The sequence below is a fragment of the Nocardioides sp. L-11A genome (genome assembly GCA_029961745.1).
In the GTDB taxonomy this organism is placed as follows: Bacteria; Actinomycetota; Actinomycetes; order Propionibacteriales; family Nocardioidaceae; genus Nocardioides.
This window is the reverse complement of the sequence record CP124680.1, coordinates 1,652,736-2,114,108: the sequence shown is the minus strand read 5'-3', so window position 1 is coordinate 2,114,108 and position 461,373 is coordinate 1,652,736. Positions and strand designations below refer to the sequence as shown.

Below are 461,373 nucleotides of genomic sequence, written 5' to 3'. Positions count from 1 at the left end.
CAGCCGAAGAAGAAGGATCGCGACCCGATCCCGGCCCGGCAGGGCAACGGCTACTACGCCGACCACGCGACCGGGGACCGGCTCAGGTCGGTCACGACCATCCTCGAGGGCGGCGTCCCGAAGAAGGCGCTGATCTTCTGGGCGGGGAACACGGTCGCGGACTGCGCGATCGAGCACCTCCCCCAGCTCGTCGCCGCGTCGCGCTACCCCGACCAGCTGACCGAGTTCCGGTCGTGGCTGACCCGGGCCCACACGCGGAAGAAGGACGAGCGGGCCGAGGTCGGTGGCGCGGTCCACAAGATCATCGAGGCCCGGCTGTTGGGGATCGACCCGCCGACCATCGTGAAGGTCAACGGGCAGGAGTGGCACCTCGACGGTCCCGAGCTGGCGCCGTACATCGAGAACTTCCGCCGGTTCGAGGCCGAGTGGGAGCCGGAGTGGACGGCCAGCGAGATGGTGGTCGCGCACCCCGAGCACGGGTACGCCGGCACGCTGGACTACCTCATCCGCGCCAACGGTCGGATCGGTGACGCTCTGCGGGCGATGGGGTACGCCGTCGACCCCGCGGTCGACCTGATGGGCGACACGAAGACCGGTGGCGACTGGGACCGGATCACCGGGGCCGGTCACGTCCACGGCGTCTACCCGGAGGCCGGGCTGCAGATGTCGGCGTACCGGAAGGCCACGGTCTGCTGGCTGCGCGACGGGTCGCGGGTGTCGATGCCGCCGTCGGCGGAGGTCGGGGTGGTGCTGCACCTGCGCCCCGAGGGCTACCGGCTCTACCCGGCGCGGTGTGGGGAGCTGGAGTACCGGTACTTCCGGCACGCGCAGATGGTCGATGAGTGGTCGTCGCGGATCTCCTCGGCGAAGGCTGACGAGCCGGTGATCGGGAAGGCGCTCGCGCTGCCGGGCCCGGCTGAGGCGGTGGCGTGATGGCGAGGTCGACCGAGCGCTGCCCGTTCTCCTGCCCCACCTGCGCCCGCGGCTGCAAGGCCGCTCAGCGCCAGTCCCACCGCTTCGACTGCTGCGGCGCGATCGCCGCCCACGTCCCGACCGTCCGCAACGCCGGCACCAAGAACGCCGAGCCGACCTGGACCAACGTCAACGACCCCATGCGAGCGGGCTACCTCACCGGCCCCTCGCAGACCCGAAAGGCCTCCTGATCATGCCCATCATCACCACCCAGCGCCGCATGCCCGAGCAGGGCCGCATCCGCCTCGGCCAGAAGATCACCGGCACCAACAAGAGCGGCCGCGAGTACACCCGGCCCGCCAAGCTCGACCGGTTCCGCTTCACCTCCGCCTCCCAGCGCCTGATCAACGAGATCGCCACCACCTACGGCGGCGACGCCCGCCCCTGGGACAACGACGGCAAGAGCGAGTTCGAGGTCATCACCGACGCGACCGCCATCCCCGTCATCGTCGTCAAGGGCGGCTTCTCCCAGTGGCACGAGCACTGGACCAAGGCCGGGATCCAGCACCGCTGCGACGGGGAGAAGGACGCCGCCGGCACCTACTGCGACCCGCAGGACCCCAACCACATCGCCGCGGTCGAGAAGCCCACGACCCGGCTGTCGGTGATGCTCTCGGAGATCGAGTCGCTCGGCGTGTGGAGGATGGAGAGCAAGGGCTGGAACGCCGCGGCCGAGCTCCCCTCGATGGCCGAGCTGGCGATGCACGTCGGGGACCTGGTGCCCGCGACCCTCGGTCTGGCCGAGCGGTCGTCGATCATCCAGACCGACCGGGGCCCGCAGACCTCCCGGTTCGTCGTGCCGTTCCTCGACCTGCACGTCACCAAGCAGCGGCTCGTCGAGATCGTCGGCGGCCCGGGCGGCGCGCCGGCGATCGAGGGAGACGGCGCCGGGGCGGCCGCGGTCGAGCAGCAGCCGGCCGCGCTGCCGTCGTCGACGCCGGCCGAGCAGGGCGCGGTCGTTGAGGACGCGTACACGCCGTACTTCGCCCGGCTCGGTCAGCAGAAGACCCTCGACGCCTTGCAGGGCGTGTGGAAGGAGGCCGTCGACGCGAAGCTCGTCGGGCAGGCCGCGCCGACCAACCCCGCGGCGTCACCGACCCGGGTCGCGGAGTTCACCGCGGAGTTCCGGCGGTACGCGCAGGACATCAAGGCCGCCCAGGAGGCCACCGCCAGCCCGGCTGACCCGGCTGACCCGGCTGGCCCGGCTGGCCCGGCTGGCCCGGTCGACGCGGACGGCGTGGTCGAGGCCGAGCTGGTGCCTGACCCCGCACCCCAGGACGCGCCCCAGGCCGCGTCCGATGCCGGTACGCCGCAGGCCGACCCCGGCCCCGACGCCGACGCCGTCTGGCAGCAGATCGTCAACGAGGCCGGCCAGCACGGCATGACCCTCGCCGACGTCCAGGACCACTTCACCAAGGTCATGGGCGGCCTGACCTGCGACTCCGCCTCCGCGGCCGAACTGCAGCACTACCTCACCCAGCTCAAGACGGGAGCAGCGGCATGAAGATCGTCCGACTCACCGCCGAGAACGTGAAGCGCCTCAAGGCCGTCGAGATCACCCCCGACGGCACCCTGCAGGTCATCTCCGGCCGCAACGCCCAGGGCAAGACCAGCGTCCTCGACGCGATCTGGCTCGCCCTCGGCGGCGGCACCGCCGCCCGCTCCACCCCGAAGCCCGTCCGCGACGGCGAGGACCACGCCTCGGTGACCCTCGACCTCGGCGACCTCACCGTCACCCGGGTCTGGAAGGGCGGCAAGACCACCCTCACCGTGACCGCCGCCGACGGCGCGAAGTACTCCGGCCCCCAGGGCGTCCTCGACGCCCTCGTCGGGCAGCTGTCGTTCGACCCGCTGGCGTTCACCCGGCTCTCCGCGCGCGAGCAGCGTGACGCGTTGCTCGACCTGGTCGACCTCGACGTCGACCTGGCCCGGCTGGCCGAGCAGCGCAAGGAGATCTTCGACCAGCGCACCGAAGTCGGCCGCCAGCGCAAGGCCCTCGGCGACGTCCCGGCGCCCGACCCAGACGTGCCGGCCGAAGAGATCTCCGCGGTCGACCTGATCGACGAGATCACCCGCACCGCCGAGAAGGCGACCCGGCAGGAGCAGGAGTCCCGCCAGGTCGCCGAGGCCGAGCAGCTGGTGGCCCGGCTGGAGGGCGAGCTGGAGGAGGCGCGTCGTCGGCTGCGGGGTGCCCGGCAGGCGGTGGCGTTCCACGAGCCGGTCAACGAGCTCCTCGACGGTCTGCGGGCCCAGCTCGCCGGCGTGGAGGACACCAACACCCGGATCCGCGAGAACGCCGCCGTACGCCGGCGGGCCGCGGAGCGGGACGAGCTCGGTGACGCGTACGACGTCCTGACCAAGCAGATCGCGGACCTCGACCAGGTGAAGGCCGACGCGCTCGCCGCAGCGGTGTTCCCGGTCGAGGGGCTCGGGTTCGACGACGACGGGGTCACCTACCAGGGCGTCCCGTTCGCGCAGGCCTCGTCTGCCGAGCAGATCCGGGTCTCGCTCGCGATGGCCATGAGCCTGAACCCGACGCTGCGGGTGATCCGGATCCTCGACGGGTCGCTGCTCGACGCGGACTCGCTGGCGCTGATCCAGGAGATGGCCGCGGGCCGGGACTACCAGGTCTGGATCGAACGGGTGGCCGACGGCAGCGGGATGGGTGTGGTCATCGAGGACGGGGCGGTGGCGTCATGAACGGCCCGGAGCACTACCGCCTGGCGGAGGCGTTGGAGGACGCAGCCTGCGCGCCGGGGGTCGAACACGAGTGGGTCATGGCCCGACTCGCGCGGGCGCAGGTGCACGCGACGCTCGCACAGGCTGCCGCCACCGAAGCCCTGGTGCAGGCCATCGAGTCCCTGCCGAGCTACGAGGGCATGCTCGCGGTCTACAACTTCGGCGGCCGCAAGTGAGCGCCGCGCCGAGCTGGCACCTGGGTCACCTCGTCGGCCTCGACACCGAGACCACCAGCCCCGAGCCCACCGAGGCCCGCATCGTCACCGCCGCGATCGTCCACGTCTCCCCCACCGCACGACCCCGGTCGATGCAGTGGCTCATCCACCCCCAGACCGACATCCCCGACGAAGCCGCCGAGATCCACGGCTGGACCCTCCCCCGCCTCGAACAGCGACTCCAGGGCCACGAGGCACTCCGGATCTACCAGGGCCAGGAACGGTTCCTCACCCGCGACGCCGCGCTGTTCGAGATCGCCGGCCAGGCCGCGTCCGCCATGGGCCGCGAGACCCCGCTCATCGTCCACAACGCCGCCTTCGACCTCACCCTCCTCGAAGCCGAGCTCGAGCGCAACGGCATCGACACCCTCGCGTCCCGGCCCGCCGGGATCCGCGGCGTCATCGACCCGATGGTCCTCGAGCAGCACTTCGACCGGTACCGGAAGCTCTGCTACGCCGCGCCCGGCTGCGACCGCGAGAACCGGCACCACGAGTGCGGCGGCTGCCAGGGCAGCAAGAAGTACTCCTGCGGCGGCTGCGGCGCCACCAACCGGCAGCTGTCCAGCCTGTGCGCCCACTACGGACTGGTCCTCGCCGGCGCGCACGACGCCGAGGCCGACACCCTCGGCGCGCTGCGGCTGGCGTGGAAGCTCGGCACGCTGTCGCCCGAGCTGGCCCGGCTGCGGCTGCAGACCCTGCACAAGAAGCAGGTCGAGTGGCGGCGCGATCAGCAGTTCCGCCTCAAGGCGTTCTTCGAGAAGGTCGGGAAGCCGACCGACGACATGTGCCCGGAGTGGCCGGTGCACCTGGAGTGCCTTCGCGAGCGTCAGGCGGTGCCGGCATGACGAGCACCACGCCCCGGCAGCCGCTCGTCGTGTTGCCGTTCGACTTCGAAGCGGTCGCCGACGAGGTCACCACCCGCCAGATCGACGCCCAGCGCCACCTCGGCGTCCGGACCGCCGTCGAGCTCCTCGTCGCCGGACGCCGCTCCCGCGCGCACTACGAGCTCGTCCGCTCGGTCCGCCGGCAGTGGAAGGCCGCGTGCGGCGGCGAGTACCCGATCGAGCCGTCCCCCCTGCCCCGTGACCTGCCCCGCGAGAGGAGCACCCGATGAGCTACACCGTCCGCCCTCTGTCGGACCGCACCTGGCTGCGCCCCGCCAGCAAGCGCACCGCCACCCGCTTCTCGTCGAAGTGGAAGGAGACCGAGAAGCTGCTGCTCGAGGAAGTCGCCCACCTCGACGGCCGCCAGCTCGTGATCGAGGTCGACGTCCGCGAGCAGGACCTCCGCCTCGACGGCACCCTGCGCGCCAACGCCCGCGAGGCGGCGACGCCCGGGGTCGTGGTCGCGTTCGAGTCGAAGCACGGGCCGATGCTGCACCGCTGCGACACCTTCTACGCGCCGTACGCCTGGCAGGGCCCGGACTGGCAGCACAACGTTCGGGCCCTCGCGCTGACGCTGCAGGCTCTCCGCGCTGTTGGCCGGTACGGCGCGACCGAGACCGGCCAGCAGTACCAGGGCTTCAAGGCGATCGGCGGTGGCACTCCGATGCCGGCTGCTCCGAAGACGATGTCCCGCGAGGATGCGCGGGCCGTGCTCGTCGAGGTCCTTGGCACCTTCGACGGGTCCGCGGCCCGTGGTGACACGGCGGCGCAGGTGCGGCGCGCCCGTGGGCTCGCCCATCCCGACCGGCACGGCGGCGACCACACTCTCGCGTACCGCGTCGACGAGGCGGCCCGCGTGCTGGGGGTGTCCCGGTGAAGCGCGCGTGGTTCCGCGCCCGCCGCGCGGCCGCGCAGACCATCACGGCCCCGACCGCTCCCCTGTCCCCGGCCGTCGAGGTCCAGGTCGCTGAGGACGGCTGTCACCCGGTGTGGCACGAGCTCGGTGTCCACGCGCCCGTCGGGAACGCCCGGTCGGTGACGCCATGACCCACCTGCTCGTCGACGTGCCGGCCGATCCGGTGGCCTACCAGATGCAGTCGTGGTCCCACGCCGACGCCTGCATCTGCTGGAACCGCGTTACCGATCGCGACGGACACCTGCCCAAGTGCCCCTACCCGAGTACCAGCCACTACTGGGAGCCGATGGAGAACGGCGCGGCGAAGGCCCGCTGGAAGCCGAAGAAGGACGCCCGCGCCGCGGTGAAGCAGGCCGCCCGGTGGGCCGGCGCCGTCTGGGGGGTCGGGATCCCGGCGATGCAGGTCGTCGAGCTGCCGTCCGGTCTGGTGATCTGGCGGGATTCGGCGCGCTGCCCCGCCGCCGGTGAGCCCGTCGCCCCGTCCTGGCAGGACGAGGCGTACGCCGAGGCCCGCGTCGACCAGCGTGCCGAGGACGGCGCGCCGACGACGGCTGAGGACGTCGTCGAGCAGCAGGCGGTGCTCTTCTGATGAAGGCCCTCACCGTTCAGCAGCCCTGGGCATGGGCGATCGTCCACGGCGGCAAGACCGTCGAGAACCGCACCCAGGCGTGGAAGTACCGCGGCCCGCTCGCGATCCACGCCGGCTTCCGGCTCAGCGAGCGCGGCTGCGAGCTGCTGCCCGACCTGCTCGGCGCGACGCAGGGAGCAGACGACCTGCTGTGGGAGTACATGCGGGCCGAGCTGGTCTACGGCGCGATCATCGGCACCGTCCAGCTCGTCGACGCCCACCTCGCTCAGCCCGACTGCTGCGACTCCCCGTGGGCCGAGCAGTCCTACGACGAGCACGGCGGCCGCACCCGACGCGACATCGTCCACCTGGTCCTCGATGACGCCCAGCCGATCGACCCGATCCCCTGCAGGGGCCGCCTCGGCCTCTGGGCCCCGCCCACCGAGGTCCTGGTGCAGCTCGAGATGAGCGGAGCCCTGCGATGAACGAGGGCGTGATCCTCGGCGCGATCTCCGCCGCCACCATCGTCGCCGTCCTCATCGTCGTCCTCCTCGACCGAGCCGACAGGAAGAAGAACCAACCATGACCAGCCTCACCATCAACGCCGTCGGCACCCCCGCCCCCGCCGGATCCAAGCGCGCCTTCGTCGTCAACGGCCGCGCCCGCATGGTCGAGTCCAGCAACAAGGTCCGACCCTGGTGGCAAGCCGTCGCCGGCGCCACCCAGGAAGCCCTACCCGACGACTGGACCCCAATCGCCGGGCCCGTCCGCGTAGAGATCGTCTTCTTCCTTGCCCGCCCGCGATACCACTACGGCACCGGGAAGAACGCCAACCGGCTCAAGCCCACCGCGCCGACGTACGCCGACAAGAAGCCCGACACCGACAAGCTCGAGCGGACCGTCCTCGACGCCCTCAAAGCCGCCGGCGTCTACCTCGACGACTGTCAGGTCGTCGATCTCCGCGGCGTGAAGCGATACGCCGACGCCAGCACGGGAGCCCGCATCTTCGTCACCCCGCTCCGTGATGAGCTCACTTCGACGGCCGCAGGAGTCGCGAAGGTCGCCGAGGGAGCCCTGTTCTGATGGGACGCCGTCGTCCACTTCCCCCTCGCGTCGCCTGCCACCGCCCCTCGCGTCGCCGGCGCCGCTTCCGCCACGACGAGTACACCTGCGTCGACCTGTTCTCCGGCTTCGGCGGCCTCACCCTCGGCGTCATCGCCGCCGGCTTCACCGCCATCACCGCGGCGAACCACAACGAGTACAAGGTCAGGGTCCACGAGGCCAACCACCCGGAGGTCGACCACTGGATCGCTGACCTCGTCAACCGAGAGTCCTCCGACTACCACGACGTTCGCCAACTCCCCGCCGCCGACCTCCTCGTCGCAGGCGTCTCCTGCAAGAACCACAGCCAGTCCAACAGCAAGAGGGCGTACGCCACGGGCGGCACGCTCTTCGACGTCGTCGACGAGGAGTACGAGGCCGCCGTCACCCGCTCCGAGCGAGACCGCGCGACCGCGAACTGCGTGCTCCACTACGCCGCCGAGCATCACCCGCTGATGATCCTCGTCGAGTGCACCACCGAGCTCACCGCATGGGGCAACGCACTGCCGAACAGGCCGAAGATCGGTGACGGCACGACGTACCGCTGGTGGAAGCGCGAGATCCAGAAGCTCGGCTACAACTGCCGGGAGCTCTACCTCAACAGCCGGTTCTTCGGCGTCGACCAGAGCCGTGACCGCTTCTACTTCGTGGCCTGGGACAAGCGGATCCCGAGCCCGGACCTCGAGCACCGTCCCGAGACCTGGTGCTGGAGTTGCGAGACCGTCGTCGAGGCCCGCTGGACGTGGCGCACAGGTGTGCCCGCGTCAGGCCGCGTCGAGTACGGCAAGCAGTACGACTACCGGTGCCCGCGCTGCCGCAACCAGATCGTTCCGCCGAGCGGGTATGCGCTGCGCTCCCTGGACCTGAGCGACCTCGGCACCCGCATCGGGGAGATGAAGCTCAAGACGATCAAGGACAAGAAGACCGGCGAGGTCTACCAGGCGCCGCTGGCCCGCGCGACCCTCGCCCGGGCCGAGCGGTGCCGCCAGCGGTTCGGAGAGTTCCCCGCGGTCCTGATGCCGGCCAAGGCCGAGCGCGGGTCCGAGCGTCACCCGTGGCAGCCGATGTCGACGCAGACGTCCCAGCAGGAGACCGCCGTCCTGTCGACCGGCGCCCTCATCGCCGCGGCGGGGAACACCTACGAGCACCCCGGGTCGACGTGCCGGACCCGGGACCTGTCCGAGCCGATCCCCACCCAGACCGGCACCAACACCCAGGCGCTGCTCACGCCGCCGGTAGCGATCGCAGTGGACAACTACCAGGGCGCGCCCCGCGGCGCTGACGAGGCGCTGCCCACCCAGGGCGGCTCGGAGACCATGGCCGTCGTCTCGGCCCGCGTCATGCCGAACCGGACCAACGCCACCTCCCGCGGCCTGGGCGAGTCGATGGAGACCGTCGTCGGCGGCGCTGGCTCGGGTGGTCTCAGCGTTCTCTCCTCGGGCGTGGTCCCGTTCCGGAAGAACACGGTCCCCACCACCCACGACGAGCCGATGCCAACCTTCACGGCCGAGCAGATCCCCGGCCTGGTCACCGCAGCCGGCCGCATTCAGAACAACGGCCCGATCGACGAGGCGAAGTACCGCGCGCACCCAGTCGACCATCCCCTCGGCACCGTCGTCGGGTCAGCCGTCCAGCAAGGCGTCCTGTTCTCCGGCTGGTACAAGCAGAACGGTTCCGGTGGCACCGAGACCGCTGCCCACCCCATCACCGACCCTCTCGGCACGTTGACGTCCCGGGACACCACCGGCCTCCTGAATGCCGAGTGGACCGCCGCCTTGGCCGACCTCAAGCTCGAGGACTGCTACTTCCGCATGATGCGCGAGCACGAGATCGGCCGCGCCTGCGGATTCGACGTCGACTTCGGCGAGCACCGCGGCACGTTCAAGGTCTGGGGCTCGGCCCGCAACCAGGTCGACGGCTTCGGCAACGCTGTCAGTCCGCAGGTCGGCGAGTGGATCGGCACCCGCCTCCGCGCCGTACTGCACGGCCAGGCGGTGGCGTGATGGTCCAGGTCCTCGGCAACGCCACCACCGGCAACGTCTACAACGACTCCCCCGCCCAGCTCGACCTCCCCCGCGACACCAGCACCACCCGGGCCGCCCACCAGCCCTGGTGCGTCGACTGCAAGCGCAAGGGCCGCGACCTCGACGACAACCAGCGCTGCCCCCAGTGCGCCCGCGCCGCCATCACCCGCGCCGCCGGCGAGGCTCGTCGTGCCGCCGAGGAGCAGGCCCGCGCCGAAGCCGAGGCCGCCGCGAAGGCCGCAGCGAAGAAGACGCCCGCGCCCCAGCCGGCGTCGGCCACACCCCACCAGCCGCCCAAGGAGGGTAAGCAGGGCAAGCCCACGACGCGGAGTAGCGCACCGCGGGCGACATCGACCAGTGACGTGCCGGACCGCGGCCGCACACCGGGCAGGGCTCCCGGCGCTGGTTCCTCCACACACCGGGAGAAGAACCCGCCGGCGGCACGGGAGACGCGCCCCGTCGCCGCCGGCGGCCCCTCAGGTCAGGTCGGAAATCGTGCAACGCCCACGGCTGCGCAGATCCTCGACGCCCAGCTCGACCACGCCCGCGACCTCCTCCGCACGACCGCAGCCCACCCGCACCCTGCCGTCGCGGCCGCCCGCACGGCGGTGGTCGCCGCGCTCGAAGCGCTCCACCTCCTCGTCGAGCTCACCCCCGCGACTCCCGCCACGAAGCGACCCGCTCGGGCAGGTCGCGACGTCGTCCCCGGGGCCGGCGGCCGCCGCATCGACCTCCCCGCCACCGACGTCATCACCGCCTACCAGGCCGGCCAGACCATGCAGCAGATCGGCGAGCACTACGGCGTCAGCCACATGACCGTCCGCCGCTGCCTCATCGACCACAACATCCCACGACGCAAGACCCCCGTCGAGCACGCCCCCGAGCTCGTCGAGCAGGTCCGGCGGCTCTACGAGGACGAGCAGCTCACGCAGGTCGAGATCGCCGAGAAGATCGGCCGCTCCACCAAAGCCGTGCAGAACATCATGACCGCCGCCGGCATCGACCGACGCCCCGCCAAGGCACGCCGCGGCCGCGACAACGCGATCGCCCTCAAGGACCGCATCACCGAGCTCGGCACCAACGCCGCCGAGATCCGGAGGTGGGCCATCGCTGTAGGACACCTCCAGCCCGGCGCCCACCGCGGCCTCCCCCCGCGCTCCCTCGTCGAGAAGTACGCCGCCGCCCACCCCACGCCCCGCACCGCCTGACCACCCGACCGTCTGAGAGGACACCACCTTGCTGCCCACCATCACCATCGACGGCCGGCTCGTCGCCGACCCCGAGCTCCGCTTCACCCCCGCCGGGAAGGCCGTCGCCAGCCTCCGCGTCGCCGCCAACGACTCCCGCCGCCTCGACGACGGCACCTACGAGAACCTCGAGCAGATCTTCGTCAACGTCTCCTTGTGGGAACAGGCCGCCGAGGCAGCCGTCGAGACCTTCAAGAAGGCCGACCGCATCCTCGTCACCGGTCGCATCTACCAGCGCGAGTACGACACCCGCGACGGCGGCAAGGGCACTGCCCTCGAGATCAAGTACCCCACCGTCGCCAAGGTCCCCGCCACCCCCGCCCAGGGCACGTCGCGGCCCGCCCAGCAGTCCACGCCCGCCGGCGCCCCACCCGCCGCACCACCGGCCGGCCAGGGCTCTTGGGGCAACGACGATCCCCCGTTCTGACCCAGCAGCGCCCACCCTCACCACCGAAGGAGCAACACCCGCATGACCACCACCACCGCCAAGATCGCCCCCAAGGGCACCAGCAACACCGGCATCACCGAGGACCTCGCCAAGCGCTGCCACGACCAGCTCGGGAAGAAGATCCTCGCCGTCGTCGAGCTCGTCGCCGAGGCCCGCGCCGAGAAGCGCAACGGCGACGAGTCCGTCAGCCTGTCCATCCTCACCATCGAGCCAGCACCGACCACCGAGACCGAGGACCACCTCCGCAACCTCGCCCGGTCCTTCCACTACGAGCGCCAGCTCGCCGCCGGCGAGGCCCCCACCCTCGAGTACGGCGACGGCCCCACCGAGCCCAACGTCGCCGACGTCCTCGCCACCGGCGCCCGCCACGAGCCGCACCCCTACCTCTCCTCGAGCCTCGCGATCGACGACAGCGAGCACGGCCCGGTCTGCGACGTCTGCGGCCAGCACGAGGGCGCCGCCGTGCACGCCGACCGCAGCGCCCTCGTCGACCCGTTCGCTACCCCCGAGGCCGATGAGGACGGCGACGAGGACGGCGACGGCACTGAGCCGGGCGAGGACCACGGAGACGACGGCCTCGACTTCGGCGACGACGGCCTCGACCCCGACAGCGACAGCTGACAAGCCACCCGGCCCGGGGTCAACGGCGGCACCCGAGACCACCGCCGAAGGACGCTCACGACCCCCGTCACCTTTCCGGGGGAGGCGTACCTGCCCCGGGCCGGGCCCCAGCACCACCCCACCCGATCACGGACGACAAGGAGCCACCCGCACCGTGAGCGCCGACGGACCACCAACCCGTCACCACCTGCAGCCCGTCCCACCCGACGAGCCGCCCTACGACCCCCACCACGACGCGCCCGCCGGCCCCGCCCCCGTCGCCAACGCCGACGCCGAGCGTGCAGTCCTCGGCGCCCTCCTCACCTCCCCCGCCCTCGTCGACCAGGTCCGCGACGAGCTCGACGCCGGCGACTTCTACTGGCCCCACCACGGCACCATCTGGACCGCGATCCACGACATCGCCGCCCACGGCCGCACCGTCGACCTCGTCCTCGTCTCCGACCACCTCATGCGCACCGGAGACCTCGCCCGCATCGGCGGCGCCCCCTACCTCCAGACCCTCATGCAGGCCTGCGACATCCCCGCCCAGGCCCCCTACTACGCCGAGATCGTCCGCGACACCGCCCGACTCCGCAGCGTCGGCGACCTCGGCCGCAAATTCATCCAGCTCGCACGCGCCGGCGACCCCACCAACGTCACCCGCCACGTCGAGCAGGCCTACGAAGACCTCGAGCAGGTCGTCACCCGCTGGGGACCCACCACCACCCACACCGACACCGGGTTCGTCGACCTCACCTGGCTCGACGGCGGCACCCCGCCCATCGTCGAACCACCCACCATCTGCCGCCGCGCCGACGGCGCCGCCCTGTTCTACGCCGGCAAGGTCAACGGGATCTTCGGCGACCCCGAGTGCGGCAAGACCTGGCTCGCCCAGGCCGCGATCGTCGAGACCCTCCTCGCCGGCGGCACCGCAGCCATGGTCGACGTCGACCACAACGGCCCCAACCACACCGCCGCCCGGCTACTCCTCCTCGGCGCCGACCTCGCCGAACGCCAGGACCTCCTCGCCGTCCTCGCCGACCCCACCCGGTTCCGCTACTACCAGCCCGACGACGGCGACCAACTCCGCGCCGCCATCAACGACCTCGTCCACCGAGCCCCCGACGTCGTGCTCATCGACTCCATCGGCGAAGCGATCCCCATGTACGGCGCCAACACCAACGACGGCGACGAGATCACCAACGCCATGCGGTTCATCTGCACCCGACCAGCCGACGCCGGCTCCTGCGTCATCACCATCGACCACCTCCCCAAGTCCACCGAAGCCCGCGCCACCGGCTACGCCATCGGCTCCATCGCGAAGAAGCGCATGATCCGCGGCTCCTACCTCCGCGCCGAAGCCCGCAACCAGCCCGCCCCCGGCCAGATCGGCCGCATCACGCTCCGCATCGAGAAGGACACCGCCGGCGAACTCCGCAAGACCTCCGGCGGCGGCTACGCCGGCACCCTCACCCTCGACTCCACCCGCTCCGAAACCCACGCCGCCACCAGCTGGTCCATCGCCCGCGAGGAAGCCCCCAAGAACGACGACGGCACCTTCCGGCCCACCAAGCTCATGGAGGCCATCTCCCGCTACGTCGAAGACAACGACCAGTGCACCCAGCGCGACGTCCAGTCCGACGTCCCCGGCAAGGACAAGTACGTCACCCAGGCCCTCAAGCTCCTCATCCACGAAGGCTTCATCACCACCATCCCCGGACCCCGCGGGTCCCGACTCCACCACTCCATCGCCCTGTACCGAGAGGCCGAAGATGACCACGCCTGACACCCCCAACCGACCGCGGCCCCACTGCGGCCCCACTGCGGCCCGAGAGACCCCGCAGGCCCCAGCCAGACGACTGCGGCCCCGGGCCCCCTCTCCTACGGAGGGGCCGCAGTCGGCGGGCCTCACTCGACCGCGGCCCACCACCGCGGCCCCAGCACCGCCCCGGGCCGTTCCTGAACCTCCTGCGAGAGCCGAGCTCGACCTCATGGGCCGGGGGTCGTCGGGGATGACCTCATGGCCGGCGTCGGCGTGGAGGGTTCGGTGAGCGGGGTGGGTTCGAACTCGGAGGCGCGGAAGCGTCTGGCGGAGGTGTCGGCGGGGCCGGTCCTCGCTGCTCCTGCAGTCGAGCTCGACCTAGTCCCGCTGGTGGCCATCGCCCGGGCTGCCGCGGAGGACCACGTGCCGATGCCGGCGAGGGTCGACATCGACCAGGCCGGCACGTGCGACGGATGTGCCGAGTCGGCCCACCTCGTCGCGGCCTACCCCGATGGCGAGGACACGGACCCGTGGCTCTGTGAGGCCTGCGCGGTTGACGCCGACTTCCAGCACGCGTTCGGCCCGACGGCGGTGCTGGTACTGCTCGGCGAGATCCAGTCGCTGAGGGTGCAGCGGGGCGAGCTGGAGGCCAGCACGGTGCAGGTGTTGGCGCAGCAGTCGCAGGAGGAGTCGCGGCTCCGGGCGGCGCTCGACGAGTACGGCGACCTGGCTGTGCGGTGCGCACGGGAGCGCGACGAGCAGCGGAGGCGCGCTGAGGCTGCCGAGCAGGAGCGCGACGAGGCGCGGGCAGAGGTGTCGAGGTGGGAGGTGCACTTCGGTACGGCGCAGGAGCAGCGCGACGACGCGCTCGCCCGGCTCGCCGCCGCCGAGTCCGCGCTCGCGGCCGTGCGCCGTGCACTGGACGACGAGCTGGCGAACCTTGCCGACGACGGGGCCCGCCTCTCGCACTCTGTCGTCAGGCGGATCGAAGCCGTCCTGCCCGCTCCCACGTCCCCCGGCGGCTCGGCCGCCACCACCACGAAGGAGAGCTGACCCATGCCCGAGCACATCCCGATGCCCAAGGCCCCCGACGGCTTCGTCGCCTGCCGGACCGGCTCCCGCCCCCAGGTCACCCACCTCGTGATCCTTGACAGCCAGGGCAGCAACGGCGGCCGCCCGACGATGTGCCGGCTGACGCGGTTCCCGATCCTCGATCCACACACCCGCGAGGTGCTCCTCGACGCCGACCTTCCCGGCTGGGGCATGGGCGACAGCGGCGTCACCGGCCCGGCTGTCCAGCAGGTGAAGTGCCCCGGCTGCTGGGACCGGGCCGCGGAGGTCTGCCGCGCTCCGGATGCCGCTGACGCTGCGGCTTCATCCGCTGAGCAGCGTGCACACCAGCTCGACGACCATGGCGAGGTCGAGATGGGCCAGCCCGTGAGCGGGCCGAACACCGCCGTGCCTGGCGAACCAGCGGGCGATACGGTGGGCAGCGAGGTACACGACAGCACGAGCTCGGGTCATGCCCAGTCGGTGTGCGGGCATCCCGCCGCGTGCTTGACCGACCGAGACGGCCCCAGCGCCGGCGAGGACGGCCCGGAGTGCGAGACCTGCGGCCGGACCACCTGCCCCGACGCCCAGCTCGTCGCGTTCTCCGAGCCAGTCGACTGCGAGTACGCCCCGATCTACGAGGCCCTCCACGCCGCCAAGGACTGCGACTACGGCTGCGCCCGCGACCTCACCAACGCCGGCATCCGGCAGTACGTCGTGCCCGCCGTTGACCGGATCGTCGAGACCCGCGTCGACGAGGCGGTCGCCGCGGCGCTCATCGTCGGCTCCGCCCGGGCACAGCACCCCCGGCGGCTGACCGACGACCAGCGCGCGGCCCTGGTCGACCTGCTCCCCAACGCCGAGCTCTGCTCCTGCGAGGCCGGCCCGCACCTCGTGTGGCCCGACTTCGACGCCAAGGTCGACGCGCTGCTCACCGCCGTCGACGAACTCCTCGTACAGCCCACCCCGACCGAAGGAGCCACCCCGTGAGCCGCGTCAACCAGACCATCACCAGCGACGACCCCCACCGGATCGGGAACTGCCTCCCGGCCTGCGTCGCGTCCCTGCTGAACCGCCCCCTCGACGAGGTCCCCCACTTCGCCGAGGAGGGCCTGATCCTCGGCGACACCCTCGCCGACGGCGTCGGCCACGGCACCGCCTGGTGGGCCATGCTCCTCGGCTACATGGCCGCCAACGGCTACGCCCCCATCGAGCTCGACCACGTCGACCAGGGCGAGCCCGGCGAGTACCTCTTCGTCGCCGGCCCCTCCCCCCGCGGGGTCATGCACCAAGTCCTCTACCGCGACGGCGCCCTCTGGCACGACCCGCACCCATCGGGCGACGGGCTGGCCGAGGTGCGGGAGGTGCTGGCGTGGCGGCCACGACGCTGGGACCACCGCCCCTCCGAGCCGCCGGCGCCGCCGGCACCCGAGCCCGAGCAGCCCGGTGAGCCCGAGGGGGTGCCCGATGCCTGAGCCCCTCGAACCACTCCTCGCCCGCGTCGCCGGGGAACACACCCGGGGCGGCGTGCGCTGCAGCTGCTCTGAGACCTGGCCAGACGGACCGCCGCACGACATCGACCTCCGCCTCGACGAGGTGCAGGCCTGGCACCAGCAGCACCTCGCGACGGCCCAGGCCGCGGCGCTCATCGAGGCCGGGCTCGTCGTACGCCAGTGCCGGGTCTGCGGCTGCACCGACGACGAAGCCTGCTGGCCCGGGTCGTGCTACTGGGTCGACGTCGACCTCTGCAGCTCCCACCCAGCCGACGACGCAGCCGCGGGGAGCGCGCCATGATCCGCCGCCTCCGCCGCCTCCGCCACCGCCGCGCGCTGAGACGTCTGGAGCGATACCGGTCCGACATCGCGTCGATCGGCATCGAGTTGATCATCGACACCACCAGCTTCGAGACCGGCATCGTCGCCTCGGCGATCGCCATGCGCGAACTGGACTCCATCAGCCGCTACCACCAGCGGCTCCGCCGCGAGCGCGACCTCGGCGTGGCCGCGGTGTCGACGATGACCCGCGAGTGGCGCCGAGACCTGTGGCCGGATCCTGCCCGAGACCCGATCACCGAAGAGGACGCCCGTCGACAGCTCCGCCAGCAGCTCGCAGCCGAGGCCTACTGGGGCACTCCACTCTCAGGACGGACGATGTTCGGAGGGATCGGCGGTGCGTGACTCGGCCCTTCTTGCGGCGGCGCGTAACTCGGCCCTTCTTGCGGCGTTGGCTTTCGCGGTCGCCAGCAGTTCCGCCAGGTTGAGGACTCCCGCCTCTGCCTCGTACGCCAAGGGCTGCGCCACCCACAGGGTGGAATGCGACACCGACCGTTCGCTGACCACGCTGACGATCTCGAGAACCGAGCCGTCGGCGGGCAGGTGCGCCAGCGCGTTGCCGAGCGTTTCAAGGTTGGCCCTGAGCGTCGGCGCGGTCTTCTCCGCCAATGCTTGCGCGCCCAGAAGGGCCGAGTACAAGCCAGCGATCCGGTCAGCGAGGACAGGGAGATCGGTGCCGCTCCGATCGGTGACTGCGGCCCAGAGCGCCGCGTGGGCCGCTCGCTCACGCACCTCAGTCAGCTGCAAGCGCAGATCGTTGATCTCCGCGGCCTCTCGGTCCCCTGCCCGCAGTCCCCTCTCGTGGTTGATGGTGCGCCGCAGGAGCAACCATGCGATGACTCCACCGAGCACGCCGCCGCCGATGCCGTCGAGGCCGTACATCGCGACCCACTCCCAGAAATTCACGCCTTCCACGCCCGGGACCGTACCTACGGGGTCCGGCACTTCGCAGGAGAACCGAGGATGACCGCCGCCGCCGATCGCCCACCCTGCCAGCGGTGCGGCCAGATCCACCCCCGCTGCACCGCCCACTCGAAACGCAGCGGCGCCCCCTGCGGCCGCCACCCCTCGCAAGGCCAGGAGGTCTGCAAGATCCACGGCGGCGGCTCACCCCAAGCCATCGCCGCCGCCGAACGCCGCCAGCTCGTCAAGGCGGCCGACCGGGCCATGCAGGACCTCTGGGTCGGACTCGACCAGGCCACCGCCGTCACCGACCCTGTCGCGTCCCTCCAGAAGCTCGCCGGCGCGCTCGAGCAGCTCGTCGACGAGACCGGCCGCCGCGTGTCCACCATGGACCACCTCGCCGGCGGGCAGCACCTCACCGCACTGCGCGGCGAAGTCACCCTCTTCGAGCGGGCGTTGGCGCGGCTCGCCGACGTGCTCGACAAGATGGCCCGGCTCGGGATCGCGGAGCGGCACGTCGAGCTGGAGCAGGAGCGGGCACAGCTGGTGATCGCGGCGTTCCGGGCGGCGATGGTCGTGCTGGCCGAGCGGGTCACGCTGCTGCCGGCCGACCAGGACCTGGTGCTGCGGACCTTCCTCGAGCAGCTCGGTACGCCGGACGGGTCCGACGCGATCGGCGGTGCAGCGTGAGCCACTTCGACATGGACGCGTTCCGCCGGCAGATGGATCAGGACTTCCGCGACGTCGTACGCCGGCAGGCCGCCCAGGCTGCCGATCGGCTCAGGCAGGATCTTGCGGCCGGCCGGATCTGGGTCAGCGGCGACGCCGGCCAGGAGGAGCCCTACCGGCCGCACCGCAACCACGGCTGCGACCCCGCCCCAACGTCGCTGTTCTGGGGCGACCTCGACCTCACCGGCCACCAGTCGTGGGTGTTCATCGACCCCGGCACCGGGATCGCGGTCGCCGCGGCGCCCCTGACCGACGACGGCGCCTACGTCATCACCACCCTCCCGACCGAAGGAGACCAGCCAACATGACCCGCAGCCGCGGCACGTGGTTCGTCAGCGACACCAGCCTCACCATCCTCAGCGACAGTCCGGGCGCGCGGTTCCCCGACCGCATGCGGCTCGCCCTCAAGGGGTGGATCGAGCACCACGGCGGTGACCCGATGGACATGCCGCTGGTCAACACCTTCACGCGGCTCGTCGACGAGCACGCGATCGAGTACGACATCTTCGAGCGCGACGCCGACGGCAGACGGCATCTCGTGGTCGACGATGACGGGGAGGTCCGGCGGGGCTTCGCGCGTCGCCGGCACCGGCTGCAGCTCGACGAGCCGCCGCTGCCGTTCCCCGACGAGTTCCAGTTCCAGCCGCTCCGTCTGGTGTCCGAACCCGACACGGACGAGGTCCCACCGTGCGAGCCGCCCCGCCCGCTCTGCGAGACCGACCCCCACGGCGGACCGCCGGCGTGCACCGACGAACCCGGATGCGACGCCGCCGAGCACATGCTCTGCTGCCCCAGCCTCCTCCCCGACGACGACCTCGACGAACAGGACCACGAGTGACCGACCCCCACCGGCAGGGCATGACCACGGTCGACTACATCCGCGACCTCACCGAGACGCACACCCACGTCGAGCTCTACACGATTCGCGAACGAGGCCAGTGGCTCACCCGCCGCCACACCACGACCGCACCTGCCCTCCTCGACCAGCTCTGGGCCAACGACATCCCCTCCAACACCGCCGAGGAAGGCCCCCGCGCCGGCTACGAGTCCAAGCCGGCCGCCCGGCTCGACGCCCTCGACACCGCAGCCCGGATCGACATCGAGATCTCCCGCTGGATCACCGACCTCGGCGAAGACCCCGCGCTCGACACCAGGGCCGCGCTCCGCCAGCTCCACGGCCTGCTCCAGTCGGCCGACGAGCCAGCCCAGCGCGAGATCCGCCTCGACATCCGACGGTGGTGGATCCGCGCCCGCATCGTCACCGGCTGGGACTCCCCCGCCTGGACCCCGGACAACACCTGCCCCCAGTGCGGCGAACGCGGCACCCTCCGCGTGCGGCTCGCTGATCACGTCGCCGCCTGCGTCGAGGACGTGTGCCGAGCGACATGGGACGAGAGCACCATCGGCCTGCTCGCCGACCACATCCGCGTCGAGTCCGAGGCGGAGAAGAAGCCGAAGGCCGGCCCGGGGCCGTGCTGGTGCCCGCTCCCGAAGCCGGTGGTGCCGGACCTGTCCCGCCTGTGCCCGGGATGCGGGTCGGCGCGGTGTCGGCACGCTCTCGGCGCTCGCCTGCTGGACACGATCCGGGCAGAGCGAGAGAGGATGCAGGCATGACCGACGGTGCGACGGTGAGCACGATGGAGGACCTGGTGGCGTTCTGCCTGGCCCGGATCGCGGAGGACGAGGAGCTGCTCGACTGGGGCAACCCCGTCCGGATCGTCGTGGACCCTCACGGTCCGGGAGACGCCTCGATCCCGTTCCATGACCGCTGGAAGGCTGAGTGCGAGGCCAAGCGCGGGCTGATCGAATGGGCCCAGGGCGTCGAGGACCTTCGTGCGCTGGGCGACCCGGCCGCGCCGCTACAGCCGCACGGCGAGCAGGTCATCCGGATCCTCGCCGAGACCTGGGCCGGCCACCAGGACTACGACCCCGGGTGGCGCCCCGACGGCACCGCTTGACACAACGGCCCCACATGCCTCAACATCACCACTGGCGGGTGAAGTGTCTCCAGACACTCCCCGCCATTGCCATGCCCGCGCCTCCCTTCCCCAGAGCGCGTGAGCCCCATGGGTCGAGCACCACGCCCGCAGGAGCACACCCATGTCCGCTCGCAGCACCCCACGCCGCTTCGCGACGATCCTCGCCGACCCGCCCTGGGACGTCGCTCAGAAGGGCACTCTCGGCGCGATCCGCCACTACGACCTGATGACTCTCGACCGCATCAAGGCCATGCCGATCAGCGACCTCGCGACCGACGACGCCCACCTGTGGCTCTGGGTCACCAACGCCACGCTGCGCGACGGGTACGACGTCGCCGATGCGTGGGGCTTCACCGTCCGCTCCCCGCTGACATGGGTGAAGTTCCGGCTCGGGCTGGGCAACTACCTGCGCAACTCGACCGAGCACCTGCTGTTCGCGACCCGCGGCCGCGCGCCGGTCCGGTTCAAGGCGCAGCCGACGTGGATGACCGCTCCCGTGCAGGACCACAGCCACAAGCCGGAGGAGCAGTACGCGCTGATCGAGCGGGTCTCCCCTGGCCCGTACCTCGAGCTGTTCGCCCGCCGGCACCCGCCGACCTCCGAGCCGTGGGCGGTGTGGGGCAACCAGATCCCGTCGTCGGTCGAGATCCCTGGCTACCCGGTGCCGGAATACTCCATCTGACCTGAGCGGGGGCGGTGATCGCGATGACCACCGCCCCCGACCTGATGGTCGAGATGATCCGCACCCAGCTCGCCCCCGAGCTCCGCCAGCGCCCCTGGGCCGCACCCGGCGAGATGGCCCAGGCCCTCGACCGCACCACCGTCCAGACGCCCGCGCTCCGCAAGATCGACGAGCGCCTCGTCGCGGTCCGCGACGGCCAGTGCGAGCGGCAGATCATCAACATGCCCCCGCAGGAGGGCAAGTCTCAGCGGACCTCGGTCTGGTTCCCGCTGTGGCTGCTCCACGGCAACCCCAACCTCCGCATCGGCATCGTGTCGTACGGCCACGACGTCGCCCGCCGCTTCGGCCGCCGGATCCGCGACACCCTCAAGGCCAACCCGGACCTCGGCCTCCAGCTCTCCCAGTCCTCCCAGCGCCAGGACGAGTTCGAGCTCCTCGGCTACCAGGGCGGCGTCGTCTGCGTCGGCGTCGAGGGCGGCCTCACCTCGAGGCCGATCGACGTGCTGATCATCGACGACCCGTACAAGGACGCGAAGCAGGCCGACTCGAAGGCCTGGGCCGACACGATCAAGAACTTCTGGTCCGAGGTCGCGCTCCCCCGCCTCGCCCCGGGCGCTCCCGTCGTGCTGATCCAGACCCGCTGGCGCGAAGATGACATGGCCGGCTGGCTCCAGAAGGAGTTCGCCGACGAGTGGGACGTCCTCAACATCCCTGCCCAGGCCGACCACGACCCCGAGAAGGGCGAGACCGACGTCCTGGGCCGCGAGCCCGGCGAGTTCATGGTCTCCGCCCGCGGCCGGACGGTGAAGGACTGGCTGAAGAAGATCCGCGAGGTCGGATCCCGCGCCTGGAACGCGCTCTACCAGGGGCGCCCGGCGCCGGCCGAGGGCACGATCTTGAAGCGCGGCTGGTGGAAGCGGTACGACCAGCCGCTCTGGCTGGAGCGGGAGGACGGCTCCCGGATCGTCACCGGGTTCGACGACCTGGTCATCTCCTGGGACCTGACGTTCAAGAAGACCGAGGGCACCGACTACGTATCCGGTCAGGTCTGGGGCCGCCGCGGCGCGAACGCGTACCTCCTTGACCGTGTGCATGGCCGGATGGACTTCGTCGAGACCGTGGCCGCGGTCCGCCGGCTCGCCGCGCGGTGGCCGCAGGCGACGTTGAAGCTCGTCGAGGACAAGGCGAACGGGCCCGCGGTGATCTCGATGCTGGGCCGGTCGGTGCCCGGGATCGTGCCGGTCGAGCCCGACGGCGGGAAGGAAGCCCGCGCCGCGGCGGTGTCACCGCTGGTCGAGGCCGGGAACGTGTGGCTCCCCTCGAGCGAGCTCGCGCCGTGGGCCGACGACGTGATCGAGCAGTGCGCCGGGTTCCCGACCGCGGCGCACGACGACGACGTCGACGCGCTGTCCCAGGCGCTGAACCGGATGATCCTGCAGCCGCTGCTGCTCGATCAGCTGGTAGTCGATGAGGATCTCGAGCCCGAGCTCGAGGCCTTCAACATCACGCCCTACTAGGCGTCCGCCTTGGTGACTTCGGCCCACATCCAGTTCCCCGGGGTGTAGATCGCGAGCGTGTTCGACCCTCCGCGCAGCACGTGCAGGTGACCGTCAACGATCTTGATATCGACTCCGTCCGGATGCTTGGCCTCTCTCGGTCCCGACTGTCGAACGACGACCGGCATGCGCATCCCCTTCCCGTTCGGAATGCCGCTGGTCTCTCGGTCCCGACTGTCGAACGACGACCGGCATGCGCATCCCCTTCCCGTTCGGAATGCCGCTGGTCGGCACTCTCGAACCAGAGCGTATGGCGACGTTCCGACACAATCCCACGACGTCAGAGAGGCAGGTGATCCGCCGTGCCCGACTGGCCCCAGGGATCCGTCCCCAACACCGAGCGCCTCCTGACCGAGGTCGCCGCGCTCGCCGGCGACAACGCGCTCCTCAAGGAGCGGCTCGCCGACCTCGAACTCGCCGCCGAGGACGTCGGCTGGGAGCGTGCGTCGGCCCGGCTGCAGGACGAGTTCTCCCGCAAGGGCCTGGAGAACGTCACCCGCAACTGCCGGGTCATGGCCGTCGCGTCCCCGCTGATCAAGCGCGGCATCCAGCTCCGCACCGGCTACATCTGGGGCCAGGGCCTCACGATCCAGGCCCGCGCCGCCAGCGACGACCAGGGCGAGTCCGGGCAGGACGTCAACGCCGTCGTGCAGGCATGGTGGGACGACGAGTCCAACCAGAAGGCCCTCACCGGCACCCAGGCCCAAGAGGAGCTCGAGCGGGCGCTGGGCACCGACGGGCAGGTGTTCATCGCCTGCTTCACGAACCAGCTCACCGGGCGGGTGCAGAACCGGTCGACGCCGTTCGAGGAGATCGTCGACGTCGTCAACAACCCCGACGACCGCGACGACCCCTGGTTCTACCTGCGGCAGTACACGACGTACACCGAGAAGCCGTTCCGCAACGCGGCTGGCGTGCTGACGATGCGGTTCCGGCCGGTCGTCGTGAGGGTCGCGCACCCGGCGCTGGGGTTCTGGCCGGCGACCCGGCCGAAGGCGATCGACGTCGACGGCACCCGGTACGACGTGCTGTGGGACCAGCCGATCCTCCACGTGCCGGTGAACCGGCTCGACGGGTGGAAGTGGGGTGTGCCCGACGTGTACGCGTCGCTGCCGTGGGCGCGGGCGTACGAGGGGTTCCTGACCGACTGGGCGAGGTTGTGCAAGGCGCTGAGCAAGTTCGCGTGGAAGCTCACCGGCGACCGGGCCACGAAGGTCCGCGCCGCGGCGAGTCGCCTGCAGTCCGCGCTCCCGGCCGACGTGCCGCCGATCGGTGGCAGTGACGCCGGCGGTGTGGCCGCGATCGGGCCGGGAGGGAACCTGGAGGCGATCCCGAAGACCGGCGCGACGATTGACAGCGAGTCCGGTCGTCCGCTCGCGTCGCTGGCGGCCGCCGGGCTGGGCCTGCCGGTCACCACGCTGCTGTCCGACCCGGGCACTACCGGGGCGCGGGCGGTCGCGGAGACGCTGGAGCAGCCGACGATCCTCGAGATGGGGATGCGTCGGCAGCTGTGGGGCAACGTACTGGCCCAGCTGGCCGGCTACGCGATCGACCAGGCGGTGAAGGCGCCGCAGGGGCCGCTGCGGGGTGTGATCCAGCAGGACGGGAACCGGCAGGTCGCGACGCTGGCGGGCGAGGTCGAGAAGACGGTCGTCGTGGACTGGCCGGACCTGAACGAGTTGGACCCGAAGTCCGCGGTCGAGGCGATCACCGCGGCGGACGGTACCGGCGTGGTTCCGCCGTTGGAGACCCTGCGGCTGCTGCTCGCGGCGCTGCGGGTGAAGGACGCCGACGAGGTGATCGCGTCGGTGACCGACAAGGACGGGAACTTCATCGACCGGCGGGTCGGCGCTGCTGCAGCCGCGATCGCTGCGCAGCGCCAGCAGGCGGCCTGAGGTCCTGGCCCAGTGAGTGCTGAGCGGTGAGCACCGGCACCCCCGAGCAGCCCAACCCGTACGCCGTCGAGATCGCCCTCGCCGCGGCGCTCGCCGAGATCACCAACGCCCAGGACGCGACCATCACCCAGGCATGGGCGGCCGCCTGGTCGGAGATCTCCGCCGAGCTGCTCGACACCCTGACCGAGATCCTCACCGACGCCGGCCGCGTCAACGCCACCGCCGTCGTGCGGTTCGAGCGGTTCGCCCGGGTCCTCGCCGGGATCGCGGACCACCTCGACGATCTCGCCACCGCGCTCGGCGTCACCGTCACCAACGACTTGGCCGACGTCCTCGACCAAGCTGAGACCGGGACCGTCGAGCTGATCGCCGCCCAGCGGCTGGCCCGCAGTGTCCCGGGCCGGGAGGTCCCCACCCCGGCGCTGGACGCGATCGTGCGTCGTACGACGCAGCAGGTCACCTCGACCGCGCTCCCGCTGGCCGACGAGACCTACGCGATCGTGCTCGGCGAGCTCACCCGCGGCGTCGCGGCCGGCGACAACCCCCGCCAGACCGCGGCCCGGATGCTCCAGCGGGCCGAGAACCACTGGAACTTCGGCCGCTCCCGCGCGGTGACGATCGCGCGGACCGAGACCCTCGACGCCTACCGCGAGGGCGAGCGCGTCACCCAACTGGCCCACGCCGACCTCCTCGCCGGCTGGGTCTGGGTGTGTCATCTCGGGCCGCGGACCTGCCGATCCTGCCTCGCGATGCACGGCCAGGTCTTCGACCTCGAGGTCCCCGGCCCCGACGACCACCAGCAGGGCCGCTGCAACCGGATCCCAGTGGTTCGGGAGGAGGACGGGTCGGTCGACCTGTCGTGGCTGCCGTCGGCCGAGGACCACTTCGCCGCCCTCACCCCGGCCGATCAGCAGGCGATCCTCGGCAAGGCCGGCTGGCGCGCCTGGGTCGCCGGGGACTTCCCGATCGAGCAGTGGACGAAGCGGCGGACCAACGATGGCTGGCGCGACTCCCAGGTCCCCGCCAGCCCCGGCGACGCCGGCGGCCGCGGTGGCGGAGACGGCCGGCCCGGGGACAGCAGCCCACCGGAGCCCCCTGCCCGGGTGCTGCCGATCGACGAGCACTTCGTGTACGACGGGGCGCTCGGCTCGCAGGGCCGCAACGAGCGGTTCACGTACGGCGCCCTCGATCGTCTCGGTCTGATCGCGCCGGTCGACGACCCCGATCTGTACTTCGACGACGACGAGTTGGTGGTCGCCGAGTGGCTGCGCGGCCGCGGCCTCGCCGTGCGGTCGGTCGCGAACGCTGACGACCTCCCGAAGACGCCTGACGCCGTCATCGACGGCGCGAAGGTGACCGTCGAGTTCAAGACCCTCAAGGCGGACCGGATGACGACCGTCCGCAACGCCGCCACGGAAGGGCGACGCCAGGCCGAGCGGATCGTGATCAACGGTCAGCCGGTCGGCCTCCCGGCCGGGACCGCGGACGATGCGATGGGACGGATCCTCGGCCTGATCGGTGGCGTGATCGAGGAAATCGCGATCCTCCGCGGCGACGGCACGAGCGTAGGATGGACCCGTGGCTGACTACGACCAGATCATCTTCCTCAGGGACGCGTCCCTCGAGGACAAGGTGGCTGCGCTCGTCGAAGGCATCGCCACCCACCCGACCAGGATCGCCGTGGAGCCGTACCACGACCCGGCCGACCCTGAGGTCGAGCTCGCGATCTTCTTCGCAGCGAACAACCAGACCCAGCTCGACGAGTGGGTCGACGAAGTACGACAGCGCCTGGCTGAGCAGCTTGATCTCGACGCCGCGGCCGCGCCGACCGCCGACGAGTACGAGCTCGTCGAGCTCGCCCGCCAGCGCTGACCTACCTGGCGCGCTGCTGGCCTAGCCGCGGCCGTCCTCCGCGTGCGCTGATGTAGCGCACCGTCTCGCAGCGTCCGCACTGCTCCTCGGTCTCTGCCCCTCGCACGAGCGAGAGGTGGATCCCTTTCACCGCCCAGACGTGATCCGCTCCGGCGACGCACGCCTGGGCGTCGTCATGTCCGGAGCCAGCCGGCTCGCCCGGACCGTCCTCGCTGGTCACCCGCCGCACGCTACCCGCCCCACCCCCACCACCGGGAGGTCCCCGTCATGCCCAAGCCCCTGCGCGAGACCGCGCGCCTGCTCGAAGCAGCCGCCACCACCGGCGGCCTGCGGCTGGTCCAGCTGATCTCGCCCGGCTGGGGCACGTCGGGCTACTACTCCCCCGAGGTGCTGGAGTCGGCCGCCGCCGACCAGGTCATCCCGGCCGGCACCCACATGTACGCCGACCACCCCACCGACCTCGAGCTGATGGAGCGCCCCGAGCGCTCGATCAAGGACCTCGTCTCCACGACCGCCTCCGACGCGCGGGTCGCGACCGAGACCGACATCGCCGCCGGCGCCGACGAGGGCGCGCTGGTCGCCGAGGTCCGCGTCGTCACGCCGTACCGCGACCTCATCGACGACCTCGCCGACGACATCGGCGTCTCGATCCTGGGCGCCTACACCGACGCGACCATCGGGGAGGCCGAGGGCCGGCGCGGTCAGATCATCGAGGGCCTGGCGTTCATCCAGTCCGTCGACTGGGTCACCCGGGCCGGCCGCGGCGGCCGGGTGCTGAGCGTGTTCGAGTCCGCGAAGGCCGGCCGCCGGGCCGCGGCCCGCGGGCTGCGGGAGGCCACCGTCAACGACACCCGCGACGGCCTCGCCGTCGCGCTGCGCGACGCCTACGGCAGCGGCGAGCGGACCTGGGTCTGGGTGCGCGACTTCGACGACGCCACGGTCTGGTTCGACGTCGAGTCCGACGACGACAACGGCATCTACCAGCAGGGCTACACCCAGAGCTCCAGCGGCGCTGTCGAGCTCACCGGCGAGCGCACCGAGGTGCGGATCGTCACCACCTACGTCCCGGCCACCCGGCCGGACGACCACACCACCGAGGAGTCCAAGGAGGACACCATGGGCAAGATCCAGATCGAGGAGTCGGAGCACACCGCTCTCCTCGAGAAGGCCGGCCGGGTGGACGCTCTCGTCAGCGAGAACGCCACCCTGAAGGACAACGAGGCCCGCCGGGTCCGGACCGACCGCGCGCGCGTGCTGGTCGCCGAGCGCGCGAAGGCCGCCGGCGTCGCCTTCGACGACCTGCAGGTCCGCGGCCTGCTCGTCGACCTGCCGCTCACCGAGGCCGGCGACCTCGACGAGACGGCGTTCTCGGCGTCCGTCGACACCGCGGCCACCGCCCTCAAGGAGGCCGCCGCACGGTCGGCTTCCGGCGGTACCGGCCAGGTCGTCGGGTTCGGCGGCGACCCGGGCGGCGGGAGCGGTGTCACCGAGTCCCGGCGCACGACCACTCCGTGGGGACGCCCCCTCACCGAGTCCGGCAACCAGACCGGCAACCAGAAGGGAGCCTGACCGATGGCCCGCAACGAGATCTTCCGAGACGCCGACCACCTCTCCCTGCCGGTCCCGGCAGGGAAGAAGGCCGGCGACCCCGTCCGCGTCGGCGGCCTCAACGGGGTCTGCGAGACCGACCGCGCCAAGACCGACGTCCCGGCGTACAACCAGGACGGCACCCGCAACGCCAGCTACAACTACGGCGGCGGCAACCCCAACGGCCACGCGACTGTGTGGCTCAAGGGCGGCCACGAGTTCGACGTCGAGTTCGCCGTCGCCGCCGTCGGTGATCCCGTCTACATCCTCCCCGACGGCACCGCGCTCACCGACGAGCCCGACGACGGCGGCTCCCCCGCGGTCGAGAACCCGGTCTACGGCCACGCGCTGACGACCAAGGCCGCGACCGTGGGCACCCCGAGCCCCCTGACCGTTCGCATCGCGAACTGAGAGGACCAGACCCATGACCAACACGATCGAGGTCCTCCACGGCAACAACGCCGTCCAGGCCGCCTCCGACGCCGACTTCCCCGGCGCCACCAACCCGCGGAACTTCCGCATCTCCGAGTCCCTCATGGACAAGGCGATGACCCTGATGGAGGACGCCTTCCGGGGCAAGTGGGGCGCCGCCCAGCGCCTCGCCGAGGCGTTCGCCACCAGCGACTTCACCCTCGCCGCGTTCGCCGCGATCGACACCGAGATGCAGCGCCAGTACGACGAGCTCCCGTCGACCTGGCGCGGCTACACCGACACCACCACCGTCAACGACTTCCGCCCCAAGCGGCTGCTCGACAAGTGGCGCAACACGATCGGGTTCGACCTCGTGCCCGAGCTGACCGAGTACCCCGCCGAGGACAAGCGCGGGCACGCGGTCAACGAGATCGCGGTCGCGAAGTTCGGTCGCCGGTTCGCGATCTCGTGGGAGTCGTGGATCAACAACGAGGCGATCCAGGAGTTCGAGGACCTGCCGGGCACCATCGCCCGCCAGGCCCGCGAGACGGAGGCCATCAACGCGGTCTCCAACCTGATCGCTGCGAACCGCAACGGCGTGAACACCGACTTCTTCAAGGCCGGCAACGGCAACGCCCCCACCGCGCTGCCGCTGACCCTCGACAACCTCGACGCGGTGCTCGACCTGATGGCGGCGAAGAAGTCGAAGATCTCCGGCAAGGTCGTCGCCGCGCCGCCCCTGCAGGTGGTCGTGCCGCAGACCCTGAAGCGGACGATCGAGCGGATCCTCGCGGTCCGCACGATCAAGAAGACCGAGACGTCGGGCAGCAACTCGACCGAGTTCGAGTACGACAACTACGTCAACGTCGACTACGTCGTCGACCCGATGCTCGACTACTGGAACACCGGCTCCAAGGCGGCCGGGACCTGGTTCGTCGTCCCCAAGCCGAAGACCGCGCGGCCGGCGCTGTGGGCGGCGTACCTGCGCGGCCACGAGCAGCCCGACATCCGGGTGAAGTCCTCGGCCAGCCAGCGGGTCGGCGGTGGGGACGTGTCCCCGCTCGAGGGGTCGTTCCAGATCGACGACATCCAGTACCGCGGGCGTCACATCGTCGGCCACCAGACCGGCGACCCGACGTTCACGTACGCCTCGAACGGCAGCTGACGCGGGCAACTGCTGCTCTCGCCGTGGGCGGCCCGAGCGACCGGGCCAGGGCCGCCCACGGTTCCACCCCCACCGCACCACCACGACCAGGAGGAGGCTGACCATGGCCGTCGACTTCACGACCCCGCTCGGGCAGGTCCGCCTCCTCCTCAACGACGTCGACGAGGACGCGTTCGTCTTCACCGACAACGAGATCAACGCCTTCCTCGCCCTCGAGCGTGGACGGGTGAAGCGCGCCGCGGCGCAGGCGATCGACTCCCAGGCCACCAACGAGGCGCTGGCGCTGAAGGTCCTCAAGGACCACCAGGTGCAGACCGACGGCGCGAAGCTCGCCGACGCGATGCGCCGGCACGCCGACTCGCTGCGCAAGCAGGCCCGCGAGGACGAGGACGCCGACGACGACGGGTTCTTCTTCGACGTCGTCGACATCGTCGGCGGCAACGGTCGCCCGCCCGAACTCACCGAGCACCCCCAAGGCTGGTGCTGATGCCCCGCGCTGTCGGCTACGGCCGCCCCGGCAACCCGGTCTTCCCGCCCGGCTGGGCCGCCGCGGCCGCCGGCGTGCTGGACCGCACCCACGACTCCACCGTCTCCGTCGGCCCCGCCGGCGCCCAGCGCTCCTGGAGCGAGGCCGACGGGCAGACGATCACCACCGCGGCCGCCCCGGCGTACGACGGGCCCGCCACGGTCCGCCCAGCCGGCGAGGCCGACAGCAGCCAGCCCGTGGTCGGTGAGGAGCAGGTCACCGTGACCCGCTACCAGGTCGGGCTCCCCCACCCGACGGCCGGGATCGAGGTCGGGCACGTCGTCCACGTCGCCACGTCCCCCGACGTCGCGCTGATTGGGCGTGACCTGACCGTGGTCGAGGTGGAGTACGGCGATCGCCGCTTCACCCGGCACGTGTACGCGACCCTCAACGACTGAGCAGGAGGCGGACCGTGATCGTGACCATCGACCTGTCCGAGGTCCGCCACCTCGCCGCTGACCTCCGCAGCGCCGGCGCCCGTGTCGAGCCGGCCGTCGACCGTGAGGTCGGCCGCGGCGGCTACCGGGTCCAGGGCCGCGCCCAGGTCAACGCGCCGAAGGACACCGGCAACCTGGCCGAGTCGATCAGCACCGACCTCGGGCACCTCTCCTACGAGGTCGGCCCCGAAGCGTCGTACGGCGGCTTCGTCGAGGAGGGCACGACCGGGCCGTACCCGATCGAGAATGCCTTCGGCCGCGGGATCCTCGTCATGCACCCCGGCATCAGCCCCCAGCCCTACCTCGGCCCGGCGTTCGACGCCGAGCTCCCTCGCACCGAGCGCGGCATCCTCCGCACCGCCGCCGACCGGACCCTGGGCTGACGGGGCGAAGGGGCTAGAGATGAGCAGCATCCGCCGCCTGGTCCTCGCCCAGCAGGTCGACGCCCGGCTCCGGGCCATGCCCGGTCTGCCGGCCGTGGAGTTGTACGCCGGCGAGATCCCCAAGCCGCCGCCCATGCTCACCATCCCCGGCACCAGCACCCCGGACCCGTCGGGCCGGGTCGCGCCGTACGTCGTCGTCTTCGGCGGGATCGGACGGCCGGTCGTCGAGCCCGACGTCGCACGGTGCGCGGATGAGCTCGACTGGCCGGTCCACCTGATCTGCGTCGCGCCCTTCCGTGACGACGTGCTGGCCCTGGTCGACCGCGTTCACTCCTGGCTGTTCCGCTGGTCGCCCGTCGTCAACGGGGTCGCGGTCGGGGTCCTGGAGCCGCCGCTCGGGTACGAGCCGCCCCCGCCGCGCCGCCTCGACACCGTGCAGCCGGTCCGGTTCGAGGTCCCGCTGCAGTACCGGCTCACCGCCACCGCGACCTGACCCCCTGCGGGCCGCCCCCGCCACCCCTCTGTCTCCCGACGCACCTTCCCCGGCGCCGGGCGATCCGCCCTGCCTGCTTCCCCCAGGCAGCGGCCCATCCATCACCGCCCCGACCACCGAGGAGGACCCCGTCATGGACGGATTCGTCGAGGTCTACGCGAAGTCGACCGGCCGCAAGCAGCGGGTGCCCGAGCACTGGCTCGACCACCCCGTGCTCAGCCGCGACTTCGAGAAGACCCCCAGCGCCCGAGCCGCCGAGCAGGCGCCCGCCCCGAAGCCCCCCGCCGGCATCCCGCCGACGGGCAGCAAGCCCCCGGCCGCCGGGGAGAAGGAGTAGAAAATGCGCAGCCTCGCCGACGGCCACGAGAAGATCGCCGTCCTGACCACCCAGCCCGAGGACCCGAGCCAGCCCACTGTCGCCGAGCTCAACGCCGGCATCGACGCCTCGTGCGCCATCCTCGCGTCCGACTGGACGTTCGGCCCCACCGACTCGGATACCTTCGCGGAGCCCGCCGTCTGCGAGGACTCCAACGCCCAGTCCTACGGCCGCTCCAACGGCCAGTTCGGCGCGACCATCTTCCGGCACTTCGCGACCGCGACCCCGGGCCAGGCCGACGCCACCGCCGACACCACCTTCGCCGCGCTGAAGGTAAAGGGCACGATCGTGTGGGTGTACTCGCGGCTCACCGCGAAGAAGTCCGCCGAGGCGTGGGCCGAGGACGACGAGATCCGCTACGGCGCCGAGGTGCTGACCGACACCCCGCAGCCCCCGCAGGAGGCCGGCGGCTACATCAAGTCCCGGGTGCCCGGTCAGGTGCAGCGCGCCTGGCCGTACATCAAGGCCGTCACTTCCATCCCCGGCTGATCTGCCGCTCGGGCTGGCAGGGCCCTCGATCCGGGGTGGCGGGCGTCGTGAGGACCGCCCGCCACCCCACCGGCCCACCACAGCACTCCCCGTGCACCTCCCGTCCTCGCACCCCGTCCTCGCACCCCGTCCTCACCGTCCTCACGCCTAGGAGCACACCGTGACCCAGCACGCCGAGACCGACCCCATGACCGCCGACATCCCCTCCGCGGCCGCCGCAGAGCAGCCGGAGCCGGCCGTCACCGAGTACCTCGACCTCGACGCCGTCCTCAGCGGCGCCGCGATCCTGGCCGAGCGCACCGAGATCCTCTACACCAAGCCCCACCTCGAGGCCCAGCTCGACGCCCTCGACTTCGAGATCCAGCGGCTCACGTCCGGCGCCGCGCCGAAGTCGGAGCTCGACGAGAGCGCCGTCGGCGACAGCCCCGTATCGGCCGACGGCCGCTCTGTCGAGGCGCTCATCGAGGAGCGGCAGGCCAAGCGCCGCGAGTACATCGCATCGGGTCGCAAGGTGCTGCTGCGCCAGATGAACGGCGACGCCTGGGCCGAGTTCGAGGCGAAGTGGAAGAAGGAGCTCGCCGCCAAAGCGCCGTACCCGATGGCGATGTGGAACGAGCTCCTCGCCGCGTCGCTGGTCTCCCCCGCGGCGTCGGTGGAGAAGGTCGCCGCGCTGCGGAAGAAGTTCGGAGCGCCCGCGCTGGAGAAGCTCGCGCGGTCGACGTGGGAGATGAACACAGAGGGGGGCGTGTCCGTCCCTTTCTAGCCACGCTCCTCGCGCGCCCCGGCTCCCAGACGGCGCGCGACGAGCTCGCGCTGGCCCTGCAGCTCCGGACGCCGCCGTCGGCCCTGCGGGGACGGATGACGACGTCGTACCACCACTACGACGAGGAGGGCCGGCTCGCCCGCACGGTGACCGAGCCGGTCTGGACCGACCTGGACCGGGCGCTGCTGATGGCCTACCAGCGCTACCTCGGCTCGCTGTGCCCCGGGGAGTGCGGGCAGCCGAAGGCGCTCGCCCACCACCCGGCGAACGACGGCTGGTACGGCATAGCGGACACGGTGATCTGTCACGCCTGCACCGCGCTGAAGCGGGCCGCGAACGAGGGCTCGAAGGAGCCGGTGAAGCCGGTCGAGTTCCACGTGCTGAACCACGACCGGGACTACCAGGCCAACCCGCTCCCGCAGCTCGATCTGGACCGGGATCTCGACCGGCCCCGCGACCTGCCCGCCGGCTGGGCTGCCTGACCGCTGCCCCGATGGCCTGAGAGGACGGTGCTTCGATGGGTTCGACTGTGCGGTCTGTGACCGTCCGGCTCGACGCGATGGTCGCGGAGTACGAGCGCAAGATGAAGCGCGCCGGCGACACCACCGAGCGCGCGTTCGACCGGATCCACGCGTCCACTGCACGCGCACGTCAGGACTTCGTCGCGACCCAGCGGGCCACCGACCGGCTGGAGACGTCCACCGCGCGGCTGAGCTCCACGACCAACCTCGTGGCGCCGTCGCAGCGTCGGCTCGCCACCGAGGTCGACCGGGTCTCGGTCGCGGCGGTGCGCGGGTCGGCGTCGATCGACCAGTACTCCGGGCGGTTGAAGCTCCTGGGCGAGGTCCTCGCGGTCCTCGGGCCCGGGCTGCTGCCCTTCGGCGCCGGCGGGCTGACGGCCATCGCCAGCCTGGCCGGGTTGTTCGGTGCGGGGGCCGCCGGGGCGCTCGCCATGCTCGGCGCGCTGCAGGGCGTCGGGGACGCGCTGAAGGTCGTCGAGAAGGCCCGCCTGGAGCCGACCGCGGACAACCTCCGCGAGGCCCGGGCCGCGCTGAAGGACCTCACGCCTCAGGCGCGGGAGTTCGTCGCGCGCTTCGGGGAGATCCGCCCGGTCCTGAAGGCGATCCGCGACTCCGGCGCCGGGGAGCTGTTCCCTGGGGTGACGTTCAGTCTCGACCAGCTCGAGCGGCTGGAGCCGATGCTGAGCCGTCTCGCCGCGGCGTCCGGTCGGGCCGGTGGGACCGCGATCGCACGCAGTGCGCAGTCGCTGGCGAGCGACCGGTGGGAGCCGTTCCTCGACTTCCTCGTCGACGAGATCCCCCAGGCCGTGGCGAACGCGACCCAGCTGGTGGGGTCGCTGGCTCACGCTGGCGCCGAGATGTGGATGACGTTCGACTCGACGAACGACCGGTTCGTCGACTGGCTCGTCGACGTCGCCAACGGGCTCGACAGGTGGTCCTCGTCGGCCCAGGGCCGGGAGGACATCAGGTCGTTCCTGGCGTACGCCGAGAAGACGGGCCCGAAGGTCGGGGACTTCTTCGTCGGTGCCGCCGACGCGTTGACGCAGCTCATGCAGGCCGCCGCTCCGCTGTCCGGTCCGGTACTGGACACGCTGACCGCGCTCGCGAAGGTCGTCGGTGCGGTCGCCGACAGTGACCTGGGTACGCCCATCCTCGCGGGACTCGCTGCGCTGTCGCTCTACAACCGCGCGTTGCAGGTGACCGCGACGCTGCAGACCAAGCTGACCGGCTCCCAGGCGCTCGGCACCGCGCTGGCCGGCGGCGGGATGCTCGGCGCGACCCGCGCCAGCGGGGCGGGCGTCCGGCAGCTCGGGCGGGACCTTAGGGAGTACGGCGCGCTCCGCACCCAGGTCCTGGCGCGCACCACCGCCGAGACCGAACGCATGAACGCCGCCATGGCTCGATCGAAGCCGGCGCTGGCGGGCCTGGCGAAGGGCGGCGCTGCCCTCGGCGGTTTGGCCATCGCCACCTCCGGTGTCGCCGACGGCATGGGAGCGACGAACGCCGCGTCGCTCGCGCTGCTCGGCACGATGGCCGGCCCGTGGGGTGCGGCCGCCGGTGCCGTGGTGGGCGCGCTGATGGATATCGCGTCCGCGAACGACGCCGTCGTCGCGTCCTACGAGGCGACCATGAGCGCGGTCGAGGCCAACGACCTCACCGGGGCCCAGGCGAACCTGGCGCAGCTGCGCCAGGAGCAGAGCGCGTTCGCCGAGAAGGCCAAGATGGACACCGAGGACTGGCTCCAGGCGGCCACCGGGATCGGGGTGCTCCTCAACGGCGCCGAGATCAAGAACGGCTTCGAGGGCCTTTTCGGCAGCTCCGACGTCGAGGAGGGCGCCGCGCAGCTCAAGGAGGCCGAGAAGGCCGTCGAGGAGATGCAGATCGCCTCCGACAAGCTGGCGGAGTCGCAGGCCCGGGTCAAGAAGGAGAACGACCTCCGGCAGTGGGCCCAGGATGTCGCGAAGTCGATGCGCTCGCTGGCCGAGGACATCAAGAAGCCCGAGACAACGCTGGCTGACCTGCAGAAGCGGCTACGCGACATGGGCAGCGCCGACGCCGAGATGGGCAAGAACATCAAGGCCGCGTTGAAGAACGGCGCCGACGCGGACGCTCTCCAGCGGATCATTGACGAGCTGGGACCCGAGGCTGGTCTGGCGCTGAAGGAGCTGGCCGCCGGCGGCCGGGAGGCCGCAGCGGACCTGAACGCTTCGTTCTACGCCGCAACCGACGGCGCTGGGGTGCTGGAGGGCGCGATCGCCCAGGTCGGGAACCGCGTCCGCAGACTGCCGAACGAGCACGACATCAAGATCACTGCCGACGGTCGCGCCGCGATGCAGCGGATCGAGGAGATCCGCGCGCTGGTCGCCGGCATCAAGGGCAAGACGGTCCGGATCAACATCGTCGCGAACTACATGAACCGCGACGCGAAGCTCGCTGCAGGCGAGGCCGGGCCGGGCGTCGGGCAGCAGGCAGACGGTGGGCTGTGGTCCGGCGGCGTGCGGACCTTCGCCGGCGGCGGGTTCGGTGCCGACGGCCGCTACTACCCACGGGTCTCCCAGATCGTGCGCGGCGGCGCCAACATCCTCTGGGGCGAGGAGGAGACCGGCTGGGAGGCCTACATCAGCGGGAAGCCCTCCCAGCGCCGTAGGAACCTCGACATCTGGGCCGAGGCCGGGCGACGGCTCGGGCTCGGCGGACGCGGCCCGGTCCGGGAGTACGCCGCTGGCGGCATGGTGAGCAGCCTGAACCTTCCGCAGCAGCCGATCTACACCACCGCGACCCTGGAGACTGCGGCCGACCGCGAGATCAAGCTGGTCGGGCTCAGCCTCAAGCAGCTGCGCCACCAGCTGAAGCTGTCGGAGAAGTCCGTCGAGGCCGAGCGGCAGCAGCGCGACGACCTGGTCTCGCGGCGCGACAGCCTGGTCTCGGGCGTCCGGTCGGGGCTCGACCGGGGCATCTGGAAGCCCAACACCGGGTCGGTGTGGGCCGAGGGCTCCGGCGACCCCAACGCCTCGCTCCGCAACGACATCGCGGGAATCGACCAGTTCGACGCCCTCACCGGCCGGCTGAAGAAGGTCCTCTCCGGGCCGGCGCTGGAGGCGATCCTCGCGGAGGGCGACCTCGCGACCATCCAGGCCTACGCGGGGATGGACGACGCGACGCTGCGGGAGTACCAGCGGCTCTACGGCGTCAAGCAGCAGCGGCTCATCGACGTGTCGGGGATGGTCGGCAACGAGCTGTACGGCACCGAGCTGAAGGCCGCCAACAAGGAGCTGCGGGGCGCGAACAGGCGCCTGGACCGGATCGAGAAGGCGATCGACCGGAGCACGGCATCGAACAGCGCGGAGCAGTCCGCGACCCGCGCCGAGTCGAAGAAGGGCGCAGGGAAGGCCGCGAAGGACAAGCCCCGCGGCCACGTCCCGAAGTTCGCGCTGGGCCGATGAGGCCGATGAGGGAGGAAACCCGATGACGACGATGGTGCTCGACCAGGCGCCCGAGCTGACCTGGGGCGGGTTCGTGCTGCGCGGCGAGACCGACCCGGATGTCCCGTGGCAGTGCGAGACCCTCGCGACCACGGACTTCGGCAACGCCGTGCCCATCATCGAGTTCATCGAGTCGTCGCTGATCGTCGACGGCGGCGAAGCAGTGGTGACTGGGTGGGAGCGCCGGAGCTTCACGGTGGAGATCCGGATCACCGCCCCTGACGGGCAGGCGATGTCCCAGGCCCAGCAGGCGTTGTTCGCGATGGTGCACGGCGACGAGAAGCCGGCGCTGCTGTGGACCCCGCCGATGGTGGGCGCCTGGACTGGCGCGTTCGACGTGCTCGCGGTGAGGTTCCTGCGGAAGTGGGACGTGCCGGGCGACTGGTCGCATCGCGAGCGGTACCTGCGTCAGCGGGTCTTCCAGCTGGAGTTCACGTGCAAGACGTGGATCCGCGATCCCGAGCCGATCATCGTGCCCGCGCTGCCGGTGCCGGAGGACCCCGACGATCCGATCACCGTCGACATCGACGCCTGCAACTCCCTGACCGGCTGGACCAGCCCTGGGACGCTGCACCTCGGCAGCGGATACATCGAGGTCTACAGCACCGGCGGTTCTGCGAACAACTACTGGTACACGGCCATCCGCACCGGTCTCGTCACGATGGGCACGACCTCCTACATCCGCATCACGGCCCGCACCGCGTGGTCCGGAGTGCCGTCCAGGCCGCAGGTCAGCTTCACGCCGCCCGGAGGAACCTCGCCGGGTCCGCGGCTCCCCATCGCCGAGCACCCATCGAGCCTCGGCGGGCTCTGGGTCGACTATTACTTCCAGCCGACGATGCCCGCCTTCGAATCGATGAGGATCGACGTCGGCCGGGACCACGAGAAGCCCTGGGAAGACGAGTCACTGCTTCTGTACGTGGCTCACGTAGCCAGAACCGAGCAGATCGAGGTCCCCGGGTCGAACGGCTTCCAGGTGGCGCGGACCATCACGATCGAGGGGTCGGGTCCCACCGGCGCCGCCATCACCCTCGACGCCGGGACTTCGCCGCTTCTCGGGTCGACAGCGCTGATCTACACCGGTCAGTCCGAAGCGATCCCGCTGCGCCAGCTGCGGGCGACATCGGCGCCGGTGACCCCGGACCCAGCCACGATCTCCGGCTCCCGGAACACCCTCGCGAGCCCCACGACGTGGCTCGTGCCGGTCAGCCGGCTCGCTGAGGCCACCTACGACCTCAACGCCAGGCTGCAGTTCACCGGCACCGCCCGCGTCTACTGGACGGCTCGACTCGTCGCGACCGATGGGTCAGACGTCCCCGGATCGGACGTCGTCCGCAGCGGCGACATCCTGCTGCGCAACGGCAGCGCCGATCCGTGGAAGATCCACACCCTCGCGAGCATGCAGATGCCCATCATCAAGGTGCAGGGCCTGACCACCCACAAGGTCGAGGTCACCATCTCGATGCCTGTCGGGGGCTCGGCTGTCACCCTCGACGAGGGCTGGCTTCTTGACGCAAGCAACGGGGCCGTGACTCTCGTTCACGAGCCCTCGGCGCACCAGCTCTCCGGGATCGAGATCCAGTCGCCGCAGCTGGGCGCACCGCGCTACGCCGTTGTCGGGACATGGGTCGGGTTCGGCAGCCAGGACATCTCCCGCCTCACCCGGCTCGGGCGCCACCGCTTCCCGCCCGGGCTGCTGCACATCTTCACCGCCACCGACCTCGCCAAGTACGCGCCCTGCTCGCTGCGCTACCACCGCACCCACGCGCAGGAGCCCGGCCCCGCACTGCCCGAGCCCGCCGCGTGAGCGCCTACGACCAGGCCGACGTCACCCTGTACGTCGACGGGATCTCTCTCGACACCGTCGTCCCCTGGGGCGACATCGAGATCACCGACCGGCGACCCGGGAACTGGGCCGCGTCCTGGACGATGTCCCTGCCCCCGGGAGACCGGCCCGAGCTCTTCCGCCGCGGCGCGCTGGTCGAGGCCTACGCCGGCACCCGACTCCGATGGTCCGGCATCCACGACGAACCGGACTGGAACTCGGGCACCTTCTCCGCGATCGGGATCGCCCGCGCCGGGGAGGGCGCCGAGTGCCTCACCGCCGGCGGCGCCGTCACCTCCAGGCCGAACACCGCCCTCGACTACGCCGGCGTGCGGGGCGTCACCGGCTGGCTCCGGGGCCGCGACTTCGGCAACGACCCCGTCGCCGGGCCCGAGGGCACCCCGACTACCTCGGACCCCGACCCGGGCAAGCTGGTCGACCTCCTCGACGCCCGCTCGGTCAAGCTGTCCGGGGAGACCTCCACCACCATCCAGTGGTACGTCACCCCCGAAGGCCTGGTCGACCAGCGCACCGAGAACGAGGACGCCACCGCCTGGATCGTGCTGCCCGGCGCGACCGAGCTCGGCGTCGCCAGCGACAACGTGACCGACCGGGTCTTCCTCCGCTTCGCCGACTCCACCGCCGGGGGCGTGCACCACACCGTCTCCTACCCCGGCGCCACGCCCAGGAACGGGATCGAGCGGAAGGCGTCGATCGTGCAGCTGGGGCCGATCACGCCCACCGACGCTCTCGACCGCGCGGAGGGCATGTACCGGCGTGCGCTGGCCGGCCGGACCGGCTGGTCGAACGGCCTCACGCTACGGGCCGGGCAGGTCATCGACACCGGCGGCCTGTGGGCCGACCTCTCGATGGTCCGGCCTGGGCAGGCACTGCGGGTCATGGACCAGCGCGACCCCCGCGGCGTCGCGGCCGAGATCAACGTGCTGGTGGACGAGACCGTCTGGCGGCCCGGGCGTCGCGAGATCCAGGTCAACCCGATCGGGCTGGCCGCGCGGACCTGGGAGCAGGTCATGGAGGAAGCCATGGCCACCGCCGACTGACAACCCCCGGCTGACCACCCACGGCACCCCGCCGGCTCGACCAGCCCCACCGCACAGCGAGGAGCAACCCTGTGGACCCAGCCGTCGCCTCCGTCCTCGGCATCCTGATCTCGAGCGTCATCGGCCCCGTGCTGATCCTCCTCGTCCAGCGCCGGCAGGGCCGGGTTCTGGCCGCCACGCACGAGCAGGTCGCCAACACCCACGACACCAACCTTCGCGACGACCTCGACAAGCTGCAGGCCCAGGTCGTCGCGATGCGCGGCGACGTCACGGTGATCCGTGCCCAGGTGACGACCGCCCGCGCCGACCTGGCCGATGTGAAGGCGTCGTCGGCCCACACCGACGAGAAGGTCTCCCGGATCGGCGGCCAGCTCGACGCCCACCTCACCAGCGCCGCGGCCACCGACGCCGGCGTGCACGCCCGCCTTGCAGCGCTCGAAAACCGACAGGAGAAGCCATGACCGTCGTCCCCTACGCCCAGTGGAGCACCCGAGCCCGCGGCGCGACCCGGGCCAGCCACCCGATCGGCGCGACCAAGGGCGTCACCCTGCACTGGGAGGGCCCGCACATGGGCGTATTCCCCCACGGCCGCTGCGTCGACAAGGTGCAGTCGATCCAGGCGTTCCACCGCGACAGCCGCGACTGGGCCGACATCGCCTACAACGCGGTCGTGTGCCCCCACGGCGTGATCTACGAGGGCCGCGGCCCCGGCGTGAAGTCCGCCGCCAATGGCAACACCGAGGACAACGACGACTGGTACGCCGTGTGCTACCTCGGCGGCGAGCGCGACGGCTTCACCGACGCCGGGAAGGGCGGCATGATCGCGGCCGTCGACTGGCTCCGCCGCGCCGGCGGCGCAGGTCTACTCGTCAACGGCCACCGCGACCACAAGGCGACCGACTGCCCCGGCCCGGACATCTACGAGTGGCTCACCGAGCGGGACTGGGACCCGAAGCCGGCCCGGAAGAAGCGCCGCCCGAAGAAGGTCCGCGAGGCGATCAAGGCCGGCAAGGCCGCCCTCGTCGGCGCCGGCGCCAAGCAGGCCGCGAAGATCCGCGACGCGATCGCGGACTACAAGCGCGTCAACAAGCGGTGATCCGCCGCACCTGGGCCGGCGCCCGGCAGCTGCTACGCCGCGCCGCCCGACCCGGCCGGCCGGTCGCGCTGTCCGCGAACCTCCTCGTCGGGCGCCGCCGACGACGGGTACGGCGGGCGCTGCGCAAGCACCTCAGGCGGCGCGCGCAGGTCGTCGCGCTCCAGGAGGCCGGCGGCTACCTCGACCTCATCGACGACGCCGCCAAGGAGGAGGGCTATCGGCCGCCGATCCACGCCAAGCCGACGGCCGGCCGCGGCATGGACTCCAGCGTGCTCCTGTTCCGCGACGACGTGCCCGTGTACGCGCAGGGCGTCGCGCTGGTCCGCGCACCGTGGACCGGGCCGCGGCTCAAGATCCGGTGGCCCGGCCGCGGGATCCCGTGGGGCGTGGCCGACCTCGACGTCGCCGGTCAGGTCCACCGCACCCTCGTCGCATCGATCCACGGCCCGTGGGGCTACGACCGCGGCAACGCCCGGTCCTGGCGTCGGTACCTGCGTCGGCTGCGCCGTATGGCCCGCCGCCTCGCGAAGCGCCACGGCGCCACGCATGTGCTGTTCCTCGGCGACTGGAACTGCTCCTCCGTCGCAGTCGACGAGCTCTCCGTGCGTCGGCTCCTGGCCGACCGGATCGACGCCGACATCGTCCGCACCGGCACGCCGATCGACTACCTCGTCACCGACCTCGACCTGGTCGGCAAGAAGGGCCCGCGCCGCGGGTCCGACCACCACTCCATCGAAGGACGGGAAGCAGCATGAAGAACCTCAAGCCCTACGCCAAGGCCGTCGTCGCCGGCACTGTCGCGTTCTGCGGCGCCCTCGGCACCGCGCTCGCCGACGGCAACGTCTCCGGCGTCGAGTGGTGCGGCATCATCCCCGCCACAGTGGTCGCGATCGGCGCGGTGTTCGGCGTCCCCAACCGCCCCGCCGAGTAGCGCATGTACGCAGGCGTCCAGTTCTACTTCGACATCCCCGTCGGCCACCTCTGGCGCCACGAGCTCAGCGCCAAGGACCGCAACACCGGCCGCGCGATGATCTTCGACGAGCCGGGCTGGGTCGCGACCTGCGTGCTCCGCGACAGCACCGGCACACAGCTCGCAGTGCTCAACAACGCTGGCACCGGCGACGGAGCCATAGTCCTCGGCACTGGCATGGTCGCGCTCGAGTTGGACGCCGGCTTCACCGCGACGCTGGCGCCCACCACGGCGTACCGGCCAATGGCCTCGAAGGCGTTCGTGTATGCCGACGTGTCGCTGACCGACCCGCAGCAGCCCGGCCAGCCGTTCGTCCTCGCGCGGGGCAAGGGCGTCGTCTACCTGCCCACCACCGTCACACCGTGACCCCCTGCCCCCATGCCCGTCCTGAACGCTCTGATCGGAGGCTGACCGATGGCTGACCCGCTCTACCCCCGTGTGATCGTCGACCGGTCGATGGTTGGGCCCCCGGGCCGCGACGGCATCGACGGGGTCAACGGGGCGCCCGGCGCTCCCGGGGCACCTGGTGCGACCGGCCCGGCTGGGGCCGACGGCGCTCCTGGTGCTCCCGGCGCCAACGGCGCCGACGGAGCCGACGGGGCCGACGGGGCGCCCGGGCCGGTGCAGTGGCTGATCAGCCACACCGTGCCCGACCCCGAGGTCGGCGCCGACGGCGAGCGGTGCCTGCAGCCGATCACGGGCGACGTGTACGCCAAGGAGGCCGGCGCCTGGACGCTGGTCGGGAACCTTCGCGGCCCGCAGGGCATCCAGGGCGAGACCGGCCCGACGGGCGCCACCGGAGCCACCGGCGCAACAGGCGCCACCGGCGCCCAGGGCGTGAAGGGCGACCGCGGCGAGCAGGGCATCCAGGGCCTGCAGGGATTCCAGGGCGAGACCGGCGCAACGGGCGCCACCGGCCCCACCGGTGCGGCGGGCACCGCGGCGACCATCGCGCCGGGCACCGTCACGACCGTGGCCTCCACCGCGCCCGCGACGGTCACCAACACCGGCACGCCGACGGCCGCGGTCTTCGCGTTCGAGATCCCGCAGGGCGTCCAGGGCCCCGCCGGCACCCCGGGCGCCGACGGGATCGACCCGTACCCGATCACCGTCGTACCGGCCGGTGACCCGCTGCCCGGCGGCCTCGCGCCAGGCACCCTCGTCCTGAGGCCCGCGACGTGAGGACGACGCTGTGACCGCCTTCGGTGCCGGCACCAACGCCTGGACCGCACCGACCACCGGGACGGTCGTGTTCCTCGGCTGGGGCCCGGGCGGCCCCGGCTCCGGCGGCCGCAACCTCGTCGCGGGCGGCTGCGGCGGCGGGTCCGCCCCCAGGGTCCTGGTCCGCCGGACGGTCACCGCCGGGGAGATCTACACCGGCGTCGCCCCCACGGGCCCGGCCGGCGGCCCCAACGCCGGCGTTGGGTCCGCCGGTGCGCCGCTGACGATCAAGCTTGCCGGCGTCACGATCCTCCAGGCCGCCCCGGGCGGGGCCGCGACCCTCACCCAGGGCGGCGCCCCCGGCGACCCCGACGCGTGCATCGGGGACTTCGTCTCCCCCGGCCGGGCCGGCGCGGCGTACGGCAACGGCGGCTCCAACCGCTACCAGGGCGGCCACGGCGCAGAGGCGCCCTCCGGCGGCGGGCCCGGCGGGGCCGGGGGTGTCGGCGGCGACCCCGACGGGAAGCCCGGCACCGGCCCGGGCGGCGGCGGGGGCGGCGGGTACGGCTCGACCTCCGGGGACGGCGGCGCGGGCGGCGACGCGGGCTGGACCGTCGAGTACGTCACCGACCTCGAGCCCGGCCTCCACGTCGACCTCTACGACGCTCCCGACACCGTCGTCTGGACCGCGCCCGCCAGCGGGCGGGTGTTCATGGAGGGCTACGCCGGCGGCGGTGGCGGCCGCGCGGCCACCGCGCTGTCCTCCGGTGGCGCCGGTGGCGAGGGCGGCTACTACGCCTCCGCGATCGGCGATGTCGTCGCCGGCGAGAACTACGAGCTCGTCATTCCCGCCGGCGGGCCGGGCGGTCCGGCGTCGACGAACCCCGGCACGGCCGGCGGGGACATGATCATCCGCCGGCTCGCGACCGGCACGGTCGTGCTCAGGGCCGTCGGCGGGCTCGGCGCGACCACCGTCAACGGGCCCACGGGCTCGGACCGCACCGCATCGTGTGTCGGCACCACGATCAACCGGGGCGGGCTCGGTCTCGGCCGGGCCGCGAATACTGCCGACGGTGGCGCTGGCGGCAACGGGGCGCCCCCGAACGGCGGCGCGGGCGGTGACGGCGCGAACACCGGGAACGCCGGTGGCGGGCAGCCCGGCGTCGCGCCAGCTGGTGGCGGCGGTGGCGGCGCCAACCGGTCCTCGAGCAGGTACCCCGGCGGCGCCGGTGCGCGGGGTCAGATCGCGATCAGCTACTTCCTGCACTACGGGCAGGTCATCGGCGACGACGGGCAGCCGACCTACCTGCTCGGGATCGACCTCATCGACGGCGCCGGGGCCCCGGTGCGGCACGTCCCCTCGATCGTCGACGACGGCGGCGTCGAGCAGCCCCTCGCGCGCCTCTCGCCCGACCTGTCGATCGCGGCCCGCGCCGTACCCTCCTACTGCCCGCCCGGCCACGAGGCCAAGTTCAACGTCGCCACCGGTGCGTTCAACTGGACGCCGGGCAACACGGCCAACCTCGCCGGCGCGATCGCCGGCGCCGCGGCAGCGCCGGCGCACCTGGTGATCGCCGGCGACTCCATCTCCGAGGGCTGGACCTGGCTCAACCACCTCCCCCCGTATGGCATCACCGCCGACAGGCTGCACGCCTGGCCGCTGATGATGCGCGACGCCCTCAACGACGCCCTCGGTCTCCCCCTGGGCGGGACCGGGTACGTCCGCGCCCACGGCCCGCTGTCGACCGCCGACGACCGCTGGGGCGGCACCACCCTCGGCTCCGGGTGGACCTCCGGCGGCCACTACGTGCGCGGCAAGGGCCGCACCGTCACCTTCGCGTCCGACCAGCCAGGCGACGCGGTCGCGATCATGACCATCGGCGGCGGATCCTTCACCATCTCCGTCGACGGCGGCGCCCCCACCAGCGTGCCCAACACCGCCCTCATCCCCCGCCGCTACACCCGCAACGTCACGTACGGCACCCACACGATCACGATCACCATCGGCGACACCGACCTCTACCTCGCCGGCGCCGAGGTCTACACCCGGTCCGCCGGGATCCGGGTCCACAACGTCGCCCAGGGCGGCGCGAAAGCCAGTGGGGTCGGTCAGGACTGCTGGGCCGACACCAGCTCCGGGTACGGCAACATGCTCCCCACCTACACCGACCACACCAACTCGTTCGGCGCCCGACCCGACGCGGTAATCATCATGCTCGGCGGGAACGACCTCAAGAACGACCGGACCCCAGCCGAGCTCCGGGCGGCGTTCGAGACGATCGCCGCGGCCTGGGCCCACACCGACACCGACATCATCATCTGCCCCGAGGCCGCCGGCAGCGCGGCGTTCGGCGTCGACGAGGCCGACTACCTCGCCTGGTGGACCGCCTGCATGACCATGTGCCTCGACCACGGCTGGCCCATGATCGACATGCAGTTCCTCACCGGCGGCTACAACGTCCTCGCCGGCCGGGGCTTCACCGGCGACGCCTACGGCCACCTCAACACCGCCGGCGCGAAGTGGCTCGGCGGCGCCTACGCCCAGGCCATCCTCGACAGCTGACCCGGCCCGCGCCCGGCGAGGTCAGGCAGACCGGCGCGGCGCCACGACCGCCGCGGCCGCGACCAGCCCCGCCATGCCGGCCGCCAGCACCAGCGCCCACGCGTCGTAGCGGGCCAGCAGCGCCCACCCGAAGATCCCCGCGCCGACCACCGCCAGCAGCCACAGCTTCATGCGCGTGACCCTACGACGACCAGCTGGTCGCCGGTGGCGAAACGACACAGCCCGCCTCTCCTTCGGGAGGGGCGGGCTTTCGTGCATCCGGGGCAGACTCGCCCCATGGACGCCCTGTTCGTCGTCACCCACCTCGCCGCCGCCATCGGCTGGTCGATGCGAGACCGACGTCAGTAGGCATCCTCCGCCGGCAGCCGCCGCAGCATCTCCTCACGGGCCTCACGACGCGCCTCAGCCTCGCTCCGGCGCCATGCCTGCTCGTAGGCCAGCCGAGCCATCACGCCGTCGCGGTAGCCGTGCCGCCGCGGGCCGTCCTCCATCTCGCGCTCCCGCTCCAGGGTGATCCGCCCACCCCTCTTCGCGAGGTCGTTCCACCCGTCGTCCCAGCCGTCTCGATAGCGCCGGAGCATCTCCGACCTCGGCGGGTACGGAGCCGGCGGGTACCGGCGGCCAGGGTAGTCACGCATCAACCGATGCTAGAACAGATGTTCGAACGACGTAAGGTCAGGGAGTGATCATCCACGCCGCCCGACGCCCCCGCACACCCCACGACTTCACCGGCGAGTGGGAGATCATCCGGTGGTCCGTCGAGGCCGACGACTACGAGAGCGGCATGGAGCAGGTCCGTGGCGAGATCCCCGAGGGGTGGCTGCTGCTCGGGGTCAGGGTCGAGGACTAGGTCACATGGCGAGCAGGTCGCCGAAGGCAACCTGCTCGGACGGCTCCAGGAAGTAGTGTCCGTGAGTCCGCTTGATCGTGTCGATGCTGTCGGCGCCCACCAGGACAACCTCGAACTTGTCCGAGCGACCTCGATAGGTCTCCTCGGCCTCCCGGTACGCAGCGGCCGCCTCGCGCGCGTCCAAGAACTCGCACTTGTCGATCAGTCGCTGCTCGTCGTAGCTGTACACGAGGAGAAAGTTGACGAGAACAGGCATGTTGTGAGTGTAGATCAACCTGTCAACGGGTGTAGTAGCCTTCCGCGATCACGCGGTCGTTGCTGGCGTGCAGGCGCTGGATCAGCTCGTCGTCCAGCGGCACGCCGAACTCCTGGCGGTAGATGAGCTCGCCGGCGATCCGGAAGTTCTCCAGTAGCGACTCGGGGCCCTCGCCGTCCTTGAGTTTGAGGCCAAGGCGACCGTCAATGGCCTCGACGGCATCCGCCCAACGCTGCTGCCCCACGGTCCTGACTTGAATCTCGATCGCCCGTTCGTCGCGACGAACTACGAAGTGTCGAGCGCGGTAGCCAATGTCCTTGGGGCTCGCGATGTAGTCCCGGGGATCACGAGTGAAGGCCGAGGTCCAGTTCTTCCGGATGCGGCGGCAGATCGCGTCCATGTCCTGCGGCGACTGGACGACGATGCGGCAGCCCCCGATGTCCTCGAGACGGGACAGATTCGTGTCGCCCATCCGAACGAGCTTGCGCACGATCCTGGGCACTCGCTTGTGGCGCTGCGAGAGCGCGGCGTCAATGCTCTCGGTGTTGATCATGCTCGCCAGCCCGCTGCGGACCTTGGTCATCGGGTAGCCGTGCGCCTCGCGGAAGATCGTGACGATGTCGATCGAGCGGAAGTAGCGATCCAGGTCGACGTCTTCAGTGGCGATCGTCTTGCGGACGCAGTCGCGGAGGTACTTCCCAGCCTTGGTGATCTGGTTCTTGCTCGGGAAGTCCGGCTCGGTCGACACGGGGTGAAGGTACAGAAGCCGAGGAGCCTGGAGCGTGGCCGTCACAGCTTGGCATGACGAGGGGCGCTGCTTTGGCAGTCACGTGACAAGTTGACCACTGGCCGGAGCGGCCGATGTCCCCTCACGCCGCCCCCCTGGCCCTCCTCCGCCACCTACGACCCGTCGAGCTCGAACCCCAGCCGTGCAGCCGACCGCTGCCGCTGACGCTGAGACCGCAGCCGACGCAGACGCCGCACCAGCATCGGGTCGGCCGCGAGCGCCTCGGGGCGATCGATCAGGGCGTTGAGGACCTGGTAGTAGCGGGTCGCGCTCATGCCGAACTCCTCGCGCACGGCGGACTCCTTGGCGCCTGGGTACTTCCACCACTGCCGCTCGAAGGTCAGGATCTTCTGCTCGGTGTCGGTCAGCTCCGTCATGCCGCGGACACTAGGACGACGGCCCGACACAACCTCAGTGATTCCTGAGATCCAGTGATCTAGGCGCAGGGGCACGGGTTGCTCGCCAGCACCAGGATGCAGCCGGCGGGGAGCGTCACCGACTCGTCGCGGCGGGCGATCGTGATGTCGCCGTTCTCGAGCGGCTGTCGCAGGGCCTCGATGACGTCGGTGCGGAACAGCGGGAACTCGTCGAGGAGGAGTACGCCGCAGTGGGTCCGACTGATCTCACCGGGCTGCACCCGCCCGGAGCCGCCCCCGACCACGCTGACCTTGCTGGCACCGTGGTGGGGCGCCGCGAACGGAGGGCGGACGACCATGCCCCGCCCGGCGTCCAGCACCCCCGCGAGGGAGTGCAGGGCGGTCGACTCCAGCGACTCCTCGGGTGTGAGATCGGGGAGGATGGTGGGCATTCGCTCGGCCAGGCTGGTCTTGCCGCATCCCTTCGGCCCCGAGAGCTGCACCGGGTGACCGCCCGCCGCGGAGATCTCGACGGCGTACTTCTCCTCGGCCATCCCCCGCAGGTCGGCGAGGTCGAGCTCGTCGAGCCGCTCGTCGCCCCGCCAGGTGATCAACCGGAGCCCGGTGGCCGCGGCGACCGGAGGGGCGTCGGGTGGTTCGTCGCCGCTCAGCGAGGCGACCGCCTGCCCGAGGGAGCGGACGCCGATCACCTCGAGACCGGGCACCATCGTCGCCTCTGCGGCCTGAGGCTCGGGGACGTAGATCCGGCGGACCCCGCCCGCGGCTGCGGCCAACGCCATCGGCAGCACTCCCAGCGCGGGCCGAAGCCCACCCGCGAGGGTCAGCTCGCCGATGAAGGCGGTCCGGTCGAGCCAGGGAGGCTCCAGCTGCCCGTCGGCCGCGAGCAGGCTGACCGCCATCGCCAGGTCGAAGTGGGTGCCCGACTTGCGGAGGTCGGCCGGCGAGAACAGGAAGGTGCACCGCTTGGTCGCAGGCCAGCGCAGGTCGGTGTTGCTGATCGCCATCCGGACCCGGTCGACGCCCTCGCGCAGGAGCGCGTCGGCACGGCCGACCACGACCGTCGTGGGCTGGCCGGCCGACACGTCGGTCTGGACGTCGATGAGGTGCCCGACGGCGCCGTCGAGCGCCACGCAGCAGGCGGTCGCGAAAGGCATCAGGCGAGCCCCGGCACGTGCTCGACGACCGCTGGCCCCTGCCGCGGTCGGAGGACGGCGACGAGGTCGATGCGGATCCCGTCGGGGCGCACGTCCCGCTCAGCCGCCCACCTCTCGCCCAGTCGCTTGAGGCGCTCGAGCTTGACGTCCGTGATGGCCTCATGGGGAGTGCCGGCCACGGTCGAGGTGCGTGTCTTCACCTCGCACACGACGAGGGTCGCACCGTCGCGCAGAACGATGTCGATCTCGCCCTCGCCGCATCGCCAGTTCCGCTCGAGGACGCTCATCCCGAGCCCAGCGAGGTGGCGAGCAGCGACCTCCTCACCATAGGCGCCGATCGCCTGGCGTGCCTGTGCTGTCGTCATGTGGCCAGCGTCGCCCGCAGTGGCGACGTCCGGCACCATGCCGAGAAGCCCCTGGGGAACACCGGCTCCGAGCGGCCCCCTGTGGACATCGGAGGGCACTGGCCGTGACCAGAGGTGGTGGTGGGACGCCGGGCCACCCAGGTCACCCCGATGACGATCGTCGCCGGACCGGCCGGAGGCGCGGCGTTCAGCCGCGCAGCGACGGCCGTCCGCAACGGGGCTTCTTGAGCCCCAGTACGTCGACCCCGGCCACCGACAGACCGGTCAGGTCGCCCAACGGCCCGAGGACGAGGTTGTTGAGTCCGGTCACCAGCGGCCTCAGGACGGCCGTGGCGATCGGCATGATGTTGCCGAGAAGCGCATTGACGATCGGATCCACGAGATAGCCGAGGAGTGGCAGCAGGATGTGGGTCGAGACGTACTTCGTCGAGGAGACGGCTGGGTTGTAGTCGAGGCTGATGTCGGCTTCCTGCAGGCCCAGCGCCGAGGAGCCTGCCGCGTACGGAACGTTGTACTGCTTCGGCGGGAACTCGAGGGTGATCTCCGGCTGGGAGAGCGGACCGGCGGGGTTGTTGATCCTGGCGATGAAGCCGATCCGGACCTCGGCCACCTTCACGCCGAGCGCGCCGAGGAGGTTGGCCGTGATCACCACCGGGACGTTCAGCGTCGTCTTGGCGAGCGCCCCTTGCATACCGAACTTCATCATGGGCGGGGCACAGCTCAGATCGGTGAGCGTCGCCTTTCCGTACGCCCCGTCGAGGGCCAGCGTCGCCCCCAGCCCGACCTTGACGTCGGCGAGGGCGCCGAGCAGCGGGCCGAGCAGCGGGAAGGCGGACGTGTTGAGGTTGGCGACCGTGCCGGTCAGATCCAGGTCGATCTGCGACGTCTCCTGGACGGTCCCCTTTCCGCCGCAGGCCGTCTGGGGCTTCTCGATGATGTTCAAGGAACTGGTGAAGGCGGTGCCGAGGATGGGCAGACTGTTGACGCCCAGGTCGGGCAAGGAGACCGCATTGGTGCCGTTGGCGATCAGCGCGGACGTCGTGATCAGGTCCAGGACGTCGATCTCGCTGCTCAGGGCGGCATCCGCTCCCTGCGCGAGGCCGATGATGTCGCCGACCTTGATCGGCGGTAGCTGGGTGATGCCCAGTGCGACGGCATCCTCGATCAACTTCGCGCTGACCGCGTCGCCGTTCTTCTTCAGCGCCTCCGCGACCGCGAGGTAGAAGTCCCCCAGGGTGACGCTGGTGTCGGCGAGCTCGTCAGCCGTGCCCGCATCGAGTGCGATGGCGATGTCCACGAGCGGAACCGTTGCGTCCAGGTTGAGCAGGCCTTGGTAACCGACTGCTCCCAGCCCCAGAGTATCGCCCAGGAGCGGCCCGAGGAGGGCGGAGTCTCCCGAGCGCAATTGCGCGGCATAGGAGCCCAGCGCGAAGCAGGCGGACGTCTCCGCGCTGGCCACGGCCTGGCGGAAGGCTCCCCCCGAGCGGATGCCGGTGACGCCGCCGAACGCGAAGCCGGTCTTCGACTTGGTGAAGACCCTGACCGCTTCCGGAATATCTGAGCTGCTGGTCGTGCGCGTCCATCCGTTGGCGCCTGTCTTCACGAACTCCCAGCAGGCACCGACCTCGCCCGGGACCGCGACCGAGTCCTTGGCCCGTGGGAACGCGCACGGCGCGGAGGTGAGCCGGTCACCGTAGCTGTCGTCGTTCCGCTTGATGCTCTCGGCGAGGGCCGTGGTGAAGTCGGCAGCCTGGTAGCCGCTCGCGGTGCTGCCGTCGAGCCGGCGCGCAAGATCCATGGCGCCGACGTCGGCGACGGCCTGCATGTCTCCGCGCACCACCCGCTGCTGACCGAGATCGACGGCGAAGGCGGCCGACACGACCAGCACGGGGGCCATCACGAGCGCGACGAGGACCCCCGTCGCCCCCCGTTCGTCACGGCGCCGGTCTCGGCGGCTCCGGAGCATCTCAGCTCACCCGCGCGCTGGCCGTGTACCGGAGTTTGCCGCCGAAGCCGAAGGTGAACCCGGGGACCAGCGCGTCATGGTCGACGACGACCGTCACCCAGACGCACTCGGCCCCTGACCCGCATTCCTTGGCCGGGGCGGCGGGATCGCTGCCGGGCGGGCGATAGCTGGTGCCGATCTTGATGTCGCAGCCGCTGCAGGAGACGCCTTGTGACTGGAGCGCCGCGTCGACCGCCGCGCGGGCGTCGGCGATCTTGGCGACCTCGGTCGTCTGCTGGGAGACCGCGCCGGCGCGCGCCCCCTCGGCCGCGGCCTGGCTCACGGCCTGCCGGGCGCTGAGGATGTCGCCGTAGTTGATGATGCCGAAGACCAGCGCGGCGAGGACGGGAAGGATCAGGGCGAACTCGACGGCCGCCGCCCCGCGATCGCAGGACGAGCCACCTGGCATACGACGCCTCATCGGCCGGCCTCCCCCGGAATCGCTCCCATGACGCCCCCGAGCGGCGTTGGCCTGACACTAGTGGGGCACGACACACCCTGGCAGCAGTTCCCGGATCATTGTGCCCGGACGGCCCGGGCGGGTAGTCCGGAGGGAGTAGTCCGGGTTGACTACGCCTGACCACGACGGACGCATCCCGGACACTCGGGACGATGTCCCGTCACCCTCTCCTCAATTCGGAGCACACCCCATGGTGCGCTGGCGCCAGAGGCTGCCGTGGCGGTCGGCCGAATCTCGCTGATACTGCCGGGTAACCGGCTCACGACGTCGCGACGGGCCGCGAATCAGCCGACAATCGAGGCGGATTCCTGGCTCGATCTCGGGCCGGCACGGGGAGGCTGAGATGGATCGGCGACGGGGGACGCGCCGCGACGGGCCGGGCGAGGAGCGCGGGGCGGCCGCGGTCGAGTTCGCGCTGGTGGGCACGCTGCTCGTCGTCCTCGTCTTCGGCATCCTCCAGTACGGCCTCTACTTCAACGACTCGCTCAACGCCCACCAGGGCGTCCGGGAGACCGCGCGCATGGCTGTCGTCGGCAAGACCCCCTCCGCGTGCCGTACGACGACCGACTGGTCCACGATCGCCTGCACCGCCGAGACCCTGCTCGGCACGGCGCCGGCCGACACCTACGTCAACGTCTCCGCGCCCGACGGCTGGACCCGGGGCAACGCCCTGCAGGTGTGCGTGCTGGTCCGCTCCCGCAGCGACTTCGGCATGCTGCCGCTCCCCAACGACGGCTACGTCCGCGCGAGCCTGCGGATGTCGATCGAGGACGACTCCGCCAAGCCCGCAGGGAGCGGGACCGCGGACACCGCACCGACCGGACAGAGCTGGTCATGGTGCGATTGAGGCGGAGACCACCCACGGACGAGCGCGGCGCCGTCGCGGTGCTGACGGCGCTGATCGCCGTCGTCCTGCTGGTGGCGGCGTCCTTCGTGATCGACCTGGGTCTCGCCCGGGACGTGCGCGGCCAGGCCCAGAACGCCGCGGACGCGTCCGCCCTGGCCGCCGCGAACGTGCTCTACGCCGAGGACGGCGAGCCCGACTTCACCGCGGCGGTGAGTGCCGCGACGTCGTACGCCGCGCGGAACTTCGGCGTCGACGCGGCCGCGTGGGCGGGCTGCACCGACCCGGGAGCGCTGCCGGTCCCCTCCTCGTCGCCGTGCGTGTCCTTCGACGATGCCGAACGGCCGACGCGGGTCCGGGTCCGGGTGCCGAGCCGGCGGGTGCCGACGGCCTTCGCGGGCCTGGCCGGGGTCGACGAGATCACGATCGCCGCGTCGGCCACCGCCGAGCTCGACCCCGGCGTCGTCTTCCGGTGCTCGCTGTGCGTCCTCGGCGAGGGTCCGCACACCTTGGGCAACGGCGACGCGACGGTGACCGCCAGCAGCGTGCACTTCAACGGGAGCGTGTCGACCGGGCCGAACGGGCATGTCGAGGCGATCGGCCACCAGATCACCGTCGAGGACAGCGCCACGGGCAACTACGAGCCGAAGGCGGAGACCGTCTCGCAGCCGATGGGCGACCCCCTCGAGGACTTCGTCCTCCCGCCGCCGTCCGGCGAGCCGCGGACCGACCCGTGCACCGACGGTCCCGGCGTGTACGGCCCCCGCTCCTTCGGGAACAAGGAGACCTGCGTCCTCGCCCCCGGCCTCTACGTCCTCACCGGCGTGTGGGCGATGGGCAACAACACGGTCTTCCGCGGCTCCGGCGTCACGCTGTACGCCGTGTGCGGGACCCCCTCCGCACCGCGGGCGTGCGCGGAGGGTGGTGAGCTCGGCGGCCAGTTCAACGCCAGCAACGGCAACGAGCTCACCCTGACCGCGGGCGCCGAGGGATTCCACGACCTGGCGATCGTCTACGACCGCAACAACACGCAGCCGATCCACGTCCAGGGCAACGGCGAGACGAACATCGCGGGCAGCATCTACGCGCTCAGCTCGATGCTCTACGCCAACGGCAACTCCGGCAACGGCGTCACCAGCGGGTCGATCATCGTCGACAGCCTCTACATGAACGGCGACAAGTCGCACCTGAAGGTCACCAACGGCCTCGACCGCGAGTGGCGGCGCCCGCCGGACGGCCTGCACCTGAGCGAGTGAGCCGGGCGGCCCGCTCAGGACTTCGGCAGCTCCAGGTCGGAGGTGGCGAGCTCCTCGACGTTGACGTCCTTGAACGTGAGCACCTTGACGTTCTTGGCGAAGCGGGCCGGGCGGTACATGTCCCACACCCAGGCGTCGGTGATGGTCACCTCGAAGAAGACGTCGCCGCCCTCGGAGCGGGCCTTCACGTCGACCGTGTTGCAGAGGTAGAACCGGCGGTCGGTCTCGACGACGTACTTGAAGATGCCGACGACGTCGCGGTACTCCCGGTAGAGGTTCAGCTCCTGCTCGGTCTCGTACTTCTCGAGGTCCTCGGCACTCACGGGGCCGACTCTAGCCCTCTCCCCCTGGCAGCGGCTCCAGTCCCGCCGCGCGTCGCACGTTGACGAACCGCATCCGGTGGATCGGCGAGGGTCCGTGCTCCTCCAGCGCGGCCGTGTGGGTCGCGGTGATGTAGCCCTTGTGCGTCTTGAAGTCGTACGCCGGCCACTGCGCGTCGAGGTCGAGCATCAGCCGGTCGCGGGTGACCTTCGCCAGCACCGAGGCCGCGGCCACGCAGGCCGCGACCCGGTCGCCCTTCCACACCGCCAGCCCGGGGACGCCGAGACCGTCGACCGGGAAGCCGTCCGTCAGGACGTAGGACGGCGGCAGGGAGAGCTTCGCGACGGCGCGGCGCAGCGCCTCGACGTTCGCGACGTGCATGCCGAGCCGGTCGCACTCGTCGTGCGGGATCACCACGACCGACCACGCGAGCGCCCGCCGCACGATCTGGTCGTAGCAGCGCTCGCGGGCCGCGGCGGTGAGGAGCTTGGAGTCGGCCAGGCCCGGCACGATCCCCGCCTTGCCGGCCGGGAGGACGGCCGCTCCCGCGACGAGCGGGCCGGCGCAGGCGCCGCGGCCCGCCTCGTCGACGCCCGCGACCGGCTCGAATCCGTGCCGGCGCAGCGCCCGCTCGTAACCGTAGATGCCCGCGTCGCGGCGTACCGTCGCTCCCCTGGGCAGCGTGGACATGCCCTGTCTCCCTCCGACTACGTCCCGGGGACGGCGCCGACCTCTTCGGCCTTCTTCAGCAGGTCGGCCGGCGGGTCGTCGGGGACTCCGTCGAACGCCTCGGGCCGACTGATCCAGCGCCACCGGTCGCGGGGCCAGATCAGGGTGAAGACCTTGCCGACGACGAGGTCGGAGTCGACCCAGGGGCTCTGGGTGCAGGGGTCCTCATCCGGAACGCACAGGTGCGCGCGCGAGTCGGCCGAGTGCTCGCGATTGTCGCCGAGGACGAGCATCTTGCCCTTGGGGATCGGACCGATCGTCCAACTGCAGGGGGTCCTCTTGTCATCCTCCCCGAGACCACGCCACGCGCCGATCTCGGCGTTGCAGGAGGCCCCCTCTCGGGCATTGAGGTAGTCGGACTCGTCGATCGCCTTGCCGTTGACCTTGATCCGGCCCTGCTCGTCGCAACACTCGACCACGTCGCCCTCGGTGCCGATCACCCGCTTCACGAGGTGGCCGCCGGTCGGGTACAGGCCGACCTTGGACAACAGGCTCGCGAAGCCGGTCGGGCCCTGGCTGTCCGCCGCCCCCAGCCACTCCCCGGGGTCCTTGAAGACGACGACGTCACCGCGCTGCGGGCTCCGGCCGAACCAGTAGGAGACCTTCTGGACGAGGATCCGGTCGTTCTTGACCAGACCGGGCTCCATCGACTCCGACGGGATGTAGAAGGCCTGCATGAAGACCGCCTTGATGACGATCGCCAGGCCCAGCGCGACCGCGAGCAGCAGGATGCTCTCCTGCCACACCGGCAGGTGCTTGCGCTTGGGCGAAGCGGACCGGGAGGCCGCCCGATCGGTCGCCTCGGGGTCGGGGACCTCGGCGGCGGAGTCCGGTGCGGTGTCGTCGGTCGTCACGAGGTACGAGTCTAGGAGTGCACCCCAGCCGAGACGCACGAAGGCCCGACCTCGACGGTCGGGCCTTCGTGGAAGCGGGCGTGCGGAGGCTCAGGCCTCGCGGCGCTCCTTGATCTTGGCGGCCTTGCCGCGCAGGTTGCGCAGGTAGTAGAGCTTCGCCCGGCGGACGTCACCACGGGTCACGACCTCGATCGACTCGAAGATCGGCGAGTGCAGCGGGAAGGTCCGCTCGACACCGACGCCGAAGGAGACCTTGCGGACGGTGAAGGTGCGGCCGACGCCGGAACCGTGGACGCGGATCACGACGCCCTGGAAGACCTGGACACGGGAGCGGCTGCCCTCGATGACCTTGACGTGGACCTTGACGGTGTCACCGGCGCGGAAGTCCGGGACGTCGTCGCGCTTGGCGGCGTTGCCCAGGTCGGTGACCAGGGCGGGGCTGGGGTTGCTCATGGTTCTCCTCGCGAGTGCACACAGGTCAGCCGCGGTCGTGGTGGGGTGGTGGTGAGAGGTGTGCGGTCGACGGTTCCCCTGTGGCAGAAGCGTCCGCGCACCGACCAGCGATCCTCCCACACCGGAGGACGGCCCCGGAAATCAGCGACGCTTGGTCAGCACGACCGCACCCGGCGGGGCCGGGAGGTCCCGGCGCAGCCGGAACCCGGCCTTCTTGTACATCCGCTGGTTGCGAGCACTGGCCGCCCCCGTGAACAGGACGTACGACGCGACGCCGGCCGGCGCGACCGCCTGGATGTGCTCCAGCAGCACCCGGCCCAGGCCGCTGCCCTGCAGGTCGGGCGCGACCATGATCCGCCCGATGTCCCAGACGTCGCCGTGAGCACCGTGCTCGACCCGCCCGCGGACCGCCGCGACGAGGCGGCCGGCCCGCCGGACGACGTAGGTGTCCCACTCCCCCAGCCAGGTGCGCACGTCGTCGAGCGACTCGTGCAGGGCGGGGATGTCGAGCAGGTCGTTGGCCAGCGCCTCCTGGACCCAGCAGGCCCGCTGGAGGGTCAGCAGCTCACCGGCGTCGCCGAGGGTCGCGCGGACGATCGGCGTCCCGTCGTCCAGCACGGACGGCGCGAGGAGATCGGGACGACGCTCCGCGGTCCGGCGTACCGCCTGCTCGCGGCGCCAGGCGGCGACCTTGCCGTGGTCGCCGGAGCGCAGCACGGCGGGGACCTCGTGCCCGCGCCACGCGGGGGGCTTGGTGTAGACGGGGTACTCCAGCAGCCCGCCCTCGGCGTGCGACTCCTCCACCAGCGACGCCGCGTTGCCCATGAACCCGGGCAGGAGGCGGACGACGGCCTCGGTGATGGCGAGCGCGGCCACCTCGCCCCCGTTGAGGACGTAGTCGCCGAGGCTGATCTCGCGGACCTCGGCGACCTCGCGGGCGTGGTCGATGACGCGCTGGTCGATGCCCTCGTAGCGACCGCAGGCGAACACGAGGTGCTCGCGGGTGGCGAGCTCCTCGGCGAGCCGCTGGTCGAACGGCTCCCCCGACGGGGTGGTGAAGACGACCGTGGTCGCCGGCGTGAGCAGCTCGTCGAAGGCCTCGCCCCACGGCTCGGGCCTCAGCACCATGCCGGCGCCGCCGCCGTACGGGCTGTCGTCGACGGTGTGGTGCCGGTCATGGGTCCAGCCGCGCAGGTCGTGGACCCCGAAGGCGAGCAGGCCCTTGTCGGCAGCCTTGCCGGGCAGCGAGAGCTCGAGCGGCGCGAAGAAGTCGGGGAAGATCGAGACGTAGTCGAGTCTCACTCCTCACCCCCCGACCGGTCCCCGTCCCCGTCCTCGTCCGGGAACGGGCTGACCAGGCCGGGACGGTCGGCGACGACCACCCGACCGCCGGCGACGTCGACCTCGGGCACCAGGGCGCTCACGAACGGCACCAGCGCCTCGCGCCGGTCGAGGGTCCGGATCCGGAGCAGGTCCTGGGCCCCGTGGGTGAGGCCGACGATCTCGCCGAGGTGGCTGCCGTCGAGGTCGTACGCCGCGAGACCGACCAGCTGGTGGTCGTAGAACTCGTCGGGGTCCTCCGGCGTCTCGTCCGCGGGTACGACGGCCCGCAGCACCACGCCGCGCGCCGACTCGGCGGCCGTGCGGTCCGGCAGCTCGGCGAAGCTCGCCAGCAGCACGCCCTGGTGCCAGCGGGTGCGGCTCACCGTCAGGGTGCGCGCGGCGAACGCCGAGCCGCGGGGTGCCTCGGCCCGGAGGACCGCGCCGTCGGCGTAGCGGCGCTCGGGCTCGTCGGTGCGCACGTCGACGGTCACCTCGCCGCGGATGCCGTGCGGCTTGCCGATCCGGCCGACGACGACCTCGATGCTCTCCACGCCCCCGAGGTTAGGGCCAGCGCCGGGGGAAAGCCGAACGGGCGCCTCCCCGGAGGGAGACGCCCGTTCGTGATGTGCTCAGCCCGGGCTCGGCCCGGACCAGATCAGCGGCGGTCGGTGTCGACGAAGTCGATCCGGGTGCTGCTGTTGCCGGCGATCGCGGAGATCACGGTGCGGAAGGCCGTCGCCGTGCGACCGCTCCGGCCGATCACCTTGCCGAGGTCGTCGGGGTGGACCCGGACCTCGAGCACGGAGCCGCGGCGCAGCTGCTTGTCGCGCACGACCACGTCGTCGGGGTGGTCGACCACTCCGCGGACGAGGTGCTCCAGCGCGTCGGCCAGCATCGGCTCAGGCCTCGCCGGTCTCGGCAGCCGGAGCCTCGTCGGCCGGGGTCTCGGCGGTCGCCTCGGCCGGGGTCTCCTCGGCGGCGGCCTCGGCCGGAGCCTCCTCGACCTTGTCGGCCTTCTTGTCGGCCTTCTTCTTCGCGGTGGTCGCCGAGGCCTTGGGCTCGTTGGCGGCCTCCTTGAGGGCCTCGTTGAAGATCTCGAGCTTGTCGCGCTTGGGCTCCTTGACCTTGAGGGTGCCCTCGGCGCCGTCGATGCCCTTGAACTTCTGCCAGTCGCCGGTGATCTCGAGGATGCGGGCGACGGCCTCGGAGGGCTGCGCGCCGACGCCGAGCCAGTACTGCGCCCGCTCGGAGACGACGTCGATGTACGACGGGTCCTCCTTGGGGTGGTACTTGCCGATCTCCTCGATCACCGCGCCGTCGCGCTTCTTGCGCGAGTCGACGATGACGATGCGGTACTGCGGAACCCGGACCTTGCCCAGGCGCTTCAGACGAATCTTGACGGCCACGTTTGTGGTGTCTCCTTGAGAACTGGTGGTGGGTGAGCCAGGGACCGCCAGGTGGGGAACACCGGGGCCCGGACTCGGACGGGTTCTGCCACCTCCGGTTGAGAGGGACCGGACGTCGCAGAACTCAGTCGGACAGTCTGCCACGCCGGGGCGGCCGGGCATAAATCAGGATGCCTCCCCTCGGCGGCGCGACAGGTGGCTCGAACGGGTGGATCCGAGAACCCGGGTGGCGGCGCCGGCGACCTGCGACGATGCTGCGATGTCACGGTCCCTCACCGGCTCCCGCTGGGGTTGGTCGTGCCTGGTCCTCGGCCTGCTCGCGGTCCTGGCGCTCGCGGTGCCGGGCGTCGGCTACCTCTCCGACAGCCGGGCAGGCGGCCACCCGCTCGACGAGACGCCCCGCCAGCTCCACCTGCCCGCCGACCGGACCTACGGCATCTACGTGAGCGACGCCGACAACAGCGGATACTCCGTCGGCTGCACGGCGAGCGACATCGACGGGCCGATCGAGTTCCGTCGGCCACCCTGGTCGGTCTCCGGATCGGACATCGAGATGCTCGAGCACGTCTATGACACCGGATCCGGCCTGCTGACCATCTCCTGCTCCTCGGACGAGCCGGTCGGGACGCGACCGGTGCCGAACCACCTCGCGATGCTGATCGGCGTGCTGGTCGCCGGGACGCTCGGCTGCGTCGCGCTCGGGTGTGCGGTCGCGTGGATCGTGCGGCGCCGCGAGCGTCAGGCGACGACCCTGCCGCGCAGCACCACCCGGGACGGCTCGGCGAGCACGGACAGGTCCTCGACCGGGTTGCGCGGGTAGACGACGAAGTCGGCCGGGTCGCCCTCGTCGAGTCCGGGATTCCAGCCGAGCCAGGCCCGGCCCCGCCAGGACGCGGCACCGAGCACGTACTCGTTGGGGAGGCCCATTGCGGCCATCGCCAGGATCTCCTCGTGGAGGACGCCGTGGCGCGACGAGCCGCCGCCGTCACTGCCGACGTAGAGCGCCACGCCGGCGTCGTACGCGTTCATCAGGACCTCGCGGCGGGTGGCGTAGAGGGACTCCATGGTCGCGCTGTACGCCGGGAACTTGTCGCGCCCGGCCTCGGCGAAGCCGGGGAACTTGCCGGTCTGCAGCACCGTCGGCACCAGCGCGACGCCGCCCGCCACCATCCGGTCCAGATGCGCGGCGGTCAGGCCGGTGCCGTGCTCGATGCAGTCGATGCCGGCCTCGAGGAGCGGGGAGAGGGAGTCGGCGCCGAAGCAGTGGGCGGTGACCTTGGCCCCCTGCGCGTGGGCGACCTGGATCGCTGCGGCGACCGCGTCGGCCGGGAAGGACGGGGCGAGGTCGCCGTCGTCGCGGGAGATCCAGTCGCCGACGAGCTTGACCCAGCCGTCACCGTCGACGGCCTGCTCGGCGACCGCCTCGGCCAGCCCGTCGGGCTCGACCTCCTGGGCGTAGTTGCGGAGGTAGCGCTTGGTGCGCGCCACGTGCCGCCCGCAGCGGATCAGCCGGGGCAGGTCCTCGCGCTCGTGGACCCAGCGGGTGTCGGCCGGGGAGCCGCAGTCGCGGGTGAGGAGGACACCGTTGTCGCGGTCGGCGATCGCGGTCCGCTCGATCTCGGCGTCGTCGACCGCTCCCCCGTCCTCGAGGCCGAGGTGGTTGTGGGCGTCGACCAGGCCGGGCACGATCCAGCCCTCACCGGCACTCTCGGCGCCCGCCGGCCGGTCGTAGGTGATCCGTCCGTCGACGACGTACACCTCCCGCACCTCGCCGTCGGGCAGGACCGGACCGGAGAACCTCAGCGCGCTCACCCGGGCGACGCTATCAACGCGCCCCGGGGCTCCGGTGCCCCCCAACGAGGTCAGAGGTGGGAGATCAGCCAGGTCGGCGAGAGCGTGGTGGCACCGACCCCGTGCACCCGGGCGTCGAGGGCCCGGTCCGCCGTCACCACGACGACCCGGCCGCCCCGCTCGGCGGCCTTGCGGGCCTCGGCGACGATCGTGGCGTCGCCGTCCTTCGGGGCGTGCACGGTGCGCACGTGCGCGTCCCGGCCGGCCCGGACGCCGCCCTTCGCCTGGCCCTCGAGCACCAGGACCACGACGTCGAACTCCACGTCGGCGACGAGCAGCTGCTCGTGGAGACGTGCGGCGGCCCCGGCCCGGTCCTTCCACCAGCCGTCCGGGCGAGCACCGACGACATTGGCTCCATCGACGATGAGAATCGAACTCATCCCACCCCCTGGGATCCGCTCCCCGCCGATTGGGCAGAGACCGCACCTCCGGACCCTGAAATGTCGCGGATTGGTCCCAAACCGCAAGAGCGGCAAGTCCAGTTGACTACTTCAGGAACTTGGAGAAGTCCTTGGGCAGCTGCAAGTTCTCGGCGGCCGCCTCGTAGTCGATGTCCTGGCCGATGCCGAACGGGTTCGGCTTCGCCTCGGCGGCCTTCTCCTTGGCCGCCTTCGCCTCCTGGGCCGCCTTGGCCGGGTTGCCGGAGCGGCGGGCGCCCTTGCCCTTGGCCTGCTTCGCCTTCTGCTTGGCGCTGACCCGCTTGCCGCCGCCGGGCCCGCCCATGCCAGGCATCCCGGGCATGCCCGGCATCCCCGGCATGCCGCCGCCGCGGGCCATCTGCATCATCATCTTGCGCGCCTCGAAGAAGCGGTCGACGAGCTGGTTGACGTCGGAGACGGTGCGGCCCGAGCCCTTGGCGATGCGGGCGCGGCGGGAGCCGTCGATGAGCTTCGGGTTGGCCCGCTCGGCGGGGGTCATCGAGCGGATGACCGCCTCGACCCGGTCGATCTCGCGGTCGTCGAAGTTCTCGAGCTGCTCGCGGATCTGGCCCATGCCGGGCAGCATGCCGAGGATCTTCTGCATCGAGCCGAGCTTCTTCAGCTGCTGCATCTGCGACAGGAAGTCGTCGAGGGTGAAGTCACCCCCGGTGAGCTTCTCGGCGGCCTTGAGGGCCTCCTCCTGGTCGAAGGCCTTCTCGGCCTGCTCGATCAGGGTGAGGACGTCGCCCATGTCGAGGATGCGCGAGGCCATCCGGTCGGGGTGGAAGACGTCGAAGTCGGTCATCTTCTCGCCGGAGGAGGCGAACATGACCGGCTTGCCGGTGACCTGACGGATCGACAGCGCGGCGCCGCCGCGGGCGTCGCCGTCGAGCTTGGTGAGGACGACGCCGTCGTACCCGACGCCGTCGAGGAAGGCCTGCGCGGTGACGAGCGCGTCCTGGCCGATCATCGCGTCGACGACGAAGAGCACCTCGTCCGGCCGCACGGCGTCCCGGATCCCCGCCGCCTGCGCCATCATCTCGGCGTCGACGCCGAGACGGCCCGCGGTGTCGACGATGACGACGTCGTGCAGCTTGCGCTTGGCCTCCTCGACGGAGGCCTTCGCGACGGAGACCGGGTCGCCGACGCCGTTGCCCGGCTCGGGGGCGTAGACCGGGACGCCGACCTTCTCGCCGTTGACCTGGAGCTGCTGGACCGCGTTGGGCCGCTGCAGGTCGCAGGCGACGAGCATGGGCGCCTTGCCCTGGTCCTTGAACCAGAGCGCGAGCTTGGCGGCCAGCGTGGTCTTGCCGGCGCCCTGCAGGCCCGCGAGCATGATGACGGTCGGGCCCGACTTGGCGTAGCGCAGCCGGCGGGTCTCGCCGCCGAGGATCTCGACGAGCTCGTCGTTGACGATCTTGACGACCTGCTGGGCGGGGTTCAGCGCCTGGCTGACCTCCTCGCCGCGGGCACGCTCCTTGACGGCGGCGACGAACTCCTTGACGACCGGCAGGGCGACGTCGGCCTCGAGCAGGGCGATCCGGATCTCACGGGCGGTCGCGTCGATGTCGGCCTCGGAGAGCCGGCCCTTGCCGCGCAGGTTCTTGAAGGTCGCGGCGAGGCGGTCGGAAAGTGTGGCGAACAAGAGCGTTGCGTCCTCGTCGGAGTCGTCGGTAGAAAGTGGAGGGTCTCGAACACCGATCGTAGCCGTCAGTGCTCCGATGCCCGACGTCTGCGGCGGAGGTCCGAGGGTACTGCGCGGGTGCCCGGCACGCCGCGCGGAGGTCGGGAGTGCCATCGGGGGCACCCCGCCGGGGCAAGGAGGCATCCCATGGCGACCACGACACCCGTACGACGACCGGACGGGCCGCGCCGCCGGCCGACCCCCGCCGCCATCGCGATCTGGGGCGGCATCGCCGTCGTCGGCGCGGTCTGCTGGACGGTGCTCGCCCTCTCCCGTGGGGAGGAGGTCTCGGCCCTGTGGATCCTGTTCGCGGCGCTGGCGTCGTACGCGATCGCGTACCGGTTCTACGCCCGGTTCATCGCCGACCGGGTGCTCGAGGTCGACGACACCCGGGCCACGCCTGCCGAGCGGCTGGAGAACGGCCAGGACTTCGACGTCACGGACCGGCGGGTGCTGTTCGGGCACCACTTCGCCGCGATCGCGGGGGCCGGTCCCCTGGTCGGACCGGTGCTGGCGGCCCAGATGGGCTACCTGCCGGGCACGATCTGGATCATCGTCGGCGTCATCCTGGCGGGCGCCGTGCAGGACATGATGGTCCTCTTCTTCTCGATGCGCCGCGACGGCAAGAGCCTGGGCCAGATGGTGCGCGAGGAGATCGGCACGGTCGGCGGCATCGCCGCCCTGATCGCGGTCTTCGCCATCATGATCATCATCCTGGCGGTGCTGGCGCTGGTGGTGGTCAACGCGCTCGCCGAGTCGCCGTGGGGCGTGTTCTCGATCGGCCTGACCATCCCGATCGCGCTGTTCATGGGGTTCTACCTGCGCTACCTGCGGCCCGGCCGGGTCGCGGAGACCACCGCGATCGGCGTGGCCCTGCTGCTCGCGGCGATCATCGTCGGCGGCTGGATCGACGACACCGGCCTGGGCGACACGCTCACCCTCTCCCACGAGACGCTCACGATCTGCCTCATCGGCTACGGCTTCGTCGCCTCGGTGCTGCCGGTCTGGATGCTGCTGACGCCGCGCGACTACCTGTCGACGTTCATGAAGGTCGGCGTGATCGTCCTGCTCGCGGTCGGCCTGGTCCTGGCCCGCCCCGTGCTGGCCAACGACGACGTCACCAGCTTCGCGATGGACGGCGACGGCCCGGTGTTCGCGGGCAAGCTGTTCCCCTTCGTGTTCATCACGATCGCCTGCGGCGCGCTCTCCGGCTTCCATGCGCTCATCTCGTCGGGCACGACGCCCAAGATGATCGCCAAGGAGAGCCAGGTCCGGATGATCGGCTACGGCGGCATGCTGATGGAGTCCTTCGTCGCCATCAGCGCGCTGATCGCGGCCTGCGTGATCGACCAGGGCCTCTACTTCGCGATGAACAGCCCGGCGGGCGCGACGGGCGGCACCCCGGGCGCCGCCGCGGAGTTCGTCGGCACGCTCGGGTTCACCCTCTCCCCCGACACGCTCACCCAGGCCGCGGCCGCCGTCCAGGAGCCGACCTTGGTCTCCCGCACCGGCGGCGCCCCGACCCTGGCGGTCGGGATCTCGCAGATCTTCACCGACGCGTTCGGCGGCGGCCTGGCGGCGTTCTGGTACCACTTCGCGATCATGTTCGAGGCGCTGTTCATCCTCACCGCCGTCGACGCCGGCACCCGGGTCGGCCGGTTCATGCTGCAGGACACCATCGGCAACCTCTGGCCGCGGTACGCCGACACCTCCTGGCGCCCGGCCGCCTGGTCGGCCAGCGCGCTGGTGGTCGCGGCCTGGGGCTACATGCTCTACGTCGGCGTGACCGACCCCCTCGGCGGGATCAATCAGCTGTTCCCGCTGTTCGGCATCTCCAACCAGCTCCTCGCCGCCATCGCCCTGTGCGTGTGCGTGACGCTGATGCTCAAGCACGGCAAGGCCCGCTGGGTGTGGGTCCCGCTGGTGCCGCTCGTGTGGGACCTGGTCGCGACGATGACCGCGAGCTGGCAGAAGGTCTTCTCCGACAACCCCGCCATCGGCTACTTCGCGCAGGCCGACCGCTACCGCGACGCCCGCGACGCCGGCGAGCTGCTGGCCCCCGCCAAGGACGCGGGCCAGATGGACCAGGTGATCACGAACTCCACCACCAACGGCGTCCTGCAGCTCACCTTCGCCGTCCTGGTCGTCGTCGTGGTCGCCAACGCCGCCGTGGTGTGGGTCCGCGCCCTCCGAGCCGGCGGCCTGCCGACGACCGAGGTGCCCGCCGTTCCCTCCCAGATCGTCGCGCCGGCCGACTTCTTCGCGACTGCGGAGGAGAAGGCCGCCGTACGCGCCTGGGAGGAGTCCCGCCTGACGGGGAGCGGGGGCCGGCGATGAGAGCGCTGGTCCGTGCCTGGCGCGCGATCCGCTGGTACGTCCGCGAGGCGACCGGCGAGGCCCGCTGGGACGACTACGTCGAGGGCTGTGCCCGCGACGGCACCGAGCCCGTCTCGCGGCGGGCCTGGGAGCGGCACCGTGCGGACCTGAGGGAGCACAACCCGCGGTCCCGGTGCTGCTGACCCGCCTATGCTGACCGGATGACGACGGTCGCGGTGTTCACCGGCGCAGGGCTCGCCCTCCTGGTGCTCGTCGTCCTCGCCGGCCACCGCACCCTGCGCAGAGGCGCTCCGGCCGGCGGCGGCGTGGCCGACGGCCTCGGCAGCTTCATCGACGTCTTCGACCCCGCGCGGGCCCGGGCCGACCGCGATCTGCGGTCCCACGACGACCAGGGCACCGTGATGCCGAGCCCGGACGACGACGACCGGCCGGTCCGTGTCGACCTCGACCGCGGCGTGGTCAGGGTGCGGAAGACCCCCTGACCGCCCTCCGGACGGCGTGGGCGGCCTGCGCCGCGCGCATGTCCGAGAGCGCCCCGGCCGCGGCCTCCTGCACGTAGAACACGTCCACCGCCTGCGGCCCCAGCGTGGAGATGTGGGCCGAGCGGACCGTCATGTCGAGGGCCGCGAGCGCCGCGCTCACGACGTACACGACGCCGAGCCGGTCCGCCGCGCGGACCTCGATGACCGTCGCATGATCGCTCGCCTCCGGCCGTACGACGACCGCCGGATCCAGCTCTCCGGGCGCATGCCGCGGGCGGAGCCGAGCGGCCGGGTCGACCCGCCGCGCAGCGACCGCGTCCAGCTGGTCGCGCAGCGCGCCCGCGTCGAGGCCGCCCTCGGCCAGGTCCCACACCGACACGGCGTGCTCCCCCTGGGACCACAGCCGGGCCGCGCGCACCCCGAGCCGGCGCAGCGCGAACACCGCGGCGACGTCGGCGAGCAGGCCGACCCGGTCCGGCGCCACGATGGTGACCCTGGAGCCGTCCGCGACCGGCTCGACGGCGATGGAGACGTCACCGTCGGCGACGGCGGCGGGGATCGGGATCTCCTCCACCCGGAAGGCCGGTGGCACGCTGCCCCGCTGCAGCGCGGTCCGCGCCCGGCGCGCCAGGTCGAGCACCAGCCCGGCACGCCACGACGTCCAGGCCTTGGGCGAGGCCGCCTTCGCGTCGGCCTCCGCCAGCGCGGTCAGCAGCGCCAGCGCATCCGGGCTGTCGACGTGCTCGAGGAGGGCGTCGATCGTGGCGGGGTCGTCGGGGTCGCGGGTGGTGGCGATGTCGGCGAGGAGCAGGTGCCGGCGCACCAGGAGCGCGACCAGGTCCGCCTCCTCGGGCGCGAACCCCATCCGCGTGGCGATGGCGCGGGCGATCGGCTCGCCGGCGACGCTGTGCTCGGTCAGCTCCCCCTTGCCGATGTCGTGCAACAGCGCCGCGACGACCAGGACGTCGGGGCGCGCCACGTCGCGGATCAGCGCCGACGCCTCGACGCAGGTCTCCACGACGTGCCGGTCGACGGTGAACCGGTGGATCGCCGAGGCATGCGGCAGTAGCCGGATCCGCTCCCACTCGGGCAGGAACCGGTCGAGGGCCCCGGTCTCGTCGAGCGTCTCCCAGACCGGCAGCAGACCGGGCCCGGCGGCGAGCAGCCGGACCAGCTGCCGGCGGGCCTCCTCGGGCCACGGCTCGGGCAGCGCCGGACACTCCCGGACCAGCCGCGCCGCCGTCGGCGGGGCGAGCACGACGTCCCGCTCCGCGGCCTCGGCGGCGGCGCGGAGCAGGAGGGTCGGGTCCTGGGCCGGCCGCGCGCCGCGGTCGAGGACGACCTCACCGCGGGACAGCGCGACGCCTGGGGCGACCCGCTGCAGCTCGGGGCGTCGGGGCCGCGCCGCGGAGGTCCGCCGCAGTGCGTCGTCGGTCCGGCGCCACGCCAGCCGCGACAGGTGCGTGACCCGCCGCCCCAGCTCGCGCACGTACCGCTGCGCCGACGCCTCGTCCGGCAGCCCGAGCCCGGCGGCGAGCGGCGCCCAGTGCTCCGGCGCGATCCGGTCGCTCGCCCGTCCGGCGGCCGCGTGCAGCAGGTCGCGCACGTCGAGGAGCTGCTGGCGGCAGCGCTCCAGGTCGGCCGCGGGCACGTCGACCAGCCAGGTCGCGGTGAGGCTCTTGAGCACGGTCGCGTCGCGCAGGCCGCCCTCGGACTCCTTGAGGTCCGGCAGCGAGAGGTGGGCCAGCTCCCCGACCGTCCGGTGCCGGCCGCGGACCAGCTCCCGCAGCTCGGGCAGCCGCAGCCGGGCCTGCCGTCGCCAGTGGGTGAGCGCGGTCGTCCGCAGCCGCAGTGCGACGCTGTGGTCGCCGGCGACGTGGCGCACGTCGAGCAGACCCGACGCCACCCGGACGTCGCCCTCCGCGGCCGTCAGCATCTCCGGCAGGGTCCGCACGGCGTGGTCGAGCTTGGCGCCCGAGTCCCACAGCGGATACCAGACCTGCTCGGCCAGCGCGGTCCAGCACTCCTCGTCGACGCCCTCGTCGGCCACCAGGACCACGTCGAGGTCGGAGTACGGCGCCAGCTCGCCCCGCCCGTAGCCGCCGACCGCCACCAGCGCCACCCCGGAGTCGGGACCGGCCGCGGCGCCGTACGCGCTGCGGCAGAGGGTGTCGGCCTCCTCCGTCCGCCGGGCGCGGTCAGCCGCGGTCATGCCCGCCCGGCCCCGGGGTGCGGGGTGGGTCTGCGTGCCGCGCACCTACCGAATTCGTCGTCATCTGACCGATCCGGGAACGAATTCGGTTGGTGCGCGGCCCACACTCAGAGCGCGGCCGCGTCCGTGTCGCCGGTCCGCACGCGGACCACCGACTCGACCGGGCTGACCCAGACCTTGCCGTCCCCGATCCGGCCGGTGTGGGCCGTCTTGGTGATGATCCCGACGATGTCGGCGGCGTCGGCGCCGTCGACGACGATCTCGATGCGGATCTTGGGGACCAGCGCGATGTCGTACTCCGCGCCCCGATAGACCTCGGTGTGGCCCTTCTGCCGGCCGTAGCCGCTGACCTCGCTGACCGTCATGCCGGTGACACCGAACGCCTCGAGCGCCTCCCGGACGTCCTCCCACTTGTGCGGCTTGATGACCGCGGTGACCAGCTTCATGCGCTTACCTCCGAAGGGGTGGACGTGCTCAGGAGCGAGGTACGACGGGCGGCGCCGCCACCGGTGGTGAGATCGTAGGCCGCCTCGCCGTGCTCGGCGAAGTCGATCCCGTCGACCTCGTCCTCCTCCGGGAGCCGCAGCCCCACGACCGCCTTGACGATCAGGGCCACCACCAGGGTCGCGATGCCCGACCAGATCATCGCGAACACCGCGACGGCGATCTGGACGACGAGCTGCTTCGCCCCGCCGCCGGTGAGCAGGCCGCCCTCGTTGGAGGCGAGGAAGCCGACGCCGACGGTGCCGACCAGGCCACCGACGAGATGGACGCCCACCACGTCGAGCGAGTCGTCGAAGCCGAACCGGTACTTCAGGCCCACGGCCAGGGCGCAGACGCCGCCGGCGACGAGACCGAGCACGATCGCGCTCCACGGCACCAGGTTGCCGCAGGCGGGGGTGACGGCGACCAGGCCGGCGACGACGCCGGAGGCCGCGCCGAGGGAGGTCGCGTGGCCGTCGCGGAGCTTCTCCACGAGCAGCCAGCCCATCATCGCCGCGCAGGTGGCCAGCGTGGTGTTGAGCCACACCAGGCCGGTCTCGGTGGTGTAGTCGTCGAGGTTGACGATCGAGCCGACGTTGAAGCCGAACCAACCGAACCACAGCAGGCCCGCGCCGATCATGGTCAGGGTCAGGTTGTGCGGCTTCATCGGCTCCTTGCCGAAGCCGAGCCGGCGTCCGACGAGCAGGGCCAGCACCAGGCCCGCGACGCCGGCGTTGATGTGGACCACCGTGCCGCCGGCGTAGTCGATCGGCGCCACCGCGGCGCCACCGTCACCGGAGAAGAGCAGGTCGGCCAGGCCGTTCTCGACGCCGCTGAGGAAGCCGCCGCCCCACACCATGTGCGCGAGCGGGAAGTACGAGAGCGTGACCCAGATCGGCAGGAACACCAACCACGCGGAGAACCTCATCCGGTCCGCGACGGCGCCGCTGATCAGCGCGGCGGTGATCACCGCGAAGGTCAGCTGGAAGGCGACGAAGACGTAGTTGGCGGGATCCGTGCTCTCGAGCCCGAACTGCGTGAACGGGTTGGAGAAGAGCTTGCCGATCTCCTTGCCCGTCGCGCCGTCGGCGGTGGCGAAGGTCGTGCTGTACGACATCGACCAGCCCCACAGGGCGTACACGATGCCCACCACGCCCAGGGCGCTGAAGGACATCATCATCATGTTGAGCACCGACTTGGTCCGGCTCATGCCGCCGTAGAAGAGCGCCAGGCCAGGGGCGGTCATCAACAGGACGAGCGAGGCCGACACCAGCATCCAGGTGTAGTAGCCGTTTTCCATGCCCGAAGATTCGGCTGCCGAGGTTTCGGCTCACGTGACCGGATGTTTCGGGCCGGTAACGGGTGCCGCACGGCGGTTACGGTCCGGTGACGGCCGTCCCGGGCCTCCCGGGCCCGAGCCGGGCGTCGTACCCGGCATCCGGGTCGCCGTTCGGCCCGGAGCCCGACCCGGATGCCGGGTGGGACGTGGTCAGCCGAGGAGCGCGTCGACGAACGCGGCCGCGTCGAACGGCGCCAGGTCGTCGGGGCCCTCGCCCAGGCCGACCAGCTTGACCGGTACGCCGAGCTGGCGCTGCACCGCGATCACGATGCCGCCCTTGGCGGAGCCGTCGAGCTTGGTCAGCACGATGCCGGTGACGTCGACGACCTCGGAGAAGACCTTGGCTTGGATCAGGCCGTTCTGGCCGGTGGTGGCGTCGAGAACGAGCAGCACCTCGGTGACCGGTGCCTGCTTCTCGATGACCCGCTTGACCTTGCCGAGCTCGTCCATCAGGCCCTGCTTGTTCTGCAGTCGCCCGGCGGTGTCGACCACGACGGTGTCGACCCCACGGTCGACGCCCTCCTTGACCGCGTCGAAGGCGACGCTGGCGGGGTCGCCACCCTCGGGGCCGCGGACGACTTCGACGCCGACCCGCTCGCCCCAGGTCGCGAGCTGCTCGGTGGCGGCGGCGCGGAAGGTGTCGGCCGCGGCCAGCAGCGCGGTGCGCTCGTCGGCGACCAGGATCCGGGCCAGCTTGCCGACCGAGGTGGTCTTGCCGGTGCCGTTGACGCCGACGACCAGCACGACTCCCGGTGCGTCGCCCTCGCCGCTCACCTTGAGCGCACGGTCCATGGTCGGGTCGACGAGGTTGATCAGCTCCTCGCGGAGCACGGTGCGGACGTCGGCGGCCTGGCCGCCCTCGACCCGCAGCCTGGTGCGCAGCCGCTCCACGAGCTCCTGGGTCGGCGCGACGCCGATGTCGGCGGCGAGGAGCAGGTCCTCGATGGCCTCCCAGGTGTCCTCGTCGAGCTTCTCGCGACTGAGCAGTCCGAGCAGGCCCCGCCCCAGCGCGTTGGACCCGGCCAGCCGCTGCCGGAGGCGCACCAGCCGCGAGGCCGGCTTCTCCGGGGCCTCCAGGGCCGGCGCGGCCGGCCCGGCGACGTCGACGTCGAGGTCAGGAGCCTCGGCAGCCGGGGCGTCGACCGCGGGGGCCTCGGCCGCGACGTCGTCGACGGTGGGCGGCTGGGTCCGGGCCGGCGGCGCGACGACGTCGGTGGTCGGGTCGGGCGTGCGCGACCCGCGCCGGGTCCGGGTCCCGACGAAGCCGGCGATCGCGAGGACGCCGACGACGGCGATCCCGATGACGAGGTAGAGCCACTCCTGCATGCGCTCATCCCATCACGCCGCCCGGCGTGGGCCGAAACGGGTGCGTCGTCGGGCGTCTGCCGCCACCGGCCGTCGTGGACGGCGACGCTCACCGCAGGCGCTGCAGGTCCCTCTCGTCGTCCTCGAGGACGGGCGCCGCGTCGATGGCGCGGCCCATCGCGTCACCCAGCCAGGGGACCACGGGCATCTTCTCGCCACGATGCGGATAGGCCACGTAGAGGGCCACGCCTGCCGAGACCGCGAGGCTCAACAGGACCGCGAGGCCGACGAACAGCACTTCGACTCCTCCGAGTAGGGATCGCTCTGCATCCCATCCTGCACCCCCGGTCCAAGACGGCGCCGGCACCGCGGCCGCCACTCCCGCGGGGAGCGGCGGAGGTCACACCACCAGCGGCTCGACGGCGGCGCGGATCAGGTCGGGGATCGGGGTCGAGGGGCGCGCCGGATCGGTGTCGTCGACGTAGACGTGGACGAAGCGGCCCTCCGCGGACGCGAGCGCACCCTCGCCGTCGGGGTCGCCCTGGAAGAGACCGATGCGGTAGACGACCGACGACGTGCCGAGCCGCTCGACGGCGAGTCCGAGCTCGATCGGGCGCGGGTAGCCCATCTCGGCGAAGTAGCGGCACGACACCTCCGCGACCAGCCCGATCGCCGGCAGTCGGCGGATGTCGGTGCCCGTCGCCTCGTGCAGGTGCGCGTTGACCGCGGTGTCGATGAGGTCGAAGTAGCGCGCGTTGTTGAGGTGACCGTAGACGTCGTCGTCGGACCAGCGGGTCGTGGCGGTCCGCCAGGCGCGGTACGCCGACCGGCCGGGTCGGCTGCGGTCGGGGCCGGTCATGCCGACTCGTCGCGCAGCCGCTGGCTGATCACCGCGGAGACGCCGTCGCCGCGCATCGTGACGCCGTAGAGCGCGTCGCCGACCTCCATGGTCCGCTTCTGGTGGGTGATGACGAGGAGCTGGGAGTTCTCGCGCAGCTCCTCGTAGATCTCCAGCAGCCGCCCGAGGTTGGTGTCGTCGAGCGCGGCCTCGACCTCGTCGAGGATGTAGAACGGCGAGGGGCGGGCCTTGAACAGCGCGACCAGGAAGGCGACGGCGACCAGCGAGCGCTCGCCGCCGGAGAGCAGCGAGAGGCGCTTGACCTTCTTGCCCGGCGGGCGGGCCTCGACCTCGATGCCGGTGGTGAGCATGTCGGTGGGGTCGGTCAGGACCAGCCGGCCCTCTCCGCCCGGGAACAGTCGCGCGAAGGTCTGGTCGAAAGCCCTGGTGACGTCGGCGTAGGCCTCGGTGAAGACCTGCTCGACCTTGACATCGACGTCCTTGACGATGTCGAGGAGGTCCTTGCGGGTGGCCCGCAGGTCCTCGAGCTGCTCGGAGAGGAACTGGTGGCGCTCCTCCATCGCGGTGAACTCCTCGAGCGCCAGCGGGTTGACCCGGCCGAGCATGCCCAGGGCCTTCTCGGCGCTCCGGAGTCGCTTGACCTGCTCCTCGCGGACGTAGGGCACCGTGCGCGGCGCGGGATCGGCCTCGCCCTCGGTGGCGACACCACCATCCCCGCCGTCTCGTGTCTGCTCACCGGTCTGCTCACCGGTCTGCTCACCGGTCTGCTCGGTGGGCGACTCGAGCACCGGCACCGGCTGGTCCGGGCCGTAGTCGGCGACCAGGCCCGCCGGCTCGAGCCCGAGCTCCTCGAGCGCCTTGGTCTCGATCTGCTCGATGCGCATCCGCTGCTGGGCACGGGCCATCTCGTCTCGGTGCACGGAGGAGACCAGCTCCTGGTGCTCCCGGTCGAGGTCGCGCAGCGTCTGCCGGACGGCCATCAGCTCCTGCTCGCGACCGCGGCGGGAGTCCTCGACCGACTGCCGGCGCCGAGTGGCCTCCTCGATCGACGTCTCGAGGCGGTCCAGGACGTAGCCCACCGCCGCGGCGACGGCCCGGCCGGCGCGGCCCTCGGCGATCAGCCGGGCGCGGCGCTCGGCCGCGCGGGCGCGGGCCTGCCGCTCGGCCGCGGCGGCCTTGCGCATCTGGTCGACCCGGCCGTGGAGGGCGCGGGCCCGCTCCTCCGAGGTGCGCAACGCCAGCCGGCACTCCATCTCGGTCTGCCGGGCTGCCCGGGTCGCCTCCACGAGCCGCTCCTGCTCGGTGGTGTCCGGCTCCTCCTCGGTGTCCTGCTCGGCGCTCGCCAGGCGCCGCTCGAGCTCGGCGAGGCCGACCAGGGCCTGCTCGCGGGACGTCTCGGCCTGGGCGATCGCCTCGGTCATCCGCTCCGCCTCGGCGCGGGCGGCCCTGGCCAGGGAGCCGTGTTGGCCCAGCTCCTCGGCGACCGCCGCGAGGGTGGCGTCGGACTCGTGCAGGCGGGCGAGCGCGACGTCGACGCGTTGACGTGCCTCGGCACGCTCGGCCTCGAGCCGGGCGAGGTCGAACCCGAGCCGCTCGGCGGCGGCGACCGCGTCGGCCAGCGACCCGGTGGCCTCGTCGACCGCGGCCTGGATCTCGATCAGGCTCTGGGTGGCGTGGGAGCCGCCCGAGGCGAAGTGGGCGCCGAGCAGGTCGCCGTCGCGGGTGACCGCCACGACGTCGGCCAGGTCGGCGACGAGCGAACGCGCGGCGTCGAGGTGGTCGACGACCGCGACCTTGCGCAGCAGGCGATTGAGGGCGGGCCGGACCTGCGCGGGGCACTCGACCACGTCGACGGCGTACGACATGCCGGGGGGCAGCGCCGGCCAGGACCCCGTCGTCTCGGCCTCTCCCCCACCGAGCAGCAGCCCGGCCCGGCCGAGGTCGTCGGCCTTGAGGTGGTCGATGACGGCGACGGCGGTGTCGGCGTCGGTGACCGCGACGGCGTCGGCGGCGGCGCCCAGCGCGGCGGCCACGGCGCCTTCGTAGCCGCCCCGCACGCTGACCAGCGCGGCGACCGAGCCGAGCAGGCCCGAGATGGTGTCGGAGGCCGCGAGCAGCGCGCCGGCGCCGTCCTTGCGGGCCAGGCCGAGCTCGAGGGCCTCCTTGCGGGCGCTGAGGCCGGCCTTGTCGCGGTCGGCCTGCTGGGCCTCCTCGCGGACCTTGGTGAGCCGCTCGTCGAGGTCGTCGAGCGCCGCGACGGCCGCCTCGTGCTCGGCGTCGAGGCCCTCCTCGCCGGCATCGAGGCCGGCGACCCTGGTCTCCAGGGCGGTGAAGTCGCGCTGGGACCGCTCGGCGCGGGCGGTGGCGTCGGCGCGGGCCGCCTCCAGGCGGCCGATCTCCTCCTCCGCGGCGTGGGCGCGCGAGCGCAGCGTGTTGACCTGACCGTGCAGCCGGGCCAGGCCCTCGCGGCGGTCGGCGGCGGCGCGCAGCAGGCCGGCGACCCGGCGCTCCTCGTTGGCCGCGGCCTCCTCGGCGGCGCGGCGGTCGGCGACGGCCCGCTCGAGCGCGGTCTGCTGATCGGCGACCTGACCGGCGATCTGCGCCTCCTGGACGGCCAGTCGCTCCGCCTCGGCCTCGATCTCGTCGGGGTCGCGGCCGGCGCCGGTCTGCTCACCGTCGGCCTCGGCGCCGGCGGCGTTGCGCACCCGCTCGGCGGCCAGGCTCTGGGTGCCGCGGAAGCGCTCGCGCAGCGCGGTCAGCGAGGAGAGGGTCTCCTGGGCCGCGGACAGCGCGGGCAGGTCCTCGCGCAGCGCGGCCTCGAGCGTGGCCTCCTGGTCACGGGCGGTGGTGATGCCGCCCTCGACCTCCGCGCGCCGGGCGAGCAGCACACTCTCGTCGGCGAGCTCCTGCTCCAGGGACGTGCGCGCGCTCACCAGGTCGTCGGCCAGCAGGCGCGCCTTGGCGTCGCGGACATCGGCCTGGACCGTTGCCGCCCGCCGGGCGACCTCGGCCTGCCGCCCCAGGGGCTTGAGCTGGCGCCGGATCTCGCTGAGCAGGTCGTTGAGCCGATGGAGATTGCCCTCGGTGGAGTCGAGTTTGCGGAGCGCCTTCTCCTTGCGCTTGCGGTGCTTGAGGACGCCCGCGGCCTCCTCGATGAAGCCGCGGCGGTCCTCGGGCGTCGCGTGCAGGATCTGGTCGAGCTGCCCCTGCCCGACGATGACGTGCATCTCGCGACCGATGCCGGAGTCGCTGAGCAGCTCCTGCACGTCGAGCAGCCGGCAGGTGGTGCCGTTGATGGCGTACTCCGAGCCGCCGGTGCGGAACATGGTCCGGCTGATGGTGACCTCGGAGTACTCGATCGGCAGCGCGCCGTCGGAGTTGTCGATGGTCAGCACCACCTCGGCCCGACCGAGCGGCGGACGTCCCGACGTGCCGGCGAAGATGACGTCGTCCATCTTGCCGCCGCGCAGGCTCTTGGCGCTGGCCTCGCCCATGACCCACGCCAGGGCGTCGACGACATTGGACTTGCCGGAGCCGTTGGGCCCGACGATGCAGGTGATGCCGGGCTCGAGCTGGAGAGTGGTCGCGGACGCGAAGGACTTGAACCCCTTGAGGGTCAGGCTCTTCAGATACACGCGGTCTCCCTTCGGGGGTCGGGCAGTCGGTCCGACGCGGGGGAAGCTCGGCAGGCCTCAGGCTACCTCGCGGGGTCGACGGATCCGCGCACCCCGGGAGGCTCGTGGGAGGCGTCGTCGGCGTGGGCGATGTGGCCGAGCTGGCGCCAGACCAGCGCGAGGGTGATCGCGGAGCCGACGAACGCGAACCAGAACGGCGCCAGCACGCCGCCGTGCTCCGCGATGACGCCGCCCAGTCCGCTGCCGATCACCGTGCCGGCGTAGATCGACACGCTGTAGACCGAGCCGACCCGCCCCTGGTACGCCGTCGGCACCGCCCGCTGTCGGACGGCCTGCGACAGGGTCCCCCAGACGAAGGCGTAGACCCCGAAGCCGAACATGATGAGCACGGCGACCCACGGCACCCGGGTGAGCGCGAAGCCGAGGTGCATGAGCACCTCCAGCGCCAGGCAGACCCGCATCAGGGTCGCCAGCGGGATGTGTCGCTCGAGCCACCCGTAGAGGACGATGCCGACCAGTCCCCCGGCCGCGGACGCCGTGGTCAGCAGGCCGTAGCCGATCGGGCCGAGGTGCAGCACGTCGAGGGAGTAGAGCACCAGCATCGCCCACGCCGCCGCCCAGGTGATGTTGAAGGTGACGATCACCAGTGCGAGGGTCCGCACCGGCGGATGGGCGGCCAGCCAACGCAGGCCGTCCGCGATGTCGCGCAGCACGTGGGTGTCGATCTCCCCGCGGACCGGACCGGGCGGCAGCGCGATCCGGGACACGAGGACCACCCCCAACAGGCCGCACCCGATCTGGGCACCGAAGGGGACCACCGTCCCGACCGCGAACAGGGCGGCCCCGAGCGGCGCGCCGGCGAACTGGTTGAGGGTGATGAACCCGGCCTGCAGCCGCGCGTTGGCGATGCCGAGATCGGACCTGGCGACGAGCATCGGCAAGAACGTCCGGTAGGCGGTGTCGGCGAAGACCTCGGCCGTGCCGAGCAGGAACATCGCGGTGAGCACCAGCGCGATGCTCACCACACCGGTGAGGATGGTGCCGCAGAGCGCGACGAGCACGACCGTGCGGAGCAGGTTGGCGACCACGACCATCCGCTTGCGATCGACGCGGTCGGCGACCGCGCCCGCGAGCAGGCCGAACAGCAGCCACGGCAGCCCGACGAGCAGCATCGCCATCGATACGAGGGCCGGGGACCGGGTCTGCGAGGCCACCAGCAGCGGGCCGGCGGCGAGCGCGATCCCGTCGCCGAGGTTGCTCACCCAGGCGGAGGCCACCAGCCGGCGGAATCCCGGGCCCAGCCGGGCCGGGACGACTGCTTCGATCACCCGGCCCACGAGATCAGCACGCTAGGCCGCGGGCAGACCCGCCGCCAGTCATTTTCGCTCCGCCCGCCCGGTGACCTCAACCCCGTGGTCCGAGCGCAGCGAGGACGGTGTCACTCGATAGGCGACACGCTCGGCCACAGCAACTCGGGCCGGCAGCGTGGCGCACGCGCGGAGCGCATGGGGGGCAAGCGTGGGCCGGAGGGTCTGCGCGCCGCCCTCGATAGGCGACACGCTGGGCCAGAACAAATCAGGCCGGCAGCGTGGCGCACGCGCGGAGCGCGTGGGGGGCAAGCGTGGGCCCGGAGGGTCTGCGCGCCGCCCTCGATAGGCGACACACTCGGCCACAGCAACTCAGGCCGGCAGCGTGGCGCACGGCGGCGGAGCCGCATCGAGTGGGCCCGCGGTCCGAGCGCAGCGAGGACCGTGCGGTGTCGCTCGATCTGCGACACGCTCGGCCACAGCAACTCGGGCCGGCAGCGTGGCGCCCGCGCGGAGCGCATCGGGGGCAAGCGTGGGCCCGGAGGGTCTGCGCGCCGCCCTCGATAGGCGACACGCTCGGCCAGAACAAATCAGGCCGGCTGCATCTCCGCGTCGCCGGTCAGGATCTCGGCCGCGCGGGCAGACATCAGCTTGTCGTTCTCCTCGGAGAGGCGGAGGACGAGGGACTCCAACTCAGCGACCCGGTTGCGCAGCCGAGCGTTCTCGACGGCGAGACGGGGGTCGCGGAGGTCGCTGTTCAGGTGACCGATCAGCGCCTTGGCCATGAAGTTGAGCCTTCCGGTTCGACAGGGTGTCGGCCCTTGGGGGCCGTCTCCAAGAGTCCCACTTCGAGGCAGCCGGGTCAAACCTGGGACCCCGCTGCCACCGGGCCGTGGCCACGGGAGGGAGCGGGGGACGGAGCGAGGGAGCGAGGGACGGAGGACAGGTGGGCAGGGAGTGCCGGGAAGACCGCGGTCGCCGCAACGGGGAAGGCCCGGCGAACCGGGCCTTCCCGGCACGTTCCTGGGGACGCGCCTCAGCAGCTGTGGCGGACCTCGCCGGTGCAGCGGTCGCGCCCGGCGCCGCCGTAGACGACGTCGACGCCCTTGCCGCCCTTGAGGACGTCGTTGCCACCGCGACCGCGGATCACGTCGTCGCCGGCCTTGCCCTTGATGGTCTCGCCCTTGTCGCTGCCCAGCAGCGTGTCGTTGCCGGCACCGCCGCTGTAGGACTGCAGGCCCTTCAGCCGGACGGCGTTGCCACCCTCCCAGCTGGCCAGCCCGGCCGCGACGTCGATGCGGACCGGCGTGGTCAGCGGCGCGAGGCTGAAGGAGTCGACGCCCGAGCCGCCCTTGATCAGCGACGTGGCGACGGTGTTGAGGCCGGGCTCGGCGGGCTCGCCCGTCGCGGGCTGCGGCGCGGCCACGATGAACGCGTCCTCGCCCTTGCCGCCCTTGATCTCACCCGAGGTGCGGTCGAAGACGACGGTGTCGTCGCCGGCGTTCATCCGCAGGATGCTGGTGAGGTAGGTGGCGTAGACGATGTCGTCGCCGGCACCGGCGTGGATCTCGGCCACCGGCACCTTCACGGTGATGGTGTCGTCGCCGTCGCCACCGAACACGACGTCGTTGCCGTCGAGCACGCTGACCTTGTCGTCGCCCGCGCCCGCGTCGATGCGGTCGTCGCCGGCGCCGCCGTCGATCGTGTCGTTGCCGTCGCCGCCGGTGATGGTGTCGTTGCCCTCACCGCCGAGGACCGTGTCGTTGCCGCCGAGCACGCTGACGGTGTCGTTGCCGGCACCCGCGTCGACCCAGTCGTTGCCGGCGCCGGTGGTGATCACGTCGTTGCCGTCGCCACCGCAGACGGTGTCGTTGCCGCCGAGGCCGTTGAAGGTGTCGTTGCCGGCGTCCAGGAAGACCACGTCGTCGCCGGCGGTGCCGTTGAGGACGTCGTCGCCCGGCGTGCCGACGATCGTCGCGGCCTTGCCGTTGCACAGGGGCGGGTCGGCGGCGTACGCCGTCCCGGGGACGACGGTCGTGGCCCACAGGGCGCCACCCGTCACGAGGGCGAGCGCGCCCGCCGTACGCCGAAGATTCGCGTGCATGGTTCGTACTCCTTGGCTGTCGTCGAACATGACACCCAGCACAGCGGATCGCGGTGGCCGGGGATTACACCCGGCGCAGCCGGGGAAGAGAGCCGGGACACGCGGCCGGGTGTAATGGATCGACCACCCGGTCCGCTCACCGTGGTGTGTCAGGATCGATGGCGGTGGGTGGACTGGGCGACGTCCCCGACTTCCCCGCCGTCCGCACCCTGACCACCGAGCGAGGAGGCGTCCTGAGTCCGCGGGAGCCCCAGCGCACCGTCGACCCGCTCGGCGAGCCGCTGGCACGGGCCCTCGACGGCGACGAGGAGGCGTTCGGCGAGGTCTGGCGCCTGCTCCATCCGCCCCTGCTGCGCTACCTCCGGGTCCGCGACCGCGACACGGCGGAGGACATCGCCGCGGAGACCTGGTTGCACGTCGTCCGCGACCTGGCGCGGTTCGCGGGCGGCCCCGCGGAGTTCCGCGCCTGGGTGTTCACGCTGGGACGGCACCGCGCCATCGATGCCGGGCGGGCCCGGGCCGCGCGGCCGAGCACGCCGACGGCGGAGATCATCGACATCGGCACCGCGCCGAGCGCCGAGGCCGCGGCCCTGGAACGGGTCGACACCGACGCGGCCGTCCGCCTGGTGGCCACCCTGCCCCCGCCCCAGGCGGAGATGGTGATGCTGCGGGTGGTGGCCGGCCTCTCGGTGGCCGAGGTCGCGGCGATCGTCGACAAGAAGCCCGGGACCGTGGCGGTCAACGTCCACCGGGCACTGAAGAAGCTGGCCCGCACGCATCGGGCCCGGAGGGGCGAGGGGGTGAACACGAGATGAACGGGGAACCGGACGGTCTGGACGAGTTCGAGGACTCCGCGCTGGTCCGGGCGCTGCGCGCGCCCGGCACCCCCGACGAGCTGGCCGACGAGCAGCGTTTCGTCGCCGCCTATCGACGCGCCCGCCGCTCCCCCGCCGGCGGCGGCCGGGTGATCGGCCGGATCGGCATCAGCGGCGCGGCACTGCTCGCGGCAGTGACCCTCACCGGCGGCGTGGCGGCGGCCGCCTACACCCAGCGGCTGCCGCACTCGGTGCAGGCGATCGCCCACGACGCCTTCGGTGGCGTCGGGGTGCCCCCCGAGCGCGCCGCGACCCCGCCTCCGGCCGCGCGCTCGGCCCGGCCCGCCCCCGAGCCCCGCCCATCGGCGAGCGAGCAGTCCGGCGCGCGGCGCAGCCCGGAGGCCACCCGGTCGCCGCGCGCCGCTGACCGCGACTCCCCCACCGCCCAGTCGTCCGTGGAGACCCCGACCGGCGAGGCCGTCGACACCGCGGCACCGGCTCCGACCGGGAGCGGATCCGCGTCGCCCGACACGCCCACCGACCCGACGGCGACCGGCAGCACGCCCGGCGACCCCTCGACCGGGACTCCCAGCCCTCCGGAGAGCGTGCCGACGAGCGTCTCGGTCACGACTTCGGTACGCCGGGTCGCCACCGGTGGGCGGGCCAGTGTCACGGGCCTCGTCCTCGACGACGGCGAGCCGGTGGTGGGCGAGCGGGTGGATCTGTTCCAGCGGTCCGCCGCCGGGCGCTGGAGCCAGGCCGGCTCCGCGGTGACCGGTGCCGACGGCGCCGCTACTTTCGCCACGGGCAGCCTCGCCGAGAACGCCTTCTTCCGGATCCGGGTCGAGGTCGACACCGACGGGGACGACGAGCCCGACCGCGTGCTGCAGTCCCGCAAGCGCCGGATCGGGGTGCAGCCGACGCTCACCCTCAGCGCGACCGGCCCGGTCGTCTCGGTCCACACGCTCGGTGCCGCGCCAGGAGACGCGTTCACGGTCAGCCGCCGGGCGAGCGACGGCCGGCTGGTCCGGATCGGCATCCACCAGCTCGACGACCAGGGCGCCGCGAGCGTCGACCTGTCGTCCTCCACCGGGCGGGTCCGGGTCCTGGTCCGGGTCCTGCGCACCTCGGCCCACACCGCGGTCAAGCGGTGGGTCACCGTCCGAGTGCCGCGGGAGCCCAAGCCGCCGCTGACGCCTACGCCGTCGTCCCCGCCGTCGTCCTCGCCCGGCGCGGAGCCGACTGGCAGCGCGGGCAGAAGTACGACGACCGATTCATGAACGCGACCCGCCGGATCGGCGTACCGCAGCGGTCGCACGGCTCGGCCTCACGACCGTAGGCGTGCAGCGAGCGGTCGAAGTAGCCCGACTCGCCGTTGACGTTGACGTAGAGCGCGTCGAAGGACGTCCCGCCCTGGGCCAGCGCCTCGTTCATCACGGCGCGGGCGTGGGCGAGCAGCTCGACCGCCTGGGCCCGGGTGAGCCGGTCGCCGGGGCGCTCGCCGTGGAGTCGGGCGCGCCAGAGCGCCTCGTCGGCGTAGATGTTGCCGACCCCGGAGATCAGCCCCTGGTCGAGCAGCAGCCGCTTGACGCCCGAGGTCCGCTTGCGCAGCCGCGCCACGAAGGCGGCGTCGTCGAACTCCGGGTCGAGGGGGTCGCGGGCGATGTGGGCGATCTCGGGTGGCAGGTCGGCACCGCCGACCGAGACGGACAGGCCGCCGAACATGCGCTGGTCGACGAACCGCAGCTCGCGGCCGTGGTCGGTGCCGGTGAGCGCGAAGCGCACCCGCAGGTGCCGCTCCGCGGGGGCCGAGGCCGGCTGGACGAGCAGTTGGCCACTCATGCCGAGGTGCCCCAGGATCGCGTCGCCGTCGTCGAGCGGGAGCCAGAGGTACTTGCCGCGGCGGCGGGCACCCACGATCCGCCGGCCGGTCAGCGCGGCGGCGAAGCCGGACGCGCCGGTCGGGTGCCGCCGGACCGGACGGTCGTGCAGGACGTCGACCGCGGCGATCGTGGCGCCGACGACATGGCGCTCGAGGCCGGCGCGGACGACCTCGACCTCGGGGAGCTCGGGCATCGGGAGCGGTCCGGGAGCTCAGCTGCCGGCGCCGGCCGGGCGGCCGTCGGCATCGAGGCCGAGGGCGGCGGCGATCTCGCCGTACGCCGTCTCGGCGGCGCCCTGCTCGGCCTCCTTCTTGGAGCGGCCGGTGCCGTTGCCGTAGAGCTTGTCGCCGACCCGCACCTGGGCGGTGAAGGTCTTCATGTGGTCGGGGCCGTCGTCCTCGATGACGTACTCCGGGACGCCGAGCGACTGGTCGGCGGACAGCTCCTGCAGGGAGGTCTTCCAATCCAGGCCGGCACCGAGCGCGGAGGCCGCCTCGATCAGGGGGTCGAAGAGCCGGTGCACGACGATCGAGGAGACCTCGATGCCGCCGCTGAGGTGGATCGCGCCGATCACCGCCTCGACCGTGTCGGACAGGATCGAGGCCTTGTCGCGACCGCCGGTCGCCTCCTCGCCGCGACCGAGCTTGATGTGGGCACCGAGCCCGATCTCGCGCGCGACGCCGGCCAGTGCGCGGGCGTTGACCACCGCCGCGCGCAGTTTGGCGAGCCGACCCTCGGACAGGTCCGGGTGGGCCAGGTAGAGGGTCTCGGTCACCACCACGCCGAGCACCGAGTCGCCGAGGAACTCCAGGCGCTCGTTGGTCGGCAGCCCGCCGTTCTCGTAGGCGTAGGAGCGATGCGTCATCGCGCGTTCGAGCAGCTCGGGGTCCAGCGTGGGATCCCCGAGCGCTCGACGCAGCTCGACGTAGTTGGTGATGCCGCTGACCTTCGCCGGGAGGTGGGTCAGAGGACCTGACGACGGTCGGCGCGCGCGCCGTACTGGCCGCAGGTGCCGCAGGCGCGGTGCGGGAGGTGCTTGGCACCGCACGCCGGGTTGGCGCAGGTGACCAGCACCGGGGCGACAGCCTTCCACTGCGAGCGACGGTGCCGCGTGTTGCTGCGCGACATCTTCCGCTTCGGAACAGCCACTGTCTTCTCCTTGGTTCGGGTGCGCCCGGGGCGGGCGCCTCTTCAGTCCGTGGGGTCTTGCTGTCGGGCTTCGCCGGTCAGCTCCGTGAGGGCCGCCCAGCGCGGGTCGATCGCAGCCTCGTGCGTGTGGTCCGGCTCGTCCGCGAGTCGCACGCCGCATTCGGGGCACAACCCGGGACAGTCGTCCTGGCACAAGGGCTGGAACGGCAGTGCGAGCACCACCGCGTCCCGCAGCACGGTCTCCAGGTCGACCAGGTCGTCCTGGAGCATGCTGACCTCGTCGTCCTCCTCGGCTCCCTCGGAGTCACGGATGTCGTCGTAGACGAACAGCTCCTGGAACGTCACCTCGACGTCGTCGTGGATCGGCTCCAGGCACCGCACGCACTCACCCTCCAGGGCAGCCGAGGCCGTCCCGGTGACGAGCACGCCTTCCATGACCGCCTCCAGGCGCAGGTCGAGCTCGACCGGCGCGCCCTCGGGGACGGAGAGGACTTCGATGCCCAGATCTGCTGGAGCCGGCACTGTCCGCGACACCTGACGCTGGGACCCCGGGCGGCGTCCGAGCTCGCGGGTGTCGAGCACGAGCGGCGCTCTCGGGTCCAGAGTGTTCAGGGGTTCGCTTCCAGGTCCGGGCACAACAGATCAGAGCAATCCTAGTGGGGCGCCCTCGGGGCGGCCAAATCAGGCATCCCGCGAGCCGAGCTTCCGGCTGAGTCGCGCGTGCACCGCGGGCGGCACCAGCTCGGCGACGTCCCCACCGAGGGAGGCGACCTCCTTGACCAGGCTGGACGAGACATAGCCGAGGCTGGCGGTCGTCGGGATGAAGACCGTCTCGACGCCGCTGAGATGGGCGTTCATCTGCGCCATCGGCAGCTCGTACTCGTAGTCGTTGCCGCCGCGCAGGCCCTTGACGATGGCGTGGGCGTCGATCTCCTTGCAGAAGTCGACGATCAGGCCGGTGAAGCCCATCACCGTCACGTTCGGCAGCTCCGTGCAGGCCTCGCGGAGCATCTCGAGGCGCTCGTCGGGGTCGAAGAGGCGCGACTTCGAGATGTTGGTGCCGGTCGCCACGATCAGCTCGTCGAAGAGCGCGGCGGCCCGCCGGAAGATGTCGAGATGGCCGTTCGTGACCGGGTCGAAGGAGCCGGGGCACACCGCACGGGTCATGAGGGGAGGCTAGCGGGCCCGTGCTGCTCGGCCAGCCACAGGTTCGTCTCGCCGTACTTCTTCTGGCGGCGCTTCCCCGCCAGCGGCTCCAGGCCGGCCGGCCAGCGCGGCTCGGGGCTGCGGCGCGAGCGCTCCACGACGACCAGGGCTCCCTCGGCGAGCCAGCCCTGGGCGGCGAGGAACGCGAGGTCGCCCTCGACCGTGACCTCGTCGAGCGGATAGGGCGGATCCGTGAAGACCAGGTCGAAGGGGGCCCGCGCCGGCTCGGCGAGGACGGCGGCGACGGGGCGGGCCACCACCTCGGCGACGGCGCAGCCGATGGAGCGGGCGTTGCCCCGGATCAGGTCGGCGGTCCGGCGGTCGGACTCCACGAGGGTGACCGCCTCCGCCCCGCGCGACCAGGCCTCGAGACCGATCGCGCCGGAGCCGGCGTACAGATCCAGGAAGCGCAGGCCGTGCAGCGAGCCGACCCTGGCCTCGATCGCGGAGAACAGCGCCTCGCGGACCCGATCGCTGGTGGGCCGGGTCTGATCGCCGCGGGGGGTCTGCAGGCGGCGGCCACCTGCCACCCCGGCGATGATGCGGGTCATCGGGGCGTCCTCACGACTTGTCCACGAAGTCGGCCAGCTGCGAGCGCTCGAGGTCGCGCACGGCGTCCGCGAGGCCCGGGGCCTGGCCGAGCTCGGCGTCGGTGTCGAGCAGCCCCTCGGCGGCCTGTCGGGCGGCGACGATCGTGTCCTCGTCGCGCAGCACCCGCAGGTTCTCCAGGCTGGAGCGCCCGCCTGCCTGCGAGGCGCCGAGGACGTCGCCCTCGCGTCGCATCTCCAGGTCGATCCGGCTCAGCACGAAGCCGTCGGTCGTCGAGGCGACCGCCTCCAGCCGCTCGCGCGACGGCGACCCCGCCTCGGTGTACGTGACGAGCAGCGCCAGGCCCGGCAGGCCGCCCCGGCCGACCCGACCGCGCAGCTGGTGGAGCTGGGAGATGCCGAACCGATCGGCGTCCAGGATGACCATCGTGGTGGCGTTGTGGACGTCGACGCCGACCTCGATGACCGTCGTCGACACGAGCACGTCGAGGTCACCCGCGGCGAAGGCCCGCATCGTGGCGTCCTTCTCGTCGGCAGGCAGCCGGCCGTGCAGGCGACCGATCCGCAGCCCGTCGAGCGCACCTCCGGCGAGCCGTTCGACGACCTCCTCCACGGCCGCGGCGGGCGGCTTGGGGGCGGTCTCGTCGGGGTCGTCGGGGTCGTCGGGGTCGGTCAGGTCGACGGCATCGACCTGACCGGCCTCGGCCTCGTCGCCGGAGATCCGCGGACACACGACGTAGACCTGGTGGCCCTTGCCGACCTCCTCGCGGACCCGCTCCCAGACCCGGCCGATCCAGCCCGGCTGCTCGGCCAGCGGCACGACATTGGTCTGGATCGGCGCGCGACCGGCCGGCAGCTCACTCAGCGTCGAGGTCTCGAGGTCGCCGAAGACCGTCATCGCGACGGTGCGCGGGATCGGGGTCGCCGTCATCACCAGCAGGTGCGGCGGCGCGGCGGCCTTGTCGGTGAGCGCCGCCCGCTGCTCGACGCCGAAGCGGTGCTGCTCGTCGACGACGACCAGGCCGAGGTCGGCGAACATGACCTGGTCCTGGAGCAGCGCGTGGGTGCCGATGACGATCCCGGCCTCGCCGCTGGCGATCCGGGACAGCGGGCCGGTGCGCTGGGACTTGTTCATCGAGCCGGTGAGCAGCTCGACGTGGGTGCCCTCGCCGGAGCCGAAGATGGTGCCGCCGTCGGCGAGGTCGCCGAGCATCGTGACGATCGAGCGGTAGTGCTGCTGGGCGAGCACCTCGGTCGGGGCGAGCAGCGCGGCCTGGCCGCCGGAGTCGACCACGCGCAGCATCGCCCGCAGCGCCACCAGCGTCTTGCCGGAGCCGACCTCACCCTGGAGCAGCCGGTTCATCGGGTGCGGCTGCGCCAGGTCGGCCTCGATCCGATGGCCGACCTCGACCTGCCCGGCCGTCAGCTCGAACGGCAGCCTGTCGTCGAAGGCCTCGAGCAGGGCGCCCGCGCCGCCGGTGCGGGCGGTCGCCCCCACGGCGCGCCGGGCGCGTCGGCGCCGGCCGAGCACCAGCTGGGTCACCAGCGCCTCCTCGAACCGGAACCGGTGGTGGGCTCGCTCGACCTGGTCGCGGTCATCGGGCTGGTGGACCCAGTCGTAGGCGTCCTGGATGCCGAGGACGTCGTACTCGTCACGCAGGGGGTCGGGCAGCAGCTCGGCGACCGGCTCCATCACCTGGCGCGCGAAGGTCACCGCGCGGGCGATGTCCCAGGTCTCGACGCCCTTGGTGAGCGGATAGATCGGGAAGAGCGGCCCGAAGTCGAGGACGTCCTCGACCCCGCTCCCCTCCCCCTCCGCCTCGTCGCCCATGCCGAAGATCGTCATCGCCGGGTTGACCAGCTGCCACTGGTCGCGGAACCGGTCGGCCTTGCCGAGGAAGACCCCCCGGTTGCCCTGGGCGACCCGGCGCGCATGCCACCCGGCGGTGCCCTGGTTCTTGGCGAAGAAGGTCATCTTCAGCTGTGGCCCGCCGGTGCGCAGCATGGCCTCGACCCGGTAGGCCGGGCGGCCGGTGCGGCGGTCGTTGTAGGTCTTGATGTCGCAGGCGGCGATCTCGCCGACGACGCAGAGCAGCTGGCCGATGCGCAGGTTGTCGATCCGGGTCAGCGAGCCGGTCTCGAGGTAGCGCCGCGGGAAGTGCCGCAGCAGGTCCCCGACGGTCTCGATGCCCAGGCCGTCCGTGAAGCGCTTGCGCTTGGCGGGCGTGGTCGCCCCCAGGACCGCGGTCACGGATGATGCGAAGTCGATGGCCACCAGAACCCTCACTCGACGGACATGAGGAGCGGGTACCGCTCCTGCCCACCGTCGTACACCACGACGTCGACATGGGGGTGGAACTCCTCCACCCAGGCGGTCGCGCGGTCGGCCAGCCCCGCACTGTCCGCGCCGCTCACGATCGTGACCAGCTCGCCGCCGGCGGCGAGCAGACGGTCGAGGACCACGAGGGCGACGGCGCCGAGGTCCTCGCCGACGACGGCGAAGTCGCCCGCGATGACGCCGAGCGCGTCGCCGGGCTCACACGGACCGGCCATGGTCATCGCCTGCCGGGCGGCGATGGTCACCGCGCCGTGCCGCACGTGGCGGGCGGTCGCGGTCATCTCCGTCACGTCCTGGTCGAACGCGCGGCCCGGCTCGTGGACCGCGACGGCGGCCAGGCCCTGCACCTGCGTGTGGGTGGGGATCACGGCGACCCGCAGGCCCGCTGCGCCGTGGTCGGCCTCGGCCGTGCCGGCCGCCGCCAGGGCGGCCCGGATGGTCGGCTCGTCGTTGGGCAGGACGACGACCTCGCGGGCGCCGCACGCGGTGATCGCCTCCAGCAGCTCACCGGTCGAGGGCCGACGCCCGGGTCCGCCGCGGACCACCTCAGCCCCGGCCTCCTCGAACAGCGCGGCCAGGCCCGGGCCGGCCGCGACGGCGACGACCCGACGTCCGGCGAGGGTGGGCGGCGCGGGCACCTCCGCGGCCGCCTTCTGGGCGATCTGCTCGGCGAAATGGGTGACCCGGATCCGGTGCGGACGGCCGACCGACAGACCTGCCTCGATCGCGGCACCGACGTCGTCGGTGTGCACGTGCACGTTCCACAGGCCGTCACGGCCCACCACCACGACCGAGTCGCCGAGCGTGCCGAGCCGCTCGCGGAGCCCCGGAGCCACCGCGTCGTCGGTGTCCAGGAGGTACATCACCTCGTAGGCCGGGCCGTCCGCGCTCAGCTCGTCGGTCCCCGGCTCGACGTACGGCACCGGAATGACGTGGCTACCCAGCGGCGCGGTGACCGGGATCGGCCGGCGGCCCGTCAGGACCGTCTCCGCGGCGTCGAGGACGACCGACAGGCCGCGCCCGCCGGCATCGACCACCCCGGCCTGGGCGAGGACGTCGAGCTGCTCGGGGGTGCGTCCGAGCGCCTCCCGGGCGGCAGCGGCCGCCGCGGTGAGGACGTCGCTGCTGCGCGCGCCGTCGGCAGCCGCGGCCGTCGTACCGGCCGCGGCGGCGGCGCGCATCACGGTCAGCATGGTGCCCTCGACGGGCTCGCCCACGGCCGCGTAGCTCGCGGCGGACGCCTGCTGCAGCGCCTCGGCGATGACCACCGCGTTGCGCTCGTCGGCGCGGGAGGCGCCGATCCGCCGGGCGGCGGCGCCCAGCATCTCGCTGAGGATGACGCCGGAGTTGCCCCGGGCGCCGAGCAGCGCCCCCCGGGCCATCGCCGCCAGCGGGACGTCGACCTCGCTCACCCGGTCCGGGCTGTCGGCATGCTCGCCGAGCGCCGCGCGGATGGCGTCGCGCGCGGCCACGACGGTGAGGTACATGTTCGTACCGGTGTCCCCGTCGGGCACCGGGTAGACGTTGAGGGCGTCGACCTCCTCGCGCGCGCCCGCCAGGGCGTCGACGGCGATGTCGACGAACCGGACGACCGACGCCAGCGCGATGCCGCTGCGGCCCTCCGCGGGCGCCGTCCCCTCGTCCATCGACGTCACCCTAGGGCACGTGCCGCGGGGTCCGCCGATTTCGGTCAGCGCGGCCGCGTCGGCTATTCTCGTCCGGTTGCCCGAAGCGCCCTCTGCGCGCCCGGCACGCACGACTTAGTTACGAGCAATCCTCCAGGAGTGACAACCATGGCCGCCGTGTGCGACATCTGCGACAAGAAGCCGACCTTCGGCAACAACCGGCCGTGGTCGCGCAAGATCACCAAGCGCCGCTTCGACCCGAACATCCAGCGGGTGCGCGCCGTGGTCAACGGCACGCCCAAGCGCCTCAACGTCTGCACCGGCTGCATCAAGGCCGGCAAGGTCACCCGCTGACCTGAGCTCCTCCCACCGACCCGTCGCGTTTGAACGCGACGGGTCGGTGCGTTTTGCGTGGCCGGCAGCGTGGTCGATATCCGACACGCTCGGCCCACCAACTCAGAAATGCGTCCAGCCGGTGGGGCCGTCGTAGGCGCCGCCGTCGACCGTGACGGGCAGGTCCCCGCGAGCCGACACCGTTCCGATCCGGGTCCACCCCTCGGGCAGCGCGACGTCGGGCGGGAAGGTCGCCAGCAGGGGATGGTCCTCCCCGCCGCCCAGGATGAACTGCAGCGGGTCCGCTCCGGTCGCCTGGCCGACGGCGAGCAGCGGCTCGGGGATCTCGAAGGCGGTGGTCTCGACGTCGATGCTGACCCCTGATCCCTCCGCGAGGTGCCGGGCCTCGGCCAGCAGGCCGTCGGACACGTCGATCATCGCGGTGGCCCCGGCCTCGGCGGCGACCGGCCCGGCGGCGTACGGCGGGGCGGGGCGGCGGTAGGCGTCGACGAGCACCCGGGGCGAGCGGAAGCCCCGGCCCAGCACGGCGAGGCCGCCGGCCGACCATCCCTGGCGGCCGCAGAGAGCGAGGACGTCGCCGGGCATGGCGCCCGAGCGCAGCACCGGGGACACGGTGCACGCGCCGATCACGGTCACCGACACGACGATCTCGTCGGCCCGGGTGACGTCGCCGCCCACCAGGCCGGCGCCGACGACCGCGCACTCCTCGGCGAACCCGCGGGTGAAGTCGAGCGCCCACTGGGCCGGGAGGTCCGCAGGGGCGGCGAGCCCGACGGTCAGCCATTGCGCCCGCCCGCCCATGGCGTTGATGTCGGAGAGGTTCTGCGCCGCGGCCCGGTGGCCGACATCGACGGCCTCGACCCAGTCGCGACGGAAGTGCCGGCCCTCGACCATCAGGTCGGTCGAGACGACCACGTGCCCCTTGCGGACCCGGAGTACCGCCGCGTCGTCGCCCGGGCCGAGCAGCACGTCCTCCCCCGGCGCCGTGGCGGCGACCACCTCGGCGATCCGACCGATCAGCCCGAACTCGCCGAGATCCGCCAGCGTCGTGTCCCGGTCGATCGCGTCTGCCATGAGTCCATCCCACCAGACGCACAGGGGACCGGGTCCCGCGGCTCGCGGGTTCTGCTCAGGTGGGGCCGCGAGGTAGGTTGAGGCCCCGACCAAACCGACCGACGGGAGCGTGACCCCATGGTGGTGCAGGCCTACATCCTCATCCAGACCGACGTCGGCAAGGCGGCCGAGGTCGCCCGCGAGGTCGGCGCGATCGCCGGGGTCACCCTCGCCGAGGACGTCACCGGTCCCTACGACGTCATCGTGCGCGCCGAGGCCCGCAACGTCGACGAGCTGGGCAAGCTCGTGGTCTCCAAGGTGCAGAACCTCGAGGGCATCACCCGCACCCTCACCTGCCCCGTCGTGCACATCTGAACGGTGCCCCGGTCCTCCCGCGGACGGCTCGTCCCGTGCGCGGCACTGCTCGCGCTGCCCCTGACCCTCGCCGCCTGCGGCGGACCCGTCGAGATCGACGTCCCCCGACAGTCCGCGGCGGACCGGGCAGCCTGTGACGCCTTCGCGGCCGACCTGCCCGCGACGCTGGCCGACGAGGAGCGGGTCGCCATCGAGCCGGACGACGCCCCCGCAGCGGCGTACGGCGACCCGGCGATCGTGGTGCGCTGCGGCGTCGCCCGGCCGGCGGGCTTCGACCTGACCGCGTCCTGCGAGTCCGCCGACGGCGTCGGCTACTACATCCCCGACGAGCAGTACGACGATCAGGGGCTCGATCTCACCCTGACCGCGGCCGGCTACAGCCCGCGGGTCGAGGTGACGATCCCCTCGCGCTACCGGCCCAATGCCGGGCCCGCGGCGATGACGGTGCTGGCACCGCTGATCAAGGAGCACCTGACCCTCGTCGACGACTGCGACTGAGGCCGGACGACATCATCGTGTGTGCCGAGGCCCGCTCGACGCTGGTGGTGTTCGACTGCGACGGGGTGCTCGTCGACAGCGAGCCCCTGGTGCAGCGCGTGGAGATGACGATGCTGGCCGAGCTCGGCTGGCCGATCACCGTCGCGGAGATCCGCGCGCAGCACCTCGGCCGCCCATGGCCGGACATCCGGGCCCATATCGAGCGCCGGATCGGGCAACCGCTCCCCGCCGACTTCCGGGAGCGCCGGGTCGCCGCGAACGAGGCGTTGTTCGCGGCCGAGCTGGCGGCGGTCCCCGGCATCGCCGACGCCCTCGCCCGTCTGGCCCGCGACGGCTATCGCACCTGTGTCGCATCCTCCGGCTCGCACCGTCGGATCGAGAGCGTGCTCGGGCTGACCGGCCTGCTCGACGACTTCCGGGGCCGGATCTTCAGCGCCGAGGATGTCGTCCACGGCAAGCCGGCACCGGACCTGTTCCTCCACGCGGCGTCGATCCTCGGCGTCGCTCCGCGCCGCTGCGTCGTCGTCGAGGACAGTCCCGCGGGCGTGGGCGCCGCGATCGCGGCCGGGATGCCGGTGATCAGGTACGCCGCGCAGACCCCCGGTGACCTGCTCGCCGACGCCACGGCGGTCATCGAGGACATGGCGCTGCTGCCGGAGACCGTCGGACGGATCGCCGCCACGGTCTCGCCGGGTGGCCGTGCCTAGCGCAGGCCGGTGTCGCGCCGTAGGGCCAGCGTGAGCAGCCGGTCGACGAGCTCGCCGTACGGCACGCCCGTCGCGGCCCACATCTGCGGGAACATCGACAGCGGCGTGAAGCCCGGCATCGTGTTGAGCTCGTTGACGACCAGCGAGCCGTCGGGCATCAGGAAGAAGTCGACGCGCGCCAGCCCCTCGCAGCCGACGGCGGTGAACGCCTGCGCGGCCATCGCCCGCATCCGCTCCTGCACGCCGTCGGGCAGCACGGCGGGCACGTCGAGCTCGGTGTGCTCCTCGGGGAGGTACTTGGCCTCGAAGTCGTAGAACTCGTGCTCGCCGGTGATCCGGATCTCCGCGGGCAGGCTGGTGTCGACGCCGCCGTCGAGCGCCTCGAGGACGCCGCACTCGACCTCGCGGGCGTCCTCTGCGGAGACCTCGACGAGCACCTTCGGGTCGTGGGCGAGCGCCCCCTCGATGGCAGCGTCGAGCTCATCCGGCGCGTGCGCCTTGGCGATGCCGATGCTGGAGCCGCCGCGGGCGGGCTTCACGAAGAGCGGGTAGCCGAGGGCGGCGACACGCTCGCGCACGGCCTGCGGGTCGGCGGACCACTGGCGGGCGGTGACCGTCTCGCTCGGCATCACCGGCAGGCCGGCGTCCTGGAGCACGATCTTCATGAACGCCTTGTCCATGCTGACCGCGGAGGCGAGGACGCCGGAGCCGACGTAGCGCACGTCGGACATCTCGAACAGGCCCTGGATGGTGCCATCCTCGCCCCAGGGACCGTGCAGCAGCGGGAAGACGACGTCGACCTCCCCGAGCGCCCGCGGCGTCTGCGCCGGCTCGTTGACGACGAGGTCCGTGCCGGCCGTGGTCCGGGCCAGGGCGACCGCGGCCCGGTCGCCGTCGACGGACGGCAGCTGCCCAGCGCCGGTGATCCGGTGTCGCTGGGGATCGTCGGCCTCCAGCACCCACCTGCCGTCGGTCGCGATGCCGATGGGGATGACGTCGTACTTCTCGCGGTCGATGGCCTGGAGCACGCTTCCGGCGGTCACGCACGAGATGGCGTGCTCACTGGAGCGGCCGCCGAAGACGACAGCGACACGGACACGGCGGCCGGTGGGAGAGCTCATCGGCGATGACCCTACCTTTGGGACATGGCCGCTCCTGCGCACGACCCGTCCACGACCCTCCCGGCGCTGCGTCCCGCCACCCTCGCGGTGACGGCGGGCCGACCGCCGCACGAGCCCGACCAGCCGCTGAACGTCCCGATCACCATGACCTCGACGTACGGCGCCACCGGGGACCTGGAGTACGCCCGCTTCGGCAACCCCACGTGGTCGGCCTTCGAGGAGACACTCGGCGCGCTGGAGGGCGGCCGGGCGCTGGCGTTCGCCTCCGGCATGGCGGCCGTGACCACGATCCTCGACCTGGTCGGCACCGGCGGCAGCGTGATCGCGCCCCGCCACGCCTACAACGGGTCGGTCGGTGCGCTCGCCGACGCCGAGTCGCGGGGCCGGCTCCGGGCGACCCTGGTCGATACGAGCGACACCGCGGCCGTCATCGCGGCGCTGCAGCAGGACGAGGACTGCGCGCTGCTGTGGCTCGAGTCCCCGACGAACCCGGCGCTGGAGATCGCGGACATCCCCGCCCTGTGCGCGGCGGCACACGAGCTCGGCATCCGGGTCGTGGTCGACAACACCTTCGCCACTCCCCTGCTCCAGCAGCCGCTGTCGCTGGGCGCCGACATCGTCGTGCACTCCGCGACCAAGTACATCGCCGGCCACAGCGACGTACTGATGGGCGCGATCGTCGTGGACGACGACGAGGTGTACGCCGCCCTCAAGGGCCGCCGCGACCTCGCCGGCGCCGTACCGGGTCCGTTCGAGACGTGGCTGGCACTGCGTGGCCTGCGCACCCTCCACGTGCGCCTGGAGCGGGCCGCCGCCAACGCGGCCGAGCTCGCCCGCCGCCTCGCCGACCACCCGGCCGTCGCGGAGGTCCGCTATCCCGGGTTCGGCGCGATCGTGGCGCCGGTCCTGGCGGGGGGCGCCGACGCCGGGGACTTCCTGGTGCGCGCGACGTCGCTGTGGGTGCACGCGACCTCCCTCGGCGGCGTCGAGTCGACCTTCGAGCGGCGGCGTCGCTGGAAGGTCGAGCCGGCGACCATCCCCGAGGGCCTGGTCCGGCTGTCGGTCGGCATCGAGGACGTCGAGGACCTGTGGGCCGATCTCACACAGGCCCTCGACCGGATCAACGCATGAGCGCCGCGCCCGGCCTCGCCGCTCGGCTGCAGGTCGACCTGCGCTCGGCGCTGCGCGAGCGCGACCTGGACACCGTCAAGGTGCTGCGCACCATGGCGGGCGTGATCGCCAACGCCGAAGCGGTTCCGGTGGCCGAGACCGGTCCGGCCGCCGCGGGCCCGATCGCCGGTGCCGCCGCCGGTCTGGGCGCCGCGGAGGCGCCCCGGCGCGAGCTCAGCGACGACGACGTCCGCGCCCTCGTCGCAGGCGAGAGGGACGAGTTGCTCGCGGCCGCGGCGCAGCTGGACCAGCGGGCGCCGGAGCGGGCGGCGGAGCTGCGGGCCGCGGCGGAGACGCTGGCGGCGTACCTCTAGCCGGGCTTCCCGTCAGCCTCAGGGCTACCACTGGGCGGGTGTTTCCTGCGCTTGTCGGGCGTTGCAACGCCCGACAAGCGTGGGAATCGCCGGTCGACCGGCGATTCCTGCAGCAGCGCTACGACAGCTCGGCCTTGGTGTCGCGCGAGATGAACGCGTCCATCAGCTGGGAGGTGGTGAGCCGGCCCTGGACCACCTCGTCGACGGCATCGACGATGGGCGCCTCGATGGCGGTCCGGGCGGCGAGCGCCCGCAGCGAGGAGCAGGACTTCGCTCCCTCGGCGACCTGGCGGGTCGAGGCGTAGATCTGTTCGACGGTCATCCCCTGCCCCAGCTTCTCGCCGAAGGTGCGGTTGCGCGACAACGGCGACGAGCAGGTCGCGACGAGGTCACCGAGACCGGCGAGGCCCATCAGGGTCAGCGGGTTGGCGCCGAGGTTCATGGCGAGCCGGGCGGTCTCGGCGAGGCCGCGGGTGATCAGCGAGGCGGTGGTGTTGTCGCCGAAGCCCTGGCCGACAGCCATGCCGACGCAGAGGGCGACCACGTTCTTGTAGGCGCCGCCGTACTCGCAGCCGAGGACGTCGACACTGGTGTAGGGCCGGAACGCCGGCGAGTGGACCCGCTGCTGGAGCATGGTGGCGACGGACTCGTCGGCGCACGCGACGACCGAGGCGGCCGGCTCACGGCGGGCGATCTCACGGGCGAGGTTGGGGCCGCTGACGACGGCGATCCGGTCGGCGCCGATGTCGCCGACCTCGGCGATCACCTCCGACATCCGCTTGAGGGTGCCGAGCTCGACGCCCTTCATCAGCGAGACCAGCACGGCGTCCTTGTCGACGTACGGCAGGAAAGCGGGGAGGTTCTCGCGCAGGGACTGCGAGGGCACCGCGAGGACGACGACGTCGGCGCCCGCGAGGGCCCGCTCGGGGTCGTGGGTGGCGGTGATCGTGCGCGGGAGCTCGATGCCTGCGAGGTACTCGACGTTCTCGTGCCGCTCGTTGACGGCCGCCGCGACCTCCTCGCGACGCGCCCAGATGCACACGTCGTTGCCGGCGTCGGCCAGGACGATCGAGAACGCCGTCCCCCACGAGCCGGCTCCGAGCACCGCGATCTTGTTGCCCATCAGCTCGCCGCCTTCTTGTTCTTCTTGAACCGGTCGCCGTGCACGGCCATGTCGTAGCGCTCGGCGGGCGCGGTCGCTCCCCGCACCAGCTCGAGTTCGTGGGTGATCGCGGCCATGATCCGGTCGGTCGCCTCGTTGACGACGGCGATCGTCCGCTCCTGCGCCCGCAGGTCCTCGAGCCGGACCGGCGGCCCGACGCGCATCACGACCTTGCGGCGCGGGACGACGTGCGGACGCTTGGTGTACGGCGCGAGGATCTCGTGCGCACCCCACTGGCCGACCGGGATCACCGGACAGCCGGTCTCGAGCGCGATCCGCGCCGCGCCGGACTTGCCCTTCATCGGCCACATGTCGGGGTCGCGGGTGATCGTGGCCTCGGGGTAGATGACGACGCACTGACCGGAGCGGACGGCCTCGACCGCCGCGGCGTACGCCCCGACGGCGTCCTTCGTCTCCCGCTTGACCGGGATCTGGCCGGCCCCCCGCAGGAAGTAGCCCAGCGCCGGGTTGTCGAAGAGCCCGGACTTGGCGAGGTAGCGCGGGAGGTAGCCGTGGTCGTAGACGAGGTGCGCCGCCGTGAGGGGGTCGACGTGGGAGATGTGGTTGAGCGCGATGATGAAGCCGCCGTCGGCGGGGATGTTCTCGCCGCCGATCCACTCGCGTCGGGTCGCCGCCAGGAGCGCCGGCTTGAGGATGGGGACGGCGATGTTGAAGGCCCAGCCCCGCTTCTCCTGCAGCTTCCGAACGGTCACGAGAATGCAGGCTACCGGTCGCCCCGGGGCACGACGACGACGTCCGCGCGGGCCCTGCGAGGATTCGGGGGTGTTCACGCGCCCGGGTCCCTTCGCGGTGCTGCTGCCGGTGAAGTCCCCCGGCACCGGCAAGTCCCGGCTCGCGACCCTGAGCGACCCACACCGGGCCCTGCTGGCCGCCGCCTTCGCCGTCGACGTGGTCGACGCCTGCCTGCGGACCGATGGCGTGGCGGGGGTGCTGGTGGTCAGCGACGACACCGACTTCGCGGCGCGGCTGGCCGCCCGGGGGGCCGCGACCTGCCCGGACCCGGGAGGCGGCCTGAATGCCGCACTGCGGCACGCGGCGGCGTACCTGCGGGCCCGGCGGCCGGACCTGCGGCCCGCGGCCCTCTGCGGCGACCTGCCGGCCCTCGTCCCGTCCGACCTGGCTGCGGCGCTCACCGACGCGGCCTCGGACCCGGGACCGTGCTTCGTCGGCGATGCCGACGGGACCGGGACGACGCTCTACTGCGCGCAGTACGCCGACTTCGACCCGCGCTTCGGACCGGGCTCGGCCGCCGCCCATGCCGGGGCGGGGGCCCGGCCGCTGGCCGCGGACCTGCTCACCCTGCGGCGCGACGTCGACGACGTCGCCGGCCTGGCCGCCGCCATCGCCCTCGGGACGGGCGATTCCTCGACCGACGTGCTGCACGCGATCGGGCGGATCCCGCAATGACGAACGGGCCGTACTCCTTGCGGAGTACGGCCCGTTCGAGGTGACCGAGAAGCAGGCGTCAGGCCTTCTTCGCGGTCTTCTTGGCCGGAGCCTTCTTGGCCGGAGCCTTCTTGGCGGGGGCCTTCTTGGCCGGAGCCTTCTTGGCAGGCGCCTTCTTCGCCGGAGCCTTCTTCGCCGGAGCAGCCTTCTTGGCGGGCGCCTTCTTCGCCGGAGCCTTCTTGGCAGGCGCCTTCTTGGCGGGAGCAGCCTTCTTGGCAGCAGCGGCGGCCTTCTTTGCCGGCGCGGCGGCCTTCTTGGCGGCGGTGGTCGCGGCCTTCTTGGCCGGTGCCGCGGCCTTCTTGGCCGGCTTCGGCAGCGGAGCGAGCTTCTTCGCACCGGAGACGACGTTCTTCAGGTCAGCGCCGGCGCTGAACTTCGGAACGGCCTTCTTCTTGGTCTTCACACGCTCGCCGGTCTGCGGGTTGCGGACCCAACGGGCGTTGCGGACGGCCTTCTCGAACGAGCCGAAACCGGTGATGGCGACCTTCTCGCCCTTCGCGACCTGGCGGGTGATCGTGTCGAGAACCGCGTCGAGTGCATGAGCCGCGTCCTTGCGGCTGCCCTCGAACCGGTCAGCCAGCGCGTCGATCAACTGAGACTTGTTCACTACCTGTCCTTCCGAAACGCCGCGCTGGGCGTCCCTTGGGCTGATGCGGCCGAGCCCTCGCCCAGCCGTCCTTTCATGGGAACGCTAGGCACTACCAGGCACAGTCACAATCACCACGCCGAAGTTGTTGCGTCTTTTTTCGTGATTTCGGCGGTATTTCGGCCCATTCGGGGCCTCGAGCGCACCCCTCGGCCCCCTCAGGCGATCGCGGGCGAATGCCGCAATGACGACGAGCCGACCCGCGGATGTCGCGAATCGGCCCGTCGTAGAGCGGTTTTCAGGCGTGCTGGGTGACCGGCTTCCAGCTCGGACGGCCACTCTCGTACGACGCGATGTCGGCCTCGTGGCCGAGCGTGATGCCGATGTCGTCGAGTCCCTCGAGCAGCCGCCAGCGGGTGTAGTCGTCGATGTCGAAGGAGTCCTCGACCTCACCGCCCGGCGTGGTGACGGTCCTGTTCTCGAGGTCGACCGTGATCTGGCCGCCGGGGTTCTCCTCGAGGTAGACCCACAGCCGCTCGACGACCTTCTCGTCGATCTGCCCGGCCACCAGGCCGGCCTTGCCGGAGTTGCCGCGGAAGATGTCGGCGAAGCGGGGCGACAGGACCACCTTGAATCCGTAGTTCTGCAGCGCCCACACGGCGTGCTCGCGCGACGAGCCGGTGCCGAAGTCGGGACCCGCCACGAGGACGGATCCCGCGCTGTAGGCGGCGTTGTTGAGGACGAACTCCGGATCGTTGCGCCAGGCGGCGAAGAGGCCGTCCTCGAAGCCCGTACGGGTCACGCGCTTGAGGTAGACCGCCGGGATGATCTGGTCGGTGTCGACGTTGCTGCGCCGCAGCGGGACGCCGACGCCGGTGTGGGTGGTGAACTTCTCCATGACGTTCTCCTTCTTGCTCGTCGAGTAGCCCGCGCCGCAAGGCGAGGGCGTATCGAGACGTCAGACCGTGGCCGGCACGAGGTCGGCGGGCGAGGACAGGGTGCCGCGCACGGCTGTCGCTGCGGCGACGGGCACGGACACCAGGTGGGTGCGGCCGCCCTTGCCCTGGCGACCCTCGAAGTTGCGGTTGGATGTCGACGCGCTGCGCTCCTGCGGAGCCAGGGTGTCCGGATTCATGCCCAGGCACATGGAGCAGCCCGCACCGCGCCACTCGGCGCCCGCCTCGACGAAGACCTTGTCGAGGCCCTCCTCGATGGCCTGGTTGCGCACCCGCACCGAGCCGGGCACGACCAGCAGCCGGGTGCCCTCGGCGACGTGGTGTCCCTTGATGATCTCGGCCGCGAGCCGCAGGTCCTCGATGCGGCCGTTGGTGCAGGAGCCGACGAAGACCGTGTCGACCTTGACCTCGCGCATCGGCGTACCGGCCTGCAGGCCCATGTACTCCAGCGCCTTCTCGGTCGCGATCTTGTCGGCGGCCTCCTCGAAGTCCTCGGGACTCGGGACATTGGCGCCCAGCGGGACGCCCTGGCCGGGGTTGGTGCCCCACGTGACGAACGGCGTGACGTCGGCCGCGTCGATCACGATCTCCTTGTCGAACTGGGCGTCCGCGTCGGTGACCAGGGTCTTCCAGTGCTCGACGGCCGCGTCCCAGTCGGCGCCCTTGGGCGCCTCCGGCTTGCCCTCGATGTAGTCGAAGGTGGTCTGGTCCGGCGCGATGAGACCGGCCTTGGCGCCCCACTCGATGGACATATTGCAGACCGTCATCCGGCCCTCCATCGAGAGTTCCTCGATGGCCTGGCCGCGGTACTCGACGATATAGCCCTGGCCGCCACCGGTGCCGGTCTGCGCGATGACATAGAGGATCAGGTCCTTGGACGTCACACCCGCGGGGAGCGACCCGTTGACGGTGACGGCCATGGTCTTCGGCTTGGCCTGGGGCAGGGTCTGCGTGGCGAGCACGTGCTCGACCTCCGACGTACCGATGCCGAAGGCGATCGAGCCGAAGGCGCCGTGGGTGCTGGTGTGCGAGTCGCCGCAGACGATGGTCATGCCCGGCTGGGTCAGGCCCAACTGGGGGCCGACGACGTGGACGATGCCCTGCTCGACGTCGCCGAGCGGGTGCAGCCGGACGCCGAACTCCTCGGCGTTCTTGCGCAGCGTGTCGACCTGGGTCTTGCTGACCGGGTCGGCGATCGGCTTGTCCCAGTCGAGGGTCGGTACGTTGTGGTCCTCGGTCGCCAGCGTCAGGTCGGGGCGGCGCACCTGCCGGCCGGCGAGGCGCAGGCCGTCGAAGGCCTGGGGGCTGGTGACCTCGTGGATGAGGTGGAGGTCGATGTAGAGGAGGTCCGGCTCCCCCGGGGTCGAACGGACGACGTGCTCGTCCCACACCTTCTCCGCCAGGGTCTTGCCCATGACTCGCTCCTCCTCGTTCGGGTCCTCGACGGCACCTCTGCCGCCGACCGTGATGGAGCCTACTCTTGCATCCCAGGATCCGAGACGGCAGTATTGCCATATGGACAACTCGAGCGGCGTCGGCGTACTCGACAAGGCAGCCCTGGTGCTCACCGCACTGGAGTCCGGCCCGGCCACCTTGGCCGGTCTCGTGGCCGGCACCGGCCTGGCCCGGCCGACGGCGCACCGCCTCGCGGTCGCCTTGGAGCACCACCGCCTGGTGGCCCGCGACATGCAGGGCCGCTTCGTGCTCGGCCCGCGCCTGGCCGAGCTCTCGGCCGCCGCCGGCGAGGACCGCCTGCTCGCGACCGCCGGCCCGGTGCTCGCGCGGCTGCGCGACATCACCGGCGAGTCCGCGCAGCTGTGGCGGCGCCAGGGCGACCACCGGGTGTGCGTCGCCGCCGCCGAACGCCCCTCGGGCCTGCGCGACACGATCCCGATCGGCTCCCAGCTGACCATGCGCGCCGGCTCGGCCGCGCAGGTGCTGCTCGCCTGGGACGACCCCGAGCGGATCCACCGCGGTCTGCAGAACTCCGCCTTCTCAGCGGCCGAGCTCTCCGCGATCCGCCGCCGTGGCTGGGCGCAGTCGGTCGGTGAGCGCGAGCAGGGCGTCGCGTCGGTGTCGGCGCCGGTCCGCTCCCCCGGCGGCAAGGTGATCGCCGCGGTGTCGGTGTCCGGTCCGCTCGAGCGGCTCTCCCGCCAGCCCGGCCGGATGCACGCACCTGCCGTCCTCGCCGCCGCCGAGCGGCTCTCGGAGTCGCTGCGCCGCGCCGCAGCTGAGTGAGCAACCATCGACCCGTCGCGTTCGAACGCGACGGGTCGGTGCCTTCTTCTTGTACAGATGCGACGGGTCGATCAGAAGAGAGCATCCTGGCGCTCGAGGTCGAGCAGCAGCTGCTTGCGGTCCAGTCCGCCGGCGTAGCCGGTGAGCGTGCCGTTGGCGCCGATCACCCGGTGGCACGGGATGACGATCGGGATCGGGTTGGCGCCGTTGGCGAGCCCCACCGCGCGTGAGGCGGCGTTGGTCTTGCCGAGCCGGAGCGCGATCTGGCCGTACGACGCGGTCTCGCCGTACTCGATCGCCAGCAGCTGGGCCCAGACCGAGCGCTGCCACTGGCTCCCGACCGGCGCGAGCGGCAGGTCGAACTCGGTCCGGTCGCCGGCGAAGTACTCCGCGAGCTGATCCGCAGCGGCGACGAGGACCGCCGCGTCGTCGACGCGATCGCCGAGCGGGCGACCGGTGCCGTCACGGAACGGCGAGAACTCGATGGCGGTGATCGCGCCACCCTGCTCGACGATCCGCAGCGGCCCGATGGGCGATTCGATGACGGTCCACATGGTCAGCTCATCCTTCCAGCGATTCGGACAGTGACGTCCACAGGTGGAGCAGGGCGTAGGAGCGCCAGGGCGCCCACCGCGCCACGTCGCTCGCCTCCTCACCGAGACGGGTGAGGGCGTTGCGCACACCGACGTCGGTCGGCAGCCACACGTCGGGGTGACCGAGCGCGCGCAGTGCGATGTAGTCGGCCGTCCAGGGGCCGATGCCGGGCAGCGCGAGCAGCCCGCGTCGTACGTCCGCGCGGTCGGGGCCGCGGTCGAGCACCACCTCGCCGGCGGCGATCGCGGCGCAGAGGCCGACGAGGGCGCGCCCCCGGGCACGGGGCATCCGGAACTCCTCGGGCGCCAGCCCCGCGACGGTCGCGGCGTCCGGGAAGAGATGGGTGAGCCCGTCGATCCCGGTCGCCACCGGCCGGCCGTGGGCGGCGACGAGCCGGGCGGCGGCGGTGCGCGCGGCGACGACGGTGACCTGCTGGCCGAGGACCGCGCGGACGGCGACCTCCGCGCCGTCGACATGCCCCGGCACCCGCAGACCCGGCCGCGTCGCGACGAGCGGGGCGAGCGCGGGATCCGCGGCGAGATGGGCGTCGACCGCCATCGGGTCGGCATCGGCGTCGAGCAGCGCGCGCATGCGGGCCAGGGCCGCCGTGGTGTCGCGCAGGTCGTCGAGCGCCAGCCGCAGGGGCAGGTACGACGACCCCGCATCCGCGACGTCGACGAGCTCGACCCGCGCGACGCCCGGTCCGTGCGGGAGGTCGAGAGTGCGGGCGTACCAGCCGCCGCCGTCGGCGCCGACGTGCGCGACCTCGACGCCGGGCACCGCCCGGTCGGCCAGGAAGCGGAGCAGGGCGCTGCCCCGGAACGGCGTGCGTACGGCGATCCGCAGGTCGATCGCCCCCGGGACCTGGTCGCCCGCGGGCGACCGGCGTCCGCGCAGCCGGCTCGGGGCGGCGTCGTAGACCTCGAGCATGGTGTCGTTGAACTGGCGCACGCTGGAGAACCCGGCCGCGAACGCCACGTCGGCGAGGCTGAGCGTCGTGCTCTCGACGAGCGCCCGGGCGGTCTGCGCGCGCTGGGTGCGGGCGAGCGCGAGCGGACCGGCGCCGAGCTCGCTGGTCAGCAGCCGCGCCAGGTGGCGCGAGGTGTAGCCGAGCCGCGCCGCCAGCCCCTCCACGCCCTCGCGGTCGACGACGCCGTCGGCGATCAGCCGCATCGCGCGACCGGCGACGGTGGCGGCGACATCCCACTCCGGGCTGCCGGGCGTCGCGTCGGGCAGGCAGCGCTTGCAGGCGCGGTAACCGGCGGCCTGGGCGGCCGCGGCGGTGCGATGGAAGGAGACGTTGCGGGATGCGGGTGTCCGCGCCGGACACGACGGACGGCAGTAGATGCCGGTCGAGCGGACCGCGGTGTAGAAGACGCCGTCGAAGCGACGGTCGCGCGACTGCACGGCCGAGTAGCAGTGCGTGAAGTCGAGTCGGTCCGAGGTGGTCGCCGTGCTCTCCATGCCGTCCATCCTGCCCGTCGCCACCGACACTCTCTCGCGGAAATCGGACATCACGGTCCGCCCCGGACCTCGGATGCGTGTCGTCCGGAGGTCGGACGTGGTCGTCGACCTACGGACGACGCGGCGAGTCGGCGACTCGGGCAAGAGTGGGGACTTCCGGAGGATCGAGACGAGGAGTGGTCGCAGGATGAAGTGGACGATGTGGGCGCGGCGCGCGTCCTCGACGGTGGTGCTGGCGATGGTGGCGGCGCTGATCACCCTGGCACCCGGTGCCGGTGTCTCCGCCGCCAACGGCGCCGCACGCGCGGCCGCCGCCGGGACGATCGTCTTCGTCAAGGACTACAACGTCTGGCTGGTCCGGCCCGATGGGACCGGCCTGTATCAGGTGACCACAGACGGAACGTTCGCGACGCCGTACCTGTCGCCGTCGATGTCGGACGCCGGGATCATCGCGGCCGGACATGGCCTGACGATCGTGCAGATGCGACAGAACGGCCAGATCCTGAATCGCATGGACCCGCCGCCGCTGATGAACTCGGTGAGCCATCCCACCGACGGCCCCCCGGTCGATGTCGCCATCTCGCCCGACGGCCGACGCATCGCCTACAGCATGGTCTCCTACAGCTGTCCGATCGGCGCCAGCTGCGGCGCGCGCTCCGTCACCGGCGTCACCGACGCCGGCGCCCTCAGCCCCAGCCAGATCGGACTGAACTACTACTCCGACCCGTCCTGGGTCGGCAACGGTCGGCTGATGACTCACGGAGGCTACGGGTCGAACGTGATGCTGCAGGACCTCGGCGGCGCCCCGCAGCACTGGTACGACGACGAGGACGTCGCCGGCTCTGGCTATCAGGACCTGAGCGACGGCGAGATCTCGCGCGACGGCACCCGTCTCGCCATCGTGCGCAGCTACGGCGCCACCACGCACCTGCAGATCGCGGCCGTGACCGGCAATCCGAGCAGCGCCACGATCGGCGCGCTGGCCGACCCCTCCTACCTGTGCGCGACCAACGACGACGCACGGATCAACTCCCCCAGCTGGGGACCGGACAACTCCCTCGTGCTCGGCGACTCGGACGGCCTGGTCGTGATGGCCGACATCGGTCCGGCCTGCGCCGCCCCGACCTTCCGAGCCATCGCCCCCGGCGGCTCCGAGCCGCACTGGTCGATCGCCGCGCTCGATCCGGGGCCGCGGTCGTTCACGCTGCAGGCCAAGCCCGGGCTCAAGGGCAAGAAGGTCGTCGGCAAGAAGCTCAAGGCGACGTCCGGGGTCTGGTCGCCCACCCCGGCCACGGTGACCTACCGGTGGCTGCGCAACGGCAAGCCCGTCAAGGGCAAGGCCGGCAAGAAGCGGGCCTACAAGGTCCGGCCGGCCGACCGGCGCAAGCGGCTCTCGGTCCAGGTCACGGTCGGGGCCCCGGGCCACGTCACCGTCACCGTGCGCTCCGCCTCGGTCAGGATCAAGCGCTGAGCGAGGGCTCGACGGAACCTCGACGGAACCTCGCCGGTGGAACCCGGCCCGGGACGGACCTGTCCCTCCGGGGCCGGGTTCTGTCACGCTGACCTCATGGCGGACGCTCCCCTCACTCCCCTGGACCTGCTGATCAAGTCCCAGCAGGTGGCGCTCAAGGTCACGACCGACGTCCTGCGGGGCGTCCGCGACACCGCGGTCACCGGCGTCACCCGGCCCGACGAGCTCGCCCAGCAGGTCGGCGAGCTCGCCGGCGCCGTCGCGGGGATGGCGGGTGCGGTCACCAGCCTCGCCGGCTCCACCGCCCAGCCGCTGCAGGACTTCATCGTCCGCCAGCGCGAGCTGGCCGACACCGTCCACACCCTCGCCGAGGCGCAGGCCGAGCTGGCCGGTGTCGTCGCCACGCTCGCCGAGCGGCACGCCGAGGCTGTGGCCGCCCTGGAGAAGGTCACCGCCCCGGTGTTCGCGATCGTTGGCACCGAGCCGACGCCGCCGAGGACACGTGCGGCGAGGAAGAGCGCGGCGGCGCACCGGGACACCGACGCAGGCTGATCAGCGGAGCAGCAGCAGGACCAGCACGCCGACCATCGCCGCGCCGATCCCGAACACGACGGCACGTGCGACGTCCACGCGCGGCGCGGACTCCGACTCCTCGGTGGGACGGAGCGACCCGGTGAGATCCAGTCGGCCGGCATCGGCGAAGGTGGTGTCGAAGTCTTCGCCGGTCCGGGGGTCGTACGCGTCGTACCCGGTCTCCTCACCGACGATGCGCACCACTGCGGCGACCGCGGTGTGGAAGGCGTCGGGGTCCTCCTGCTCCGCGTCGGGGAAGGACACGAACGCGCTGTCGTCGTGCAGGCTCAGCCGGACCCCGCCCTCCGCCGCGCTGAGCGTGCCGGCGACGATGCCGTCGCCGCTCGGCGCGAAACGCTCCCAGCCCCCGAGCAGGCCCGCGACGCGAGACTCGATCCGATCCAGCACCCCCACCAACACGGCCCGGCGCTCGGGCGAGAGTGCGACGTCGGCGAGCGCGGCCCGTTCGAGGGCGTCGATGACGTCGTCCCAGTCCTGACCGTCGGCCCTCGCGGCGAGGGTGATGTCGTGGCTCATCGCGTCATCCTCGCAAAACGCGCTCGGGCCCGGTCCTGGTGGACCGGGCCCGAAGGTGTACCCCCGACCGGATTCGAACCGGCGCTACCTACGTGAGAGGCAGGCGTGCTAGGCCGCTACACAACGGGGGCATGTCGCTCTCTCGAGCAACCTGCGGAACTCTATCGAGGTGCCCTCCCAGCGCCAAATCGGCGTCTGCTCCTGCCTTCTCGCGAGAACTCGCTGGTCTACTAGGACTCGAACCTAGACTAACTGGACCAGAACCAGTCGTGCTGCCAATTACACCATAGACCACTGCTGCATCGGCCCTTTCCCGGAGGACCGGGCCGACTGGAAACACTACACAAGCCCGCCGCGCGGCTCCAAAATGGCCCCGCCATCCGGCTCTCCGGTGCGGTTCGCGACGCCCAGCCGGCGGGCGGCGGCGACGGCGAGCACGAGGTAGCTCACCGACTGCACGAGGGTGACCGGGATCGACCACCAGCTGCCGCCGGTGGGGTTGAGGGCCTCGGTCATGTCGCTGAACGCGAGGGCCAGGCCGAAGGCCAGGAAATTGTTGAGGACGTGCATCGCGATGGCTGCTTCGAGGCCGCCGGTGAGGATCACCAGCAGGCCGGCGACCACGCCGAACGCGAGCCGGTCGAAGAAGATCGGCACGTCCTGGCCGAGGCCGTGGGCCAGCGCGAACAGCACAGCGGGCACGCCGACCGCGACGGCCGCGCTCGCCCGCGCCCCGAGACGCGCGGTGAGGCCGCCGAACGCCTGCGCGAGGTACCCACGGAACACGTACTCCTCGCCCGCCGCCTGCAGCGGCGTGAGGAGCAGCACGACCAGCACGAAGTCGCGCATGGTGGAGGTCCAGGGGTTGGCGCCGCCGGTGGTGTCGAGGGTGCCGGCTCCCTGGTCGGGCAGCACACCGGAGACGGCGACGGTGAGCGCGAGCGCGACGACGGCGATGCCGAGACAGACGGCGAACCACCGCCAGCGCAGTCGCCCCACGACGGAGGCGACCATGCCCGGGCGCTGGCGGTGCAGCAGGAGCGCGACGACCAGCACGCCGGGGATGGCGAGCGCCCAGCCGAGGTTGACGTAGGCCAGGAAGGCCGGTGTGACCGGGTCGCCACTGAGCCGGGCGGCGATCTCGTAGGTGTCCCGCGAGGTCAGCAGGAGAAAGATGCCGAAGAACGCCGTGAGCAGGAACTGCCCGGCGAAGAAGAGGACCGCGACCAGCGGTACGCCGACGAGTGGGCGCCAGGCACCGCCCGGCCCCCGCCGATGGAGCTCGTCGTACCGGAGCCCGGCCGGTGCGGCCGGGCCGGCACCGGCCGGCTCAGCCGAGGGCACGCTGCAGCCGCCCGAGGCTGCGCTCGCGGCCGAGGAGCTCCAACGACTCGAACAGCGGCGGGGAGATCCGCTTGCCGGTCACGGCGACCCGGACCGGACCGAAGGCGTTGCGGGGCTTGAGGCCCAGCCCGTCGACGAGTGCCGTCTGCAGGGCGGTCTGGATCGCGTCGGTCGACCAGGTGCGCAGGCCGGCCAGGGCGTCGTACGACGCCTGCAGCACCGGGATGCCGGCCTCGCCGATCTGCTTCGCGGCGTCGTCCGGGTCGACCTCGAACGCGTCCTCGTCCACGAACAGGAAGCCGAGCAGCGCGCTCGCCTCGGAGAGCTTGTTGATCCGCTCCGCCACCAGGGGCATCGCGAGCTCGAGCAGTTGGGCGTCGGGGTCGGAGACCGGGTCGGAGACGACACCGTCGCGCTTGAGGAAGGGCAGCACCCGGTGGGTGACCTCCTCGACCGACAGCAGCCTCATGTGGGCAGCGTTGATCGCGTCGCACTTCTTCAGGTCGAAGCGGGCCGGGTTGGGCACGACGTCGCTGACGTCGAAGGCCTCGACCATCTCGGCGAGGCTGAAGACGTCGCGGTCGGCGGCGATCGCCCAGCCCAGCAGGGCGAGGTAGTTGAGCAGCCCCTCGGGCAGGTAGCCCTGGTCGCGGTAGGCCAGCGCGTGGGCCTCGGGGTCACGCTTGGACAGCTTCTTGTTGCCCTCGCCCATGACATAGGGCAGATGGCCGAACTGCGGCGTCGCCTTCGCGATGCCGATCGCCTTCAGCGCCTCGTAGAGAGCGATCTGGCGCGGCGTGCTCGACAGGAGGTCCTCGCCGCGCAGGACGTGGGTGATCTCCATCAGCGCGTCGTCGACCGGGTTGACCAGCGTGTAGAGCGGGTCGCCGTTGGCGCGACAGAGCGCGAAGTCGGGGACGAACTCGGTCTCGAAGCTGACCTCGCCGCGGACCAGGTCGTGCCAGGTGATCGAGCCGTCGGGCATCCGGAACCGGACGACGGGCCGGCGACCGTCGGCGACGAAGGCCGCGACCTGCTCGGCGGTGAGCTCGCGGCAGAAGCCGTCGTACCCCTGGACCTTGGAGCCGGCGGCCTTGCGGCGCGCGGCGGCCTCGTCGTTCGTGCAGTAGCAGTCGTAGGTGAAGCTGCTGGCCTTCAGCCGGGCCAGCGCGTCGGCGTACAGGTCGCCGCGCTCGCTCTGGAAGTACGGCGCGTGCGGGCCGCCGACCTCCGGGCCCTCGTCCCAGTCGAGGCCGAGCCAGCGCATCAGGTCGAGGATCGAGTCGAGCGACTCGGTGGTGCTGCGCTCCTTGTCGGTGTCCTCGATGCGGAACACGAAGGTGCCGCCGTGGTGGCGGGCGAACGCCCAGTTGAAGAGGGCGGTGCGGATCATCCCGACGTGGGGGCTGCCCGTCGGGGACGGCGCCATCCGGACTCGTACCGGCGCGTTGGTGCTGCTCATGGGCGTGCTTCCACCTTGTTCGTGAGGGTTCCGAGACCGTCGATCGAGACTTCCACCTCGTCGCCGACCTGCATGGGGCCGACACCCTCGGGGGTACCGGTGAGGATGACGTCGCCGGGCAGCAGCGTCATCACGCTGGAGACGTGCGCGATCAGCGCGGGCACGTCGAACACCATGTCGGCCGTCGTCCCGTCCTGGACGACGTCGCCGTTGAGGAAGGTCTGGATCCGCCGGCCCTCGGTGAAGTCGTTCGGGTCGAGGTCGGTCTCGATCCACGGCCCGAGCGGGCAGAACGAGTCGAACCCCTTGGCCCGCGTGAACTGGCCGTCGGCGCGCTGCAGGTCCCGGGCGGTCACGTCGTTGGCGAGCGTGTACCCGTGGATCACGTCGGTGGCCTGCTCCGCGGGGACATCGCGGCAGATGCGGCCGATGACGACGGCGAGCTCGCCCTCGTAGTGGAGATCCTGGGTCTGGCGCGGGTAGAGGATCGCGTCGCCAGGGCCCACGACGCTGGTGTTGGGCTTGAGGAAGATCATCGGCTCGGCCGGCACCTCGTTGCCGAGCTCGGCCGCGTGGGCCGCGTAGTTGCGGCCGATCCCGACCACCTTGCTGCGCGGCAGGACCGGCGCGAGCAGGCGCACGTCCTCGAGCCGGTACTCGCGCTCCAGGAGCTTGATCCCGACGTAGAGGGGGTCACCCGCGAGACCGACGATCACCGCGTCGTCGGCGGGCTGGCCGTACTCGTCGAGGTCGCCGGTCAGGACGCCGTACGACGGCTCCTCGCCTGTCGTGAATCTGACGATGCGCACGCAGCGAGCCTATCGACCTACGCTTGCCCGTCGTGACAGTGCTGGTTCTGGACGGGGAGGAATGGCGTCGGCGGGTCGCCGACCATGCCACCCGCATCGACCGGTACGTCGCGCCGCATCTCGCCCGACGCGAGGCGCACGTCAAGCACCCGGTCTTCGACTTCCTGTTCACCTACTACTCCTACCGGCCCGCCCAGCTGCGCCGCTGGCACCCCGGGTTCAGCGTCGGCCTGGACGACGCGGAGGAGTATGCGGACCTCAAGGGCTACGGAGTCGTAGGGGCAGGAGTGAGCCCCGGCTCACTCTCACCCACCCGACTCGGCGTCACTCCCGAGTACGTGCGCTCCCAGCAGCCCCTCGTCGCGGCCCTCCACCGTCTGCTCACCGCGACCGCGGCCCGCGCGCCGCACTTCGGCTGCTTCGGCCTGCACGAGTGGGCCATGGTCTACCGCCTCGCCGATGACGAGACCCGCCATGCCGACTGGCCGCTGCGCCTGGGACCGGCCGGCACCGACGAGGTCGTCGAGGGCCACCGGATCGCCTGCTCCCACTTCGACGCCTACCGCTTCTTCACCCCGCCCGCACGCCCCCTCAACACGCTCTCCCCCGGACGCGACGACCGGCCCGCCTTCGAGCAGCCCGGCTGCCTGCACGCCGGGATGGACCTCTACAAGCACGCCTTCCGGCTCGCGCCGATGGTCGATTCCGATCTGGTCGCCGACTGCTTCGAGCTCGCCTGGGACATCCGGGTCATGGACATGCGGGCAGCGCCGTACGACCTGCGGGACCTCGGCTTCGAGCCTGTGCCGATCGAGACCGCCGACGGCAAGGCCGCGTACGTCGAGGCGCAGCGCGGGTTCGCCGAGCGGGGCGCTCCGCTCCGGGCGCGGCTGGTCGAGGAGTGCCGGCGACTTCTTACCGCTTCCAAGTCAGACTGAATTCGCCTAGGGCGCGAATAGGTGAGTCAAGAGGATCTTGCGATTGCCACAAACGCCAGCCCGCGAGGAGGTCGATGACATCGGAACTTGACGGCTGGCAGCGGCGGCGGGCTCGTCCTCACAATCACCTTCGAGCCTGCAAGGCGGTGCTGCGAGGCTGGGAAATCCTCAGAATGTGACGTCGCATCGTCATCGCAACCGGGATCGGACACACCGGCCGCTCATTCGCGGGAGACCGCCCGGGAAACAACGTCCACGGCCTCGACCACCGGCACGTGCTCCCAGATGCGGACCACTGTCCATCCCGCTTCGCGAAGCGCCGCATCGTGCTCACGGTCGCGCTCGACATTCCGCGCCAACTTCGGCCTCCAGTAGTCGGCGTTCGATTTCGGCTGAGTGCCGTGCTCGGGGCAGGAGTGCCAGTAGCAGCCGTCCACGAACACCGCGACCTTGGGCTTCGTGAACACGATGTCAGGCCGTGGTCTCACGCTGCCCAGATCAAGCGGATAGTCCTTGCGGAAACGATAGCCGGCGGCGTGCAGCGCCGAGCGCATGGCAATCTCCGGCTTGGTGCCGCTTCGGCGGTTCCCCCGCATCGACGCTCGGGTCCCGGGGCTCGTGGCCCATGACTCAGCGACCATGCGGCCACGGTACGCCTCAGATGTGAGCGAAGGTTGCGTCGTACTCGTTCGCCATCCGCACGATCATCGACCCGTAGTGGAAGTTGTCACCCTGCTGCGGCGCCGGCGGACTGTTCACAAGCCTCACGGGCGAGCCATCGTTGACGAGATCGAGCACAGTGACACCGATGGCATCGAAGCCGGTGCCCTTGCTGTTGCTGCGCCTCGGGATCTCGGCGACCTTGTCGAGCACTCGCTGCGTGTCAGCGGGCTGCTTGTGTTTCGTGATCTCCGGCGGGAGTCCACGAGCCATGTCCTTCGAGTTGATAATCGGAGACACGAAGGTCGCGGAGTGATTCACCTGGACGTACGCGATGGCGAGCGCCTGCACAGATGAGCCGTGCACACAGAGGTGCGACGAGTTCAGCTCGTCGTACAGGCGAGGCAGCGACTTCACATGCGCGGTCATGGTGGCTTTTGCCTCAAGGGCGACCAGCGTCGCGCCAACTGGGGCGACCGGAATGTCTGGCAGGCCGGCAAGCAGTGTCTGCTCTTGAGGGGTCAGGTTGATCCGGTACTGAGTTGCCAGCGACTTCAGTGATGGACCGCCTGCCGGCACTCCGCCGTTCGGGCGGGCGATCACGAGGTCGAGATCTTTCTTGCGGCCAGTGGCGTAGTCACGCATCTCGTGGTTGACGCCCAAGATGACTTTGCCGGAGGTAACGTGGGACTGCATCAGCGATGACGTACGGAGGAGATCGAACGCGACTCCCCAGGATCCTACCTTCGAGTGCCGATCGGATCGGGAGTGGTACTGCCAGCGGACACCGTTCTTGTCGGGAGGACCGAGAGTGGTCAGGTATCTGGCCAAGATCTCCGGTCCATGCACACGGCAGACGCTAGCTCACCTTGCGGTCAGCGAGCGGGAGAACCGCACCGAACATCAACTCTGCATAGCGGTCGACGTCGTCGCGAAAGCCGTCGTAGCGGCCGAGGTTGCCTTGCGAGAGACGATTGCGGAAGCCGTTAATGGCGCGTCCGCTCAGTGGCGTGGCCTCATTCAGGTCAACCACCGCCGACAGGTGTTCGTACGGCGCGAGCAGTGGGAACTCCGAGATCTCTACCTTATGGGCCTTCCCGCGCTCCCCCCACGCCGCCGTCGGCCAGCGATGGGTGATCTCGGGTCCGGTCAGGTCTACCACCGCACCCGGCGAGGCGATGCGGCCAGCGACCCACTCAGCCACGCGGGTCGTCACGGCGTTGCCCACGAGCTTCCAGCGATGCCCATGTTTGCGACCGGTGATCTCCACGTCGGTCCATCCGCGGTCGAAGCCCTGCATGGCCTCCGCGTCCTCGATCCGCGGCGTGACGAAGAGCCGGTCGTCACGAGCTCCGGGCACCCAGATGGCGGGCGGCGAAGGGATACCGATCGTCGAGCCGCCCTTTAGGGTCGGGACGGCGTCCTGCGCCCATCCCAGACCCCCGCGGCCCTCGGTCCAGTAGAACCCGAATGCATCAGCCTCAAGGTCGACCTCGGGCCTCTCCCCCGCGTCGTCGGCGAAGAGAACTGGACGAGGGTCGTCCGTGGTCGACGCCAGCAGGATCACTCGGCGTCGACGCTGAGGTACGCCCGTGAACCGAGAGTCAACGACGCGGTAGGCCCAGCGATAGCCAAGCGCCTCGATCTCCTTGACGAGATAGGCCATCGCCTTGCCCTTGTCGAGCGTCAGCATGTTCGGCACGTTCTCGATCATCAGCCACGGCAACCGGCCCTCACTCGCAGCGGCCAGTCGCAGGGCCTCGAAGACGTGGGCCACCAGCCCCGAAGCATCGCCCGTGATGCCCGCCGTCCGGCCAGCCTGCGACAGATCCGTGCACGGAAACCCAGCCGAGAGCAGATCGAGGCCGGTGGGCAGGTCGCGCAACTCCCGCACGTCAGGGTGGAGCTCGCTCTCGGGGAACCGAGCCTTGAGCACTTCCTGGGCCGGTTGCCACCACTCGCAGAGGAGTTCAGTCTGTACGGCATCCCCCAGCGCCCGATGGAAGCCTTGCTCAATGCCTCCAATGCCGGCGAAAAGCCCCGCGATCCGCACGCGTCTTCCTCGTTCCCCTAGGTCTTGAGAGCACCGTAGACGAACGGGCCGACAAAACCAGAGCCTCCGCGCCGCACCCGTGGAAAGCGAGGGGCGCGGCTGATCGAGGAGTGCGAGCGGCTGCTCGCCTGACCGCCTCTCAGGCGGGGACCGGGGTCGCGTCCTGCTCGGCGACCGCCACCCGCTCGCGGCCCCACGCCCGCCATGCGATCCGGCCGACGAGCGCCAGCCACCCGACGATCAGCACGACGTCCAGGACGATGGGCAGGTCGGTCACCGCGCCGACGACGGTGACGGCGTTGACCAGGATGACCAGGCCGCCGACCATCGCGCCCATCGGTGCGTGCGGGAGCCGGCCGGCGAGGCGGGCGGCGATGGGCGCGACGAGGACGCCGCCGAGGACCAGGCCGAGGACCGGGAGCCAGGGGATGTCCTGGTGCGCGGCGCCGGTGATGAAGCCGGTGGAGACGGAGAGGGCGACGACGAACTCCGCCGCGTTGGTGGTGCCGACGACGCGGCGCGGCTCGTGACTGGTCACCGTCATCAGGCTGGGGGTCACCACCGGGCCCCAGCCACCGCCCCCGGTCGCGTCGACGAAGCCGCCGAGCAGGCCGATGGGCGAGAGCCAGCGCGCGGTGTGACCGGACTTCGGGACCGGGATGATCCGCAGCCCGAAGCCGAAGCGGACCAGGATCACCAGCCCGAAGAAGATCAGCAGCCCGGCCATCGACGACTTCGCCGCCTCCAGGCTGATCGAGGTGAGGATGACGGCGCCGAGGAAGCCGCCGACCGCACCGGGCAGGGCGACGCGCACCAGCACCTTGGGGTCGACGTTGCCGGCCCGCCAGTGCGCGATGCCGGAGACGAAGGTCGTCGGGAGCTTCGCCGCATGGGTCGCGGCGCTCGCCGTGGCCGGGGCGACGCCGAGCGCCAGCAGCACCGTCGCCGAGGTCACGCCGAAGCCCATGCCGAGCGTGCCGTCGACGAGCTGGGCGAGCCCGCCCGCGAGCGCGAATGCCGCGATCAACCACATGTCAGACCCTCGAATCGGTAATGGTTATAAACACTACCGATCAAGGCTACATACAAGACCTTGCACTGTCGACCCGCCGGTCCGCGCCGGTCGGCGGTCGTGCGGACCGAGGAGACCCGGTCCCGGTGGATCAGCGCGCGGCGATGCCGTCGTACATCACGGCGCGGATCGCCGCACTCAACCGCGCCTGCCGCTCGGGAGCGGGATCGCGCAGGCCCGCCAGGACGGAGCCGAGGATCATCCCGTTGATCGCCTGCGCCGTGGGCTCGACGTCGAGGTCGGCCCGCAGATAGCCGAGTCGCACCCCGTGCTCGAGGTACGCCGCCGTGAGCAGCGTGGTCATCGCGAACAGGTCGAGCATCCGCTCGCGCATGGCGTCGTCGATGCCGGCGGCGGACAGCAGCAGCTGGGCCACGCGCGGGTCGTCACTGAAGATCCGGGCGAGGGCGGCGCCGATCCGCTCGGTCTGGGCGCGGTAACCCTCCAGCGTGGTGACGGCCTCCGGCGCGTTCTCGGCGCCGAGCGCGTCGACGATGCGGCCGATCAGGTCGTCGATGACGTGCTCGACGATGTCGCGCTTGTTCTCGAAGTAGCGGTAGAAGGTGCCGTGCCCGATCCCGAGTCGCGCGGCGATGTCGGCGATCCCCGTGGCGTGGTAACCCTGCTCGGCGAAGCAGGTGAACGCGGCGTCGATGATCTCGCGCCGGGTCTCGGCCTTGCGCCGCGCCAGCCGCGAGAGCCGCTCCGTTGCCGCCGTCATGACACCGGAGCCTATTGCAGATCGACGGAACTGACGATACGTTCCGTAACTGACACGCCATTCCGCTTTGCTCGACACCACCCGCAGGAGGGCCACATGGGGCGCGCACTCGTCATCGGCTGCGGCGGCACCCTGGGCTTCGCCTGGACCGCCGCCGTGCTCGCCGAGCTCGACCGGCAGGGGTGGGACACCCGCACCGCCGACGTCCTGGTCGGTACGTCGGCCGGGGCCGAGCTCGTCGCCCTCCTCGGCGCCGGCGTGCCCGCGGCCGCGATCGCCGACCGCAGCGACGCCCGGGTCGCCGCGCATCTGGCCGCTGCCGGCGCGCCGGGCCGACTGCCGGGCCTGCCCCGACCCGCGCTGCCCACCCTCGGGCTCACCCGGGCCGCCCTGCGCGGCCGGGGCGACGTCCTGTCCGGGCTGGCCGGGCTGCTCCCCCGCGGTGCCGGGAAGGCGCAGTGGCTCGTCGACCTCGGCGACGCCCTCACCGACCCGATGACCGGCTGGACGACCCATCCGCAGACCTGGCTGGTCGCCGCGGACGCCCGCACCGGAGCGCGGGTCCCCCTCGGTCGCGCCGGCGCCCCCGAGGCCACCCTGGGCCAGGCGATCGCGGCCTCGTGGGCGATCCCCGGCTGGTTCCCGCCGGTCGCGATCGGCGCGCGGCACTATGTCGACGGCGGCGCCGTGTCACCCACCTCGGCCGACCTCTTGGTCCCCCACGTCACCGACGGCCGGATCGACGAGGTCGTGGTGGTCGCCCCGATGTCGAGCCACGGCGGCGCCCGCGCCCGCGGGACCGAGCGGGTCGAGCGGCTGCTCCGACACCCGATGACGCGCCGGGTCGACCGCGAGGTCGCCCGGCTGCGCACTGCCGGCGCGCGCGTCCACCGGATCGAGCCGAGCCCGGCCGACCTGTCCGCCATGGGCGCCAACTTCATGGACCGCACGCGGGTCGAGCGCGTCCGCGAGGTGGCCGCCCGCACTGCTCCCACCCTCGTCACCCTGCTGGAGGCCCGGCGATGACCCGTCCCACCCCCATCGATCTGGCCGGCGCGCACGTCGCGCTCACCGGCGGTGCTCGCGGCATCGGCCGGGCCACCGTCGAGGCGTTCCTCGCGCGCGGGGCGAAGGTCTCGTTCGGCGACCTCGACCTCGACACGGCGCGAGCCACCGCAGCCGCGACCGGCTCCTCCGCACACCTCCTCGACGTCGCCGACCGGGCGTCGTACGACGCCTTCGTCGAGGCCGCCGAGGCCGAGCACGGTCCGGTCGACGTGCTGGTCAACAACGCCGGGATCATGCCCAACGGCGCCTTCCTCGACATGGACCCCGCGCTCGACCGGCTGATGATGGAGGTCAACGTCCACGGCGTGCTGCACGGCATGCGGCGGGTGCTCCCCGGGATGGTCGAGCGCCGCCGAGGGCACGTCGTCAACGTCGCCTCACTGGCCGGCAAGTTCCCGATCCCGGGGCTCGCGGTCTACAACGCCAGCAAGGACGCCGTCGTCGGGCTCACCGCCGCCACCCGGCTCGAGATGGCGCCCCACGGCGTCACCCTGACCGCGGTGCTGCCCTCGGCGGTCGACACCGACCTCGCCTCGGGCCTCGACATGAAGCCGATCCCCAAAGTCTCCCCCCAGCGGATCGCCGACGCCGTCGTCGGCTCGGTCCGCAGCCGCGACGCCGAGATCGCGGTGCCCGGCTACGTCGGCGCGCTCGCCGCCGGCTCCCACCTGGTGCCCGTGCCGGTCCTCGACCGGTTCCGCCGCCTGATGCGCGACGACCGCGCGCTCCACGCCGACGCCACCGAGCGAGCGGCCTACACCGAGCGTCTCGCCGACGCCGCCACCGAGAGGACCACCCGATGAGCCAGCACGTCCACGACGCCGTCATCGTCGGCGCCGGCTTCGGCGGCATGGGTGCCGCGATCGAGCTGCACCGCCAGGGCTACGACGATCTGATGATCCTCGAGCGCGAGGACGACCTCGGCGGCACCTGGCACGTCAACCGCTATCCGGGTCTCGCCGTCGACATCCCCAGCTCGACCTACTCCTACTCGTTCGAGCCGAACCCCCACTGGTCGCGGCTGTTCGCGCCCGGGCCGGAGCTCAAGAAGTACGCCGCGCACGTCGCCGACAAGTACGGCCTGCGCCGGCACATGCGCTTCGGAGCCGTGGTCGAGGGGGCCCGCTGGGACGAGGACACGGCGGCCTGGGAGGTGACGGTCGCCGGCGGCGAGGTGGTCCGCGGCCGCTTCCTGCTCACCGCGACCGGCTTCCTGTCCCAGCCCCGACTGCCCGACATCGCGGGCATCGAGGAGTTCGCCGGCACCGTCGTGCACACCACCCGCTGGGACGACGACATCGAGCTCGCGGGCAAGCGGGTCGGCATCATCGGCACCGGAGCCACCGCCGTCCAGCTCATCCCCGAGCTGGCCAAGGTCGCCGACCACCTCACCGTCTACCAGCGCACGCCGATCTATGTGAGCCCCAAGCTGGACGGTCCGGTCCCGGGCGTGGTGCGGGGCGCCTTCGCGAAGGTGCCGCTGACCCAGAAGGCCACGCGCCTGGTCGGGACCTCGATCCTCGAGGTGATGATGGTGGCCGGCGTGCTGCACTTCCGCGACCTGCCGTGGGCCAACGCGGCCGGCAAGCGGGTCTGCGCCGCGCACCTCGAGCGCCAGGTCAAGGACCCGGTGCTGCGCGCCAAGCTCACCCCCGACTACGACTTCGGGTGCAAGCGGCCGACGTTCTCCAACACCTACTACCCGACGTTCACGAAGCCGCACGTCGACCTCGAGACCACCTCGATCGACCACGTCGACGCGCAGGGCATCGTCACCACCGATGGCAACCGCTCCGATCTCGACGTCCTGGTGCTCGCGACGGGCTTCAACCTGTGGGACGTGAACTTCCCGGCCGTGCAGGTGGTCGGGCGCGAGGGCCGCGACCTCGGCAGGTGGTGGCGCGACAACCGGTTCTGTGCCTACGAGGGGATCACGGTCCCGAAGTTCCCCAACTTCTTCTCGCTCAACAGCCCCTACTCCTACTCGGGCCTGTCCTACTTCACGACGATCGAGACCCAGATGGCCCACCTGGGCCGGGTCCTCGGCGCGATGCGCCAGCGCGGCGCCGACGTCGTGGAGGTCACCGAGGAGGCCAACGACCGGTTCCTGGACCGGATGACCGGCCTCCTCGGCAACTCCGTCTTCAACGCCGGCAGCTGCGCCACCGCCCGCAGCTACTACTTCAACCAGCACGGGGAGGCGGTGCTGCTGCGCCCGACGTCGACGCTGAGCGCCGCCCGCGAAGCCACCCGCTTCCCGCTCGACGACTACACGTTCACCGCGGCGAGGGTGTCGGCGTCAGCCTCCTGAGGTGCGTCGGTCATCACCCGGTGCCGGGTCTCGGCCATCAGCAGGACGCACACCACGCTGAGGGCGCCGAAGGCAGCGAGCATCCAGCCGATGGCGCTGGTGTTGCCGGCCTCTGCGAAGTCGGAGGCGAGGTACGGCGCCGTGCCGCCGCCGATCACACCAGCCAGGTTGTAGGCCATGCCGGCGCCGGTGTAGCGGTACTCGGTGCGGAACATCTCCGGGAGCATGGCACCCGCCGGGCCGTAGGAGACGGCGAAGATGGCGAGCGTGCCGAACAGGCCGATCGCGAATGCCGTCGCGGTGCCGCGGTCGAGGATCGGGAAGAGCGCGAAGCCCCACGGGATCGCGACCAGGCAGGAGGCGAGCACCACCTTCTTGCGACCGATCCGGTCGCTGAACACGGCGGACAGGGTGATCACGATCCCGAACACGACGGCGCCGACGACACCCATGGTGAGCACGGTGGCACGGGACAGGCCGACCACCGTGGTGCCGTACGAGGTCAGGAACGCGGTGCCGACGTAGAAGAACGCGAAGAGCATCGCCAGCGAGCCACCGCCGAGGAGGATCTCCCGCCACTGGTGGCGCAGCGCGGCGGCGAGCGGGCCCTGGGTGCTGGCCCGGGTGCGGGTGGTCTCGCGGAACATCGGGGTCTCCTCGACCTTGAGCCGCACGTAGAGACCGATCATCACGAGCAGCGCACTGGCGACGAAGGGCACCCGCCAGCCCCACTCGATGAACGCCGGGCTGGTCTCGCCGACCGCGCGGTTGACGAGCAGGAAGGTGCCGCTGGAGAGGGCGAAGGCGATCGCGGGGCCCAGCTGCGGGAACGCCGCGTAGAGACCGCGCCTGTTCGGCGGGGCGTACTCCGCGGCGAGCAGGGTCGCGCCCGCCCACTCCCCGCCGACGGCCAGGCCCTGGAGGAAGCGCAGGGTGACCAGCAGGATCGGCGCGGCGACGCCGATCGTCGCGGCGCCGGGCAGCAGGCCGATGGCGACGGTCGCGGCGCCCATCAGCAGCAGGGTGCTGATCAGGGTCTTCTTGCGGCCGAGGCGGTCACCGAAATGGCCGAACCCGATCGCGCCCAGCGGGCGGGCGATGAACGCCACCGCGAAGGTGGCGAACGAGGCCACGCTCGCGGTGGAGTCGCCCAGTGCCGGGAAGAACACCGTCGGGAACACCAACGCCGCGGCGGTGCCGTAGATGAAGAAGTCGTAGAACTCGATGGTCGTGCCCGCGCAGCTCGCGAAGGCGACGCGCCGCATCGGGGTCGGTCGTTCGGACATGGAATCCACTCCTCGGGGTTCGGTCGATCGCCGGGAGTGTGAGTCGGGCCACAGGCGTCCCGGACCCCTCGAAGGAGGTACTACCTCCCAAGGAGGGTGCCGTCGTTGCCGCCTGTGACCGCAGTCACCTACCGTGGAGGGCATGTCCCTCGACCTCGCCCAGGAGGCGCCGACCGACGGCGGTCGCCTGTTGCGCACGCTCACGGCGTTCCGCGCGACCGGGCACAGCGACATGGCCTTCGGCGGCCCGGTCGTGGACAACGGCACCGCTCTCGCCATCACCGGCCTGCACAGCGCCCAGACCCGCGCCCTGCAGGGCCTGCGGGTGCGCTCGGGCTACGGCCTCGGCGGCAAGGCACTGCTGATGGGCCGGCCGGTGTCGGTGACCAACTACTACGACGCCCGCGGCATCACCCACCAGTACGACGGCCCGGTGCGCGCCGAGCAGCTCGAGACCGTGACGGCGCTGCCGATCGTCGTCGACCGCTCGCCGCGGATGATCGTCTACGTCGGCCATCGCGCCCAGGTCGTGCTCGGCGACGTCTGGTACGACGCCTTCCTGCCCCTCGTCCGGCGCCTCGAGCGCGAGATCGCCGTCGACGACGAGGTGCGCCGCCGGGTGGGCGCGCTGCGCGGCCTCGGCCAGCTCCCGACGCCCCACGCGCCTGCCGAGGTGCAGCTGACCCGCGCCGACCTGCGCGACATCTCCGACGAGCTCGCCGACCTCGCCTCGCTCGTCGAGGACGAGGCGCTGCGGGCCCGTCTCGTGGAGGTGCGCAACCGGGTCGAGCACGGCCGCACCCCCGCGACGGCACCGGCCGCACGGCGTACCCCGGGGGTGCCGACCGGCCTCGCCGCCCGCGAGGTCGACGTCCTCGCCCAGGTGGCGCTCGGCCAGAGCAACCGCGAGGTCGCCGCCGCTCTCGGCCTGGTCGAGAGCACCGTGAAGTCCTATCTCAAGAACGCCATGCGCAAGCTGCACGCGACCAACCGGGTGCACGCCGTCCGGCTGGCGCGCGAGGCCGGCGTCATCGACTGAGTCGCCGCTCAGCCGCCCAGCGCGTTGGGCTTGCGCCACTGCCGCTCGAACGGCAGCCGCCAGGCGTACGGCGCGACGAGCTGGTGGATCTGGTTGGGGCCCCAGCTGCCCTGCCGGTAGGGCCGCACGACGGGCGGGTTCTCGAGCAGCGGCTGGGAGACCTCCCACAGCCGCTCGATGCCCTCGGCGGAGGTGAACAGGGTCTGGTCGCCGCGCGCGGCGTCGTAGATCAGCCGCTCGTAGGCCTCCAGCACCGATCCGGCCCAGGTGGTGTCGGTCATCGCGAACTGCATGGAGAGCTTGTCGAGCTTCATCCCGGGGCCGGGGCGCTTGCCGTAGAAGGAGAGCGACATCTTCGCCTTGTCGGCCAGGTCGAAGGTGAGGTGGTCGGGACCGTGGTCGCCGACCCCGGAGTTGTGGGGGAACATCGAGCGCGGAGGCTCCTTGAACGCGATCGAGATGATCCGCGCGCCCTCGGCCAGCCGCTTGCCGGTGCGCAGGTAGAAGGGGACGCCGGCCCAGCGCCAGTTGTCGATGAAGCACTTGAGGGCGATGAAGGTCTCGGTCTCCGACTCGGGCGCCACGCCTGCGATGTCGCGATAGCCCTCGTACTGGCCACGGACGACGTTGGCCGGGTCGATCGGCATCATCGAGCGGAAGACCTTGTTCTTCTCGTCGTTGATCGCGTCGGGCGCCAGCGAGGTCGGCGGCTCCATCGCGGTGAACGCGAGCACCTGGAACAGGTGGGTGACCACCATGTCGCGGTAGGCGCCGGTCGACTCGTAGAAGTCGGCGCGCTGCTCGAGGCCGAGCTCCTCGGGCACGTCGATCTGGACGTGGTCGATGTTGTTGCGGTGCCATATCGGCTCGAAGAGGCCGTTGGCGAACCGGAACGCGAGGATGTTCTGCGCGGCCTCCTTCCCGAGGAAGTGGTCGATCCGGTAGATCTGCGACTCGTCGAAGGTCCGGTGCAGCTCGGCGTTGAGCTTGCGGGCCGAGGCGAGGTCGACGCCGAACGGCTTCTCCATGATGATCCGGCCGCCCTCGGCGAGCCCCGCGTCGTCGATCGTCTTGACCACGGTCGGCGCCGCCTTGGGCGGGACGCTGAGATAGTGCAACCGGACCCGGTCGCCGTCCCACGCGGACTCGGCCTTCTCGACGGCGGCGCGCAGCCCGGAGGTGCCCTCCGTGCCGGGCGCCCAGTGCAACAGCTTGGCGAACTCCGGCCAGGCCGCCATGTCGCCGTCGTCGCCGGAGAACTCCAGCACCGCCTCGTGCACGAAGTGCACGAACGACTCCGTCGTGTGCTCGTCGAGCGAGGTGCCGACGATCTGCAGCTGCGGGAGCAGCCCGGTCTCGAACAGGTGCAGCATGCCCGGCAGCAGCTTGCGGCGCGCGAGGTCGCCGGTCGCGCCGAACAGCACGACCGTCACCGGCTTCTGGGTCTTCGGTGCCATGTCGTCCACAGTGCCTCCTCGGTGTTACCGCCACGATAACGAGAGGCGTCTGCGGGTGGGTCCTGCGTGTCGTACCGGACAGAACCGTCGTGAAGACGGCCGCGGCACGACCGTTGTGTCCGGTACGACGCTCAGACCAGCCGCGCGCGGAGACCGTCCAGGATGAGACCGAGCCCGAGGGTGAAGTCCGGGTCCGATTCGTCCTGGTGGGAGAGCACGAACCGGACCAGGGTGCGCGCGCCGACCCGGGCCAGGGCGGCGTCGGCTCCGCCACGCTCGAGGGCGGCGCGGAGCGGGCGCTCGAGCGCCTCGGCGTCCGAGCGATGCACCCCGGCGATCAGCTGGGCGCCGTCGCGGTGCCGGCGCATGGCGTCGCGCAGGCCGAGGCAGAGCAGGTGCGCCTCGGCGTCCCAAGCCATGATCTCGGCCGGCCGGCGGCCCCGGTGGAGGATCTCGTCGGCGATGGCGGCGAGCAGCGCGTCCTTGTTGACGAAGTGGTGGTAGAGCGCGCCGGGCTGGACGCCGAGGTCGCCGGCGAGGCGGCGCATCGACAGGGCGGCGAGACCGTGCTCGTCGAGCACCTCGATCGCACGCTCGACCACGTCCCTGCGCCGATACCGCACTCCGCACTCCCCTCGTCCCGTGCCCGCGTCGGTGGACCCCCGTTGACCGGAGTCCCGCGGCCAGCCTAACCTGAACACCGTTCAACTGCCCCGCCGCGCTCCCCCGGACCCGAGAGTGACCCGATGAACCGCCGTACCCCGACCACCGACGTCGCCCTGATCGCCGGCTTCGCCGCGCTCATCGCGGTGTGCGCCATCCTGCCCGACATCAAGACCGGGATCGGCGTCCCCTACTCGCTGCAGACCTTCGGCGTCCTGCTCGCCGGCGCGGTCCTCGGGCCCCTGCGCGGGTTCCTGTGCGTCGTGCTCTACCTGGTCGCCGGCCTGGTCCTGCCGATCTACTCCGGCGGCGCCTCCGGCATCTCGCACTACAGCGGCGTCACCGCGGGCTACCTGGTGGCGTTCCCGCTCGCCGCCGCACTGTGCGGCTACCTGGTCTACCGCAACCGCCAGAACGCGACGCAGTTCACGCTCGTCTTCACCTGCGGCCTGCTCAGCAGCTTCGTGTTCGTGCACACCCTCGGGCCGCTCAACCTCGCGTGGCGCGCGGACCTCAGCCTCAAGGAGGCGTTCAGCTTCGACGCCGCCTACTTCCCCGGCGACATCGCCAAGAACGTCGTGATGGCGCTGATCGCCACGGCCGTGCACCGCGCCTTCCCGGACCTCGCCGCCCGGCGACCGGCCGCGACCCCCACGGACGAGCCGGCGCCCCAGACCGCGTGAGCCGGATCGAGCTCGACCGGGTCGTCGTCCGGGCGGCGACGCCCGGCGGCCCCGTCCCCGAGGTCACCGTGCTGCGGGAGACCACGCTCGACCTCACCGAGCGGCGGATCGCCCTGGTCGGCCCCAACGGCTCCGGCAAGTCGACGCTGGCGCGGCTGGTCAACGGCCTGGTCGAGCCCACCTCGGGCCGGGTCGTCGTCGACGGCCTCGACGTGGCGAAGAAGGGTCGCGAGGTACGCCGCCGGGTCGGCTTCGTGTTCACCGACCCCAGCGCGCAGCTGGTGATGCCCACGGTCGTCGAGGACGTCGCCCTCTCCCTGCGCCACCAGGTGCGTGGGCGCGAGGAGCGCACCGCCGCGGCCCGCGCCGTGCTGGCGTCGTACGGGCTGGACGAGCTGGCGGACCGCAGCGTGCACACGCTCTCCGGCGGGCAGCGGCAGCTGCTGGCGCTGGCGGGGGTACTCGCCACCGACCCGGCCGTGCTGGTGGCCGACGAGCCCACGACGCTGCTCGACCTGCGCAACGCCCGGATGATCGGCGACCTGCTGTTCGGGCTCCCCCAGCAGCTGGTGCTCGCCACCCACGACCTCGACCTGGCCCTGCGCTGCGACCGGGCCCTGCTGGTCGACGATGGAGCGGTCGCGGCGGACGGCGCGCCCGCCGAGGTGGTCGCCCACTACCGCGCGAGCGCCCGGTGAGCCTCCGGTGGTGACCGCGAGCCCGCTCGGGGACTACCAGCCCGGCATCACCGTCTTCCACCGGCTGCCCGTCGGCGCCAAGCTCCTGGGGCTGCTGGTGCTCAGCATCGTCGCGGTGGCCTTCCGCGGCGTCACCACGACCGGCGCCCTGCTGGCGCTGGCCGTGCTCGGCTGCCTCGTCGCCGGCGTCCGCCTCGGCCGCGCGGCCCGGGCCCTGCGCGGCGTCCTGGTCGCGATGACCCTGCTGGCGGCGTACCAGACCTGGCAGCGGGGGGCCGAGCACGCCTTCGTCGTCGTCGGCGCCCTGGTCGCGCTCGTCCTGCTCGCGACCGTCTTCACCACGACCACCTCGGTGGAGCGGATGGTGGACGCCATCACCCGCTGGCTCGGTCCGTTCCGCCGCCTCGGGGTCAACCCGGAGCTGGTGGCGCTGGCGTTCTCCCTCATGATCCGCGGCATCCCGCTCACGCTCGCCATCGCCGGCGAGACCCGGGACGCCGCGCGCGCCCGCGGCCTCGAGCGCAGCCCCCGGGCCTACCTGACACCGCTGGTGATCCGGGTCGTCGCGCACGCCCGGGCCACCGGCGACGCCCTGCACGCCCGCGGCCTCGGCGACGACTGACCCGTCCGCGCTGAGGCGCCCCCTCCCCAAGGCCGCGGATCCCGGCTATCCTGAGCGACCTGAACACTGTTCAGTTCACCCGGCGACATCCGACGAGGAGCACCATGACCGTGACCGACTTCGACGAGCTGGCCACCCGCATCCTCGACGGCGGTGCGGCCTCCGAGGCCGACGCGCTCGCGGTCCTGCGCGCCGCGGACGCGGACCTGATGGCCGTGGTCGCCGCGGCCGGGCGGCTGCGCCGCACGCACTTCGGCAACACGGTGAAGGTCAACTACCTGGTCAACCTCAAGTCCGGCCTGTGCCCCGAGAACTGCAACTACTGCTCGCAGGCGCTCGGCTCGGACGCGCCGATCCTCAAGTACTCCTGGCTCTCCACGGACGAGACCCTCCAGCAGGCCGGCGCCGGCCTGCGCGGCGGGGCCACCCGGGTGTGCATGGTGTCCTCGGGCCGCGGGCCGTCGAACCGCGACATCGAGAAGGTCGCCGAGATGACCGAGGCGCTCAAGGACGAGTACCCCGACGTCGAGGTCTGCGCCTGCCTCGGCCTGCTCGAGGACGGCCAGGCCGAGCGCCTCAAGGAGGCCGGCGTCGACGCCTACAACCACAACATCAACACCGCCGAGTCGCACCACGACACGATCGTCCAGACCCACACGTACGACGACCGGGTCGAGACCATCGGCAAGGCCAAGTCCGCGGGCCTCTCGCCCTGCTCGGGTCTGATCGCCGGGCTCGGCGAGACCGACGAGCAGCTGGTCGAGGCGCTGTTCGCCCTCAAGGCACTCGACTCCGACTCGATCCCGGTCAACTTCCTGATGCCCTTCGACGGCACGCCGTTCGAGAACACCTGGGAGCTCTCCCCCACGCGCTGCCTCAAGATCCTGGCGATGGCTCGGTTCGTGTGTCCCGACAAGGAGGTGCGGATCGCCGGCGGCCGCGAGATGCACCTGCGCTCGCTCCAGGCTCTGGCCCTGCAGGTCGCGAACTCGATCTTCCTCGGCGACTACCTCACCTCGGAGGGGCAGGAGGCCAGGGCCGACATCGAGATGATCCGCGACAACGGCTTCGTCGTCCTCGGCGCGGAGGACGAGCACGCGGACGTCGTGGAGGCCGGCCACGACCCGGCCATCCGGCGCCGTGGCGCGGGCACCGAGGTCGCGGCGAACGCCTGACATGACCGTGCTCGTCGACCACGACCTGCTCGCCTTCGACCGCGAGCACCTCTGGCACCCCTACACGTCGATGACCGCGCCGACCCCGGTGCGGCTGGTCACCGGCGCGCGGGGCTGCGAGCTCGAGGTCGACGGCGCCTGGGTGGTCGACGGGATGGCGTCGTGGTGGTCGGCGATCCACGGCTACCGGCACCCGGCGCTCGACGCCGCGCTCGCCCAGCAGACCGGCCGGTTCAGCCATGTCATGTTCGGCGGGCTGACCCATGAGCCGGCCGTCGGCCTCGGCCGCCGTCTGGTCGACATCACGCCGGAGCCGCTCGCGCGGGTCTTCCTGGCCGACTCGGGCTCGGTGAGCGTCGAGGTCGCGCTCAAGATGGTGCTCCAGTACCAGCGCGGGCGCGGTCGTCCCGAGCGCACCCGAATGCTCACCGTCCTCGGCGGCTACCACGGCGACACCTTCGACTGCATGAGCGTCACCGACCCGGTCGGCGGGATGCACACGATGTGGCAGGGCCTGCTCCCCGACCAGGTCTTCGGACCACAGCCCCCGGCGTACGACGCGGACGCGGACGCGATCGCCTCCTGGGCGTCGTCGCTGCGCGAGCTCGCCGCGCGGCACGCGCACGAGCTGGCCGGGATCATCGTGGAGCCGCTGCTCCAGGGCGCGGGCGGCATGCACCCCTATCCCGCCGCGTGCCTGCGGGTCTTCCGCGAGATCGCCGACGAGCACGGCCTGCTGCTGGTCTTCGACGAGATCGCGACCGGCTTCGGGCGCACGGGGCACCTGTTCGTGAGCGAGCTCATGACGCCCGACGTCCTGTGCCTGGGCAAGGCGCTGACCGGCGGCTACCTCACGCTCGCGGCCGTGCTGAGCACCGACGAGGTCGCACGCGGGATCTCCGCGAGCGAGTCCGGCGTCCTCATGCACGGGCCGACCTTCATGGGCAACCCGCTCGCCTGCGCGGTGGCGAGCGCCTCGATCGACCTGCTGCTCTCCGTGGACTGGGCGACCCGGGTGAGCGCCATCGGCACCCGGCTGGCGTCGGGCCTCGCCCCGCTGCGGACGGCGCCGGGCGTGGTCGACGTGCGGACGATCGGCGCGGTGGGCGTGGTCCAGCTCGACCACGAGGTCGACGTCGTCGCGGCCACCGAGGCGGCACTGGCCGCGGGCGTGTGGCTGCGTCCGTTCCGGGACCTGGTCTACGCGATGCCGCCTTACATCACCGGACCGGACGAGGTCGACCGACTGGTCGCGGGGATCGCCGCGGCGGTGAGCGCGGGATGAGCGCCTGGGAGACCTGGCTCGACGAGCAGGCCGCCGCACGCGAGGCGGCGGGGCTGACCCGCCGGCTGCGGGTGCGGACCGCCGAGGACCCGACGATCGACCTCGCGGGCAACGACTACCTCGGGCTCGCACGCGACGCCGAGGTACGCCGGGCCGCCGCGGACGCGGCGCTGGTCTGGGGGGCCGGCGCCGGCGCCTCGCGGCTGGTCACCGGCACCCTGACCGTCCACGAGGAGCTCGAGACCGAGCTGGCGGCGTACCTCGGGCAGCCGGCCGCGCTCGTGCTGTCCACCGGCTACCAGGCCAATCTCGCCGTCGTGACCGCACTCGCCGACCCGACCACCCGGGTGCTCTCGGACGCGCACATCCACGCCTCGCTGGTCGACGCGGTCCGGCTCTCCCGGGCACGACTGAGCGTCGTGCCGCACAGCGACGTCGCGGCGGTGCGGTCCGGCCTGGTCGCCGCCGCGAGCGCCGGCGAGCGAGCGCTGGTCCTGGTCGAGTCGGTCTACTCCGTCCTCGGGGACGCCGCGCCGCTGGTCGAGCTGGCCGCCCTCTGCGAGGACTACGACGCCCTCCTGGTCGTCGACGAGGCGCACGGCCTGGGCGTGCACGGCCCGGGCCTGGTCGCGAGGTCGGGCCTCGCGGGCCGCCCCCACGTGGTGGTGACGGCGACGCTGTCGAAGTCGCTCGGAGCCCAGGGCGGCGCCGTCCTGGGTCCGGTCGCGCTGCGCGAGCACCTGGTCAACCGGGCCCGGCCGTTCATCTTCGACACCGGCCTGGCGCCGGCGCCCGCCGCCGGCGCACTCGCCGCGCTGCGGTGCCTGCGCACCCGGCCCGAGCTGGGCGCGCGGGTGCGCGCCCGGGTCGCCGAGCTGGCCGACAGACTGGGTGTCGCCCCGCCGGCCGGGGCGGTGCTGTCGGTCCCGATGTCGTCGCCCCGGGCCGCGGTCGCGGCCCAGGCCGCCGCATCGGACGCCGGGCTGCGGGTGGGCTGCTTCCGCCCGCCGTCGGTCCCCGACGGCATCTCGCGGCTGCGGATCACCGCCGGCGCCGGCGTACCGGACGACGCCTGGTCACGCGCCGTGGCCGTGCTCGGCGCCCTCGTGAAGGAGCACCAGTGACACGCATCGTGGTCGTCACCGGGACGGACACCGGGGTGGGCAAGACCATCGCCACCGCCGCGCTCGCCGCGCGGGCCGTCGCCGCCGGGGAGCGGGTGCTCGTCGTGAAGCCGGTGCAGACCGGCATCGACCCGGATCGGGCCGAGGCTGCCGACGTGGACACGGTCGCGGACCTGGCAGCGGTCGATGTCCAGGAGCTGGCGCGACTGCGCGAGCCCCTCGCCCCCGACACCGCCGCCCGCCTCCAGGGCGTGCCGATCCCGACCGTGCGCGAGCACGTCGCCCGGATCAGGGAGCTGCTGCCGGCGTACGACCGGGTGATCATCGAGGGCGCCGGCGGACTGCTGGTCCGCCTCGACGCGGAGGGCGGCACCCTGCTCGACCTCGCCCGCGACCTGACCTTCGCGCTGCGACGGGCCGACGGCTCCCCCGTCGAGGTGGTCGTGGTGTGCCGGGCCGGGCTCGGCACCCTGAACCACACCGAGCTGACCGTCACCGCGCTCCGCGCGGTCCAGGTCGAACCGGCCGGCCTGGTCATCGGCTCCTGGCCGCGAGATCCGGGCCTCGCCGAGACCTGCAACCGCACGGATCTCCCCCGGGTCACCGGCGTACCCGTGCTCGCCGTCGTCCCCGACGGCGCCGGCGCGCTGGCTCCCGAGGAGTTCCGGGCCGCGGCGCCGGCGTGGTTCGGCTGAGCATCACCACAGGGGCGGGCGGCGGTCCGTCCAGGGCGCGGCGGCCTCGACCTGGGCGGCGAGCGAGATCAGCAGCTCCTCCTCGGCCGGTCGCGCGGCGAGCATGATGCCGACCGGGAGTCCCTCGGGGGTCTGGTGCAGCGGCAGCGAGACGGCCGGCATGCCGGTGACGTTCCAGGCCGAGGTCCACGGTGTGAACCGCTTCTGGGCCTCGAAGTCGGCAGCCGGGTCCGCGTCGTCGCGTAGCGCCCCGACCGGGAGCGGCGGGGTGGCGAGGGTCGGCGTGAGCACGATGTCGTACGGCGCCAGGGCGACCAGGGCGTCGGCGGCGTAGCGGCGCATCGCGCCGATCGCCAGGCCGAACTCCGGACCCGACACCGCCTCGCCGCGCTCGCCGAGCCAGCGGGTCAGCGGCCGGATGCGCCGCCGCTGCTCGGGCTCCAGCGGCACCGTGGACAGCGCCGTCAGCACCGCCCAGCAGGTCTCGAAGACGCCCACCGCCTCGGGCGGCAGCGGGACCGGCACGTCCTCGACCGCGTGGCCGAGCGAGGCGAGCAGCCGGGTCGCATCGTCATAGGCGCGACGGACCTCGGGATGCAGGTCGACGTCGGCGATCACCGGAGTGTCGAAGCAGGCGACACGCAACCGGCCGGGATCGCGGCCCGCCGCCGCGAGGAAGGTGCCGGCCGGGTCGGGCGCCCAGGCGGGATCGCCCGCGCGTCGCCCGGCGAGGACGTCGAGCAGCGCGGCGGCGTCGGCCACGCTGCGGGCGATCGGGCCCGCGACGGCCAGCCCGACCGGGTCGCCGTACATCGGGAAGCCACTGATCCGGCCCCGGGTCGGCTTGAGCCCCACCAGGCCGCAGCACGAGGCGGGGATCCGGATCGAGCCGCCGCCGTCGGAGCCCTGGGCGACCGGGACCAGCGCGGCGGCCACCGCCGCGGCCGCGCCTCCGGAGGAACCGCCCGCCATCCGGGTGGTGTCCCACGGCGTGACGGCCGGCGGGCGCCCCTCCGGCTCGGTGTAGCAGGGCGAGCCGAACTCGGGAGTGCTGGTCTTGCCGAGGCTGACCATCCCCGCGTCCTCGATCGCGAGGGTCACACCGTCGGAGACCTCCGGGACGTAGTCCGCGAAGACCGGTGAGCCGAAGGCGGTGGGCACGCCGCGGGTCAGGTTCAGGTCCTTGATCGCGGTCGGTACGCCGGCCAGCGGTGACGCGCCGTCCCCCACCGGCCCCACCGCGGCGACCTCCCGGGCCCGCAGCCGCGCGGCATCGGGGTCGCGATGCACGAACGCGCCGTCGACGTACTCCCGAGGGAGACGCGCGGCGCGTTCGAGGTAGTGCTCGGTGAGCTCGACGGGGCTGATCTCGCCACTGCGGATCAGCGCCCCCTGCTCCAGGGCGGTCAGGTCGTGGAGTTCGGCCACACCCCGAGGTTAGCCAGCCCCGGCGAGAGCTCAGGCGGCGGTGGCGGCGGGGGTGAACTCGGCGAGGCGGGCGAGGGCGTCGAGCAGCTTGGCGCGGACCTCGGCGTCGGTGGTGGGGTCGACGTCGATGGCGGACTGCGAGACCGTGACGTCCTCGACCACGAGGGCTCCGGCGATGCCGGCGGAACGGGCGGTGTCGCCGTGGGCCCACTTGCCGCCGTACGGCGTCGGGGTGGCGCCGATGACGCCGAACGGCTTGCCGACCATGGCGCCGGCGCCGTACGGGCGCGAGAGCCAGTCGATCGCGTTGTTGAGCACGGCCGGCATGGTGCCGTTGTACTCCGGGGTGACCGCGAGCACCCGGTCGGCGGAGCCGACCCGGTCGCGCAGCGCCCGGGCGGTGTCAGGGGCGCCCGCACCGTCAGGGCCGTCCAGGTCCTCGTTGTAGAACGGGATCCGGTCGAGGCCGTCGACGATGTCGAGGGTGATGCCGGCGGGCGCCTCGTCGCGCAGCAGCTCGGCGATCCTTCGGTTGACGGAGCCGGCGCGCAGGCTTCCGACGAGGACGGCGACGTGGGTGTTCGGGGTGTCAGTCATGAGAGGCGAAACGGACCATGGTCCGCTTTCATTCCCGGGGTTCGCCGGGAGTTTCACCCGTCGAGGGTCGGTGGCGCCTCCTACGCTGGGCGCACCATGCCCGACGACCTCCCGCTGCTCACCGGCGCGCCGCTCGCCGAGCGCGCCGACGCGGCGCGCAACCGGGCGGCGCTCCTGGATGCGGCCGCCGAGCTGATGGCCGGCTGCGGGGTCGCGGCGCTGACCATGGACGCCGTCGCGGCCCGGGCCGGCGTCGGCAAGGGCACGGTGTTCCGCCGGTTCGGCAGCCGCGAGGGGTTGATGGCCTCGCTGCTCGACCACCGCGAGCAGGAGTGGCAGGCGAGCGTGATCAGTGGCCCGCCGCCGCTCGGCCCTGGCGCGCCACCGCTGGAGCGGCTGCTCGCCTTCGGTGCCTCCCGGCTGCGCCACCACCGCGAGCAGGCCGAGCTGATCGAGGCGGCGGGACGTGCCTGGGGCGAGAACTACGCCGTGCTCGGGTTCGTCTCACTCCACGTGCGGATGCTGCTCGCGCAGCTCGAGGTCCAGGGCGACGTCGCCTACCTCGCGACCGCGCTGGTCGCCCCGCTCGCCGTGCCGGTGCTGCGCCAGCAGATCGACGCGGGCGGGATGACCGAGGCGCAGGTCCTGGCCGGGTGGACCGAGCTGGTCCATCGCGTGGTGTGACCCTCACCTGCCCTCGGCACGCACCTGGTGCGGGCCGAGGACAGGTCAAGCGGCTCTTACCGGGCAGCGGGGGCAGCTCCGGACCGATCCGGTCCAGCCGCGGCGCTGGAGCACCCGGGCGACCCAGAGCGCGGTCCGGCACGGATCGCCGAACACCAGGCCGTAGGTGACCCGGAGCGTGATGGCGCCGCTGGTCGCGACCTCCGCCAGGTCGCGTCGGGCGTCGTTGTCGCGGGCGCGGACACCGTCGTGGTACGCGCGGCCGTCGAGCTCGACCACGACGCCGTACTCCTCGTGCCGGACGTCCTGCTCGGTCCGGCTACCGGTGGCGTGGCTGGTGTGCTGGCGCCGGCCGACCGGCAGGCCGTGGGCGCGTTCGACCTGATGGAGGTAGCCGCGCTCGAGCACCGAGCAGGCGCCCTGTTCGAGATCGTCGATCATCCCGGCGACGAGGGCGCGGCGGGTGACCCTGGCCCGTTCGGCGAGGGCGGCCCGCAGCATGCGGGGCACGACCTCGCGGGTGAAGCAGGCCCGGGTGAGGGCGGCGTACGCCCCCGCGACGTCGTCGGCCCGGATCCGGGCCTCCAGGACGTCGATGGTCGCATGCGCCGGCACCATGCGAGGCGGGCGTCGGTGCCAGTCGACCCGGGACCCCAGATGCGCGCTGCGGTGGACCACCACACCGGCGATCGGGCGCAGGGTGCGGTCGGGACCGACGCACACATGGACCACCGGCGGCTCGCCGCCCGGCATCGCGGACTCGTGGGACAGCGCGGCGGGGGCGTAGGCGAACAGAGCCACCCACTCACGCTGGCGCCGGGTCAGGACGCCGGTGTGGTCGACGTACACGCCGGGCTCGACCTGACGCAGCTCACGGCGTCGGGTCATCCGGGCGATGTCGTGGTCGGTGCCGCCGAGGTCGAGGAGCTGCCCCCGGGCGACCACGCCGTCCTGCTCGCGGCGCAGGATGACCTGGAGTCCCGGATCGGCGAAATCGAGGTGGCGCGGCATGGCCGCATGCTGGCACCGACAGGCCCTCGGCTCCAGGAGCTGCCGACGTACCTGTGGACAACCCCGACAGACGCGGCGCTCGACCTGCCGTCCGCACGCACCTGGTGCGGGCCGAGAGCAGGTATCAGCTCCGGTGGTGTCGCAGCAGACCGTAGGTGAGGCTGTCGGCCAGCGCCTCCCACGAGGCCTCGATGACGTTCGCGCCGACGCCCACGGTCACCCAGGTCGACGCACCGTCCGTGGTCTCGATCAGCACCCGGGTGATCGCGTCGGTGCCGTGTCCCTGGTCGAGGATGCGGACCTTGAAGTCGATCAGCTCGAACTGCGCGATCTCCGGATATGCCTGCTCGATCGCCGAGCGCAGCGCCTGGTCCAGGGCGTTGACCGGGCCGTTGCCCTCGCCCGTGACGACATAGCGCACGTCGGCCGCCCTGAGCTTGACCGTCGCCTCGGACACCGCCTCCTCCCCCGGCTGGGCGTGGGTGAGGGTCTCGGTGATCACCCGCCAGCTCTCGACGTCGAAGTACGACGGCCGGCGGCCGTCCACCTCCTCGGCGAGGAGCAGCTCGAAGGAGGCGTCCGCCGCCTCGAAGGTGTAGCCGCGCGACTCCAGGTCCTTGACCCGGGCGGTGACCCGGGTGACCAGCTCCGGGTTGTCGGAGAGGTCGAAGCCGAGCTCCTTGCCCTTGAGCTCGATGGTGGCGCGCCCGGCCATGTCGGAGACCAGCAGCCGCATGTCGTTGCCGACACCCGCCGGGTCCATGTGCTGGTAGAGGTCCGGGTCGACCTTGATCGCGCTGGCGTGCAGGCCGGCCTTGTGGGCGAAGGCCGACGCGCCGACGTACGGCTGGCGGGCGGCGGGCGGGACATTGGTGACCTCCGCGACCGCGTGCGCGATCCGCGTGGCCTCGCGCAGGAGACCCGGCGGCAGCACCTGGCGGTCGAGCTTCAGCTCGAGGTTGGCGACGACGTTGATCAGGTCGGCGTTGCCGGTGCGCTCGCCGTAGCCGTTGATGCAGCCCTGCACGTGGGTCGCGCCGGCGTCGACCGCGGCGAGCGTGTTGGCCACGGCCAGGCCGGTGTCGTTGTGGCAGTGGATGCCCACCCGGACCTGGGCGTTCTCGACGACGTCGTGCACCACGTCGGAGACCCAGCCCGGCAGCATGCCGCCGTTGGTGTCGCACAGCGCGATCACCTCCGCGCCCGCGTCGTACGCCGTCCGGAGCACCTCGAGCGCATAGGACCGGTCGAGGCGGTAGCCGTCGAAGAAGTGCTCGGCGTCGAGGAAGACCTGCTGCCCCTCGGCACGCAGGTGACCGACGGTGTCGCGGATCATCGCGAGGTTCTCCTCGGGCGTGGTCCGCAGTGCCTTCTCGACGTGACCGACGTGCGACTTGGCGACCAGGGTGACGACACCCGCACCGCTGTCGCGCAGCGCCGCGACCTGCGGGTCGTCGGCGGCGAGCAGGCCCGCCCGGCGGGTGGAGCCGAAGGCCGCGAGCCGCGCGTGCTTCAGGTCCAGCTCGGCCGCCGCGCGACGGAAGAACTCGGTGTCCTTGGGGTTGGCGCCCGGCCAGCCGCCCTCGATGTACCCCACGCCGAGCCCGTCCAGGTGCCGCGCGATGGCGAGCTTGTCGGCCACCGTGGGGTTGAGCCCCTCCTGCTGCATCCCGTCGCGCAGCGTCGTGTCGTAGACGTGGAACGAGCCGTGGAGGTCCAGGGGGAGGTCGCGCTGCTGGGTCATCGGGATCTCTCGGGTGAGGGGGCCGGGCAAAACAAAAGCCTCCTGGGGACAGGAGGCTGGCGCGTCTGACGGGGTCAGACGCGCTAGGTAATGATCGTGGTGAGCGTGGTCACCCGGCCCATTCTGCCACGAGCGCGAGACGCGCGTCTCAGAGTCCGAACGGGCCGCCGGACCAGGGCGCCCAGCTGACACCGCGGCCCGCGGCGAGAGCGCCCAGGCCGCCGGCGACGGCGAGCAGCACCGCGCAGGTCAGCAGCCACGGCACCGGCCGGCGCGCCAGCGGGTCGAGGACCCGCGAGACCGGGAGCCGGAACCGGGTGCTCCCCGGCCCCGACCACAGGGCGAGCCCGAGCGTCGTGCCGCAGGCGAGCAGGGTGCTCGGGACGTCGAGCTGGAGGGCGTAGCCCAGCAGGCCCGCAGCGATGCCGAGACCGGCGCTCCAGGTCACCAGGACGACGGTGCCGGTGACACCGCGGATGAGGTGCCAGGGACTGGTGGTGAGCCAGCGCAGGCCGTCGTACCACTTGACGCCGCGGACGGTACGCCGCTCGGCCACCGCCGACGTCGCCAGGGAGCCCGCGCGCAGCAGCCACACCGCGAGCACGACCACCACGACCGCCACCCAGGGCGCGGCGGCGAAGCCGGCGCCGATCACCAGCGTGCCCAGGCCGACGGCGACCCAGCGCCGGACCCGCTCGGCGAGCGGCGGACGCGGCGGCGGGGCGAACGGGTGCTCCGGGTCCCAGGCCCGGTCGAACTGCTCCTCCAGCCGGGTCATCGCGGAGGCCGGCGGGGGCGGGGGCAGCGGAGCAGCCCCCGGCGGCGACGGAGGTGGCGGCGGGAGCGCCGAGGGCAGCAGGGTCGGCGGAGCGACCTCGGTCGGCAGCGCCCGGGTGCCGGGGACCTGCGACTCCGGAGCCGTCGGCGGCGTGGGCGGGCCGGGCTCGACCGGCGCGCCCCCCTCGGCGGCCAGCGCCAGGGGCAGCGTGAAGTCGTCGGCGGCCGGGGCCACGGCCGCGAAGAGCGCACCGGGCGGGGGCGCGGCGGGCAGGTCGGGCCGCGTGCTCAGCGGGCGCAGCCAGGCCAGCAGCTCCTCGAGCAGCGGCCGCTCGAGCGGCTCCGGGTCGAGGGCGGCGGCCAGGACCTCGGCGAGCGGGCTCTCGATGCCGCTCAGGTCGTGCTGGCCGCGACGGGTCCGGTCCATGACGGCCATCGCCGGACCGCGGCCGTACGGCGCCCGGCCGCTCGCCGCGTAGGCGACACTCGCCGCCCAGGCGTGCACGTCGGCGGCGGGAGTCGCCTCGTCGCCGTAGAGGATCTCCGGAGCGAGGTAGCCCGGTGTGCCCAGCAGCCAGCCGGTCTGAGTCAGCCGGATGTCGTCGGCGACCCGAGCGAGCCCGAAGTCGATGAGGATGGGGGTGCGTCCCTCCATCAGGATGTTGCCCGGCTTGACGTCGCGGTGCAGGACGCCGGCGCTGTGCACCGCCGCCAGCCCCTCCGCGAGACAGCCCGCCAGCCAGAGCAGGTCGCGCCCGGCGATCGGGCCCTCGGCGGCGACGTGGGCGTGCAGGGAGAGCCCCGGCACGTAGCGGGTGACGACATAGGGCACCTCGGCCCACGGGTCGGCGTCGAGCATCTCCGCCACCCAGGGGCTCCGGACGCGGGTCAGCGAGCCGACCTCGCGGGCCAGCCGGTGGCGCGCCTCCTGGTCGCCGACGATCTGCGGGCGCAGCACCTTGAGCGCGACCCGCTGCCCGTCGGGGCCCTGGGCGAGGTGGACGATGCCCATCCCACCCTCGCCGAGCCGGGTCAGCAGCGCGTAGCGGCCCACCTGCGTGGGCGCGCTGCTGTCGGGGCGGATCGTCACACCGCGAGGCTACCCGCGCGCGTCGAGCTCGGCGATGAGGCGCTTCGGCGCGACCCGCCGGTACGACGCGTCGACCAGCTCGGCGATCTCCGCCCAGTCGACGCCGGGATCGTCGAGATCGATGGCCCGGCCGCCGTAGGGGCCGTAGTAGGCCGGCACGAAGAACCGCGGGTCCGCATCGAGGGCAGGCAGGTCCACGGCGTCGGGCGTGAAGATGAACGCGCTCGGCACCATCCGGTGCTCCCCCGGCCGGAGCTTCTCACTGCCCCCGAAGGCCGCGAAGATCTTGCCCGCACGGAAGGTCGGGCGGCCGTGACTGATCCGCTCCTCGGTGCCGGGCAGACCCAGGCAGATCGCCCGGAGCTCGGCGAGCCCCGGGTCGTCGTCGCTGAACACGATCGGGTGTGCCATGGGGCCAGCCTGTCAGTCCAGCAGCGCGCCCGGGCGGACGGTGACCTCGAACGGCGCGGTCGCGGTCCATGCCTGGTCGGCGCCGACGTCGGCGACCTCGACGTAGCGCCCGCGGCGCAGCTCCCAGGCCACCAGCCGAAGCTCCGTCGGGTCGAGGATCCAGTACGACGGCACGCCGGCCCGCTCGTAGCGGCTGAACTTCGTGGTCAGGTCGTAGAGGCGGTTGGACGGGGAGAGCACCTCCACCGTGAGCAGCGGAACGCCCTCGAAGTAGCGGTCCGGCACCCGCGGCGTGACGAACACGTCGGGCTCGACCCACGTGACGTCGTCGATGATGGCGCCGCCCGGCCCCTGGAGCGCCCAGAGCCCCGGCGGCGCGGCGTCGTTGAGCACCTGCCACAGGCGCGAGGCGATGTAGACGTGTCGCAGGTCAGCGGGCGCCAACGCGATCAGCATCCCGTCGATGAGCTCGTAGCGCGGGGTCGGGCCCTCCCCGTCCGGCTCGGCCGGCTCGTCGGGCAGCTCGAACAGGTCGGCGACCGTGACCGGTCCCCGGGGCGCCCAGCCGAGCTCTGCCTCCAGCGTCATGTCCACCATCGTGCCCCATCCTCCCGAGCGATGCCATGGAGTGAGCGTGGCACGACCGTCCGTCACCGGCAGGAGCTCTCCACAGGCTCCGGCCCAGGCCAGGTCGATGTCGGGTCAGACGACCTTGTGCATCCAGCCGAACGTGTCGTCGGCCCGCCCGAGCTGGACGTCGACCAGCGCCTGCCGGATCCGCATGGTCAGGTCCTGGCTCGCGGGAGCGGCGGTCTCGCCGCCCTCCCACTTGAGCGCGCCGACCGGGGTCACCACGGCGGCGGTGCCGCAGGCGAAGATCTCGGTGATCCGGCCGCTGGCGACGCCCTCGCGCCACTCGTCGATCCCGAACTGCCGCTCGGTGACGTGATGGCCCATCTTGCCGGCCAGCTCGATGATCGAGGAGCGGGTGATCCCCTCGAGGATGGTGCCGGTCTCGGGGGTGACGATCGAGCCGTCGTCGAACACGAAGTACATGTTCATCCCACCGAGCTCCTCGACGTACCTGCCCTCCTGGGCGTCGAGGAAGACGACCTGGTCGCAGCCGGCGGCGGAGGCCTCCTGCTGGGCGACCAGGGAGGAGGCGTAGTTGCCGCCGGTCTTGGCCGCACCCATGCCGCCGCGCCCGGCGCGGGTGTACTCCTCGGTGAGCCACAGCGTGACCGGCTTGACGCCGCCCTTGAAGTAGGCGCCGGCCGGGCTGGCGATCACCATGAAGGTGACGTGCTGGGCCGGGCGGACCCCGAGGAAGGTCTCGGAGGCGAACATGAACGGGCGCAGGTAGAGGCTCTTCTCGCCGCCGTCGGGGTTGCCGGGCACCCATCGGGCGTCGACCTTGACGAGCTCCTCGACGGCCTGGACGAAGTCGGGCACCTCCAGCACCGGCAGCGCGAGGCGGTGGCTGGAGCGGATCATCCGCTCGGCGTTGGCCTCGGGCCGGAACAGCCACAGCGAGTCGTCGTCGTGGCGGTAGGCCTTCATGCCCTCGAAGGTCTCCTGCGCGTAGTGCAGGACCGCCGCGGCGGGATCGAGCGTGATCGGGCCGTAGGGCGTGATCCGCGCGTCGTACCAGCCCTGCTCCGGGGTCCACTCGACGGTGAACATGTGGTCGGAGAAGTGCGACCCGAAGCCGGGGTTGGCCAGGATCTCCGCCAGCCGGGTGTCGTCGGTGGGCTTCGCAGAGAGGGTGGTGGTGATCTGCATGGTCATCAGGTTAGTCCTCGTTAACGCGGGTCGGCAGGGGGCATTCTGCCCGCGTCCCGGAGGGGAGCACTCCAGAAGCGGGCTAGCCCGCTACTCGTGCGGCGATCGCGTCGCCCACCTCGGGCGTGCTGCGCTGCTGACCGGGGGTCCGCGCCTCGAGGTCGGCGAGCACGGCCGCCTCGACCCGGGCCGCCGCCTCGGGGTGGCCGAGGTGGTCGAGCAGCAGCGCGCCGGAGAGGATCGCGGCGGTCGGGTCGGCGATCAACTGGCCCGCGATGTCGGGGGCCGAGCCGTGCACGGGCTCGAACATGGAGGGCGTGGTGCGGTCCGGGTTGACGTTGCCGGAGGCGGCCAGGCCGATGCCGCCGCTGATGGCCGCGGCCAGGTCCGTGACGATGTCGCCGAACAGGTTGTCGGTGACGATCACGTCGAACCGCTGCGGGTCGGTCGTCAGGTAGATCATCACCGCGTCGATGTGGCTGTAGTCGGTGGTGACGTCCGGGTACTCCTCGGCCACCTGCTGGAACAGCCGCCACCAGACCTGGCCCGCGTGGACGAGCACGTTGGTCTTGTGCACGAGGGTGAGCTTCTTGCGGGGGCGCTTGCGGGCACGCTCGAAGGCGTCGCGGATCACCCGCTCGACGCCGAACGCGGTGTTGACCGAGACCTCGGTGGCGACCTCGGCCGGGGTGCCGACGCGCAGCGCGCCGCCGTTGCCGGTGTAGGGGCCCTCCGTGCCCTCGCGGACCACCACGAAGTCCACCGGGCCCCGGGCGAGCACCTCCGCGGACAGCGGCGAGACCGAGCCCGGGTAGATGCGCGAGGGGCGCAGGTTGACGTAGTGGTCGAGGGTGAAGCGGAGCTTGAGCAGCAGGCCGCGCTCGAGGATGCCCGGAGGCAGGTTCGGGTCGTTGGGCTTGCCGCCGACAGCGCCGAGCAGCAGTGCGTCCTGGCCGCGGATCTCCTCCAGCACGCTGTCCGGCAGGACCTCGCCGGTGCGCAGGTAGCGCTCGGCGCCGAGGTCGTACTGCGTCGCAGCGAACTTCAGGTCCGCCGGCGCCGCGGCCTCCAGCACCTTGAGTGCCTCGGCGGTCACCTCGGGCCCGATCCCGTCCCCGGGAATGACGCCCAGGGCGACCTGGCCGGTGGTGACGGGGGCTGCAGCGGAGGAGTCGGTCATGGGAGGAAACCTAGTTGTCGTCGGGACGGGCGTCGTCGCCGTCTCGCAGGGCAGTCCCCAGCAGGCCCGACGCCTCGCGGTGGGAGGGCTGCGCCGGGTCGTGGCGGGCCGGACCCCACTCGGAGTCGTCGGCGGTGAGGGTGGCGTAGCCGGTGGGATTGGTGCGGCGCACGCCGCTGCTGGCGCTGGTCCGGGCGCTGGTGGTGGTGGTGCTGGACATGGCTGGTCTCCGTGGGACGGGACCCGTCGAGTCGGACTGCGGCGGGCCGGGGATGGTGGTCCGAGGGGCCCGTGCGGTTCGGGGATCGCCGCAGTCACCGCGGCGAGGTGGCCTCTCTCAGGCCTCGCCGCGGCGCACGATTACGAGAAGGGCGCTCCGCATGATGCAAGGACTGTACGCCGCCGCGGCGCTGCTGTCTCGGATTTCGTCCACCATGCGGTCGTGTCGGCTGCAGGAATCACCGGTCGACCGGCGATTCTGTCACTTGTCGGGTGTGGCAACGCCCGACAAGTGACAGAACTGCCCGACAAGTGCGGTGCGCTCGGACCACGATCCGAGACCTGTGTCCCGTTCCTTGATCGCCGGGTGAGACTCGGGGCATGAGCGCGCCTCCCGAGTTGCCCGACGTGGTCCACCGCGCTTTCGACGCGTCCCGGCGGGCCGGCTATGTGTCGTTCTGCCGCAACGAGACCGGCCGACTGCTCGCCGCCCTCGCCGCGACCCGCGAGGGCACCATGGCCGAGTTCGGCACCGGCTGCGGTGTCGGAACCGCGTGGCTGCGCTCCGGCGTACGCAACGACAAGGCCCGGATCCTCACCGCGGAGCTGAACCCGAAGCTCGCCGCCGCCGCCATCGAGACCTTCGACGACGACCCGTTGGTCGACGTCCTGGAGGCGGACTGGTCGACCCTGATGGACAAGGGCCCCTTCTCCCTGCTCTTCCTCGACTCGGGCGACCCCTCGGCCGTCGGCGTCGACAAGATCGCCGACCTGGTCGAGCCGGGCGGCATCGTCGTGCTCGACGACTTCGTCCCGTGCGAGATGTGGCCGCCGATCACCGGCGGCCGGGTCGACACGCTGCGCGAGGAGTGGCTGACCGACGAGCGGTTCACCACCGTCGAGGTGCTGGTCGCCGCCGACGCGTCGGCGCTGATCGCCACCCGCCGCTGAGGACATCCGCCGCCGGCGTCAGTCCTCCCCCGGCGCTTCGGCGCCGCGGGCCCGGCGCTCGTCGTTGGCGACGTTGCGGGCGCTGGTCGAGCGGCCGAGCGCACGCACCTCCGCGTCCATCCGGGGCAGCAGGTCCGGGACCAGCTTGAGGATCGGGCGGTTGCCGGCGGCGGAGTTGACCACATTGCGGTTCAGCCCCGCGCCGCGGACCCAGCCCGGGCAGTAGACGTGCCGCGAGCGCTTCTCGACGCCCTTGACGAACGCCGTGACGCAGGCCTCGACGCCCGTGGTCCGGTTCAGCGGCGGGGGCAGCTTGCTCAGCAGCTCCCGGAAGGTCGGGAGGTCGCTCTTGGCATCCTGCACGAGCGGGGTGTCGATCCACGACATGTGGGCCGAGCCGACGGCGATGCCCCGGTGGGCGACCTCCAGGCGCAGGGCATTGGCGAAGTGCTCGACCCCCGCCTTGCTGGCGTTGTACGCCGCGAGGCCGGGCGCGGCGGCGAACGCGGCCAGCGACGACACCACGAGGAGGTAGCCGCGGCTCTCGGCGAGCGCCGGCACCGCCGCCCGTGCGGTGTTGAAGACCCCCACGATGTTGATGTCGACGGTGCGCTGGAAGGCGGCCGGGTCGATCGCCATCACCGAGCCGTAGCTCGCGATGCCCGCGTTCGCCAGGACCGTGTCGAGCCGGCCGAACCGCTCCAGGGTGGTCGCGACCGCCGCCTCCATCGCGGCGAGGTCGCACACGTCGGCGACGATCCCCTCGCAGCGATCGGCCCCGATCGCGACGACGGCCTCGGCGAGGGCCGGACCGTCGAGGTCGGTCAGGACCAGCCGCGCGCCCCTGGCCGCCAGCGCCTTCGCCGTCTCGAGCCCGATGCCGCGGGCGCCGCCGGTGATGAGGATGACCTGGTCCCTGATCGCCATGGCCGCAGTGTCGCAGAAGCCCCCGTCACAACGGCCCCAACGCCTCGGGTACGTCGAGCGCCAGCTCGAGCCCCGCCAGCACCCCGAGCAGCTGCCGCTCCTCGTACCGGAAGTGCGACTCCATGATCGCCCCGATCCCGTCGAGGTGGCGGGCCAGCTCGGCGCCGGGCCGGCCGTCGTCGAGCGCCGCCCGGAGCGCGTGCAGCAGGTGGCCGATCATGCTGTGGTCCTGCGCCAGCGCCCGGACCACGTCGGCCAGCTCCGGCCGCCGGTCGAGCAGCGCCGGGAACAGCGCCGCGTCCTCGGCGCGGTGGTGGCCGTCGAGCGCCACGCAGAACCCGTGGCAGTACAGCAGCAGGTCCCGCTCGGCGGCCGGCACCTCGTCGCCCGCGGCCAGGGCCTGCCGGGTGACCTCGAGTGCGCGCCGCAACCGGGCGTGCGCCTGCTCCATCTGGTCGTGCCAGGCGACCAGCCTGGCGTGCTCCCGTTCCTCAGCCATCGGCGAGGAACGAGGAAGTCGAGGTGATCATCGTGATCATCGCCTTCCTGGTCCGGCACCTCCCTGCGTGACGCGGTCCGCCATCCCCACGCGATGCCGACGCCGAACCTACCAGCACCTCGCTCAGACCTCGCCGGGCTGTGCCCGCCGGATCACGATCCGGGTCCACGCGCCGAGATACACCCGGGCGTCGGGTGCGATCTCGCGCTTCTCGCCCACCGGTGCCGGATCGGTCGGCAGCGGGCCTCCCGCCGAGCCGAGATAGGTGCCATTGGACGAGCCGAGGTCCTCGACCCACCAGCGGCTGCCGTCGGTGGTGAGCTGGCAGTGGCGCCGGCTGATGCCGTTGTCGGACCCGAGGTCGATGTCGGGATGGATGCCGCGGCTGCGGGAGGTGCGCCCGACGAGGATCGAGGTCGTCCTGAGCGGGACGACGGTGGGCACTCCCGCGGACGGCAGCGGATCGGTCGACTCCTGGTCGGCGTACCAGTCGGGGTCGATCCAGACCTCCGCGACCCAGGCATCGGTCAGGGGCGGCGCGAGCGGCGTCTCGGCCGCGGGGACGGCAGAGGCGGCGGGCCGGTGCGCGTCGGCCGTGCCGGCGTCGTCGGTGCCCGCCGGGGCGCCGAGGTCGAGGACCGAGGGCGTGACCGGGCGCGGCATCGACCCGGTCGTGAAGTCGTAGCCGCAGGCCTCGCAGAACAGCGCGTTGGGCGGGTTGGCCGCCTGGCAGTTGGGGCACTCCGCGGTCGCGGGCGTCGCCGGCGCTGTGGGCTCCGCTGCCGGAGCCGCCGGAGCCGCCGGAGCGGCGGGCCCGTCCGGAGCAGTTCCATCGCCCCCCGCCGGGATGGGCAGACCGCAGACGTCGCAGTAGTCGTCCGACGCCGACTCGTGCCCGGAGGGGCACGTGCTCATGACGTCGGCTCCTTGCGGATCCGTGTCGTCTTGGTGGAGGCGGTGTCGAGGGCCATCTCGTCGGCCTTCTCGACCGCCCGCTTGAGCCGGACGGTGCCGGTCTCCTCGTTGTCGACGTCGACGACCTTGCGCAGCTTGGAGGTGGCCTCGTCGTTGCCGGTCTCCGCGGCGAGCTGGACGGCGCGCCCCAGCTTGGTGGTGGCGGTCGCCTCGTCGCCGGCGGCCTTGGCGGCCAGGCCCTCCTGGATGACCTGGGCCAGCTCGGCCTGACCGGTGTAGTGCGCGACCTGCTGGTCGATGCGGGTGGTGAGCTCGGAGTTGTTGGACCAGGTCGCCTTGACCAGGCCCTGGGCGACGACGTCGCTGCCGAGGGCGAGCTGGACACGGGCGGCGAGCTGCTCCTGGCCGATCGCCTTCGCCGGCACCCGGACCGCGACGTGGTAGTCGCGGGACTCGTCGGACCAGGCGCCCGTCGGGTAGTCGCCGGTGAGCGGGTTGACCGGCGTCCGGCGGTTCGTGAGGTCCTCGACCGTGGGCGACACCTGGCGCACGAAGAGCACCTCGGCGCCCTGGGGCGTCCACACCCGCAGCGACGCGTCGGCGACGCCGCGCGCCATCGCGTTGCGCATGATCTCCTGGAACTGCGCCTTCATCTCGGCCGGGCTGGGGATGATGTCGACCGTGCCGAGCAGGGCCTGCGCGATCCGGCGGATCTCGGCGACCTGCCAGTCGGTGCCGGCACCGCGGCAGTCGGCCTGGTAGTAGCCCGTGGCCCGGTTGATCGCCTCGTCGAGGCGGCCGGGGCGCTCGCGGTTCTCTCCGTCGGTGAGCAGCAGGACGTGGCGCTGGGTGACGGCACTGACCGACGCGAAGAGCTGGCCGGCGAGGTCGAGCCAGGTGCTGATCGCCGTACCGCCGCTGCCGACGAACCGGTCGATCGCCGCGGAGGCCTCATGCCGGGTGCGCGGGTCCATCTGCACCATGCCCGGCCCGTTGGACACCTGTGGGTAGGCGAGCATCGCCCGGTCGGCGCCGGCGATCACGGCGAAGTAGGTGCCGTCGACGATCTCGGCGAGCGCCGCCTGGGCGCCCTCCTTCGCGGCGGCCATCGTCGCTGGCCCCATCGAGCCCGACGTGTCGACGATGATGATCTCGCCCGCGCTGCCCGCACCGGACTGTCCCGCCGTCCCGGCACCCGTGCAGGTGATCGTGACGATCGCGTTGACGTCGGTCCCGCCGTCGGGCAGGAACTCGTTCTGGTAGACGGCGGCGTTGAACTCAGCCATCGCTCGGCTCTCCTCCTGGGGTCGGCGTCTGGTCATTCTGCCCGAGTCCTCCGATGTCGACCCGGGCGAGGGCGGCGGTGATGTTGTCGTGGCCGCCGGAGTCGTTGGCGAACCTCGCGAGCGCGAGCGCGAGGTCGAGGGCGTCGGACGTGCCGGCGGCACGGACCTGCGCGGCGAGCGCGTCGGGCTCGGAGGCGTAGTTCCACAGGCCGTCGGAGCAGGACAGCAGCCAGCCGCTCTCGGTGACCTCCAGCGAGCCCACCGTCGGCTTCTGGTCCTCGGAGTCACGGCCCAGCCACTTGGTGATCGCGTGCGCCTGCGGTCCGGCCTCGGCGACCTCGCGGGCGACGCCCGCGGCGATCTGGGCCTGAGCGACCGAGTCGTCGACGGTGAGCTGGACCGGGACACCCGCGTCAGGCAGCCAGTAGGAGCGCGAGTCGCCGATATTGGCCCAGGTGATCCGGCGTCCCTCCAGCACGGCCGCGGTGAAGGTGGCCGACGCGGGATTGGGCGAGTCGGGGTCGGTCACCGCCACGATCGCCGTGTTGGCCGCGGCCGCGGCATCGGTGAGCACCTTGCGTACGGCGGCGTCGCGGCTCTGCGGCGTCCCCATGCCCGCCGGCAGCGGCATCCGCAGCACCTCGCGCGCGGCCCGGGCGCCGGCCAGCGAGGCGACATCGGAGTCGATGGAGTTGGAGACGCCGTCCATGACGATGAGCACGGCCCGCGATCCCGGCTGGCCACCGGGATGGGCGCCGGCGAGCAGCGCCATGGCGTCCTCGTTGCGGTTCTTGCGGATCGCCTTGTCGCACACGCCGGCGACCCACGAGGCCGGGCGCTCCTGGAAGTGGTCGCGCTCGCTGGGCGCCTTGGTGCCGCACTCGAGGCAGTAGAGGTCGGGGCCGACCTCTCCCCCGCACTCGGCGCACGGCCGCCGCCCGGCGGGCACGGGCGGGTCGGGCAGCGCCGCTGCCGGCTTGCGGGTGGGCGCGCTGATCGGGGCGTCGCCGAGCGGGTGGTCGCCGGCGGCGGTCGCCACCGGCGCGGGGACGGCGGCCGGGTCGCCGAGTTGGGCGCCGCAGTTCTCGCAGAAGCGGGCACCGGGCGCGAGCGCGGCGTTGCAGGACGGGCAGGTCACGTGAGGCTCCAGTTCCGGACGGAGTTGGCGCGGTTGACGAGGTCCACCCGCTCCTTGAGGTCGACCGCGTCGCGGGCCAGCATCCGCAGGGCGTTCTCGAGCCCGTCGCGGACACCCGCCTCAGTGGCCTCGACGGCACCGATGCGAGCCCCGGCGGGCAGCTTCGCGCCGCTGACCACGGGCAGGGCCTCGCTGAGGATCCGGACGGTGAACCGCTGCCGGGTCTGCTGATCGACGCTGGAGGCGTCGATGGTGCGCATCGCCTGGTCGAGGACCGTGATGTCCTGGGAGCTGCCGGAGAGCAGCACCTCGGCCCGCTGCTGGCGGCTCTCGGTGTAGCCGCGACTGGTCGTCGGCACCAGGTCGAGCGCGGCGACCGCACCCGGGGTGTCCTGGCGGCCGGCCCGGACCCGGGCCATGCCGAACGCGGCAGGCGGGACGTACGCGGCGTCGGTCGAGGCGCACACGAGGTAGAGCCCCTCCGCCACCTCGGGCAGACCGCCGCGCTCACACGCGAACGCCAGCGCCAGCTTGGGCGCGAGCTCGCCGGGCACCTGCTGGTAGACGGCGTTGAAGGACGCCTTCGCCGTCTCCCAGTCACCCGCTTGCACCGCGGCCAGGCCCTCGATCCACAACGCCCGCCACTCCCACGGGTCGTCGGCGAGAAGCTTCTGGGCATGGGACTTCGCCAGCACCGGGTCGCCGAGGTCGAGGGCGGCGCGGGCGCGGGCCAGCCACACCTCGGCGGTGTCCTCGGGCGCGGACTCGAGGGCCTTGAGCCGCTGCCGGGGGTCGTCGTCGGCGATCGTGCTCAACCAGCCGTACTGCGCGTCGGTGGTGTCGGTGCGCAGGTCGGGCAGCTGGCTCCACTCGGTGATCGGGCGCGCGGTGGCCGGCGACTCGAAGAGCACCGACGCGGCCGACGTCGACGCGGTGCCCTGCCGCTTGCGGGCGACGACCTCACGCAGCACGCCGAGGACCTGGGTACGCATCTCGTCGACGGAGGCGAACCGGTCGGCGGGGTCGGGGGCGCAGCACTTGGCGATCAACTGGTACAGCGAGTCGTTCTGTTGGAACAGCGGCGTCGCGTCGACCGGAGGCAGGCTGTGGAGGTAGGTGCCCTGGTAGCCGCGGAACTCCATGCACAGCACGACCAGGGTGCGGCCGATCGTGTAGATGTCCGACGCCACCGACGGTCCGACCTCGGCGACCTCGGGCGCCTGGTAGCCGACCGTGCCGTAGATCGCCGACTCCTCGTCGTCGATGCGTCGTACGCCACCGAGGTCGATCAGCTTCATCGCGTCGCCGACCTGGATCATGTTGTCGGGCTTGAAGTCGCAGTAGACCAGGCCGAGGTCGTGGAGGTACTGGAAGGCCGGCAGCAGCTCGAGGATGTAGGCCAGCGCCTGGTCGACCGGCAGCGGGTCGTAGGCGCCGTTGTTGGCGCTCATCCGCTGCTTGAGGATCTGCTTGAGGGACTTGCCGCCGACGTACTCCATGACGATGTAGCCCGCACCCTCGTGCGTCACGAAGTTGTAGATCTCGACGATGAGCGGATGCTCGACCTGCGCGAGGAACTGCTGCTCGGCGATCGCAGCCGCGAGCGCGTCGGGGTCGCCGGAGTTGAGCAGGCCCTTGAGCACGACCCACCGGTTGGAGACGTTGCGGTCGCGGGCGAGGTAGATCCAGCCGAGGCCGCCGTGGGCGAGCGCGCCGGCGACCTCGTACTGCCCGGCGACCAGGTCGCCCGGCTGCAGCTTGGGCGTGAAGGAGAACTGCTGGCCGCAGTTGGGGCAGAAGCCCTCGCTGCGACCGGGCTGGCCGTCGATGCCGCGGCCGACGGGATTGCCGCACTTGGCGCAGCTGCGCTTCTCCTCGGGCACCTGCGGGTTGGCCATGATCGCCTTGGCGGCGTCGACCGGCGGCGCGGGAGGTACGACGGTCAGGCCGGCGCCGATCCGGGCCGCACGCATCCGCTGCGAGCCGGTGCGGGTGCGCCGGGTCGACGTGCTGCCCGACGCACCGGCGCGCTTGGAGCCGATCGCCGCCGACTGGACCCGGCTCGCGGCGGTGGCGGAGGTGCCCTCGCGGCCCGACAGGGGCTGGGACTCGGCGATCGCCGTCGCCTCGGCGACCCTCGCCCCCGGGACCGCCGGCGTGCCGCAGACGTCGCAGTAGCCGTCGAGGATGGTGCCCGTGCAGCCGGGCTGCTGACAGGTCGAGGCGGCGACGCTGGCCGGGTTGCCGGAGGCGACCGCGGCCGCGATCGGGGCCTTCACCGTGGCGGTCTCGCCGACCGGCGAGGCGGCGGCCGGGGTCGTCGTACCGCCGGCGCCGGGCATGCCGCAGACGTCGCAGTAGCCGTCGACGATGCTGCCCGTGCAGCCGGGTTGGGTGCAGGCACCTGTGCTCATGGTGTCGTCTCCTTGATCAGCCAGGTCTGGTACGTGGTGACGAGCTGCTGCGCGATCGCCAGTGGCGACGGGCGCCGCTCCAGCAGTCCGCGCGCGGACTGCTCGCTCGCGACGAGGTCGGGGTGGTCGGCGACGCCCGACGCGCGCGCCTTGGCGACGTAGGCGTCGAGCAGGGCCACGAGCTGGTGGTGCTCGTCGAGGGCCGCGGCATAGGCGTGCTGAGCGACCTCGAGGGCCTGCGAGACCCGGTCGAGCCGCTCGAGGTAGGGGCCGATGGCGTCCGGCGTGACCGGCACGGGGCCGAGGGCGTCGACGTCGGGGACGGCGTAGCGGGGCGCGGGGTCGACGGTCGCGACGCACGTCGCGGCCAGCTTCTGCAGCGCCACGGCCCGCGCCTCCAGGTCGCTGCGCAGCTCGCGCGCCGAGATCACCTGGTCACGGGCATCGCGCCGCCGGGCGTTGCCGACGATGAGGTCGCGCTCGAAGGTCGTCGCCTCGACCTCCAGCGGGCCGAGCATGCCGCCGACGTCACCGCCGCGCTCGGCCTTCGCGGTGATCCCCTCCAGGCGCGACATCAGCTCCGCCAGACGCTGCACGGCGGTGTCGCGGGTGAGCGCGGGCTCCAGGCCGACCTGGTCACGGATCCGCTCCAGCTGCGCGCGCAGCTCGCGGATCCGGGCCGACTGGGCGTCGGCTCCCGGCACCAGCGCCAGCCGGTTGCGCAGCTGTCCGGTCAGCGCGTCGCAGAGCCGCCCCGCCTCGGGCAGCGACACCGCCAGCCCGCCCGGCAGCTCGGTCGCGCCGTCGAGCCGGCCCCAGATCAGCGCCGAGATCCGCTCCCGCTCCTGCTGCAGCACCCGGCCGCCGTCCCAGGTCGCGAAGACCAGCTGGTAGCGGTCCGAGATCGCCTTCCACAGCGCCAGCGCCAGCGACATGTCGCCCGCCAGCTCGCCCCCGCGCCCCACCGCCAGCGCGGCCTGGTCGAGCTCGTCGAGCTCGGAGCGGCGCACCCGCAGCCAGGTGTCGAGCTCTCCCAGGTACGCCTGGATCGCGGCAGGGTCCAGCGCGTCCCCCAGCTTGCCGGGGGCGGTGGGTGCCGTGGTCGCCATGGTCGCCTGGTCCACGCTCACCGGCCGTACGCGGGTTGAGGCTGGGTCGCGTCGAGGAGCAGGTACGGCTTGAGCCACTTGTCGTACGACGCCTGCCAGCTGCCGTCCGCGCGCATGTCCTCGAGCACCGCGTTGATGAACGCAACCAGATCCGTGTCCTCGGCGTTGGTGGCGATGCCGTAGGGCTCCTTGGTGAACGCTTGCTGCTGCGGGACCGCGGCATAGAGCTTGTCCTGGGCGACCAGGCCGGCGAGCACCGTGTCGTCTCCGGTGATGGCGTCGACCCGGCCCTGCTGGAACTTGACCAGGCATCCGGTGTGGGTCGTCGCGGGCTCCGAGATCACGTCCGGTTCGGCGGCCTTGATGTTGTCGACGCTGGTGGTGCCGGTCGGCGCGCACACCTTGAGGCCGGCCAGGTCCTGCGGACCGGAGTACTTGTCGGCGATATCGGGGCGGACCAGGACCTTCTGGCCGGCGCGGTAGTACTCGGCGGAGAAGGCGACGTCCTGCCAGCGGGCACAGTTGATCGTCATGTTGCGCGCGACGATGTCGATCTCGTTGGCCTTGAGGAGATCGATCCGTTGGCCCGCGTTGATGACCCGATACTGGGGCTCGACACCGAGCTCCGCGGCGATCCGGTTCGCGACATCGATGTCGAAGCCCTCGATGTCGTTGGTCGACGGGTTGCGGGCGCCGAGCAGCAGGGTGTCCGCGGAGACCCCGATCTTGAGCACCTTCGCCGCGCGGATCCGCTTGACCGCCGCCCCCGCGTCACGGCTTGCGGCGTAGGAGCGGAGGTCCGCGTCGGTCGTCTCGCACGACGCGGGAGCGGGCTCGCCGGCTGCCGGCTCCTCGTAGGTCGGCACCTTGGTGGCGTCGTACGAGCATCCGGCGAGTGCCACCAGTCCGAGGACCGCGGCGGCCACACCCAGGCGGGAACGGGACTGCTTCATGAGAACTCCCTCCGTCGCTCGCCGATACCTCGCGTCACGGCCAGCGCGGCACCGACGCCGAGCAGCAGGGTCAGCGCGCTGAGGATCAGGGCGATCACCCGGCCGCTGCGCAGATCGTCGATAGCGGCGTCGCTCGTGGTCGTGATGGCGTCGGCCAGCGAGGCATCGAACCTGTCGAAGGGCGCGGTGGCTCCCGTCTCCGCGTCTCCGGTGGTCGCGATGTCGACCGCGTCCGACCACCTGTTGGAGTCGTCGAGGTCCACGATCTGCTGGTGCCGCTCGGCGTAGGTCTTCCAATCGCCGAGGTCGGCCGCAGGCACGTTCTTCTCCACCACCGCAGCCTTCTCGCCCCACTTCTTCTCGTTGTCCGCCCCCGACCCGCGCTTGATCAGCCGCAGGCTCTCGTTGGCCTTGGCATCGTTGGCGGCGGTGCGGGCGACAGCGCTGGAAACCGCGTCCTGGAACTCGCCGTCCCGCAGTGAGTCGTTGGAGCTGTCCCGGATCCACGCTCCTGCGACCGTCACCAGGGTCACGGCGGCGACGATCGCGGCCGCGACCACCAGCCCCTTGTTGAAGCGCCGCCGGAAGGTGCGGGCGAGCTCGCGGTTGAGCCACCACAGGCCGACAAGCACGAGGATCCCGAGGAGGAGCAGCCAGATCGGGTGCTGACCGTTCATCGCGCCGTCGGCGCGGTCGGTGTTGGCCTCGACCAGGGCATCCAGGATCGGGATCGCCTCGTTGCGGAGCTGGTCGCTGGCCGTGGTCTGGTAGCCGGCACCGACCGGGAAACCCTGACGGTTGTTGGCGCGAGCCTGGGCGATGTATGTCGCATAAGTGTCGACCTGCTCGTTCAACGCGGCGAGCGCCTTGCGGTCGGCAGGCTGGGCCTCGGCCGCGTTGGCGATGTCACGGAGCACGACATCGATCGCGTCGTCGTACTCCGCGCGCTGGGCGGGGTCCTCGAGACCCGCGACCAAGAAGGCGTTGGTGGCGAGGGCATCCGCGCGCAGCAGAGACGACTGGATCTCCTGGACCCGGACCAACTGCTCGGTGTCGTCAGCCGCACGGCCGTCGGCCTGCCAGCCGACGAACTGCAGCAGCGCGCTGACGATGCCGAACACGATCGCGACGCTCATGCCGATCAACTGCCAGCGGTTGAGCAGCGCCGGCGTGTCGACGTACGACGGGGCGGGTTGGGCTGCGCCCGCCTGCGCCGGCGCGGCGGGGGCCGGCGCGGTGGCCGGCGGCGGTGGGGCGGCCGCGGGGGTGGCGGTCTGGCTCACGACTCCTCCTGGGGGGTCTCGGCCTCGGGGGCCGTCGGCGTACGGACGGCCGTGGCGTCGTCGCCGAACGGGTCGACCGGCTCGGCGGGCGGTGCGTCGTCGGGAGCGACGACCTCGTCCACCTCGTGGTCCGCGCCCTCAGCGGCGGGCTGGTCGTTGGGGTCGACGACGAGGTCGTCGGGCTCGAGGGCCCGCAGCTGCTCCAGCGTGGGCTCGGCGACCTCGCGCAGGCGCCAGGCGTGGTGGCCGACCGCGGCTTCCATCAGGTTGCGGACGAACCGCGCGTTGCCGAACGACGGCCCGCGCTCGGTGCCGCCGAGGATCTCGCGCAGTCGCGTGAGGACCGGCTCGCCGGCGTCGTAGTCGGCGCCCTTCACCATCGACTCGAAGATCGCGGTGAGCTCGTCGTCGGTGTAGTCGGCGAAGTCGATGGTGGTGCGGAACCGGCTCTCGAGGCCCGGGTTCTCGGAGATGAAGATCGCCATGGGGAGCGGGTAGCCGGCGACGATGACCACGAGGTCGTCGCGCTTGTCCTCCATCTCCTTGACCAGGGTGTCGATGGCCTCCTTGCCGTACTGGTCGCCCGACAGGGAGTACGCCTCGTCGATGAACAGCACGCCGCCCTCGGCCGACCTCACGACCTCCGCGGTCTTCGCGGCGGTCTGGCCGAGGTAGCCGGCGACCAGCTCGGAGCGGTCGACCTCGACCAGCTGCCCCTTGGAGAGCAGACCCAGCGCGCGGTAGATGCCCGCCACGAGACGGGCGACCGTGGTCTTGCCGGTGCCGGGGTTGCCGTTGAAGACGAGGTGGCGGGTGATCGTCGGGCTCTCCAGTCCGGCCTGCTTGCGCAGTCCCTCGACCCGCAGCACCGCGGCCTGGCGGTGGATCTCGCCCTTCACGTTGGCCAGGCCGATCAGCGCGTCGAGCTCGGCGAGCAGCTCCTCGACGGTCTTCGTCGGCTCCTCGGGCTTCGCCTCCTCCGCGGGCGGGTCCGCGGGCTCCGCCGCCTGGGTCTGTACGCCGCCGGCGGGGCGCGGCGCATCTGTCGGCACGCCGCCGTCGGTGCTGCTGTCGGTGCTGCTGTCGGTGCCCGCATCGAGATCGCCCGGCAGGGTCGGGGCAGCGTTGTTGAGGGCACCCAGCTGGCGGCGTACCTGCTCACCGACACGGCGTACCTGGTCGAGCATCTGGTCACCGAGCCCGGGGACCGGCTGGCGTGCCGGCAGGTCGAAGGCCCCCGGCGCGTCGACGGGCGGCGTGAGACCGGGGGTGGGCCCGGTCGCGCCACCGAGTTGGGCGGTGGTGACCGTGGTGGCGGCGCCGATCGCATCGGGCCCCGGCTCGCCCAACCGCGAGCCGGCGATGGCGACGTCGGCGAGGGCGCCGGCGTAGTCGGCGGCGCGGGCGGACTTCTCCAACAGCAACTGCGACATCAGCGGGGTCGGGCCGGCCCGGAACCGGTTGCCGCGCTTGGCGGCGAGCATGTGCTCCTCGGCCGAGCGCTCGCGCCCGGTCTGCGTGCACCAGTCGACGAAGGCGCCCCGGGACCGCTCGGAGACGGTGGCGGCGACCGCCTCGCCCTCGGCACGGGCGGCGGCCTCGTCGAGCCCGGCCGCGCGGGCCGCGTCGACGAGCGCGTCGAGGGCTTCGGTGAGGGTGGTCATGGGGTTCCCAGCGTGAGGTCGGGGCCACCCGAGGACGAGTGGCCGAACTTGGCGTCGAGGAAGCGGCTGTGCGCGATCAATGCCTGGGCGTCGGCGCGGTTGGCGGCGTCGAGGATCTGGTCCATGGTCATGCCGAGCAGCTCGAGCGCCTCGATCAGGATGAGCAGCGCGGTCTTCGGCCCGTCGATCGGCCGGGTGTCGGCCCAGTCGCGGGGCAGCCGGAGGTAGGACTGCAGTGCCTCGGGGAGGTAGTCGGTGGCCGTCGCGACCACCGAGTAGCTCTCCTCACTGCCCAGTCCGAGCTGACTCAGCCGCGGCAGTGTCTGGTTGATGGTGCGCGCGATCCGCTGCACCCGCGACACCACCACGGGCGGCGCGTTGTTGTCGGTGAGCATGGCGTACACCTGGTTCAGCGCCGCCCGGATGTCCTGCTCGGTCGGCGCCGGCGGCACGACGTACGCCGGCTCCTGCGACGTGCCTCCCCGAGACCTGCGCCACCACGATCTCAGCCCCACCCGGAATCCGTCCTGTCCCGCGATCGCTGCTCGGGTCAGCCGATGTCCAGCGTGCCGGCGGCATTGCGCGCGTCGTGCTGCTGGACCCGGTCGAGGTACGCCTTCGACTTCTGCACCTCGTTCTCGAGGACGCCGATGGTGGTCGACATGTTGTCGAGCGCCTTGAGCTTGAACTCGTCGATCGAGTCCATGGTGGCGTAGATGTTGGCGAAGGCCGCCTGCAGTTGCTCGAGGCCGATCGTCGAGGACGAGGCCTGCTCCTGGATCGCGGCGGAATTCTCCTTGAGCATCTCCGAGGTGCGCTGGATCATCGCGGAGGTGGTCGTGTTGAGCGCGCTGATCTGGTCGAGCACGAGCTTCTGGTTGCTCAGCGCCTGGGCGACGATGACCGCCGTCCGCAGGGCCGAGATCGTCGTGGTCGTGGCCCGGTCGACACCCTTGATCAGCTCGATGTTGTTCTTGATGATGATGTCGATCGCGAGGTAGGCCTGGATCGACACCGCGAGCTGGGTGAGCAGGTCCTGGTGCTTCTGCCGGACGTAGAACAACACGTCCTGCGACAGCGACTTGGCCGTCTCGGGGTCGCTCAGCTCCAGCTCGGCGATCTTGGCCGACAGCTTCGCATCGAGCTTCTCCGCGACGTAGATGTACTGGTTGAGCCGCCCCATGACCGACCACAGGTTGGTCTTCTCGAGGTTGAGCGCCACGTTGTCGCGGGTGAGCTCGTCCTGGCCACTGCGCAGGGAGTGCAGGATGCCGTTGAGCTGGCTCTGCGAGGACTGGTACTTGCGGAAGTAGTCCTCGATCTTGTCGTTGAAGGGCAGCTTGTCCCACCACTTCTTCACGCCGGTCGCCTGCCCCGGGTCGAGGTCCTCGACGGTACGCCGCAGCTCCAGCAGCGTCTTGCCGACGTTCGAGCCCTGCGCGATGCCGCCCGTCTTGAGCGCGTTGACCGGCTTGTCCAGCATCCGGTTGGACGTCTCGGCCGCCTTGCGGATGTCGGCGTCGCCCATGGTCCGGACGTTCTCGGCCTGCTTGGCGAACTCCGGGCTGCCCGCCTTCGTCGCCGTCAGCGAGGTCAGGAAGCTGTCGACCTTCGCGTCGAGCTCGGGCACCATCGTCGCCTCGACCTGGGGGGCCATCTTCGGCGCCTGCGTCTCCACGACCGGGGCAGGAGCCTCCGGAGCGGTCAGCGTGATCGCGGGCTCGGGAGGGGCGAGCGGGGTGGGCTCAGGTGCGGCAGCCTGGGAACCGTCGGTGGTCATGGCCCCGAGCCTATCCAGCCGGACCCCGGCTCATGCAGGACCAGCGGGGCAATTCAGGGTCGGGTCAGGGTGGACCCGGGTGCGTCAGCGCAGGCCGGCCCTCAGGAAGTCGTGCTCGTACTCGTCGTCCGCCGCGATCTCCGCGAGCGAGCCGAACCCCATCTCCTCGACCTCCGTCGCGAGGAACGTCATGACATCGGTGGGCCGCTGCTCGAGATAGCTCGCCAGCAGATCGGCGCCGGTGTCGTTGCCGTGTGGCACCTCGTCGTCGGCCGGGTCCCAGTAGAAGGGGTCGTCGAGCAGGGTCCGGGCTCCGGGAGCGTAGAGCGACCAGTCGATGTCGAGCGCCTCCCACGGCGACGTGGTGGCCCACCGCGCCTGGGCCGCGGAGGCCGGTGCCTCGACCGTCGACATCAGCTCCTGGTGCGTAGCCGGCAGCTGGTCGAGCCGCTGCCGGACGTGAGAGAGGAGCTGCGGGAGGTCGATGTCGTCGGCCGGCTTCACCCGGCGTTCGAGCGCGCCGAGCGCCGCGACGATCTCATGGGCCACGCCGGCGAACACCTCCGCATCGCCCTCGGGACCGAGGACGTCGTACTCGGACAGCTCGCTGACGATGCGGATGTCGACCCGGGCGGCCGGGCGCCGGACGGTCAATGCCGGCCCCTTCTGCCGCTCCCGCTCGTGCGGCACGCCCCAGTCAGGATTGTCGGCCTACCGGTCAGCGGGTGGCCTCGACCTTCGTGATCGCCGCACCGACCGCGGGGAGCCCTCGGCCAGGAACTCCCCCGCCAGCGACACGAGCGCACCACCGCCGTAGGTGGGCGATCGGAAGGTCACCTCGATCCACATGGCCGGAGCATGGCACCGCCCGACGGGACCCGTGGGTCAGGTCTCCAGCCGGACGATGAACCACGGCATCATCCACTGCGCGACCGGGCCGATGGTGAGGGCGTAGACGACCGTGCCGAGGCCGAGGGTGCCGCCGAGGATCACGCCGATCACCACGACGGTGATCTCGATACCGGTGCGGACCAGCCGGATCGAGAGACCGGTACGCCGGGCCAGGCCGGTCATCAGGCCGTCACGGGGGCCGCGGCCGAGCTGGGCGCCGATGTAGAGGGCGGTGGCCAGACCGCAGAGCAGGATGCCGCCGACCGTCAGCGCGATCCGGACCGCGATGTGGTCGGGGGCGTCGAACATGGCGAGCGTGGCGTCCGCCGCGACGCCGACCACGATCGCGTTGGAGATGGTGCCGAGGCCGGGCTTCTCGCGCAGCGGGATCCACAGCACGAGCACAGCGAAGCTGAACAGCACGACGGCCTGCCCGAGCGTGATCGGGACGTGGCGGACGAAGCCGGAGTGCAGCACGTCCCACGGCGCGAGGCCGATGTCGCCGAGCACCATCAGGGCCAGGCTGACGCCGTAGAGCCACAGGCCGACGTACAGCTGGACGAGGCGGCGGGGCAGGCGGCCGGCCCGGAGCTGGGCGACCGGGCCGAGGTCGGCGAGCTGGACGGCGACCCGCGGGGCAGGGGCGGCGAGGGACATGGCTCCAGGATGACCTGGATTGGACTGTCGAGAAATAGCCAATCGTGATCCAATGGTCTGCATGGAGCAGACCACGTCGCTGTCGGCCGCCCGACTCGCCGCCCTGGTCGAGGGGTTCGACCGCTCCCCCGCCTACGCCGGCCTGGCCGACGCCCTGCGCGAGCTGATCGGCGACGGCCGGATCGGCTACGGCACTCGGCTGCCCAGCGAGCGCGACCTGACCGAGGCGCTCGGCGTCTCGCGCACCACCGTCACCCGCGCGTACGCCGTGCTCCGCGACTCCGCCTACGCCGAGGCCCGTCAGGGCGCCGGGACCTTCACCCGGCTGCCCGGCGGGCGGATCCGGGCACTGGACCGGGCGCTGTGGCCCAGCGACGTCGGCAACGGCGTGATCGACCTCGTCTGCGCGGCGGCCACCGCTCCCCCGGGCATCGCGGCGGTGTACGCCGAGGCGGCGGCCGACCTGCCCGCCCATCTCGGCGGCCACGGCTACTTCCCCGCCGGCATGCCGGACCTGCAGGCCGCCATCTCCGCGACGTACGACGCGCGCGGACTGCCGACCGCACCCGAGCAGATCATCGTCACACCCGGTGCACTCGCGGCCACGGCGGTGGTCGGCAGCGCGCTGGCGGGCTCCCGGGACCGGGTGCTGGTCGAGTCGCCGACCTACCCCAACGCTGTGCAGGCGCTGCGGGCCGGCGGCGGCCGGATCGTCACGATCGCGCTCGACCCGTACGGGTGGGACCTCGACGCCGTCGCCGCCACCCTGGCCCGGCGCCGACCACGGCTGGTGTCCGCGATGCCGGACTTCCACAACCCGACCGGGCTGGTCATGGGCGAGGCCGACCGGGAGCGGTACGCCCGCCTGCTCGGACGGAGCGGCGCCACCGCCGTCGTCGACGAGGCGCACTACCTGCTGCCGCTCGACGACGACGCGGCGGCCGGACCGCCGTTCGCCGCCTATGCGCCGGAGGCGATCTGCGTCGGCAGCGCCAGCAAGAGCATCTGGGGCGGACTGCGACTCGGCTGGATCCGGGCGCCCCGCCCACTCGTCGACCGGCTCACCCGGGCCCGCGTGGGCCTCGACCTCGGCGTCCCTGTGCTGGAGCAGCTGGTGCTGACCCGGTTGCTGACCGGCGACCTCGACGCCGTCGTCCGCGGCCAGCGGGCCCGACTGCGCGAGCAGCGCGACGCGATGACCGGCGCGCTCGCCGAGCACCTGCCCGACTGGGAGTTCCGGATGCCGGGCGGCGGGATGGTGCTGTGGTGCCACCTTCCCAGCGCCGGTGCGACCGCGCTGTCCACCGAGGCCGAGCGCCACGGCGTACTCCTCGCCCCCGGGCCGTCCTTCGCCCCCGAGGGCGGCCTCGACCGATACCTCCGGCTCCCCTACGCGACCGCCGCGCCCCAGCTCGTGGAGGCGGTGCGCCGGATCACGGATGCCTGGGCGGTCGTCACCTCGGACCGGGGCGGCGCACCGATCCCACCCTCAGGCGCCGAGCCGGTCCTCGTCGCCTGACCCCTCCGTTGAGTTGCCCCATCCTCAGCGTTGAGTTGCCCCAAACTCGCCGTCGAGTTCGGCAACTCGACCCCGAGGATGGGGCAACTCAACGGCGAGTTCGGGGCAACTCAACTCAGACGAGATCGACCGCGCGGATCGACGTCGCCTCGATGGCCGACTCGATCTGGGCCAGCGCGTCGGCGGGGATGGCGGAGTCGACGGACAGCGCGACGAGGGCCTCGCCGCCCTTGGTCTCCCGGGAGACCTGCATGCCGGCGATGTTGACGCCCGCCTCGCCGAGGATCTGGCCGACGGTGCCCACCATGCCGGGCCGGTCGACGTAGGTGAAGAACGCCAGGTGCTCGGTCGGCTCGATGTCGACGATATAGCCGTTGACCTCGACCAGGCGCTCCTTCTGGGCGATGCCGACGAGGGTGCCGCTCACCGACACCTGGGTGCCGTCGGCGAGCGTGCCGCGCAGCGTGATCAGGTTGCGGTGGTCACCGCTCTCGCCATCCAGGACGAGGCGTACGGCGATGCCGCGCTCGGCCGCGAGCAGCGGGGCGTTGACGTAGGAGACCTGGTCCTCGACCACGCTGCCGAACACCCCCTTGAGGGCCGCGAGCTCGAGCACCTTCACGTCGTGGTCGGCGATCTCGCCGCGGACCTCGACGTCGAGCTGCTGGGCGACCTCGCCGGCGACGGCGGTGAAGATCTGGCCGAGCTTCTCGGTCAGCGGGATGCCGGGGCGGACGTCCTCGGCGATCACGCCGCCCTGGACGTTGACCGCGTCGGGCACCAGCTCGCCGGAGAGGGCGAGCCGGACCGACTTGGCGACCGCGATGCCGGCCTTCTCCTGGGCCTCGTCCGTGGAGGCGCCGAGGTGGGGGGTGGCCACGACGTTCTCGAGCTCGAAGAGCGGGCTGTCGGTGCAGGGCTCCTTCGCGAACACGTCGAGACCGGCCGCCGCGATCCGGCCGGTCTTGAGGGCGTCGTAGAGGGCGTCCTCGTCGACGATGCCGCCACGCGCGGCGTTGACCAGGACCAGCGACGGCTTGGCCTTCGCGAGCGCGTCGGCGTCGATGAGTCCGACGGTCTCGGCGGTCTTGGGCAGGTGGACCGACATGAAGTCCGACTCGGTCATCAGCGTGTCGAGGTCGACGAGCCGGACGCCGACCTGGGCGGCCCGGCCGGCCTGGACGTAGGGGTCGTAGGCGATGACGTTCATGCCGAACGCCGCGAGGCGCTGCGCGACGAGGACGCCGATGCGGCCGAGGCCCACGATGCCGACGGTCTTCTCGAACAGCTCGATGCCGGTGTACTTCGAGCGCTTCCACTCCCCGCCCCGCAGCGCGGCGTGGGCCGGCGAGACGTGGCGGGCGGCGGCGAGCATGAGGGCGACGGCGAGCTCGGCGGCCGAGATGATGTTGGACGTCGGCGCGTTGACCACCATGACGCCGGACTGGGTGGCCGCCTTCACGTCGACGTTGTCGAGGCCCACGCCCGCACGCGCCACGACCTTGAGCCGCTTGGCGACGGCGAGTGCCTCCGCGTCGACCTTGGTCGCGGAGCGGACCAGGATCGCGTCGACGTCGACGACGGCAGCCAACAGCTCCCCCCGGTCGGCGCCGTTGCAGTGCCGGATCTCGAAGTCCGGGCCGAGCGCCTCGACGGTGGCGGGGCTCAGCTCTTCGGCGATGAGGACGACGGGGCGTGCGGCCGGAGCAGTCCCAGCAGTCGGTGCGGTCACAGCGGGGTCCTTCGCAGGATGTGCGGATCGAGACGGGTGCACGGCGCTGTGCGGGCGCCGCCAGCCTACTCCCACCCGCCACGGATCCGCAGGCATGTCCGTGCGACGCGGGGTGGCCCACGGGGTCACGGCGAGAAGGACCTCAGGCGTCGAAGAGCGCCTGCCCGACGTACTCCCCCGCGCGGACGCCGGGAGGCACCGCGAACAGCGCCTGTCCGGTGAACCGGAGGTACTCCATGAGGGCGTCGGAGGACGACATCGCCCGCTGGAGCGGGATGAAGTGGGTGCGCGGGTCGCGGAGGTAGGCGATGAAGAACAGGCCGGCGTCGAGGCCGCCGACGTCATTGCTGCCGTCGACGAAGTTGTAGCCGCGGCGCAGGATCCGCACGCCGTCGTTGACCTCGGGATGGACCACCCGGACGTGGGCGTCGAGCGGGATGATCGGCCCGACGCTGCCCGCCATCGCGAAGTCCGGGTCGGTGAACTCCTCGCCGCCCGACAGCGGCGCCCCGGTGCCCTTGGTGCGCCCCACGAACCGCTCCTGGGCGTCCAGCGACTGCCGGTCCCAGACCTCGATCGTCATGTTGATCCGCCGGGTGACGAGATAGGAGCCGCCCGCCAGCCACGCCGCCGCCGGGTCGTCATCGGCCGCGACCCACACATGGGTGTCGAGCGCCGCGCCCTCCTCGGCCTTGATGTTGGCGGTGCCGTCCTTGAACCCGAACAGGTTGCGGGGCGTGGACTGGCTGGTCGAGGTGGTGGACGTCCGGCCGAAGCCGAGCTGGGACCAGCGCACGGTCGTCGTACCGAACCCGATGCGGACCAGGTTGCGGATCGCGTGGACGGCGACCTGCGGATCGTCGGCGCAGGCCTGGATGCAGAGGTCGCCGTCGCTGCGCGCGGGGTCGAGGACGTCGGCGGAGAAGCGCGGCAGCCGCTCGAGCGCCTCCGGGCGGCGCTCGGCGAGGCCGAACCTGTCGTTGCCGTCGCCGTCGGTGAAGAGGCCGGGCCCGAAGCCGAAGGTGATGGTGAGCCCGCTGGGCGACAGGTCCAGCGCCTCTCCGGTGTCGTCCGGCGGCGCATTGCCCGCGCCGTCGACCGCGCCGACGGGCCCGGCGGAGCGACCGGCCGTCATCCGCGCCGCAGCCTCGGTCCACGCCGTCAGCAGGGCGACGAGCTGGTCGCGGTCGTCGGTCGTGACGTCGAGCGCCACGAAATGCAGCCGATCCTGGGCGGGGGTGACGATGCCCGCCTGCCGCGCCCCGTGGAAGGGGTACGACGCCACGGGGGCGGCGCTCGTCTCCGCGTCGGGCGCGGTGAGCCGCCCGGCCGCGAAGGCGCCGGCCACCCCGGCGGCCGCGCCCACGCTGAGGCCGCCACCGAGGAGACCGCGCCTGCTGACGCGGGAGCTCCCGGTCAGGAGGTCACCGCCGCGGTGAGCTTCGAGAGCGGCTCGGACAGGGCGTTGACCGCGTCGGTCATCTTCTTGGTGTCGTCCTTGGTCAGCGCCGTGTAGAGGACGAAGCCGTCACCGTCGCGGTACTGGTCGAGCACCGCCTGCAGGGCGGCGAACGTGCTGGTCAGCTCCTCGGCCAGTGCGGCGTCCTTGGTCTCCAGCAGGCCCTGCACGCCCTCGTAGGCGACGCGGGCACCGTCGACGTTGGCCTGGAAGTCCCACAGGTCGGTGTGCGACCAGGCCTCCTCCTCGCCGGTGATCTTGCCGTTGGCGACCTCTTCGAGGAGGCCGATGGAGCCGTTGGCGATGTCGGTGATCGAGTACTCCAGCGCGTCCTCGCCGGTGGCCTGGATCCGCTGGTCCAGCTCCTCGGTGTTGGCGAGCAGGTCGTCGGCGTAGGACGTGCGCTCGGCGGGCGTGAGCGCGGCGTACCCCTTCGCGTCCTGCGGCCACAGGTCCTTCTCGATCCGGTGCCAGCCCGTCCACTCCTCGCCCGCGGCGACGTCGACGTCGGCCTCGCGGGCGTCGGTCTTCGGGTCGAGGTCGCCGAACGACTCGGCGACGGTCTCGATCCGCTCCCAGTGCTCGCGCGCGACCGGGTAGAGCGCGCGGGCCTGGTCGTCGGCGTTCCCGGCCTTGTAGAGCTCGGTGAAGTCGCGGGTCTTGGCGAGCAGCTGGGCGGACTGGTCCTGGACATAGGCGCGGTAGTTGTCCTGCGCCTGGTCGATGAGCTCCTGGTCAGAGGCGCTCACCTCCTGCGCGTCCTCGGCGTGGGTGACGGTGAACGCCGCCCGGATGCCCTCGCCGACCATGCCCGGCTTGCAGGCGGTGAAGTACTCGCCCTCCGGGGCGTTGACGGTCAGCTTCTTGGTCAGGTTCGGACCGATGTTCTCGACCTCGCCGACGATGCGCAGGCCGTCGCTGCCGAGCAGGTAGAACTCGGTGACGTCCGAGCCGGAGTTGGTGACGTCGAAGCTCAGCGTGCCGGCCGGGGCCTCGGTCGACGACAGCTCGCAGGTGTCGGCGTTCGAGGTGACCGACAGCGCGCGAGCGTCGCCCCCCTCGTCGTCACCGCCGGAGGAGGCGTTCTCGGTGCAGGCGGCGAGGGCGGGGACGACGGCCAGGGCCGCCACCGAGGCGAGCAGGGTCTTGCGCATGGATCAGTGCTCCTGGGGCTGAGGGGTGGGGCGGACGATGCGGTTGCGAAGGAGGAAGAGCACGCCCACCGGCACGACGTACAGCACCCAGGCGAGGGCCTCGAGCTTCGTCGTGGCGGGCGAGAAGTTGAAGACGCCCTTGAGCAGGGTGCCGTACCAGGAGGACGGCGGGATGACCTCGGAGACGTCGAACGCCAGGTCGTGCAGGCCCGGCAGGATGCCTGCCTCCTGGAGGTCGTGGATGCCGTAGGCCAGGACGCCCCCGGCGACGACGATGAGGAAGGCGCCGGTCCAGGTGAAGAAGACCGTGAGGTTGAGCCGGATGGCGCCGCGGTAGATCAGGTAGCCCAGCGCGACGGCCACCACGATGCCGAGCAGGGCACCCAGCAGCGGCTCCCAGGTCGGCGTCACCGAGCCGGCCGTGTCGCGGGTGCCGGCCTGGGTGGCCGCCCAGAGGAAGAGCGCGGTCTCGAGGCCCTCGCGGCCCACGGCGAGCATCGCGACGACGACGAGCGACCAGCGTCCGCCCTCGGCGGCCCGGTCGATCTGGCCGCGCAGCTCGGTGCCGAGACCGCGCGCCGCGGCGGACATCCAGAAGATCATCCAGGTCACGAAGGCCACGGCGACCAGGGACAGGGTGCCGCCGATCGCCTCCTGGGCCTCGAAGGTCAGTCCGCGGGGCCCGAACGTGAGCGTGGCGCCGAAGACGAGCGCGACCGCCACCGCCAGCGCGACGCCCGCCCAGATCCGCGGCAGCAGCTCCCGGCGTCCCGACTTCACGAGATAGGCCACCAGGATGCTGACCACCAGCGCGGCCTCGAGGCCCTCACGCAGTCCGATCAGGAAGTTGGCGAGCACAAACGGCCAATGTACGCCTGTTTGCTTAGGCTGGCCTTAGCAGTCGGTCATGACCTGGGTCACACCCGCGGCGGTAGGGTCGACGCACGGAATCGCCGAGCGTGCGAAGGAGCCAGACCAATGCGGGTTTTCACGACGTTCGAGGAGCTGACCGAGGCAGCGGGCACCGATCTCGGCACCAGCGACTGGGTCACCATCGACCAGCGCCGGGTCAACCAGTTCGCCGACGCGACCGGCGACCACCAGTGGATCCACGTCGACCTCGAGCGCGCCAAGGAGGGCCCCTTCGGCGGCACCATCGCCCACGGCTACCTCACCCTCTCGCTGGTGCCCTGGCTCGGCAGCCAGGTGTTCACGCTGCGCACCCCGGGCGCCAAGCTCAACTACGGCGTCAACAAGGTCCGCTTCCCGGCACCACTGCTGGTCGGCAAGCGGATCCGGCTGCACGTCGCGATGGGCGAGGTCGTCGACATCGCCAGCGGCAAGCAGCTCACCGTGCACCACACCGTCGAGATCGAGGGCGAGCCGAAACCGGCCTGCGTGGCCGAGACGGTGGTCCTGCTGCTGCCGTAGCGGCTGCAGGAATCGCCGGTCGACCGGCGATTCCTGCACTTGTCGGCCAGGCGAATTCAAGCCGTGGTCGCAACACCAGGTGGATTCGATTGCTCGGACAGTAGCTTGTCGAGGGCTTCGGCGGGGGTGCGCCAGGCGAGTCGTTTGCGGGGACGGGCGTTGAGCTCGGCTGCGACCTTGTCGAGGTAGCCAGGTCCCCACCGCGACAGGTCGGTGCCCTTGGGGAAGTACTGACGCAGCAACCCATTGGTGTTCTCGTTCGTGCCGCGCTGCCACGGCGAGTGCGGGTCGCAGAAGTAGATGTCGAGCCCGGTCGCCTCGGCGATCTGTGCGTGGTTGGCCATCTCGCTGCCCTGGTCCCAGGTCAGCGAGCGACGAAGTTGCTCGGGCAGGTCAAGCATCTTCTCGATCATCGCGCCGGCAACCGTTTCGGCAGTGTGGTCGCCGCGCAGGTGCAGCAGCATGGTGAACCCGGTCGCGCGTTCGACCAGCGTCCCGATCGCCGAGCCCGACTCGGTTGACCCCAGGATCAGATCGCCTTCCCAGTCACCGGGCACCGCCCGGTCCTCGACCTGTTTGGGCCGATCAGCGATGTTCACCATGCCCTGGATCTGGCCACGCCTCTTATCGGGTCGTCGGTGTGGTTTGCGGACCGCCCGACCGGTGCGCAGATACTTGACCAGTTCCCGCTTCAACGCTCCGCGGCCCTGCACGTAGAGCGCCTGGTAGATCGTCTCGTGCGACACCCACATCTCCGGATCGTCGGGGAAGTCCTCGCGTAGCCGGGCAGCGATCTGCTCGGGACTGTGATTCTCCCGCAGACGCTGTTGGACCTCGCGGCGCAGCGGCAGATTCGTGGCGAGCTTCGCCGTCTTGGGCCGCTTGGCTCGCGCGTCGGCATCGCCTTGTGCAGTCGAGGCCCGATAAGCGCGTCGTTGCGCACTGGACACGGGGCTGTGGGACACGCGACGCAGCTCTCGGCTGATCGTGCCTGGGTCGCGCCCGACCGTCCGGGCGATCTCTCGTACGCCCCTGCCCTCAGCGCGCAGCAGGGCGATCTCCTCACGTTCGGCGAAGCTCAGCCGTCGACTGCCCGGGCCGGCTGTTGCGGGCGGCATCACCCCGCCACGCTCACCGACCCACGCCCGGCCCGCTGAGACCGACACGCCGACAGCCACAGATGCTTCCTCGATCGAGCAGCCCGCCCGCACGACGTCCCAGAACTCGTACTCCAACTCAACAGGCAGCCGCGGACGACCACGACGAGCACCCATCACAACACCCCATCAACAGACAAGTGTTGCGCTCACCCCTTGAGCCCAAGCCATTGCAACGCCGGACAAGCGCAGGAGATGCCCGACAAGTCAGGTCAGGACCGCGACTCCCATGCCTGGGTCAGCGCCTGCTCGAACAGCTCGGCGGGCTGGGCGCCGGAGATGCCGAAGCGCCCGTCGAGGACGAAGAACGGGACGCCGCTGGAGCCGTACGCCCGCGCCTGGGCGACGTCGGCCATCACCTCGTCGCGGAACTCGTCACCATCCAGGACCTGCTCCACCCGGTCGGCGTCCAGCCCGGCCGCGACGGCGGCGCGGCGCAGTACGTCGTGGTCGCCCACGGACTCACCCCGGCTGAAGTACGCCGCCAGCACCTCCTCGAGCAGCGCGTGCTGCCGTCCCTCCGCGCGCGCCAGGTGGAGCAGGCGGTGGGCGGTCAGGGTGCGGGCGTGGAGCGCGTCGGCGTACCCGAAGGACAGCCCCTCCGCCGCGGCGAGCCCGTCGACGCCCGCCATCATCTCCCGGGTGGCGGCCTCGTCCTTGCCGAACTTGCGGCCCAGCACCTGCACCGTGGTCTCGGTGCCGACCTCCGGGGCGAAGGGGTCGAGCTCGTAGGAGCGATAGACCACCTCGACCTCGTCGCGATGCTCGAAGGAGGCGAGCGCCCGCTCCAGCCGGCGCTTGCCGATGTAGCACCACGGACACACGACGTCGGCCCAGATCTCGATACGCACGAGGAGCCAACGCGGCGTCCCCCTGATTGCTTCCCCTAGGGGCCGTCGGGGTGACCTCAGGGACGGGTCAAGGGATCTGCCCGAAGCGGCGGGGGGTGCCGCGGCGACAGGCTTCGGGTCATGATCACCGTCGAGTCCCTCAGCAAGTCGTACGGCAGCTTCACCGCCGTCGACGACGTCACCTTCGCCGCGCGGCCCGGCCGCGTCACCGGCTTCCTCGGTCCCAACGGCGCCGGCAAGTCCACCACCATGCGGGTGATGGTCGGCCTGACCGCGCCCGGGCAGGGCGAGGTCCACATCCTCGGCCGCCGGTTCGCCGACCTGCCCGACCCGGGTCGCGAGGTCGGCGTCCTGCTGGACGCCTCGGCCCAGCACGCCGGGCGCACCGGGCGGGAGATCCTGACCATCGCCGCCCTCACCATGGGCCTGCCCCGCACCCGGGTCGACGAGATGCTGGAGCGGGTCAGCCTGACGCCCGACGAGGCCAGCCGCCGGGTCCGCAACTACTCACTCGGCATGCGGCAGCGCCTCGGCATCGGCACCGCACTGCTCGGCGACCCCGAGGTGCTGATCCTCGACGAGCCTGCCAACGGGCTCGACCCCGCCGGCATCCGCTGGATGCGGGACCTGCTGCGCGACTTCGCCGACCAGGGCGGCACCGTACTGCTCTCCTCGCACCTGCTGCACGAGATCGAGGTCATCGCGGACGACCTCGTCGTCATCGGCAACGGCCGGATCGTCGCGCAGGGCACCAAGGAGGAGCTGCTGGCCGGCGCCGGCACCCTGGTCCGCGCGGGCGACGGCGCGGCCCTCGCCGCCGCGCTCGGCGCCGCCGGCATCACCGCGCGCCCGACGTCGGGCGGCGCGGTGCTCGCGGAGGCCGACCTGACCCGGGTCGGCCAGGCCGCCTTCGCGGCCGGCATCGCCGTCACCGAGCTCCGGGCCGCCGACGGGGCCGGCCTGGAGGAGATGTTCCTGGCCCTGACCGCCGAGAGTCAGCGCGAGTCCGTCACCCACACCTCGACCACCGAAGGAGCCGCGGCATGACCGCCACCACCGTCGACGCCGCCACCGACGTCGCCCCCACCGCCACCCGGGCCCGTCCGGCCCCCGCCCCCACACCCTTCCGGCGGATCCTGCGCGTCGAGCTGCGCAAGATGTTCGACACCCGCTCCGGCTTCTGGCTGATGGCCAGCATCGTGATCCTCTCGGTGATCGCGACCAGTGCAACGATCATCTTCGCTCCCCGCGACGAGCTGACCTACGAGTCCTTCGCGTCGGCCGTCGGGTTCCCGATGGCCGTGATCCTCCCGCTGGTCGCGATCCTGACGGTCTCCAGCGAATGGAGCCAACGTACGGCGCTGACCACCTTCACCCTGGTGCCGAGCCGTCGCCGCGTGCTCGCGGCCAAGGCGCTGCTGACCGTCCTGATCGGCGCGGTGTCCATGCTCATCGCCGCGGCCGTCGGCGCGCTGGGCAACATCATCGGTACAGCGATCGCCGGCGTCGACCCCACCTGGAACGTCGATGTCGGGGAGTTCGCGCAGATCATCCTGGCCAACGAGATCGGCATGATGATGGGCTTCGTGCTCGGCGTGCTGCTGCGCAACTCCCCCGCCGCCATCGTGTCGTACTTCGTCTACTCCCTGGTGCTTCCGGGTGTCTCCGGCGCTCTCGCCAGCACTCAGGAGTGGTGGTCGGAGAACGGCGCCTGGTTCGACCACAACTGGGCGACCATGCGCCTGTTCGACAACGACATGACCGGTGAGATGTGGGCCCAGCTCGGCGTCACCTCGACGATCTGGCTGCTCCTGCCCCTGGCGATCGGCACCCGGGCGCTCCTGCGCTCCGAGGTGAAGTAGCCCGCACGTCCTGAGATCCCATCGACCCGTCGCGTTCAAACGCGACGGGTCGATGGGGTCAGATGCCCAAGATGGGTGAGTCGCGCGCGGCCGGATCGTGTCACCGTCGGGTGTCGTCTCGGTCGATTCACCTGGGGGCACCGTGCACGGACACCGTCGGACCCGTTTCCGCCTGGCGGTCCTGGCGACCGTGGTCGCCACCGCCCTGACCCTGATCACCGGCGGCGGGCCACCCGCCCAGGCCCAGCCCGCGCACCATCGGCTGATCCCCTCGGCGGTCCCAGCGAGCACCCCGAACATCCTCGACGGCCGGACCCTGGCGATCGCGGAGGTGGGGCGCAGGGTGTTCGTGGGCGGCACCTTCACCCTCACCCAGAACCCGGGCACGAGCGCACAGCTGGCGACGCCGTACCTCTTCGCGTACGACCGGCTCACCGGCATCGTCGACCCGGGCTTCCTGCCGGCCCTGGACGGCAGCGTCAACGCGCTCGTCCCGTCGGCGGACGGGAGCGCGCTCTACGTCGCCGGCACCTTCAAGCTGGCCGGCACCACCAAGGTGCGCAACATCATCAAGGTCGACGCGACCACCGGTGCCCTGGTCACCGCGTTCAAGAACCCCAGCCCCAACGGGGGCGTCCTCGACATCGCGCTCGTCGGCAACCGGTTGCTGCTCGCCGGCAGCTTCACCACCGTCGCCGCCCTCCCCCGCGCCGGCCTGGCCTCCCTGGACGCGACGACGGGTGCGGTCGACGACTACCTGCGGATCGCGGTCGACACCAACCACAACTGGCCCTCCGGTACGGCGAAGGCGCCGGTCGGCGTCGCGAAGCTGGCCGCCAGCCCGGACGGCTCCCGGATGGTCGCCATCGGCAACTTCAAGCACGCCGACGGCCTCGACCGCGACCAGGTGATGCTGATCCGGCTGGGGCCGGACGGCGCGTCGGTCGACCCGGACTGGAAGACGCTGCGCTACACGCCGGCCTGCCAGAAGAACGCGTTCGACTCCTACGTGCGCGACGTGGACTTCTCCCCCGACGGGGCCTACTTCGTGGTCGCGTCCAGCGGGGCCGGCTACAACGGGACCCTGTGCGACTCGGCCGCGCGCTTCGACGTCGCGGTCACCGGACAGGCCGTCGAGCCGGTCTGGCAGGCCGCGACGGGGCAGGACTCCCTGCTCTCGGTCGCCGTCGCCGACAACGCCGTGTACGTCGGCGGGCACCAGAAGTGGATGAACGCCATCCAGAGCGGAGCCGACGAGCAGGCCGGCCAGGTGCCGCGCCCCGGCCTCGCCGCGCTGGACCCGCGAAACGGCGTACCGCTGTCGTGGAACCCGGGCCGGCACCCACGCGGTGTCGGTGCCGAGGAGCTGCTGGCGACCGACAACGGCCTGTACGTCGGCAGCGACACGCAGTACGTCGGCAACGGGGAGTACCGCCGCGAGCGGCTCGCCTTCTTCCCCGTCGAGGGCGGCAGCGCGCCGGTCGTCCAAGCCGACCCGGTGCTGCCCCGCAGCCTCTACCGCCTCTCCGGCACGACGGTCACCACCCGCCAGTTCTCCGGCACCTCGGCGACCGCGCCGTCCACCGTGCCGACGACCGGCGCCGGCAGCTGGAACAACGCCCGGGGGGCGTTCATGATCGGCGCGAAGCTGGTCTACGGGTGGACCGACGGCAAGCTGCACTACCGGACCTTCGACGGCGCCGCCTTCGGCCCGGACACCGTCATCGACCCCTACAACGACCCGCTGTGGAGCAGCGTGACGACGAGCGGGGGCACGCAGACCTACCGCGGCCGGGTGCCCGGTCTGTACGGCCAGATGTCGTCGGTGACCGGGCTGGCCTACGCCGACGGGCGGCTCTACTACACCCGCCAGCTGCAGGGGAAGGTGTTCTGGCGGTGGTTCTCGCCGGAGAGCATGATCCTCGGCGCGCAGGAGTTCACCGTCGCGTCGTCGAGCTTCCCGCTGCTCCAGGACGTCCGCAACCTCGTGTACGCCGACGGGCAGCTGTGGGCCGGCATGTCGACGAACCAGCTCTGGCGGCTGCCCGTGGCCGACGGCGTGGTCGGCGGGTCGTGGACCCGCGTGTCCGGCACCGGCATCGACACCAGCCCCGTCTGGTCGAGTGGAACGATGTTCCTCGGCCCACTCGCCAACCAGGTGCCGACGGCCTCGTTCACGTCGTCGTGCTCGGGCCAGACCTGCGGGTTCGACGGCCGCGGCTCGAGCGACCCCGACGGCACCGTCGTCGGCTGGTCGTGGGACTTCGGGGACGGAGCCACGGCCACGGGCGCGCAGCCCGGCCACCTCTACACCGCGGCCGGGACCTACCAGGTCACACTGAGCGTGACCGACGAGCACGGCGGCACCGGGACCTCGACGCAGCCGGTGACCATCGAGGGCGCGACCAGCCCGGTCGCCTACCGCGACTCGACGGGCAGGGTCACCAATGCGACGAGCATCGTCACGCCCGTGCCGGCGAGCGTGCAGGCCGGCGACGGCCTCCTCGCCGTCGTCTCGGCGGCCACGACCGCCGTACCGGCGGCGCCGGCGGGATGGACCCAGGTCGGCCAGCCCGCGACGACGGACGCGCTGACGACCGTGGTCTGGCAGAAGGTCGCCGAGGCCTCCGACCCGGGACGCAATGTGACCGTGGCCTTCGGCACGACGGCCGTCAAGGCGACGTTGAGCGTGCTCGCCTACGCCGGCACCGACCCCGGCGGGCCGGTGGCCTCGCTGGCGGCCGCGGGCGAGACCACCGCCACCACCGCGCACCGCAGTCCGACGGTCACCTCACCCGGTGGCTGGGTGGTCACGGTCTGGTCCGACCGCTCCTCGGCCACGACGGCCTTCGCCGAGCCGGCGGGCTCCACCGTGCGCCAGCGACTGATCGGCGTCGGCGGCGGTCACACCGACCAGCTGGTGGTCGACACCGGCGGACCGGTGGCGGCCGGACAGTTCGGCGATCAGGTCGCGACCGCCGACGCCGCGGCGAAGGGCGCGAGCGTCACGATCGCCCTGCGCTGAGGTCTCCCTGCGCTAACGTCATGCGTTCTGTGGGCTCGAGCCCACAGGACGAATGACGTTACGGAGCTGCGATGGACCTGACCTCGACCTGGTGGTTCTGGGCACTGCTGTCCGCGGTGTTCGCGGCACTCACCGCGATCTTCGCGAAGGTGGGGGTCAAGGAGATCGACTCCGACGTCGCCACCTTCATCCGCACCATCGTGATCCTGGTGACACTGGGCCTGATCCTGCTGACGCTCGGCAAGCTCCACGCACCCGGCGAGATCAGCTGCCGGACCTGGCTCTTCCTCGTGCTGTCCGGGCTGGCGACCGGCGCGTCGTGGATCTGCTACTTCCGCGCCCTCAAGCTCGGCGACGCGTCCCTGGTGGCTCCGGTCGACAAGCTCAGCGTGGTGCTGGTCGCGGTGTTCGGCGTGACGCTGCTCGGCGAGCGGCTGTCGGCGCTGCAGTGGGGCGGCGTGGCCCTGGTCGGCGCCGGCGCCGTGCTGCTCGTGCTCAGCGGCTGACCCGCGGCGGCGGGGAGTTCTCCCCATCGACGGTGCCGGATGCCACGCCTAGCGTCCTGGCCATGGACCGCCGACCGCCCCGCCGCTGCCCGGCGATCGCCCTGGCCCTCGACGACTTCGCGGACCTGGCCGACGCCCCCCGGCTCGCGCGCCGCGCCCGGCGGATCCACCGGCGACTCGCGAGGGCCGTCGACCCGGTGGTCGCCCAGCACGGCGCGGTGGATCTCGCGCTGGTCGGCAGACTCGTGGACGGCGTACCCGTCGACGCGCTGGCCGTCGTCACCCCGGTGGCGGTCGTGGTCGCCTACCGCCGGCGGCTGGTACGAGCGCACACCGCCACCCTCCTGTTCCGGCGCGCCTCGGTCCGGGACGTCTCCGTCACCGCCGGGGCGCGGCACCGCTCCACCCGGCTGTCCCTGGCGACGGCCGGCAGCGCGACCCGCCTCGACGTCGCGGGCCGCTCCCCCGCCCTCGAACGGAGGTTGCTGGACCTGCTCAGTCCACGTCGTGGGTGAACAGGCAGAACAGATGGCCGGCGGGATCGGCGTAGACCCGCAGCGGCTCCTCGGGGTCGTCGGAGCGGTCCAGCCGGAGGACCGCGCCGAGCCCCAGCGCGCGCCGGTGGCTCTCCTCGAGGTCGGCCCGGGTGTCGACGACGAGATCGAGATGGGCCTGCTGGGGCACGTCCGGCTCGGGCCAGGTGGTCGGGGCGAGCTCGGCGACCTGCTGGAACGCGATCCGCTCGCCGCCGGGCCCGAGGATCGCACGCCAGTCGGTGAACTCCTCGATGTCGTAGCCCTCGGGGTAGGACCAGCCGAGCAGCCGTCGGTAGAACTCGGCGAGCTCGGGCACGTCGGTGGTGTCGAGGACGATGCTGCGCAACCGTGGGTGGCCCATGGTCGCGACTCTGCCACCGGACGCCGACACCCCCGGCCCTGGCGGGTCCGGGGGTGTCGTCGTGCGGATGACTCCGTGCGGAGCGTCAGCGCGCGGCCGAGCCCTCCGTGTAGTCGTCGTCGCTCTGGGCCCACGAGAAGTGCGAGCGCAGCGTCTTGCCGACGGCCTCGATCGGGTGCTGCGCACCCTTCTCGCGCAGCGCCATGAACTCCGGCGCGCCGGCGTCCTGGTCGGCGATGAAGCGCTCGGCGAACGCGCCGCTCTGGATGTCGGCGAGCACGGCCTGCATGTTCTCCTTCACCCGGCCGTCGATGACCCGCGGGCCGGAGACGTAGTCGCCGTACTCGGCGGTGTCGGAGACCGACCAGCGCTGCTTGGCGATGCCGCCCTCCCACATCAGGTCCACGATGAGCTTGAGCTCGTGGAGGACCTCGAAGTAGGCGATCTCGCCCTGGTAACCGGCCTCGGTGAGGGTCTCGTAGCCGTACTGGATCAGCTGCGACACACCACCGCACAGGACCGACTGCTCACCGAACAGGTCGGTCTCGGTCTCCTCGGTGAAGGTGGTCTTGATGACGCCGGCGCGGGTGCCGCCGATGCCCTTCGCGTAGGACTTCGCGAGGTCCCAGGCCTTGCCCGAGGCGTCCTGCTCCACGGCGATGATGTCCGGGATGCCGCGACCGGCGACGTACTCGCGGCGCACGGTGTGCCCCGGGGCCTTCGGCGCGACGAGGATGACGTCGACGCCGGCCGGGGGCTGGATGTAGCCGAAGCGGATGTTGAAGCCGTGTCCGAACACCAGGGTGTCGCCCTCGGCGAGCGCCGGCGCGATGTCGTCGGCGTAGAGGTGGCGCTGGACCTGGTCGGGGGCGAGGATGACGATGACGTCAGCCTCCTCCGCCGCCTCGCGCGGCGTGAGGACGCGCAGGCCCTCCTCCTCGGCCTTGGCGCGGCTCTTCGAGCCCTCCTTGAGGCCGACACGCACGTCGACGCCGGAGTCGCGCAGGTTCAGCGCGTGGGCGTGGCCCTGGCTGCCGTAACCGATGACGGCGACGTGCTTGCCCTGGATCAGGGACAGGTCGGCGTCGTCGTCGTAGTAGATCTCAGCCACGTCGGGCTTCTCCTTGCTGGTTGGGGCTGGTTGGTGATGGTGGTGATGGACTGCGGGTGGTTCAGGCGTGGGCGACCGGCGGCACCGGGACGGCGACGGGCTTGCCGCGCTCCGAGATGGAGCGCGGCCCGCGGCCGATGGCCACCATGCCGGACTGCACGAGCTCGCGGATTCCGAAGGGCTCCAGCACGCGCAGGAAGTCGGCGATCTTGCCGTCGTTGCCGACGATCTGCATGGTGATCGCGTCCGAGGCGACGTCGATGACCTTGGCCCGGAAGAGCTGGACGACGTCGAGGACCTCGCCACGGTTCTCGGCGGTGGCGCCGACCTTCACGAGCACCAGCTCGCGGTGGACCGACGCGACGGGGTCCAGCTCCACGATCTTGATGACCTCGACCAGCTTGTTGAGCTGCTTGGTCACCTGCTCGAGCGGCGAGGACTCCACGTTGACGACGATGGTCATCCGCGAGATCTCGTCGTGCTCGGTCGGGCCGACCGCGAGCGACTCGATGTTGAAGCCGCGGCGGCTGAACAGCGCGGAGATCCGCGCCAGGACGCCGGGCTTGTCCTCCACGAGGACGGACAGGGTGTGCTTGGCCATGTCGATGCCCCTCAGAGGTCGTCTTCGTCGAACTGCGGCGCGAGGTCGCGCGCGTACTTGATGTCGTCGTTGCTGGTGCCGGCGGCGACCATCGGCCACACCATGGCATCGCGGTGGACCCGGAAGTCGACGACGACCGGGACGTCGTTGATCTCCATCGCCTTCTGGATCGTGGCGTCGACCTCGTCCGGCGACTCGCAGGCCAGGCCGACGCAGCCGTAGGCGTCGGCGAGCTTGACGAAGTCGGGGATCCGCTTGGAGTGCAGGTCGGTGTTGGAGTAGCGGCTGTTGTAGAACAGCGTCTGCCACTGGCGCACCATGCCGAGCGACTCGTTGTTGATGACCGCGACCTTGATCGGGATGTTGTTGATCGCGCAGGTGGCGAGCTCCTGGTTGGTCATCTGGAAGCAGCCGTCGCCGTCGACCGACCACACGGTCTGGTCGGGCATCGCGACCTTCGCGCCCATCGCGGCCGGCACCGAGAAGCCCATCGTGCCGAGACCGCCGGAGTTGATCCAGGTGTTGGGGCGCTCGTAGCCGACGTAGTGCGCCGCCCACATCTGGTGCTGGCCCACGCCCGCGGTGTAGATCGTGTCGGGGCCCGAGAGCACGCCGAGTCGCTCCAGGACGTACTGCGGCGCGAGACCACCGTCGGCCGGACGGTCGTAGCCGAGCGGGTACTTCGTCTTCACGCCGGCGCAGAAGGCCACCCAGCCCTCGTAGTCACCGGTGTGGCCGGCCTCCTGCTCGGTGCGCAGGGTGGTGATCAGGTCGACCAGCACCTCGCGGACGTCGCCCACGATCGGGACGTCGGCGAACCGGTTCTTGCCGATCTCCGCCGGGTCGATGTCGGCGTGGATGACCTTGGCGCCGGGCGCGAACGAGTCGAGGTTGCCGGTGACCCGGTCGTCGAAACGAGCGCCGAGGCTGATGATCAGGTCGCTCTTCTGCAGCGCCGCGACAGCCGCCACCGTGCCGTGCATGCCGGGCATGCCGAGGTGCTGCGGGTGGCTGTCGGGGAACGCGCCGCGCGCCATCAGTGTGGTGATCACCGGGATGCCGGTGAGCTCGGCGAGCGCCAGCAGCTCCCTGGAGGCGCCGGACCGGATGGTGCCGCCGCCGACGTAGAGGACGGGCTTGCGGGACTCGAGGATCAGCCGGGCCGCCTCACGGATCTGCTTGGCGTGCGGCCGGGTCACCGGGCGGTACCCGGGCAGGTTGAGCTCCGTCGGCCACCGGAAGGTCGTGCCGGACTGCAGCGCCGACTTGGTGACGTCGACCAGGACCGGGCCGGGCCGTCCGGTCGAGGCGATGTGGAAGGCCTCGGCGACCTTGGTCGGGATCTCGGCGGGGTCGGTCACCAGGAAGCTGTGCTTGGTGATCGGCATCGTGATGCCGCGGATGTCCGCCTCCTGGAAGGCGTCGGTGCCGATCAGGGACGCGCCGACCTGGCCGGTGATGGCGACCATCGGGAGCGAGTCCATGTGGGCGTCCGCGAGCGGCGTGACCAGGTTGGTCGCACCCGGGCCCGAGGTCGCCATGCAGACGCCGACCCTCCCCGACGCGGCGGCGTACCCCTGGGCGGCGTGGCCCGCGCCCTGCTCGTGGCGCACGAGGATGTGGCGGATGCTGCTGTCCATCAGCGGGTCGTACGCCGGGAGGATCGCGCCGCCCGGGATGCCGAAGATGTCGGTGACCCCGGCTGCCTCGAGGGACCGGACCAGGCTCTGCGCTCCGGTGATGCCTTCTGCCTGGGAATCGGCGCCCGAGCCCTGCTGCTCACTCATCCGAGTCGTTCCTTGTCTCTGCTGTGGTGGCTACGTCGTACTCAACAAAAAACCCCTCGGTTGCTGGGCAACGAGGGGTGGACGCGCTGGCGTTCGTCTGACGGAAGTCCTGGTCAGGCTCAGCTGGCGCGTCCGGAGGGTACGAGAATCAGGTCAAGCATGGACTCACCGTAGCCGCCGCACGTCGTGCCGTCGAACCAGTGTCGCACTTCGTCCCAGATCGCAAGACGCCGGTCTCAGATCTCGTCCTCCGCGCGGAGCGCCGCCAGCGCCTCCGCAAGGCCGTCGAGGGCGCGGCTCGCACCCGCCTCGACGTGGGCGACGACGACGGCCGGCGCACCCGCCGACCCGAGGTGCCCGGCGAGCAGCAGCGCGTCGCGATGCGCGCCGAGCCGGCTCCGTCGCGACCGGCCGATCGGCACGCGAGGTCAGCGGCACGCCGCGCGCCGCCCAGTCGTCCAGCAGGCGGCCGAGCGTCTCGGCGTCCGGACTGGCGTGCCAATCGACCAGCACCGCGTGGGCACCGGCGCCGGCCGCGAGCAGTGGAGCGAGGCGCACCGGCTCGAGATCGCGGCGCCCGACCTCCGCCTGCACCCGGCGGCAGTCCGCCGCGCGCACCTCGAGATCGCGCCCGACACCCAAGAGCGCACCGTACGACGCGAGGCGGTCGCGCAGCACGCGCGCCGGCCGCCGCCTCACCTGACGGTCGAACCCGGCCAGCACGTTGCGGAGCCGCCGCACCGACGTCCGGAGCCGGTGGACGGCGTCGACCTCGTCGGCCAGCGCCGGCGCCCGGCCGGCGCCGATGTCGGCGATCAGGCTGCCGACGACACCGGTCAGCAGGTCGCCCGCCGAGCTGTCCGTCACGTCTTCCAGTGTGGACGCACGCCCCGGCACGGAGTCAACGCCGGGTCAACGCGAGCCACGAGCTGGTGGCGGCCGCCCTCAGGGCAGGACCACCTCTCCGACCGGTCCCGGGTTGTAGGCGATCTCCCACCGGTAGCCGTCGGGATCGGCGAAGTAGCCGGAATAGCCGCCCCAGTCACGCTGCACGGCGGGGTGCACGACCGACGCGCCGGCCGCGCGCGCCGCCTCGAGCACCTCGTCGACACCCGCAGGCGTGGGCAGGTTGTGGGCGATGGTCAGCGGCGCGACGCCGGGACCGGTCATGGTCGCCCCCACCTCGGCCTCGAAATGACCGCGCTCCCACAAGGACAGGACGAGGAGCTGGCCCGTGCGGAACATCAGCACCTCACCCGGCACGTCGAGCTCGGGAGTCCAGCCCAGACCGTCGCGGTAGAAGCGCCGGCTGGCGTCGAGGTCGTCCACGGCGAGGGTGATGAAGCTGATCCTGGGGTCCATGGGGCGACCCAAGCAGACCCCTCCGACAGTGACCGTCGTCACACTCGGTCGTTGGGGAGAACATGCTCCCCCGTCGTGCCTCCGCTCTGCTCGGACTCCTTGCGCTGGCCGTCTCGGCCCTGGCCCTCACCCCACCGACGCGGGCCGTGGCCGAGCCGGGCTACGACGAGTACGTCGCCCTCGGCGACTCGTGGTCCGCCGACGTCGTCCTGCTCGACCGGGACGGTCTGCCCGACGCGACGCACGCGCCGATCGACTGTGCGCAGTCCCACCGCAACTACCCGAAGCTCGTCGCCCGCCGGCTCGGCGTCACGACCTTCCGGGACGCGACCTGCGGCTCCGCGACGACCGACGACTTCACGCAGCCGCAGCGACTGCCGCTCGGCGGCGTCAACCCACCGCAGTTCGACCGGCTCACGCCGACCACCGACCTGGTGACCGTCGGCATCGGCGGCAACGACGCCGGGATCGCGAGCGGTGCGATGTCCTGCATCTCGCTGACCCCGATCGGGGTCCCCACCCGACCCCTCCCCCTGCCGGACGTGCTGCCGCTCGTCGACCTCGCACAGCCCCCGCTGGGCGCCTGCGCGAAGCGCTTCACCCGCGGCGGCGTAGACCGGCTGGCGCAGAACATCGCCGCATCCGAGGACAAGGTCGTCGCCGCGCTCACCGAGATCCACCGCCGCTCGCCCGAGGCCCGGGTCCTCCTGGTCAACTACCTCGACGCGATCCCGAAGCGCGGCTGCTGGCCCGTGGTCCCGATCACGAACGCCGACATGGCCTACCTCCACGACACCTTCGCCCGGCTCAACGAGATGCTCGCCCGAGCCGCGGAGCGCGGCGGCGCCGAGCTGGTCGACACCCACCCGCTCAGCACCGGCCACCACGTCTGCACCGGCCCCCGCACGAGGTACGTCGAGGGGCTCGGCGTGCTCTCGCTCAACGACCTGGCCGTGGCGGTGCCCGCCCACCCGAACTCCGCCGGCGCGCGGGCGCAGGCCGAGTCGGTGCTGAACGTTCTCGGCCGCTGATCCGAACCGGCCCACTAGGTTCGTCGGGTGACGACCGGTCCCACTGAGCCCGTATCCCTGCCTCGGAGCCGCTTCCGGGCGGTCCCCTGGCTGGTCGCGGGGGCGCCCCGCGGGGTGCTCGCCGCCGTCGGCGCCGTGCTGGTCGTCCTCGGCCTCTTCCTGTTCGTCCGGCCGCTCACCGCGGTCGGGTTCCTGGGGATCTACCTCGCCGCGAGCTGCCTGCTGTCCGGTCTGGCCGAGCTCACCGGCCGCCCCGACGATCCCGACCACCCGCCGGGCGTCGATCGGCTCCGGCTCGCCACCGGGGCCTGGTGGCTGCTGGCCGGGCTGACCGGGCTGGTGTGGTGGGGCCGCGACGTCGACCTCTTCGCGCCCGCCGCGGGGGTCGTGCTGCTGGTCGCCGGCGGTCTCGGGGTGCTCCGGTTCGCCCGCAGCCGGTCCTGGGCGCACGCCGTGGGCGCGCTGCTCGGCGGCGCCGAGATCGTCTTCGGCGTCCTGGCCCTGACCTGGCCCGACGCGACCCTCATCGTCGTCGGCGTCCTGTTCGGCGGCCGGACCGCCGTCTTCGGTGCATCCCTCCTGGTCCGCGCGCTGGTCGGTCCCCGGCGGCGCGACCACGGCCGTCCGCGGACCGCGGTGCGGGTCGTGCTGGCGACCGCCGTCCTGGTGGCCGCGGGCGGGACCGCCTGGGTCAGCCACACGCTGCGGGACGGGGCACCGGTGCTCGACGGGTTCTACGACACGCCCGCGGCGCTGCCCGACGAGCCGGGCGTGCTGATCCGCACCGCTCCGTACGACGGCGACCTGCCGCGGGGCATGACCGGCACCCGGATCTACTACACGACCACCGATGCGGAGGGCCGGATCGTCCCCAGCACGGGCGTCCTCGCCGTGCCCGAGCGGGTGACAGGCCCGCTCCCCCTCGTCACCTGGGCGCACGGCACGGTCGGTATCGCCCGAGCCTGCGCGCCGTCGACCGGCCCCGACGTGCTCACCTCCGACCACCAGCCCGGTGCCGACCGTCTCGCCGAGCTGGGTTGGGCGTTCGTGTCGAGCGACTACCCGGGGATGGGCGCGGAGGGCGCCATGCCGTACCTCATCGGTCAGGGCGAGGGCCGGGCCGTCCTCGACGCGGCGCGCGCCGCCGGCCAGGTCGAGGGCGTGGAGCTCGACGGCCGGACCGTGGTCTGGGGGCACTCCCAGGGCGGGCACGGCGCACTGTGGGCCGGCCAGCTCGCGCCGTCGTACGCACCGGACCTCGACGTCGTGGGTACGGCGGCGCTGTCTCCCGCCAGCAACCCGCGGGCCATCGCCGACCGGGTGGTCGCCCGACCCGGCGCGCCGGGCGCGAGCCTGGGCATCGCCTTCGTGACGCAAGCGTATGCCGACTACTACGCCGACCTCACCCTGACCGACGCCGCGCCGCGCTCGGCGGGGACCCTGATCCGGGAGGCCGCGTCCCGCTGCACCGACGAGGGAGGCACGCTCGTCACCATCCTGACCGGGCTCTCGGTCGCCCGCGACACCCCGCTGGTCCGCCCGGGCGCACTCGATGGCCGCTTCGGCCAGCGCCTGACGGAGAACATCCCGACCGGGCCCTGGGCGGCGCCGCTCTTCGTCGGTCAGGGTGAGCAGGACGAGGTCATCGCGTTCGGGATCAACCAGGACTACGTCGCCGACCTGTGCGCCCGGGGCACCGACGTCGAGTTCCACGGCTACCCCGGCGGCACCCACATGAGCGTGCTCGAGGCCGGCTCGCCGCTCGACGACGATGTCGTGGCCTGGACCCAGGACCGCCTCGCGGAGCGCCCGTCGCGGCCGAACTGCGCTACGACGCCGTGAGCTCGCCGAGGCGGCGGCGCTGCCGACCCGCGGCGTCGAAGTTCGCGGGGTCCAGCCACTGCTCGTGGGCGGTGCGGACGGCGGGCCAGTCGGTGTCGATGACCGAGAACCAGTCCGTGTCGCGGTTGCGTCCCTGCGTCACCATGTGGTTGCGGAACCGGCCCTCCTCGACGAACCCGAGCCGCCGCGCGGCCCGCCGCGACGGCTCGTTGCGGCTGTCGCACTTCCACTCGAAGCGCCGGTAGCCGAGGTCGTCGAACGCGTGTCTCATCAGCAGGTGGATCGCCTCGGTCGCGGCGCGGGTGCGCTGGAGCGCGCGGCCGAAGAGGACGCCGCCCACCTCGACCTGGCCGTGGGCCGGCTCGATCCTGAGGTACGACGCGATGCCGGCCGCCGTACCCGCCGCGTCACCCTCCAGCGGGACCAGCGCGAAGGTCACCAGCGCCGGGTCGTCGAGGTGCGCGGCGAGGTGCATCCACAGCTCCGGCAGCGTGCCCGGGCGCGGGATCGGCCGGTAGGTCCACAGGTCGGCATCGCCGTCGCCGCAGGTCGCGGCGAAGAGCTCGGCGTACCGGGCGGAGCTCAGCGGCTCGACGGTGACGTGGCGGCCCTGGAGCAGGACCGGCTCCGGGCGCGGCCGGGGCTCCCAGCCGGGCACCGCCGCGCCGACACCCTGGCCGTACTCGTTGGTCGCGCTCATCGTCTCTCCGCTCACCGCTGGCTCACTGGTAGGACACGAACCGCACGCGCGGCCGGATCTGGTGGACCGCCTTTGCGCCCATGCGGTTCACGTCCTCGTCGTAGAACAGCTTGAAGCCCATGGCGAAGAGATCGGGGCGGGCCACTGCCCGATAGGTGTCGAGCTTCTGGCCACGGGTGCCGAAGCCGTCGACGTGCTGGATCAACTGGAGGCCGTCGCGCGGCTCGATCCGCCCGATGTGACGCACCATCGAGGTGCGGAACTGGTGGACGATGAACACCTTCTCGGGCAGGTCGTGAGCGACGACGAGGTCAGCCAGCCAGGCGCTGGTCCGGTTGACCTCGGCCGCGCCGACACCGCCGATCACCCGCCCGGGCACCTGGTGACGGCGCATCCGCCACTCGGGGTCGATCGCCAGCCCGACGTGGGGCTCCTCGAGCGCCCACGACCAGCGCTGCGCCACGGACAGGAAGTCGGAGCGGCCGGTCTGGAGGTCGAGGACGAGCAGCGCGCCGAGCTCACGGGCCGCGTCGACGTACCGGCGGACCTGAGCCTTGCGCACGTCGTGGCTGAAGTCTCCGTCCTTGCCCGGATGGGCATCGGCGATGCTGACGATCAGCTCGAACACCGGGCGCACCGGTCGGCCCGGGCGCTCGAACGGGCGGGCCGCCCGCATCAGCCGCCGGAACGCCTTGCGCGGAGCGGTCTCTCCCAGGACGCCGAGCGCACCGGTGCCGGGGGTGCCGTAGTAGGCCACCAGCATCCCGCGGTCCGGAAGCACCCGCTCGCTGCGCCAGCGGGCTGCGCCCGCGCCGGCTTCCGGTGACGCCTCCGGATCCGCCTCCTGGGACGCGGGCGCCGGTCCGGTCAGCAGCCGCAGCACGCCGGAGTCGTCCCGGGAGCCGTGCCCGGGGTCGGTGAAGGCCGCCAGCAGCAGCGCCAGCGCCACGATGACGACCGCGGCCACGCGGTGCGGAGGAGTCACCAGCGCCCGCGCAGGTCGGCGTCGACCGGGGAGGTCACCGGGTCCGCCCCATCCCGCACGAACACCGCGGTGATCACACCGCCGCGCTCGTCGTACGCGTCGCGGAGGGCCCGCCACGCGGCGAGGTTGGGGTGGTCGACCTCGGTGCACGCGGTCGCGGGCGCCAAGGCGGTGATCGCCTCGCTCAGCTGCTGCGGACTGACCGCGATGGTCGCGGTCGAGCCGTCGTGCTTGAGCACGGTGGCGAGCACGACGGCGGCCAGCCGGTGCTGGCCGCCGGGGAGGTTGACGTGGCCGAGCTCGCCGTCGAGAGCGAGCCCGAAGGACATCGGGTACGTCCAGTCGTCGATCTGCGCGGCGAGGCGCTCGCGGATCCGGCCGAGCCCGTCGAGGGTCGCCCACTCGTCGAGCGGGTCGTAGTCGTAGGCCGGCAGCCCGTCGATGCTCGTGCGGTTCTTGCGGCGCCGGTAGTCGGCGGAGCCCTCGACCCCCTTGCGCCGGAAGTACCGCGGGAGGAGGTCGCGCTCGCCGGCGTAGTCCATGAGCGGGACGCCGTAGCCGCAGGCGTCGGAGACGCGGTCGATGTCGACCACGATCACCGCGCGGGCGCCGGGCAGGTCGACGAAGCGGGCCGCGAGCTCGGCGTACCCCTCGTCGTAGCGCGTCACGACCCGCCCGCGGCCGTGGAAGCGGACGACATTCGGTGCACCGTCGAAGGCGCAGAACATGACGACGATGCGCCCGTTCTCACGCAGGTGGGCGATGGTCTCACTGCCGCTGCCCGACGTGTCGACCCAGGCGAAGGTGCGCTCGTCGAGCAACCCGAACGTGCCGGGGATGCCGCGCGGAGAGACGTTGACGTGGCCGTCGCCGGCCAGCGGCGCCGTCCCCACGAAGAAGACGTGCTGCCGCTCGACGAAGGCGCGCAGGCGTCCCTCGACCCGCTCATGCACCTTGCCCATCGCGCTCGCTCAGTCCCGATCAGTCCGGGACGCGGCGGTAGGCGCCGTCGGAGGCGGCGGTCGCCATCGACGCGTAGGCCCGCAGCGCGGCCGAGACCAGGCGGTCGCGGTCGAGCGGCGTGTAGGGCTTGTCGCGCTTCTCCTGCAGCACCCGGCGCTCGGCGAGGACGTGGTCGTCGACGTCGAGGTGGATGCTGCGGTTGGGGATGTCGATCGAGATCGGGTCGCCGTCCTCGATCAGCGCGATCAGGCCGCCACCGGCCGCCTCGGGCGAGATGTGCCCGATCGAGAGGCCGCTCGTGCCGCCGGAGAACCGGCCGTCGGTGATGAGCGCGCACTTCGCGCCCAGCCCCCGGCCCTTGAGGAAGGCCGTCGGGTAGAGCATCTCCTGCATGCCGGGGCCGCCCTTGGGGCCCTCGTAGCGGATGACGACGACGTGCCCGGCCTCGACCCGCTTGCCGAGGATCCCCTCGACGGCGGCGTCCTGGGACTCGAAGACGATCGCGGTGCCATGGAAGACCAGCGCCTCCTCGGCCACGCCGGCGGTCTTGACGACGCAGCCGTCGACCGCGACGTTGCCGCTGAGGATCGCCAGCCCGCCGTCGGCGGAGTAGGCGTGCTCGATGTCGCGGATGCAGCCCTCGGCGGCATCGGTGTCGAGCTCGCCCCAGCGGTTGTCGGTGGAGAACGGCTCGGTCGTGCGGACGCCGCCCGGTGCCGCTTGGAACAGCTCCAGCGCCTCGGCCGACGGGCTCTCCCCACGGATGTCCCAGCGGCCCAGCCAGCTGTCGAGATCAGGCGAGTGCACCGAGTGGACGTTCTCGTGGAGCGCGCCGCCGCGGCGCAGCTCGCCGAGCAGGGCCGGGATGCCGCCGGCGCGGTGGACGTCCTCCATGTGGAACTTCGGCGAGTTGGGCGCGACCTTGGACAGGCACGGCACCCGGCGCGAGATCGCGTCGATGTCGTGGACGTCGAAGTCGAGCTCGGCCTCGCGGGCCGCGGCCAGCAGGTGGAGCACGGTGTTGGTCGAGCCGCCCATCGCGACGTCGAGGGCGACGGCGTTCTCGAAGGCCTCGCGGGTGGCGATATTGCGCGGCAGCACCGACTCGTCGTCGCCGTCGTAGTAGCGGCGGCACAGGTCCATGACGACCCGGCCGGCCTCCTCGAACAGCGCGCGGCGCTTGGCGTGGGTCGCCAGCGTCGAGCCGTTGCCCGGCAGCGACAGCCCGATCGCCTCGGTGAGGCAGTTCATCGAGTTGGCGGTGAACATGCCCGAGCACGAGCCGCAGGTCGGGCAGGCCGAGCGCTCGATGACGTCGAGCTGCTCGTCGCTGACCGCGTCGTTGGCCGACGCCGACATCGCGTCGACCAGGTCGAGCTTGCTGTGCACGATGCCCTCGATGGCGACCGTCTTGCCGGCCTCCATCGGACCGCCGGAGACGAACACGACGGGGATGTTGAGCCGCAGGGCGGCCAGCAGCATGCCGGGGGTGATCTTGTCGCAGTTGGAGATGCACACGATGGCATCGGCGCAGTGCGCCTGGACCATGTACTCGACCGCGTCCGCGATCAGCTCGCGGCTCGGCAGGGAGTAGAGCATGCCGCCGTGCCCCATCGCGATGCCGTCGTCGACCGCGATGGTGTTGAACTCCTTGGCGACGCCGCCGTTGGCGACGACGGACTCCGCGACGATCTTGCCGAGATCACGCAGGTGGACGTGACCGGGGACGAACTCGGTGAACGAGTTGGCGATGGCGATGATCGGCTTGCCGAAGTCCGAGTCGGTCATGCCGGTGGCGCGCCACAGGGCGCGCGCGCCGGCCATGTTGCGGCCCGAGGTGGACGTCGCGGAACGGAGGGTGGGCATGGGCCAAGGCTACGCCTGTGGGCCACGTCGCCCGGATCCGATCTCAGCCCCGAGGTCAGCCCCGAGGTCAGCCCCGAGGCCAGCCCCGAGCTCAGCCCTGCTCGGCCGCGGCCTTCAGCGAGGCCAGTCCCTTCTCGAAGTCCTTGCCGATCGCCTTGTCGAAGAACAGCGCGCCGAGCACCGCGAACAGGAGGTTGCGCCGGCCGCTCATCGTCCAGGCCACGCGGGTGCCGGCGCCGACCGGCGCGAGGTCGAAGGTGACGACATTGCTCGCCCTGAACGGCTTGACGAACTCCAGGTCGACGACCACCTGCTCGGCGGTGATGGAGGTGAACGTCATCCGGCCCTCGCCGGCCTGCTTGTTGCCGGCCCAGGCGTAGGAGGCGCCGACGCCCGCGCCGTCGTAGGTGCGGCGCAGGTCGGGGTCGAGCCCCTCCCAGGGCGACCACCTGCTCCACGCGTGGAAGTCGTCGATGAGCGCGTGCAGGGTCGTCACGGGCGCGGCGACGGTGGTCTCGTGGGTCTGCGCGAAGGCGGGCATGGCCGGGACCTAGGCCACGCCGACCTTGACGGACATGACGTCGGGCAGGTCGGCCGCGATCTGCCGCCAGCTCTCGCCGTCGTCGGCCGAGGCCCAGACCGAGCCGTTGCGGGCGCCGAAGTAGAGACCGGCCGGGTCATGGGTGTCGACGCACATGGCATCGCGCATGACACCGACGTAGAACGCCTCGGGCAGCCCGGCGGCGTACGGCGTCCAGGACTCGCCGGCGTCGTCGGATCGCCACACCCGGGCCTGCGCGTCCGGCGGGTAGCGGCGCTCGCCCCCGCCGAGCGGGAACACCCAGATGGTGTCGGGCCGGTGGGGGTGGACGACGATCGGGAACCCGAAGTCGCTGGGCAGGCTGTCGCCGATCGAGGTCCACGACCCACCCTCGTCGTCGGAGCGGTAGACGCCGCCGTGGTTCTGGGCATAGAGGCGCTCGGGCCGCGAGGGATGGCGGGTCACCTTGTGCACGCACTGGCCGAACTCCGGGTAGCGCTGGTCCTCGGGCAGGAAGTCGGCGCGGATGCCCTGGTTGCGCGGCGCCCAGGAGGCGCCGCCGTCGGTGGTGCGGTAGACGCCGCCGGTCGAGATCGCGACCGTCAGGGACGCCGGATCGGTCGGGTGCGGGAGCACGGTGTGGAAGGCCTGCCCGCCGAAGCCCTCGCCCCACTCGGCGCGGTGGGGGTGGTTCCACAGCCCCTCCTCGAGGGCGAAGCTCGCCCCGCCGTCGCGGGAGGTGAAGACCGCGCCGGGCTCGGTGCCGGCGTGCAGCACACCGTCGCCGGCACCGGGCACCACCTGCCAGATCCGCTCGACGGCGGCGCCCGCCCCCTCGGGGAAGCGCACCGCCCCGTTGGGCGTCTCCTGCCAGGTCTCGCCGAGGTCGTCGGACCAGCGCAGCTGGGGCCCCAGCCAGCTCGACGAGGCCCCCGCGAAGAGACGGGGCGCCGAACCGCGCGTGTCGACCAGGCAGGAGTAGACCTCCTCCATGTCGTGATGCGGGCCCGTGAACCGCCAGTCGCCCCGGTCCTCCGAGTGCCCCACCCAAAGCCCCTTGCGCGTCCCGACCATGAGGATCGTCGTCATCCCAGCCTCCGCTCGTCGTCGTCCTCTCCCTACTGTGACCCCGGCCCCCGACAGAAGTCATCGCCCGGACACGGCGAATTGTTGAGTCCGTAGCCGCCACGGATGTAGGCCAGCGCCGGACGGGCGAGGCTGGGGACATGACGATGCTGCTGGCCACCCTGGTCCTCGTCCCCGACCGCAGCGACGAGGTGCTGGCCCGGCTGCGGGGCGAGGTCGCGCCGTGGCTGCGCCGGCTGCCGGGCTTCGTGACCAGCCGGTGGCTGCTGGCCGCGGACCACGACCGCTGCACGGTCCTGGTGGAGCTGGCCGGCGCCGACGCCGTCCCGGCGCTCGAGGCGGCGCTCCGTCCCGGCGCCCACGACACCGCCCGGTCCTGGTGGTGCGAGCGGCTCGAGGCGGTCGAGGACCTCGGCCTGGCCACCCGCCCCAGCATCAGGTTGTAGTCGACAGGTACGCGGCCAGCTCGCCCCGCTCGCCGCACCCGGTGCGCTGCAGCAGCCGTGCGACATGGGTCTCGACGGTGCGGACCGAGAGGTGGAGCCGGCCCGCGATGTGCTTGTTCTGCAGGCCCTCGGCGACCAGCTCGAGCACGTCGTACTCCCGGGCGGTCACCCCGAGCCGCTGGAGATGCGCCGGCACCCGCTGGGCGCCGGCGGCCTTGCGCGGCACGGCGAAGCCCGCCGCCCGCATCGCGACCCGGCAGCCGGACGCCGCCTCGGTGAGACCGTAGCCGACCAGGCCGTCGAGGCAGTGCCGGAACCACGGCTCCGGCGTTCCCCATCCGTCGCGCGCGCCGCCGCGACCGCGACGAGCAGCCGGGCGTGCAGCTCCGGCCAGGGCTCGCGGCCCGGCAGGCCCCACTCCGCGTCGGCGAACACCCGTTCGGCCTCGGCTCGCTCGCCCGCCCGGCCGAGGGCGATCGCGTCGGCGTAGCGCAGGGCGAAGCTGTTGTGCGGACTGTTCGCCTGCGGGCCGCTCCGCACCTCCTCCCGTGCCGCCGCGCCGTCACCGGTGCGGGCGGTCTCCAGGAGCGCCCAGAAGCCGCGCAGGGAGAAGGGCATGCTGGGGATGCGGCGGTGGTACTCCATCGCCATCGCGAGCTGGGTGCGTGCCTCGTCGTACCGGCCGTGCGCGAGGGCGACGAAGGACCGGATGTGGCCCGGGACGCCGACCGCCCGCAGCCCCTCGTCCATCGGCAGCCCGAGGGCCGCGGTCACGTCGGCCTCCATCGCCTCGGTGCGGCCGGCGAGCCCATGCGTCGCTGCCCGCAGGAGGTACGCCGTCGCGAGGTCCGGCAGCCGCAGCCGGCCCATCATCATGATGGCGTTGTCGACGGCGGCCAGGGCCTCGTCGAGCTCGAGGTAGCGGACCCGGACGAGGTTGAGCTCGACCTCGATCCGGGCGGCCGTCGCGATCGCGCCGGCGTCCAGTGCGGCCCGCCGCGCCGCGACCAGCCGGTCCTCGGTCGGCCGGCGGGCGGCCAGGTCGAGCGACCCGAGCGCGGCGAGCAGCCGACAGCGCCACAGCGGCAGGTCCCGCGCGTCGGCCAGCCGGTAGCCGGACTCGAACGCGTCCTCGGCCGCCACGAAGTCGCGCGCCCGGGCCGCGCGGCCGAGCACCTCCCACGCCTCGCAGGCGATCTCCGGCCGGTCCTCCCCGATGCCCGCCAGCGCGGCGGAGGCCCGCTCCGCCGCGGCGGCGTCGTCCTCCCTGCCCAGCGCCAGCCGCGCGGCGAGCACGTGCTCCTCGGCCGGATCGTGGCCGTCCGCCGCGGCCAGCATCGCCTCCGCGTCGTCCCACTGCCCGCCGGCGAGCAGGGCCCGGGCCAGCCGCAGGCGTACGGCGGCCAGCCGGGCGGGCTCGCCACCGAGCTCCGCGGCCAGCCGCTCGCCCGCCGCCAGCGCCCGCGGTACGTCGCCCGCGAGGGCGTGCACCTCGACCTCGGCCTCGCGGGCACGGCTCTCCAGCCCACTGCCCGGCGCGCAGCGGCGCAGCGCGCGGCCGATCGCCTCGCCGGCGCTGACCAGCGCGCCCCTGTCGATCGCGTCGCGGGCGGTGGCCAGCCAGAGCTCGACCGCCCGGGTGTCGTCCCCGGCGGCCTCGAACAGCTCGGCGAGCTGATGATGGTCCTCGGCGGCGACGGCCCGGTCCGGGGTCCGGGCGGCGAGCACGGCGGCGAGCAGGGCCGCCAACCGGGAGCGCTCCGGCGCGAGGAGGCCGGTCAGCACCGCCTCGCGGGTGAGCGCGTGCCGGAACCCGAACCGGTCCGGCGACGCCGCGACGACCAGCCGCTGGTCCCGCAGCTCGCGCAGCGCGTCGGCGACGGTGCCCTCGGAGAGCCCGAGGGCATCGGCCACCGGTCTCCAGTCGAATTCGACGCCCAGCATCGCCGCGGCGGTCGCGACGTCCCGCGCCGCCGGCCCGACCTCGGCCAGACGTCCCTCGACGGAACGCACGAAGGGCCGCGGCACCATCACCGGCAGCGGCCCCGCCAGCGCCCATGATCCGTCCCGCTCCGCCAGCACCCCGGCGTCGCGCAGGTCGGCCAGCATCTCCTCCACCAGGAGGGGGTAGCCGGCGCTGTAGCGCTGCAGCCAGCGCTCGACCTCGGCCGGAGGCTCCGCCCCCAGGCAGGCACGAGCGACGGCGGTCACGTCGGCGTCGCCCATCGGGAGCAGGTCGACGATCTCGGCGGACCGCCGCCGCTCCAACTCGACGAGCATCGCGCCGGCCGTCGGCGACTCGTGCAGCCGGCTGGTCGCCACCACCAGCAGCGGGACGGCCTGCGCGTTGTCGGCGAGGTACTCCACCAGGGCCAGGGTCTCGGGATCGGCCCAGTGCAGGTCCTCGACCACCAGCACCATGCCCGGTGCCGGGACGGTCCGGGCCAGGCGCAGCAGGGCCTCGCCGAGCAGCATCACCGAGGACGTGCCGTCGGCGGCGACCGGACCGAGTTGAGGCGCGAGCCGGGCCAGCGTGGGGAGGTAGGGCGCCAGCAGCCGGTCCTCCGGGACCTCGTGGGTGCGCAGCCACGACAGCAGCGCCTCGCTGAGCGGGCGCAGCGGGGTCGGCGTACCGGAGGGCACGGCGCGGCCCGACAGGACCTCCAGGCCCTGCTCGGCCGCGGCCGAGGCCACCGCCGTGGCGAGCCGGGACTTGCCGATGCCGGGGTCACCGCGCAGCACCCACAGCCCTCCCCGCCCCTCGCCGAGACCGGCGACGGCGGCCGTGAGGCGCGCCCGCTCGGCGGTCCGAGACACGAGCACGGGCGAGCGCACGTCGGCATCGTAGAACGTGTGGGGAAGTCGTGGGCGGCGCGTAGTAGGCCACGACCTTCCCCAACACGTTCGTAGAGCGCGGGGCCGCGTCTTCGCTCCGTGTTGTCTGCGTGGCTGTCTCCGTGGCGCCCGGCGTTGGTTCGGTGGTGTGTGCGGATGTGACGACCCCCGCCCGTCGAGGAGCGTGGTGTCACCAGCTCGACAGGTGGCCGAGAAGAAGATCCACGGAAATCTGCAAGGTCCCCCCGGCCGGACGCTCCTACCCCCGTCGAACAACGCAACCGGGCCCCGTGCCCATCCTCACGAAAGGCACCACGATGCGCACCCAGCTCCTCGGACTGACCGCGGCGGCCCTCGCCGCCGGCACCCTGTCCCTCGGCGTCGCCACCCCGGCCCAGGCCGTGGGGGGCATCGACGGCGGCAACATCAGCGGCTCCGGCGACGTACCCGACTCCGTCGACGTGGCCGCCTTCGGCTCCGGCGACGCCGTCGCCGCCTGGGCCCGCCCGGTCCCCGGCGGCACCAAGGTGTACGCCGCCATCGCCACCGACGGCGCCTGGGGCGCGGCCAAGTCCGTCACCGCCGCCCCCGTCACCGCCGCCCACGACGTCCACGTGGCCGCCAACGACCGCGGCGACGCCGTCGTCGTGTGGACCCAGACGATCCTCGGTGAGGAGCGGATCCGTGGCTCGCGACTGCTGGCCAACGGCACCTGGGACGGCTCGGCGCCGCTGAGCGGAGACGTCGACACGGTCAACAGCACGGACGTCGCCATGGACGGTGCGGGACGGGTCTACGTGGCCGCGGGTGTCGAGATCGGGCCCGTGCACGCGGTCCACGCGACGACCTGGACTCCGGGACAGGCGCCGCAGCACGACCAGGTCGACGGCATGGGAGTCAACCCCAGCATCGACGTCTCGCCCGACGGCAACGCTCTGGTCGCCTACCGGGGCTACACCGACGGCGAGTACGTCGCCTCGGTGAGCCGTCGCACGCCCACGACGGGATGGACCACGCCTGACGACGCGACCTGGCCTGGTGACGTGGTGGCCGACGTCAAGGCGGGAGTCGGCGACGACGGCAGCGGCACGATCCTGTTCGGCGGCTTCGACGCCGGCAAGATCCTCGCCGTCTCCTCCGGCGTCACCGCCGCCGGTGAGGTCACCGGCTTCGACATCGTCTCGCCCAGCGGGGTCGGCACGACGCAGCGGGCGCTCCACGTGAGCCCGAACGGCCGGGCGGTCGCGACGTGGTCGACCTTCGTCGACAACGACTACGCCGTCAGCATCGCCGCGCACCAGCCCGGCAGCGACTGGGGCGCGGCGAGCACGGTGGAGAGTGACACGGTGACCAGCACGGTCACGGTCCCGCTGGTGTCCGATCGGGGCGCCCAGGTCGTCGTCCACAACGACGCGGACCGGCTCACCCTGCGGCACCGGACCAACCCGGTCCTGCTCTTCAACGAGTATGACGCCGGCGCCACCGACGGCCCCTTCGCCGCCGACATGGACCGCGAGGGCAATGTGGTCGCCGCCGGCATCGTCGAGAACGGCTTCTCGTCGTACGTCGAGGCGGACTTCCTCGACGTCGCCGGTCCCACGGCCCAGCTCACCGCCCCCGGCGCCCAGGCCGCGGCGCCCGGCTTCGACGTCGCCTGGAGCGTCACCGACTCGCTGTCCGGCGTCAAGGGCACCGACGTCATGGTCCGCTCGGCCGCGTGGAACGGCGGCTTCGGTCCGCAGCAGGTCATCGCGAACGACGTCACGACCTCCTCGCAGCCCTTCGCCGGCGCCTTCGGCGGCACCTACTGCTTCGAGGTCCAGGGCGTCGACAAGGCCAACAACCTCGGCTTCCGCTCCGGCGAGCGCTGCACGACCGTCCCGCTCGACGACACCGCACTGACCGGCAAGAAGTGGAAGCGCGTCGCCCAGGCCGGCGCGTTCAACAACACCGCCACGACCGCCAAGAAGAAGGGGCGCAAGCTCGTCATCGACGGCGTCCAGGCCCGTCATCTCGCGCTCATGGTCACCAAGGCCAAGAAGGGCGGCAAGATCAAGGTCACCTGGAACGGCACCCTGCTGAAGAAGATCAGCCTCAAGGGCGCCGGTCGGTCGACCGTCACCCTCGCCGACTTCGCCGGCGTCCAGGGCGGCACGCTCAAGATCAAGGTGGTCAGCAAGAACGGCCGCAAGGTCACCGTCGACGGCCTCGTCGCCGCCAAGTAGCCCACCCGCCCGGGAGGGCCCGAACCGCCGATCCGTGGGGAGATCGGCGGTTCGTGGCGTTCGGGGACCCGCGGTTAGCGTGTGCCCGTGCACCCGACCCCCCGCCACGGCCCGTCGCTGGGCCTGGCGGTCGGCCTGGTCGTGCTCGGGATCGCGTCGGTCCAGCTCGGCGCGGGGTTCGCGAAGCTCCTCTTCGACGACCTCGCCCCCAACGGCGTGGTCTGGCTGCGGCTGGCGACCAGCGCGGCGGTGCTGCTCCTGTGGGCCCGCCCCCGGCTGCGGGGACGCAGCCGGGAGGACTGGCTGGTCGCGGCCCGGTACGGCGCCTGCCTCGGCGCGATGAACTGGGGCATCTACCAGTCCTTCTCCCGGATCCCGATCGGCGTCGCGGTGACCATCGAGTTCATCGGGCCGCTGGTGCTCGCGGCGGTCGGCTTCCGTCGGCCGCGCGACCTCGGGTGGGTCGGACTGGCCGCGATCGGGGTGCTCCTGCTCGGCTTCGAGCGCGGCCACCTCGACCCCGTCGGCGTCGCGTACGCCGTCCTCGCCGGGGCGGCGTGGGCCGGCTACATCCTGTCCAGCGCCGCCACCGGCCGGCGCTGGGAGGGCATCGACGGTCTCGGCGTGGCCAGCCTCGTGGCCGTCGTCCTGCTGACGCCGCTGCTGCTCACGGTGGACACCGCCGACCTGGCCGACCGCCGGGTGCTCCTGCTCGGCGCGGCGGTCGGCCTCCTCAGCTCCGTCGTCCCCTACAGCGCGGAGCTCGCGGCTCTGCGCACCCTGCCGGCCGCCACCTTCGGGGTGCTGATGAGCCTGGAGCCGGCCGCGGCCGCGCTCGCGGGCCTGGCCGTCGTCGGGGAGGCGCTGGCTCCCGTGCAGTGGGTCGCGATCGGGTGCGTCGTCGTCGCCAGCGTCGGCGCGACCCGCGCCACCCGGACCGCTGTTCACCCGGACGTCACCCCGACGTGACCCGGGGCTCCCCCAGCGGAGGGTAGGTTCGGCCCGTCGCCATCCCCCATCCGGAGCTGACACCCCCATGTCACTGCCTGAGCCCCTGACCCGTCTCGCCCACACCTGGTCCGTCGCACTGCAGCAGCGGGCCCGTCGCAACGCCATGGTCGCGCTCACCGCGTGCACCCAGCGCCGCGCCGAGCGGGAGGAGGTCGAGGCCTTCCTCGCCGCCCGGGCCGGCGCCCGGCGTACCCCTCGGCTCGAGGGCTCCGTCTCGCTGCACGCCTGATCGACGCGGCTCCCCGGCCGGGGTCCGGCAGAATCGACCCCATGTCGACCTCCGCTCCCCGGCCCGAGCAGCGTGTTCGGTCCGCGTCGATCGCCTTCCGCGACATCCTGTCCGACGACGGGACCCACGTCCGGGCCTGGACCAACGACCCCGACGGAGTGATCGACGGCCCGACCGTCGTGCTCTGCAACGGGCTCGGCACGAACCCCCGGCTGTGGCCGTGGCTGCTCGACCCTGACTGCGGGGTGCGGGTGGTGTCCTGGAACCACCGCGGCGTCGGCGGGTCGGAGCGCCCGGCCGACCCGAGGCACGTCGAGATCGAGCACTTCGTCCAGGACGGCCTGTCCGTGATGGACCACTTCGGCATCGACAGCGCGGTCCTCATGGGCTGGTCGATGGGCGTCAACACCGCCTTCGAGATGACCTACCGTCACCCGGAGCGGGTGCGCGGCATCTTCGCCATGTGCGGGGTCCCGGGCGACACCTTCGCGACCATGCTCGGTCCCCTGCACCTGCCCCGCCTGCTGGCGCGGGCGGTCACGGTGAACGCCTGCCGCGTCGCCAAGCACACCGGGTGGGCGGTCAACCCGCTCGTCCGCCGGCTCCCGGTCAACGCCGCCATCGTCCGGCTGCTGGGCCGCACCGGGTTCATGTTCCCCGTCGCCGACCCCGACGCCGCGGCGATCGGTCTGCGGGAGTTCGTCACCACGCCGGTCGACTGGTACGCCCACCTCGCGATCAGCACGTCCCGCCACCCGCGCGTGCGACTGAGCCGGATCGAGGTGCCGACCATGTTCGTCTCGGCGACCTGGGACATCCTGGCCGGCGCCCGTGACATGGCGAGCGCGTCGCGGCGCCTGGCCGCGCGCGGCAAGGAGAGCAGGTACGTCGAGCTGCGCGGCTCCCACTTCGTGCAGCTGGAGCAGCCCGAGCGGGTGCACGGCCTGCTGCGCGAGTTCCTGGACGGCCTCTCGTGAGCCGTCCGGGCGGCCGGGTCGCGGCCGGGCTCGCCGCGCTGGCGCTCGTCGTCGCCGGCTGCGGGCAGGGCGGCAACGTGAGCACCGTCGACGTGATGGGCACCGCGACCGCGGCGCCGACCGGATCGGTCGTCGACGGCAAGGTCATCTTCACCATCGACGGCGTCCCGGACGTGGTCGCGACGGTCGCCTCCGGCCTGGCCACGCCGTGGGGCATCGACTTCCTGCCCGACGGTCGCGGCGTGGTCACCGAGCGCGACAGCGGGCGGGTGCTCCTCGTGACCCCGCCCGAGGTGCCGGGCCATGGCGGGACGAGCGACCAGGAGGGCGAGGTCGTCGAGATCGGCCGGATCCCGGAGACCGCACCGGGCGGCGAGGCCGGGCTGCTCGGCGTCGCGGTCTCCCCCGGCTTCGCCACCGACGGGCTGATCTACTTCTACGTCACCACCGACGAGGACAACCGCGTCGTGCGCGCGAGGCTCGACGGCGACGACCTCGGCGCGACCGAGCCGATCCTGACCGGCATCCCCGACGGGCGGATCCACGACGGCGGCCGGCTGGCGTTCGGCCCCGACGGCTTCCTCTACGTCTCCACCGGCGAGATCGGCGACGACCAGCTCGCGCGCGACCGGTCCTCGATGGCCGGGAAGATCCTGCGGATCACCGCCGACGGCGAGCCCGCTCCCGGCAACCCGTTCGGGGACGCCGTGTGGTCGTGGGGGCACCGCAACGTGCAGGGCCTCGCCTTCGACGACAAGGGCCTGCTGTGGGCCTCGGAGTTCGGCGACAGCAAGGCCGACGAGCTCAACCGGATCGTGCCGGGCCAGGACTACGGTTGGCCGGTCGTGGAGGGCACCGGCGGACCGGCGAAGTACTCCCGTCCGGCGCTGACCTGGTCGACCGACGAGGCGTCGCCCTCGGGCCTCGCCCACGCCGGCGGCTATCTGTGGATGGCGGCACTCAACGGCGAGCGGCTGTGGCGGATCAAGGTCGCCGACGGCCAGGTGAGCGATCCCACGGCGTACTTCTCCGCGAAGGGCGGCAACGGTGACTACGGGCGGCTGCGGACCGTCGTCCGCGCCCCCGACGGCCGGCTGTGGCTGAGCACCAGCAACGAGGACGGCCGTGGCGACCCGGGCGCCGAGGACGACCGGATCCTGCTCATCGAGCCGTAGGGCGGTTTACCCCCGATCGGCCGGGGAAGGTAGCCCTGCGTCTCACCCCTGGCCGACACGGGAGCAACCCTCCATGTGATCGGTCGCAACCGATGAAGGAGCTCCACATGCGCAGGCTCGTCTCCGCTGGCGTCGTCGCGATCACCGCGGTCGCCCTCGCCACGCCGGCCCTGACGTCGACCGCCGCAGCGGCCCCCGCCACCGACGCCCCGGTCGTCGCCGCGAAGGCCAAGGCCGGCAACAAGATCAAGGTCAAGAAGTCCGCCGCCGGCGTCCAGCCCGGCATCAGCAGGCTGGTCCTCACCGCGTCGAACCTGCGCGGCTCCGGCAAGGTCAAGTTCACCGTCGCCGGCGACAACGGCATGACGCTGAAGGGCAAGGCCAAGGCCAAGAAGGGCAAGGCCAAGTACACCGTCCCGGCCCTCGGCACCGGGCACTACAAGGTGAAGGTCAAGTTCAAGAAGCAGAAGGGCAAGACCAAGTTCGAGGTCTACGACTCGGCCCTGACGCTCAACACCACCGCGCTGACCTGCTCGATCAGCAACTCCACCAACCGCACCAAGCTGTCCGGCAACGTCAAGTACAGGGGCGCTCCGGCCACCGGCGGCTACGTCGACATCTACAAGGACGGCAACATCGCCGGCGGCTCGCAGTCGCCGTCGTACCTCGCCATGGCGAGCGTCAGCAACGGAGCGTTCGACTTCAGCACGACCGTCTGCAGCCGGGTCGTCTCCGGCACCACCACGATCCCCAAGGGAGTCGCGAACCAGTCGTACACCTACCAGGCGTACTACACCAAGGACTCGGGCTTCGACGACTACTTCTCGTCCAACCTCATCACGGTGACCGTCGTTCCCTGATCGACGCTCCCCGGCTTCACCGGTTCCACCTCGACGGCCCGGCCCCCTCACGGGGGCCGGGTCGTCGGCGTCCGGTCACCGGGGCGCCGGCTCCGGCGCGATCCGGGCACGGCGGGCGGCCCGGCGCAGCGTGACCAGCACGGCCGGCCCCAGCAGCACGATGGCGAGCGCGTTGGTGATCGCGCGACCGGTGTCCCAGCCACCGGTCGAGGTCAGCAGTGTGTAGACCACGAAGTGGTGCAGGTTGTCGAGCAGCGGAGCCCCGGGGACGTAGGAGATCTCGGTGGAGTCCTGGCCGGGCACCTGCACGCCCGCCATGAACGGCCACCCCTGGAGGTTCATCAACAGGCCGTAGAGATAGGCCGACACCACGCCGTACGCCGCGAGCAGGGCGATCTCACCGCGACCGCGGATCCGGCGCGGCAGGAGGCCGGCGCCCATCCCCACCCAGGCGGCGACGAGCATCTGGAAGGGCAGCCACGGCCCGACGCCGGCCGTCATCAGCGCCGAGGCGAACAGCGAGGTGCACCCGAGCACGAACCCGAAGCCCGCACCGAACACCCGGCCGCCGAGGATCAGCAGGAAGAAGACCAGCTCCAGGCCCGCCGTACCGGCGCTGGCCAGGCGCAGCACGGCGTTGACCGCACTGAGGACACCGAGCACCGCGAGCACGCGCGCATCCATCCCGCCCTCGCTCATCTCGGCGAGCACCACGCCGAGGATGACCGGCAGCAGGAGGAGGAAGAGGAACGGCGGGTCGACCCGCTCGGCGTCCGCGGGGACGTCGAGGAGCAGTGGCCAGGCCAGCATCAGCAGCCCGATCACCGAGGTGATCGTGAGGACCGCGCCGGTGCGCAGCCGCACCGGGACCGCGGCCGGGCGGCCCCGGTCGGCGGGGCCGCTCACGACGGGACGCCCGCGGTGCCGGCGGCCAGCCGCTCGGCGACGTCGTCCACCGCCAGCCAGCCGGCGCCGAGGACCTTGGTGACCTGCGGCGCGAAGGCGGGCGACTCCGAGACGCCACGATCGACGGGCCCCGCGGAGACGACCTCGCCCTCGGCGAGGACCACCAGGTCGTCGGCCACCTGCGCGACGAACTCGACGTCGTGGGTGGCGACGAGGACCGCGCGCCGCGCCGCGGTATCGTGCGCGAGCTCGCGGAGCAGGCCGGCGAGCGCCCGCTTGGCCGGGTAGTCCAGGCCACGGGTCGGCTCGTCGAGCAGCAGCACCGGCGGCCGCGCGGTCAGCACGATCGCCACGGCCAGGGCGAGCCGCTGGCCCTCGGAGAGGTCGCGCGGATGCTGGTCCGGTTCGATGCCGGGCGCCAGCCGGTCGAGCAGGTCGCGGCAGGTCCCGCCGGGCGCCGCCGCCGACAGGTCGGCCGCGCCGCACTCGGCGGCGACCGTCTCCAGGTAGAGCAGGTCCGCCGGGCTCTGCGGCACCAAGCCGGTGGCGGAGCGCCTCTCCTCGGGCCGGAGGGCGGCCGGGTCGGCACCGGCCACCCGGACCGTGCCGGAGCCGGCCGCATGACGGCCCTGGAGCGCCCAGAGGAGGGTGGACTTCCCGGCGCCGTTGCGGCCCATCAGCGCGGTGACCGTGCCGGGGCGCAGCGCGAGGTCGACCTCACGCAGCACCGGGGTCCGGCCGTGACCCAGCACCAGCCGCCGTACGTCCACGACGGGGTCGGCCGGCGCGGGTCGCTCACGTCGCAGCGGCTCCCCCAGTCGCTCCCGGAGCTCCGGCGCCCGCCGCCGGGCATCGCGGACCGTGAGCGGCAGTGGCTCCCAGCCGGCCAGGCGGCCCAGCTCGACGAGCGGCGGGGCGATCGGGGCCTCGCGGAGGACCTCCGCCGGGTCGCCGACCCGGATCGTGCCGCGGCGTGCGGGATCGCCGCCGAGCAGGCAGAGCCGGTCGGCGAAGGGGACCACGCGCTCCAGCCGGTGCTCGGCGACCAGGACCGAGACGCCGAGGTCGTGGACCAGCCGGGTCAGTGTCGCCAGCACGTCCTCCGCGGCCGTCGGGTCGAGGGCCGAGGTGGGCTCGTCGAGCACCAGCAGTCGTGGATGGGTGGTCAGGACGGCACCGATCGCGACCCGTTGCTGCTGGCCGCCCGAGAGCGTACGCAGGTCGCGGTACCGCAGCTCGGCGATGCCGAGCAGGTCGAGGGTCTCCTCGACCCGGCGGCGCATCGTCGCGGCCGGCAGCCCCAGCTGCTCCATGCCGAACGCCAGCTCCTCCTCCACCGTGTCGGTGACGAACCAGGCGGCGGGGTTCTGACCGACGTAGCCGATGGCGTGGGCGCGCTCGCGGGCCGGCTGCTCGACGATGCTCGTGCCGTCGAGGAGGACGTCGCCGGTCAGGGTGCCACCGGTGTACGACGGCACCAGGCCCGCGACGACGCCGAGAAGTGTGGACTTCCCGACGCCGGTGGGCCCGGCGAGGACGACGAGCTCGCCGTCCGCCACCGACAGGTCGATGCCGTCGAGGACGGTGGTGGGCCGGCCCGCGCCGGCAGCTCCGGTGGCGGTGGGGTCCGTGGCGTCGTAGGTCAGGGTGATCCCGCGCAGCTCGAGCATCAGGCCGGCGACCATGAGGCCTCCTCACGGCGGCGGGCGGTGACCGGGAGCGGCGCCGCCCAGACCGGGAGCACCGCGACGAGGACGGCCGCGAGGGCCGGCAGCGTGGCCTCGGGGACGACGAGGACGCCGGGGTGCGCGATCTGCGGGTCCCACCGCGCCACGGCCCACATGCTCGTCCCCGCCGCGATCCCGGCCGCCGCGACGACGAGCTCGGGCAGGCGCCAGCGATCGGGCCGATAGCGGGTCCGCCGCACCCGCCGCCCGGCCAGCGCGAAGCCGCCGAGGGCGACCACCGTCCCGACGCCGAGCATCGGGAGGGCGAGGACGCGCGGCGCGGTGCTGTCGAGGAAGGCGTACACGCCGACGCACACGCCCAGCAGACCGGCGATGATCAGTGCGCCGGTGCCGCGCCGCTGCGCCGCGGTCAGCTCCCCGGTGCGGCCGTACCCGCGGGCGTCCATCCCGGCGGCCAGGGCCAGCGAGCGGTCGAAGGAGTCCTCCAGGATCGGGACGAGCAGCCGCCGGGCGCCGCGGATCCGTCGGAACCGGCCCTCCGGTCCCCCACGCAGCTGTTGCGCGGCCCGTACCCGGCGCGCGCTGTCGGCGAGCTGCGGAACGACGCTGATCGCGACCGTCATCGCGGTGCCGATCTCGTAGAGGGCGGGCGGCAGCGACTTCATCAGCCGCTTCGGGTTGGCCAGGGCGTTGGCCGCGCCGACGGCGATGAGCAGGGTCGCGAGTCGCAGTCCCTCGTACGTCGCCGCAAGCAGCTCCTCGCGGGTGAACGGGCCGAGCAGCGAGATGCCCGCGGCCCAGTCGGGCAGCGGGATCGTCGGCAGGGTGAACAGGACGTGGCCGGGCACGTCCCCACCGAGCAGGATCCGGAACAGGATCCGGACCAGGACGACGATCACGCCGAGCCACACGTAAAGCCGGAACGAGCGCGCCCACGGCTGGTCAGAGCGACAGGTCAGCACCACGAGGGTGATCACGCCGAGCAGGACGAGCAGCAGGAGCGGGTTGGTCGTGCAGGACGCCGCGACGGCGAGGCCCACCGCCCAGACCCACCAGGCCACGGGATGCAGGTCCCGGGCCAGCCTCATCGCCCCGCCCCCATCGCTCAGCCCCTGCGACGGCGCAGGGCGGGAACGGCGGCCGCCGCTCCCAGCACCACGACGACCAGGCCGATGCCCAGCCAGGCCGGGAACCCGCCGTCGTCCTTCCCGTCCGCGTCGGCGGACGTGGCCTCCGGGCCGTCGGTGATCTCGTCGATCGACGGCACGTCGGTGCCCGTGCCCGGGCTCGCCGCCTCGGACGGCGCCGCCGAGGTGGCCGCGTCCGAGGGCGTCGCCGTCGGGTTCGTCGCACTGGGGGTGGCCTCGGCACTCGGGCTCGGCGACGCCGACGTAGCGCTCGCCGAAGGCTGGGGCGTGGGCTTCTTCGTCGCGGACGGCTTCTTCTTGCCGCCGTTGCCCGTGCCGGCTTTGCCGGAGCCGCCCGCGGTGCCTGTCGTGCCGGACGACGGGGCCGGGGTCGGCTTGGTCTCGACGACCCGGGGAGTGGGCGCGACACCCGGCGGCGCCGCGCGTCCGGCGCCCTGGTGCCACGCGAACGCGAGGTAGCCGCCGTCGGGCACCTTGAGGCTGCCGACACCGCGGGCGGCGTAGGTCCAGGTGCCGGTGCGGCCGTCGGACCACCACAGGCTCCAGTACGCGTCGGTCTCCGTGCAGTCACCGTTGGACGGATTGCCGTTGACCTTGCACACGAAGCCGCTCATGCCGGCGGCCTGGCTGTACTCGATCCGGTAGCCGGCGTCGGCGAAGTTGCTCGCGGCACTGCCGCCGCCGTCGGCGTCGCAGCCGGCGCTGATGCCCGCGCCGAGCTGGTTGGAGTCGACGACGACGGTGATGCCCGTCGCGCCTCCGCAGGCCGCGGCCGAGGCGGCGCCCTGGGGAAGCAGCACGGCCGTGGCCGCGACGAGGATCGTCGCGGCCACCGCACGCAGCGAGCTGCCGAGGGTCATCAGCGGACCCGGGTCGTGGCCTTGCCCTTGCGGTCGGGGAACGCGCCGACCACCTTGACCTTGGCCTTGCCCTTCTTCTTCACCTTCACCTTGACCTTCGCGACGCCCTTGGCGTTGGCCGTCCCGGTCGCGGTCTTCTTGCCGACCTTGACCGTGACCGGCTCGCCGGCCGCGAGGCCCTTGACCTTGATCGTGGCCTTCTTCTTGGCCTTGATCTTGGTCGCGACCTTGATCTTGAGCTTGGTGGCGTCGAGCGCCTTCAGGCTCGCAGTGAAGGAGCGGCCCGGGGCGACGAGCGTCACCGGGTAGGCCTGCGCGCTGACCGGAGCGACGAACGACGTGGCGGTGGTCGCGCCCCCGCGGAGCGGGGTCGACGTCGCGCCGATGGTGAGGCAGGCGTTCTCAGCGACCGCGAGCCCCGTGGCTGCGACGTTGACGGTGCTCGACACGTGCACGAACAACGGCGTGACGGCCAGCGGGCCGCCGATCGGCGCTGCCTTCAGAGCAACGATGGACTGTGCGGTCGCCAGGTACCAGTCATAGCCGGTGCCAGGGGCCGCCGGGTCGATGCCGTCGGTCCGGCCTTCGGCGACGACCTGGTCGGAGAACCCGACCGCGCCGCCCTCGGCGGCAAGCTTGCCGTCGCAGGACGAGCCGGCGACCTGACGGCCGCGCAGCCACAGCGCCGCACGCTCGGCCTCCGGAGCCGCCCCGGCTCGGGCGAGCGCCTGACCAGCGAGGCCGGTCGAGCTGGCGTTCACCTCATAGGCCTCGAAGCTGCCGTCCGCCTTCTGCGCGGCCTTGAGCCAGGAGATGCCACGCGCGATGGCGTCGTCGATCTTGGCGCTCTTGCCCTTCTGCGGCAGCAGCGCGAAGAGCATGTCGGCAGTGTTGTCGGGGTCGGCCGTGCACGACGTGTGGGCACCGTCCCAATAGCCCCAACCACCGCTCGGGCACTCGAAGTCATCGATCAGTGAATCCGTGGCATCGTCGGTCTCGGTGCTGTTCGCCGCGTCGAGAGCACGCACGGCGAGCGCCTGCGACCAGGCACCGCCCCACGGATACACCATCTCACCAGAGGTGTCGTCGACTGCGCCCTCGAGCTTGGTGACGAGGTTGCCGGCCTTCGTGGCCGGGTCGACGCCGACCGCGCGGTAGAAGAGACTCGCCTGGGCGTAGCTGACCCCGTCGACGGCGTAGGCGTCGAGCTTCCCATCGACCCCACTCGCGATCTTGGCGAGCGTCGCCTGGTGGCCGCCGATCTCCTTCAGCGCGAGGGCGAAGTCGATGGTCTTGGCGACGTCGCCGTGGAGCAGACCGGTGGCATCCAGCTCTCCCACGAGCCAGTTGGCGGCTGCGTTGGGGGCGACGGAGTCCGCGTGGGCGGACGGCGCGGGCGCGACGGCCATGAGGCCGCCGGCAACGACTGCCGTGCCGGCGACGGCGGCGACCGTGCGGCGTACGAGAGAACGGGGGGACATGTTGGGGCCTTCCCGCTGCACGACAGCGGGCGGGCCCAGATTCCTGTGCCGCTGACCCGCTGTTTTCCACGACAGCGTTGTGTCAGGACGCTCCGCTGCGGGTGCTCCGGCTCACCGCTCCCACGACTCGTGTCGCGAGGGCGGTCCACGGTTGCGGGTCAGCGCCGGGATTCGACCGGCTTCCCCCACCACGGGCGTGTTCTCGATGTGTCCCGTCGAGTCTAACTCCGGGGATCCGGGTCCTCGTCATCGGGAAGGACCGCGAGACCGAGGGAGCGAGCGGCGGCGCGGAGTCGCCGGTCGAATGTGGCGACCGCCGCCCGGGCATGCTGTGCGGTCAACAGAACACAGCAGTCCGGCACCTTGAGACCTGTCGAAGCCCGGAGCACCGCAAGCCGAGGTGCCGCGCCACCCGGCAAAGGCATCTCCGTGATGCCGACTCGCGACAGGTGCATCATGGTCTGTTCGACTCGCCCAGCCCTTGCCGGACCGACCAGCACCTCTGCAAGGTTCACCGAACCGATCACCAACTCGCGATCGAGGTGATCTGCAAGGAGGCTCTTCGCAGCCTGGTGGTGCGAGTCGCGTTCGTCCGTCACGGCAATCAGCACGTTCGCGTCAAGTGCGATCAATCGGGCCACTCAGCTCGTAGAGCATCGAGATAGCCCGGCTCATAGACGCCCGTCAGCGAACCCGCGAACTGCTCCAACGCCCGGCGGCGCTCGAACGCCTTCTCATCGAGCTCGATCTCGATCGTGTGGAACCCGATGGCGACCAGGCGCGCCAGCAACCGGGCCGGCCGATCCCGGTCCTCCGGCCACTTGCGCGCCGCAGCCTCGAGCGCGGCTGCGACCGCGTCGGTCTCGGTGATCGCGTGGCGCGGGCGGACGGTGGGCATGCGTCAAGTGTAACACCGGACGATCGGTGTCACACCTGGCGCGCGCCCGGCGTCAGGAGAGCTTCTCGAGCACCAGCTCACGAACTCGGCCGGCATCGGCCTGCCCGCGCATCTCCTTCATCACCGCGCCGATGAGGGCGCCGGCCGCGGCGAGCTTGCCGTCGCGGATCTTGTCGGCGATGTCGGGGTTCTCGGCGATCGCCTTGTCGACGGCCGCCGAGAGCGCCCCCTCGTCGGAGACGACGGCGAGACCGCGGGCCGCGATGATCTCCTCGGGCGTGCCCTCACCGGCGAGCAGGCCGTCGAAGACCTGGCGGGCCAGCTTGTCGTTGATCGTCTTCGCGTCGACGAGCGCCTGGACGGCGGCCACCTGGGCCGGCGTCACGGCGAGGTCGCCGAGCTCGACACCGGCATCGTTGGCGCGACGGGCCAGCTCCGTGAGCCACCACTTGCGCGCGGCCTGCGGGGCCGCTCCGGCCGCCACGGTCTGCTCGACGAGGTCGAGCGCTCCCGCGCCGACGGTGTCGCGCATCTCGAGGTCGGTGAAGCCCCACTCCCCCTGGAGCCGGGCGCGCTTCGCGGCCGGGTTCTCGGGCAGCGTCGCGCGCAGCTCCTCGACCCACTCCCGGCTCGGCGCGACCGGGACGAGGTCCGGCTCGGGGAAGTAGCGGTAGTCCTCGGCGTCGGACTTCTCGCGGCCCGACGACGTCGAGCCGTCGTTCTCATGGAAGTGCCGGGTCTCCTGGAGCACCGACCCGCCGGCCTCGAGGATGCCGGCGTGGCGCGACATCTCGAAGCGCACCGCGCGCTCCACGGAGCGCAGCGAGTTGACGTTCTTGGTCTCCGAGCGGGTGCCGAGCGCGGTCGAGCCCTTCGGTGCCAGCGACAGGTTGACGTCGGCGCGGATCGAGCCCTGGTCCATCCGGGCGTCGGAGACACCGAGCGCGACGATCAGGTCGCGGATCGCCGACACGTAGGCCTTGGCGACCAGCGGTGCCTTGTCCCCCGTGCCGAGGATCGGCTTCGTGACGATCTCGATGAGGGGGATGCCGGCCCGGTTGTAGTCGACCAGCGAGTAGTCGGCGCCGTGGATCCGGCCGTCGGAGCCACCGACGTGGCTGGACTTGCCGGTGTCCTCCTCCATGTGGGCGCGCTCGATCTCGATCCGGAAGGTCTCGCCCTCGACCTCGACGTCGAGGTAGCCCTCGAAGGCGATCGGCTCGTCGTACTGGGACGTCTGGAAGTTCTTCGGCATGTCCGGGTAGAAGTAGTTCTTCCGGGCGAAGCGACACCACTCGGCGATCTCGCAGTTGAGCGCGAGCCCGATCCGGATCGCCGACTCGACGGCCTTGCCGTTGACCACGGGCATCGCGCCGGGGAGGCCCAGGCAGGTCGGGCAGACCTGCGTGTTGGGCTCGCCGCCGAAGACGGCCGGGCAGCCGCAGAACATCTTCGTGTTGGTGTTGAGCTCGACGTGGATCTCCAGGCCCAGGGCCGGGTCGAACTTCTCGATCACCTCGTCGAACGCAACGAGCACGTCAGTCATCGTCCACCCTCCAGGGTCGGGGCCTTCGCCAGGATCGGGCCGCCCCAGCGCTGCGTCAGCGCGGCCTCGACGGCCGCCCCCACGCGATAGAGCCGGTCGTCGGCGAGCGCCGGGGCCAGCACCTGGAAGCCCACCGGGAGCCCGTCCTCGGCGGCGAGGCCGGCCGGGACCGAGATGCCCGGGACGCCGGCGAGGTTGGCCGGGATCGTGGCCAGATCCTGCAGGTACATCGCCAGCGGGTCGTCGAGCTTGTCGCCCAGCGGGAACGCCGTGGTCGGCGAGGTCGGCGACACCAGGACGTCGACGTCCTCGAAGGCCGCGGCGAAGTCGCGCGAGATGAGCGTGCGGACCTTCTGCGCCTGCCCGTAGTAGGCGTCGTAGTAGCCGCTCGAGAGGGCGTAGGTGCCGATCATGATCCGACGCTTGACCTCGTCGCCGAAGCCGGCGTCGCGGGTCGCCTTCATCACGGCCTCGGCCGAGGGGTCCCCGTCGGGAACGACGCGCAGGCCGTAGCGCATGGCGTCGAACTTGGCGAGGTTGGAGGAGCACTCCGCCGGCAGGATGAGGTAGTAGGTCGCCATCGCGTGGACGAAGGTCGGGCAGGACACCTCGGTGACCTCGGCGCCCAGCTCCTTCAGCAGGTCGACGGTCTCGGCGAAGCGCTGCATCACGCCGGCCTGCCAGCCATCGCCGGCCAGCTCCTTGATGACGCCGACCTTGAGCCCGGCGAGGTCACCCCGGGCGCCGTCCCGCGCCGCCGCGACGTACGCGCCGACGGGTGCGTCGACGGAGGTCGAGTCGAGCGGGTCGTGCCCGCCGATCAGCTCGTGGAGCAGCGCGGAGTCGAGGACGGTCCGGGTGACCGGGCCGACCTGGTCGAGGCTGTTGGCGAGCGCGACCAGGCCGTAGCGCGAGACGCCGCCGTAGGTCGGCTTCACGCCGACCGTGCCGGTGACCGCGCCGGGCTGGCGGATCGAGCCGCCGGTGTCGGTGCCGAGGGCGAGCGGCGCCTCGAAGGCCGCCACAGCAGCGGCCGAGCCACCGCCGGAGCCGCCCGGGATCCGGGTCTGGTCCCACGGGTTGCGGGTCGGGCCGTACGCCGAGTGCTCGGTCGAGGAGCCCATGGCGAACTCGTCCATATTGGTCTTGCCGAGGATCGGCAGGCCGGCGTCCTTGATGCGCCGCACCACCGTCGCGTCGTACGGCGGGATCCAGCCCTCGAGGATCTTGGAGCCGCACGTCGTGGGCAGGCCCTGGGTGGCGAGGACGTCCTTAACCGCGATCGGGACGCCGTCGAGCAGGTGCCGGGCCTCCCCCGCCGCGCGACGGGCGTCGGACGCGGCGGCCTGCGCCAGCGCGCCCTCGGCGTCCACGTGGAGGAAGGCGTGCACGCCCGACTCGGCGTCGCCGTCCACAGCCGCGATCCGGTCGAGGTGCGCCTGGGTCAGCTCGACCGAGGTGGTCGTGCCGGCGACCAGCGCGTCGGCCAGCTCGGCGGCGGTCTTCTTGATCAGCTCGCTCACTGCTCGTCCCCCAGGATCCGCGGGACCCGGAACCGCTGCTCCTCCGCCTCCGGCGCACCGGCGAGCGCCTGCTCGGCGCTCAGGCCGGGCACGACGACGTCCTCGCGGAAGACGTTGGTCAGCGGGATCGGGTGCGAGGTCGGCGGCACGTCGTCGCCGGCCACACCGCTGATGGACGCGACCGCCTCGAGGATCACGTTGAGCTGGGGCGCGAGGTGGTCCAGCTCGGCGTCGTCGAGGTCGATCCGGGCGAGATCGGCCAGGTGGGCCACCTCGTCGCGGGTGAGTTGAGACATGCCGGCGATTCTAGGTCGTCGGCCGGTCCCTAGAATCCGGCGGGTGCACGCCCTCGCTCCCGTCCCGCGCCGCCTCCCGCAGCGCGTGGTCGTGGCCGGTGCCCCGGACGAGAAGCTGGCGACCTTCCTGCCCCGGCTCGCGACGGCGCTCGACGTCCCACTCGTCCCGCTCGCCGAGCTGTCCGGACCGGCCGAGCTGGCCCGGCTGGCGACGTTCGACGGCTGGGTGACGACGGCCGACGAGGAGTGGGCGCGTCCGCCGCTGCTCGAACGGGCGGACCTGCTCCTCCACGTCGAGCTGGAGGCCGCCGGATTCGCCGGGAGGGTACGCCGCACGCTGCGCCGGATCCGGTCCGACCGCGCGCCCGATCTCGGCTGGGTCGACGCCGCGGCGATGACGCACCCGGCCCTCCGGGTGGCCCGGCTCCCGGATGCGACGGCCGCGGATGCCTGGCTGCACTCGCTGTAACACGCTGTCCACCTGACCGGTCGACGGTTGTCAGGAGCGAGCGCTGCATAGCGCCGGCGTGTCGTGCCGAGAACCGGCACCCTGTCGCGCGGACAGCGTGTTACTGCGGCACCCGCCGCCGGCCGGACCCGACGTCCACCTCAGCCCAGGTGGCGGGCCAGGAACCGCCCGGTCCGCTCCATCGACAGGTCCCACTGCGGACCGAACGCGTGCTCCTCTCCGGGATAGGTCCGCATCGTCACGTCGACGCCGGCCCGCTCCATCAGCCGGGCCGTCGCACGGCTCCACCGGATGGGGCAGGAGTCGTCGGAGGTGCCATGGTGGATGAGCACCGGCTCGGTGACCGCACCGAAGTAGGTCCGCGCGCTGATCCCCTCCCAGAACGACGGGGCCGCGGCCGGCTCGCCGTAGCGGCGCAGGATCCGGCGGGCGGCGCCGTCACGGGCGGGATCGGGGCGGATCCACCGCTCGAAGTTGTCGACGGCGTCCGAGCTCACCGGCGCGAACACCACAGCCGCGTCGACCAGGCCGGGCCGCACCGCGAGCGCGTTGTAGACGACGCCACCGCCCATCGACCGGCCGACCAGCGCGACCCGCTCGTCGTCGACCGGGCCGTCCCAGCCGCGCAGTGCGAGGACCGCGTTGACCACGTCCTCGGTGTAGCCCAGCCGCATGTCCAGTCCGCCGCTCGGGTCTGCGTCGGAGCCGGCGTGGCCGCGGTAGTCGACGTGCAGCGCGACGTACCCGCGGTCCCCGAACCAGGCCCGTTCGCGCGTCATCCCCTGCCCGTTGACGTAGACGCCCGGATCGATGTAGCCGTGCGCGAGCACGACCGCCGGGAACGGCCCCGGCCCGTCCGGCACCGCGAGCCGGCCCGACACGGTGAGTCCGCCGCTGCGGTAGGTGACGGCGTACTGCCGGTGTCGTGGGCCGCGCGCCACCTCCGCGCCGAGGCGCAGCCGCCCGCCGTCGAAGGAGGTCTGCGCGAGCGCGGGCAGCGACACCGGATGCGGAGGTACGGCGGCAGCCGGCTCCTCGCTCGGAGACGCTCCCCCGCTCGTCGCGGACGGGACCGGCGGAGCAGTCGTGGGGTCGGCATCCGGCTCCCCCGCGTCGGAGCACCCGGTGGCCACGGACGCCAGGGCGACCACCGGCACGATCCGACGCAGCCACCTCACTCCGTCAGTGTGCCCTGCCCCGGCGCCGAGCAGGGGCCTCAGCCGGCCATCTGTCCGATCCGGAGCCTGTTGCCGAACGGATCGCGGATGCCGAAGTCGGTGCCGTAGCCCTTGACGCTGATCTCGTCGGTGACGTCCACGCCCTTGGCGACGAGGTCGTCGTACATCGCCTGGGCGTCGTCGGTGGCGAGGGCGATCCAGCCGCCGGCCGCGCCGCGGGTCAGGAGATCGCGGACCTGGCCGGCGGTCGCGTCGTCCATCGACGGTGCACCGGGTCGTTCCAGGAGGATCTCGCGGTCCGGATCGCCCGGAACTCCGACGGTGAGCCAGCGCATGAAGCCGAGGTCGGCATCGGTGCGCACCTCCATGCCGAGCACGCCGACATAGAAGTCGAGCGCCTCGTCCTGGTCGAGCACGAAGAGGGAGGAGAGTCTGGTGTGCGTCAGCATGCGCCCACGCTAGGCGGGACGGGCGTGCGGCGTTGTGCCGAAACTGCTCGGCCTCTCCCACGCCTTGGCGAAGCACGTCGGCACGGTGTCGGGCGGCGCCGGCACCGCCGACCGGTAGGCGGCCGGTGGGACGCCGACGACCGTGCGGAAGGTCCGGGTGAAGGTGGCCAGACTGGACCAGCCCACGGCGACGCAGATCTCCTGGACCGGCTCGTCGGTGGTCCGCAGCAGCGCCATCGCCCGCTCGATCCGGCGGCGCTGGAGGTAGCGATGGGGCGTCTCCCCGAAGGCCACGCGGAAGCTGCGGATGAAGTGCGCCGCAGAGCAGTGCGCGACCCGGGCCAGCGCGTCGACGTCGAGCGGCTCGGCGTAGGAGCGGTCCATCACGTCCCGGGCGCGCAGCAGCAGCCGGTTGCTGCGCTCACGCTCGGCCTGCGCGCTGCGGTCGGACACCCGCCTCACTCCTCCTCGCCGGTGTCCTCGCCGGCGACCTCAGCGGGCGGGCCGTTCTCGAGCAGCGCCTTGAACCCGTCCTCGTCGAGCACCGGAACGCCGAGCGCCTCGGCCTTCTCGGCCTTGGAGCCGGCGTTCTCGCCGACAACGACGAAGTCGGTCTTCTTCGACACCGACCCGGCGGCCTTGCCGCCGCGGGACAGGATGGCCTCCTTGGCCGAGTCGCGGGAGAAGTCGACCAGCGAGCCCGTGACGACGACGGTGAGGCCCTCGAGGGTGCGGGCGACGGACTCGTCGCGCTCATCGGCCATGGACACCCCGGCGGCGGTCCACTTGTCCACGATCGCCACGTGCCAGGGCACCTGGAACCACTCGATCACCGCTGCGGCGATGGTGGGCCCGACGCCCTCGGCAGCGGCGAGCTGTTCCTCGGTGGCCTCCCGGATGGCGGCCATCGAGCCGAACTCCTGGGCGAGCGCACGCGAGGCGCTGGGCCCGGTGTGCCGGATCGAGAGCGCGACGATGACCCGCCACAGCGCGACGTCCTTGCGGGCGTCGAGGTTGGCGAGCAGCTTCTCCCCGTTGGCACTGAGCTGCGGGCCGTCCTCGTCCTTCTTCGGCGCGCGGGTGAACAGGCCGGTGGCGCGCAGCCGGTCGGCGTCGAGGTCGAACACGTCGCCCTCGTTGGTGATCACGCCAGCGTCGAGCAGCGCGACCGCGGCCTCGTAGCCCAGCCCCTCGATGTCGAAGGCGTTGCGGCTCGCGACGAAGAACACCCGCTCGCGCACCTGGCCCGGGCACCTCTCGTGGTTGGGACAGCGCCGGTCCTTGTCGCCCTCCTTCTGCTCGACCAGCTCGGTGGCGCACGCGGGGCAGGTCGTCGGCGCCACCCACGGCTCGAGCCCGTCGGGCCGCAACGGCAGCACCGGGCCGACGATCTCGGGGATCACGTCGCCGGCCTTGCGCAGGATGACGGTGTCCCCCGGCCGCACGTCCTTGCGCTCGACCTCGTGGAAGTTGTGCAGCGTGGCGTTCTCCACCGTCGAGCCGGCGACCTTGGTCGGCTCCATGACGCCGTACGGCGTGACGCGGCCGGTGCGGCCGACGTTGACCGCGATGTCCAGCAGCTTGGTGTTGACCTCCTCCGGCGGGTACTTGTAGGCGATCGCCCAGCGGGGCGCCCGGCTCGTGGAGCCCAGCCGGCGCTGCAGGGCGACGTCGTCGACCTTCACCACGACGCCGTCGATCTCGTAGGGCACGATCGAGTGCCGGTTCTCGCCGGCGTGCTCGATGTAGCCCTGGACCTCGGCGAGGGTCGGCAGCACCCGCACCTGCTCCGACACGGGCAGGCCCCAGGCGGCCAGCGCCTCGTAGGCCTGGGACTGCGCGCGCGGCTCGAAGCCCTCGCGTGCGCCGATGCCGTGGCAGACCATGCCGAGCGCGCGGGTGGCGGTGACCCGCGGGTCCTTCTGCCGCAGCGAGCCGGCGGCGGCGTTGCGGGGGTTGGCGAAGGCCGGCTTGCCCGCCTCGGTCATCGTCACGTTGAGCGCCTCGAACGCCTCGGCCGGCAAGAACACCTCGCCGCGCACCTCGACCAGCGCCGGCACCGGGAACTCATCGGTGCCGGTCAGCCGGTGCGGCACCGACGCGATGGTCTTCACATTGGGCGTCACGTCCTCGCCGGTGCGCCCGTCGCCGCGGGTCAGCGCCCGGACCAGCCGCCCCTTCTCGTAGAGGATGTTGATCGCCAGCCCGTCGACCTTGAGCTCGCACAGCAGCGCAGCGTCGGTGATCCCGTCGCGGCCCAGCCGGGCGTGCCAGGCGGCCAGCTCCTCGAAGGAGAAGGCGTTGTCGAGGCTCTCCATCCGCTGGAGGTGGTCGACCGCGGTGAACTCCGTCGACACCGCGCCGCCGACCTTCTGGGTCGGCGAGTCCGGCGTCCGCAGCTCGCCGTACTGCTCCTCGAGCTCTTCCAGGCGTCGCATCCGGGCGTCGAAGTCGGCGTCGGACAGCGTCGGCTGGTCGAGCACGTAGTAGCGCCAGCGGGCCTCCTCCACCTCGTCGACGAGCGTCGCGTGCTCGTCGCGGGCCGAGGGCGGTACGACGGGGAGGTCGGCCTGGGTCATGGGGACATCTTGCCGCGTCCCGCCGACGGTCCGGTGCCGGCCGGGCCGAGCTCGCTCGACTGTCGGTGGCCTCCGGCAGGGTCGGGAATGCGGGACGGGGAGAACGACTTGACAGAACGAAACCGTTCCGTACCATCGATTGAAACGAAACCGTTCCGTACCATCCGATCCGGAGGCCGCCGTGTCCCCCCGCAAGCCGAGCTCCCCCGAGACGTCGACCCGTCCGCGGGTCGAGGGAGACCGTGAGCAGGAGATCCTCGACGCCACCCTCGACGTCCTCGTCGACGTCGGCTACGACCGGCTCACCATGGACGCCGTCGCCACGCGGGCGAAGGCGTCCAAGGCGACGCTGTACCGCAGGTGGGACGGCAAGGCGCCGCTGGTCATCGATGCCCTCATGTCGCAGAAGACGCCGGTGGAGGTCCCGCCCGACACCGGCAGCCTCCGCGGCGACCTGCTCGCCATGTTCTGCGGGCACGGCGGGCTCACCGACCAGCACCAGACCGCGATCCTCGGCAGTGTCGTCACCGCGATCGGGCGCGACCCGGAGTTCGCCGCGGCGTTCCGGGAGCGGTTCATCGCCCCGAAGGTCGCGGTGGGCCGTCAGGTCTATCAGCGTGCCCGCGAGCGGGGCGAGCTGCGTGACGACATCGACCTGGACATCCTCACCGCGGCGCTGCCCGGCATCGTGCTGCACCGCGGCTTCCTCCTCGGCGACCCGCCGACCACCGACCTGATCGCCCGCGTCGTCGACCAGGTCATCCTCCCGGCAGCCACCCGCGGCTGACCTCTCCACGCACCACCCACACCTCACACCCAAGGAACCCTTGTGGCCGAAATGACCGCCTCCGACCTGCCCGAGAAGGAGCAGGCCGCGCCCGCCGTGAAGCACGCCGGCTGGGCGCTCGTCCTGATCTGCGTGGCGCAGCTGATGGTGGTGCTGGACAGCACCATCGCCAATATCGCGCTGCCCTATATCGGCACCGACCTCTCGATCGACCCGTCGAACCTGTCCTGGGTCGTCACCGGGTACGCCCTGGCCTTCGGCGGCCTGCTGCTGCTCGGCGGCCGCCTCGGCGACCTGTACGGCCGACGCCGGGTCTTCATGGCCGGAGTCGCCCTGTTCGCGATCGCCTCGGCCCTCGGCGGCGTCGCCCAGAACGAGGCCATGCTGCTCGGCTCCCGTGGCCTGCAGGGCCTCGGCGCCGCGCTCGCGTCGCCGACCGCGCTGGCGCTGATCACCACGACCTTCCCGGCCGGCCCGGCGCGCAACCGCGCGTTCTCGGTGTTCGCCGCGATGTCCGGCATCGGTGCCGCGATCGGCCTGGTGCTCGGCGGCTGGCTGACCGACCTCGACCCCGGCTGGGGCTGGCGGCTGACCTTCCTCATCAACGTCCCGATCGGCCTCGCGGCGGCGTACTTCGCCCCTCGTCTGCTGCCCGACACCGATCACCACGCCGGCACCCTCGACCTGCCCGGCGCCGTCCTCGGCACCGGCGGTCTGCTGGCCCTGGTCTACGGCATCACCCGCACCAGCAACGTCGACCCCGACACGGTGACCGCCGCCAACCCGCACGGCACCAGCTACGGCTGGGGCGACCCGCTCGCCGTCACCGCGATGGTCATCGGTGTCGTCGCCCTGATCGCGTTCGTCCTCATCGAGACCCGGATCAAGCACCCGCTCATGCCGCTGTCGATCTTCGCCAGCCGGACCCGCGCGGTGGCGTTCGTCGCCATGATGGTCACCCCGGCCGCGATGTTCGCGATGTTCTTCTTCCTGTCGCTCTACGTGCAGAACATCATGGGCTACTCACCGCTCAAGACCGGCTTCGCCTTCCTGCCGTTCGCGGTCGGCATGGTGTTCGGCGCGACGCTGTCCTCGAAGCTGGCCTCCAAGGTCGACCCGCGCTTCCTCGCCGGCACCGGCACCATCCTCGCCGGGTTCGCGCTCTTCTCCTTCTCGCGCCTGGAGTTCGGGCAGGAGAGCTACTGGACCGACATCGCGCCGTTCGTCGTCCTGATGTCGCTCGGCATGGGTCTGACCTTCGTGCCGATGACGCTGACCGCCGTGCACGGCGTGCGCACCCAGGACGCCGGCATCGGCTCCGGCGTGCTCAACACCATGCAGCAGGTCGGCGGCGCGCTCGGGCTCGCCACCCTCTCGGCGGTCGCCTCGCACTACACGACCGAGAAGCTCGGCGGCCTGATGGCCGACAACCCCAACGACCCGCTCAACGCGGGCGCGGCGTTCGCCGACGGCGCGACCCACGCCTTCCTCGTGGGAGCGTTCATGATCTGGGGTGCCTCCCTGATCATCTGGCTGCTGCTCAACGTCAAGCACACCGAGCTCGCGGGCGACGCGCCGGAGGGCGTGCACGTAGGCTGACCTCGGGTGGGCGGGGCTCGGTCGGCTCGGATTCATCACGGGATGTAGCCGGATCGGAGCTTCTGTAGCGGAACTCCACTGCAGAAGCGTGGCTTCACCTACATCCCGTGATGAAGCCGACACCGCGCGCGCCGAGCCTCAGCCCGCGAACCAGGGCAGGTCGACCCCTTCGGCGAACTCCCGGGTGGTGACCAGGTTGTCCGCGGCGTAGCCGTCGGCGAGGGCCTCGTAGTCGGCGCCGGGCGAGGCGGAGGCGCTGTTGCGCGGCAGCGCCGTGATCCGCGACGAGCGCACGGTCGCGAGCACGACCGCGTCGCCGGTACGACGGATCGCGAGCGCCGCGCCCGGCTGCCAGCCGCGGACGACACCGCCCCGGGTCGCGCAGTGCCACTCCGCACCGCAGGTCGGCACCGTCGGGCTGTCCCGCGGCACCAGCACCACCGTGACCGTGCGGTCCGGGGAGGTCAGCTCGGCGCCGACCGCGCCGTCGCCGTACGCCGTGGTGTCGGCCGGCCGCCCGCCGCCCTTCGGCTCGGTGACGCCATCCTCGACCATCCACTGCGCGACGGCGTCGGGCGTCGTCGGGACCGGGTCCCCGCGGGTGTCGTCCTTCGGCCACTTCGGCAGGTCGGCGTCGACCAGATCCTGGGTGGTGGTCGCGGAGAGCCGGTCGTCGGTCAGCAGCCGGGCCAGGTCGTCCTCGACGTCCAGCGGGAGGTCCTGGTCGCGCGGGTCGCCCTCGATCAGGGCGCCGGCGTAGGTCACGCTGCGCTGCTCGCCGGCGGCGGTCCGGAAGGCCAGCGTGAGGATGCCCGGGTCCTCCTCGGGCTCCTCCTCCTGCCAGGACAGGTGGAAGGTGCCCCCGTCGCCGCTCCAGTCGGCGCACTCGTCGTGCTCGCCGCAGCCGGCGAGGTCGCGCGTACCGGCCTCGTCGACCGAGACGTACAGGTAGTGGGAGTCGCCCCGCTCCCCCGGTGGCCGGAACCGGATCTCCACGCCGAGCGGGTCAGCGACGTCGTAGCGCGGGTTGACCTCGAACGACGTCGGGCGCAGGTCGAGGACGTCGACCGCGACGGCGGCGATCGCCTTCTTGGTCGCGGGCACGGGGTCGTCGTCCGGACCGGCGAACAGGTTGCCGAGCGCGATCACGCCGCTGAGCAGCACGAACACGACGAGTGCCGCGACCGTGCTCTTGAGCAGGAACCCCCGAGTACTCACCCGGTCAGCCTGACACGGACCTCGCGACCGCTCGGGACAGCTTCAGCGCCTGTCGCGCGGCCGCGGGGGTGGCGCCGGCCAGGCCGCAGGTCGGCGAGACCGCCAGGGAGGTGCCGACCAGCTCCGGGTCGAGGCCGAGCAGGTCCAGCCAGCGCAGGACCCGCTCGATGAGCGCCCGGTCGCTCGGCAGGGCTCCGGTCGTCGGCACGATGCCGGCCACGACCGTGTCGCCGGCCTCCAGCGCCTCGGCGGCGGCGTCGTGGCCGTCGGCGTCGAGCAGGTCGAGATCGAGCATCACGCCCCGGGCCCCGGCGCCGCGGAGCAGGCCGATCGGCACCCCCGGGGCGCAACTGTGCACCCAAGGGGTCGCGCCGGCCGCCGTCGCCGCGTCGAGCACCCAGGCCAGCGCCTCGCTGGCCTCGGGTGGGTGGACGGTGCGGTGCTTGCCGAACCCCGAGGCCGTCGGTACGCCGCCCGCGAGCACCGTCGGCAGCGCCGGTTCGTCGACCTGGAGGATCAGCTCGGTGGCGTCCGGCAGCCGCCGGCGGAGGTCGGCGAGGTGCTCGGCGACGGCCAGCGCGAGGGCCTGGGCCAGGTCCCGGCGGGCACTGTGGTCGGCGAGGACCTTGTCGCCGCGTGGCCGCTCCACGGTGGCGGCCAGCGTCCAGGGCCCGGCCACCTGGGTCTTGAACGGCCCGGCATGGCCGGCGGCACGCTCCTCGAGGGCGTCGAGGTCCTGGGCGAGCAGGCTGCGGGCGCGGCGCTGGTCGACCGGGGCCGCGCCGGACGTGCCGGTCAACCGCCATCCCTCGGGCTGCAGGTCGGCGTCGAGCTCGGTGACCAGGCCCAGGGTGCGGCCGGTCAGGCCGGCACCGGCGCCGCGGCCGGGGACCTCGGGGACGAAGGCCAGTCCGTGCTCGTCGGCCGCGAGCTCGCCGAGGACGATCGCGAGCGCCTCGTCGTAGTCGTGCTGGGTGCTGCCGGGGAAGGAGCCGACGCCCGTGCCCCGGGTCATCCGGTCACCCGCCGGGTGCCGGTGATGGTGGCCGACCCGACCACCCGGGTGCCGTCGTACACGACGACGGCCTGGCCGGGGGCGATGCCGAGCGCAGGCTCGATCAGGTCGACCTGCAGGACGTCGCCGCCCACCCGGACCACCGCCCGGTGCTCGGTGCCGTGGGCACGCAGCTGGACCGTCACGCCGTCGCCGTCGAGGACGGTGCCCGCATCGAGTGGCCGCCCGCACCAGCGCAGCCGGTCGCCCTCGATCCCGTCGACGGCCAGTCGCTCGCGCGGTCCGACGGTGACGGTGCCGGAGACGGGCTCGATGTCGAGGACATAGCGGGGGCGGCCGTCGGGCGCCGGCCGGCCGATCCGCAGGCCCTTGCGCTGGCCGATGGTGAACCCGAAGGTGCCCTCGTGGTGGCCGAGCACCTCCCCGGTCGCGTCGTCGAGGATCTCGCCGCCCTGGTTGGGCGCGCGGTCGCCGAGCTTCTCACGCAGCCAGCCGGTGCTGTCGCCGTCGGCGACGAAGCAGATGTCGTGACTGTCGGGCTTGTCGGCGACCAGCAGGCCGCGCGCGGCGGCCTCGGCCCGCACCTGCGGCTTCGGAGTGTCCCCCAGCGGGAACAGCGAGTGTCGCAGCTGCTGCTCGTCGAGCACGCCCAGCACGTAGGACTGGTCCTTCGCGGCGTCGACGGCCCGGTGCAGCTCGACGCCGCCGTCGGGGCTCGAACGGACGTCGGCGTAGTGCCCGGTGGCCACGGCGTCGAAGCCCAGCGCCAGCGCCCTGTCGAGGACGGCGGCGAACTTGATCTTCTCGTTGCAGCGCAGGCACGGGTTGGGTGTCTGCCCGGCCGCGTAGGTGTCCATGAAGTCCTCGACCACATCGGTGTGGAAGCGATCGGAGAGGTCCCAGACGTAGAACGGGATGCCGATCACGTCGGCCGCACGGCGCGCGTCGTTGGCGTCCTCGATGGTGCAGCAGCCGCGGGCACCGGTGCGGTACGACTTCGGGTTGCGCGAGAGCGCCAGGTGGATGCCGGTGACCTCGTGCCCCGCCTCGACGGCGCGGGCGGCGGCGACGGCGGAGTCCACTCCCCCGGACATGGCGGCGACGACCTTCACGTGACCGGTCCCGTCCGGGTCTCAGGCGCGGGCCGCGCGGGCGCGCTCGACGCACGGACCGATGGCCTCGACGACCGCGACGACGTCAGCCGCGGTGCTGGTGTGACCGAGGCTGAAGCGCAGCGAGCTGCGCGCCTCGTCGCTCGTGCGCCCCATCGCGAGCAGCACATGCGACGGCTGCGGCACCCCGGCCGAGCAGGCCGACCCGGTCGAGCACTCGATGCCCCGGGCGTCGAGCAGCATGAGCAGCGAGTCGCCCTCGCAGCCGGGGAAGCTCAGGTGGGCGTTGCCGGGCAGCCGGTCGACGGGATCGCCGTTGAGGACGGCGTCCGGCACCGCGTTACGGACGCCGGCCACGAGCTCGTCGCGCAGGGCGACCAGGCGGGCGGCGTACTCGGTCTGCTGCTTGATCGCGAGCTCCACGGCTGCGGCGAAGCCGGCGATGGCCGGCACGTCGAGGGTGCCGCTGCGCACGTCGCGCTCCTGGCCGCCGCCGTGCACCAGCGCGGCCAGCTCGACCTCGCGCCGCACGACCAGGGCTCCGACGCCCTGGGGACCGCCGACCTTGTGGCCCGACAGGGACAGCGCGTCGACGCCGGACGCGGCGAAGTCGACCGGGGTCGCGCCGACCGCCTGGACGGCGTCGGTGTGCACGGGGATCGCGTGTGGCCGGGCGGTCGCCACGACCTCGTCGACGGGCTGGAGGGTGCCGACCTCGTTGTTGGCCCACATGACCGTGATCAGCGCGACCGAGGCCGGGTCACGCTCGACCGCCGCCCGCAGGGCCGCGATCTCGAGCCGGCCGTCGTGGTCGACGGGCAGCAGCTCGACCTGGGCGCCCTCGTGCTCCTCGAGCCACGCCAGCGCGTCGAGGACGGCGTGGTGCTCGACCGCGGGCGCCAGGATCCGGGTGCGCGCCCGGTCGGCGTCGCGACGTGACCAGTAGAGCCCCTTGACGGCCAGATTGTCCGCCTCGGTGCCGCCGGAGGTGAAGACCACCTCACCCGGCCGGCAGCCGAGGGCCTGGGCGACCGTCTCGCGCGACTCCTCCACGACCCGACGGGCCCGGCGGCCCGAGGCGTGCAGGGAGCTGGCGTTGCCGACCTCGCGCAGCTGGGCGGTCATCGCCTCCACCGCGACGTCGGTCATCGGCGTCGTCGCGGCGTGGTCGAGGTAGACCGTCCGGGAGTCGTTCATGGCGTCTCCAAGGTTACGACCCGGCCGCGCGGCGCACCCATCCGGGACGTCCGGCGGTCGCTACGGTGGCCACGTGAGCGACGATCCCGAGCTGGTGGTCGCCGGGGCCGGCATCTCCGGTCTGGCGCTCGCCGCCGGTCTCGCCCGCGCCGGCTCGCCGTACCGCCTCCGGCTGCTCGATGAGCGCCCCGCCCTGGGCAGCACCGGCGGCGCGATCACGCTGTGGCCCGCGGCACTCGCCGCGCTGGACCGGATCGGTGCGGGTGCCGACGTCCGGGCGGTGGGTCATCGGGTCGGCGCGGGCACGATCCGCACTCACACCGGCCGGACGCTGCGCTCCCTCGACCCGGAGCGGACCGCCGCAGCTCTCGGCGAGGCGCCGCTGGCGGTACGCCGGGGCCTGCTCGTCGAGATCCTGCACGCCCGGATCGCGCCCGCCACGGTGACCTTCGGCGTGGCCGTGCACGGCTACGCGCGCGGCGACGACGGCGTCCGGGTGCCGACCTCGCAGGGCATGCTCACCGCGCGGGCCCTGGTCGGCGCCGACGGGTACCGCTCGCGAGTCGCTCGCGCCCTCCACCCCGGCCTGGCCGAGCGGTACGCCGGCTACCCGGCCTGGCGCGGCCTCAGCCGCACGCCGGGGCTCGCGGCGGTCCAGCTGTGGGGCGCACGGCAGGAGTTCGGCGTGGTGCCACTCGGCGACGAGGTCGCCTACTGGTTCGCGACCGTCCGCGAGCCCGCGGGCGGTGCCGCGGGTGACGAGCTGGCCCACCTGGCGGGGGCCTTCCGGGGCTGGCCGGATCCGGTCGCCCGGGTGCTCGCCGGCACCAGCCCGGAGGCGGTCAGCCGCAACGACGTACTGGACCGTCAGCCCCTCCGGCGCTGGCGCGACGGCCCGGTCGTGGTGATCGGCGACGCGGCGCACCCGATGCGCCCGCACCTCGGGCAGGGCGGCGGCCAGGCACTCGTGGACGCGGCGCTCCTCGCGTCGCTGCTCGCCGGCGACCGCTCCGCGGAGGAGGCGTTCGCGGCGTTCGAGGCCCGGCGCCGTCGTACGGCGGGGTGCGTGGTGCGGGCCTCCCGGGCCGCCGCGCGGACGGTCGAGGCCCCGGCGGCCGTGCACCGTCTGTCCGCACTGGTGCCGGACGCCGTCCTGCTGCGCGCCCTCGCCGCGCTCGGCGGGTCCCGCAGCTGAATCGGCGGCGACGGTTCACCTACCGAATTCGCTGCCTATCCGACCGAGTCAACGACAATTCTGGTAGGTGCGCCGCGCAGGGAGCCCCGCCCGTCAGAGGATCACGAGGTCATCGCGGTGGATGACCTCACGTTCGTACGCCGCACCCAGCTCGCGCTTGAGCTCCTTGGACGAGCGCCCGAGCAGGGAGGGGATCTCGCCGGCGTCGAAGTTGACCAGCCCGCGGGCCACGACGGCACCCTCGGGACCGAGGAGGTCGACCGGGTCACCGGCGCTGAAGTCCCCCTGGACACCGGTCACGCCGGCCGCCAGCAGGGAGGCGCGGCGCTCGACGACGGCACGCACCGCGCCCGCGTCGAGGACCAGCCCGCCCTTGGCCTCGGTCGCGTGGCGCAGCCACAGCAGCCGCGTCGGACGGCGCTTGCCCGTGGGGTGGAACAGGGTCCCGATCCGCTTGCCCGCGAGCGCCTCGCCCGCCCGGTCGGCGGAGGTGAGGACGACGGGGATGCCGGAGCCGGTCGCGATCGCCGCGGCGTCGACCTTGGTCACCATCCCGCCGGTGCCGACACCGGCCGCGCCGACCGAGCCGACGACCACGTCGTCGAGGTCCGCGGAGCCGCGCACGTCGGAGACCAGCCGCGCGCCCGGACGGGACGGCGGGCCGTCGTACAGGCCGTCGACGTCGGAGAGCAGCACCAGCAGGTCGGCGTGCACCAGGTGCGCGACGAGCGCGGCGAGCCGGTCGTTGTCGCCGAACCTGATCTCGGTGGTCGCGACCGTGTCGTTCTCGTTGACGATCGGGATCACGCCGAGCTCGAGCAGCTGGGCGAACGTCTGGTGCGCGTTGCGGTAGTGGGAGCGCCGGGTGACGTCGTCGAGGGTGAGCAGCACCTGGCCGGCGATCAGCCCGTGGCGGGCCAGCTCCTCGGTGTAGCGGTGCACGAGCAGCCCCTGGCCGACGCTCGCGGCGGCCTGCTGCGCCGCGAGCCCGCGCGGCCGCCTGCGCAGGCCGAGCGGGGCGAGGCCGGCCGCGATGGCACCCGAGGACACCAGGACGACCTCGGCGCCCCGGGCCCGTGCGGCGGCGAGTACGTCGACGAGGTCGCGCATCCGCTCCGGGTCGATGCCGCCGGACGCGGTCGTCAGCGAGGACGAGCCGACCTTGACCACGATCCGGCGGGCCGCGGTGACCGCTGTCCGCTCACTCACCGGGGTCGTCCTGCAGCCAGTCGTCGTCGACCGTCGCCGGCCTGAGGTCCGGGTCCTGCTCGGAGCCGATCTCATAGGAGCTCGGGCCGTAGACCTCGGGCTGGTCGATGCGGCGCGCGACGTCGGCCCGGGTCTCGCCCTCGGCCCGGTCGCCCAGCTGCTCCTGGATCTCGCGGCGGCGTGCGGCGGCGGGGCGCTGCTCGTGGAACCGGTCGTCCTCGCCGCGGCGCGACAGGTTCTCGGCCCCGGCGTCGATGCCCGGCTTGAAGTCGAAGACCACCGAGTCGTCGGTGGGCCCGATGAGGACGGTGTCGCCCTCCTCGGCCCCCAGCGCCAGGAGCTTGGCCTCCACGCCGAGCCGGTCGAGCCGGTCGGCGAGATAGCCGACGGCCTCGTCGTTGCTGAAGTCGGTCTGCCGCACCCAGCGCTCCGGCTTGGCACCGCGGACCCGCCAGCCGGCGCCGGTGCGCTTGACGGTGAAGCCGTCGTCGTCGACCGCCTTGGGACGCACCACGATCCGCGCGGGGATCTCGGACGCCTTCTCGCGCCGGGCCTCCGCCACGATCTCGGCCATGGCGTAGATCAGCTCCCGGGTGCCCTCCCCCGAGACGGCCGACAGCTCGAAGACCCGCAGTCCGCGCTCGCGCAGCTCCTCGACCACGAGCTCGGCGATGCCGCGGCCGTCGGGCACGTCGATCTTGTTGAGCGCCACGAGGCGGGGCCGGTCGTCCAGGCCGCCGTACCGCCGCAGCTCGTCCTCGATCACGTCGAGGTCGTCGACCGGGTTGCGGCCCGGCTCCAGGGTCGCGGTGTCGAGGACGTGGACGATCGCGGCGCACCGCTCGATGTGGCGCAGGAAGTCGTGTCCGAGTCCGCGGCCCTCGGCGGCACCCTCGATCAGGCCGGGGACGTCGGCGACCGTGAACACGGTCTCACCGGCGGTCACCACGCCGAGGTTGGGGACCAGCGTGGTGAACGGGTAGTCGGCGATCTTGGGCCGGGCGCGGGAGATCGCGGCGATCAGGCTGGACTTGCCGGCGCTGGGGTACCCGACCAGACCGACGTCGGCCACGACCTTGAGCTCGAGCACGACCTCGAGCTCGTCGCCGGGCTCGCCGAGCAGCGCGAAGCCGGGCGCCTTGCGGGACTTCGACGCGAGGGCCGCGTTGCCGAGCCCGCCACGCCCGCCCTGCGCGACCACCAGCTCCGCACCGGCGGTGACCAGGTCGGCGACGATCTCTCCGTTGCGGTGCTTGACGACCGTGCCCGCGGGGACGGGCAGCACCAGGTCGGCCCCGTGGGAGCCGTTGCGCCGGTCGCCCGCGCCGTGGCCGCCGTGCTCGGCCTTGCGGCGCGGGCTGTGGTGGTAGTCGAGCAGGGTGGTGACGTCGGGGTCGACGCGCAGGATGACCGAGCCGCCCGGGCCCCCGTTGCCGCCGTCGGGGCCACCGAGGGGCTTGAACTTCTCGCGGTGCACCGACGCGACGCCGTTGCCCCCGCGGCCCGCGGACACGGAGAGGACGACGCGGTCGACGAAGGTGGGCACGGCCATGGGCTCAGTCTTTCAGGAGGAAAATGGACGAAGGGCGCCCCGAACGGGACGCCCTTCGTTTGCCGAGGCAGAGGTGAGCGTCAGCTCACTCACCCGGGACGATGTTGACGACCTTGCGGCCGCGCCTGCGGCCGAACTCGACCGCACCGGGGATCAGCGCGAACAGCGTGTCGTCGCCGCCCCGCCCCACGCCGGAGCCCGGGTGGAAGTGGGTGCCGCGCTGGCGGACGATGATCTCGCCGGCGTTGACGAGCTGGCCGCCGAAGCGCTTCACGCCGAGGCGCTGGGCGTTGGAGTCGCGGCCGTTCTTGGTGGACGCCGCGCCCTTCTTGTGTGCCATGTTTCAGTCCTTCGGAGTGAGTCGAGCCCGGTGGGGACTCAGAGCTTGATGTCGGTGACCTTGACCTGGGTGTACTTCTGGCGGTGACCCTGGCGCTTCTTGTAGCCGGTCTTGTTCTTGTACTTCTGGATGACGATCTTCGGGCCCTTGGCGGCGCCGAGGACCTCGACCGTCACGGCCGCCTTGTCGAGGCCGGTGGCCGTGACCTTGTCGCCGTCGACGGCGAGGACGACCGGCAGGGTCAGGGTGTCGCCGACCGGGGTGGAGACCTTGTCGATCTCGATGACGTCGCCGACAGCGACCTTCTCCTGCTTCGCGCCTGCGCGCACGATCGCGTACACCACCGGGCTCCTTCTGGTTCAACGTCTGGGTCTACGGCACACTGCGGATCCCACGTCGCGAGCTACGTCGCGCGATGCCGGGTGCCAGCAGAACGGAACGCCTCGGCGGCGCACCGACGAACAATGTTACGCAGCCGGGCCGGTTCCGCCAAAATCACGGGTGCCGCCCCGGCCGCTCCGGGTGCTAGCGCTTGCGCGAGCCACCCTTGCGCTTGATCGGGACGTGCTCGACGTGCGGCTCCTCCGCGGGCTCGGCAGCGGACTCGGCAGCAGGCTCCTCCGCGGGCTCGGCAGCGGGCTCCGGCGCGGCGTCGGCCGGCGGGCCCGCGGGACGGGTGGCGGCGCGGCGACGGGTGCGGGTCACCACGGTCGTGGTAGCCACCGGTGCCGGCTCGGGCTCGGGGACGACCTCGGGCTCCGGGGCGACCTCGGGCTCGGGGGCGTCCTCGGGCTCGGGGGCGACCTCCGGCTCGGGCCCGACCTCCACGGCAGGAGCCGCCTCGGGCATCTCGACCGGAGCCACCTCGGCGGGCTGCTCGTCCTCGGCGGGCTCGCGCTCGTCGCCGGCCGGCTTGGCCATCGCGGCGATGTCCTTCGGGGACGGCACCGCCTTCGGGGTCTCGGCGACGGGCTCGGCCTGATGGCCACCCTTGCCCTTGCGCCGCCGGCTGCCGCGGCGGGACTCCTCCTGCTCGCCTCCCCCGCGCTTGGGCTCGACGGGCAGGTCGTGGACCACGATGCCGCGGCCCTGGCAGTGGGTGCAGGTCTCGCTGAACGCCTCCAGCAGGCCGGTGCCGATGCGCTTGCGGGTCATCTGGACCAGGCCCAGCGAGGTGACCTCGGCGACCTGGTGCCGGGTGCGGTCGCGGCCGAGACACTCGACGAGGCGGCGCAGGACGAGATCGCGGTTCGACTCGAGCACCATGTCGATGAAGTCGACGACGATGATGCCGCCGATGTCGCGCAGCCGGAGCTGGCGGACGATCTCCTCGGCGGCCTCGAGGTTGTTCTTGGTGACCGTCTCCTCGAGGTTGCCACCCGAGCCGGTGAACTTGCCGGTGTTGACGTCGACGACCGTCATCGCCTCGGTGCGGTCGATGATCAGCGAGCCGCCGGAGGGCAGCCACACCTTGCGGTCGAGGCCCTTGGCGATCTGCTCGTCGATGCGGTACGTCGCGAACAGGTCCGGGACGCCGTCACCCGACTCGTGGTGCTCGAGCCGCTCGGCGAGGTCGGGGGCGACGTGCTCGACGTACTCCTTGACGGTGGTCCAGGCGTCGTCGCCCTGGACGACGAGCTTGGCGAAGTCCTCGGTGAACAGGTCGCGGACGACCTTGAGGGTGAGGTCCGGCTCGCCGTAGAGCAGCTGCGGGGCGCTGCCCTTGCCGACCTTGGCCTCGATGTCCTCCCAGCGCGCCTTGAGCCGCTCGACGTCGCGGGTCAGCTCGTCCTCCGAGGCGCCCTCGGCGGCGGTGCGGACGATCACGCCGGCGGTGTCGGGGACGATCTCCTTGAGGAGGGTCTTGAGCCGGGCCCGCTCGGTGTCGGGGAGCTTGCGGGAGATGCCGGAGGTGGTCCCGTCGGGCACGTACACGAGGAACCGACCCGCGAGACTGACCTGACTGGTGAGCCGGGCGCCCTTGTGGCCGATCGGGTCCTTGGTGACCTGCACCAGCACGGTCTGGCCGGACTGCAGCACCGACTCGATCTTGCGCGGCTCGCCGTCCTTGTGGCCCAGCGCGGACCAGTTGACCTCGCCGGCGTACAGCACCGCGTTGCGACCCTTGCCGATGTCGATGAACGCCGCCTCCATCGAGGGCAGCACGTTCTGCACCCGGCCGAGGTAGACGTTGCCGATGAGCGAGGTCTGCGACTCGCGGGCGACGTAGTGCTCGACGAGGACCTTGTCCTCGAGCACCGCGATCTGGGTGAGGTCCTTGCGCTGGCGGACGGCCATCACGCGCTCCACCGACTCGCGACGGGCCAGGAACTCCGCCTCGCTCACGATCGGCGCCCGACGCCGGCCTGCCTCGCGGCCCTCACGGCGGCGCTGCTTCTTGGCCTCCAGCCGGGTCGAGCCGGACACGGCCGTGATCTCGTCCTCGGGGGAACGCGGCTTGCGGACCCGGGTGACGGTGTTCTCGGGGTCGTCTCCCTCGCCCTCGCCGCCCTCGCCGGCGCGGCGACGCCGCCGGCGTCGGCGCGACGAGGAGGACCCGCCGGAGCCGGAGGCGCCGTCACCGTCCTCGGCGTCCTCGGCCTCGGTGGTCGCCGCCTCTCCATCGGTGGCCTCGGCGCCCTCGGCGGCGGCGTCGCCGCCAGGCTCGCCGCTCTCAGCGTCCTCACCCCCCGAACCGGAGGTGGGCTTGCGGCGGCGCCGACCGCCGCGGCGACGGCGGCGGCGGGCGTTGCCGGAGCCGGACTCCTCGCCGTCGTCGTCGCCGTCGTCGTCCCCGCTCTCGGACTCGGCCGCGTCGTCGGCTGCCGCCTCGGGAGCGGCCTCGGTCTCGGGTTCGTTCTCGGTGTCGGCTTCGGTCTCGGACTCGACGTCGGGGCCGGTGCCGCCCTCGGCAGCGAGCTCGTCGGTCGCGACCGGCTCGCCGGCGGGCTCGCCCTCCGAGTCCTCGTCCTCCTCGGCAGCCTCCTCGTCGGCCTCCTCGGCGGCGGGAGCGACCGGTGCCTGGAAGAGCACCGCGGCGTCCCGCGCGGTGGCCGGCGCCGCGACCTCGTCCGCGGCGACCTCCGCGGCCGCCTCCGGCGTGGTCACGGCGGCCTCCACGGTCTCCGCGGGAGCGGTCTGCGGACCGGGCTCCGCCGTGAGCTCGAGCTGCTCGGAGGTCGGGGCGGCCTCGGCCTTGGCCCGCGCTCGCGTGGTGGTCTTCTTGGCGGTGGTCTTCTTCGCCGCGGTCTTCTTGGCGGTGGTCTTCTTCGCGGCCGTCTTCTTGGCCGCGGTCTTCTTCGCCGCCGTCTTCTTGGCCGCGGTCTTCTTCGCCGCCGTCTTCTTCGCGGCGGCCTTCTTCGCCGGCTTCTCCGCCTTGGCCGGCTTCTCCGCGGGAGCGGAGGCCTCGGCAGGCGTCTCGGTCGGGGTGTCGGTGGGCGCGTCGGTCATTGCGCTACTCCTCCACCCGGGCGCGCTCTCACGTGCCCGGGGTGTCATCGGCGCACACGCTGGGCGGCGCCACAAGCCTTCGTGGGACGACACCCTCCGCGGCTCTGCGTCGCCGGAGGCCGGACCCTCGCCTGCCGCGGTCGCTGTGCGCGTCGCGTCGGGTGGTGGTCCGTACTCCACCGTGCCGTCCGGTCAGTCACCTGCCGTCCGGCGAGAACGTCGTCGATCTCACCGCACGCCGACCCGGAGGACGCGCGCGGGGGTAGATCTGTGGCGAGTATCGCACACGGCCGTCACCCGGCTGTCATCCCAGCGCCGCCCGCGGGTCGCCGACGGGTCGCCGGGGAAGCGTCGCCCGCGACGTCAGCGGGGTGCGAGCGGGTCGCCGATCGCACCCGACTCCCGCTCCAGGACGCCCTGGGCGACGCGGGTCAGCAGACCGGTCCCGGAGATCTCCTGCCCGGCAGCCTGACGCAGACCGGTGAGCACGTCGTCGGGGCGCACCGCGGGCACGGTGTGCGCCAGCAGCAGGTCCAGTTCGCCGGCGGCCGTCACCGCGAGCCGCACGACCGCCGCGCGGCAGTCGAAGGTGCGCAGGCCCTTCTTCGTCATCCGCTCGACGGTGACCGAGTCGGTCGCCAGGAACGCCGCCACCGCCTCCTCCGCGCGCCCGGGCGGCGTCTCCCCCAGATCGATCAGCCAGTGGCTGGCGGTCAGCAGGTCGGACAGCGACCCCGCGACGCTCGCCGCGGCGTCGACGACCGCCACCACGTCGAGCCCGTCGGGCAGGACGGCGTCCAGGGCCGCCCCGACCGTGTCGGGATCCCGGACCTCCGCGAGCCCGAGCTCGACGTACTCCGACTCGCTGGCGGCTCCGGTCGGCGAGGCGCCCGCGTACGAGATCCGCGGGTGCGGGTGGAAGCCCGAGGAGTAGGCCATCGGGATGCCGGCCCGGACGACCGCGCGCTCGATGGCGCGGCTGACGTCGCGGTGGCTGGTGAAGCGCAGCCGCCCGCGCTTGGCGTACCGGATCCGGATCCGCTGGACCGGCGGTGCCTGCTGTTCGGGCTGCTGACGACTCACTCGGGGAGGCTACCGAACCGCTCACCAACGACCGGTCGGCCGCCCCCGACTGCTCCAACGAGTTCGCGCGCTCCGACCCGCCCCGTAGACTGCCGCGCGTCCCTGGTCCGGTACCTCGGACGCACATACCGATTGGAGACCACCTTGCCTCGCGCCCTCATCACCGGCATCACCGGCCAGGACGGCCTGTATCTCGCCGAACTGCTGCTCGAGAAGGGCTACGAGGTCTTCGGCCTCATCCGGGGCCAGAACAACCCGAAGGCCGAGCTCGTCAACCGCACGGTTCCCGGTGTGACGCTGCTGCCGGGCGACCTGACTGACATGTCGAGCCTGCTGCGGGCGCTGCAGACCGCACAGCCGGACGAGGTCTACAACCTCGGCGCCATCAGCTTCGTTGCCTACTCGTGGGAGCAGGCCGCACTGACCACCGACGTCACGGCCAAGGGCGTGCTCAACATGCTCGAGGCGATCCGGGTGTGGTCGCAGGGCGACCTGTCGAAGATCCGCTTCTACCAGGCGTCGTCCTCGGAGATGTTCGGTCGCGTGCAGGAGGTCCCCCAGCGCGAGACCACGCTGCTGTGGCCGCGCTCGCCGTACGGCGTCGCCAAGGTCTTCGGCCACTACATGACGATCAACTACCGCGAGTCCTACGGCATGCATGCGTCGAGCGGCATCCTGTTCAACCACGAGTCGCCCCGTCGCGGACCGGAGTTCGTGACCCGCAAGGTCTCCCTCGCCGTCGCGTCCATCAAGCTCGGCCTGCAGGACAAGATCGTGATGGGCAACCTGGACGCCAAGCGCGACTGGGGCTTCGCCGGCGACTACGTCGAGATGATGTGGCGGATGCTCCAGCACGCCACTCCGGACGACTACGTCGTCGCCACCGGCGAGACTCACTCCATCAAGGAGCTGTTGGACGTGGCGTTCGGCGCGGTCGGGATCGAGGACTGGGAGCCCTACGTCCACCAGGACCCGCGCTTCTTCCGGCCCGCCGAGGTCGACCTGCTCATCGGCGATCCCGCCAAGGCCCGCGAGGTGCTGGGCTGGGAGCCGAAGGTCGGCTTCGAGCAGCTGGTGCAGATGATGGTGGAGTCCGACCTCAAGCTGCTCAGCGACAACGCCTGACACCATGACCCGCGCGCTGATCACCGGCATCACCGGCCAGGACGGTGGCTACCTCGCGGAGCAGCTCCTCGCCGACGGGATCGAGGTCTTCGGCCTCGCGGCCGACGACGGCTGGATCCCCGACGGCGTGACCCGGCTGCAGATCGACCTCCGGTCCAACGACGAGGTGAGCCGGGCTGTGGCCGATGTGGCACCCGACGAGGTCTACCACCTGGCGGGGCTGTCGTCGGTCGCCCGGTCCTGGGAGGCGACCGAGCTGACCATGGACATCAACTTCCTCGGCCTGGTCCGAGTCGTCGAGGCGCTGCGGGAGCACGCTCCCAAGGCCCGGATCGTCCACGCCAGCAGCTCGGAGATCTTCACCGAGGAGGTGGCGGTCCAGGACGAGTCGACGCCGATCCGGCCGCGCAACCCCTACGGGCTGTCGAAGGCCGTGGCCCACGAGGCGGTGCAGTACTACCGCGACCTCGGGGTCTGGATCAGCTCGGTGATCCTCTTCAACCACGAGTCGGTGCGACGCCCCGACACCTTCGTCACTCGTCGGATCACCAAGGGAGTGGCCCAGATCGCGCGCGGCGCGGCCGGTCCCCTGACCCTCGGCAACATCGACGCCCGACGGGACTGGGGTCACGCACTGGACGTCGTTCGTGCGCTTCAACTGGTGGTGCGCCACGACCACCCGGACGACTTCGTCATCGCGACCGGCGTCAGCCGCAGTGTCGCGGACTTCGTCGCGGCGGCCTTCGCACATGTCGGCATCGCGAACTGGCGTGACCACATCCGGGTCGATGACGACCTGCTGCGTCCCACCGACGCTCCCGACCGACGCGGCGACGCCTCCAAAGCCGCCCGGGAGCTGGGCTGGACCCCGACGATCTCCTTCGAGTCCATGGTCGCCGAGATGGTGGACGCCGACCTCGCTCGGCTCGATCAGAAGGACTGAGCGGATGCGGAGCCCCTGCCTCAGGATGAGGCAGGGGCTCGACGCAGGCCCGTGATCTCCTCGAGGCGCGCCGCCATCGAACGGCCGACTGCCAGCGGTCCGGCGACCTCCTGGATGTGTCGAGCAGCCCGCGCACCCATCTCCCGCCTGAGCGCCGGATCGTCCGCCAGCAGACGTAGCCACGCGGCCGCCTGGGAGACATCCGGCTCCGCCCACCAGCGTCCAGGGCGGTAGACCTTCTCGTAGGTCGGCTGGATCTCGTGGTCCTCGGCAACGATCGGGCGCATGCGGTAGCCGACCAGTGCCGCCGTCTCCATGGTCATGAACGAGGTGTTGCCACCGAAGGCCGTCGCGACGACGGCCTTGCCCAGACTCATCGCCTCCGCCATTCCCAGGCCGAAGCCCTCGGAGCGATGGAGGGACATGTAGATGTCGCAGGACGCCAGGAGCGCGTCCATCTGGGGCCGAGGAAGATCCTGACTGAGCAACGTGCCGTTGACGGAGGCGACAGCCTCGCGCAGCTCGTCGAAGAGGCCCGGGAACCGCTCGCTCGACATCGCCTTGACGACGAGATGGGCGCTGCTTCCCCGCTCCTCGGCGCCGAACGCCTCGGCGAAGGCCGCCACGCAGCCGAAGGGGTTCTTCCGAGCGACGCTGGAGTTCGCATCGAAGGTGAACAGCACCCGCAGCCCCTCCGGCAGGGTGGCCACGCGCGGATCCAGGGCCGGCGCCTCCACTGGTGGCACCACCGCCGGGATCATCCGCACCGGCTTGGTGCCGAGCGCTCGAAAGGTCCCCGCGACGAGATCCGACGCCGCCCACACCTCGTCGACCCGCTCGTACTGCCGGATGTGGCCCGACTTGAGTTCGAGCAGCTCCCAGTACCACAGGCCGATGGTGTAGCGGCCGAGATCGGCGTCGGTGAGGTTGACCATCTCGTTGACGTTGAGGAGCACGAGGTCGATGGGGTGGCGCCGCCCCCGGGGCAGCGCGTCCAGGGCCGCGCTGCGGCGGCCCGGATCGCGCGGGGCGCCGCTCGTCGCCTCCACGATCGACACGTCGACCCCGGCCAGGACGAGCGCGTCGACGACGCGCCGCGAGGCCTCGGCCAGGCCGTGCACGGCGCTGAAGTCACCGACGAGGTTGACACCCGCCGTCACGACCCCCGCGCCTCCTGGGTCAGCCGGGCGATCTCCATCTGGAGGGCTGCGAGATCGCGACGCAGCGCGCCCTCGGTGTCGTAGAGCTGCTCGCGAACCGCGACCGCGCCGCTCTCCCGATGGGCGATCGCCGCCTCCTCCGCCTCACGGGCGATGCGATCGACGCGCTTCTCCATCCGCCTGACCGCATCGGCCAGCTCGGTGAGCGCGTCGGCAGTGGACCGGTTGAACGCGACCTGTCGCCCGACGAACATCCGCCAGGGAACATGCATGAGCGCGCGGCGGAACACGTGCTTGCTCTCGTACGGAAGCCCGAGATCCGCCTGCCTGACCAGGTCACCTGCTCTCGATGTCACGGCGTCAGCCTAGCGAGCGTGGCGCACACCCCGACCGCCGTCCTCGACCAGGAAGTCCCACACCTGGGCGGCGTAATCGTCCCACGAGCCGAGGTCGTGCTTCGACACCTCCGCCTGGAGGCGGTCGTAGGTCTCACGATCCGCCAGCATCGTCCGCAGAGCGTCGACGATCGCCTGGTCGTCTCGAGGATCGATCAGGATGCCGCCGAGCGGCACGCCGTCCGGGGCGACGATGTCCCGCGTGCTTCCGAAGTCGCTCGTGATCACTGGGGTGCCGGCAGCGAGCGACTCGGCCACGGGCAGTCCGAATCCCTCGTTGAGCGAGGGGAAGAGCGTGCAGTGGGCCAGCTGGAGCGCAGCCCAGAGCTGGTCGTCGGGCAGTCCTCGGATCGACTGGACCGGCCGTCCTGCCCCCTGCAGGTCGCCGATCGCCTCGTAGAACGCCTCAGCCTTCCAGGAGGCGGCGCCGACCAGGGTGAGCGAGAACCTCAGGCCTTCGCGCCACAGCAGCTCGGCCGCGTGCAGGACCGCGAGGTGGTTCTTGCGGGGCTCATGGCTACCGACCACGAGCACCATCGGGACCGACGTGACGCCGAGCCGACGACGGGCCTCGGCCAAGGACTCCTCGTTCGGCGTCTGCCCGGCGACGGGCAGGGTGATGCCCTTGACGAGCGGTCCTTCCTCGCGCACGCCGGCGAGCATCCCGCGCCAGCCGAGGTACTCCGTCGCCGCAGCGTCCGAGATCGCCGCGATGCGGTCGACGTTGCGGCTCGACGCCAGGTAGCGCGCGAACATGCCGGTCATCCCGGGAGCCACCGAGCTCGCCGTGGTCAGGGGGATGCAGTCGTAGCCGATGATTCCCACCCGACACTCGGCATAGCTGGCGAGGGCCATGATCCTCGTGATCCGGTTGGGATCGCCTGCCAGTTCCGGCACCAGGTGAGTGCCCGCCCACGGCACCACGACCTCGGGCGGAGGAGCGTGGTCCTCCCGGACGACCTCACCCCCGAAGATCCGTGCGTGGTTGACCGGGGACAGCGGACGCATCGCCCGCAGGTCCGGGGTCCACCCGACGAATTCGACTCCCTCGCGCTCAGCCCAGCGGACCGAGACCGCGCGCACGACGCGTTGGATACCCGAGACGAAGTCGGTCCTCGAGGTGTCGTGGATGTCGCAGGTGACCGTGCCGACGGCAACCCGCACCGGAGCGGGCTCGTCGGTGCGCTCGAGGACGCGCAACGCGGAGAGCAGTGCCGCCCAGGGACCGCGCAACCTGGCGGTCCGGGCCATCGATTCCGTCTGCTCCGAGGTGGGGAGCCGGCCGGTCAGGACCGCCCGCGCGAGCCAGAGGTGGCCCGGCACCGCAGGTGCGAGGAGGTCCTCGAGCCGACCGATCTGGGTCGTCGGGTCATCGGAACCCCCCGATCCGGCGGTGCCGGTGGAGGACCCTCCCGCCAGGACCTCGATCAGCGTGGCGATCCTCGCTGCGGCGGCGCGCCGCTGTCGTTCGCCCATCCGCTCGAGAATGGCCCGGGCGCGCTCCGGCGCGCGCTCGTCCCAGTGCTGCCTCATCAACACCCCACGATCCTTCACGGCACCAACACCTGCCAAAGCTCTGCGGCGTAGTCGTCCCACGACCGGGTGTCCCGCGACCGCGCCTCGTGCACGAGCCGGGCATGGAGCTCGTCATCGGTCAGGAGAGCCCGAATCGCCGACATCACGGCGCCGACGTCGACAGGGTCGACCAGGATCGCGCCGTTGCCCTCGGCGATCTCTCGAGTGCTCCCGAAGTCGGACGTGACCACGGGGACGCCGTAGGAGAGCGCCTCGGCGACCGGGAGACCGAACCCCTCGTGCCGGGTCGGGAAGACGACCATCCGCGCGGAACGATACGCAGCGTCGAGATCGGCGTCCGAGACCTCCTTGTCGACCGACAGCGGTCGGCCCGCCTCGACCAGGCTCTCGATGAGCAGACGCGACTCGTCGTCCTGACCGCTGATGGGTCCGATCAGGCGCAACCGGAACCTCTCACCGGCACGCCACAGATGCTCGGCGGCCTCGACGAGGACGATCTGGTTCTTGCGGCGGTCCACGGTGCCGACGCAGAGCACCTCCGGGAGAGGCAGCTCCACCGACGCACGGTCCGAGGCGACCTTCACGGTCGTCGGAAGCCCGCACGTCACGATCCGCGGTCCGTCGATCCCCTGAGCCGGCAACGCCGACACGAAGCCGGCGAACTCCGCCGCGGCGCTGGTACTGATGCCCGCGACGACGTCGACGTACTTCACGAGCTCGAGGTACTCGGCGAACTTCTCGCGATCCTTCTCCGTCACCAGCTCGGCGCTGACCACGGGGATGCAGTCATAGCCGATGATGCCGACCGGGCTCGGGGAGAACTCCGCCAATCCTGCCAGGCGTCGCCCCTCCTCCATGAACGGCACCTCCAGCAGCAGGACCGGGGCGCCCCACGGGATGATCCGACGCCGACGATCGCCCGAGCCGTCAGCGGCACGCCCGGATGAAGCGCGGACGCGACCACGCTCCTCCTCAGACAGGGCAGTGAACGCCTTGCTGTCGTCCCAGCGCACCAGCTCGATCTCGTGGTCGCCGTCCCAGCGGGGGACGAGCTGTCGGACGACCCGCTGGATGCCCGTCAGCAGATCGCTCCGCGCGCTGAAGTCGACGTCCACGATGGGACGGTCGGTGATGACCTCGATCTCGGTATCGGCGTCCGATGTTCCCATCGTGGACGCAGCGAGGTTCAACAGCCAGATCACGACGTCTCGCTTCGCGAGCAGCCCGAGCCGTCGGCGAACCATCCGGACGAGGTCGGACGTCGGCAGCTGTGCGGTGAGGGCCGCGACGACGAGCCACACATCCGCTGAGTCGGTTCGTGCCCGGAGCCGGTCGACCAATGCTTCGAGGACCTGCACGCCGTCGATCGTCGGCACACCCGTGGGCGGCGGAACCTCCTCGAGCAGATGAGGAGCCACTGCACGCAGGCGCTGGTCGAGCGCCTCGAGCAGGCTCGCACTGGTCGGCATCGTCACCGGCTCGACGCCTTCGACCTCGCCCAGCGAAGCGGCCGGGTGACACGCCACGACGAGCTGTGCTCGATGCGGTCGATCCGGTCACGCAGCTCCCGCACCTTCTTCTTGTGGGCCAGGTTGCGGTCGGCGTTGCGCTCCTTGACGACCTTGAGCCGGTTGGTCAGGCGCTCGCGCTCCTTGAAGCCCTGCGCCCACGACTCCAGCGCGACTCCTCGCCAGTGCACGACGTCCTCCCAGAGCTCACGACCGCGGTCGATCGCCTCGGCATGTGCCGCGCGGATCCCGGCGAGCTCCTCGCCCTGTCGAATCTCGCGCGCGGTCGTGTACTCGTCGAACACGCAGACCGGGTAGCTCAGAGCGCGCTTGACCTCGCTCTGCTCCGCAGCGACGTAGTAGCGCGAGAGCCCGTCGAAGATGGCGAACTCGTAACCGGCCCCGAGCAGCAGACCCTCCCAGGGCTCGTGGGACGGCTCGGTCGAGAGCGGCTCCGTGGCCTCGACGACGACGACCCACGGTCGATGACGGGAGAAGTCGATCGACCCGAGGACGTCGGCCTCCGCGCCCTCGACGTCCACCTTCAGGAAATGCACCGTGTCTCCGAGCAGCTCGGACTCGAACAGCGCCGACAGGGTGACGGTCGGGACGGTGATGTCGTCGACGACGAAGCGGTCATCGACGGCATGACGGGCTGCGACGTCGGCGACCAGCGTCGACAGGCCCGTGACATCGCGCTCCGCTCCCGGTTGGTGGACGCGGTGGAGCACCAGCTCGGCAGCCTCGTCGGACGTCACCGCTGCCTGGACGACCAGATCGGCCGGCCGGGCCTGTCGGATGCTCTCGGCGAGCTCCGGCACCGGTTCCACGTTGACCCCGCGCCACCCGCGGTCGTAGAACGCCTTGGTGACCGAGTGCTCGACGGCGTCCCACGCACCGACATCGACATAGCGCCCGTTCCTCACGTGTCCGAGCGCCCGCCAGAGCAGGACGTCCTCACCGTTCTGGGCATAGGAGACGAAGATGCCATCAGCCACCCGCGTACCTTAACGGCGCCGCAAGCCGGAGACGATTCCACAACGCCGCGGCCCGCCGCCTATCATCCGTTCGACCTATCAGTAGGGTGGACGGCCGACACGGGATGGCGAGCGTGTCCCAGGACCAACGGAGGTGCGGACGTGTCGCGGAACCACGAGACGTCTGTCACCCCCTCGAACGCACCAGATACGTCCCCGATCTCTCACCGGTTCGTCGCGACTGAGCACGCCTGGACCGGCCGCCTCATCGAGGTTGGCTTGGTCCTGGCAATCGCCGCCTGGACCGTCCTGCGCTACGGCGGCACCGGTCTCAACGCGGACGGCGTCGAGCAGTCGACCATGTCGGTCCAGTCGCCCAGCCTCTTCTACTGGGGCCAGAATCGGCTCGCCTCGTTCGTCTCGCTCCTGGCCAGCCCCGTTTCGTCCCCGGACGCAAACCTGTTCGTCTGCATGTTCCTCAATGCACTCGGATTCGTTCTACTGCTCCGTCTACTGTCCGGCCTGCTGGCGGACCATCTCGGCGAGAAGGTGCGCGCGCTGCCGCGTGCGGTCCCGTTCCTGGTCCTCGCCGCCGCCGCCTTCGCCGGTCTCGAGCCCATCACCGTCCACGCCTTGGCACTCGAGGGCCAACCGTATTCTTGGTCGTGGTTCCTGGCATGGTCCGCGTTCCTCCTCTGGCGACGCAGCCCGGTGTCCGGCCGACTGGCTGCGGTGGCCTTCGCCGGCATCGCCATGGGCCTCAATCCGTCTGTCGCTCTCGTGCCCGCGTTCCTCACCGCTGTCGAGGTCCTGAGGACCCGCCGTCTGATCCCGTGGATCGGCTTCGGTGCTGTGTGGATCGCCTGGCTCGGCGTGTGGCTGGTGCTCATGGACTCAGTCGACGTCTCGACCCCGACGCCCCAGCCGGACACGTCGTACTTCAGCTTCGATCCCCACCTCCTGGCGACCGGGTTCTCGACAGCCGTGGGGAACGTCCTCGGCGCATTCGGTGGATTGAGGCTGGTCGTGCTCATCGCGTTCGCGCTGGCGGTGCTCCTGTGGCGTGCAGCGGACGTGCCCGCGAGCACGATCAGGCGCTTCGCCGTGTGCGTGCTCTTCTGCCTCGGCTACACAGCCCTCTTCGCCGGCAACCCGTGGACGACCGCCAACACTCTCCACTTCCGGTACTTCTTCCCCGACCTGCTCCTCATCGTCGGGGTGATCGCGTCGACCGCTCTCCTGGCCATGGGGCACGTCGCCAGCACCGATCGGCGCCAGCGCCAAGCGGCCGTCATCGCTGTTGCCCTGGCCGCCTGCTTGGCCGCGCTGGCCGGACCCGCGCGACCGGCGTGGGATGGGGCCCTGGCCCGAGAAGCAGCGCCGATCGCCGACTTCGCCCGGTCACAGGACGCCCGTTTCATCGCCGGTGACTACTGGCTCGGTTGGCCGACCATGCACCAGATGCTCGAGGACGGCCGCACCGCCGCCTACGTCGCCAACGAGAAGTCCGGGGGGGACCTGTCGCGCTACGAGACGGCTCTCGTTGACGAGATCGAGGACGGCGGGACTCCTCCGCGCGCCGTCTGCATCCGAGCCGACACCCAACTCTGCGCAACCTATCTGGACTTCTACACCGGAGCCGGCTGGCAAGATGCCGGTCCATGCGAGGGTCTTCGTTCGAGGGTTCCGTGCACCCTGATGGAGTATCACCCGACCGACGTCAAGCAAGGGACGAGCAAATGACCGGAGACCGGCACCGTGAGCAGCCCGTCGATGAGCGGTACTACGAGGTCATCAAGCCGGCCGGCCTCACCGAGAAGCTGATGATCCGGGCCCGTCGACGGATGTATCAGGATCTGGTCGACCGTGTACGCCCGACGAGCACCACGCGCATCCTCGACATCGGCGTGTCCGACGTCCTCGGCGAAGGTGCCAATTTCCTCGAGCAGACCTATCCCCACCGTTCTCAGATCACCGCAGCGGGCATCGGTGCGGCACCGGAGTTCCAGCAGGAGTTCCCCGACATCGCCTACCACCAGATCGTTCCGAACGAGCCGATGCCCTTCAGCGACAGACAGTTCGACGTCGCAGTGTCGAACGCGGTTCTCGAGCATGTCGGAAGTCCGGCGAACCAGCAGGCCTTCGTCGCGGAGGCGCTGCGTGTCGCCGACATTGTCTTCTTCACCGTCCCCCACCGCTTCTTCCCTGTCGAGCATCACACCAAGATCCCATTCGCCCACTGGAGCGACTCGACCTTCAGGGTGGCCTGCCGGGCTCTGGGCAAGCAGTCCTGGACGGACCCGTCAGAGCTGATCCTGATGTCCGAGCGGCGACTGCATCGGGCCGTGCCGCCGGCGGCGTCCGATGCACAGGTCGGACGTACGGGGCTGAAGCTCGGCTGGTTCAGTTCCAACCTCTTCCTCTACATCGACAACCGGTCGCAGTCCACCGGTGGGACGGCGGCGTGACCTCATGACCCGGAGCCTCAGCTCGGCTGACCTCGCCGACCTCGACATCGCGGTCGTACTTCCCGCGTACAACGAAGAGGCGACGATCGCCGAGACAATCCGTGATTTCCACGGGGCACTGCCCGCTGCCCGCATCCACATCATCGACAATCGGTCGTCGGACGCGACGGCGGCCCTCGCCGCGCAGACGCTTGAGGAACTGGGCTGCCCGGGCTCGGTCCTCGAAGAGCTCCGCCCTGGCAAGGGCAATGCGGTCCGCCGCGCTTTCGTCGAACTCGACGCGGACGTGTTCGTACTCGCCGACGCCGATCTGACTTACCCGGCCAGTGACGTGCTTCCTCTCCTCGAGCCGGTCGTGAGCGGCCGCGCCGACATGGTTGTGGGTGATCGCATGAGCGGCGGGCACTACGCGCGAGAGAACAAGCGCTCCCTACACAACGCCGGCAACAACTTCATCAAGGGGACGATCAACAGGCTCTTCGGAGCTGACCTAGTCGACATCACGAGCGGTTATCGCGTGTTCAGCCGACGTTTCGTGCGGACCTACCCCGTGATCGCAGAAGGCTTCGAGATCGAGGCCGACCTGACCATGCACGCACTCCACCACCGACTGCGCGTCGTCGAACTGCCCATCAACTACGTCGACCGGCCGCCGGGAAGCGTGTCGAAGCTCCGGACCGTCTCCGACGGGGCTCGCGTGCTCTTCACGATCGCCCAGATCGTCCGGTTCTACCGGCCCCTGCGGTTCTTCAGCTTCGCCGGCATCCTCATCGCCCTCGCCGGAGCGATCGCTGCGGTGCCCGTGATCCAGGACTGGTTCCAGCACAACTACATCTACCATGTGCCGCTGGCCATTCTGGCCACCGGACTGTGCCTGATGGCCATGCTGATGGTCGCGATCGGATTCGTGCTCGATTCGGTCGCCCACAACGAACGGCTCGGGTTCGAACGACGCTGGATCGACACCGAGAAGCGGGTCCCCGCGGACGCTCGACGCCGCTCGACATCCTGATCACCGTCTGCGGGGCCGCCACCAGTTAAGGTGCTGACCATTTCCCCGCCCTGTGCATGGAGGACTCTTGCTTGCTCTCGACTGCCCGACCCAGTCCTACGACTGGGGCTCAGCCGAGGCGATCCCCGGCTTCCAGCGCCGTCGACCCGACGGCGGCCCCGTCGCGGAGGTCTGGGTCGGCACCCACCCCCTCGGCACCGCGCAGTTCATCGACAGCGACGGAGAACGGCAGCCCCTGACCGCCGCGGCCGGCGAGCTCGAGTTCATGCTCAAGGTGCTCGCGGCGGAGCGCCCTCTGTCGATCCAGGCACACCCCAACGCCGGCCGCGCCCGCGCCGGGTTCGAGGACGAGGAAGCGCGTGGGATCCCCATGGCTTCCCCGCAGCGCGTGTTCAAGGACCCGTACCCCAAGCCGGAGATGGTCTACGCGCTCTCGACCTTCGACACGCTGGTCGGATTCCGCCCGACCGCCGAGATCCTGCGGGTGCTGATGCCGCTGGGGCACCCGACGGCGAAGGCGCTGACGAAGCAGTTGCGCGACAATCCCGGCTTCGCCGGGATCGTGCGGCTCGTCGAGGGCTTGCTCTCCGCTCCCCCCTCGGCGGAGACGGTGGAGGAGATCGTCCTGCAGTGTCGAGAGGCGCTGGAGGACGGCATCGACATCAAGCGCGCGTACGCCACTGCGGTCGAGATCAACGCCCATCACCCGGGGGACGTCGGGATCATCGTCTCACTCCTCCTCAATCGCCTCACCCTGCAGCCGGGCGAGGCGGCGTACCTCGGAACCGGCATCATTCACGCGCATCTCAGCGGACTCTGCCTCGAGGTGATGGTGTCCTCCGACAACGTGCTGCGCGCGGGGCTGACCTCGAAGCACGTCGACCCCGCCGGCCTCGTCCGGTGCCTGGAGGAGGGCATGTCCCGGGTCGCCCGCGTGACACCCCAGCTCTCCGGCACGTCGACCGATGTCTTCAGTCCGACGCGAGAGTTCGCCCTCTCGGTCACCCAGAGCTCCCAGGCCGACCCGGCGGGAGCCGTGCTCCCCCACCGCGGCAAGCGCCTTCTGGTGTGCACGGGCGGGGAGGTCGCCCTCCTCAACGCGCGCGACGAGATGCTGCACCTGCGTCGCGGTGACGCCGCGTACGCCGACGAGGGGGACGGCGAGCTGCGCATCATCGGCACCGGCGAGGTCGCCCAGGCCTACGTACCGTCCGGCGCCGCGGGTCGGCTCGACGATCTGCTCTGATCGGTAGCCCCGGCGACCACGACAGCACGAGTCGCCTCTCGGGCCACCCGCTCGCGATCGGATCCGTCGTTGCCCGACGAGCCGAGCGTCAACGACGAGCCCGGCTGTCGCGCGTCAGAGCGATGTCGCGATCCTCCGGACGCGGCAGGTTGGGGTAGACCGGGGTGTACCGGTCGCGCCACGGGATCCCCCACCGACGCCGCAGGAAGCGGGTGGCATCGGGCTCGGGGATCCGCTCCCTGGTCTGCGACTCGAAGTGGAACAGCTCGCAGTGGGCGAGGTACAGAATCCGGTAGCCGGCCGCCGACACCTTGTAGCAGAAGTCGACGTCGTTGTAGTCCGCGCGCAGCTGCTCGGTGTGGCCACCGACCTCGAAATAGACCTCGCGCCGGAGACCCATACAGGCACCGGTCACGCCGGTCACCTCCCGATCGACCACCGTCGTTCCGCCGGGGCTCGGAAGCTCGCCCGGCGTCTTCGCGAAGGGGTGCATGTAGCGACCGTAGGAGCAGGCGATACCGACATGCTGGATCGCGGTGCTGGAGTAGAGCAGGCGGGCGCCGGTCAGACCGACGCCCGGCTGCTCCAGCGGCGCGAGCAGCTCCTCGAGCCAACGCTCGTGGCGCACCTCCACGTCGTCGTTGAGGATGACCAGCCGATCGCCTGTGGACGCCAGCACCCCCAGGTTGACCTTGTGGCTGTAGTTGAACGGCTCGTCGTACCGGACGAGGACCAGCCGATCACCGCCGATCTCGTCCAGCTCGGCGAGCACCTCCTCGGGCGTGTCGGCGTCGTAGACGACGACGACCTCGAGATTCGGATGGTCGGTGGCCGCCAGCGCGGAGCGGACCGCATGAGTGACCAGGGTCCGATGGCGGCCCCAGACGATCGAGGACGACCCCCGGGTCGGGATCACGATGCTCACCCGTCGCTGGGGCGGGAGGATCCGCCGGGTGCGGTATCGGCCGGGGCCGACGACCTCGACCGTGCCCTCGATGCCGACCCGCTCGAGGTGCTCCTGGACCGCGCGGCAGCCCCCGTCGGACACACTCGGCGGGATCTCGGCGCCGGTAGCCATCCGCCTGTGGTAGAGCACCTCCGGGATGTGCACGATGCGGCGGGCCTGCTCGCCGACACGCAGGACGAGGTCGTGGCTCTCGGAGCCGCCGAAACCCTCGCGCAGACCACCCAGCTCACGCACCAGCGACGTGCGGATCACCGCGAGGTGGTCGCCGTAGTTCTGGCTGCGCAGCCGCTCGGGTGACCAATCAGGCTTGTGGAAGGCGCCCGTGAGCCGACCGTCCTCGCGAATCCAGTCCTCGTCGGAGTAGAGGTAGTCGACATCGTCGTGCTCGGCGATCCGGCCGGCGTTGATGGCGAGCGCGTCCGGCGTGAGCAGGTCGCCGGGATCGAGGAACGCGAGGAAGGCACCGCGGGCAGCGCCGATCCCGTCATTGGCCGCCGCCGCGTCGGCCGACCGCTCGACGACGATGACGCGTTGATCGCGGGCCGCGTGCTCACGGGCCGCCTGTCGCGCCGCGGTCTCGGTCGACGCGTCGACGACCAGCACGAGCTCCCAGCCGTCGTAGGTCTGGGTGAGGACCGACTCGATCGCGGCTGACAGAACGGAGGCGGTCGAGTCGCCGGCCGGCGCGACGACGGAGAAGAGAGGCTCCGCCGTCATCCCCGCATCCTCGAGAGCGGGCGGACGAACGCCCGACCCACCCGCCACGTGCGCGACGTGCGCATCGCGGCGAGCTCCTCGTCGCGGGCACGGACGGTCGCCTGGAGCTCCTTGACCCGTTCCCGCGCCTGCTTCAGGTCGTGCTGGAGTCGGGCGACGGTCGCCTCGAGACCGATGACGTTGTCGATCGCGACCAGCTCTGCGTGGCGGGCCAACAGGTCGTCGTCGGCCGCGAACACGCGCTCTCGCCACTGCTCCGGCGGCTGCTGGTCAGTCATCTCGTCCTCACCAAGGGGGCGGCTGGGTGCCGCAGAACAGTACCGCAGGAGATCACCTCGACCGCCGGGGCGCTCCGCCGGAAATGCCGTTCGGCAACGGGATGCCGACTGGGATGGGAGACTCCCCCGGTGCGGCCATTCCCTCGCCTACGGCGGGCGTTCTCCGATCGACGGCGGCCTGCCCCCGGTCCCGTGGTCATCTGCCCCTATCTCCACGACGGTGAGGACGTCAGTGTCCGCGAGGCGTTCGGCGTCGGGCTCGCCGCGACGCGACACATCGAGTTCGACATCTGGCAGGACGTGCACTGCCTGGGACCCGAGCGCGCCTTCCAGTTCCTCTGGGATCGCCACCCCGGACGAGACGTCGTCATCGTGCACAGCGACATGAGGCCGATGCCCGGTCGCCCGCCAGGATCCTGGTACGACGAGCTCCTCGACTACACCCGTCGCTTCCCCGAGGCGGGCATCCTGGCATGCAACCTCTACTCACCTCCACGGGACGAGGAGTCGCCGACCAGTGTCGTCCAATGCGCCGGCGGAACGCTCGACGGCGGCGTCATCAGCCATATCAACGGCCGGGTGGCCTCCACGGCAGGCGACCCCGGTGTCGATCCGGCGCTGCTGACACAGGTCCGCAGAGTGCCGTGGGCGACGTTCGGTGGCGTGTACATCCGACGCGCGGTGATCGACGCCTGCGGCCCGTTCGACGACAGGTACCAATGGGCCTACGTCATGGACGCCGACTACTGTCTCGAAGCCCGTGCGCGCGGTTTCGAGGTGCTCCAGGTGCCTGTCGCCCTGCAACACGACGAGAGCCGCACGACAAAGCCCCTGATGGAGGCCCGTCCGGACCTGGCGTCCCACATCCAGGGCAACACCGACCTCTTCCACGACAAGTGGCGCGGACGCCACGACCTCTTCTCGGCCACGGCACCCGACGATGCGAGCGCGAAGGGCGAGGTGCAGGCTCTCCCGTCCGCCCACGACTAAGGTGTCGCCGGTGAGCGATCCCTACGGCCAGAATCCCCCCGGCCAGCCCCCCTCCGGCCCCGACCCGTACGGCCAGGCCCCGGCGAGCCCGAATCCCTACGGCCAGCCGCCCGCACCGCCGCCGTACCCCGGTGGGACCGGTGGCGGCTACGGTCCGCCCGGCGGCTTCCCCGGCGGCTCCGACCCCATGCCGCCGAAGACCGACGGCATCTCGATCGCCGCTCTGGTGACTTCCCTGCTGTGCTGCCTGGCTCCCGTCGGCGTGGTCCTCGGCATCGTGGGCCTGTCCCGCACCAAGGGCGGACGTCGCAAGGGCCGTGGCCTCGCGATCGCGGGCATCGCCGTCGGCGTCCTGATGTCGATCGTCTCGGCCGTCGTGGGTGCCGCGATCTTCATCTTCGCCGAGTCGGTCGTGACGCCGGGCAACGCCGAGGTCGGCCAGTGCGTCGATGTCGACGAGGACGACGACCTGGTGCTGCTGCGCAAGAAGGACTGCACCGAGGAGCACGACGCCGAGATCGTCGGTGTCGCCGAGGTCACCTCCGAGAACCGCAGCGACATCGAGAAGGGCCTGGTCTCCTACTGCTCCACGGCCATCGATCCCGACGATCTCGCCAAGCTCGCGCCCTACGCCTCCGACATCGCCGCGGTGATCGAGGACCCCGACGACGTCAGCGTCGGCGACCACCTGGTCTGCTACGTCGAGCCGGACGACGAGCTGACCGAGCCGATCCTCTGACCCGCCGGCCCCCACGATGACGAACCCGTACGACGGCGGCTATCCGGCGTACCAGCCCGGCCCGAACCCGTACGACGGCGCGCCCCCCGCACTCGGCCGCCCGGCGTACGACGGGCTGTCGATCGCCGCCCTCGTCTGCTCCCTGTCATGCTGCGCCGCGCCGGTCGGGATCGGGCTGGGGATCGCCGGCGTGATCCGCACCGGCGGCGGGCGGCGGTCGGGCCGGTGGGCCGCCGTCACGGGCATCGTCGTGGGCGTCGTCGTCCTGCTGGCCGGGATCGGGTTCCTCGTCTTCGCCGGGATCATGGGCAGTCGCACGGTCTGGGAGGACGAGGCCACCGCCGGCCAGTGCATCGACATCGACTTCCTCGATGACCCGATCAAGGCCTCCTGCGGCGACCCGCACGCCGGTGAGGTGATCTGGGCCGGACGGTTCGACCACGACCTGGTGGCGCTGTACGACGACGATGACGTCACCTGGTTCGACTTCTGCGGCGGCCTCCCCGGTCTGGACCAGACCTATCTCGACGCCCTCAGGAGCGGCGACTACGTCCCGCGGGTCGAGATCGACGCGTTCGACGAGGACGAGCCGGAGCGCGGCGACGCGTTCTTCTGCTATGTCGAGCGGCGCGACGGCGAGAAGATCACCGGTCGGCTGCGCGACCTCACCGGGACGACGGGCACCTAGGCGAGGATCTCGCGCAGGCGCGACCGCCTCACCGAGTCCGCGTCTGCTGCCGCCGAACCTCCTACCGCCGGCTGTCGGCTCCCCGAGCGTGACCCGAGCGCGGGTGACACGTTCAACCGCTAGCCGAGCGACGGGACGGAGGCGAGCTCGGCCGATGCCGGGATAGAGCAGCGAGGAGGCGGCGTGAGCGGACTGACCCCACCCGGAGGCAGGTCCGGCGCGGATCCCGAGCCGACGCGACCGCCTGATCGGGTCTACGCCCCGCTGCCCTCGACCTCCTACCGCCGACTGTCCGATCCGCGGCTCCCCCCAGATGCCACGGATGTCACGCTGTCCGGTGTCGCGTTGGGACTCTCCCTGGCCCTCCCCGTCCCCCTGGCTCCTGTGGTGGGGACATGCCTGGCCATGGTCGCGCTGGTACGCCGGCGCTTCCGGTCGACCGGGATGATCTCGACGGCTCTCGTGCTCGGTCTTCTGGTCTCCGCCATCCAGGTCGTGGCTCTGGTGAGCGTCATCGGCGAGATGGTCAACGAGTCCAAGCCGCCGGGTGGACGTGAGGGAACGTTGGACGTCCACGACCTCGCTGTCGGCGACTGTTTCGACTCCGCCACCGTGCGCGGTCACGCAACGGGCGGTCCGACCGACACCCGCGAGGTCGAGGCGCGTCCCTGCGAGCAGGAGCACGACCTGGAGGTGTTCGAGCTCATCGAGCTGACCGGTGAGGATCTCCCCGATCGCGAGGAGATCGAAGGCCTGGCGGAGCGCTGCCTCACCGCCTTCGCGGAGTTCGTCGGGAGGCCCTACGACGACTCGAGCTTCGAGGTCTACTACCTCTATCCCACCGAGACGTCGTGGCGGCTCCGCGGCGACCGAGACCTGACCTGCGTCGCCGGCCACCCCCGTCGGCAGGTCACCGGCTCGCTGCGAGGCCGGAACCGCTGATCGGCCGACGGCGCCCGTTCAGACGACGCTGAGCGGCAGGAGCTTCTGCCCGGTCGGGCCGACCTGGATCTCGGTGCCCATCTCCGGGCACACGCCGCAGTCGTAGCAGGGCGTCCAGCGGCAGTCCTCGACCTCGACATCGGACTCCCCGGAGGCGACGGCCAGGGCGTCCTCCCAGTCGGCCCACAGCCAGTCCTTGTCGAGCCCGGAGTCGAGGTGGTCCCAGGGCAGCACCTCGTCGTACTCCCGCTCGCGGGTGGTGAACCAGTGCAGGTCGACGCCGGTGCCCTCGAGCGCGATCGCCGCCGATTGCTCCCAGCGGGCGAAGGAGAAGTGCTCCGACCAGCCGTCGAAGCGGCCGCCGTCGCGCCAGACCTGCTCGATGATGCGGCCGACCCGGCGGTCGCCGCGGGACAGCAGTCCCTCGATGATGCCGGGCTGACCGTCGTGGTAGCGGAAGCCGATGGCCTTGCCGTAGCGGCGGTCGGCGCGGACGGTGTCGCGCAGGGCCTGGAGGCGGGCGTCGGTGGTCTCGGCGTCGAGCTGGGCGGCCCATTGGAAGGGTGTGTGGGGCTTGGGCACGAAGCCGCCGATGGACACGGTGCAGCGGATGTCGTTGCGGCCGGACACCTCGCGACCGGTCGCGATGACCCGCTTGGCGAGCTCGGCGATCTGGAGGACGTCCTCGTCGGTCTCCGTCGGAAGACCGCACATGAAGTACAGCTTCACCTGTCGCCAGCCGTGGGAGTACGCCGTGGCGACGGTGCGGATCAGGTCGTCCTCGGTGACCATCTTGTTGATCACCTTGCGCATCCGCTCGCTGCCGCCCTCGGGCGCGAAGGTCAGCCCGGAGCGGCGACCGTTGCGGGAGAACTCGTTGGCGAGGGTGATGTTGAAGGCGTCGACCCGGGTCGAGGGCAGCGAGAGCGAGACGTTCGAGCCCTCGTAGCGGTCGGCCAGGCCGGTGGCGACGTCGCCGATCTCGGTGTGGTCGGCCGAGCTCAAGGAGAGCAGCCCGACCTCCTCGAAGCCGGTCTTCTTGATGCCGTTGTCGACCATCGCGCCGATGGTCTCGATCGACCGCTCGCGCACCGGGCGGGTGATCATGCCGGCCTGGCAGAACCGGCAGCCGCGGGTGCAGCCGCGGAAGATCTCGACCGAGAACCGCTCGTGGACCGTCTCGGCGAGCGGCACCAGCGGGTTGCGCGGGTAGGGCCACTGGTCGAGGTCCATCAGCGTGTGCTTGCGGACCCGGTCGGGCGCCTCCGGGTGGTTGGGTACGACGGCCGCGATGGCCCCGCTGCCGTCGTACTCGACGTCGTAGAACTGCGGCACGTAGACCGTGCCGGACACGGCGAGTCGGCGCAGCAGCTCGCGGCGACCACCGGGGCGGCCCTCCGCCTTCCACTCGCGCACGAGCTCGGAGATCTTGAGCACGACCTCCTCACCGTCGCCGAGGACGGCGGCGTCGACGAAGTCGGCGATCGGCTCGGGGTTGAATGCGGCGTGACCGCCGGCGATCACCACCGGATGCTCCTCGGAGCGGTCGACGGCGTGCAGCGGGATGCCGGCCAGGTCGAGCGCGGTCAGCAGGTTGGTGTAGCCGAGCTCGGTGGAGAAGCTGACGCCGAACAGGTCGAAGGCACCGACGGGGCGGTGGTTGTCGACGGTGAACTGCGGGATCTGCTGCTCGCGCAGCACCTTCTCCATGTCGGGCCACACGGCGTAGGTGCGCTCGGCGAGGATCCACTCCCGCTCGTTGAGCACCTCGTAGAGGATCTGGACGCCCTGGTTGGGCAGGCCGACCTCATAGGCGTCGGGGTACATGAGCACCCAGCGGACCTCCGCGGCGTCCCAGTCCTTCGAGACCATGTTGAGCTCGCCGCCGACGTACTGGATCGGCTTGGAGACCGAGAGCAGGTGAGGCTCCAGCCGGGGGAAGACGGACGCGACGGTCTCGACGGACATGGCCTCGATTCTACGGTCCACGACGCGTGCGCCCGTCATCGTCGTCAGGTCCCCTTTTGTAGGATTCCGCATCATGAGCGCCTCCACCGCCGGACGACTCGGGTGGACGGTCATCACGCCGCCCGTGGCCGCGATCGTGCTCGCGATCAGCTGGGGCACCCACCCCGGACCGATCGCGAGCAGTCTCATCGGAGTCGCTCTCGTCGGCGCCGTCCTGGCCGCCGTGCACCATGCCGAGGTCGTCGCCCACAAGGTCGGCGAGCCGTTCGGCTCCCTGCTGCTCGCGGTCGCGGTGACGGTCATCGAGGTCGGCCTGATCGTCACCCTCATGGTCTCCGGCAGCGGGGAGACCGCGACCCTGGCCCGGGACACGGTCTTCGCCGCGGTGATGATCACGGTCAACGGCATCGTCGGCATCTCCCTGGTCGTCGGTGCGCTGCGCCACCATCTGGCCGTCTTCAACTCCGAGGGCACCGGGTCCGCGCTCGCCACCGTGATCTCCCTGGCCGGCCTGACCCTCGTGGTGCCGACCTTCACGACCAGCGAGCCCGGCCCGATCTTCACCGGGCAGCAGCTGGCGTTCGCGGCGGTCGCGTCCCTGGCGCTGTACGGCGCGTTCGTGTTCACCCAGACCGTGCGCCACCGCGACTTCTTCCTCCCGGTGGGCAAAGGCGCACCGCCCGCGGGCACCGACCCCGGTGACCTCGACGACGACGGGCACGCCGATCCGCCGACGGCCCGTGAGGCGTGGATCAGTCTCGGGCTGCTCGGCCTCGCCCTGGTCACGGTGGTCGGCCTGGCGAAGGTCGAGTCCTACGCCATCGAGGACGCCGTCAACGCACTCGGCTTCCCCCACGCCACCGTCGGTGTGGTGATCGCGCTCCTGGTCCTGGCGCCGGAGTCGATCGCCGCCGTCCGCGCGGCGCGACGCGACCGGGTCCAGATCAGCCTCAATCTGGCCTACGGATCGGCGATGGCCTCGATCGGCCTCACCATCCCGGCCATCGCGATCGCGTCGATCTGGCTCGACGGACCGCTCGAGCTCGGCCTCGCACCGCTCCAGCTCGCACTCCTCCTGCTGACCTCCGTGGTCGCGGTGCTCACCGTCGTCCCCGGCCGGGCGAAGCCGCTCAACGGCATGGTCCATCTCGTCCTACTCGCCGCGTTCCTCTTCATGACCGTGGCGCCATGAGCCGCCCCTCCCCCCGCCGTTCCCACCGCGCCCTCGGCGCCGGGCTGACGGCGGCGGCACTGGCCCTGTCGCTCGGGGCATGCTCGTCGGGCGAGCCGGCCGATCCCGACCGGATCGTGCTCACCCCCGCCAAGGACGGCGGCTCCGGTGTCCAGCCGGTCGGCAACCCGGTCGGCGACGGCACCAGCGCCGACGTCGAGGGCTACCGGATGACCGACGTGCGGCTGCCCGGCGCCACGGGCATCGGCGACGTCTCGTTCCGGATCCTGGCGCCGTCCGGGGAGCCGCTGCTGACCTACACCGAGGAGCAGACCAAGCTCCTGCACCTGTACGTCGTGCGCGACGACCTCGCGCAGTTCCGGCACCTGCACCCGACCCTGGCCGCCGACGGCACCTGGACCGCGCGCGTCGACCTCGGCTCACCCGGGCGCTGGCGGGTGGTGGCGGAGTTCATCCCGGAGGGCAGCACCACACCCCTCGTCGTCGGCATCACCCTGCGCGTCGCGGGCGAGGAGACCCGGGTCGACGTACCCCGCGGCGAAGCGGCCGAGACCGGGGACGACGGTGTCGTCCGGGCGCGCCTCCTCGCGTCCGGCGAGATCGGCCCCAACGGCCGGCTCCGGCTGCGGCTCACCGACGCCGACGGCGAGCCGGTCGCGCTCGGCAGCTACCTCGGCGCCAGCGCCCACCTCACCGGGTTCGCCGTCGACTCGCGCGGCTTCGTGCACGTGCATCCGTACGGCGCCCCCGAGGTCACCGACGACGGGACCGTGCTGACCTTCCACACCGTCTTCACCCAGCCCGGCGACTACCGGCTGTTCCTGCAGGTGCGGGTCGACGGGCTGCTGCACCAGGTCGCCGTCACGGCGCCCGTCGCCGCGTAGCCGTCGCCCGGGTCCCGCCGCGGCGGATTCATCACGGGATGTAGGTGAATCGCCGCTTCTGTAGTGGAACTCCGCTACAGAAGCTCCCGTTCACCTACCTACCGTGATGAAGCCGCCTCCGACCAGCCACCCGGGCCGACCCTCAGTCCACCTCGAGATCGACGGTCGTCACCGGGCTGGTGAACGCGTCGACCCGGATGCTCACCTGCAGCTTCCAGGCGCCGGCGTGGGGGAAGACGACCTCGGCGGTGTAGGTGCCCGAGCCGCTCGGGACCACCGGGACCTCGCCGAGGCCGACCCGCGGGGAGCGCAGCGCGACCGCCGGGGCGTCGTACAGGTCGAGGGGATCGCCGGCCAGGTTCTGCACCTGCAGGATCAGCGTGCGCTGCAGGCCGGGGCCGGGGTCGAGGACGGCCAGCACCTTGAGGTCGTCGCCGGCGACACCGGTGACGACGCCCGTGTCCGCGGTCGGGGCCTGGCCGGGGGTGGTCCCGCCCGGCGGCTTCTGGGTGAGGAAGCCGGTCACGCCGAGGACGACGACGAGGAGCATCGCCTCGGCGAGGACGGTACGCCGGACCAGGCCGGTGGCCCGCCGGCGCTCGTCGTGCCCGCCGTCGCGGCCCACCCGGGGCACCAGGCGGAACCGGTTGTAGGCCGCGATCGCGACGACCACCAGGACGACCGCCACCTTGACGAGCAGGAGCCGGCCGTAGGTCTCCTCGACCAGCCGCGTCCAGGAGCCGACGATGCGCCAGCCGAGCAGCACACCGGTGAGCGCCATCGCGGCGAGTAGGCCGGCGGCGAGGGCGGAGAACCGGGTGAGGAGGTGGGCGGCGTCCTTCGGCCGCCCGGCGATCGACGGCAGGGTGAGCACCAGGCCGGCCAGTCCGCCGAGCCACACGGCGCCGGCACTCAGGTGCAGGGCGTCGGTGACGACGAGCAACATGCTCGGCTCGTAGGCCCGGGTGTGGCCGACCAGCGCGGGCGACCAGACGGCGAGCGCGGTGACGAGGTCGACGACCAGCGAGGAGCGGCCCTGACCGGCCGCCCACGCGGCGACGCCGAGGCCGGCGACCTGGAGGGCGAGCACCTGGAGGTCGTCCTGCACCAACCCGGGGTCGAAGGACGACGGGTCGAGGACGCCGCCGAGCCCGGAGCCGAGCTGGTAGGCACCGGCGAGGGGGACGGCGGCCGCGGCCGCGAGCACCGCCACGAGCGCGCTGCCCCGGAGCACGCGGACCAGGCGGCGGCGTACCTGCCCGGAGAGGCGGACGCCGCGCGCCGTCCAGCTCAGGAAGACCGCGAGCCCGCCGGCGAGCAGCAATGCGGCGTAGTCGAGGCCCTGGACGATGCCCTGCACCGTCGGCACCGCACCCGCGTCGGCCGGACCGGTCTCGGGCGCCACCACCTTGGGGCTCGGCGCACCCACGTGGAAGGTCAGCGATCCCGCGATCGGGTGGCCGTCGGCCGAGACTGCGCGCCAGGTCACGACATAGGTCCCGTCGGCGAGCTCGTCGGGCAGCCGGCCGGTCACCTCGGGCCCCTTCGCGGACGGGTCGATGTCGACCCGCTTCCCCTGGGCGTCGAAGGCGAGCAGGCCGTCCGGCACCAGCTGAACGGGCTCGTCGAAGGTGAAGGTGACCGAGGAGGGCGCCTCCGGCAGCACGGCGCCCTCGGCCGGATCGGTGGAGACGAGGGTGGCGTGCGCCGACGCGGGCCCCGCCGTCCCGAGCACCGTCAGGACGGCGGCCAGGACGGCCATCAGGAGGGCGAGGTACGCCGGCGCACGCCTGGTCACGCCGGGACTCAGCCCTTCTTGCCGGAGCGGGCGAGCGCCAGGCCGCCGAGGGCGAGACCGCCGAGACCGGCGACCAGGCCGCCGATCGCGAGGCCGTTGCCGCCGTCGTCGTCCGACGCCGCGTCCGCCGTGGCGTCCTCCCGGGCGTCGTCGGTCGCCGCGTCCGCCGGGCTGTCGGCGTCGTCGGTCCCGGCGCCGCCGTGGTGGCCCTCGCCGGTCGCCTCGGTGATGGTCACGACCGGGGCCGGGCTCCCCAGCTCCTCCGGGTCCTGGCCCTCCGCGGCGGTCTCGGTCCAGCCGGTCTGGCCCTTCTCGCAGGTCTGCACGACCGGGAAGGCGAGCGTGTCGCCGGCCGCCTCGGGCAGCTGGACGGAGAGCGCGACGGTGTCGCGGAATCCGTCGGCGAGGGGCGTCTTGGCTGTGTAGACGACCTGGGCGGTCCGCTCGGTGATCTCGTTGCCGTGGGCGTCGGTGACCGGCTCGGCGAGCTGCTCGTCCACCTTCTCGACGGTCCAGTTGGGGTTGACCGTCGGCGTGACCACCGGGATCGACTCGGGCATCTGGATGGCGAGCTTGGTCGTGGGCGAGCCCTCGCAGCCGTGACCCACGCTGAAGGTGAGCACGGCGTACGCGCCCGCGGAGGTCGTGTCGGGCGTGACGGTGACGTGGGCGCCCGCCGCGCCGGCGGTCAGGGTGACGAGAGCGAGGGCGCCTGTCGCGCCGAGGGCAGGCAGGGTGAAGCGTCGGATCTGCATGGATGTCTCTTTCATGACTCGGGTGGTCGGCTGCGGACAGCGGTCGGCCGCCCACCTCCGCAGCCGGAGTCAGGCGGTCGCCGCGTGCAGGACCGGAGGGCCGCGCGTGGGCGCGAGGGCTCGGGTGTGCGGCGCGGTCCGCAGCCGGCGGACCGGGCTGGTCCGGGTACGCCGAGGAACGGGCGGGGGTACGACGCCCGGGTCGGTCCAGCGCAACAGCACCTCGACTGCCCGCCGCCGCAGCGCCCACATCGTCCCCGTGACCGCCGCCGCCACCAGGTGGGCGGCCAGCATGCCCGGGGTGAGCCCGAGCAGCGCCGACATCGCGTGCCCGTGTCCGTGCGCCTCCGGGGCCAGGGTCACCAGCCACGCGTGCCCGAGCAGCTGCGCGGCGACGAGACCGGGCAGGACCAGCCGGATGCTCGCGCGGCCGCGCAGCACGAGCCGGCCGGCGGCGTACACGAGGACGGCGAAGCCGCCCAGCCACCAGGCCGACGGCACCGCTCCCCCGGCCGCGAGGTGGGCGAGGACCAGCGCCGTGACGCTCTCGAGACTGCCGAGCGTCGCGAGCGGCGCCACGCGGCGGCGCGGGGCTCGGCGGGCGGTCAGCACGGAGCCATCTTGCCGGATGCGTGGTCGGTGGCGTGCGGCGCAACTACCGGAATTGTCGTCGCCCGACCGTGATGACGACGAATTCGGTCGTTGCGCCGTCGCCAGATCAGCCCCGGACCAGCACCCGCTGCTGCGGCGCGAGCCGCGACGCGGGGGCCGAGAGGGTCCGCAGGTGGATGTTCTGGAGCAGCCCGATCGCGAGCATGCCGGCGAACATCGACGAGCCGCCGTACGACACGAACGGCAGGGGGACACCGGTGACGGGCATGATGCCGAGGCACATCCCGATGTTCTGGAAGGCCTGGAAGCCGAACCAGCAGGCGATGCCGGCGGCGGCGATCCGGCCGAAGACGTCGTCGGTGCGGGCGGCGATGCGCAGCGCACGCCACAGCACGACACCCAACAGCAGGACGACGACGGCCGCGCCGACGAGGCCGAGCTCCTCGCCCGCGACGGTGAACACGAAGTCGGTGTGCTGCTCGGGGACGAAGCCCGACTGGGTCTGCGAGCCCTGGAAGAGGCCCTGCCCGAAGAGCCCGCCGTTGCCGACGGCGATCCGGGCCTGCTCGACGTTGTAGCCCGCGCCCTTCGGGTCGAGGGCGGGGTTAGTGAAGGCGAGGAAGCGGTCGACCTGGTACTCCTTCAGCATCCCGCTCGACACCGCCACGACGGCAGCCGCGACGCCGCCGCCGGCCAGCAGGCCCAGCCAGCGCCGGTGGGCTCCGGACGCGGCGATCACCCCGAAGACGGTGGCGGTGAGCACGAGCATCGTGCCGAGGTCGGGCTGAGCGAGGATCAGGACGGCGGGCACGCCGGCGACGAGCAGCATGAGGAGCACGTCGCCGGTGCCCACCCGGTCGCGCCAGCGGCCCTCGCTGCGCTCGGCCACCACCAGTGCCATCCCGACGACGACGGCGAGCTTGGCCAGCTCCGAGGGCTGGAAGGAGAGTCCGCCGAGCATCAGCCAGGAGCGCGAGCCGTTGATGGTCGAGCCCATCACGAGCACGAGGACCAGCCCGCCCACGGCGAGGAGGTAGCCGACCGGCGCGAGGATGCGCACCCAGCGGTGGTCGGTGACGACGACCAGCGCCATCAGGCCGAGCCCGATCACGACGTTGACGACCTGCTTGCCCAGGAACGCCCGGGCGTCGCCCCCGGTGAGGTGGTCGCGCTCGAGGGTGGCCGACCAGATCAGCAGACAGCCGAGCAGGGAGAGGACGAGCACGGCACCGAGCAGCACCAGGTCGAGGTCGCCCCACCGGAACCGGCCGACCCGGCGCGAGGCCGTGGTACGACGGGTGCTGCCCTGGATCCGGTTGCTCATCACTCGCCCTCCTTCGAGCTCTTCGCCCGCGCCGGCGGGAGGATCGAGCCGTCGTCGCCGAAGGTCGGCAGCTGCGCCGGTGGCCGGCCGCCGGGGATCGCGGCCTTCGCCAGGTCCACCTGGTCGCCGTCGACGCCGTACAGCGCCTCCCAGATCGCCCGGATGCCGTCGCCGGTGGACCCGGAGCCGGTGCCGCCCTGGCTCATCATCATCACGACGACGTAGTCCTCGGTGTACGACGCGACCCAGCCGGTCGACTGCTTGCCGTAGACCTCGGCGGAGCCGGTCTTGGCGCGGATCTTGACCTTGTCGAGCGGGAAGCCGGCGAGCTTCCAGTTCATCGTGCCGCGCGTCGCGACGCCCTGGAGCGCCTCGTCGACGTACCTCAGCACGGAGGCGGGGATCTTGAGCCTGCGGTCTTTCTTCGGCTCGATCTCGCGGATCACCCGGCCCTCGGGCGACACGACCGCCTTGCCGACCCGCGGCTCCCAGAGCGTGCCGCCGTTGGCGATCGCGGCGTACCCGCGGGCCAGCTGCAGCGGCGTGACGATGGTGTCGCCCTGCCCGATCGCGAAGTTGGCGGCGTCGGGCAGGCGGTACTTCCAGCCCTCGACGCAGAACTCGCGGGAGAACTTGTAGACGAAGTCGGAGGTGTCGGCGTCCTGCGGTTTCTTCGCGATCCCGCAGTAGTAGTCCTTCATCGACTCGTAGTAGTCGCGCTTCCACCTCCGGTCGGCGACCCGGCCCGAGGCCTCGCCCGGCAGGTCGACGCCGGTGCGCTCGCCGAAGCCGAACTTCTCCGCCTGCTCGACGAGCGGATCCTTGGCGTCGACGTCGTCGGGGTCGGATCCGTACTTCTGCCAGAAGTTCATGCCGACCTGGAAGAAGAAGGTGTTGCAGGAGACCTCGAGCGCCTTCGCGAAGCCGATCGAGCCGTACGCCGCCGACTCGTGGTTGCGGAAGGGACGGTTGCCGATCTGCACGGCCGAGGGACAGCCGAGCACGGTCGACGTCGGGTAGCCGTGGGTGAGTGCCCCCACCGTCATGAACGGCTTCCACGTCGAGCCGGGCGCGAACTGGCCCTGGAAGGAGCGGGCGAGCAACGGAGTGCCGGCCGCCTCGGAGTAGAGCCGCTGGAGCTGCTTGTCGGTGATCCCGCCGACCCACACCGAGGGGTCGTACGTCGGCTGGCTGGCCATGGCGACGATCCGCCCGGTCTTCGCCTCCATCACGACGGCGGCCCCGGAGTCCGCCTCGAAGTTGCGCTTGGTGACCGGGTCACGGGTGCTGCGCTGCTGGGCGATCATCGCCGCGAGCTGCTCCTCGACGACGCTCTGCACCTTCGCGTCGATCGAGGTGACGAGGGTGTCGCCGGGCTGCGCCTCCAGACCGGACACGTCCTCGCGGACCCGCCCCTGGGAGTCGACCGCGACCTGGTCGTAGCCGGGCTGGCCCCGCAGCCACTCGTCGTACTCCTTCTCGACGCCGGCACGGCCGACGACGGAGGCGCCGTTGACCGAGCTGTCGCCGGCGTCCTCGGCGGACTCCAGCTCCTCCTTGGTGATCGGGCTGAGGTAGCCGAGCACGTGGGCCGCGTTGATGCCGTACGGCGCGGGATACTGCCGCAGGCTCTGCCGGTCGACGACCACGCCCGGGAAGTCCTCGGGCTGCTCGAGGATCCGCAGCGCCGCGCCCTCCTTGACGTCGCGCGCGACGGGGACCGGCTGGTACGGCGAGCCGTTCCAGCACTGGCCGGCGACCGCGCCGGCGTCGCCGCACAGCAGCAGTGCCGCCTCGATCTCCGCGACGTCCACGCCGATCGCCTCGCTGGTGCGGCTGAGCAGCTCCTTGCGGTCGGCGGCCGACATCCTGCCGAGCAGGGTGCGGTCGATCGACACCACCCAGGTGAGCCGGTTGGTGACGAGGGGGCGGCCCATCGCGTCGACGATCAGCCCGCGCTGGGGCTGGACCACGATCTCGCGCACGGACTGCGAGGCCGCCTTGCCCTGGTAGCTCTCCCCCGAGATCACCTGCAGGTAGTAGAGACGCACGCCGAGGGTGGCGAGGAGGGAGAAGACCAGGGTCTGGATGACGACGAGGCGCAGCCGACTGCGGTGCGAGGCCGCGGCGGGTCGGGCCGGCGAGGCGGGCATCAGGCGCGGACCCGGATCCGCTGGGAGGTCCGCGGGAGCCCGTCGTGGGCGGCGCGGCGGACCAGCCACAGCGTCGCCGGGACGACGACCAGGGCGGCCAGGACGTCGAGCAGGAGCGCGATCAGGGCGACCGGCAGCAGATCGCCGACCGCGGCGCCGGAGTCGCCGAGCAGGACGCCGGACAGCGCGAACACCGACGTGCCGACGAAGGAGCCGCCCGCGGCCGCGGCCAGGGCGAGGGACAACGGCGGGCGGCGGGTGCCGAACCGGCCGAGCCGGCTGCCGGCACCGGCGCCGCCGGGGTCGCCGGCGTTGTCGTGGACGAGCCGTCCCACGACGTACCCGACGACCATGAGGGCGAGCGCCCAGCGGCCGGCGAAGTGGTCGGCGGGCGGGGCGATGTCGAGCAGCAGGCCGGCCCAGAAGCCGGTCAGGGTGGCGAACCGGGTGTCGGTGGCGAGCGCGGTCGCCACCACGACGAGGAGGACCAGGTCGGGGACGACGCCCAGGCCGCCGACGTCCCACGCGAAGTGGGGCAGGACCGTCACCTGGAGCAGCAGGGCGGCGAACACCGCGACGAGGGTGGCGATCAGTCGGCCGCGGCTGTTCATCGCAGGCTCCCGTCGGCCTCGATGACGCGGCCCTCGGTGCCGGAGGGCACGACGACACCGACCAGGTCGAGCGCGGTGAAGTCGACGGCCGGGGTGATGACGGCGCGGTACGACGTCTCGCGCAGGGACTCGTAGACCTTGCCGACCGTGCCGATCGGCACCCCGGCGACGTACGGCGAGCCGCCCTCGCTGCCCCACGTGAAGATCGGCTGGCCCATCTTCGGCACCACGTTGTGGTCGGCGAGCTCCAGCTCCAGGCGGTCGTCGGTGCCGAGGGTGCCGCGTCCGCTGACGAAACCGAGCTCCATGTTGTCGCCGATCCGGCCACCGACCCGCGAGCTGTCGTCGACGATCAGCAGCACCGTGGCGGTGTGGGCAGTCACCGACGTGACCCGGCCGACCAGACCCTCCGCGGCCACCACGGTCATGTCGGGTCGCAACCCGGCGTCGGAGCCCGCGTCGAGGGTGACGGTGCTGGAGAACGACTGGGCGGAGCCGATCGCGATCACCCGGGCCGGCACCAGGGCGTAGCCGAGGTCGCCGGCCATGGCGCGCAGCCCGTCGAGCTGGGCGAGCCGCTGGTCGTCGTACCCGGCCTTGGCGAGCCGGCCACGCAGGTCGGCGTTCTCGGCCTCGAGCCGCCGGACGTCGTCACGCAGGCCGCCGTTGGTGCGCAGCGCGCCCGGCAGGTCGACCAACGGCCGCACGACGGTCGAGACCCCGGCCTGGACCGGGCCCACGATCTCGCCGACCACCCGGCGGACCGGGTCGACCGGCGAACTGTCGCCGCCGGCCTTGTCGACGACCATGAGGGCCGCGCAGGCGAGGACGAGCGCGAGCACCAGCGAGCGCCGAGGACGACCGGAGTCGCGCTCGGGGTCGCGCGAGGTGCTGGTACGCCGGACCGGCGCCTTGGGCGGACGGGTGTCGATCGCCATCGCCCTAGAACCGTCGCTGGTTGGTGACGAGCACCTGTTGGAGGGCCTCGAACTCCTCGACGCAGCGCCCCGCACCCATCGCGACCGAGACCAGCGGGTCCTCGGCGACGTGGACGGGCATGCCGGTCTCGTGCCGGATCCGCTCGTCGAGGCCGCGCAGCAGCGCTCCGCCTCCGGTCAGCACGATGCCGCGGTCCATGATGTCGCCGGCGAGCTCGGGCGGGGTCTGGTCGAGGGTCACCCGCACCGCGTCGACGATGGCGTGCAGCGGCTCCTCGAGCGCGTGCCGGATGTCGGCGCCGGTGACCTCGACCGTGCGGGGCAGGCCGGTGACCATGTCGCGGCCGCGCACCTCGCCGGCGGGCTCGCCGGGGCGCGGGAAGGCGGAGCCCAGGGTGATCTTGACGTCCTCGGCGGTGCGCTCGCCGAGCATCACGCCGTGCTCCTTCTTCATCCACGCGACGATCGCGGCGTCGAGGTCGTCGCCGGCCGTGCGGACCGAGAGGGAGGTGACGATGCCGCCGAGCGAGATGACGGCGACCTCCGTCGTACCGCCGCCGACGTCGACGATCATGTTGCCCGTCGCCTCGTGCACCGGCAGCCCGGCGCCGATCGCGGCGGCCATCGGCTCCTCGACGACGTACACGCGGCGGGCGCCGGCCTGGTAGCCCGCCTCCTTGACCGCGCGCTGCTCGACCGGCGTGATCGAGCTCGGCACGCAGATGACCATGCGGGGCTTGGCGAAGTAGCGGCGCCGGTGGACGCGCGCGATGAAGTGGCGCAGCATCTGCTCGGTCGCCTCGAAGTCGGCGATCACGCCGTCGCGCAGCGGGCGCAGGGCGGTGATGTTGTCCGGGGTGCGGCCGAGCATCTGCTTGGCCTGGTGCCCCACGGCGATCACCTCGCCGGAGCTGTCGTTGAGCGCGACCACGCTCGGCTCGTCGAGCAGGACGCCGCGGCGGCGGACGTAGACGAGCGTGTTGGCGGTGCCGAGGTCCACGGCCATGTCGCGGCCGATGATGGAGTTCGCCCTCACGCAACCTCCGTAAGACGTCGCCGGACCCGTCGGCGGACAGGACCGTCCGTGCGCGTCGGGGAAGCCGGCCGATAGAGCGCCGGGGAGACTGCCGGGCACACGTTCCGACGGCCTCCGCTTGCGAGCGTAAGGAACGGCGGCCGCTCAGGCGCGCAGGCACGCCGGTGTGGCGCGCCGGGTCTCAGGAGTCACAGGGGTCACACTGGGCGGGCAAAACTGTCACTTGTCGGGCGTTGCAACGCCCGACAAGTGCCGGAATCGCCGGTCGACCGGCGATTCCTGCAGCCCCGCGAGCCGTCAGAGCCCGGGGAACCAGAGCGCGATCTCACGCTCCGCCGACTCCGGCGAGTCCGAGCCGTGGACCAGGTTCTCCCGGTTGGAGAGGGACAGGTCGCCGCGGATGGTGCCGGGGGCGGCCTTGCGCCCGTCGGTGGCGCCGTTGAGCGCCCGGACCACCTCGATCGCCTCGTCACCCTCGAGCACCAGCGCCACGAGCGGCCCGCTGGTCACGAACGTGCGCAGCGGCGGGTAGAAGTCGCGCTCGACGTGCTCGGCGTAGTGGGCGTCGGCCTGGGCCGCGTCGATGTGGCGCTGCTCCATGGCCACGATGCTCAGGCCCTTGGCCTCGAACCGGGCCAGCACGTTGCCGACCAGGCCGCGCCGGACCGCGTCGGGCTTGAGCAGGACGAGAGTGCGTTGGGTCACGGCGGTGACCCTAGCCTGGATGCTGGGTAGGTTGGACCGGTGGGCCGACCCTGGGACCCGGACGCGCCGGGCGTGCTGCGCCTCCCGTCGGGACGGCTGGTCCGCGGTCGCGGTCTGCGGCGCCCCCTGCCCGCGGGCCCGCTCCCCGAGGTCGGGCTCTACCTGCTCGGCCGCCAGCCACCCCCGGTCGCGTGGGCGGAGCGCTGGGTCCGCTGGCCGGACTTCCGCCTGCCCGCCGACCCCGACGACCTCCGCGCAGCGCTCGGCGAGGCGCTCGATCGGGCGGACGGCGAGCGGGTCGAGGTCGCCTGCGCGGGCGGCCGGGGGCGCACCGGGACAGCGCTGGCCTGCCTCGCGGTCCTCGACGGCGTCCCGGCCGCGGAGGCGGTGTCCTGGATCCGGCAGCGGTACGACGCCCGCGCGGTCGAGACGCCCTTCCAGGCCCGGTTCGTCCGGCGGTTCAGCGGCGGTCCAGCGACCGCGCGATGACCTTGTTGGCCGAGCGCTGGAACCCCCGGACGATCGCGTCGAGGGTGAGCCGGCGCAGGGTGCTGATGGTGTCCTCGAGCTGCTCGGCGTCCTCGCGGGAGGGGTGGTCGCTGGCGCGGCGCCACGGCTCGACGACCTCGTCGCGCAGCACGGCGGTGAGCTCCTCGGCCAGTGCCGACATGTGCCGGTCGATCGCGGCCCCGGCGGCGCGCATGCCCGCGACCGGGATGTCGACCTCGAGCAGCTGGACCGCGACGTCGAACCCGTGGACCGGGGTGTAGCGCACCGCGCCGCGCTCGTCGGTCGCCACGCGCAGCAGCCCGAACTCCTCGATCAGCCGCACCTCGTCGTCGGCGAGCCGGCGCCCGGCGTGCTGGTCGAGCTGGCGGCGGGTCAGTTCCTGCGGCTCCCCCACGGTCCACGACGTGAGCATCGCGCGCTGGACCGCGAGGTCCTCGACACCGGCGTCGGCGGGCAGTGAGGCGAGGTACCGCTCGATCGCCTGGAGGGTGAAGCCGTGCCCCTGCAGTGCGCGGATCATCTCCAGCCGGGCGAGATGGGTGTCGTCGTACCAGGCCATCCGGCCGCGGCGGGCGGGCGGCGGCAGCAGGCCGAGGCTGGCGTAGTAGCGCGTGGTCCGCACGGTCAGACCGGCCGCCGCGGCCAGCTCGTCGACGGTCCGCAGGGACCCGTCGTCATCGGCCCGAGAACCCGAGGCGAGCCCGGCAGCGCTGCTCATGACTGTCACAGTACGACTGTCATCTCACCCGGCGCAACGCGAGGATTTCCGAGGGGGTTGACGCAGATCACATCGGGAGGGACAGTACTGGTGTGACAGTTCTACTGTCATCGTGCCCTCGCTCCGGGGCGCATCTCGACCGTCGACGGGAGACCCATGCCGGCCCACAGCGCTCCGCGGGTCCTCCCGGCCCTCGGCCGGCCGCTGGCCGAGGTGGTCGCGCTGCTCCGGTTCACCCACCGCATGTTCGCGGCCGTCGTCTCCTCCGTCGCGGGGCGGCGGTTCCCGATCGCGGAGACCGTCGTGCAGACCTGGTACGCGATCCGGGTCTGCACCCTGCCCGCGCTCGCCGTCTCGGTCCCCTTCGGCATCATCCTGGCGCTGCAGGTCGGGGTGCTCGCCCAGGAGGTCGGCGCCGTGGCGTTCACCGGTGCCGGCAACACGCTCGCCGTCGTCCGGCAGGCCTCGCCGCTGATCACCGCCCTCATGCTGTCGGGGGTGGCCGGGTCCGCCATCTGCGCCGACCTCGGCTCGCGGCGGATCCGCGAGGAGATCGACGCGATGGAGGTCATGGGCCTGTCGGTGATGGAGCGGCTGGTGGTGCCGCGGATGTTCGCGATCGTCGCGGTCGCGGTGCTGCTCAACGGCGTGGTCATGTTCTTCACGATCATGACCACCCTGTCGGTGAGCGTGATCCTCCAGGACCTGCCGCCCGGCAGCTATCTCGCCTCCGTGACCACCCTCGCGCAACTCTCCGACCTGTGGCTGTCCCTGGCCAAGGCGGCGATCTTCGCCGTGATCTGCGCCGTCGTGGCCTCCCACAAGGGACTGCGTGCCGAACGCGGCCCGACCGGCGTCGGCGAGGCCGTCACCAGCGCCGTCGTCACCAACTTCGTGCTCCTCTTCGCCGCCAACTTCGTGATCTCGCAGGTCTACAGCACCTTCGCGGCGGGCCCGATCGGATGACCGCCTCCACCGGTACGACGCCCGAGGTCGCCACCGTCGTCACCGTCGTCGACAAGGCCGTCGTCGGCCCGCTCGCCGGCATCGGTCTGCAGCTGGTCCTGGCCTGGCGCGCCGTCGCGGGACTGCCGATCGCGGTGACCCGCTACCGCCACGAGGTCCAGCGGGTGCTGGCCGAAGTCACTCTCGGCTCCGGCATCTTCCTCGTGGGCGGCGGGGTGGTCGGCGTCGTGCTGCTGCTCTCGACGCTCACCGGCACCGAGGTGGGCCTGGAGGGCTATCAGGGCCTCGACGTGATCGGCCTGGCGCCGCTGACCGGCTTCATCTCCGGCTACGCCAACACCCGCGAGCTGGCACCGATGGTGGCGGCGCTCGGCTTCGCCGCGCGGATCGGCTGCGGCTTCACCTCGCGCCTCGGCGCGATGCGGATCAGCGAGGAGATCGACGCGCTGGAGTCGATGGCGATCCGGCCGATCCCCTACCTGGTCAGCACCCGCCTGGTCGCCGCCTGGATCGTCGTGCTGCCGCTCTACCTGATCGGCCTGGTCGGCACCTACGTCGCCACCGACCTGATGGTCACCACCTTCTACGGCCAGTCCGCCGGCACCTACGACCACTACTTCCGCACCTTCGTCGCGCCGATCGACGTCATCTACTCGGCGATCAAGGTCGTCGTGCTGACCACCGTGGTCACCCTCATCCACTGCTACCACGGCTTCACCGCCACCGGCGGCCCCGAAGGCGTCGGCCGCGCCACCGGCCGCGCGATCCGGGCCAGCATCATCTCCCTCACCGTCGTCGACATCCTGCTGACGCTGCTCCTGTGGGGCGCCGACCAGCAGGTGCAGATCTCCGGATGAGCCCGTGGGCATGAGCGAGTTCCTGTTCGCCCACACGAAGGCGGCGCCGCGCACCCTGCGGCTGCGCCTCGCCGCCGCCGGCGTGACCGGCTTCCTGCTGCTCGGCGCGCTCACCGGCGTCCTCGGCCTGCAGGCCCTCGGCGTGCTCAGCGGCGACGTGCGCGTGACGGTCGAGCTGCCCACCGTCGGCGACACCCTCGGCATCAACTCCGACGTGAAGTACGACGGCCTGCGGGTCGGCCGCGTGGTGGCGGTCGACCCCGCCGGACCGAGCGCCCAGGTACTGGTCGCCCCCGAGCACGCCGCGCTCATCCCGGCCGCCGTGACCGCCCGGGTGCTGCCCGGCACCCTCTTCGGCAACGAGTACGTCGACCTGGTCGGTGCCGACGCCCCCGCGGCCTCGACCGCGCACCTGGCCGAGGGCGCCGTCGTACCCGCGGACACCTCGACGGCGACGCTGCGGCTGATGGACACCTTCTCCGCGACCCAGCGGCTGCTCGCGGCCGTGGACCCGGCCCAGTGGGACGTCGCCCTGTCGCAGCTGGCCGACGCGCTGGACGGCCGGGGGGCCCGGATCGCCGAGCTGGTCCGCGACGGGAACGGCTTCCTCGGCCGCTGGGCCGACCTCCATCCGCAGGTCCGCACGGACCTCGATCTGCTCGCCCAGGACGCCGACCTGGTCGCCGACGTCGAGCCGCAGCTGGTCCGGACGCTGCGCGACACCCGACCACTGGCGCGGACCCTGGTCCGCCGGCACGCCGATGTCTCGCGCCTGCTGACCGGACTGCCCGCTCTGCTCGACGGCGAGGCCGGCGTGACAACCTTCCTGCGCGAGAACGGGGCGGCGACCGCACGCCTGCTCAACGCCACCGCCGCCAACCTCGAGGTCTTCGCGGAGCGGTACCCCGCCTTCGCCGAGCTGTTGCGCAAGGTCCCCGTGCTGCTGCGCAACGGCGCGGCCGCGGTGCGGAACGGCCGCATCCAGATGGAGGGCGTCCTCGCGCCCCAGCTCCTCGACCCGTACGACCCCGCCGACCCGGAGGACTGCCCCACCTACCGCGGACTCACCGGACCCTGCGGAGCACAGCGATGAGCCGCCAGCTCAGCGAGCTGCGCCGCCACCGCGGCGCCGTGCTCGGCGTCGCAGGGTTCGCGCTCCTCGCCCTCGTGCTGACCAGCATGGTCGCCGGCACCCTGTCCCGCGCCCAGCGTGGCGACGCCATCACGGTCACCGCGGTGTTCCGCGACGCCACCGGGCTGCGCGCCGGGGACGACGTCCGGATCGCCGGGGTCCGGGTCGGCCGGGTCACCGCCACCCGGCTCGGCCGCGGTGACGAGCGCGGCCTGGCCGTGGTCACCCTGAGCGTCGCCGCCGGCCAGCGCCTGCACGACGACGTCATCGCCTCGGTCGACTACCTCAACCTGATGGGCCAGCGCTACGTCGCCCTGAGCCGCCCCGACCGGACCGCGGCGGCCGCGGCGCTGGCCGACGGCGCCCGGATCCCCCTCGACCGGACCCGGCCGGCGCTCGACCTGACCGCGATGTTCAACGCCTTCGAGCCGATCTTCGAGCTGCTGCAGCCCGCCGACGTCAACCAGCTGGCCACCAACATCGTGGAGGTGCTCCAGGGACAGGGCCCGACCCTGCGGCACCTGCTCGACCAGACGGCCGAGCTCACCTCCGGCATCGTCGACCGCGACGCCGCCCTCGCGAAGGTCGTCGACAACGTCACCCTCGTCCTGGACACCACCGATCAGCACCGCACCGAGATCACCCGGCTCGTCGACGGCCTCGCGTCCCTCACCGGCGGTCTGGCCCGGGACCGCGACCGGATCGCGACCAGTCTCGACGCCCTCGCCCGGCTGTCGGCCACGACCGCCGACCTGGTCGACGAGGTCCGCGGGCCCGCCGTCGACGTCGCCGTGCTGAGCAACCCGTGGTTCCGCTACCTCGCCGGCCGCACCGACCTGCTGGTGCAGACCGGCGCCGCAGTGCCCCGGCAGCTCGACACCTACCTCCGCACCCTCGGCTACGGCAGCTACCTCAACGTCTACGTCTGCACCCTCGCCGCCGCCGGGCCCGGCGTCCCGGTCAAGCTCGACCTCGGCATCACGGGCAACAGGCACTCGACGAGGTGTCGCTGATGGTCACCCTCCGACGGCTCGCCCGGCCGCTGCGCGTCGTCGCCGCGCTGATGGTGCTCGGTCTGCTCCTGCTCGGTGTCCGGGCGCTCGCGGGAGACCCGGTCTATCACGCCCGACTGCGGCACGCCGCCGGGCTCGAGCCGGGCGACGACGTACGGATGGCGGGGCTGCGGATCGGCACGGTCACGGCCGTGCGCGCCGACCGCGACCAGGTCGACGTCCGGTTCAGCCTCACCGGGCCACCCGAGGAGCTCGGAGTCACCGAGGACAGCAGCGTGCAGGTGAAGCTGCTGTCCATCCTCGGCGAGCGCTTCCTCGCGCTCGCCCCCGGCTCGGGCGGGCCGCTCGGCGACGACAGCACGATCGCGGTGGAGCACGCCGTCGACAGCTACTCCATCGAGCGGTTCTGGCTGGAGTCGACCCCTCAGGTCGAGGCGCTGGACCTCGACCGGGTGCAGCAGGCGGTCGACGTCCTCGCCACCGACCTCGACCTCGCCCCCGGGGCATTGCGCGACGCTCTCGACGGGATCGCCGGGGTCTCGGCCGTGGCCACCGGCCGGGAGCAGCAGCTCGACGCGCTGCTGTCCTCGGTGCGTCGGGTCACCGACCTGGTGCTCAGTCAGACCGACCGGCTCGACCGGGTCCTCGCCGACGGGACGACCGTCCTGCTCATGGTCCAGCAGCGCAAGGAGACCCTGCGTGCCCTGCTGGCCGACGCACACCGGTTCGTCACCGGGCTCACCGCCCTCGTCCGCGCCGGCGCGCCGCACCTCGAGCCCGCGCTGCGCGACCTGCGGCGGGTCCTGGGCGTGCTCGACGAGCACCGCGCCGAGCTCGACCGGACGCTCCGGCTCGCCGGACCGACGATGCGGGTGTTCACCAACGCGACCGGGGACGGGCCGTGGCTGGGCGTCAACGCGCCCTGGGCGATCATCCCCGACGACCTGGTCTGCTCGATCACGCCGGAGGACTGCCGATGAGCAGGCGCACCGCGTTCCTGGCACTCGGCATGGTGGTCGCGCTGGCCCTCGCCCTCTCCGTCCCCCGCCTCGTGGGCTGGCTCCGCGGCGACGACCCCGACGACCTCGTCGTCACCGCCGACTTCGCCGACACCACCGGCGTGTACGTCGGCAACGACGTCACCTATCTCGGCGTCAAGGTCGGCGAGATCGTCCGGATCGAGCCCCGCGGCGCCACCATGCGCGTCGTCCTGCGCCTCGCCCCGGACACCCGGGTGCCGCGCGACGCCGGTGCCCAGGTCCTCCAGGGCTCGCTCGTCACCGACCGGTACGTCGAGCTGGGCCCGGCCTGGACCGAGGGACCGACCCTCGTCTCCGGCGCCCATATCGACGTCGACCGCACCCGCGCCCCCGCGACCGTGGACGAGATCGCGAAGGCGATCGACGACCTCGTCCTCGCGCTCGACGGCGGCTTGGACGAGAAGGGCGGCGCGGGGCTGGGCGACGTCCTGGCCACGACCGCGCGGGCGTTGGACGGCAACGGCCCGCACCTGCGCGCGGCGCTGGCCGAGAGCCGTGACGCGCTCGCCATGATCAACGCCAAGGACGGCGACCTCACCGCGGTCACCGACAGCCTGGTCGCCCTCGTCGAGACCCTCGCGGAGCGCGACCACTCGGTGCGCGACTTCACGCGCGCCGCGGCCGAGACGGGAGCGGTCCTCGCCGACCAGCGCCAGGAGCTGGTCGCGACGCTCGACGGCCTCGACGAGCTGACCGGGCTGGCCGACCGGTTCCTGAAGGAGAACGGCGAGGTCCTCGGCGACGACCTGGCGGGGCTGGCCGACGTCGTCGAGGTGGTCCGCTCGCACCAGGACTCCCTCGAGGAGGCATTCGACACCATGCCGACGATGGCCGAGAACTTCGCCCGCGCCTACGACTGGGACCTGGGCCGGCTCCGGGTGCAGTTCGCCTTCAGCGCCGGTCCGTTCTCCGCCGCCTTCCGCGACCACACCTGCCGGGTGTTCGCGGGGGCGCTGGCGGGCGAGACCGGCGACCGGCTGTGCGGACTGCTGTTCAACGGCCAGGGCACCGGCATCCTCGACCCGCTCCTCGACGGCGTCTACGACGGGCTCCCGGGAGGGATCCCGTGACGGGCCGCGGCCGGCGCGCGGTGGCCGCGTCCGTGCTGCTCCTCGGCGCCCTGACGGCCGGGTGCGGGCTCACCCTGGAGGACGTCCCGCTACCGGGGCTGGTCCGGGGACCGACGTACCGGGTGACGATCGAGTTCGCCGACGCCCTCAACCTGCCGGTCGACGCGCCGGTCAAGCTGGACGGCGCCACCGTCGGCCAGGTGAGCGCCGTCGCAGCGGGCGACTACGTCGCCGAGGTCGAGCTCGCGCTCTCGACGGCGGTGCGGTTGCGGGAGTCGTCGCGGGCGGAGATCCGGCTGACCTCGCCGATGGGCACGGCCTTCGTACAGCTGTTCCCCGGCGACACCGGCGCGGTGCTCGCCGACGGCGGGACGCTCCCGGTGGCCGCGACCGGCAGCGCGCCCGACGTGACCGACCTGCTCAGCGCGCTGTCGACCGTGGTGACCGGTGGCAGCTTCGCGGACATCTCGACGATCATCGACCAGCTCAATGTCGCGCTCACCGGCAACGCCGGCGACGTACGGCGGCTGCTGGTGCGCCTCGACACGGCCGTCACCGACCTCAACGCCGACTTCCCGCGCGTGGACCGGCTGACCGCCGCGCTCGACCGGCTCACCACGCGGCTGGCCGGCGACCTGCCCGAGCTCACGCGCTCGCTGACCGACCTCGCCGACCTGGTCTCCACCTTCGACCAGCAGCGCGAGCAGCTCGTGACGGCGATGGAGTCGCTGACCCGCTTCGACGCCGTCGCCACCCCTCTCACCCGCGCCGTGCGCTCCGATCTCGTCGCCCAGCTGGAGGACATGCGGCCGGTGGTCCGGTCCCTGCTCGACGGCCGCTCCCACATCGACGGCGTGATGGCCGGCCTGGTCGCCTTCGCCGAGGGAAGCGACCGGGCGGCTCCCGGCGACTTCGCCAACTTCGACCTGACCTTCCTGCTCGACCTGAAGGCGCTGACCGCGACCGGGGGCGCGCCATGAGCCGGCGCGCCACGCCCGCCGAGGCGGCCGCCGCCACCGCCCGGATGTGGCGCCGCCGGATCCGGGTCGCGCAGAGCCTGATCCTGGTGATCCTGGTCGCCGGTGTCGTCTACGTCGCCGACACGGTCGTCGGCGGCTCCCTCTTCCACCACCCGACCACCGTCACCGTCGAGCTGCCCCAGGCGGCCGGGCTGCACGAGGGGTCCGTGGTGACCTACCGCGGGCAGCGGATCGGCGAGGTCAGCGACATCCGCCTCAGCGCCGAGGAGGGCGTCGGCGTCGTCGCGACCCTCAAGATCGACTCCGGAGTCCGCGTCCCCCGCGGCAGTGCGATGGAGGTGCGCAACCTGTCGGCGGTCGGCGAGCAGTACCTCGACGTGCGCCCCACGACCGACCGGGGGCCCTATCTCGCCGACGGGGCGCGGGTGCCGGTGTCCGCCACGAGCGTCCCCCTGGGCGTGCCCGACGTGCTCGCCCACGCCCAGGAGCTGATGGCCCACCTCGACGTCGCCGATGTGCGGACCATCGCCACCGAGACCGCCGCGATCTTCGGCGACGGCGAGCAGGACGTCGACCTGCGCGCGCTGGCGATCGAGCTGGAGAGCGCGTTCGCGATGCTGCGCCGGCTCGAGCCCGACCTCACCCGGCTGGCCCGCCGGGCGCAGACGCCGCTGACCACCCTGGCCGACCTGTCCCCCGAGATCCGTCGGCTCTCCGCCGACCTGGAGGCGGTCGCGCGCTCGCTCGCCGCGGCCGCACCGAGCGTCCGGCGCACGGTCGCGCACGCGATCGACCTGCTGCCGCGACTGCAGCGCTGGTGGCGCGGCGCGGCACCCGACCTGCGCCGGATGCTCCGCGACGGCGTCCCCGTCACGGAGATGGCCGCGCGCCATCGCCGTGGCCTCCAGCACTGGCTGGACTGGGCGCCGCTCCAGGCCGACGTGATGGCCGGCAGCACCCGCGACGGCAGCGGTCGGGTGCTCCTGGTGCCGCGCATCCTCAAGAACTGCGTCTACGACCGCAGCGTCCAGCGCGACGTCCAGGACACCAGCCGCCGCGAGCCCCGCACCGACGTGCGGTGCACCGACCCGCCGCAGGGCACCCAGGGCCGCGGCTCCGCCGCGGTCCCTCAGCAGTAGTAGTCCCGTCCCCACCCGCCCCACCCGCCCCGACCGAGAGGAAGCACCGATGAGCACCGACACCCTGGCGATCCGAGCCGAGATCGAGCAGGAGATCGCCGGCCTCACCCTGCCCGCCGCGCTGGCCCGCACCGCCGAGGCCGAGGGCGAGCGCCCGGCGTACTCCGACAAGGTCGGCGTCGACCTGTCCGCCGGGTACGCGCCCGGCTGGCGCACCGTCGGCTGGGCCGAGCTGCGCGAGCAGGCCCTCGACGTCGCGGGCGCCCTGCTGGCCGCCGGGGTCCGGCCGGGCGACCGGGTCGCGCTGATGGCGAGCAACCGGATCGAGCACGTGGTCGCCGACCTCGGCGCGGTCCACGCCGCCGCGGTCTCCATGTCGGTCTACAACACGCTCTCCCCCGACCAGGTCGCCTATGTCGCCGGGCACGCCGAGCCCACCGTCGCCGTGCTCGAGAGCGCCGACCACCTGGCCCGCTGGGAGCGCGCCCTCGGCGCGACGGACGCGCTGCGGACGATCGTCCTCATCGACGCGGAGCCGCCCGCCGGCGACGACAGGTTCGTCACCTGGGACGCCTTCGTCGCCTCCGGCGCGGCCTGGCGGACCGAGCACGCGGCCGAGCTCGAGGCCCGCACGGCCGGCATCGCACCCGACGACCCGCTGACCATCCTCTACACCTCAGGCACCACCGGGAACCCCAAGGGTGTCGTGCTCACCCACCACGCGGTGCTCTACGAGTGCGCCTGCTCGCTGCGGGTCGCCGCGACGACCGGGCACAACGACTTCATCTCCTACCTGCCGTTCGCGCACATCGCCGAGCGCACCCTCGGCATGTACATCCCCCAGGTCAACGGCGCCCACATCCACCTGATCGCCGACCCGGCGCTGCTGCTCGGCGCCCTCGGCGAGGTCCACCCGACGCGCTTCTTCGGCGTCCCGCGGGTGTGGGAGAAGATCAAGACCGGCATCTCCGCCAAGCTCGCCGCCGAGACCGACCCGGACAAGCGGGCGCAGGTGGAGGGCGCGCTCGCGGTCGGCCTCGAGTACGTCGAGGCGCAGCAGGCCGGCGCGACGGTCTCCCCCGAGCTCGAGGCCCGCTTCCAGGCGGCCGACGCCGGACTGCTGGCCTTCCTCCGCGCTCTGCTCGGCCTCGACCGCTGCGAGTGGGCGGCCTCCGCCGCGGCCCCGATGCCACTGGAGGTCGCGAGGTTCTTCGCCGGCCTCGGCATGCGCATCTACGACGTCTACGGGATGACCGAGACCTGCGCCGCGGTCACGTCCTGCGGCCCCGACCAGTTCCGCCTCGGCACCGTCGGCCGGGCGCTGCCCGGCATCGAGATCGCCCTCGCCGAGGACGGCGAGATCCTGGCTCGCGGCCCGGTCGTCTCCCAGGGCTACTACCGGCAGCCGGACGCGACCGCCGCGCTCATCGATGCCGACGGCTGGGTCCACACCGGCGACATCGGCGAGCTCGACGAGGACGGCTTCCTCAAGGTCGTCGACAGGAAGAAGGAGATGATCATCACCTCCTCCGGGAAGAACATCGCGCCCTCGAACATCGAGAACTACCTCAAGGAGAGCCCGATCGTCGGCCACGCCCTCGTCTTCGGCGAGGGCCGCCCGTACGTCGTCGCGATGCTCACCCTCGACGCCGAGATCGCACCGCTGGTCGCCACCCAGCTCGGCATCCCCGCCGGGACCTCGCTCGCCGAGCTCGCGCAGCATCCCGCGATGCTCGCCGTCGCCCAGCAGGCCGTCGACGCCGCCAACGAGCGGCTCTCCCGGCCCGAGCAGGTCAAGGCATGGGAGCTGCTCCCGGTCGAGTGGACCGCGGAGTCCGAGGAGCTGACCCCGACCCTCAAGCTCAAGCGGCGCGTCGTCCACACCAAGTACGCCGACGTGCTGGAGCGGCTCTACGCCTGACCGGGAGAACCACGCACCTACCGGATTTGTCGCGCATCGGGCCGATCAACGACGAATTCGGGTGGTGCGCCGCGCCGCGCCTCGGCGGCGAGCGCGGGGGCGAGGTCGCCCCGGGGGCCCACGACGACCTCAGCCAGACCGAGCCAGCCGGCGAGCCGCGCGAGCTCGGCGGCGAGCTCGGCCGCGGTCTCGGCCGGCGCGTGCGGCTCCGCCCAGGCCGACTGCACGAGCAGGCGCGCGGTCGGGCGGTCGGCCTTCAGGTCGACCCGCCCGACGATCCGGTCACCCAGGAGGAACGGGAGCACGTAGTAGCCGTGCACCCGCTGCGCGGCCGGGGTGTAGATCTCGATCCGGTAGAAGAAGTCGAACAGCGCCTCGCCCCGGTCGCGCTCCCACACCACCGGGTCGAAGGGGCTCAGCAGGGCCCGGGCACCGACCCGGCGCGGGACACGCGCCTCGCGATGGAGGTACGCCGGGCGCTGCCAGTCCTGCACCACGACCGGCTCGAGCTCGCCGGCGGCGACCAGCTCGTCGATCGCGACCCGGGCCTCCCCCACCCGGATCCGGTAGTAGTCGGCCAGGCAGTGGGCCGACGCGACGCCGTGGGAGCGGGCCGCCCGGCGGACCAGCTCGACGTGGGCCTCGGCGGCCGTCAGGGCCGGGACGTCGAGCACGGCCGCCGGCAGCACCCGCTCGGGCAGGTCGTAGCGGATCTCGAACTGGCTGGTGCGCTCGGCGATGGCCAGCTCGCCGGTCATGTAGAGGTAGTCGAGCATCCGCCGGGTGCGCGACCAGTTCCAGCCCCAGTGGTCCTTCGATCGAGGCAGCCCGTCATCGAGCTCACGGGCGGTGCTGGCTCCGCGCTCGGCGATCTCGGCGAGCAGCGCGCCCTCCAGCGCGTCGCCCTCGTCGACGGCGAACCACTTGCCGCGCCGCGCGCGGTAGTCGTCCATCCGGTGCCGCATGGCGGGCCACAGCTCGACGGGCATGAAGGCCTGCACGTGTGCCCAGTACTCCACCACCCGACGCTGCCGCCCGCTCGCCGCCCGGCGGAGCAGGTCGACGTCGTAGGCGCCCATCCGGGAGTACAACGGCATGAAATGGGCGCGCTGGAGCACGTTGACGCTGTCGACCTGCAGCACACCGGTGCGGGCCAGGGTGCGATCGAAGGTGCGCAGCGTCGGGGCCGTGTGGGCGGGGTCGAGGAAGCCCTGCGCCGTGAGCGCGATCCGGCGGGCCTGCGGGAGCGACAGTGACTGGGTGGTGGGCACGGGACCACCCTAGGAACCGGCGCCGACAGCTACTCCAGCTCGACCAGCTTCGCGCGCACGGCGTACATGACCGCCTCCATCCGGGAGTGCAGCTGGAGCTTCTCGAGGATGTTGCGGACGTGGTTCTTGACGGTGTTCTCGCTGATGGCCAGCTGGGCGGCGACGTCGCGGTTGCTGAGACCCCGCGCGACGAAGCGGAGGACCTCGAGCTCCCGCTCGGTGAGCTTGAGCGCCTGCCCGGTCGAGCGGTCGGGCTTGGACATCGTCTTGAACTCGTCGATCAGCTTGGCGGCCATCGACGGGCTGATCAGCGACTGGCCGTCGGCGACGACGCGGACGCCCTGGGCCACCTCCTCGATGGACGAGTCCTTGAGGAGGTAGCCCGAGGCGCCGCTCTTGACCGCCTCGTAGAGGTCGGTCTCGTCGTCGGACATGGTCAGCATGATGATCTTCGTCATCGGGACCGCTTCCTTGATGGCGACGCAGGCCTCGATCCCGGACTGCTTCGGCATCCGGACGTCCAACAGCACCACGTCGGGCACGCTGCTGACCACGACCGCGACGCCGTCGGCGCCGTTGCTCGCCTCGCCGACGACCTCGATGCCGTCCTCGATGCCCAGGAGCATGGTCAGCCCACGCCGGAACAGCTCCTGGTCGTCGACCACCACCACACGTACCGGCTCGCTCACGGGCTGCCCCGGTGCTGCGGTTGCCGGCGAAGTCCCGTTCGCCACGGCGGCATCATGACACGACCTCCCGAGAGCTTGCCGGTGTGGACCACGGTTCAGCTGTCGCTGCCCCCGACGTCGAGGGAGATGACCCCGTAGTCGTAGCCCCGCCGGCGATAGACCACCGCCGGCCGCTCGCTCTCCTTGTCGACGAACAGGTAGAAGTCATGGCCGACCAGCTCCATCTCGTAGAGCGCCTGGTCGAGCGTCATCGGCGCGGCCGGGTGCGTCTTCTCCCGCACCACCAGCGGACCGTCGCCCGTGACCGTGATCGGGCCGACCTGACGGTCGATCACCTCCTCATCCTCGACCTCCTCGACGACGGTCGCCGGCACGTCCGAGAGGGCCCGGCCGACCGACACCGGCGTGCGACGGCCGCGGTGCACCCGCCGCCGGTCGGCCGCCTTGCGCATCTGTGCCGCCATCTTGTCGAGGGCGAGGTCGAGCGCGCCCATCTTGTCGTCGGCGGCGGCCTCGGCCCGGATCACCGGTCCCTTGGAGAAGGCCGTGAGCTCGACATGGACGGCCTGGTCGTGCTGGCGCGGATTGGGTTCCGAGTCCACCTCCACATGCACCCGGATGATCCGGTGATCGTGCTTCTCCAGCTTGGTGAGCTTCTCAGCGGCATGCTCCCGGAACCGGTCCGAGATCTCGCAGTGCCGTCCGGTGACCACAACATCCATCAGATACCTCCAAGGGAATTTCGGCGTGATGGGTTCTCCTGCCGCCCCGGCAGGACGTGTGAGTGCTGGCAGTTCTCTCGACCAGCAAGGGGTGAGGTGAAGGTGCTGGAGACCAGCGACGCGCTCGCGCCATCCCAACCAGCGAAGGCGTGCCGCCAGGCCGACCCAGCCCCGTACGCGACCCGACCGCGAGCGCGGCAGCGCGGCGCGAGGAACGAGCGTCGCGCTCGCGCCAACCAGTGGAGTCCGCCCGGCCGACCTGGTCTTCGTCCCCACACCCGCCTGCTGAGGCTTCCGCAGCTTGTTGCCACTACCGGCCTTCTCCCGGGTCCGGACGTATCTGACGTCCGGGCCGAGGCAGGGCTTACGACTAAGCCGCACCGTGCTCACCGGCCCGAAGGCCGGCTTACGTGGGCCGTTTCGCCTGCGACTGGCATCGGCTTGCCGCGTCCGGCCGGGCTCGCGCCCGGTCTGAGCGACGCAACCACGGACCCGAGCGGACTCCATGACCAGACGTTAGTCCGTCGCTGGTGACGGCGAAAGGCTTCACCCGAAGTTCAGCCCGGGGACACCGCGGCGGCGGTCGGTCCGCGCCGGGCCGTGGCCGCGACCACCGCCGCCGCGAGCACCGGAACACCGGCCGCCTCGAGGGCGCGTTGCGCCTCGCGCAGGGTCGCGCCGGTGGTGAGGACGTCGTCGCAGACGACGACATGCGCCCGCGGACGGCGCCGGGCGAGGCGGCGTACGGCGGCCGCGGGGGCGGTCATCGAGCCGGCGAGGTTCGCGACCCGGGCGGCGGCGTCGAGGCCGGCCTGGTCGACGACGCCCGGCCGGAGGCGGAGCAACCGTGCGGTCACGGCGTCAGGGCCCCACCGCCGCGCGGCGGCGCGGGTCATGGCGAGGGTGGGGTCGTGGCCGCGTTGGCGCACGCTCGCCGGCCGGGACGGGACGGGCACCAGCACGAGCGGGGCCGCTGCGCCACCGCGGTCAGCACCCGCGACGGCACCCGCCACCGCCACGGCGAGGAGCTGCCCGAGCGGCGCGGTGAGGGCGAGCACCCGTCGCTCCTTGTGCGCGAGGACGAGCGCCCGCAGGACGCCGTCGTAGCCGCCGGCGGCGTACGGTGGCGCCAGTCCCTCGGGACACGGCGTCGGCCACCGCGGGCTCGCCTCCCCCGGCAGCGTCGCGTGGCACACGGCGCACAGCGGCCGCCCCGGTCGCTCACAACCCACGCAGCGGGAGCCGAGCACCAGGTCGACGAAGCCGTCGGCGAGCAGCGGAAGCGATCTCATCCCGGCCACCCCAGCAGGGCCCGCCGCCCGCGGCAAGCGGCCGCCGCGTGCCTGTGGAAACCCGGTCAGCCGGTGTAGTCGAGCTGGGTCAGCTCCGGGTCGACGGCGTGGCGTTCCTGGCGGACGACGTCGATGTACTGGTCGGCGTACACGGCGAGCATCGGGGCGTCCTCGACGGGCGACGCGGCGAGCCCGCGGACCTTGCCGGTGACGATCGTCGACATCACGTCGACCCCGACCGTGGCTCCGTCGGCGGCGACGACATCGACCTCGTAGAGCTTGCCGGGCGCCGTGGCCGTCAGCAGGCCCAGCCGGATCGGACCGCTCCAGGCGAGATCGGTGACCCGGCTGCCCTCGGCCTCGCGGACGACGAACGGCCGTCCGGCGCGCTGGACCTGTCCTCGACCGCCGATCAGCACGCGCGCGCCGACGGCCCGGTCCCCCTCGGGGGTCCGGACGATCCCCACGAGGCGGGTCCCGTCGCGGCTCACGACCAGTTCGCGGGCGCGGCTGCCGGTGATCCCGGGCACCCGTACGGCACGGACCACGTCCTCGTCCTGCGGGTCGTAGAGCCATACGACCGCCCCCTCCCGGCGCCGCTCGAGGACCCAGAGCCGATCGGCGTGGTCGAAGGCCGGACGGGCGTAGCGTCCGCCGGACAGCAGGGTCTGCGCGGCCGGCTCGGCGGCCGACCGCTGCACCCGGGCCAGTCGGACCCGGCCGCCGTCGAGGTCGACCGCGGCCGCCTGCTGGTTGTCGAGGGCGACCGCGACGGAGTCGAGCCCGGCCCCCTCGTCGCCGAACACTCCCGTGGCCGGTACCAGATCGCCGTCGATACTGCCCGTGACCAGCCGGCCCTGACTCACGCCGAAGAGGGTGCGCCCCCCGCCGGGACCGGCGGGACCGAGCACCGCGGCCGCCTCGACGGAGTACTGGGAGACCCCGCCCGGCAGGGGCAGGTCGGTGCCGTCGATGCTGACCCGCAGCGCGGTGACCGACGGATCCTGGCGCAGCGTCCACGCCAGCTGCGCGAGCATCAGCTCGGCCTGCTGGGCCGTGATCGCCTGGGGCTCGCCCACGAGCGCGATGTCGGCGACCCCGGCGTCGTCGACCGGTACGGACAGGCCGACCGTGAGCCCGGACGGCAGGAACGAGCGTACGACGCCCCGGGCCCGCGGTGGCGGTCCGGCGAGCAGGCCGGAGACCAGGCTGGTCGCGAGCTGGTCGCCCTCGGGCACGAAGACGGGCTCGGGGACGAGGATCTGCGCGATCGGGTCGAAGTAGTAGAGCGAGACCTGACGATGGCGCTGCCGGAACCATCCGGCCGGGACGACGAGGGCGTCGGGCGGGTCCGCGATCCGGTACTGCCCGTCCTCGATGCTGACCCGGAAGTCCAAGGTGAGCTCGTCGGTCGTCATCGCACCCCGCCAGGCGCCGACCGCGTCGAGCCGGTCGGCGGCGGTCAGTCGCACCGATACCGTGCCCGCGCTCTCCCGCACGGGCAGCGAGTCGCTGTAGACGATGGTCTCCTGCTCCGGGTCCCAGCCGGCGGCGGCCTCGGCGGTGAGGTACTGCTTGGCGACACTGGTCTGCACCGGCCAGGCGGTCATCGCGTCCAGGAAGCCGGCGACGACCTCGGTCCGCGACGCCCCCGAGAGCGGCGGCCGGGCGTCGATGTCGCTCGCGCGGCGGGTGGCGCCGTGGTCGGCGCCCCGGCCCGGCACGACCGGGCCGGACGTGGGCAGCGAGGTGCAGCCGACCAGCGCCAGGGCCAGCACGGCGACCAGGACGGCGAGCGCCACCGAACTCCTCCGCGCGGCGCTCCGGCGCGGAGCGGCGGGCCTCATCGCCCCTCCTCCGGGTCCGGTACGACGCTCCGCGGTCCCACCACGACCGCCGCGTCGCTCGACACGGCGTCCTCGGGCACCAGCGGCAGTGGGCTGTGACGCAGGGTCCCGCCGGCGTGCCGCGGCACGGTGAGGCGGAACTGCGCCCCCTGCCCGGTCCTCCCCCAGGCCTGCAGCCAGCCGCCGTGCAGGTGGGCGTCCTCCTGGGCGATCGCGAGCCCGAGCCCGGTGCCGCCACTGGTCCGGGTCCGGGCCGGGTCGGAGCGCCAGAACCGGTTGAACACCATCGACGCCTCCCCCGGCGCCAGGCCGATGCCGTGGTCGCGCACCGTGATCGCCGCCGACTCCTCGTCCGAGGCGAGCCGCACGAGGACGGCCTCGGTGGGATCGTCGGCCAGGGCGTGGTCGATGGCGTTGGTGACCAGGTTGCGCACGATCCGCTCGATGCGACGCACGTCGACGTCGGCCCGGACCGGGACGTCCGGCTCCTCCACGAGCACGCGCAGGCCGCGCTGGTCGGCCAGCGGGCGCGCGGCGTCGACCACGCGGCGTACCAGGTCGCCGAGGTTGACGTTCTCCGTGGCGAGGACCGCAGCACCGGCGTCGAAGCGGCTGATCTCCAGCAGGTCGACCAGGAGGTTCTCGAACCGGTCGAGCTCGGCCTGCATGAGCTCGGCGGAGCGGGCGGTGGCGGGGTCGAAGCTCTCCCGGGCGTCATGGAGCACGTCGGAGGCCATCCGGACCGTGGTGAGCGGCGTGCGCAGCTCGTGGGACACGTCGGACACGAACCGGCGCTGGACCCAGCTCAGCTCCTCGAGCTGGCGGATCTGACGCTGCAGGCTGGTCGCCATCTGGTTGAAGGAGTACGCCAGCCGGGCGATGTCGTCCTCGCCGGTGACCTGGAGCCGCTCCTGGAGCCGCCCGGCGGCGAGCCGCTCCGCGACCTCGCGGGCCATCCGGATCGGGCTGACCACCTGCCGGGTCACCAGCCAGGTCACGCCGGCGACGAGCACCAGCAGCAGGCCCGCTGCGGTCAGCAATGCCCGGGTCACCAGGTTGAGCGTGTCCTGCTCCTCCGCGAGCGGGAAGAGGAAGTAGAGCGTGTAGGTCTGGCCGTCCGACGGCAGCTGGACCTGCGAGCCGACGACGATCCCGGGCTCGCTCGTGATCCGGGAGTCGGCCCCGGTGCCCGTCGAGCGGACGATCTCGGTGTAGGTCCACGCGGTCGCGCGCAGTGGGCCGTCGAAATGCTCCTCGAGCGCGAGGGGAACACTTCTCAGGTCCAGGCCGCTGGTGTACTCGCCGCCGCCGGTCCGCAGTGGCGGACCCTCCTCCTCGGGGCCGGCCAGCACGACGGCGTACCCGCGGCTGTCGCCGCGCTCGATGATCGGGTCGACCAGGTCGCGCTGCTGGCGGCCGGCATTGCCCTCGCGCCCCGACGCCGCCTCCAGCCGGTCCTGGGCGTCGGCGACCTCCGCGTCCACCTCGCCGAGGACGACGTCGACGCGGTGCCGCAGCAGGCCCTCCCGGGTCTGTTGGAGCAGGATCCAGCCGACACCGCTGACCACCACGGCGGACAGCACGACGGTGCTGACCACGACCCGCGCCTGGATCGAGCGGCGCCAGAAGGTCAGCGCCCGGCGCAGCCGGGGCGCCAGCCACGCCCAGCACCGGCGCAGCACCGCGAGCACGCGACGGCCGACCCCGGCCGTCGCGGGCTCACCCGGAGCCGGCCTTGTAGCCGACACCGCGCACCGTCAGCACGATCTCGGGATGCTCCGGGTCGTGCTCGACCTTGGACCGCAGCCGCTGCACGTGCACGTTGACCAGGCGGGTGTCCGCGGCGTGCTGGTAGCCCCAGACCTCCTCCAGCAGCACCTGGCGCGTGAACACCTGCCCCGGCTTGCGGGCCAGGCAGAGGAGCAGGTCGAACTCCAGCGGCGTCAGGGAGATCTCACGCCCCCCGCGCGTGACCGCGTGGCCGGCCACGTCGATCTCGACGTCGCGGATGGTGAGCGTCTCCTGCGGCACCGCCTCGGTGCGGCGTACCCGGGCCCGGATCCGGGCGACCAGCTCCTTGGGCTTGAACGGCTTGACGACGTAGTCGTCGGCACCCGACTCCAGGCCGACGACCACGTCGACCGTGTCGCCCTTGGCCGTCAGCATGACGATCGGGACCCCCGACTCGGCCCGGATCTCCTTGCACACGTCGATGCCGTCCTTGCCGGGCAGCATCAGGTCGAGCAGCACCAGGTCGGGCCGGTAGTCACGGAACGCCGCCAGCGCCTGGTCGCCGCGCGGGCAGACCCGGCTCTCGAAGCCCTCCTGCCCCAGCACGATGCCGAGCATCTCCGCCAGCGGCGCATCGTCGTCGACGACGAGGACGCGTCCCTTGGTCGGGTACGGCGCGCTGGTGGGCGGGGTCATGCCCGCGATCCTACTGATCAGTGTCGCCGTACTTGACTTATGCGACCGAGCCGGACGGGACGATCCATCGCGCGCGCAGGTCGGGACGGACACACGTCAGATGGTCGAAGTCGGAGTCGTAGTGCACGACGGTGACCGCTTGATCGCTGCTCGAGTACCGCAGTGCGGTAGCCGCGATCTGAAGGTCGTTCACCCCGACCGACCGTCCCATCCCCGCCCGGAAGAGCAGGCTCTGGAGATCGAGGGCGATGCGGGCAACCTCCCCGTCAGGCGCCAGGAAGACCTTTCCACGCTGATTGCCGTCGAGAATGATGCGGTGGTCCGCCGCGCTCCGGGCCGAGAAGCACTCGTCCAGCACCTGCGGCAGACAACTGGCCAATTGGCCCGTCGCGAGGAGCGCCGCCACCGCCTCCGCAACTGCCGGAGCACGATGGACGCGCTGGGTGACGGAGTTGTCGAGCAGATACAACTGCCTCATCGCTGAGCTTGTGCGACGACCTCCGGGTCATCAAGGCTGCTCGCGACGCCCTCCTGCAACCGCTCGAGGTAGTCGAGCGCGCGCGCCTTGCGGACCGCCTGCTCCAATGCCTCGGTCACGGTGCCGCGCTTCGTCGTTTGACCAGTCGCCACCATCGCGTCCGCCATCAGGCTCTCGTCCACCTCGATCAACGTCTTCGCCATGGTCCACCTCCACGGGATATCCTTTTTCTACGACAAGTAGATCCGGACTGCCCCGTAACGCACGAGCCCCGCACCCTGAAGGGGTGCGGGGCTCGCGAGCGGCCGGCTTCTGCCACGTCAGGCGTGCGACGCGACGCCCGTCCAACCGCCAGCTACGCACGTCTTTCCGCCAGGCCAAGCCTGGACCTACGCCACACGACCGCGTGCGCGGCAGCGCGGCGCCGCCAGGGGCGAACCGCGTAGGCCGGCAGGCGAGCGCGTCGAAGGGAGCGAGGAACGAGCGACCGGAGCGAGCGATACCGCCGGCCGGAGCGGAAGCCCCGACCGGCGGCGACGCGCTCGCGCCCTAGTACCGGTAGTGGTCCGACTTGAACGGGCCCTCGACCGGGACGCCGAGGTAGTCGGCCTGGGCCGGGGTGAGCTCGGTCAGCTCGACGCCGATGGCGTCGAGGTGCAGCCGGGCGACCTCCTCGTCGAGGTGCTTGGGCAGCACGTAGACGCCGATCGGGTACTCCTCGAGCTTGGTGAAGAGCTCGACCTGCGCCAGGACCTGGTTGGTGAACGAGTTCGACATGACGAACGACGGGTGGCCGGTCGCGTTGCCGAGGTTGAGCAGACGGCCCTCGGAGAGCACGATGACCTTCTTGCCATCGGGGAAGATCCACTGGTGGACCTGGGGCTTGATCTCGTCCTTGACGATGCCCGGGATCTTCGCGAGGCCGGCCATGTCGATCTCGTTGTCGAAGTGGCCGATGTTGCCGACGATGGCCTGGTGCTTCATCTTCTCGAAGTGCTCGACCCGGATGATGTCGAAGTTGCCCGTCGTGGTGATGAAGATGTCCGCGGTCTCGACGACCGACTCGAGGCGCTTGACCTCGTAGCCGTCCATCGCGGCCTGCAGCGCGCAGATCGGGTCGATCTCGGTGATGACGACACGGGCGCCCTGGCCGCGCAGCGACTCCGCGGAGCCCTTGCCCACGTCGCCGTAGCCGCACACGACGGCCGTCTTGCCGGCGATCATGACGTCGGTGCCGCGGTTGATGCCGTCGATGAGCGAGTGGCGGCAGCCGTACTTGTTGTCGAACTTCGACTTGGTGACCGAGTCGTTGACGTTGATCGCCGGGAAGAGGAGCGAGCCCTCCTTGAAGCGGTCGTAGAGGCGGAGCACACCGGTGGTGGTCTCCTCGGTGACGCCCTTGATGCCGTTGGCGATATTGGTCCAGCGCTGCGGGTCGTTCTCGAGCGAGCGGGCGAGGACCCGGAGGACCTCCTTGAACTCCTCGTTGTCGGTGGAGTCCTGACCGGGCACCGCACCGGCCTTCTCGAACTCGACGCCCTTGTGGACCAGCAGGGTGATGTCGCCGCCGTCGTCGAGCAGCATGTTGGGGCCGACCTTGTTGCCGTCGGCGTCGGTGAAGTCGAAGACCTTCTCGGCCTCGTCCCAGTACTCCGCCAGGGTCTCGCCCTTCCAGGCGAAGACGGGCGTGCCGGCGGGCGCGTCGGCGGTGCCGTCCTTGCCGACGACGATGGCCGCCGCGGCGTGGTCCTGCGTGGAGAAGATGTTGCAGGTCGCCCAGCGGACGTCGGCACCGAGCGCGGTGAGCGTCTCGATGAGGACGGCGGTCTGGATGGTCATGTGCAGCGATCCGGCGATCCGGGCGCCCTTCAGCGGCTGGTCCGCGCCGTACCGCGCGCGCATCGCCATCAGGCCGGGCATCTCGTGCTCGGCGAGCTCGATCTCCTTGCGGCCGAACTCGGCCAGGCTCAGATCAGCAACCTTGTAGTCCATGAGTGATCCTCGAGGTTCGAGTGTCGTGTGACAGCTGGGTCCTGCGGCGCATCTGCGCATCGTCGGGATCTCCCGCGCATGACGTAGGACACCCTACAAGCGGCGCCCGGAGCCCGGGGAATCTCGGGCGAGCCCGGATACTCATGCGCGCGTTCCCGTGGGAGGCGACCCTGCGACCATGCCGCGCACTCCGCTGTCCGATCGCGACCATCCCGCCCTCCTCTCGACCCTGCTCGAAGCGCTCGCCTCGGCGACCGTCGTCGGGATCGCCCTGTTCCTGCCGCTCCTGCAGTTCGGCGCCTACTTCTGCATCGGCGGCGGGTGCGGCGGCCCGGACACCGACGCGATCCACCTCTACCGGGTGCTCGTGACGGTGCTGGCCGCAGCGGCCGTCCTCACCCTGGTCCTGGCGGTGCGGCGCCGGGCCCGGCCGGCGATCCGGTGGCACGTCGCCGTGGCGCTCGCGGGGGTGGGGTCGGCGGCGCTGTTCGCGGTGCCCGCGGTGGACTGGGGCGACCTGCTGCGCGAGGACCCGCCGCCGAACCCGCACTACGTGCCCTGCTACTCGGGCTCGAACGACTGTGTCGGCGGCTGACGCCGCGATCGACGGACAGACGGGTCGAGCGGTTCTAGTCTGCTGCCATGACGGCTGCGACGGACGGGATCCGCGGCCTCGGCGCGCTGCGCGTAGCGGTCGGCGCCGCGATGCTGGCCACGCCCCGGCTGATCGGGCGCAGCGACGACCCGTCGTTCCACCTGCTGCTGCGCACCGTCGGGGTGCGCGACGTCGTCATCGGAGCGGGGACCGTTCTCGCCCCGCGCGCGCAAACGGTGCGCTGGGCGAGCGCAGCGCTGGCGAGTGACCTGTCCGACATGGTGGTCGGCGCGACCGCGGTGCGGACGGTCGGGTGGCGCGGCGGGCTGGTGGCGACCCTCGCCCCGGTGCCGTTCGTAGCGGTCGGGATGGCCGGCATCCGGCGGGCACGCCGTCGGTGACCGGTGCGGGGCGCTACCCTGCTGCCGTACGTTCTCAGGGCGGGGTGGAACTCCCCACCGGCGGTGAGGGCGTCCCGGCGGATCCGGGGCGGTCGAGCCCGCGAGCGCCGGACCGGTCTCCGCGATCGGCCCGGGTCAGCAGATCCGGTGCGACTCCGGAGCCGACGGTCACAGTCCGGATGGAAGAGAACGCGACGGGCCTCGTGCGCGTCGTCACGCCCTGGGTGACACGTGAACAGGAGAGCCCATGTCACCCATCGCCCCCGCCGACAGCAACGCCGTCGCCGTCGTCGCGGCCCGCTGGCACGCCGACATCGTCGCCGTCGCCGTCGCCACCTTCACCGCCGAGCTCGAGCAGCGCGGCTACGCCGTCGACGTCGTGCACGTGCCCGGTGCCTTCGAGATCCCGCTGCAGGTACGCCGCCTCGCGCGCTCCGGCCGGTACGCCGGTGTCGCTGCCGCGGCCCTGGTGGTGGACGGCGGCATCTACCGGCACGACTTCGTCGCGTCGTCGGTCGTCGACGCGCTGATGCGGGTGCAGCTCGAGACCGACGTGCCGGTGTTCTCGGCGGTGCTGACGCCGCACCACTTCCACGAGCACGAGGAGCACACGGGCTACTTCCGTCGTCACTTCGAGACGAAGGGGCGCGAGCTCGCGCACGCGCTGGACGCGACGGTCAGGCTCCCGGCGATCCCGGTGATCCCGGCGCCGTAGCCCCCGCGTCGTACCGCTCGACCGGGTCCTTGTCGCCCTTGAACGGCAGGACCCGGACGACGGCGACCACGACGGTGCCGACGACGAGGCCGATCACGGCCGAGATCGCGGTGTTGGCGAGCCAGGCGAGCATGCCGCCGAGGAAGCCCTCGACGGCGTGCTCGATGTCCTCCTCGATGCCGTGGACCCAGGTGTAGGGGGCATCCCACCAGCCGACCTCGTGCACGTTGACGAGGAGGATGTGGCCGCCCACCCACAGCATGGCGACCGTGCCGACCACCGAGATCACCGACAGCAGCCGCGGCATGGCGGAGACCAGCCCGCGGCCGACCTTCTGCGCGAACGCCGAGGAGCGCTGCGACAGGAGCAGCCCGGTGTCGTCCATCTTCACGATGAGGGCGACCACGCCGTAGACCACGATGGTGATGGCGATCGCGACGACGACCAGGATGGCGAGTCGGGCCCAGAAGCTCTCGTCCTCGACGGAGGCGAGGGCGATCACCATGATCTCGGCGGACAGGATCAGGTCGGTGCGGATCGCGCCGGAGATCATCTCCTTCTCCGCCTCCGGGCCGATCTCCGCGACGGGGGTGTCGTGGTCGTCGTGGGCGGAGAACAGGTGCCAGAGCTTGTGGGCGCCCTCGTAGGCCAGGAAGGTGCCGCCGAGCATCAGGATGATCGGCAGCAGGTCCGGCAGGAACTCGCTGAGCAGCAGCGCGAGCGGCAGGATGATCAGCAGCTTGTTGCGGATCGAGCCGATCGCGATCTGCTTGACGATGGGGAGCTCGCGCTCGGCTGCGACGCCGTGGACGTACTGCGGCGTGACGGCGGTGTCGTCCACCACCACGCCCGCCGCCTTCGCCGTCGCCTTGCCGGCCGCGGCGCCGACGTCGTCGATCGACGCGGCGGCCATCTTCGCGATGGCGGCGACGTCGTCGAGCAGGCCGAACAGGCCGGCGCTCACCGACGGACCTCGCGAGGCCGGCGGGTCGGTCCACAGGGGCTGCAGGGCATGCCCGAAAGGCTACCGGCCCGCGGACACCAACCGGGTCGCTGCGCGGTCCGTGGTCTCCTGCTCGTGGACGACGCCGGTGAGCCGTACGGCCTCGCGCATCCGGCGATGGGCGACGTCTAACGGGTCGACCACCCGCTCCAGCACCCGGCGCACCGGGGGCGCGGCCAGCAGCAGCGCGACGCCCACGCCGATCCCGACCGCGCCGAGCAGGCCGAGCCAGGGTCGGTCCTGGGCCCACGCGACGAAGCCGAGGTACTCCAGCTCCTTCACCGCGAAGCCGTGGAAGAGGTAGACGACGAGGGTGGCGCCACCCATCCGGCTGAACCAGCCGCCGACCCGGGGCACGAGGGTCAGCCAGGCGAGCGCCCCCGCGGCGCCGGCCAGCAGCATGAGCAGCCGGGTCAGGACGGCGGTGGAGGTCGGGTCGTCGAGCAGGGTGTACGGGCGGTAGTAGAGGTAGGACCGGCTCGACCACGCCTCGAAGGAGCCGGCCAGCAGCCCGAGGACGGCGAAGGTGGCGACGCCGAGCAGCGCCGGGAACCGTCCGCGCAACCACTCCAGCGCCTCCGGCGTGGTCTTCAGGCCGAGCACGAAGAACGGCAGGAAGCCGAGCACCCGCGGCGCGTCCAGCCAGCGGGTCCAGTCGCCCGCGAGGAAGCCACCGGCGACCGAGATCCCGACGGCGACGAGGACCCCGCCCCACAGCGGCCGCAGGAGCGGCGTGACGAGACGCCAGGCGACCATGGCGAGCAGGTACCAGAGCGGGAAGTGCGGGTCGAGCCACAGGTCCCACAGCCGCTCGCCACCGACATTGACCCGGAACCAGGCGAGCGCGCCCTCGAAGAGGACGTAGGGCACCAGCAGCGTCGTGACCAGCTGCCACAGCCGCGCGGGCGTGTAGCGGAAGCCACGGGAGAGGTAGCCGGACAGGAAGACGAAGGCCGGCATGTGCCACAGGTAGACGAAGTCGTAGAGACGCCCGCCGGGCCCGTCGGCGGGCAGCAGCGCCAGCAGGTGCCCGACCACGACGAGGGTGACCAGGCCCATCTTCGCGTTGTCGAGCCAGGGATCCCGAGAAGGTGAGGGCATCACTCCTTGGTACCCGAATCGCCTGTGCGGAGACCAAGTGTCAGACAACCCGATCCTGAGAAAGGGCGGGGACGACCCGCCGGGCCGGTTCAGTCGGCGACGAGCCCCAGGCGGAGGTACTCCGCGGCGTAGGTGCCGCTCAGGAGCAGCGAGGCGTACCGGGCGACCTCACCGGTCGCCTCGGAGGCGACGTGCTCGATCCGGACGTCCTGGCTGCGAGCGGCGTCCTCGAGCCGCTGGCGCTGGTCGCGGACGACCGGGTCGTCGACACCGTCGTCGAGCATGACGAGCACCGGACGCCGGTCGCCGGTCCCGTCGGCGACCGGGTCGGCGAACACGTTGCGCGGCCGCGCCGCCTCGACGACCGGGAGCAGGTGCTCGGCGTCGCCGGCGAGGGCGGTGCGTCCCGACGTACGCCGGATCGACTCCGCGATCCGGCGCGCGGCCCGTGCGGCGAGGACCGAGCCGCCCCACACCAGCGGGGCGGCGTCGGCGAGCGAGATGGCGAGCATCTTCGCCGGGTTGATGGAGATGTCGCGGTGCGGCGAGCAGGCGATCGCCACGGCGTCCAGAGCCTCGGCGACGGCGTCGGGCTCGGCGGTCGGGCCGAGGTGGACCTGGTCGAGGAAGGACAGCATCGCGACGGCGGTCGCGAGCTGGTCGCCGGTACTGGTGGGCAGCAGCGTGGTCCAGCGGCCGGTGGCGTGCTCGGCGACGACCGAGTCGGGCGGCGCGGCGACCACGAGCTGGCAGCCGCGGCGCGCGGCCTCGGCCACGGCGAGCGCGGTGCCGGGGTCGCCGCCCTCGGGGGCGAGCACCACGACGAGGTCGAGGCTCCCGGCCCAGCCCGGCAGGGCCGGGGACGGCCAGGCCACGAACGGCACCGGGCAGAACGGCTCGAGCACGGCCCGCAGCAGCCGGGAGTCCGGGCCGGCCGCGATCACCGCCCGGGGACGGGACTCGATCGAACGCGAGACCGCCTCGGCGATCGCGTCGGCGGCACCGCCGACCTCGCGGCGTACCCGCGAGCCGGACTCGGCCAGCGTCCGCAGGCGGAGGTCGGCGGCGGCGAGGGCCGCCTCGTCGTCCAGCCGGGACTCGTCGAACCAGACCATCGGACCGCCCTCCCCCTGCCCGCAGCCCCGCCCTCAGGCGGGCTTGCGCGCCTCGTCGACCAGCAGGACCGGGATCCCGTCGCGGACCGGGTACGCGAGGCCGCAGCCCTGGCACACCAGCTCCACGCCGTCACCGGCGGCCGCGGGCGTCACCGCGAGCTCGCCCTTGCACGAGGGGCAGACGATGATCGCCAGCAGCTCCGGCGCGAGGTCGCCCGCGGCGCTCACTTGCTGCTCCGGATGATCGCGAGGACCTCGTCGCGGACTCGGGCCATGGTGGACTCGTCCTTCCCTTCGGCGTTGAGCCGCAGCAGCGGCTCGGTGTTGGAGGCGCGCACGTTGAACGCCCAGTCGGCGTGGCCGACGCTGAGTCCGTCGAGCCTGTCGGCGGTGACGCCGTCCTGGCCGCCGTACGTCGCCTCGAGCTCCGCGAGCACCGCGCCCTGGTCGGCGACGGTGCTGTTGATCTCGCCGCTGAGCGGGTAGCGGGCGTACTCGGCGAGCAGCTCGGAGAGCGGGCGGTCGGACTCGGCGAGCGCCGCGAGCGCGTGCAGCGCGGCGAGCATGCCGGAGTCGGCGCGCCAGAAGTCGCGGAAGTAGAAGTGGCCGCTGTGCTCCCCGCCGAAGATCGCGTCGGTCTCGGCCATGGTGGCCTTGATGTAGGAGTGCCCGACCCGGGTCCGCACCGGCGTGCCGCCGAGCTCGGTGACGATCTCGGGCACGGCCCGCGAGGTGATCAGGTTGTGGATGACCGTGGCGCCCGGCTCCTTCGCGAGCTCGCGTGCCGCGATCAGCGCGGTGAGCGTGGACGGCGAGACCAGCTCGCCGCGCTCGTCGACGAGGAAGCAGCGGTCGGCGTCGCCGTCGAAGGCCAGCCCGATGTCGGCGCGCTCGGAGATGACCGCCTTCTGCAGGTCGACCAGGTTGGCGGGCTCGATCGGGTTCGCCTCGTGGTGGGGGAAGGTGCCGTCGAGCTCGAAGTACATCGGCACCATCTCGACCTGACCGGAGAGGCGGCCGAACACAGCGGGCGCGGTGTGCCCGGCCATGCCGTTGCCGGCATCGACGACCACCTTCAGCCGCCGGCCCGCGACCGGGGCCAGCGCGAGCAGGTGGGCGGCGTAGGCCTGCAGCACGTCGTGGGAGCTGATCGAGCCGGTGCGGCCCGCTCCGGCGGCACCTGCCCCGCCGCTCGCGGCGGCGACCCGGTCGCGGATCTCGGCGAGCCCACTCTCCATGCCGACCGGCTGGGCCAGCGCGCGGCACATCTTGATCCCGTTGTACTGCGCCGGGTTGTGGCTCGCGGTGAACATCGCGCCCGGCAGGTCGAGGTGTCCGGAGGCGAAGTAGAGCTGGTCGGTGGAGGCCAGTCCGATCATCGTGACGTCGGCCCCGGCCGAGGTCGCTCCGTCGGCGAAGGCACCGGCGAGCGCCGGCGAGCTGGGGCGCATGTCGTAGCCGATGACCATCGCGTCGACGCCGAGCACCTCGACGTACGCCGCACCGGTGGCGCGGGCGAGCTCCTCGTCGAGCTGCTCGCCGACGATGCCCCGCACGTCGTAGGCCTTGAAGACCTTGCTCAGGTTGTCAGGGGACGTCGTACCGCTCGCCATGACCGCGACACTAGCGGAGAGTCAGTCGGTCGTGATCATGCGGAGGTGCCCCTTGCGGGCCACCTCCCGGCCGGGCTCCTGCGGCGGCTCGACCGGCTCGCGGCGGACCGGGCGGGCCGCCTCGCGGACCGCGTCGGCGAGGGCGAGCAGGTCGTCGTTGCTGGGGCCCTGCTGCTGGGTGCCGAGCGCCAGCCGGACGACCTCCCAGCCACGCGGGGCGGAGAGGCGCTCGCTGTGCACGTCGCACAGGTCGTAGGCGTGCGGCTCGGCATAGGTCGCCAACGGGCCGAGCACGGCGGTCGAGTCGGCGTAGACATAGGTCAGCGTGGCGACGGCACGGCGGGCACAGGCCGTGCGCGAACAGGTCCGCAGGCTCTGCGGGGCCGGGCTCACACTCACGGCGCAGACGCTACCGCCCTCCTGGCCGATCGGTGGCTAGGCTCGCTGATCATGGAGCACGACGAGCTGGTCCCCCGCCGGCGCCGCGACCGGCGCGGACGGGGCATGCGCGGTCCCGCGGTGCTGCCGCTGGCGGCCGCGGGGCACCGGCCGCCCCGCCCGCGCAGCCGGCGCGAGACCTTCGACCGGATCATGCTCGACGTCGTGACCGCCATCGACGCACGTTGGTCCGACCACCTCGGCCTGGTCGAGTACGCCGTCGAGGACGCTCCGCAGCTCCCCGACGACTGGGATTCCGGGCGAGTGCCGCTGTCCTCCCTGGTGCGCGGCTCGGGGACGACGCCCACCCGGCTGGTCGTCTTCCGCCGACCGCTCGAGCACCGCGCCGCGGACCGCACCGACCTGGAGGCGATCGTGCTCACCATCGTGGTGGAGCAGGTCGCCGAGCTGCTGGGCATCGAACCGGCCCAGGTCGACCCGCGCTACCTGGCGGACGACGACTGAGTGACCCGCACCGACCTCGGCACGTCCACGAAGGCCGGTCTCTGGGACTGAGCCCGTGCTACTGCGGGGCGACCGCCGGGATCCGGGCGTGCGTCTCGGCGGGGCGGAGCCGCAGCGTCGCCAGCCCCGGCTGGTCGCCCTTGACCGGCAGGGTGACCACGCCGGCGACCCGGGTGTCGCGCGGCTCGACCGTGACGAGCACGGCCTCCGGTGGCAGGGCGAGGGACGCGGCCCGGTCGGGGGCGACGTCGACCCGGTCCTCGCGCAGCACGCTGCCGTCCGCGGCGTACGACGTCACCTGCGCGACGCCGTTGCGGGTCGCCTGGCCGAGCAGCAGGGTCTTCTCCCCCGCGGGCAGCACGGCCGCCGTCGGCTCGTCCACGGCGATGACGGGCGCGAGCAGGGCCAGGTCCTTGCGGTGGACCAGGCGGGCCGAGGCGACCAGCGGATCGGCGGACTCGACCAGCACGCCGAGCACGCCGGCGGCGTTCTCCCCCGTGAGGAGCGGCCGGAGGTCGACCTCGCGGACCGCGCGGGGCGGCACGGAGACGTCGGGCGCGCCGGTCGGGGTGAAGGTGGCGTCGGCGGTCACCAGCCGCAGCTGCGCCCGGACCTCGTCGTCGCCGGGGTTCGCGACGACCAGCGTGGTGTTGCGGGTCGCGCCGAGGCCGAGGATGAGGTTCTCGGTGTCGGGCGCGGCCTGGGTCGGGAGGAAGTCGGTGGTGGCGCGTCCGCGGCCGAGCTGGTCGCGGGTGTTGCGGGCCGTGACCGTCACCCGGCCCCTGGTGACGGTCACCTGGGCAGCCGTGATGCCCCGGCGGGGGGCGACCGTGGCGAGGTCGATGCGCTGGACACCGTGGGCCGGGACCTGGATGCCCCGCAGTGCGGGCTCCTCGGCCGGCCCCTCCTCGTCGATGAGGGCGAGGTCGACGACCGCCTCGCCGTCGTCGGGGTTCACCAGCTCCAGCGTGGTGGCGTAGCGGGCGCTCGCGCCGAGGCCGACGAGCCACTCGTCGTACGCCGGGGAGCGACACTCCGGCACGGCGAGCGGGTCGTCACGGCCGGCGGTGATGCCGGGGGCGGCGGCACCCCGGCCGTCGAGGACGACCGGCCCGGCGCTGTCCGGTACGACGGCCGTGGCACCGGCGGTGACCGTGACCGGCTCCCCCGCGACGGCCTCCGCAGAGTCCGGCGGGGCGGCGAGCACGGCCAGCTCCCCGCCCGCGACGCCGGGGCTGCGGCCGACCCGGGCGACACTGGCCGGTCCGGCTCCGCCCGGACAGACCACGGTCGCGGAGGTCAGCTCCGCCGTCGTCGGGGGGCGCACGCCGGCCCGTGGAGTGCGCTCCTCGCCGATCAGGCCGAGCGCCAGCACGACGACGGCGGGCAGCACCAGCGCGAGGGCGACGAGGACGTCGACCCTCCGACGGCGCACGACGGACGCGCGGCGGCCTGCGGGCTTCGGGTCACTCATCGCGGTTCCTTCGCAGCGGCGGCAGGGCCAGGACGACCAGCACCGGGATCGCGGCGGCCTGGACCAGCAGCAGGAGCCAGCGCCCCCAGGCCCGGTCGCCGGGCAGCGGTCCCGGTTCGGGACTGACCTGCCAGGCGCGGGTGCCGCGCTCGGAGCTGGCCTGGACCAGGCCGGAGGTGGCGTCCAGGCCGGCCGAGACCGCACCGTCGGCCGGCGCGGCCTGGACGACATAGCGGATGCCGAGCCCGGAGAGCCGGGCGACGGCGTCCGGGTCGGGCGAGGTCACGAGCGAGCGGATCGTCGCGGTGACGTCGCGATCCTCGGCCGTCAGGGCGGCGATCTCGTCCTCGCCGACCGTCGGACCGTCGTCGCGGTGGACGTCATAGCGCAGGCCGGTCTCCAGGTCGCCGCGCAGCACGAGCACGCCGTTCTGCTCAGCCTGCTCGGCGCGCTGGGCCATGTAGACGGGGACGTCGGACTCCGGCGGGTCGCGCAGCTCCTCCGCGCCCCAGCCCGCGAACCACACCAGTCCCACCAGCGGGGCGACCAGACCGGCGACGCCGGCGAGGGCCAGGCCGGCCTGGGCCGGCTTGGCCTGGTCGCCGAGATGGTGCAGGGACAGCCCGCCGAGCAGGATCGCGGTGATCCAGGCGCCCTGGAGCACCAGCAGCACCGCGCCGAGGCCGGGCTGCTGGTCGACCGGGCCGGCGATGTCGACCGTGCCGATCGCCAGCGGGACGGCGACGACGGCCGCCACCGCGGCGACCAGCCAGCACACGACGACGGGGATCCGGGTCGCCCGCGGCACCAGGGCGAGCAGGGCCAGGGCCGGCAGCACCAGGCCGACCGGGGCGGGGGCACCGAGGCCGCCGAGCCGTCCCGCGAGCAGGTCCCAGCCGGACGTCGCGGCGGTCGGCCAGCGGCCGATCTCGAGGATCGTGCCGGCGAAGCCGCCCTCCAGCAGCAGCGGCAGCCACCACGGCAGCAGGACGAGCAGGGGCACGGCCAGCGCGGCCACGGGCGGCCCCCACACGGAGCGCTCGCGCACCTCACCGGGGACGAGGCGGACGGCACAGCCGAGCAGCACGCCGATCAGCACGGCCACCACCAGCCACGCGGGCGGCGCGACGGCGGTGAGCAGCGCGAGCGCCAGGCCGGTGCGCCAGGCCGCCCGCCAGCGGTGCGCGGCGTCGGGATCGGCGAAGCCGAGCGCGGCGTGGGCCATCCAGGGCAGCACCGCCGCGGCGACGACCACGCCCCAGCGGCCACCGCCCCAGGCGCCGGAGACCAAGGGGACCAGGGCCCACGTCACCGAGCCCCACAGGAGCAGCCAGCGCGGGGCGCCGTACGGCGTGACGAGGCGGCCCACCACGCGCAGGAACCGCCAGGCGCCCCACAGGCCGAGCGGCGCGGCGAGGGCCATCAGGAGCGACATCAGGAGCGAGGGACCCACCGGGAGACCGAGCACGGCCAGCGGCAGGACGTACGGCGGCGCCGGGATGTCGCTGCCGAAGCCGATCGGGTGGTGCCCCTCCAGGTGCAGCGTCCACCAGTCGCCGACGCCGCCGGGCGCGGGCGAGAGGGCACCGCCGGCGATCCCGCCGATCACGTCGCGCACGCCGACGAGCAGGGCGACGACGGTGACGGCGGTCGCGACGGCGACCGGGTTGGTGAGGAAGCGGACGACGATGCCGGTGTCGGCGAACTCCTCGTCCTCGTCGCGGTGGCGGGCGGGCGGCGGTCCCGCGGCGGCGTCGCGTTCGGCGGCCGCGACCCGACGCCGCTCGGCGACATCGGCGGCCTGGTTGGTCGCGGCGGCCACGAGGTCGCCCACGAGGTCGAGTCCGTGCCGGTAGGGCAGCCACCAGGGCGCGAGGAGGCGGCGTACCCGGGCCCGGTCGGCGCCGCCGGTCGCCGCGGCCCGCCGCGCCCGGCGGGCGGATCGGATCGCGCCGGGGTGGCGCAGCACCGTGACCAGGGCGGCCAGCTCGTCGAGCGCCTCACCGACGGCCCGGGCACAGAGCAGGCCGAGGACCCGCAGCAGGGAGCCGAGCGTGAGCCGCAGCACCTGCAGCGGCAGGGTGGCGCCGCGGGCGTTGGCGAGCAGCGTGAAGAGCGCGGCGCGACGCTCCTGGAAGTGCGTGTGCCGCCCGGTCAGCGGTGTCCGGCGCACGCCGCGGTGCGCGGCCTCGGCGTGGAAGACGACCGCGGAGGGGACCACGATCGTGGTCCGGCCGGCCGCGGCGGCGCGCCAGCCGAGATCGATGTCGTTGCCGAAGATCGGCAGCGCGGCGTCGAAGCCGCCCAGCTCCTCGAGCACCGTGCGGCGTACCAGCATGCCGGCCGAGTTGACCGCCAGCACCTCGCGGACCTCGTCGTGCTGGCCCTGGTCGTACTCGCCGCGCTCCAGGCCCGTCTCGCGCCGGCCGGTCCCGCTGATGGTGACGCCGAGCTCAAGGAGGCGGCGCAGCGAGGGCCACTCGCGCAGCTTGGGGCCGAGGATGTCGGCCTCGGGGCGCGCGGCGGCGGCCGCGAGCAGCGCGGCCAGGGCGTCCGGCGCGGGGTTCGCGTCGTCGTGGAGGATCCACAGCCACTCCGGCGCGGTGCCGGTCCCCGTCGACGCCGCCAGCGTGTGCACGCCCTCGGCGACGGCGTCGGGGAACCCGGTGTCGCGGGGCAGGCTGCGCTGCTCCAGCGGCAGCCGGCCGGTGAGAGCGGCGCGGATCAGCTCGGCGCTGCCGTCCGAGCTGCCGGTGTCGACGGCCACGACCCGCGTGGGGGGCGCACTCTGCGCGAGCAGGCCGTCGAGGACCGCCGGCAGCCAGGAGCCGCCGTCGTGGCTGACCAGGAGGACAGCCACCTCGGGTTGTTGCGACACGAGGTCAGACCCTACGACCGACGGCCCGAAGGGGGCGAACCGTCAGTGCCGGCGGGAGACGCGCGACGCGGTCAGCTCGGTGCGGCTGCGCTCAAACGGCCTTCTTCTTCAGCTTGCGACGCTCACGCTCCGACATGCCGCCCCAGATACCGAAGCGCTCGTCATTGCCCAGCGCGGCCTCGAGACATTCCTGACGCACCTCGCAGGTCTGGCAGACCTTCTTGGCCTCACGCGTCGATCCCCCCTTCTCAGGGAAGAACGCCTCGGGGTCGGTCTGCGCGCACAACGCACGCTCCTGCCACCCCAGCTCGTCGGAATCTGCCTCGACCAGGAACAGTTCCCTCACGATTTCGCCCCTTACGACTCGACCCGATGCCCCGAACGACATCTCTGGAATTACATACGTGTCATACCCAAACAGTCAAGGTCGAATCTGCTATAGGCAGCCCCGTGCACGCCGCCCGTTCCGGGCACGGCACAGTAGACCCCCGTGGAATCGACACCTGACGCGACAGCCGCTGGACCCATCGGCAGACCGCTCCGCCGGTTGACCGTCCTTTCGGGCGGCATGGGCGGAGCCCGGTTCCTGCAGGGCCTGCTCCACGGCATCGCCACCGGAACCCTACCCGGTGTGGCCCCGGACGCCCACGTGACGGTGATCGCGAACAACGCCGACGACTGGTGGATCCACGGCCTCAAGGTCTGCCCCGACCTCGACACCGTGATGTACACCCTCGGCGACGGGATCGACCCCGAACGCGGCTGGGGCCGCCGCGCGGAGACCTGGAGCGCGAAGGAGGAGCTGGCGGCGTACGGCGTCGAGCCGACGTGGTTCGGCCTCGGCGACCGCGACATCGCCACCCATCTGGTGCGGACCCAGATGCTCGACGCCGGCTATCCGCTGTCGCAGGTGACCCAGGCGCTGTGCCGGCGCTGGCTCGCCCCGTCGTACGGCGACGCACTCACGCTGGTGCCGATGACCGACGACCGGGTCGAGACCCATGTCGCGGTCGCCGACCCCGACTCCCCCAGCGGCCGCCGGGTCGTCCACTTCCAGGAGTACTGGGTGCGCCTGCGCGCCGAGGTGCCCGCCGAGCAGGTCGTCTTCGTCGGGCTGGACGAGACCAGCCCCGCCCCCGGGGTCGTCGAGGCGATCACCGAGGCCGACCTGGTCGTGCTGCCGCCGTCCAACCCGGTCGTCTCGGTCGGCACCATCCTCGGCGTCCCCGGCATCCGCGAGGCCGTGCGCGCCACCGACGCGCGGGTCGTCGGCCTCTCCCCGATCGTCGGCGACACCCACGTGCGCGGCATGGCCGAGCAGATGCTGACCTCCATCGGGGTCGAGGTCAGCGCGGCCGGGGTGGGGCTCAACTACGGCGCCCGATCCGCGGGCGGCGTCCTCGACGGCTGGCTGATCGACGAGCGCGACGCCGCCCAGGTGGCGCGACTCGAAGCCGCCGGCATCATCGCCGCCGCCGTCCCGCTGATGATGACCGACCCCGACGCGACCGCCGCGATGGCGGCCGCCGCGGTCGAGCTGGTGGGCCGATGAGCGCCCGCCCGGACCAGCTCCGCGTCATCGCCCCTGCCGGCGTCCCCGAGATCCGGCCGGGCGACGACCTCGCCGCGGCGCTGCTCGGCGCCCTCGGGCCCGACGAGCTGGCCGACGGCGACGTCCTCGTCGTCACCAGCAAGGTCGTCAGCAAGGCCGAGGGGCGGATCGAGGACGGCGACCGCGAGGCCTGGATCGACGCCGAGACCGAGCGCCTCGTCGCCCGCCGCGGTCCGACCCGGATCGTGCGCAACCGGCTCGGTCTGACCATGGCCGCCGCCGGGGTCGACGCGTCCAACGTCGAGCAGGGCTCGGTCGTCCTGCTGCCGCTGGACCCGGACGCGTCCGCCCGCGCCCTGCGCGCCGCCGTCGCCGAGCGCCGCGGCGTCAACGTGGGGGTCGTCGTCACCGACACCGCCGGCCGGTCCTGGCGCGAGGGCCAGACCGACATCGCCATCGGCGCCGCGGGCCTGACCGTCCTGGAGTCCTTCACCGGCCGGGTCGACGCCCACGGCAACGAGCTCGCGGTCACCGCGCCCGCCGTCGCCGACGAGATCGCCTCGGCCGTCGAGCTCGCCCAGGGCAAGCTCGGCGCCCGGCCCTGCGCCGTCCTGCGCGGTCGCGCGGACCTCGTCCTCGCGCCGGGCGACGACGGACCGGGGGCGCGTGCCCTGATCCGGGCCGACGGCGCCGACCTCTTCGGGTACGGCGCCCGGGAGGCCGTCGTCCAGGCCGTCGCCGCCCGCCCGGAGGCACGTGCCCCCTTCGGCAGCCCCGTCGACGCGGCCGAGCTCGTCGCCGCACTCGGCCGCGCGGGGATCTCGGCACAGGCGGTCACCGCGCTCGACGTACGCACCACGCGGGAGCGGCGCGCGGCAGCCGACATCGTCGCCTTCGCCCACGGCTGGGAGAGCGTCGGGACGAGCGATCTCGACACCGACCTGCGGTTTCGACCGGTGACTCCGTAGACTTCCCGCGTTCGCCGCACGGGGCGCGCTCACGCCTGCCCCCTCACGACCAAGACGAGGTACCCGCAGTGGCCAAGTCCAGCAAGTCCGAGAAGTCGGAGCGCCGCCAAGTCATCGATGACATCCGGCGGAAGCAGAAGCGCGCCGACAAGCGCCAGGGCATGGCCATCGTGGGCGTGTGCATCGTGGTCGCCCTGGTGATCGTCGGTGCCGCGCTCTACCCGAAGGTCCGCGACATGGTCAACGACCAGAAGTGGAAGGGCAAGAGCGTCGGCGAGATCGGTGCCGCCGCCAGCGTCTGCGGCGAGATCACCGAGAAGGAGGCGACCGGCAGCGGCGAGCACGTCCCCGAGGGACAGCAGGTCGACTACTCCGACGGTCCCGTCGCGTTCGGCGCGCACTGGAACGTCGCCGGCATCGCCCCGGCCCCCATCGGCGACCGCTTCTACACCGAGGGCTCGCGCCCCGAGCTCGAGCAGCTGGTCCACAACCTCGAGCACGGCTACACGATCCTGTGGTACGACACCACCGTCGCCGACGACTCCGACCAGATCGCCGCGATGCGCGCCATCGCCAAGATCATGGACGCCAACGACACCAACCAGCGGCTGAAGTTCAAGGTCGCGCCCTGGACCAAGGCCGACGTCAAGGAGACCGGCAAGGCCTTCCCCAAGGGCGAGCCGATCGCCTTCACCCACTGGCGGGTCGACCGCGACACCGAGAAGCAGTACGGCGCCTGGCAGTACTGCTCCGAGGTCAGCGGCGCGGCGCTCAAGTCCTTCATGGACAAGTACCCCTTCACCGACGCCCCGGAGCCCTACGCCTACTGACGCCGACCCGGCGCGTCTGAACGCCTGAGAAGCACCGACCCGGCGCATCTGAACGCCTGAGAAGCACCGACCCGGCGCGTTTGAACGCGCCGGGTCGGCACACACCAGCCTCAGACGAGATCGTGACGGCCCTGGTCCTTGAGGGCGGCGACGACCTTCTTGACCTCCTGTGCCCGGGCACGGGTGGTGACGAGCAGGGCGTCGGGGGTGTCCACGACGACGATGTCGTCGAGGCCGATGACGGCGACCGTCCGTCCCGAGCCGGGGACGACGATGCCGCTGGCGCCGATCAGCTGGGTGAGCTCGGCGTCGCCGAGGACGCTGCAGGCGTCGTCGTCGCCGAGCAGCGTGGCGAGGGAGTCGAAGTCGCCGATGTCGTCCCAGCCGAAGCCGCCCGGGATGGTGACGACCCGGCCGGCGGCCGCGGCGGGCTCGGCGACGGCGTGGTCGATCGCGATCCGCGGCAGGGTCTCCCACAGCTCGGGCAGCCGCTCCGGCTCGGCCGCGATGGCGCGCAGCGTGGTGGCGAAACCGGGGTCCTGCTCCGCGAGCAGGTCGAGCAGGACGGACGGGCGCACGACGAACATGCCGGCGTTCCAGCGGTACTGACCGGTCGCGAGGTACTCCTCGGCGACCGACACCGACGGCTTCTCCACGAACTCGGCAACCTTGCGCGCCCGGGGGTGTCCGGGCAGCTCCTCGCCCTGGCGGATGTAGCCGAAGGCGGAGGAGGCGAAGGTCGGCTCGATGCCGATCGTCACGAGCCAGCCGTCCCGCGCTGCGGCCACGGCGTCGGCGACCGCCGCCGCGAAGCCGGCGGACTCGGTGATCACGTGGTCGGCGGCGAAGGAGCCCATCACCTCGGCGCCGCGCCGTTCGAGCAGGGCCGCGGCGAGGCCGATCGCGGCCATCGAGTCGCGGGCCGAGGGCTCGGCCACCACGGCGTCCTCGGCGAGCATGGCGAGCTGGTCGCGGACCGCCGTACGGTGCGCCTCACCGGTCACCACCAGCAGCCGGTCCCCCGCCAGCGGGGCGAGCCGGGTCCGGGTCTGCTCGAGCAGCGACTCCCCCGCGCCGGTGAGGTCGTGCAGGAACTTCGGCGAGCGGGATCGCGACAGTGGCCAGAGCCGCGTCCCGGCACCGCCGGCGGGGACCACGGCCCAGAAGCCGGGAATCTCGTCAACCATGCGCCGCACCCTACGGCGTCGTCCTCGACGCCCCGCCCTAGGCTCGGGTCGTGACGACGCCGACCACCTTCCCTGCCGTCCTGGCGGCCCGCCTGCGCACCGACCCGGGGCAGCCGCTGGTGACCTTCTACGACCATGCGAGCGGCGAACGGGTCGAGCTGTCGGTGACGACGTGGGCGAACTGGGTGGCGAAGGCGAGCTCCCTGCTGGCCGACGAGCTCGGCCTCGAACGCGGCGACCGGATCGCCGTCGACCTGCCGCCGCATTGGCTCGGCACGGTGTTCCTCGCCGCGGCCTGGAACTGCGGACTGACCATCGCCGCGAGCGACGACGCCGATCTCGCGGCCGTCGTGTGCGGCCCGGACGGTCTCGACGCCTGGGCCGAGCGGAGCGGAGACCTGGCGGTACTGGCATCCGCGCTGCTGCCGCTCGGCGTACGGTTCGCAGATCCGGTGCCGGCCGGCGTCACCGACCTCGGCGTCGACATCTGGTCCCAACCCGACGCCTTCCAGGCGTGGGACCCGCCGCAGCCCGACGATCTCGCGATCGAGGTGCCCGGCCGGACCCTCACGCAGGCGGAGCTGTGGAGCGAGGCGGCCGCGACCGGTCTGGTCGGCAGCGGCCGCCTGCTCGCGGTCGCCGACCCCGTCGCGGAGCCGGCGATCCTCTGCGAACCGCTCGTCTCGGGCGGTTCACTCGTCCTGGTCGCCCGGGCCGAACCGGAGCGACTCGAGGCGACCTACGTCGCCGAGCACGCCACGGCCCGCTTCCCCGCCTGAGCGACCAGGACGGATCGGTGACGCGGGGCTAGCCCGCGAGGTCGAACTTCTTGCGCTTCTTGAGCAGGGTCGGCGCACCGAGCTTCTTGGCCTTCGCCTTCGGCACCAGGTACACCGCGCGGGTCGCCTTGTTGCGTACGACGAGCACATTGGTCCCGCCGGTCGCCATCGGGCCCAGGCCGATCACCCAGTCGTAGCCGCTGGTGGTGGACTTCATCGCCTTGCCGGGCGCCCAGCCCCCCGGGAGGATCCGGCTGTAGAGCGTCAGCGCGGAGCCGTTGCGGACCAGCGCGTCGGGCGCGCCGTCCTTGTTCCAGCGGCCGATGGGGACCAGCTTCTTGCCCGCCACCTGACCCGTCGCGGGGATGCTCGCCTGGAACCCGGTCAGCTGCTGCCCCGGGTACACCCGCATCACGTCGCCCTTGGGCTGGCCCATCAGGTCCGGCAGGCCGTCGCCGGTGACATCGCCCACCGCGGCGAGCATCTTCACGCCGCGGAAGCTGCCGGGCAGGACCTGCGCGGGCTGGAAGTTGCCGCCGCCCATGCCCCGGAACAGCACCGGAGCCTTGTCGCTCTTGCGGATCGCGATGATGTCGTTGAACCCGTCGCCGTCCCAGTCGCCGACGCGCAGCAGCTGCTTGGCCCAGGGGGCCTCGACGTTCGTCTTGACCGTCGCGGCGATCCGCCAGGTGCCGTCGATCTTGTCGATGTCGTGGAGGACCAGCCGGCCGGTCTTCTCGTTGCGTACGACGATGTCGGGGTTCGGGGAGCCGATATAGCTTCCGTTCAGCTGACCGAGCAGCGCGCCCTGCTGCACCTGGCTCGCGATGGCCCGGATCGCCGGGATCTGTGCGTACAGGTACTTGCCCGGGCAGGCGGTCTTGCCGGCGTCCCGGTGTCCGCTGATCGCGGCGAAGTACTTCGAGCCGACCCGCTGGCTCGGCGAGGACGGGTCCACCCCGCTCAGCGAGAGCTTCCAGGCGAACAGCGCGCCGTAGGCGTTGATCAGCTCCGGTGTCGGCTGCGCGGTCTCGAAGTTGCCGATGGCCGACATCGCGAAGGAGTAGTCGTTGTATCCGAGGGTGTGGGCGCCCACGACCGGCCGGTCGACGCCACCAGCGCGCCCCTCCCAGATCCGGCCGAACCGGTCGACCAGGAAGTTGTAGCCGATGTCGGCCCAGCCACGGGTCTTGACGTGGTACTTCCAGATGCCGCGGAGGATCGCCGGCACGTCCTCCGGCCGGTAGTCGTTGGCGTTCACCGTGTGGTGGACGAAGCCGGCGCTGATGGAGCCGTACTTGGGCTTGTAGCTCGCGTCCTCCGGGGCGCCCCACTGGGCCCGCGAGTAGATCTGGGGCTGCGGCGGACCGGTCGTGGCCGCCTGCATCGCGATCGCACCCTCGGCGCCCTCGCTGCCGTCGGCCGCCTCCGTCACCTCGGCGGCACTGCGGGTCGTGGCCCCGGAGTCGGTCGTCTGGATCGCGGGCTGCTCCTCGGCCGTGGCGGCCGGCGTACCGGGGTCGATGACGGCGACCTTCAGGTCCTCCGGGGCGGCGTCGGTCGTCTCGACCTGCACCTGGACCTCGTCGACGTCGCCGACCAGGACCGCCTCGGTGCCGGGGCGCGAGTGCTGTCCCTCGGCGCTGTCCACGTCCGGGCCGTGCTCGTCGTGGTACTCCGCCGCGGTCCAGTCGCTCCATGCGTCGCCGGTGCGCGTGCGCACGTTGACGGTGATGGCGTCCTCGGCGAGCTCGGTGCCGTGCGCCCAGGTCACGCCGACGGTGCCGTACCCGGCGACCGGGAGGGCGTCGCTGGTGACCTCGTCACCGCCGTCGGCGAGCGGCGTCACGCTGCCGCGCAGCGCGACCCGGCCGCTCACGGCCTTCGGCGACGCGGTGAGCGGGTACTCCGTCACCGTGGGGTCGACGACGTCGGTCGGCACCGTCACCGGCGTGGTGGCCGCCTGCAGGGCGACCGTGCCCGGTACGGCGGCACCCGGCTCGGCGGGGCGGACCTCCATCGTGACGGTGCGAGCCGCGGGGGTGAGCACGGCGACGACGACGGCCAGCGCCAGCGCCTGCTGACACACCGTCACGAACCGGCTGCGGCGCGTGCGATCGGGGATCTCCGTGGGGTACGGCGACATGGCTCTGCTCCAGACGTGTGTGCGGGGAAGGTGTCACACGAGTAGCAACTTTCACATGCGTCACACGCGCCTGGGAAGGGATCGTGAGTAACTACAAACGTGTAATTTCCACTCGACACGCCGGTGGCATGCAAATTTGTAGATCGGCCTCGGAGCGCGATAACCGACCCGTCGCGTTCAAACGCGACGGGTCGGCGGGTTCAGAGCGTTCAGATGCGACGGGTCGGCGGGTTCAGAGCGTTCAGATGCGCCGGGTCGGCGTCAGGGGGTGGTGGGGGGCGTGGCCGGCGCCGGCAGGCTCAGCGTCACGCTCTGCGTCGCGGCGGCCACCGAGACGTCCTGCTCGGTGACCGTGCGACCGTCGCTGGTGGTGGCCGTGATGTGCCAGGCACCCGCGGGGAGGTCGAGGTCGACCGACCCCGTGGTGGCCACCCCGGTGGCGTAGGCCGCCGGCACGGCGGCGGTCTGTCCGGTGCCGGGCGCGACCGTGACCGTGCCCGCGACGGCCGTCGACGTCCCGACCAGCCGGGTGCGGACCGTGAGCGTGCCGGTGTCCTCGGCCAGCGTCAGGTTGACCGACTTCGCGGCGTCGCCGGCGGCGACGGTCACGCCCTGGCTGACCGACGGCCAGAAGGTCGAGGGCTGTGCGGAGGCGGTGACCGTGTGGGTGCCGGGCGGCAGATAGACCACCAGTCCCCCGGTGCTGCCGACCACGACCTCGTCGTCGGTCAGGGTGAGACCGGAGATCGCGATGGTCGCCGAGGTCGGTGCGGTGTGACCGGCGATGGGCGTGCCGGCCACGTTGATGGTCACCGGCGTCTCGACCACCGTGACCGACGTGGCGATCTCGCCCCCGTTGTTGCGGACCACGACGTGGCCCTGGCACTCGTTGGCCAGGGAGTCCTTGCTGGGCAGGTTCACCTGCCCGAAGTGACCGCCGGGCAGGTTCACCTCGATGTTCCAGCAGCCGTACGGCACCTGGGCGAAGGAGACCGAGCTCCCGCTGACCGTCTGGGGACCCAACGGCGCCACCCCGGCCTCGGTCGAGCGCAGGAGCACCGTCGCGCCGGTCAGCGTGGTGCCGCTGGGGGACGTCGCGAGGTCGATCCGCGCGGCCCGCAGGGTGCGGACCATCGTCACCTGGAGGGTCGGGAGGGCCCCCACGGTGTGGTCGAAGGAGTAGGGGCCACCGACCGAGTCCTCGTACTTCCGCTTCTGGAACCGGACCTGGTAGCTGCCGTTGGGCACGGTCCTGAGCAGGAACGTGCCGTTGCCAGCGCTCGTCGTCTGCAGTGGCTGGCCGTCGGTTCCGTTCGCGACCCCGGACGCGCAGGTGCCGCCGGTGCAGCCGTGCAGGGTCACCGTGACCCCGGACAGGCCGCTCTGGGCGTCCACCGACGTCACCGTGCCGCTCAGGCTGTTGGCGGCGCGACTCACGGCCATGGAGAAGGTCTGCCCGCTGACGCCGGTCTTGATCTCGACCTGGGCCGTGGAGACGACGACGCCGCTGCCGGAGACCTGGAGGGTGTAGTTGCCGGGGATGGCGTCGGCGAACAGGTACCGGCCGGCGGTCCCGGAGACGGCGTCCGCGGTGGCGACGGTGGTCGTCCCCCGCAGCAGCTGGACACTGGCCCCGGTCAGCGGGGTCTGGTTCTGGTCCTTCACGTCGACCGTGAAGTCGACCGGGATGACGTGGAGGCGCACGGTGGTGGTCGCGTCAGCGCCGTCGACGACGCGGACCACCGTGCCCGCGAGCGCTGCGGCCGGGGCACTGGACGGCTTGACCGTCCGCCAGCCGGGCTGTTGCGCGGTCAGCAGCCAGACACCGTCGGCGATGCCCTCGACCTGGTTGGTGCCGGACAGGGTGAACCGGCCGTCCGGGCCGGTCGTCGCCGGGAAGCGGACCGAGCCGAGGGCGGTGCAGTAGTCCGCCTGCTCGGCGGGGCCGGACGGGAGCCAGGCGGTGCAGCGGGTCGCCGTGACAGCCGCGGCCGCCAGGTTGCGTACGTCGACGTCCGGGTCGGTCACGGGAGCGGCGGCCAGGACGCCCTGGACCGTCCCGTCGATCCGGGCCATCGGGTCGAGGGTCGCGTCGCAGGTGGTCTGCGCGCCGGGGACGACGGAGATCTGTGCCGAGGTCGTCGGATCCGTCCCGACCGTGCAGCTCAGGGTCCCGGACCCGAAGGCGTAGCCCGCCGCCTGCACCCGCACGGTGTAGTCCGTCGGACCGGGCCGCAGGCCGGTGAAGGTCACCACGTTGCCGTCGGTGGGCGAGGCCTGGGTGCTCACCGGCTGCGTGCCCCGCAGCAGGGTGACGATCACGTTGTCGACCGGGACCGGGCTCCCGGCGTCGTCGAGCCCGAGCGCCTCGACCCGCAGGCTGCCGAGCTGGCGCAGGACCGGACCGTCGGGAGCGCACGGGGCCGCCACCTGGCAGGTGAAGGTCACCGGGTCGCTGACGTACTCGCCCTTGCTCGCGGTCAGCGTGTAGGTGCCGGGACGGATCGAGCCGGCCGCGTACCGGGAGTCCTGCCACTGCAGGTCGCCGTCGGCGTCGGCGGTCACGGTCACGGTCCCGACCGGTGTCGTCGTGGAGGTCACCGCGAAGGTGACGTCCGGGTACGACGGCGCCGTCCCCTCGGTCGTGATGCGGGAGTTGAACGAGACCGGGGAGGGGGCGAGGTTCAGCGTCATCACCGACTGCATCTTCTTGTCGGTGACCACCAGCTCGTCGTACCCGGGCTTGGTGACCCGGATCCGCTGGGCGTAGTCCGAGGCGAAGTCGACCACGGTCTGCGCGGACCCGCCGTAGGTCGCGTCGCACGCACCCTGCGCGACGATCGCCGTCGCGGAGTCGCGGAAGGCGACGCACCCGTCACCGGTGTCGCTGGTCGCGGTCGCGGTGATGAGCTCCGGCGTGCTGCCGTCGTAGCTGCCGGGCGCGGTCACCTCGACGAGGGCGCCGCCGACCTGCTGGTTGCCGTCCGAGACGACCTGCGCGGTGAACAGGCCGGGACTGCGGCCCAGGGTGAGGTAGACGACCGCGACCTGGTTGTCGAGGACGTAGACGTCGCCGGTGTCGGTCCGTCGCCCCGCGGCGGAGGCGGTGAGCCGGTAGCCGCCCGGCGAGAGCGACGTGAAGTGGACCCGCCCGTCGGCGCCGTACGTCCCGCTGGTGGCCGCGCCGGCGCCTCCGCCGGTCAGGATCGGCGCGATGGTGACGGCGGCGCCGTCGAAGGGCTGGATCGCGCCGGTGCTGTCGAGCGCCTGCGGGATCACCTGGATCTCGGCCAGCCGGATGAACTCGAGGTTCTGGATGGTGGTCGAGCCGGGCGCGAGGTTGACGCGTACGCCGGTCAACGGGGCGTAGGTGCCGTCGGTCATCCGGGCGGTCATCACCCACGGCCCCGCGCGGGGCACCTCGAGCTCGTAGGGATCGAGGTCCTCGACCCACTCGCAGACCGTCGTGGCCTCGTCCAGGATCCCCCGGGGCTCTCCGGGCGCCAGGCAGCTGCCGTCGGCGATCGCCGCCGCACAGGTCGCGGTCGGCTGGGGGTCCCCGTCGGGGCTCGCCCAGATGCAGGTGCGGTTGTCGTCCGCGGGCACGCCGCTGGCCACCCGCAGGGTCCCGGAGATGACGGGCAGCTTGGTCAGCTCGGCCGTGGGGGCGATCGCGGTGGTGCCCAGCGGCAGCTGGACCCGGACGATCGCGCTCTCGTAGCCGGGCGCGGAGACCAGCACCGAGTAGAGGCCCGGCTCGAGGCCCGGCCCGCCCGGGGCGGGGAGGATGTACTCCTCGTCGCCCGCGAAGGGCACGGTGATCTCGTCACCGTTCTGGTCGGTGGTGGTGGCATGGCACGGGTCGGCGGCCGTGCAGTCGATCGGGTCGCCGCTGTAGAGATCGACGGCCGCGCCGCGGATGGTGGACGTCGCCGGCAGCACGCCGCCGCCGAGCCGCTCGATCTCGGGGTTGACGGTGACCGCCTCGCCGGCGCCCACCTGGACGGTGAGGATGTCGGTCTCGAACTCGAAGTACTGGGTGGACAGCTGATAGGTGCCGGGCTCGACGCCGTTGAAACGGAAGGCACCGGCCTGCTGGCCGGGCGCGGCGTTGTCGGCCGTCGTGGTGGTCTTGTAGGTGTTCTCGCTGTTGCTCAGCGTCATCCCGGCGCCCACGACCCGTGCGCCGCCGGGGCTCTCGCTGACGACGCCCGCGACCACGCCGCTGCTGGCCACCAACTCGGCATCGAGCTTGGCGCGGGACTGGCCGCGCTTCAGGTCGACCCGGCTGGTCTGGTCCTGGTAGCCATCGGCGGAGAAGGTGACGATATAGGAGCCAGGTGCGGGGAGGTCGGGCAGCTGGTAGCGGCCGGCCAGCTCCTTGGTGGTCACCGTGGTGGCGATCCGCTGCTCGCCCTTCTCGTCGGTCGCGGTCACGGTGACCCCGCCGATCCCGCCGAAGTCGCCGCCGGGCTCGAGGCCCTCGACCGTGCCCGTGAGGGCGGCCACGCCGGGCACGAGGCGGACGTCGGCGGTGGCCGTGCCGCCCGCGTCCAGCTCCACCAGCCGCGACTCGGTGCCCAGACCGAAGCTGGTGATCTGCACGAGATAGCTGCCCGGGGTGTGCAGGCCGGACACCGACCAGCTGCCGACCTTCTTGCGGGAGGCGCTGCTCGTGGTCAGGGTGCTGGTGCCGTCGCTGATGGTGACCGTCGCGGCGCCGACCGGGCCGCCGGGTCCGCGGACCATCCCGGACAGACTGCCGTCGCCGGGCTGGAGGTCGACCTCCATCGGCTTGGTCGGGTCGGCGGTGGCCGCGTCGACGACGAAGCTCTGCGGGTCGTAGCCGGGCTTGCTGAAGGTCACCAGGTAGTAGCCCGGCGCCGTCACGTCGGGGAAGGACCAGGTGCCGTCCGCCGTCGTCGTGGCGGTCCGGGTGCGGGGCACCTCGCCGGGCACCCGCAGGAGCATGGCGGACTGCGGGGTCTTGCCGGAGGAGGCCGGCCGCGCGACGTCGGACGACGCGCCGACCGCGTCCTCGTCGACCAGCGAGGTCGGCGCCAGGGTGACCGTCACCCCCGACGGGTCCTCGGCGCTGACGGTGCCGTTGAGCTGCAGACCCTTGGGCGTCGCGGGCGACTCCGCCCGGATCACCTTGACCCGGCCCTTGCCGCCCCCGTCGCCGCCCCCGTCGCCCGCCACGTCGCCGCCGTCCTGGCCGGAGTCGTCCGCGCCCTGCTCCCCGTCGCCCGCGGAGCCGGCCACGACGGTGTCCTCCCGGTCGGAGCCGAAGCGGTCGGCCAGCGGCGGGATGAAGACGACCGCCGCGGTGATCCAGACACCGACGACCGCCAGCAGCGCGGCGGCCCGCAGCCAGCCGGTGCCGAGGATGGCCCGCTGCTGGGCGATGCCCCGGGCCCGGCGGACCACCTCGGCCGTGGTGGCCGTGACCGTCCACGAGTGCTGACTGGTGCCGCCGAAGGGCCGGGGCCGGGTCACGACGAGCCGGCCCGGGACCTGCACCTCCGCGCCCGCCGCGATGGTGACGCGCTGCCGCTTGAGGCGCACCTCGAGCCCGGGCGTGGCGCTGCCCTGCAGCTCCGTGGTGGTGTCCACGCCGCTGCCGTTGCGCAGGACGACGCTGAGGCGCTGCCGGCGGATCAGCGACGACCGCTCGGGGGTGACCTCCAGCTGGAACTGGGCACGGGGGTTGACGACGAGGGTCGCCTCCCCGATCGCCGTCGGCTCGGGTGCCGGACGGTTCGTCCCCGGGACCAGGGCCTGCACGGTCACGGCGACCGGATAGCGGGCCGGCAGGGTCCCGGCCGTCGGCGTGAGCCGGACCTCGACCTCCTCCGAGCTGCCCGGCGCCACCACCCCGGTGCGGATCGGCCCGGGCAGCCAGGACGGGTCCACGCCCACGGTCATCAGCGTGTAGCTGCGCGGCTCGGCCGCGGTGTTGGTCACCACCGCCGTGAGCACGGCCGGCGTGCCGGCAGCGGTACGGACCAGACCCGGGACCCGGATCCCCGGCGGCGACGCGGGCTCGATCGGTGGCATGCTCATGGCGTCACACTCACGTTCCTGGTGGCCTGCTGGCTGGCGGCGACGGTCGCGTTGCCCGAGCCGATCGGCGCGGCGCCCTGGGTCCGGCGTACCTGGACGACGTAGACCTCGGGGGCGTCGACGTCCGGGAACACATAGCTGCCGTCGGCGGCGGTACGGGTGGTGCGGTAGACGGCACCGGGGTAGCTGCCGGCGCGATAGAGCTCGACGAGATAGCCGCCGCCGACCGGGAGACCGGAGTCGGACACGGTGACCACGCCTCGCACCGACGCCGCCTTGGCGAGCTCGGGGCTGTAGTCGCGGGTGTCCCCCGCGGCCAGCTGGAGGATCGTCGACGTCGGGCGCACGCCGGCACGGCTGACACTGACGGTGTAGGTGCCGGGGGGCAGGCCCTCGACCCGGTAGCGGCCGCGCTGGTCGGCCGGGACGGACGCCGTGGTGACCCGGTACGTCGAGGAGCCGGAGCTCAGCTCGACCGTCACCTCACCGACCGGCCGCACGACGTCGTCGTTGCCCGGCTGGGTGACCCGGCCCTCCAGCACCGTCGTGGACGACTTCATCACCGTCTCGATGCCGTTGGACGTCACCGTGGCGCCGATCGAGGAGGGCGTGATGGTGCCGACCTGGTCGAGGGTGACCGAGACGGTCTGAGCAGCCAGGTCGGAGCGCGAGAAGGTCACGGTGTAGGTGCCGGGCAGGTCGAGGCCGGACACCTTCCAGTTGCCGACCTTGCCCGAGCTCTGCGTCGCGGTCTCCACACTCCGTACGCCGTCGGTGACGCTCACCGTGACCCCGGCGGCCGGTCCACCGCCGCTGAGCAGGGCCCGGCCGCTCAGGCTGCCGGACGACGCGCCGAGGCTGAGCGCGACACCGGTCAGCTCCTGGCCGTCGGCGAGGGTGAGGCTCAGCGTCTGGGACGCGTAGCCCTCCTTGCTGGCGACCAGCGTGTAGACGCCGGGGGTCGGGAGCCGACGCAGCGTGAAGCTGCCGACGTCCCCGCTGCTCAGCGAGACGGTCGACGAGGACGACTCCCCCGACGTCGCGGTGATCGTGACACCGTCGATGCGCTTGCCGTTGGAGGTGACGCTGCCGCTGATGATCCCGTTGCCGCGGACCAGGTTGATCTCCACGCCCTCACGCGCCTCGCCGGCGGCGACGTCGACCCGCTGGGTCGAGGTGGCGTAGCCCTTCTTGGTCACCACCAGGTCGTAGATGCTGGGCGACGGCACGTTGGCGAAGGTGAAGGTGCCGTCCGCGGCGACCGGGACGGTGTCGACGATCGCCCCGCCGGTGCCGGGCGGCGCACCCGTGGCCGGGGCGCCCGGCGCGCCGGGCGTGACGCTGGTCGTCGTGTCGGGGGTGCGCAGCGAGACCGTCGCATCCGCGACGTCCTCGCCCAGCACGGTGCCGCCGATCGTCGCCGGGGTGCCGCCGAGCGCCACGTCGAGGCCGGCGATGCGGTGGTCGGCCTCGACGGTGATCGTCTCGGCGTTCTCGACGCCGAGCGACTGCGGGTACCACAGCGGCTCGAACCCGGCGCCGCGGAACACCAGCTTGTAGTCGCCGGCGGCCAGGCCGTCGATGCGGTAGCCGCCCTCGGCGTCGGACGCGTCGGACGCGAGCGGCGTGACGAGGTCCTCCGCGCTGTAGACGTTGACGGCGACGCCGGAGACGGGGAGCCCGGTCGTGAGCAGCCGCACGGTGCCGGCGACGCCGGAGTTGCCGCTCGACGTACCGGAGCCGTCGGCGGCGGCGATCTCGAGAGCCAGGTTGCGGTCGGCCGCCGACTGGCCCACCAGGCGGGACAGCGCGATCGTGAGCACGAGCGCGAAGACGGTCAGCGCGGCGAGCAGGCCGAGCAGGCCGATCGGGCCGCGCGACAGCACCGCCGTCTGCACCATCGAGGCCGTGGTCGCGGGCCGCTGCTCGGGATCGGGCGGCTTCGGCGCGTCCTGGTTGCGGCCGGTGGCCGGGGGCGGGCTGCCCTCGACCAGGTGGACGTCCAGGACCCGCACGACCGGCTGCCCGATCAGGGGACGCCGGCCGCGCGCGCGTACGTCGACGACGGCGTGCTCGCCCGGCGCCAGGTCGACCACCGGCGGGTCGAACCGGTAGTGCATCTTGTTCTCGGCGTCGAGCCCCGCGAGCCAGCCGCGCGCCGGCGTGTTGCCGTTGTTGTCGATCAGCAGGCTGAACCGGCCGGTGCGGCCGGCCGTCAGCGTGACCGGGTCGATCCGGACCTGGGTGCTCGGCGCCTCCGGGACGAGCAGCACGAACTCCTCGACCGTGCTGCGCTCGGGCGGGGTCAGCTCCCGCACCTGGACGGCCATCCGGCGCTCGCCGGCCGCCAGCCCGGCCGGCACGGTCACCGTCGCGACCAGGGTCCGCGTCTCGTCGGGGAACAGAGAGATCCGGTCCTCCTCGAGCTCGACCCACGAAGGGTCTGCTCCGAGCAGCCGGAGGGAGTAGCCGCCGATGACGGTGCCCGGGTTGGTGATCGTGATCGCGAGCGACTGCGGGATCCCGGCCGTGACCTCGATCCGCGCCGGACTGACGGAGACCCTCATGTCAGCCCGCCTCCTCGAGCACGAGGTCCAGCTCGGCGTCCTTGCCGGCGCGGATCCGCACCAGCCCGGTCTGCTGGGTCCAGCCCGGCATCGTGGCGGTGACGCTGTACCAACCGGGCTTGAGCCCGGCGAACAGGAAGCCGCCGTTCGGCAGCGCGCCGCCACGGCCGCTGGAGGTCGTGCGGAAGGTCTCGGTGCCGCTGCTCACCGTCACCGTGACGCCGTCGAGCAGCCCCCCGCCCGAGCGGGTGACCTTCCCACGCAGGTCGCCGAGCTGGGTGGTGAGCTGGAGGTCCACGGTGGCGGCCGGGCCGTCCGCGGAGAGGCTGAACGGCCGGGTCTCGGGCGCATACCCCGGGGCGGTCACGGTCAGCGTGTAGTCGCCCGGCGCCGGCAGGTCGCTGAACGCGAAGCCGCCCACCTTGCCCGTGGTCAGCGTGGTCGTGGACGGCGACTTCCCGTCCGTGGTCACGGCGCCGCCGACGACGACGGTCACGCCGCCGATCCCTCCCGCGGCCCCGCGGACCACGCCGCTCACGCTCCCGGTGCCGGCGGTCAGCGACTGGTCGAAGCCGGTGCGGCTCTCGCCCGGGTCGAGCGCGACGGTCTCGGTCCGGCTGCCGTGCCCCTCGGCGGTGAAGGTGAGGACGTAGGTGCCCGGCGTCGGCAGGTTCTGGAGCGCATAGGTGCCGACGCTGCCCACGGTCGGCGTCATCACCGAGACCGCCTCGCCGTCGACGGTCGTGGTCACCGTGACGCCGCCGAGCGGCCCGGCGCCGCCCCGCACGATCCCGGAGATCTGACCGCCGCCGGCGCTCAGCAGCACCGTCGGCTGGATCCGGTTCTCCCCACCCGCGAGCTTCTGGGTCACCGTCGTGGGGCGATAGCCCTCCGCGACGAAGCTGAGCTCGTAGGTGCCGGGCGCCTGCAGCCCGGTCAGCACATAGCCGCCCGCGCCGTCGGTCGTCGTGGTCGCGGCCGGCGGGGCGTCGGCGGCGCTGCTGAGCAGGCGGGCCGACACAGTGGTGGCGACCGGGACCAGCGAGTCGCCCGGGTCGACCTTCCCCGAGATCGAGCCGACCTGACCGCCGATGACCACGTCGATGCCGTCGACCGTGCCCTGGGCCTCGGCGAGGATCTCCTGCGCGTCGGCCCGTCCGCCGCCCCCGCCGGGTGCGGACTGCCCGCCACCGCGGACCTCGCCGCCGCCCGGACCGCCGTACCAGACCGTGTCGTAGCCCGTGGCGGAGAACTTGAGGCGGTACGACGTCGGGAAGAGCCCGGCCAGGGTGTAGCTGCCGTCGCTCTGGGTCGCGCCCGAGCTGACCTTCACCAGCCGGCCGTCCCGGCCGGAGCGGTAGGCCTCCACCAGGATCCGGCCGACCGGGCTGTCGTCGCTCCGCGCGGTGACCGTGCCGCCGATCTGGCCGCCGACCCCCGGCGGCAGCAGGCCGTTCTTCGGCAGTGCGTCGGCGGGGCCGCCTCCGGCCCCGCCCGCACCGTCCGTGCCGCCGGTGCCGCCGGTGGATGCGGCGAAGAAGGAGGCCGGCGCGGTCTTGGTCAGCGGGTCGCCCGCGAAGACGTTGATCAGGCCGAAGAGGAAGATCGCGGCCCACAGCGCCACCACCGACGCCAGGATCAGGAAGGTCAGCAGGCCGCGACTGATCAGCGGCCGCTGGCGCAGCTGCACGGTCGTGCTGTGGGTCAGGGCGGGGTCGCCCTCGACCGCGGGGTCCGCGGTAGGTGCGGGCACGGCCCCGGGGTCCGTGCCGCTCGGGACGCCCGGGCCGGCAGCGCCGCCGGTGACGGCCGGCGTACCGACGATCTCGATGCCGGCGGTCCGGTCGACCTCTGCCCCCGTGATCATCCGCGGCCCGCGGACCACCGCCATCACCGACGTGGTGGTGCCCGCCTCCAGGCGCAGCGATCCGGGGGTGATCCGCAGCGTGGTGCCGGCGTCCCCGGGAGTGCTGGAGAGGGCCACGTCGAGCGGCACGTTGCCGTGGTTGGTCAGTGCGAGCACGAAGCGTCCGGAGCGGCGCGCCCGGACCATCCGCGGCTCCCGGACCACGCCGAGCATCGGTCGCGCGGCCACGTCGAGATCGACGTCGGCATGCTGCACCGCGCCCGTGGTGTGGGACACCACCTCGACGGTCAACGGATGGCGCCCCGCCGGCTGCGCCTCCGGCAGGCGCACGGTGAGCTCGAACTCCCCCTCCGCCTCCGGGAAGAGTGGCAGCATGGCCGGCGCCGCGTGCACCTCGGCGCCGTCCGCGCCGATCAGCCGGGCCGACAGTCCGTCGATGATCGTGCCGGTGTTGACGACCTTCACCTGGATCCGTGAGACGGATCCAGGGTCCGCGGCGAGCTCGCGCTGCGGGGTCGACAGCTGCATCGGCTTCCACCTGATTTCAGGCACGCTTGAGAGCCGGCGAGAGATTCCGCCGGTGAGCGTGCGTTGGGGGCGCCTCGCATCCTAGGAACGACGGCGCGATCCTGCAGGAGAATCGGAAAACGTCCCGGATCTGCGCGACCGCCTGCGGATCGTCGCGCGGCGGCACTAGATTGGCGGTCCATGCCGGCCGCGGCCGGCACCTGAGGTCGGACGACCTCGCCCCCGGTCGAAGCAGAGGCCTCCCCCCATCGTGTTCATCAGCAACGTCGACGCCGCGCTCGAGCAGCTCGTGCGCGACCGGCTCTCCCTCACCGAGGAGGTCGGTGAGGTCTCCTTCGCCACCCCGGACAGGGAATGGGCGGCCAAGCAGACCCGGATCACCGTCAACCTGTTCCTGTACGACGTGCAGCGCAGCGCCGACCCGTCGCGGTCGGCGACCCGCCCCGAGGACGGCCAGACCCGGCGCTTCCGCCGCCCGCAGCCGATGATCCAGCTCAGCTACCTGATCAGCACCTGGGCGGGCGGTCCCCGCGACGAGCACCAGCTGCTGAGCGACCTGGTCAGCGTGCTGGCCGGCACCGAGATCCTCCCGGAGGCGATCACCCCGCCCGGGCTGTCCTCGACCGTGCGGGTCTCGCTCGGCGACGACCGGCACGCGGCGCGTGAGATCTGGCAGGCGCTGGGCGGCACGCTGCGGCCCGCCGTCCAGCTCCGGGCCACCGTCGCGGCCGACACGTTCTCCTGGGAGGACCAGGCGCCGGCCGTCGAGCGGATCGCCGCCATGGCCGATCGGATCCGGCGATGACACCGAGGCCCGCCGTGCCCGCCGTACTCGCGGCGACGGCGCTGCTGCTCGCGGGCTGCGGGTGGTTCGGCGACGACGACACCGAGGGCACCTCGGTCTTCGACGTCGAGCCGGGGATGTGCTTCCGCTCGCTGGAGCAGGTCAAGGCCCAGGTCGGCGACCTCGACCAGGTCCCCTGCTCCGAGGCCCACACCCTCGAGGCCTACGCCGTGGTGCCCTACGACAAGGAGGGCAGCACCTTCCCCGGAGAGGACGAGCTGACCGCCTTCGCGGACGGGCACTGCGCCCAGGAGTTCCGCGAGTACGTCGGCGTGGACTACCTCGACTCGGACCTGTTCTTCACCTACCTGCTGCCCTCGCCCCGCAGCTGGGAGGAGGACGACCGCGACGTGCTCTGCGTGGTCACCACCGCGGGCGAGCCGCTCACCGCCTCGGTCGAGGGCAGTGAGCGCTGAGCCACCACCGACCCACCCGAACCCCGCCGATCGGAGGCCGCCATGCCCATCCCCGTCGTGAACGGCGCGCAGATGATGTGCAGCTTCGGGATCTCCCCCGCGCCGCTGACGGTGCCACCGACGAAGCGGACCATGATCGGCAAGCAGCCGGTGGCGGTCATCGCCGACATCGTGCCGCTCGCGAACATCGGCTCGTTCGGCATGTGCAATTCGCTGGCCAACCCCCAGGTCGCGGCAGCGACCTCGGCCGCCCTCGGCGTGCTCACCCCGATGCCGTGCGTGCCCGCGCCGGCCGGGACCTGGGTGGGCGCCGCGCCGTCACCGGTGGTCGGCTCGCTGCCGATCGTGCAGAACAACTGCTCGCTGAACTGCGCCTGGGGCGGGGTGATCCAGGTGATCTCGCCCGGTCAGTTCACCACCCAGACCGGCTGAGCCCGGCCGGCGTACCGGGGCCGGGGACGCCGGGCCCGCCGACCCCGGGAGTCCGAGATCACTGACTCCCGAGCGTATCTCGGGAGCAGTTTCGTCGTTTTGCACTCTTCGCGCCTCGAGATGCAGCACGATTGATCTGGTCGGCTCTTTCGGCCCCCCAGCACCCCCCAGCACCCGAGCACCACCGTCCCGAGAGCGAGTCCGTTGCCATGCCCACCTACACCGCCCCCGGCGTGTACGTCGAAGAAGTCGTCTCGTCACAGAAGGTGCTCTCGGCGGCACCGACTGCCGTCGCCGCGTTCGTCGGGTTCACCGAGCGGGCTCCGCTCGACGACCCCAACGACCCCCAGGGCCTGGCCCCGCGCCTGGTCACCAGCTGGAACCAGTTCGAGGCGCTCTACGGCGGGTTCGCCCCGGGCTGCATGCTGCCCCTCTCGGTCTACGGCTACTTCGCCAACGGCGGCAGCATCGCCTACATCTGCCGGGTCCCCAACGTCGAGCCGGCCGGTGCGCCCTCCCGCATCGAGCTGCCCGCCAGCGACCGCGCGCTCGGCCTGCCCGTCGCGGTCGAGAGCCTCGAGCCGGACGCCGACATCACCGTCCAGATCAGCACCGACGACGCCGGCGCCGACGACGACGCGGCCGCCACGTTCACGATGACCATCCTCGAGGGCGGCGAGCCCGTCGAGTCCTTCCCCGGTCTGGACCTGTCCGGCGGCGCGACCGGTGTCGCGACCGCGGTCAACGGCACCTCGACCAAGATCAAGGTCGACCTGCTGGTCGAGAAGGACGTCGACCTCTCCGGCCAGCTCGAGCTGATCCGCCCCGGCGTCTACGACCTGGTCAAGGCCGCCCCGGTGCCCGTGCCCGTCAACGGCCGCAAGTTCGCCGGATCCGAGTCGGCGCGGGCCGGCATCAACGGCCTCGCCGTCGCCGAGGACGTCACCATGGTGCTGGTGCCGGACCTGGTCACCGCGGCCACGCAGGAGGACGGCACGATCGACCTCTCGCTGTGGAAGTCCGTGCAGACCGCGCTGATCTCGCACTGCGAGCAGCACGGCAACCGGATGGCGGTGCTGGACGCGCCTCCGGGCATGAGCCCCCAGCAGATCAAGGAGTGGCGCAGCGACGTCGCCATGTACGACTCGGCGTACGCCGCGCTGTACTACCCCTGGATCAAGGTCGACAACCCGATCGGCGTCAACGGCGACCGGGAGATGCTGATCCCGCCGTCCGGCCACATCGCCGGCGTGTGGGCCCGCACCGACGAGACCCGCGGCGTGTGGAAGGCCCCCGCCAACGACACCATGCGCGGCGTCCTCGACATCGAGCGCAATGTCACCCAGAACGAGCAGGCGCTGCTCAACCCGATCGGCATCAACTGCATCCGCCCGTTCGGCACCCGCGGCATCCGGGTCTGGGGGGCGCGCACGCTGGCCTCCGACACCGACTGGCAGTACATCAACGTCCGCCGGCTCTTCAACATGGTCGAGGCCTCGATCCTGACCGGCACCCAGTGGGCGGTGTTCGAGCCCAACGACATCACCCTGTGGGAGGGCGTCAAGCGGACCCTCAACGCCTTCCTCCGCGGCCTGTGGTCGGCCGGCGCCCTCTTCGGCGCCAACGCCGACGAGGCGTTCTACGTCAAGTGCGACGCCGAGACGAACCCGCCCGAGTCGATCGACGCCGGCCTGCTGGTCGTCGAGGTCGGCATCGCCCCGGTGAAGCCCGCGGAGTTCGTCGTGTTCCGGATCAGCCAGAAGAAGCAGTCGGCCTCCTGAGCGGCCGACTCCGCCTAGCCCACCAGCGCAGACGAGAACCAAGGATCTGACATGCCCAACGCACTCATCAACAACGACCCCATCGTCTCCAGCAACTTCTTCCTGGAGATCGACGGCTCGGTCGTCTCCATCCTCAGCAGCGTCTCCGGCCTCGACGTCGAGGTCGACGTCGTGACCATGGAGCAGGCCGGCGCGAACGGGAAGGTCCAGGTGGTCAAGACGCTCGGCAAGGCCACCAAGGCCCCCGACATCAGTCTGGTCCGGATGGCGCCGCCGGACTCCACCCAGGACAAGATGTGGGGTTGGTTCAACGACATCCGGGAGAAGGGCATCCTGCTCTCCGACCGGTCCAACAACCGCAAGAACGGCTCGATCGTCATGTACGACTCGACCAACGCGGAGATCGCCCGGTTCAACTTCACCAACGGGTGGCCGAGCAAGATCTCGACCGACCAGCTCAGCATCGACTCCAACGACCCGGTCAAGGAGACCATCACGCTGACCGTCGAGAGCCTGTCGCGCGTCAAGTGAGCGCGCTGCGGACGACCTACGAGTTCACGCTCCCACGGGGGTACGTGGACGACGACGGGCAGGTCCACCGGACCGGCACGATGCGGCTGGCGACGGCTCGTGACGAGCTGGAGCCGCTGCGGGACCCGCGCGTCACCGGGCCGAACGACCCGCGGCTGACCGTCCTGGTGCTCGCCCGGGTGATCAGCAAGCTCGGCAGCCTGCCGCAGGTGACGATGCACGAGATCGAAGGCCTGTTCGCGGTGGACCTGGCGTACCTGCAGGACTTCTACGGCGTGATCAACTTCGGCAACCAGGCCGAGTTCGACGCGCTCGTCCAGGCTCAGCTCGGCACCCAGTTGGTGGTCGACCAGCCGTCTCCTGAGCGGGCCGCCGCACCGGAGACGGCACCCGCCGAGCCCGCCGCGGAGCAGTCCGCGAGCGGGCCGGTCGCGGGCGAGGTCGTCACCGAGTCCCGTCCCACGCTGCGGCACGCCGTCGAGGAGCTTCCGCGGAAGAACGGTTGAGGCCCTCGGCATGTTGCGCTATCCCACCGACGCCCTGTGGCAGGAGATCGCCTATCTGGCGTACCACCTGCACTGGTCGATGGGTGACCTGCTGGACCTCGAGCACATGGACCGGGTCCGGATGGTGCGGGCGGTCGTGGCCCTGAACGAACGAGCCTGGGAGGCGGTGCGTGAGCATGGGCAGTAACAGTGTCACCCCGCTGGGGGGCGATCTCCCCGCGGCGAACCGGTTCGTCTTCGAGCTCGACGGCACCGAGATCGGCGTGTTCCGGGAGGTCCAGGGCCTCCAGGTCACCGTCGCGGTCCACGAGTTCGGCGAGGGCGGGCAGAACGCCTATGCCCACCGGATGCCGGGACGGATGTCGTGGCCGAACCTGCTCTTCAAGCGGGGGCTGACCGACAGCAACGCGCTGTTCGAGTGGCTGGAGCGCAGCTCCGGCGAGGGCTTCGCCGCGGCGGGCAGCAAGCTGACCCGCTCGACCGGTGCCGTCACCGCGATCGACACCACCGGTGCCCGGCTGCGCTCGTGGGAGTTCCTCGACGTCTTCCCGGTGCGCTGGCGCGGCCCCGACTTCTCGATCGGCAGCCCGACGCCGCTCGAGGAGGAGTTGGAGGTCGCCCACCACGGGTTCCGGGCCAGGACCGTGACGTGACCGAGGACGCCGCTGCGGCCACCGACGCGACCCGGCTCGGCCGGGCCGCCGCCGGACGGCTCCGGCTGCCCGGGACCGCGGCCCGTCCCGCGCAGCGCCAGATCGGCGTCCTGGCCCGCTCGGTCGGCCGCTTCGCCAACGGCGTCTCCCGCCCTGCCGACGTCCGCGTCGCCCTGCGCGGGCCCGGCCTCTCCGCCGGCGACATGCGCCCGCCGCGCTGGTGGACACCGATGCCGCAGGGCGCGACCGACGGGTCCGTCGACGGGTCCGTCGACGGGCCGGCCGGCGGGTCGGCCGGCGGTGCGGGTGCGGCCCGCCGCCTCAGGAGCGAGCCCGCGAACGACTCGGCGAACGGCGCTGGCGCCCCCGCGCCCTGGCTGCGCGACACCCGCCCGGTCGCTGCCGGCGCGCTGCCCGGTCGGGGCCTGCCCCGTGCGGCCCGGGTGGTCGAGGACGAGCAGAGCTACACCCCCGGCGGCATGCTCACCAACCTCACCTCCGTCGAGGCCCGGGTGCGGCGGCACGCGGAGGTCGCCGCGTCGGGCCCGATGCTCACCCAGGCCGACCGCCAGAAGCTGACCGCCGTCCGGCGGCGCCCGGCCGAGGAGCCGGCCGCTCCTGCACCGCCGATCCGCCGCTCCCCCACGCGGTCCGCGCCGTCCCCGACGCCTGGATCCCCCTCCGGATCCCCCGCCGCCGGATCCCCCGCCGCCGGATCCCCCGCCGCCGCATCCTCCACCTCTTCCGCCCCCTCCGCCTCCTCCACCTCCGCCGCGGCCTCCGCCTCGGTGTCCTGGTCGGCGCCCTCCGCCTCCGCGATCACGCCGGTCGACACCGCGACGAGCGCCGGGGGCCCGGCCGCCCCGGCCGCCCCGGCCGCCCCGGCCGCCCCGGCCGGTCCGCGGGCCCCGTGGAGCCTGGCCGCCACCCCGACTCGGTTCGCCCGGAGCCTGGGAGCTCGGAGTCCGGGGGGTCGGAGTCCGGGCGCCCGGCCGCTGCCCACTCGGAGCGCACCGCTGGCCCAGCTCGGTACCACCACCGCGCCGACGCCGTCGGCGCTGGCGCCGGCGACGCCGATCCGGGCCGCCTCCGTCGGACTGCTCGACCGCGCGCCCGCCCTGCCCGGGTCCCTGTTGTTCGCGAAGCGCGGCGACACCACTCCCGCCGCGGCTCCCACCTCATCCCCTGCGCCGACATCGCTGCCGGCTCCGGCATCGGCTCCGGCACCGACACCGGCATCGGCACCGGCACCGACATCGGCTCCGACAGCCCCACCGTCGGTCGCGGCGGACTCGCCGGTCGCTCGGGCAGCCTCCGCCGACTCCGCCCCGGCGACCAGCAGGCCCGGCCCGGACGGCTCCCGCGTACCGTCGACCACGGTGCGCCGGCACGCACGCCGGGGCACCCGTCCGGCCTCCCCGACACCCGAGTCCGCCATCGCGATGCCCGACCAGCTCGTGATCCGCCGCTGGACCCGTCACGGGCGCAGGAACACCGCGCTGGCGACCGGCTTCGGCGCCGATGTCCCGATCCGGCCGGCGACGGCCGGCGCCCTGCGGACCGCGGCACCGCCCGCCGGCGGCAGCGCTGCCGCTCCCGCCGCGCCCGCGGCACCGCAGCCCGCAGCCTTCGCCACCGCCCCTTGGGTCGCCGCCGCGGCGTCCGGCTGCTCCACCCCGGCCCCGGGCGCACCGCTGATCGGCCGCCGCCCGCCCACGGCCGCGCCGACGCCCGCACCCGCGACGCCGGTCCCGGTTCCGACAGCGACCCCGACAACGACCCGGACAACGACCCCGACAACGGCAGCGACACCAGCAGCACCCTCGGCACCCATGCCCTGGGTCCCCGCGTCGCGCCCGGGAGACGCCGTCGCTCCCGACCAGGCCGCCGCAGCCGAGGTCGCGCCGGCTCTCGCGTTCGGTGGGGCCTGGGCGCCCGCGCCGGGCGACCAGCCGCGGGCCGGGACGAGCACGCCCGCGGCGGGCGCCGCACCCGGGAGCTCCGGCCCCGTGTCCATCGGGCGGCGTGGACGACCAGCCCTCGCCGGTCCCGCGGTCCCCGCCGCCGCGACCGCCGTCGCCGCCGCGCCCGTTGCCTCCGCGCCGCTGGATCCCGGCACGACCGGGCCGGCGTCGACCGCCCTGCTGCGCAGCCTCCCGGTCGCCCCGCCGCGGACCGGGCCGGTGTCCCGCGACGCCTCCGCCGCCTCGGCGTCCCCGACGCCCCCGGGAGCCCCGTCGTCATCGGCCCCGGCGCTCCCGGTGCTCCCGATGCTTCCGTCGCCCCCGGGACGACCCGCGATCCCCGCGCCGTACGGCACGCCGGGCGCCCCGGCCACGTTCACCGCTGCCGACATCGAGCGGATCCGCAGCGGCACCGGTTCGCTCCTGGAGCGCACGGCCGACCTCTTCGCCGCGGCCGGCCCGGCCGCGACGCCGGGGACCGGATCCGCTGTCAGCCCGTCCCTCAGCCCGGCGCCCGGGCGAGAGCTCGACCGCACCACGGGAGGTCCTGCCGTGTTCCATCCGACCAGTACCGACAGCCATGCGCTGGCCGCCTCCCGTCCCGACCCATGGCGCGACGGCGTACCCGACCCGTGGGCCGAGACGCCGGACGAGACCGAGCCGACCGGCGCCACTCTCGACCGGATCGTGGATGCCGTCGTGGAGCGGATCGAGGACCGGGTGATCGACGAGCTCGAGCGCCGTGGCCGGCACGAGTGGCGGGTGGTCTGAGATGCCCGAGCTGGAGAAGGCGTTCCTGGAGCTCGAGAGCGGCGAGCGGCTGCCGTGCCTCTACAACCCCGAGACGCTGAGCGTCGGACGCCGCAACAACTGGGTGTCCAACCCGATGCCGGGCAAGGGCGTGCCCACCCTGCAGTACGCCGGAGCGGGCGGCGGGTGGATGCGGATGGACCTGCGCTTCGACACGACGGTCGACGGCACCCCGGTCACGAAGCACACCGGCAAGATCCTGAAGCTGATGGAGGTGGACCCGAACCTCCCGGGCACCGACCTGGAGCGCAACAACGCCCGCCCGCCGACCGTCACCTTCCACTGGGGCGACCTGCACTCGTTCCGCGCGGTGGTCTCCGACATCCGACTCAGCTTCACCTACTTCTCCTCCGGCGGGGTGCCGCTGCGCGCCGAGATCCAACTGGAGCTGCGGCAGTACGAGAGCTCGGACGCGCTCGGCCCCCAGAACCCCACGTCGGGTACGCCGAAGCCGAGTCGGGTGCACCGGGTCCAGCCCGGCGAGACCCTGGACCGGATCAGCGCGCGCTACTACGGCGACGCGACCCAGTGGCGCCGGCTGGCGCAGGCCAACAACGTCGAGGACCCGCTGGCGCTGCATCCCGGTGACCTGCTCGACATCCCGCGGGAGAGCTGATGGCCGGCCCGACGTCGACGATGCCCGTCCCCGCCGCCCTGGAGGTCGAGGGGGCGCCGCTGAGCGCCCAGCGCCTGGAGCTGCTGACCTCGCTGCGGGTCGAGACCGCGGTCAACCTGGTCGGCCGGCTGACCCTGCGCTTCGCCGACGTGGGCTACCAGCTGTCCAGCGGCGACGTGTTCGGCATCGACGCGGTGCTGCGGGTGACCGTGCCCGGCGCCCAGCAGGTGCTCTTCCACGGCACCGTGAAGAGCATCGCCCTCGACCACTCGGCCGGGCAGGTGCCCGAGCTGGTGGTGGTCGCCGAGGAGCCCACCTGGCGCCTCGCTCGCGACACGACGATCGCGACGTACGAGCGGATGTCGGCCGCCGACGTCCTCACCCGGCTGCTCCGGGCCGCCGGTCTCCGGCTGGTGAACCGGGCGCCGGCGCTCACCACCCAGCTTCCCGAGTACACCGCGAAGATCGGATCCTCGCTCGCCCATCTCGACGAGACCGTGCGCGCCCACAACGCGATGTGGTGGTTCGAGGCGCCCGACAAGGTGCACGTCGACCCCGTCGGCGCAGTCACCCCCGCCTCCGTCCGGCTGGGCTTCCCCCGTACCGACGGCAACGCCACCCCCGACCAGCGCCTGCTGACCTTCTCGGTCAAGGCGACGGCGGGTGCGCCGCGCACGACCCGGGTGACGGGCTGGGACCCGAAGATGAAGCAGACCATCGAGGGCACCGCACAGTCCGAGGGTGCCGAGCAGCACCACTTCGCCCGGCTCAGCCGCGGCTCGGTGGGCGGCCCGAGCGGCCAGGCCCTGCGCACCAACGCCGGAACGCCCCAGATCCAGGCCGAGGCGCTGACCCTGGCCAAGGCGATCCAGACCTCGATGGACTCCGACTCCCTCACCGGTCGCGGGACCGCGCTGGCCGACCCGCGGATCCGCGCGGGCGTGGCGGTGGAGATCACCGACGTGGGCCCGTCGTCGGGGACCTACCTGGTGACCCGGGTCGAGCACGTGTACGACCGGCGCGGCTTCCACACCACCTTCCACACCGGCAGCCACCGTCCGCGCGGTCTGGTCGACACCCTCGGCGGTGCCCGGCCCGACGCCCGGACCGAGGGGATCCAGGTCGGGATCGTGACCAATATCAGCGATCCCGAGAACCTCGGCCGGGTGCGGGTCAAACTGCCCTCGCTGCTCGGGAACGAGGTGGAGTCCGCGTGGGCACGGGTGTCGACCTTCGACGCCGGCAACGGGCGCGGCGCCACCTTCCTCCCGGAGGTCGACGACGAGGTGCTGGTCGGCTTCGAGGAGGGCAGCCTGCGCCGCCCGGTCGTGCTCGGCTCCGTCTTCGGCGGCAAGAACAAGCAGCCCGAGCTGGGCCGCCTGCTCGGGCGGGGCCAGGTCAACACCCGCAGGCTGACCTCGCGCACCGGGCACGCCCTCGAGATGGTCGACGAGGCGGGCAAGGAGGCGGTGCTGCTCAAGCACGGCCGCAAGGAGATGTCGATCAAGCTCGACGAGGCGTCCAACAGCCTGACCATCGAGGCCAAGGGCGGTGACCTCAAGCTCACCAACGGGCAGGCGACGGTCACCCTCGCCCGCAACGGCGACATCACCATCGACGGCACGGCGGTCAGGATCAAGGCCCAGGGCGGCCTGTCGATGGAGGCCAACGGCGCGACCGACCTGAAGACCCAGGCGAGCCTCAACCTGGAGGGCACCAGCACCACCGTCAAGGGCAAGGGCAGCGCGACCTTCGAGGGCGGGATGACCACGATCAAGGGCGGGACGGTGTTGATCAACTGATGAGCATCGTGCCTGGCACCGGCCGCTCGACCGAGGACGACTCCTCCTTCGTCGGACGGGGATTCAGCTGGCCCCTCGGCGTCGACCAGACCGGGACCATCCGCCTCGCGGACGGGCCGGCCTCACTCGACCGGGCGATCACACTGGTGCTGACGACCGCGCCCGGGGAGCGGCTGATGCGACCGGAGTTCGGCTGCCGGATCTCCGAGCTTCTGTTCGAGCCGGTGACCGGCAACCTGCTCGGCCTGATCGCGCAGTACGTCCGCGAGGCGCTCGCTCGCTGGGAGCCGCGGGTCGACGTCGAGGACGTCGTGGCCACGCCGGATCCGGCGCAGCCGTCGCTGGTCCGGGTCACCATCAGCTACCGGGTGCGGGCGACCAACGACCGCCGCAACCTGGTCTACCCGTTCTACGTCATCCCGCACGACGCCGAGTGAGCCGAGGACCCGACCCATGCCGCTGCCCACCCCCAGCCTCGACGACCGGACCTTCCAGGACATCGTCGACGAGGCCAAGCGCCTGATCCCGCTCTACTGCCCCGAGTGGACCAACCACAACGTCTCCGATCCCGGCGTCGCGCTCATCGAGCTCTTCGCCTGGATGAGCGAGATGGTGCTGTACCGGGTCAACCAGGTCCCCGACCGGCTCTACTCCCACTTCCTCAACCTGGTCGGCATCGAGCCGTTCGCGCCGTCGGTCGCGCGCACCGACCTCACCTTCTGGCTCTCGACCGCCCTCGACGTCCCGATCGTGGTGCCCGCCGCCACCGAGGTCTCCACCCTCGCCGCCGGGGAGGGGGACACGGTCGTGTTCAGCACCCTGCAGGACCTCAGCATCGCCCCGCCGCGCCTGGACGCCGCGATGACGGTCAGCGACGGTGGCCGGACCGTGGTCGACGTCTGGGACGACGTCCGCTTCGACCCCGCCGGGGTGCGGTGCTTCGCGTCGCCCGACCTGTCGCCGGGCGACACCTTCTGTCTCGGCTTCCGCGACAGTCTGGCCGGGGTCGTGCTGCGCCTCGACATCGACGCCGAGGCCGAGGGCATCGGCGTCGACCCCACGAACCCTCCCCTGGCCTGGGAGATCTGGAACGGCGAGGGCTGGATCGCCTGCCGGGTCTTCGAGGACACGACCGGCGGCCTGAACCGGGCCGGGGCGATCTCGCTCCTGGTGCCGGTCGAGCACGCTCCGAACGCCGTGGGCAACCTCGCGGCGTACTGGCTGCGGGCCCGGCTCCTGGCCCCGTCGACCGGCGAGCCGACGTACCGCGCCTCCCCCCGGGTGCGCGCCGTCAGTGCCGCGGCGATGGGCGGCACGGTGACCGCCGAGCATGCCGAGCGCTTCCCCGCCGAGCAGCTGGGTCGCAGCGACGGCTCACCCGGCCAGGCGTTCGCCGCCGGGCACGCCCCGGTGCTCCCGCGCCGGCCCGACGAGGTCGTCGAGGTCGTCGACGGCGACGAGACGGTGCGCTGGACCGAGGTGCCCGACTTCTCCTCGTCCGGGCCCGAGGACCGCCACGTGGTGTGGGACGACAGCACCGGGACGGTGCGGTTCGGCCCCCGGATCCGCTACCCCGACGGCTCCACCCGCCAGCACGGCGCCATCCCGCGCGACGGCGCGTGGGTCCGGGTGTCCGGCTATCGCTCCGGCGGCGGCCGCTCCGCCAACGTCGGGGTCCGCACGCTCACCGTCATGCGCTCCTCGGTGCCCTATGTGTCGGGGGTCGTGAACCTCGCCCCCGCCCGCGGGGGCGTGGACGCCGAGTCGGTCGCCGAGGCCAAGGAGCGGGCACCGCTCACCCTGCGCACCGGCCAGCGCGCGGTCACGGCCGACGACTACGAGCGGCTCACCCTCGAGTCCTCCACCGAGGTGGCCCGCGCGCGCTGCCAGAGCGCCCAGCGCGGCAACGGAGCGGTCCAGCTGTTCATCGTGCCGCGCGTCCGCGGGGAGGTCACCCAGCACACCCTCGACGACTACGCGCTGACGCCCACCCTGACCGAGACCGTCTCCCGCCACCTGGACCGGCACCGGATCGTCGGCACCGCCGTCGAGATCGGGACGCCCTACTACCAGGGCGTCTCCGTGGTCGCCCTCGTGCACGGCGAGCCCGGCCGTCCGCCGGCACTGGTGCAGCAGCGCGCGGTGGAGGCGATCAGCCGCTTCGTCAACCCGCTCGTGGGCGGCACCGACGGAGCGGGCTGGCCCTTCGACAGCGATCTCAACGGCGCCGCCGTGACCCAGCTGCTCGAGTCGGTCGAGGGCATCGCGCGGGTCGAGGAGACCCTGCTCTACGAGTACGACCTGCGCACCGGCCGTCGCCTGGGCGCGGCCAAGGAGGTCATCCGGCTGGACCGCCGCTCGCTGTTCCTCGCCGCCGCACCGCAGGTGATCGTGCGATGACCCTGTCGCCGATCGTCACCCGGGTGCCGGACGGACGTGTCCGCCCCCGCCGCGACCCCGACTGGATGCTCCAGCAGCTCCCGGTGGCGATGACCGGCGAGGACTTCTTCGTCCGGTTCGTGTCGATCTTCCAGCACGTCGGGACCACCCTCCTCGAGGACGCCGACACGATCGAGCACGTCCTCGACCTCAGCGTCGCGCCCCCGGAGATGGTGCGCTGGCTGGGCTCCTGGATCGGTCTGGGCGCCCTCGACGCCTCGCTGCCGGAGAGTCTGCAGCGCCGGATCGTGTCCAGCGCCGCCCAGACCCTGGCCTGGCGCGGCACCAGCCACGGCCTGCGCACCTACCTCGAGCTGGTGACCGGTTCCACGGTCACCATCGAGGAGGGCGGCGGGACCTGGGCGATCGGCGAGGCGCCGATCGACACGGCCTGGGTGCGTCTACGTCTGGAGTCGACCGGCATGATGTCCGAGGCGGAGCTGGTCGAGGTCGTGCGCGACGAGGTCCCCGCCCATGCACGCAGCGAGCTCCACGTGGCCGGCCGGCTGCTGTGGTCCTCGGCGGACGACGAGAAGGAGGCCGGCCGATGACGGCCGGAGAGCAGACCTTGAGCGGATCACCGGTGACCTGCCCCGAGTGCGGCACCCAGGCCCAGGTCGCGCTGAGCCAGCGCGACGCGACCGACTTCTGCGCCCGCTGCGACTACCCGCTGTTCTGGACGCCGCAGACCATCCAGCTCGGCGACCGGGACACCGACGGCGCCACGCTGCGCCGCCTGCCCGGCACCGCCGGACAGGTCACGGTGGCGTCGGTGCCCTGCCCGCACTGCGGCGAGGTCAACCCGCTCACGGCCGAGACCTGCACCCGGTGCGGCCTGCCGATGGTGGTCGCGCCGCCGCCGGAGCCCGAGCCGGAGCCGGAGCCCGTGGTCGTCGTACCTCCGCCGGCACCGCCGGAGCCCGAACCGCGCTCGCTGTGGTGGGCCTGGGTGCTCCTGGGCGTGACGGCGCTGCTGCTGGTCGCCCTGCTCGTGTGGTGGCGGGTGGCCTGACCGGCTCCCACCGACCCGGCGCATCTGAACCTCCTGGGACCGCCGACCCGGCGCATCTGAACCTCCTGGGACCGCCGACCCGGCGCGTTTGAACGCGCCGGGTCGATCCGGGCCCTCAGTCGTCCTCGGGGTCGGCCTCGATGGCCGCGACGACCTCCGCGGGATCGGCGCCCAGGGACACCGCGACCAGGCCGGTCAGGTAGCGGTCGAAGACCTCGACGTTGGCTGCGGAGAGGTCGTTGAGGATGGCGTCGAGCAGGTCGTCGTCCTCGATGACCTGGCGGGGCAGGGTGATCAGCTCGATGCCGGTCCGCAGCCGCGCCTCACCCGTGTCGTGGTCGAACTCGAAGGTCGCCGCCACCAGGCCGTGGTTGATCCGGTGCAGCAGCTCGGCCATCGCGGGCCACCGCTCCGGGGCCGGGTCGACCGGCGAGAGCGAGTAGAAGACGAACCGGTCCGCGTCGTCGTCGGTGATCGCGAGGGCCGACCAGGAGCCGTCGGTGCCCTCGACCTCCATCGTGAAACCGGTGCCGTCCTCGAGCGCGGTCACCGGCCAGCCGCCCTTCTCGTAGACGCGGGCGGCCGCGCGCTGGACGGGGCCGTGGCGCACGTCCTCGGCGACGGGGTCGGGGCTCATGCGATGCCTTCCTGGACGCGGCGCGCCACCTCGAAGTCGACGTACTCGAGGTTGCCCTCGTAGAACGGGTCCGTCTTCGGCAGGCTACCGACGAGCTGGTAGAGCTCGGCCATGTTCGCCTTCGCGACCTTGGCGGCGAACGCCGGGTCGAACTGGTGCACGGGCGCGACCTGCTTGGCGGCCTGCTTCTGCTCGGCGAGCTTGGCCCGCTTGTCGCGATCGGAGCTGGTGCGGGACAGCTGGTCGGGAGCGACGCCGTTGACGTGCTGCTCGCCGCGGACCTTGGCGAACGACTTCTCCGTCTTGTCCTCGCCGCGCAGGAAGTTGAACAGCACCGATCCCTTGCCGCGGTCCTTCTTGCCGTGGTAGCCGAGCTTGTTCTTCTCGTCGACCAACTGCTTCGCGTCCGCGTGCTTCGCCTTCAGCTCGGCGACCTTCTTGCTGATCTTGTCGGGCAGGCCCGTGATGGCGCCGGCGACCTTCGAGGGCAGCTCCTTGATCTTGTCGAGGGTGCCCTTCTCCTCCTTCTTGCCGCCGCCGGGGCCGTCGTCGAGGCCGAGCTTCTCCTTGACGGCGCTCTTGGCGGACTCGATCTTCTCGGTGACCGTCTTGGGGTCGCCCTCGGCGTCGAGGCCGTCGAGCACCTTGTCGCGGATCTCGTAGTGCCGCATGCCGTCGATCTCGTTGTCCCGGATGCCGTAGCCCTTGAGCAGCTTGCGGGCGTAGTCGAGCTTGTGCTTCTGGGCCGACACGATGATGACATCGATCGAGGTGCCGATGTCGTACTTGAGGACGTCGCGCGACGCGCCCTCCTTGTGCTTGACCCCGAAGTCCTTCTTGGCGGTGGAGGACTGGCTCTCGTTGACGGTGTCGTAGATCTTGTGCCCGAGCTGGTGCGCGTAGTCGGTGATGGTCAGCGTGAGCTTCGCGGCCGCCGGGATGCCGAATCCACCGGCACTCGCGATCTCGGCGACGTGGAGACCGAGCATCGTGATGTTCTTGGCCAGCCCGAAGGTGGCCTTCTCGACCAGCTGCGCATTGCGCGAGTTGACCCGCTGCAGGGAGGCGGCCAGCGGTCCCTTCCGCTCGAGGACCGCCTCGTCGACGGTGACCAGGCCCTCGCCGAGTCGCTGTCCCAGGGGGACCAGTTCGATGGCCTTGTCGATGGTGCCCAGGGAGGCGGTGATCAGGCCGACGATCGGGAGGGCGGTCCCGACGTCGCTGATCACCTGCGCCTGTCCGCCGAACTTCTCCACGCCCTCACGTGCCGCCCGCAGGGTGATCCTGGTGATCTTCGCGCCGGAGCTGAAGGCGCCGACCGCCGTCTGCGTGGCCTTCAGCTTGGCCCCTGGGTCCGCCATCCCCTTCTTGATATCGCGGATCTGGTCGGCGAGCCCGAGCAGCTGGGAGAGGAGGTTGAAGATCTCGGCCAGGCCGCCGACGCTCTTGGCGGCCAGCTCGTTGGCCTCGCCCGGCACCCCCTCCTTCTCGAGGTAGCCCCGGCTGATCAGCTGCTTGTTGAGGGCCTTGTCGCCCTTGCCGACCAGGCCGGTGACCTTGCTCGCCGTCTTCAGGCCGTCCTTGCCGTCGAGCAGGTCCTGGTCGTGTCCGTAGCGCTCCTCGAATCCCTTGCGCGCGGAGTCCTTCTTGATCTGCTGCTCCTCGCCCTTGCTGACCGGGCGCTCCTCGGCGATCTCGGCGACCTTGTCCATGCCCTTCTGGCGGGCACGCTGCTCGTCCTCCTGGCCGCGCTGCTCGACGGTCTCGCCCTTGCTCTGGACGTTGCGGGCGCGGCGGCGCTCGAGCTCACGCTGCTCGGCGACCTTCTTGGCGGCGTCCTTGGGGGACATCGGGGCGCCGAAGGACGCCTCGTTCTCCTCCAGCTTCTTGGAGATGTCGCCCTGCTCCTGGGCCCGCGCCTCGTTGATCGCCTCGCGGACTTCGTTGAGCGCCTTGTCGAACTCGTCGTAGCGCAGCGGCCGGAAGGCCCGCAGGTCCTCGGGCGCCTTGGCCCACAGCTCGTCGACGGCCTGCTCCTCGGCGAGGTCGGCCTGGGCCCGCAGCTCGTCGGTCTCCGGCTGCCCCTGGATCACCTCGTAGCGCGCCTTCGAACGGACATAGCGCTCCAGGTCGAGCTGGTCCTTGAGCTTCATCTCGAGGTCCTTGAGCGCCTGGGGCTTGAACCGCGGGTCGGTGCTGCCGGCGTACTCGCCCTTGATCTTCGCCGAGACCTCCTTGTTCTTGGCGTTGACCTCCTTGGCCTTCTGCCGAGTGGCCTTGTCCTTGGCCTTGAGCTCGGCGCGAGCCTTGATCAGCTCCTCCTTGCGCTTCTTCGCGTCCTCGGCCTTCTTCTGCTCCTCCGGCGACTTCTCCTTCCGCTTGAAGGGGTTCCACCGGTGGACGCCCGTCTCTCCGGAGACGACGTGGCCGAGCTCGTGGGCCAGGACGTGCCGGCCGTGCTCCGAGCCCGCGTCGAACATCCCCTCGCCGAAGTAGATGTCCTTGCCCGTCGTGAAAGCGTCGGCCGAGATCGAGCGCGACAGCCGGGCCGCGGTGGCGTCGCGGTGGATCCGGACGTCGCCGAAGGACCGTCCGAACGCGGACTCCATCGACGCCCTGACCCCGTCGGGCAGCGGCTCGCCACCACCACGGCGCGACCGGATCTCCTGCTGCGCGCCGGGGTCGAGGTCACCACCGGCGAGGCCGATCCGGCCCGGGGCCGCGGCGCTCGGGGCGCGCCGGATCCGGCCCTCGCCGGCACCGGCGCCGCCGTCGCCGGGGCGGGCACCGGTCAGTGCGAGCGTCCCCCCGCGCGCCGCCAGGCGGGCCAGGGCGGCCTGGGCCCGAGACTCCGCCTCGTGCTCGGCGTGGTCGTCGGCCGCGCCCACCCGCATCGGCTGCTCGGTCGACGGTGCCGGCGCGTCGTGCTCGTGGCCGGCATGGGTCCGGTCGTGGTGGTCACTCATCGAAATCCTCCGTCTTCACCATCCGGCCGAGCTTGCGGAGCTCGCCGGCGATCGCCGCGTTGATGTGCGCCAGGGACACACCAGTCCCCTCGTCGACAGCCCGGAAGGCCGCCGCGAGGACGATATTGCGGATCTGCCCACCGGTGAGGTCGAACCGCGCCGCGAGCGCCCCGACGTCGAACTCCTCGACCGGCATCCGTCCGTCGGCGAGGTGGCGCTGCCAGATGGCCCTCCGCTCGTCGACGCTCGGTTCGGTGAAGTGGACGACCTCGTGGATCCGGCGTAGGAAGGCCTCGTCGATATTTCCCGGCAGGTTGGTCGCGAGGACCACCACGCCGTCGTACTCCTCGAGCCGCTGGAGCAGGTAGGAGACCTCGAGGTTGGCATACCGGTCACGCGCGTCCTTGACCTCGGCACGCTTGCCGAAGACCGAGTCCGCCTCGTCGAAGAAGAGCACGGCGTTGCCGGCCGAGGCCGCGTCGAAGAGCCGGTCGAGGTTCTGCTCGGTCTCGCCGATGTACTTGCTGACCACGGTCGACAGGTCGATGCGGTACAGGTCGAGGTCGAGGCTGTGCGCGACCACCTCCGCCGCCAAGGTCTTGCCGGTGCCCGACGGGCCGGTGAACAGCGCGACGACGCCGCGCCCGGAGGCGGTCGTGACGCCCCACTCGTCGTACACGGTGGGGCCGTGGCGGTAGCGGCCGACCACCGCGCGGAGCTGGCTGCCCTTGGCCTCGCTCACCACCAGGTCGTCCCAGGACTTGCGCGGTCGCACCCGGTGGGCGAGGCGGGCGAGCGGACCGCCGAGCAGCCGGCGGACGGCGGCGTCGACGTCGCCGTCGACCGCGGGAAGGGTACGCCGCACCTGGTCGAGCTGGGTCGCGTTGAGCCGGTGCGTGTGGGGAACGTCGCCGAGGGCGGCGCGCCACTCGTCCTCGTCGACCACGTCGTCGGCCGCGGTGAGCTCGATCCGGTGGCGTGCGGGCATCGCGCTCAGCATCAGCTCGTCGCGCCCGGTGACGACCCAGCGCAGATGCGTGGCCCGCTCGATCCACCGTCGTCCCGTCTCGGGCAGCTCCTCGTCGAGCTCGAGCACGATCCCCGCGCCGGCGATGGTGGCCTCCCGGACGAGGGCTGCCCAGCCGGCCTCGCCCGCAGGCGTCGAGCTGACCAGCACCGTGGTCACGGGACAGTGCCGCATGCCGAGCTCGCGGCGGCGGACCCGGTCGGGACCGGTCACGAGCACCAGGCCGGGCGCCTGCTCGGCCGCGTCGTCGCCGGTGGCCCAATGGCTGCCCAGCGGCAGGTCGGGGTCGGGGGCCGTGTCGCCGGCCAGCGCCCACACCAGGCTCGGCGCGAGACGGATCCGGGTCGCGGCCCAGGTGCCCTCCTGGCTCAGGTCGACCAGCGCCGCGCGCAGCAGCGCCGATCCTGGGCCGATCGCGGCCGCGCACCGTCCGACATCGCCCAGCAGCCGGGCCGCGGCGCCGAGGCTGAGCCGGGCGCCGGGTCCCGAGCCGTCCAGGGCCGCCACCTGGGCGGCGCGGGCGGCGTCGACCTCGACAGCCACCACCAGCGCCAGCAGCTCGGTGGCCTCCGGTGTCGCGGCGGCGTTGGCGCACAGGGTCGCGAAGGCCGACGGCTCGCCGACCAGCCGGGCACGGGCCCGCTCCAGCTCCTCCGCGCTGCCGATCAGCTCGCCGGGCGCGTCGTCGAGGGCCGCGAGCGCATGCGCGATCGCCGCGTCCGCGTAGGCCAGCATCGGGTCGATCGCCGGCGTCGGCGCAGCACCCGACGTCATCGCGGCCGCGCTGAGCGACGGCTCGGATGAGATCTCGGGTGTGACGGAGGTGACCACGCGCGCCCTCCTTCGCGTGACGTAGCTCCGATCCTCCCGCTCCGGTCCTCCCCCGCGCAGCAAAACGGGTGAAGTCGGGACTCCTGCCCGGCGTACACGAGAGGTCGATCCGCGCCGGGTCGGCGAACTTCCACGTTCAATCCGCGCCGGGTCGCGGGACGCTAGACGCGGGTCTTGCCGCCAGGCGGACGCGGCCCTCCACCGGGCTCGACCGCGTGGCCGGCAGCGCGGCGCATGCGCGCAGCGCATCGGGTGAAGCCCGCGGTCCGAGCGCAGCGAGGACCGTGCGGCGAACCCGATCTGCGACGCGCTCGGCCCATCCAACTCAGATGTCGTTGGCGATCTCGTCGTCGATGTCGTCGCCCTCGTCGTAGCGCAGGTAGTGCACGGCCTCGGTCGGGTCTCCGTCGAACCCGAGGCGGCCCTTCTCCAGCACGAGCACCCGGTTGCACATCTTGATGACCGACTCCGGCGAGTGGCTGACATAGAACAGGGTGCGGCCGCTCTTGCGGATCTGGCGCATCCGCTTCATGCACTTGACCCGGAACGGCTTGTCGCCGACGGCGAGGACCTCGTCGGCGAGGAAGATGTCGGAGTCGACGTGGATCGCGATCGCGAAGCCGAGCCGGGCCTTCTGGCCCGACGAGTAGTGGCCGACCGGACCGTCGAGGGTGGGGCCGAGCTCGGCGAACTCGACGATGTCGTCGAACTTGCGGCGGATCTCCTGCTCGGTCATCCCGAGGATGGCGGCGTTGAGGTAGAGGTTCTCCCGACCGGTGAGCTGGTTGTGGAAACCGGCGCCGGTGGCGATCAGGCCGGCGATCCGTCCGCGGGTGAGGATCGAGCCCTCGTCGGGCTTCATCACGCCGTTGATCATCTTGAGCAGGGTGCTCTTGCCGGAGCCGTTGAGGCCCATGATGCCGATCGACTCGCCCTGCTCCACCGTGAAGGACACGTCATCGACGGCCTTGAAGGTCTCGGACGTCTGCCGCCCCTTCGCCTTGGCGACCGCGACCTCCTTGAAGGTGCGGTGGTAGCGGAGGGTGAAGTACTTGGTCGCGTTCTCCACGACGATCGATGCGGCCATCAGAGACGCTCCGGGATCTTGTTCTCGAGCCTGCTGAAGACGAACTGGGCGACGCACAGGATCAGCGCCGAGATGGCCACGATGATGACGCCGTTGAGCAGCAGATGGTCGGGCATCGCCGCGACGGCGACATGGTCGGGGTCGTCGACCGTGCCCACCCAGAACGCCCGCTGGAAGAGCAGGACGGCGTCGGCCAGCGGGTTGTAGAGGTAGTAGTGGGCGAATCGTCCGAAGCGGTCGTCGACCATCGCGTAGGAGTACATCATCGGCACGCCCCAACGCACGAAGTTGTTGAAGACGCTGACGATATTGCCGAAGTCGCTGAAGAAGACGTTCGCGGCGCTGAAGAACAACGCGCCCGCCAGGCCGAGCAGGCCGCAGATCAGCAGGCCGAGCAGGAGGGCGAGGAGATCCACCGGCTCGGGCGTCCACCCCGACAGGAAGGACGCCATGATCAGGATGACGATCTGCGGGAACACGTGGTAGAGCGAGACCAGCATCGTCGCGACGGGGAACATCTCCCGCGGCATGGCCATCTTCACGACCAGTGCCCGGTTGCGCACGATGGACCGGGTCCCCGCGCCGAAGGTCTCGGTGAAGAAGTGCACCACGGTCAGGCCTGCGAACAGGTGGATCGCGAAGTTCGGGATGTCGGCGTGCAGGTTGAAGATGAAGCCGACGACGAAGTAGTAGATGCAGAACTGCGTCAGCGGATTGATGTAGGACCAGATCAGGCCGAGGAAGGACCCCTGGTAGCGCGCGCTGATCTCGCGACGCACCAGCAGCTGGAGCAGGTAGCGGCGGCGCAGGACGCCGAGCAGACCGTTGTCGGAGGACGGCGGCCGCAGCGGCGGGAGGTCCGCCTCGTCGGGCGAGGTCGCGGTCATCGCTGCTCCCCCTCCGTCCACGGTGCGAAGGTCTTCTCCCACGTCTCCGGCGAGGTGATGTCGCCGAGCGCGGCACGGTACTGACCCGCGATCTCGTCCCAGTCGCGACGGAACCGGTTGTGGAGCTGGACGGTACGACGCACCAGCGCCTTGTAGCGCTCGCGGTCGCGCTGGTAGAGCGCTGCCGAGGTGCCGTCGTTCATCGACACGATCGCGGAGTCGAAACTCGCGATCCGGTACCACTTCGCGTCCATCGCGCGGATCTCCACCTCCGGGAACTCCCGGGAGAGGTCGCGCGGCCGCTTCAGCTGGCGGATCGGCGCGAGCCCGGCAGTGATCGCCTTCGAGAGGCGACCGGGGACGTCGCTGAGGTCCTTGCCCTTGCGGGGCGGCTTCTCGCGCCGGACCGGCGGGAAGTCGTCGGCGTCGGCATGCAGCTGGGCGTCGGTGAACTGCAAGCGGGCGGCGTTCACCTCGCCCAGCCGGGTGCCGAGCATCCCGTGCAGCCCGTGGGGTCCCGCGAGCACGTCCTCGAGCGCCTGGATCCGCAGCTCGACCGTGGAGTACTGCATCGACACGAGGTGGGCCAGGTCGAAGGCGAAGCTCTCCTGCAGCAGCCGACCGCCACGCGGGTAGCCGGAGTGCAGCAGGGCCGCGACGAACCGGTTGCGCTGGTGGAAGTAGGCCTGCCAGTCGAGGGCGTCGTTCTTGTCGGTCCACGGCACGTGCCAGACCGCGGCGCCCGGGAAGGTCACGGTCGGTACGCCGGCGGCCTTGGCGCGCAGGCCGTACTCGGAGTCGTCCCACTTGATGAACAGCGGCAGCGAGAGACCGATGTCCTCGAGCACCCGGCGCGGGATCATGCACATGAACCAGCCGTTGAAGTCGACGTCCTGACGCTTGTGCAGCCAGCGGGCCGAGCGCAGGTTGCGCGCGCCGAAGTCCCAGTCCTGGAAGCCGTCCTTGGGCGACATCCACCAGAACCGGTAGGGCTGGACGATCTCGCCGAAGCTGTGCAGCCGGCTCTTGGCGTAGAGGCTGAACATGTGGCCACCGACGATCGTGGGCCGCTTGGCCAGGTCGCCGAAGGTGACCGCGCGGATGATGCCCTCGGGCTCGCAGACGACGTCGTCGTCCATCATCATCGCGTACGTCGCGGTGCCCTTGCGGACCGACTCGAGCTGCCCGCGGGCGTAGCCGCCCGAGCCGCCGAGGTTGCCCTGCTGGAGCACGCGCAGCCGGCCGTCGAGGCCCGCCTCGGCGCCGGGGAAGAACTCGCTGTCGCGGACCAGCTGGCTGCCCTGCTCCATCACGAAGACCGTGTCGAGGTAGGGCAGCAGCTCGGCCGTGCCGAGCTGGCCGAGCAGCTTGGCGCAGAAGTCGGGCCGGTTCATCGTCGTGATGGCCAGGTCGACCGTGCCGTGCTCGACGCGGTCGGCGGGGACGGCGGCGGTCCACTCCGCGGACTCGACGGTCACGTCGCCGTGGCCGGCCACGACGTCGTACCAGTACCAGCCGCCGTCGATGAAGGGGCCGAGGGTGAGCTCGAAGGTCAGCGTGGTCGGGCCCTCGGCCTCGGTGACCCCGCTGTCGACCTTCTGCTGGCGGCCGTTGGCCATCGACTTGTTGACGATCACGGTCGCGCCGGAGCCGCGCACCGTCACGGTCAGCGTCACGGCCGTGACCACGCTCCACCGGCGCCAGTAGCTGGCCGGGAAGGCGTTGAAGTAGGTGCCGAACGACACCTTCTCGCCCGACGGCACCAGGACGGCGGTGCGGGACAGCACCTGGTCGGGGCGCACGGCGCGCCCGGTGGAGGTCTTCTGCCGGATCGAGGCGTTGTTGAGCTCCTTGGCCGCCCGCGAGCCGCCGACGACGTACTTGTCCTCGTCGAGGTTGGTCTCCTCGCAGTCGAGGTAGAGCGGCAGGACGTCGGGGTCGGTGTCGAGCGGCAGGATCTGGCGCTGCAGCAGCCGCTGCACGGTCGAGGTATCGCTCATGCGTCGACTCCGCCGCTCTTGAGCTCCGCGCCCTCGGCGAAGTGGGGCTTGAGCCGGTTGTCGTACATGGAGAGCGCCGAGGCGATCGCCATGTGCATGTCGAGGTACTTGTAGGTGCCGAGGCGACCGCCGAAGAGGACCATCGGCTCGCGCTCGGCGAGGTCGCGGTACTTCAACAACTTCTCGCGGTCCTCGGCGGTGTTGACCGGGTAGTACGGCTCGTCGGTGTCCTCCGCGAAGCGGCTGTACTCCCGGACGATGACCGTCCTGCCCGCGGGATAGCTCCGCTCCGGATGGAAGTGCTTGAACTCGTGGATCCGGGTGAAGTCGACGTCAGGGTCCGGGTAGTTCATGACTGCGCAGCCCTGGAAGTCGTCGACGTCGAGGACCTCAGGGACCAGGTCGACGGTGCGCCACGACAGGCGGCCCTCGCTGTTGGCGAAGTACTCGTCGACCGGGCCGGTGTAGACGATCGGGACCTTGCCCTTGTAGGTGTCGGCGACACCGGGGCTACGGAAGTCGGTGTCGAGCACCACCTCGATGTTGGGGTGGTCGGCCATCCGGGCCAGCCAGGCGGCGTACCCGTCGGTCGGCAGGCCCTCGTACTTGTCGTTGAAGTACCTGTTGTCGTAGGTGTAGCGCACCGGCAGCCGCGAGATGATGTCGGCCGAGAGCTCCTCGGGCGCCGTCTGCCACTGCTTGGCCGTGTAGTGGGCGATGAACGCCTCGTAGAGCGGGCGGCCGATGAGGGAGACGCCCTTCTCGACGAAGTTCTCCGGCTCCTTGTCACCCAGCTCGGCGGCCTGCTCCTTGATCAGCGCGCGCGCCTCGGCCGGCGTGTAGGCCGCGTCGAAGAACTGGTTGATCGTGCCGAGGTTGATCGGCAGCGGGTAGACCTGGGCGTTGTGCGTCGAGTAGACGCGGTGCTGGTAGCCGGTGAACGAGGTGAACCGGTTGACGTACTCCCACACCCGCTCGTTGCTCGTGTGGAACAGGTGCGCGCCGTACTTGTGCACCTCGATCCCGGTCTCCGGCTCGGGCTCGCTGTAGGCGTTCCCGCCCAGGTGGGAGCGGCGCTCGATCACCAGGACCTTCAGGTCGAGGTCGGCGGCGCAGCGCTCGGCGATCGTGAGACCGAAGAAGCCGGAGCCGACGACGACCACATCGGGGAGGCCGGAGTTCGACGAGGTGACAGACACGATCGGTCAGTTTACGGATGTTCCCCCGGCTTCCCCATTCGGACGCGCGGTCGGGTGCTGTCCGGCACCCGGTGGGCGTGACGCATATCCTGTTCTGGTGTACACGCACCAGACGACCGGACGCGGCGCGCCATCCTTCGCCCTCGCATGGCTCGCCGGACTCGGGCTGGCCGTTCTCACCGTGGTCTTCTCCCTCGTCGAGGACATCCCGATCCAGGACCCCGACAGCCTGATCCCGGGCTACATCCGGTTCCCCGCGATCGTGCTCGGCGCGATCGCCATCGACGTGGTCCCCCGCACGCTGCTCGCGGCCGGGCGCCCCCGCGGCGGCTGGCTGCGCCGGATCGGGAGCACCTTCCGCACGGTGCTGCGCGAGCGCTGGCCGTTGTCGCACTGGAAGTTCGCGCTCAACGGCGTCATCGCGTGGTACCTCTGCTACGCCGCCTTCCGCAACGTGAAGAGCATGGCGCCCTTCGTCCACGAGAAGATCTACGACGACCCGCTGGCCGACCTCGACAAGTTCCTCTTCGCCGGCCACGACCCGGCCGCGATCCTGCACGCGTGGTTCGGCACCGGCCTCGCCGCCCACTTCTTCTCGGCGGTCTACATCGTCTGGATCGCGCTGGTGCCGGTGTCGATCGCGATCGCCCTGGTCTGGACCCGGCACACCCGTGCCGGCGAGTGGTACGTCACAGCCGTCGCCGTCGACTGGGCGCTCGGCGCGGTCCTCTACGTCCTGGTCCCGACGGTCGGCCCGATCTACTCCGACCCCCGGACCTTCGCCGCGCTGCCCGACACCTACGTCAGCCGGCTGGCGAGCTCGATGTGGGACGACCGCGTGGCGGTCCTCGCCGACCCGGTCGGCGCGGGGACGCTGCAGACGATCGCGGCCTTCGCGTCGCTCCACGTCGGCATCATGATGACGATCTGCCTGATCGTGCAGCTGGTCAAGCTGGCCCGCTGGGTGCGGATCAGCGCCTGGACCTTCTTCGGCCTGACCGTGCTCGCCACCGTCTACCTCGGCTGGCACTTCTTCGTCGACGTGATCGCCGGGGCCGCGCTGGGCGCGTTCGCGGTCTGGATCGCGGGCATCGCCACCGGCAACCGGGTGGGCCTGCGCGCCCGGCTGGTGCCGGACCCGGTCAGCGTTCCGGCGGGGTCCGCATCGCCCGAGCATCCCGGAGCGCTCGCGACACGTTCCGTGCCTCGGCCCGACCACCCCGCAACGGACTGAGCGCGACGACCGCGAGCGCGATCAGCACCGGCTTGAGCCGCACGAGCAGGTTCTCGCCGTACCGGAAGTGCACGACGAACAGGTTGCGGTACATGTAGTACCCCTTCCAGCCGGCGAGGTCGTGCTGCTGGTCGAAGTCCAGCTGGCGCACGAGCACCGCGTCGCGCACGGCCCGGATCGGGAAGCCGGCGCGCCGGGCGCGGATCGCGAAGTCCACGTCGTCGTAGAAGATGAAGTACGACGCGTCGGGCAGGCCGATCCGGTCGATCACCGCGCGCCGGACCAGGAAGCCCTCGAAGGCGACGTTCTCGACCTCGACGGTCGCCGGCATCGCGGCCCGGCTGGGGTAGGTGGAGTCGATGCTGGCGGTCTTGGGCCGGATCGCCAGCGGGTTGCGCAGGTCGAAGCGGAGCGCCGCCTTCTCGACGAGTGCGCCGGACCGGTCCTCGCGGACCGCGATCAGGCAACACCCGTCCGCCTCCAGCAGCCGGGTCAGGCAGTCGGGGGCCGGGACCACGTCGTCGTCCATCAGCCACATGACGTCGTACCCCTGCTCGTAGGCCGTCCGCAGGCCGAGCCGGAAGCCACCCGCGCCGCCGAGGTTGTCGCCGGCGTGGATGGCGACCAGCCCGGGGAGGGTGCTCGCCCCGAGGACCTCGCGAGTGTGGTCGGTGCTGGCGTTGTCGACGACGAACACCGCGTCGGGAGCGCGGTCGAGCCCGGCCAGGCCCTCGAGCATCCCCCGCAGCAGATCGGCCCGGTTGTAGGTGACGACGACGACCGCGACCCGCTCGGCCCGCTCGCCGCTCACCGGAGGTACGTCCGGTGGCCGGTGAAGTCGCCCCGCAGGCCGGCGGCCGCGGCCCGCGCGCTCAGCGGGATCCGGCCCGGCTGCGGCTTGGTGAACAGGTAGAACCACACGGTCTTGAGCCAGAACAGCAGCACGTGCAGCCAGCCCCGGTAGGCGCGCAGGTTCAGCGTGTTGTTGCGGGCCATGCAGTAGTGCTTGAGGTCGCTCGGCGTGTGGTTGTACGTCGTGCGGCCGAACATCATCGGCGTCCCGAGGTCGTCGGTGGCCGGGTGGAGGAAGTGCGCGTCGACGACCGTGGCGATCCGGGCACCGGCCCGCTGGGCGCGCCAGAGGTACTCCACGTCGTCGCCCCAGATGAAGAACTCCTCGCGCGGGAGCCCGATCCGCTCGACGAGCTCGCGGGTGACGAGCACGCCGTTGAACGGGATCACGACGTCGTCGATCAGGCCGTCGCGCGCCGCGGCCTCGACCGCGGCCATCTCGTGGACGACGCGGGTGCCGCCGGGCAGCCGGATCGGGAAGCACAGCCGCGACGGGTCCTGCTCGGCCAGCACCGCCGGTCCGCAGAACTCCAGCCGGTCGCGCTCGACGCGCTCGAGCAGGAGGTCGAGGCAGTCGGGCGCCGGAAGGCCGTCGTCGTCCATCAGCCAGACCAGGTCCGCGCCCTCGCGGACCGCCCAGCCCAGGCCGTGGTGGAAGCCGCCCGCGCCACCGGTGTTGGTGGTCAGTGTCTCGTGCCCCACCCGCGGGTCGTCGAGGGCCACGAGCCACTCCCCCGTGCCGTCCGTCGAGGCGTTGTCGACGACCAGGATCCGCTCCAGGCCGGGGATCTCCTGCAGCCGCGGCACGAGCCGCTGCAGCATCGCCAGCCGGTTGAAGGTCACCACGACGGCCTGCACACGCACGGAGCAGACCCTATCCTCGGGCGATGGCGTTCACCGCAACCTCGCAGGCCGCGTCCGGGGACGACGACACGCCCCGGCTCTCCGACATCGGCCGCTACGGGCGCTTCCTGGTGCGCAGCATGTCCCAGCGGGCCCGGGCTGCGGACCAGCCGACGTTCCGCGCACTCATCGCCGAGCACCTGGGGGCGCCGCTCCACGAGCTCCCGGTCGTGCGGGAGCAGTGGGCGTCGTACGAGCAGGTCAACGTGCAGGGCGCGCTCGACGTCGTCCTCGCCGAGGACGGCGGGGCGCAGGTGGTCGGGATGACCGGGCACCGCCACCACGGCCCGTTCGGACTCGCCGAGCTGATCGGCGACGACCCCCGCCAGGCCCAGTACGGGCCGCGCCCGGGCAATGTCACCCGGACCGCACTGCCCAGCGGGCCCGGCGGCGCGACCCGCGAGTGCCTCCAGGCCGCCGTCGTCCTCCTCGGCAGCGGGACGACGGCGTGCGCGCTGCTCGTGCTCGGTCCCGACGACGAGAGCGGCCGGCACCAGGTCGCCGTCGAGCTCATCGCGGCGGACCCCGCCCGCGCCGAGGCGCTCGGGCGGCGGCTGCGGGACGAGGCACTGGCCCGCAACGTCTACCGCGGCCAGGTGGTGTCGTTCGGCGCGAGCATGTTCGGCGAGCGCGGCTCGCTGCTGCGCTTCCACGAGCGCCCGGCGATGACCCCCGAGGACCTGGTCCTGCCGCCGACGACCTTCGCCGACCTGCGCCGCCAGGTGGTCGGCGTGGCACGCAACAGTGCCCGGCTCCGGGCGGCGGGCCAGCACCTCAAGCGCGGGCTCCTGGTCTACGGCCCGCCGGGCGTCGGCAAGACCCACTCGGTGCGCTACCTGATCAGCGAGCTGACCGACACCACCGTCGTCGAGCTGACCGGGGACACCCTGCCCGCCATCCGCGAGGCCTGCTCGATCGCCCGCGCCCTGCAGCCGTCGATGATCGTGGTCGAGGACGTCGACCTGATCGCCGAGGAGCGCGGCCACTACGGCGGCGAGAGCCCGCTGCTGTTCACCCTGCTCAACGAGATGGACGGCCTCGACGAGGACGCCGACGTCGTCTTCCTGCTCACCACCAACCGCGCCGACCTGCTCGAGCCCGCGCTCGCCTCCCGCCCCGGCCGGGTCGACCAGGCGGTGCGCATCGACCTGCCCGACCGGGAGTCGCGGCGCCGGCTGGTCGAGCTCTACCGGGGCGCCCTCGACGTCGACCTGAGCCGGCTCGACGACGTCCTCGACCGCACCGACCAGGTCACCGCGTCGTTCCTCAAGGAGTTGCTGCGCCGCGCCGCAGTGGTGGCCGCCGAACGCATCCCGGCGGACGAGGGAGCGCTGCGGGTCGACGCCGACGACCTCGACGCCGCGCTCGACGATCTGCTCGACACCCGCAACCAGATGACCCGAGCGGTGCTGGGCTACGGCGGCGAGGCCGGGGCGGCGGACTCCTAGCCCACGTCTCAGAGATCGTCGCCCGACAGCAGGGCGTCGGGGTCCAGCCGGGGCGGGACGGCGGCGAGCGCGGCCTGGACCAGGGCCGTGCGGGCCTTCACCTCGACCGCGCGCCGCAGTCGGCCGCGGCCCTTCGCCACGAGACCGTCGACGACCTCGGCGACCACCCGGTCGTCGTACGTGGGGCGGGTGCCGGGGGCGACGTCGACGTCGGGGAGAGCCACGAGGACGGGCAGCACCTGGTCGCCGAGCGCGTCGAGGACCTTGAAGCGCTGGTAGCGGTCCATCTGGTCCCACGCGGTGTCGACGTCGACCCCGCGCTTGCGGAGGCGGCGGTCGGCCGCCAGGACCACCTTGGCCGCGCCCGCGAGGGCGGCGGTCAGCTCGTGCTCGGTGAAGCGCATGCCGCTAGCCAACCCCACCGACCCTGGCACTGTCTCGTCGGCGCGTCCCGTTACGGTGGCCCCGTGGACACCTCCGCCGTGCTGACCCTGCTCCAGGACGTCGCCGCGGAGGTGATCAACCCCCGCTTCCGGGCCCTGGCCGACGAGCAGGTCACGGAGAAGAACCCCGGCGACCTGGTGACGGTGGCCGACCACGAGTCGGAGGCCCTGATCACCGCCGCGCTGCAGGCCGCCTATCCCGACGCGCTGGTGCTCGGCGAGGAGGCGATGAGCGCCGACCCGTCCCTGCTCGACCGGTTCACCGCCGCCGACCACGCCTTCACCGTCGACCCGGTCGACGGCACCAAGAACTTCGTCAACGGCTCCCCCGACCACGCGGTGATGGTGGCCGAGGTGCGTGGCGGCGAGGTGACCCGGGGCTGGATCTGGCAGCCCCAGCACGCCACGTCGTACGCCGCCGAGCGTGGCGCCGGCGCGTGGCGCGACGGTGAGCGGCTGACCGTCTCCGCTCCGAGCGCCACCACGCCCTTCCGCACCGCCCGTCGGTCGTGGGTGGGCCGTGAGCTCGGCGCCCTCGGGACCCTGGAGCTGACCTGGGCCTGCTGCGGGGTGGACTATCCGCACCTGATCGCCGGCGACGCCCGCGCCCTGGTCTACAGCCGCAGCATGCCGTGGGACCACCTCCCCGGCGCGCTGATCCTCACCGAGGCCGGCGGTGTCATCGGCCGGCACGACGGGGGTCCGCTGGTCCCCCGGGGGCTGGCCGGCGGGATCGTCGCGGCACCCGACCGGGCGACGTACGACGCCGCGGTGGCCGCCCTCGGCGCGCCCGCCTGGTAGCGGCGAGCGGTCAGCAGGCCGCGGCGACGTCGTCGGTCTCGTTGGCCTTGTAGCCCTCGTTGCGCGAGCCCAGCGAGCCGCCGGTGACGGTACCTGCGTCGTCCTGGTCGCCCGCCTGCTCGTCGGCGCCCTTGCCCTCGCTCGCGGGCGCGTCGCCGGCCGACTTCTCGTCGTCGGCCTTGTGTTCGGCCTTGCCGCTGCCCTTCTTGGCGGCCTTCAGGTCGCCCTCGGCCTTGTCGATCGCGTCGCTGACCATCTGCTGGACCAGATCGATGTCGGGCCGCGCGGTGTCGATCCGCGGGGGCACGAGGGAGACCGAGGAGATCTTCTGGGTCCGGGCGCGCAGGGCGAGCTGGACGAAGTCGCTGAGCGCGCCGCCGGGGATGTCGGTCTGGATCATCGCGCTGGACGCCTGGGCGATCTCCTGGAAGTTGGTGAGCGCCTGGGCCGGGCTCACCTGGGAGACGAGGGCCGAGAACACACACTTCTGGCGCGCCATCCGCGAGTAGTCGTCGGACCCCTCGCGGGCCCGCGCGTACCAGAGGGCGTCGTGGCCGTCGAGCTTGCGCTCGCCGGGCTCGATGTAGCCGGTGACGTCCTTGCCGAGGCCGCCGACGGGGATCCGCTGACGGACGTTGAGGGTGACTCCGCCGAAAGCGTCGACCAGCCGCTCGAAGCCGCGCATGTTGACCATCACCCAGTAGTTCATGTCGAGGCCGGTGATCCCCTCGATGGCCGACACCGTGGCGTCGATGCCCGGCGTCTCGGAGTCCTGGAACAGGTCGGTGTGGTCGCCCACCCAGGTGCTGACGCCGTTGAGATAGCAGCCGTCGCAGTCGAAGCCCTCGGGGAACTGCTCGTCCATCACGCTGCCCTTGCGGAACGGGAAGTTCTGCATGTTGCGCGGCAGGCCGATCATCACGGTGCGGCCGGTCGTGGCGTCGACGGACGCGACGGTCATCGAGTCGGTGCGCAGGCCCCAGCGGTCGTTGCCGGAGTCACCGCCGATGAGCAGGATGTTGTAGCGCCCGCCGTGCGCGCTGCCGAGGTCACCGTCCGCGAACATGGTCAGCCACTCGCGCTGGGCGGCGGCGAGGTGGGCGCCGAAGAGCATCGTGCCGGCGACGGAGAAGCAGAGGATGCCGTTGACGCCGACGACCGCGCGGCGGTGCGGGAGCCGCAGGCTGAGCGGCTGGCCGATCCGCCAGGCGTCGACGAAGAGCGCGGCCCAGCAGACCGCGCCGACGATGAGGTAGAGCCGGATGACGAGCATCACGGTCGGGCTGAACGCGAGGGACAGCGCGAAGCCGTTGTCGAACCAGCTCCAGGCGGCGACGACGAGGAGGGTGCCGAGCGACGCCAGCCAGAGCCGTACGGCGAGGCGGCCGATCGCCCGGTTGCCCGCGATCAGCTGCGCGGAGCCGGGCACGACCAGCGTGAACGCCATCAGGGTCAGTGCCCGGCGGAACCGCACCCGGGCGGCGCGGTCGTCGACGGGGGTCCTGTCCTGCACCCGCCCAGTATCACCAGTCACACGCGTCACTCCGGTGGCGACGCGCCGCGACCCCTCAGGCTGCGGCGACCGATCCGGCCAGCCGGGCGATCTCGTCGGCCGAGGCGTTGGCGCCGGTGCAGACCACGGCGACCGGCGCCGTGTCGTCCGCCGGGCCCCCGCTCGCGACGGCACCGGCCAGCGACGCCGCGCCGGCCCCCTCGGCGAGCGTGTGCGCACAGGTGGCCAGCAGCCGCGCGGCGGCGTCGATCGCGTCGTCGTCGACGAGCACGAAGTCGTCGAGGCGATCGCGCAGGACCGCCTGGGTGCGCGGGTACCCGGTCGTGGTGGCCAGCCCGGCCGCACGGGTCGTCGCGGGCGCGGTCTCGATCGAGCCGGCGCGCCAGGAGCGCCAGCCGGCCGGCGCCGCCGCCGACTGGACGCCGACGACCCGGCACCGCGGGGCGAGCGCGTCGCGCACCAGGCACGCGCCGGCGGCGCCGGTGCCGCTGCCGACGGGGACGTAGAGGGTGCACAGGTCGGGCGCCTGGCCGAACAGCTCGAGGTACGCCGTCGCGTGGCCCAGCACGATCCGCTCGTCGGTCGGACAGACGAAGGACGCGCCCGTCTCGGCCGCCAGCGCGCGGGCGTGCTCGCCGGCCTCGCCCAGGCTGGCGCCGACGAGGACCACCTCGGCGCCCAGGGCCCGGACCGCCTCGCGCTTGGCCGCGGGGGCGCTCGCGGGCATCACGATCGTGGCGCGGACGTCGGCCAGCCGGGCGCCGTACGCGACGGACTGCGCGTGGTTGCCCGTCGAGCAGGTGACCAGCCCGTGCGCGCGCTCGGCGTCGCTCAGCCGGGCGGCGAGGTGAACCCCGCCCCGCACCTTGAAGGCGCCGGTCGGCAGCACGTTCTCGTGCTTGACCAGGACCGGGCGGTCCAGCGCCCGGTCGAGCAGCGGATGGGACTGCAGCGGGGTCGCGGGCAGCTCGCGGGCCACGATCTCGGCGGCGGCCACGACCCCCTCGAAGGTCAGCTCGGTACGCGCCATGGGTCCATCCTCGACGAGCCGACACCCATCGGTCCAATAGTTCCTTTCAGGCCAACCAATCGACGTTGTCGATAAGATGGCGGGATGATCGACCTGCGCCGGCTCGAGGCCCTCGTGGCCGTCCACCGCACCGGCTCCGTGTCGGCGGCGGCGGTCGCGCTCCACTACGGACAGCCGACCATCTCCCACCACCTGCGCCGACTCGAGGCGGAGACCGGCGCCGTGCTGCTCCAGCGGGTCGGACGCGGCGTCCGGCTCACCCCCGAGGGCGAGCGGCTGGCCCGCCGCGGCGAGGAGATCCTCGGCCTGCTGGCCCGCGCCGAGGCGGAGCTCGCGGCGGCCACCAGCCTCCAGTCGGGCCGGGTCCGGCTCGCTGCCTTCCCGTCAGGCGCGGCGACGCTCGTCCCGGACGCGCTCGCCCTGCTCGCGACCCGTCATCCCGGCATCGAGCTCGACCTCGTGGAGGCCGAGCCACCCGAGGCGCACGAGCTGCTGCGCGCGGGCGAGATCGACCTCGCCCTCACCTTCGCCTACCCCGATCAGCCCGAGCCGGAGCAGATCACCGTCGTCCCCGTCGTCGACGATCCGCTCTACCTGGTCACCCCGGCCGACCGCGCTCCCGAGGGGACCGTCGACCTCGCCGACTACGCCGCCACCGGCTGGGTCACCGGCTGCGAGCGCTGCCGCCGCGAGCTGCTCAGCCTGTGCGCGGACGCCGGGTTCACACCCGCGATCGCGTTCGCGAGCGACGACTACGTCGCCGTCCAGTCGCTCGTGGCCAGCGGGCTCGGGGTCAGCGTGCTGCCCGGCCTGGCGCTGCGCGCGCACCAGCACCGCGACGTCGTACGACGTCCGCTGGCCGCGCACCGCCGCGTCCAGCTCTCGACCTACGGCGCTCCCCCGCGCCCGGCGGCGGTCGACGCCGTCGCGGCGGCGCTCACCGAGGTCGCGCTGCGCCCGGACTGATCAGGGCCGGGCGCGCAGCGCCTCGATCTCCTGACGCCGGGCGAGCCGGTGCGCGCGGCGTACCTCGGCCTCGTGCATCCGGCGACGGTCCTCATCGGTCTCCGGCTCCAGCGCGGGCACCGGCCGGCCGCGGCCGGCCGCGTCGACGGCCACGAACACGAAGTGCGCCGAGCCGACGTGCAGCACCTCGCCCGCCGCGTCCCAGGGCTCGGTCTCGATGCGGACGCCGATCTCCATCGAGGACGTGCCGACCCAGTTGACCTGGCCGAAGGTCCGGATGATGTCGCCCACCCGGACCGGCTCCAGGAACGCCATCTCGTCGAGGGCGGCCGTCACCGCCGGACCGCCGCTGTGCCGCTGCGCCACGACCCCGGCGGTGGAGTCGGCCAGTTTGACCACCTCACCGCCGTGGATGTTGCCCAGCAGGTTGGCCTGGGCGCGCGAGGTCAGCGTGGCCAGCTCGATGCGGGAGTACGACGGCGTGCGTGCCGCGACGATTTCGCTCACGGGCTGACGGTAGCGTCATGCGTATGGCAGGGCGTGGCGGCGGCACCGGCGACTCCGGGGACGAGGAGTTCGACTGGATATACGGCCCGTCCCGCGGCGGGTCCGACCCCGAGCCCACGCGGCGGATCCCGGTCCAGCGCCGCCCCGGGGCCGCGCCGCCCCCGCCGACCCGGCTGCGTGCGGAGCAGTACGCCGGCTCGGCCGAGCCCGCCGGCCGCCGCCCGGCACCCACGCCTCCCGGTCCGCCCGGTCCGCCCGTGCCGCCCGTGCCGCCCGTGCCGCCGCGCCGGGCGCCGGGCCGCAGCCGGTGGTCACGCCCGCGCACCTACGTCCGGCTGGTGCTGCTCGCCCTCGCACTGTGGCTGGCGTACACCGTGGCGGTGCCGTTCGTGGCCTGGAACCGGGTCGACAAGGTCGACTTCGAGCCGAGCGCCGAGCGTCCGCCCGAGCAGCCCGGCACGACGTACCTCCTCGTCGGCAGCGACTCGCGGGCCGGCCTGTCGCCGGAGGAGCGCAAGAAGCTCCACACCGGCGATGCCGCCTCGGAGCTGACCGACACGATCCTGCTCCTGCACACCGGCGACGGCCCGACGACCCTGGTGTCGATCCCCCGCGACTCGCCGCTGAACATCCCGGGGTTCGGGGTCAGCAAGGTCAACTCGGCCTATGCCAAGGGCGGGACGCCGCTGCTGGTGCAGACCCTGGAGAACGCGACCGGCCTGCGGGTCGACCAGTACGTCGAGATCGGCTTCGGCGGTCTCGTCGGCGTCGTCGACGCGGTCGGCGGGATCGAGATCTGCCCGAAGCAGCGGATCAAGGACAAGGACTCCGGCCTCAACGTGAAGAAGGGCTGCCAGGAGGTCGACGGGGCGACCGCGCTGGCGTACTCCCGGGCCCGCAAGTACAGCCCGATCTCCGACCTGGCGCGGGTCCAGCAGCAGCGCGAGGTGATCGCCGCGGTGGGCGACAAGGTGCTCTCCCCCTGGTCGGTGCTCAACCCGTTGCGCTGGTGGGGCCTGAACAGCTCGGTCCCCGACTTCTTCCGCTTCGGCGACAGCACCGGCCCCGTCGACGCCGGGAAGTGGGCGCTGGCCATGACGAAGGTGAAGAAGTCCTGCACCGTGCCCCTGGCCCGCGCCGACACCACGTGGGACGGGCCCCGCGCCGAGCAGCTGTTCGGCAAGATCGCCGAGGACCGGACCGGCGACATCACCGAGGATCTCTGCACGGCCACCGGTCTCGCCCGCTGACCAGCACGATTCGGAGGACACCTGTGTACGAGACCCTGACCTGGCAGGTCGACGACGACGGCATCGCGACGCTGACCCTGCACCGGCCGGACGCACTCAACGCCTTCGACCTGACCATGGCCCGGGAGCTGCTGCAGGTCTTCCTCACCGACGCGCGCGACGACGCGGTCCGCGCCGTCGTCGTGACCGGCGCCGGCCGCGCCTTCTGCGCCGGCATGGACCTCTCCGCCGAGGGCAACGTGTTCGGTCTCGACGAGTCCCTCTCCCCCACGCCCGAGGAGTTCCGGGCGGCGTACGACGAGCCGCCGTTCGCCGACGGCATCCGGGACACCGGCGGCAAGATCACCTTGGCGATCCACGCGCTGCCGAAGCCGGTGATCGCCGCGATCAACGGGCCGGCGGTCGGCATCGGCGCCACCATGACGCTCGCCATGGACCTGCGCCTGGCCTCGACGAAGGCCAGGATCGGGTTCGTGTTCGGGCGGCTCGGCATCGTGCCCGAGGCCTGCTCGTCGTGGTTCCTGCCGCGCATCGTCGGCATCCAGCAGGCCCTGGAGTGGGTCTACTCCGCCGACATCCTCACCGCTGAGCAGGCCCACGCCGGCCGGCTGGTGCGCAGCCTGCACGAGCCCGACGAGCTGCTGCCCGCGGCGTACGAGCTGGCCCGGTCGTTCGTGACCGACCGCTCCCCGGTCGCCCTCGGCCTGGCCAAGCGGCTGCTCTACCGCAACAGCGCGGCCGCGGACCCGCTGGAGGCGCACCTCACCGACTCGCTGGCGATGTTCTGGACCTCGATCGGCGACGGCAAGGAGGGCGTCGCGGCGTTCCTGGAGAAGCGGGTGCCGCGGTTCACCGGCAAGGCCTCGGAGCTGCCCCCCATCGAGTGAGCGCGTGGCTCACATCGCCATGAACAGGATCTCCTCACGGCTGTACTCCCGGCCCGGGTGCTCGGCCGCGAGGTGCGCCTGCACCTTGTCGACCAGCTCGTCGTCGGTGTCGGCGCGCAGGGTGGTGTCGCAGGGGCAGCGCAGCGAGGGCATGGTGACCTCCGGGGACGGGGAACGGGAACGCGTTCCAGTTTAGCCTCGGGACTTCAGGCGGCGCGGCGTCCCGGGTTAGCCTCGGCGCGATGCTGCAGATCCCGGGAGCCCCCGTCCGCCGCGCCCTCGTCGCACTCCTGGCCGTCCTCGCGCTCCTGGCGCTGGCCGGCTGTCGTGCCCAGGAGTCGCCGAGCGCCGAGTCGGGTCCCGAGCCGCCGAGTCCCACGCCGAGCGCCACGACCGCGCCGCCCTCGGCCGCGCCATCGACGACCGCGCCGCCACCCGCGACACCGCCGACGCCGCCCGCGCCACCGCCGCGGCGCACGTACCGGCCCGACAAGGAGGTCTGGCAGCGGGCCCAGCCCGCGCACGCGCAGAACCGGCACAACCCGCTCGCCGAGCGGCGCTGGGGCGTCTACCGCGGTGGCCTCGAGCAGACCTGGACCGCCTACCAGGGTGCCGGCGGCGACACCCGGCAGCAGCTGGGCCGGATCGCGCTGCGCCCGAAGTCGCTGTGGCTCGGCACCTGGAGCGGCTCCCCGGAGCAGATCGGCTCCGTGGTGCGCGAGTACGTCGAGAACGCCTCCGGCGGCGACCCGAAGGTCCTCGTCCAGCTCGCGGTCTTCCGGATGGATCCCTGGGAGCACGCCGTGTGCAACCGCACGCCCTCGGCCGGCGCCCAAGACGCCTACCGGCGCTGGATCACCAACGCCGCCCGGGCTCTGGGCCGTCAGCATGCCGCGGTGATCCTGCAGCCGGACCTGCCGTTCTGGTGGTGCTCGAACCGCGCGGTGACCAGCGCGCTGATCAAGCACGCGGTCAACGCCTTCTCCGCGCAGCCGCACACCAGCGTCTATCTCGACGCCGGTGCGGCCGACTGGAGCAGCACGCCCCAGGTGGGCGTGCCACGCGCCTCCCAGGCGGCCGACCTGCTACTGGCCAACGGCATCGCGGACGCCCGCGGCTTCGCACTCAACGCCACCCACTACGTCGGCACCGAGGAGAGCGTCGCCTACGGCGCCGAGCTGGTCCGGATCCTCCGGGAGCGTGGGGTGAAGGGCGTCCACTTCGTCGTCGACACGGCCCAGAACGGCAACGGCATGACCTGGCCCGAGGTCGACGCCGAAGGCCCCGTCAACGACAACGCGCGCGTGTGCGGCTCGGCCGCGGACCGCCGGGGCTGCGTCACCCTCGGCATCCCGCCGACCTCGCGGGTCGGCGATCCACGCTGGGACCTGTCCGCCGAGACGACCCGCGACGCGAAGCGCCACGTCGACGGCTTCTTGTGGTTCAGCCGGCCCTGGCTCCACATGCAGGCCAATTGGCGCGGCCCGACCCGCGCGCTCGGGATGGCCCGCAGCACCACCTGGTTCGCCCCGTAGCCCCCAATTGCACCGACCCGTCGCGTTCAAACGCGACGGGTCGGTGCTTCTCAGACGTTCAGATGCGCCGGGTCGATCAGGCGGCCGCGGCGATGCGGCGGCGACCGTAGCTGACGCCGCCGGCGCCCGCGACGAGCAGACCGCCACCGAGGAGCAGCCAACCGAGGTCCGGGCCGCCGGTGTTGGGCAGGCCGGCGCCCTGGTCGCCGCCTCCGCCACCGCTGCCGTTGTCGTCGTCAGCGGCGACCCGGAAGGTCTGGGTGGAGCCGGAGGAGGGCAGGAAGAGGGCGGCGTCGTCGGGCGTCAGCGCCGCGGTCGCGACGTACCTGCCCTTGGGCAGGCGCGGGCCCTCGACCCGGACCGGCCGGTCCACGAAGTGCACCGTGGTGCTGAACACCGGCGCCGCGACCAGCGCCCGGGCACCGCGCGCGGCGGTGCCTCCGGTCGCCAGGGTGATGGCGATATTGCCGGCCGGCGGCGTCGGATGGTTGGCGCTGGCACTGACCTCCAGCACGACCGGCTTGCCCGCCTCGTTGGCGATCACCTTGATGGTGGTGACGGTCGGGATCTTGGGTGTGTAGCCGTCGGCCTGAGCGGGCGTCGACGGTGCGACGGCGAATGCCGCGGTGAGCATGGCGAGCGCAGCCAGCTTCTTGAGCACGTGTCCTCCTTGAACTTCCCCATGCAACGACCCGGCTCGTTCAAGGTGGCGGGCAGTGCGCGACGATCCTAGCCTGATTCGCCGGCACCCGCCGGGGTGGACGTCACCAGGTGGCCGAAAACGACCGACCGGTTGTCGGTGTGGAAGATCTCCGAGCAGGTCACCAGGGTGATCAGCTGGTCGCCGATGTCGGCGGGTGGCTGGGTCCCGCCCGACGGGTTGACCGGCTTGTCGTCCAGCACCCAGGTCTGGGTGAAGGGCACGATCAGATCCTCGCCGCCCGTGTCGAGGACATAGGTGTACGTCGCCGCGCGGGTCTGCACGATGACTTCGTCCCCCGGCCGCAGCGAGGGCAGGTCGGCGAACGGCTCGCCGTGGGTCACCCGGTGGCCGGCCAGCACGTAGTTGCCGACGGCGCCCGCCTCGGTGTCCTCCATGTGGCCCACGCCCGCGGCGAGGACCTCGTCGCTCGAGCCCTCCAGGACGGGCACGGAGAAGTCCTTGCCGAACCTCGGGATGCGCACGATGGCCGTCGCGTTGCCGAACTCGGTGCGCACGACGTCCTGACCGTCGCCCCAGCCCGACTCGAGCGCGCGGCGTACCTCGCCCTGCCGCTGCTGCGACTGCCAGTTGGTGCCCCAGAACTGCCAGGCCACCCAGCCGAGCACGGCCAGGCCGGCGGCGATCAGGCCACAACCGAGCCAGAAGGTCACGCGGCGTCGGGCCGGAGCCGTCTGCCCGGAGGAGCCGGAGGAGCCGTCGCCGGGGCGGGAGCGGCGCCGGCGTACCCGGGAGGGGGTGGTGGTGTCGCCGGCAGCAGAAGCGTCGGGCCCCGGGTCGGAGCTGTCGGGCGCGTCGGTCTGCGTCATGGGATCCCTCCTCGGCGGGGCCCCGCGTCGGACGGCCCCACCCCATCCAACGCGACGCGGACGCGTGTGTCACGTTCGGCGGCGGGCTCGCTCGGCGAGTCCACCACCGACGGCCACGAGCCCGATCCCGGCGAGGAGGAATCCCAGGTGCGGACCGCCGGTGTTGGGCAGGCCGCCACCACCACCGCCACCACCGGTCTCGTCCGCCCCGACCTCGAACTTGACGTTGTCGCTGCAGCGCAGGAAGCGGGTCGGGTCGTCGGGGACGAAGGTCGCGGTGGCCTGGTGCTTGCCGCGCTCGAGGCGCGGGCCGACGACCTCGATCTGGGCGCCTTCGTAGCGCACCGTGCGGGTCCAGCGGGCCGCGGCCCGCTCGGACCGCGTCGACAGGCGGTCGCCGTCGACCGTCACGGTCCCCCGTGGCGCCACGCTGCCGGCCGCGGTCACCAGGACCCGGACGACGACGCGGTCGCCGTCGACGGTCGCCGGGACCGTGACCCGGCATGACGTGGGCACGGCGGGCGTGTACGGATCCGCACCCGCCGGACTGCCGACCACCCCCAGCAGGGCGAACAGGAACGCGGTGAGTGCCACGACGGCACTCCACGGCACCAGGCGACGACCCATCGATCCTCATCTCTCCCGAGAAGATGAATGTGGCGCTTCGCCCGGCACCGGGCGGTGACAGGCGAACCTGTATCACCCAACCTGTCCGCAGTGACCTTCGTTACGGCTCGACGGGAAGAATTTTGCCCAGGAGGCGCGATCCTTCCTCACACGGTGCTCTGGACCCCGGCGAGGAGCTGACGGGCCATCACGATCCGCTGCACCTGGTTGGTGCCCTCGTAGATCTGGGTGATCTTGGCGTCGCGCATCATCCGCTCGACCGGGTAGTCGCGGGTGTAGCCGTAGCCGCCGAGCACCTGGACCGCGTTGGTGGTGACCTCCATGGCGACGTCGGAGGCGAAGCACTTGGCCGCGGCGCCGAAGAAGGTGAGGTCGCTGTCGCCACGCTCGGAGCGGCCGGCGGCGGCATAGGTCAGCTGACGGGCGGCCTCGACCTTCATGCCCATGTCGGCGAGCAGGAACTGCAGGCCCTGGAAGTCGGCGATGGCCTTGCCGAACTGCTGGCGCTCCTGCGCGTAGCCGAGCGCGTAGTCGAGCGCGCCCTGGGCGACGCCGACGGCCTGGGCGGCGATGGTGACCCGGGTGTGGTCGAGGGTCTGCATGGCGTACTCGAAGCCCTTGCCCTCCTCGCCGATGATCCGGTCGCCGGGGATGCGGACGTTGTCGAAGTAGACCTCGCGGGTCGGCGAGCCCTTGATCCCCAGCTTCTTCTCCGGCGCACCGAAGGAGACACCGGCGTCGGACTTCTCCACGACGAACGCCGAGATGCCCTTGGAGCGGGCGTCGGGGTCGGTCGTGGCGAGGACGGTGTAGAACTCCGACTCCCCCGCGTTGGAGATCCAGCGCTTGGTGCCGTTGAGGACCCAGCCGTCGCCGTCGCGCACGGCACGGGTCTTCTGGTTGGCGGCGTCCGAGCCGGCGTCGGGCTCGGAGAGGCAGTACGAGAAGCCCTCACCCGCGGCCAGCCGACCGAGGTACTTCTTCTTGAGGTCCTCCGAGCCGCCGATCATGAGCGGCAGCGAGCCGAGCTTGTTGACCGCGGGGATGAGCGAGGCCGAGACGTCGGCCCGCGCGATCTCCTCGATGACCAGCACGGTGGCGAGCGCGTCGGCACCGGCGCCGCCGTACTGCTCTGGGACGTGGGGGGCGTGGAAGTCGGCGGCCAGGAGCGCCTCGGCCGCCTCCCGCGGGTAGCGGGCCTCCTCGTCGACCTCGGCGGCGAAGGGGGCGACCTTGGCGTCGCAGACCACGCGCACGGCCTCGCGGATGGCCTGGTGCTCCTCGGACAGGGCGTACATCGGGTAGTCGCTCACGACGGCTCTCCTGGACTGGCTCTCCCGAATCGGGCTGATACTCAGTATCGTACTAGTGAGACTCCGTCCCGTCGAGCTAAGGTGCTCGGATGCCCGCCACCGCCCGCGACCGCCTCGTCGCCGCCGCCTTCGAGCTCTTCGAGAGCCAGGGGTACGACGGCACCACCGTCGACGACATCGCCGCCCGGGCCGGCACGGGGCGGAGCACCTTCTTCCGCCACTTCCCCACCAAGGACGACGTGGTGCTGCCCGACCACGAGGCCCTGCTGCGCCGCATCGACCAGCGCCTCGCGACCGCGTCGATCGCGGGCCAGGAGGTCGCGTTGCGCGAGGCGGCCGGGATCGTGCTCGCCCACTATCTCGCCGAGGGCGAGACCGCGCGCACCCGCTACCGGCTGGCCAACTCGGTGCCGACCATCCGGGACCGCGAGATCGCGAGCGTCCAGCGCTACGTGCGGCTCTTCGGCCAGCACGTCCACCGGTGGCTCGACGCCGAGCCCGACGGCCCGCTGCGGGCGGAGTTGGTCGCGTCGTCGGTGGTGATCGCCCACAACCACGTGCTTCGGCAGTGGCTTCGCGGAGACGTCGACGACGCCGCCGCCACGCAGGCCCTCGTCGACCGCGCCCTCGAGCACGCGCTCGCCGTCCTGCGCGGACCGGCCGCCGAGGGCACGCCCACCATCGTGATCACGGGCGGCGAGCGCGATGTGGAGCAGGTGGTCCGGGAGGTCCGCGCCGCGCTCGGTCGACCCTGACCGGGAAGACCGGGGCGTCGGCGTGCGTTGCACCTGCGTGACCACTGCCCCCCACCTGGACCCCGAGACCATCGACCGGATGCTCGACGACGCCACGACCTGGGCCGTCGTCGGCCTGTCGGGCAACCCGGCCCGGACCGCCTACGAGATCGCCGCGCTGCTCCAGCAGCACGGCAAGAAGATCGTGCCGATCCACCCCTCCGCACCCGTGGTGCTCGGCGAGCAGGGCTACGCCACGCTCGCCGACGTCCCCTTCCCGATCGACGTGGTCGACGTGTTCCGGCGCTCCGAGGACGCGGGTCGGTTCGCCGACGAGGCCGTCGCCATCGGCGCCGGGGGCGTCTGGTTCCAGCTCGGGGTGGTCGACGAGGCGGCCTTCGAGCGCACCCGCGCGGCCGGCGTACCGATGGTCATGGACACCTGCCCGGCCATCGAGTGGCGCAAGCGCGGCCGCTGACCTCGGGCCGATCACCGATCACCGGCCACCGGCAGCCGGCCTCACTGGTCGCGGACGACCGCGCCCTTCGCCTCGGCGGCGGCCTTCAGCTCGGCCTGGAAGTCGGTCATCTGCTTCTGCAGCGCGAGGTCGGTCGCCGCGAGGATCCGTACGGCGAGCAGGCCGGCGTTGCGCGCGCCGCCGATCGCAACCGTCGCCACCGGCACGCCCGCGGGCATCTGCACGATGGAGAGCAGCGAGTCCATGCCGTCGAGGTACTTCAGCGGCACCGGCACGCCGATGACCGGCAACGGCGTGACCGCGGCGAGCATGCCGGGCAGATGAGCCGCGCCGCCGGCACCGGCGATGATCACCGACAGCCCGCGGCCGGCAGCGTCCTGGCCGTAGGCCAGCATCTCCGCGGGCATCCGGTGCGCCGAGACCACGTCGGCCTCGTAGGCGACGCCGAACTCGCGCAGCGCCTCGGCGGCGGCCTTCATCACCGGCCAGTCGGAGTCCGAGCCCATCACGATGCCCACACGCGCAGTCATGGGCGCGAGGCTATCGGCTCGGCGGCTCGGCTCCGTCGACGGCGCACCAACCGAATTCGTCGCCCGACCGGCGGATCGACGACAAGTTCGGTAGTTACGCCGTCACGCCGGCTACTCGCTCTCGTCGCCGAGGTCACCGCGGAACCACGCGGCGGCGTGCCGGGCCCGCTCCAGCAGATCCTCGAGGTCGTCGCCGTAGACGTTGACGTGGCCGACCTTGCGGCCCGGCCGCAGCTCCTTGCCGTACAGGTGCACGCGCAGTCGGGGGTCGCGAGCCAGGGCGTGGGGGTAGCCGTCGTAGAGACGCCCGACGGCGGGGTGGTCGCCGCCGAGGATGTTGACCATCACGCTCCAGCGGGCGCGGGGAGCGGGTGAGCCGAGCGGGAGGTCGAGGGCGGCGCGCAGGTGGTTCTCGAACTGGCTGGTGACGGCACCGTCCTGGGTCCAGTGGCCCGTGTTGTGGGGACGCATCGCGAGCTCGTTGATGTAGACGACCGGACGGCCCTCGGCGTCGACGGCCTCGAACAGCTCGACCGCGAGGATGCCGGTGACGTCGAGCTCGCCGGCGATGCGGAGGGCGAGCTCCTGCACGGAGGTCGCGAGCGCGGGGTCCAGGTCGGGCGCCGGGGCGATCACCTCGCGGCACACCCCGTCGACCTGCAGCGTCGCCGCGACCGGGTACGCCGCCGCCTGGCCGCTCGGCGCGCGGGCGACCAGCGCGGACAGCTCGCGCCGGAAGTCGACCAGTTCCTCAGCCAGCAGCCGGACCCCCAGCGACGCCGTCGCCTCGGCGGCGGCCAGCGGCTCGGCGGCGTCGTCGAGGGTCCGGACCACCCAGACCCCCTTGCCGTCGTAGCCGCCGCGGGAGACCTTGAGGACGCACGGCAGGCCGAACGCCTCGACGTCGGCCGCGGAGCCGACGACCGCCCAGCGCGGTTGGGGGGCGTCCAGGCGCGCCATGGCCTCGCGCATCACGATCTTGTCCTGCGCGTGGACCAGCGCCTCGGGCCCCGGGTGCGCGGTCACGCCGTCGGCGGCGAGCGCGCGCAGGTGCTCGGTCGGGACGTGCTCGTGGTCGAAGGTGACCACCGAGCAGCCCGCGGTCACCGTGCGCAGCGTGGCGAGGTCGCGGTAGTCGCCGACCATCTGGTCCGGGATCACCTGCGCGGCGGAGACCCCCTCGGCCTCGGCGAGCAGGCGGAGGGGTACGCCGAGGGCGACGGCCGGCTGGGCCATCATCCGGGCGAGCTGACCGCCGCCGATGACGGCGATGCGGGGCGCGGGTTCGGTCGTCGACACGGCCGAAACCCTACGCACTCGCCGTGTGCTAGGCCGACCCGGCCTCCACGGCCTCGTCGAGCTCGAAGCGCAGCCCCTGGCCGCGGATGGTGGTGATCAGGCGGGGCTGCCGGGTGTCGTCGCCGAGCTTGCGGCGCACCCACCCCAGGTGGACGTCGATCGTCTTCGACGACGTCCAGAAGGTCACGCCCCACACGTCGCGCATCAGCTCCTCGCGCGTGACGATGGACCCGGCGCGCGCGATCAGCGCGTGCACCAGGTCGAACTCCTTGCGCGACAACAAGATCTCGCGGTCCCCACGCCACATGCGCCGGGCCGACGGGTCGACCCGAACGTCCTGCACCTCGATCACAGGGCTCAAGGTAAGGAACCGAGCCGCCCGTCCGACACCGAATGCCGAGAATTTTGCCTTGAGAAGGCACCCCAAAACTGGCGCTGACCAGCGTTTTCGGTCAAGGTGAAAGGTCAGGCTCGCCTGACTGCAACCGGTTCCACCACACCGAAGCCCCGGACGGGGCGTGCCGGCAGCGGCCGGGACTCGACCTGGTCGGCCGGGAGCAGGTCGGCCGTCGCGTGGTCGACGATGATCCGGTTGCGCCGCGCCACCTGGGTCAGCCGGGCGGCCAGATTGACCGGCGGGCCGAAGACGTCGCCCATCCGCAGCACCACGCCGCCGGACGCGAGGCCGACGCGCACGTCGGGCATCCGGGGGTCGCGGCCGATCACGTTGATGATCCCCTCCGCGGTGGCGAAGGCGGCCATCGGATCGTCGTTCACGAACAGCACCGCGTCGCCCATGCTCTTGATCAGCCGGCCCTGCTCGCGGGCGATCACGTCGCCGCAGCGGGCCTCGAAGACCTCCACGAGCTCACCGATCCGCTCGCGCGAGACCTCGTTGGACAGCGCGGTGAACCCGACGATGTCGGCGAAGCCCACGCTGAGGTCGGTCATGTGCGGGTCGTCGTCGAGCGCGCGCACGGACTCCATCCGGGCGACGGCGGCGGCGAGGTGGCGACGCCAGGCATAGACGAGCAGCCCCTCGAACCGCTCCCCCAGCCGGGACAGCACCCAGGCGCCGGGGTCCTCGTCGGCCGCTTCGCCGTCGGGTACGCCGTCGGCGACGTGCTGCACCAGCTCGCCGACCTCCCAGTCGGCCAGCCGGGCCATGGTGATCCCGACGCCCCGGGTCACGTTGAGCGCGACGTCGAGGTCGATGACGCCGTCCTCGAGGATCTGGGTCATCAGCCGCATGGCGGCGACATCGGCGGCGGTGTAGGCGCGCTCGTCGCCGTGCTCGGCGAAGCCGAGCGTGCGGAACAGCCGGCGGGTCTGATCGAGCGGCAGGCCGGCCTGCTCGGCGACCTCCGCCGCGGTGAGCTGGGGTTCCTCCCCGAGGCAGGCCCTCTCGGGGACGGGGTCAGACACCTTCGTCCCGGCGGGGCGCCGGTCCGCTGTGGAGCTCGTGGAGCAGCTCGTTGAGCTGGCGCTGCGTGGCCTCGACATGGGGGATGTCGTTGAGCCGCACCGTGCCGAAGGTCGAGGCGTCCGAGATCAGCAGGCTGCCACAGCCGAACGGTCGGTCGATCAGGTTGATCTCCATGGCGATGTCGCTGACCCGGGCCAGGGGGATGTCGTGGCCGCGGCGGGTGATGATCCCGTTGCGGGTGATCAGCCGGCGGTCGGTGAAGGCGTGCACCGTGGTCAGCCAGTCCAGGAACGGGCGCGCCGAGAACCACAGGATCCCGAGGACGACGAGCGCCCAGACGATCAAGGACAGCACCCGCTGGAAGCCGGTGTCCTCGAGCAGCACCTGGACCGTGACACCGACCGCGAGCAGGACGACGAGCGCGAGGATCGGTCCGAACAGCGCCTTGGGGTGCTGTCGGGTGCTGACGATCAGTCGCTCGCCGGGGTTGAGCAGCTTCTTCGAGATGGCCACGGCCCGATCATCCCACCAAATCGGTCGGTTCAGGCCGAGGTCGCGCGGACGTGGATGACGTCGCCCGCTCCGACCCGCTCGGTCCCCGCCGCCGTCTCGACCACGAGACGCCCGTCGTCGTCGATGTCGGTGGCGCGTCCGAGCAGCTCTCCGCCCCCCGGCAGCTCGACGCGCACCTCGCGCCCGACCGTGGCGCACTGGGCCCGGTACGACGAGGCCAGACGCGTGGTGCCCTGGTCGCCCCCGGCCTGCCAGACGTCGTACCCCTCGCGAACGGCGGCCACGACGTCGAGCAGCACGGAGGTGCGGTCGGGGGTCTCCGTCCCGGAGACGGCGAGGCTGGTGGCGGTCGGCACCGGGAGCTCCTCGGCGGTCATCGCCACGTTGATCCCGACGCCGACGACGGCGACGGGGCCGGTCGGGGTCTCGACCCGCTCGACGAGGATGCCCGCGACCTTGCGGTCGCCGTCCAGCAGGACGTCGTTGGGCCACTTGACCGCGGCGTCGTACCCGAGCGCCGTGAGCGCCTTCGCCACGTTGTGGCCGACGAGCAGCGGGAGCCACGGCCAGGACGCCGGCGGCACCGTGGGGCGCAGGAGCAGGGAGAAGGTCACCGCGGTGCCAGGAGGCGTCTGCCAGGTGCGGTCGAGACGGCCGCGGCCCGACGACTGGTGGTCGGCGACCACGACGAGACCCTCGTGCGCGCCCGCGCGGGCCCGCTCCGCCGCGACCTCGTTGGTCGACGGCGCCTCGGCCAACAGCTCGAAGGTCAGGTCGGGGGTGAGGTCGGACGCACCGGCGAGACGGTCGCCGTCGAGCGGTCCGCGAGGAGTCGTGGTCACGGCCCCTACCCTGTCGCAGCCCGCCTCGTAAGGAAACCCCGGGGCGTCCTGCTGTCAGCGAGCTGTCAGCGCGCCATCAGCGGCCTGGCCGACGATTCTCCGGCCACGGCCGTCGTGGTCGCCCACCCCTCGCCCGAAGGAGTCCACCCATGCCCCTCGCCGTCCCGATCGACCTCAGGCGCGGCGCCACGGCGGTGATCGGCGCGCTGGCGCTGCTGCTCACCACCCTGTCGCTCCTGCGGCCGGCACCGGCCGACGCCGACGCCGCGCCGATCACGCTGAGCGCGGCGGAGGTCAACGAGGCGCTCTTCGTCGCCGGCGACATCGCCCGACTCGGCGCGGATCCCTCCGCCGGAGTCCTCGAGGGCGTGCTGCAGGAGCTGTACGCCGTGCGGCCGGGGATCGCCTCCGCGATCGCGGTGGAGCAGATCCGGCTCCTGGAGTCGGGCATGGCGGCTGCTGCCTCGCGCGCGCCGGCCGAGCAGCAGCTGTCCGCCCGGTCCGAGGGCGCGGCCACCTACGAGTACTGCCAGCACTGGAGCGAGCCGGCGGCCGGTGCGGAGTGGAGCAAGCGCGACCACATCTGTGCCGACTGGACGCACACCAACGCGGCGCGACTGCACTTCCTGACCTCGGCGGTCGAGGAGCCGGCCGTCCTGCCCGAGACCAGGCGGGCGGTGCGCAAGCAGGTGAAGACCGAGCTCGCCACCCCCGACAACGGCGTCGGTGCGAGCGTGATGACCCCGACCCTGGACCAGGGAACCGACGCGAACAGCCTCGAGCAGTCCGCCGACCGGTTGCAGCGCAGCTACGCGATGGCCCAGGACAGCGACGAGTTCGCCGTGGCCCGCGACGACCTGTGGGCGGGCACCAGCGCCGAGGAGATCCTCGCCTCGCTCCAGCAGCGTCAGCACGACCCCGACCTGGCGCCGTTGGCCGAGCAGATGGCCAGGATCAGCTCGCAGGGCGTCCTGACGTTGACGGCCCCGCAGTCCGAGGACCTGGCGGCGGAGGCGTTGAGCCGGACCGACGCCGCGACCGGGACCGCGGTCGACGCGTTGACCCAACTGGCCCAGGCTCAGCAGAAGTACGACGACGCGAAGACCGACGCGGCGAGGGCGGCGGCCAAGAAGGAGCTCGACGACGCCAAGGACGGCCTCAAGGAGCCGCTGGAGCAGGCCACGAAGATCGTCAAGGACGCCAAGACGGTCGTGGACTTCGCGACCTTCATCCTGAAGAAGGTCGATCCGGACGCCGCCGAGGCGATCCAGGGAGCGGCCGATGCGGTGCTGCCCGTCGCCGAGGGGCTGATCGAGGTCGGCAGCAGCATCGTCAACGGCGTGATCAACTTCTACTCCGGCAACTGGATCGGGCTGATCGGCAACGCCTTCTCGGCCTTGCAGGGTCTGGAGAAGCTCTTCGGCGGCACCGGATCGGAGCCGAAGCCCGACCCGGTGAAGGTCGCGCTGGAGAACCTGGGCAAGCAGCTGGAGAAGCTGGGCGAGCAGATGCACGAGCGCTTCGACAGGATCGACGCGGCCCTGGAGCAGATCTACACGGCGCTGACCACGGGCGTCGGCGAGGTGCTCGCCAAGCTGGTCGCCAACGAGCGGAACGTGGCGGAGATCTTCGATCGGCTGGAAGCGCAGCGGGCCAACCTGGTGCGCCTGGAGGATCGGGTCTTCGCGCTCTTCAACGCCGATCAGCGCCGGGCTCAGATGGAGGCGATCAACCTGGCGGTCGGCAAGCGGACGATGAGCCAGGACCTGTACGATGTCAGCACCAACGCGTTCTACACCTGGGCCACCGTGAACGCCAAGGACGACATCGCGCTCGGCGCGGACCGGAGCTTCGCTCCTGCGGATCGCCTCGACGAGCTGAACAAGGGCCTGGACACCAATGTGGACTACCTCCGGCGCTTCCCCCAGGCGGTCTTCGGCCTGGCACCGCTCGGCACCAGCACCGTGGTCAACCCCAGTGACTGGGGCAGCGCCGCCCGCGCCTTCACCCGGGTGATCACCGAGCATCCCCGCCACTTCCACAGCGATCCCCGCAACCTGGCCCGACTGGACGCCATCGTCACCGAGGGCGAGCGGCTCCGCGACACCCTGGCCGTGATCGCCGGGAACGACACGACGGCCGGGACCGGCAGCACCGTGCTGAACGCCGCCACCCAGGGCTACCGGGACGCCTGGGGCGCGCTGTCCACCGGCGTCGAGGACGCGCTGGACGACTGGATCGCCGGCCAGGTCACCAGCTTCGACCTGTGGGCGGGGCCGCGCCAGCCGTACACCGCGGCGGACCTCCCGAGTCTGCCGGCGATCAGCTGCGGACCGGTCGCGAGCCTGAGCGGGAAGGCGTTCCCGGCGGGCGCGCCGTACGCCAATGCCACCATGCCCAACCAGCTCGGCATGGCGCTGACCGCGGGCCTGCTCAGCCTGCGGGTCTGCAGCTCCGCGGTCGAATGGGTCAACATCGAGGACCGGCCGGAGACGAACCCGAGGACGCCGATCTTCCTGAACCGGTTCGCCCAGTTGCGCGTGCGCGTCCAGGTCGAGGCGAGGGACGCGGGCGGCCGGGTGGCCACCGCGACCGGGACGTACACCGCCCCCGACAAGACCCTGATCTGCAGCTTCGACGAGGACGGCACCGACAACTGCGATCTGACTGCGAACCAGGCGACCGCCAAGGCCGCTCACCAGTGGGACGAGATCCGCACCAAGATCGGCTACACCTGGGACGCCCAGGTCCGCGACCAGGACGAGTCGGCCATCACCGGCATGGTCACCGACTGGCTGCGGGGGCGCCAGCAGGGAGCGGTCGGGCACCTCCTCGCCCTGCTGTCACCCGGTAGCGCGAATCCGACACTGTCCGCGAAGTCCCTCCAGGTGAGCGCGGCCCGCAAGGCACTCAGCAGCTATGTCGAGCTCGGCCTGCCGGCCGGCCTGGCCGTGGACGCCGAGCTGCGTGGCCTGCTCGAGGGCGGGCTCGGGACGGCATCGACCAGCACGGACCCGTTGGGGCGGCTGCTCGACGGAACCACCCGGCTCCTGGACGACGCCGGTGTCGGTCACCTGAGTCGGATCTGGGGGGCGGTCGACGAGCAGTACCGCTCCCACGACGTGCCGGCGGCGCTGCGCACCGCCGGTGACCAGCGTCTGGATCGGCTCGAGCAGCTGCTCCGCGAGCACGTGGTGCCCGCGGACGGGCAGACCCGGCTCCCGCTCGGGGCGGCCTTCATCGAGTCCACGCTGGACCGGCTGGCGCTGGCCCGCAGCACGCTGACCGGTGCCGGGCCGGTGACCACGATCGTGTCCGGCCCGACGAGCACGGCATCGACGCGACCGACCTTCGCCTTCACCACCGGCGAGGAGGAGCTCGGGACGACCGTGGCGTGCCGCGTCTTCGCCCACGGGACGTCCGCGCCCGACTTCGGGCCCTGCTCCGCCGGGCCCGGCGGGACGAGCCACACCCCGTCCGCGACGCTGACGGACGGCGACTACGTCTTCGAGGTGCGAGGTGTCGACGACGCGCTGATCGCCGGTACGCCGGCCTCCCGGCGCTTCACCGTGGCCACCGGAGCGACACCCGGCGGTCCCGGCACGCCGGCCGACCCGGGCACCACCGGGCCCGGCTCGGCCGGACCGTCGGCCACGGCCCTCACCATGCTCGACAAGCCCCGGGTCAAGGGCAAGGCGATCGTCGGCCGGAAGCTGAAGGCGACGACCGGCGCCTGGTCCCCGGGACCGACCACGGTGCGCTATCAGTGGCTGCGCGACGGCAAGGTGATCAAGGGCAGGGCCGGCACCAGGCCCGGCTACCGGATCCGGGCTGTGGACCGGGGCCGGAGGCTCAAGGTCCGGATCACGGCGCTCCTCCCCGGCCACTCGAGCACGACGGTGACGACGAAGGCGGTGCGCGTGCGCCGGTAGCCCACCGGTGCCCGCGTCACCCTCTCGTGCCCCTCGGTCACGGTCGGCGCCCGCGCCGGGCAAGATGACTCCGGTGCGACTGACGGTGCTGGGGGCGGTGGGCGTGCTCGACGCGAGCGCGGCGGCCCCGTCGGGCGAGATCGCCCGGCGGGTGCTCGCCGTGCTCGCCGCGGAGGCCAACCGGCCGGTGCTGCCGGCCCGGCTGGCCGACCTCGTGTGGCCGCGCGACGCAAGCCCCCAGGACAACCGCCTGCAGGCGCACGTCTCGCGGTGGCGCAAGGCTTTGGGCCGGCATCGCATCGGCTACGGCACCGCCGGCTACACGCTGCACCTCGCGACCGAGGAGCTCGATGCCCTCGAGTTCGAGGCGCTGGCCGCGGCCGGGACGACCGCCCGCGGCCGCGGGGACCTCGGTGCGGGGATCGACCTCGCCCAGCAGGCCCTGAGCCTGTGGCACGGGCCCGCCTTCGCCGACCTGGCCGACCACGACTGCGTCCGTGCTCGCCGGGTCGAGCTCGAGACCGCGCGCGACCGGGTGCGCCTCGACCTGCTGGAGATGCTGTGCGAGACCGGGGCCTACGACCGGGTGGTTGCGGAGGCTGCGGTCGCGCTGCTGACCGACCCGTGGAACGAGTCGGTGCACCGAGCACTCGCCCGGGCGCACTACGGGCGCGGCGACCAGGTCGCGGCCCTCGCGGTGCTGACCGACCTCGAGGCCCGGCTGCGCGGCGACCTCGGGCTCGACCTCGGTCCCGCCTCGCAACTGCTGCGGGGACAGATCCTGCGCCACGAGGCGGTGACCGAGCGACGGTCCGCCCCGGCCGCCACCGTCCCGGAGTCCAGCGCGGTGCCCGGGTGGGCCGAGCGGCTCGCCGCCCTGCCGCTGACGACGCAGCAGGCCGTCCGCGCCGCGGCCCTCGCCGGGCTCGATTGGGACACCGCCCAGATCGCGCAGGTGGTCGACGTCGACGGCCCGGCGCTCGCCGACGCGCTGGCCCCGGCCCTGGCCGCCGGCATCGCCGTCCGCGACGAGGGCGGCATCAGGTTCGCCGACCCCGGCGTACGCGACCAGGTCGCGGCGCTGATCTCGCCCGGGGAGGCGCTCGCCCTGCACCGGGGACTGGGCGAGAGCCTGCTGCGGCGCCACGGCGAGCCCGCCCTGCTCCGGCGCGCCGCCGACCACGTCGCGGCAGCCGCGCCCCTCGACCCGGCGACCGCCCTGCTGGCCGTCGAGCTCGATCAGCAGCTCGCCCACACGTCGATGGTCCAGGCGCAGTACGCCGCCGCCGTCCACCATGCGCGTCGCGCCCTCACCAGTGCCACGAACGTCACCGGCGACGACTCGGTGCGGATCGACCGGGCCCGGCTGTGGCTCACCCTGGGCGAGGCCCTCCAGGGCGCCGGCGAGCTGGACGCCGCGATGGCGGCGCATGCGGCCGCGGCGGAGACCCCGGGCGCGGGTGCGCAGATCACGATCAGCAGCGCGCTGGGCTACGAGGAGTGCTCGGTGCGCGCGCGGCGGCCCCGCACCGGCGCCCGGGACCGATCTGTGCGCCTGTTGACCCAGGCCCTGGACGCCGCCGGCGTCGCGGACCCCCGTCAGGTCGAGGTGCTCGCGTCGCTCGCCCAGGCGCTGTCGTTCTCCGGCCTGGACGCGCGGGCCGGCCGCATGGTCCAGGATGCCGTCACCGGCGCCCGGGACGGCTCCGACCCGGAGGCGCTGGCCCGCACCCTGCTGCGCGGGGTCGCCGCCCACGACCCGGTGACCGGCGCCGCGGCGCGGTTCGAGCTTGCTCGCGAGGCGGCGGCCGTGGCACGCGCGGCCGAGGCCGACGAGCTGGAGCTCGACGCGCTCGCGGCCTGGGTGCCCGAGCTGATGCGGCACGACCGGCTGCTCGAGACCGAGGAGGTCGTCGCCCGGGTCGAGCACCTGGCCCAGACCCAGGGCAACCTGGTCCACCCCCACCAGGTGCCGATGTGGCGGGCGGCCCTCGCGCTGGCCGCCGGACGCCACGACGAGGCGGAGGTGCTGATCGAGGACTTCCGCATCGCCGGTGAGCGCGCCGGCTACGCCGACACCGCCCGCATCCACGGCTTCCAGTCCATCCTGCTCGCGCTCGGACGCCGTACGCCGGAGCGGGCGGCTGCGGTGCTCGCCCGCTTCGACCACGACCGGGGGTTCGAGCCCTGGCGCGCCACCGCCCTCGCGGTCGCCCACGCCCGTGGCGATCGCGCGACCGCGGTGCGGATCCTCACCCCCTGGTCCGCCCGGCGCTTCGCCCTGGCCCGACCCTTCGCCGGTATCCGGACCTTCTGCGCCTGCCTGGTCGCCGAGGCCGTGGCGGAGTACGGCGACGAGGCCGCGCGCAGCCGACTGGCCGCCCTGGTCCGGCCCGGCGTCGGCCAGCGTCAGGTCCTGGGGGCCGGCGCCGCCGTCCTCGGCGATGCCAGCGAGGCGCTGGGCCTGCTCCTGGCGGTGCCCTCATGACGCCGGCGGTCGAGGACTCCCTGCGGACGGCGAGCACGGCCTACCGCCGGTTCGCCGACCACTGCCGCGGGGCGGAGTCCACGCTCCCCACCCGGTTGAGCGGCTGGACGGTGGCCGAGCTCGTCGAGCATGTCGCCTGGGGTGCCGCCATGGAGGCGGCGGCGCTCCGTGCGGCCGCCGGACTGCCGGCCCCGGATCCGGAGCGCCCCGACCTCGCCGGCGCGATCGCGGCCTTCGCGCAGGCGGCGACCCTCGAGATCGACCCGACGACGGCGGTCGCGCTTCCCGCCGGAATCGTGCCACTGGCCTACGCCGCGCCCCTGTTCGCCTTCGAGGCGGCGCTGCACGCCGCCGACCTCGAGCACGCCCTGACCCGGAGGGATCGACCGCTGGACGGCGCGGAGCTGGCGGCCTGCTCGCTCGTGGTCGGCCCCATGCTCGACCTGCTCGCGACGCGGGTCCCCGCGGAGGACGTCGTCATCGACCTCGTCGGTCTCGGCGACGGCATCCGGCTGAGCGCCACGGGCGGCACCGGCGGCGGCTGGCACCGCGGCGAGCCGGACGGCCGAGCGGCCACGACCACCGTGGTGGGCACCGCGCACGAGGTGGTCATGTTCGTCGCCGGCCGGATCGACCCGACCCGGCTCGACGTCCGGGGCAGCGCGGAGCACGCACGACGCTTCAAGTCCTACTTCCCCGGCCCCTGAGCCAGGTCACCCCGGGCGGCCCTCAGCACGTGTTCTCAGACGAAGAAGGCCCGCAGGTCGGCGACCACGTCCGCCGGCACCTCCATCGCCGCGAAGTGCCCGCCGCGCGGGAACTCCGACCAGTGCGCGATACCGGCGTTGTCGCGCTCGGCGAGGGAGCGGATCGTCTGGAAGTCGTCCTTGAAGACCGCGACCCCGATCCGGCCGGTGCTCACGACGGGCTCGGCGCCGGCGCGCTGCTCCTCGTAGTGGTAGCGCGCCGCGGAGCCGTAGGTGTTGGTCAGCCAGTACAGCGTGGCCTGGGCGAGGACCTGCTCGGGGGTGACCAGGCTGGTGCCGTTGCCGAAGCTCTCGAAGAGCTCGCTGTAGGCGAGCACCGCGACCGGGGAGTCCGCGAGCCCGGCGGCCACGGTCTGCGGGCGGGTGCCGTTCATCTGGTTGTAGCCGCCGACGGACTGGAACCACTGCATGTGCTCGAGCGCGGCGTACTCCTTGGGTCCGAAGCCCTCGAACTCCGCCGGGTCACCGCTGGGGAACGAGAACAGGTGCAGCACGTGCGCGCCGCGGAAGCCCTCGGGGTCGGCGACGGCGAGCTCGCGGCCGACCATGGCACCGCCGTCGCTGCCGTGGATGCCGTAGGCGTCGTAGCCCAGGTGCCGCATCAGCACGTCGTACGCCGCCGCGACCCGCCGCATCGTCCAGCCGGTGTCGACGACCGGGGTGGAGAAGCCGAAGCCCGGCATCGACGGGATCACCAGGTGGAAGGCCTGGTCGGCCGTGCCGCCGTGCGCCTCGGGGTCGACCAGCGGGTCGATCATGTCGAGGAAGTCGAGCTGCGACCCGGGGTAGGTGTGGGCGAGGAGCAGCGGGGTTGCGTCCGCGTGCTTCGAGCGGACGTGGAGGAAGTGGATCCGCTGGCCGTCGACCTCGGTCACGAAGCCGTCGTAGGCGTTGAGGCGGGCCTCCACCGCACGCCAGTCGAAGTCCTTCCAGCGCTCGACCATGTCGCGCAGGTAGGACTCCGGGGTGCCGTACTCCCACGAGTCGCCGGGGACGGCGGGAGCGAAGCGGGTGCGGTCGAGACGGCCACGGAGGTCGTCGAGGTCGGTCTGCGCGATGTCGATGACGAAGGGCGTGATCTGGTTCATGGCAGCGACGCTAGGAGCGATACCGGCACGGTTCGTTCCTGTTAAATCGGCTCGGTGCAGAAGACTTCGGGGCGCGTCCTGGCCCTGCTCGGGCTGCTCCAGTCACGCGTGGAGTGGACCGCCCGCGAGCTGGCCGAACGCCTCGACGTCACCGAGCGGACGGTGCGCAACGACGTCGCCCGGCTGCGCGAGCTGGGCTATCCCGTCGAGGCGCTGCGCGGGCGCGCCGGGCACTACCGGCTCGGCGCCGGCGCGAAGCTCCCGCCGCTGCTGCTGGACGACGAGGAGGCGGTCGCCGTCGCCGTCGGCCTGCGCACGGTGACCGGGGTCGCCGGGTTCGAGGACAGCGGTGCCCGGGCGCTGACCAAGCTCGAGCACGTGCTGCCCGACCGGCTGCGCCGCCAGCTCGCCTCGCTGCGCGAGGCCACCGAGGCCGGCCCGGTCAACACCGACTCCAACGTCGAGGACCCCGAGGTCGCGCCCGGGGTGCTCACCGAGATCGCCGCCGCGATCCGGGACCACCGCGGCCTGCGGGCGTTCTACCGCGAGGACGAGCGGATCGAGATCGAGCCCTACCGGCTGGTGGCGTGGCAGCGCCGCTGGTTCGTGGTGGGCCGCTCCCCCGAGACCGGCGCGTGGGCGCCGTACCGGGTCGACTGGATGACCCTGCGCCTGCCCGGGGGCCGCTCCTTCACCCCGGCCGAGCTGCCGGGCGACCTCACCGAGCTCGTCGTCCGCGAGGTCGCCCGCACCGGTTGGGCCGTGCACGCCCGCCTGGTCATCGACGCGCCGGCCGAGGAGGTCCTGGCCCGGATCAACCCCGCCGTCGGTGTCGTCGAGTCCCGCCCCGACGGGCGCTCGGTGCTCGTCACCGGCGGCGACAGCCTCGAGATCGTGGCGGTCTGGATCGGCATGCTCGGGCTCGACTTCACCGTCGAGTCCCCCGCCGCGCTGGTCGACCACCTGCGGGTCCTGGCGACCCGGTACGCCGGCGCGGTCGCGGGCTTTTGATCAGAGGGTGAGCTCGTGGACCCGCAGACCGTCGAACTTGCGGAAGTCGCGATCGAAGGTGACGACGGTCCCGCCGTACGTCGCTGCGCAGGCGGCGATGTAGGCGTCGGTCACCAGGTCGGCCCGGGCGCCGGCCTGCGCGCTCAAGGCAGTGAACTCCTCCAACGTCCGGGGGTGGGCCGTCCACGTCGTGTACGTCGGCTGGGCCATCAGGGCCGCGGCGAACTCCCAGGCGTCGCGGAAGGCCGACGGCTCGGGGAACACCCGCCGGTTGGTGATCATCCGCACGAACCCGACCCAGACGAGGTCGGGGACGGTGAACGTCTCGCCCGCCGTCACCGACTGCTGCCACCAGGCCGTCGCAGCCGCGTGGTGACTGTGGTCGCCGCGGTAGAGCGGGATCACCACGTTGACGTCAAGGACGTTCATGGCCCCGGATCAGCGCCGCCAGCGCCGCGTCCTCTGCGGCGTACATCGCCTCGTACAGCGACGCGTTGCTCGACGGATCGATCCCCGGAGCCAGACCGGTGCCGCCGCGGAACACGGGGAGCGATGGCGGCGCTGCCTCCGTGACCTCCTCGGTCCGGTCAGCCAACAGGTAGCTCCGGAGGGCATCCTCGAACACATCGCCGAGCGTCTTGCCCTCCTCCTGCGCACGATGCTTGACGGTCGCGAGGAGGCCGTCGTGGATGTTGACCGTGGTGCGCACGTGATGACCTTATCATCATCATCGACGCATCACTCTCATCACCTCGCGCGCAAGGGTCAGCCCGACCCGCTCGGATGCGTCCGGCGACGCGGCCGGCCCGGGAATCCGGGTGCCGACTATCGGCCGGACTCCTAGGCTCGCGTCATGACGCGACTCGTGGACGCCCGCACCGACCGCTTCGTCGAGGACCTCGCCGCGCTCGACCCGCTGACGGCGACCTATGCCGGCATCCCCGGCCATGACGGCGAGCTGCCCGACCTCTCCCCCGACGGCTTCGCCGCGACGGAGGAACTGCACCGCCGGGCGCTGGCCGACGTCGCCGCGCTGGAGGCGGCCGACGAGCGCGAGGAGATCGCCAGGGCGGCCTTCCTGGAGCGGGTCGGGCTCACCGTCGAGCGCGCCGACGCCGGGGTCGAGCGCAGCGAGTTCTCGGTCATCTCGAGCGCGATCCACGCGGTGCGCGAGGTGTTCGACCTGATGCCGACCGAGACCCCGGAGCAGTGGGAGGCGATCGGCGCCCGCCTGGCCGCGGTGCCCGCCGCTCTCGATGGCTACCGCACCACGCTGCTCGAGGAGGCGGCCGCGGGCCGGGTCTCCGCCCGGCGCCAGTACGCCGAGGTGGCCGGCCAGGTGCGGGGCTGGACCGGTCAGGAGGGGGCGGCCGGCGACTACTTCGCGGGCGTCGTGGCCCAGGCACCGGAGGGGCTGCGCGCGGCGTTGACCAACGCGGCGGCGAGCGCCTCGGCGGCGTACGCGGGCTTCGGGCGCTTCGTGGAGACCGAGCTGCTCCCGCGGGGCCGCGAGGTCGACGGGGTGGGCCGTGAGCACTACGCGCTCGCCTCCCGCTACTTCCTCGGCGCGCGGGTCGACCTCGAGGAGACCTACCGCTGGGGCTGGGAGGAGCTGAAGCGGATCGAGGACGACATGACCGCCACGGCGGGGCGGGTCGTCGCCGACGGGAGTGTCGCCGACGCGGTCGCGGCGCTCGACGCCGATCCCGCGCGCGACTGCGGCAGCCGCGAGGCGTTCCAGGCCTGGATGCAGGAGAAGTCCGACGCGATCCTCGCCGACTTCGACGGTGTGCACTTCGACATCGCTGATCCGATCCGGACCCTGCAGTGCAAGGTGGCGCCGATCAACGACGGCGGCGCCTGGTACACCCCGCCCACCGAGGACTTCTCCCGCCCGGGCACCATGTGGTTCTCCTTCACCGACGACCACGAGCGCTACTCCACCTGGCGCGAGACGACGACCGTGTTCCACGAGGGCGTGCCGGGCCACCATCTTCAGGTCGCCCAGGCGGTGCACCGCGCCGACCTGCTCAACCGCTGGCAGCGGCTGCTGTGCTGGGTCAGTGGCCACGGTGAGGGCTGGGCGCTGTACGCCGAGCGGCTGATGGACGAGCTCGGCTACTTCGCCGACCCGGGCGACCGGCTCGGGTTCCTCGACATGCAGGGCTTCCGCGCCGCCCGGGTGGTCGTCGACATCGGCGTCCACCTGGGCCTGCGGATCCCCGCCGACAACCCCTTCGGCTGGCGACCCGGCGAGACCTGGGATGCCGACCTCGCCTACGAGTTCATGCGCGCGCACTCGCGGATGGACGACGGGTCGCTGCGCTTCGAGGTCAACCGCTACCTCGGCTGGCCGGGCCAGGCGCCGTCGTACAAGGTCGGCGAGCGGATCTGGCTCGACGCCCGGGCCGACGCGCGGGCGCGGCACGGCGCGGCATTCGACCTCAAGGCGTTCCACACCGCGGCCCTCGATCTCGGCGGGCTCGGCCTCGACCCGCTGCAGGCCGCGCTCGCCCGGCTCTGAGACCGGCTGAGGCGACGGCATGATCCGGCTCGACCGGGAGCAGGCCCGGCGGATCGCGGTCCGGGCCCAACTCCTCGACGAGCGGCGCACCTGGTCTGTCGCGGAGGTCGTCGACGAGCTGACCCTGCTGCAGGTCGACCCGACGGCGGCGATCGCGCCGAGCGCCGACCTGGTGCTGTGGTCGCGCCTCGGCGACGGCTTCGAACACTCCGACCTGACCTTCGCCCTGGAGACCGAGCGCTCCCTGGCCGAGCTGTCGTCGTACGTGCGGCCGATGGACGACATCGGCCACCTGCTCGCGGTGGCGCCGCACGACCTGCACCCGACCATCCACGCGTGGCTGGCCGCCAACCAGCGCTTCCGGGCCGACGTCCTGGACCGGTTGGCCGGCGAGGGACCGCAGACCGCCGCGGAGCTCCCCGACACCTGCGAGGCGCCGTGGGCCTCGAGTGGGTGGAACAACGACAAGAACGTCAACCGGCTGCTCGAGGTGCTGACCCTGTTGGGCGAGGTCGCGATCAGCGGGCGGCGGGGGCGGCTGCGGGTCTACGACCTGGCCGGGCGGGTCTATCCGGCCGACCTCGCCGTGCCGTCGTACGACGACGCGCGGGCCGTTCTCGACCGGCGCGAGCTCGCCGCGCTGGGCATCGCGCGCACGGGCCCGGGCGAGGTGGTCGCCGTCGACGGCACCGACGGCAAGTGGCGGGTCGATGTCGACGCGCTGGCAGCGGCCGACGAGTCGTTCGCGGGCCGCTGCGCCTTCCTGTCCCCCTTCGACCGGCTGGTCCACGACCGCGACCGGGCGCTGGAGCTGTTCGACTTCGCCTACGTCCTGGAGATGTACAAGCCCGCGGCGTCGCGTCGCTGGGGCTACTTCGCCCTCCCGATCCTGGACGGCGACCGGCTGGTCGGGAAGCTCGACGCGAAGGCCGACCGCAGGGCCGGTGTGCTCCGGGTCCAGGCCGTCCACGAGGACCTCCCCTGGGAGCCGGCCACCGGCGACGCCGTCGACGCGGAGCTGGCGGCGCTCGGTGGCTGGCTGGGGCTGGAGGTCGCGCGCTAGACCTCAGTCCAGCGAGCGCGCCCAGGTCCAGGCGTACTCCGGGTCCTCGACGGCCAGTCCGCCCTCGCCGAGCTCGAGCGGGGCGAAGGTGTCAACCATGACGGCCGACTCCTCGAAGTACTCCGCGCCCAGGGATGCCTCGATCGCCTGCGGCTGCGGGCCGTGGGCGTGGCCGCCGGGGTGGAGGGAGATGGAGCCCAGACCGATGCCCGAGCCCTTGCGTGCCTCGTAGTCGCCGGCGACGTAGAACATGACCTCGTCGGAGTCGACGTTCGAGTGGTAGTAGGGCACCGGTACGGCGAGCGGGTGGTAGTCGACCTTGCGCGGCAGGAAGTTGCAGATCACGAAGTTGTGCCCCTCGAAGACCTGGTGCACCGGCGGCGGCTGGTGGATCTTGCCGGTGATGGGCATGTAGTCGTCGATGTTGAAGGTGTAGGGGTACAGGCAGCCGTCCCAGCCGACGACGTCGAAGGGGTGGGTCGCGTACGTGTAGCGGGTGCCGACGACCTGGCCGCCGACCCGGTGCTTGACGAGGACCTCGACGTCGGCGCCGTCCTCGAGGTGGACGCCGGTCGGTCCGTGCAGGTCGCGCTCGCAGTACGGCGCGTGCTCGAGCAGCTGGCCGTAGCGCGACAGGTAGCGCTTGGGCGGAGCGATGTGGCTGTTGGCCTCGATGGCGTAGAGCCGCGACGGTTCGGCAGGCACCCAGCGGTGGGTGGTTGCGCGCGGGATGACGACGTAGTCGCCGGCGCGGTAGGTCAGCACGCCGAAGACGGTCTCGACCGTGCCGGAGCCGGTCTCGACGAAGACGCACTCGTCGCCGATCGCGTTGCGGTAGAGCGGAGACGGGCTGGCGCCGGCACCGCCGGTGACCACGTACGCGATCCGGACGTCGGCGTTGCCGAGGACCAGGCGGCGGTCGGTGACGGCGTCCGTGCCGGTGGTGAGGTCGTGGAGCCGGAGGTGGCGCGGCGTGAGCGGGTGGTTGGGGGTCCGGGCCTGGTCGGGAAGCTCCCACGTCTCGGCGGAGGTGATCGCGGACGGGACGCCGCGGTGGTAGAGCAGCGAGGAGTCGGAGGAGAAGCCCTCCTCGCCCATCAGCTCCTCGTAGTAGAGCCGCCCGTCTGCGTCTCGGAACTGCGTGTGCCGCTTCTGCGGGACCTCTCCGACCTGCCGGTAGTACGCCATCGCCACACCCCTCCTCGTTCACCATCGCTCGATATCAGAACATCCGTCGTTCTCATTTCGGACACTAGTCGCTACAGTGAGGCCGTGTCCATCCCCGTGCCCTTCCGCCACCTCGTCGACGACGCCGCGATCTTCCCTCCCGGCCTGGCCCCCCTCCCCGAGGCGGTCCGCGCCCATCGCGCCCATCCGGAGCGTCCTTATGCCGACCTGGTCGGCCCCCTCGTCGTGGACACCGCGCGGCTCGACGAGCTCGCCGCGCTCGACACCACAGGCGTCGCCGTCAGCGTGGTCGTGCCCGGCCCCGACGAGGTGGCCGGCGTGCCCGCCCGCGCCGCCGCGGCGGGCGTGGCCCTCGCCGGCCTGGAGGTGAAGCTCGGCGGCACCGCCGGGCCGGCCGCACAGGTCGCCGCCATCGCGGCCGACGCCCCTGCGGGCCTGCCGACCTATGTCGAGGTCCCCCGCCCCGGCGTCACCGGCTGGGCGGAGGCGCTGGACGCCGTCGCCGCCCACGGCCTGCGGCTCAAGTTCCGCACCGGGGGGACCGAGGCGGCCGCCTTCCCCTCCGAGGACGAGGTCGCGACGTGGATCGCCGCCGCGGTCGCGCGCGAGATCCCGTTCAAGTGCACCGCGGGGCTGCACAACGCCGTGCGCCACACCGGTCGGGAGACCGGCTTCGAGCACCACGGCTATCTGAACATCCTGTTCGCGACCGCCCGCGCCGTGGCCGGCGCCGACCACGCGACGCTGGTCGCCACGCTCGCCGAGCGCGATGCCACCACCCTCGCGGAGGCCGTGCGCGCGGGCGCGGACCTCGCCGCGGCCCGCGCCGCCTTCACCTCCTACGGCTCGTGCAGCGTCGCCGAGCCCTACGACGACCTGGTCGCCCTCGGCCTGGTCGCCTCCGCACCGATCCACCAGACCACCGAGGAGTTCCGCCGATGACCGACCAGCAGACCTGGGTCCCGGGCGCCGCCGGCAGCCTGTACGACGTCGACAACCTGCCGTACGCCGTCGTCACCACGACCAGCAGCGACGGCCCCGGCCGGATCGGCGTCCGGATCGGCGACCTCGTGCTCGACCTGGGCGCCGCGGCCCGCACCCTGCGCCCGGAGTGGAGCTCCCTGCTCGACGTCCCCGCCCTCAACCCGCTGCTCGCGGCCGGGCCGACGACCTGGGCCGAGGTCCGGGCCTGGGCGGTCCAGCTGCTCACCGAGCCCAGCCGACGGGAGCAGGTCAGTCTGCTGCCGCTGGCCGACGTCACCTGCGTGCTGCCGTTCACCGTCGCCGACTACGTCGACTACTACGCCTCCGAGCACCACGCCACCAACGTCGGCCGGATCTTCCGCCCCGACGGCGACGCCCTGCTCCCCAACTGGAAGCACCTGCCCGTCGGCTACCACGGCCGCGCGGGCTCGATCGTGGTCTCCGGCACCGACATCCGCCGGCCCGCCGGCCAGCGCAAGGCGCCCGACGAGGCGGCGCCGACGTACGGTCCGAGCCGCCGGCTCGACATCGAGGCCGAGCTGGGCTTCGTCGTCGGCCGCGCCGTGCCCCTCGGCACCCGCGTCGGCACCGGCGAGTTCGCCGAGACCGTCTTCGGCGTGACCGGCGTCAACGACTGGTCGGCACGCGACATCCAGGCCTGGGAGTACGTCCCGCTCGGCCCCAACCTCGCCAAGTCCTTCGCGACGTCGATCGGCGCCTGGGTGACACCGCTCGCCGCCCTCGAGGCGGCCCGCGTGCCACTGCCGGGCCAGGACGTGCCGCTCCTCCCCTACCTCCGCGAGGAGGGCCCCTCGGGCTACGACATCGACGTGGAGGTCGAGCTCAACGGCACCGTCGTCGCGCGGCCACCGTACCGCTCGATGTACTGGTCACCGGCACAGATGCTGGCGCACCTCACCGTCAACGGCGCCTCGCTGCGCGTCGGCGACCTGTACGCCTCCGGCACCATCAGCGGCCCTGAGAAGGACCAGCGCGGCTCCTTCCTGGAGCTGTCCTGGGGTGGCCGGGAGCCGTTCGTCGCGGGCGGCGCGGAGCGCACCTTCCTCGAGGACGGCGACGAGGTGGTCCTGCGCTACACGGCTCCCGGCACCCGGGGGCGGATCGGCCTCGGCGAGGTCCGTGGCAGGATCCTGCCGACCAGCTGAGCGGCGCCATGGATCGAGGCATGAGGAGGAACCGGTGTCGGATTCGGGCTCGCAGACGCTCGAGCGCGGCCTGGCCGTGCTGCTGGAGCTCGGCCGGCACCCGGAGGGCCTGACCGTGGCGGAGGCCGCCACCGCCTGCGGCCTGCACCGCTCGATCACCTATCGCCTGCTGGTCTCGCTCCACCGCACGGGCTTCGCGGCGCGCGACGAGGAGGGCCGCTACACCGTCGGCCCGACCACGGCCGGCCTCGCCGAGCACAGCCGGCCGCGGCTGCGGGACGTGGCCGAGCCCGTCCTGCACCAGCTGGCCCTGGAGATCGACGCGACGGCGAGTCTCGTCGAGATCAGCGGCGAAGCGGCCGTGACCACGGTCGTCGCCGAGCCGCCGACCGACGGCCCGCGCTTCTCCTACCGTCTCGGCAACCGTGACCCCCTCGACCGCGGCGCCGGCGGACTGGCCGCGCTCGCGTCCGGCCCGCCGCGTCCCGGCGAGCCCGCGCGGGTCGCCGAGATCCGCGCCGCGGGGCACGTCACGACGGAGGCCGAGCTCAACCCGGGGGCGTACGGCATCGCCGCTCCCCTGCCCGGCTGGCACGTGCTGGCCGCGGTCAACGTCGTGACCTCGCGACCCGAGCTTCTCGCCACGGCCGTCGAGCCGGTCCGCCGCGCGGTCGCGACCATCACCGCCGCCCTGCACTGACGCACGACCGACCCGGCGCGTCTGAACGCCGGAGAGACGCCGACCCGGCGCGTTCAAACGCGCCGGGTCGACGGTCCTGAGACGTTCAGATGCGCCGGGTCGACGGGGCGGGGCACATCGTTAGGGTGACGGCGTGCCGACCTTCGTCCTCGCCTCCGCCTCCCCCGCCCGCCTGGCGACCCTGCGCAGCGCGGGGCTCGACCCGCGGGTGGTGGTCTCGGGCGTCGACGAGTCCCAGGTCCGCGACGTGCCGCCCGCCGAGCTGGCACTGCGGCTGGCCGAGCTCAAGTGCGGGGCCGTGGCCGGGCTCGCCGACCTGCCGGACGACGCCCTGGTGCTCGGCTGCGACTCGGTCCTCGAGCTCGACGGCGTGGCACTCGGGAAGCCCCACGACGCGGCCGACGCGGTCCGACGCTGGGAGTCGATGCGCGGCCGGTCCGGGGTGCTGCACAGCGGCCACTGCCTGCGCGACCGCGCCAGCGGGCACCAGGTCGCGGCCACGGCGTCGACGACGGTCCACTTCGCCGACGTCACCGACGACGAGATCGCCGACTACGTCGCGACCGGCGAGCCGCTCCACGTCGCCGGCGCGTTCACCGTCGACGGTCTCGGCGGCGGGTTCGTGACCGGCATCGAGGGCGACCACCACAATGTCGTCGGCGTGAGCCTGCCGCTGCTGCGCGGGATGGTCCGCGAGCTCGGGCACCGGTGGACCGACCTGTGGGCGCGCTGACGGCCCTCCTCGCCACCCCGCTGGCCCTGGCCGCCCTCGCCCCGGGCCCGGCGGAGCCGGCGGACCCGGCCCCGGTGAGCCACCCGGTCACGCTGCCGGGTGACGCTCCGGCGACCGTCCGGCTGGAGCGCACGGTGCCGGGCAGCACCTTCCACCTCGCCCTCTGGTACGTCGGCGCGGGCGACTCCGTCGGCGAGGGCGTCCGGATCACGGTCGGCACGACGCCGGACGACACCGGCTGCGGCAGTGGCGCGGTGTTCCGCCCGACGCTCGGCGAGACCGCTCCCCTGATCACCGCGAGCGCCTCGACCTGGACCGACGAGCCGGAGCACCCGTGCGCCGTCGCGGCGCAGCTCTACGCCGGCGTGGGCGTGCCCAGCGACCCGGCCGATCGCGGCCGCCCCGCGACCCTGCTGGTCTACGAGGAGCCCCCGCTGCCGGCGTACTCCTTCGGGCTGCTGCGTGAGCCCGTCCTCCCGGACTGGGCGCCGCCCGCACCCGGCCCGTCCTCCCGGCCCGTCGCGGTGGGCACGACACCGGCCGACGCACCCCTCGTGGCGGCGGGCAGCCATCCGCTCACGCTGCGCCCGGGCGGCCGGGCGGTGGTCCGGGTACCGCTCGACTGGGACCAGTCACTGCGAGCCCAGGTCGACGGGAGCCCCGAGGCCACGGTGACGATCCTCGGGCCCCTGCTCGGCGAGGACGTCGCGTCGAGCGCGCCCGGCCGGGCACAGTCGCACGTCGTGTCCTACCTGCACCGCGACTCCTTCGACCCGACCCGAAGCGGGGCGTCCCTCGCGGGCGAGCGCTATGTGCTGGTCGGCCTACCGCAGCGGGCCCGGCCGGCAGAGGTCACGCTCCGCCTGGCCGTCGACGGCAGTCCGGGCGACGGCGTGCCCGACTACGCCACGGCCCCGCACGCGGACGCCCCGGACGCCACGGACGGCCGGGAGGACGGCGGCCTGCCTGCGCCGGTGTGGGTCGGCGCCGGCGCGCTCGTCGTGCTCGGCGCGGTCGCGCTCACTCGACGGGGAGCCCGAGCCCGCGGGCGATGAGCATCCGCTGGACCTCCGAGGTGCCCTCGCCGATCTCGAGGATCTTGGCGTCGCGGTAGAACCGCGCGACGGGGTACTCCTCCATGAAGCCGTAGCCGCCGAAGACCTGGGTCGCGATCCGGGTGGCGGTCACGGCCGACTCGCTCGCGTAGAGCTTGGCGACCGACGCGGCCTGCTTGAACTCCTTCATCGAGGGCCCGCGACCGCCCGCCATCGCGTCCTTCATCGCGGCGGCGCGGTAGGTGAGCATCCGCGAGGCGTGCAGCATCACCTCGAGGTCGGCGACCTGGAAGGCGACGCCCTGCTTGCGGCCGATCGGGCCGCCCATCGTGTGCCGGTCGAGGGAGTACTCCACGCACAGGTCGACGCAGGCCTGGATCAGCCCGACCGCGAGCGCGGCGATGGCGACCCGGCCGTCGTCGAGGATGGCGAGGAACTGGGCGTAGCCGCGGCCGCGCTCGCCGACGAGGTGGTCCTCGGGCACCCGGCAGTCGGTGAAGGAGAGCGGGTGCGTGTCGGAGATGTGCCAGCCGAGCTTGTCGTAGGCCGGCTCCGCGACGAAGCCCGGGGTGCCGGCCGGGACGATGATCGCGGAGATCTCCGGCCGGCCGGACTCCGCGACACCGGTGCGTGCCGTCACGGTGACCAGGCTGGTGATGGCGGAGCCGGAGTTGGTGATGAACTGCTTGCCACCGTTGATCACCCACTCACCGCCGTCGAGCTCGGCGCGGGTCTTCGTGGCCCCGGCGTCGGATCCGGCACCGGGCTCGGTGAGACCGAACCCGGCGAGCCGCTGACCGGCGACCAGATCGGGCAGCCAGGTCTTCTTCTGCTCGTCGGAGCCGTAGGTGAGGATCGGGTTGACGCCGAGCCCGACGCCCGCCTCGAGCGTCACGCCGAGCGACTGGTCGATCCGGCCGAGCTCCTCGATCGCCAGGCACAGCGACGTGAACGGGCCGTCGGCCGCCTCGAGGCCGGCGCCGCCGTACTCCTCCGGGGCGGTGAGACCGAACAGCCCCAGCTCGCCCATCTTCTGGACCACGTCGGTCGGGAAGTGGTGGGCCTTGTCCCACTCCGCCACGTGCGGGCGGATGGTGGCCTCGGCGAAGTCCCGGACGGTACGCCGGAACTCCTCGTGCTCACGCGACAGCTCGAACTGGGTCATGTCCCCATCGTAGGTCACGAGGTTAATGTTTGTTAACCGGCGACCCCGTTCAATTTCGCCACGCCCGCGACCGATTCGTCGGAGGATGGCCCGCATGTCCCCCGTTCCCCGCACCGTCCTCCGCCTCGCCGCTGCCCTCGCCGGGGCGCTCGGCCTCGTGGCCACCGGCCCCGGCCTCGCGTCCGCCGCCGACCTGGTCCACACCGACCCGGCGCGCGACGTCGTCACCGCCTCCTTCTCGTCGGACAAGGAGCAGGTCGCACCGGGCGAGCGCGGCATCGACATCCGCAAGGTGCGGGTCAGCCACGGGACGGACACCCTGGTCATCCACCTGCGAACCCGCGGCCGGCTCCCCCGCAAGGGCGTCATCCTCAATGCGGCGGTCCGGACGCCCGGTGGCACCTACGACCTCGCCCACCTCCGGTTCGCCGGCGCCACCGAGTCCGCTCTCGTGATCGGCGGGACGGCGGTCCCGTGCGCCGGCTTCGGGGCCGAGCAGGGCCGGCGGACGGCCACCTTCACCGTCCCCACGGCCTGCATCGGCGACCCCGCGTGGGTGCGCGTCGGCGTCGGGGTCGCCCGGACCAGCGGGAAGCGCTTCTACGCCGACGACGGCCTCAGCCGCACGACCGGGATGCGGCTGAAGCTGTCCGGCCGGATCGCGCGCGGCTGAGCCGGCTACGCCGTACGCCGCCGGTCCTGCTGCGAGCCGTCCCGCTCGTCGGCCCGCGGGGCGCGCACGGCGCGGGCCCGCCCGGCCGACTTGGCCTCGTAGAGGGCGCCGTCGGCGTCGGCCACCGCCAGGTCGATGTCGTCACCGGGGACGACGGTCGCGATGCCGAAGCTGACCGTCGGCATCACGCTCGCGTCGTCGCCGCGGTAGCGCCGCGCGATCTCCTCGACCACGGCCTCGGCCGGGGCCCCGCGGACGAGGAGGACGAACTCGTCGCCACCGAGGCGGCCGAGCAGGCCGCGGACCCCGACCACCTCCTGGCAGGCGGCCGCGAACGCGGTGAGGGCGCGGTCGCCCGCCGCGTGCCCCAGGCCATCGTTGATGCTCTTGAAGCGGTCGAGGTCGGCCACGACGACGGCGGCGTCGCCGTGGGCCGGGCCGCGGTCGAGCTCCCGCTGGGCCGCCCGCAGGAACTCGGAGCGGTTGAGCAGGCCGGTCAGCCCGTCCCGGGTCGCCTGCACCCGCAGCTCGGAGGTCTGCTGCTCGTGGCTGAGCGCCGACATGCTGAAGGTGACCACCACGAGCAGCACCATCATGAGCAGGGTCGTGACCTGAGCCCCGAAGACCGCCAGGAAGAACGGGTGGGTCGGGCCGACGACCACGAACGCGATCGTGCGCGCCAGGTAGAACACGGCGATGACGGCCGAGACGACGGCCATCGCCGTGAGGACGAACCGGTACTGGACGCGGGCGGCGCCACCGGCGCCGAGGTCGCGCAGCACCAGGGCGAGCTCCCGCGCGGAGGCGCCGATCAGGCAGGCCATGCCGGCCAGGTAGACCGCACCACCCGACCAGATGTCGGTGCGCGGGTCGTCGGCGAACGACACGACCAGCACGGTCGCCGGCACCACCAGCAGCTGCCAGAGCCGCACCCGCCGCTCGCGCAGCGAACGACCACCCGCCCACACGCACGCCGCACCGAGCACCCCCGTCGTGTTGCCGAGCGGGTTCGCCACGACCTGCGCCGGCGACCCGTTGAACAGGAACAGCAGGGCGCTGACGATGAAGAACGTCAGGGACGCGCACCACCAGCCGCTGTACGACGACCGGGTCGAGCGGTAGGTGGCCCCGTAGAAGAGCGCGAGGACACAGATCGCGACGAGCCCGAAGGCCACCCGCAGGGTCACCGTGTCCAGCATGTCTCCAGGCTAGGACGGCTCCCGCCCGCGCGCGCAGGGACGCGGGCGATCATGACCGAAGGCCGGTACGCCATGGTCATTTCGGGTGGATTCACCGCCCGCGGGCCGGGACCTAGTCCCGGGCCGGGACGCACGGCCGCACGACGTAGGCTTCCCCAGCGTGAACCAGCTGCGCGACCCCGCCCATCGGGTCAGTCCCCGGGCCCGCCTGATGTGGTACGTCGAGACCGGGATCTCGGCCGTGATCGTGGCGGTCGGGCTCAGCGTGGCCGCAGTGCTCGCCGGGCCGGACGGCCTGCGCTGGTGGCTGGTGGGTCTTGCCGTCGTCGTCTGCGCGGCGGTCGCGGTCGTCGTCCCGCAGTGGCGCTATCGCGTGCACCGCTGGGAGGTGTCCGCGACCGCGGTCTACACCCAGCGCGGCTGGTGGGCGCGAGAGCGGCGGATCGCGCCGATGTCGCGAGTGCAGACGGTCGACCTCGCCCAGGGCCCGCTCGCGCGGCTCTTCCGGCTCGCGACCGTCACGGTGACCACGGCGTCGGCCGCCGGCCCCCTCCAGATCGAGGGCCTCGACCGGCCGGTCGCGCTGGCGCTCGTCGACGAGCTGACCCGCAAGGCCGACCTCGTCGAGGGTGACGCGACGTGAGCCTGCCCCCGCCGCCCCCACCTCCGCCCCCACCTCCGGCGCCTGCTCCGGCACCGGCCCCGGCCCCCGATGCCTGGCACCGCCTCGACCCCCGCATGCTCCTGGTCCACCCGATCAAGGAGGTCGGCAAGTTCCTGCCGGTGCTGCTCGGCCTGGTCGTCGCCGGCAGCGCGTCCGGCATCGGCCCGTGGGCCCTGCTGGGCGTCGGACTCCCCGTCGGCCTCGGCGTGGTGCGCTACCTCACGACGACCTACCGGATCACCGGCGGCCGGGTCGAGCTGAGGCGCGGACTGCTGCAGCGGCACACCCTCTCCACCCCCGTCGACCGGGTCCGCACCGTCGACCTGAGCGCCTCGCCGATCCACCGGGTGCTCGGCCTGGCGACCGTCGTGATCGGCACGGGCAGCGTCGCGAGCGACAGCGACGAGCGACTCGAGCTCGACGCGCTGCCCCGGGAGGAGGCGGCGCGACTGCGGGCCGCGCTGCTGCGCACCGTCGCGGCCGCCGACGCCCCGGAGCCGGGTGCCGTCCCCGAGTCGGAGCAGGTCGTCGCCCGGTTCTCGCCGCGCTGGCTGTGGTACGCCCCCTTCAGCGGCACCGTCCTGGTCGGCCTCGGCGCGATCGTCGGTGTCGGCTTCCAGCTCATGGAGTCGATCGAGATCCGGGTCAGCGAGGACGACCTCGCCGCGATCGGGCAGTCCTTCGTGCTCACCCTCGTCGTCGGCGCCGTCCTACTGGTGACGCTGCTCGCGGTCGGCGGCTACCTCGTCACCAACGGCGGGTTCGTCCTGAGCCGGCACGGCGCCGCGTGGCACGTCCGGCGCGGCCTGCTCACCCGCCGGGAGACGAGCATCGACGTCGCCCGCCTGGCCGGCGCCAGTATCGGCGAGCCGGCCGCCCTGCGCCTGGCGCGCGGTCGCCGGGTGGGCGCGATCGTCACCGGTCTCAGCGGCGACCAGTCCAGCTCGGCCGTCCTGCTTCCCCCCGCACCCCGCGCGACCGGGTACGACGTCGCGGCCGCCGTGCTGGGCACGACGGCCCCGGTCACCGGCGCGCTGCTCCCCCACGGCCGGGCGGCGACCACCCGGCGCTACACCCGGGCCCTGCTCGGCGCGCTGCCGTTCGTCGCGGCGGTCGTGGCCGCGGTGCTCGCGGGGGCGCCGACCTGGCTGCTCCTGCTCGCGGCGGCGCCGGTCGTCGTCGCCCTCGCCCTCGCCCGCGACCGGGCCGGCGCGCTCGGGCACGCCTTCGTCGACGGCCACGTGGTGATGCGCTCCGGCTCGGCGCTGCGCACCCGCGACGCACTCGCCGCGGGCCACGTGATCGGCTGGAACCAGCGCGCCACCTGGTTCCAGCGCCGGGCCGGGCTGGTCTCGCTGGCCGCGACGACGGCCGGCGGCAAGGGCCAGGTCCACGTGCCCGACGTACCGGTGGCCGCGGCGATCGCACTCGCCGAGGCGGCGACGCCGGGCCTGCTGGGCCAGTTCCTGACCCGCTAGGTCCAGTCCGCCGCGAGCTCGAGCCGGGTGAGCAGGCGGTGCGGTCGCTCCAGCGCACGGGCCACCCGGTCGTCGCGCCGCATCGGGTTGGCTCCGGCGCCGGGCCGGACGACGAGGTCCTCCGGCCCCGGGACGGTGCCGCAGGCCGGGCAGCGGCCGAGCGCGTCGACGTCGGTGCCGCAGTCGGCGTGGCTGAAGACCCGCGCGGGGTGGCGGGCCCCGACGTGCTGCTCGCCCCACCTCGCGAGCGCGAACACGACCGGCCACAGCGCCCGCCCGGCCTCGGTGAGGAGGTACTCCGGGTGTCCGTCGACCGTGGTCCGGGACAGCACTCCGTCGGCGACGAGGCCGTCGAGGCGGGCGGTGAGCACCGCTCGAGAGATGTCGAGATGGTCCCGCAGGTCGGTGAACCGGCGGACGCCGAAGAAGCAGTCCCGCAGGATCAGCAGGGTCCATCGCTCTCCCACGACCTCGAGGGCGCGCGCGAGATAGCAGCCCTGCTGGTCGTATCCGGTGCCGAGCGCCACACCGCCATCCTAGCTCGAAGTCTGTTCACCAGACCATGACTCTGCCACCATGGTTCGGTGAACAGACCAGCCGCGGCGGCCCTCACCCTGACCTCCGTCAGCACCTTCGTCGCGATGGTCGCCTACTCCGGCCCGCTCGGGAACGCGACCACCCTCACGGCCGCGTTCGTCGCGTCCCCCGCGGCGACGACCTGGCTGCTCAGCTCGATGAGCGTCGGCCTGGCCGTGGGCCTGCTGCCGGCGGGAGCGCTGGCCGACCTGACGGGACGACGGCGGGTGTTCACCGGCGGCGCCCTCGTCTTCGCCACGGGCTCAGCGCTCTGCGCCGTGGCCGCGGACACCCGGACGTTCGTCACCGGCCGCGTGATCGAGGGCCTGGGCGCGGCCGGTGTCATCGCCACCGGCCTCGGCCTGGTCGCCGCGGTCACGACCGATCCGGCGCACCGCGCCCGCTCGGCCGCGTGGTGGGGCGGCAGCATGGGCCTCGGGATCGCGGGCGGACCGCTGCTCACGGGACTCTTCGACCTCGGCGAGCTGTGGCCGGCGACCTACGCACTGCTCACGGCAGCCGGGCTCGCCATGGCCGCGGCGGCGCGCCGCTGCTTCGTGGAGTCCGAGGTCGACCCCGGGCGCCGGATGGATCTCGCCGGCGCCGCACTGATGGCGATCGGCCTCACCGCGCTGCTGGTCACGCTCGTCGAGGCCCGCCGCGGCGACCTGGGGGTCGCCGTGACCGGCGCCGCCGTCGCGCTCGTCACATTGGCCGGCTTCGCCGTCGTGCAGGTGCGCCGTCGCCACCCGATGCTCGAGCCCGCCCTGCTGCGCCACCGGGGATTCACGGCCGCCGCGCTCGCGGCCGTGGGCACCGGCGCCGGCGTCATCGCCCTGATGTCGTTCTCGGGCACCTTCGCGACCGGCGCGATGGGCCTGAGCAGCCTCCAGGCCGGCGCCCTGCTCGCACTCTGGTCGGCGACGAGCGCTGTGGCCGCGCTCGCGCTGCGCCCTCTCACCCTGCGCCTCGCCGGCACCACCCAGCTCGCCGCGGGCCTGGTCGGCGCCGGCGTGGGCCTGCTCATGCTGTCGGGACTCGGCGGCCCGCCGTCCGCCCTCCGACTGGCACCGGGGCTGATCGTGGCCGGGATCGCCAGCGGGCTCCTCAACGGAGGTCTCGGCCGGCAGGCGATCGCGACCGTGCCCGCCGGGCGGGCGGCGGTCGGCACCGGCGTCAACAACACGGCCCGGTACGTCGGGGCGGCGGTCGGCACCACGCTGGTCAGCGTCCTCGCGGCGACGCCCCACGCCTCGGCGGCCGCGCAGGTGGCAGGCTGGAACCACGTCACCCTGCTCGCCGGCGCGATCTCACTCGGGACCGCCGTCGCGATCGTCGCGATCGACCGGGGTCGACCCGCCGAGGAGGCCCGATGACCCACGCACCCGACCAGCCCGACGGCAGCTACGCGCCGGTGACGGACGGCCGGCCCGACCCCGGCGAGGTCGTCTGGGCCTGGGTGCCCTACGAGGACGACCCGCGCCAGGGCAAGGACCGGCCGGTGCTGGTCATCGGCACCGCGACCGACCGCGACGGCGGCGAGCTGCTGCACTGCCTGGTCATGACGAGCAAGGACCACGACCGCGACGAGGCCCAGGAGGCTGCCGCGGGGAGGTACTGGATGGATATCGGCACCGGCGCCTGGGACCCGCGCGGGCGCCCCAGCGAGGTCCGGCTCAACCGGCTCCTGGTCCTCGACCCCCACGACGTACGACGCGAGGGGGCCGCGCTGGATCCCGGTATCTACGCGGAGGTCATCGCCGCGCGCCGGCGGTTCACGCGCTGAGCCCGGATCGGCGGAGGGGTCAGCGCAGGAGCAGGGAGCCCCGCCAGATCTTGTGGTCGCGCTCCGCGACCATGCCGTTCGTCTCCAGGACCGGCATCACCTTCTCGCCCATCCAGGCGATCGTCTCGCGGTAGCTCTCGTTGCCGAGCGCCTGCCGGCGGGCCTCTGCCGGGTCGAGTCCGACGGATGCGTAGACCTCGGGGTGGACCAGCGAGCGCATCGTCACGTAGGCGACCTGCGCGGTCATCGCCTGGTGCCAGCGCAGCTTCGCGCGGCTCAGGCCGCGCACGGCCTTCTCCAGCTCGTCGCGCGCGAAGGTGACGTGGCGGGCCTCCTCGGTGACGTGGATCCGCGCGACCATCCGGGTCAGCGGCTGGATCCGTTCGTCGCGCATCATCTCGCGCTGCCAGCGGTCGACCGGCTCCTCGCCGATCAGGATGCCGGCGTACGCGCTGGCGCCGCGCAGGGTCAGCGGGCCGAGCTTCGCGAGCCGGCGCGGCATCGGGCGGGGACCGTAGGCCGGCACGCCCATCGCACCGATCGCGCGGCCGAACATGACCGTGTGACGGGTCTCGTCACCGACCTCGGTGAGCGCGAACTGGGTGCGCGCCGACCGCGGGTCGGCACTGTAGGCGTCGCGCAGCAGGATCTGCATGAGCACGATCTCGAACCAGATCCCGACGCTGGCGATGCTCGCGACCTCGTGCATGGACAGCGTGATCCGCTGCTCCTCGCTCAGCCGGCGCCACATCGGCGTGCCGTAGAGGGACATCCGCTCCGGCTGCATCCACCACAGCCCGGGGACGGGCGGCGCGTTCCAGTCGAGGTCGACCTCGGGGTCGTAGGACTGGCGCGCCGTCGAGCGCAGCAGCCGCTGCGCCAGCGCGTCCGCCCCGCTGGCACCGGTGACGTCGTCGACGAGGGTCACGGTCTGCCTCCTGGCTCCTCAGTGATGACTACATATTACCGTCGGTAACGGATAATAGTACCCTGGGGCCCATGGCCTCCAACGTCAAGCGCGACGGGCGCACGACCCGCTGGGAACAGCACCGCACCGAACGGCGTGAGGAGTTCGTCCTCGCGGCCGTGCGCGCCATCGACGCGCTCGGCCCGGACGCGTCGGTCGCCGACATCGCCGCCGAGGCGGGCGTGAGCAAGCCGGTCCTCTACCGCTACTTCGCCGACAAGAGCGAGCTGCACGCCGCGGTCGGCTCGTGGGCGGCCGACCTGGTCCTCGCGCGCGTGCTCGCCGCGGTGCTCACCCCCGCGTCGGCCCGCGACCGGGTGAGCGCCGGCGTGGCGGCGTACCTCGACACGCTGGCCGAGCATCCCCAGGCCTTCCTCCTGCTCAGCCGGCCCGCCGGCGGCACCGACCCGCTGGCCGCCGGGAAGGACCAGGTCGCCACCAAGCTGACCCGCCTGCTCGGCGACGCGCTGCGCCATCTCGGCGGCGACACCGGCGCGGCCGAGCCGTGGGCGCACGCCGTGGTCGGTCTCAGCACGTCCGTCGGCCACTGGTGGCTGGAGCGGCACACCGTCTCGCGCGCGGCCGCGGCCGCCTACCTGAGCGACTTCATCTGGCACGCGCTCTCCGGTGCGACCGCGGAGAGCGGCGTCGACCTCTCCCGCCTCGACGCCGGGCGCGGCACGGGCAGCGTCACCCCGATCCGCACGGAGCGCCGCCGGTGAGCGCGACGCCCGGCGTCCGGCCCGCGGCGCACGAGCCCCAGGCGGAGTACGACGGCCCGGCGACCCTCGTCGTCGAGGGCGCGGAGCACCCGGTCGCGGTCACCCTGCGGGGCGCCTTCCAGCCGCTCGACGGGCATTTCCACTGGTACGGCCGGATCGCCGCCTCCGCCACTCTCGCCACGGTCCGCAGCGGGTCGTCCGTCACCCTCCGCACCGCCCACGGCACCGCCGACGGCAAGGTCGCCGACGTCGACCCCTGGGGGCGGTTCCGGGTCAGCGGGACCGGTCGGCCGCCCTTCTGAGGTCCCCGAGGCGGACTCGGCTCAGCCGGGCGTGACGATCACGTCGACCGCCTCGAGCTCGGTGTCCGGCCCCGCGCGATAGGCGTGCGGACGGTCGGCCGCGAAGCGCACGTGGTCACCGGGGCCGAGCGCGACCGAGCGGCCGTCGTACTCCACGACGCCCGCGCCGCTCACCACCACCAACTGCTCCTCGACCCCTCGCGAGTGGGCCGGCGAGCGGCGCTCGACGCCCGGCGCGAGGCGGATCAGGTAGACCTCGGTCGTGCGGCCCGGCTCGCGCACCACCCGGACCCGGGTCGTGACCATGCCGTGGTCCGCGAGCACGGCACCGTCGTGGTCGTCGAGCAGCGCGGCCAGCGGTACGCCGAGCGGCGCCGCGACGGCGTACAGGGTGTCGAGGGTGGGGTTGCGCCGTCCGGTCTCCAGCTCCGAGAGGGAGCCCTTGCCGATCCCGGCCTGGGCGGCCAGGGCCGAGAGGGAGAGGCCGCGCGCCTCCCGCAGCGCCCGGATGCGGGCCCCGACGCCCGCGCCGGCCGGCTCCGCCACTCGCGCCATCGGCTCCCCTCCGCCTAAGATGTTCCGTAAACAGAACGCCGCACCGGTGTTCGCGAGGAGGCGGCGTGTCCGAGCAGAGTACTCACGGTCCCGTGCTGGCCGGCGTCGTCACCGCGCTCGTCGGGTTCAGCAGCTCCTTCGTCGTCTGCCTGGCCGGGCTCACCGCGGTCGGGGCGTCCCCGCGACAGGCGGCCTCCGGCCTCGCCACCCTGCTCGTCACCCAGGCCCTCGGCATGCTCTGGCTCTCCGTGCGGCACCGGATCCCGGTGACCCTGGCCTGGTCGACCCCCGGCGCCGCGCTGCTGGCCACGTCGGCCGGCGTCACCGGCGGTTGGCCGGCCGCGGTCGGCGCCTTCGTCGCGACCGGCGTGCTCATCGTGCTGACCGCCCTCATCCCGCGGGTCGGCGACCTGGTCGCCGCGATCCCGGCCAGCCTGGCCCGCGCCATGCTCGCCGGCGTCCTGCTCCCGCTGTGCCTGGCTCCCGTGACCGCGCTGGTCGACTCCCCGGCCGCCGTCGCCCCGCTGGTCGTGACCTGGCTGCTGCTCCTGCGGATCGCCCCGCGTTGGGCGGTGCCCGGGGCGCTGCTCGTCGCGCTGATCACCGTGGTGGCCACCGCGCGGATCGACGCCGCCGACCTCGCGCCGCACCTGACCTGGACCACGCCGTCCTGGTCGCTGTCGGCGCTCGTCGGCATCGCCCTGCCGTTGTACGTCGTCACGATGGCCTCGCAGAACGTGCCCGGCGTCGCGGTGATGAACGGGTTCGGCTACCGCGTGCCCTGGCGGGAGTCGCTGGCCGTCACCGGCCTCGGCACGGTCGTCGGCGCTCCCACGGGCGGGCACGCGATCAACCTGGCCGCGATCACCGCCGCCCTCGCCGCGGGCCCGACGGCCGGGCCGGACCCGCGCCGGCGCTGGATCGCCGCCGTCACCGCGTCGATCGCCTACCTGGTCCTCGCGGTGGGCAGCACCGCGCTGGCCACCCTCGTGGTCGCCGCCGCGGACGGCGTGATGCAGGCGGCGGCCGGTCTCGCCCTGCTCGGCACGCTCGGCGCGGCGCTGGGCGACGCCCTCGCCGACCCCGCGGAGCGGGAGCCGGCCGCGGCGACCCTCGTCGTCGCGGCCTCCGGCATCAGCGTGCTCGGGATCGGTGCCGCGTTCTGGGCGCTCGTGGTCGGCCTGCTGCTGCGGGCCTTCCTGCGCGCGGGGCGGCCCCAGGTCAGGCCAGGCGGAAGAGCGTCGACTTCAGCCCGAACCTGACCCGGAACTGGTCGCCGGTCAGGGTCGTGCTGGTGCTCGCGCCGACGACCTTGACCTCCGTCACCCGCCCTCCGGCGTTCGGGTCCGGGCTGGCGACGAGTTCGAGGTGGTCGAAGTCGCCGATCCCCGGGAACTGCGCCTCGATCGCGTCGTCGGTCAGCTGCACCGACCAGGAGTTGTTGGGGTTGCCCGAGCCGGCCTCGTAGGGGTCCGGCTTCGCGACCTGGTACGGCAGCGTGCCGAGCGCGGTCCAGCCGCCGTTGCTGGAGGAGAACTGGGTGAACGCCGGCGCGCCGCCGTACGTGCGGACCTGCCGCGCGGTCGCCTTGATCGCGGCGGTCGCCTCCGGCTGTTCCACGCCGACGCCCCGATAGACCTGCGACTGCGTGGTGTCGTAGACGTCGAAGACACCGCGGTCGTTGTTGTCGCGCTCGAAGATCGCGTACGTGCGGGCGGCGACCGCCTGCGCCTGGACGGCCTGCGGGTGCCACTTGGCGGGCATCTCGGAGGGCACGACCCCGCGCAGGTACTTCTCCACGCTCACCACGTTGACGGTGTCGCGGCCCTGACCGCCGGCCGGGACGACGGAGCGGATCTTGCCGCGGTAGTCGACCGGACCGCCCGGCATGTAGAGCCGGAGGGTGCCGCCCTTGGCCTTGAACTCGGCCTGCCCGGGGATGATCCGGACCTTCTTCCAGCGCTTCACCTTGACCGAGAGCTTGGTGTCGCCGCCGTGGGCGGTCAGCTTCCAGCGCTTCGCGCCGCGCTGGCCCAGCTTCCAGGTCCTGCCGGTGGCGAGACTGCGGACCTTGAGCTTCGCGCGGTGCTGCACGACGACATTGCTGGAGGTGTCGCCGGTGAGCAGCACCTTCACCGGGCCGCCTGCCTGCCCGGGCGCCGTACCCGGGTAGTAGAAGTCGAGGATCTGCGCGACGCTGAGGCCCTGCTCGGCCGCGCCCTTCGCGCCGTACTGCGACAGGCCCTTGCCGTGCCCCCACCCGCTGCCGGCGAGCGTGACCGTCTCCGGGCCCGCCGCCGGGGCCGCCGCGGCGGTCGGCAGCGCGCCGGGCAGGGCGGCGGGCAGGCCGACCCCGAGAGCGAGGCCGGTGACGAGCGTGGTGACGGTTCCCGGGAACAGGCGCATCGTCCGAGAGTAGCCGCCGGTTGAGGCCACGACGCCGTCGCGCAATAGGCTGGAACCATGACCGAGCTCGACAGCACGCAGACCCCGGCCCCGACGAACGCGGCCGTGATCTCGGGAGCTAGCGCCGACAGTGCTGATTTTTCGGTACCGGACAAGCCGGCGCTGGAGGGCCTCGAGGAGAAGTGGGCGCAGCGCTGGAAGGACGCCGACACCTACGGCTTCGACCGCACCCAGCCCCGCGAGAACGTCTACGCGATCGACACCCCGCCGCCGACCGTGAGCGGCAGCCTGCATGTCGGGCACGTGTTCTCCTACACCCACACCGACCTGATCGCCCGCTTCCAGCGGATGCAGGGCAAGTCCGTCTTCTACCCGATGGGCTGGGACGACAACGGCCTGCCCACCGAGCGCCGGGTGCAGAACTACTTCGGCGTGCGCTGTGACCCGTCGCTGCCGTACGACGCCGACTTCACCCCACCCGCCAAGCCGGACCCCAAGCGACAGATCCCGATCAGCCGGCCCAACTTCATCGCCCTGTGCGAGCAGTTGGTCGAGCAGGACGAGAAGGTCTTCGAGGACCTCTGGCGCACCCTCGGCCTCAGCGTCGACTGGAACACCACCTACACGACGATCGGCCCGAAGGCGCAGACCGTCAGCCAACGGGCCTTCCTGCGCAACCTGGCCCGCGGCGAGGCCTACCTCCAAGAGGCGCCCACGCTGTGGGACGTCACCTTCCAGACCGCGGTCGCGCAGGCCGAGCTGGAGGCCCGCGACTACGCCGGCGCCTACCACCGGGTGGCCTACCACCGCCCCGACGGCGCCCCCGTCTACGTCGAGACGACCCGTCCCGAGCTGATCGCCAGCGCCGTCGCCCTGATCGCGCACCCCGACGACGAGCGCTACCAGGACCTGTTCGGCACCACGGTCACCTCGCCCGTCTTCGGGGTGGAGATCCCCGTGCTGGCGCACGCCGCCGCCGAGAAGGACAAGGGCGCCGGCATCGCGATGTGCTGCACCTTCGGCGACCTCACCGACGTCCAGTGGTGGCGCGAGCTGCAGCTGCCCGTCCGCACGGTCATCGGCCGTGACGGCAGGTTCCTGCGGGAGACCCCGGAGTGGCTCTCGGGCGAGGCCGCCGCGGCGGCGTACCAGGACCTCCAGGGGAAGACGGTCCACTCGGCGCGCGAGGCGATGGTCGCCAAGCTCAAGGAGTCAGGGGACCTCGACGGCGACCCGAAGCCCACGCAGCGGATGGCGAACTTCTACGAGAAGGGCGACAAGCCGCTCGAGATCGTCTCCACCCGCCAGTGGTACATCCGCAACGGCGGTCGCGACGGCGAGATCCGCAAGCAGATGCTCGAGCGCGGTGCCGAGATCGAGTGGCTGCCGCCGCACATGAAGCACCGCTACGACAACTGGGTCGGCGGCCTCAACGGCGACTGGCTGGTCTCGCGACAGCGCTTCTTCGGCATCCCGTTCCCGGTCTGGTACCCCCTCGACGCCGAGGGCGAGCCCGACTACACCCGACTGCTGCTGCCCACCGAGGCCGAGCTGCCGATCGACCCGTCGACGCAGGCGCCGACCGGCTACACCGAGGAGCAGCGCGGCAAGCCGGGCGGCTTCATCGGCGATCCCGACGTCATGGACACCTGGGCGACCTCCTCGCTCACCCCGCACATCGCGGGCGGCTGGGAATCCGACCCCGACCTGTGGTCGCGGGTGTTCCCCATGGACCTGGCCACCCAGGCCCACGACATCATCCGCACCTGGCTGTTCTCGCGGGTCGTGCGGGCACACTTCGAGAACCACGTGGCGCCGTGGTCGCACGCGATGATCTCCGGCTTCATCGTCGACCCGGACCGCAAGAAGATGTCGAAGTCCAAGGGCAACGTCGTCGTCCCCAACGAGATCCTCGACAAGTACGGCGCCGACGCGGTCCGCTGGCGGGCCGCCATCGCCCGCCCCGGTCTGGACTCGCCCTTCGACGAGACCCAGATGAAGGTCGGACGCCGGCTGGCGATGAAGGTCCTCAACGCCTCGAAGTTCGTCCTCGGCAGCGTCGGCGCCACGACCTTCAGCGCCGCCGCCGTCAGCCAGCCCGTCGACACCGCTCTGCTGGGCCGCCTCGCCGGCGTCGTCCGCCGCGCCACCGAGGCGTTCGAGGCCTACGACTACACGACCGCCCTCGAGGTCAGCGAGAAGTTCTTCTGGGAGTTCTGCGACGACTACCTCGAGCTGGTCAAGGAGCGCGCGTACGCCGACGACGGCGACGCCTCCTCCTCCGCCCAGGCCACCCTCGCCTTCGCGCTGCAGGTCCAGCTCCGACTCCTCGCGCCCTTCCTCCCCTATGTCACCGAGGAGGTCTGGTCCTGGTGGCAGGAGGGCTCGGTGCACCGTGCCCCGTGGCCGACGGTCGCCGAGCTCGGCTCCCCCGCCGCCTCCGACGGCTCCCTGATCGACGCCGTCGCGGGCGCCCTGTCCGGCATCCGCGGCGCGAAGTCGGCCGCCAAGGTCAAGATGCGGGCGCCGCTGGCCCGGGTCGAGGTCACCGGTCCCGCCCGGCTGGTCGAGGCCGCCGAGAAGGCCGCCGAGGACCTGCGTCGCAGCGGCAACGTGGTCGGCGAGCTCGTGTTCACCACCGCCGAGGACGCCACCGAGCTGACCGTGAGCGCCGAGATCGCCGAGGAACCCGCTGTGCCCGCCGAGGGCTGAGCGCCGCTCGGGGACTTCACGGCGGCTCTGCGGCGTCGGATTCACCACGGGATGTAGGCCAAGCGGCGCTTCCCAGGTGGAACTCCGCACGGGAAGCGCTGGTTGGGCTACATCCCGTGGTGAATCCGCAGTCACGTTAGAGCGATACGCGAGCCAGCACGCTCACGACGCCCAGCCGCGGTACCGCGGTAGCCGATGCTCCAGCCGGCGCGCCAGGGCGCCAGGTCGGTCGTAGTCCGACCAGATGAACCGGATAACGACGAACTGGGTCGCCTCTCGGATGCCGTCCTCACGCTTCTTCTCCTCGAACACCACCTCGCCCGGCTCCTGCCCCTCCCGCAGCAACCTGCCGTACTTCACCTTCCCGTCGAACTCACCGATGGTCTGGTACTCGGGCCAGGCCCAGTCGCAGATGCCGAGCAGTTGATCGTCCCGACCGCGGACCTCCCATTGCAGCTCAGGCGCCGGGAACCCGAGGACGCGGAACCACCACCGTCCACGGCTCTCCCCCACCGAACCGGCGCTTCCGTCGGCCATCCGGACCGGGATCTGGAGATGGCGCATGAACGGCCAGTTCTGCATGTGAGCGTGCCGCGCGCGGAGAGCGGCCTCGTCGAACAGCCGCGATCGGAGTCCGGCATCGAGCACGCACAGCGCCGCCTCGTTGCCGTGACGTGAAGCAGCCTCGAGGACGCACCGCTCGGGGCGCAGGACCTGACCGATCTCGGTGTCGATCACGTCGCCCTCGAGAGCCACTCCTTCATGGTGGACGACGTCACCCTCGATGCGCCCCTGGGCACCGTCGAGTCTGGTCACGTGGACCCGGCGCAGGTCGAGCTGCCACGAGTCGATGCGGTGAGCCAGGACGCCCGACGTATGGCTGAGCGCGACCGCGCCCCCGAGCGATCGCAGCACCGCTCGGGACCGCACGAGGTGGCGTCCGACATCGTCCAGGGTCGCCCATTCGTCACCGAAGGCGTAGTAGCCCCGCCGGAACCGGATCCAGTGGCCGGCACGCACCAAGCGGGTGATGTCCTTGTCCGCGTAACCGGCATTGAGCGCTTCGCGGCGGGTGAAGAAGCCGCATTCAGCGGTGAGGAAACGCAGCGGGTCCATGCAGCGATCATCTGCGAATCGGCATGATGCCTGCAGGCCGCGCAGCGTGGCCTGTGGATAAGCGGGCCCGTTCGCTCCTTGTGGACGCTCTTCGGCACCTGCGGCGGGTTCATCACGGGATGGAGACGGATGGTCGCTTCCGTGGTGGAACTCCACTACGGAAGCGTGGGTTCACCTACATCCCGTGATGAATCCGAAGCCCCCGGGACACAGGAACGCCCCGCCAGGTTAGGCAGACCGGTCAGGCCGACTTCTTCTTCTTGGTCTCCCGCAGCACCAGCGTGGGCGCGACATCGTCCATGACGACGTCGCGGGTCACCACGACCTTCTCGACGTCTCCACGGCTGGGGACGTCGTACATCACGTGAAGGAGGACCTCCTCGATGATGGCGCGCAGGCCGCGGGCACCGGTGCCGCGCTCGAGGGCCTTGTCGGCGATCGCGGCGACGGCGTCGTCGGTGAACTCCAGCTCGACACCGTCGAGGTCGAAGAGCTTCTTGTACTGCTTGACCAGGGCGTTGCGCGGCTCGGTGAGGATCTGGACCAGGGCCTCCTGGTCGAGCGGGCTGACGCTCGCGATCAGCGGCAGGCGGCCGATGAACTCGGGGATCAGGCCGAACTTGGTGAGGTCCTCGGGGCGGACCTGGGCGAGCAGGTCGTCGGCGGCCCGCTCGGCCTCGCCACGCGGCTCGGCGGTGAAGCCGAGGGACTTCTTGCCCACCCGCTGCTCGATGATGTGCTCCAGGCCGGCGAAGGCGCCGCCCACCACGAACAGGATGTTGGTGGTGTCGATCTGGATGAACTCCTGGTGCGGGTGCTTGCGGCCGCCCTGCGGCGGCACCGAGGCGGTGGTGCCCTCGATGATCTTCAGCAGCGCCTGCTGGACGCCCTCACCGGAGACGTCGCGCGTGATCGACGGGTTCTCGGCCTTGCGGGCCACCTTGTCGATCTCGTCGATGTAGATGATGCCGGTCTCGGCCTTCTTGACGTCGTAGTCGGCGGCCTGGATCAGCTTGAGCAGGATGTTCTCGACGTCCTCGCCGACGTAGCCGGCCTCGGTCAGCGCCGTGGCGTCCGCGATCGCGAACGGGACGTTGAGCATCCGGGCCAGGGTCTGGGCGAGATAGGTCTTGCCACACCCGGTCGGACCGATGACGAGGATGTTGGACTTGGCCACCTCGACGACCTCGTCCTTGCTGTGCTTGCCCGACGCACCGCCGATCGCCTGCACACCGGCCTGGACTCGCTTGTAGTGGTTGTAGACCGCGACCGCGAGGGACTTCTTGGCCTGCTCCTGCCCGATGACGTAGGAGTTCAGGAACTCGAAGATCTCCTTGGGCTTGGGCAGGTCGGCGAGCTCGACCTCGGAGCCCTCGGCGAGCTCCTCCTCGATGATCTCGTTGCACAGGTCGATGCACTCGTCGCAGATGTAGACACCCGGACCTGCGATGAGCTTCTTGACCTGCTTCTGGCTCTTGCCGCAGAACGAGCACTTCAACAGGTCGCCACCGTCACCGATGCGTGCCACGGGTCCTCCTCACAATCGAACTCCCCGACCGTACCCCCTGGCGCGCTCCCGCGGGAGCGTGACACGAGGGGTACGGTCGGGTCATTCGTCGTCGTCTCGGTCGCCTGTCCGTCCGTACTCAGGCCAGGGCGGGGGTCTGCTTGAGCGACTCCAGGACGGCGTCGATCAGGCCGTACTCGATGGCTCCCTGGGCGGTGAGGATCTTGTCGCGCTCGATGTCGCGGCTGACCTCGTCGATCGACTTGCCGGAGTGGTCGCTGATCATCTTCTCGAGCAGCTCGCGCATGCGGAGGATCTCGTTGGCCTGGATCTCGATGTCGGAGGTCTGGCCGAAGGTGCCCTCGGTGTAGGGCTGGTGGATCAGGATCCGGCTGTTGGGCAGCGCGAGCCGCTTGCCCTTGGCACCCGCGGCGAGCAGGATCGCCGCGGCCGAGGCCGCCTGGCCGATGCACACGGTCTGCACATCGGGCTTGATGAACTGGATCGTGTCGTAGATCGCGGTCAGCGCCGTGAACGAGCCACCGGGGCTGTTGATGTAGATGCTGATGTCCTGATCGGGGTTCATCGACTGCAAGCACAGCAGCTGGGCGATGACGGCGTTGGCGACGTCGTCGGAGATCGGCGTGCCGAGGTAGATGATGCGGTCCTCGAACAGCTTGGCGTAGGGGTCGATCCGGCGGAAGCCGTAGGAGGTCCGCTCTTCCCACTGCGGGATGTAGTAGTTCATGCCTTGATCACTCAGTCCTTCTTGTGGGCGGGCCGGCCCTCGTCGGAGGCTTCCTTGGCGCTCTTGACGACCTTGTCGACCAGGCCGTACTCCAGCGCCTCCTGCGCGGTGAACCAGCGGTCGCGGTCGGCGTCCTCGGTGACCTGCTCGACGCTCTGGCCGGTGTGCTCGGCGATGAGGTCGAGGAGCACCTTCTTGATGTGCAGCGACTGCTGCGCCTGGATCTTGATGTCGGAGGCCGAGCCGCCCATGCCGGACGACGGCTGGTGCATCATGATCCGCGCGTGCGGCAGGGCGTAGCGCTTGCCCTTGGCCCCGGCGCAGAGCAGGAACTGGCCCATCGAGGCGGCCAGACCCATGCCGACGGTCGCGACGTCGTTGGGGATGTAGTTCATCGTGTCGTAGATCGCCATGCCGGCGTCGACGGAGCCACCCGGGGAGTTGATGTGGAGGAAGATGTCCGCCTCGGGGTCCTCCGCCGAGAGCAGCAGCAGCTGGGCGCAGATCGCGTTGGCGTTCTGGTCGCGGACCTCGGAGCCGAGGAACACGATCCGCTCGCGGAGCAGCCGGCTGTAGATGTTGTCGTCGAGCAGGTTGAGACCGGCTCCACCGTTCATCTCGGGCCCTCGCGTGGGGCCAGCGGAAAACTGAGTCACGCGGCTGACACTAGCCGGAGCGGGAGACAGATCCACGCGTTCGACACCGCTGTTCGCCGACAGCAGATTTGTCGTCGGCTGCGCACCGGTAGCCTGCCGGGAGCGCAGCGCCCGACCGTCTCAGGAGGTCCCATGTCCGCGGGTTCACCCACCGGCCGGCTGGTCGCCGCCCTCACCCTCGTGACGGGCCTGGCGCTCGCCGCCTGCGACGGCGGCGGGAGCGACCCGGGTCGACCCGGCGACGGCACGGCGAGCCCGACGGCGGCCGCGGCCGCCGTCCTCCGCGAGCCGGGGCGGGCCTGGGAGCTGTCGGCCGCCGACGTCGTCCCGAACGGCCGGTTCGTCCCGTTGGGTCCCCTCGGCGACGACGAGGTCGCGGCTCCGAGCGCGATCGCCGTCGGCGACGTGCTCGTGGCGGCGGTCGCCGACGCCAGCACCGGCGACGCGGCGCCGCTCCTGGTCGGCGTGTCCGGCGAGGGGAAGGTGCTGTGGCGCGGCAAGGACTTCGGTGCCTGCTGGACGCCGGACGACGCCTCCCTCTACTGCACGCGGGGCAATGCGCTGGTCCGGGTCGACCCCGCCTCCGGCGGCACCGGCGCCGGCGCCGACGTCGCGGTGGCCCCCGGCAGCGCGCCGGTGCTCGATGACGGCGTCCTGTACGTCGTCGTGACGCCCCCGGGGGCCGACGAGAGCGCCTATCCCCCGCCGTTCGCGGTCGCGGCGCTCGACGCGACGACCCTGGCCGACGTCTGGCCGGACGGGCCCGCCGGCGTCGAGGAGCTGGCCGGTCTCGGCGCCGGCTCGCCGGCACTCGACCTCAGCGGCGACGACGTCTCGGTCGCCGCGTGGCGGGAGACCCCTTCCGGGCAGGCCGACGCCACCCAGTTCGAGCTCGACCGGACGACCGGCGAGGTGCTGGGCAGCGCCCACCTCGGCAAGGGCGCCTTCCTCGACCGCCCGTGGACGGTCCGCCGCGGGTTCGGCAACGACAAGATCGAGGTCTCCCGCGACGGGCGGGTCCTGTTCCAACAGGCCGGGCAGCCCTGGGACAGCCAGGACGACCGCCTGGTCTCCCCGGAGGGCCGGCTCGGCGTCGGCGCGACCCTGTACGACGTCGCCACCGGCCAGGCCGTCTGGGAGCGCCCGGACCTCGGTGACGACCTCTCCGGCTGGCGCTGGACGGCCGACCGGGCCCAGGTCGCGGTGACCGGCTACGACACCGAGGCCGGGAAGATCGTCACGACCTACCTCGACGCCGCCACCGGTGAGACACGGTGGTCGGGCCCCGGCAGCGACGTCGCGCCGACCGAGACGCCCGACGCCTTCGTCCAGGTCGAGACCGACTTCGAGTCCTCGTGGGTCGTCCACGCGATCGACCGGGTCACGGGCGAGGTCGCGTGGTCGAAGGACGTGTCCGAGGCCGCCCGCGCGGGCAACAAGGACGGGCTGCCCCTCGGCGGCCCCTACGTCTCGGCGGGCACGGAGTGGACCGTGTGGACGCTGGGCGCGACCACGCTGGTCGGCTTCACCGACTTCCCCGGCTGAGGACCGGCGCGGCGGCGCTAGCGTTCCGCCGCGGCCTTGAGCCCGGCGAGGGTGGTCGCCATACCGGCCTCGAGCTCGTCGGCGTGGGCGTCGGTGCCGCCCAGCAGCAGCGGCGCCACGATCCGGCTGCCGAGGCTCAGCGTGCGGGGCACCGGCCGGCGGTGCACCACCCGGGTCCGCCCCGCGTCGGCGGCGTCGGGCTCGAGCTCCCAGACCCACTGGGCGCCGCTGGACGGCGTGTCCCACACCAGCCGGCGCTCCGGTCGGACGTCGGCGACGACCGAGCGGGTCGGCCACACGACGGCCTTGCGGCGATTGATGCCGAGGTACCACTGCCCCACCCGCAGGCCGCCCGGCTTGAGCGGCACCATCCGGACCGTCTCCGGGCTCCAGTCCGCCAGCTGCCCGAAGTCGGTCAACAGCGCCCACACGTGCGCGGGTGGCGCGTCGATCACGGCCTCGGCGCGCAGCTCGCGCGCGGCGTTCGTCGTCATGCTCGCCATCATGGCGCCGCGCGTCCCGTGCCACCACCTGCGACGGGAGGAGATGCCGGACCTGGCTCAGGCCAGCCAGCGGGCCAGCGCGGTGTGGACCTCGGGGTGGTTAAGCAGGCCGAAGTGATCGGTGCGGCCGAGGTGGAGCACCTCGGCGCCCGGGAACAGATCGGTGCCGCGCCGATCGCGGCCGACCGCCGATCGCGGCGTGACCAGCAGGTCGCCGACGGTCTGGGCCACCGGGTGCCGCGCCGAGCGGGTGAGGGTGGCCGAGACCAGCCGGTAGCGCGCGTGCGGCAGCGGGGGCACGTCGTGGGCCAGCCCCTCGATCAGGTCGTGGATGCCGGGCGCCTGGCGGTCGATGATCCGCCCGAAGGCGGCGATCTCCGGGGCCCGGGCCAGCGTACGGCTGGCGTGGTCGGCCCCGACCGCGAACCACGACCCGAGGTGCGGGGTGCCGAGGGTGACCACGTCGCTGACCAGGCGGGTCCAGGGAGCCGGGGCCGCGCCCTCGGCGACGACGGCCGACGCGGCGCGCAGGACCAGGCCGCCGAGCGAGTGACCCACCAGCGCGATCCGGCCGACCTCGGTCGGCCAGGCGTCGACGAGCCGCTGCATCAGGGAGGCCAGCACCACGCCGTTCTCGCGCAGCGGCAGGCCGGTGTTGGCGCGCAGGTAGACGGGCGTCCAGCCGCGGGCGGCCAGGCGCTCGCCGTACGTCGCGCCGACCCGATCGCGATGGCGGCGCCAGTAGTCCTCGTTCTCGCACAGGCCGTGCAAGAAGACCACGAGCCGCCCGGTGGCCTCCGGGAAGGCGGCGGCGACGCCCTCCGGGGTGAGCGGCACGTCGCGTCCGTCACGGCGCACGGCCATCTCGATCGCGAGCCGCGGACGGTCCCGGCGCAGCTCCTCGCCGATCAGTCCGTTGACCGCGGCGTTGACGAACCGGCCGCGCGGACCCTCCTCCAGGGCCGGCCCGGCGCCCGTCTCCGCCAGGCGCGCGAGCCCGGCACTCGCACCGCGCAGCGAGATCCCCACGGCGCCGTACACGACGCCGGCGATGCCCCGGTGCAGCACCTCGGCCGGGAGTCCCGCCGGGCCCAGACCGCGGCGGACCACGTCGTGGGCGCGGCGGGAGATCGCGCCGTGGGTGTCGCGGGCGGTGGCCACGACCAGGTCGTCGAGGACCGCCGTGGCCAGCGAGAGTGCGTCGACGACGGTCGGGACGGTGGTCATGCGGACAGGCTAGCGAACTGAGTGCACACTCGTACACTCAATGGCGATGTGGCACGCTCGCCCGGTGCGCGCGTTCGAGGAGCTGGTGGCGGAGGCGGAGCAGGCCGACGTGAGCGGCTGGGGCTTCGGCTGGCTGGACGGCAGGGCCAGCGAGGAGCGTCCGCCCTGGGGCTACTCCCGCCTGCTGGCCGAGCGTCTCGCCGGCGTCGGGGACCACGGCGCCGCCCTCGACCTCGACACCGGCGGCGGCGAGGTCCTGGCCGAGGCCCCGGTTCTCCCCGGCCGGATGGTGGTGACCGAGGGATGGGCGCCCAACGCCGAACGCGCCAGGAGGCTCCTGGGGCCGCGCGGCGCGGAGGTCGTCGAGGTCAGCGGCGGGCGACCACTGCCCTTCCCGGACGCCTCCTTCGAGCTGGTCACCGCCCGGCACCCGGTGGCTCCCGACTGGGCCGAGATCGCCCGCGTGCTGCGCCCCGGCGGCCGGTACCTCGCCCAGCACGTCGGTCCGGCGTCGGCGTTCGAGCTGATCGAGTGGTTCCTGGGCCCGCTCCCCGAGGAGCGGCGGGCCCGGGACCCGGAGGACGAGCGGAGCGCGGCCGAGCGGGCCGGGCTCACCGTCGTCGACCTGCGCACGGCCCGCTGCCGGATGGAGCTGTACGACATCGGCGCGGTCGTGTGGCTGCTGCGGAAGTGCGTGTGGTGGGTGCCCGACTTCACCGTCGAGCGCTATCGGGACCGACTGCAGGCGCTCGACGAGCAGCTACGCGCGGGTCGGCCGTTCGTCGCGCATGCGACGCGGCACCTGGTGGAAGCCCGACGCTGACCCCGAGAGCGCCGCACCCGGCATCCCGGTCGCGACTCCGCGGGGAGCACGACCCGAATGCCGGGTGCGAACGGTGGAACAGGTGCCGGTCAGGCCTCGGCGGGAGCCTCGGTCTCCTCGGAATCCTCGGCGGGCTCGCCGATGGTGCCGTCGGCCTGCAGGTTCTTCAGCTCGAGGACGTTGCCGGCGGCGTCCTTGACGGTCGCCCCCTCGACGAGGAGCTGGAGCGCCTTGCCGCGGCGGATCTCCTGGACCAGCTCGGGCACGTGGTTGTGCTCGAACATGTGGTTGACGAACTCCTGCGGGTCCTGGCCGGACTGCTGCGCGCGGCGCATCATGTGCTGGGTCAGCTCGCCCTGGTCGACACCCATCTCCTCCTTGTCGGCGATCTCGTCGAGGAGGAACTGCGCGGCGACGGCGTCACGGACCCGGCGCTCGAGGTCGGCCTCGAACTCCTCCTGGGTCTGCGACTCGTCCTCGAGGTACTTCTCCAGGGTCATGCCGGCCATGACCAGCTGCTGCTCGAGGTTGGCGCGCCGGGCGTTGAGCTCCTCGGTGACCATCGACTCGGGCAGCGGGATCTCGACCTTCTCCAGCAGCGCCTCGAGGACGGCGTCGCGGGCGGCTGCGGCCTGCTCGAGCCGCTTGCCGCGGGTGAGCCGCTCGCGGACGTCGTCGCGCAGCTCGTCGAGGGTGTCGAACTCCGAGGCCTCCTGGGCGAACTCGTCGTCGAGCTCGGGGAGCTCCTGCTCCTGGACCTGGGTGACCTTGACAGCCACCTCGACATCCTGGCCGACCAGGTCGCCGGAGACGAGCTGGGTGGTGAAGGTCTTCTCCTCGTCGACCGACATGCCCACGAGCGCCTCGTCGAGACCCTCGATCATGCCGCCGTTGCCGACCTTGTAGGAGAAGCCGGAGATCTCGGCGCCGTCGACGACCTCGCCGTCGTTGGTGGCGACCAGGTCGATGACCACGAAGTCGCCGTCCTGCGCGGCGCGCTCGACGTCGATGAGGGTGCCGAAGCGCTCACGCAGCGCGTCGACCTGCTCGGCGACGTCGTCGTCGCCGACCGCGAGGTCCTCGACGCTGGCCTCGAGGCCGTCGTACGCCGGGAGCTCGATCTCGGGCTTGACGTCGACCTCGGCGGTGAACTCGAGCGCGTCGTTGTCCTCGAACTTGGTCACCTCGATCTCGGGCTGGGCGAGCGGGGTGAGGTTGTTCTCCTGGAGCGCCTCGACATAGGCCTTCGGCAGCACCTCGTTGACGGCCTCGTCGAGGACCACGCCGCGGCCGATCTGGCGGTCGATGACCTGCGGCGGGACCTTGCCGCGGCGGAAGCCGGGGACGTTGATCTGCTTCGCGATCTTCTGGTACGCCGCGTCGAGGCTCGGCTTGAGCTCCTCGAAGGGCACCTCGACGGTCAGCTTGGCCCGGGTCGGGCTCAAGGTCTCGACGGCGCTCTTCACAGGTGTTCTCCTACTGTCAGTGGGGTGGTGCGCGGGCCGTGGGTGCCCGCCTCGATCGGGTTGATCGGGGTGGATCTGTCGGGGCGACAGGACTCGAACCTGCGGTCTCCTGCTCCCAAAGCAGGCGCGCTAGCCACTACGCTACGCCCCGCGGAACGGCTCGCCGATCCAGCTGCCGGGCCGCACTTCGAGGGGATGACGGGAATCGAACCCGCGTAATCAGTTTGGAAGACTGAGGCTCTACCATTGAGCTACATCCCCGGACGTCCGGCCGCGCTCGCGCACGGCCGATGACCACGCGCAATCGTGCCACACGGGCGGGTGCCCGCCCCAACCGAGGCCGCCACCCGGACCCCACCGTCTAGGGCCGGCGGTGGACCACCAGCAGCGCCCGGTCGTCGTCGGGCGAGCCGACGGCGCCGACCAGGCGCCGGGCCAGGCCGTCCCAGGAGCCGCGCAGCAGGGACTCCGCCTCCCCCATCATGTGGTCGATGCCGAGGTCGATGTCGCGCCGCGGCTCCTCGACCATGCCGTCGGTGTAGAGCAGCAGGCTGTCGCCCGGCGCCAGGCGCCCGCGGTGACAGCCGAACTCGGCGTCCTCGACGATGCCGAGGACCGGCCCCTCGGGGCGCAACGGCTTCCAGCGTCCCGAGCCCGCCTCCCGCTGGAGGGCCGGCGGATGACCGGCCGAGCGGAGCTCGAAGTCGCCGGTCGCCAGGTCGACCGAGACGTGGACGGCGGTCGCGAAGCCCTCCTCCCAGGAACGCTGGAGGAGATAGTCGTTGGCGGCCGGGAGGAAGCGGGCGGGTGGCAGCGCGGCGACCAGACCGCCCATCGCGCCGGACAGCTGCAGGGCTCGGGTGCCGGCGGCCTCGCCCTTGCCGGAGACGTCGACCACGACCAGCTCGATCCGCCGGCCGCGGTCGGTGGCGGTGGCGACCACGAAGTCGCCGGCGAACGGGGACCCGCCCGCCGAGGACAGCGCCGACTGCACCAGCCAGGAGGCCGGGAGCTCGGGGATCTCGCCCTGGGCGAGGATCCGGTCCCGCAGGTCGACGAGCATCGACTGGCCCCGCAGCGGGCCGACCCCGACCACGCCGCGCCGCAGGGACAGCCCGATCACCAGGAACGAGATCAGGTACATCACCGTGAGCGCGACGGCGATGCGCGCCGTGAGCTGGTTCTCCAGCACGGCCGCGCAGGTCAGCGCCACCACGATGAACCCGCCGAACCAGGGCAGGATCCGGTTGCTGAGAAAGAGCACGCCGAGCACCAGCGGGACGAACACCAAGTTGACCGGTACGTCCTCGGGGAACATCCCGATGGCCACGACCATCACGGCCGCCAGGACGCCGAGTGCACAGGCGGTGCCGACGTCGGTCAGCGCCCACCGTCGCCCGGCGCCGATCATGGACGACCGGCCCGGGGTCGCCCGGCCACCGAGCGGGGGGCCCGCTGGCAGCGCGCGCACCAGAACAGGTTGCGACCGCCGAGGACCTCGGTGCGCACAGGGCTCCCGCAGACGTGACACGGCTGGCCGGTCCGGCGGTAGACGTAGACCTCACCGCCGTGGTCGTCCACCCGCGGCTCCCGCCCCATCGCCTCGGGGGTGTGCTCGGGCCGGACGGTGTCGATCCGCCCGGTCCGCACGCCCTCCCCCATCAGCACGACCAGATCGTCCCAGATCGCACGCCACTGTGTGCTGCGAAGCGTGCGACCGGTGCGCAGCGGGTGGATGCGGTGCCGGAACAGCACCTCGGCGCGATAGACGTTGCCGACGCCGGCGAGGACCGTCTGGTCCATGAGCAGGGTGCCGATCGGGGCGGCGCTCCGGCTGATCCGCGCCCACGCCCGGTCGGGGTCGCCGTCGGCGCGCAGCGGGTCCGGGCCCGAGCGGGCGACCACGGCGTCGCGCTGCGCGGCGGTCTCCAGCGCGCAGGTGGTCGCGCCGCGCAGGTCGCCGTACGCCGCGGGACGGGTGGCCGTCGCCGGGCGGACCAGCCGCAGGCGCACCTGTCCCACCGGCGCCGGCACCTCGGCACCGGGATCGAGGTCGTCGTGCACCGCGAACGTGCCGTAGAGGCCCAGGTGGACGTGCACGAACCGATCGCCCTCGAAGCGGACGAACAGCTGCTTGCCCCAGGCCTCGGCGTCGAGCAGCAGGCTGCCGTCGAGCTGGGCCGCCGACGCGGCGAAGCGGCCCTGGGGGCTGCCGACGTGCACGCGGCTCCCCCCGAAGACCGCGGTCAGCTCGCCGGCGAGGCGATGGAGGGTGTGCCCCTCAGGCATCAGGTTCCGTGACCGAGCGCCGAGTCGGGAAGGGGCGGCAGCTCGCCCGTACTGTCGTACGACGACAGCTGGCCGATGCGCCGCACGTGGCGCTCCTCGCCGGGGAACGGCGTGGTCAGGAAGACCTCCACCAGCCGCGTCATCTCGTCGAGGGTGTGCATCCGACCGCCGACGGCGACCACCCAGGCGTCGTTGTGCTCGCGGGCCAGGGCGGCGGTCTCCTCCGACCAGGCCAGGGCCGCGCGGATGCCGTGCACCTTGTTGGCGGCGATCTGCTCGCCGTTGCCGGAACCGCCGATCACCACACCGAGGCTGTCGAGGCCCGCCTCGCGGTCGGCGCGCACGCCCTCGGCCGCGCGCAGACAGAAGACCGGGTAGTCGTCGAGGGCGTCGTAGACGAAGGGACCGTGGTCGACCGGCTCGTAGCCGTGCTCGGTCAGCCAGCCCGTCAGGTGGGACTTGAGCTCGAGGCCGGCGTGGTCGCAGCCGAGGTGAACGCGCATGCGCAGGATTCTCTCAGGCGGAGGTGCCGGGTGGGCGGGTGGGCTGTCGCGGCGGTGGGCGGGCGCTCGCTCGCTGCGGATTCATCACGGGATGTAGGTGAGCCGCCGCTTCTATAGCGGAGTTCCGCTACAGAAGCTCCACTACGCCTACATCCCGTGATGAATCCGCCACCGGCGCCACCCCACTCAAGCGCGATGCAGGCGGCGGGCGGCCTCGGCGACGGAGCCGCTGATCGAGGGGTAGACGGTGAAGGTCTGGGCGAGCTGGTCGGCGGTGAGCCGCTCGGTGACGGCGAGCGCGACCGGGTGGATCAGCTCGGAGGCACGGGGGCCCACGACGACGCCGCCCAGCAGGCTGCGCGAGCCCGGGGCGACGAAGAGCTTCACGAAGCCGTCGACGATGCCCTGCATCTTGGCGCGGGGATTGGTGGCGAGCGGCTGCATGACCACCTCCGCGAGCACCTCACCGGCGTCGACCTGCTGCTGCGTCACCCCGACGGTGGCGATCTCCGGCGACGTGAAGACGTTGGAGGCCACCACTCCCAGGTCGAGCGGCTGGACGGCGTCGCCGAGGATGTGCGCCATCGCGATCCGGCCCTGCATGGCCGCCACGGAGGCGAGCATGAGCACGCCGGTGCAGTCGCCGGCGGCGTACACGCCGGGCACGGAGGTCCGCGAGACCCGGTCGACCGTGACGAAGCCGCCCTCGTCGAGGGCGACACCGGCCGACTCCAGCCCGATGCCCCCGGTGTTGGGGACCGAGCCCAACGCGAGGATGCAGTGGGAGCCGGTCACCTCGCGGCCGTCGGCCAGGGCGACGGTCACGACGTCGCCGGTGCGGGAGACCGACTGCATCCGCGAGCGGGAGAGCACCGTCATGCCCCGGCGGGTGAGCACGTCCTCGAGGACCTGGGCGGCGTCCTGGTCCTCGCCGGGCAGCACCCGGTCGCGCGAGGACACCAGGGTCACCGGGATGCCGAGCGACTGGTAGGCGCTGGCGAACTCCGCGCCGGTGACACCGGAGCCGACCACGATCACGTGCTCGGGCAGCTCGGCGAGGTCGTAGACCTGCTCCCAGGTGAGGATCCGCTCCCCGTCGGGCTGCGCCGTCGGGAGTACCCGCGGGGTGGCCCCGGTCGCGATCAGCACCGCGTCGGCGTCGTACGTCGCCTCGGTGCCGTCGGCGAGGGTGGCCACCACCCGGGCCGGACCGTCGAGGCGACCGCGGCCGGTGACCACGCGCACGCCCTCGCGGAGCAGCCGGCTCCCGATGTCGGCGGACTGCGCGAGCGCCAGCGCCTTGACCCGCGCGTTGACCCGGGCGAGGTCGACTCGCGGCCGGGCGACGTCGATGCCGAGCTCGCCGGCCTCGCTGAGGTCGGTCATCACCTCGGCCGTCGCGATGAGGGTCTTGCTCGGCACGCAGTCGGTCAGCACCGCGGACCCGCCGACGCCGTCGGAGTCCACGACCACGACCTCCGCCCCCAGTTGGGCGGCCACCAGGGCCGACTCGTAGCCACCGGGTCCCCCACCGACGATCACCACGCGCGTCATGGCCGCCATTCTTGCAAGCGCGGGGCTCGCTCTACGATTCCGCCATGCGTCTGTCCCGAGTCGTCACCCCCGTCGCCGCCGTCCTCCTCGCCACCGCGGTCGCTGCCTGCGCCCCCGCGGAGGACGAGCCCGAGGAGCAGAGCGGCAAGAGCGCTTCCGCCGACGAGTGCGCGGTCGCCGACCTGCCCCTGGTGCAGGACGGCATGCTGACGGTCGGCACCGACACCCCGGCGTACGAGCCCTGGTTCGTCGACAACGACCCCACCAACGGCGAGGGCTTCGAGTCCGCCGTCGCCTACGCCATCGCCGAGGAGCTGGGCTTCACGAAGGACCAGGTCACCTGGGTGACCGTGCCCTTCAACAACTCCTACAAGCCCGGCAAGAAGGACTTCGACTTCGACATCAACCAGATCTCGGTCAACCCGGAGCGGGAGAAGGCGGTCGACTTCTCCGACGGCTACTACTCCGCCGCTCAGGCCGTGATCGTGCTCGAGGACAGCCCGGCCGCGAAGGCGACCTCGCTGGCCGACCTCGCGACGTTCAAGATCGGCGCCCAGACCGGCACCACCTCGCTGACCGCGATCCGCGACGTGATCAAGCCCCAGCAGGACCCGCTGGTGTTCCAGAACACCAACAACGCCAAGCAGGCCATGCTCAACGGCCAGGTCGACGCGATCATCGCGGACCTGCCGACGGCCTTCTACATCAGCGCGGCGGAGATCGAGAACAGCACGCTGCTGGGCCAGTTCCAGTACGACGGCGGCGAGCCCGAGGAGTTCGGCCTGCTGTTCGAGCAGGGCAACCAGCTGCTGCCGTGCGTCAACGGCGCGATCGCCGCGCTCCAGGAGGACGGCACGCTCGCCGACATCGAGCAGAAGTGGCTGTCCGACGTCGTGAGCGTGCCCGAGCTCCCGTGAGCACCGGCGCATCCGGGGCCGGCGGACCCGCGGCCGACGGGACCACGTCGGACTGGCGACCGAGCGAGCGCGAGCTCGCCCGGCGCCGGACCCGCTCCCGGCAGCGCCGGCACCGCGTCGTCGTCGCCAGTGTCGCGACCGTCGTGGTGATCGGCGGCCTGGTCGCGGCGCTCGTCCTCTCGCCGGGCTGGCCGCGGGTGCGCGCGACCTTCCTCGACCTGCACCATGCGAAGGAGTCGCTGCCGAGCATCGTCGACGGCTTCTGGCTCAACGTGCGGATGTTCCTCATCGCCGAGCCGATCATCCTGGTGCTCGGCCTGGCGCTGGCCCTGCTGCGACAGGCGCAGTCCGCGTGGCTGGTCCCGCTGCGCGGCCTCGCGGTGGTCTACACCGACGTCGTGCGCGGCATCCCGACGCTGCTGCTGGTGTTCCTCTTCGTCTTCGGCATGCCGGCCCTCGGGCTGGAGGGCATCCCGACCAGCATCTTCTTCTGGGCCACCGTCGCGCTCGTGGTGTCCTACTCGGCCTATGTCGCGGAGGTGTTCCGCTCCGGTATCGAGTCGGTCCACCCCTCCCAGCTCGCCAGCGCCGACGCGCTCGCCCTCTCCCGCGGGCAGACGATGCGCCACGTCATCGTGCCGCAGGCCGTGCGCCGCGTCGTACCCCCGCTGCTCAACGACTTCGTCTCGCTGCAGAAGGACACCGCCCTGGTCGCCTCCGTCGGCCTGTTCGACGCGCTGTTCGCCGCCGCCGACTACGCGAACTACAACTTCAACTTCACGCCGTACGTCGTCGCGGCGCTGTTCTTCATCGCGATGACCGTGCCGCTGGCCCGGCTGTGCGACGTGCTCGCGCGACGGCTGGCCCGGCGCGAGCGGGCAGGAGCGCTCTGATGTCGATCCCGTCCCCGGCCCTGCTCGAGGTCCGCAACGTCCGCAAGACCTATCCGCGCCACGACGAGCCGGGGCGCCGCGTCGTCCTCGACGACCTCTCGCTCAGCGTCGCGGCGGGCGACGTGGTCTGCCTGATCGGCTCCTCCGGCTCCGGCAAGTCGACACTGCTGCGCTGCCTCGACCTGCTCGAGCCGATCGACGACGGCGTCATCGAGTTCCAGGGTCGTGAGATCTCCGACCCCCTCGTCGACCCGCGCCAGGTCCGTCGCGACATCGGGATGGTCTTCCAGGCGTACAACCTGTTCCCCCACCTCAGCGTCCTCGACAACTGCATCCTCGCGCCGCGCAAGGTCCACGGCATGCCGGCCGCCGCGGCCCGCGAGAAGGCCCGCGAGCTGCTCCACCGGTTCGGGCTCGGCGAGCACGTCGACAAGCACCCCGACCGGCTCTCCGGCGGGCAGCAGCAGCGGGTCGCCCTGGTCCGGGCGCTGTGCACCGACCCGGCGCTGCTGCTGCTCGACGAGATCACCGCCGCCCTCGATCCCGAGCTGGTCGGCGAGGTCCTCGACATCGTGCGCAGCCTGGCCGACGCCGGGACGACGATGGTGCTGGCCACCCACGAGATGGGCTTCGCGCGTGAGGTCGCCTCGCACGTCTGCTTCCTCGACGACGGCCGGATCGTCGAGGAGGGCCCGCCGGCCCGGGTGCTGGGCGCACCGGAGCAGGCGCGGACGCGGGAGTTCCTGCGGCGGGTGCTGCCGGACTGAGCAGGGCGCCGAGCGGGCTCGTGTCGCCGCGACCGCGTCCCGGACCGCCCGGGTCCCGTTCGAGGTCACGATCACCCCCGGCGACCTGCTCGACGACTGACCTCGTCCCTCACGTCGCTGCCCCACCCCATTCGACGGTGCTGACGATCGCGTCGAAGAGCGGCACCATCTCCTCGCGCATCGACACCAGGGCGGAGCTGAAGGTCAGCAGCAGCGGGAAAGGCGACTCCTGGCGCACCAGCCAGTACGACGCGACGACCTCGCCCGCCCCCTCGACGCCGGTGCCGGCGGACAGCGGCCCGGCGATCGTCTTGACGGTGCGGACGACGCCGGGGCCGTCGGTCTCCAGGACCGCGACCTCCCCCCAGCGACCGGAGCGCCGCAGGTGGGCCGACAGCGCCTCGGCCCCGGCAGCGGGGCTCACGTCGAGTGAGAGTCCGGCGGGGACCTCCGGCCAGCACACGGCCAGGCTCGCCGGGATCGGCACACCGGGGACGATCTCGACCGCGAAGTAGAAGTCGCTCCCCTGCGCCTGCGCGGCCGCCTCGGCCGCGCGCTCGACGGACGCCTGGACGTCGTGCCGCAGCTGCGCCCGGTCGTCGCGCCGGCCGATGACCGAGCGCGCCATCTGCCGCACCTGGCGCCGGGTCTCCTCGGGCGTGGTGAGGACGATGTGCCACCACTTCCCCGGCAGCAGGAAGTCGACCCGCCTCGACGGCGCCGCGGCCTCGGTCATCGGGCCACCTCCTCGGTGACATCGGCGGCGGCGCAGGCGTGGCCCACCGTGGTCGCGATCTCCGCGAACCCCGCCAAGTCGGTGGTCAGCAGGTCGACCGCGACGTTGAGACCGCTGTCGAGATGTCGCACCGCGAGGCCGCGCTCCTCGACGTGGGCGCCGGTCGGACCGTCGTCCCGGGCGGCCAGCTCGTGGCACAGGAGGAGCGCACGGCCGGCGATCCGCGTGCGCGTGAGGGTGCGCGACACCAGGTGGTCCGGCAGGGCCGCGTCGGCGACCTGTCGCTCCAGCTCGTCCAGGTCGGGTCCGGGGCGCACGTCGATCGACCCGAAGGCGACAACCCCGGGGGTGTTCGGATCGGGGTCGAGCACCAGCACCCAGCCGACCCGCGAGGCGCCCTGGCCGGCCACCCACTGCTCGAACCGGACCAGCCCGGTTTCGTACGCCGAGCCCGGCTCGGCGGGCGGCACGGCGGCTCGCCAACCGGGTGTGGCGAGCTCCTCCGCGGCGAAGCAGCGCCAGCCCTCGGGCACCCGCCAGGCAAGACGTGGTGACGTCACCATCCGGCACCACCGCCCCCGCCACCGCCGCCACCGCTGAAGCGGCCGACGCCGGCCGGCTCACCGCCGGACGAGCCGAAGTTCTGCGCCATGATCCGGTCCAGGTCGACGCTGCGGAAGTCGGCCTGGAGAGGGGTGACGTCCACCGTGGCCTGGCCGGAGATGTCCAGGGGAGCCGGCGCATCCAGGTCGTCGACCATGCCGCCGAGGGCATCGGTGGCCTCGTCGACGGCGTAGCCGACGGGGTCCATTCCCACCGTGAAGAGCTCCGCGGCGTAGTCGCCGGAGGTGAGACCGTCGCGGTAGCCGGGCTCGGTGACGGCCTGGTAGAGGTCGACGCCGTACTCGTTGCCGGGGTGCTCGCGCGTGGAGGTGCCGTACTTGAACCCGAAGGCGAGTCCGGTCTTGACCAGGTCACCGGGCTTCTCGCCGAGGAGCCGCTGGATGGGGGACATCGGGCCCTTGGCGCCCTTGGTGACGATGGAGATCGCCAGCTTGATGCCCGCCTTGACGACGTCGCCCCAGGACTTCTTCCCGAGCATCGCGAGCGCGAAGGTGGCCAGGAAGGCGGCCACCTTGAGGCCGATCGCGACCGCTCCGAGGACGGCCGCGACCCCTTGCAGACCGGGGATGATCGCCATGATCGCGGCGATCATCCCGAGGATGTCACCGAGGAGGTCGGCAACGACGGCCAGCGCCTCCAGCACCGGGGCGACGTACTTGTCGATGAAGCCGTTCCAGTCGTCCATCGGCGTGTCGTTGAGCCGACTGGTGTCGTTGGCGGTGTCGATCGCCCTCATCGCGGTCTGCGCGGCGGCCTCCAGGTCCCGCTTGGCGTCCTCGTACAGGACCCAGGCGTCCGCGGCCGCGCGCTGCTGCTCGGCGAGCTGGGTCTTGGCGTTGGCGAGCTCGACCGCGCGCTGGGACTTCTCGTCGGCGGAGAGGGTCGCGTGCTCCCACGGGTCCAGGGTGGCCCGATCGACCGCCTGCTGGGCATGACCGACGTCGGTCGAGCCGAGCTGGGCCATCGCCTGCTTGGCCTGCTTCTGGGCCGCGTCGAGCGCAGGAGCGTAGTTGACCAGCGCCTCGCCGGTGCCCTGGTAGCGCACCGATGCGTTGGTCATCACGGTGGCGACCTCGGTGGCGCTGTGGCGCAACTCCTCGACGGCGTCGCTGCGCATCGCGTGGTTGCGGCCGATGCTCGTGAGCAGCTTGGCGGCGTTCCTCATCCGCTCGGCGGCGTCGACCATCCGGCCGGCCTCGACGGCGACGGTGTGCGGGTCTCCCGGGAGGGGGCTCATGCCCATGGCACTCAGCTCCCCTGCGCCATCTGGCTGGCCATCTTGTCGTCCAGACCGCGGAAGTTCTCGTCGATCGCCTGGGCGGACTGCCACAACGTGTCCAGGGCCGCGATGATCTTCGGGCGGCGGTCGTCCCACTTGGTGGCGAAGTCCCGCACCTTGCCGGCGAGGAGGTCATGTCCCACGGCGTCGGCCGCGACCCGGCTGCTGTAGTCGGCGTCCTTGAAGTTGCAGCTGACGACCCTCAGGTCGGTGTACAGGTCCTGCAGCCGGCTGTCGATCTGCAGATCGGCCATGGTTCCTCCTCTCCGGTGCCGGGCGGCCGCCGTACGACGGCCGCCCGGGTGGTCGAACGTGCGGTCAGGACTTGATCGAGTTGGCCAGCTCGGAGTCGGTCTGCTCCATGGCGCTCGCGGCCTGGTCGAGGAAGGTCGACAGCCCGTCGAGAGCGTCGATCGCCTGCTTGGTGCCGACCTGGAACTGGTCGAACTGCTCGTCGTAGGCCTTCGAGGCGTGGTCGGTCTGGAAGCCCGAGCCGACCAGGTTGTCGACCAGGTTGCCGAGCTCGTGCAGCTTCTGGTTCAGCTCGTCGCGGCCCTGGCGCAGTTGGGCGGCAGCGGAGGTGAGGTCGGCGTAGGTGACGTTGAGGTTGACCATGGTTCTGTCCTTTCGAGGGGGCTCCGGAAGGCGGAGCCGGGGGCGGTGGTCCGGCGGTGTCCCGGCCGATGACCGGAACGCTAGGGCCGGACGGCGCGGGCGGGAATGGGGAGAACTCCCCATCGCCTCAGGCGAGTGGCAACTGGACTCTCACCGCCTTCCCGCCCTGCACGAGGAAACCCCGTCCGACGGGGAACTCCGCGCGGGCCACGCGCGGGAAGGAGGTGCGCAGGATGGTGTCGCCCTCGACCGACTCGGGCTGGAGCAGGAGTCCGCGGCGTCCGGCCTTGATCTCGCCGAAGATCGGCCACGAGCTGGTCCAGGTACTGGTCTCGGACTCGGCGACCACGAAGTGGCCGCTGCGCCGGATCACCTTCACCAGCTCCACGATCACCGCGTCGGCGGGCGTCGACTGGAAGTCGGCGAGGCCCTCGATCACGACCGCGGCGTGCGGCTCGTCGCTCTCGGCCAGCTCGGCCGCGAGCCGCTTGGCGAGGTCGACGACGTCGTCGACGCTCGTCGCGACCTCCGTCCAGCCGGGATCGGCGCCGAGGACCGAGCGTCGGTTGCCGAGGTAGTAGCGACGGGTGTCGGGTCGTGCCCGACGCAACGCGGCCACCATCGCCGCGAGCGCGTTCGAGCGCCCACTGCCCGGCCCGCCCCCGAGCAGGAAGGTGCCCACGGGTTCGAAACCGATCGGCGCCAGCTGCTCGTCCTCGATCCCCAGGGCGGGCATTCCGTCGACCGTCACCGGCAGGACGCCGGCGGCGTACTCGGTCGGGAGCGCCGCGACGCCGGGTGCGTCGGCACGACCGTTCCCCCGGATCGCCGCGGCGAGCGAGGTCATCGCGGCCGACTGGTCGGCGACGTTCCCCGATCCGCCGAGGATCGCGATCTGCGCCTCGTAGCCGTCGATGATCGCCCGCCCGGGCGGAGAGGCCGCGCCGAGGACGTCGCCCGGCACCTCCAGGATCGTGTACGCCGTCTCGTCCGCCAGCCGCAGCACCACCTTGCGGGGCACGCTCGACGAGACCGACCCCGGCACGCTGCCGGGGCGGTCGGCGGTGAAGGCCACGTGGAGGCCGAGCTGACGGCCCTCGCTGAGCAGCTGCTGGAAGACCGTGTACAGCGGAGCGCGGGTCGCCCCGCCCGCCTCGTAGGCATCGCGGAACGCCGGGAAGCCGTCGAGCAGCAACAGGATGCGCGGCTCCTCGGGCACGCCCGCGGCGACGCGGTACTCGGCGATGGTGCCGGCGTTCACCGCCGGATAGCGGCGCGACCGGTCCTCGAGCAGACCCTTGAGCGTGCGCAACAGGCGGGCGACGCGCTCGTGGTCGTCACCCGAGATCACGGCGCCGACATGCGGCAGCGCCTCGAGCATGCGCAGGCCGCCTGCGGCAAAGTCGAGGGCGTACACGTCGACCGGTCCCCCGCGCGGTGTCACGCCGGCCGCCGCGGCGAGTGTGCGCAGCACGACCGACTTGCCGCTGCCTCCGGTGCCGTAGACCGCCAGGTTGCCGTCGGTGTCCGGATAGAAGTACGCCGTGTCCTGGCGCTGCTCCTCGGGCCGGTCGACCTGTCCGAGCACGAGCTGGCGATCGTTGCGCGGACCCAGGCGGACCAGGTCGCAGACCCGGCCCAGCTCGGCGACCCACGGCCGGCGCGGCTCCGGGACACCGGCGACCTGTGCGGCTGCCGCGATCTGCGCGACCAGCCGGGCCTGGTCGGTCGGACCGGGGTCGGCCGGCTCCTCGACCTGCTCGTCCGGCGCCCGCCACTCGATCTCGGCACCGAAGCGCAACTCGTGCACGAGGACCTCATGCTGCTCGGGCTCGGCGCGGGTCCAGCCCCCGGCGTACGCCGACTGGAAGGGCATCAGCCTGCCGGGCCCGGTCTTCGCGACCCCGCGACCGGGGATGGACGGGTCGAAGCCGGCGGCCTCGGCCGATCCGACGACGTCCGTGCTGTCGGACTCGTCGGCCATCCGCAGTGCCACCCGCAGGTTGGTGTTGGCGCGCAGGTTGTCCTTGATCACGCCGGCCGGACGCTGTGTCGCCATGATGAGGTGGATGCCGAGCGACCGGCCCCGCTGGGCGATGTCGACGACGCCGTCGACGAAGTCGGGGACGTCGCTGACCAGGGCCGCGAACTCATCGATCACCAGGACCAGCGCGGGCGGGCACTCCACGTCGCCGCGCTTCTCCAGGTCGATCAGGTCCTTGGCCTTCTTGCGGTTGAGCAGATGCTCGCGGTGACGCAGTTCGGCCCGCAGGCTGGTCAGCGCCCGGCGGACCAGGTGCGGGCTGAGGTCGGTCACCAGGCCGACGCAGTGCGGCAGCTTGACGCAGTCGGCGAACGCGGCGCCGCCCTTGTAGTCGACGAACAGGAAGGTCAGTCGGTCCGGGCTGTACTCCGCCGCCATGCCGAGCACCCAGGCCTGCAGGAACTCCGACTTGCCGGCGCCGGTGGTGCCGCCGACGAGTGCGTGCGGCCCCTGGGTGCGCAGGTCCAGGTGCATGGCGTCGGCGCCCGCCTGGCCGACGAGCGCGCGCAGGGTGCGGGTCCGCCGGCTGGGCCGCGGCGGCTCGCCGGACCGGTCGTGCACGGAGTCGTTCTGCCGCCACCGATCGACCACGGCATGGCTGGTCTCGGCCATCTCGGGCCCGATCAGGCTGAGCAGGGTGACGGTGCGGGGCAGATCACTGGAGTCGGCGACGACCGCACCGGCATCGACGAGCGCGGAGAGCCCGAGGGCGAACCGCAGCGCCTCGTCGCGGGAGACGCCCTCGCTGACGACCTCGGCGATGTCCTGGCCGTGCCGGACGAAACGGGTGACGGCCGCACCGAGCCCCCCGGACACGTCGAGATGGGTCCGGCACACGGCCGGCAGCGCGGCGGGGTCGGCCGCCAGCCAGAGCACGACGATCCCCGCCTCCGCGGCCCGCTCGGCCAGCTGGACGACCCGGCCGCGGTCCATCGGGGCGTCTTCGGTCACCAGCAGGACCACGACGGGCAGGTCGACGTCGGGCCGGGCCTGCTCGTCGCCGACGTGGGCACCGCTCTGGGTGGCGGCGAGCTCGGCCGGGAGCGCCGGACGCTGATCGTCCTCGGTCGGTGCATCGGCGCCGGTCCGCGCCGCCACCAGCTCCTCCAGCTCGGAGAGCAGGCGGGCGATGGTCGCGGCCGAGTCCGCGAGCGGCGCCGATGCCAGCGGACTGTGCGGGGAGGAGGTGTGGGGCAGCCACTTGAGCCACTCGAGCTCGCCGGCGGTCTGGGAACCGGCCATCGCGGTGACGACCAGCTCGGCCGGTGAATGCAGACCGGTCAGCTGCACGAGGAGTCCCCGCGCGGCCGACGTACCGAGCGCGTGGTCGCCGACCACCCCCAGCGCACCCGCGAGCAGCGGGTCCTCGGTGACGGGGACGTCGGGCACCAACCGGTGCCGGTCGACCACCTCCTCGAGACGCTCGGTGTACTCCACGAGGCCGTCGTCCGTGGCGCCGCCGGCGGCGACGGTGGTGCGGGACGCGACCGTGCCGAGACCGAGCCGGAGATGCAGGAAGTTCCAGTGCTCGCGGCGACGGGTGAACAGCAGCGGCGAGCGGCGGGCGGCCGCGTCGAGGATCTCGGCCGTGCTCGGCGCCTCGGCCCGCCTGATCTCCTGCTCCCGCGGGCGATCTGCGAGCAGGGTCGCGTTGAGCACCTCCAACTGCTGGTCGAAGCGGTCGACCGCCTGCTGGAGCCGGCGCTTGTTGGCCTGCCGGCCCATCACGAAGTTGGCCAGCAGCATCATCGGCGTCATCGCGATGAACAGCAGCGTCACCGGACGCCGGGTCACGGCGTACATCGCGGCACCCATGATCACCGGGGCGATCATCAGCAGCCACGGGAACGGCTGCCGGTCGATCTCCTTGGGCACCTCCGGGCGCGCCAGCTCGCGTCCCGGGAACCGCGGCTCGACCCGCGGCGACCTGTTGAAGGGGACCGCGCCGCCCTGGATCTGGGTCTCGAGTCCGGCCGCCTGGAACCGCTCGGTGCGCAGGAAGGACAGGGTGCTGTCCCCCAGCGTGACCGGCTGCCCCTGCTCGACGGACAACCGCGTGACGACCCCGCCGTCGACGAGCAGGCCGTTGGCGGAGTTCTGGTCGACGAGCTCGAGCATCCGGCCCACGTCGAGCCGGGCATGCCGCTTGGACACCATCCGGTCGGTGAGCACCACGTCGCATCCGGGGTCGCGGCCGATGAGGAAGGAGCCCTCCCCCAGCGGGAACTCGCGGCCCTTGTCCGGCCCGGCGGTCACGCGGACCACGACGGCCGCGTCGCTGCGCCGGCCGACGGGCGAGCTGCCGACGTCGACGATCCGCACGGCGTAGCCGGAGGCGAGCGGCGCGTCCCCCATCGACCGCACCGGGTCCAAGGTCGTGTAGTCGCGCGTACCGACCGCCGCGACCGCGAGGGTGAGGTCGGCGCCGGAGAAGGTGGGACGCGTGGGGTCGGCCTCGGCGAGCGAGACCGCCACGTCGCCCACGGTGGCCGCCGCGTCGGTGGTGACGACGATGTCGGCAGGACGGCCGGAGCTGCGGTCGTAGACGAGCTTGAGCTTCACGAGGTGGCCTCCTGTGCCTCGGGGCGGGGCAGGCGCCGGAAGGACGCCAGGCTGACCCGGGCACGGATCCGGCGCCAGCGCCCCAGCCCGGACAGCAGCTCGGCGCGGACCCGGTCGACCTCCGACCAGTACGACGCCGCGGACTCCTCGGTCGGGTCGGTCCTGCCGAACACGTGGTGGTCGGCGGACCGGGCGAGCGTGGCGAGGGCCGGATGACCGACCTGGGCGGCCTGCTCGCGTCGGGTGCGCCGGGCGGTCACCCCGTGCCCGAGATCGCGGGCCGCGTCGAGCACCTCGCGCCACGCGGCGGTGAGCCGGGTCGCCGGCGCGCCCCGGGTCCGGCGCCGTCTCCGGCGCCAGGCCTTGCCGCCCACGATGCCGCCGACGATCCCGCCCACGACGAGCAGCGGGACGCCGCCGTAGACGAGGGCGGCGACCAGCCACCCCGGCAGGGAGAAGCCGCCGTCGTCCTCCTGGGTGCCCTTGCGGTTGTCGTCGGTGGCGAGCGGGTCGCCGCCCCCGGCCGGCGGGCGCACCGGTACGGGCGGCGGGATGATCTCGCCGGAGGTGAGCTCCTGCTCGGTCGGCGGCTGGTCCTCCGGCGGCCGCTCCCGGCTCATGAAGGCCTCGGTCGGCAGCTCGTGCCAGTCGCCGCCGGTGTCGCGGATCTCGATCCAGGCCCGCACGTCCTCGCCCTTGACGATGCCGCCGGCCGGGACCTTGGCCCCGACGACCACCCGCGCCGGGAGTCCCGCCTGGGTGGCGAGCAGGGTGAGCATGGCGGCGTACTGCTCGTCGTCGCCGGCGATCTGCTGGCCGTCGGCGGAGAACCGGGAGAGGCGGCTGACGGAGTGGCCGGCGGGGTACTGCGCGTCGTTCTCCGAGCCGCCGTCGGTGTAGCGGCCGACGGACTGGAGGTGCTGGGCGATCTTCAGCACCTGCTCCAGCGCGGAGCCCGCCTCGCCGCCCCAGCGCTGGGCGACCGGCCGGAAGTCGACGCCGGCGAGGTCCTCGGCGAGGCTGCCCGTCGCGACCGAGAGCTGCGGGGTGACTCTGTCCTCGGCGCCGGGGACGTGGGCGGTGAACGTGTAGCTGTCGCCGCCGCGCAGGCCCTGCGGTACGACGCCCGTGTCGGTCGCGAGGTTGTAGCGGAAGGTCTCGGCGAGGTCGTCGGCGCGCTCACCCTCGAACGCGAGGTCCGTGACCGCCCCGGTGGTCGGGAGCCAGACCTCGCGCAGGTCGTCGAAGACGTCGGTCAGGGTCACCGTCGCGGTCACCTCGCGACCGGGCCCCTCGTCGCGGATCACCGTGCCGACCCGCTGGAAGGAGCCGACGGAGCCGGAGGTGCCGGGCGCCTGGTTCGCGGCACCCCAGACGGTGCCGTTGTACTGGTCGAGCGCGGCGAACCGCAGCAGCGCACCCTCCGGCAGCCCCTCGACCCGCATCAGCTCACGCTCGTAGAGCCGCCTGTCCTCCTTGCCCTGCGGCGGCCGGTAGCCCTTGGTGTAGCGCCGGAAGCTCGCGAGCGGCGAGGGGTACTGGCCGACGTCGAAGGGTGGGGTGACATAGGAGCGCAGCACCACCCGCTCGCGGGCGTCGGCTCCGGGGAGCACCGGTGCCACGCCGACCGCGGCGGCGGCCGCGCCCAGTACCAGTGCGCCCGCGACGGCCCGGCTGCGCCACGACGTGCCGCCCTGGACGGTGCGCCGCTGGGTACGCCGGGCGCGGACCGCGATCCACACGATCGTCAGCGCCGCGAAGGCCAGGCCGATGGTGCGCAGCCGGGTCGGGGTCTGGATGCCGAGGAGGATCACCGCGGCGAGATAGGCGACCGGCGCCAGCACGGGCAGCCAGGGCGAGCGCAGCCGTCCGGCGAGCGTCATGCCGGCAGCGCCGGCGACCAGTCCCATCAGGTAGGGCAGGGTGAGCAGCGGTCCGCCGTCGACGGGCGCCAGCGTGGTCAGCAGGTCCTTCCAGCCGTGGACGCTCTGGTCGGCGAGCTCGCTCAGCGTGTCGGGCAGCGGCAGCACGGCCAGTGCTCCGGAGCTGTGCAGCGCGATCGCGCCGCCGAAGAGGAAGAAGGCGACGACGGCGAAGACCGCGACGAGCACCGCCGGCTTCGCCAGCACGGTGGCGAGGTGGGCGAGCAGGAGGCCGATGACCAGGCCCGCCGTCGCGGCGACCAGGTAGCTCCAGCCGTTGAAGGTGTCGCGGAACCCGAAGGAGGCGACCAGGCCGAGGGCGAGCAGCAGACCCGCGTCGACGAGCGCGGCACGGGGCGCGAAGCGGTTCATCCGATCCCCCAGTGCAGCAGCGGCGGCAGCTCCTCGAGCCGGCCGAGGGTGAGCAGCGGCAGATCCCCGGCGGTGCGCAGGGCCGGAGTCAGCTCGTGATCGACCCGGACGGCGATCTTGGCCACGTCGATGCCGAACTGGCCGGCCGAGCGCTGCAGCTCGAGGAAGTCCGTGTGCGGTCCGGAGACCAGGACGGCGAAGCTGGTCTCGGGCGCGATCCGGTTCGCCTCCCGCGCCACCGAGACCAGGCTCTCGGGGGAAGTCTCGGCCCGGGCGCAGACGTCCAGTACCGCCTTCCCGAGCACCTTGGACGCGGCGTGGCGACCGGAGGCGAAGGAGGCGTCGTACTCGTCGAGGAGGGCGCGCACCAGCAGCGAGCCGGCGACGGAGATCGCCGTCTCGTAGTCCTCGTCGCTGCGGTAGGACGCCGCTCGGCTGTCGACCACGATCGTCAGGTGGCTGCGCCGGGTGTCGAGGAACTGGCGGACCAGGAGCTTGCCGTGGCGTGCCGACGAGCGCCAGTGGACGTGGCGCAGGTCGTCACCCGGGGAGTACTCGCGCAGCGCGTGGAAGGCGAGGTCGCTCATCGAGACGTTGGCCGACGTGACCCCCTCGAGGTCCCGCATCAGGCCGGTGCCGAGCGGCTCGAGCGGCACGATCCGGGGATGCACGAAGATCTCGGTGACCTCGGACCAGGCCAGGTCGCGGCGGAACAGCCCGACCGGGTCGCCGCGGACACTGGTCGCGGGGCCGACGTCGATGACCCCCCGCTTCTCGGTCGGGACGACGAAGATCTCCTCCTGCGTCGAGCCCGGCCCCATCAGCGGATAGGAGAACGCGACGCCGCCCTCCCCCACCGGCAGCTCGAGGACGAAGGGCAGGGCGGGCGTCCGGGCCCGATTCGTGACCGCGAGCGATCCGGCGACCGCCTCGCCCACGGTGACGCGCGGCGGCTCGACGTCGAGGCTCACCTCCAGCTGGGTGCGACCGGCCATGAACAGCGCGCACCCGGCGAGCAGGACCAGCCCCGTCGCCGCGACGAGCAGCATCTCGTCCCAGCCGAGACGCCACCCGAGAACCCAGACCACGACGGTCAGCAGCAGGACGCCCCGGCCCGCCGGCGTGAGGGTGCGGAGGGCGGGGGTGAGGATCCGGACGGCGGGCGCGAGCCGGCGTCGTACCGGTTCGAGCAGGGCCGTGAGTCGTCGCACCACGTCAGGCGACGCGCTCGGTCGGCGGCGCGACGTCCTCGAGGAGCTGGGAGATCACCTGCTCGACGGTGACGCCGTTGAACTGGGCCTCGGCATCGAGGAGCAGCCGGTGGCCGAGGACCGGCCCGGCGAGGTCCTTGACGTCGTCGGGGACGAGGTGGTCGCGGCCGTCGGCGAGCGCCCAGGTCTTGGCGACCCGGACGTAGGCCAGGCAGCCGCGGGCCGAGAGGCCGAGCTTGACCTGCGGGTGGCGGCGGGACTCCTCGGCGAGCCGCGAGATGTAGCCGACGATCGCGGCGTCCACGTGGACGCCGTCCGCGAGCTGGCTCATCTGGGCGACCGTCGCCGCGGTGATGATCGGCTCGATCGTGCCCGCCCGGTCGCGGACCTGGGAGTCGAGGAGAAGCCGCACCGTCGAGTCGTGGTCGGGATAGCCGACCGAGGTCTTCATCAGGAAGCGGTCCAGCTGCGCCTCGGGCAGCCGGTAGGTCCCGGCCTGCTCGATCGGGTTCTGGGTCGCGATCACCATGAACGGGCGGCCCACCGCGTGGGTGGTGCCGTCGACGGTGACCCGCCCCTCCTCCATGACCTCCAGCAGCGCGGACTGGGTCTTCGGGGAGGCCCGGTTGATCTCGTCGGCCAGCACGATCGTGTGGAAGATCGGGCCCGGGTGGAACTCGAAGGCCCCCTTGTGCTGGTCGTAGACCGTCACGCCCGTGACGTCGCTCGGCAGCAGGTCGGGCGTGAACTGGATGCGGGCGTTCGAGCCCTGCACCGTGTTCGCCAGCGCCCGGGCCAGCTGGGTCTTGCCGGTGCCCGGGTAGTCCTCGAGCAGCAGGTGGCCCTCGGTCAGCAGGCAGGTCAGCGCCAGCCGGACGACGTGCCGCTTGCCGAGCACCGCCTTCTCGATGTTGTCGGCGAGCTTCTCGAACGTCTGGGAGAACCAGGTCGCCTGCTCGTGGGTGATGCTCATCGGGGGTTCTCCTCTTGATGGACGGCTACTTCTGACCTCATGGGCAGGACGGCTACCACGTGACGTTCCCGGTGCTGGCGCCGTTGTCGCAGTAGACCTTGAAGGTGTAGTTGGGCCCGACCCAGTTGCCTGCCGACGTCGTGTCGCCGTTGCCCTGGTTCCAGCTCGGACCGCCCCCGGTGATGTGGCAGCGGACCGTGCCCTGGAAGTTCGTTCCGGTCGTGACCACGTTCCAGCAGGTGCTGGCGCAGGGGATGACCGCGCCGCCGCAGCCGCTGCCGCTGCACGGAGTGCCCTTGCGGACGCTCACCGTCGGCGGCGGCGCCGGCGTGCTCGCCGAGTCGGTCGCCGACTTGCTGCCGCGGTCCTGCGGCTGCTCGGCGCTCGACCCCGAGTCGTCCATGGTCACCTTGAAGGTCCACGACTTGCTGTAGCCCGGGCAGGTGCTGCCGCTGCGGTTGATCGACCCGGCCGTGTCGTAGCTGGCCAGCGTGTTGCCGCCGCCGGTCACCGTGACGTGCACGGACTTCCCGTTGGCGTTGCCGGACACCGACCAGCTGAAGCACTCGCCACTGCCCGACGCCGAGATCGACGGGTTGGCCAGCGGCCCGAACGGCGTGGTGCCGTCACTTACCCACGGGCTGCAGGCCAGGGCAGAGTCGGCCGCGCCGTTACAGGTCCGGACCCGGATGGTCCCGTTGCTGCCGTTGGGACCCACGTTCACCTTGAAGGTGACATTGGCCTGCCCGCCGGTACCGACCGTCGTCGAGGCGATGGTGCCGCAGCCGGGCTGGCACTCGATCTTGTTCGTCTTGCCGTGCGAGGCGCCGACGTCGAAGGTCGCCTGCGCCTGGTTGTTCACGCCGGTGGCGACGACCTTCAGGCCGGTGATGGTGTCGGGCACCGCGGCCGCCTCGACCGACACCGCCTGCGAGTTCGCGGAGATGTGCAGGTCCGGCGAGGGCTCCCGCGGCGCGACGGCCTCACCATTGCGGGCCCGCACCGCGTAGGAGTACACGGTGCCGTCGTTGCCGAGCGTGTCGGCGCAGCTGGTCGCGGCCCGCCAGGCGCAGACGACCTTCGACCCGCCGCCGCCGGTCCGGGTGACCTCGTACTCCACCGGCGTCGGGCCGTTGGCCCCGACCGCGCCCCAGGACACGGTGACGGCCTTGTTCGCACGGCCCGCGGTGTCGGAGGTCTGCGGGCTGTTCATCTCGGGTACGTCGGGCTTCCCGGCCCCCATGCCCGGCACTGACGCCTTCGGTCCGGCGTCGAGCGCGTTGACCGCCCACACCGAGAACTCGACGGTCTCGCCGTTGGTCGGCAGCGTCGCGGTGTAGCTCCGCGCGCCCGCGGCGACGTCCTGGATGCCGCCGCCCGGCCAGCTGACCTGGTATTTCTCGATCCTCGAGAAGTCCGAGCCGTCGCCGGGCGGAGCCGTCCAGGTGAGCTCGACCTTGCGGTCCAGCTGGCGGGTCACCGCGAGACCGCCGACCGCGGTCGGGACGGTGTCCGGCGTGCCCGACGTGGCGGCGCTCTCCGGGCTGTCGCCGTACTGGTTGTGCGCGATGACGGTGAAGCTGTAGTCCTTGCCGTTCTGCAGCCCGGAGATGACGCACGCGTTGCTCGGGCACGTCGTGGGGCCGCCGGCGTAGTTGACGGTGTAGCCGGTGATGGCGCCACCGTTGGCCGACGGCGGGCTCCACAGCAGCTTGACCTGCTCGTCGTAGACCCGGCCGTCGGTCCGCAGGCCGGTCGGCTGGTCGGGGGCCGAGACCACGGACAGCTTGATCAGGCCACTCGCGCGCGGCCGGGTGCTGCCCTTGGCCGCGCCGTCGTCGGCGAGGGTGACCCGGAAGGTGTAGACGCCGAACGCGGAGGGGGTCATCGACACGGTGGTGCCCGAGACGCTCACGTCGACCGCGGCGGGCGCGGAGACCTTCTCGACGTCGCCGACCAGCGCCCACTGCGCGTCCGAGCCGAAGGGCGACTTGGCATAGGTCGCCACGTCGATGGTGACGGCCTGGCCGGCCTCGCCCTCCGCCGTCATCGGCCGCAGCCGCGGCGGACCCGCCGGCACGACCCGCACGAGCAGGGTCGGCTTGCGGCCCGCGCTGTCGCGGACGTCGGCGCCCGCGGCGCCGATCTCCAGGACGCCGGTGTCGCCCCGTCGGGCGTTGACGCCCGCCGTCAGGCTGACCCGGCCCCCGTCGGACGCCGCGTCGACGTCCTGCGGCTGCTGACCCTCCGCCCAGGCCACGGTGTAGTCGATGTCGGCGGCGGCCGCGGGGTCGGGGGCCCACACGTGGCACACCGTCGCGATGTCGATCGAGCGGCTGATGCCGCCCTCGAGCACGCTGATCGGCTCCTGCGGGCAGTTCAGCACCGGATCGCCCGAGCCGATCGTGACCGGGACGGCGAGCACCGCGAGGTGCGCGGTCGCCAGGCCCTTCCCGTCGGCGACCTCGAAGGTCACCGCACCGGGGCCGGAGGCGTCCTTCGCCGCGGTGACCCGCAGGGTCTGGTCGCTGTCGGGCGCCGAGGCCTGCAGCTTCTCCGCCGGGGCACCGACGATCCTGTCGGCCAGGGTCAGGTGCACGGCGTCGCCCTCGGGGTCGACGACGAGGTCCTCGATCGGGACGTCCTTCGTCTCGCCGGGCTCCAACGTGATCGCCGCGCCGGCCTTGAGGTACGGCGTGTCGGTCGGCCGGGCCGGGACGTAGATCGAGGCCGTGGCGGTCGCGCCCTCGCCGTCCTCGACCCGGAACGGGATGACCTGCGGCGCGGCGGTGACCGGGATCGTCACCTTTCCCGCGTCGTCGAAGGTCGCCGTCGCGTCGCCGACGGACTCCAGCCGGACCGGCCGGCCCTGGCCGTCGATGTCGTAGGCGGTCGCCAGGACGTCGACGACGACCTCGGCCGAGTCGCCGTCGGGACGCGCGTAGGCGTCCTCGACGACCGGCGGGTTGTTGTAGCCCTTCTCGGAGCGGATCGACAGCTCGGCGCCGGACTCGTCGAAGCCCGTCGAGACCCGGTAGGGGACGATCAGCGCCTCCTTGGTGTTCTCCGGGGCCACCGCCTCGACCAGTCCGGTCCTCTCGTCGACGGCGACGCCGTCGGGCGCGCCCTGGAGCGGAAGCAGCTCCAGGCCGGTGCCGGGCATCCGGAGGTCGTTGGCGAGTACGTCGATCTCGAGGTCGCGACCGGGCGCGGCCACGACCACGTCGTTGACGGCGACCGGCGCCTGGGGGGCGCCGGCGGGCGTGACCGCGACGCGCGCGGAGCCGACCGCGACGGCGCCGTACCGGTCCTGGACGCGGAAGGTGAACTCGTCGGTGCCCTGCGAGCCGGGGAACGCCTCGTAGACCAGTGAGTCGGCGCCGAAGCTCAGCAGCCGGCCCAGGGCGGGCGGCCGATCGAGACCGACGATCGTGATCGAGTCGCCGTCGGGGTCGTTGCCCACCAGGGGCGGGCGGAGCGCGACCTCGTCGCCCTGGACCACGCGGCCCTCGACCGCGCGCGGCGTCGGCGGCTGGTTCGGGTTCTGGTCCGTCGGCTCCGGGGTGACCTTGACCCGCAGGGTGCCCGCGGCGTGCGGGATGCTGAGGTCGGCCTCGTTCTGGACGATATAGGTGACCTCGACCGTCGTCGGGCCGCCGATCTCGTCGGCGGCGGGCGCGACATAGCGCACGTTGCGGCCGCTGACGTAGGCCCGGCCCAACGGCGGGTTGACGGTGAGCTCACCCATCGGCAGCCCCTCGGCGGCGAGGGTCTTCAGGCCGACCGGGTCGCCGCCGGGCGTCGAGTCGTTGTCGAGGACCGGGACGACGGCGCTGTCGCCGACGCGCACGGTGACGTCGTCGTCCGTGGGGATCGGGATGTTCTGCTCGGGCGGCAGCGGCTCCTTCTGGGTCACCGCCACCGTGGACTTCGCGGAGCCCGCCCCGTTGCTGACGGTGTACTCCACACGCTGGCCGGCCGGCATGCCGAGCGGGCCGTTGATCCGCAGCCACCGGCCGTCGACGACGGCGACCTCGAGCCCGCTGTCCGGGTCGACCGGCTCGGCCTGCTGGACGGCGAGCATCCGGCCCTTGGGGTCGTAGTCGTTGGCGAGCACGTCGACGACGATCGGCGCGGTGCCGTGCACGATCGTCGTGTCCGGGGAGGCGATCGGGAGGTCGCCCTTGTCGCTGGCCGGGTCGACGACGACGGTGATCTTCCCGGTCGCGCGGGCGGCGGCGCCGAAGCCCGCCGCATAGGTGAGCTGGTAGGTGCCGGGCCGCTGGGCCTGGACCGTGACCCTCCCGGACTCCAGGTCGGTGGCGACGTCCAGCCCGCGGGTCGGCGCGACCCGTCCGGCGAGAGCCAGCCGGGCCTGGGCGTCGCTGGGGTCCGCGCCGGGGATGTCGTTGTCGAGCGGCTGGACGGCGATCGGTCCGCCGACCTCGCCGGAGGCGACGTCGGGCAGCGCCTGCGCGGGAACCGCCTTGTTGCTGCCCTTGGGGAGCACGTCGAGGACGACCACGCCCTGGCCCGGCTCGCCTCCCGTCGACACGCGGTAGGGCACCCGCACGGCGCCCGAGGCTCCGGCGGCCTGGATCCGGATCAGTCCCTCGGCCGTGACCGAGGACTCCACCCCGGGGACCTTCTCGATGCCGTCGAGCGACACCGGGTCGCCGTACTGCTCGTCGCGCCAGTCGGGCAGGACGGAGAACTCGACGCTGCCGCGAGCGGCCATCGGGTACGTCGGGGGCTCGGCGCCCTTGCGCAGCGTCGGCTGCGCGGTGCCGGGATCGTCGACCGCTCGGGTGGCGATGTTGACCGTGCCGTCGGCGGTCGAGTCCTTGCCGCCCGTCCCGTCGCTGATCGTGTAGCCGAAGGTCAGGGGGCTGGTCACCGCGGGCGGGACGGTCAGCAGCAGCGACTGCCGGTCGGGCGACACCTGCACTGCCACGGTCTTGTCGGCCGGGGGCGCCACGTCGGTGATGGTGAGGACGCCGCCGCCGGACACCAGGTCGTTGTCGAGGACGTGCAGCACCGTCGTACCGCCCGCCCGCGCGCCCAGGTTGTCGGTCTTGGCCTGCGGCGCCTGCCGGACCTGCTCGGAGTCGGTCTTCTTCTCGTCGTCCTGGGAGTCCTTCGGGTCCTGGGGCTTGATCGCCTGCCAGTCCGCGATCTGGGTCGGCTGGGCGTTGTTCATGCTCCAGACGGCGCCGGTGCGGACGTCGTTGAGCACCGCCTGGTTGCGGTTGACCCGGAACCTCAACTCTGCTGCCGGCGAGATCTCGAACGGGTTCGGCCCGACCGGGTCGGCGCCGTCACACGCCATCGCCGCCTGAGCGGACGTGCCGGAGGCCCAGACCCCGAAGACGCACCCGTTGATCCGCACCGGCGCCACGGGCTGCCCGCTGCCGGCGTCGATCCGGCGCACGTCGCCGTCGTCGAGGCCGACCGCCGCGAGGCCGGTGTCGGTGCCGACGAAGACCTCGTCGGCCGCCGGACCGGGCTGCTGGAGCAGGACCTGACCGCCCTTCACGGCGGACGGATCGGCGATCTCGACCGCCTTCACCCCGGGCACCAGCAGCCGACCGGCCCCGTCGAGGAGGACCGGCGTACTGCCGACGGCCGTGGCCGCCACGATGCCGTCGCGAGGGTCGGGCACGTCGAGCGCGGCAGGCTTGGTGAAGCCGGCGGCCGTCGGCGCCAACTCGAGGACCTTGCCGGTCGCGGCCGAGGCCGCGACGACGGACCCGGTGCGGGTCGCGACCACCACCGCCTCGGGCCCCACCTCCGCGAGCGGGTCCGCCTCGGCATTGAGCTCGGCGAGGGAGGTCACGTCCGCACCCGGGTCCAGCCGGGTCGCCCAGACCTCGCCCTTCTCGGGGTCGACGGCGGCGAGCGAACCACCGCCCAGCGACGCCGGTCCGGCCGCGTTGACGGCACCGTCGGGCACCGCGGCACCGCGGGTCGCGCTCACCGGTGTCAGCACCGAGCCGTCGACGCTGACCACGGCCGAGCCGTCCTGGAGGATGTCCGGCTGGGCGGACTGGCCGGCATCGACGTACGCGTCGAGCTGCTCGATGGGCATGTTCTGCCGGCCGATGGCCTGCAGGTCCTGGTTCGTGACCCAGACGCCGCCGTCGTTGAGGTCCGCGCGGTGCACGGTCTGCCCGTCCGAGCCGATCGCGTAGACCAGCAGGCCGCCGCCGACGGCGGCGAGCGCGGTCCACGACGCGAGCGACGTGCGGTGCCGACGAACGAACGAGCGCGGACCTCGCAGCGACACGATGGCCACGCCGGTTCCTCCTGGAATCGTGGACGACAGATCACCGCCCCGAGGCGGCCCGCCGCACGCTAGCGACGGGGCGCGACCGGCCGCCGGGAATCATCGAACTTGGGCTGTCCTCGGATCCGAGGACAGCCGGCCCCGTAACCCGGGCGGATTCCGGACATTGCCTGCACGCAGGCCCGCGGCGGTGCCACTATGAGCCGCCGTTGAGAGCAGTCGGCCCGGCCGACCGGAACGTGGAGGTTGTCGCGCTGGACGTCACCATCGAGCTGGGTGCCGCCAGCCACATCGGGAAGGTCCGCCGCCTCAACGAGGACGCGTATCTCGCCCGTCGCCACCTCGCCCTGGTCGCCGACGGGATGGGCGGGCATGCCTGCGGCGACGTCGCGAGCGCCCACGCGGTCGAGGCGCTCGCGGCGATCGCCGAGCGCGATCGGCTGCGCCCCGAGGACGTCCAGGAGGCGATCGGACAGGCCAACGAGGCGATCCTCGCCGACTCCCGCGAGCCCGGCCGGGGCGGCATGGGCACCACGCTGTCCGGGATCGCGCTGGTCGACTTCGGCGGCAGTCCGCACTGGCTGGTCTTCAACATCGGCGACTCCCGCGTCTACCGGATCGCCGGCGGCGCCGCCGTCCAGCTGACCGTCGACCACTCCGAGGTCGCCGAGCTGGTCGCACTCGGCCGGCTGCGCGCGGAGGAGGCGTCGAGCCACCCGCTGCGGCACGTGATCACCCGGTCGCTGGGCACCGACCCCGCGCCGGCGCCCGACGTGTGGATCTTCCCGACCGACCCGGACGGCGACGTCTTCGTCGCCTGCTCCGACGGGCTCACGAACGAGCTGGACGACGCACGGATCGCGGCGATCGTCGAGGCCGCCCGCGGGCCGCGGGACGCCGCCACGATGCTGGTCGATGCCGCGGTCGAGGCCGGGGGGCGCGACAACGTCACCGCGGTCGTGGTCCACACGCCGCCCGCCGCCGAGGACGACCTCGACGTCGCGACCACACCCAAGCAACCGGACCCGAGGGCGGAGCGATGACCCTCGAGGGCAGCTACTCCCCCGGCGCCTGGACGGCCGTGACGACTCCCCACGGCTGGCTGCTCATCGACCTGCGCGTCACCGACGAGCGGATCGCGGACGCCTGGCAGGTCCTGCGCCGCGCGGGTGGGGCCGAGGAGGTCCTCGACGTCCTGCTCCGCGGCGGTCTGGCCGATCTCCCGGGCTTCGCACTCGTGGTCCCCACGGCCGGCGGGCAGCGGGTCGTGGTGCGCGCTCCGGCCCGGCTGGTCCTCGACGGCCCGCACGGCCGGGAGCCCGTCGGCGAGCTGCCCGGCACCTGGCTGGACCGGGTCGTCGTCGGCACCTGCGAGCGGATCGAGCTCGGGTACGACGGCGGGGAGCCGGACGGCCCCGCCCTTCCCGTCGGCCTCGGCATCACCCAGGCCGACCGGATCGTGCTGGCCGCTGCGGAGGCGCCGCTCGAGCCGACGCCGGAGCCCGAGCCGGAACCGGAACCCGAGCCAGAACCCGAGCCGGAACCCGAGCCCGAACCGGAGCCCGAACCGGAGTCCGAGCCAGAACCCGAGCCCGCACCGCAGGCCGAGGCGGACGGCCCCGTGCGCGACTACAGCGACCTGTTCGCCGGCACCCAGGACCGCGACGCCTTCCTCGCCCGGCTCGAGGCTGAGCAGGAGGCCGAGCAGGAGGCCGAGGAGCACGCCGAGGAGCACTCCGAGGAGGTCACCGAGGACGCCGCGACCGCCGAGATCGGCGCGGAGGCCGAGCCCGCCGTGGAGCCCGCCGCCGCCGAGCCGGCCCCGCCGCCCCCGGCCCGCGAGGTCACGGCGGTCTGGACGGACCGCACCGGCGCCCTCCCGGCGGTGACACCGCCGGCCGCGGCGGGGGGCGGTGGTCTCATCGACGGACTGCCCTGGCTCAGCGGCGCGCCGGCGGCTCCGCCGCCCGCGCCCCCACCACCCCCGACGACACCACCCCCGGCGACACCGCCGCCCTCGATGCCACCGCCCTCGATGCCACCGCCGCCCGCGGCGCCGCCTCCCGGGATGCCCGCCGAGCCACCGGCCGCTGCCCCGGCGCCGCAGGGCGACGACGAGAGCAGCCAGCTCACCATGAGCCGTGCCGACCTCCTCGCCGCGATGCGCTCGCCCGAGCTCGTGGGACCGACCGTGACGGCGGTGCGGTGCTCCGCCGGGCACCTGACGCCGCCGTACCAGGACGCCTGCCGGATCTGTGGCGCTCCCGTCGACCCGGGCGATCCGCAGGAGGTCGCCCGGCCGGCCCTCGGCTCGCTGCGGCGCGAGGACGGCACGCCGATCGGGCTGGACCGCGACGTGATCATCGGCCGGGCGCCGCAGGCGAGTGCCAGCCGCGCGGCCAGTCAGCCCAACCTGGTGAAGATCGCGGACCCGGGGATCAGCCGCAACCACGTCCACGTCAGCCTCGACGGCTGGCAGGTCCTGGTCCGCGATCTCGACTCCTCCAACGGCACCGAGATCACGCTCCCGAACCGGGAGCCGGAGAAGCTGCGTGCCCAGGAGGACTACGTGATCGTGCCCGGCACGGTGATCACGCTGGCCGGCGACGTCCGGGTCGTCTACGAGGTGAAGGAGTGAGCGCCGTGCGGCAGGGGCCGGACCTACCGGGCATGCGCTGCGTCGAGAAGCTCGGCTCCGGCGGCTTCTCGGACGTCTACCTCTACGAGCGGGACCAACCCCGGATCAAGGTCGCGGTCAAGCTGCTCAAGTCCGACCTGCTCGACGAGCGGCAGCGCCGCCAGTTCGCCGCGGAGGCCGACGTCATGGCCGATCTCGCCGAGCATCCCTACATCGTGCCGGTCCTCGGCGCGGGGACGTCCGGTGACGGGCGGCCCTATCTCGTCATGCGCTACTTCCCCCAGCCCGACCTCGGTGCCCGGGTGGCCAAGGAGCAGATGTCGGTGCCGGAGGCGCTGCGGACCGGCATCCAGCTCGCCAGCGCCGTCGAGACCGCGCACCGCAACGGCATCATCCACCGCGACATCAAGCCCGCCAACGTCCTGGTGAGCTCGTACGGCGTCCCCGCGTTGAGCGACTTCGGCATCGCCGGCCGGGGCGATCGGGGCGAGGACGACGAGAACCTCGGCGTCTCGATGCCGTGGTCCCCGCCGGAGGTGCTGACCGGACGGTCGAACGGCTCCGCGGCCTCGGACATCTACTCGCTGGCGGCGACGATCTGGCACCTGCTGGTGGGACGCTCGCCGTTCGCGGTGTCCGGCGACAACGGCGAGCGGGCGCTGTTCGGGCGGATCCTGCACGGCAAGGTGCCCTCGACCGGGCGGGCGGACGCGCCGTCGAGTCTGGACCGCCTGCTCCAGCAGGCGATGGCGAAGGACCCGGCCCACCGCCCCCGCACCGCACTGGAGCTGGCCCGCCACCTCCAGCGGGTCGAGCAGGAGATGCGCCTGGCCCGGACCGAGATCGTGGTCCTCGAGGCCGAACCGCCCCCGGACGAGATCCCCGCCGCGGCGGCCGTCCCGAGCGCACCCACCGAAGCATCCGGCGCCCCCATCGCCGCCGCTCCCGCCCCCGAGACGGACTCCGACGACGGCCTGACCATGCTCAAGCGGCCGGTGACGGTCCGCCCCAGCGCGCCGCCACCTCCGCCGGACGAGGAGATGACGGAGCGGCGTCCCGCCGTGGCGACGCCCTCGGCCGCACCCGTCGGCGAGGCCACCGAGCTGCGCCCCCGGGTCGTCGGCGCCCCGACGCCCCGGTCGGGACCGACCGCCCCCACCGATCCCGCGGCCCCCGCGGCCCCCGCGGTCCCGGCGGCGGCGGGCAGGCGGAGCACGATCCTCGCCCTCGGCGCGGTCGCGGTGCTGGCCGCGGCCGCCGTCGTCATCGGCCTGGTGCTGTCGGGTTCCGGCGACCGGAAGCCGCCCGCGGCAACCCCCTCCGCCCCCGGGCCGGCCGGTCTCGGCGACGTCATCCCCGCCGCGGTCGAGCCCACGATCGTCGCGAAGCCCCAGGACGGCGGGGTGCTCTTCGTCGCCGAGGGCGCCGCCTCGGACACCGTGCTGCGCTGGAGCGTGCGCCAGGACGGCGGTCGGTACGCCGCCCAGGAGGCCGGCCCCGACGGTCTGCTGGTCGCCATGTCCGCCCCGGGCGAGGCCTGTGTCCGCCTCGGCGTGGCGGTCGGCGGCACCGTCCAGGGGCCCTACGAGAAGTGCCGCGCATGGCCGTGAGCACCCGATGACCGCCGTCGTCGACTTCTGCGGCGAGGAGCACCTCGCCGCTCCCGATCGGGCGCTCGTGCTCGGACGGGACGGCGACATCGTCATCGACGACAACCCCTATCTGCACCGCCGCTTCCTCGAGATCGGGTTCGACCACGATCTGCTGTGGCTGGCCAATGTCGGCAACGCGACCTCGGCGACGATCGCCGACGAGCACGGCCTGGTGCAGACCTGGCTGGCGCCGGGCGCCCGGATCCCGCTGGTGTTCGCCCGCACCGTCGTGTGGTTCACCGCCGGGCCGACGACCTACGAGTTCGAGGTGCACAACGATGCCCCGCAGTTCGTCCAGGTCGCCGAGCTGCAGGTGAGCGACGGCCAGACCACCCTCGGCCGGGTCGCGCTGACCCCCGACCAGCGCCTGCTCATCGTCGCGCTGGCCGAGGACATCCTGCGCCGCGGCCAGCGCGGCGCCGGTGCCATCCCGCACTCGCGGTCGGCCGCCGAGCGGCTCGGCTGGACGACGACCCGGTTCAACCGCAAGCTCGACAACGTCTGCGAGAAGTTCACCCGGCTCGGCGTGCGCGGCCTGCACGGCAGCAGCGACCGCACCGCGAGCAACCGGCGGGTGCGCCTGGTCGAGTACGCCCTGGCCTCCCGCGTCGTGACCGCCGAGGACCTGGTCCTCCTCGACCAGCTCGACGCCGCGCCGTCGTCCTGACCGGACGACCGGACCCCGCCTCCGGTCGGAGACGGGGTCCGGGCGAGCAGGCGCTCAGAGGTTGATCATGTGGCCGGCGATCCCGTGGATCGCCTCCTTCACGGCCTCCGAGAGCGTCGGGTGGGCGAACACGTTGCGGCCCACCTCGTCGGCGGTGAGGTCCCACTTCTGCGCGAGGGTCAGCGCGGGGAGCAGCTCGGTGACGTCGGGGCCGATCATGTGGGCGCCGAGGATCTCGTTGAACTCGGCGTCGGCGACGATCTTGACGAAGCCGACGGCCTCGCCCAGGCCCATGGCCTTGCCGTTGGCGGTGAACGGGAACGAGGCCGTCTTGACGTCGTAGCCCTTCTCCTTGGCCTGCGCCTCGCTGTAGCCGAAGGAGCCGATCTGCGGCTGGCAGTACGTCGCGCGCGGGATGAAGTCGTACTCGACCGGCATGGTCTCGGCACCGGCCAGGGTCTCGGCGGCGACGATACCCATCGCCTCGGCGACGTGGGCGAGCATCATCTTGCCGGTGACGTCGCCGATGGCGTAGACGCCCTCGACGTTGGTGCGGCAGAACTCGTCGACCTCGATCGCGCCGCGGTCGGTCAGCGCGACACCGGCCACGTCGAGGCCGTAGCCCTCGACGCGGGGAGCGAAGCCGAAGGCGGCGAGGAACTTGTCGGCCTCGAGCACCTGCTCGTCGCCGCCGGCGGCCGGAGCCACCCGGACCTTCACGCCGGAGCCGGTGTCCTCGACGCCCTTCACGGCGGTCGAGGTCAGCACCTTCACGCCGAGCTTCTTGTAGTGCTTGGCGAGCTCCTTGGACACGTCGGCGTCCTCGGTCGGGACCATCCGGTCGAGGAACTCGACGATGGTCACGTCGACGCCGAAGTTCTTCATCACGTAGGCGAACTCGACGCCGATCGCGCCCGAGCCGCCGATGATGATGGACGACGGGAGGTTCTCGTCGAGGATCTGCTCCTCGTACGACACGATGTTCTTGCCGTTGACCTCGACGCCCGGGACGGTGCGCACCGTCGCGCCGGTGGCGAGGATCAGGTTGTCGCACGTGTAGTCGGCCGTGGAGCCGTCGTTGAGCGCGACGGAGACCGACTTGGCGCCGGTCAGCGTGCCCCAGCCGTCGATCTCGGTGATCTTGTTCTTCTTCATCAGGAAGTGGACGCCCTTGACGATGCCGGCGCTCACCTGGCGCGAGCGCGCGTGCGTCGGGCCGAAGGCCATCGTGGCGTCGCCCTCGATGCCGAACTTGGCCTTCTCGTGGGTCAGCGTGTGGGCGAGCTCGGCGTTCTTGAGCAGCGCCTTGGAGGGGATGCAGCCGACGTTGAGACAGACGCCGCCCCAGTACTTCTTCTCGATCACGGCAACGGACTTGCCGAGCTGGGCGGCGCGGATCGCGGCGACGTACCCACCGGGGCCGGCACCGAGGACGAGGACATCGAAGTGGGTCACGAAGCCAGCGTAGTAGGGCTCGTCCCCCGGTCCGCAGCGCGTTCCGAACCGGGCCTCGCTACTCACCGGTAGCGCTCGGTCGGAGCTCCTCCACACCCGCCAGCCCCTTCCCCTCGGAGTGTGAGGTGTGCAACACTCCTGCCCGACCGAGCGATCGCTCGGTCGGACGACGGGGCCGACGCGGCCCGCAAGGAGGGACTCACGTGAGGGTGGACACCGACTCGTCTCCGGACGAGGTGAAGGCGGCCTTCGCCGCCTGGCTCGCCGACTTCGCGGACGCGATGGCGACGGCGGACACCGCCGCCACCACGGGCCTGTTGGACGGTGACTGCTGGTGGCGCGACCTCCTCGCGCTCAGCTGGGACCTGGGGACCTACCACGGCACGGACCGGATCGCCGGGCTTCTCGACGAGCACCTGCGGCAGGCGAAGGTGTCCGACGTCCGGGTCGTCACCGAGTTCGGTCCGCGCTTCGTGGCCGAGGAGGGGGGTGGCGGCACGATCGAGGGCTTCTTCACCTTCGAGACCCCCGGGGCCTGGTGCCGCGGCGTGGCCCGCATCCGGCACGGTGACGACGGCTGGCGCGCCTGGACCGTCATGACCGGGGTCGAGGACCTCAAGGGCCACGAGCGAGCCCTCGGCGCCCGCAGGCCCACCGGTCCGCGGCACGAGGCCGGGGCGACGACCCAGCGCAACTGGAAGGACAAGCGCGAGGACGCGCAGTCCTATGCCGACCACGAACCGGAGGTCGTCATCCTCGGCGCCGGACAAGGTGGCCTGGCCCTCGCGGCCAACCTGCGGCTGATGGGCGTCGACGCCCTCATCCTCGAGAAGAGTGAGCGGGTCGGCGACGGCTGGCGCCGGCGCTACCACTCGCTCGTGCTCCACGACCCGGTGTGGGCCGACCACCTGCCCTACCTCCCGTTCCCGCAGTCGTGGCCGATCTACTCGCCGAAGGACAAGATCGCCGACTGGTTCGAGTTCTACGCGCAGGCGATGGAACTCAACGTCTGGTGCTCGGCGGAGATGACCGACGCCGGGTACGACGAACAGGCCGGCACCTGGACGCTCACCGTGCGGACGCAGGAGGGCGAGCGGACGCTGCGCCCCCGCCAGGTCGTCCTCGCCACGGGCGCCGCCGGCGAGCCCCACGTCCCCGACTTCCCCGGACGCGAGGACTTCACCGGCACGGTGTACCACTCCAGCAAGCACGGTGCCGGCGGCAGCTGGGCCGGCAAGAAGGCCGTCGTCGTCGGCGCCTGCAACAGCGGTCACGACATCGCCCAGGACCTGTATGAGGCGGGCGCCGCCGTCACCCTGGTGCAGCGCTCCTCGACGCACATCATCAGCCAGGAGCACGGGATCCCCGCGATCTTCGGGGCCAACTTCACCGAGTCGGGCCCGCCGACGGAGTACTCCGACCTGCTGGCGAGCGCCTACCCCTGGCCCCTCGTGCTCGAGGACGCCAAGGAGGGCGTGAAGCGCACCGCCGAGAAGGATGCCGAGCTGCTGGCCTCGCTCGAGGCGGTGGGCTTCCGGCTCAACGACGGCCCCGACGGCACGGGGCTGATGGGCTTCGCGCTCGCGAAGGGTGGCGGCTACTACATCGACGTCGGTGCCTCCGGTCTGATCGCCGAGGGCCGGATCGGCCTCGCCCAAGGCGCGGGGCTGGCCGGGTTCACCACGACGGGCATCCGGCTCGAGGACGGCCGCGAACTCGACGCCGACCTCGTCGTCCTGGCGACCGGCTACTCGAACATGCGCGAGACGGCGCGCCGCCTCTTCGGCGACGCGGTGGCCGATCGGCTCCCCCTCGTCCTCGGCATCGGCGAGGACGGCGAGATCGGCGGGCTGTACCGCCGTACCGGTCAGCCGGGCTTCTGGTTCATGGGCGGTCCGCTGGCCTGGGTGCGGGTCTACTCCAAGCACCTCGCCCTCCAGATCACCGCCGAGCTACGCGACGTGCGCTCCTGACCACTCCCGTTCCGCGCATCCCAGGAGTCGACTCGGGGGCTCTGGGCGACAGCGACATCCCTGCCACCCGGCCGGGTCCGTCCCCTCGAAGGAGAAAATGATGCAAGGCAGTAGAAAGGTCCGGGCCAAGGTCGGCCTCGTCGCGATCGTGGCCGGGCTGAGCCTGGTGACGGCCGCGTGCGGCGGTGACGACGGTGGCTCGTCCGCGGACGGCTCGTCCTCGGGCAAGAAGCTCGTCTACTTCATGGCGCCGAACACCACCCCCACCCGCTACATCCAGCAGGACGGCCCGGACTTCGAGAAGGCCATGAAGGCGCTCGACCCCGACGTCGAGGTGAAGTTCGTCAACGGCGGCGGCGACTCCGCGACCCAGCTGTCGCAGGCGAACTCGGCGATCGCGGCCGGGGCCAAGGCGCTCGTCGTCGTGGCGGCCGACCCCAACACGAGCGCCGGCCTGCTCCAGGCGGCCGCGGCGGCCAAGGTCCCTGTGATCGGCTACGAGAACCCGCCGCTCAACGGCCCGATGTACGCCCAGGTGATCTTCGACCCCTACAAGGTCGGCATCCAGCAGGCGGAGTACTTCAAGAGCCGGGTCGAGGCCGGCGCCTTCGGCAGTGGCCCCGTCGACCTCGCCCGCCAGTACGGCAACAAGGGCGACGTCTACACGACCGAGATGCTCCGGGGGCAGGACGAGATCCTGAAGCCCCTCATCGACGACGGCACCCTGAACGTCGTCTGCGAGGACTACATCAAGGACTGGGCGCCCGACAACGCCCAGAAGGCCGCCGAGCAGTGCCTGACCAAGACGCAGAGCAGCCTCGACGCCTTCCTCGGCTTCTACGACGGCAACGCGTCCGGGATCATCGCCGCTCTCAAGGGCCAGAAGGCCGAGATCCCCGTGTACGGCGGCCAGAACCCCGAGCTGACCGGCCTCCAGTACATGCTGACCGGAGACCAGGAGGACACCGTCCTCAAGGCATTCTCCGTGGAGGCCGAGGCCGCCGCGAAGATCACGCTGGCCGCCATCAGCGGCGAGGAGCCGCCGTCCGACCTGGTCCAGGACGAGGTGAACAACGGGACGGACGACATCCCGACGGCCAAGCTCGACACCACGCTGATCCACCTCGAGGACGGCAAGGACCCGGGCGAGATCGTGCAGCAGGCGGTCGATCTCGGCATCTTCACCTGGGAGCAGATCTGCGACGGCGGCCCCGCCGAGAGCACACCCACCTGCCAGGCGAAGGTCGGCTGACCGACCACGACCCGGGGTGTGGTCGCCCCTCCGGCGGCCACACCCCGTCCAGCCCCATCCAAGAAGGGAATCCCATGCCCGACGCAGGTGAGCTGCTGCTGCAGCTGAGCCAGGTCTCCAAGTACTTCGGCGGCGTCCGCGCGCTGCACGAGGTCGACCTCGAGCTCCACCGCGGGGAGGTCGTCGCCCTGGTGGGCGACAACGGAGCCGGCAAGTCCACCCTCATCAAGGTCATCTCCGGAGTGGAGCATCCTGACTCGGGCACGATCCACGTCCGCGGGGAGGCGGTGCGCCTCGAGAATCCGCGGGCGGCGCAGAGCGCAGGGATCCACACGGTCCACCAGGACCTGTCGCTGTGTGACAACCTCGACGCCGTCCGCAACCTCTACCTGGGCCAGGAGCTCACCGGCGGTCTGCTGCGCGGTCGCCCGCTGAGCCGGCACCGGATGGAGGTCGAAGCGCGCAGGGTCCTCGACAGCCTGGCCGTGAAGCTGCGCTCACTCACCACGCCCGTCGGCGGCCTGTCCGGCGGGCAGCGGCAGGGCATCGCCATCTGCCGGGCGCTCATCTCGGACCCCAGCCTGGTCCTCCTGGACGAGCCCACCGCCGCGCTCGGCGTCACGCAGCGGGCCGAGGTGCTCGATCTGATCCTCCGCCTGAAGTCCCAGCACCGCGGTGTGCTGGTCATCTCGCACGATCTCAAGGACGTGCAGGAGGTCGCGGACCGGGTCGTCGTCATGCGACTGGGCTGCAAGGTCGCCGAGTTCGAGCGCGGTCTCTACACCTCCAGCGACCTGATCGCCGCCATCACCGGAGCCCACGAGGCTCCGCTCACCGTCGAGGGCATCCGATGAGCACCCAGCAGGTCCCGACCACCGCCCCGCCGATCGCCCCGGGCGAGCCCGGAACCCCCCTGCTCTCACGCGTGGTCGAGGGGCTCGGGGGCAAGTACCGCAGCATCCCGGTGCTGCTGGTGCTCGCGCTGATCTGGCTGTACTTCTCCTCGCAGAACTCGGCCTTCCTCACCTCCGGCAACATCACCACCCTGACCCTCCAGATCGTGACCACCGCGATCCTGGCGCTGGGCGTCGTCTTCGTGCTGCTGGTCGGCGAGATCGACCTGTCCTCCGCGATGCTCTCCGGCGTCTGCGCGACCGTCACGGCCCAGCTCGCGGTCAAGAGCGAGTGGCCACTGTGGCTGGCCATCCTCGGCGGCATCGCCGTCGGTGTGGTCTTCGTCCTGGCCGAGGTGCTCGCGGTCATCTTCGGTGTGCCGTCGCTGATCGTGACGCTCGGCGGCATGGTCATCCTGCAGGGTCTCCTGCTGGTGGTGCTGCCGCCCGAGTTCGCGATCAACGTGGCCGGCACCGACTACGCGCGGATCTCGTCGACCTATCTTCCCTCCGGCTGGAGCCTGGCCCTCGGGGCGGCGGGCTGGCTGATCTTCTGCACGACCCGCTACCTCGGCCACCGCGAGCGCGGCGCCGGCGCCTCGTCCTCCGCCCTGCTGTCCGTCGGCGTGCCCGCCGTCGTCAGCGGCGTGGTCATCTTCGGCGCCGTCGCCGTGCTGAGCGAGGGACCCGGGCTCCCGCTGCCGGTGCTGATCCTGGTCGGGATGCTGCTGATCGCTGCGTACTTCACCGGGCGGACCCGCTACGGCACGCACCTGTACGCCGTCGGCGGCAACCGGGAGGCCGCGCAGCGGGCGGGCATCCCCGTCTCCCGCATGGTGATCTACTCCTTCCTCATCCTCGGCGTGTGCGCCGCGGTGGCCGGCATGGTCGAGGCGTCGCGGCTGCTCGCCGTCTCCAACTCGTCGGGCGGCGGGCCACTGATGCTCAACGCGATCGCGGCCGCGGTGGTGGGCGGCGTGAGCCTGTTCGGCGGCCGGGGAACGGTGTGGGCCGCACTGTTGGGTGCCCTGGTGATCGGGTCGATCAACAACGGCGTCCAGCTCCTGGGGATGTCCACCGAAGTGCAGAGCTTCGCGACCGGTGGGGTCCTTATCCTTGCTGTTGCGATCGACGTCGTGATCACTCGCGGGTCACTGCTGCCGAACCGCCGATGACCAGCGCACGAACAGATGTGGCAATGGAGAGGGGATGCGCAACCGTGACTGTCGAGGCGGCCTGGCTGCCCACAGACGCCCAGATCGACAGCTCTCGGGTGGTCGACTTCGCTCGCTGGCTCGGCACGGAGGGCATCGTCGACCTGAGTGACCCGCGTGACTTCCGCGAGCTGCAGGCCTGGTCGGCCGCCGAGCCCGCGCTCTTCTGGGAGGCGGTCGCCCGCTACTTCGGGGTCGACTTCGCCACCGAGGCCACCGAGGTGCTCTCGTCCTCGGAGATGCCGGGTGCCCGCTGGTTCCAGGGGGCCACCTTGAACTTCGCGCGGGAGATGCTCAAGCACGGCGCCGCCGAGCGGGAGGCGGTCATCCTGGTGCGCGACGACGGCCACCGCGAGTCGATCACGTTCGGCCAGCTCCGCGACCAGGTCGCCGCGGTCGCCGGGGCGCTCGCGGACCGCGGCATCGGGCAGGGCGACCGGATCGTCGCCTACCTGCCGAACTGCCTCGAGGGCGTCGTCGCCTTCCTGGCCTCCGCCACCCTGGGCGCCGTCTGGTCGCAGACCGGGATGGACTACGCGCCGACCGCCGCGATGGACCGGCTCGGCCAGCTGGACCCGACGGTCTTCATCGCCGGGACGGGCTATCTGTTCAAGGGCGAGCAGCAGGATCGCCGCGAGGCCGTGGCGGAGCTGCGGGTGCTGCTGCCCGTCGACGCGCTGGTCGTCTCGGTCGAGACGGGCGGCGTCGCCCGCGACGACACCACGCCCTGCGATGTCGCCTGGGAGCAGCTCCAGCGGTTCAGCAAGCCGGTCGCGGCGCCGCTCGACGTCCCGTTCGACCACCCACTGTGGGTCCTGTTCACCTCCGGCACCACCGGGCGCCCCAAGGGCATCGTGCACGGGCACGGCGGTGCCCTCCTGGAGCAGCTGGTGTCCCCCGGCTTCCACATGGGGGTCGACGAGGCCGACGTCTTCTTCTGGTTCACCACGCCCAACTGGATGATGTGGAACGCCCAGGTCTGCGGCCTCCTCCACGGCGCCACGATCGTGCTCTTCGACGGCAGCCCGACCCATCCCGACACCGGGCTGCTGTGGCGCGTCGTCCAGGACCTCGGCGTCACGGTGTTCGGCACCAGCCCGGGCTACCTCCAGGCGTGCGCGCGCGACGGGCTCGAGCCGGGCCGCGATCTCGACCTGTCCACGCTCGAGCTGATCGGCGTGACCGGCTCGGTCCTGCCGGCCAGCAGCAACCACTGGGTCCGCGACCACGTGCGCGCCGACCTCCAGGTCGGCTCGATGAGCGGTGGCACCGACATCGTCGGCATCTTCGTCGCCAGCGCCCCCAACCTCCCCGTCTACGACGGGGAGATCAGCGGCACCGCGCTGGGCGTGGCCCTCGAGGTCTGGGACGAGCGGGGCGACCGGCTGCCCGACGGTCAGACCGGAGAGATGGTGATCACCCGGCCGATGCCCTCGATGCCGATCGCCTTCTGGGACGACCCCGAGGGCGAGCGCTACCGCGACGCGTACTTCGACGTCTTCCCCGGCGTCTGGCGCCACGGGGACGCGATCACGATCACCGAGCGCGGCACGATCATGATCCACGGCCGCACCGACTCCACGCTGAACCGCAACGGCGTGCGCCTGGGCAGCGCCGAGATCTACGAGGCGTTGGAGTCCCTGCCCGAGGTGCTCGACAGCCTGGTGGTCGGGGTCGAGCTCGCCGAGGGCGGCTACTGGATGCCGCTGTTCGTGGTGACCGAGGACGGGCAGGACGACGCCGCGCTGCGCACCCGCATCGTGGAGACGATCGCGGGCCGAACCTCCCGCCGGCACGTCCCGGACGAGATCATCGTCGCCCCCGCACTGCCCCGCACCCGCACCGGCAAGCGCCTGGAGGTGCCGGTCAAGAGGATGCTGCAGGGCACCTCGCCGCGCCGGGTCACCAGCACCGGGGCCGTCGACGACGTCGACGCTCTGCAGTGGTTGATCGACTTCGCCCGCAAGCGCAACGGCGCCTCCGCGACCGCCACGACGGTGCTGCCGACCGACACCTACGAGGACTGGCGGATCTATCACGAGCAGGATCTGCCCCGGGTCCTCGCCGCCGCGCTCGACGTGTTCGCCGAGAAGGGCTACCACGGCACCACGACCCGTCAGCTCGCCGACCGCTCCGGCCTGTCGGTGCCGGGCATCTACCACCACTACAAGGCGAAGCAGGACATCCTCTTCGACCTGATGATGGTCATCGTCGACGAGCTGGTCGAGCGCAGCCGGTTCGCGGTGGCGCAGGCGGACGACGACCCGCGCGCCCAGTTCGACGCCCTCGTGTCGAGCATGCTGCTGTTCCACGTCTACCGCCGCAAGGGCGCCATCGTGTCCACCAGCGAGCTGCGGAGCCTCGAGTCCGGCAACCGGCGCAAGTACCTCGACCGGCGCGACGAGCTGCAGGCCCTGCTCGACCAGATCATCGAGCGCGGTGTCGGCGCCGGCGTGTTCCACACGCCCTACCCCGGCGACGCGGGCCGAGCGATCGCGTCGATGTGTGCCGGCGTGGCGACCTGGTACCGCCCCGACGCACCGCTGAGCTTCGACCCGCTGCTCGACCGCTACCTCTCGATCGCCGAGGCGATCGTCGGGCTCCACTGAGGCCCCGAGCACCTCATCCCGCGCCATCCCACACCCGCAGGAGGAACGACCATGGGCCGTGTCACCCAGAAGATCGCACTCATCACCGGTGCCGGCCGCGGCCAGGGCCGCGCCCACGCGGTCCGGCTGGCCGAGGAGGGCGCGTCGATCATCGCCTTCGACATCTGTGCTCCGGTCGCCTCGGTGACCTATCCCATGGCGACGCCGGAGGATCTCGAGGAGACCTGTGCGCTGGTGCGCGCGGCCGGCGGCCGCGCGCACGCGGCCCAGGTCGACGTCCGCGACTTCGACCGGCTCGCCCGAGAGCTGGCGGCCGGCATCGACGCGCTCGGCGGGCTCGACATCGTCGTGGCCAACGCCGGCATCGCCAGCTATGCGCCCGGCCACGAGATCACCGAGGCCGCCTGGCAGGAGATGATCGACATCAACCTGACCGGCACCTGGCACACCGTCAAAGCGGCGGTCCCGCACCTCGTCGCGGGCGGACGGGGCGGCTCGATCGTGCTGACCAGCTCGGCCGCCGGACTCCAGGGCACGCCCAACCTCGCCCACTATGTGGCGGCCAAGCACGGCGTGACGGGCCTGATGCGGACCTTCGCGAACGAGCTGGCGCCGCACTGGATCCGCGTCAACAGCGTGCATCCCACCCAGGTCGACACCCCGATGATCATGAACGACGAGATCTTCCGGATGTTCCGGCCCGACCTGGCGGCGCCCGGACGCGACGACATCGTCGAGGTGTCCACCGCGACCAACGCACTCCCGGTCCCCTGGGTCGAGTCGAGCGACGTCGCCAACGCGGTCCTCTTCCTCGCCTCCGACGAGGCGCGCTACATCACCGGCGTGGCCCTGCCCGTCGACGCGGGGATCCTGGCGAAGGTGTAGCCGAGGACGACATACCGCGGCGACGGCGGTCTCGCTCGGGGGCACGCACTAGCCTGAGCCCGTGACGTCGTACGCCGCCTACGGCACCAACCTCGACCCCCAGCGGATGGGCGAGCGGTGTCCGCACTCGCCGCTGCAGACCACCGGCTGGCTGACCGGCTGGCGGCTGACCTTCGGCGGCGAGGAGCACGGCTGGGACGGCGCCCTGGCGACGATCGCGCCCGACCCGATGAGCGCCGTGTTCGTCGCCGTGTACGACGTCAGTCCGCTGGACGAGCCGATGCTGGACCAGTGGGAGTCGGCCGACTCGGGGCTGTACCGGCGGACCAAGGTGCGGATCGCCACCATGGCCGGCGAGATCGTCGCCTGGACCTACGTGCTCGACGCCTACGAGGGCGGACTGCCGTCGGCGTCGTACCTCGGGGTGCTGGCGGACGCGGCGGAGGCCGCGGACGCGCCGGCGGACTACGTCACCGGGCTGCGCTCGCGCGCCTGCCGCTCGACCGGCCTCTGACCGCACCGCGCCCACCCCGGCGCCTGCTGTCGCGGGGAGCGTGACCCCGACGAAACCTGACTCGTTGTCACGTTATGCGCACGCCCTCCCGGTTCGCCCGCGTCCTCACCGCCACCCTCGGCAGCATCGCCGTCGCCGCCGTCGCGGCCTGCGGCGACGTCCGGGTCACCGAGCACGAGGTGCCGCCGGACGACGCCCTCGACCTGCCGATCGCCGTCCGTCCGGCCGACCCCGGACTCCGCTCGGTGATGTGGGTCGGCAACAACTGGGACGGGACGGCGAGCATCGTCGACGCCGAATCCCTAGAGGTGCTCAAGCGCGGGGTCAACCTGATCCCGGACAAGACCCAGGAGACGCTGGACATCTTCAAGGACCCGGTCGCGACGGTGTTCTACCTCGCCATCAACGCCGGCCCGGGCCAGGGGCACAACCAGTACGTCGACGACATGTTCACGACGATGGACGGGAAGTACCTCGCCGTCTCCCGGCCCAGCTTCGCCGACGTGGTGTGGATCGACATCGCCAAGGCGACGGCGGGGCGGACCGACTCGATCGTGCGCGAGCAGCAGATGGACGGCTTCCGCACCGACCACATGCAGGTCTCCAACGACGGACGCCGGCTGCTCGTGTCCGACTCGACCAAGCGCCAGGTGATCGAGTACTCCATGGTCGACGAGACGCTCCCCGGCGGGAGGGTGGTCCGGCTCGGCGACCGACTGCGCACCTTCCCCTCGGGCGAGACGCCCCACGAGAGCAACTACACCGAGGACGGCGAGCGCATCCTGCACGCGTCCATCGGTCGCGTCTACACGCCCCTCGACGACCTCGACCCGCGCGACGGCGAGCTCCTCGGCCTGCCCCTCAACCGGCTCGCGCTCAACCTCCTCGGCCTGGACCGGCTGCTCGGGCGGCTGCCGTGGGCCGAGCTGGAGAAGGCCGTCAAGGGCGACCGCTGGCTGCAGTACGTCGCGGCCGACGACTTCGAGGTGCTCGAGCGCTGGGACATGGCCCACGAGCTCGCGGAGGCCGGGCATCCCGGCATGAGCGGCGCGGTGCGGCCGGTCGCGGTGCACCCCAACGGACGCCTGCTCTACCTCCAGGTCTCCTTCCTGCACGGCTACGTCGTCTTCGACACCGAGGCGGCCGACCTCGACGGCACCAGCGACTACGCCCTCGGCGGGATCTCGGAGCCCGCCACGGGCGCCGTGGTCGACGTCGTCCAGCTGGAGAACCGGGTCCCCGGCATGCTCCGCGAGGCCTATGTCAACGACTCCGCCCACCACGGGCTGTCGATCAGCGCCGACGGCGAGACCCTGTGCGCCGCCGGCACCATGGACGACTACGCCGCGCTGGTGGATGCCGCGACCGGCGAGGCGACGTACTTCGACGAGACGACGACGGGTCACGGGTACGGCAAGCCGTACTGGACGACCGAGGGTCTCAACGAGACCTGCTGGGTGTCCTTGTCGGACGACGACGCCGTCGCCGTGCTGTCCACGGACACCCGCGAGGAGCTCGCCTATCTCCCCGTCGGCAACCACCCGCAGCGGGTCCGCCACGGCTACGTCCCGGAGTCCGTCGTCTCCACCTGGTGATGAGTAGGCTCTGCGCGTGACCGAGTCCCCCACGCCGTATGCCCTGGCCGAGGAGGCCGCCGTCCGTCTCGCCGAGCTCACCGGCGTCGCCCGTCACGACGTCGCGCTCGTGCTCGGCTCCGGCTGGCTGCCGGCCGCCGACGCGCTCGACGGCGCGGGCGGCGCGAACACGACCGAGATCGACGTGACCTCCCTGCCCGGCTTCGCGGCCTCGGCGGTGCAGGGTCACTCGGGCAGGATCCGCTCGATCCGGATCCCCGGCAGCGACGGCGCCCCGGACCGCCACCTGCTGGTCTTCCTCAGCCGCACCCATTACTACGAGGGCCGTGGGGTCGCCGCCGTCGTCCACGGCGTGCGGACGGCGGCAGCCGCGGGCTGCCGCGCGATCGTGCTGACCAACGGCTGCGGCGGGCTCAAGGAGACCTGGACGCCGGGCACCCCGGTGCTGATCAGCGATCACATCAACCTGACCGGCCAGTCGCCCATCGTCGGCGCCAACTTCGTCGATCTCACCGACCTCTACTCCTCCCGGCTGCGCGAACTGTGCCGGGAGGTGGAGCCGAGCCTCGACGAGGGCGTCTACGTCCAGTTCACCGGGCCCCACTACGAGACGCCGGCCGAGGTGCGGATGGCCGGGATCCTCGGCGGCCACCTGGTCGGCATGAGCACCACCCTCGAGGCGATCGCCGCGCGCGAGGCGGGGATGGAGATCCTCGGCATCAGCCTGGTCACCAACCTGGCCGCCGGCCTGAGCGGCGAGCCGCTCAACCATGCGGAGGTGCTCGAGGCCGGACGCCTGGCCGCCACCCGGATGGGCGCCCTGCTCGGCGACATCGTGCCCCGCATCTGAGGCCCGGGGCGCCCCTCGTGGAGCCGTACGCCGAGGTCGTGGAGTCCTACCGCCGCTTCGCCGCCGAGGCGGCGGACTCCCCCACCTTCGCGACCTGGGCGGCCGCCGTGGCCGTCGACCCCGAGGTGCTCGCCTGGATCCGGACCCTGCCGGACCTCAAGCAGCAGCCCAACCTGGTGTTCGCCGCGGCCCGGCACCACGGCGTCCCGGCCCCCGGCCCGTACGACGCGCTGCGGGCCGCGCTGCTCGGCGACACCGGTCCGCTCCGCGCCACGATCCTGGCCCGGGCCACGCAGACCAACGAGGTGGGCCGGCTCGCGACGCTGCTGCCGGCGTTCGCGTCGTTCTCCGGCCCCCTGGCCCTGCTGGAGGTCGGCGCCTCGGCCGGGCTGTGCCTCTACCCCGACCGTTGGGGCTACGCGTGGTCGACGGACGACGGGCCGGTCCTGCTGGGCGACGAGCCGCGGCTGCCCTGCCGGGTCAGGGGCCCCGCTCCGCTCCCGGACCGGCTGCCCGAGATCTCCTGGCGCGGCGGCATCGACCTCCACCCGCTCGACGTCACCGACCCCGACGACACCGACTGGCTGCAGACCCTGGTCTGGCCCGAGCAGAACGATCGCCGCGACCGGCTGGTCCGCGCGATCGAGGTCGCCCGACAGGACCCGCCGACCCTCGCCCGAGGCGACCTGGTCGCGGAGCTGCCGGGCATGGTCGAGCGGGCGGCGTCGTACGGCACCGTCGTGGTCTTCCACAGCGCCGTCATCGCCTACCTCCCGCCGCCGCGCCGGGCCGAGTTCGACGCGCTCGTCCGCGACCTCGTCGGGCGCGGCCGGTGTCACTGGGTGAGCAACGAGGGCAAGCGGGTGCTGCCGTCCGTCACCGCCACCGGGCCGCCGATCCCCGAGGAGCACCCCACGTTCGTGCTCGGGATCGACGGGCGGATGGTCGCGCAGACGCACGGGCACGGGCGTGCGCTGCGCTGGACGGGCTGAGGCCTGTGGATGACCGGAGCAGCTGTCGCCCGACTCCGCCACGCTGGTCCCCATGGACAACAGGAGGCACCATGGGAGTCATGACACCGGTCCGACCACCTGTCGTCGAGCACGGCGACGTGATCGTGCGCGACGGACCGTTCACGGTCGCGGAGCGGGACGCGATCCCCGAGAACGGCTACCGACATGAGCTGCTCGACGGGATGCTGCTGATGTCACCGGCACCGCGACCGCGCCACCAGGACGTCGTTCGCGAGTTGCTCCTGCTGCTGGCGGCCGCCGTGCCGCGCGAGCTGAAGGTCTACCCGGCACCGTTCGACGTCCGCATCGGCCAGCGCAGCGCCATCGAACCGGACGTCGTGGTCGTCCGGCGTTCCGACGTCACCGAGCAGGGCGTCCTGGTGGCGCCGCTTCTTGCGGTCGAGGTCCACTCGCCCTCGACCAAGGCCTTCGACCTCGGGCCCAAGATGGAGATCCTTGCGGCGGCCGGGTGCCCGTCGTACTGGACGATCGACCCGGAGCAGCCCGAGCTGACGGTGTGGACGCTACGCGACAGCCGGTACGCCGAAACGGCTCGCGTGGCCGCCCAGGAGTCCTGGACGGCCACGGAGCCGTTCGCGGTGACGATCACGCCGGTCGAGCTGCTCGACCTCTGAGGAGGGTCAGGCGGCCCGGTTCATCCGGCGCACGCCGACCCACAGCCCGAGCGCACCGACGACCAGCGACGCGGTCAGGCCGGACACGATGGTCTCGGCCGGGAAGGACCCGGCGAACAGCGCGCGCTCCGCGTCGACGATATAGCTGAGCGGGTTCAGGTCGGCCGCGGTCCGCAGCCAGCCGGGGGCGCCGTCGAGGGGCAGCAGCACGCCCGCGAGCAGCACCAGCGGGAAGATCACGGTCTGCTGGACGGTCCAGAACACCCAGGACTGCTCCTTCGCCGCGACGGCGAGGGCGAGGCTGAGCGCGCCGAGGCCGACGCTGAACGGCACGAGCAGCAGCACGCCGACGACGACGCCGTCGAGGTGCAGGTCGAAGCCGAACGGCGTCACGACCGCCACGATGATGAGCGTCTGCAACAGCAGCGGCACCATCTCGCGCAGTGCCTTGCCGATCAGCAGCGACGAGCGCCGCACCGGTGAGACGAGCAGCCGCTCGAAGGAGCCGCTGATGATCTCCTCCGACAGGTTGGCACCGGTGAAGGACGCGCTCATCAGCGCGGTCATCGACACGATGCCCGGCACGAACCACTGGAGCGCGGAACCGGTCCCGGTGTCGGGGAGCAGGGGCGCGAACAGGCCGAGGAAGACCAGCGGCTGCACCATCGCGAACAGCACCGACGCGGGCTGGCGGAGAACCGGCTGCAGCTCGCGGACGAGCACGTTCGCGATGTCGGAGACGATGCCGACGGGCCGGGACGCGACGCGGGTACGACGACCGGCGGCCGGCGCCGTCGCGTGGGGGGCGATCTCGATGGTCATGCTGCCGCTCCTTCGGTGGGCTGGGACGGGGTGGTGGAGGTCTCGCGCAGGCTGCGCCCGGTCAGGTTGAGGAAGACGTCGTCGAGGGTCGGGCCGACCACCTCGATCCGGCTGACCGGCGTACCGGCCGCGGCGAGGTCGGCGACCAGCGCCGGGGCCGCCGCGCGACCGAACGCCGCCCGCACCTCGACGTGTGCTCCGGTGACGGTGATCTGGGCGCCGTCGATCCGGTCGGCGCGCCCGGCCGCGGCCCGCGCGTCGCCGGCGGAGGCGAAGTCCATGGCGACCAGGTCGCCGAGTGCCGACTTGAGCGCGGAGGCCGTGTCGTCGGCGATGACCTCGCCGTGGTCGATCACGATCACCCGGCCGGCCAGGGCGTCGGCCTCCTCGAGGTAGTGCGTCGTCAGCACGATCGTCGTGCCGAGCTCGGCGTTGAGCCGGCGGATCTGCTCCTGCAGGTTGACCCGGTTCTGTGGGTCGAGGCCGGTCGAGGGCTCGTCGAGGAACAGGATCGGCGGCTCCTGGACCAGCCCGATCGCCACGTCGAGCCGGCGCCGCTGGCCACCGGAGAGCTGGGCGACCGGGCGGTCGGCGTGCTCGGTGAGGTCGAAGGCCTCGAGCAGCTCCTCGGTCCGGGCGCGGGCGTCACGTCGCGAGAGGCCGTGCGCGCGGGCCTGACACATGATCTCGTCGCGCCCGCGGAACTGGTGGCCCGCGGCATTGCCCTGGCCGACGTACCCGATCGCGCGGCGGACGGCGGCCCGGTCGTGGACCACGTCGTGCCCGGCGACCTCGGCCGTGCCGGCGGTCGGCGCGATCAGCGTCGTGAGCATCCGCAGGGTCGTGGACTTGCCGGCGCCGTTGGGGCCGAGGAAGGCGACCAGCTCGCCGGCCGTCACCTCCAGGTCGAGCCCGCGGACGGCCTCGATCGTCTGCTTGTTGCGCGTGAAGTGGCGAGTGAGTCCGGTCGTGCGGATCACCGGGCCCGCTGTGCGGTGGGTGGTGTCGATCTCCATGACCACCACGCTAGGAAGCATTCCGGTCAATTTCTGTCCTGATTCGGAACTAATCTGGACGACATGAGCACGAGTGCCCGGATGCTGCGCCTCCTCTCCCTCCTGCAGACCCACCGGTTCTGGACCGGCGGCGACCTCGCCGAGCGCCTCGAGGTCAGCGACCGGACCCTGCGCCGCGACGTCGAGCGGCTGCGCGACCTCGGGTACGACGTCGACGCGGTCCGCGGGGCGGCCGGCGGCTACCAGCTGCGGGCGGGCGGGGCGATGGCGCCACTGCTGCTCGACGACGACGAGGCGGTCGCCGTCGCGGTCGGGCTGCGCGCCGCGGCCAACGGCGGGGTCCCCGGCTTCGAGGACACCACGCTGCAGGCGCTGACCAAGGTGATCGCGCTGATGCCGCCGCGGCTGCGCCGCCGGATGGGCGCCCTGCAGACCCAGACCGAGGGCCTGCCCTGGGCCGGCGGACCCGTACTCGACCCCACCGTGCTCACCACCCTCGCCCAGGCCTGCCGCGACGACGAGGTGGTCACCTTCTCCTACACGGCCTACGACGGCACGGGCTCCACGCGCCGGGTCGAGCCGCACCGGCTGGTCAACCTGGGCCGGCGCTGGTACCTCGTCGCCCACGATCGCGAGCGCCAGGACTGGCGCTCGTTCCGGGTCGACCGGGTCGCCGGCGTACCGGCCACGACCGGACAGCGGTTCCGGCCGCGCGAGATCCCCGGCGGGGACGCGGCCCGGTACGTCAGCCGCGGTCTGCGCGACCGGCCGCAGCGCCACCACGTCAGCGTCCTGGTCCGGGCCCCCGCCGACGAGGTCGCTGCGGTGATCGGTCGCTGGGGCAGCGTCGAGGCGCAGGGCGACCAGGCCTGCCGGATGACGATGAACACCGACACCCTGGACTGGCCGGTCCTCGTGCTGGCCAACCTCGACCACGAGTTCGAGGTGGAGGAGCCGGCCGAGCTCACCCAGCTGCTCGGCCGGCTCGCGCGCCGCTTCGCTAGCGCCTCCGCTTCTTCTTGACCTTCACCGCCACGACGTCGCTCGTCGCGGCGAGGGTCGTGGCCGTCGCACGCACCGCGGCGGTCAGGAAGTGCCGGCCGGCGCCGAGTCGGCGCAGCACCCCCTTGCCGAGCTTGATCGACACCGTCCCGCCCGAGGCGACCGAGGCCCGCCGGACACCGAGGATCCGGTCGCCGGCCAGGATCACCACCTGCCCCGAGTAGGCCGCGCTGCCCGGCGGCAGGGTGACCGTGACCCGCGCCGCGGCCTTCTTCCCGACCCGGGCCCTGCCCACGGCGAGCGCCAGCGTCGGGACGACCTTCGCCACCTCGGCCGGCGGCCCGGTCGGGCCGGGCCCGGGCGCCACCACCTCGGCGTCGGTGAAGTCGACGGAGAAGGGGGCCGGCGGCTTCTTGCCGTCGGCGGCGCCGCCCGAGGAGTACCAGTAGGAGGACAGTCCGGTCGCGAGGTGGACGTCGACGAACGCCTGCGGCCACGCCCCCCAGCCTTCGGCGGTGCGATTCTGCTGCGTCACCTCGGCGGGCAGGTCGACCTCGACCCCGGCGTACGCGGGCGTCACGGTGATCTCGCCGGCCGGGTCGAGCTCGACCGCTGAGAAGGTCGCGACAGGTACGTCGGCGACCGCGTCGAGCGGCGTGCGCTGCTCCGGGTTCGCCATGCTCGAGCCGTAGCCGTCGATGTCGGCGACGAGGGTCCCCGTGCCGTCGGCGGCCACGACCAGCTCGGGGTCGGTCAGCCAGAAGGGCACCAGCCCGCCGTAGAAGTTGACGCTGAAGGTCCCCTCCCAGCGCACCCGGCCGGACCCGTCGGCGGCGAGCTGCGCGTGTCCGCCGGAGAGCCGGACCAGCTGGTCGACGTCGCCACCGGCGGGTGCCGCCCGGGTCGCCCACCTCGCCGCGGTCTCGGTGCCGTCGGCCGCCCGGTGGACGACCGCGACGTCACCCTCGGCGGCGCGGTAGCTGGCCTCGTCACCGGCGGAGACGCCGGCGGAGAGGTAGTTGGAGCCGCCGAACGGCGGCGCCGACTGCAGCTCCTCGCTGCCCGACCACTCCAGCGTGACCCCGTCGAGCGTGAGTCCGGCGGCCGGCACGCCGCGCTTGGCGTTGACGGTCAACCGGGCGGCGGCCGAGTACGTCGTACCGACCGGGTTGACGGCCTTGGCCCGGAAGAGCGAGCCGGACTGGTCGACATTGGTGCCGACGACGGTGAGCGACGAGACGCCGTCCGCGGTCTCGACGACCACGTTGTCGTCGTCGTCCGGGATGGGCTGCCAGTAGCCGCCGACCCGGCGCTGCCAGGTCAGCGCGGTGAGCGGCGGGCTGGCCTGGGCATCGACGACGAAGGTCACGTCGCCGCCCTCGGTGACGGTACGGTCGCGGGCGTCGAGGCCGAAGCGGGGAGCGTAGGTCACCTCCAGGCCGGCCTCGTCGGAGACCACGACGCCGGCGTCGTTGGCCACCTTCAGACGATAGGTCGTGCCGCCGGTGGCCGGCGTCGCGTCGACCTGCAGGGTGGCCGCGGTCGCGCCCGGAACGTCGCGGAACCGCGACTCCCCCGGCCGGCGCGCCTGCCACTGGAGCTCGCCCCCGAGCGAGGCGTCGATCGCGGCGGTCAGGACCACCGGCCGCGTGGCCTCCCCCGGCGCCAACTGGACGGTGACGTCCTCGGGCTGCGTCGTGACCTTCGGAGCGATGCCCTCGAGGACCATCCGGCGGTAGCCGAACTCGCGCGGGTTCGCAGCGGACTGGATCGGAACATAGACGGAGCCGTCGACCCCCGTCCTGATCACCATCGCTCCGCCGCCCCCGCGCGAGAACTCCGCGATCCGGTAGCCGGCCAGGGTGCCGGAGTCGTCCACCAGCTTGAGGGTCCGGCCGGCCGTGTCCGAGTCGTCACTGGCCCAGAGGAATCCGCGCTCGGCGTCGTACGCGAGCATCTCGGCGGTGCGGGAGGTGCGGATCCCGTACTCCAGGTAGAGCGGGATCGGCTCACCCTCGGTCGCCGGTCGCGCGATGGCCGCACCGCCCTCGACGTCGACGCGCTGGTAGTCGTCGAGTCGCTGGTTGAGTCCGTGCAGATAGACCGAGCCGTCCGGCCCTGCCGTCGCCGCGGTCCAGCCGTAGTGGACCGCGCCCGTCTCGTCGAAGGGCTTCGCTGCCGTGTCGTCGATCCCGGAGGCCTCGACGGTGCTGTCGCCGGTCGGCAGCAGCCGGAACGCCGGCGCGTAGTGGTTGACGCCGTCGACCCGGACGCTGGTGGCACTCGTAGCGACGACATAGGACCCGTCGCCCAGCGGCGCCAGTGTCGCGGACGTGTCATTGGACGAGCTGGCCGTCGTGGTGCGCGACAGGTCCCAGCCACCGGGGAAGTCGCCGCTGGCCGGCCACTCGACGGGAGCCCGGCTCACGGCCCACCCATCGCCGGCCGGTCGTACGCGGACCAGGAAGTAGGGGTTCTGCTCGGTCGCGGTGGAGGCGCTCGACACCAGCACGCCGAGCTCGCCGGACGCCCCGTTCCAGGTCAGGTTGCCGGCGCCCGGAGAGGTCGAGGTCGCGATGGCGCCGACCACGCCCGCGTCGAAGGTCCCGTTCTCGCGGTCGAAGCGGACGGTGCGCAGCGTCACCTCGTTCTGGGCCGTGCCGTCCTTGGCCGTGACGAAGAAGATCGTGTCGGTCACGGGGTCGATCGCGGTACGCAGGAACCGCCCCGCGCTTCCCGTGGCCACCATCGGATGGGTGTACGGCGTGCCGACAGGGGTCAGCTCCTGCGCGTCGAGTGCGGTGAAGATCAGGTTCTGCGCGCCGTGTGCGGCGTCGAACTGGACCGCATAGACGAGGTCGCCCCGCGCCGAGATCTCCAGGGAGCGCGACGCGTTGTTGCCGCCGCTCACGGCACTGCCGCTCAGCCAGCGGGCGCCTTCGGTCAGCACCGGAACACCCGGCTCAGCGAAGCGCTCGGCGAGGTCGGGCATGCCACCGGGGCCTGGGTAGTCGACGGAGACGGGGTCGAACGTGGTGCCCGGAGCGTAGAGCGCCTGTCCGTCGCCGCCCTGGCTCGGGATCGCGTCCCACGCCGTGCGATCGGCCTCGAAGCTGGTGCCGGCGGCACCGGCCGGGTCGAGCGTGGCGAGCACCACGTCGACGTATTCCTCCATCGCGCCGCCCGGATCGTCGCGGCTGTAGCCGACGTAGGTGCCGCGGATCTCCTGGGCATCCGGACCGATCCGCAGCTCCAGGTCCGTGAAGGTCGAGTCCAGGGCGTAGCGTCCCGCGTCGTCCCGATAGGCCTGGAAGCGCACCCAGCCCGCGAGCTGCAGTGTCGTGGTGCGGGTGGCGTCGTCGTAGCTGCCGGTGGTGACCGGGAAGTCGAACCCGTCCGCGACGTTGCCGGTCACTCCGCTGACCGTGGCACCGCCGCCGGTGGTCGTGTTGTGCGCGCCGATGTAGCTGCGCCAGGAGGCCTTGATCCCCCAGCTCACGGTGCCGGCGGTGATGTCGGTGGACGCGGCGCGGGCCGGCGATGCCGGTGCGACGAGGGCAGCCCCGGCGAGCGCCAGGGCGAGGGAGAGCAGGGGCAGGACGACGCGTTTCATGCGGGATGCCTTCATGAGTCGGGGAGGGAGGACGGAGCGGGCGGCGTACGGTCCCGATCCCGCACGCCGCCGCCCTCAGGCGTCAGGAGACGTTGAACTCGGCGCTGTCGCCGGCGTACGAGCCGCCGCTGCCGCCCCCGTGGGCGGGTGTCACGACGACCTCGCACAGGTGGGTGTCGCAGTCGACGTCGGCCGGCTGGGAGGGCCCGAGGAAGGCGTGGGCGTTCGCGCCTCCCGCGAGCAGCTCGTAGTCGTCCAGGTGCAGGTTGCCCGAACCGTCGGTGGTCACGTCGACCTGGCTGGTGCCGGCGATGCAGGCCGGGATCTGGGCGACCAGGAAGGTCGTGTAGGTGTCCCACTCGCAGATGCTCACCGTGTAGTCGGTGTTCGCGGCGAGCCCGGACTGGTCGATGTCGACCAGCGCGCCGTCGAGGTAGCTGCTGGACGACGGCGTGAGCGAGACGTTGTCGGCGTCGCTGATGTCGGAGGCGTGTGCCGCCGGGGCGGAGAGGCTCAGCGCACCCGCCGTGGCGGTGGCCGCGAGGACCGTGAGGAGGCGTGCCGGCGTACGACGGCGCGGGGTGGATGTCATGGGTTCTTCTCCTTCTCTAGGATCGGAACCAGCCCTGTGGCCGATTCCCTGTCCGGCCGCGCATGCGCGGCCATGAAGAGGCCGTGGGGCCGGCCGGGGCGCTGTTCCCTGCGAAAAGTTCGGCGCCCCGGTCCGCCCACGCGGCGATCCCGCCGCACGGCCTCGTCTCCCGAACGCAGCCGACTGGCGCGCCCACGACGTTCGAGATAAGGTAAGCCTTACCGAATTGCCCGACCTCGTCAAGGAGGTCGTTGACAATTCGTCAGAACCTCTCGGCACGTCGGCGTGCCCGAAAACTCCCGACAGAACGGGCGATTCCGCCAGTAATTAGGTGAGCCTAAGCTGTGTGTTAGGGTCAGATCGCCCGAGATGTTGACACTCTGACAGCAAAGAGCCGTTCATGGTCGCCCGCACGTCCCGCCCGCTCCGCACGCTCACCCTCGCCGTCGTGGCCCTGACCCTGACGGCCTGCGGAGCGGTCATCGACGGCAAGGAGGGGCACGGCGCGGACCAGCCCGGGACCACCGTGCCCTCGATCGCCGACGTGACCGCGCTGGACGACCCCCGCAGCTGGCAGGGCGCGGTCGACATCAACCTCCCCGACCCGGAGATCCGGCCCGTCGACGAGGACCCGACCCCCACACTGCCGGCGACCGTGACCGACGCGCAGGGCACCGAGGTGACGGTCACGGACACCAGCCGGATCCTGGCCCTCGACATCTACGGGACCCTGTCGCAGACCGTCTTCGAGCTCGGTCTCGGCGACAGCATCGTGGGCCGGGACGTGTCCTCGTCCTATCCCGAGATCGAGGACCGGCCGCTGGTCACCCAGAACGGCCACGAGCTCAACGCCGAGGCGATCCTCGAGCTGAACCCCAGCGTCCTCATCACCGACACCTCCCTCGGCCCGTGGAACGTCGTGCTGCAGGTCCGCGACGCCGGCATCCCCGTCGTCGTCGTCGACGGGGACCGCGACTTCGAGAACCTCGCCTCGCTCACCCAGGAGGTGGCCGACGCACTCGGCGTCCCGGAGCAGGGCACGCAGCTCGGCGCCCGGATCACGCAGGAGGCCGACGCCGTCCGCGCGCAGATCGCGACCATCGCGCCCCAGGACGTCACGGGCCAGCTGCGCACGATCTTCCTCTACGTCCGGGGCCAAGCCAACGTCTACTACATGTTCGGCAAGGGCTCCGGCGCCGACGCCCTCGTCTCCGCCGTCGGCGGCTACGACGTCAGCAGCGAGATCGGCTGGGACGGCATGAAGCCGGTCAACGACGAGGGCCTGATCAAGGCCCAGCCCGATGTCGTCGTGATGATGAGCAAGGGCCTGGAGTCGGTCGGCGGCGTCGACGGCCTCCTCGACCAGTTCCCGGCGCTGGCCCAGACCCCCGCCGGTGAGAACCAGCGGGTGATCGCCATGGACGACGCGCAGATCCTGAGCTTCGGGCCGCGCACCGCCGCCGTGCTCAACGCGCTCGCCGTCGCGTTCTACGCCCCCGACAGCCTGCCCGCGGAGGACCGGCTGTGACCGCGACCGTCCCCGGCCCGACGATGCGGTCGGAACCGGTCGGCGAGGGCGCCGCGAGCGCCACGGCCGCCGTCGACCGCCGCCGGCGGCGCCGGGTCGTGCTCCTGTACGCCGGCCTCGGCATCGCGCTCGTCGTCGCCGCGCTGGTCGCCGGCGGGTCGGGCCAGCTGGCCATCCCCATCAACGAGATCCTCGGCTCGATCGCCCACCGCCTGGGCCTCGACGTGGGCCCGCTGCCGAGTCACCCACGGGGCGAGTACACCCTGTGGAACGTCCGGTTCTCCCGGATCGCGATGGCGGTGATCGTCGGCGGCTCGCTGGCGGTCGCCGGTGCCGCGATGCAGGGCGTCTTCGGCAACCCGCTGGCCGAGCCGAGTGTCGTCGGCGTCTCCTCCGGCGCCGCCGTGGCCGCCGCCGTGGCCATCGTCTTCAGCCTGCGCTTCGCGGGCGACTGGTCGATCCCGGTCTGCGCCTTCGTCGGCGGCCTGGTCACGACCCTGCTCGTCTACGCGCTGTCCCGCTCCGACGGCCGCACCGAGGTGGTCACCCTCGTCCTCACCGGCATCGCCGTCAACGCCGTCGCGGGCGCCCTCCTCGCGCTGCTCATGTTCGTGGGCGACACCCAGGCCCGGGAGTCGATCGTCTTCTGGCAGCTCGGCAGCCTCAACGGCAGCCGCTGGTCCTATGTCGTCGTGGTCGCGCCACTGGCCGCGATCGGCGTCGCGATCGCGCTCGCCTGTGCCCGGAGCCTCGACCTGCTGGCCCTCGGGGAGCGCTCCGCCCGGCACCTGGGCGTCAACGTCGAGCGGCTGCGCATCGTGCTCATCGTCGTCGTCGCCCTGCTGACCGCGGCCGCGGTCAGCTTCTGCGGCATCGTCGCGTTCGTCGGCCTGATCGTGCCCCACCTGGTGCGGATGGTGACCGGCCCGGGCCATCGGGTCCTGCTCGTCGCCTCCTTCCTCGCCGGGGCGCTGGTGCTGATCTGCGCCGACACCGTGGCCCGGACCTTCGTCGCCTACACCGACCTCCCGCTCGGCATGCTGACCTCGCTGGTCGGCGGGCCGTTCTTCTTCTGGCTGCTGCGCCGCACCCGTCGTACGGCGGGGGGCTGGGCATGAGGCACCACACCCATGACCACCCCCACGACCGCCACCAGGCCGCCGGCAGTGCCGCGCTCACCGCCTCCGGCATCACGCTGAGCTTCGGGCGCCGCCCGATCCTCGACGCGGTGGACCTCCAGGTCCACCGGCGCGAGGTGCTGGCCCTGGTCGGGCCCAACGGCGCCGGGAAGTCCACGCTGCTCTCGGTCCTCGCCGGCGATCTCACCCCCGACCAGGGCGAGGTGACCCTCGAGGGCCGCTCGCTCGCGGAGTGGAAGCTGCGCGAGATGTCGCGCCGCCGCGCGGTGCTCACCCAGGAGCACCGGATCTCGTTCCCCTTCCCGGCCGTCGACGTCGTCCGGATGGGACGGGCGCCCTGGCGTGGCACCGACGCGGAGGACGACGACGACCGCGTGGTCGCCGAGTCGATGGCCACGGCCGACATCGAGCACCTCGCCGGCCAGCCGTTCGGACTGCTCTCCGGCGGGGAGAAGGGCCGCACCTCCTTCGCCCGGGTGCTGGCCCAGCGCACCGGCGTCCTGCTGCTCGACGAGCCCACGGCGGCCCTCGACATCGGGCACCAGGAGACGGTCCTGGCCCACGCGCGGGCCCAGGCCGCCGCGGGCGCCGCCGTGGTCGTGGTCCTCCACGACCTCAGCCTGGCCGCCGCCTGGTCCGATCGGGTCGCGCTCCTGCACCACGGCCGGGTCACCGCGGAGGGTGCGCCGCGCGAGGTGTTCACCGCTCCCCTGCTGAGCCTCGTCTACGACCACCCGATCGACGTCCTCACCCACCCCGGCACCGGCGACCTGCTGGTGCTTCCCGACCGGCGCTCGCTCATGTCCCGGGAGGAGACCGCATGAACCCGCACCCGCTCACCAGCCGGCTGATGGCCCTCGCGCTGCTGGCGACCGGCCTGGTCGCCGTCGTGACCGCGACCACGGCGGCGCCCGCCGCCGCGGCCGCGCGGATCACCGTGACCAACGACCGCGGCTCCGCAGCCGCCGACACCAAGTACCGCACCGAGCTGACCATCAGCGGCTCCGGATTCCAGGTCGTCAAGGGCGGCTTCGGCGGCGTGTACCTCATGTTCGGCTGGGTCAAGGACCCGGGCGGCGGCTCCTGGAAGCCCTCGAAAGGGGGCGTGACCGGCTCGGACTACCGCTACATCCCCGACAGCGAGAACGCCGCCGCCAACCAGGGCTACCTCAAGTTCATCGCCTTCCCCGGCAGCTCCACGTCCTCCGAGGCGAACGCCGTGCTGGGCAAGAACGGCTCCTTCAAGGTCAAGCTGACCGTCCCCGGGCCCACCTTCCAGAGCGTCGACCGCAACGGCAAGGTCGCCACCGTCGACTGCACCAAGGTCACCTGCGGCGTCATCACCGTCGGCGCCCACGGCGTGAAGAGCCCGGCCAACGAGACGTTCACCCCCGTCCGGTTCGCCAGCGTGTACGACGCTGCTCCGGCGACGGGTCAGGAGCAGGCCGCTCCGCCCGCCCAGGGCACCGCGCCCGAGTCCGGTCAGCCCGCGGCTCTGGACGCCGCCGCGGCCCCCGACGCCGCCGCGGCCCCCGACGCCGCCGTGCCGGCCGCCGGCGGTCCCCCCAAGCTGACCACCGACCGGCTGACCGCCAAGGTCGGCAACACCCTGGCCTTCACCGCGACCGGCTTCCGGCCCGGCGAGCAGGTCCTGGGCGTGCTCGATGACGGCGTGGCCGGCATCGGGCCCATGATCGCCGGGCCGTCGGGCGAGGTGGCGGGCATCCTGCCGCTCCCCACCGACCTGACGCCCGGCACCCACGAGCTGCGTCTCACCGGAGCGGCCACCGGCGGCCAGGCCACCGAGCGCTTCGCGGTCCGTCCCGCCGACGCCGCGGCAGCCCCGACGAGCGCCGCCGCCTCCGATGATGGCGGGACGAGCCCGGCCCGGGTCTTCCTCGTCGTCGCCGGATGCGTGTTCCTGCTCGCCCTCCTCGGCCTGCTCCTGCGACTGCTGCTCCTGCGCCGACGACGCGCCTCCGGCCCGTCCGGCCCGTCCGGCCCGTCCGCTTCGGCGGGAGCCGCGGGAGCGGCGGCATGAGGCGCGTCGCCGCGATCCTGCTGGCCGTGTGCTGCGCCGTCCTCGGCGCCGGCACCCTGCTCTCCGCCGCCACCGCGGCCGACGGCACCGGCGACGGAGCGGGCGTCGTACCGACCGCCGAGAGCACGTCGACGACGGAGCCGACCGCCGGGTCGAGCGAGCCGACGGAGCCGACCGACGGACCGACCGAGCCGACCGACGGACCCACCGACCAGCCGACCGACCAGCCGACCGACTCGACCAGCCCGACGGAGACGCCCGGCGACGGTCCCTTCGCGGTGTCCGACGCCGTCTTCCGCTGGGGCGTCAACGACGAGAGCAACAACCGCGCGTTCGCTCCCGGCACGTTCAACTTCCTCTCGGCCGGCGCCGCGCCCGACCCGGGCAGCGGCGGCCAGACGATCAACCTGAACAACGGCACCTGGCCCAACGGCGCCGTCGCGTGGCAGGCGACGAGCGGGGCCGTCCGGATCGAGAAGGTCACCACCTCCGGCGCACGGCCGGCGGACCTCGCCGGCCTGAAGACAGCCGCCGACGACACGACTCCGCTATCCACCCCGACCGGTGGGTTGTTCAGCAACCATCAGGTCGTCATCAGCGGCGGCACCGGGAAGGTCGATCCCGTCGCCGGCACGGCGAGGATCACCTGGCAGGGCTCGTTCACCGTCTTCTTCTACTCGGGGATGACCTTCTTCAGCATCAGCAACCCGGTGCTCACCGTCACGCCGACCTCGGCCACCATCACCGCGACCGCGAGCGGCTTCGCCAGTTCGATGGACGACCAGAGCATCTGGCTACCGGTGCCGCCGACCGAGGTGACGCTCGCCGACCTCGAAGGCATCGGCACAGCGCAGTTGTCCGCAGCCCGGGGCTTCACCGCGAACCCGCGTTATCTCCAGGTCCCCCACACACCGGCCGACGGATCGCAGCAGGTGCGCACCGGGGCCTTCTGGGGGGCGTTCCCCTCGTCCTTCCTCTCCTTCGTCGAGAAGGCCGGTTCGGGCGCGTATTGGTACTCGTCCGGCGGCGCCAGCGATGCCTACAAGGTCCCCAAGCCCGTCCTGATCAGCTGGGACGCGAAGTCCGCGATCCAGCCGGACAAGGCTGTCCTCCCGCCCGTAGCGACCGAGAAGCAGCCCAAGAACAAGGCCGGCAAGAAGCCTCCGGCCGCGCAGCCGCCGGGACCGTCCCTGCCCGTCACCCAGCCCGTCGGCCCCACGCTTCCCGACCAGGTCTTCGCTGGGGCCGCCGGAGCACCGGAGTCCGTCCCCGCCGCCGCAGCCCGCTACGAGCCTCCCGTGGCCTACGCCCTCACCTCCGCCCCCACCTCGGCAGAGCGACCGGAACCGTCCGGTCGCGCCTGGGAGTGGGTCCTCGGATCCCTCCTGCTGCTCGGAGCCGTCGGGATCACCGTGTCCGCACCCCTGATGAGAATCCTGAAAGGAATCCGATGAAGAGCCCACGTAGAGGCATCGCCGGCATCGCCGCCGCTGCCCTCACCGCCACCGGACTGTCCGTCCTCGGCGCAGCGACGGCACCCGCCGCCCACGCGGCCCCGGTCGCGGTCAACGACGCCCAGCTGCGCTGGGGCATCAACAACGAGGCCAACGCCGCGGGCTTTGCCCCCGGCACGTGGAACCTGATGTCCGCAGGCAAGATCGGCGACCCCGGCGCGGGCGGCACGACCCTCAAGGCCGCCGACAACGGGGCGACCTGGTCCAACGACGCACCAGCCGGCTGGAAGAGCACGGCCGGCAACGTCACTGTCGAGGACCGCCAGCCGGGCGGTGGCTACGCGCCGTCCACCTTCCTCGGGACTCGCCAGGACTTCATGGGCGCCAACGGCACGACGGCCAACGGCGTCCTCGCCGAGACGCAGCTCGTCTTCCGCAACGGCACCGGCACCATCGACACGGCCGCCAACACGGCCTCGATCCAGTGGGACGGCGACGCGTCCGTCATCTACTACTCGGGAATGTCGTTCTTCTACGTCTCCGACCCGAAGCTGACGGTCAACGGCGACGGCTCTGGCGAGCTCACCGCCACGGTCGACGGCTTCGGCACCGACCAGTTGGACCCCGACGAGTGGGTCGACCTGGACGCAGACGAGGTCACCCTCGCAACCCTCTCCGGTGTGGACGTCGAGACGCTCGGCTTCACCGCGACTCCCGACTATCTGGGCGTCGAGTACGACGCACCCGTCGGCGCGGTCAGCCAGGTTCGCACGGGCACCGCCTGGGGCTCCTTCCCACAGTCCTTCGTCGACTGGGTGCAGCAGACCGGCGGTGGGCCCTACTGGTACTCCTCTGGCGGAGCGGCTGACGTCCGCAAGCCCACCACTGCGTTGAGCCTGTCGTTCGGCACCGAGGCGCCGGCTTCGCCGAAGGTCACTGTCTCCCCAAGCACCGTGGCGTCCGACGGCACCCACCAGGTGACCGTCACCGGCACTGGCTTCGCCCCGGGGCTCGCCACCGGAACCCGGCCCCCACTCAACGGCAAGGCCGGTGGCGCGTACGTCGTCTTCGCCAAGTTCCCGACCGCGTGGCGACCGTCGGCGAACGCACCCAGCGCCAACCGGAAGATCGCCTCCCAGAAGTGGGCCGTCCTCGCCACGGACATGACCACCATCGGTGGTCCGAACGCCGGTGCCATCGAGCTCACCCCTGAGGGCACGTTCAGCGCCACCCTCACCGTCGACAAGGCAGCGGCCGACACCGCAGCGGCGGCCGTCCCGACCGCGACGAACTACGGCATCTTCACCTACCCCGGCAGCGGCGCGGTCGCGGCGTCGTACGAGACCTACACCCCGATCACCTTCACCGCGAAGCCCGAGCCGCAGAAGCCGACCCCCTCGGCGACCGTCGCTCCGGCGAAGAAGCCCAACGCCAAGGGCAAGAAGGGCTCGGTCACGATCACCTCGACCGGCCTCGCCGGCCAGCAGGTGACGGTCGTGGTCAAGCAGGTCAAGCCGAAGGCCAAGGGCAAGAAGGCGAAGAAGAAGGCCACCAAGACCATCACGGTGACCATCGACGCCTCGGGCACCACGACCGTGGCGCTGCCCAAGCTCGCCAAAGGCAAGCACAAGGTCACGGTCACCTACCCCGGTGGCTCGTCGGTGACGAAGGTCAAGGTGAAGGGCAAGGCGAAGGGCAAGAAGTAGCCGACGCCCTTCATGTCCGGGGGTGTGTCTGCCGCGTGGCGGGCACACCCCCGCTCCCCGTTCATCAGCCGACCCTTTTTCGCCTCTAGGATCGACTTGTGCCGAAGATCGCCGCAGAGACCGTTCCCGCCCACCGCGACCTGGTGCGGCGCAAGATCTTCGACGCCTTCGCGACGCTCATGGACGAGCGCAGCTTCGACGCGATCACCATGGCGCAGATCGCCGCCCGGGCCGACCTCGGCCGGACCGCGATCTACCACCACTTCCGCGACAAGGAGGCGGTGGTGGTGGCCTTCGCGACGGAGGAGACCCAGCACTACCTCGCCGACCTGCGCCGTGATCTGGACCTGGTCCCCGACCCGGTCGCCAAGATCCGGGTCTACCTGCGCCATCAGCTGCAGGCCGGCCAGCAGTTCCACACCGGGATGGGCGGGATCCTCTACCACCTGCTCTCCGAGGAGGCGATGGAGAAGATCCACGACCATGTCGCCGCGGTCGAGGAGGTCCTCGAGGAGATCCTCGACCAGGGCATCGCCGAGGGCGCGTTCCGGGTCTCGGACCGCAAGTCCGCCATCTCCCTCCTGCACGCCGCGCTGGCGACCCGTCAGCTGCCCGTCGCCGCCGTCGAGGAGTTCGTGCTCCGCGGCCTCGGCCACATGGGTTGACACGCTCCGTCCGCGCCCGCAGCATGAAAGTTAGGCAGACCTAAGGAAAAGTCGGCGCCACGTATTGACAGGCGGCCCCCATCTTCCTGACACTTAGTCAGTAAGTTGTCACCGCCACCTCCCGAGGAGCTGCCGCCATGTCCGTCGCCACCACCGTCCGTGACGAGGACCTGACCCTGTCGACCGCCATGCGCGAGGGCTCACGCGCCGAGCACCAGGCGGCCGAGGGCTCGACGTTCATGGCCGAGCTGCTCGAGGGCAAGCTCACCGCGGAGGCGTACGCCG

At 72.3% G+C, this 461,373-nt stretch carries 440 protein-coding genes, 4 tRNA genes, 1 pseudogene and 2 riboswitches (2 of these 447 running past the window's edge); of the genes and pseudogenes, 209 read left to right on the top strand and 236 right to left on the bottom strand.

Features of this window, described 5'->3' with window-relative positions:
* The 22 genes from QJ852_10010 to QJ852_09905 form a co-directional block, all read left to right on the top strand.
* Positions 1–933, top strand: partial view of a hypothetical protein gene (locus tag QJ852_10010; protein ID WGX98766.1) — the 3' portion only. It extends 96 nt beyond the left edge of the window; the window shows 933 of its 1,029 coding nt (coding positions 97–1,029); its start codon lies off the left edge, out of view; its stop codon occupies positions 931–933.
* The gene (locus tag QJ852_10005) at positions 933–1,163 is read left to right on the top strand and encodes a hypothetical protein (protein WGX98765.1); all 231 of its coding nucleotides are present in this window, start codon (positions 933–935) and stop codon (positions 1,161–1,163) included. Before QJ852_10010 ends, QJ852_10005 begins: the two co-directional genes overlap by 1 nt.
* A gap of 2 nt (positions 1,164–1,165) precedes the next feature.
* Positions 1,166–2,476 (top strand): hypothetical protein, encoded by a 1,311-nt coding sequence (locus QJ852_10000; GenBank protein ID WGX98764.1) that lies wholly within the window; start codon positions 1,166–1,168, stop codon positions 2,474–2,476.
* Positions 2,473–3,672 carry an AAA family ATPase gene (locus QJ852_09995; protein ID WGX98763.1) on the top strand — a complete coding sequence of 400 codons (1,200 nt, stop codon included), beginning with the start codon at positions 2,473–2,475 and terminating at the stop codon, positions 3,670–3,672. Before QJ852_10000 ends, QJ852_09995 begins: the two co-directional genes overlap by 4 nt.
* 77 nt (positions 3,673–3,749) lie before the next feature.
* On the top strand, positions 3,750–3,887 hold the full coding sequence (locus tag QJ852_09990; GenBank protein ID WGX98762.1) for a hypothetical protein: 138 nt from the start codon (positions 3,750–3,752) through the stop codon (positions 3,885–3,887).
* Positions 3,884–4,771, top strand: a complete 888-nt coding sequence (locus QJ852_09985; protein ID WGX98761.1) for an exonuclease domain-containing protein — start codon at positions 3,884–3,886, stop codon at positions 4,769–4,771. The genes QJ852_09990 and QJ852_09985 overlap by 4 nt, the downstream gene beginning before the upstream one ends.
* A complete protein-coding gene (locus QJ852_09980; protein WGX98760.1) occupies positions 4,768–5,040 on the top strand; it encodes a hypothetical protein in 273 nt (90 codons plus the stop codon). The genes QJ852_09985 and QJ852_09980 overlap by 4 nt, the downstream gene beginning before the upstream one ends.
* Positions 5,037–5,687 carry a hypothetical protein gene (locus QJ852_09975; GenBank protein WGX98759.1) on the top strand — a complete coding sequence of 217 codons (651 nt, stop codon included), beginning with the start codon at positions 5,037–5,039 and terminating at the stop codon, positions 5,685–5,687. Before QJ852_09980 ends, QJ852_09975 begins: the two co-directional genes overlap by 4 nt.
* The gene (locus QJ852_09970; protein ID WGX98758.1) at positions 5,684–5,857 is read left to right on the top strand and encodes a hypothetical protein; all 174 of its coding nucleotides are present in this window, start codon (positions 5,684–5,686) and stop codon (positions 5,855–5,857) included. The genes QJ852_09975 and QJ852_09970 overlap by 4 nt, the downstream gene beginning before the upstream one ends.
* Entirely contained in the window at positions 5,854–6,315 is a 462-nt protein-coding gene (locus QJ852_09965; GenBank protein WGX98757.1) for a hypothetical protein, read from the top strand. The genes QJ852_09970 and QJ852_09965 overlap by 4 nt, the downstream gene beginning before the upstream one ends.
* Positions 6,315–6,779, top strand: coding sequence for an ASCH domain-containing protein (locus tag QJ852_09960; GenBank protein WGX98756.1), 465 nt, complete (start codon positions 6,315–6,317; stop codon positions 6,777–6,779). Before QJ852_09965 ends, QJ852_09960 begins: the two co-directional genes overlap by 1 nt.
* Positions 6,780–6,876: 97 nt before the next feature.
* Positions 6,877–7,377 carry a RusA family crossover junction endodeoxyribonuclease gene (locus tag QJ852_09955; protein ID WGX98755.1) on the top strand — a complete coding sequence of 167 codons (501 nt, stop codon included), beginning with the start codon at positions 6,877–6,879 and terminating at the stop codon, positions 7,375–7,377.
* Positions 7,377–9,398: a DNA cytosine methyltransferase gene (locus QJ852_09950; protein WGX98754.1), complete on the top strand. Its 2,022-nt coding sequence runs from the start codon at positions 7,377–7,379 to the stop codon at positions 9,396–9,398. Before QJ852_09955 ends, QJ852_09950 begins: the two co-directional genes overlap by 1 nt.
* Positions 9,395–10,627, top strand: coding sequence for a hypothetical protein (locus QJ852_09945; protein ID WGX98753.1), 1,233 nt, complete (start codon positions 9,395–9,397; stop codon positions 10,625–10,627). Before QJ852_09950 ends, QJ852_09945 begins: the two co-directional genes overlap by 4 nt.
* Before the next feature lie 28 nt (positions 10,628–10,655).
* Positions 10,656–11,093 carry a single-stranded DNA-binding protein gene (gene ssb, locus QJ852_09940; GenBank protein ID WGX98752.1) on the top strand — a complete coding sequence of 146 codons (438 nt, stop codon included), beginning with the start codon at positions 10,656–10,658 and terminating at the stop codon, positions 11,091–11,093.
* Positions 11,094–11,135: 42 nt separating this feature from the next.
* Positions 11,136–11,735 carry a hypothetical protein gene (locus QJ852_09935; protein ID WGX98751.1) on the top strand — a complete coding sequence of 200 codons (600 nt, stop codon included), beginning with the start codon at positions 11,136–11,138 and terminating at the stop codon, positions 11,733–11,735.
* A 154-nt stretch (positions 11,736–11,889) separates the two neighbouring features.
* A complete protein-coding gene (locus QJ852_09930) occupies positions 11,890–13,500 on the top strand; it encodes a DnaB-like helicase N-terminal domain-containing protein (GenBank protein ID WGX98750.1) in 1,611 nt (536 codons plus the stop codon).
* A gap of 270 nt (positions 13,501–13,770) precedes the next feature.
* Complete coding sequence (locus QJ852_09925; GenBank protein WGX98749.1) at positions 13,771–14,529, top strand: hypothetical protein; 759 nt, start codon at positions 13,771–13,773, stop codon at positions 14,527–14,529.
* A 3-nt stretch (positions 14,530–14,532) separates the two neighbouring features.
* The gene (locus QJ852_09920) at positions 14,533–15,516 is read left to right on the top strand and encodes a hypothetical protein (GenBank protein WGX98748.1); all 984 of its coding nucleotides are present in this window, start codon (positions 14,533–14,535) and stop codon (positions 15,514–15,516) included.
* Complete coding sequence (locus QJ852_09915) at positions 15,513–16,001, top strand: hypothetical protein (GenBank protein WGX98747.1); 489 nt, start codon at positions 15,513–15,515, stop codon at positions 15,999–16,001. The genes QJ852_09920 and QJ852_09915 overlap by 4 nt, the downstream gene beginning before the upstream one ends.
* Positions 15,994–16,320, top strand: a complete 327-nt coding sequence (locus QJ852_09910; protein ID WGX98746.1) for a hypothetical protein — start codon at positions 15,994–15,996, stop codon at positions 16,318–16,320. Before QJ852_09915 ends, QJ852_09910 begins: the two co-directional genes overlap by 8 nt.
* The gene (locus QJ852_09905) at positions 16,317–16,703 is read left to right on the top strand and encodes a hypothetical protein (protein ID WGX98745.1); all 387 of its coding nucleotides are present in this window, start codon (positions 16,317–16,319) and stop codon (positions 16,701–16,703) included. The genes QJ852_09910 and QJ852_09905 overlap by 4 nt, the downstream gene beginning before the upstream one ends.
* Here the strand turns inward: QJ852_09905 and QJ852_09900 are convergent.
* Positions 16,665–17,273, bottom strand: coding sequence for a hypothetical protein (locus tag QJ852_09900; GenBank protein WGX98744.1), 609 nt, complete (start codon positions 17,271–17,273; stop codon positions 16,665–16,667). The genes QJ852_09905 and QJ852_09900 overlap by 39 nt on opposite strands.
* A 48-nt stretch (positions 17,274–17,321) precedes the next feature.
* Between QJ852_09900 and QJ852_09895 the strand changes: the two genes are divergently transcribed.
* From QJ852_09895 to terL, 7 genes are all read left to right on the top strand, one after another.
* Positions 17,322–17,951 carry a hypothetical protein gene (locus QJ852_09895; GenBank protein WGX98743.1) on the top strand — a complete coding sequence of 210 codons (630 nt, stop codon included), beginning with the start codon at positions 17,322–17,324 and terminating at the stop codon, positions 17,949–17,951.
* A complete protein-coding gene (locus QJ852_09890; GenBank protein ID WGX98742.1) occupies positions 17,948–18,298 on the top strand; it encodes a hypothetical protein in 351 nt (116 codons plus the stop codon). Before QJ852_09895 ends, QJ852_09890 begins: the two co-directional genes overlap by 4 nt.
* The gene (locus QJ852_09885; GenBank protein ID WGX98741.1) at positions 18,295–18,828 is read left to right on the top strand and encodes a hypothetical protein; all 534 of its coding nucleotides are present in this window, start codon (positions 18,295–18,297) and stop codon (positions 18,826–18,828) included. The genes QJ852_09890 and QJ852_09885 overlap by 4 nt, the downstream gene beginning before the upstream one ends.
* Positions 18,825–19,604, top strand: a complete 780-nt coding sequence (locus QJ852_09880; protein ID WGX98740.1) for a hypothetical protein — start codon at positions 18,825–18,827, stop codon at positions 19,602–19,604. The genes QJ852_09885 and QJ852_09880 overlap by 4 nt, the downstream gene beginning before the upstream one ends.
* On the top strand, positions 19,601–19,948 hold the full coding sequence (locus tag QJ852_09875) for a DUF6221 family protein (GenBank protein WGX98739.1): 348 nt from the start codon (positions 19,601–19,603) through the stop codon (positions 19,946–19,948). Before QJ852_09880 ends, QJ852_09875 begins: the two co-directional genes overlap by 4 nt.
* A gap of 142 nt (positions 19,949–20,090) precedes the next feature.
* Positions 20,091–20,651, top strand: coding sequence for an MT-A70 family methyltransferase (locus QJ852_09870; protein WGX98738.1), 561 nt, complete (start codon positions 20,091–20,093; stop codon positions 20,649–20,651).
* 23 nt (positions 20,652–20,674) lie between these two features.
* Positions 20,675–22,168 carry a phage terminase large subunit gene (gene terL, locus QJ852_09865; GenBank protein WGX98737.1) on the top strand — a complete coding sequence of 498 codons (1,494 nt, stop codon included), beginning with the start codon at positions 20,675–20,677 and terminating at the stop codon, positions 22,166–22,168.
* On the opposite strand, the gene QJ852_09860 is transcribed toward terL, so the two are convergent.
* The gene (locus QJ852_09860) at positions 22,165–22,335 is read right to left on the bottom strand and encodes a hypothetical protein (protein ID WGX98736.1); all 171 of its coding nucleotides are present in this window, start codon (positions 22,333–22,335) and stop codon (positions 22,165–22,167) included. The two genes, terL and QJ852_09860, sit on opposite strands and share 4 nt — an antisense overlap.
* 174 nt (positions 22,336–22,509) lie before the next feature.
* Between QJ852_09860 and QJ852_09855 the strand changes: the two genes are divergently transcribed.
* The 24 genes from QJ852_09855 (at position 22,510) to QJ852_09740 (ending at position 45,283) form a co-directional block, all read left to right on the top strand.
* Positions 22,510–24,102: a hypothetical protein gene (locus QJ852_09855; protein WGX98735.1), complete on the top strand. Its 1,593-nt coding sequence runs from the start codon at positions 22,510–22,512 to the stop codon at positions 24,100–24,102.
* Positions 24,103–24,128: 26 nt separating this feature from the next.
* Entirely contained in the window at positions 24,129–25,688 is a 1,560-nt protein-coding gene (locus tag QJ852_09850; protein ID WGX98734.1) for a phage minor head protein, read from the top strand.
* On the top strand, positions 25,681–25,974 hold the full coding sequence (locus QJ852_09845; GenBank protein WGX98733.1) for a hypothetical protein: 294 nt from the start codon (positions 25,681–25,683) through the stop codon (positions 25,972–25,974). The genes QJ852_09850 and QJ852_09845 overlap by 8 nt, the downstream gene beginning before the upstream one ends.
* Positions 25,975–26,241: 267 nt before the next feature.
* Complete coding sequence (locus QJ852_09840; GenBank protein ID WGX98732.1) at positions 26,242–27,543, top strand: hypothetical protein; 1,302 nt, start codon at positions 26,242–26,244, stop codon at positions 27,541–27,543.
* Positions 27,544–27,546: 3 nt separating this feature from the next.
* Positions 27,547–27,972 (top strand): DUF2190 family protein, encoded by a 426-nt coding sequence (locus tag QJ852_09835; protein ID WGX98731.1) that lies wholly within the window; start codon positions 27,547–27,549, stop codon positions 27,970–27,972.
* 13 nt (positions 27,973–27,985) lie between these two features.
* Positions 27,986–29,137 carry a hypothetical protein gene (locus QJ852_09830; protein ID WGX98730.1) on the top strand — a complete coding sequence of 384 codons (1,152 nt, stop codon included), beginning with the start codon at positions 27,986–27,988 and terminating at the stop codon, positions 29,135–29,137.
* 103 nt (positions 29,138–29,240) lie between these two features.
* Positions 29,241–29,624, top strand: a complete 384-nt coding sequence (locus QJ852_09825; GenBank protein WGX98729.1) for a hypothetical protein — start codon at positions 29,241–29,243, stop codon at positions 29,622–29,624.
* Entirely contained in the window at positions 29,624–30,061 is a 438-nt protein-coding gene (locus QJ852_09820; protein ID WGX98728.1) for a DUF6093 family protein, read from the top strand. Before QJ852_09825 ends, QJ852_09820 begins: the two co-directional genes overlap by 1 nt.
* A gap of 14 nt (positions 30,062–30,075) precedes the next feature.
* Positions 30,076–30,483, top strand: a complete 408-nt coding sequence (locus tag QJ852_09815) for an HK97 gp10 family phage protein (protein WGX98727.1) — start codon at positions 30,076–30,078, stop codon at positions 30,481–30,483.
* Between the two features lie 19 nt (positions 30,484–30,502).
* Positions 30,503–30,976, top strand: a complete 474-nt coding sequence (locus tag QJ852_09810) for a hypothetical protein (protein ID WGX98726.1) — start codon at positions 30,503–30,505, stop codon at positions 30,974–30,976.
* A gap of 133 nt (positions 30,977–31,109) precedes the next feature.
* On the top strand, positions 31,110–31,313 hold the full coding sequence (locus QJ852_09805) for a hypothetical protein (GenBank protein ID WGX98725.1): 204 nt from the start codon (positions 31,110–31,112) through the stop codon (positions 31,311–31,313).
* A 3-nt stretch (positions 31,314–31,316) separates the two neighbouring features.
* Positions 31,317–31,841, top strand: a complete 525-nt coding sequence (locus tag QJ852_09800; protein ID WGX98724.1) for a hypothetical protein — start codon at positions 31,317–31,319, stop codon at positions 31,839–31,841.
* Positions 31,842–32,001: 160 nt separating this feature from the next.
* Positions 32,002–32,604, top strand: coding sequence for a hypothetical protein (locus tag QJ852_09795; protein ID WGX98723.1), 603 nt, complete (start codon positions 32,002–32,004; stop codon positions 32,602–32,604).
* Positions 32,605–32,699: 95 nt separating this feature from the next.
* Positions 32,700–33,086: a hypothetical protein gene (locus tag QJ852_09790; protein ID WGX98722.1), complete on the top strand. Its 387-nt coding sequence runs from the start codon at positions 32,700–32,702 to the stop codon at positions 33,084–33,086.
* A 56-nt stretch (positions 33,087–33,142) separates the two neighbouring features.
* On the top strand, positions 33,143–36,568 hold the full coding sequence (locus QJ852_09785; GenBank protein WGX98721.1) for a hypothetical protein: 3,426 nt from the start codon (positions 33,143–33,145) through the stop codon (positions 36,566–36,568).
* Positions 36,569–36,590: 22 nt separating this feature from the next.
* A complete protein-coding gene (locus QJ852_09780; protein WGX98720.1) occupies positions 36,591–38,414 on the top strand; it encodes a hypothetical protein in 1,824 nt (607 codons plus the stop codon).
* Entirely contained in the window at positions 38,411–39,493 is a 1,083-nt protein-coding gene (locus QJ852_09775) for a hypothetical protein (GenBank protein WGX98719.1), read from the top strand. Before QJ852_09780 ends, QJ852_09775 begins: the two co-directional genes overlap by 4 nt.
* A gap of 71 nt (positions 39,494–39,564) precedes the next feature.
* A complete protein-coding gene (locus tag QJ852_09770) occupies positions 39,565–39,954 on the top strand; it encodes a DUF2746 domain-containing protein (protein WGX98718.1) in 390 nt (129 codons plus the stop codon).
* A complete protein-coding gene (locus QJ852_09765; GenBank protein ID WGX98717.1) occupies positions 39,951–40,589 on the top strand; it encodes a hypothetical protein in 639 nt (212 codons plus the stop codon). Before QJ852_09770 ends, QJ852_09765 begins: the two co-directional genes overlap by 4 nt.
* Complete coding sequence (locus QJ852_09760; protein ID WGX98716.1) at positions 40,586–41,344, top strand: hypothetical protein; 759 nt, start codon at positions 40,586–40,588, stop codon at positions 41,342–41,344. The genes QJ852_09765 and QJ852_09760 overlap by 4 nt, the downstream gene beginning before the upstream one ends.
* A complete protein-coding gene (locus QJ852_09755) occupies positions 41,341–41,520 on the top strand; it encodes a hypothetical protein (GenBank protein ID WGX98715.1) in 180 nt (59 codons plus the stop codon). Before QJ852_09760 ends, QJ852_09755 begins: the two co-directional genes overlap by 4 nt.
* 3 nt (positions 41,521–41,523) lie before the next feature.
* Positions 41,524–41,925, top strand: coding sequence for a hypothetical protein (locus tag QJ852_09750; protein WGX98714.1), 402 nt, complete (start codon positions 41,524–41,526; stop codon positions 41,923–41,925).
* A 48-nt stretch (positions 41,926–41,973) separates the two neighbouring features.
* Positions 41,974–42,741, top strand: coding sequence for a hypothetical protein (locus QJ852_09745; protein WGX98713.1), 768 nt, complete (start codon positions 41,974–41,976; stop codon positions 42,739–42,741).
* Between the two features lie 10 nt (positions 42,742–42,751).
* On the top strand, positions 42,752–45,283 hold the full coding sequence (locus QJ852_09740; GenBank protein ID WGX98712.1) for an SGNH/GDSL hydrolase family protein: 2,532 nt from the start codon (positions 42,752–42,754) through the stop codon (positions 45,281–45,283).
* Between the two features lie 21 nt (positions 45,284–45,304).
* On the opposite strand, the gene QJ852_09735 is transcribed toward QJ852_09740, so the two are convergent.
* Positions 45,305–45,454, bottom strand: coding sequence for a hypothetical protein (locus QJ852_09735; protein ID WGX98711.1), 150 nt, complete (start codon positions 45,452–45,454; stop codon positions 45,305–45,307).
* A 170-nt stretch (positions 45,455–45,624) separates the two neighbouring features.
* Positions 45,625–45,921 carry a hypothetical protein gene (locus QJ852_09730; protein WGX98710.1) on the bottom strand — a complete coding sequence of 99 codons (297 nt, stop codon included), beginning with the start codon at positions 45,919–45,921 and terminating at the stop codon, positions 45,625–45,627.
* Positions 45,922–45,965: 44 nt separating this feature from the next.
* On the opposite strand from QJ852_09730, the gene QJ852_09725 reads away from it, so the two are divergent.
* The gene (locus QJ852_09725) at positions 45,966–46,133 is read left to right on the top strand and encodes a hypothetical protein (protein ID WGX98709.1); all 168 of its coding nucleotides are present in this window, start codon (positions 45,966–45,968) and stop codon (positions 46,131–46,133) included.
* A 1-nt stretch (position 46,134) separates the two neighbouring features.
* On the opposite strand, the gene QJ852_09720 is transcribed toward QJ852_09725, so the two are convergent.
* The 7 genes from QJ852_09720 to QJ852_09690 all read right to left on the bottom strand — a co-directional run bounded on the left by QJ852_09720 (position 46,135) and on the right by QJ852_09690 (position 51,498).
* Complete coding sequence (locus tag QJ852_09720) at positions 46,135–46,389, bottom strand: hypothetical protein (GenBank protein WGX98708.1); 255 nt, start codon at positions 46,387–46,389, stop codon at positions 46,135–46,137.
* 22 nt (positions 46,390–46,411) lie between these two features.
* Positions 46,412–47,137, bottom strand: coding sequence for a RelA/SpoT domain-containing protein (locus QJ852_09715; protein ID WGX98707.1), 726 nt, complete (start codon positions 47,135–47,137; stop codon positions 46,412–46,414).
* Positions 47,138–47,289: 152 nt separating this feature from the next.
* Positions 47,290–47,553: a DUF3263 domain-containing protein gene (locus tag QJ852_09710; GenBank protein ID WGX98706.1), complete on the bottom strand. Its 264-nt coding sequence runs from the start codon at positions 47,551–47,553 to the stop codon at positions 47,290–47,292.
* Positions 47,554–47,612: 59 nt separating this feature from the next.
* Positions 47,613–48,707: an ATP-binding protein gene (locus QJ852_09705; protein WGX98705.1), complete on the bottom strand. Its 1,095-nt coding sequence runs from the start codon at positions 48,705–48,707 to the stop codon at positions 47,613–47,615.
* Entirely contained in the window at positions 48,707–49,072 is a 366-nt protein-coding gene (locus QJ852_09700) for a YraN family protein (GenBank protein WGX98704.1), read from the bottom strand. The genes QJ852_09705 and QJ852_09700 overlap by 1 nt, the downstream gene beginning before the upstream one ends.
* A gap of 187 nt (positions 49,073–49,259) precedes the next feature.
* Complete coding sequence (locus tag QJ852_09695; GenBank protein WGX98703.1) at positions 49,260–51,038, bottom strand: hypothetical protein; 1,779 nt, start codon at positions 51,036–51,038, stop codon at positions 49,260–49,262.
* A gap of 1 nt (position 51,039) precedes the next feature.
* The gene (locus QJ852_09690; GenBank protein WGX98702.1) at positions 51,040–51,498 is read right to left on the bottom strand and encodes a pilus assembly protein; all 459 of its coding nucleotides are present in this window, start codon (positions 51,496–51,498) and stop codon (positions 51,040–51,042) included.
* A gap of 382 nt (positions 51,499–51,880) precedes the next feature.
* Here QJ852_09690 and QJ852_09685 point away from each other — a divergent pair, with 382 nt between their 5' ends.
* Both QJ852_09685 and QJ852_09680 read left to right on the top strand, forming a co-directional pair.
* Positions 51,881–52,384 (top strand): TadE/TadG family type IV pilus assembly protein, encoded by a 504-nt coding sequence (locus tag QJ852_09685; GenBank protein ID WGX98701.1) that lies wholly within the window; start codon positions 51,881–51,883, stop codon positions 52,382–52,384.
* Positions 52,372–53,637: a pilus assembly protein TadG-related protein gene (locus QJ852_09680; protein ID WGX98700.1), complete on the top strand. Its 1,266-nt coding sequence runs from the start codon at positions 52,372–52,374 to the stop codon at positions 53,635–53,637. Before QJ852_09685 ends, QJ852_09680 begins: the two co-directional genes overlap by 13 nt.
* A gap of 14 nt (positions 53,638–53,651) precedes the next feature.
* On the opposite strand, the gene QJ852_09675 is transcribed toward QJ852_09680, so the two are convergent.
* From QJ852_09675 to rpsP, 9 genes and pseudogenes are all read right to left on the bottom strand, one after another.
* Positions 53,652–53,960 carry a DUF2469 domain-containing protein gene (locus QJ852_09675; GenBank protein ID WGX98699.1) on the bottom strand — a complete coding sequence of 103 codons (309 nt, stop codon included), beginning with the start codon at positions 53,958–53,960 and terminating at the stop codon, positions 53,652–53,654.
* 10 nt (positions 53,961–53,970) lie between these two features.
* Entirely contained in the window at positions 53,971–54,648 is a 678-nt protein-coding gene (locus tag QJ852_09670) for a ribonuclease HII (protein ID WGX98698.1), read from the bottom strand.
* 17 nt (positions 54,649–54,665) lie between these two features.
* Entirely contained in the window at positions 54,666–55,541 is an 876-nt protein-coding gene (gene lepB, locus QJ852_09665) for a signal peptidase I (GenBank protein WGX98697.1), read from the bottom strand.
* Positions 55,542–55,631: 90 nt separating this feature from the next.
* Positions 55,632–55,994, bottom strand: a complete 363-nt coding sequence (gene rplS / locus QJ852_09660) for a 50S ribosomal protein L19 (GenBank protein WGX98696.1) — start codon at positions 55,992–55,994, stop codon at positions 55,632–55,634.
* A gap of 141 nt (positions 55,995–56,135) precedes the next feature.
* Positions 56,136–56,612 carry a GNAT family N-acetyltransferase gene (locus QJ852_09655; protein WGX99440.1) on the bottom strand — a complete coding sequence of 159 codons (477 nt, stop codon included), beginning with the start codon at positions 56,610–56,612 and terminating at the stop codon, positions 56,136–56,138.
* A gap of 12 nt (positions 56,613–56,624) precedes the next feature.
* Positions 56,625–57,296 (bottom strand): annotated as a pseudogene (gene trmD / locus QJ852_09650) (tRNA (guanosine(37)-N1)-methyltransferase TrmD).
* Positions 57,293–57,868, bottom strand: coding sequence for a ribosome maturation factor RimM (gene rimM / locus QJ852_09645; protein WGX98695.1), 576 nt, complete (start codon positions 57,866–57,868; stop codon positions 57,293–57,295). Before rimM ends, trmD begins: the two are co-directional and overlap by 4 nt.
* Positions 57,869–57,972: 104 nt before the next feature.
* Complete coding sequence (locus QJ852_09640) at positions 57,973–58,212, bottom strand: RNA-binding protein (protein WGX98694.1); 240 nt, start codon at positions 58,210–58,212, stop codon at positions 57,973–57,975.
* Positions 58,213–58,216: 4 nt separating this feature from the next.
* Positions 58,217–58,723 carry a 30S ribosomal protein S16 gene (rpsP, locus tag QJ852_09635; GenBank protein ID WGX98693.1) on the bottom strand — a complete coding sequence of 169 codons (507 nt, stop codon included), beginning with the start codon at positions 58,721–58,723 and terminating at the stop codon, positions 58,217–58,219.
* Between the two features lie 259 nt (positions 58,724–58,982).
* Here rpsP and QJ852_09630 point away from each other — a divergent pair, with 259 nt between their 5' ends.
* A complete protein-coding gene (locus QJ852_09630; protein ID WGX98692.1) occupies positions 58,983–59,543 on the top strand; it encodes a hypothetical protein in 561 nt (186 codons plus the stop codon).
* Here the strand turns inward: QJ852_09630 and QJ852_09625 are convergent.
* The 3 genes from QJ852_09625 to ffh form a co-directional block, all read right to left on the bottom strand.
* Positions 59,462–60,535, bottom strand: coding sequence for an amidohydrolase family protein (locus QJ852_09625; protein ID WGX98691.1), 1,074 nt, complete (start codon positions 60,533–60,535; stop codon positions 59,462–59,464). The genes QJ852_09630 and QJ852_09625 overlap by 82 nt on opposite strands.
* Before the next feature lie 50 nt (positions 60,536–60,585).
* Positions 60,586–60,954, bottom strand: a complete 369-nt coding sequence (locus tag QJ852_09620; GenBank protein WGX98690.1) for an NYN domain-containing protein — start codon at positions 60,952–60,954, stop codon at positions 60,586–60,588.
* A 106-nt stretch (positions 60,955–61,060) separates the two neighbouring features.
* Positions 61,061–62,638, bottom strand: coding sequence for a signal recognition particle protein (ffh, locus tag QJ852_09615; GenBank protein ID WGX98689.1), 1,578 nt, complete (start codon positions 62,636–62,638; stop codon positions 61,061–61,063).
* Positions 62,639–62,824: 186 nt separating this feature from the next.
* Here ffh and QJ852_09610 point away from each other — a divergent pair, with 186 nt between their 5' ends.
* From QJ852_09610 to QJ852_09600, 3 genes are read left to right on the top strand one after another with little or no spacing between them, the layout of a single operon-like run.
* Positions 62,825–65,014 carry a carbon starvation CstA family protein gene (locus tag QJ852_09610; GenBank protein ID WGX98688.1) on the top strand — a complete coding sequence of 730 codons (2,190 nt, stop codon included), beginning with the start codon at positions 62,825–62,827 and terminating at the stop codon, positions 65,012–65,014.
* A complete protein-coding gene (locus QJ852_09605; protein WGX98687.1) occupies positions 65,011–65,196 on the top strand; it encodes a YbdD/YjiX family protein in 186 nt (61 codons plus the stop codon). Before QJ852_09610 ends, QJ852_09605 begins: the two co-directional genes overlap by 4 nt.
* An 18-nt stretch (positions 65,197–65,214) precedes the next feature.
* Entirely contained in the window at positions 65,215–65,496 is a 282-nt protein-coding gene (locus tag QJ852_09600; GenBank protein WGX98686.1) for a hypothetical protein, read from the top strand.
* On the opposite strand, the gene QJ852_09595 is transcribed toward QJ852_09600, so the two are convergent.
* From QJ852_09595 to QJ852_09550, 10 genes are all read right to left on the bottom strand, one after another.
* Entirely contained in the window at positions 65,474–67,753 is a 2,280-nt protein-coding gene (locus tag QJ852_09595) for a [protein-PII] uridylyltransferase (GenBank protein ID WGX98685.1), read from the bottom strand. The genes QJ852_09600 and QJ852_09595 overlap by 23 nt on opposite strands.
* A 62-nt stretch (positions 67,754–67,815) precedes the next feature.
* On the bottom strand, positions 67,816–68,154 hold the full coding sequence (locus QJ852_09590) for a P-II family nitrogen regulator (protein WGX98684.1): 339 nt from the start codon (positions 68,152–68,154) through the stop codon (positions 67,816–67,818).
* Positions 68,151–69,491 (bottom strand): ammonium transporter, encoded by a 1,341-nt coding sequence (locus QJ852_09585; GenBank protein ID WGX98683.1) that lies wholly within the window; start codon positions 69,489–69,491, stop codon positions 68,151–68,153. Before QJ852_09585 ends, QJ852_09590 begins: the two co-directional genes overlap by 4 nt.
* Before the next feature lie 189 nt (positions 69,492–69,680).
* Complete coding sequence (ftsY, locus tag QJ852_09580; GenBank protein ID WGX98682.1) at positions 69,681–70,856, bottom strand: signal recognition particle-docking protein FtsY; 1,176 nt, start codon at positions 70,854–70,856, stop codon at positions 69,681–69,683.
* 88 nt (positions 70,857–70,944) lie between these two features.
* Positions 70,945–71,133 (bottom strand): hypothetical protein, encoded by a 189-nt coding sequence (locus QJ852_09575; protein ID WGX98681.1) that lies wholly within the window; start codon positions 71,131–71,133, stop codon positions 70,945–70,947.
* A gap of 102 nt (positions 71,134–71,235) precedes the next feature.
* Positions 71,236–71,694: an acyl-CoA thioesterase gene (locus QJ852_09570; GenBank protein WGX98680.1), complete on the bottom strand. Its 459-nt coding sequence runs from the start codon at positions 71,692–71,694 to the stop codon at positions 71,236–71,238.
* Positions 71,691–75,329, bottom strand: a complete 3,639-nt coding sequence (gene smc / locus QJ852_09565; protein ID WGX98679.1) for a chromosome segregation protein SMC — start codon at positions 75,327–75,329, stop codon at positions 71,691–71,693. Before smc ends, QJ852_09570 begins: the two co-directional genes overlap by 4 nt.
* Positions 75,330–75,391: 62 nt before the next feature.
* A complete protein-coding gene (locus QJ852_09560; GenBank protein ID WGX98678.1) occupies positions 75,392–76,657 on the bottom strand; it encodes an MFS transporter in 1,266 nt (421 codons plus the stop codon).
* 569 nt (positions 76,658–77,226) lie between these two features.
* Entirely contained in the window at positions 77,227–77,421 is a 195-nt protein-coding gene (locus QJ852_09555; GenBank protein WGX98677.1) for a hypothetical protein, read from the bottom strand.
* 251 nt (positions 77,422–77,672) lie between these two features.
* Positions 77,673–78,740, bottom strand: a complete 1,068-nt coding sequence (locus QJ852_09550; GenBank protein WGX98676.1) for a calcium-binding protein — start codon at positions 78,738–78,740, stop codon at positions 77,673–77,675.
* A gap of 164 nt (positions 78,741–78,904) precedes the next feature.
* Here QJ852_09550 and QJ852_09545 point away from each other — a divergent pair, with 164 nt between their 5' ends.
* Entirely contained in the window at positions 78,905–79,555 is a 651-nt protein-coding gene (locus QJ852_09545) for a sigma-70 family RNA polymerase sigma factor (GenBank protein ID WGX98675.1), read from the top strand.
* Positions 79,552–80,835: a hypothetical protein gene (locus tag QJ852_09540; protein ID WGX98674.1), complete on the top strand. Its 1,284-nt coding sequence runs from the start codon at positions 79,552–79,554 to the stop codon at positions 80,833–80,835. The genes QJ852_09545 and QJ852_09540 overlap by 4 nt, the downstream gene beginning before the upstream one ends.
* Here QJ852_09540 and mutM read toward each other — a convergent pair.
* From mutM to QJ852_09500, 8 genes are all read right to left on the bottom strand, one after another.
* Positions 80,753–81,631: a bifunctional DNA-formamidopyrimidine glycosylase/DNA-(apurinic or apyrimidinic site) lyase gene (mutM, locus tag QJ852_09535; GenBank protein ID WGX98673.1), complete on the bottom strand. Its 879-nt coding sequence runs from the start codon at positions 81,629–81,631 to the stop codon at positions 80,753–80,755. The two genes, QJ852_09540 and mutM, sit on opposite strands and share 83 nt — an antisense overlap.
* An 18-nt stretch (positions 81,632–81,649) precedes the next feature.
* Positions 81,650–82,303 (bottom strand): ribonuclease III, encoded by a 654-nt coding sequence (gene rnc, locus QJ852_09530; protein ID WGX98672.1) that lies wholly within the window; start codon positions 82,301–82,303, stop codon positions 81,650–81,652.
* Positions 82,304–82,401: 98 nt separating this feature from the next.
* Positions 82,402–82,587, bottom strand: coding sequence for a 50S ribosomal protein L32 (rpmF, locus tag QJ852_09525; GenBank protein WGX98671.1), 186 nt, complete (start codon positions 82,585–82,587; stop codon positions 82,402–82,404).
* A gap of 42 nt (positions 82,588–82,629) precedes the next feature.
* Positions 82,630–83,199 (bottom strand): DUF177 domain-containing protein, encoded by a 570-nt coding sequence (locus QJ852_09520; protein ID WGX99439.1) that lies wholly within the window; start codon positions 83,197–83,199, stop codon positions 82,630–82,632.
* 69 nt (positions 83,200–83,268) lie between these two features.
* Complete coding sequence (gene coaD / locus QJ852_09515) at positions 83,269–83,754, bottom strand: pantetheine-phosphate adenylyltransferase (protein ID WGX98670.1); 486 nt, start codon at positions 83,752–83,754, stop codon at positions 83,269–83,271.
* Positions 83,751–84,344 (bottom strand): 16S rRNA (guanine(966)-N(2))-methyltransferase RsmD, encoded by a 594-nt coding sequence (rsmD, locus tag QJ852_09510; protein WGX98669.1) that lies wholly within the window; start codon positions 84,342–84,344, stop codon positions 83,751–83,753. The genes coaD and rsmD overlap by 4 nt, the downstream gene beginning before the upstream one ends.
* A 10-nt stretch (positions 84,345–84,354) precedes the next feature.
* A complete protein-coding gene (locus QJ852_09505; GenBank protein WGX98668.1) occupies positions 84,355–86,616 on the bottom strand; it encodes an ATP-dependent DNA helicase RecG in 2,262 nt (753 codons plus the stop codon).
* A gap of 8 nt (positions 86,617–86,624) precedes the next feature.
* The gene (locus QJ852_09500; protein WGX98667.1) at positions 86,625–88,325 is read right to left on the bottom strand and encodes a DAK2 domain-containing protein; all 1,701 of its coding nucleotides are present in this window, start codon (positions 88,323–88,325) and stop codon (positions 86,625–86,627) included.
* Positions 88,326–88,472: 147 nt separating this feature from the next.
* Between QJ852_09500 and rpmB the strand changes: the two genes are divergently transcribed.
* The gene (gene rpmB, locus QJ852_09495; protein WGX98666.1) at positions 88,473–88,658 is read left to right on the top strand and encodes a 50S ribosomal protein L28; all 186 of its coding nucleotides are present in this window, start codon (positions 88,473–88,475) and stop codon (positions 88,656–88,658) included.
* A 102-nt stretch (positions 88,659–88,760) separates the two neighbouring features.
* Here rpmB and QJ852_09490 read toward each other — a convergent pair whose 3' ends face one another.
* Positions 88,761–89,732 (bottom strand): thiamine-phosphate kinase, encoded by a 972-nt coding sequence (locus QJ852_09490; protein WGX98665.1) that lies wholly within the window; start codon positions 89,730–89,732, stop codon positions 88,761–88,763.
* A 117-nt stretch (positions 89,733–89,849) separates the two neighbouring features.
* Between QJ852_09490 and QJ852_09485 the strand changes: the two genes are divergently transcribed.
* Genes QJ852_09485 through QJ852_09475 form a run of 3 tightly spaced genes read left to right on the top strand, consistent with a single transcriptional unit; the run spans position 89,850 to position 91,291 of the window.
* A complete protein-coding gene (locus QJ852_09485) occupies positions 89,850–90,086 on the top strand; it encodes an Lrp/AsnC ligand binding domain-containing protein (protein ID WGX98664.1) in 237 nt (78 codons plus the stop codon).
* Between the two features lie 3 nt (positions 90,087–90,089).
* The gene (locus tag QJ852_09480) at positions 90,090–90,584 is read left to right on the top strand and encodes a DUF3515 domain-containing protein (GenBank protein WGX98663.1); all 495 of its coding nucleotides are present in this window, start codon (positions 90,090–90,092) and stop codon (positions 90,582–90,584) included.
* A gap of 17 nt (positions 90,585–90,601) precedes the next feature.
* Entirely contained in the window at positions 90,602–91,291 is a 690-nt protein-coding gene (locus QJ852_09475) for an HAD family phosphatase (GenBank protein ID WGX98662.1), read from the top strand.
* On the opposite strand, the gene QJ852_09470 is transcribed toward QJ852_09475, so the two are convergent.
* Positions 91,288–92,412 (bottom strand): D-alanine--D-alanine ligase family protein, encoded by a 1,125-nt coding sequence (locus QJ852_09470; protein WGX98661.1) that lies wholly within the window; start codon positions 92,410–92,412, stop codon positions 91,288–91,290. The two genes, QJ852_09475 and QJ852_09470, sit on opposite strands and share 4 nt — an antisense overlap.
* A gap of 24 nt (positions 92,413–92,436) precedes the next feature.
* On the opposite strand from QJ852_09470, the gene QJ852_09465 reads away from it, so the two are divergent.
* Entirely contained in the window at positions 92,437–93,543 is a 1,107-nt protein-coding gene (locus QJ852_09465; protein ID WGX98660.1) for a PLP-dependent aspartate aminotransferase family protein, read from the top strand.
* Positions 93,540–93,896: a hypothetical protein gene (locus QJ852_09460; protein ID WGX98659.1), complete on the top strand. Its 357-nt coding sequence runs from the start codon at positions 93,540–93,542 to the stop codon at positions 93,894–93,896. The genes QJ852_09465 and QJ852_09460 overlap by 4 nt, the downstream gene beginning before the upstream one ends.
* 118 nt (positions 93,897–94,014) lie before the next feature.
* Here the strand turns inward: QJ852_09460 and QJ852_09455 are convergent, their stop codons facing one another.
* The gene (locus QJ852_09455; GenBank protein ID WGX98658.1) at positions 94,015–95,019 is read right to left on the bottom strand and encodes an NAD(P)H-dependent glycerol-3-phosphate dehydrogenase; all 1,005 of its coding nucleotides are present in this window, start codon (positions 95,017–95,019) and stop codon (positions 94,015–94,017) included.
* The gene (locus tag QJ852_09450) at positions 95,019–95,771 is read right to left on the bottom strand and encodes a lysophospholipid acyltransferase family protein (protein ID WGX98657.1); all 753 of its coding nucleotides are present in this window, start codon (positions 95,769–95,771) and stop codon (positions 95,019–95,021) included. Before QJ852_09450 ends, QJ852_09455 begins: the two co-directional genes overlap by 1 nt.
* Positions 95,772–95,841: 70 nt before the next feature.
* On the opposite strand from QJ852_09450, the gene cofC reads away from it, so the two are divergent.
* Positions 95,842–96,486, top strand: coding sequence for a 2-phospho-L-lactate guanylyltransferase (gene cofC / locus QJ852_09445; GenBank protein ID WGX98656.1), 645 nt, complete (start codon positions 95,842–95,844; stop codon positions 96,484–96,486).
* Positions 96,487–96,544: 58 nt separating this feature from the next.
* On the opposite strand, the gene QJ852_09440 is transcribed toward cofC, so the two are convergent.
* From QJ852_09440 to leuC, 3 genes are all read right to left on the bottom strand, one after another.
* The gene (locus tag QJ852_09440; protein WGX98655.1) at positions 96,545–97,132 is read right to left on the bottom strand and encodes an HU family DNA-binding protein; all 588 of its coding nucleotides are present in this window, start codon (positions 97,130–97,132) and stop codon (positions 96,545–96,547) included.
* Between the two features lie 277 nt (positions 97,133–97,409).
* Complete coding sequence (gene leuD / locus QJ852_09435) at positions 97,410–98,009, bottom strand: 3-isopropylmalate dehydratase small subunit (protein WGX98654.1); 600 nt, start codon at positions 98,007–98,009, stop codon at positions 97,410–97,412.
* A 60-nt stretch (positions 98,010–98,069) separates the two neighbouring features.
* Positions 98,070–99,482 (bottom strand): 3-isopropylmalate dehydratase large subunit, encoded by a 1,413-nt coding sequence (gene leuC, locus QJ852_09430; GenBank protein ID WGX98653.1) that lies wholly within the window; start codon positions 99,480–99,482, stop codon positions 98,070–98,072.
* A 100-nt stretch (positions 99,483–99,582) separates the two neighbouring features.
* Here leuC and QJ852_09425 point away from each other — a divergent pair, with 100 nt between their 5' ends.
* On the top strand, positions 99,583–100,305 hold the full coding sequence (locus QJ852_09425) for an IclR family transcriptional regulator (protein ID WGX98652.1): 723 nt from the start codon (positions 99,583–99,585) through the stop codon (positions 100,303–100,305).
* A gap of 71 nt (positions 100,306–100,376) precedes the next feature.
* Here QJ852_09425 and QJ852_09420 read toward each other — a convergent pair whose 3' ends face one another.
* Together QJ852_09420 and QJ852_09415 are read right to left on the bottom strand one after the other, a co-directional pair.
* Positions 100,377–100,859: a methylated-DNA--[protein]-cysteine S-methyltransferase gene (locus QJ852_09420; protein ID WGX98651.1), complete on the bottom strand. Its 483-nt coding sequence runs from the start codon at positions 100,857–100,859 to the stop codon at positions 100,377–100,379.
* 7 nt (positions 100,860–100,866) lie between these two features.
* On the bottom strand, positions 100,867–102,363 hold the full coding sequence (locus tag QJ852_09415) for an Ada metal-binding domain-containing protein (protein WGX98650.1): 1,497 nt from the start codon (positions 102,361–102,363) through the stop codon (positions 100,867–100,869).
* Between the two features lie 187 nt (positions 102,364–102,550).
* On the opposite strand from QJ852_09415, the gene QJ852_09410 reads away from it, so the two are divergent.
* Both QJ852_09410 and QJ852_09405 read left to right on the top strand, forming a co-directional pair.
* Entirely contained in the window at positions 102,551–103,834 is a 1,284-nt protein-coding gene (locus QJ852_09410) for an LpqB family beta-propeller domain-containing protein (GenBank protein WGX98649.1), read from the top strand.
* 96 nt (positions 103,835–103,930) lie between these two features.
* Positions 103,931–104,386 (top strand): hypothetical protein, encoded by a 456-nt coding sequence (locus tag QJ852_09405; protein ID WGX98648.1) that lies wholly within the window; start codon positions 103,931–103,933, stop codon positions 104,384–104,386.
* Here QJ852_09405 and QJ852_09400 read toward each other — a convergent pair whose 3' ends face one another.
* The 6 genes from QJ852_09400 to QJ852_09375 form a co-directional block, all read right to left on the bottom strand.
* A complete protein-coding gene (locus tag QJ852_09400) occupies positions 104,387–104,944 on the bottom strand; it encodes a hypothetical protein (protein WGX98647.1) in 558 nt (185 codons plus the stop codon).
* A 58-nt stretch (positions 104,945–105,002) separates the two neighbouring features.
* Positions 105,003–105,075: transfer RNA gene (locus QJ852_09395), tRNA-Glu, on the bottom strand.
* A gap of 91 nt (positions 105,076–105,166) precedes the next feature.
* A tRNA-Gln gene (locus QJ852_09390) sits at positions 105,167–105,238 on the bottom strand.
* 45 nt (positions 105,239–105,283) lie between these two features.
* On the bottom strand, positions 105,284–106,288 hold the full coding sequence (locus tag QJ852_09385; GenBank protein WGX98646.1) for a CPBP family intramembrane metalloprotease: 1,005 nt from the start codon (positions 106,286–106,288) through the stop codon (positions 105,284–105,286).
* A complete protein-coding gene (gene gltX / locus QJ852_09380; GenBank protein WGX98645.1) occupies positions 106,275–107,750 on the bottom strand; it encodes a glutamate--tRNA ligase in 1,476 nt (491 codons plus the stop codon). The genes QJ852_09385 and gltX overlap by 14 nt, the downstream gene beginning before the upstream one ends.
* Complete coding sequence (locus QJ852_09375) at positions 107,747–108,559, bottom strand: fumarylacetoacetate hydrolase family protein (GenBank protein ID WGX98644.1); 813 nt, start codon at positions 108,557–108,559, stop codon at positions 107,747–107,749. Before QJ852_09375 ends, gltX begins: the two co-directional genes overlap by 4 nt.
* A 32-nt stretch (positions 108,560–108,591) precedes the next feature.
* On the opposite strand from QJ852_09375, the gene QJ852_09370 reads away from it, so the two are divergent.
* Entirely contained in the window at positions 108,592–109,497 is a 906-nt protein-coding gene (locus QJ852_09370) for a 3-methyladenine DNA glycosylase (GenBank protein ID WGX98643.1), read from the top strand.
* 221 nt (positions 109,498–109,718) lie between these two features.
* Here QJ852_09370 and QJ852_09365 read toward each other — a convergent pair whose 3' ends face one another.
* The 5 genes from QJ852_09365 to QJ852_09345 all read right to left on the bottom strand — a co-directional run bounded on the left by QJ852_09365 (position 109,719) and on the right by QJ852_09345 (position 114,003).
* Positions 109,719–110,093: a very short patch repair endonuclease gene (locus QJ852_09365; GenBank protein WGX99438.1), complete on the bottom strand. Its 375-nt coding sequence runs from the start codon at positions 110,091–110,093 to the stop codon at positions 109,719–109,721.
* A 61-nt stretch (positions 110,094–110,154) separates the two neighbouring features.
* Positions 110,155–110,853, bottom strand: a complete 699-nt coding sequence (locus QJ852_09360) for a hypothetical protein (GenBank protein WGX98642.1) — start codon at positions 110,851–110,853, stop codon at positions 110,155–110,157.
* A 163-nt stretch (positions 110,854–111,016) separates the two neighbouring features.
* Positions 111,017–112,210 carry a DNA (cytosine-5-)-methyltransferase gene (dcm, locus tag QJ852_09355; protein ID WGX98641.1) on the bottom strand — a complete coding sequence of 398 codons (1,194 nt, stop codon included), beginning with the start codon at positions 112,208–112,210 and terminating at the stop codon, positions 111,017–111,019.
* A 139-nt stretch (positions 112,211–112,349) separates the two neighbouring features.
* Complete coding sequence (locus QJ852_09350; protein ID WGX98640.1) at positions 112,350–113,243, bottom strand: sulfite exporter TauE/SafE family protein; 894 nt, start codon at positions 113,241–113,243, stop codon at positions 112,350–112,352.
* A gap of 130 nt (positions 113,244–113,373) precedes the next feature.
* Positions 113,374–114,003: a helix-turn-helix domain-containing protein gene (locus QJ852_09345; GenBank protein ID WGX98639.1), complete on the bottom strand. Its 630-nt coding sequence runs from the start codon at positions 114,001–114,003 to the stop codon at positions 113,374–113,376.
* A gap of 96 nt (positions 114,004–114,099) precedes the next feature.
* Here QJ852_09345 and QJ852_09340 point away from each other — a divergent pair, with 96 nt between their 5' ends.
* From QJ852_09340 to QJ852_09330, 3 genes are read left to right on the top strand one after another with little or no spacing between them, the layout of a single operon-like run.
* Entirely contained in the window at positions 114,100–115,029 is a 930-nt protein-coding gene (locus QJ852_09340) for a patatin-like phospholipase family protein (protein WGX98638.1), read from the top strand.
* Positions 115,026–115,874 carry an SDR family oxidoreductase gene (locus tag QJ852_09335; protein ID WGX98637.1) on the top strand — a complete coding sequence of 283 codons (849 nt, stop codon included), beginning with the start codon at positions 115,026–115,028 and terminating at the stop codon, positions 115,872–115,874. The genes QJ852_09340 and QJ852_09335 overlap by 4 nt, the downstream gene beginning before the upstream one ends.
* A complete protein-coding gene (locus QJ852_09330; protein ID WGX98636.1) occupies positions 115,871–117,382 on the top strand; it encodes an NAD(P)/FAD-dependent oxidoreductase in 1,512 nt (503 codons plus the stop codon). Before QJ852_09335 ends, QJ852_09330 begins: the two co-directional genes overlap by 4 nt.
* On the opposite strand, the gene QJ852_09325 is transcribed toward QJ852_09330, so the two are convergent.
* On the bottom strand, positions 117,340–118,668 hold the full coding sequence (locus QJ852_09325) for an MFS transporter (protein ID WGX98635.1): 1,329 nt from the start codon (positions 118,666–118,668) through the stop codon (positions 117,340–117,342). The two genes, QJ852_09330 and QJ852_09325, sit on opposite strands and share 43 nt — an antisense overlap.
* Before the next feature lie 142 nt (positions 118,669–118,810).
* Between QJ852_09325 and QJ852_09320 the strand changes: the two genes are divergently transcribed.
* Positions 118,811–119,707, top strand: a complete 897-nt coding sequence (locus QJ852_09320) for a LuxR C-terminal-related transcriptional regulator (GenBank protein ID WGX98634.1) — start codon at positions 118,811–118,813, stop codon at positions 119,705–119,707.
* A gap of 8 nt (positions 119,708–119,715) precedes the next feature.
* Here QJ852_09320 and zwf read toward each other — a convergent pair whose 3' ends face one another.
* Entirely contained in the window at positions 119,716–121,164 is a 1,449-nt protein-coding gene (gene zwf, locus QJ852_09315) for a glucose-6-phosphate dehydrogenase (protein ID WGX98633.1), read from the bottom strand.
* Between the two features lie 131 nt (positions 121,165–121,295).
* Positions 121,296–121,766 carry a TetR family transcriptional regulator gene (locus QJ852_09310; protein WGX98632.1) on the bottom strand — a complete coding sequence of 157 codons (471 nt, stop codon included), beginning with the start codon at positions 121,764–121,766 and terminating at the stop codon, positions 121,296–121,298.
* A 144-nt stretch (positions 121,767–121,910) separates the two neighbouring features.
* Between QJ852_09310 and QJ852_09305 the strand changes: the two genes are divergently transcribed.
* The 7 genes from QJ852_09305 to bioD all read left to right on the top strand — a co-directional run bounded on the left by QJ852_09305 (position 121,911) and on the right by bioD (position 128,109).
* On the top strand, positions 121,911–122,510 hold the full coding sequence (locus QJ852_09305) for a biotin transporter BioY (GenBank protein WGX98631.1): 600 nt from the start codon (positions 121,911–121,913) through the stop codon (positions 122,508–122,510).
* Positions 122,507–123,208 (top strand): ABC transporter ATP-binding protein, encoded by a 702-nt coding sequence (locus QJ852_09300; GenBank protein WGX98630.1) that lies wholly within the window; start codon positions 122,507–122,509, stop codon positions 123,206–123,208. The genes QJ852_09305 and QJ852_09300 overlap by 4 nt, the downstream gene beginning before the upstream one ends.
* 10 nt (positions 123,209–123,218) lie before the next feature.
* Positions 123,219–123,830 (top strand): energy-coupling factor transporter transmembrane component T, encoded by a 612-nt coding sequence (locus QJ852_09295; protein WGX98629.1) that lies wholly within the window; start codon positions 123,219–123,221, stop codon positions 123,828–123,830.
* Positions 123,831–123,934: 104 nt separating this feature from the next.
* Complete coding sequence (gene bioB / locus QJ852_09290; protein ID WGX98628.1) at positions 123,935–125,005, top strand: biotin synthase BioB; 1,071 nt, start codon at positions 123,935–123,937, stop codon at positions 125,003–125,005.
* 1 nt (position 125,006) lies between these two features.
* Positions 125,007–126,290 (top strand): adenosylmethionine--8-amino-7-oxononanoate transaminase, encoded by a 1,284-nt coding sequence (locus QJ852_09285; protein WGX98627.1) that lies wholly within the window; start codon positions 125,007–125,009, stop codon positions 126,288–126,290.
* The gene (locus tag QJ852_09280) at positions 126,287–127,414 is read left to right on the top strand and encodes an 8-amino-7-oxononanoate synthase (protein ID WGX98626.1); all 1,128 of its coding nucleotides are present in this window, start codon (positions 126,287–126,289) and stop codon (positions 127,412–127,414) included. Before QJ852_09285 ends, QJ852_09280 begins: the two co-directional genes overlap by 4 nt.
* Positions 127,411–128,109 carry a dethiobiotin synthase gene (gene bioD, locus QJ852_09275; protein WGX98625.1) on the top strand — a complete coding sequence of 233 codons (699 nt, stop codon included), beginning with the start codon at positions 127,411–127,413 and terminating at the stop codon, positions 128,107–128,109. The genes QJ852_09280 and bioD overlap by 4 nt, the downstream gene beginning before the upstream one ends.
* Positions 128,110–128,112: 3 nt before the next feature.
* On the opposite strand, the gene QJ852_09270 is transcribed toward bioD, so the two are convergent.
* The gene (locus QJ852_09270) at positions 128,113–129,537 is read right to left on the bottom strand and encodes an amidase (protein WGX98624.1); all 1,425 of its coding nucleotides are present in this window, start codon (positions 129,535–129,537) and stop codon (positions 128,113–128,115) included.
* Positions 129,538–129,567: 30 nt separating this feature from the next.
* Entirely contained in the window at positions 129,568–130,134 is a 567-nt protein-coding gene (locus tag QJ852_09265) for an NAD(P)H-dependent oxidoreductase (protein ID WGX98623.1), read from the bottom strand.
* 96 nt (positions 130,135–130,230) lie between these two features.
* Between QJ852_09265 and QJ852_09260 the strand changes: the two genes are divergently transcribed.
* Positions 130,231–130,818, top strand: coding sequence for a helix-turn-helix domain-containing protein (locus QJ852_09260; GenBank protein ID WGX98622.1), 588 nt, complete (start codon positions 130,231–130,233; stop codon positions 130,816–130,818).
* A 45-nt stretch (positions 130,819–130,863) separates the two neighbouring features.
* On the opposite strand, the gene QJ852_09255 is transcribed toward QJ852_09260, so the two are convergent.
* The 8 genes from QJ852_09255 to QJ852_09220 form a co-directional block, all read right to left on the bottom strand.
* Entirely contained in the window at positions 130,864–131,829 is a 966-nt protein-coding gene (locus QJ852_09255) for a hypothetical protein (GenBank protein ID WGX98621.1), read from the bottom strand.
* Positions 131,830–131,953: 124 nt separating this feature from the next.
* Entirely contained in the window at positions 131,954–133,573 is a 1,620-nt protein-coding gene (gene cimA / locus QJ852_09250) for a citramalate synthase (protein ID WGX98620.1), read from the bottom strand.
* A gap of 148 nt (positions 133,574–133,721) precedes the next feature.
* Complete coding sequence (locus QJ852_09245; GenBank protein ID WGX98619.1) at positions 133,722–135,440, bottom strand: serine/threonine-protein kinase; 1,719 nt, start codon at positions 135,438–135,440, stop codon at positions 133,722–133,724.
* A gap of 9 nt (positions 135,441–135,449) precedes the next feature.
* Positions 135,450–135,851: an MmcQ/YjbR family DNA-binding protein gene (locus QJ852_09240; GenBank protein WGX98618.1), complete on the bottom strand. Its 402-nt coding sequence runs from the start codon at positions 135,849–135,851 to the stop codon at positions 135,450–135,452.
* Between the two features lie 12 nt (positions 135,852–135,863).
* The gene (locus QJ852_09235) at positions 135,864–136,439 is read right to left on the bottom strand and encodes a Uma2 family endonuclease (GenBank protein ID WGX98617.1); all 576 of its coding nucleotides are present in this window, start codon (positions 136,437–136,439) and stop codon (positions 135,864–135,866) included.
* Positions 136,440–136,553: 114 nt separating this feature from the next.
* Entirely contained in the window at positions 136,554–137,633 is a 1,080-nt protein-coding gene (locus tag QJ852_09230) for a branched-chain amino acid aminotransferase (protein ID WGX99437.1), read from the bottom strand.
* A gap of 82 nt (positions 137,634–137,715) precedes the next feature.
* Positions 137,716–138,813, bottom strand: coding sequence for a 3-isopropylmalate dehydrogenase (locus tag QJ852_09225; GenBank protein ID WGX98616.1), 1,098 nt, complete (start codon positions 138,811–138,813; stop codon positions 137,716–137,718).
* Positions 138,814–138,823: 10 nt separating this feature from the next.
* Positions 138,824–139,033 carry a hypothetical protein gene (locus QJ852_09220; protein ID WGX98615.1) on the bottom strand — a complete coding sequence of 70 codons (210 nt, stop codon included), beginning with the start codon at positions 139,031–139,033 and terminating at the stop codon, positions 138,824–138,826.
* A 380-nt stretch (positions 139,034–139,413) separates the two neighbouring features.
* On the opposite strand from QJ852_09220, the gene QJ852_09215 reads away from it, so the two are divergent.
* Positions 139,414–139,983, top strand: a complete 570-nt coding sequence (locus QJ852_09215) for a class I SAM-dependent methyltransferase (GenBank protein WGX98614.1) — start codon at positions 139,414–139,416, stop codon at positions 139,981–139,983.
* Positions 139,984–140,001: 18 nt separating this feature from the next.
* Here QJ852_09215 and QJ852_09210 read toward each other — a convergent pair whose 3' ends face one another.
* The 14 genes from QJ852_09210 to QJ852_09145 form a co-directional block, all read right to left on the bottom strand.
* Positions 140,002–140,910 (bottom strand): SDR family oxidoreductase, encoded by a 909-nt coding sequence (locus QJ852_09210; GenBank protein ID WGX98613.1) that lies wholly within the window; start codon positions 140,908–140,910, stop codon positions 140,002–140,004.
* 25 nt (positions 140,911–140,935) lie between these two features.
* Entirely contained in the window at positions 140,936–141,409 is a 474-nt protein-coding gene (locus tag QJ852_09205) for a hemerythrin domain-containing protein (GenBank protein ID WGX98612.1), read from the bottom strand.
* 123 nt (positions 141,410–141,532) lie between these two features.
* On the bottom strand, positions 141,533–142,324 hold the full coding sequence (locus QJ852_09200) for an FHA domain-containing protein (protein ID WGX98611.1): 792 nt from the start codon (positions 142,322–142,324) through the stop codon (positions 141,533–141,535).
* Positions 142,321–143,610: a VWA domain-containing protein gene (locus QJ852_09195; GenBank protein ID WGX98610.1), complete on the bottom strand. Its 1,290-nt coding sequence runs from the start codon at positions 143,608–143,610 to the stop codon at positions 142,321–142,323. Before QJ852_09195 ends, QJ852_09200 begins: the two co-directional genes overlap by 4 nt.
* Positions 143,603–144,748: a zinc ribbon domain-containing protein gene (locus QJ852_09190; protein WGX98609.1), complete on the bottom strand. Its 1,146-nt coding sequence runs from the start codon at positions 144,746–144,748 to the stop codon at positions 143,603–143,605. The genes QJ852_09195 and QJ852_09190 overlap by 8 nt, the downstream gene beginning before the upstream one ends.
* Positions 144,745–147,162, bottom strand: a complete 2,418-nt coding sequence (locus tag QJ852_09185; GenBank protein WGX98608.1) for a tetratricopeptide repeat protein — start codon at positions 147,160–147,162, stop codon at positions 144,745–144,747. The genes QJ852_09190 and QJ852_09185 overlap by 4 nt, the downstream gene beginning before the upstream one ends.
* On the bottom strand, positions 147,159–148,292 hold the full coding sequence (locus QJ852_09180; protein WGX98607.1) for a hypothetical protein: 1,134 nt from the start codon (positions 148,290–148,292) through the stop codon (positions 147,159–147,161). Before QJ852_09180 ends, QJ852_09185 begins: the two co-directional genes overlap by 4 nt.
* Positions 148,289–149,224, bottom strand: a complete 936-nt coding sequence (locus tag QJ852_09175; protein ID WGX98606.1) for a glutamate ABC transporter substrate-binding protein — start codon at positions 149,222–149,224, stop codon at positions 148,289–148,291. Before QJ852_09175 ends, QJ852_09180 begins: the two co-directional genes overlap by 4 nt.
* Positions 149,221–150,507, bottom strand: a complete 1,287-nt coding sequence (locus tag QJ852_09170; GenBank protein WGX98605.1) for a hypothetical protein — start codon at positions 150,505–150,507, stop codon at positions 149,221–149,223. Before QJ852_09170 ends, QJ852_09175 begins: the two co-directional genes overlap by 4 nt.
* Positions 150,504–152,171, bottom strand: a complete 1,668-nt coding sequence (locus QJ852_09165; protein ID WGX98604.1) for an AAA family ATPase — start codon at positions 152,169–152,171, stop codon at positions 150,504–150,506. Before QJ852_09165 ends, QJ852_09170 begins: the two co-directional genes overlap by 4 nt.
* Positions 152,168–152,686 (bottom strand): hypothetical protein, encoded by a 519-nt coding sequence (locus QJ852_09160; GenBank protein ID WGX98603.1) that lies wholly within the window; start codon positions 152,684–152,686, stop codon positions 152,168–152,170. Before QJ852_09160 ends, QJ852_09165 begins: the two co-directional genes overlap by 4 nt.
* Positions 152,687–152,721: 35 nt before the next feature.
* Complete coding sequence (locus QJ852_09155; GenBank protein WGX98602.1) at positions 152,722–153,951, bottom strand: toxic anion resistance protein; 1,230 nt, start codon at positions 153,949–153,951, stop codon at positions 152,722–152,724.
* Between the two features lie 84 nt (positions 153,952–154,035).
* A complete protein-coding gene (locus QJ852_09150) occupies positions 154,036–154,641 on the bottom strand; it encodes a hypothetical protein (protein ID WGX98601.1) in 606 nt (201 codons plus the stop codon).
* A gap of 195 nt (positions 154,642–154,836) precedes the next feature.
* Positions 154,837–155,499, bottom strand: a complete 663-nt coding sequence (locus QJ852_09145; GenBank protein WGX98600.1) for a hypothetical protein — start codon at positions 155,497–155,499, stop codon at positions 154,837–154,839.
* Positions 155,500–155,560: 61 nt separating this feature from the next.
* On the opposite strand from QJ852_09145, the gene QJ852_09140 reads away from it, so the two are divergent.
* Complete coding sequence (locus QJ852_09140) at positions 155,561–157,018, top strand: PLP-dependent aminotransferase family protein (protein WGX98599.1); 1,458 nt, start codon at positions 155,561–155,563, stop codon at positions 157,016–157,018.
* A gap of 115 nt (positions 157,019–157,133) precedes the next feature.
* Here QJ852_09140 and serA read toward each other — a convergent pair whose 3' ends face one another.
* The 4 genes from serA to QJ852_09120 all read right to left on the bottom strand — a co-directional run bounded on the left by serA (position 157,134) and on the right by QJ852_09120 (position 162,221).
* Positions 157,134–158,750: a phosphoglycerate dehydrogenase gene (gene serA / locus QJ852_09135; protein WGX98598.1), complete on the bottom strand. Its 1,617-nt coding sequence runs from the start codon at positions 158,748–158,750 to the stop codon at positions 157,134–157,136.
* Between the two features lie 142 nt (positions 158,751–158,892).
* Complete coding sequence (gene efeB, locus QJ852_09130) at positions 158,893–160,170, bottom strand: iron uptake transporter deferrochelatase/peroxidase subunit (protein WGX99436.1); 1,278 nt, start codon at positions 160,168–160,170, stop codon at positions 158,893–158,895.
* The gene (locus tag QJ852_09125) at positions 160,167–161,363 is read right to left on the bottom strand and encodes an imelysin family protein (protein ID WGX98597.1); all 1,197 of its coding nucleotides are present in this window, start codon (positions 161,361–161,363) and stop codon (positions 160,167–160,169) included. Before QJ852_09125 ends, efeB begins: the two co-directional genes overlap by 4 nt.
* Before the next feature lie 3 nt (positions 161,364–161,366).
* Positions 161,367–162,221 (bottom strand): FTR1 family protein, encoded by an 855-nt coding sequence (locus tag QJ852_09120; protein WGX98596.1) that lies wholly within the window; start codon positions 162,219–162,221, stop codon positions 161,367–161,369.
* A 120-nt stretch (positions 162,222–162,341) separates the two neighbouring features.
* Here QJ852_09120 and QJ852_09115 point away from each other — a divergent pair, with 120 nt between their 5' ends.
* Positions 162,342–162,794 carry a MaoC family dehydratase gene (locus QJ852_09115; GenBank protein WGX98595.1) on the top strand — a complete coding sequence of 151 codons (453 nt, stop codon included), beginning with the start codon at positions 162,342–162,344 and terminating at the stop codon, positions 162,792–162,794.
* A 56-nt stretch (positions 162,795–162,850) separates the two neighbouring features.
* Here QJ852_09115 and QJ852_09110 read toward each other — a convergent pair whose 3' ends face one another.
* Together QJ852_09110 and QJ852_09105 are read right to left on the bottom strand one after the other, a co-directional pair.
* Positions 162,851–163,912 carry an IS30 family transposase gene (locus QJ852_09110; protein ID WGX99435.1) on the bottom strand — a complete coding sequence of 354 codons (1,062 nt, stop codon included), beginning with the start codon at positions 163,910–163,912 and terminating at the stop codon, positions 162,851–162,853.
* Positions 163,913–164,163: 251 nt separating this feature from the next.
* Positions 164,164–164,802 (bottom strand): DsbA family oxidoreductase, encoded by a 639-nt coding sequence (locus tag QJ852_09105; protein ID WGX98594.1) that lies wholly within the window; start codon positions 164,800–164,802, stop codon positions 164,164–164,166.
* A gap of 120 nt (positions 164,803–164,922) precedes the next feature.
* Here QJ852_09105 and QJ852_09100 point away from each other — a divergent pair, with 120 nt between their 5' ends.
* The 5 genes from QJ852_09100 (at position 164,923) to QJ852_09080 (ending at position 170,710) form a co-directional block, all read left to right on the top strand.
* Complete coding sequence (locus QJ852_09100) at positions 164,923–165,849, top strand: ATP-binding cassette domain-containing protein (protein WGX98593.1); 927 nt, start codon at positions 164,923–164,925, stop codon at positions 165,847–165,849.
* Positions 165,846–166,664, top strand: coding sequence for an ABC transporter permease (locus tag QJ852_09095; GenBank protein ID WGX98592.1), 819 nt, complete (start codon positions 165,846–165,848; stop codon positions 166,662–166,664). The genes QJ852_09100 and QJ852_09095 overlap by 4 nt, the downstream gene beginning before the upstream one ends.
* A gap of 142 nt (positions 166,665–166,806) precedes the next feature.
* Positions 166,807–169,689 carry a PKD domain-containing protein gene (locus QJ852_09090; protein WGX98591.1) on the top strand — a complete coding sequence of 961 codons (2,883 nt, stop codon included), beginning with the start codon at positions 166,807–166,809 and terminating at the stop codon, positions 169,687–169,689.
* A gap of 71 nt (positions 169,690–169,760) precedes the next feature.
* A complete protein-coding gene (locus tag QJ852_09085) occupies positions 169,761–170,195 on the top strand; it encodes an EamA family transporter (GenBank protein WGX98590.1) in 435 nt (144 codons plus the stop codon).
* A 62-nt stretch (positions 170,196–170,257) separates the two neighbouring features.
* Positions 170,258–170,710 carry a hypothetical protein gene (locus QJ852_09080; protein WGX98589.1) on the top strand — a complete coding sequence of 151 codons (453 nt, stop codon included), beginning with the start codon at positions 170,258–170,260 and terminating at the stop codon, positions 170,708–170,710.
* Here the strand turns inward: QJ852_09080 and QJ852_09075 are convergent.
* The 6 genes from QJ852_09075 to QJ852_09050 form a co-directional block, all read right to left on the bottom strand.
* On the bottom strand, positions 170,691–171,092 hold the full coding sequence (locus QJ852_09075; GenBank protein WGX98588.1) for a VOC family protein: 402 nt from the start codon (positions 171,090–171,092) through the stop codon (positions 170,691–170,693). The two genes, QJ852_09080 and QJ852_09075, sit on opposite strands and share 20 nt — an antisense overlap.
* 85 nt (positions 171,093–171,177) lie before the next feature.
* Positions 171,178–172,203: a ketol-acid reductoisomerase gene (ilvC, locus tag QJ852_09070; GenBank protein WGX98587.1), complete on the bottom strand. Its 1,026-nt coding sequence runs from the start codon at positions 172,201–172,203 to the stop codon at positions 171,178–171,180.
* A 61-nt stretch (positions 172,204–172,264) separates the two neighbouring features.
* On the bottom strand, positions 172,265–172,804 hold the full coding sequence (gene ilvN, locus QJ852_09065) for an acetolactate synthase small subunit (GenBank protein ID WGX98586.1): 540 nt from the start codon (positions 172,802–172,804) through the stop codon (positions 172,265–172,267).
* A gap of 11 nt (positions 172,805–172,815) precedes the next feature.
* Positions 172,816–174,591 carry an acetolactate synthase large subunit gene (locus QJ852_09060; GenBank protein WGX98585.1) on the bottom strand — a complete coding sequence of 592 codons (1,776 nt, stop codon included), beginning with the start codon at positions 174,589–174,591 and terminating at the stop codon, positions 172,816–172,818.
* A gap of 236 nt (positions 174,592–174,827) precedes the next feature.
* Positions 174,828–175,013, bottom strand: a complete 186-nt coding sequence (locus tag QJ852_09055) for a hypothetical protein (GenBank protein ID WGX98584.1) — start codon at positions 175,011–175,013, stop codon at positions 174,828–174,830.
* 523 nt (positions 175,014–175,536) lie between these two features.
* Positions 175,537–175,953: a VOC family protein gene (locus tag QJ852_09050; protein ID WGX98583.1), complete on the bottom strand. Its 417-nt coding sequence runs from the start codon at positions 175,951–175,953 to the stop codon at positions 175,537–175,539.
* 62 nt (positions 175,954–176,015) lie between these two features.
* Between QJ852_09050 and QJ852_09045 the strand changes: the two genes are divergently transcribed.
* Together QJ852_09045 and QJ852_09040 are read left to right on the top strand one after the other, a co-directional pair.
* The gene (locus tag QJ852_09045; GenBank protein WGX98582.1) at positions 176,016–176,984 is read left to right on the top strand and encodes an SGNH/GDSL hydrolase family protein; all 969 of its coding nucleotides are present in this window, start codon (positions 176,016–176,018) and stop codon (positions 176,982–176,984) included.
* A 27-nt stretch (positions 176,985–177,011) separates the two neighbouring features.
* Complete coding sequence (locus QJ852_09040; protein ID WGX98581.1) at positions 177,012–178,826, top strand: lipase family protein; 1,815 nt, start codon at positions 177,012–177,014, stop codon at positions 178,824–178,826.
* Here the strand turns inward: QJ852_09040 and QJ852_09035 are convergent.
* The 6 genes from QJ852_09035 to QJ852_09010 all read right to left on the bottom strand — a co-directional run bounded on the left by QJ852_09035 (position 178,813) and on the right by QJ852_09010 (position 184,970).
* The gene (locus QJ852_09035) at positions 178,813–179,526 is read right to left on the bottom strand and encodes a GNAT family protein (GenBank protein ID WGX98580.1); all 714 of its coding nucleotides are present in this window, start codon (positions 179,524–179,526) and stop codon (positions 178,813–178,815) included. The two genes, QJ852_09040 and QJ852_09035, sit on opposite strands and share 14 nt — an antisense overlap.
* A gap of 22 nt (positions 179,527–179,548) precedes the next feature.
* On the bottom strand, positions 179,549–180,511 hold the full coding sequence (locus QJ852_09030; GenBank protein ID WGX98579.1) for a hypothetical protein: 963 nt from the start codon (positions 180,509–180,511) through the stop codon (positions 179,549–179,551).
* On the bottom strand, positions 180,508–181,473 hold the full coding sequence (locus QJ852_09025; GenBank protein WGX98578.1) for a pyridoxamine 5'-phosphate oxidase family protein: 966 nt from the start codon (positions 181,471–181,473) through the stop codon (positions 180,508–180,510). The genes QJ852_09030 and QJ852_09025 overlap by 4 nt, the downstream gene beginning before the upstream one ends.
* Positions 181,474–181,492: 19 nt before the next feature.
* Entirely contained in the window at positions 181,493–183,340 is a 1,848-nt protein-coding gene (ilvD, locus tag QJ852_09020) for a dihydroxy-acid dehydratase (GenBank protein ID WGX98577.1), read from the bottom strand.
* 91 nt (positions 183,341–183,431) lie between these two features.
* On the bottom strand, positions 183,432–183,881 hold the full coding sequence (locus QJ852_09015) for an SRPBCC family protein (GenBank protein WGX98576.1): 450 nt from the start codon (positions 183,879–183,881) through the stop codon (positions 183,432–183,434).
* Between the two features lie 9 nt (positions 183,882–183,890).
* Complete coding sequence (locus QJ852_09010) at positions 183,891–184,970, bottom strand: exo-alpha-sialidase (GenBank protein ID WGX98575.1); 1,080 nt, start codon at positions 184,968–184,970, stop codon at positions 183,891–183,893.
* Positions 184,971–185,107: 137 nt separating this feature from the next.
* On the opposite strand from QJ852_09010, the gene QJ852_09005 reads away from it, so the two are divergent.
* Complete coding sequence (locus QJ852_09005; protein WGX98574.1) at positions 185,108–185,413, top strand: hypothetical protein; 306 nt, start codon at positions 185,108–185,110, stop codon at positions 185,411–185,413.
* Here the strand turns inward: QJ852_09005 and QJ852_09000 are convergent.
* Together QJ852_09000 and QJ852_08995 are read right to left on the bottom strand one after the other, a co-directional pair.
* A complete protein-coding gene (locus QJ852_09000) occupies positions 185,403–185,582 on the bottom strand; it encodes a LuxR C-terminal-related transcriptional regulator (protein ID WGX98573.1) in 180 nt (59 codons plus the stop codon). The genes QJ852_09005 and QJ852_09000 overlap by 11 nt on opposite strands.
* Positions 185,579–188,248, bottom strand: coding sequence for an AAA family ATPase (locus QJ852_08995; protein ID WGX98572.1), 2,670 nt, complete (start codon positions 188,246–188,248; stop codon positions 185,579–185,581). The genes QJ852_09000 and QJ852_08995 overlap by 4 nt, the downstream gene beginning before the upstream one ends.
* Before the next feature lie 317 nt (positions 188,249–188,565).
* Between QJ852_08995 and QJ852_08990 the strand changes: the two genes are divergently transcribed.
* From QJ852_08990 to QJ852_08965, 6 genes are all read left to right on the top strand, one after another.
* Entirely contained in the window at positions 188,566–190,473 is a 1,908-nt protein-coding gene (locus QJ852_08990; GenBank protein ID WGX98571.1) for a hypothetical protein, read from the top strand.
* An 87-nt stretch (positions 190,474–190,560) separates the two neighbouring features.
* On the top strand, positions 190,561–191,442 hold the full coding sequence (locus QJ852_08985) for an EamA family transporter (GenBank protein WGX98570.1): 882 nt from the start codon (positions 190,561–190,563) through the stop codon (positions 191,440–191,442).
* Between the two features lie 67 nt (positions 191,443–191,509).
* Positions 191,510–191,713 carry a hypothetical protein gene (locus QJ852_08980; GenBank protein ID WGX98569.1) on the top strand — a complete coding sequence of 68 codons (204 nt, stop codon included), beginning with the start codon at positions 191,510–191,512 and terminating at the stop codon, positions 191,711–191,713.
* A 41-nt stretch (positions 191,714–191,754) separates the two neighbouring features.
* Positions 191,755–192,690 (top strand): alpha/beta hydrolase, encoded by a 936-nt coding sequence (locus tag QJ852_08975; protein ID WGX98568.1) that lies wholly within the window; start codon positions 191,755–191,757, stop codon positions 192,688–192,690.
* A complete protein-coding gene (locus QJ852_08970) occupies positions 192,687–193,865 on the top strand; it encodes a PQQ-dependent sugar dehydrogenase (GenBank protein ID WGX98567.1) in 1,179 nt (392 codons plus the stop codon). Before QJ852_08975 ends, QJ852_08970 begins: the two co-directional genes overlap by 4 nt.
* Before the next feature lie 107 nt (positions 193,866–193,972).
* Positions 193,973–194,725 (top strand): hypothetical protein, encoded by a 753-nt coding sequence (locus QJ852_08965; GenBank protein WGX98566.1) that lies wholly within the window; start codon positions 193,973–193,975, stop codon positions 194,723–194,725.
* Between the two features lie 75 nt (positions 194,726–194,800).
* Here QJ852_08965 and QJ852_08960 read toward each other — a convergent pair whose 3' ends face one another.
* From QJ852_08960 to gatC, 10 genes are all read right to left on the bottom strand, one after another.
* Positions 194,801–195,535, bottom strand: a complete 735-nt coding sequence (locus QJ852_08960) for an ECF transporter S component (GenBank protein ID WGX99434.1) — start codon at positions 195,533–195,535, stop codon at positions 194,801–194,803.
* Between the two features lie 92 nt (positions 195,536–195,627).
* The gene (locus QJ852_08955) at positions 195,628–197,316 is read right to left on the bottom strand and encodes an ATP-binding cassette domain-containing protein (protein ID WGX98565.1); all 1,689 of its coding nucleotides are present in this window, start codon (positions 197,314–197,316) and stop codon (positions 195,628–195,630) included.
* Positions 197,301–198,407: an energy-coupling factor transporter transmembrane component T gene (locus QJ852_08950; GenBank protein WGX98564.1), complete on the bottom strand. Its 1,107-nt coding sequence runs from the start codon at positions 198,405–198,407 to the stop codon at positions 197,301–197,303. The genes QJ852_08955 and QJ852_08950 overlap by 16 nt, the downstream gene beginning before the upstream one ends.
* Before the next feature lie 17 nt (positions 198,408–198,424).
* Complete coding sequence (locus QJ852_08945; protein WGX98563.1) at positions 198,425–199,327, bottom strand: hypothetical protein; 903 nt, start codon at positions 199,325–199,327, stop codon at positions 198,425–198,427.
* On the bottom strand, positions 199,327–200,808 hold the full coding sequence (locus QJ852_08940; GenBank protein ID WGX98562.1) for a terpene cyclase/mutase family protein: 1,482 nt from the start codon (positions 200,806–200,808) through the stop codon (positions 199,327–199,329). Before QJ852_08940 ends, QJ852_08945 begins: the two co-directional genes overlap by 1 nt.
* Positions 200,809–200,907: 99 nt before the next feature.
* Positions 200,908–200,994, bottom strand: a riboswitch (cobalamin riboswitch).
* Between the two features lie 35 nt (positions 200,995–201,029).
* On the bottom strand, positions 201,030–201,449 hold the full coding sequence (locus tag QJ852_08935) for a type II toxin-antitoxin system VapC family toxin (GenBank protein WGX98561.1): 420 nt from the start codon (positions 201,447–201,449) through the stop codon (positions 201,030–201,032).
* Entirely contained in the window at positions 201,437–201,706 is a 270-nt protein-coding gene (locus QJ852_08930; GenBank protein ID WGX98560.1) for a hypothetical protein, read from the bottom strand. Before QJ852_08930 ends, QJ852_08935 begins: the two co-directional genes overlap by 13 nt.
* Before the next feature lie 52 nt (positions 201,707–201,758).
* Positions 201,759–203,252: an Asp-tRNA(Asn)/Glu-tRNA(Gln) amidotransferase subunit GatB gene (gene gatB, locus QJ852_08925; protein ID WGX98559.1), complete on the bottom strand. Its 1,494-nt coding sequence runs from the start codon at positions 203,250–203,252 to the stop codon at positions 201,759–201,761.
* Positions 203,249–204,775, bottom strand: a complete 1,527-nt coding sequence (gatA, locus tag QJ852_08920) for an Asp-tRNA(Asn)/Glu-tRNA(Gln) amidotransferase subunit GatA (GenBank protein ID WGX98558.1) — start codon at positions 204,773–204,775, stop codon at positions 203,249–203,251. The genes gatB and gatA overlap by 4 nt, the downstream gene beginning before the upstream one ends.
* A complete protein-coding gene (gene gatC / locus QJ852_08915; GenBank protein ID WGX98557.1) occupies positions 204,772–205,071 on the bottom strand; it encodes an Asp-tRNA(Asn)/Glu-tRNA(Gln) amidotransferase subunit GatC in 300 nt (99 codons plus the stop codon). Before gatC ends, gatA begins: the two co-directional genes overlap by 4 nt.
* 43 nt (positions 205,072–205,114) lie before the next feature.
* On the opposite strand from gatC, the gene QJ852_08910 reads away from it, so the two are divergent.
* Complete coding sequence (locus tag QJ852_08910) at positions 205,115–205,540, top strand: hypothetical protein (protein WGX98556.1); 426 nt, start codon at positions 205,115–205,117, stop codon at positions 205,538–205,540.
* A 140-nt stretch (positions 205,541–205,680) separates the two neighbouring features.
* Here QJ852_08910 and QJ852_08905 read toward each other — a convergent pair whose 3' ends face one another.
* Genes QJ852_08905 through ligA form a run of 4 tightly spaced genes read right to left on the bottom strand, consistent with a single transcriptional unit; the run spans position 205,681 to position 209,746 of the window.
* Complete coding sequence (locus QJ852_08905) at positions 205,681–206,718, bottom strand: prolyl oligopeptidase family serine peptidase (GenBank protein WGX98555.1); 1,038 nt, start codon at positions 206,716–206,718, stop codon at positions 205,681–205,683.
* A 38-nt stretch (positions 206,719–206,756) separates the two neighbouring features.
* On the bottom strand, positions 206,757–207,167 hold the full coding sequence (locus tag QJ852_08900; GenBank protein WGX98554.1) for a VOC family protein: 411 nt from the start codon (positions 207,165–207,167) through the stop codon (positions 206,757–206,759).
* Between the two features lie 9 nt (positions 207,168–207,176).
* The gene (locus QJ852_08895; GenBank protein ID WGX98553.1) at positions 207,177–207,620 is read right to left on the bottom strand and encodes an AraC family transcriptional regulator; all 444 of its coding nucleotides are present in this window, start codon (positions 207,618–207,620) and stop codon (positions 207,177–207,179) included.
* A 5-nt stretch (positions 207,621–207,625) separates the two neighbouring features.
* Positions 207,626–209,746 carry an NAD-dependent DNA ligase LigA gene (ligA, locus tag QJ852_08890; GenBank protein ID WGX98552.1) on the bottom strand — a complete coding sequence of 707 codons (2,121 nt, stop codon included), beginning with the start codon at positions 209,744–209,746 and terminating at the stop codon, positions 207,626–207,628.
* Between the two features lie 181 nt (positions 209,747–209,927).
* Here ligA and QJ852_08885 point away from each other — a divergent pair, with 181 nt between their 5' ends.
* Both QJ852_08885 and QJ852_08880 read left to right on the top strand, forming a co-directional pair.
* Positions 209,928–210,533: a TetR/AcrR family transcriptional regulator gene (locus QJ852_08885; protein ID WGX98551.1), complete on the top strand. Its 606-nt coding sequence runs from the start codon at positions 209,928–209,930 to the stop codon at positions 210,531–210,533.
* 51 nt (positions 210,534–210,584) lie between these two features.
* The gene (locus tag QJ852_08880) at positions 210,585–212,132 is read left to right on the top strand and encodes an MFS transporter (protein ID WGX98550.1); all 1,548 of its coding nucleotides are present in this window, start codon (positions 210,585–210,587) and stop codon (positions 212,130–212,132) included.
* Between the two features lie 138 nt (positions 212,133–212,270).
* Here the strand turns inward: QJ852_08880 and QJ852_08875 are convergent, their stop codons facing one another.
* From QJ852_08875 to QJ852_08860, 4 genes are read right to left on the bottom strand one after another with little or no spacing between them, the layout of a single operon-like run.
* A complete protein-coding gene (locus tag QJ852_08875) occupies positions 212,271–213,350 on the bottom strand; it encodes a hypothetical protein (protein WGX98549.1) in 1,080 nt (359 codons plus the stop codon).
* 4 nt (positions 213,351–213,354) lie between these two features.
* On the bottom strand, positions 213,355–214,365 hold the full coding sequence (locus QJ852_08870) for a methionine synthase (protein ID WGX98548.1): 1,011 nt from the start codon (positions 214,363–214,365) through the stop codon (positions 213,355–213,357).
* Entirely contained in the window at positions 214,362–215,477 is a 1,116-nt protein-coding gene (gene mnmA / locus QJ852_08865; GenBank protein ID WGX98547.1) for a tRNA 2-thiouridine(34) synthase MnmA, read from the bottom strand. The genes QJ852_08870 and mnmA overlap by 4 nt, the downstream gene beginning before the upstream one ends.
* A gap of 21 nt (positions 215,478–215,498) precedes the next feature.
* Positions 215,499–216,674 (bottom strand): cysteine desulfurase family protein, encoded by a 1,176-nt coding sequence (locus QJ852_08860; GenBank protein ID WGX98546.1) that lies wholly within the window; start codon positions 216,672–216,674, stop codon positions 215,499–215,501.
* Between the two features lie 73 nt (positions 216,675–216,747).
* Here QJ852_08860 and QJ852_08855 point away from each other — a divergent pair, with 73 nt between their 5' ends.
* Positions 216,748–217,869: an FAD-dependent monooxygenase gene (locus QJ852_08855; GenBank protein ID WGX98545.1), complete on the top strand. Its 1,122-nt coding sequence runs from the start codon at positions 216,748–216,750 to the stop codon at positions 217,867–217,869.
* A 93-nt stretch (positions 217,870–217,962) separates the two neighbouring features.
* On the opposite strand, the gene proB is transcribed toward QJ852_08855, so the two are convergent.
* The 6 genes from proB to QJ852_08825 all read right to left on the bottom strand — a co-directional run bounded on the left by proB (position 217,963) and on the right by QJ852_08825 (position 225,503).
* Positions 217,963–219,078: a glutamate 5-kinase gene (gene proB, locus QJ852_08850; protein WGX98544.1), complete on the bottom strand. Its 1,116-nt coding sequence runs from the start codon at positions 219,076–219,078 to the stop codon at positions 217,963–217,965.
* Entirely contained in the window at positions 219,071–220,630 is a 1,560-nt protein-coding gene (obgE, locus tag QJ852_08845) for a GTPase ObgE (protein ID WGX98543.1), read from the bottom strand. Before obgE ends, proB begins: the two co-directional genes overlap by 8 nt.
* A gap of 85 nt (positions 220,631–220,715) precedes the next feature.
* Positions 220,716–220,970 carry a 50S ribosomal protein L27 gene (gene rpmA, locus QJ852_08840; GenBank protein WGX98542.1) on the bottom strand — a complete coding sequence of 85 codons (255 nt, stop codon included), beginning with the start codon at positions 220,968–220,970 and terminating at the stop codon, positions 220,716–220,718.
* A 38-nt stretch (positions 220,971–221,008) separates the two neighbouring features.
* Complete coding sequence (gene rplU, locus QJ852_08835; GenBank protein WGX99433.1) at positions 221,009–221,311, bottom strand: 50S ribosomal protein L21; 303 nt, start codon at positions 221,309–221,311, stop codon at positions 221,009–221,011.
* Between the two features lie 184 nt (positions 221,312–221,495).
* A complete protein-coding gene (locus QJ852_08830) occupies positions 221,496–224,420 on the bottom strand; it encodes an Rne/Rng family ribonuclease (protein ID WGX98541.1) in 2,925 nt (974 codons plus the stop codon).
* 363 nt (positions 224,421–224,783) lie between these two features.
* Positions 224,784–225,503, bottom strand: coding sequence for a TIGR03936 family radical SAM-associated protein (locus tag QJ852_08825; protein ID WGX98540.1), 720 nt, complete (start codon positions 225,501–225,503; stop codon positions 224,784–224,786).
* Between the two features lie 144 nt (positions 225,504–225,647).
* Between QJ852_08825 and gmd the strand changes: the two genes are divergently transcribed.
* Complete coding sequence (gene gmd / locus QJ852_08820; GenBank protein WGX98539.1) at positions 225,648–226,628, top strand: GDP-mannose 4,6-dehydratase; 981 nt, start codon at positions 225,648–225,650, stop codon at positions 226,626–226,628.
* A gap of 4 nt (positions 226,629–226,632) precedes the next feature.
* Positions 226,633–227,571, top strand: coding sequence for a GDP-mannose 4,6-dehydratase (locus tag QJ852_08815; GenBank protein WGX98538.1), 939 nt, complete (start codon positions 226,633–226,635; stop codon positions 227,569–227,571).
* A 20-nt stretch (positions 227,572–227,591) separates the two neighbouring features.
* Here the strand turns inward: QJ852_08815 and QJ852_08810 are convergent, their stop codons facing one another.
* Genes QJ852_08810 through QJ852_08790 form a run of 5 tightly spaced genes read right to left on the bottom strand, consistent with a single transcriptional unit; the run spans position 227,592 to position 233,168 of the window.
* Positions 227,592–228,731, bottom strand: a complete 1,140-nt coding sequence (locus QJ852_08810; GenBank protein ID WGX98537.1) for a glycosyltransferase — start codon at positions 228,729–228,731, stop codon at positions 227,592–227,594.
* Positions 228,728–229,087, bottom strand: a complete 360-nt coding sequence (locus QJ852_08805) for a hypothetical protein (GenBank protein WGX98536.1) — start codon at positions 229,085–229,087, stop codon at positions 228,728–228,730. Before QJ852_08805 ends, QJ852_08810 begins: the two co-directional genes overlap by 4 nt.
* A gap of 9 nt (positions 229,088–229,096) precedes the next feature.
* Entirely contained in the window at positions 229,097–230,659 is a 1,563-nt protein-coding gene (locus QJ852_08800; protein WGX99432.1) for a glycosyltransferase, read from the bottom strand.
* Positions 230,660–230,676: 17 nt separating this feature from the next.
* Complete coding sequence (locus tag QJ852_08795) at positions 230,677–232,131, bottom strand: glycosyltransferase (GenBank protein WGX99431.1); 1,455 nt, start codon at positions 232,129–232,131, stop codon at positions 230,677–230,679.
* A 2-nt stretch (positions 232,132–232,133) separates the two neighbouring features.
* Entirely contained in the window at positions 232,134–233,168 is a 1,035-nt protein-coding gene (locus tag QJ852_08790) for an FkbM family methyltransferase (GenBank protein WGX98535.1), read from the bottom strand.
* 141 nt (positions 233,169–233,309) lie between these two features.
* On the opposite strand from QJ852_08790, the gene QJ852_08785 reads away from it, so the two are divergent.
* The 4 genes from QJ852_08785 to manA all read left to right on the top strand — a co-directional run bounded on the left by QJ852_08785 (position 233,310) and on the right by manA (position 237,873).
* Complete coding sequence (locus tag QJ852_08785) at positions 233,310–234,890, top strand: hypothetical protein (protein WGX98534.1); 1,581 nt, start codon at positions 233,310–233,312, stop codon at positions 234,888–234,890.
* Complete coding sequence (locus QJ852_08780; GenBank protein WGX98533.1) at positions 234,887–235,615, top strand: methyltransferase domain-containing protein; 729 nt, start codon at positions 234,887–234,889, stop codon at positions 235,613–235,615. Before QJ852_08785 ends, QJ852_08780 begins: the two co-directional genes overlap by 4 nt.
* Before the next feature lie 4 nt (positions 235,616–235,619).
* Positions 235,620–236,627, top strand: coding sequence for a glycosyltransferase family 2 protein (locus QJ852_08775; GenBank protein ID WGX98532.1), 1,008 nt, complete (start codon positions 235,620–235,622; stop codon positions 236,625–236,627).
* Between the two features lie 67 nt (positions 236,628–236,694).
* Entirely contained in the window at positions 236,695–237,873 is a 1,179-nt protein-coding gene (gene manA / locus QJ852_08770) for a mannose-6-phosphate isomerase, class I (protein WGX98531.1), read from the top strand.
* Between the two features lie 88 nt (positions 237,874–237,961).
* Here manA and QJ852_08765 read toward each other — a convergent pair whose 3' ends face one another.
* Both QJ852_08765 and QJ852_08760 read right to left on the bottom strand, forming a co-directional pair.
* The gene (locus tag QJ852_08765) at positions 237,962–239,557 is read right to left on the bottom strand and encodes a glycosyltransferase (GenBank protein WGX98530.1); all 1,596 of its coding nucleotides are present in this window, start codon (positions 239,555–239,557) and stop codon (positions 237,962–237,964) included.
* A complete protein-coding gene (locus QJ852_08760; GenBank protein ID WGX98529.1) occupies positions 239,554–239,835 on the bottom strand; it encodes a hypothetical protein in 282 nt (93 codons plus the stop codon). The genes QJ852_08765 and QJ852_08760 overlap by 4 nt, the downstream gene beginning before the upstream one ends.
* A 192-nt stretch (positions 239,836–240,027) precedes the next feature.
* Between QJ852_08760 and QJ852_08755 the strand changes: the two genes are divergently transcribed.
* The 4 genes from QJ852_08755 (at position 240,028) to QJ852_08740 (ending at position 243,194) form a co-directional block, all read left to right on the top strand.
* Complete coding sequence (locus QJ852_08755; protein WGX98528.1) at positions 240,028–240,825, top strand: hypothetical protein; 798 nt, start codon at positions 240,028–240,030, stop codon at positions 240,823–240,825.
* A 10-nt stretch (positions 240,826–240,835) separates the two neighbouring features.
* Positions 240,836–241,564: a DUF4190 domain-containing protein gene (locus QJ852_08750; protein ID WGX98527.1), complete on the top strand. Its 729-nt coding sequence runs from the start codon at positions 240,836–240,838 to the stop codon at positions 241,562–241,564.
* A 16-nt stretch (positions 241,565–241,580) separates the two neighbouring features.
* Positions 241,581–242,252, top strand: coding sequence for a hypothetical protein (locus QJ852_08745; GenBank protein ID WGX98526.1), 672 nt, complete (start codon positions 241,581–241,583; stop codon positions 242,250–242,252).
* A 183-nt stretch (positions 242,253–242,435) separates the two neighbouring features.
* Positions 242,436–243,194 carry a septum formation family protein gene (locus QJ852_08740; GenBank protein ID WGX98525.1) on the top strand — a complete coding sequence of 253 codons (759 nt, stop codon included), beginning with the start codon at positions 242,436–242,438 and terminating at the stop codon, positions 243,192–243,194.
* A gap of 18 nt (positions 243,195–243,212) precedes the next feature.
* On the opposite strand, the gene QJ852_08735 is transcribed toward QJ852_08740, so the two are convergent.
* Positions 243,213–245,162, bottom strand: a complete 1,950-nt coding sequence (locus tag QJ852_08735; GenBank protein WGX98524.1) for a TIGR03960 family B12-binding radical SAM protein — start codon at positions 245,160–245,162, stop codon at positions 243,213–243,215.
* A gap of 73 nt (positions 245,163–245,235) precedes the next feature.
* Between QJ852_08735 and QJ852_08730 the strand changes: the two genes are divergently transcribed.
* Both QJ852_08730 and QJ852_08725 read left to right on the top strand, forming a co-directional pair.
* The gene (locus tag QJ852_08730) at positions 245,236–246,354 is read left to right on the top strand and encodes an ionic transporter y4hA (GenBank protein WGX98523.1); all 1,119 of its coding nucleotides are present in this window, start codon (positions 245,236–245,238) and stop codon (positions 246,352–246,354) included.
* Entirely contained in the window at positions 246,351–247,238 is an 888-nt protein-coding gene (locus QJ852_08725) for a hypothetical protein (GenBank protein ID WGX98522.1), read from the top strand. The genes QJ852_08730 and QJ852_08725 overlap by 4 nt, the downstream gene beginning before the upstream one ends.
* A 142-nt stretch (positions 247,239–247,380) precedes the next feature.
* Here QJ852_08725 and QJ852_08720 read toward each other — a convergent pair whose 3' ends face one another.
* From QJ852_08720 to ndk, 9 genes are all read right to left on the bottom strand, one after another.
* Entirely contained in the window at positions 247,381–249,036 is a 1,656-nt protein-coding gene (locus tag QJ852_08720; protein ID WGX98521.1) for a CopD family protein, read from the bottom strand.
* Positions 249,037–249,044: 8 nt separating this feature from the next.
* The gene (locus QJ852_08715) at positions 249,045–249,791 is read right to left on the bottom strand and encodes a YcnI family protein (protein WGX98520.1); all 747 of its coding nucleotides are present in this window, start codon (positions 249,789–249,791) and stop codon (positions 249,045–249,047) included.
* 69 nt (positions 249,792–249,860) lie between these two features.
* Positions 249,861–250,403 (bottom strand): hypothetical protein, encoded by a 543-nt coding sequence (locus QJ852_08710; protein WGX98519.1) that lies wholly within the window; start codon positions 250,401–250,403, stop codon positions 249,861–249,863.
* A 106-nt stretch (positions 250,404–250,509) separates the two neighbouring features.
* Positions 250,510–251,727 carry a rod shape-determining protein RodA gene (gene rodA, locus QJ852_08705; protein ID WGX98518.1) on the bottom strand — a complete coding sequence of 406 codons (1,218 nt, stop codon included), beginning with the start codon at positions 251,725–251,727 and terminating at the stop codon, positions 250,510–250,512.
* The gene (mrdA, locus tag QJ852_08700; GenBank protein ID WGX98517.1) at positions 251,727–253,880 is read right to left on the bottom strand and encodes a penicillin-binding protein 2; all 2,154 of its coding nucleotides are present in this window, start codon (positions 253,878–253,880) and stop codon (positions 251,727–251,729) included. Before mrdA ends, rodA begins: the two co-directional genes overlap by 1 nt.
* A complete protein-coding gene (gene mreD, locus QJ852_08695; GenBank protein ID WGX98516.1) occupies positions 253,880–254,491 on the bottom strand; it encodes a rod shape-determining protein MreD in 612 nt (203 codons plus the stop codon). Before mreD ends, mrdA begins: the two co-directional genes overlap by 1 nt.
* Positions 254,488–255,429 carry a rod shape-determining protein MreC gene (gene mreC, locus QJ852_08690; GenBank protein WGX98515.1) on the bottom strand — a complete coding sequence of 314 codons (942 nt, stop codon included), beginning with the start codon at positions 255,427–255,429 and terminating at the stop codon, positions 254,488–254,490. Before mreC ends, mreD begins: the two co-directional genes overlap by 4 nt.
* A 4-nt stretch (positions 255,430–255,433) precedes the next feature.
* On the bottom strand, positions 255,434–256,465 hold the full coding sequence (locus tag QJ852_08685) for a rod shape-determining protein (protein WGX98514.1): 1,032 nt from the start codon (positions 256,463–256,465) through the stop codon (positions 255,434–255,436).
* 297 nt (positions 256,466–256,762) lie between these two features.
* Positions 256,763–257,170 (bottom strand): nucleoside-diphosphate kinase, encoded by a 408-nt coding sequence (gene ndk, locus QJ852_08680; GenBank protein WGX98513.1) that lies wholly within the window; start codon positions 257,168–257,170, stop codon positions 256,763–256,765.
* A gap of 39 nt (positions 257,171–257,209) precedes the next feature.
* On the opposite strand from ndk, the gene QJ852_08675 reads away from it, so the two are divergent.
* On the top strand, positions 257,210–257,659 hold the full coding sequence (locus QJ852_08675; GenBank protein ID WGX98512.1) for a protein phosphatase: 450 nt from the start codon (positions 257,210–257,212) through the stop codon (positions 257,657–257,659).
* Here the strand turns inward: QJ852_08675 and QJ852_08670 are convergent.
* Complete coding sequence (locus tag QJ852_08670) at positions 257,631–258,398, bottom strand: MerR family transcriptional regulator (protein WGX98511.1); 768 nt, start codon at positions 258,396–258,398, stop codon at positions 257,631–257,633. The genes QJ852_08675 and QJ852_08670 overlap by 29 nt on opposite strands.
* A 156-nt stretch (positions 258,399–258,554) precedes the next feature.
* Here QJ852_08670 and QJ852_08665 point away from each other — a divergent pair, with 156 nt between their 5' ends.
* The 9 genes from QJ852_08665 to QJ852_08625 are packed head-to-tail and all read left to right on the top strand — an operon-like array spanning position 258,555 to position 268,516.
* Complete coding sequence (locus QJ852_08665) at positions 258,555–259,364, top strand: ABC transporter permease (GenBank protein WGX98510.1); 810 nt, start codon at positions 258,555–258,557, stop codon at positions 259,362–259,364.
* Complete coding sequence (locus QJ852_08660) at positions 259,361–260,221, top strand: ABC transporter permease (protein WGX98509.1); 861 nt, start codon at positions 259,361–259,363, stop codon at positions 260,219–260,221. Before QJ852_08665 ends, QJ852_08660 begins: the two co-directional genes overlap by 4 nt.
* Positions 260,222–260,231: 10 nt before the next feature.
* Positions 260,232–261,314, top strand: a complete 1,083-nt coding sequence (locus tag QJ852_08655; protein WGX98508.1) for an MCE family protein — start codon at positions 260,232–260,234, stop codon at positions 261,312–261,314.
* On the top strand, positions 261,311–262,366 hold the full coding sequence (locus QJ852_08650) for an MlaD family protein (GenBank protein WGX98507.1): 1,056 nt from the start codon (positions 261,311–261,313) through the stop codon (positions 262,364–262,366). The genes QJ852_08655 and QJ852_08650 overlap by 4 nt, the downstream gene beginning before the upstream one ends.
* A complete protein-coding gene (locus QJ852_08645; protein WGX98506.1) occupies positions 262,366–263,346 on the top strand; it encodes an MCE family protein in 981 nt (326 codons plus the stop codon). The genes QJ852_08650 and QJ852_08645 overlap by 1 nt, the downstream gene beginning before the upstream one ends.
* Positions 263,343–264,476 (top strand): MCE family protein, encoded by a 1,134-nt coding sequence (locus QJ852_08640; GenBank protein WGX98505.1) that lies wholly within the window; start codon positions 263,343–263,345, stop codon positions 264,474–264,476. The genes QJ852_08645 and QJ852_08640 overlap by 4 nt, the downstream gene beginning before the upstream one ends.
* Positions 264,473–265,456, top strand: a complete 984-nt coding sequence (locus QJ852_08635) for an MlaD family protein (protein WGX98504.1) — start codon at positions 264,473–264,475, stop codon at positions 265,454–265,456. Before QJ852_08640 ends, QJ852_08635 begins: the two co-directional genes overlap by 4 nt.
* Positions 265,453–266,595, top strand: coding sequence for an MlaD family protein (locus QJ852_08630; GenBank protein ID WGX98503.1), 1,143 nt, complete (start codon positions 265,453–265,455; stop codon positions 266,593–266,595). Before QJ852_08635 ends, QJ852_08630 begins: the two co-directional genes overlap by 4 nt.
* A gap of 49 nt (positions 266,596–266,644) precedes the next feature.
* Positions 266,645–268,516, top strand: coding sequence for an AMP-dependent synthetase/ligase (locus tag QJ852_08625; GenBank protein WGX98502.1), 1,872 nt, complete (start codon positions 266,645–266,647; stop codon positions 268,514–268,516).
* A 17-nt stretch (positions 268,517–268,533) separates the two neighbouring features.
* Here QJ852_08625 and QJ852_08620 read toward each other — a convergent pair whose 3' ends face one another.
* The 10 genes from QJ852_08620 to ahcY form a co-directional block, all read right to left on the bottom strand.
* Positions 268,534–269,787, bottom strand: a complete 1,254-nt coding sequence (locus tag QJ852_08620) for a crosslink repair DNA glycosylase YcaQ family protein (GenBank protein WGX98501.1) — start codon at positions 269,785–269,787, stop codon at positions 268,534–268,536.
* Positions 269,788–269,816: 29 nt separating this feature from the next.
* Positions 269,817–270,476 (bottom strand): response regulator transcription factor, encoded by a 660-nt coding sequence (locus QJ852_08615; GenBank protein WGX98500.1) that lies wholly within the window; start codon positions 270,474–270,476, stop codon positions 269,817–269,819.
* 95 nt (positions 270,477–270,571) lie between these two features.
* Positions 270,572–271,198, bottom strand: coding sequence for a ribosome-associated translation inhibitor RaiA (gene raiA, locus QJ852_08610; protein ID WGX98499.1), 627 nt, complete (start codon positions 271,196–271,198; stop codon positions 270,572–270,574).
* 557 nt (positions 271,199–271,755) lie between these two features.
* The gene (locus QJ852_08605) at positions 271,756–272,490 is read right to left on the bottom strand and encodes a phosphoribosyltransferase family protein (protein WGX98498.1); all 735 of its coding nucleotides are present in this window, start codon (positions 272,488–272,490) and stop codon (positions 271,756–271,758) included.
* 65 nt (positions 272,491–272,555) lie between these two features.
* The gene (locus QJ852_08600; GenBank protein WGX98497.1) at positions 272,556–274,337 is read right to left on the bottom strand and encodes an LpqB family beta-propeller domain-containing protein; all 1,782 of its coding nucleotides are present in this window, start codon (positions 274,335–274,337) and stop codon (positions 272,556–272,558) included.
* Positions 274,334–276,028, bottom strand: coding sequence for an MtrAB system histidine kinase MtrB (gene mtrB, locus QJ852_08595; protein WGX98496.1), 1,695 nt, complete (start codon positions 276,026–276,028; stop codon positions 274,334–274,336). Before mtrB ends, QJ852_08600 begins: the two co-directional genes overlap by 4 nt.
* Before the next feature lie 28 nt (positions 276,029–276,056).
* A complete protein-coding gene (mtrA, locus tag QJ852_08590; GenBank protein ID WGX98495.1) occupies positions 276,057–276,764 on the bottom strand; it encodes an MtrAB system response regulator MtrA in 708 nt (235 codons plus the stop codon).
* A gap of 37 nt (positions 276,765–276,801) precedes the next feature.
* Positions 276,802–277,233 carry a hypothetical protein gene (locus QJ852_08585; protein WGX98494.1) on the bottom strand — a complete coding sequence of 144 codons (432 nt, stop codon included), beginning with the start codon at positions 277,231–277,233 and terminating at the stop codon, positions 276,802–276,804.
* Positions 277,234–277,238: 5 nt separating this feature from the next.
* Positions 277,239–277,445: a type II toxin-antitoxin system VapB family antitoxin gene (locus QJ852_08580; GenBank protein WGX98493.1), complete on the bottom strand. Its 207-nt coding sequence runs from the start codon at positions 277,443–277,445 to the stop codon at positions 277,239–277,241.
* 346 nt (positions 277,446–277,791) lie between these two features.
* Positions 277,792–279,234, bottom strand: a complete 1,443-nt coding sequence (ahcY, locus tag QJ852_08575; protein WGX98492.1) for an adenosylhomocysteinase — start codon at positions 279,232–279,234, stop codon at positions 277,792–277,794.
* Between the two features lie 178 nt (positions 279,235–279,412).
* On the opposite strand from ahcY, the gene QJ852_08570 reads away from it, so the two are divergent.
* The 3 genes from QJ852_08570 (at position 279,413) to QJ852_08560 (ending at position 280,945) form a co-directional block, all read left to right on the top strand.
* Positions 279,413–279,829, top strand: coding sequence for a DUF6234 family protein (locus tag QJ852_08570; protein ID WGX98491.1), 417 nt, complete (start codon positions 279,413–279,415; stop codon positions 279,827–279,829).
* 47 nt (positions 279,830–279,876) lie between these two features.
* Entirely contained in the window at positions 279,877–280,230 is a 354-nt protein-coding gene (locus QJ852_08565) for a hypothetical protein (GenBank protein ID WGX98490.1), read from the top strand.
* 26 nt (positions 280,231–280,256) lie between these two features.
* Positions 280,257–280,425, top strand: a riboswitch (FMN riboswitch).
* Positions 280,426–280,477: 52 nt separating this feature from the next.
* Positions 280,478–280,945: a 6,7-dimethyl-8-ribityllumazine synthase gene (locus QJ852_08560; GenBank protein WGX98489.1), complete on the top strand. Its 468-nt coding sequence runs from the start codon at positions 280,478–280,480 to the stop codon at positions 280,943–280,945.
* Here the strand turns inward: QJ852_08560 and QJ852_08555 are convergent.
* The 6 genes from QJ852_08555 to QJ852_08530 form a co-directional block, all read right to left on the bottom strand.
* On the bottom strand, positions 280,908–281,909 hold the full coding sequence (locus tag QJ852_08555) for a DUF808 domain-containing protein (GenBank protein WGX98488.1): 1,002 nt from the start codon (positions 281,907–281,909) through the stop codon (positions 280,908–280,910). The genes QJ852_08560 and QJ852_08555 overlap by 38 nt on opposite strands.
* A 60-nt stretch (positions 281,910–281,969) precedes the next feature.
* Positions 281,970–283,049, bottom strand: coding sequence for an acyltransferase family protein (locus QJ852_08550; protein ID WGX98487.1), 1,080 nt, complete (start codon positions 283,047–283,049; stop codon positions 281,970–281,972).
* Positions 283,050–283,138: 89 nt separating this feature from the next.
* Positions 283,139–284,164 carry an SIS domain-containing protein gene (locus QJ852_08545; GenBank protein ID WGX98486.1) on the bottom strand — a complete coding sequence of 342 codons (1,026 nt, stop codon included), beginning with the start codon at positions 284,162–284,164 and terminating at the stop codon, positions 283,139–283,141.
* A 33-nt stretch (positions 284,165–284,197) separates the two neighbouring features.
* A complete protein-coding gene (locus QJ852_08540; protein ID WGX98485.1) occupies positions 284,198–284,392 on the bottom strand; it encodes a Trm112 family protein in 195 nt (64 codons plus the stop codon).
* Positions 284,389–285,777 carry a phosphomannomutase/phosphoglucomutase gene (locus QJ852_08535; GenBank protein WGX98484.1) on the bottom strand — a complete coding sequence of 463 codons (1,389 nt, stop codon included), beginning with the start codon at positions 285,775–285,777 and terminating at the stop codon, positions 284,389–284,391. Before QJ852_08535 ends, QJ852_08540 begins: the two co-directional genes overlap by 4 nt.
* 21 nt (positions 285,778–285,798) lie before the next feature.
* Positions 285,799–286,170, bottom strand: a complete 372-nt coding sequence (locus QJ852_08530) for a DUF3499 domain-containing protein (GenBank protein ID WGX99430.1) — start codon at positions 286,168–286,170, stop codon at positions 285,799–285,801.
* Between the two features lie 57 nt (positions 286,171–286,227).
* Here QJ852_08530 and QJ852_08525 point away from each other — a divergent pair, with 57 nt between their 5' ends.
* Positions 286,228–286,680 carry a metallopeptidase family protein gene (locus QJ852_08525; GenBank protein ID WGX98483.1) on the top strand — a complete coding sequence of 151 codons (453 nt, stop codon included), beginning with the start codon at positions 286,228–286,230 and terminating at the stop codon, positions 286,678–286,680.
* Positions 286,681–286,738: 58 nt separating this feature from the next.
* Here the strand turns inward: QJ852_08525 and QJ852_08520 are convergent, their stop codons facing one another.
* The 3 genes from QJ852_08520 to QJ852_08510 form a co-directional block, all read right to left on the bottom strand.
* A complete protein-coding gene (locus QJ852_08520) occupies positions 286,739–288,154 on the bottom strand; it encodes a DUF5719 family protein (GenBank protein ID WGX98482.1) in 1,416 nt (471 codons plus the stop codon).
* The gene (locus QJ852_08515) at positions 288,147–291,014 is read right to left on the bottom strand and encodes a glycosyltransferase family 2 protein (GenBank protein ID WGX98481.1); all 2,868 of its coding nucleotides are present in this window, start codon (positions 291,012–291,014) and stop codon (positions 288,147–288,149) included. Before QJ852_08515 ends, QJ852_08520 begins: the two co-directional genes overlap by 8 nt.
* A 109-nt stretch (positions 291,015–291,123) precedes the next feature.
* A complete protein-coding gene (locus QJ852_08510) occupies positions 291,124–291,378 on the bottom strand; it encodes a WhiB family transcriptional regulator (GenBank protein WGX98480.1) in 255 nt (84 codons plus the stop codon).
* 144 nt (positions 291,379–291,522) lie between these two features.
* On the opposite strand from QJ852_08510, the gene cofD reads away from it, so the two are divergent.
* The 3 genes from cofD to QJ852_08495 all read left to right on the top strand — a co-directional run bounded on the left by cofD (position 291,523) and on the right by QJ852_08495 (position 294,382).
* Positions 291,523–292,584: a 2-phospho-L-lactate transferase gene (gene cofD / locus QJ852_08505; protein WGX98479.1), complete on the top strand. Its 1,062-nt coding sequence runs from the start codon at positions 291,523–291,525 to the stop codon at positions 292,582–292,584.
* On the top strand, positions 292,581–293,552 hold the full coding sequence (gene cofE, locus QJ852_08500) for a coenzyme F420-0:L-glutamate ligase (GenBank protein WGX98478.1): 972 nt from the start codon (positions 292,581–292,583) through the stop codon (positions 293,550–293,552). The genes cofD and cofE overlap by 4 nt, the downstream gene beginning before the upstream one ends.
* A 68-nt stretch (positions 293,553–293,620) precedes the next feature.
* Entirely contained in the window at positions 293,621–294,382 is a 762-nt protein-coding gene (locus tag QJ852_08495; GenBank protein WGX98477.1) for a DUF3105 domain-containing protein, read from the top strand.
* 110 nt (positions 294,383–294,492) lie between these two features.
* On the opposite strand, the gene QJ852_08490 is transcribed toward QJ852_08495, so the two are convergent.
* Positions 294,493–295,569 carry a sugar phosphate nucleotidyltransferase gene (locus tag QJ852_08490; GenBank protein ID WGX98476.1) on the bottom strand — a complete coding sequence of 359 codons (1,077 nt, stop codon included), beginning with the start codon at positions 295,567–295,569 and terminating at the stop codon, positions 294,493–294,495.
* Between the two features lie 50 nt (positions 295,570–295,619).
* Here QJ852_08490 and QJ852_08485 point away from each other — a divergent pair, with 50 nt between their 5' ends.
* Positions 295,620–296,348 (top strand): TIGR03089 family protein, encoded by a 729-nt coding sequence (locus QJ852_08485; GenBank protein WGX98475.1) that lies wholly within the window; start codon positions 295,620–295,622, stop codon positions 296,346–296,348.
* Between the two features lie 28 nt (positions 296,349–296,376).
* Here the strand turns inward: QJ852_08485 and QJ852_08480 are convergent, their stop codons facing one another.
* From QJ852_08480 to QJ852_08465, 4 genes are all read right to left on the bottom strand, one after another.
* Complete coding sequence (locus QJ852_08480) at positions 296,377–298,494, bottom strand: N-acetylmuramoyl-L-alanine amidase (GenBank protein ID WGX98474.1); 2,118 nt, start codon at positions 298,492–298,494, stop codon at positions 296,377–296,379.
* A 261-nt stretch (positions 298,495–298,755) separates the two neighbouring features.
* A complete protein-coding gene (locus tag QJ852_08475; protein WGX98473.1) occupies positions 298,756–304,560 on the bottom strand; it encodes a carboxypeptidase regulatory-like domain-containing protein in 5,805 nt (1,934 codons plus the stop codon).
* Entirely contained in the window at positions 304,557–307,127 is a 2,571-nt protein-coding gene (locus QJ852_08470) for a carboxypeptidase regulatory-like domain-containing protein (protein WGX98472.1), read from the bottom strand. The genes QJ852_08475 and QJ852_08470 overlap by 4 nt, the downstream gene beginning before the upstream one ends.
* A gap of 1 nt (position 307,128) precedes the next feature.
* Positions 307,129–309,522: a carboxypeptidase-like regulatory domain-containing protein gene (locus tag QJ852_08465; protein WGX98471.1), complete on the bottom strand. Its 2,394-nt coding sequence runs from the start codon at positions 309,520–309,522 to the stop codon at positions 307,129–307,131.
* Positions 309,523–309,772: 250 nt separating this feature from the next.
* Here QJ852_08465 and QJ852_08460 point away from each other — a divergent pair, with 250 nt between their 5' ends.
* The 15 genes from QJ852_08460 to QJ852_08390 all read left to right on the top strand — a co-directional run bounded on the left by QJ852_08460 (position 309,773) and on the right by QJ852_08390 (position 323,328).
* Positions 309,773–310,327, top strand: coding sequence for a DUF4255 domain-containing protein (locus tag QJ852_08460; protein ID WGX98470.1), 555 nt, complete (start codon positions 309,773–309,775; stop codon positions 310,325–310,327).
* Positions 310,324–310,782, top strand: coding sequence for a septum formation family protein (locus QJ852_08455; protein ID WGX98469.1), 459 nt, complete (start codon positions 310,324–310,326; stop codon positions 310,780–310,782). The genes QJ852_08460 and QJ852_08455 overlap by 4 nt, the downstream gene beginning before the upstream one ends.
* A gap of 42 nt (positions 310,783–310,824) precedes the next feature.
* Positions 310,825–311,214 carry a DUF4280 domain-containing protein gene (locus tag QJ852_08450; protein ID WGX98468.1) on the top strand — a complete coding sequence of 130 codons (390 nt, stop codon included), beginning with the start codon at positions 310,825–310,827 and terminating at the stop codon, positions 311,212–311,214.
* A gap of 209 nt (positions 311,215–311,423) precedes the next feature.
* Positions 311,424–312,995, top strand: coding sequence for a phage tail sheath subtilisin-like domain-containing protein (locus QJ852_08445; protein ID WGX98467.1), 1,572 nt, complete (start codon positions 311,424–311,426; stop codon positions 312,993–312,995).
* Between the two features lie 51 nt (positions 312,996–313,046).
* On the top strand, positions 313,047–313,526 hold the full coding sequence (locus tag QJ852_08440; GenBank protein ID WGX98466.1) for a phage tail protein: 480 nt from the start codon (positions 313,047–313,049) through the stop codon (positions 313,524–313,526).
* On the top strand, positions 313,523–314,032 hold the full coding sequence (locus QJ852_08435) for a hypothetical protein (GenBank protein WGX98465.1): 510 nt from the start codon (positions 313,523–313,525) through the stop codon (positions 314,030–314,032). Before QJ852_08440 ends, QJ852_08435 begins: the two co-directional genes overlap by 4 nt.
* A 10-nt stretch (positions 314,033–314,042) precedes the next feature.
* Complete coding sequence (locus tag QJ852_08430) at positions 314,043–314,219, top strand: hypothetical protein (protein WGX98464.1); 177 nt, start codon at positions 314,043–314,045, stop codon at positions 314,217–314,219.
* Positions 314,209–314,685, top strand: a complete 477-nt coding sequence (locus QJ852_08425; protein WGX99429.1) for a phage tail protein — start codon at positions 314,209–314,211, stop codon at positions 314,683–314,685. Before QJ852_08430 ends, QJ852_08425 begins: the two co-directional genes overlap by 11 nt.
* Positions 314,682–317,420, top strand: coding sequence for a hypothetical protein (locus QJ852_08420; GenBank protein ID WGX98463.1), 2,739 nt, complete (start codon positions 314,682–314,684; stop codon positions 317,418–317,420). The genes QJ852_08425 and QJ852_08420 overlap by 4 nt, the downstream gene beginning before the upstream one ends.
* Before the next feature lies 1 nt (position 317,421).
* Positions 317,422–318,075: a LysM peptidoglycan-binding domain-containing protein gene (locus tag QJ852_08415; protein WGX98462.1), complete on the top strand. Its 654-nt coding sequence runs from the start codon at positions 317,422–317,424 to the stop codon at positions 318,073–318,075.
* Positions 318,075–319,877: a phage baseplate assembly protein V gene (locus QJ852_08410; GenBank protein ID WGX98461.1), complete on the top strand. Its 1,803-nt coding sequence runs from the start codon at positions 318,075–318,077 to the stop codon at positions 319,875–319,877. The genes QJ852_08415 and QJ852_08410 overlap by 1 nt, the downstream gene beginning before the upstream one ends.
* The gene (locus tag QJ852_08405; protein WGX98460.1) at positions 319,877–320,314 is read left to right on the top strand and encodes a GPW/gp25 family protein; all 438 of its coding nucleotides are present in this window, start codon (positions 319,877–319,879) and stop codon (positions 320,312–320,314) included. The genes QJ852_08410 and QJ852_08405 overlap by 1 nt, the downstream gene beginning before the upstream one ends.
* A 16-nt stretch (positions 320,315–320,330) precedes the next feature.
* Positions 320,331–322,277 carry a putative baseplate assembly protein gene (locus QJ852_08400; GenBank protein ID WGX98459.1) on the top strand — a complete coding sequence of 649 codons (1,947 nt, stop codon included), beginning with the start codon at positions 320,331–320,333 and terminating at the stop codon, positions 322,275–322,277.
* Complete coding sequence (locus QJ852_08395) at positions 322,274–322,867, top strand: phage tail protein (GenBank protein ID WGX98458.1); 594 nt, start codon at positions 322,274–322,276, stop codon at positions 322,865–322,867. Before QJ852_08400 ends, QJ852_08395 begins: the two co-directional genes overlap by 4 nt.
* Positions 322,864–323,328 (top strand): hypothetical protein, encoded by a 465-nt coding sequence (locus QJ852_08390; protein ID WGX98457.1) that lies wholly within the window; start codon positions 322,864–322,866, stop codon positions 323,326–323,328. Before QJ852_08395 ends, QJ852_08390 begins: the two co-directional genes overlap by 4 nt.
* A gap of 115 nt (positions 323,329–323,443) precedes the next feature.
* Here QJ852_08390 and QJ852_08385 read toward each other — a convergent pair whose 3' ends face one another.
* From QJ852_08385 to glf, 7 genes are all read right to left on the bottom strand, one after another.
* Entirely contained in the window at positions 323,444–323,965 is a 522-nt protein-coding gene (locus tag QJ852_08385; protein WGX98456.1) for a YbjN domain-containing protein, read from the bottom strand.
* The gene (locus QJ852_08380; protein ID WGX98455.1) at positions 323,962–326,931 is read right to left on the bottom strand and encodes a DUF4157 domain-containing protein; all 2,970 of its coding nucleotides are present in this window, start codon (positions 326,929–326,931) and stop codon (positions 323,962–323,964) included. The genes QJ852_08385 and QJ852_08380 overlap by 4 nt, the downstream gene beginning before the upstream one ends.
* The gene (locus QJ852_08375; GenBank protein ID WGX98454.1) at positions 326,924–328,789 is read right to left on the bottom strand and encodes an ATP-binding protein; all 1,866 of its coding nucleotides are present in this window, start codon (positions 328,787–328,789) and stop codon (positions 326,924–326,926) included. The genes QJ852_08380 and QJ852_08375 overlap by 8 nt, the downstream gene beginning before the upstream one ends.
* A gap of 325 nt (positions 328,790–329,114) precedes the next feature.
* On the bottom strand, positions 329,115–329,876 hold the full coding sequence (locus QJ852_08370) for an ABC transporter ATP-binding protein (GenBank protein ID WGX98453.1): 762 nt from the start codon (positions 329,874–329,876) through the stop codon (positions 329,115–329,117).
* Positions 329,876–330,763 carry an ABC transporter permease gene (locus tag QJ852_08365; protein WGX98452.1) on the bottom strand — a complete coding sequence of 296 codons (888 nt, stop codon included), beginning with the start codon at positions 330,761–330,763 and terminating at the stop codon, positions 329,876–329,878. Before QJ852_08365 ends, QJ852_08370 begins: the two co-directional genes overlap by 1 nt.
* Positions 330,760–332,763, bottom strand: a complete 2,004-nt coding sequence (locus QJ852_08360; protein ID WGX98451.1) for a glycosyltransferase — start codon at positions 332,761–332,763, stop codon at positions 330,760–330,762. Before QJ852_08360 ends, QJ852_08365 begins: the two co-directional genes overlap by 4 nt.
* The gene (glf, locus tag QJ852_08355) at positions 332,760–333,962 is read right to left on the bottom strand and encodes a UDP-galactopyranose mutase (GenBank protein ID WGX98450.1); all 1,203 of its coding nucleotides are present in this window, start codon (positions 333,960–333,962) and stop codon (positions 332,760–332,762) included. Before glf ends, QJ852_08360 begins: the two co-directional genes overlap by 4 nt.
* A 97-nt stretch (positions 333,963–334,059) precedes the next feature.
* Between glf and QJ852_08350 the strand changes: the two genes are divergently transcribed.
* On the top strand, positions 334,060–335,196 hold the full coding sequence (locus QJ852_08350; GenBank protein WGX98449.1) for a phosphatase PAP2 family protein: 1,137 nt from the start codon (positions 334,060–334,062) through the stop codon (positions 335,194–335,196).
* On the opposite strand, the gene QJ852_08345 is transcribed toward QJ852_08350, so the two are convergent.
* Both QJ852_08345 and QJ852_08340 read right to left on the bottom strand, forming a co-directional pair.
* Positions 335,105–336,007: a glycosyltransferase family 2 protein gene (locus QJ852_08345; protein ID WGX98448.1), complete on the bottom strand. Its 903-nt coding sequence runs from the start codon at positions 336,005–336,007 to the stop codon at positions 335,105–335,107. The genes QJ852_08350 and QJ852_08345 overlap by 92 nt on opposite strands.
* On the bottom strand, positions 336,004–336,912 hold the full coding sequence (locus QJ852_08340; GenBank protein WGX98447.1) for a glycosyltransferase family 2 protein: 909 nt from the start codon (positions 336,910–336,912) through the stop codon (positions 336,004–336,006). The genes QJ852_08345 and QJ852_08340 overlap by 4 nt, the downstream gene beginning before the upstream one ends.
* A 23-nt stretch (positions 336,913–336,935) precedes the next feature.
* Between QJ852_08340 and QJ852_08335 the strand changes: the two genes are divergently transcribed.
* The gene (locus QJ852_08335; GenBank protein ID WGX98446.1) at positions 336,936–338,399 is read left to right on the top strand and encodes an ATP-binding protein; all 1,464 of its coding nucleotides are present in this window, start codon (positions 336,936–336,938) and stop codon (positions 338,397–338,399) included.
* Between the two features lie 8 nt (positions 338,400–338,407).
* Here QJ852_08335 and QJ852_08330 read toward each other — a convergent pair whose 3' ends face one another.
* On the bottom strand, positions 338,408–338,803 hold the full coding sequence (locus tag QJ852_08330; GenBank protein WGX98445.1) for a hypothetical protein: 396 nt from the start codon (positions 338,801–338,803) through the stop codon (positions 338,408–338,410).
* Between the two features lie 63 nt (positions 338,804–338,866).
* Between QJ852_08330 and QJ852_08325 the strand changes: the two genes are divergently transcribed.
* Complete coding sequence (locus QJ852_08325) at positions 338,867–339,643, top strand: inositol monophosphatase (protein WGX98444.1); 777 nt, start codon at positions 338,867–338,869, stop codon at positions 339,641–339,643.
* A gap of 10 nt (positions 339,644–339,653) precedes the next feature.
* On the opposite strand, the gene QJ852_08320 is transcribed toward QJ852_08325, so the two are convergent.
* Together QJ852_08320 and QJ852_08315 are read right to left on the bottom strand one after the other, a co-directional pair.
* A complete protein-coding gene (locus QJ852_08320) occupies positions 339,654–341,156 on the bottom strand; it encodes an LCP family protein (protein WGX98443.1) in 1,503 nt (500 codons plus the stop codon).
* Positions 341,157–341,211: 55 nt separating this feature from the next.
* On the bottom strand, positions 341,212–342,186 hold the full coding sequence (locus QJ852_08315; protein WGX98442.1) for a pyridoxal-phosphate dependent enzyme: 975 nt from the start codon (positions 342,184–342,186) through the stop codon (positions 341,212–341,214).
* Between the two features lie 84 nt (positions 342,187–342,270).
* Between QJ852_08315 and QJ852_08310 the strand changes: the two genes are divergently transcribed.
* On the top strand, positions 342,271–343,152 hold the full coding sequence (locus QJ852_08310) for a LysR family transcriptional regulator (GenBank protein ID WGX98441.1): 882 nt from the start codon (positions 342,271–342,273) through the stop codon (positions 343,150–343,152).
* Here QJ852_08310 and QJ852_08305 read toward each other — a convergent pair whose 3' ends face one another.
* Complete coding sequence (locus QJ852_08305) at positions 343,153–343,659, bottom strand: acyl-CoA thioesterase (GenBank protein ID WGX98440.1); 507 nt, start codon at positions 343,657–343,659, stop codon at positions 343,153–343,155.
* Positions 343,660–343,916: 257 nt separating this feature from the next.
* Here QJ852_08305 and QJ852_08300 point away from each other — a divergent pair, with 257 nt between their 5' ends.
* Positions 343,917–344,909, top strand: a complete 993-nt coding sequence (locus QJ852_08300; protein ID WGX98439.1) for an LCP family protein — start codon at positions 343,917–343,919, stop codon at positions 344,907–344,909.
* Between the two features lie 23 nt (positions 344,910–344,932).
* Positions 344,933–345,796 carry a crotonase/enoyl-CoA hydratase family protein gene (locus tag QJ852_08295; protein ID WGX98438.1) on the top strand — a complete coding sequence of 288 codons (864 nt, stop codon included), beginning with the start codon at positions 344,933–344,935 and terminating at the stop codon, positions 345,794–345,796.
* Between the two features lie 9 nt (positions 345,797–345,805).
* Here QJ852_08295 and QJ852_08290 read toward each other — a convergent pair whose 3' ends face one another.
* Positions 345,806–345,949, bottom strand: coding sequence for a DUF1059 domain-containing protein (locus tag QJ852_08290; protein WGX98437.1), 144 nt, complete (start codon positions 345,947–345,949; stop codon positions 345,806–345,808).
* A gap of 89 nt (positions 345,950–346,038) precedes the next feature.
* Here QJ852_08290 and QJ852_08285 point away from each other — a divergent pair, with 89 nt between their 5' ends.
* Positions 346,039–347,331, top strand: coding sequence for a glycoside hydrolase family 6 protein (locus QJ852_08285; GenBank protein WGX98436.1), 1,293 nt, complete (start codon positions 346,039–346,041; stop codon positions 347,329–347,331).
* Positions 347,332–347,407: 76 nt separating this feature from the next.
* Here the strand turns inward: QJ852_08285 and QJ852_08280 are convergent, their stop codons facing one another.
* The 4 genes from QJ852_08280 to QJ852_08265 form a co-directional block, all read right to left on the bottom strand.
* Positions 347,408–347,992, bottom strand: coding sequence for an LPXTG cell wall anchor domain-containing protein (locus QJ852_08280; protein WGX98435.1), 585 nt, complete (start codon positions 347,990–347,992; stop codon positions 347,408–347,410).
* A gap of 68 nt (positions 347,993–348,060) precedes the next feature.
* Positions 348,061–348,861, bottom strand: a complete 801-nt coding sequence (locus tag QJ852_08275) for a class E sortase (protein ID WGX98434.1) — start codon at positions 348,859–348,861, stop codon at positions 348,061–348,063.
* A 69-nt stretch (positions 348,862–348,930) separates the two neighbouring features.
* A complete protein-coding gene (locus QJ852_08270; GenBank protein ID WGX98433.1) occupies positions 348,931–349,488 on the bottom strand; it encodes a hypothetical protein in 558 nt (185 codons plus the stop codon).
* A 146-nt stretch (positions 349,489–349,634) separates the two neighbouring features.
* Positions 349,635–350,801 carry an acyl-CoA dehydrogenase family protein gene (locus QJ852_08265; protein WGX98432.1) on the bottom strand — a complete coding sequence of 389 codons (1,167 nt, stop codon included), beginning with the start codon at positions 350,799–350,801 and terminating at the stop codon, positions 349,635–349,637.
* 89 nt (positions 350,802–350,890) lie between these two features.
* Between QJ852_08265 and QJ852_08260 the strand changes: the two genes are divergently transcribed.
* Together QJ852_08260 and QJ852_08255 are read left to right on the top strand one after the other, a co-directional pair.
* The gene (locus tag QJ852_08260) at positions 350,891–351,556 is read left to right on the top strand and encodes a TetR/AcrR family transcriptional regulator (protein WGX98431.1); all 666 of its coding nucleotides are present in this window, start codon (positions 350,891–350,893) and stop codon (positions 351,554–351,556) included.
* 37 nt (positions 351,557–351,593) lie between these two features.
* Positions 351,594–352,013, top strand: a complete 420-nt coding sequence (locus QJ852_08255; GenBank protein ID WGX98430.1) for a CoA-binding protein — start codon at positions 351,594–351,596, stop codon at positions 352,011–352,013.
* 41 nt (positions 352,014–352,054) lie between these two features.
* Here QJ852_08255 and purE read toward each other — a convergent pair whose 3' ends face one another.
* The 6 genes from purE to QJ852_08225 form a co-directional block, all read right to left on the bottom strand.
* Entirely contained in the window at positions 352,055–352,543 is a 489-nt protein-coding gene (purE, locus tag QJ852_08250; protein WGX98429.1) for a 5-(carboxyamino)imidazole ribonucleotide mutase, read from the bottom strand.
* A gap of 111 nt (positions 352,544–352,654) precedes the next feature.
* A complete protein-coding gene (locus QJ852_08245) occupies positions 352,655–353,842 on the bottom strand; it encodes a 5-(carboxyamino)imidazole ribonucleotide synthase (protein WGX98428.1) in 1,188 nt (395 codons plus the stop codon).
* A 28-nt stretch (positions 353,843–353,870) separates the two neighbouring features.
* Positions 353,871–354,194 (bottom strand): winged helix-turn-helix domain-containing protein, encoded by a 324-nt coding sequence (locus tag QJ852_08240; GenBank protein WGX98427.1) that lies wholly within the window; start codon positions 354,192–354,194, stop codon positions 353,871–353,873.
* 113 nt (positions 354,195–354,307) lie between these two features.
* Positions 354,308–355,267 (bottom strand): adenylate/guanylate cyclase domain-containing protein, encoded by a 960-nt coding sequence (locus QJ852_08235; protein WGX98426.1) that lies wholly within the window; start codon positions 355,265–355,267, stop codon positions 354,308–354,310.
* Positions 355,260–355,781 carry a PH domain-containing protein gene (locus QJ852_08230; protein ID WGX98425.1) on the bottom strand — a complete coding sequence of 174 codons (522 nt, stop codon included), beginning with the start codon at positions 355,779–355,781 and terminating at the stop codon, positions 355,260–355,262. Before QJ852_08230 ends, QJ852_08235 begins: the two co-directional genes overlap by 8 nt.
* 29 nt (positions 355,782–355,810) lie before the next feature.
* Positions 355,811–356,623: a biotin--[acetyl-CoA-carboxylase] ligase gene (locus tag QJ852_08225; protein ID WGX98424.1), complete on the bottom strand. Its 813-nt coding sequence runs from the start codon at positions 356,621–356,623 to the stop codon at positions 355,811–355,813.
* Positions 356,624–356,772: 149 nt separating this feature from the next.
* Between QJ852_08225 and QJ852_08220 the strand changes: the two genes are divergently transcribed.
* The 3 genes from QJ852_08220 (at position 356,773) to QJ852_08210 (ending at position 363,750) form a co-directional block, all read left to right on the top strand.
* Complete coding sequence (locus tag QJ852_08220) at positions 356,773–360,555, top strand: hypothetical protein (protein WGX98423.1); 3,783 nt, start codon at positions 356,773–356,775, stop codon at positions 360,553–360,555.
* 73 nt (positions 360,556–360,628) lie between these two features.
* A complete protein-coding gene (locus tag QJ852_08215; GenBank protein ID WGX98422.1) occupies positions 360,629–363,043 on the top strand; it encodes a BTAD domain-containing putative transcriptional regulator in 2,415 nt (804 codons plus the stop codon).
* The gene (locus QJ852_08210) at positions 363,040–363,750 is read left to right on the top strand and encodes a maleylpyruvate isomerase family mycothiol-dependent enzyme (protein ID WGX98421.1); all 711 of its coding nucleotides are present in this window, start codon (positions 363,040–363,042) and stop codon (positions 363,748–363,750) included. The genes QJ852_08215 and QJ852_08210 overlap by 4 nt, the downstream gene beginning before the upstream one ends.
* Before the next feature lie 35 nt (positions 363,751–363,785).
* On the opposite strand, the gene QJ852_08205 is transcribed toward QJ852_08210, so the two are convergent.
* The gene (locus QJ852_08205; GenBank protein ID WGX98420.1) at positions 363,786–364,898 is read right to left on the bottom strand and encodes an epoxide hydrolase; all 1,113 of its coding nucleotides are present in this window, start codon (positions 364,896–364,898) and stop codon (positions 363,786–363,788) included.
* Positions 364,899–364,952: 54 nt separating this feature from the next.
* On the opposite strand from QJ852_08205, the gene QJ852_08200 reads away from it, so the two are divergent.
* Complete coding sequence (locus QJ852_08200; GenBank protein ID WGX98419.1) at positions 364,953–365,909, top strand: WYL domain-containing protein; 957 nt, start codon at positions 364,953–364,955, stop codon at positions 365,907–365,909.
* Here QJ852_08200 and QJ852_08195 read toward each other — a convergent pair whose 3' ends face one another.
* Both QJ852_08195 and QJ852_08190 read right to left on the bottom strand, forming a co-directional pair.
* Complete coding sequence (locus tag QJ852_08195; protein ID WGX98418.1) at positions 365,910–366,338, bottom strand: PIN domain-containing protein; 429 nt, start codon at positions 366,336–366,338, stop codon at positions 365,910–365,912.
* Positions 366,325–366,618 carry a CopG family transcriptional regulator gene (locus tag QJ852_08190; GenBank protein ID WGX98417.1) on the bottom strand — a complete coding sequence of 98 codons (294 nt, stop codon included), beginning with the start codon at positions 366,616–366,618 and terminating at the stop codon, positions 366,325–366,327. The genes QJ852_08195 and QJ852_08190 overlap by 14 nt, the downstream gene beginning before the upstream one ends.
* Positions 366,619–366,762: 144 nt before the next feature.
* Here QJ852_08190 and QJ852_08185 point away from each other — a divergent pair, with 144 nt between their 5' ends.
* Together QJ852_08185 and QJ852_08180 are read left to right on the top strand one after the other, a co-directional pair.
* Positions 366,763–368,433, top strand: a complete 1,671-nt coding sequence (locus tag QJ852_08185; GenBank protein ID WGX98416.1) for a DUF885 domain-containing protein — start codon at positions 366,763–366,765, stop codon at positions 368,431–368,433.
* 19 nt (positions 368,434–368,452) lie between these two features.
* Positions 368,453–369,496, top strand: coding sequence for a crosslink repair DNA glycosylase YcaQ family protein (locus QJ852_08180; protein WGX98415.1), 1,044 nt, complete (start codon positions 368,453–368,455; stop codon positions 369,494–369,496).
* A gap of 3 nt (positions 369,497–369,499) precedes the next feature.
* On the opposite strand, the gene QJ852_08175 is transcribed toward QJ852_08180, so the two are convergent.
* A complete protein-coding gene (locus QJ852_08175; GenBank protein ID WGX98414.1) occupies positions 369,500–370,684 on the bottom strand; it encodes a homogentisate 1,2-dioxygenase in 1,185 nt (394 codons plus the stop codon).
* 84 nt (positions 370,685–370,768) lie between these two features.
* Here QJ852_08175 and QJ852_08170 point away from each other — a divergent pair, with 84 nt between their 5' ends.
* From QJ852_08170 to QJ852_08150, 5 genes are all read left to right on the top strand, one after another.
* A complete protein-coding gene (locus tag QJ852_08170; GenBank protein ID WGX98413.1) occupies positions 370,769–371,626 on the top strand; it encodes a hypothetical protein in 858 nt (285 codons plus the stop codon).
* Positions 371,623–372,834, top strand: coding sequence for a fumarylacetoacetase (gene fahA / locus QJ852_08165; protein WGX98412.1), 1,212 nt, complete (start codon positions 371,623–371,625; stop codon positions 372,832–372,834). The genes QJ852_08170 and fahA overlap by 4 nt, the downstream gene beginning before the upstream one ends.
* 34 nt (positions 372,835–372,868) lie before the next feature.
* Positions 372,869–373,534 carry a helix-turn-helix domain-containing protein gene (locus tag QJ852_08160; protein WGX98411.1) on the top strand — a complete coding sequence of 222 codons (666 nt, stop codon included), beginning with the start codon at positions 372,869–372,871 and terminating at the stop codon, positions 373,532–373,534.
* A gap of 133 nt (positions 373,535–373,667) precedes the next feature.
* Positions 373,668–374,267, top strand: a complete 600-nt coding sequence (locus QJ852_08155) for a Maf family protein (GenBank protein WGX98410.1) — start codon at positions 373,668–373,670, stop codon at positions 374,265–374,267.
* Positions 374,255–375,322: a hypothetical protein gene (locus QJ852_08150; protein WGX98409.1), complete on the top strand. Its 1,068-nt coding sequence runs from the start codon at positions 374,255–374,257 to the stop codon at positions 375,320–375,322. The genes QJ852_08155 and QJ852_08150 overlap by 13 nt, the downstream gene beginning before the upstream one ends.
* Here the strand turns inward: QJ852_08150 and QJ852_08145 are convergent.
* Positions 375,288–376,487: an acyl-CoA dehydrogenase family protein gene (locus QJ852_08145; GenBank protein WGX98408.1), complete on the bottom strand. Its 1,200-nt coding sequence runs from the start codon at positions 376,485–376,487 to the stop codon at positions 375,288–375,290. The genes QJ852_08150 and QJ852_08145 overlap by 35 nt on opposite strands.
* A gap of 94 nt (positions 376,488–376,581) precedes the next feature.
* On the opposite strand from QJ852_08145, the gene QJ852_08140 reads away from it, so the two are divergent.
* A complete protein-coding gene (locus QJ852_08140) occupies positions 376,582–377,160 on the top strand; it encodes a hypothetical protein (protein ID WGX98407.1) in 579 nt (192 codons plus the stop codon).
* A 5-nt stretch (positions 377,161–377,165) separates the two neighbouring features.
* Here the strand turns inward: QJ852_08140 and QJ852_08135 are convergent, their stop codons facing one another.
* Complete coding sequence (locus tag QJ852_08135; GenBank protein ID WGX98406.1) at positions 377,166–378,359, bottom strand: GGDEF domain-containing protein; 1,194 nt, start codon at positions 378,357–378,359, stop codon at positions 377,166–377,168.
* 160 nt (positions 378,360–378,519) lie between these two features.
* On the opposite strand from QJ852_08135, the gene QJ852_08130 reads away from it, so the two are divergent.
* Both QJ852_08130 and QJ852_08125 read left to right on the top strand, forming a co-directional pair.
* Positions 378,520–379,002: a PH domain-containing protein gene (locus QJ852_08130; protein ID WGX98405.1), complete on the top strand. Its 483-nt coding sequence runs from the start codon at positions 378,520–378,522 to the stop codon at positions 379,000–379,002.
* Positions 378,999–380,501, top strand: a complete 1,503-nt coding sequence (locus QJ852_08125; protein WGX98404.1) for a PH domain-containing protein — start codon at positions 378,999–379,001, stop codon at positions 380,499–380,501. The genes QJ852_08130 and QJ852_08125 overlap by 4 nt, the downstream gene beginning before the upstream one ends.
* Here the strand turns inward: QJ852_08125 and QJ852_08120 are convergent.
* On the bottom strand, positions 380,498–381,028 hold the full coding sequence (locus QJ852_08120) for a helix-turn-helix domain-containing protein (protein WGX98403.1): 531 nt from the start codon (positions 381,026–381,028) through the stop codon (positions 380,498–380,500). The two genes, QJ852_08125 and QJ852_08120, sit on opposite strands and share 4 nt — an antisense overlap.
* Before the next feature lie 57 nt (positions 381,029–381,085).
* Here QJ852_08120 and QJ852_08115 point away from each other — a divergent pair, with 57 nt between their 5' ends.
* Positions 381,086–382,453: an MFS transporter gene (locus QJ852_08115; GenBank protein WGX98402.1), complete on the top strand. Its 1,368-nt coding sequence runs from the start codon at positions 381,086–381,088 to the stop codon at positions 382,451–382,453.
* A complete protein-coding gene (locus QJ852_08110; protein ID WGX98401.1) occupies positions 382,450–382,863 on the top strand; it encodes a type II toxin-antitoxin system PemK/MazF family toxin in 414 nt (137 codons plus the stop codon). Before QJ852_08115 ends, QJ852_08110 begins: the two co-directional genes overlap by 4 nt.
* A 19-nt stretch (positions 382,864–382,882) precedes the next feature.
* Here the strand turns inward: QJ852_08110 and QJ852_08105 are convergent, their stop codons facing one another.
* Positions 382,883–383,791, bottom strand: a complete 909-nt coding sequence (locus QJ852_08105; protein WGX98400.1) for a diiron oxygenase — start codon at positions 383,789–383,791, stop codon at positions 382,883–382,885.
* 71 nt (positions 383,792–383,862) lie between these two features.
* Here QJ852_08105 and QJ852_08100 point away from each other — a divergent pair, with 71 nt between their 5' ends.
* Together QJ852_08100 and QJ852_08095 are read left to right on the top strand one after the other, a co-directional pair.
* A complete protein-coding gene (locus QJ852_08100) occupies positions 383,863–384,552 on the top strand; it encodes a TetR family transcriptional regulator (protein ID WGX98399.1) in 690 nt (229 codons plus the stop codon).
* Entirely contained in the window at positions 384,549–384,854 is a 306-nt protein-coding gene (locus tag QJ852_08095) for a DUF4873 domain-containing protein (protein ID WGX98398.1), read from the top strand. The genes QJ852_08100 and QJ852_08095 overlap by 4 nt, the downstream gene beginning before the upstream one ends.
* A gap of 21 nt (positions 384,855–384,875) precedes the next feature.
* Here the strand turns inward: QJ852_08095 and QJ852_08090 are convergent, their stop codons facing one another.
* Positions 384,876–385,409, bottom strand: coding sequence for an XRE family transcriptional regulator (locus QJ852_08090; GenBank protein WGX98397.1), 534 nt, complete (start codon positions 385,407–385,409; stop codon positions 384,876–384,878).
* A 65-nt stretch (positions 385,410–385,474) separates the two neighbouring features.
* Between QJ852_08090 and QJ852_08085 the strand changes: the two genes are divergently transcribed.
* Positions 385,475–386,671 (top strand): benzoate/H(+) symporter BenE family transporter, encoded by a 1,197-nt coding sequence (locus QJ852_08085; protein ID WGX98396.1) that lies wholly within the window; start codon positions 385,475–385,477, stop codon positions 386,669–386,671.
* Here QJ852_08085 and QJ852_08080 read toward each other — a convergent pair.
* The gene (locus QJ852_08080; protein WGX98395.1) at positions 386,631–387,815 is read right to left on the bottom strand and encodes a SpoIID/LytB domain-containing protein; all 1,185 of its coding nucleotides are present in this window, start codon (positions 387,813–387,815) and stop codon (positions 386,631–386,633) included. The genes QJ852_08085 and QJ852_08080 overlap by 41 nt on opposite strands.
* 57 nt (positions 387,816–387,872) lie before the next feature.
* On the opposite strand from QJ852_08080, the gene valS reads away from it, so the two are divergent.
* Positions 387,873–390,527, top strand: coding sequence for a valine--tRNA ligase (valS, locus tag QJ852_08075; protein WGX98394.1), 2,655 nt, complete (start codon positions 387,873–387,875; stop codon positions 390,525–390,527).
* A 162-nt stretch (positions 390,528–390,689) separates the two neighbouring features.
* Here valS and QJ852_08070 read toward each other — a convergent pair whose 3' ends face one another.
* The 4 genes from QJ852_08070 to QJ852_08055 form a co-directional block, all read right to left on the bottom strand.
* Positions 390,690–391,799, bottom strand: a complete 1,110-nt coding sequence (locus tag QJ852_08070; GenBank protein WGX98393.1) for a type IV toxin-antitoxin system AbiEi family antitoxin domain-containing protein — start codon at positions 391,797–391,799, stop codon at positions 390,690–390,692.
* 85 nt (positions 391,800–391,884) lie between these two features.
* Entirely contained in the window at positions 391,885–393,171 is a 1,287-nt protein-coding gene (gene clpX, locus QJ852_08065) for an ATP-dependent Clp protease ATP-binding subunit ClpX (protein ID WGX98392.1), read from the bottom strand.
* A gap of 118 nt (positions 393,172–393,289) precedes the next feature.
* Positions 393,290–393,898, bottom strand: a complete 609-nt coding sequence (locus QJ852_08060) for an ATP-dependent Clp protease proteolytic subunit (protein ID WGX98391.1) — start codon at positions 393,896–393,898, stop codon at positions 393,290–393,292.
* 11 nt (positions 393,899–393,909) lie between these two features.
* On the bottom strand, positions 393,910–394,515 hold the full coding sequence (locus QJ852_08055) for an ATP-dependent Clp protease proteolytic subunit (GenBank protein WGX98390.1): 606 nt from the start codon (positions 394,513–394,515) through the stop codon (positions 393,910–393,912).
* Between the two features lie 171 nt (positions 394,516–394,686).
* Between QJ852_08055 and QJ852_08050 the strand changes: the two genes are divergently transcribed.
* Positions 394,687–396,099, top strand: coding sequence for a hypothetical protein (locus tag QJ852_08050; protein ID WGX98389.1), 1,413 nt, complete (start codon positions 394,687–394,689; stop codon positions 396,097–396,099).
* 17 nt (positions 396,100–396,116) lie between these two features.
* Here the strand turns inward: QJ852_08050 and QJ852_08045 are convergent, their stop codons facing one another.
* Positions 396,117–396,593, bottom strand: coding sequence for an SRPBCC family protein (locus tag QJ852_08045; GenBank protein ID WGX98388.1), 477 nt, complete (start codon positions 396,591–396,593; stop codon positions 396,117–396,119).
* 66 nt (positions 396,594–396,659) lie between these two features.
* Positions 396,660–397,829, bottom strand: coding sequence for a hypothetical protein (locus tag QJ852_08040; protein WGX98387.1), 1,170 nt, complete (start codon positions 397,827–397,829; stop codon positions 396,660–396,662).
* A 46-nt stretch (positions 397,830–397,875) separates the two neighbouring features.
* Between QJ852_08040 and QJ852_08035 the strand changes: the two genes are divergently transcribed.
* Positions 397,876–398,652 carry a methyltransferase domain-containing protein gene (locus QJ852_08035; GenBank protein ID WGX98386.1) on the top strand — a complete coding sequence of 259 codons (777 nt, stop codon included), beginning with the start codon at positions 397,876–397,878 and terminating at the stop codon, positions 398,650–398,652.
* Between the two features lie 89 nt (positions 398,653–398,741).
* Here the strand turns inward: QJ852_08035 and tig are convergent, their stop codons facing one another.
* The 7 genes from tig to QJ852_08000 all read right to left on the bottom strand — a co-directional run bounded on the left by tig (position 398,742) and on the right by QJ852_08000 (position 404,464).
* The gene (gene tig, locus QJ852_08030) at positions 398,742–400,118 is read right to left on the bottom strand and encodes a trigger factor (GenBank protein ID WGX98385.1); all 1,377 of its coding nucleotides are present in this window, start codon (positions 400,116–400,118) and stop codon (positions 398,742–398,744) included.
* 78 nt (positions 400,119–400,196) lie between these two features.
* A tRNA-Pro gene (locus tag QJ852_08025) sits at positions 400,197–400,269 on the bottom strand.
* Positions 400,270–400,308: 39 nt separating this feature from the next.
* Positions 400,309–400,379 (bottom strand) — tRNA-Gly (locus QJ852_08020).
* A 100-nt stretch (positions 400,380–400,479) separates the two neighbouring features.
* Entirely contained in the window at positions 400,480–401,589 is a 1,110-nt protein-coding gene (locus QJ852_08015; protein WGX98384.1) for a PP2C family protein-serine/threonine phosphatase, read from the bottom strand.
* Entirely contained in the window at positions 401,526–402,407 is an 882-nt protein-coding gene (locus QJ852_08010; GenBank protein ID WGX98383.1) for a zinc finger domain-containing protein, read from the bottom strand. The genes QJ852_08015 and QJ852_08010 overlap by 64 nt, the downstream gene beginning before the upstream one ends.
* Positions 402,407–402,910 carry a ribose-5-phosphate isomerase gene (locus QJ852_08005; GenBank protein WGX98382.1) on the bottom strand — a complete coding sequence of 168 codons (504 nt, stop codon included), beginning with the start codon at positions 402,908–402,910 and terminating at the stop codon, positions 402,407–402,409. The genes QJ852_08010 and QJ852_08005 overlap by 1 nt, the downstream gene beginning before the upstream one ends.
* Before the next feature lie 186 nt (positions 402,911–403,096).
* Positions 403,097–404,464, bottom strand: a complete 1,368-nt coding sequence (locus QJ852_08000; protein ID WGX98381.1) for an NAD(P)H-quinone dehydrogenase — start codon at positions 404,462–404,464, stop codon at positions 403,097–403,099.
* 44 nt (positions 404,465–404,508) lie between these two features.
* Between QJ852_08000 and QJ852_07995 the strand changes: the two genes are divergently transcribed.
* The 3 genes from QJ852_07995 to QJ852_07985 are packed head-to-tail and all read left to right on the top strand — an operon-like array spanning position 404,509 to position 407,041.
* On the top strand, positions 404,509–405,381 hold the full coding sequence (locus QJ852_07995) for an ABC transporter substrate-binding protein (GenBank protein WGX98380.1): 873 nt from the start codon (positions 404,509–404,511) through the stop codon (positions 405,379–405,381).
* Positions 405,378–406,274, top strand: a complete 897-nt coding sequence (locus QJ852_07990; GenBank protein ID WGX98379.1) for an amino acid ABC transporter permease — start codon at positions 405,378–405,380, stop codon at positions 406,272–406,274. The genes QJ852_07995 and QJ852_07990 overlap by 4 nt, the downstream gene beginning before the upstream one ends.
* Positions 406,274–407,041, top strand: coding sequence for an amino acid ABC transporter ATP-binding protein (locus tag QJ852_07985; GenBank protein ID WGX98378.1), 768 nt, complete (start codon positions 406,274–406,276; stop codon positions 407,039–407,041). Before QJ852_07990 ends, QJ852_07985 begins: the two co-directional genes overlap by 1 nt.
* A 109-nt stretch (positions 407,042–407,150) precedes the next feature.
* Here QJ852_07985 and QJ852_07980 read toward each other — a convergent pair whose 3' ends face one another.
* From QJ852_07980 to QJ852_07935, 10 genes are all read right to left on the bottom strand, one after another.
* Positions 407,151–407,777: a hypothetical protein gene (locus QJ852_07980; GenBank protein ID WGX98377.1), complete on the bottom strand. Its 627-nt coding sequence runs from the start codon at positions 407,775–407,777 to the stop codon at positions 407,151–407,153.
* Positions 407,774–408,337: a hypothetical protein gene (locus tag QJ852_07975; GenBank protein WGX98376.1), complete on the bottom strand. Its 564-nt coding sequence runs from the start codon at positions 408,335–408,337 to the stop codon at positions 407,774–407,776. Before QJ852_07975 ends, QJ852_07980 begins: the two co-directional genes overlap by 4 nt.
* On the bottom strand, positions 408,334–409,644 hold the full coding sequence (locus tag QJ852_07970; protein WGX98375.1) for a hypothetical protein: 1,311 nt from the start codon (positions 409,642–409,644) through the stop codon (positions 408,334–408,336). Before QJ852_07970 ends, QJ852_07975 begins: the two co-directional genes overlap by 4 nt.
* A 5-nt stretch (positions 409,645–409,649) precedes the next feature.
* Positions 409,650–409,934, bottom strand: a complete 285-nt coding sequence (locus tag QJ852_07965; protein ID WGX98374.1) for a hypothetical protein — start codon at positions 409,932–409,934, stop codon at positions 409,650–409,652.
* A 64-nt stretch (positions 409,935–409,998) separates the two neighbouring features.
* The gene (locus QJ852_07960) at positions 409,999–410,295 is read right to left on the bottom strand and encodes a WXG100 family type VII secretion target (GenBank protein WGX98373.1); all 297 of its coding nucleotides are present in this window, start codon (positions 410,293–410,295) and stop codon (positions 409,999–410,001) included.
* 127 nt (positions 410,296–410,422) lie between these two features.
* A complete protein-coding gene (locus QJ852_07955) occupies positions 410,423–414,901 on the bottom strand; it encodes an FtsK/SpoIIIE domain-containing protein (GenBank protein WGX98372.1) in 4,479 nt (1,492 codons plus the stop codon).
* On the bottom strand, positions 414,898–417,195 hold the full coding sequence (locus QJ852_07950) for a transglutaminase-like domain-containing protein (protein WGX98371.1): 2,298 nt from the start codon (positions 417,193–417,195) through the stop codon (positions 414,898–414,900). Before QJ852_07950 ends, QJ852_07955 begins: the two co-directional genes overlap by 4 nt.
* Entirely contained in the window at positions 417,192–418,406 is a 1,215-nt protein-coding gene (locus QJ852_07945; protein ID WGX98370.1) for a DUF58 domain-containing protein, read from the bottom strand. The genes QJ852_07950 and QJ852_07945 overlap by 4 nt, the downstream gene beginning before the upstream one ends.
* Before the next feature lie 4 nt (positions 418,407–418,410).
* Positions 418,411–419,379 (bottom strand): MoxR family ATPase, encoded by a 969-nt coding sequence (locus QJ852_07940; protein WGX98369.1) that lies wholly within the window; start codon positions 419,377–419,379, stop codon positions 418,411–418,413.
* 52 nt (positions 419,380–419,431) lie between these two features.
* Entirely contained in the window at positions 419,432–425,674 is a 6,243-nt protein-coding gene (locus tag QJ852_07935) for an Ig-like domain-containing protein (protein ID WGX98368.1), read from the bottom strand.
* Positions 425,675–425,874: 200 nt separating this feature from the next.
* Here QJ852_07935 and QJ852_07930 point away from each other — a divergent pair, with 200 nt between their 5' ends.
* Genes QJ852_07930 through QJ852_07915 form a run of 4 tightly spaced genes read left to right on the top strand, consistent with a single transcriptional unit; the run spans position 425,875 to position 430,622 of the window.
* On the top strand, positions 425,875–426,708 hold the full coding sequence (locus tag QJ852_07930) for a protein phosphatase 2C domain-containing protein (protein ID WGX98367.1): 834 nt from the start codon (positions 425,875–425,877) through the stop codon (positions 426,706–426,708).
* On the top strand, positions 426,705–428,303 hold the full coding sequence (locus tag QJ852_07925) for an FHA domain-containing protein (protein WGX98366.1): 1,599 nt from the start codon (positions 426,705–426,707) through the stop codon (positions 428,301–428,303). Before QJ852_07930 ends, QJ852_07925 begins: the two co-directional genes overlap by 4 nt.
* The gene (locus QJ852_07920; protein WGX98365.1) at positions 428,300–429,913 is read left to right on the top strand and encodes a serine/threonine-protein kinase; all 1,614 of its coding nucleotides are present in this window, start codon (positions 428,300–428,302) and stop codon (positions 429,911–429,913) included. Before QJ852_07925 ends, QJ852_07920 begins: the two co-directional genes overlap by 4 nt.
* Before the next feature lie 7 nt (positions 429,914–429,920).
* Positions 429,921–430,622: a hypothetical protein gene (locus tag QJ852_07915; GenBank protein ID WGX98364.1), complete on the top strand. Its 702-nt coding sequence runs from the start codon at positions 429,921–429,923 to the stop codon at positions 430,620–430,622.
* A gap of 54 nt (positions 430,623–430,676) precedes the next feature.
* On the opposite strand, the gene lpdA is transcribed toward QJ852_07915, so the two are convergent.
* Positions 430,677–432,077: a dihydrolipoyl dehydrogenase gene (lpdA, locus tag QJ852_07910; GenBank protein ID WGX98363.1), complete on the bottom strand. Its 1,401-nt coding sequence runs from the start codon at positions 432,075–432,077 to the stop codon at positions 430,677–430,679.
* Positions 432,078–432,280: 203 nt separating this feature from the next.
* Here lpdA and QJ852_07905 point away from each other — a divergent pair, with 203 nt between their 5' ends.
* The 11 genes from QJ852_07905 (at position 432,281) to QJ852_07855 (ending at position 445,510) form a co-directional block, all read left to right on the top strand.
* Positions 432,281–434,050, top strand: coding sequence for an NAD(P)/FAD-dependent oxidoreductase (locus QJ852_07905; GenBank protein WGX98362.1), 1,770 nt, complete (start codon positions 432,281–432,283; stop codon positions 434,048–434,050).
* Between the two features lie 100 nt (positions 434,051–434,150).
* Positions 434,151–435,302: a sugar ABC transporter substrate-binding protein gene (locus QJ852_07900; GenBank protein WGX98361.1), complete on the top strand. Its 1,152-nt coding sequence runs from the start codon at positions 434,151–434,153 to the stop codon at positions 435,300–435,302.
* Positions 435,303–435,376: 74 nt separating this feature from the next.
* The gene (locus tag QJ852_07895; protein WGX98360.1) at positions 435,377–436,156 is read left to right on the top strand and encodes an ATP-binding cassette domain-containing protein; all 780 of its coding nucleotides are present in this window, start codon (positions 435,377–435,379) and stop codon (positions 436,154–436,156) included.
* Positions 436,153–437,370, top strand: a complete 1,218-nt coding sequence (locus tag QJ852_07890; protein WGX98359.1) for a sugar ABC transporter permease — start codon at positions 436,153–436,155, stop codon at positions 437,368–437,370. The genes QJ852_07895 and QJ852_07890 overlap by 4 nt, the downstream gene beginning before the upstream one ends.
* A gap of 44 nt (positions 437,371–437,414) precedes the next feature.
* Entirely contained in the window at positions 437,415–440,018 is a 2,604-nt protein-coding gene (locus tag QJ852_07885) for an acetoacetate--CoA ligase (protein WGX98358.1), read from the top strand.
* A 51-nt stretch (positions 440,019–440,069) separates the two neighbouring features.
* Complete coding sequence (locus QJ852_07880) at positions 440,070–440,903, top strand: mycofactocin-coupled SDR family oxidoreductase (protein WGX98357.1); 834 nt, start codon at positions 440,070–440,072, stop codon at positions 440,901–440,903.
* A gap of 61 nt (positions 440,904–440,964) precedes the next feature.
* Positions 440,965–441,417, top strand: a complete 453-nt coding sequence (locus QJ852_07875; GenBank protein WGX98356.1) for a gamma-glutamylcyclotransferase — start codon at positions 440,965–440,967, stop codon at positions 441,415–441,417.
* Positions 441,418–441,491: 74 nt separating this feature from the next.
* Positions 441,492–443,012 carry a serine/threonine protein kinase gene (locus QJ852_07870; GenBank protein WGX98355.1) on the top strand — a complete coding sequence of 507 codons (1,521 nt, stop codon included), beginning with the start codon at positions 441,492–441,494 and terminating at the stop codon, positions 443,010–443,012.
* Positions 443,013–443,028: 16 nt separating this feature from the next.
* Complete coding sequence (locus tag QJ852_07865) at positions 443,029–443,862, top strand: purine-nucleoside phosphorylase (protein ID WGX98354.1); 834 nt, start codon at positions 443,029–443,031, stop codon at positions 443,860–443,862.
* A gap of 17 nt (positions 443,863–443,879) precedes the next feature.
* On the top strand, positions 443,880–444,854 hold the full coding sequence (locus QJ852_07860; protein ID WGX98353.1) for a DUF2332 domain-containing protein: 975 nt from the start codon (positions 443,880–443,882) through the stop codon (positions 444,852–444,854).
* 80 nt (positions 444,855–444,934) lie between these two features.
* Positions 444,935–445,510 (top strand): Uma2 family endonuclease, encoded by a 576-nt coding sequence (locus QJ852_07855; protein WGX98352.1) that lies wholly within the window; start codon positions 444,935–444,937, stop codon positions 445,508–445,510.
* Positions 445,511–445,516: 6 nt separating this feature from the next.
* On the opposite strand, the gene QJ852_07850 is transcribed toward QJ852_07855, so the two are convergent.
* Together QJ852_07850 and QJ852_07845 are read right to left on the bottom strand one after the other, a co-directional pair.
* Complete coding sequence (locus tag QJ852_07850) at positions 445,517–446,332, bottom strand: ABC transporter permease (protein ID WGX98351.1); 816 nt, start codon at positions 446,330–446,332, stop codon at positions 445,517–445,519.
* Entirely contained in the window at positions 446,329–447,348 is a 1,020-nt protein-coding gene (locus QJ852_07845) for an ATP-binding cassette domain-containing protein (protein WGX98350.1), read from the bottom strand. Before QJ852_07845 ends, QJ852_07850 begins: the two co-directional genes overlap by 4 nt.
* Before the next feature lie 63 nt (positions 447,349–447,411).
* On the opposite strand from QJ852_07845, the gene QJ852_07840 reads away from it, so the two are divergent.
* A complete protein-coding gene (locus tag QJ852_07840) occupies positions 447,412–448,371 on the top strand; it encodes a YafY family protein (protein WGX98349.1) in 960 nt (319 codons plus the stop codon).
* Here QJ852_07840 and QJ852_07835 read toward each other — a convergent pair.
* On the bottom strand, positions 448,349–451,963 hold the full coding sequence (locus QJ852_07835; protein WGX98348.1) for an HtaA domain-containing protein: 3,615 nt from the start codon (positions 451,961–451,963) through the stop codon (positions 448,349–448,351). The two genes, QJ852_07840 and QJ852_07835, sit on opposite strands and share 23 nt — an antisense overlap.
* 82 nt (positions 451,964–452,045) lie before the next feature.
* Positions 452,046–452,555 (bottom strand): hypothetical protein, encoded by a 510-nt coding sequence (locus QJ852_07830; GenBank protein WGX98347.1) that lies wholly within the window; start codon positions 452,553–452,555, stop codon positions 452,046–452,048.
* A gap of 400 nt (positions 452,556–452,955) precedes the next feature.
* Between QJ852_07830 and QJ852_07825 the strand changes: the two genes are divergently transcribed.
* The 8 genes from QJ852_07825 to QJ852_07790 all read left to right on the top strand — a co-directional run.
* The gene (locus QJ852_07825) at positions 452,956–454,083 is read left to right on the top strand and encodes an ABC transporter substrate-binding protein (protein ID WGX98346.1); all 1,128 of its coding nucleotides are present in this window, start codon (positions 452,956–452,958) and stop codon (positions 454,081–454,083) included.
* Entirely contained in the window at positions 454,080–455,201 is a 1,122-nt protein-coding gene (locus tag QJ852_07820; GenBank protein ID WGX98345.1) for an iron ABC transporter permease, read from the top strand. The genes QJ852_07825 and QJ852_07820 overlap by 4 nt, the downstream gene beginning before the upstream one ends.
* Positions 455,198–456,046 (top strand): heme ABC transporter ATP-binding protein, encoded by an 849-nt coding sequence (locus tag QJ852_07815; GenBank protein ID WGX98344.1) that lies wholly within the window; start codon positions 455,198–455,200, stop codon positions 456,044–456,046. The genes QJ852_07820 and QJ852_07815 overlap by 4 nt, the downstream gene beginning before the upstream one ends.
* On the top strand, positions 456,043–457,263 hold the full coding sequence (locus QJ852_07810) for a hypothetical protein (protein ID WGX98343.1): 1,221 nt from the start codon (positions 456,043–456,045) through the stop codon (positions 457,261–457,263). The genes QJ852_07815 and QJ852_07810 overlap by 4 nt, the downstream gene beginning before the upstream one ends.
* On the top strand, positions 457,260–458,717 hold the full coding sequence (locus QJ852_07805) for a hypothetical protein (protein ID WGX98342.1): 1,458 nt from the start codon (positions 457,260–457,262) through the stop codon (positions 458,715–458,717). Before QJ852_07810 ends, QJ852_07805 begins: the two co-directional genes overlap by 4 nt.
* A complete protein-coding gene (locus QJ852_07800) occupies positions 458,714–460,423 on the top strand; it encodes a hypothetical protein (protein WGX98341.1) in 1,710 nt (569 codons plus the stop codon). The genes QJ852_07805 and QJ852_07800 overlap by 4 nt, the downstream gene beginning before the upstream one ends.
* A 98-nt stretch (positions 460,424–460,521) precedes the next feature.
* The gene (locus QJ852_07795) at positions 460,522–461,088 is read left to right on the top strand and encodes a TetR/AcrR family transcriptional regulator (protein ID WGX98340.1); all 567 of its coding nucleotides are present in this window, start codon (positions 460,522–460,524) and stop codon (positions 461,086–461,088) included.
* Positions 461,089–461,225: 137 nt separating this feature from the next.
* Positions 461,226–461,373, top strand: the start of a protein-coding gene (locus QJ852_07790) for a biliverdin-producing heme oxygenase (GenBank protein WGX98339.1). The gene runs 527 nt beyond the window's last position; the window shows 148 of its 675 coding nt (coding positions 1–148); it begins with the start codon at positions 461,226–461,228; its stop codon lies beyond the right edge, outside the window.

Coding starts and splice junctions, on each gene's coding strand:
- QJ852_10005 (WGX98765.1), top strand. CDS start 933: ATGGCGAGGTCGACCGAGCGCTGCCCGTTCTCCTGCCCCACCTGCGCC.
- QJ852_10000 (WGX98764.1), top strand. CDS start 1,166: ATGCCCATCATCACCACCCAGCGCCGCATGCCCGAGCAGGGCCGCATC.
- QJ852_09995 (WGX98763.1), top strand. CDS start 2,473: ATGAAGATCGTCCGACTCACCGCCGAGAACGTGAAGCGCCTCAAGGCC.
- QJ852_09990 (WGX98762.1), top strand. CDS start 3,750: ATGGCCCGACTCGCGCGGGCGCAGGTGCACGCGACGCTCGCACAGGCT.
- QJ852_09980 (WGX98760.1), top strand. CDS start 4,768: ATGACGAGCACCACGCCCCGGCAGCCGCTCGTCGTGTTGCCGTTCGAC.
- QJ852_09975 (WGX98759.1), top strand. CDS start 5,037: ATGAGCTACACCGTCCGCCCTCTGTCGGACCGCACCTGGCTGCGCCCC.
- QJ852_09965 (WGX98757.1), top strand. CDS start 5,854: ATGACCCACCTGCTCGTCGACGTGCCGGCCGATCCGGTGGCCTACCAG.
- QJ852_09960 (WGX98756.1), top strand. CDS start 6,315: ATGAAGGCCCTCACCGTTCAGCAGCCCTGGGCATGGGCGATCGTCCAC.
- QJ852_09955 (WGX98755.1), top strand. CDS start 6,877: ATGACCAGCCTCACCATCAACGCCGTCGGCACCCCCGCCCCCGCCGGA.
- QJ852_09950 (WGX98754.1), top strand. CDS start 7,377: ATGGGACGCCGTCGTCCACTTCCCCCTCGCGTCGCCTGCCACCGCCCC.
- QJ852_09935 (WGX98751.1), top strand. CDS start 11,136: ATGACCACCACCACCGCCAAGATCGCCCCCAAGGGCACCAGCAACACC.
- QJ852_09920 (WGX98748.1), top strand. CDS start 14,533: ATGCCCGAGCACATCCCGATGCCCAAGGCCCCCGACGGCTTCGTCGCC.
- QJ852_09910 (WGX98746.1), top strand. CDS start 15,994: ATGCCTGAGCCCCTCGAACCACTCCTCGCCCGCGTCGCCGGGGAACAC.
- QJ852_09905 (WGX98745.1), top strand. CDS start 16,317: ATGATCCGCCGCCTCCGCCGCCTCCGCCACCGCCGCGCGCTGAGACGT.
- QJ852_09895 (WGX98743.1), top strand. CDS start 17,322: ATGACCGCCGCCGCCGATCGCCCACCCTGCCAGCGGTGCGGCCAGATC.
- QJ852_09885 (WGX98741.1), top strand. CDS start 18,295: ATGACCCGCAGCCGCGGCACGTGGTTCGTCAGCGACACCAGCCTCACC.
- QJ852_09875 (WGX98739.1), top strand. CDS start 19,601: ATGACCGACGGTGCGACGGTGAGCACGATGGAGGACCTGGTGGCGTTC.
- QJ852_09870 (WGX98738.1), top strand. CDS start 20,091: ATGTCCGCTCGCAGCACCCCACGCCGCTTCGCGACGATCCTCGCCGAC.
- terL (WGX98737.1), top strand. CDS start 20,675: ATGACCACCGCCCCCGACCTGATGGTCGAGATGATCCGCACCCAGCTC.
- QJ852_09860 (WGX98736.1), bottom strand. CDS start 22,335: ATGCCGGTCGTCGTTCGACAGTCGGGACCGAGAGAGGCCAAGCATCCG.
- QJ852_09840 (WGX98732.1), top strand. CDS start 26,242: ATGCCCAAGCCCCTGCGCGAGACCGCGCGCCTGCTCGAAGCAGCCGCC.
- QJ852_09835 (WGX98731.1), top strand. CDS start 27,547: ATGGCCCGCAACGAGATCTTCCGAGACGCCGACCACCTCTCCCTGCCG.
- QJ852_09830 (WGX98730.1), top strand. CDS start 27,986: ATGACCAACACGATCGAGGTCCTCCACGGCAACAACGCCGTCCAGGCC.
- QJ852_09825 (WGX98729.1), top strand. CDS start 29,241: ATGGCCGTCGACTTCACGACCCCGCTCGGGCAGGTCCGCCTCCTCCTC.
- QJ852_09820 (WGX98728.1), top strand. CDS start 29,624: ATGCCCCGCGCTGTCGGCTACGGCCGCCCCGGCAACCCGGTCTTCCCG.
- QJ852_09810 (WGX98726.1), top strand. CDS start 30,503: ATGAGCAGCATCCGCCGCCTGGTCCTCGCCCAGCAGGTCGACGCCCGG.
- QJ852_09805 (WGX98725.1), top strand. CDS start 31,110: ATGGACGGATTCGTCGAGGTCTACGCGAAGTCGACCGGCCGCAAGCAG.
- QJ852_09800 (WGX98724.1), top strand. CDS start 31,317: ATGCGCAGCCTCGCCGACGGCCACGAGAAGATCGCCGTCCTGACCACC.
- QJ852_09790 (WGX98722.1), top strand. CDS start 32,700: ATGACGACGTCGTACCACCACTACGACGAGGAGGGCCGGCTCGCCCGC.
- QJ852_09780 (WGX98720.1), top strand. CDS start 36,591: ATGACGACGATGGTGCTCGACCAGGCGCCCGAGCTGACCTGGGGCGGG.
- QJ852_09765 (WGX98717.1), top strand. CDS start 39,951: ATGACCGTCGTCCCCTACGCCCAGTGGAGCACCCGAGCCCGCGGCGCG.
- QJ852_09755 (WGX98715.1), top strand. CDS start 41,341: ATGAAGAACCTCAAGCCCTACGCCAAGGCCGTCGTCGCCGGCACTGTC.
- QJ852_09750 (WGX98714.1), top strand. CDS start 41,524: ATGTACGCAGGCGTCCAGTTCTACTTCGACATCCCCGTCGGCCACCTC.
- QJ852_09745 (WGX98713.1), top strand. CDS start 41,974: ATGGCTGACCCGCTCTACCCCCGTGTGATCGTCGACCGGTCGATGGTT.
- QJ852_09735 (WGX98711.1), bottom strand. CDS start 45,454: ATGAAGCTGTGGCTGCTGGCGGTGGTCGGCGCGGGGATCTTCGGGTGG.
- QJ852_09730 (WGX98710.1), bottom strand. CDS start 45,921: ATGCGTGACTACCCTGGCCGCCGGTACCCGCCGGCTCCGTACCCGCCG.
- QJ852_09720 (WGX98708.1), bottom strand. CDS start 46,389: ATGCCTGTTCTCGTCAACTTTCTCCTCGTGTACAGCTACGACGAGCAG.
- QJ852_09710 (WGX98706.1), bottom strand. CDS start 47,553: ATGACGGAGCTGACCGACACCGAGCAGAAGATCCTGACCTTCGAGCGG.
- QJ852_09705 (WGX98705.1), bottom strand. CDS start 48,707: ATGCCTTTCGCGACCGCCTGCTGCGTGGCGCTCGACGGCGCCGTCGGG.
- QJ852_09700 (WGX98704.1), bottom strand. CDS start 49,072: ATGACGACAGCACAGGCACGCCAGGCGATCGGCGCCTATGGTGAGGAG.
- QJ852_09695 (WGX98703.1), bottom strand. CDS start 51,038: ATGCTCCGGAGCCGCCGAGACCGGCGCCGTGACGAACGGGGGGCGACG.
- QJ852_09690 (WGX98702.1), bottom strand. CDS start 51,498: ATGAGGCGTCGTATGCCAGGTGGCTCGTCCTGCGATCGCGGGGCGGCG.
- QJ852_09685 (WGX98701.1), top strand. CDS start 51,881: ATGGATCGGCGACGGGGGACGCGCCGCGACGGGCCGGGCGAGGAGCGC.
- QJ852_09680 (WGX98700.1), top strand. CDS start 52,372: ATGGTGCGATTGAGGCGGAGACCACCCACGGACGAGCGCGGCGCCGTC.
- QJ852_09670 (WGX98698.1), bottom strand. CDS start 54,648: ATGTCCACGCTGCCCAGGGGAGCGACGGTACGCCGCGACGCGGGCATC.
- rplS (WGX98696.1), bottom strand. CDS start 55,994: ATGAGCAACCCCAGCCCCGCCCTGGTCACCGACCTGGGCAACGCCGCC.
- QJ852_09640 (WGX98694.1), bottom strand. CDS start 58,212: ATGCTGGCCGACGCGCTGGAGCACCTCGTCCGCGGAGTGGTCGACCAC.
- QJ852_09630 (WGX98692.1), top strand. CDS start 58,983: ATGTCACGGTCCCTCACCGGCTCCCGCTGGGGTTGGTCGTGCCTGGTC.
- QJ852_09620 (WGX98690.1), bottom strand. CDS start 60,954: ATGAGTTCGATTCTCATCGTCGATGGAGCCAATGTCGTCGGTGCTCGC.
- QJ852_09610 (WGX98688.1), top strand. CDS start 62,825: ATGGCGACCACGACACCCGTACGACGACCGGACGGGCCGCGCCGCCGG.
- QJ852_09605 (WGX98687.1), top strand. CDS start 65,011: ATGAGAGCGCTGGTCCGTGCCTGGCGCGCGATCCGCTGGTACGTCCGC.
- QJ852_09600 (WGX98686.1), top strand. CDS start 65,215: ATGACGACGGTCGCGGTGTTCACCGGCGCAGGGCTCGCCCTCCTGGTG.
- QJ852_09590 (WGX98684.1), bottom strand. CDS start 68,154: ATGAAGCTGGTCACCGCGGTCATCAAGCCGCACAAGTGGGAGGACGTC.
- QJ852_09585 (WGX98683.1), bottom strand. CDS start 69,491: ATGGAAAACGGCTACTACACCTGGATGCTGGTGTCGGCCTCGCTCGTC.
- ftsY (WGX98682.1), bottom strand. CDS start 70,856: ATGCAGGAGTGGCTCTACCTCGTCATCGGGATCGCCGTCGTCGGCGTC.
- QJ852_09570 (WGX98680.1), bottom strand. CDS start 71,694: ATGACCGGCCCCGACCGCAGCCGACCCGGCCGGTCGGCGTACCGCGCC.
- QJ852_09555 (WGX98677.1), bottom strand. CDS start 77,421: ATGGCCAAGGCGCTGATCGGTCACCTGAACAGCGACCTCCGCGACCCC.
- QJ852_09550 (WGX98676.1), bottom strand. CDS start 78,740: ATGCACGCGAATCTTCGGCGTACGGCGGGCGCGCTCGCCCTCGTGACG.
- QJ852_09540 (WGX98674.1), top strand. CDS start 79,552: ATGAACGGGGAACCGGACGGTCTGGACGAGTTCGAGGACTCCGCGCTG.
- mutM (WGX98673.1), bottom strand. CDS start 81,631: ATGCCCGAGCTCCCCGAGGTCGAGGTCGTCCGCGCCGGCCTCGAGCGC.
- rnc (WGX98672.1), bottom strand. CDS start 82,303: ATGACGCATCGCTCCTACGCCTACGAGAACGGCGGGCTGCCGACCAAC.
- coaD (WGX98670.1), bottom strand. CDS start 83,754: ATGACCCGTGCGGTGTGCCCCGGCTCCTTCGACCCGGTCACGAACGGC.
- rsmD (WGX98669.1), bottom strand. CDS start 84,344: ATGACCCGCATCATCGCCGGGGTGGCAGGTGGCCGCCGCCTGCAGACC.
- QJ852_09500 (WGX98667.1), bottom strand. CDS start 88,325: ATGGACGAGGGGACGGCGCCCGCGGAGGGCCGCAGCGGCATCGCGCTG.
- rpmB (WGX98666.1), top strand. CDS start 88,473: ATGGCCGCCGTGTGCGACATCTGCGACAAGAAGCCGACCTTCGGCAAC.
- QJ852_09490 (WGX98665.1), bottom strand. CDS start 89,732: ATGGCAGACGCGATCGACCGGGACACGACGCTGGCGGATCTCGGCGAG.
- QJ852_09485 (WGX98664.1), top strand. CDS start 89,850: ATGGTGGTGCAGGCCTACATCCTCATCCAGACCGACGTCGGCAAGGCG.
- QJ852_09470 (WGX98661.1), bottom strand. CDS start 92,412: ATGAGCTCTCCCACCGGCCGCCGTGTCCGTGTCGCTGTCGTCTTCGGC.
- QJ852_09465 (WGX98660.1), top strand. CDS start 92,437: ATGGCCGCTCCTGCGCACGACCCGTCCACGACCCTCCCGGCGCTGCGT.
- QJ852_09460 (WGX98659.1), top strand. CDS start 93,540: ATGAGCGCCGCGCCCGGCCTCGCCGCTCGGCTGCAGGTCGACCTGCGC.
- QJ852_09455 (WGX98658.1), bottom strand. CDS start 95,019: ATGGGCAACAAGATCGCGGTGCTCGGAGCCGGCTCGTGGGGGACGGCG.
- leuD (WGX98654.1), bottom strand. CDS start 98,009: ATGGAGAAGTTCACCACCCACACCGGCGTCGGCGTCCCGCTGCGGCGC.
- leuC (WGX98653.1), bottom strand. CDS start 99,482: ATGGGCAAGACCCTGGCGGAGAAGGTGTGGGACGAGCACGTCGTCCGT.
- QJ852_09425 (WGX98652.1), top strand. CDS start 99,583: ATGGACAACTCGAGCGGCGTCGGCGTACTCGACAAGGCAGCCCTGGTG.
- QJ852_09420 (WGX98651.1), bottom strand. CDS start 100,859: ATGTGGACCGTCATCGAATCGCCCATCGGGCCGCTGCGGATCGTCGAG.
- QJ852_09415 (WGX98650.1), bottom strand. CDS start 102,363: ATGGAGAGCACGGCGACCACCTCGGACCGACTCGACTTCACGCACTGC.
- QJ852_09410 (WGX98649.1), top strand. CDS start 102,551: ATGAAGTGGACGATGTGGGCGCGGCGCGCGTCCTCGACGGTGGTGCTG.
- QJ852_09405 (WGX98648.1), top strand. CDS start 103,931: ATGGCGGACGCTCCCCTCACTCCCCTGGACCTGCTGATCAAGTCCCAG.
- QJ852_09400 (WGX98647.1), bottom strand. CDS start 104,944: ATGAGCCACGACATCACCCTCGCCGCGAGGGCCGACGGTCAGGACTGG.
- gltX (WGX98645.1), bottom strand. CDS start 107,750: ATGAGCAGCACCAACGCGCCGGTACGAGTCCGGATGGCGCCGTCCCCG.
- QJ852_09365 (WGX99438.1), bottom strand. CDS start 110,093: ATGCGGGGGAACCGCCGAAGCGGCACCAAGCCGGAGATTGCCATGCGC.
- QJ852_09360 (WGX98642.1), bottom strand. CDS start 110,853: ATGCAGTCCCACGTTACCTCCGGCAAAGTCATCTTGGGCGTCAACCAC.
- QJ852_09350 (WGX98640.1), bottom strand. CDS start 113,243: ATGTGGTTGATCGCGGCATTCGCGCTCGCGGGCGGGCTCGCCCAGCTC.
- QJ852_09345 (WGX98639.1), bottom strand. CDS start 114,003: ATGACGGCGGCAACGGAGCGGCTCTCGCGGCTGGCGCGGCGCAAGGCC.
- QJ852_09340 (WGX98638.1), top strand. CDS start 114,100: ATGGGGCGCGCACTCGTCATCGGCTGCGGCGGCACCCTGGGCTTCGCC.
- QJ852_09335 (WGX98637.1), top strand. CDS start 115,026: ATGACCCGTCCCACCCCCATCGATCTGGCCGGCGCGCACGTCGCGCTC.
- QJ852_09330 (WGX98636.1), top strand. CDS start 115,871: ATGAGCCAGCACGTCCACGACGCCGTCATCGTCGGCGCCGGCTTCGGC.
- QJ852_09325 (WGX98635.1), bottom strand. CDS start 118,668: ATGTCCGAACGACCGACCCCGATGCGGCGCGTCGCCTTCGCGAGCTGC.
- QJ852_09320 (WGX98634.1), top strand. CDS start 118,811: ATGTCCCTCGACCTCGCCCAGGAGGCGCCGACCGACGGCGGTCGCCTG.
- zwf (WGX98633.1), bottom strand. CDS start 121,164: ATGGCACCGAAGACCCAGAAGCCGGTGACGGTCGTGCTGTTCGGCGCG.
- QJ852_09305 (WGX98631.1), top strand. CDS start 121,911: ATGAACCGCCGTACCCCGACCACCGACGTCGCCCTGATCGCCGGCTTC.
- bioB (WGX98628.1), top strand. CDS start 123,935: ATGACCGTGACCGACTTCGACGAGCTGGCCACCCGCATCCTCGACGGC.
- QJ852_09285 (WGX98627.1), top strand. CDS start 125,007: ATGACCGTGCTCGTCGACCACGACCTGCTCGCCTTCGACCGCGAGCAC.
- QJ852_09280 (WGX98626.1), top strand. CDS start 126,287: ATGAGCGCCTGGGAGACCTGGCTCGACGAGCAGGCCGCCGCACGCGAG.
- QJ852_09265 (WGX98623.1), bottom strand. CDS start 130,134: ATGACTGACACCCCGAACACCCACGTCGCCGTCCTCGTCGGAAGCCTG.
- QJ852_09260 (WGX98622.1), top strand. CDS start 130,231: ATGCCCGACGACCTCCCGCTGCTCACCGGCGCGCCGCTCGCCGAGCGC.
- QJ852_09255 (WGX98621.1), bottom strand. CDS start 131,829: ATGCCGCGCCACCTCGATTTCGCCGATCCGGGACTCCAGGTCATCCTG.
- cimA (WGX98620.1), bottom strand. CDS start 133,573: ATGACCCAGCAGCGCGACCTCCCCCTGGACCTCCACGGCTCGTTCCAC.
- QJ852_09240 (WGX98618.1), bottom strand. CDS start 135,851: ATGGCACACCCGATCGTGTTCAGCGACGACGACCCGGGGCTCGCCGAG.
- QJ852_09235 (WGX98617.1), bottom strand. CDS start 136,439: ATGACGCTGGAGGCAGAGCTCGGCTGGGCGCCCCGGGGACCGGTCACG.
- QJ852_09230 (WGX99437.1), bottom strand. CDS start 137,633: ATGCAGATCACCACCACCCTCTCTGCGAAGCCCACCGACGACACCCGG.
- QJ852_09225 (WGX98616.1), bottom strand. CDS start 138,813: ATGACCGACTCCTCCGCTGCAGCCCCCGTCACCACCGGCCAGGTCGCC.
- QJ852_09220 (WGX98615.1), bottom strand. CDS start 139,033: ATGTCCAGCACCACCACCACCAGCGCCCGGACCAGCGCCAGCAGCGGC.
- QJ852_09215 (WGX98614.1), top strand. CDS start 139,414: ATGAGCGCGCCTCCCGAGTTGCCCGACGTGGTCCACCGCGCTTTCGAC.
- QJ852_09210 (WGX98613.1), bottom strand. CDS start 140,910: ATGGCGATCAGGGACCAGGTCATCCTCATCACCGGCGGCGCCCGCGGC.
- QJ852_09205 (WGX98612.1), bottom strand. CDS start 141,409: ATGGCTGAGGAACGGGAGCACGCCAGGCTGGTCGCCTGGCACGACCAG.
- QJ852_09200 (WGX98611.1), bottom strand. CDS start 142,324: ATGAGCACGTGCCCCTCCGGGCACGAGTCGGCGTCGGACGACTACTGC.
- QJ852_09195 (WGX98610.1), bottom strand. CDS start 143,610: ATGGCTGAGTTCAACGCCGCCGTCTACCAGAACGAGTTCCTGCCCGAC.
- QJ852_09185 (WGX98608.1), bottom strand. CDS start 147,162: ATGAGCACAGGTGCCTGCACCCAACCCGGCTGCACGGGCAGCATCGTC.
- QJ852_09175 (WGX98606.1), bottom strand. CDS start 149,224: ATGAAGCAGTCCCGTTCCCGCCTGGGTGTGGCCGCCGCGGTCCTCGGA.
- QJ852_09165 (WGX98604.1), bottom strand. CDS start 152,171: ATGACCACCCTCACCGAAGCCCTCGACGCGCTCGTCGACGCGGCCCGC.
- QJ852_09155 (WGX98602.1), bottom strand. CDS start 153,951: ATGACCACCGACGGTTCCCAGGCTGCCGCACCTGAGCCCACCCCGCTC.
- QJ852_09145 (WGX98600.1), bottom strand. CDS start 155,499: ATGTCCCTCGCCGCCCCTGCCCCGCGGGTCGCCGTCCAGCTCGCCGAC.
- QJ852_09140 (WGX98599.1), top strand. CDS start 155,561: ATGGAGCAGACCACGTCGCTGTCGGCCGCCCGACTCGCCGCCCTGGTC.
- QJ852_09125 (WGX98597.1), bottom strand. CDS start 161,363: ATGCGCAAGACCCTGCTCGCCTCGGTGGCGGCCCTGGCCGTCGTCCCC.
- QJ852_09115 (WGX98595.1), top strand. CDS start 162,342: ATGCGGGTTTTCACGACGTTCGAGGAGCTGACCGAGGCAGCGGGCACC.
- QJ852_09110 (WGX99435.1), bottom strand. CDS start 163,912: ATGCCGCCCGCAACAGCCGGCCCGGGCAGTCGACGGCTGAGCTTCGCC.
- QJ852_09100 (WGX98593.1), top strand. CDS start 164,923: ATGATCACCGTCGAGTCCCTCAGCAAGTCGTACGGCAGCTTCACCGCC.
- QJ852_09095 (WGX98592.1), top strand. CDS start 165,846: ATGACCGCCACCACCGTCGACGCCGCCACCGACGTCGCCCCCACCGCC.
- QJ852_09085 (WGX98590.1), top strand. CDS start 169,761: ATGGACCTGACCTCGACCTGGTGGTTCTGGGCACTGCTGTCCGCGGTG.
- QJ852_09080 (WGX98589.1), top strand. CDS start 170,258: ATGGACCGCCGACCGCCCCGCCGCTGCCCGGCGATCGCCCTGGCCCTC.
- QJ852_09075 (WGX98588.1), bottom strand. CDS start 171,092: ATGGGCCACCCACGGTTGCGCAGCATCGTCCTCGACACCACCGACGTG.
- ilvN (WGX98586.1), bottom strand. CDS start 172,804: ATGGCCAAGCACACCCTGTCCGTCCTCGTGGAGGACAAGCCCGGCGTC.
- QJ852_09060 (WGX98585.1), bottom strand. CDS start 174,591: ATGAGTGAGCAGCAGGGCTCGGGCGCCGATTCCCAGGCAGAAGGCATC.
- QJ852_09050 (WGX98583.1), bottom strand. CDS start 175,953: ATGGACCCCAGGATCAGCTTCATCACCCTCGCCGTGGACGACCTCGAC.
- QJ852_09045 (WGX98582.1), top strand. CDS start 176,016: ATGCTCCCCCGTCGTGCCTCCGCTCTGCTCGGACTCCTTGCGCTGGCC.
- QJ852_09035 (WGX98580.1), bottom strand. CDS start 179,526: ATGAGCGCGACCAACGAGTACGGCCAGGGTGTCGGCGCGGCGGTGCCC.
- QJ852_09025 (WGX98578.1), bottom strand. CDS start 181,473: ATGGGCAAGGTGCATGAGCGGGTCGAGGGACGCCTGCGCGCCTTCGTC.
- ilvD (WGX98577.1), bottom strand. CDS start 183,340: ATGCCCACCCTCCGTTCCGCGACGTCCACCTCGGGCCGCAACATGGCC.
- QJ852_09015 (WGX98576.1), bottom strand. CDS start 183,881: ATGCCCGCCTTCGCGCAGACCCACGAGACCACCGTCGCCGCGCCCGTG.
- QJ852_09010 (WGX98575.1), bottom strand. CDS start 184,970: ATGACGACGATCCTCATGGTCGGGACGCGCAAGGGGCTTTGGGTGGGG.
- QJ852_09005 (WGX98574.1), top strand. CDS start 185,108: ATGACGATGCTGCTGGCCACCCTGGTCCTCGTCCCCGACCGCAGCGAC.
- QJ852_08990 (WGX98571.1), top strand. CDS start 188,566: ATGCGCACCCAGCTCCTCGGACTGACCGCGGCGGCCCTCGCCGCCGGC.
- QJ852_08980 (WGX98569.1), top strand. CDS start 191,510: ATGTCACTGCCTGAGCCCCTGACCCGTCTCGCCCACACCTGGTCCGTC.
- QJ852_08975 (WGX98568.1), top strand. CDS start 191,755: ATGTCGACCTCCGCTCCCCGGCCCGAGCAGCGTGTTCGGTCCGCGTCG.
- QJ852_08965 (WGX98566.1), top strand. CDS start 193,973: ATGCGCAGGCTCGTCTCCGCTGGCGTCGTCGCGATCACCGCGGTCGCC.
- QJ852_08960 (WGX99434.1), bottom strand. CDS start 195,535: ATGCTGGCCTGGCCACTGCTCCTCGACGTCCCCGCGGACGCCGAGCGG.
- QJ852_08955 (WGX98565.1), bottom strand. CDS start 197,316: ATGGTCGCCGGCCTGATGCTCGAGCTGCGCGGGATCACCCTGACCTAC.
- QJ852_08950 (WGX98564.1), bottom strand. CDS start 198,407: ATGAGGCTGGCCCGGGACCTGCATCCCGTGGCCTGGTGGGTCTGGGCG.
- QJ852_08945 (WGX98563.1), bottom strand. CDS start 199,327: ATGACCCTCGGCAGCTCGCTGCGTGCGGTGGCCGCGACGATCCTCGTC.
- QJ852_08940 (WGX98562.1), bottom strand. CDS start 200,808: ATGTCCCCCCGTTCTCTCGTACGCCGCACGGTCGCCGCCGTCGCCGGC.
- QJ852_08930 (WGX98560.1), bottom strand. CDS start 201,706: ATGCCCACCGTCCGCCCGCGCCACGCGATCACCGAGACCGACGCGGTC.
- gatB (WGX98559.1), bottom strand. CDS start 203,252: ATGACTGACGTGCTCGTTGCGTTCGACGAGGTGATCGAGAAGTTCGAC.
- gatC (WGX98557.1), bottom strand. CDS start 205,071: ATGTCTCAACTCACCCGCGACGAGGTGGCCCACCTGGCCGATCTCGCC.
- QJ852_08900 (WGX98554.1), bottom strand. CDS start 207,167: ATGCTGACGCACACCAGACTCTCCTCCCTCTTCGTGCTCGACCAGGAC.
- ligA (WGX98552.1), bottom strand. CDS start 209,746: ATGACCCAGGCCGACCTCCCCGTCGTACCGCCCTCGGCCCGCGACGAG.
- QJ852_08880 (WGX98550.1), top strand. CDS start 210,585: ATGACCGCCTCCGACCTGCCCGAGAAGGAGCAGGCCGCGCCCGCCGTG.
- QJ852_08870 (WGX98548.1), bottom strand. CDS start 214,365: ATGACCCGGGGCACGGGCGTCGGCTCCTTCCCCGGCAGCACCCAGCAC.
- QJ852_08860 (WGX98546.1), bottom strand. CDS start 216,674: ATGAACGACTCCCGGACGGTCTACCTCGACCACGCCGCGACGACGCCG.
- obgE (WGX98543.1), bottom strand. CDS start 220,630: ATGGCCGTGCCCACCTTCGTCGACCGCGTCGTCCTCTCCGTGTCCGCG.
- rpmA (WGX98542.1), bottom strand. CDS start 220,970: ATGGCACACAAGAAGGGCGCGGCGTCCACCAAGAACGGCCGCGACTCC.
- QJ852_08830 (WGX98541.1), bottom strand. CDS start 224,420: ATGACCGACGCGCCCACCGACACCCCGACCGAGACGCCTGCCGAGGCC.
- QJ852_08815 (WGX98538.1), top strand. CDS start 226,633: ATGACCCGCGCGCTGATCACCGGCATCACCGGCCAGGACGGTGGCTAC.
- QJ852_08800 (WGX99432.1), bottom strand. CDS start 230,659: ATGAGGCAGCACTGGGACGAGCGCGCGCCGGAGCGCGCCCGGGCCATT.
- QJ852_08795 (WGX99431.1), bottom strand. CDS start 232,131: ATGCCGACCAGTGCGAGCCTGCTCGAGGCGCTCGACCAGCGCCTGCGT.
- QJ852_08780 (WGX98533.1), top strand. CDS start 234,887: ATGACCGGAGACCGGCACCGTGAGCAGCCCGTCGATGAGCGGTACTAC.
- QJ852_08775 (WGX98532.1), top strand. CDS start 235,620: ATGACCCGGAGCCTCAGCTCGGCTGACCTCGCCGACCTCGACATCGCG.
- QJ852_08765 (WGX98530.1), bottom strand. CDS start 239,557: ATGACGGCGGAGCCTCTCTTCTCCGTCGTCGCGCCGGCCGGCGACTCG.
- QJ852_08760 (WGX98529.1), bottom strand. CDS start 239,835: ATGACTGACCAGCAGCCGCCGGAGCAGTGGCGAGAGCGCGTGTTCGCG.
- QJ852_08745 (WGX98526.1), top strand. CDS start 241,581: ATGACGAACCCGTACGACGGCGGCTATCCGGCGTACCAGCCCGGCCCG.
- QJ852_08735 (WGX98524.1), bottom strand. CDS start 245,162: ATGTCCGTCGAGACCGTCGCGTCCGTCTTCCCCCGGCTGGAGCCTCAC.
- QJ852_08730 (WGX98523.1), top strand. CDS start 245,236: ATGAGCGCCTCCACCGCCGGACGACTCGGGTGGACGGTCATCACGCCG.
- QJ852_08725 (WGX98522.1), top strand. CDS start 246,351: ATGAGCCGCCCCTCCCCCCGCCGTTCCCACCGCGCCCTCGGCGCCGGG.
- QJ852_08715 (WGX98520.1), bottom strand. CDS start 249,791: ATGCAGATCCGACGCTTCACCCTGCCTGCCCTCGGCGCGACAGGCGCC.
- rodA (WGX98518.1), bottom strand. CDS start 251,727: ATGAGCAACCGGATCCAGGGCAGCACCCGTCGTACCACGGCCTCGCGC.
- mrdA (WGX98517.1), bottom strand. CDS start 253,880: ATGCCCGCCTCGCCGGCCCGACCCGCCGCGGCCTCGCACCGCAGTCGG.
- mreD (WGX98516.1), bottom strand. CDS start 254,491: ATGAACAGCCGCGGCCGACTGATCGCCACCCTCGTCGCGGTGTTCGCC.
- mreC (WGX98515.1), bottom strand. CDS start 255,429: ATGGCGATCGACACCCGTCCGCCCAAGGCGCCGGTCCGGCGTACCAGC.
- QJ852_08670 (WGX98511.1), bottom strand. CDS start 258,398: ATGAGCAGCGCTGCCGGGCTCGCCTCGGGTTCTCGGGCCGATGACGAC.
- QJ852_08665 (WGX98510.1), top strand. CDS start 258,555: ATGCCGGCCCACAGCGCTCCGCGGGTCCTCCCGGCCCTCGGCCGGCCG.
- QJ852_08660 (WGX98509.1), top strand. CDS start 259,361: ATGACCGCCTCCACCGGTACGACGCCCGAGGTCGCCACCGTCGTCACC.
- QJ852_08655 (WGX98508.1), top strand. CDS start 260,232: ATGAGCGAGTTCCTGTTCGCCCACACGAAGGCGGCGCCGCGCACCCTG.
- QJ852_08650 (WGX98507.1), top strand. CDS start 261,311: ATGAGCCGCCAGCTCAGCGAGCTGCGCCGCCACCGCGGCGCCGTGCTC.
- QJ852_08645 (WGX98506.1), top strand. CDS start 262,366: ATGGTCACCCTCCGACGGCTCGCCCGGCCGCTGCGCGTCGTCGCCGCG.
- QJ852_08640 (WGX98505.1), top strand. CDS start 263,343: ATGAGCAGGCGCACCGCGTTCCTGGCACTCGGCATGGTGGTCGCGCTG.
- QJ852_08630 (WGX98503.1), top strand. CDS start 265,453: ATGAGCCGGCGCGCCACGCCCGCCGAGGCGGCCGCCGCCACCGCCCGG.
- QJ852_08625 (WGX98502.1), top strand. CDS start 266,645: ATGAGCACCGACACCCTGGCGATCCGAGCCGAGATCGAGCAGGAGATC.
- raiA (WGX98499.1), bottom strand. CDS start 271,198: ATGGATGTTGTGGTCACCGGACGGCACTGCGAGATCTCGGACCGGTTC.
- QJ852_08605 (WGX98498.1), bottom strand. CDS start 272,490: ATGAGATCGCTTCCGCTGCTCGCCGACGGCTTCGTCGACCTGGTGCTC.
- QJ852_08600 (WGX98497.1), bottom strand. CDS start 274,337: ATGAGGCCCGCCGCTCCGCGCCGGAGCGCCGCGCGGAGGAGTTCGGTG.
- mtrA (WGX98495.1), bottom strand. CDS start 276,764: ATGACCCCGCCCACCAGCGCGCCGTACCCGACCAAGGGACGCGTCCTC.
- QJ852_08580 (WGX98493.1), bottom strand. CDS start 277,445: ATGGCGAAGACGTTGATCGAGGTGGACGAGAGCCTGATGGCGGACGCG.
- ahcY (WGX98492.1), bottom strand. CDS start 279,234: ATGGACTACAAGGTTGCTGATCTGAGCCTGGCCGAGTTCGGCCGCAAG.
- QJ852_08570 (WGX98491.1), top strand. CDS start 279,413: ATGCCGCGCACTCCGCTGTCCGATCGCGACCATCCCGCCCTCCTCTCG.
- QJ852_08565 (WGX98490.1), top strand. CDS start 279,877: ATGACGGCTGCGACGGACGGGATCCGCGGCCTCGGCGCGCTGCGCGTA.
- QJ852_08560 (WGX98489.1), top strand. CDS start 280,478: ATGTCACCCATCGCCCCCGCCGACAGCAACGCCGTCGCCGTCGTCGCG.
- QJ852_08550 (WGX98487.1), bottom strand. CDS start 283,049: ATGCCCTCACCTTCTCGGGATCCCTGGCTCGACAACGCGAAGATGGGC.
- QJ852_08545 (WGX98486.1), bottom strand. CDS start 284,164: ATGGTCTGGTTCGACGAGTCCCGGCTGGACGACGAGGCGGCCCTCGCC.
- QJ852_08535 (WGX98484.1), bottom strand. CDS start 285,777: ATGGCGAGCGGTACGACGTCCCCTGACAACCTGAGCAAGGTCTTCAAG.
- QJ852_08525 (WGX98483.1), top strand. CDS start 286,228: ATGGAGCACGACGAGCTGGTCCCCCGCCGGCGCCGCGACCGGCGCGGA.
- QJ852_08520 (WGX98482.1), bottom strand. CDS start 288,154: ATGAGTGACCCGAAGCCCGCAGGCCGCCGCGCGTCCGTCGTGCGCCGT.
- cofE (WGX98478.1), top strand. CDS start 292,581: ATGAGCGCCCGCCCGGACCAGCTCCGCGTCATCGCCCCTGCCGGCGTC.
- QJ852_08490 (WGX98476.1), bottom strand. CDS start 295,569: ATGGTTGACGAGATTCCCGGCTTCTGGGCCGTGGTCCCCGCCGGCGGT.
- QJ852_08480 (WGX98474.1), bottom strand. CDS start 298,494: ATGTCGCCGTACCCCACGGAGATCCCCGATCGCACGCGCCGCAGCCGG.
- QJ852_08475 (WGX98473.1), bottom strand. CDS start 304,560: ATGAGCATGCCACCGATCGAGCCCGCGTCGCCGCCGGGGATCCGGGTC.
- QJ852_08470 (WGX98472.1), bottom strand. CDS start 307,127: ATGAGGGTCTCCGTCAGTCCGGCGCGGATCGAGGTCACGGCCGGGATC.
- QJ852_08465 (WGX98471.1), bottom strand. CDS start 309,522: ATGCAGCTGTCGACCCCGCAGCGCGAGCTCGCCGCGGACCCTGGATCC.
- QJ852_08455 (WGX98469.1), top strand. CDS start 310,324: ATGACACCGAGGCCCGCCGTGCCCGCCGTACTCGCGGCGACGGCGCTG.
- QJ852_08450 (WGX98468.1), top strand. CDS start 310,825: ATGCCCATCCCCGTCGTGAACGGCGCGCAGATGATGTGCAGCTTCGGG.
- QJ852_08445 (WGX98467.1), top strand. CDS start 311,424: ATGCCCACCTACACCGCCCCCGGCGTGTACGTCGAAGAAGTCGTCTCG.
- QJ852_08440 (WGX98466.1), top strand. CDS start 313,047: ATGCCCAACGCACTCATCAACAACGACCCCATCGTCTCCAGCAACTTC.
- QJ852_08430 (WGX98464.1), top strand. CDS start 314,043: ATGTTGCGCTATCCCACCGACGCCCTGTGGCAGGAGATCGCCTATCTG.
- QJ852_08425 (WGX99429.1), top strand. CDS start 314,209: ATGGGCAGTAACAGTGTCACCCCGCTGGGGGGCGATCTCCCCGCGGCG.
- QJ852_08415 (WGX98462.1), top strand. CDS start 317,422: ATGCCCGAGCTGGAGAAGGCGTTCCTGGAGCTCGAGAGCGGCGAGCGG.
- QJ852_08410 (WGX98461.1), top strand. CDS start 318,075: ATGGCCGGCCCGACGTCGACGATGCCCGTCCCCGCCGCCCTGGAGGTC.
- QJ852_08405 (WGX98460.1), top strand. CDS start 319,877: ATGAGCATCGTGCCTGGCACCGGCCGCTCGACCGAGGACGACTCCTCC.
- QJ852_08400 (WGX98459.1), top strand. CDS start 320,331: ATGCCGCTGCCCACCCCCAGCCTCGACGACCGGACCTTCCAGGACATC.
- QJ852_08395 (WGX98458.1), top strand. CDS start 322,274: ATGACCCTGTCGCCGATCGTCACCCGGGTGCCGGACGGACGTGTCCGC.
- QJ852_08390 (WGX98457.1), top strand. CDS start 322,864: ATGACGGCCGGAGAGCAGACCTTGAGCGGATCACCGGTGACCTGCCCC.
- QJ852_08385 (WGX98456.1), bottom strand. CDS start 323,965: ATGAGCCCCGACCCCGTCGCCGAGGACGTGCGCCACGGCCCCGTCCAG.
- QJ852_08380 (WGX98455.1), bottom strand. CDS start 326,931: ATGAGTGACCACCACGACCGGACCCATGCCGGCCACGAGCACGACGCG.
- QJ852_08370 (WGX98453.1), bottom strand. CDS start 329,876: ATGGCCGCATCGATCGTCGTGGAGAACGCGACCAAGTACTTCACCCTC.
- QJ852_08365 (WGX98452.1), bottom strand. CDS start 330,763: ATGACCGCGACCTCGCCCGACGAGGCGGACCTCCCGCCGCTGCGGCCG.
- QJ852_08360 (WGX98451.1), bottom strand. CDS start 332,763: ATGAGCGATACCTCGACCGTGCAGCGGCTGCTGCAGCGCCAGATCCTG.
- QJ852_08335 (WGX98446.1), top strand. CDS start 336,936: ATGGCGTTCACCGCAACCTCGCAGGCCGCGTCCGGGGACGACGACACG.
- QJ852_08330 (WGX98445.1), bottom strand. CDS start 338,803: ATGCGCTTCACCGAGCACGAGCTGACCGCCGCCCTCGCGGGCGCGGCC.
- QJ852_08315 (WGX98442.1), bottom strand. CDS start 342,186: ATGGCGCGTACCGAGCTGACCTTCGAGGGGGTCGTGGCCGCCGCCGAG.
- QJ852_08310 (WGX98441.1), top strand. CDS start 342,271: ATGATCGACCTGCGCCGGCTCGAGGCCCTCGTGGCCGTCCACCGCACC.
- QJ852_08290 (WGX98437.1), bottom strand. CDS start 345,949: ATGCCCTCGCTGCGCTGCCCCTGCGACACCACCCTGCGCGCCGACACC.
- QJ852_08285 (WGX98436.1), top strand. CDS start 346,039: ATGCTGCAGATCCCGGGAGCCCCCGTCCGCCGCGCCCTCGTCGCACTC.
- QJ852_08275 (WGX98434.1), bottom strand. CDS start 348,861: ATGACGCAGACCGACGCGCCCGACAGCTCCGACCCGGGGCCCGACGCT.
- QJ852_08270 (WGX98433.1), bottom strand. CDS start 349,488: ATGGGTCGTCGCCTGGTGCCGTGGAGTGCCGTCGTGGCACTCACCGCG.
- QJ852_08260 (WGX98431.1), top strand. CDS start 350,891: ATGCCCGCCACCGCCCGCGACCGCCTCGTCGCCGCCGCCTTCGAGCTC.
- purE (WGX98429.1), bottom strand. CDS start 352,543: ATGACTGCGCGTGTGGGCATCGTGATGGGCTCGGACTCCGACTGGCCG.
- QJ852_08220 (WGX98423.1), top strand. CDS start 356,773: ATGCCCCTCGCCGTCCCGATCGACCTCAGGCGCGGCGCCACGGCGGTG.
- QJ852_08210 (WGX98421.1), top strand. CDS start 363,040: ATGACGCCGGCGGTCGAGGACTCCCTGCGGACGGCGAGCACGGCCTAC.
- QJ852_08205 (WGX98420.1), bottom strand. CDS start 364,898: ATGAACCAGATCACGCCCTTCGTCATCGACATCGCGCAGACCGACCTC.
- QJ852_08195 (WGX98418.1), bottom strand. CDS start 366,338: ATGAACGTCCTTGACGTCAACGTGGTGATCCCGCTCTACCGCGGCGAC.
- QJ852_08185 (WGX98416.1), top strand. CDS start 366,763: ATGACGCGACTCGTGGACGCCCGCACCGACCGCTTCGTCGAGGACCTC.
- QJ852_08180 (WGX98415.1), top strand. CDS start 368,453: ATGATCCGGCTCGACCGGGAGCAGGCCCGGCGGATCGCGGTCCGGGCC.
- QJ852_08175 (WGX98414.1), bottom strand. CDS start 370,684: ATGGCGTACTACCGGCAGGTCGGAGAGGTCCCGCAGAAGCGGCACACG.
- fahA (WGX98412.1), top strand. CDS start 371,623: ATGACCGACCAGCAGACCTGGGTCCCGGGCGCCGCCGGCAGCCTGTAC.
- QJ852_08145 (WGX98408.1), bottom strand. CDS start 376,487: ATGACCCAGTTCGAGCTGTCGCGTGAGCACGAGGAGTTCCGGCGTACC.
- QJ852_08140 (WGX98407.1), top strand. CDS start 376,582: ATGTCCCCCGTTCCCCGCACCGTCCTCCGCCTCGCCGCTGCCCTCGCC.
- QJ852_08135 (WGX98406.1), bottom strand. CDS start 378,359: ATGCTGGACACGGTGACCCTGCGGGTGGCCTTCGGGCTCGTCGCGATC.
- QJ852_08110 (WGX98401.1), top strand. CDS start 382,450: ATGACCCACGCACCCGACCAGCCCGACGGCAGCTACGCGCCGGTGACG.
- QJ852_08100 (WGX98399.1), top strand. CDS start 383,863: ATGGCCTCCAACGTCAAGCGCGACGGGCGCACGACCCGCTGGGAACAG.
- QJ852_08090 (WGX98397.1), bottom strand. CDS start 385,409: ATGGCGCGAGTGGCGGAGCCGGCCGGCGCGGGCGTCGGGGCCCGCATC.
- QJ852_08080 (WGX98395.1), bottom strand. CDS start 387,815: ATGCGCCTGTTCCCGGGAACCGTCACCACGCTCGTCACCGGCCTCGCT.
- valS (WGX98394.1), top strand. CDS start 387,873: ATGACCGAGCTCGACAGCACGCAGACCCCGGCCCCGACGAACGCGGCC.
- QJ852_08060 (WGX98391.1), bottom strand. CDS start 393,898: ATGAACTACTACATCCCGCAGTGGGAAGAGCGGACCTCCTACGGCTTC.
- QJ852_08055 (WGX98390.1), bottom strand. CDS start 394,515: ATGAACGGTGGAGCCGGTCTCAACCTGCTCGACGACAACATCTACAGC.
- QJ852_08050 (WGX98389.1), top strand. CDS start 394,687: ATGTCCGCGGGTTCACCCACCGGCCGGCTGGTCGCCGCCCTCACCCTC.
- QJ852_08045 (WGX98388.1), bottom strand. CDS start 396,593: ATGACGACGAACGCCGCGCGCGAGCTGCGCGCCGAGGCCGTGATCGAC.
- QJ852_08040 (WGX98387.1), bottom strand. CDS start 397,829: ATGACCACCGTCCCGACCGTCGTCGACGCACTCTCGCTGGCCACGGCG.
- QJ852_08035 (WGX98386.1), top strand. CDS start 397,876: ATGTGGCACGCTCGCCCGGTGCGCGCGTTCGAGGAGCTGGTGGCGGAG.
- QJ852_08010 (WGX98383.1), bottom strand. CDS start 402,407: ATGCCTGAGGGGCACACCCTCCATCGCCTCGCCGGCGAGCTGACCGCG.
- QJ852_08005 (WGX98382.1), bottom strand. CDS start 402,910: ATGCGCGTTCACCTCGGCTGCGACCACGCCGGCCTCGAGCTCAAGTCC.
- QJ852_08000 (WGX98381.1), bottom strand. CDS start 404,464: ATGACGCGCGTGGTGATCGTCGGTGGGGGACCCGGTGGCTACGAGTCG.
- QJ852_07995 (WGX98380.1), top strand. CDS start 404,509: ATGCGTCTGTCCCGAGTCGTCACCCCCGTCGCCGCCGTCCTCCTCGCC.
- QJ852_07985 (WGX98378.1), top strand. CDS start 406,274: ATGTCGATCCCGTCCCCGGCCCTGCTCGAGGTCCGCAACGTCCGCAAG.
- QJ852_07980 (WGX98377.1), bottom strand. CDS start 407,777: ATGACCGAGGCCGCGGCGCCGTCGAGGCGGGTCGACTTCCTGCTGCCG.
- QJ852_07970 (WGX98375.1), bottom strand. CDS start 409,644: ATGGGCATGAGCCCCCTCCCGGGAGACCCGCACACCGTCGCCGTCGAG.
- QJ852_07965 (WGX98374.1), bottom strand. CDS start 409,934: ATGGCCGATCTGCAGATCGACAGCCGGCTGCAGGACCTGTACACCGAC.
- QJ852_07960 (WGX98373.1), bottom strand. CDS start 410,295: ATGGTCAACCTCAACGTCACCTACGCCGACCTCACCTCCGCTGCCGCC.
- QJ852_07950 (WGX98371.1), bottom strand. CDS start 417,195: ATGAACCGCTTCGCGCCCCGTGCCGCGCTCGTCGACGCGGGTCTGCTG.
- QJ852_07940 (WGX98369.1), bottom strand. CDS start 419,379: ATGAGCATCACCCACGAGCAGGCGACCTGGTTCTCCCAGACGTTCGAG.
- QJ852_07925 (WGX98366.1), top strand. CDS start 426,705: ATGACCCTCGAGGGCAGCTACTCCCCCGGCGCCTGGACGGCCGTGACG.
- QJ852_07915 (WGX98364.1), top strand. CDS start 429,921: ATGACCGCCGTCGTCGACTTCTGCGGCGAGGAGCACCTCGCCGCTCCC.
- QJ852_07900 (WGX98361.1), top strand. CDS start 434,151: ATGCAAGGCAGTAGAAAGGTCCGGGCCAAGGTCGGCCTCGTCGCGATC.
- QJ852_07895 (WGX98360.1), top strand. CDS start 435,377: ATGCCCGACGCAGGTGAGCTGCTGCTGCAGCTGAGCCAGGTCTCCAAG.
- QJ852_07890 (WGX98359.1), top strand. CDS start 436,153: ATGAGCACCCAGCAGGTCCCGACCACCGCCCCGCCGATCGCCCCGGGC.
- QJ852_07880 (WGX98357.1), top strand. CDS start 440,070: ATGGGCCGTGTCACCCAGAAGATCGCACTCATCACCGGTGCCGGCCGC.
- QJ852_07870 (WGX98355.1), top strand. CDS start 441,492: ATGCGCACGCCCTCCCGGTTCGCCCGCGTCCTCACCGCCACCCTCGGC.
- QJ852_07855 (WGX98352.1), top strand. CDS start 444,935: ATGACACCGGTCCGACCACCTGTCGTCGAGCACGGCGACGTGATCGTG.
- QJ852_07850 (WGX98351.1), bottom strand. CDS start 446,332: ATGACCATCGAGATCGCCCCCCACGCGACGGCGCCGGCCGCCGGTCGT.
- QJ852_07845 (WGX98350.1), bottom strand. CDS start 447,348: ATGGAGATCGACACCACCCACCGCACAGCGGGCCCGGTGATCCGCACG.
- QJ852_07840 (WGX98349.1), top strand. CDS start 447,412: ATGAGCACGAGTGCCCGGATGCTGCGCCTCCTCTCCCTCCTGCAGACC.
- QJ852_07835 (WGX98348.1), bottom strand. CDS start 451,963: ATGAAACGCGTCGTCCTGCCCCTGCTCTCCCTCGCCCTGGCGCTCGCC.
- QJ852_07830 (WGX98347.1), bottom strand. CDS start 452,555: ATGACATCCACCCCGCGCCGTCGTACGCCGGCACGCCTCCTCACGGTC.
- QJ852_07825 (WGX98346.1), top strand. CDS start 452,956: ATGGTCGCCCGCACGTCCCGCCCGCTCCGCACGCTCACCCTCGCCGTC.
- QJ852_07815 (WGX98344.1), top strand. CDS start 455,198: ATGAGGCACCACACCCATGACCACCCCCACGACCGCCACCAGGCCGCC.
- QJ852_07810 (WGX98343.1), top strand. CDS start 456,043: ATGAACCCGCACCCGCTCACCAGCCGGCTGATGGCCCTCGCGCTGCTG.
- QJ852_07805 (WGX98342.1), top strand. CDS start 457,260: ATGAGGCGCGTCGCCGCGATCCTGCTGGCCGTGTGCTGCGCCGTCCTC.
- QJ852_07800 (WGX98341.1), top strand. CDS start 458,714: ATGAAGAGCCCACGTAGAGGCATCGCCGGCATCGCCGCCGCTGCCCTC.